We start from the raw sequence: 454,658 nt of genomic DNA on the forward strand, positions 1-454,658 counted from the left end.
GGGGTTGCGCCGGTTTTATAAAGTGGCGCTTCCACAGCCCGCTCATCGATATTGGCCGACTCTGCGATGAAGGAAACGCCAGCATTCTTCAGTAACGTTGCCCGGAAAGGGCTTTTGGAAGCGAGGATGATCTGCATTTGTCTTCTTCTGTGTTGCTAAAATCTGGTTATCGCCCTTGCGAACGCAGGGCAAGAACGGCCGCGGCTGTTTCTTCAATAGACCGGCGTGATACGTCAATCATGGGCCAATTGTAGCGGTGGCAGATCTGCCGGGCATAGGAGAGCTCTTCTATAATATTGGCCCGGTCGAGATAATGATCCGTGTCGAAACCCGGCGTTGCTCCCAGAACGCGGTGCTGGCGCACCTGCGATATCCGTTCTGCCGACGCGATCAGTCCGACGATCAGCGGTCTTTCCGCATTGATAATGACATCTGCAATGGGCACGCCCGGTACGATTGGAACATTGGCTGTTTTGACGCCGCGATTGGCAAGATAAATGCTGGTCGGCGTCTTTGATGTCCGCGAAATTCCAATCAGGATGACATCGGCTTCTTCTATATCCAGTGGCAGCTGACCATCATCATGTTCCATGGTGAAATTCAGTGCATCAATTCGCCTGAAATATTCAGCATTGAGGACGTGCTGCGCACCAACACGCCGTCCAGCTGGAGCACCGAGATAGGACTGGAAAATACTGAGGACCGGTTCAAGCACCGAAACACAGGGTACGCCGATGGTTGCACAACTTTCGTCGATCATTGCCGCCAGCCGCTTATCGACAATCGTATAAAGGACAATCCCCGGTTCCGCATCGATCCCGTCGAGTACCTTTTTGATCTGCTTTTCCGTACGAATAAGCGGATAGACATGTTCAATGGCGCGCGCATGCACATATTGCGCGGCTGCCGCCCGCCCGGCCGCCAAGAGAGTCTCTCCGGTCGCATCAGAAATCATATGAAGATGGAAGTAGTTTACTGGCTTTGTCACAGAAAACTCCACTCCCTGTTGATGACTGGGGAGAAATCTCCCGGTTTTGAACAAGCAATGGCAGCCATGTGAATTATTGGCAAGTCATCCACAGCGAGCCCACTTGTGGATGACTCTTCCCAAGCGTATTGCGATCTGGGGATTGTTGCGACTCTTCGTCCATTATTCCGTGTTTTCCCACACCAATATCCACAGGTGTATGCTCCATAACTCGTTGATAAATAATGTTATTCGTCTTTATTTCCGCTTTCTCAGAATTTTGCTTTATGGTTTTCCCAGTTTGGCTTCGATGTTGTTGCCTGTGGGAAAATGCTGGCAATCTGGTAATTCCCGATACAAACAGACTCTAAGAATCAGAAAATTAGAAAATATCAAATTTTCTTTTTTGTAGGACAAAGCTGGAGAGAGATGGAATGGTTCGCAAAGTGATGAAAGTCCTTAGAGGCGAGACAGTCTTTCCGCCTCCCATCTGGATGATGCGCCAAGCCGGTCGCTATCTTCCCGAATACAGGGAAGTGCGAAAGAACGCCGGGAGCTTTCTCGATCTTTGTTATTCACCGGATTTGGCCGTTGAAGTGACACTCCAGCCAATTCGCCGTTTTGGCTTTGATGCAGCTATCCTGTTTTCGGATATCCTTGTCGTACCACATGCACTTGGGCGCGATCTTCGCTTTGAAGAAGGCAAAGGTCCATTGATGACCCCGATTGATGCGGAAGGTATCTTCTGGCTCGAACCCAATGGTGCTGTAGAACGGCTGGAGCCTGTCTACGAGACGGTGCGGCTCCTCCGGCAGCAACTGCCTCAGGAAACCACATTGCTTGGCTTCTGTGGGGCTCCCTGGACCGTAGCGACCTATATGATAGCGGGGCACGGTACGCCGGATCAGGCGCCGGCCCGATTGTTCGCCTATAGAAATCCTGAAGCCTTCCAGAAACTGCTGGATGAACTGGCAGATGTTTCGGCTGAGTATCTGATCAGGCAGATTGATGCCGGTGCTGATGCCGTGCAGATTTTCGATTCCTGGTCTGGCGTTCTGGACGAAACCTGCTTTGAGCAATTCTGTATCGCTCCGGTGGCCCGGATCGTCAAAAAAGTACGCGCTTCTCATCCTGACGTTCCAATTATAGGTTTTCCGAAGGGGGCCGGGGCACTCTATGTGAATTATCGTGAACGAACCGGCGTTACGGCTCTTGGACTGGACTGGACCGTACCGCTTTCACTCGCATCATCGCTTCAAGGCAACGGCGCTATTCAGGGTAATCTTGATCCTTTGCGTGTGGTTGCGGGCGGCCGGGCTCTGGATGAGGGTGTCGATGCAATTCTGGATGGGCTGGGTCACGGACCCCTCATCTTTAACCTGGGCCATGGCATCACGCCGGATGCGCCGGTGTCCCACGTGGAACAAATGGTCGCCCGCGTGCGGCAAGCCAAGTCCTAGGAAGCAATGAAGGATCGATCATGAGTAATAACCAGATACCGGCGCAAGGTTCGAAGAAAACGGCGCCAATGGCTATGGCAATTGGTGTTGTTCTCGCCCTCATCATTGTTACTCTGGTTTATCTATATCCCGATGCGGCCTATCTCTGGGTCAAGGCGTTGCATGTGATTGCCGTTATTTCATGGATGGCGGGAATGCTCTATCTGCCACGCTTGTTCGTTTATCACTGCGCTGCGGAAAAAGGTTCGATCCAGTCGGAAACCTTCAAGGTGATGGAGCATCGCCTGCTCAAAGCAATTATAACGCCGGCAATGATGGTAACCTGGGCGGCTGGACTTTGGCTTGCCTGGAAAACTGCTGCCTATATGGATGGCTGGTTCCATGTTAAATTTCTGGCCGTTCTGATTTTATCTGGCCTTCACGGCTATTTTTCCAAAGCTGTACGGATGTTTGCCGAAGACAGAAACGAAAAACCTGCTCGTTTTTGGCGCATGATGAACGAAGTGCCGACGCTCCTGATGATCATTATTGTCATCATGGTCATCATAAAGCCATTTTGACTCATCATTTTATTTTCTGCCTGATATCAATACTACTCATGAAACCTCTTGCCCTTGCAGTCATGATTGGCTAGATAAGGGCTCCTCTCTGGAAATACCGCCATAGCGATCTTCAGCCATTCATACATGGCACTGCATTCCGGCATCGTCATTTCCCTTCCCCATTTCAAACCTATAGAATTAAGAGTTCCGCACACATGCAGGAAATGAAACTACAAGAACTCAAGAACAAGACGCCAGTAGACCTTCTGGCGTTTGCTGAAACACTGGAAGTTGAAAACGCCAGTGTCATGCGCAAACAGGAATTGATGTTTGCAATCTTGAAAAAACTGGCTTCCCAGGATGTCGAGATTATCGGCGAAGGTGTGGTCGAGATATTGCAGGATGGCTTCGGCTTTATGCGTTCTGCCAATGCAAATTATCTCCCAGGCCCTGATGACATCTATATTTCACCGTCGCAAATCCGGCGGTTTTCACTGAAAACCGGCGATACGGTTGAAGGTCCGATTCGTGGACCCAAGGAAGGCGAACGTTATTTTGCTCTTCTCAAGGTCAACACGATCAACTTCGAAGACCCGGAAAAGATTCGCCACAAGATCCATTTTGACAATCTGACGCCGCTCTATCCAAATGAGCGCTTCAAGATGGAACTGGAAAACCCGACTACCAAAGATCTGTCGGCTCGTGTCATTGATCTGGTGGCACCACTTGGTAAAGGCCAGCGCGGTCTGATCGTCGCTCCGCCCCGTACCGGTAAGACTGTTCTTCTTCAGAACATTGCTCATTCAATCACCGCAAACCATCCGGAATGCTATCTGATCGTTCTTCTTATTGATGAACGTCCGGAAGAAGTGACGGATATGCAGCGCTCGGTGAAGGGTGAAGTTGTCTCTTCTACGTTCGATGAACCGGCATCCCGTCACGTTCAAGTGGCGGAAATGGTCATCGAAAAGGCAAAGCGCCTTGTTGAGCATGGCCGTGACGTCGTTATTCTTCTCGATTCCATTACCCGCCTTGGCCGCGCCTACAACACCGTCGTGCCATCATCCGGCAAGGTACTGACCGGTGGTGTGGATGCCAACGCATTGCAGCGCCCGAAGCGTTTCTTTGGTGCCGCGCGTAATATCGAAGAAGGTGGATCGCTTACCATTATTGCGACGGCTTTGATCGATACCGGTAGCCGTATGGATGAAGTTATCTTTGAAGAATTCAAGGGTACAGGCAACTCGGAAATCGTGCTCGACCGCAAGGTTGCTGACAAGCGTATCTTCCCGTCAATGGATATTCTCAAATCCGGTACACGTAAGGAAGACCTGCTTGTACCGCGTCAGGATCTGCAGAAGATTTTTGTTCTGCGCCGTATCCTCGCTCCGATGGGTACAACAGATGCAATCGAGTTCCTTATCGACAAGCTCAAGCAGACCAAGACGAATGGCGAGTTCTTCGATTCAATGAATACCTAATGCTCTGACGGTTTCGGCTTAAGCAGCTCTGCGAGCGCCTCGGCCGTTTCCACAGGAGCCAGACAAACAAACCCGCGGCACAGATAGGCTGCGGGTTTTTTTATGGTGAATTCACCGGCGCCGGGCACGAGCTCAATTTTTGTATTCTCTTCGAACTTTATCCATATGTCGGTTCGCCGAGGATCTGGGTGGCTATTCGCAATACGGATAAGTGGATGCTCTTTATCGGTGGTGACAAGGACAAGCTTCATCGGTTCAAGCAACAGGCTGGCACTGTTGAGAACGCCGGCCTGGCCATAGCGCTGTTCAAGAACGCGGCCAATAGCATTCTCTGCAAGTTTCTCAGCTCTCTGTTGTAGCGCATAGTCCGCAGTGGTTGTTGCCAGACGGATAATTGCTTCGAGGATCTGTCCCGTAGCGCTGGGTATTGCCTCGTCTTGGTCGCCACGCACGCGGATGATGACGTCAGTACTGTCGGCGGCACTGAGTGCGTAATTTCCGTCAGCGGTCATGTGCCAGCGATCAAGGGCTTCGAGCCAGCGGCTTGCGTCGCTGAGAAACGTTTTGTCCTGCGTGGCCTCATACAGAGAGACTGCCGCGTTAATCAAAGCTGCGTAATCCGATGAAAGACCGGGAAACAGTTGCGATTGGCCGAGAACGGAATGTGGCAAGCGCCCGTCGACCATCGATTCGGATATGGAACGATAAGAGTTGATAGCCAATTCGAGCCAATCCGCGCGCTCAAAAACACGCGATGCTTCCGCCAGCGCGCGAATCATGAGCCCATTCCAATCAGTCAATGATTTGTCATCGCGATTGGGATGGATACGTTTTTCACGTTGAGCAAAGAGGATTTGCCGGACCTTCAATAGATCTGTCTCAGTATCTGCGTCGATGGCATCGGGAGATTTGAGGCGGTTCAGAATTGTCTTGCCTTCCCAATTTCCTTCAGGCGTGACGTCATAGGTGGTTCTGAACGCTTGAAACTCCGCCGCGTCTGAAATTTCGCTCGCGGACCAAACGTAGAAACGTCCCTCCTCCCCTTCGCTATCCGCGTCAAGGCTTGAGGCAAAACGCCCACCATTTGCCAGCATTTCCCGCCTCAACCAATCAACAGTCTCTTCGATTCGTATGCGGAACAATTCATCTTTGGTTTCCGCATAGGCATAAGTCGCGTGACGAATGAATTGCGCATTATCGTAAAGCATCTTCTCAAAATGCGGGACAAGCCAGTCATCATCGACGGAATATCGCGACAGCCCGCCGCCGAGATGATCATAGATCCCGCCTTGGAGGATCATTCGCAGGCTTTTGAGGAATGCGTCGCGGTGCTGAATATTGCCGCTCCGAAGCCAGGAAAGCCAAAGTGTGTCCATAAAAGGAGCATTGGGAAATTTAGGCGCGCCGGTCAGACCACCCTTTTTCATGTCAATCATGCCCGCTATATTGACGGCGAATTGATCAAAGAGCTCCTTGTCGAGCGGGATGGCAGTCGCTTTTGCATCAAGGCGGGCGCTGACATGATCCGTAAGCGCATCGACATTCTGGACAACACGGGAATGGTCTTCGCGCCATACCCGGTCAATGGATTGCAGCACATCTATGAATCCTGGCCGACCATAGCGCGAGTTCTTGGGAAAATAGGTTCCCCCCCAGAAGGGTTTTGCATCCTGGGTGAGAAACATTGTAAGCGGCCAGCCGCCTTGTTCTCCCATAGCTCCAAGCGCAGCCATATAGATTTGATCAATATCCGGCCGCTCTTCCCGGTCAACTTTGATGTTGACGTAGTGGGCGTTCATGAGATCAGCCACTTGCTGGTCTTCGAAACACTCATGCGCCATGACGTGACACCAGTGGCAGGCGGCATAGCCCACGGAAAGCAGTATGGGTTTGCCTGTTTCCCGTGCTTCCTGCAATGCAAGCGTCCCCCAAGGTCGCCAGTGAACGGGATTATGGGCGTGTTGCCGCAAATAGGGACTGGATTCCTGTCCGAGCAAATTGGCTTGCTGATACATTGGAGACTCTGCTCTTTCCGAATGGTGCCGTGAGGTCTATCAAGGCTGCGAGTGTAGACGCGGACAGTAACAAATGAAACAGAACGAGAATTTTCCTGAAACCATCTTCGCCCTGTCGAGCGGGCGTTTGCCGTCGGGCGTGGCGGTGCTGCGTATTTCCGGCTCCCAAACTCGATTCGTTATCGAAACAATTTGCGGTCGACTTCCAGAACCACGCCGTGCCGAGCTGCGGTCGTTCAAGGACAGAGAAGGAAATCTCGTTGATCGGGGACTCGTATTGTTCTTCCCCAATCCGAACAGTTTTACCGGCGAAGATTGTGGTGAATTTCATCTGCACGGCGGGCGCGCCGTCGTGGATTCCATGATTTCACTTCTCTACACATTCGAGAACTGCCGGCTTGCCGAGGCGGGCGAATTCACGCGGCGCGCTTTTGCCAATGCAAAATTCGATCTGACCGTAGCGGAAGGCCTCGCAGATTTGATAGCGGCGGAAACCGATGGGCAACGTCGCCTCGCCCTGCAGATTGCGTCCGGGTCACAGGTTCAACTCTATTCTTCCTGGCGCACGCAAATGATCCGCGCACGCGCTCTAATTGAAGCGGAGCTGGATTTTGCCGATGAATCCGATGTGCCCGGCTCAGTCTCCGATCAGGTCTGGCTATCGATGCGGGATTTGGCAGAGAGGATTGAAAAGCACGTTGCGGACGGCAAGCGTGGTGCCATCATCCGTGATGGTTTTCGGGTCGTCATCATTGGCGCTCCGAATGCAGGTAAATCCAGTCTGTTGAATGCACTGGCCGGGAGTGATGTTGCTATTGTTTCGGATGAGCCTGGCACAACGCGGGACCTCATTGAGATCAAGCTTGATTTGGGCGGCCTTCCTGTACTCATTACAGATACAGCGGGCCTACGGGAAACAGAAGGCAAGGTGGAGAAAATCGGCATTGATCGGGCGCTTGAACGCGCCTCATCTGCAGATCTGATTCTGGCACTTATCGATATATCCCACCCTCTACCCATTCCCTTCGAGCAGCTTGCAGGCAATGACGTCTTGCGGGTCGGCACGAAAACAGATTTACGCCATCAAACAACGTCAGATGACTTTGATCTAACATTGTCGACTCAATCCAATACTGGTTTGGCGGAACTCCTTGATACCTTGAGGACCAAAGCCGAGACGGCCGCGGGTAGCCTCTCAGATCCCTTGCCAACACGTCGACGTCACATGGAACTGCTGACGGAGGCCAGCCGCGAGATCAATCAAGCGGTGGTGGATGAGGATGCTCCGCTGGAGGTACGGGCGGAATATCTACGCCGGGCTTCCCACGCACTGGGGCGGATTACCGGCGACGTGGATGTTGAAGATATTCTGGATGTGGTATTCTCCCAGTTCTGTATCGGAAAATGATTCACGTGAAACAATTGGGGCATCAATTGCCAGATTGACGTCATCGAATTGTTTCACGTGAAACATCGTTCCTTGACTCACACTTGACTCACGGCGCTGTTTTGCTCATCAAGGCACTTAATTCGAATCTCGGAAAGTTTGGCTCGTGGAAGATAATTTCGACGTTATTGTCATTGGTGGTGGACATGCAGGCTGTGAAGCCGCAGCAGCCTCCGCTCGCTTTGGTGCGCGAACCGCTTTGGTTACGCATAAAGCTGGCACGATTGGCGTGATGTCCTGCAACCCAGCGATTGGTGGTCTTGGGAAAGGCCATCTTGTCCGCGAGATTGATGCTCTGGATGGTTTGATGGGCCGCGTCGCTGATGCTGCCGGTATTCAGTTTCGTCTGCTCAATCGGCGAAAGGGCCCGGCGGTGCGTGGTCCCCGCACACAGGCCGACCGGAAATTGTATCGTCTTGCCATGCAGTCGGCCATTGCTGAACAGCCGAATCTGACCGTTATCGAAGGTGGCGCCAATGATCTCGTCATTCGAGATGGAAAGATTTCGGGCATACAGCTGATGGATGGACGTGTTCTATCCTGTGGTTCGGTTGTTCTGACAACGGGAACATTTCTACGTGGGCTCATTCATATTGGTGAGAAGAAAATACCGGCTGGACGAATGGGTGAAGCCCCGGCGCTTGGTTTATCCGACACATTGGCCAAGCATGAATTTGCTTTGGGGCGTTTGAAGACCGGAACACCCCCACGTCTGGATGGGCGTACAATCGATTGGAAGGCTCTTGACGTTCAGTCTGCGGACGAAGATCCGCTGCCCTTCTCACTAATGACGGATGCTATCACCAATCCTCAGATCGATTGCGGGATCACACGTACAACAGCCGCTTCGCATGCGGTGATCCGTGCGAATCTGCATCGTTCAGCCATGTATTCAGGATCGATTGAAGGCATTGGACCGCGTTATTGCCCGTCGGTAGAGGACAAGATCGTCAAGTTTGGCGATCGCGATGGCCACCAGATTTTTCTGGAGCCCGAGGGCTTGGATGACAATACGGTTTATCCGAATGGTATTTCCACTTCGCTTCCCGAAGAAGTGCAACTGGAAATTCTCAAGACAATACCTGGCCTCGAGCATGCGATTATGCTGCAACCGGGTTATGCCATTGAGTATGACTTCATTGATCCACGCGAGTTGGATCGGAGCCTTCAGACGCGACGTATTGGTGGTCTGTTTCTTGCCGGACAAATCAACGGAACGACTGGATATGAAGAGGCAGCTGCACAGGGTCTGTTGGCCGGCCTCAATGCGGCCCGACTATCAAGCGGCAGTGAACCGTTCGTTATACAGCGTACCGAGGCTTACATTGGTGTGATGGTCGATGATCTGACATCGCGCGGCGTCAGCGAACCCTATCGAATGTTCACCTCTCGTGCGGAATTTCGACTTTCTTTGCGTGCTGATAATGCAGATGAGCGGCTTACCCCAATGGCGGATGACTTGGGAATTCTTGGCTCTGCGCGCAGAGCGCGGTTCGAGAAACGCACGCAGGAGTTGGATGCGGTGCGGCAGATGGCTAAGCGACTGAATATCACGCCAAATGCAGCAGCTTCGGTGAATTTGCATTTGAACCAAGATGGCGTCCGCCGATCAGCCTATGAGCTTCTTGCCTTTCCCGATATCGACCTTGCCCGCCTCACCGCTATCTGGCCAGAACTGACATCAGTCACAGGGCGGATAGCAGAAGCGCTCGAGATTGAAGCGCAATATGCTGTCTATCTCGAGCGACAGAAAGCCGATGTTGCGGCGATGGAACGCGAAGAGGCACTGCTCATTCCAAAGAGCATCGATTTTTCGGCAGTTTCGGGACTGTCCAATGAATTGAAACAAAAGCTTCAGCAGCGTCAGCCCAGATCCATTGCCGAAGCACAGCGTATTGATGGCATGACGCCTGCAGCACTCGCTTTAATTATTGCGCAAATACGTCGCAGCTCTATTGCGAGAGATGTAGCGTGAGCGATCGGCGCGAGAAGCGACTGCGGGAAGTCTTGCCAACTGTTTCACGTGAAACAGTGGCGGACCTGATAGGCTTTGAAGACCTGTTTCGAAAATGGTCAAAAGCAATCAATCTTGCCTCCCCTGCCACGCTGGATGAGTTGTGGGAGCGGCACATTATCGATAGTGCTCAGCTCTATCCCTTGCTCCCTGATGCTAAACAATGGCTTGATCTTGGTTCGGGCGGTGGCTTTCCGGGCGTTATTCTCGCCATTCTCCTGAAGGAAAATGCAGGCGCAAAGATCGACCTTGTGGAGAGTAATGGCAAGAAAGCAGCTTTTCTTCGCACTGCTTTGGCTCAATTCGCGACGCCTGGCATAGTTCATTCCGCCAGAATTGATGCTGTTTGGGCGAAAATTCCAACTCCTGATGTTATTACCGCGCGCGCTCTTGCTCCCCTTAAGGAGCTTTTTGTACTTACTGAGCCTTGGCTGGCAGGTGGTGCAACGGCTCTTTTCCAAAAAGGCCGGGATTACCGGCGGGAGATCGAGGAAAGCCGTGACGGCTGGTCCTTTGATCTGGTACAACATCCAAGTGTGGTTGATGTTGAGTCGGTCGTGCTGCAGATCAGCAATGTGCGGCGCAATTCGGCGGTAAAGTAACACCACTTTTCGATTTCGGTCGTCGATAACGATGATTTGCTTGGGAAGACAGTGATGAACAGTCAGACTCGTATCATTACCATAGCCAACCAAAAGGGTGGTGTGGGCAAAACCACGACCGCTATCAATCTGGCTACGGCGCTTGCGGCCATTGGTGAGAATGTGTTGATTGTTGATCTCGATCCACAGGGTAACGCCAGCACCGGGCTTGGAATTGACCGCAAAAATCGTGAACTGTCGTCCTACGACGTTCTCATGCAGACTGCGTCGGTTGAAGAGGCAGCAATTGCAACGGCAGTTCCCAATCTCTCATTGATCCCATCGACACTTGACCTTCTTGGTGTTGAAATGGAAATCGCCGGGTCCGGAGATCGCGCCACCCGTTTGCGTAAGGCGTTTCGGGGTAACAATACCGCCTCGCCTTTCACCTATATTTTGATTGATTGCCCGCCATCCCTCAACCTTTTGACGATGAATGCTATGGCGGCTGCCGATTCTGTCCTTGTCCCCTTGCAGTGTGAGTTCTTTGCTCTGGAGGGTTTAAGTCAGTTGCTGGAAACGGTAAATCAGGTGCGCACGGCCCTCAATCCGTCATTGACCATTCAGGGGATCGTGCTGACAATGTTTGATGGCCGTAACAATCTTGCGACGCAAGTCGTTGATGATGTGCGCTCATTTATGGGCGATAAGGTGTATCGTACCGTGATCCCACGCAATGTTCGGGTATCAGAAGCACCATCCTATGGAACACCGGCCATCCTTTATGATTTGAAGTGCGCCGGTAGTCAGGCTTATCTGCAGCTTGCATCGGAAGTTATTCAAAGAGAGCGGCATTTACGCGCCGCTTGATATCGATTCGAATACGAAACATTTATGAGAGCCTATGACAATGAATGAAGATCCGTCAAAAAAACGCCTCGGTCGTGGTCTTGCCGCGCTCATTGGAGAGATGGACCGTCTACCGGAAGAAAACGTTCCTCCGCGTATTGCAACGTTGGATCGTCAGGTTCCTATTGAGTTTGTCAGTCGCAATCCACGCAATCCGCGCCGCCTGTTCACGGAAGCTGATCTTGAAGACCTTACACAGTCGATCCGAGAGCATGGCATCGTTCAGCCCGTTGTCGTTCGCCCTGCCAAGGATTCGGCAGATCGCTACGAACTGATTGCCGGTGAACGGCGCTGGCGTGCCGCGCAACGTGCCGGTCTAACAACAGTTCCTGTCATTATTCGCGAAGTGGATGACCGCGTTGCACTTGAACTGGCTATTATCGAGAACGTACAACGTGCCGATCTCAACCCGATCGAAGAAGGTATGGGCTATCAGCAGCTGATCGATGATCACGAATACACGCAGGCGGATCTGGCGCAGGTGATCGGCAAGAGCCGCAGTCATGTGGCCAATACGCTGCGTTTGCTGAAATTGCCTGAGCCAGTGCGTGACCATATTACGAACGGTGCTCTTTCAGCCGGGCATGCGCGCACGCTGATCACAGCGGAGAATCCCGGGCTTCTTGCTGATCGGATCATTCGCGATGGTCTTTCGGTTCGTCAGGCTGAAGCTCTGGCACAGGGCGGCGGAAACAAACCAGCGGCACCCAAAGTCAAGGCCGACAATGATGAGAATAAAGACGCCGATACGCGGGCATTGGAAAAGCTGCTCTCCGATGTCACGGGGATGCGTGTTACGGTTAACCACCAGGCAAAGGGTGGGGATGTGCGTATTCACTATACGACGCTGGAGCAGTTGGATGAAATTTGCCGCCGCCTGCAAAGCTAGCGTGACGTAACGGTATATTATCGTTTTAATTCAAATGCTTATTCTCTATCTAGTCGCGGATTCTTGCGTGCGTTACCTAACGCCCGCTCCGCCCTGCTCGCGCAGCCTCGGCAGCCAAAGCTATAAGTGATTGCCGAATGATCGGAATGGATAGTACCGCGTTGCGACGACTTTCCAGAACGGTTTTTTGCAATCTTTCAATGGCTCTGGCGCATGTCTGCGTTGTCCAGCGCTGCAATGCTGTCTCCACAAGCCGGCGTCTTGAAAAAAATACAGGCGGCCGTGCACCTGCCACGGCGGAACCGGCATTTTTGCCTTCTGTCTCCATGCCGTAACGCAGGGACTGAAGCGTCTGGAACTGCCGTATAGCTGAGTTCAGAATGAGGAAGCTTGATGAACCCGAGCCGATTACCCGATCAAATGCGTGGGTAAAATCGTTGAGATTGCCAGTCATGAGCGCATCGATAATCGTCTCGTAGGATGTTGCACTGACATCGCCGATGATATCGCGAACATCCTCAATGGTGATGCGTTCCCGGCCATGAACGTAAAGGCAAATTTTCTCCAGCTCGGCACGGGTCGCCAAACGGTCACCGCCAAGGCTTTCCTTTAGCAGATTGCGGGCATCCAGCGTGATCTGCAACTGATTCCTTGCAAGCATATCGTCAATGGTTGCATCGATCCCCTTGGCATCGTCACTATAGCAAGGCAGTGCCATGGCACTGGCGCTTTGTTCGACAATGCCACGCAGGCCTGCGCCCTTTTTCAGATCGCCAGCCTCAATGAGGATAAACGTGTCTACGGGTGGTGTTTTGGTCAGGTGCGTTACGGCATCGGCCAATCCCTTTTGCGCTGATGCGTTACGGACCCAGATCAGGCGCTCGCCACCAAACATGGAAATTGTATTGGCTTCATCGGAAAGACGGCCAGGTTCTGCCTGAACATCATCGGCGTCCAGACGGATGACGGCGAAGGGGTCATCCTGTGAGAGCCCGGTTAGTTTGATGAAACTCCCTGCCCTTTCGCTCACCAGGCCTTTGTCCGGACCGTACAGAAGCACAATGGGATAGGCTCGATCGAGCCTTTTCAGGAAGGAATCAACCTCATGCGCTTTCTTCTGTGCCATGATTGTAGGGTTTAGCGCATTGAACACGGATTGCAATTGTACATTGCTTATCAAAGCAGCGCTTTAAGGGCAGGGAATAAACTCCAGATAGCAAAAAGGCTCAGGAAAACCTGAGCCTTTTGAACTTCGAACAACTGGAGCGGGAGAAGGGATTCGAACCCTCGACCCCAACCTTGGCAAGGTTGTGCTCTACCCCTGAGCTACTCCCGCATGTGCCAGTTTGTCTTGCGAAGCGGGGCCTATATGACCCAAGCACAGGGCAATTGCAACAGTGAATTTTCGACTTTATGACGATATTCGAAAAAATTGTTGAATGATTGCGTTGGCCTTAAGGTCGAACACTTGTTTAAACGCCGTATCGCTGGCTTTTCGCTTGAGAGCGCGCGTCGAAGTGATTAGGACAGGAAAGCTTATTTCCTGATGATCGGTGCCGCGAGAGCCAGAATGCCCAAGACATATGAAGAGCTGATGCAGAAACTCGACGAACTCGAGATCAAAACGTCAACGATTCGCCATGCACCGGTATTTACGGTCGCCGAAGCACAGGATTTGCGCGGGCAGGTTGCCGGTGCTCATACCAAGAATCTTTTTCTTAAAGACAAGAAGGACAAATTCTTTCTTGTGACTGTTGGCGAAGAGGCGCTGGTCGATCTCAAGACGATTCATACAAAGATTGGTGCTTCAAGCCGGGTGTCCTTTGGAAAGCCGGAAAAGCTGATGGAATATCTTGGGCTTGTTCCAGGCTCCGTCAGTGTGCTGGGCGTAATCAATGACGAGGACCATCAGGTAAAGGTGGTGCTCGATGAAAATCTTATGCGCAGCGATATCATTAATGCGCATCCTCTGAGCAATGATGCGACAACGTCTATCGCAAGCGATGACCTCATGCGCTTTCTGGAGGCGACGGGTCATGAGCCCCTGATCTTGAAAATTGACGAATCGAACCCAACCTGAGTGCAGACATGCGTCAGTCCAACCGGACTTGGCAAATACGTGACCAGCGGATGCGGGAGAACTTTCATGAGCAATACAGATAACCCGTTCAGTGGCGGCTATGGCAGCGCGTCTGGCACGACGACCGTATCCTATGGCGGCTCGGCTCCATCTGCGCCCTCAAAACCTGTGGGCGCCCTGATCAAGGATACAACCACCGCAGGATTTGCTACCGATGTGATTGCCGAATCGAAGAACCAACCGGTTCTGGTTGATTTCTGGGCGCCGTGGTGCGGTCCGTGCAAGCAGCTGACCCCTATCATCGAAAAGGTGGTCAATGCCGCTGGCGGGCGTGTAAAGCTCGTTAAAATGAACATTGACGAACATCCGGCGATTGCTGGTCAGTTGGGTATTCAGTCGATTCCCGCTGTAATTGCCTTTTCGGACGGCAAACCTGTCGATGGTTTCATGGGTGCCCTGCCTGAATCCAAGGTGCAGGAATTCATCGATCGTATTGCATCACCCGATGGTGACAGGGATGCGGCCATCCAAGCAGCGCTGGATGCGGCGACACAAGCGGTTGCGGCCGGTGATGCCGAACAGGCTGCCCAGATATACTCCGCGGTTCTTGGCGAGGTGCCTGATCATGTCGGCGCGCTTGCCGGATTGGCAAATTGCCTGATTGAGCTTGGTGATCTCGATCAGGCCAAGGCCGTTCTCGCGCAGGTTCCTGCCGATAAGAAGGAAGATGCTGGTGTACGGGCGGCAGAAGCAAAGATCGCCTTGGCCGATCAGGTGGCCAAACTCGGCGATCCCGTTGCATTGGAAGCAAGGCTTAAAGCTGATCTAAAGGATTATCAGGCACGTTATGATCTCGCCATGATCCTGAACGCCACCGGAGAGCGTGACGAGGCTGCCGATCATCTTCTTGCCATCATGAAGGCCGATCGTGCGTGGAACGATGATGGTGCCCGCAAACAGCTGTTGCAGTTCTTCGAAGCATGGGGGCCGGCTGATCCGGCGTCGCTTACCGCGCGCCGGAAACTGTCTTCCCTGCTGTTTTCCTGAATGAAATAGGGCACAATAGCGATCGGTCCGTGTTTCAGCGGATCAATCACTGGAGCTGGTAATGCAAGCAGGCAATGTTCGTTATCGGACGCTGGAGAATATTCCGGAAAGTGTACCGATTTTCCCTCTTTCGGGAGCACTGTTGCTCCCCGGCGGGCAACTGCCTTTGAACATCTTCGAGCTGCGCTATCTGGCGATGGTGGACGCTGCTCTGAGCGGTAAGCGTATTATTGGTATGATCCAGCCCCGCTTCGATCAGGGCGAAGAGGAAACGGATGAATTATGCGAGGTCGGGTGCCTTGGCCGCATCACGTCCTTTGCTGAGACAGGCGATGGCCGTCTTTTGATCACGTTGCAGGGCATTTGCCGCTTTCGGATTGTTAAGGAATTGTCCAGCAGAACACCGTTCCGGCAGTGCAAGATCGCGCCGCTTCTTGCTGATCTCGACGAGGCAGATGATTCGGAAGTGGATCGCACTGCTCTGCTGCGTGTTTTCAGGGCTTATCTTGATGCAAATAATCTTGAAGCGGATTGGGATGGTATTTCCCGTGCGGGCAACGAAACGCTGGTGAATGCGCTGGCAATGATGTCGCCTTTTGGTGCGGCGGAAAAACAAGCCCTGCTTGAAGCGGCCGACCTGAAAACCAGAGCCGAGACTCTGATTGCAATCACTGAAATCATGCTGGCAAAAGACAAAGATGATTTTGGGTCAAATCTGCAATGACCCACTTCAAGGGAGCGCACCCGTGATTGAACCAAAACGCGAACCGGCAATAGATCGCAAGTTGCTTGAGCTTCTGGTCTGCCCCTTGACCAAGGGGCCCCTTGTCTATGATCAAGAAAAGTCGGAGCTGATTTCAAAATCGGCGCATCTTGCTTATCCCATCCGCGACGGCATCCCGATCATGCTGCCATCAGAGGCGCGGACCATCGAAGATTAGATATTTTAACTCCATTTTTCACGGAAACTGTGAGAATATGAGTCAGTTGAATAACTGAATCAGAGGCGGTTCTTGACCAAGCGGAATGACAAACGCGATATTCTTGTCGCTACGGCGGCCGGGTTGTTCTGGCGTCGGGGTTTTGCGGTGACAAGCCTTGCGCATATCGCAGCGGAGTCCGGCATTCCGCTTGGCAATATTTATTATTACTTCAAGACCAAGGCCGAGTTGGCGCGCGGTGTTGCCGATATTTTCGTCGCTGAAACCGAGGATATGCTGACGGAAATTGTTGAAGCGGATCAGGAGCCGCGCAAGCGTCTGCAGCTACTCATTGAAAAACTGGCGCATTCCCTAAAAAGCCGAGTGGAGAACGGGTGTCCGATCGCCTTGGGCATTCGCGACTTTCGACATGAATCACCGCAGGCGGCTGAACGGGCTGCGGAAGTTTTCAGTCTTCTCATCGGATTTATCGGAAGAGAACTCGGGAGAACGGGACTGCGGCCTTCAACGGCGCTTGCAACAGCGCGCAATGCGGTGGCGGAGTGGCAGGGCGGCATCATGCTTGCCCATGGCTTGAAAGACCCAACGGTCCTTGCAGAAAGCTTCCGGCGCATGGAACGGCTTCTGGTGCCTTCGCGGAGCTAGTTCGCATGGCACTCGCATCCTTGGTGTAAAAGCACTATATGAAGCGAAAAGTGCTCCGGGAGTTTTAATGGCCAGAAGTAACCAAACTGCAGATTGGACTCATCGCCTGTCACCGGCTTTGAGTGAAATCGAATCCCTCGCGATTGAGGCCTATGCGCATCTGCCGGAGGATTTTCGAGGTCTCTGCGGTGATATCACCATTCAGGTATCCGAATTCCCCGAGGACCAAATCGTTGAAGATATGGGTCTGGAATCGCCGTTTGATTTGCTTGGCCTGTTCGAAGGCCGGGGAATCGGTGAACGTTTTTCGCTACAGACGGGTGAACAGCCCAATAAAATCACTATTTATCGTCGTGCTGTCCTTGATTATTGGGCCGAATATGAGGAGGCTCTGGGCGATATTGTCACGCACATTCTCATCCATGAGATTGGCCACCATTTCGGCCTTTCAGATGAGGATATGGAACGGATTGAAGCAAGCGTCGACTAATCAGCGATTGCGGGAAAGGCTGCTCTCAAGACGAAGACCCACAATGGATATGTCAGAGCAGCAATATGGAGCACCGAAAAGCCGCCTGAGTAATGCTGCGGCTTAATAGTCGCTGAGCTTGATACCCGGATCATAATCGACCCCATCAACATCCTTTACCACCGCTTGGCCACACTGCATTGTGCCGGTGACGGAGTTGAAGGCATAGGTAGGCGAGCCGTAAATGTGCCAACCTTTATTAACGGCAGCCGTAACCTTATGACAGAAGCTGGCATCATCGGGGCCGGTCAAGAAGCGGTACAGTTTCATGCTTTGTCTCCTTTGATTTGCACTTTCGCCAGCGTCTTTTCCGCATTGGCGAGATGCAGGCGTTCAACCATTTTTCCATTCAGGGCAATCGCACCCTTGCCAGCATTTTCAGGCAAGGCGAAGGCTGCAACAATGGATTCGGCTTCTGTAAGGGCCGCCTCATCCGGCTGAAAAGCGCGGTTTGCTGCATCGATCTGCGAGGGATGGATTAGTGTTTTGCCGTCAAAGCCCATTTTCGAGCCCTGAGTGCATTCAGTTGCAAAACCGGCAGTGTCCGCAAAGTTGTTATAGACGCCATCTATGACATCAAGGCGCCCGGCTTTGGCGCAAAGAACGATCTGCATCAGCCATGGTATGAGATAGGAACGGCCTTCGCTCAGACTTATACCCGTTTCCTTGGCGATATCATTGGTGCCGACGACAAAACAATCAAGACGACCCGTGGACCGTAAACCAAGCTCAGCGATCTCATCCGCGTTCAGAATGCCGCGCGGTGTCTCGATCATCGCCCAAAGCCTGATATTTTCTGAAGCATCGGTCTCTTCGAGTATTTCGGTAACGCCGGTTATATCATGCGGTGTCTCGACTTTCGGCAAAAGGATTGCGTCGGGTTTGCAGGCCCGCGCAGCCAGAAGATCTTCGGCGCCCCACTCACTTGCAAGCGCATTGATACGAATGATCCGTTCAGCCTTGCTTGCCGGATTGGCACGGAAATAATCGCGCAAAGCCTCGCGGGCCTCATCTTTTGCATCCGGCGCAACAGCATCTTCCAGATCAAAAATAACCGCATCAGTATCAAGGCTGGCAATCTTGGCGAGAGCCTTGGCATTTGAGGCGGGAACGTAAAGAACCGAGCGGCGAGGGTGAGACGTTTTGCGCATATCACTTTTTTGCATTGATACGCGAGCCAAGACAAGAGCAATCATGCGCAGCTGACTGCCCCAATCTGCCACAGGCGGAAGGTCTTTGATTTGCCGCCAAGCTGGTGTAAAGCCAACATACTCATCTTATGAACACCACAGGCAGAGATTATGGACAAGTTTACCAAGCTCACCGGCGTTGCCGCACCGTTGCCGATCATCAATATCGACACGGATATGATCATTCCCAAGGATTACCTGAAGACGATCAAGCGCACAGGACTTGGTACCGGACTTTTTGCCGAAATGCGCTTCAATGAAGACGGCTCGGAGAATCCGGATTTCGTCCTCAACAAGCCAGCCTATCGCAAGGCGCAGATTCTGGTTGCCGGTGATAATTTTGGTTGCGGTTCCAGCCGTGAGCATGCGCCTTGGGCGTTGCTCGATTTCGGTATCCGCTGCGTCATCTCGACCAGCTTTGCCGATATTTTCTACAATAACTGCTTTAAGAACGGCATTCTGCCGATCCGTGTCAGCCATGAGGATCTCGACAAGCTGATGGACGATGCACAGCGCGGTGCCAATGCAACGCTGACGATCGATCTGGAAGAGAAGACGATCAGGGGGCCTGATGGCGGTCAGATCAGTTTCGACCTTGATGAATTCCGTCGCTACTGCATGCTGAACGGTCTTGATGATATTGGTCTCACCATGGAAAAAGCCTCGAAGATCGACACCTTTGAAGCGGCCAATGCCCAGAGGCATCCCTGGGCTTAAGCGCTGAACCATGCAGGTTTAAGCCTGTTGATACTATCGATTATTCAAAGAAAAAGGGCGCAGAAACTGCGCCCTTTCTTTTTTGCGGCATTGCCTGTTTAAGCTGCAAGCTGCTTGGGCTGGATCAGCCCACGAGCCACCAGAAGCTCGGCGATCTGAATGGTGTTAAGCGCGGCACCCTTGCGCAGATTGTCAGAAACAATCCAAAGCGATAGGCCATTCTCGACAGTGATGTCCTCACGGATACGCGAAATATAGGTCGCGTCTTCACCGGCCGCCTCGTAAGGCGTGATGTAACCGCCATCTTCATGCCGGTCGATGACAAGGCATCCTGGAGCATCGGACAGGATATCGCGGGCTTCCTCTGCGCTCATCGGGCTTTCGAACTCAATGTTGACGGCTTCCGAATGACCGATAAAAACAGGTACACGCACGCATGTCGCCGTCAGCTTGATCTTGGGATCAAGCATCTTCTTGGTCTCAGCGACCATCTTCCACTCTTCCTTGGTGTAACCATCTTCCATGAAGACGTCGATGTGCGGAATGACGTTGAAGGCTATGCGCTTGGTGAATTTCTTGGCCTCGACAGGGTCAGCAACAAAGACAGCGCGTGACTGCTGGAAGAGTTCGTCCATGCCTTCCTTGCCGGCGCCGGAAACGGACTGATAAGTGGAGATGACAAGACGCTTGATCTTTGCCTTATCGTGCAGTGGCTTCAGAGCCACGACGAGCTGGGCAGTCGAGCAATTCGGGTTGGCAATGATGTTCTTCTTGGTAAAGCCGACGATGGCATCGGGATTTACTTCTGGAACGATCAGCGGCACGTTGGAATCGTAACGCCAGGCGGAAGAATTATCGATGACGACGCAGCCCTGCGCACCAATCTTCGGTGACCATTCCTTGGAAATATTGCCGCCAGCCGACATCAGGCAGATATCGGTGTCGGAAAAATCATAGGTGTCGAGGGCCCTGACCTTCAGCGTGCGGTCGCCAAAGGAAACTTCGGTACCCTGTGACCGGCGCGAGGCTAGCGCAACAACTTCACTCACTGGAAAGCCGCGCTCTTCCAGTATTGTCAACATTTCGCGGCCCACATTGCCCGTGGCACCTACAACCGCAACCTTGAAACTCATGTGCTATCTCCTGTCCCTCACCGCTCTTTGCAAAAAACCCGCTGGCCACTGCGGGTCTTTTCCCCCGGGCCGGACCCGGGAGGGGGCGAGCAGGCCAAGGGAAATCAGACCGTTTTGGTGGTCGTTTTGGCCGACATTTTGGTGGAAAGAACAGACGCGCCTGCGCATCCGGCATGAAAGCCGGAACCGCTCGTCAAAAAGTGTGCAGTTGATTCGCTGCTCACGGGGGCGTCTCCTTAACCTGACACGCTTGTATCCGCTTTCCAAAAAGAGTCAATTGTCCATGCAAAAGATAAGAATATGTCGCGTTACACACAATTTTGGACTTTTGCTGCCAAAAGCAGTCTTTGCTTTCGTGAATATTTGTTCAACACTTGGGCGGTGCATGGGGTGCATGACCTTTGGGGGGAGAGTTCCGGAGGACATTCACCGGCGTGAGATCAGTTGAAGCCAATGGGCTTGGCCAATGAAATCCTGCGCAGTGACAAAAACTGAAGATATGACCGGACCTTGGGGCCGGGCAAATGCTGTTTTCTGGGAGGAATAGAAATGGCGACCACTTCTGTGGCTGGCGACGCCAGCCGGGCTATGACGAGAGAAGAGAAGAAAGTTATCTTCGCTTCTTCTCTTGGAACTGTTTTCGAATGGTACGACTTTTACCTGTACGGCTCACTAGGTCTTTTCATAGGTCAGGCCTTTTTTAATGAGTACCCTGAAACAACCCGTAACATCTTCGTGTTGTTGGCTTTTGCAGCAGGCTTTCTTGTTCGTCCATTTGGAGCGTTGGTTTTTGGCCGCATTGGTGATCTGGTCGGACGTAAATATACGTTCCTTGTCACCATCCTGATTATGGGTACGTCGACCTTTCTGGTCGGTTTTCTTCCCGGATCTGCAACGCTGGGTATTGCAGCACCAATCATCCTGATTGTACTGCGCATGTTACAAGGATTGGCACTTGGCGGAGAATATGGCGGTGCGGCAACCTATGTCGCGGAACATGCGCCAAACAACCGGCGCGGTTACTACACCTCCTGGATTCAGACCACCGCAACGCTCGGTCTGTTTTTGTCACTGATAGTTATTCTGATTGTTCAGAACCTGCTTGGCAAGGAAGCGTTTGCTGCATGGGGATGGCGCGTTCCCTTTGTTCTTTCCTTCGTGTTGCTTGGCATTTCCGTATGGATTCGTCTCTCCTTGAGTGAATCGCCTGCGTTCAAAAAGATGAAGGAAGAAGGCAAGGGCTCCAAAGCGCCGTTGACGGAGGCGTTCGGTCAGTGGAAAAATGCCCGGATCGCTCTGCTTGCGCTGTTCGGTTTGACTGCCGGTCAGGCTGTCGTCTGGTATTCCGGTCAGTTCTACGCGCTGTTCTTTCTGCAGAACGTGCTCAAGGTCGATGGACAGTCTGTCAATATCATGATTGCGATAGCCCTGCTGCTCGGCACCGGCTTCTTCGTCTTCTTCGGTTGGTTGTCGGACAAGATTGGCCGCAAGCCGATCATCATGGCTGGTCTCGCTCTGGCAATCCTCACATACTTCCCACTGTTTCAGGCGCTGACCAAGGCCGCCAATCCGGCATTGGCACAGGCCGAAGCAACGGTTCGTGCAACTGTGACCGCAGCGCCGGGTGACTGTAACTTCCAGTTCAACCCTGTTGGTAATGCCAAGTTCACCAGTTCGTGCGATATTGCCACGTCGTTTTTGTCCAAAAGTTCCGTACCCTACGACGTTGTCAATGGCCCTGCTGGCCAGCCAGCCACGATCAAGCTTGGCGATACGGTCATCCCGTCCTACGACGCTGTTGCCGCCGGTGCGGATGCAACTGCCAAGAATGCGGTCCTGACGCATGACCTGAACCTTGCCCTGCAAAAGGCCGGGTTCCCGCTGGTGCGGGCTGCTGCCAAGGTCCCGGAGGTGAAGCTGGATGGCTTCGTCAAAGCTAATCCGGAACTCAATCTTGATGCTGCTGCCATTCGTGCCGGTGAAAAGGCCGTCACGCCGGTTGCCAATCTCGTTAAGGACAAGCTGCTTACCGCGGAACAGGCAGCCGGTGCCACCGAGATGGCTGTTTACACGATCGCCAATGGCGGCGCGTTCAGCGTGGTTGCCGACCCGAAGGCTGTGAATTGGCCGATGACCATCGCCATTCTGTTCGTTCTCGTTCTTTACGTGACGATGGTTTACGGCCCGATTGCTGCGATTTTGGTCGAGATGTTCCCGACCCGCATTCGCTACACCGGCATGTCATTGCCCTATCATATTGGCAATGGCTGGTTCGGCGGTCTGGTTCCGGCAATCGTTTTTGCGATGAGTGCGGCTAAGGGCGATATCTACTACGGCCTGTGGTATCCGATCGTTATCGCCGCCATGACACTGATCATCGGTCTGATCTTCGTCCGTGAGACCAAGGGACAGGATCTGAACGACATCAAGTGATTTGAGGCTGATAAAAAACCCGGCGCGATCACTCGCGCCGGGTTTTTCAATAAGATACCGCCGATTAGGCAGCGAGCGCCTTGAACTTGGCAAGGATCGCATCGCCCATCTGGGTGGTGCCAACCTTGGTGCTGCCTTCGGACATAATATCAGCCGTGCGAATACCGTCGCCAAGAACACCGGCAATCGCAGCTTCCAGCCGGTCCGCTTCTTCAACCATATTGAAGGAATAGCGCAGGCACATGGCGAAAGATGCAATCATGGCAATCGGGTTGGCTGCGCCACTTCCCGCGATATCAGGGGCAGAACCGTGCACTGGCTCATAAAGCGCCTTGCGGCTGCCGGTCTTGCCATCGGGCGCGCCGAGAGAGGCGGAGGGAAGCATACCAAGCGAACCGGTAAGCATCGCGGCAATATCTGACAGCATGTCGCCGAAGAGATTGTCGGTGACAATCACATCGAATTGCTTGGGCCAGCGAACCAGCTGCATGCCACCGGCATCAGCCAGCATATGTTCAAGCTGGACATCGGAATAGCGTGCCTTGTGCGTGGCGGTAACCACCTCGTTCCACAGAACGCCGGATTTCATCACATTGCGTTTTTCCATTGATGTAACCTTGTTGCGGCGCGTGCGCGCCAGCTCGAAGGCAACACCGGAAATACGCTCGATCTCGTAGGTGTCATAAACCTGCGTATCGATACCGCGTTTCTGGCCATTGCCGAGATCAACGATCTCTTTTGGTTCGCCAAAATAGACGCCGCCGGTCAATTCACGCACGATCAGGATATCGAGACCTTCGACCACGTCCTTCTTGAGGGAAGAGGAGTCGGCAAGTGCCGGATAGCAGATGGCAGGGCGCAGATTTGCGAAGAGTTCCATATCCTTGCGCAGGCGCAGAAGGCCAGCTTCCGGACGCACGTCATAGGGGACGCTATCCCACTTTGGACCGCCGACAGCGCCGAAGAGAACTGCATCTGCTGCCATGGCCTTTGCCATGTCGGCATCCGAAATCGCCTTGCCATGGGCGTCATAGGCGCAGCCACCGACAAGGCCCTCGTCCAGTTCAAAGCCGCTTTTGAGTTCAGCATTCATATAGGCGATGATCTTGCGGACCTCGGCCATTGCCTCGGGTCCGATACCGTCGCCGGGAAGAAGAAGGAGCTTTTTCGATGCCATTTCGGGGAAACCTCTAGGAGCGTTTGAAAGGGATGGCGGGTTCTTAGCGCAAGTTCAGCAAAGATGGAAAGCTTTCTGCGAAATTTTCTGACAGTTGATGCGCTCTGCAATGATTTGTGAAGCGGCAGTCATATCACTGCAACCCTCAGGTAATGTCGATGCAATCTTCGCAGCCTAGTTGCCGGGCATAAGTTTTGTCGATGGGGGTTTCCATATGTCCATGCACAATGCCCGTAATTGCAAACGGGTTATCGGAGCCGGTTTTGTAGTTAGCGCATTGATTTTGGCAGGATGTGCGTCCGACATCATGAAGAATTATATCGGGCAGCCGGTTGAATCGGTGGTTATCGATTACGGCCCGCCGACCGAAGTTCTCGATCTTGGTCCGGGAGAGCGTGCCTATCAGTGGCGCAAGATATCGACCAATGCTGTTTCAGGCACATCCAGCGGTGAGGTCCGCGATACACGGCATGGCAGGCGTTATGTGGAAACGGAAACGCCCGGCTATGTCGAGCAGAAGGAATGTTTTTATACATTCTACGCCCGTTCGTCCGGTGGTCGCTGGTACATCACCAATTTCCGCAAGCCAAAGCTGGAGTGTGAATGATGGGCGGATCATACAGTGCGAGCAACACTGCATTTATCTGCAAGTCATGATAAAGATTTTGTCACCACACGCGGGCCTTAGTGCCGGTGTTTCACCAATGGAGAATTTCAATGCGCATCTTGCTGCTTGAGGACGAGCCTGAGATGGCTTCGGTCCTGAAAGCCGCGCTGGAGCGTCGCGATGTGATCGTCGATCATGTATCGACATTGGCCGATGCCGAGGCTATGGCAAAATTTGGTCCCTATGACGCTGTGGTGCTGGATCGACGGTTGCCGGATGGAGAAGGTTTGAGTCTCATTCCACGTCTGCGGGCCCTGCATGTCGATGCGCCGGTGATCGTGCTGACGGCCATGAGCAGCCTCAATGATCGTGTTGCCGGACTGGATGCGGGTGCGGATGACTATATGGTCAAGCCTTTTGCCACGGAAGAGCTGATGGCCCGCTTGCGCGCATTGCACCGGCGTCCATTCACCCTACGTGCAGAGCAGACAGTCATTGGCCGGTTGACCTATGATTTCCGCCACCGTGAAGCGCTCATAGACGATCAGCCACTGGAATTGCCGCGGCGGGAGAGGCTGGTGCTTGAGACCTTGATCCGCCGGCCGGGGCGTACTGTCCTGCGTGCCACACTCGAAGAATCGGTCTATGCGATGGATGATGAGATTGGCTCGAATGCGCTTGACGCCCACGTGTCACGGCTGCGGCGCAAGCTGGAAGATGTGGCCGCAGGAGTCGAGATCCGGGCTATACGCAATCTTGGCTATCTGTTACGGGCAACTGCATGAAGAAAATCCGTCCGCGCTCGTTGCAATGGGTTCTGGTTCGCAGGCTCATTGTGCTGCAGGCAACGACGCTGCTTATCTTCATCGGGCTGTTTTCGCTGGTCTTGTGGGTGGCCAATCCAAAGTTGCTTGTCGATAATGAAGCGGCTGTGGATCTTCTGAAAAGCGCAATCGACCGGGATGCCGATGGCAAGCTGATCGTGCGTGAGACTGAAGAACTGAATTCATTCCGCGAGGAGTTCCCCAGACTTTGGTTCATTGCGCGCGATACAAACGGACAGTCCGTACAGCAGGGCGATATTCCCGTTGGTTATGAGAATGATACCAGCGATCTTTTGAAGGCCGTAGACCACGCAACTCTTGGCTTTAGCGAGGGGGATTTGCGCCCTGAAGCTGTCGTCTCAAAAATCGATACCAAGGCCGGCCCCATACAGGTCATTACCTCTACGCGGGCATCTCGCGATGAAAATGAGGGCCTGGAAATCAATATTGATATGCAAGTGGACATGGCGCGAAATCCGGATGGTAGTACGGCCTGGATAAGGGTCGTTCCCGTTCTCATTATCGTTATCATCGCACTGCTTTTGCCCATTATCATCGTGATGGGCGTGACAACGCTGGTTACAACGCCGGCAGTTGTGCGCCGGTCGCTGGCTGGGCTTGTTGCAACGGCCACTCAGGCGGGACGTATTGATATCAATAACCGTGCCATGCAACTGCCCATCGAACAGGTGCCGCTGGAAATTACACCGCTGGTTCAGGCTTTCAACCACGCGCTTGCCCGGCTTGGCCAAGGCTATGATCAGCACAATCGCTTTCTGACGGATGCGGCACACGAGCTGCGTACGCCCATTGCGATTCTGCGAACGCGAGCCGAGCTTTTGACGGAAGATCCGCAAAGTGCGCGTTTGCTCCAGGATATCGAGCGTTTGTCGCATCTGGCGCAGCAATTGCTCGACCGTCAATTGCTTGACCAGCCGGTTGGACCGGGTGAGGTTGTCGATCTTGTGCCGTTGGCTGGTCAGATCGCTGCAGATTTTGCGCCTTTGGCAATTGCTGCCGGTTACGATCTTTCCTTCGAACCACCGGCAAAGCCCGTCTATGTTCAGGTCAACACGTTGCAGATCGAACAGGCTGTTGCAAACCTCATCCGCAACGCAATCGAACATTGTGACGGGAAGGGAACAATCACAGTGTTGGTTGACGAGGCGGGCGGTATTGAAGTTCGTGATGAAGGACCGGGTATTCCGGAGGAAGAGCATGAACACGTGTTCGAGCCCTTCTACCGTCTGCGCCCTCGCTCCAGCGGGGCTGGTCTCGGCCTTAACCTCGCCCGTCAGATTGCCCGATTGCATGGCGGGCGTGTCGATATATTGACCGGACCGTGGCGCGGTGCGCGCATTCGCCTGCAATTGCCAATACAAAAAGCGGCTTGATCGGTCGCTATTTTACCTCGTCGATACTTTCCACCAGATTGTCCCGCATGGCGATCAGTTCCGATCTCAGGGATTTTGCCTCATCCATAGTGCATCCGAAGGCCTTACCCATGGCAATAGGTACGGCCTCGGCCTGTGCGCGCATCGCCCGCCCATCAGCAGTTAGACCAATTAAAACCTGACGCTCATCCACTGTGTCGCGGCGGCGTGTAATCAGCCCCGCAGCTTCCAATCGCTTGAGCAGGGGCGTCAACGTACCGGAATCCAGACTGAGCTTGTCACCGATTGCCTTCACGGTCTGGTTTTCTTCTTCCCACAGGACGACCATCACAAGATATTGCGGATAGGTCAGGCCCAGCGCAGCAAGACGAGGCTGATAGGCGCGCGTCACCGCGTTGGCGGTGGAATAGATAGCGAAACAGAGGAAGTTCTCCAGCTTGAGGAGAGATTCCTGATTGTTCATGCCTGTCTTTTCCATTGTCATTACTCCGTCCGCATTTCCGCCTAACATACACAAAGCAATTAAATTGCGCACCATTTAATTTTTCGTAACTCACATGTAATTTTCTATTGCGCGCAATTAAATTGTGTGCAACTTAATATGCATCGAATAATCGATACAACCCAAGGAGCCCACCATGAGCATTCTCTACACCACCAAAGCGACAGCAACCGGCGGACGCGATGGCCGTGCATCCAGTGAGGATGGCCGCCTCAAAGTGACGTTGTCGACACCGAAGGAACTCGGCGGCAATGGGGCGGAAGGTACCAATCCCGAGCAGTTGTTTGGCGCCGGTTATTCAGCCTGCTTCATCGGTGCAATGAAGTTCGTTGCCTCGCAGAAGAAAATCAAATTGTCCGACGACACATCGGTTACTGCGACAGTTGGCATTGGTCCGCGCGAAGACGGCAAAGGCTTTGGCCTTGATGTTGCTCTGGCAGTGACATTGCCCGGCATCGATGCGGCAACTGCACGCGAAATCGTCGATGGCGCACACATCGTCTGCCCCTATTCGGAAGCCACCCGCAGCAATCTGAACGTTCGTATCTCCATCAACTAGGCCGCGGTTAATCCAGCGGCTCACGGGAATGACGACCATGAGCAAGAAAGAAACTCTTCTGACGTCCCGCCGCTCCTTTCTGACAGCAAGTGCAGGTCTTGTTGCTGCCGTCAGTCTCAAGGTCGGCGATGCGCAAGCAGCAGACAAGCCGAACAAAACCAAATCCAAAGAGCCAGTCAAAGGACATAAGGTCATGACAACATTCACGACGAAAGATGGCACCGAAATTTACTATAAGGACTGGGGCAAAGGACAACCGGTTGTGTTCAGCCATGGTTGGCCGCTGAATGCCGATGCCTGGGAAGATCAGATGGTTTTCCTCGCCTCGAACGGCTACCGTGCCATTGCGCATGACCGGCGCGGCCATGGCCGTTCCAGTCAGCCGTGGAACGGCAATGACATGGATACCTATGCCGACGATCTGGCCGAACTTGTCGAAAAGCTTGATCTGAAAGACGCCATTCACGTTGGCCATTCAACTGGTGGTGGTGAAGTTGCCCGCTATATTGGTCGCCATGGCACCAAGCGCGTGGCCAAGGCTGTGTTGGTCGGCGCTGTGCCACCGCTGATGTTGAAAACAGCAGCCAACCCCGGTGGTCTGCCGATCGAAGTGTTCAATGGCATTCGCGATGGTGTTGCTGCTGATCGCTCGCAGTTCTTCAAGGACCTGACGACACTGTTCTATGGAGCCAATCGTCCGGGCGCCAAGGTTTCGCAAGGTGTACGCGATGCGTTCTGGCTTCAAGGTATGCAGGGTGGGCTGAAGAATGAACTTGATTGTATCAAGGCATTCTCGGAAACGGATTTCACCGAAGATCTGAAGAAGTTCGACATACCGACCCTGTTTATCCATGGGGATGACGATCAGATCGTGCCAATCGACGACTCGGCCAAAATCGCCACAACGTTGGTCAAAGGCTCGAAGCTGACGATCTACCCGGGCGCACCGCATGGTCTGGCAACGACCCACAAGGATCAACTCAACAAGGAACTCCTGGCATTTGCCAAGGCTTGATCGATCAGAAACCCGCCGCGCTCTACCGAGTGCGGCGGGTTTTTTGATTTCAGGCGAGACCGCGCTTTTCGATCATCGCGTCCGGTGTTGGCATCTTGCCACGGAAGGCCTTGTACAATTCTTCCGGATCGCGGCTGCCGCCGGCCGAATAGATATATTGCTTCAGTTTCTTGGCAAGCTCAGCGTTGAAAACATCGCCGGTCTCTTCAAACGCCTTGAAAGCATCGGCATCAAGCACTTCCGACCACATGTAGGAATAGTAACCGGCGGAGTAACCATCGCCTGAGAATACGTGGGTAAAGTGCGGGGTGCGATGACGCATGATGATGGCGTCAGGCATGGAGAGGCTCTTCAACGTATCAGCTTCAAATTGGATCGGATCAACTGGCGGCGTGCCGTCCGCATGGAAGGCCATATCGACCAGTGCGGAGGAGGTGAACTCCACCGTATTGAAACCGGCATTGAACGTGTTGGCCGCAAGTACCTTGTCGAGCAGCGCCTTTGGCATGGCTTCACCGGTCCGATAGTGAACAGCGTATTTTTCCAAAACTTCCGGCACCGTCAGCCAATGCTCGTAAAGCTGTGATGGCAGTTCGACAAAATCACGTGAAACCGACGTTCCCGATACGGCAGGCCATGTCACATCTGACAGGAGGCCATGCAACGCATGACCAAACTCGTGGAAAAGCGTGCGTGCGCCATCCAGCGAAAGAAGCGCTGGTTCACCCTTTGGAGGTTTGGCAAAGTTCATAACGTTGTAGATAATCGGCTTCTGGCCGCCATCAAGCTTGTGCTGCGATTGCAACGCGCTCATCCATGCACCGGAGCGCTTGGATTGCCGGTTGAAATAGTCGCCGAGGAAAAGGCCACGACGACTGCCGTCAGGATTTTGCACTTCCCAGACGCGCACATCGGGATGCCAGGTTGGAATGCCGGTCTTTTCTTCAAAGCGGATGCCGAAAAGACGCGTAGCCACATCAAAGCAGGCTTCGATAATCTTTTCGAGCTGGAGATAGGGCTTGAGTTCCGCCTCGTCGAAGGCAAAGCGCTCGTTGCGTAGCTTTTCGGCGTAATAGCGCCAGTCCCACGGCGCCACCTTGTGGTTCCGGCCTTCTGCAGCGATCAGGCGTTCCAGATCAATCTCTTCTTCAGCAGCCCGGTTGCGCGCCTTGTCCCAGACAGGTTCCAACAGATCCATGACGGCCTTGGGTGTCTTGGCCATAGTATCGTCAAGCTTGTAGGCAGCAAAGCTGTGATATCCAAGCAGCTTGGCTTTTTCGGCACGCAGCGACACCATTTCGGCAACGATGGCGCGGTTATCCGTTGCTCCACCGTTCTCGCCGCGTGCGGCCCAGGCTCGAAACGCCTTTTCGCGTAGGGAACGGTCCTCTGAAAAGGAAAGGAAGGGCTCAATGATCGAACGGGAGAGGGTGACCGCCCAGGCGTCTGGCCGGTCCCGTTCTTCAGCGGCGCCACGCATGGCGGCGCGGACAAAATCGGGTAAACCTTTCATCTGTGCTTCATCGGTTATGAACAGCGCCCAATCAGCTTCGTCCTTGAGGACATTCTGACCGAACTGCGCACCGAGGCTGGCCAGTTTTTCATTGATATCGGCAAGACGGGTCTTGCCTTGCTCATCGAGCCGCGCACCGCTGCGTACAAAGCCTTTCCATGTCTTTTCCAGAACTCGGTCGGTTTCCGCATCGAGGCCAAGGAAATCCCGCTGCTCGTAGAGCGAATCAATACGGGCAAACAGTAGCGGGTTCATCATGATCGATGAGTAATGGCGCGACATTTTGGGCGCGAAGACACGCTCCAGGGCCTGAATCGCCTCGTTGGTGTGCGCACCGGCGCGTAACCAGAAGATGGACGACACGCGATCCAGACCTTCACCTGATAGTTGCAATGGCTTCAGCGTGTTCTCAATGGTCGGCGCTTCGTGATGATTGACGATAGCTTCCACATCGGCAAGATCAGCCGCAAGAGCTGCGTCAAAGGCTGGAGCGAAATCGTTGTCTGTAAAGGCTGTGAAATCAGGGAGCCCGAGCGGTCCGGTCCAGTCCGTCAATGCAGGGTTGATAGACGTTTTTTCTAAGGACATGGGAAAGCTCCGGCATAGATGATGGACTGTGGTTCTAACATCTAAGGCGGCAATAGAGCGACCACAAGTCAACAGGGCCAGAAAGCTTGTCACCCAAACGAAAAACGGGGCTTGCGCCCCGTCATCATCCGCATTTTGCTAAAATCAGCTGTTACGCTTGCGAGCAGCCAGTGTCCGGAGGCGCAGGGCGTTCAGGCGGATGAAGCCCGCTGCATCCTTCTGGTCGTAGGCGCCGCGATCATCCTCAAAGGTGACGAGTGCATCGGAATAGAGCGACTTCTTCGATTTGCGGCCCGATACCATCACATTGCCCTTGTAGAGCTTGAGGCGCACGACGCCTTCCACATCGTCCTGGCTCTTGTCGATCATGGCCTGCAGCATCTCGCGCTCTGGCGAGTACCAGAAACCATTGTAGATGAGTTCCGCATAGCGGGGCATGAACTCATCCTTGAGATGGGCCGCACCGCGATCCAGCGTGATCGATTCCATGGCGCGGTGCGCCGCGAGCAGCATCGTACCGCCGGGTGTTTCATAGACGCCGCGTGATTTCATCCCAACAAAGCGATTTTCGACCAGATCGAGACGGCCAATGCCGTTGTCACGGCCCAGATCGTTGAGGGTCTTCAGCAGTGTTGCCGGTGAAAGCGGCTTGCCATCAATGGCCACGGCATCGCCTTTTTCAAAGGCAATCTCGATTTCAGTCACCTTGTCGGGTGCATCCATGGGCGAAATGGTGCGCTGATGCACATATTCAGGTGCCTCCTGCCACGGGTCTTCCAAAACCTTACCCTCGGAAGACGAATGCAGGAGATTTGCATCGACTGAGAACGGAGCTTCGCCGAGCTTGTCCTTGGCAATCGGAATCTGATGCTCACGGGCAAATTCAATAAGGTCGGTACGGGATTTGAAAGTCCAGTCACGCCATGGGGCGATAACCTTGATGTCGGGGTTCAGCGCATAGGCGGAAAGCTCGAAACGCACCTGGTCATTGCCTTTGCCGGTCGCGCCATGGGCGATCGCGTCAGCGCCGGTACGGGCGGCAATTTCCACGAGGTGCTTTGAGATCAATGGGCGGGCAATGGATGTACCGAGCAGATAGACGCCCTCATAAACGGCATTGGCGCGGAACATCGGGAAGACGAAATCGCGGACGAATTCTTCACGCACATCCTCGATATAGATTTCCTTGATGCCGAGCATCTCGGCCTTCTTGCGCGCTGGTTCCAGCTCTTCGCCCTGACCAAGGTCAGCGGTGAAGGTAACGACTTCTGCGCCGAGTTCCGTTTGCAGCCATTTAAGGATGATCGATGTATCGAGACCGCCCGAATAGGCCAGCACGACTTTCTTGACGTCTTTCCACTTGTTCATTCTGTTTCCCTGACTGCCTAGCAGCCCTGCTGTCGTTTTAATGAAGGTGGGGTTCTTTTATCAGTTGGGGCAATGTTGGCAAGATCAGCTTTGATCGCGCGTATCAGGCAGTGGAAAGCGGCGCGAGGTCCAGATCTCGCAAAGACAGGTCAACACACAAAAGACGATCACCGTTGAGAGAGACCCCAGTATCACGTCGGAAATGTAGTGCCGACCGAAAGCAACCCTCAGCACGTCGGTGACAATGATGATGACCATTATGGGCAGCGCCAGTCTTCGCCTTACTTCATGTGGCCACAGAGGGAGTAGGCAGATAAGCCAGGCTATGCCCGCAGCCTCTCCCGAAACGAAAGAGCAATTGTGCTGGCAGGCATTCGACCACTGCGCAGCTGCCACGAAGGGTTGTTCGCCGCCAAAAAGCAGGGCGTTCGCCGGGCGAGGACGTCCAATGAATTCTTTCATGAAAGCATTGACCAGCAGTCCAGGTCCTACGGCCAGTGTGATGAGGGCCACGGTTGAGATGCGGATTCTTTCATGGCTCCAGCGCAGACCGGAGGCGAGATCGCGCAAGGCAATCGTGACAATCACGGAAGCTGCCACGATTGGAAGCGCATAAAAAGCGCGCCGCAATGTCTTGAGGAGAGGAACCTCTGCCGCCGGGAAATCTCCACAAATCTTGGCACCAATAGTCGTTACGCAATCAGACGCAAAAAAGAACAGTGACGTGACTGATTTATCGATCTCCGGCACATGGTTGAAAAGGATAGCCAGTGCTGCCCACAGGATAATAAGGCTGATAGCAAGCGCTGGTTGGCTCCAGGCGCCAAAACCATAGGGCGCCTTGCCACATGCGGCAGATGTTGTTCGATAATAAACCATACGGCTCTCTGGCTGAAATACTGGTCCGTTCTGGCGTGCAATGATTGCAGTGTCATTACAGAACACGTTTTTCAACTGACTGGGGAAAGGTATTTAATTAAGGCTGCCTGATGTCAGCATTTTGAAACTCTAAATGCAAATGGCGGCCAATTGGCCGCCATTTGCATTGGAAGTTTGCTTTGCGTGTTTTGAAAGTTTGCTTTCAGCGCGTGGCGACCATGAACAACCGTGGAAAGGGGAGAAGGACAGTGCCATCCGGCAATGCCGGATAAGCCTTTGCGACCGCCCGTGTGTATCGTTCGAGATAGGCCGCCCGTTCGTTTTCATCAAGTGGATCAAGATATGGCCGCAGACCCGTCCCCTTGAACCATTCTACAACGGCTGGCGCACCACCGGCGAGTGGATGGTGATACGTGGTTTGCCAGATATCGACCTTGGAGGATATTGGGCGCAATACGCGATAATACCATTCCGCGCTTTGCCGTGGCGACCGCTGGCCAGCCGCTGCCGACAACTTGGCGGCCCATGGCCCGTCGGATGCGATTTCCCGCATCAGCCGATGCGTTGGCTCATCGAGATTGTTAGGGATCTGGACGGCAAGACTACCACCCGTTGCCAGCTTGCTGATCAGATTCGGCAAGAGCGTGGCGTGATCGGGAAGCCACTGGATGACGGCATTGGCCAAGATGACGTCATAAGGTCCGTTGCCGTTCCAGCGTGCGATATCGGCCACCTCGAATGTGACTTCAGGCAGCCGCTTGCGGGCCGCTTCTACCATATCGTCAGAACTGTCTATTCCCGTTACCGCGGCTTTTGGAAAACGGGCAATCAGAACTTCGGTGGAATTGCCGGGGCCACAGCCAATGTCGACAATAGAGCGGGCATAGACGCCCGGAACCGCAGCCAGGAGATCACGCACGGGACGTGTGCGCTCATCTTCGAATTTGACATATTGTTCAGCGGACCAGCTCACGACAGGCCTCCTGCACGAATAATGGCTATCGGACCGGCAGGGGATGGGAGGGCGTGGAGCATGCTGATACCTCAATCGTAAAATTGTATGTTGGCAGAATAACCTCCTCGCCCTATGATTTCCAATGCATGGTTTTGGCAATTTTAATACTTAAAAGGTATGGCTTTGATTGATCTGCGGCGGTTGCGAGCCTTTGTTGCTCTTGCAGAAGAAGGGCATGTAACGCGTGCGGCGGAGCGATTGGGTATGCAACAACCGCCGCTGACACGGCTCCTTCAAAGTCTTGAAGCGGATCTTGGGGTTCTTCTGATGCACCGTCTGCCGCGCGGGGTTCGCCCGACGGAGGCCGGTAAAGTGCTGCTTGATGAGGCGAGGATCATTTTGGCGCGTGCCGATGGCGTTGCCGACATGGTTCACCGGGCAGCGCGCGGCGAGCAAGGTCACCTTGCCATAGGATTCACCAGTTCTGCTGCCCTTCACCCTATTGTGCCGAAGATGCTGCGTGCCTTTCGTGAAAACCTCCCACAGGTCTCGGTTTCGCTTGAAGAAGCAGGCACTGCTGAACTGGTGGATGCGCTTCTGCACGAACGACTGGACGCCGCCTTTATTCGCTCGCCTGTTGGTCGTACACCGGGTTTGCGGATCGATTCAGTGCTGGAAGAGCCGATGCTTGTTGCACTTCCGGTCGGACACCGGCTTGCAACGGATAGCGCGTCACGATTGCTGCTGACGGAATTGGCCAGTGAGCCTTTTATTCTTTATCGCCGATCGGCGGGGCCGGGCCTTTATGATACGATCCTCACGGCGTGCCGCGAAGCTGGATTTAGCCCTGTTGTGGCACAGGAGGCGCCGCGTTTAACAGCGACGCTCAGTCTGGTCGCCGCGGGATTCGGAATTTCTCTTGTGCCCGCATCCATGCAGCGTCTGGGTGGAGAAGGTATTGTCTATAAAGCGGTTGCAGGAAGCTCAAGATTGATAGCGCCCCTGCTTCTGGCCATGCGTCAGGCCCATCCTGTGCCCGCGCTTGCGCAGTTTCGCAGTCTCGTACAGCGCATAGTCGCCGTGCAGCGCCGAGAGAACTGAGCCCTTGAGGTAACGATAAAAGAAAAACGCCAAGAACCGTCAAAATCGAGTGGTCAAAACAATGCGTCCGCGTTAGCTTCCGCGAGTTTTTGACGGAGCGCCCGATGACCTTCATTCCAGAATGGCCGATTATCCTGCAATTTGCGATTGCGACCTTTGTCTTGTCCATTACACCGGGACCCGACATGACGCTTTTTGTTGGCCGGGCCCTATCCGAAGGCAAGGCCGCGGGTTTTGCCTGCCTGTCGGGTGCCAATTGCGGGATTGTCGTCCATACGACGATGGTAGCGCTCGGGCTTTCCGCACTGATTATTGCGTCGCCGACGGCTTTTTTTGTTCTCAAGATTGTAGGTGCGGGCTATCTTGTCTGGCTTGCATTTCAGGCTATTCGCAAGGGTTCTGCGTTTTCGCCGGAAAAGAAAAGTGGCCCCTCGCATACGCTGTTCCAGAACTGGTTGACCGGGATTGGCATTAATTTGCTCAACCCAAAGATCATCCTGTTCTTCATGACCTTCCTGCCGCAGTTTGTTTCCGCAAATGATCCGCATGCGCCGGGCAAGCTCTTCTTCCTCGGCCTGCTTTTCATTCCGCTGTCGCTGCCTGTTGTTACGCCGATGATTCTTGCGGCTGATCGCTTTGCTGGCCTTTTGAAAAAGAATCCAACAGTAACCCGCGTGACCGACTGGTTGTTTGCTGGCGTGTTCTCGGCGTTCGCCGCAAAAATTCTGATGGCGCAGGCGAAATAGAAGCTGCGGTTTTAAGCGCGAGGATCGCTTGGCCGGGTTGGCAAGACCAATCCGGCGCTGCGTCCTGAAACGAGCCAGTAGACAAAACCGCCAACAACGCCTGTCGCAAGAATTGCTGCAAAAGTATCAATATCTTCCGTTTGCGGGCGCCACTTCCAGACGATGACGACCACAGCGGTTGCCGCACCGCCAAGCGTATAGAAGAGCCAGTCGCGCCAGGCGGTCAGTTCTGCAAATACGATGAGAATGAAAGCCGGTATGAACACGCTATAACCGATGACCACGGCGAAGGCTGGAACGGTGAGATAAAGAAACGGGCCATCGCTGCCAATCAACTCCGAGCTGCCGAGCAGCAACAGGTTGAGAAAGAGCGAAGCTGCGAAAATAGCGCAGACAAAACCGAATACGATCAGGGTAAAGCGGAAGAGGTAGAGGGCGAACTGGCTCAATCTTCGCCGTGCCCAGCGATCATGGCCGCTTCAAAGGCGAGACGGTCAGTCTTCTTCATCCGTTCCGATTCCGACTTCAACTGTCCGCAGGCCGCCAGAATATCGCGGCCGCGCGGTGTGCGGATCGGCGAGGCATAGCCGGCATTGTTGACGTAATCGGCAAATTTTTCAATCTGTTCCCATTCCGAGCACTGGTAGTTAACGCCGGGCCATGGGTTGAAGGGTATAAGATTGATCTTGGCCGGGATGCCCCTGAGCATACGCACCAATTCCTTGGCATCTTCAAGCGAGTCGTTAACACCCTTGAGCATCACATATTCGAAGGTAATGCGTTTGGAATTAGACAGGCTCGGATAGGCGCGGCAGGCATCAAGCAGTTCCTTGAGTGGGTACTTCTTGTTGATGGGCACCAGCATGTCACGCAGATCATCATTTACTGCGTGCAGGGAAATAGCGAGCATGACGCCGATTTCCTCACCGGTGCGATAGATTTCCGGAACAACGCCTGATGTGGACAAGGTAATGCGGCGCTTCGACAGTGACAGGCCATCACCGTCAGAGGCGATCAACAATGCCTTCTTTACGTTCTCGAAATTGTACAGCGGCTCGCCCATACCCATCATAACGACGTTGGAGACCTTGCGGCCTTCGGCAGGCACAATGGCGCCATCGGGCGTGTTGCGATCCGGGAAATCACCGAGCCGATCACGCGCGATCAGAAGCTGCGAGAGGATTTCTTCTGCGGTCAGGTTGCGGACCAGCTTCTGTGTGCCGGTATGGCAGAAAGAGCAGGTCAGTGTGCAACCAACCTGACTGGAAATGCACAGCGTGCCGCGGCCTTCTTCGGGAATATAGACGGTTTCGATTTCTACCGGACGTCCCGCGCCGCGCGGTGGAAAGCGGAAAAGCCACTTACGGGTACCATCAGTGGAAATCTGTTCCTCGACAATCTCAGGCCGGGCAATGGTGAAATGGCGATCCAGCAGTTCGCGCATGTCACGGGAAATGTTGAGCATATCAGCGAAATCCGACACGCCGCGCACATAGAGCCAGTGCCAGAGCTGTGCGACACGCATTTTGATCTGTCGTTCGGCCACGCCGATCTCAGCCAATGCTTCGCCCATCTCGGCGCGTGACAGGCCGATCAGTGTTGGCTTGCCATTCATAGCGGCAAGCATGGCATCACGGGATTTGTCCCGGGCAAACGACTGGGTCTCAGGCAAAACAGACATAGGATTTTCTAACATTCTTTCGTGAAGCGCGGCTCATACCACGTTCTGGCCGTGCCGTCACCTCCACATGCAAAAAGGCCGGACAACTGTTGTCCGGCCTTTCCATAGGGGAAGGGTCGATAGACCTATTTGCAGGTGGCGATGGCCTTGAGCGCAGCCGAAACGCCTTTGAGCGAATAGGTGTAGCTGGTCTTGGTGCCGCGCTTGGAAACCGCATTGATGGACATGGTATGACCAGTACGAAGGGCTGCAACCAGCTGCGGTTCTTCAGCCGCGTTTTCCATCCAGCCATGGCTACCATTGGTGAACATGGAGAAGCTGCGCGCATCGATGGTAACGGTGACCTTCGAATTCACCTGAAGATCATAACCCGCCTTGAACTGTGGTTCGAAGCTGACGTTCTGTCCGGGCTTCTGGCTGACCATGAAGAAGTTGTCGCCGTGATCGAGCTTTACAGGCTGCTTGTCGACAGGCACGGACAGGACATAGCAAACCTTCCCCTTGCCCTGCTGATAGCTATAGGCGCCCCATGCGTTGAACTGGCTGATTTGACTTGGGGTCTGGGCAAGAGCCGTCCCTGTCAGCCCAAGCATGAGCACAGAGGTCGCTACGATTGATTTTCCAAACATGTTACCTACCAGTTTTTGTCGTTCACTTCATAACTTACGAACCGGCAAGAGCTGTGAAGCCGCATTGTCCAGTTCGCTTTCTCTTAATTTGACTTAATCTGGGTTACCAAACGGTGAAGACGGGGTCAAAAAAGCGATTTTTGTAAGCGAGAAGATCACGTTGTTTATCCAAAATTTCGCGGCGTCACTCCAGCGGAATAAAAGCGGCGACACTTTGACATTTCACCCTATCACGGGGATGTGATGGAAAAACACCCCGACAAGAGGTCAGATCTCGGCAGATTTAAACTCAATTACCCTTGTCGAGATCCTCGATCGCTTTCTTTGCCGCCTCACGATGTGCCGGTGTGATGTGGTTGCGTATGGCGTTCAGCGCCGCCATGAGCACGGCCACGTCATCGGTGAACCCGAGGCCGAAGATGAAATCGGGAATAACGTCGAACGGCATGACGAAATAGGCAAGCGCCGCAAGCAGTATGCCGCGAACCCTGAACGGAGTGGAAGGGTCGAGAGCGCAGTAATAACCCGCAATGACCTCATCGAGAAAGGGGATGGACTTGGCTGCTTTGCGTGCAGTTTTCCAGAACCGCGCACGCACGGTCTCCTCGCGGGAGCGCTGATCGTACTCGCTACCCGGCTGCAGAATTTCACCAATTTTGACGTTATCCATTCCTCTTCCTTCAAGCTGTTGAATGCCGGAACACAGATTTATAGGCCCGGATACAAAGGAAAACATGGTAAGAGCTGGTCACGGCTACAAGACTTTTTCCAATAATATCGTCAATTGGCGGCAAAACTGTTCATGGCTTCGGCCATTGTGACATCAAGCTTTGTGATGCCATCTGCGTCATGGGTGGCCAATGTTACATCAACGCGATTGTAGACATTGAACCACTCAGGGTGATGGTCCATCTTTTCGGCGATAAGAGCGACGCGGGTCATGAAACCGAACGCTGCGTTGAAGTCCTCGAACTTGAATGATTTATGGATAGCTTCGCGATCTCCCATTTTGGACCAGCCGGTCAGTTCCTGCAGGGCTTTATCAAGTTCGCTGGCATCTAACCGGTTGCGTGCCATTATGGGTTTCCTCATATACATCAAATCATTTTCCTCCAGACCATAGTGCAACCGCCCATGAAAACCCATCCGCTTCGCTCTGTTCTTTTTGTCTGTCTGGGCAATATCTGTCGCTCTCCGCTGGCCGAAGGCGTGTTTCGCTCGGTGCTTGCCGAGGAAGGAAAAGGGCAGGGGGTTCTCATAGACTCCGCAGGAACCAATGGCTATCACACCGGCGAAGCACCGGATGAACGCTCGATTCTTGCAGCGAAGCAGCATGGGATTGATATTTCCGGCCAGCGCTGCCGACAGCTCAAAGCTGAGGATTACTCGGACTTCGACCTGATCCTTGGTATGGATCGCGCCAATGTGGCAGCCATCGAGGCTCGGCGTCCGGCAAAAGCGACGGCGAAGACCGGTCTGTTCAATGAGGTCGCACTTGGTGAAGCCAGTCAGATACCCGATCCCTATTATGGAACCGGGGCAGACTTTGAGCGTGTCTATCTGATGGTTCTTAAGGCTTCCAAAGGCCTCTCAAAACTCTTCTGATAGGTGCGAGGTGATTCCAGAGGCCAAGCCTCCTCGACGATGTAGGGGCCTCCCCCCACTGAATCGCGCGATGACATCAGGACAAAGCGCCCGATGTTGAAGGGCATCGTGGAGAAATTACCGCGTGAGGCGAGATAGTGCGCCACTTCCTCGTTGCGGGCATTGCGCAACCGCGCCAGCGTGACATGCGGCGTGAATTTACGGGGATCAGCCGGTAGCATCAGCCTTTGGCAAATGCGCTCGATTTCGCCGTGAAGCGCCTGAATGTCTGGCGATGGTGAAACGGCGGCAAAAACGCTATGGGGCTTCTTTGATCCGAATGCATTCACGCCCGAAAGCTGAAGTGTGAATGATGGTCGCCTTATACGGTCGAGCGCATTGGCTACCTCATCGGCCACATGGCCTTCGACATCACCGATAAAGCGCAGTGTGATGTGATAGTTTTCGACATCGATCCAGCGAGCGCCTGGCAAACCACCGCGTAAGAGCGATAGTGAGAGAGCGGCGTCCCTCGGGATCTCGAGGGCAGTAAAGAGACGCGGCATAAAGCATCCTCCCCGAATCGAGTTGTAACCTCAGGGAATCATTGAATGAGTCCAAGAGCAAGGCACAATTTCACATTCTTTTGCGCCGCGACAAATAAGACACGCAAGATGTGGTGTTAAGATGACAACAATGTGGATGGCTTGCCCCCAAGGTTAAGGAGCATCCGGGTGGTCAGTCAGGCCCGTGGCTGGTCTTGTCGCAGGCTCTATGCAACCTTACTGATCGGTACTATCCGATGTATCTGACGTAACCGTCGGCTGCTTGATTGTTTTTTGCATGATCGGAAGGAAACCCTTCACCATCACGGCGACACCTTCCGTCGTCGGATGCATGCCATCGGCCTGTAGCAGCGATGCCTGTGTCGCGATGCCATCCATGAAGAACGGATAGAGTGGAACGTCATATTTCTTGGCAAGATCGGGGAAGATTGCGTTGAACTTCTGTTCGTAATCGCCGCCCATATTTGGCGGAGCGAGCATTCCGGCAAGAATAACCTGAATTTTGCGCTTCTGCAGTTTCTCGATCATCTCAGCCAGGTTCTTTTCGCTAATCTCTGGCGAGATGCCCCTCAACGCATCATTGGCACCAAGTTCGAGAATGACAAGATCAGTACCATCCGGAACGGACCAGTCGAGACGCGCAAGGCCGCCCGTCGTCGTGTCACCGGCGACACCGGCATTGGCGATTGAAATCTCAACGCCCTTGCCTTTCAGCGATTTTTCCAGCTGGGCGGTGAAGGAGTCCTGAACCGGAAGTTCAAAGCCAGACATCAGACTGTCGCCAAATCCGACGACAGAGAGCGCATGACCGGACACGGCATTTTGATTGGCCAAGGCGAAGGATGGCAGGGCAACAAGGCCGAGCGACACAATCATCTTTATCAATGGTTTGAATATCATCTTCGGGTACCCATATCTGACCGGATGCGACTAAAGTCAGTGTCGACCATATCGTAAAGGATCTGCTTTCGTGACTAAATCCGTCATCACGCTCGATCACATTGAGTTGACTCTTGGGTCGGGTGCTTCCTCCGTCCATGTTCTCAAAGGCATATCGCTTGCCATTAACAGCGGGCAATCGGTGGGAATTGTCGGACCATCAGGTTCCGGAAAGTCAACCTTGCTGATGGTTCTGGCCGGGCTGGAACGGATCGATTCCGGCTCGGTCGAGATTGCCGGGCAAAAGCTGGAGACTATGACTGAGGATGCGACGGCAGCCTTTCGCGGCACGAATATTGGTATCGTTTTTCAGTCCTTTCATCTTATTCCGAATATGACCGCGCTTGAAAATGTTGCTGTTCCGTTGGAGCTGGCTGGCAACCCCGATGCGTTTGCCATCGCCGAGCGTGAACTGGCAGCGGTCGGACTGGCGGACCGCGTGACCCATTATCCCGGAGAATTGTCGGGCGGCGAGCAACAACGCGTGGCCATTGCCCGCGCCCTTGCACCATCGCCGAAAATCCTGATTGCCGATGAGCCTACTGGCAATCTTGATACGACCACCGGCCGGCAGATTGCCGACCTTTTGTTCCAGAAACAGAAAGATCTCGGCCTCACCCTCGTGCTTGTCACCCACGATCCCGCACTATCTGCCCGGTGCGATCGCGAAATTCGTGTTCGTTCCGGATTGATCGAGGCGGATGAAGATGCACCCGAGCTGAAGAAAACCGCATGAGTGCGACCAGTTCTCCCAAGTCGCCATCTTTGCGGTTGGCGCTGCGTTTCGCTCTGCGCGAGATGCGCAATGGCCTGTCAGGGTTTTACATTTTCCTTGCCTGTATTGCCTTGGGCGTTGCCGCCATTGGCGGGGTCAACTCGGTTGCCAATTCGGTGACATCAGGCATTTCCACACAGGGCCAAAGCATCTTAGGTGGCGATATCCGTTTTCAACTCAACCAGCGTGAGGTCAATCCGGATGAGCGCGCCTTTGTAGAAAGCAAGGGCCGCGTTGCTGTCAGCGCCAATATGCGATCCATGGCTCGTTTGGCCGATGGCTCTGATCAGTCGCTGGTGGAGGTAAAGGCGGTCGATAATGCCTATCCGCTCTACGGCACGCTCGATACGGCGCCGACGCTGGACAGAGATGCGCTCTTTGCTGGCAAAAACGGAGCATTCGGCGCCGCTGTTGCGCAGATTTTTCTCGATCGGCTTAATCTCAAGCTGGGTGATCGGGTATTGCTCGGTTCTGCAACATTCGAGTTACGGGCTGTGATCAACAACGAGCCGGATGTTCTGTCCGATGGTTTTGGATTCGCGCCGCGTTTTCTGGTGTCGCTTGATGGATTGCGGGCTGCTGGACTGGTTCAGCCGGGCAGCCTGGTCGAGCACAGCTACAAGATTGCCCTGCCAGCAGGTGTCAGCGAAGGTGATATCACTGCTATTCGTAACGAGGCGCAAACGAAGTTCCCGCAGGCAGGCTGGACCATCCGCAGCCGTACCAATGCCGCGCCGTCTCTGAGTGCCAATGTCGAGCGGTTCTCGCAGTTTTTGACACTGGTTGGTCTAACGGCGTTGATCGTCGGAGGCGTAGGCGTCGCCAATGCGGTGCGCGCCTATCTCGATGGAAAGCGTGGTGTCATCGCCACCTTCAAGTCGCTGGGCGCACCGGGTTGGTTTGTTATTGCCGTTTATCTGATCCAGATTGTGCTGATTGCTCTTATCGGTATCGCAATCGGGTTGGTTCTCGCGGCAATTATTCCTTATGTGGCAGGCTACGCCCTGCAGAGTGTGCTGCCAATCGCGGCCAAGGGCGGCTTTTATCCCGGAGCGCTCGCCTGGGCTGCACTATTTGGCCTGTTGACCACGCTCGCCTTTGCCATTCTGCCACTGGGCCGGGCGCGGGACATTCCGGCAACTGCCCTGTTCCGCGAGCAGGGTTTTGATCAGCGCGGCTGGCCGAAACCCGTCTATATCGCTGTGGCGGTCGCCCTTGTCGCCATCCTTTGTCTGTTGGCAGTGTTCTTTGCTTACGACCGGCGTATAGCAGTCACATTCATTGGTGCCGTTGCATTTTCGTTCCTCGTGCTGCGCGCAGTTTCCAGCCTCGTGCAATGGCTTGCGCGCCGCGCGCCACGGGTTCGCTCCACGGCACTTCGCCTTGCCATCGGCAATATTCACCGACCGGGTGCGTTGACGCCGTCGGTTGTCCTGTCGCTTGGTCTGGGTTTGACACTTCTGGTGACACTCGCCTTGATCGACGGCAGCCTGCGCCAGCAGTTGGCAGGTAATTTGCCAGAAAGAGCGCCAAACTTCTTCTTTGTCGATATCCAGAGCACGCAGGTCGACCAGTTCACCAGCCTTCTGCAGAAGGCCGCGCCGCAGGGTAAAATCGTCAGCGCACCCATGTTGCGTGGACGTATCGTTGCCTTCAACGGCACGGATATTGGCAAGCTCACCATACCGCCGGAAGGGGCATGGGTATTGCGCGGCGATCGCGGCATTACCTATGCGAAGAAGATACCTGAGAATTCGGTCCTTACAGCCGGCAATTGGTGGCCGGAGGATTATGCGGGTGAGCCGCTGGTGTCATTCTCGGCGGAAGAGGCGCGCAATCTCGGCCTTAAATTGGGCGATACAGTCACGGTGAATGCGCTTGGTCGCAATGTTACGGCACGGATCGCCAATTTCCGGCAAGTTCAGTGGGAATCTCTGGCAATCAATTTTGTCATGGTTTTCTCGCCCAATGCCTTTGCCGGCGCTCCTCACGCATGGCTCGCCACTTTGACTGACCCTTCGGCAACCACGCAGGAAGATGCAACGGTCATGCGTGACGTTACCCGTGCCTTCCCGGCTGTCACATCTGTGCGGGTCAAGGATGCAATTTCAATTGCCAATGAACTTGTGGGCCAGCTGGCCGTTGCCATCCGTGCGGCGGCATCGGTGGCGCTGATTGCCTCGATCCTTGTGCTTGGCGGAGCGCTTGCCGCTGGTAATCGTGCCCGTGTACACGATGCGGTGGTATTGAAGACGCTTGGCGCGACCCGGCGCACACTCATCAAAGCTTTCAGCTATGAGTACGTGATCCTTGGATTGGCAACGGCGACCTTTGCGCTTTTCGCCGGCGGGCTGGCTGCCTGGTACGTGATTGTACAGGTCATGAAGTTGCCTGCTTCATTTCAACCCGAAGTGGCCATTTCAACAGTGATGCTGGCTCTGGTTTTGACTGTAGGATTCGGTTTGGCGGGAACATGGAGAATCCTAGGTCAAAAGGCTGCGCCAATCCTGCGAAACCTCTGAAATTGTTAAAAAAGCGTAATATTTGCACGTTTTACGCCCGTTTGGTGGCCCAACACGCGATCTTGAGCAAAACAGGACTTGTTATCGCCCTGTTGAGTCCCCATAATTCAGCACAAGGCATGCTGGGGTCCCGCCAGCGGCGCCTGGGAATAACCCCCGACACCCGACGGGACGTAGCAATGAGGAAAACCATGGCTGACTATCGCAACATCCAGGCCCGTACATCGGCCGGAGTGCGTGTGGACGCGGGGATCGATCAAGGTCTGCGCAGCTACATGCTGAAGGTCTATAACATGATGGGGATCGGTCTCGCAGTGACCGGTCTGGCCGCACTCGCAATCGTTTATCTCGCAACCACCAATGATCCTTCCCTTGCCGCAGCACAAATGTCAAACGGCAAGATGCTGACGAGCTTCGGTGTTGTTTTCTATACATCGCCGTTGAAATGGGTTGTCATGCTCGCACCGCTCGCCGCAGTGTTCTTCCTGAGCTTCCGCATTGAAAAAATGTCGGTTCCTGCAGCCCAGGCAACATTCTGGGTTTATGCTGCGCTTGTAGGTCTTTCACTGTCGACAGTCTTTCTGGTGTTTACATCGGGCAGCATCGTCCAGACATTCTTCATCACCGCTGCATCTTTCGGTGCTTTGTCGCTTTACGGCTACACAACAAAGCGCGATCTCTCTGGAATGGGCTCGTTCCTGTTCATGGGCTTGATCGGCATTCTGCTTGCAGGTTTGGTCAATATCTTCCTGCAGTCGAGTGCTTTGCAGTTCGCAATCTCGGCGATCGGTGTTCTGGTCTTTGCTGGCCTGACTGCCTATGACACGCAGAGCATCAAGGAAATGTACTACGAGGGTGACAGTTCAGACACTTATGGCCGTAAGGCTATCATGGGTGCGCTGCGTCTCTATCTCGACTTCATCAACATGTTCATGTTCCTGCTGCAGTTCCTGGGCAACCGTAACTGATCGCAGGCGACATAAACGGACGAACGAGGGCAGCGGTGACGCTGCCCTTTTCTTTGGACGTTACGAAAAGCATAGTGCGTGGTTCGCCCTTCGACAGGCTCAGGATGAGGGGAGTTATATTCTGCAACGCTTGCGATTAGTGTTGCATCCAACCCTCCCCCTCATGGTGAGCTTGTCGAACCACGCACACCATAATCTTATGTTTACAAACCGATTGTGCTTCATGACCAGCCTCCATATCCGTCCTGCCCAGCCCTCCGACCTACCCGCAATCACTGCTATCTATCGCGATGCTGTTTTGTATGGCACCGCCACCTATGAAATCGAACCACCTGATCTGACCGAAATGACGCGCCGGTTTCACACGATCACCAGTGACGGCTTTCCCTATTGTGTGGCGGAGATCAACGGTGTGGTCGCCGGTTATGCCTATGCCAGTTATTTCCGCACCCGCCCAGCCTATTGGTGGAGCGTGGAGGATTCGATCTACATCGCACCCGAAGCCAAAGGCAAAGGCATCGGCAAAGCCCTGTTGCAACGGTTGATTATCGATTGCACGGCGCTTGGCTTCCGTCAGTTCATCGCTGTGGTTGGCGATGGCCACGATGCATCGGCATCGGTGCGTCTGCACGCAAGTTGCGGGTTCAAACATTCGGGGATAATCAAAGGTTCCGGTTTCAAGCATGGCCGCTGGCTGGATACGGTCCTGATGCAGCTCGACATGAACGGCGGTACGGATACACTTCCAGGTACAACGCCCCTGAAAGGTTGAGCATTTCTAGCTCTTTACGATCCGCAGGGATTTGTCGAAAATCTTCAAGACGCGGTCGAGTTCCATGCCACGTTTGAGAATAAGGCCGCTTGCGGCAATCACGCTATAGGCACCTTGCTTGCGCGCCAGTCGCGGATTCTTTTCAATACGGTACATCGGCACTTCGCTGGTGCGACGAAACACGGAAAACACGGCGCGGTCACTCAGATGATCAATGGCATAATCGCGCCATTCACCTGACGAGACCATAAAACCATATATTCTGAGGATTTGATCAAGTTCCCGCCGATTGAATGTAACGGGTAGATCGCGTGCGCTGGAGAGTGAAATGAGTTTTGCCTGCTGTTGCGATTCGTCGCCACCTGCATTGCTGTCCATCAATCAATCCGCCTTTAGATTTGCTGTATGACAACTGGATGACAGAAGGGTGACCTGTTCCGCCCATATTTACAAGGCCGTATCGCGCAAAGCCTCGATAAATGAGTATAAAACCTGTCGCCAAAGGACTTTCTCACGAAGCAATACGTGTTGTTTCGATTGGTGATACAGGGTCACACTTTCGCCACTTTACCTTCGCATTGCCGCCTGATTCCAGACCGAACTTGCACGTGTTGTCTGAGACGGTTCGGCCTTGAGCGGTCCGATACCCCAAGCCCCCCGCCCAAACGGGCTGTTCTGGCCGAACCATTCAGTCTCCCAGATGACAACAAGCCCCAAGACTCCAGGCTGGTTCTACCAGCCTTTTTTCTTTTTCAGGAATAGCTTTTAAAATCAGGGCTTTGTCATGATCGATGCGCCGATAATCGGGCCCGGTTTGCCCTCACCAAGCATCTCCTGCAACAGGACAGCGCAGCCCGAGGCCTTCTTGCTGGCGATCTCGGTCAACGGAATTTCGATCTTCTGTGATTTGCCATCCCACATACCAACCGTTTCCATGGCGCGCACACTATTGGCATAGCTCACATTGCGTCCGCCATTCTCCCCATCGGGGATGGAGACAATGGTTTCCTTGTTGAAATAGGCAAGGAGAACGCGCACCGGATTTTTTGCGGCCGGGCCTTCACCAATATTGATAATCAGCCGATCAGGCGCCGTTTTTTCGATGGAAACGGGTACGGACAAGCCAGAATCATTACTGCGCATCTCATCGATTCGGCGGCGGATACGCGTGCCATCCTGACCATTGACGTGTTCGCGGCCGTTGAGGATTGCTTGAGGTGTATAGACACCTGTCAGACCAAGCGCCTTGCGATAGGCATTCTGGCGCGCGGTATTTTCGGGCAATGCGAGATTGTCGATCCAGCCACGATAGTCCCAGTAGTCAACGTGAAAAGCCAGAGCGACAACCTTGCCTTCCGCAACCAGTTGCTTGAGCACAGCATCGGCGGGAGGACAGGAGCCACAGCCCTGCGAGGTATAGAGTTCGACCACGCCATCGGGTTTCTTGCCAATGTCCTCAGCGCAAACTGGCCAAGCAAACGTAGCAGCCGCAACGAGCGGGCTGGCGACGAGAATGGCTTTGAACAGAGGGCGCAGGGTCAAGGGTACGAGCTTTCTTCCCGAATTCTTCTTCGATCTTCTATGAGAGTGATTGCCAGATAATTGATAGGGATGCGTTATATCAAGAGGAAGTCACTTTGAGGTGAATTCAATCACGTTTACAGGCAAAACCTTATAAATATTGGATAAACCGCGCAAAAAAGGCCGCCGGTTGCCCGGCGGCCTTTCATTTCTTCACATATTCGCTGGTTTAAGCAGCAAGATCTCGCAGAACGTATTGGAGGATGCCGCCGTTCTTGAGGTATTCGAGTTCATCGATTGTATCGATGCGGCAGATCAGCGGGACCTGTTTGACGGTGCCATCGGCGAACGTGACCGTGGCATGGGTCTTCTGGCGTGGCTGGATCGTGGCAAGCCCTTCGATCGAAACCGTCTCGTCGCCCTTCAGACCAAGTGACTGCCAGCTGGTGCCATCCTCAAGCACGAACGGGACAATGCCCATGCCGACGAGGTTCGAACGATGGATGCGCTCGAACGACTGGGAGATCACAGCACGCACGCCGAGAAGGTTGGTGCCCTTGGCTGCCCAGTCACGCGATGAACCGTTGCCATATTCAATACCGGCAAAGATGACCAGCGGGACATTCTCGGTGCGGTACTGCATGGCCGCATCATAGATCGGCATTTCCTCTTTCGAGGGGTAATGGATCGTGTAACCGCCTTCACGGCCGTTCTCGCCGAGCATGTGGTTGCGGATGCGGATATTGGCAAAGGTGCCACGCATCATCACTTCGTGGTTGCCACGCCGTGTGCCGTACTGGTTGAAGTCGAGCGGTGCCACACCGTGATCGGTAAGATACTTGCCTGCAGGCGAAGCCGCCTTGATCGAACCGGCCGGAGAAATGTGGTCGGTGGTGATCTTGTCGCCGAACAGACCAAGAATGCGCGCCCCCTTGATGTCATTGACGATGCCCGGTGTCTTGCCCATGCCGACAAAGTAAGGCGGGTTCTGCACATAGGTCGAATTGTCGTCCCATGCGTAGGTCTGACCTGCCGGAACCTTGACGTCCTGCCAGTTCTGATCGCCTTTGAACACATCCGCATATTTGGCGGAAAACAGCTTGCGGGTGACGTTCTTGGTGATGAACTCCTGAATCTCATGCGAAGACGGCCAGATGTCCTTGAGGAACACCGGATTGCCGTTCTGGTCTTCGCCGAGCGGTTCTGTCGTCAGGTCCTTGGTGACCGATCCGGCCAGCGCATAGGCAACAACCAGTGGCGGTGAAGCCAGATAGTTGGCCTGCACATCAGGGGAGACGCGGCCTTCAAAGTTGCGATTGCCGGAAAGAACAGCCGCCGCAATCAGACCCTTGTCGTTGATGGTTTTGGAAATCGGCGCTGGCAGCGGGCCCGAATTGCCGATGCAGGTGGTGCAGCCAAAGCCAACGAGATTGAAACCAAGCTTGTCGAGTTCAACCTGCAAGCCTGCGCTTTCGAGATAGGCGGCCACAACCTGCGAACCGGGAGCGAGTGAAGTCTTGACCCATGGTTTTGACTTCAGACCCTTGGCGGCAGCATTGCGGGCGAGAAGACCAGCTGCAATCAGCACGCTCGGGTTTGACGTGTTGGTGCAGGAGGTGATTGCCGCAATGGCAACATCGCCATGACCGAGATCATAATCCTCGCCTTCAACCGCATAGCGGGCGTCAAGCTGGGTGGTTTTCTTGTATTCCTTCTGCAGCGACTCGCGGAAACCGGCAGCAATGCCTTCCAGCGCAATGCGACCTTCCGGGCGCTTCGGACCAGCCATGGATGGAACAACAGTGCTGAGTTCGAGTTCCAGCGTATCGGTGAAGACAGGATCGGCGGAACCCGGCTCACGCCACATGCCTTGTGCCTTGGAATAGGCTTCAACCAGTGCCAGACGCTCTTCATCGCGGCCGGACATGTGCATGTAGTTGATCGTCTCGCGGTCAATTGGGAAGAAGCCGCAGGTCGCACCATATTCCGGACCCATATTGCCGATGGTGGCACGGTCAGCCAGCGTCATGCTTTCAAGGCCGGGGCCGAAGAACTCAACGAATTTGCCGACAACACCCTTCTTGCGCAGCATCTGCACGACGGTCAGCACCAGATCGGTTGCTGTCACGCCTTCCTTGACCTTGCCGGTCAGGCGAAAGCCAATAACCTCTGGCAGCAGCATGGATACAGGCTGGCCCAGCATGGACGCTTCAGCTTCAATGCCGCCAACACCCCAGCCAAGCACGCCAAGGCCATTGACCATGGTTGTGTGCGAATCGGTACCAACGCAGGTATCGGGATAGGCAACGGTGACGCCGTCCTCTTCCTTGGTCCAGACGGCCTGCGCCAGATATTCCAGATTGACCTGATGGCAGATGCCGGTGCCGGGCGGAACAACGCGGAAGTTCTTGAACGCCTGCTGGCCCCACTTCAGGAAGCGATAGCGCTCGCCATTGCGTTCATATTCCAGATCCACATTGCGCTTGAATGCCTGCGCATTGCCGAATTCATCAACGATGACCGAGTGATCAATAACCAGATCGACAGGCACCAGCGGGTTGATCTTCTCCGGGTCACCACCCAGATTGACCATCGCATCGCGCATTGCAGCCAGATCAACAACCGCCGGAACACCGGTGAAGTCCTGCATCAGAACCCGTGCCGGGCGATAGGCGATCTCCGCACCCGCACTCCCGCGGTCAACAAGCCATTTGGCAACGTTTTCAATGTCCTTCTTGAAAACCGAGCGGTCATCTTCAAAGCGAAGCAGGTTTTCGAGGAGGACTTTCATGGAGAAAGGAAGTTTGGAAATGCCTTCCAGGCCGTTTTTCTCAGCTTCGGTCAAGCTGTAATAAACATATTCCTTATCCCCTACGGTTAGGGTTTTACGGCATTTGAAACTGTCGATTTGAGACATGTTGCGTCGTCCTTATGCTACTGGCCTCACCCGGGACGAACGCCTTTGCCGCGTTTCAAGGACGCGCTAAGGTGCGGGTGCAGTCATTTCCGCTGTCCGTCCCGCTACAGGTCCGAAAAGGTGCCCGTATGGAGATCGGCCAAAAATGGTTTCCACACCGACCGCTGGTATGGTTGACTGCTATATAGAGATTTTCGTCGATCTGTGCCAGACCGACATTCGTCAAAAATACGGGCTGCGTCGAAATGCACATGCGCTGGTCCAGATTCAATAAAGAGCGGGAACTTCATGCGGTTAGTCGCCGAAAATCTGGCAGGAGAGCGGGGCGGGGAGATTCTATTTTCCGGGCTAAACTTCACCATTGCAGGCGGAGAGGCGCTGATGATTACCGGACCTAATGGTGCGGGAAAATCTACACTGCTGCGAATCATTGCAGGACTTCTGGAGAAGGCAGAGGGAAGTATCCGGCTTGATAATGCACCTGCCGGTTTCGAGAGCCTTGTTGGTGCCTGTCATTATCTCGGTCACCTCAATGCCATGAAGCCGGTTTTGAGCATCGAAGAGAATTTGCGTTTCTGGCAGTCATTTAACGGCGCTGGACAACACACACTTCGCGAGGCGCTGGACCGTGTCCAACTCGGTGATATCGGACATCTGCCTTTTGCTTATCTCTCAACCGGGCAAAAACGACGGGCAAGTATTGCACGGCTATTGATCAGCCATCGGCCGGTCTGGTTGCTGGATGAACCGACGGCAGGTCTCGACAAGGCATCGGAAGAGCAATTTGCCGGATTGATGCGTGGGCATCTGACGAGCGGAGGAATTGTAGTTGCCGCGACTCATTTGCCCCTGGGGCTTGGCGACGCACAAGAGCTCGTGATGGGAGGCAATGGGCAGGATCATGCCGGAAGTCGGGAGTATAGCGCCTGATGCTCTCGCTCTTTCTACGCGACACACGATTGGGTCTGCGCGCCGGTGGTGGTGTTCTTATCGGAATATTATTCTTTCTGGCAGTCATTGCTGTTGTGCCATTCGGTGTTGGGCCGGATCTCAAGCTGCTAAGCCGCATCGGCGCAGCCATGCTATGGATCGGTGCATTGCTGGCTACGCTGCTTGGTCTCGACAGGCTGTTTCAGGCGGATCGCGATGATGGCTCTCTCGACTTGCTGATCATGGCTTCAGACCGGCACATCTTGGCTCTGACCGTTCTCATCAAATGTCTGGCACACTGGACCACAAGTGTTTTGCCGCTTGTTATAGCTTCTCCTCTGCTCGGCCTTTTTATGAATATGGAGCCCGCCGCCATCGGCGCTACTACACTGACGCTGCTTGTTGGTACGCCTGCAATCACGTTGATAGGGGCTGTCGGTGCGGCGGTCGCTGTGGCACTGCCGCGAGGCGGTCTGCTCGTATCGGTGATCATCCTGCCGCTGACCATTCCAGTGCTGATTTTTGGCGTATCGGCGGCCTATGGCGCTGTGGAGGACCCTGCGCCTTTTGTCGCGCCCTTCCTTATTCTGATTGCAATTACACTGTTCTTTGCCGTCATTGGACCATTGGCTGCGGCTGCGGCGCTGAAATCGTCAGCCGATTGACATGGGTGAACAGGCGCACGATGTGATGGTGAATTGCGAAACAGAGCGGGGGAAGCTACAAAATCGCCATGAGTGAAGCAGTGTCAAAGGCTCGCCGCTGGGTCGATCTGGCTAATCCCACCCGGTTTATCAATTTCGCGGGTATCGTTCTGCCATGGCTTGTCGGAATCACCTTGCTGGTTCTGGCTGCGGGATTGTGGATGTCGTTTCAGGCGCCTGATGATTATCAGCAGGGCTCGACCGTCAAGATCATGTTCATCCATGTGCCTTTCGCGTGGCTGTCGATGATGTGCTACACGGTCATGAGCATTTCCGCGATTGGAACGCTGGTGTGGCGTCATCCCCTGGCGGATGTTTCAGCCAAGGCGGCAGCGCCTATTGGTGCTGCTTTTACCGCACTCGCCCTGATAACCGGTTCGCTGTGGGGTAAGCCCATGTGGGGTACCTGGTGGGTCTGGGATGCGCGTTTGACGTCGGTTTTCGTGTTGTTCCTGATGTATCTCGGCATTATTGCCCTGACACGGGCGATGGACGATCCAGCGAAATCCTCCAAGGCAACGGCTATCCTGACGCTGGTCGGTTTCATCAATATCCCGATTATCAAATTCTCCGTCGACTGGTGGAATACGCTACATCAGCCCGCTTCCGTTATTCGGATGGGCGGGCCGACGATACATCCGTCATTGCTCTGGCCGTTACTGGTCATGGCTGTTGGTTTCACGTTGCTGTTTTTCACGCTGCACATGATGGCCATGCGCAATGAAATCTGGCGCAGGCGCGTCGTTGCCATGCGCCGTATCGCGGCCCGCAGTGCTGAGCGGAGGGGAACGCAATGATGACCCATACCGGCTTTGTTCTGGCGTCTTATGGTGTTTCCATTGTTGTGCTCGTGGCGCTTGTCAGCTGGATATTGATCGACCAGCGGGCTCAACGGCGCGCATTGCAGGAACTGGAAACGCGCGGCGTGCGCCGTCGCTCCGAGGCTCGAACGGACGGCGCATCGTGAGCGGACCTGATATTACGGAGCAGGTACCCCGCAAGCGCTTCTCGCTGTTTGCCTTCCTGCCTCTACTGCTTTTCGTGGTTCTCGCCGGTATCTTTGCTTTTCAGCTGGCGCTGGGACGCGATGAAAGTGTTATTCCATCGGCATTGATCGGCAAGCCGGTGCCAAAGCTGACGCTTCCGGCGCTGGCAGGTTTAACCAAAAACGGTCAGCCTGTTCAGGGGATCGATCCCGCTTCGTTCAAGGGGCAATTGACGCTGGTCAACGTGTTCGGTTCATGGTGCGTGCCGTGCCGGGCTGAACATCCCCTGCTGATGCAACTGTCTAAAGACAAACGTTTCCGCCTTGCTGGTCTTAATTACAAGGACAAAGACGAGAACGCGCTGCGTTTCCTTGGCGAGCTGGGCAATCCGTTCGACGTGATCGGGGTGGATGCAAGCGGTCGTGCCGGAATAGAATGGGGCGTTTATGGCGTGCCGGAAACTTTTCTTGTCGGCCGTGACGGTACGATTCTTTACAAGCACGTCGGACCATTCAGCGAGGTCTCGATCCGGGACGATCTGATGCCCGCGATCGAGAAAGCTCTGAAGCCATAAATCCGTTATTCGCTGTCGAGCATCGCGTAACGGCGGACCCATCCGCTTGCGCGCGAGGCGGCTTCCGCCGTGCTGTCATAGGCATGGGCCAACGGCACCTCAATCATCCGGTAGCCGAAGGAGGTTTTCTGCGCGACGGTTACGGGGGCATCAATGGGCGTGCCCAGTGCGATGGTATCAAGTGGTCGATCCGGTGCGGGCTGGGGAATAGCAAATGAGCGGCTTGCGACCAAGGTTGACGGATGTTTCGCCTTGATGGTGCAGGTCGCGGTCACCAGCGGATAGCTTACCCCTGCAGTCTTGCGAATCTGATTCTCAAGATCTGCCCGGCAATTCTCGACGCTGGTCCAGCCTGAATCGGCGGTTTTGATATATTCGCAGATTTTTGCATCGCAGTCACAACCCATCAGGGTCATGACAATGAGGGCCGTTTTCATGGTTCGCGCTCTTTCCGGATAGAATTGCCGTCAAAGCGATAGCTGAGCCCGGATCGCGGCGGGATTTGGTCGCGATCTGTCAGGAATTGCGGTTCTTTTCAGCTCAATTGTGGCGACTATTTTTCTTTGCGTTTGTCCAGCAGCGGCTCAAGCGAATGTCTCATCACCAGCGGCATCTGCGCGAATGTGAAAAGCAGGGTGATCGGCATGGTACCCCAGACCTTGAAAGCAACCCAGAAATCCGTGGAGAAACTGCGCCAGACCACTTCGTTCAATACAGCCAGAAACAGGAAGAAAATGCCCCAGCGCATGGTGAGCTTGCGCCAGCCCTCTGCGTCAAGCTTGAAGGCACTGTCGAAGACATAGCCAAGCAAGGATTTGCCGAAATAGAGGCCGCCAAGCAGAATAATTCCGAACAGCGCATTAACGATGGTTGGCTTCATCTTGATGAAGGTTTCATTGTGCAGATAAAGCGTTAGCGCACCGAAGATCAAAACGACAATGCCTGAGATAAGTGGCATGATCGGCAGGCTGCGCGTCATTATCCAAGATGTGATCAGCGCAATGGCGGTCGCGGCCATGAACAGGGCCGTAGCGATAAAAATCGGCTCACCAATAGTAGACAGCACTGGAAATCGCTCGATCAGCCATTCACCGCGGGCATTGGCAAAGAAAAAGACCATTAGTGGCCCGAGTTCAAGTGCCAGTTTGAGAAGTGGCGCGACTTCCTTACGGGAAGGATCGGAAGGGTCACGTTCAAATACGGATTGGTCCATCAAGCAACTCCTGCGATGGCTTTGGCAAAATCTTTGGCAGCGAAGGGTTCGAGGTCTTCGACCTGTTCGCCGACACCGATGAAATAGACAGGCAATTTATGCTTGGCCGAAATGGCAACAAGAATGCCGCCACGCGCCGTACCATCTAGCTTGGTCATGACGAGGCCGTTGACACCGGCGATGTTCTTGAAAATCTCGACCTGATTGAGCGCGTTCTGACCGGTGGTGGCATCAAGAGTCTGTAGCACCGTGTGTGGCGCTTCCGGATCGTTCTTCCCGAGAACGCGGACAATCTTTGCAAGCTCGTCCATCAGTTCCGTACGGTTCTGCAGCCGTCCGGCTGTGTCGATAATCAGGACGTCACTTCCAGCTTCTTTCGCCTGCTGCCATGCATCATAGGCAAGGCCTGCGGCATCAGCACCAAGCTTTGATGAAACCACCGGTGCTCCTGTGCGTTTACCCCAGATATGCAGTTGTTCAATGGCCGCCGCGCGGAATGTATCGCCTGCGGCCAACATGACGCTGAGACCGCCCGCGGTCAGTTTTGCAGCAAGCTTGCCAATGGTCGTTGTCTTGCCGGTGCCGTTGACACCAACGACCAGAATCACGTGCGGTTTATGGGAAAGGTCGAGTTCCAGTGGCTTTGCTACCGGTCCGAGCACCTTTTCGATTTCCGTTGCCATGATGGTTCGGACTTCTTCCGTGCTAATGTCCTTGCCATAGCGCGTCGCGCTCAGAGATCCAGTGATGCGGATTGCGGTTTCCATGCCGAGATCCGCCTGAATCAGCACATCTTCAAGGTCTTGCAGCGTGTCTTCGTCAAGCTTGCGCCGCGTGAAGATGCCGCCGATGGAATCGCCCAATTGTTGCGATGAGCGCGAGAGACCCTTGCGCAGACGTTCGAACCATGAAAGCCGTTTTTCCGGTTCGGCAGCAACCGGCTCCTCAGCCTGCTTTTCCTCAACCGTCTTGGTCACGGTTACTTTTGACGAGGCAGGTTTTGCCGGTGCTATTGGTTCAACCGGTGCCGGTACGTCTATGGCGGGTTCAATCTCGGGTACGTGGACCGGCGGTATGACCCTCTCGGCAATGGTCTGTTCGAAAGGTTCTTCCGGCAAAGTGATTGGAACCGGGCGATCTTCTTCAACAACTGGTTCTAGTTCTGGTTCCGGTACCGCTACTATTTCGGGTTCTGCCGGAGGTGCCGCAGGTACAGGCTCGGGCAGGATTTCCGGTTCAACGGGTTGCTGAAGTTCTGCCGCGGTTTCGGGTTCCGGTTCCAACACTGCAGGTGCTGGTTCTTCTGTGATAGCAGGCTCTATGACAATCGGCTCTGCTTCGACCAGCACCTCCGGCTCGGCCGGTTGTTCGACGAGATTTGCTTCTGCTACGGGCGTGGGCTCGTCTTTTGGTCCGGCTTCGATGATCTCAGTTTCAACAGGTTCTGGATCTGTCGAAAGGGGCAATGATTCCTGCGCAGTCGTGTCTTCATAGACCTGTTCGGTTGTCTGATGAATGGGCGCTTCGAGCGCTGCAACGGGCACTTCCGCCGGCGCCTCTTCGACAACTTCCTTTTTGCCGAATGAAAATATCTTCTTGATAAAACCCAGAGCCATGAATGCTGCTTTGCTCGTTGTGATTACGCTGCGCGCCGGTCGCTGTCTGCGGCCAGCAGCTTGTCGCTATCATGTCCGCTGATCGGCCGTTCAATAATTTCACCCGGAACGCCGCCATTCAGGCCGACAAGGGTAAATCCTTCCGAACGGCCAAGACCTTCGCGTTCGATGAGTATTTTTTGGGTCGTACCAACAAGACGGTCGAGATGGGCACGATAGGCTGTCTCGCCAGCCGCACGCAGCCGGGCAGCGCGGGCCTTGACGATTTGCCTGTTCACCTGCGGCATGCGGGCAGCCGGTGTGCCTTCGCGCGGGCTAAAGGGGAAGACATGCAGATGTGTCAGTCCGCATTCTTCGACAATGCGCATGGAATTTTCGAACATTTCATCGGTTTCAGTGGGAAAGCCAGCGATAATATCAGCGCCGAAAACAATGTCGGGCCTGATATTGCGAACATTCTCACAGAATTCCATGGAGTTTTCGCGCGAGTGACGCCGCTTCATCCGCTTCAGAATCATGTTGTCACCCGATTGCAGCGACAGATGCAGATGCGGCATCAGGCGGCTTTCCGTCGCCAGTGCTTCCATCAGGTCATCATCTGCCTCAATGGAGTCGATGGACGAGAGGCGCAGGCGTTTCAGATCAGGCACTTGGCCCAGCACGGTTTTTACCAGCTTGCCAAGACGCAGGCTACCCGGCAGATCAGGACCATAGCTGGTCATATCGACGCCTGTCAGAACCACTTCATTATAGCCATTGCCAACGAGCCGCTTGACCTGTTCGACAACACCGCCCATCGGCACGGAACGGGAATTGCCGCGGCCATAGGGGATGATGCAAAAGGTGCAGCGATGATCGCAGCCATTTTGCACCTGAACAAAGGCGCGGGCACGGCCCTCGATGGCATCGACCATGTGGGAAGCCGTTTCGCGCACTTCCATGATGTCGTTGACGCGCACTTTCTCGAACTGGTTCACACCAAAATCCGGCAGCATGCGATAGGAATTGGATTTCAGTTTTTCTTCATTGCCGAGAACGAGATCGACTTCATCCATGGCGGCGAACTCGTCGGCGCCTGTTTGTGCGGCGCAGCCGGTGACAATAATGCGTGCCTGCGGATTGTCGCGGCGTGCCTTGCGGATGGCCTGACGCGCCTGACGGACTGCTTCGCTGGTGACGGCGCAGGTGTTGAAGATAATCGCGCCATTTTCCAGCGCGCCAAGTCCGGCTGCATCGGCTTCGCGCTTCATCACCTCGGATTCATAGGTGTTGAGGCGGCAACCAAAGGTAACGACGTCCACAGCCATCAGGCAGCTCCCTGCGATGGTGTTGCTTCGTCGCGCTGCCATTCGCCGGTATGCGGATCAAATGAGCCGGAGAATTCCCATTCAGCCGGGCCGGTCATCAGGACGTGATTGTTTTCCAGCCACTCGATTACGAGCGGACCACCGGGGACAGTGACTGTCACCGTGCGTTCGGTGCGGCCGGTACGGGCAGCCGAAACAGCTGATGCGCAGGCAGCCGAGCCACAGGCGCGTGTAAGGCCGGCACCGCGTTCCCAGGTACGCAAAGTAATTGCGTTGCGGCTGGTCACATGGGCAATCGAGATATTGGCGCGCTCGGGGAAAATCGGATGATTTTCGAGCAACGGGCCAAAACGCTCCAGATCATAGGTCCAGACATCCTGATCGACCCAGAAGATCGCATGCGGGTTGCCCATGCTGACAACGGAAGGTGAATGCAGCACAGGCGCATCGATGGGCCCGATCTGCAATTCGATCTTGCGCGTGTCGTGGAAAGGCTCAGCCAGCGGAATATCCTGCCAGTCAAAACGCGGCATTCCCATATCGACGGAAATCAGGCCATCGGGATGCTCGTGGGCTGTGATGATTCCAGAAATCGTTTCGAAAGTGAATTCCCGCTTGCCGGTTTCAGTGGCAAGCGCCTGCACGACACAGCGCATGCCATTGCCGCAGGTCTGCGCCTGCGTACCATCAGAATTGATGATCTCAATGTAGGCATCCGCATCTTGCCTGCGTGGTGCGTGGATCGCCATGATCTGATCGAACTTTGTCGCAGGATCATTATTGAGCGCTATGGCTGCACCGGGTGCAACATGGTCGGTATGGTGACGCATGTCGGCAACGATTATCTCGTTACCAAGTCCGTTCATCTTTGCAAATTGCGCGCGCACTGCCATGCTTCCGTCAGCCTGTATTGCCATTCTGATGTCGATAGAGGGCTTATATGGCGGAAAAGGTGAAGAATTGCCAGTACCAGCCTTATCAAAGCTACGGCACTGGCAATCAGATACATCTGCTATCAGGCGACGCGGATGACCAGCTTGCCGAAATTATGCCCTTTCAGAAGCCCCATAAAAGCTTCGGGCGCATTGGCGAGCCCATCAACAATATCTTCGCGGTATTTGACTTCACCGCTACGCAACCATCCACTCATGGTTTCAAGGAATAAGGGCCGCTGATCGACAAATTCGCGCTGGATGAAACCGCGTACCGTCAGGCTCTTCTTCAGAATGTCGCGCATGAGCACGGGCAGGCGATCCTTGCCCGACAGGTCAAGTTCGTCATATTGCGCGACGAGACCGCAGACGGGGATGCGGGCGAAGGTGTTGAGCAGCGGAAAAACCGCATCCCAGACGGCGCCACCGACATTTTCGAAGTAGACGTCAATGCCTTTTGGGCAGGCCAGTTTCAACTGCGCTGAAAAGTCAGGCGCCCGGTGATCAATGGCGACATCGAAACCAAGCTCATCGCGAATGAAAGCGCATTTTTCCGCGCCGCCCGCAATGCCAATGGCTCTCGCTCCTTTGATTCGTGCGATTTGACCAACGGTTGCCCCCACTGCACCGCTGGCAGCCGCAACGACAACTGTTTCTCCGGGCTTGGGCTGGCCGATGGTCAGGAGACCCGCATAGGCGGTGAAGCCGGGCATACCGAGAATACCGACAGCGGTCGAGAGGGGAGCGGCGTTCGGGTCAAGCTTGCGCAGGCCAACGCCATTGGAAATGGCGTAGCTCTGCCAGCCGGAGTGAGAAAGAACGATATCACCGGGATGAAAATCGGGATGCCTGCTCTCGACCACCTCGGCAACAGTCCCGCCTTCCATCACGGCGTTGACGGCGACTGGAGCAGCATAGGATTCTGCATCATCCATGCGACCGCGCATATAAGGATCAAGGGACAGGAACAGGATCTTGAGTAATATTTCGCCGTCACCGGGTGCAGGTATCTGCTGGGTTTCGATGCGGAAATTGTCAGGCTTCACAGGGCCAAGCGGCCGGGATGCAAGCACGATACGGGTATTTTGCGGCTGAGACATCGTTTTGTCCTTATGGGGAGGGCGCCAACCCTACCCCAGCACTGTCAGCCCGGCAATGTAAGTATATGTCAGTGGGGTTCGTGTGCGTCAGCAACGCCGCGCAGCCAATAGCCAGCGGCCTTCACCCATTCGCTGTTGAAGCCGCGCTCTTCAACGAGGTGATTGCGCACCGATTTCGAAATCCCGCTTTCACAGGCGATAAAGGCATAGCAATCGCCTTCCGGCAGGGCGAGGCTTTTGACGGTTTGCAGCAGAAGATCGTTATTGCCCGCTTCCGCTCCGTTGCGGTGAACCCAGATGGTCTCGGCCTTGGCGCTGGTCTTGATATTCTGTTCCTCGGCTTTGTCAGCGACCTCAATAACCGCAACGACGCGCGCCGATGCCGGTAATTCTTCCAGTCGGCGACTGATAGCGGGCAGGGCCGTTTCATCACCTGCGAGGAAATACCAGTCATAGGCATCCGGAATGATCATCGAGCCGCGCGGCCCGCCGATGACAATCTGCTGGCCGGCTTTTGCCTGTGCCGCCCATGTGGAAGCTGGTCCATCACCATGCAGCACAAAATCGACATCGAGGGTGTTGGTTGCCGGGTGATAGTTTCGAGGTGTGTAGTCACGCATTTCCGGACGCGGCTTGTCTTCCGGAAAGCTGATGCCATCGGGACCCAGAACCGGGACAATCGGCCCGCTGCCGGCGGGCGGGAAGAAAACCTTGATATGATCGCCATATCCTGCGCTGACAAACCCATCCAGCTGATCACCGGCGAGTGTCACGCGCACCATGAGGGGCGTCAGATGTTTGACGTCCTGCACTTCAAGGAGGCGCAGGCGGGTTTCGTGGCGGATTCTTTGGGGTGTTTTATTTATGAGTGTCATACTCAACAAATACCTTTCGGTCTTGCGGACTTCAATGGGGTTCTTCACACATTTCCGTCATCAGTCGTTTGCGCCATCATAAGACTTTATTCACCTTAAAATGATTGACTTGAAACAAGCGTATGGTTTCCACCAATCGGAAACAGACCTGAACAGTGTGGCGATATTGCCAGTTCGGCAAGTTTTTGACGCTTCTGCCACGGGCATCGGCCGCAAACAGGCCGGTTTTGCCGCGTGACGGGTTGAAATTTCGCCGCGATACCCTTTTATCGTGGTTAATAAATGCCAAGTCGAATCGCATTTTTTCTGTTTGATGCGTAGATGGAGAGTAAGACTATGGGGACTTTGAACGTCAATTTGCTGGCCGTTGCCGCTGTCGGCATGGTTCTGGCAGGATGCCAGAGTACGCGTTTTGACAATGATATGGACCGTGTCACACCTTCACCCGCTCCGTTGCAATCTGCGCCGGCCGGGTCCGTGACCCAGAGCCAGTTGCCGCCTCCCGGCGGCGCCAACCAGTTTCCGACAGCGCCGACGACGGGCAATGGCGCTGCACCGGGTGGTCAGGGGACGCAGGTTGCGTCACTCCCACCGGCAAATGCACCTGATGTGACGGCCAGCAGCGTCGCAGGCGTGTGGAATGCTTCGCTTGGTGGCCAGAGCTGCAAAATCGCAACGCCACAGACAAAGTTTGGTCAGGGTTATCGCGCCGGTCCGTTGCGCTGTCCGGGTGAGCTTGCAAACCTCACATCATGGGCAGTCAGCGGCAAGCAGCTCACCCTTTATGATGCAGCGGGTGGCACTGTCGCTCGGCTCTATTCATCCGGGTCGTCGCGGTTTGATGGTCAGACCACTGGTGGACAGAGTGTGAGCCTGTCACGTTAAGCCCAAAATGGGAGTGTGCAGCACAGGTTCGCCCGCTGCACACGTCCGGAGACTGCAGTTCGCATGTCGCACGATAATCTGAAAGTGTTCCCCTCCGTGCGCGAGCGCTATGATTCGCTCGTGCAAGCCGGGGATATTGATGCGGACCCAGCCCAAGAGCTTCTTGCAAGCCGGTTCGACCGGCTGATCCGTGAACTGGCAACAAAGCGGCTTGCGACCAAATCCAGCGCGCTGGGCTGGCTGTTCAGCCGCCGTTCGCCGCGCCACGAGGTGATCAAGGGTCTTTATATTTTCGGTGAGGTCGGGCGCGGCAAAACCATGCTGATGGACATGTTTCATCAGCTCGTTCCAGCCAAACGCAAACGCCGTGCGCATTTTCTCGATTTCATGGCCGACGTGCACGAGCGCATCAATGCGCATCGAAAAGCGCACAAGAATGGCGAGACCAAACAGGATGATCCTATCCCGCCCGTCGCCGATGCGCTGGCGGAACAGGCTTGGGTCCTGTGCTTCGATGAATTCACCGTGACTGATATTGCCGACGCAATGATTCTGTCACGGCTGTTTAAGGCATTGTTCGAGCGCGGTGTTGTCCTCGTCGCCACATCCAATGTGGAACCTGACAATCTTTATCGGGACGGGTTGAACCGGCAGCTTTTTCTGCCCTTTATCGATCTCTTGAAAACCAATGTTGACGTTATCAATCTGGACGCGCGTACGGATTACCGGCTGGAAAAACTCAACCGCATGCCGGTTTATCTCTCACCGCTGAGCGAGGATACAACGCGCAAAATGGATGACGCCTGGCATGCGGCGACCGATGGGGCGACCGTTGCCGAAGACAGTTTCAAGGTCAAGGGCCGCACGGTTATTGTTCCGCAGGCGGCCCGTCATGTGGCGCGTTTTACATTCGCTGATCTTTGCTCAAAGCCATTGGGTGCATTGGACTATGCAGCCATTATTTCGCGGTACCAGACAATCTTTATCGATGACGTTCCGATTCTTGACTACTCCAGACGCAACGAGGCCAAGCGGTTCATCATTCTCATCGACATTCTCTATGATCACCATGTGCATGTGGTAATTTCCGCGGCAGCTTCGCCTGATAAGCTTTATGAGGCCAATCGCGGCACCGAGGCTTTCGAGTTTGACCGCACAGCTTCGCGCCTCTTTGAAATGCAGAGCGCGGACTATCTCGCGGAAGCCGCACCTATAGCTGAAGAATCAGGACCCGCAGAGGCCTGAGTTCGCTATCAAATGACTGTGATGCGGGTCGCCCTTATTTCATCATTTTGATATGTTGCCTATGTTAGATAACGCCAGAAAATCCTTCCTCAGGCTAAATTCAATTGACGTTTACGTAAATCCCATCAAATCTAAACGATTGAATTTATTGGGGGGAAAATTTTTGGTTGAGTTATTTTTGAAAGAGGAATATTCGAACGTCCCAACGCAAAGGCGCATGGTCATGGGCTCTGCCCAACGTCGTTGTTGTCCTTTGGCGTCCGTCCAGACTTCAGATCAGGGAAGTAACCAGCATGGCACGTAACAAAATCGCCCTCATCGGTTCAGGCATGATCGGTGGAACATTGGCACATTTGATCGGGCTCAAGGAGCTCGGTGATATCGTGCTCTTCGACATCGCAGAAGGCACTCCTCAGGGCAAAGGGCTCGATATTGCCCAGTCATCACCGGTTGATGACTTTGACGCCAAGCTCGTCGGCGCCAATGATTATTCGGCGATCGAGGGTTCGGATGTGGTCATCGTGACCGCAGGTGTACCGCGCAAGCCCGGCATGAGCCGCGACGATCTGCTCGGTATCAACCTTAAGGTCATGGAACAGGTTGGCGCGGGCATCAAGAAGTATGCACCCAACGCTTTCGTCATCTGCATCACCAACCCGCTCGATGCGATGGTCTGGGCCCTGCAGAAGTTCTCCGGTCTGCCAAAGAACATGGTTGTCGGCATGGCTGGCATTCTCGACAGCGCCCGCTTCCGTTATTTCCTCGCCGATGAATTCAAGGTTTCGGTCGAAGACGTCACCGCTTTTGTTCTCGGCGGTCATGGCGATTCGATGGTGCCGCTGGCCCGTTACTCGACCGTTGCCGGTATTCCGTTGCCTGATCTCGTCAAGATGGGTTGGACCAGTCAGGAAAAGCTCGACCAGATCATCCAGCGCACCCGTGATGGTGGTGCGGAAATCGTTGGTTTGCTGAAGACCGGTTCGGCCTTCTACGCACCGGCTTCCTCGGCAGTCCAGATGGCTGAAGCCTTCCTGAAGGACAAGAAGCGCGTTCTACCTGTTGCCGCGCATCTTTCCGGTCAGTACGGCGTCAAGGACATGTATGTCGGCGTGCCTGTGATCATCGGTGCTGGCGGCGTGGAACGCATCATCGAAATCGATCTCAACAAGACCGAAGAAAAGGCCTTTGAAAGCTCAGTGGCTTCCGTCGCTGGTCTTTGCGAAGCCTGCATCGCCATCGCGCCGAACCTCAAGTAATTCGGCCTGAACATTCTGAAACGATCCAGTGTTTGTGCCGGATTTTTCGTAGAGGAAGTTAACTGATGAATATTCACGAATATCAGGCCAAGCGCCTGCTCCACTCCTTCGGTGCGCCGATTGCCAATGGCGTTGCCGTCTATTCCGTCGAACAGGCGGAAGAGTGGGCAAAGACGCTGCCCGGTCCGCTTTATGTGGTCAAGAGCCAGATTCATGCGGGCGGTCGTGGCAAGGGTAAATTCAAGGAACTCGGTCCTGACGCAAAGGGCGGTGTTCGCCTTTCGAAGTCGGTCGAGGAAGTTGTTGCCAATGCCAAGGAAATGCTAGGCAATACGCTTGTAACCAAGCAGACTGGTCCCGCTGGCAAGCAGGTCAATCGCCTCTACATCGAAGATGGTGCGGACATTGACCGCGAGCTTTATCTGTCGATTCTCGTTGATCGTACGGTTGGCCGTCCGGCTTTCGTGGTTTCCACGGAAGGCGGCATGGACATCGAAGCTGTAGCCCATGACACGCCGGAAAAGATCATCACCGTGGCGATCGATCCGGAAAAGGGCGTGACAGCGGATGATATAACGAAGATCAGCGATGCTTATGGCCTGACCGGCGAAGCGCGCACGGACGGCGAAACGCTGTTCCCGATCCTCTACAAGGCCTTCACCGAGAAAGACATGAGCCTGCTCGAGGTCAACCCGCTGATCGTCATGACCAATGGCCGTCTGCGCGTTCTCGATGCCAAGGTCTCCTTCGATGGCAACGCGCTGTTCCGTCATCCTGATGTGGTTGAACTGCGTGACACCACGGAAGAAGACGCCAAGGAAATCGAAGCGTCCAAGTATGATCTCGCCTATGTCGCCCTCGACGGCAATATTGGCTGCATGGTCAATGGTGCCGGTCTTGCCATGGCAACGATGGATATCATCAAGCTCTATGGTGCGGAGCCAGCAAACTTCCTCGACGTTGGCGGCGGCGCCAACAAGGAGAAGGTGACGGCTGCGTTCAAGATCATCACTGCCGATCCGGCTGTTGAAGGCATCCTGATCAACATTTTCGGCGGCATCATGAAGTGTGATGTGATTGCTGAAGGTGTGATCGCTGCGGTCAAGGAAGTGGGCCTCAAGGTTCCGCTGGTTGTCCGCCTTGAAGGCACCAATGCCGAGCTCGGCAAGAAGATCATCAATGAAAGCGGCCTCAACGTCGTTTCCGCCGATGATCTCGATGACGCGGCTCAGAAAATCGTCAAGGCCGTGAAGGGAAACTAAGGCATGTCTATTCTTGTTAACAAAGACACCAAGGTTCTCGTTCAGGGCCTGACCGGCAAGACCGGCACATTCCACACCGAACAGGCTCTGGCCTATTACGGTACCCAGATGGTTGGTGGTATCCACCCGAAAAAGGGCGGCGAGACCTGGGAGGGCAAGTTGCCGACCGGTGCTGGCGCCCAGTTACCGATCTTCGCATCGGTTGCCGAAGGCAAGGATCGCACCGGCGCCAACGCCTCGGTGATCTATGTGCCGCCAGCAGGCGCTGCCGAAGCCATTCTTGAAGCAATCGAGGCGGAAATCCCGCTGATCATCTGCATCACCGAAGGCATTCCGGTTATCGACATGGTTCGCGTCAAGGCTCGCCTCGACCGTTCGACTTCGCGCCTGATCGGCCCGAACTGCCCCGGCGTCCTGACCCCTGAAGAATGCAAGATCGGCATTATGCCGGGCAATATCTTCCAGAAGGGTTCGGTGGGTGTTGTATCCCGCTCCGGCACACTTACCTATGAAGCAGTGTTCCAGACAACGAATGAAGGCCTTGGCCAGACAACGGCAGTCGGTATTGGCGGTGATCCTGTAAAGGGTACCGAATTCATCGACATACTTGAGATGTTCCTGGCTGATGAAGCAACAAAGTCCATCATCATGATCGGCGAAATCGGCGGCTCGGCTGAAGAAGACGCAGCACAGTTTATTGCCGACGAAGCCAAGCGCGGACGCAAGAAGCCAATGGCCGGTTTCATCGCCGGACGTACGGCTCCTCCCGGACGCACTATGGGCCATGCCGGCGCTGTTATTTCGGGCGGCAAGGGTGGCGCAGAAGACAAGATCGCTGCCATGGAAGCTGCAGGTATCCGCGTTTCGCCTTCACCGGCGCAGCTCGGCAAGACATTGGTTGAAGTCCTCAAGGGCTAAAACCGCAGTTGGGCAGATTTCTGCCCGGATTGCAGACCAAGACAGATCGGGGCGGCTCTTCGCCCCGTTCAAATCCACGGGGATTTCCCGGCAAGGGCCGGAAACCTCAACCCAGAGTGTTCTTGGGTCGCGATGATCCTGGACGCTCTCATCAAGGGAGACGGAGCGGGTGCTCCGGTCAACACACATGGCACGTCAAGAACAGGCCAACGACATTTTCGCGCTCACATCATTTCTCTATGGTGGCAATGCCCATTATATCGAGGAACTGCATGCGCAGTATGAGAAGGACCCGGCATCGGTTGGTCCCGAATGGCAGGAATTCTTTGCCAATCTCAACGACACCAAAGCCGATGTCATCAAGAACGCTCAGGGCGCATCCTGGGAAAAGCCAAACTGGCCGATCGCTGGCAATGGTGAACTCGTCTCCGCGCTCGACGGCAATTGGGGTGAAGTTGAAAAACACATCACTGACAAGCTGAAGGCCAAATCCACCAATGGCGCAGCAAACGGTGCGGCAGTATCGGCTGCCACAGCCACGGCGGACATTATCCACGCGGCCCGCGATTCCGTACGCGCCATCATGATGATCCGCGCCTACCGTATGCGTGGTCACCTGCATGCCAAGCTCGATCCGCTTGGCCTCGCCGAGGTGAAGGAAGATTATAACGAGCTGTCGCCCGAGAGCTACGGCTTCTCGCCCGCAGACTATGACCGCAAGATCTTCATCGACAATGTGCTGGGTCTCGAATACGCGACCATCCCGCAGATGCTCGACATTCTGCAGCGTACCTATTGCTCGACCATCGGCGTCGAGTTCATGCACATTTCCGATCCGGTGGAAAAGTCGTGGATTCAGGAACGCATCGAAGGCCCGGACAAGGGCGTTGCCTTCACCGCTGAGGGTAAGAAGGCCATTCTGTCGAAGCTGATCGAGGCTGAAGGTTTCGAGCAGTTCATCGATGTCAAGTATAAGGGCACGAAGCGTTTCGGTCTTGATGGTGGTGAGTCCCTCATCCCGGCACTGGAGCAGATCGTCAAGCGCGGCGGCTCGATGGGCCTGAAGGAAATCGTCCTTGGCATGGCGCACCGCGGCCGTCTCAACGTGCTCAGCCAGTTCATGCGCAAGCCACACCGCGCGATCTTCCACGAATTCAAGGGCGGCTCCTACGCGCCTGATGATGTCGAAGGTTCCGGTGACGTGAAGTACCATCTGGGTGCGTCATCGGACCGTGAGTTCGATGGCAACAAGGTCCATCTGTCGCTGACGGCCAACCCGTCGCATCTGGAAATCGTCAATCCGGTTGTCATGGGCAAGGCCCGCGCCAAGCAGGATCTGCTGGCCGGTCGTGACCGCGACGATATGGTTCCGCTGTCGGAGCGCGCCAAGATCATGCCGCTGCTGCTGCATGGCGATGCCTCATTTGCCGGTCAGGGTGTGGTTGCGGAATGTCTTGGCCTTTCCGGCCTGCGCGGTCACCGCGTTGGCGGTACGGTGCATTTCATCATCAACAACCAGATTGGTTTCACCACCAATCCGCGCCTGTCGCGTTCTTCGCCTTATCCATCCGATGTGGCCAAGATGATTGAGGCACCGATTTTCCACGTCAATGGCGACGATCCGGAAGCGGTTGTGTATGTGGCGAAGATTGCCACCGAATACCGCATGACATTCCACAAGCCGGTTGTCATCGACATGTTCTGCTATCGCCGCTTCGGTCACAATGAAGGCGACGAGCCTGCATTCACACAGCCGCTGATGTACAAGACCATTCGTGGCCAGAAGACAACGGTTCAGCTCTACTCTGCCAAGCTGATCGAGCAGGGTCTGCTTGCTGAAGCTGATGTCGAGAAGATGCGTGCCGCGTGGCGCGAAAACCTCGAACAGGAGTTTGAAGCCGGCCAACACTACAAGCCCAACAAGGCCGATTGGCTGGATGGTGCGTGGAGTGGTCTGCGTACGGCTGATAATGCGGACGAACAGCGCCGCGGCAAAACAGGGCTTCCGTTGAAGACAGTCAAGGAAATCGGCAAGAAGCTTGCCGAAGTTCCAGCTGGTTTCAATGTACACCGGACGATCCAGCGCTTTCAGGATAACCGTGCCAAGATGGTCGAAACCGGTGAAGGTTTCGATTGGGCCATGGCTGAGGCTCTGGCTTTCGGCTCGCTGGCTATCGAAGGTCATCCAATCCGTCTGTCGGGTCAGGATGTCGAGCGCGGTACATTCAGCCAGCGTCATTCGGTTCTCTACGATCAGGAAACCGAACAGCGTTACATTCCGCTCAACAACCTGCAAAAAGGTCAGGCGATCTACGAAGTCATCAACTCGATGCTTTCGGAAGAGGCTGTGCTTGGTTTTGAGTATGGCTATTCGCTATCGGATCCACGTGCGTTGACATTGTGGGAAGCCCAGTTCGGCGATTTCGCCAACGGTGCGCAGGTTGTGTTCGACCAGTTTATCTCGTCGGGCGAACGCAAGTGGCTGCGTATGTCAGGTCTCGTCTGCCTGCTGCCGCATGGTTATGAAGGTCAGGGTCCGGAGCATTCTTCGGCCCGTCTGGAACGCTATCTGCAGCTTTGTGCGGAAGACAATATGCAGGTGGCAAACTGCACCACACCTGCCAATTACTTCCATATCCTGCGCCGCCAGATGAAACGCGACTTCCGCAAGCCGCTCATCCTGATGACACCGAAATCACTGCTGCGTCATAAGCGTGCCGTGTCCTCGATCAGCGACTTCACAGGCGATTCCTCGTTCCACCGTCTGCTGTGGGATGATGCGCAGCTCCTGAAGGATCAGGTCATCAAGCTGCAGAAGGACTCGAAGATTCGGCGGGTCGTCCTGTGCTCGGGCAAGGTCTATTACGACCTTTATGAAGAGCGCGAGAAGCGTGGTATTGACGATGTCTATCTGCTGCGTGTCGAACAGCTTTATCCTTTCCCGGCCAAGGCGCTGATCACTGAGCTGTCCCGCTTCCGCAATGCGGAAATGGTCTGGTGTCAGGAAGAGCCCAAGAACATGGGCGCCTGGGCCTTTATCGATCCTTATCTGGAATGGGTTCTGGCGCATATCGATGCCAAGCATCAGCGCGTTCGTTATACTGGACGTCCTGCCGCTGCATCAACAGCAACAGGCCTCATGTCCAAACACCTTGCACAGCTCGAAGCATTCCTTGAAGATGCCCTCGGCTCCTAAACCACAACAAACAGAAGTCATCTGACGATCAACGGAAGAGCAAGATCATGGCAACCGAAATTCGCGTCCCAACGCTGGGCGAATCCGTTTCCGAAGCGACCATTGGCAAATGGTTCAAGAAAGTCGGCGAGGCAATTGTTGCCGACGAGCCGCTGGTAGAACTCGAGACCGACAAGGTAACACTTGAAGTTCCGGCTGCCGCTGCCGGTGTTCTTGAAGAAATCACCGCCAAGGAAGGCGATACGGTCGAGGTTGGTGCCTTGCTCGGGATGATCGGTGCAGCTGGTGCTGCCCCGGCTGCCAAGAAGGAAGAAGCCAAGCCGGAAGCCGTTGCACAGGCATCAGGCGCAGCCGGCGCATCTTCGGTCGCTGAAGCTGAAGCAAAGGCCGGCGAAGTTGCAGGCAACACACCAGTAACCGCGCGCAAGGAAAGCGAAATGCCTGCTTCCCCGGCGGCTTCCAAGCTGCTGGCTGAAAAGGGTGTTTCCGTTTCGCAGGTCGATGGTTCCGGCAAGCGTGGTCAGGTGCTCAAGGGTGATGTGCTCGATGCCGTTGCCAAGGGTATCGCTGCACAGCCAGCCGCCGCTCCTGCACCGCAGGCCGCCCGTCCGGCCTCTTCGGCGGATGATGCGTCACGCGAAGAGCGGGTGAAGATGACCCGCCTGCGCCAGACCATTGCGCGCCGCCTCAAGGATGCGCAGAGCACTGCAGCGATGCTGACCACTTACAACGAAGTGGACATGTCGGCGGTGATGGATCTGCGTAACCGCTACAAGGAAATTTTTGAGAAGAAGCACGGCGTCAAACTCGGCTTCATGGGCTTCTTCACCAAGGCTGTGACCCATGCGCTGAAGGAAATTCCTGCGGTTAATGCGGAAATCGACGGCACTGACATCATCTACAAGAACTTTGCCCATGTTGGCGTTGCTGTCGGTACGGATAAAGGTCTGGTTGTTCCGGTTGTGCGCAATGCTGATCAGATGTCGATTGCCGAAATCGAGAAGGACATTGGCCGTCTCGGCAAGGCAGCCCGCGATGGCGCGCTTTCCATGGCTGACATGCAGGGCGGTACATTCACCATCTCCAATGGTGGCGTTTATGGCTCGCTGATGTCCTCGCCGATCCTCAATGCACCGCAGTCGGGCATTCTCGGCATGCACAAGATTCAGGACCGTCCAGTTGTTGTCGGCGGCCAGATCGTCATCCGCCCGATGATGTATCTTGCCCTGAGCTATGACCACCGCATCGTTGACGGCAAGGAAGCCGTGACCTTCCTCGTCCGTGTCAAGGAAAGCCTGGAAGATCCGGAACGTCTGGTTCTCGATCTCTAAGGACAGCAATCGTTGGCCCTGTTCCATCAAAGGAACGGGGCTGCACTTTGTGGTGTGGTGAATCGGATCAGGTTGAGTTAATTTCGCTACCCGATCACAAGGCCGGTGCCTCTGCGGTCGATACGTCTGGTATCCATGTTTTGCCGGTCTTCGGAAGAACGGCATGAGATGAAAGGCAACGCAAATGGCTTTTGGACCGAACTTCCCACCCCTTGAACCTCATATCTGCGTCAAAGGCGGCCTTGAAGCGATCGCCTTTTACGAAAAGGCCTTTGGTGCTGAAAACACGTTCACGCAGTTGGCCGAAGATGGCAAACGCGTCATGCACGCCAATATTCATCTCTTCGGTGGTTCGTTCATGCTGCATGACGAGTTTCCTGAGTATAGGAATCAGGGTGGTGAGAACGATGTGATGTCACCACTCACCCGTGGCGGAGCCAGCGTTGCGCTCAATGTCAACCTATCCAAGCCAGCCGCTGTTGATGCAGCGGTGGACCGGGCAGTCAAGGCAGGCGCGACCCTGATCATGCCGGTTGAAGATACGTTCTGGAATGCCCGTTATGGCCGTATTCGTGACCCTTTCGGTCATGTCTGGGCTTTTAATGCCGCCCTTGAGGCTGCGGGAGAATAATAAGCATGTCGCATTACATGTATGAGTTTCTCGGCCTCATGGCGGTCTTCTCGATCATGATCGTTTCGCCGGGTGCCGACTTTGCCATTGTTGTACGCCAGAGCATCGTGCATGGCCGTCGTAGCGCCATCATGACCAGTTTTGGCATCGGCGCTTCATTGCTCTTTCATATCAGCTACACCATTCTCGGCCTTGGCCTGCTGGTGTCGAAATCTCTGTTCCTGTTCGGCATGTTGAAATGGGCCGGTGCGGCCTATCTCTTCTATCTCGGCGTCAAGGCACTACGTGCGCCCGGAATGGAAGCGCCTGCCATTGTCGCGGGTGAAAAGGACAAGAATATCTCCGATTGGCGTTGTTTCCTGATGGGCTTTGTCACCAATGCGCTCAACCCAAAGCCTGTTTTGTTCTTCCTGTCGTTGTTTTCGGCTCTCGTCAGCCATGAAACGCCAGCGCTGGTGCAGGCAACCTATGGCCTGTTCATGGCGATAGCGCTGATCGCCTGGTTTGTCGCGGTTTCAACGTTCTTTACCATGCAATCCGTGCGCGACCGGTTTGTATCTTGGGGCCGCTGGTTCAACCGTGTGACCGGGCTTGTCTTCATCGGGCTTGGAATCAAGCTCGCAACCCAGCAGGCGAGCTAGAGTACTGATGATCTTGTCCTCTCGCCATCGTCTGGGAAAATGCGCTGCCGTTCTTGCGGTGTTCGGTGTGCTGGTGTCGCAACCGGCTTTTGCCGCGTGCCTGCAGGATCATGCCGTCTATACGGATAGGGACGATGATTTTACGCTGACGTTCAAAAGCGCCCCGGATGACGGACCGGCAGTCACGGCGAATGAATTCACAATCCGGATGAATGACAGCGATCTCAAGCTTGATGGTGTTGTCATGTGGGACAAGGATGGGGGCAGACCCAATGCCACTGTCATGTACAAGTGCCCGGCGGGTGACGTAACCGGCGACGAGTTGCAGCGATGCACTGTCTGGAAAGGTGTTGTCTATGCCTTGAAGGAGGGCGCTGACGCCGAACTTCTGCCAACGGCCAAGGAGCCTTCCGCACAGGCACTGCTCCTGCCGGATTTTTCCGGCGCGATGAGCAGTTTCAATTTCAAACTCGAAAAACCCCTTGAGACTTTTCCATGGGAAGTCTTCCGTTTCAAAGAATGCGTGCCCGAACAGTAGTTTCGAGTTGCGTCACAGAAGAAGGATTTAATCATGTCATATGACGTCGTCATCATCGGAACAGGTCCGGGCGGTTATGTCTGCGCGATCAAGGCTGCGCAGCTTGGCCTGAAGACCGCGGTGATTGAAAAGCGCGATACGTTTGGCGGCACCTGCCTCAACATCGGTTGCATTCCCTCCAAGGCACTGCTGCACGCTTCGGAAGTGTTCCATGAAGCAGGTCATTCGCATGCGACGCTGGGTGTGGACGTTGGTACACCAAAGCTCAATCTGAAAGCGATGCTTGCACACAAGGATGCAACGGTTGAATCCAACGTCAATGGCGTGGCCTTCCTGTTCAAGAAAAACAAGATCGATACGTTCAAGGGCACCGGCAAGGTCGTGGCTGCGGGCAAGGTTTCCGTGACCGGCGATGATGGCAAGGTACAGGAAATCGAGACAAAGAACATTGTCATCGCCACCGGTTCCGACGTTGCCGGTATTCCTGGTGTGAATGTCGAATTTGATGAAAAGGTCATTGTTTCCTCGACCGGCGCGCTGGAGTTTACCAAGGTTCCGGAAACGCTTGTGGTTGTTGGTGGCGGTGTTATCGGCCTCGAACTGGGTTCGGTCTGGGCGCGTCTTGGCGCCAAGGTAACGGTTGTTGAATTCCTCGACAAAATTCTCGGGCCGATGGATGGCGAAGTATCACGCCAGTTCCAGCGTATGCTGGAGAAGCAGGGCATCGAGTTTAAAATGAGTGCCAAAGTGACCGGCGTTGAAAAATCCGGCAAGGGCGCCAAGGTTACATTTGAGCCAGTCAAGGGCGGTGAGGCCCAGAGCGTTACGGCTGATGCGGTACTCGTTTCAACGGGCCGCCGCCCCTATACGGACGGTCTTGGCCTGAAGGAAGCCGGTGTTGAGGTTGATAATCGTGGGCGCGTTGCCATCAATGATCATTGGCAGACCAATGTGGCTGGTATTTATGCCATTGGCGACGTGGTTCAAGGGCCTATGCTGGCGCATAAAGCTGAAGATGAAGGTATCGCTGTTGCGGAAATTCTGGCCGGTCAGGCCGGTCATGTGAATTTCGATGCCATTCCGAGCGTCGTCTACACGCAGCCGGAAGTGGCCTCAGTCGGCAAGACGGAAGAAGAGCTGAAAGCAGCCGGTATTGATTACAAGGCGGGTAAATTCCCGTTCACAGCCAATGGCCGTGCCCGCGCCATGCTGCACACAGACGGCTTCGTTAAAATCCTTGCGGATAAGGCGACTGATCGTGTGCTCGGTGTTCACATCGTCGGTTTTGGCGCTGGCGAGATGATCCATGAAGCGACTGTATTGATGGAATTTGGCGGCTCATCGGAAGATCTGGCTCGCACAACGCACGCACATCCAACCATGTCGGAAGCAGTGCGCGAAGCGGCTCTCGCGACCTTTGCCAAGCCGATCCATATGTGATCCGGTCTCCAGACGAATAAGAAAAGGCCCGGAATACCGGGCCTTTTAGTTTCACTACCCATCCGGCATTAATTGTTGCTAGGAGCCGGTGTGGTTGGAGCCGGAGCCGGCTGAGCCGGGGCAGGCGTTGCTGGTGCTGTGGATGCCGGTGGCTCAGCTGTTGCAGGCGCAGGGGCCCGCGTTGTCGGTGCTGGCGGTGCCGGAGCATCCATTGTCGTGCTGCTATTCAGATAATAATAACCGCCGATAACCAAAGCAGCGATCAATATACCTGCAATAAGGAATCCGCTCCCGCCTCCGCTTCTCTGAACCACTCTTGGTTCAGGATCTGTCTGCGCGTCCACGGGACGTTGCAAGTTGGGGTCATAGGTCATCTCACGTCCTCCGTAATGCTCTTGCGTTCAGGAAGGATAACGGTTCATCGCGTTGTAAGTTCCCATATTACGCGGAGGCTGCGATGTCTGTGGGATATATCATTCAAAACCATCCGATTGCCGAGAGCGATAATTATTGCGCCGTAACTGTGTATCCCTTGGCGCGGAAGAGTGTCACAAGCCCGTTTTTCCCAGGAAGATGCAGGGCACCAACAGCTATAAAGACATTTCCTTTGTCGATAATGGGGATAGCGCGCTCCACCATGACCCGGTTGCGGGCATCAACCATCTTCTCTTCGAAAGCCGCGTAGTTCTCACCGGTCGCCGTACCATCCGGAGAAAGGGAACGCATGAAGGGAAAGATCAGGGCCGTATCGCCATGGGTATAGAGCACCACCATGGTTTCGAACATGTCAGGCAGCTTTGATGCCAGATTAAGCGTCTCGATCAGACCATCGACATGGAATTTCAGCGGCAAGGATGCCATGGCGCTGAGCTGATCCTTGATGGTTTCAAGCCCGGCAATTTCCTTGCCCTGCGTCTTGGCATCCCGGGCAAGCTTGATATCGAGAAAGGCCTGACCGCTTTTGCCACGTTCAAGCTCGCAGGGAGACATGGCAAGCATGCTGGTGATGATCCAGGGCTGCATTTTGTTAAGCGCCGCCAATGACAGGCCTCGCGCAGCAAGTCCCGTTTTCACGTCCTCAAGCTTGTCGGCTGGTATGAGCTTTTCCAATGTATTGTCATCGGTAAACATCATCAGTCCCGGATCCTGCGCCATGACCTTCAACGGCGCTTTTGGATCAAGGACTTCATCTGTCTCGATCACAACCGTTCCTGCGCCTTGATAGGCATTCTGGGCTGTATCGGAAAGCTTCAATACACGCGGATCGGTCAGATGCATGGTGCCAAAAAGCCATGAAGGTTTCGTTCCGGGCTTTTCGATCTTCCACAGAATGCTTTTGCCGTTCTCCGTGGCTTCCGCTTCCTTTCGCAAGGCCGCAAGTTTTTCAGGATCGGACTTGGCCATTTCAGCGATGAGGTCATGCCCGCCGCAGGATATGTCTTCGGCACGCGCATGGGTTGCGGTGAACGCAACAATCAGGAAAGAGGCGAGCAAAAGCCAGCTCAAGAAAGCCAGAAGACGCAGGGCGCCGTCGGCTATACGATCAAGAGAAATGGTTGGGCCGGTATGGGTCATGGTCTGTTCATACGGTTGGTTTGGCAAAAAGGCGTTAAAACCATTCTGCAAATTGTTTGTAACACAGATATTGTCGGTCTTCAGGCGCGGGGATGTGCCTTGTCATAGATTTCCATCAGCCGCTCCGTATCAACGCCGGTATAGACCTGTGTTGTGGAGAGGCTCGCATGGCCGAGCAGTTCCTGAATCGTGCGCAGATCACCGCCGCGTCCAAGCAAATGAGTGGCGAAGGAATGGCGCAGCGCATGCGGGGTTGCCGTGTCGGGCAGGCCAAGCGCACCGCGCATCTTCTGCATGTCGCGCTGGATGATTGCTGGATGCAATTCACCACCGCGCGCGCCGCGGAACAGCGGCTTTCCCTCTTCCAGTTCGTAAGGGCACAGCTTGCGATATTCCTCTACAGCCCTGTGGACAATGGGCAGAAGCGGCACCATACGCGTCTTGTTGCCCTTGCCTGTGATGGGAATGGAGCGGGCCGAAGGGTCGCGCAATGCACTGCCGTCAAGGTTAAGCGCTTCGGAGATGCGCAATCCGCAACCATAAAGCAGGGTCAGGACGGCTGCATTGCGCGCGGCGATCCATGGCTCCTCATTGAGCTGCTCGCCCTTCTCCACCACGCGCCGGGCATCAACAGTGGTCAATGGTTTTGGCAGTGATTTGGGCTGCTTCGGCGCGCGCATGGCAATGGAAGCCGCCGCATTGGCCATGCCCTGCTTTTCCAGATAGCGCAAAAAGGAGCGGATGCCCGCCAGACCACGGCCAAGTGTGCGTGCCCCGGCACCATCATTGCGGCGGCGCGCCAGATAGGATCGCAGATCAGCAATACGCAGGGTCGCAACGTCTTTCAGCGACGGTGGCTCGGCGAGGTGACCAGTGAGAAACTGAAAAAACTGACGGGTGTCGCGCTCATAAGCCTCAAGTGTATTGGCTGCGAGACGACGGGTATTTTTCAGTGATTTCAGCCATTCTTCCCGCGCGGCAATCAGGTCAGGCCGGGCCGAAACAAGAAATTCGGCACTCTGTGGCTGCACGACCATGGCAATACTCCTCAACCCTATTTCCGCCTGACAATGCCACAGCAGTCCTTACGGAGTCGTTTCGCTTGTCCTTCTCACTTGGCGTTTGGCCAAAGACAGAGTAATTCCTCCAACGAAGAAGATAGGAATGGAAAAAGCCTATGGCAAAATTGAATGATCCCGTGCAGCTCGCCATTATCGGTGCAGCGCATGGAACGCGCGGTGAGGTGCGGGTAAAGACTTTTACCGGTGATCCCTTGGCATTGGCTGATTACGGCCTGCTTTATGATGTGACCGGCAGAAGCTTTGAGATATTGGCAATCCGCCCCGCCAATACCGTTGTCGTTGTGCGGTTCCGGGGTGTCAATGACCGCACAATGGCCGAAGCGTTGAATGGAACAATGTTGTTTATTGATCGCGCGCAGCTGCCTGAGGAACTCGACGAAGACGAGTTTTATCATGCGGACCTCATTGGGCTTGATGCGGTTGACGGAGAAGGCAAACCCTATGGCAAAGTCTCGGCCATGTTCAATTTCGGTGGCGGTGATCTCATCGAGCTGACGATACCGGGCCGCCGGCCGATGCTGGTTCCGTTTACACAAGCCGCTGTCCCATCCATCGACGTAAAGGCAGGGCAGGTTGTTATTGATCCGGCTGCGGCTGGGCTGATCGCCGATGAGAACGAGGAAGAAGAGCGGCGCAGGCAGCTTGGCGGCGATGGCGGGAAAGAGCGTCCATGAGCGGCAATGCCGGTTTCCGGGCCACTGTCTTGACACTCTACCCGGAAATGTTCCCGGGACCACTTGGCGTATCCCTCGCAGGCAAGGCATTGGCCGACAAAGCATGGTCGCTTGAGACAGTGCAGATACGCGAATTTGCGACGGACAAGCACCGCATGGTCGATGACACTCCCGCTGGCGGTGGTGCCGGTATGGTGATGAAAGCGGATGTGCTCGCGCGTGCCGTAGACCAAGTGGCTGATGGGCGACCAAGGCTGTTCATGAGCCCACGCGGCAAACCGCTCAGTCAGGAACGGGTGCGAGAGCTTGCCGCAGGTCCGGGTGCCGTCATTTTGTGCGGCCGGTTCGAAGGCGTTGATGAACGGTTGATCGAAGCACGGCAGTTTGAAGAAGTTTCGATCGGCGATTACATCCTGTCAGGCGGTGAGACTGCGGCCATCGTTGTTCTTGATGCAATTGTGCGACTTCTTCCCGGCGTAATGGGCAATGCGCAATCAGGTGAGACGGAGAGCTTTGAGACTGGTCTGCTGGAGCATCCGCAATATACCAAACCGCAGGAGTGGGAAGGGCGGCGTATCCCCGATGTGTTGCTCTCCGGTAATCATGGAGCCATCGAGAAGTGGCGCAAGGCGGAGGCTGAAAAGCTGACGCAGGAGCGACGCCCCGACCTTTGGGATCGCTATCCGCAGGCGAAGAAGCCGCGCAAATAGGCGGAGCCAACACAATGCAGTTTCGAAGCGGTGCGGTGGGTGATATTCCCGCCATTGCAGCAATTGAACGGGCTTCCGCGTTGCGATTCCTTGATATCGGCATGGTGGAGATCGCCAATGATGATCCAACACCCGATGCTGTCTTGCTTGAGCGGATCGGTCAAGATCGCCTTTTTGTCGCCGTTGATGCGAAGCCGATTGCCTTTGTGATTTTTGGCTTGGTCGATGACCAGCTTTATATCGAACAAATCGACGTTGACCCGGAATATACAGGAAAACGCATCGGGGCGGCGCTGATCGGGCTGGTGGAAGAACGAGCCCGCAAAGAAGGCAGGCAAGGGCTTTTGCTTTCAACCTTCCGGGATGTTCCGTGGAATGCACCCTATTACCGCAGGCTTGGCTTCACCGATATTGTTGACGCGGCATTGAGCCCGGCGCTGTTGCAAATCCGGCAAGAGCATATCGAAAGAGGTCTCGACGAAACGCGAAGGGTTTTCATGCAAAAACCTCTCATCCTCGACTCTGCGGCCAATCAGCGTTAAAAAGAATCGCTGCCAGAGGTGACAAAGCGACTTTTATGGTGTATCTGGCCGCCAACTCGGGAAAAACCCAAGTCCACAATCAATGGATGGTGAATTCGCTCCTGCCTCACTAGAGGCATAGAAATGCGGCCAAAGATGCTGCATGGCAAGTGTTGAGCGCTCTGACTGTTTGAAAAGAAAAGGATGAAGACGATGACCGTCGATATTATTCGTCAGCTCGATCTCGAACAGAGAGCAAAGATCGAAGCAAAGCGCACACTGCCTGATTTCAAGCCAGGTGATACAGTCCGCGTTAACGTACGCGTGACGGAAGGTACACGTACCCGCGTTCAGGCTTATGAAGGCGTTTGCATTGCGCGCAATGGCGCAGGCATCAATGAGAACTTCACAGTTCGCAAGATTTCCTACGGTGAAGGCGTTGAACGCGTATTCCCGATTTTCTCACCACTGGTTGAAGGTGTTGAAGTGGTCCGCCGCGGTAAGGTCCGTCGTGCGAAGCTTTACTACCTGCGTGGCCTGACCGGTAAGGCAGCCCGCATTGCCGAGAAGAAAGACAACCGCAAGGGTAAGACTGCTGTTCCAGTCACTGGTACAGCTGAAAAGGTAACGGAAGAAACCGTTGCCAAGGCACCTGCTGCTGAATAAGCGCAGTTTATTTTGAATTTGAAAAGGCGGTCTTCGGGCCGCCTTTTTCTTTTACTCGGTATTCGTCGTAGTTGTCATTCTACAGTTGAAAAAATGATGCTTGCGCAATAGCAAATAAAGCAGTTGCATGCCGCTTCAGGGGATTGACGGGGCCTTTACAAAGTGAAATTTGTGCTTCGCTTGATCAAAACGCAATATTAGAGGTCTGACATGAATTTGCGATCCGTTATTCTGGCGGGGCTAATGCTCGCCGCAGTGCCGTTTTCGGCTTTGGCTGCGCAACTGCCCGATCTGGGCGGCAAGAAGGTTGCCGTTGTTACGGAAAATGCCTATCCGCCTTTGCAATTTATCGATCCAAAAACCGGCAAGGCTGTGGGCTGGGAATATGATGCCATGAATGAAATCGCCAAGCGATTGAATTTTAAGGTGGAGTATCTGAACACGAGCTGGGATGCGATGATCCAGTCGGTGGCCGATAACCAGTATCAGATCGGCATGACAGGCATTACCATCAATGACGAGCGCAAGCAGAAGGTGGATTTCTCCGAGCCCTATATGCGTTCGGAGCAATTCATGCTGGTTCGCAGTGATGAAAAGCGTTTCTCGGATGCAAAAGGCTTTGCAGAAATCAAGGATGGTCTCGTCGGGGCTCAGCCCGGCACAACCAATTTCTATGTAGCCGTCTATAATCTGCTTGATGGTAACGAGCAAAACCCGCGTATCAAGCTGTTCGAGACGTTTGGTGCGACCATTCAGGCACTCAAGACCGGTGACGTCGATGTCGTTCTGACAGACAGCACGGCGGGCAAGGGCTATGTGGATGCATCGGATGGCAAGTTGAAGCTCGTGGGCGGCCCGCTGGGCGCGGAAGATTTCGGCTTCATCTTTGCCAAGGGCTCTGATCTCGTCGCCCCTGTTAATGCAGCCATTGCTGCCATGAAGGCTGACGGTACCTTTGATGCGCTGAACAAGAAGTGGTTTCTCGACTACAAGCTTGGCCAATAGTTGTCGATTCCCTCACAGAACAGAAGTCCTTTTGTCAAAAAGGACTTCCCCTGGTGGCTGGTCGTTGCGGTGGCAATCGCCATTGCGCTTGGCATAGCCATTCTCGTCAGTGATATTTACGGGCAAGTTTTTTCCACAGTCTCGCAAGGCATCTGGATTACCATCTGGGTATCGCTTCTTGCCTTCTGTCTGGCATCGGGACTCGGCCTTCTGCTCGCAGTCATGAGCCTTTCCGAACACATCGTCTTGCGTCAGACGGCGCGGTTCTATGTCGAGATTGTCCGCGGCATACCCTTGCTGGTGCTTCTGTTCTACATCGCATTTGTTGGCGCGCCTGCCATTGTCGCGCTCTGGAATTTCATCACCCATCCGCTGCAAAATGCCGGACTGTTTGAGCCTTTGCAGGTGCGGGATTTTTCTTTGTTGTGGCGGGCAATCATCGCGCTGACGCTCGCTTATGCGGCGTTTCTGGCGGAAATCTTCCGTGCAGGCATTCAGGCCGTTGATAAGGGGCAGATCGAGGCGGCAAAGGCACTTGGCCTGAAACGGTTCCAGCGGTTCCGTTTAATCGTGATACCGCAGGCGCTGCGCACTATTCTGCCACCCTATGGCAATGACTTCATTTCGATGGTGAAGGATTCTTCGCTTGTATCCGTGCTTGGCGTTGTTGATGTCACGCAAATGGGCAAGGTCTATGCATCAGGATCATTCCGTTTCTTCGAAACCTATTCCGTCGTCGCCTATGTCTATCTGATCCTGACGATCAGCCTGTCACTGGGGCTGCGCTGGATCGAGGCACGGTTGAATGATCGGAATTAAGCCTGCGGTACCAAGCATCTGCCTCAAGAAAAGGCATTGCATTCCCGGTCAAAGCGCGGGTTGCAAATGGCAGGTGAAAGCAGCCGGAAACGGAAACAACGGTCGCAAGACCGCCCAGCACAACAATACGCCGCGAAACCATTTGCGCCTCCCTTTTGCCGCTCGCAAACGAAATGGCTCGGGAATCGCGGTAAAATCATGGAGAAACCGGCTGTCATCGCGGCGCTTTGTCGCCGAAATATTACTTTTATCGCTTGTTTCTTGACGTAAGTGGGCACCGAGTGCATATGTCCACGACATAATCTTACAGCACCATACCATTGCCGAGGATATCGCGATGACTGCGCCACGTACACTCTATGACAAGATCTGGGATGATCATCTGGTTGATCAGCAGGCCGATGGCACCTGCCTTCTTTATATTGATCGTCACCTTGTTCATGAAGTGACCAGTCCGCAGGCTTTCGAAGGGCTCCGTCTTACGAACCGCAAGGTCCGCCATCCCGAGAAGACATTGGCTGTGGTTGACCACAATGTGCCAACCTCGCCGGATCGCGTCAACGGCATCAAGAACGAGGAAAGCCGCATTCAGGTTGAGGCGCTTGCCAAGAATGCCCTGGATTTTGGTGTCGAGTATTATTCCGAGAAGGATATTCGTCAGGGTATCGTGCACATCATTGGACCAGAGCAGGGCTTCACCCTGCCGGGTATGACGATTGTATGCGGCGATAGCCACACCTCGACGCATGGCGCCTTTGGCGCGCTGGCCCATGGTATCGGCACGTCGGAAGTCGAGCACGTATTGGCAACCCAGACGCTGATCCAGTCAAAAGCCAAGAACATGCTGGTGCGCGTTGATGGCGTTCTGCCAGCTGGCGTTACCGCCAAGGACATTATTCTGGCCATTATCGGCGAGATCGGTACAGCCGGTGGCACCGGCTATGTCATCGAATATGCGGGCGAAGCCATTCGCGCGCTGTCGATGGAAGGCCGCATGACCATCTGCAACATGTCGATTGAAGGCGGTGCCCGTGCAGGTCTGATTGCACCTGACGAGATTACCTTTGCCTATGTGAAGGACAAGCCGCGCGCGCCGAAGGGTGAAACTTTCGATCAGGCGGTCGAATACTGGAAAACGCTCCAGACCGATGAAGGCGCGCATTTCGACAAGGTTGTTGTGCTCAATGCTGCTGACCTGCCGCCAATCGTTTCCTGGGGCTCATCGCCTGAGGATGTGATTGCCATCACCGGTTCCGTACCCAATCCCGATGAAATTCCAGATGAAACCAAGCGCACCTCGAAGTGGCGCGCGCTCGACTATATGGGCTTGAAGCCGGGTACACCGATGACCGACATCAAGCTGGATCGTGTCTTCATTGGCTCCTGCACCAATGGCCGCATCGAAGATCTGCGCGCTGTCGCTAAGGTCGTTGAGGGCCGCACAGTGGCTGAAACGGTTGATGCGATGATTGTTCCGGGCTCCGGTCTGGTCAAGGAACAGGCGGAAGCTGAAGGCCTCGACAAGATTTTCAAGGCTGCCGGTTTTGATTGGCGTGAGCCGGGTTGTTCCATGTGCCTGGCGATGAATGATGACCGGCTGAAGCCGGGCGAGCGTTGTGCTTCCACTTCAAATCGCAATTTCGAAGGACGACAGGGCTTCAAGGGCCGCACCCATCTCGTTTCGCCAGCCATGGCGGCGGCGGCGGCGATTGCCGGTCACTTCGTCGATATCCGCGAGTGGAAGTAAGCTTCTTTACATCGCGACCTGCAACATGACGGGGCCATTGGCCCCGTTTTTTTGTGAGCATGAATGGTGCGGGCTTCTTCTGCCGTCAAAGGCAATGTTGCTCGTCCGGAGCGCTAGTCCGCCAGCGTTGTTGTGAAAGCTGGATCGCCTTGCAATGTGTTGCTCACGGTACAAATCTCGGTCTCGGCTGCCTCAACGATGGCATGTTTTGTCGCTTCATCGATATCGCCTGTTATCATGAAGGCAATGTGGAAGCGCTCTATACGGGAAAGACCTTCCTTCGCCTTGTCACCGGTAACGTGGGCCTGAACAGATTCCAGCTTGTCGGCAACACCGAAACGGGAAGCCGCTATTTTGGCACTGAGGACAAGGCAGGCGGAAAGCGACGCATAAAGCAGATCAAGCGGTCCAAAACCCGGTTCTGAAACCGAATGAGCGACGTTCAGCACACCGCCCGTATGGGAAGTAACAACCGGTTGGCCGCCGCGTTGCAGAACAGCCGTCGCGCCGACATCCCGTGTTCTTACCTTGAGCTCAGCCATTTGATTGTTCCTTTGTCTTAGCCGCGTCCACGATAGGCGGGTACGCCCTGATCAGGCAACCAGAGTCCTTCCGGGACAGGTCCGGTCTGCCAGAACACATCAATCGGGATACCGCCGCGCGGATACCAGTAGCCGCCGATGCGCAGCCATAATGGCTTCACGGCGTCGACAATCCGCTTGCCGATACTGACAGTGCAGTCTTCGTGGAATGCACCATGGTTGCGGAAGCTGGTCAGAAACAGTTTCAGCGACTTGGATTCGAGCAATGCCTGATCCGGCGCGTAATCGATCACCAGATGGCCGAAATCCGGCTGGCCCGTTACAGGGCACAGCGAGGTGAATTCCGGGCAGGCAAAGCGGGCGAGAAAGAGTGTTCCCGCCTGCGGGTTAGGTACAGCGTCGAGCAGCGCCTCATCGGGATGATGGGGAATAGGTACATCCTTGCCCAGCATCGTTGCCTGTTCTGCATAGTGACTCATGCCGCCTCCTCCAGCGTTTCAAACTCGCCCTGATATTCGCAGCCCTCGCCGCAACTGTCGCGGTAAATGCCGATCTCGGCCAGTGCCGGAATATCCGAAGCAATGCGCCGCCATAGCCATATGGCGATGCTCTCCAGCGTCGGCAACTCCAGACCGTCAATTTCATTGAGATATCGATGGTCTAATGCATGGCGAGCGCTTTTAATGGCGGTTTTGACGGTGCCCAGATCGGCAATCAGTCCGGTTTTCGGATCAGGTCTGCCCTGCAGGGTGACGCGAACGCGAAAACTGTGGCCATGCAGACGCTGGTTGACGTGCCCATCCGGAAAAGAGTGCGGCAGATGGTGCGCCGCTTCAAAGGTGAAGTCGGTAAAGATTCTCATGGTGTTCCTCATCGGCACTGGCGCAATAGGCGCCCGCCAAAACTGCCCTTTAGGGCAAGCCAATCAATTTATGTGTCTGCGTGCTCAGCCGCCAAAGCGGATGGGCGAGGCAATAGGCCGCTGCAGATGCCACATGCCGGGCGGTTTGCGCCGGATCACCGATGACGTCAAGGGGCTGCAAATAGAAATGCTGAAATGGGAGCCGTTCGAAATGGATGGGATCGGTTGCTGCTTCCGCCTGCGGATAGACGAGTTTGATCTCGTGACCACTGGTCTGAACAAGCTTGGTATTGGCCTTGGGCGAAACACAGATCCAGTCGATACCTTCAGGGGCTGCAATCGTGCCATTGGTTTCGACACCGACTTCAAATCCCCTGGCATGAAAGGCGTCAATCAACGGCTTGTCCAATTGCAACAGCGGTTCGCCGCCTGTGCAGATGACATAGGGCTTGCCATTGGAGCGCTCGCCCCTTGGCCATGCATTGGCAACAGCACCGGCAAGTGCATCGGCCGTTTTGAACTTGCCGCCGCCGGGGCCATTGACGCCGACGAAATCTGTATCGCAGAACCGGCATTGGGCATCGGCACGATCGCGTTCAAGCCCTGACCACAGATTGCATCCGGCGAACCGCATGAACACGGCGGCGCGGCCAGTGTGATTGCCTTCGCCCTGAAGCGTCAGATAGATTTCTTTGACGGCGTAGGTCACGCGGCTTCTGCCTTGAATTTGTGCCAGCCACCAGCGCGCAGTTCGCAGGCCGGGCAGGTGCCGCAACCATAGCCCCATGCATGGCGGGTGGAACGATCACCAAGATAGCAGGTGTGGGTGTTTTCAACGATCATATCGAGCAATGGTTCACCGCCGATATCACGGGCCAGAGCGAAGGTTTCGGCTTTATCCAGCCACATCAATGGTGTTTCGATGGTGATACGGCGATCCAGCCCCAATGAAAGCGCCACTTGCTGCGCCTTGAGTGTGTCGTCGCGGCAATCGGGGTAGCCGGAATAATCAGTCTCGCACATGCCGCCAACAATGACGCGCAGTCCGCGCCGATAGGCGAGCGCGGCGGCGAGCGTGAAAAACAGGAGATTGCGGCCCGGGACAAATGTATTGGGCAGGCCATTTTCGGCCATTTCGATGGCAATATTGCCAGTCATGGCAGTAGCGCCAAGCTGACCAATCACACTGGCATCCAGCCTGTGATCATCGCCGAGCCGCGCGGCCCATTGCGGAAATTGCTCGATCAGCTTGGCCCGGAAGTCGTCGCGCACATCAAGCTCCACGCGGTGACGCTGGCCATAGTCGAAACCGACTGTTTCCACCCGGTCAAACCGGGAGAGCGCCCAGGCGAGACAGGTTGCGGAATCCTGCCCGCCGGAAAAAAGGACGAGTGCGCCATCAGCGTTACGAGCCATGAATGAACCTCTTCAATGAAGCGGCCCCCATACAGGGCGCGGGTCAGCGAGGCAAATCAAATGTGAAAAGATTGGGCTATTGGCAGCCCGGAAGGCCGAGAATAGGTGTTTCGTTGCGGTCAATGCCGTACATATAACCGCGTCCCCGTATGACGATGGGGCCGTCGCAACTGGTGTTAGGCGCCGGTATAACGCCGACTACATAGGGGTCCCCGGGTGGTGAGATGATGGCAGGGCCCCGGCCACGTTTGTAAACCGGGACCTTCCGGCGCAATTCCTGCACGAGCGCATCGGATTTGGCGGATGTCGAACCAACGAATATCATTTTGGGACCGGATGGGTCCTGCACGACGATATTGCCATATTCGTCACCATAGGCATCGGCCAGATTGATGTCGTATGCAGCCGCGTTCTGGATCGCAACAAAAGAGGCTGCAAGCGCCACGACGCTGGACAATAAAAGCGCGGTCATTTGCCTGCGTGGGTCGAACATCGACAAGCCCCTCTTCTGATCCAGCTGCGATCACGACAAGCATTAACCTATTATTAACGCTTGTCATCCGTCAAAAAGCTTTTGAATCGATTTTTGCCGGGGTACGCCGGTTGACGTGCGCAGCACAATCAACCAATCCTCAATATCAGCGGGACAGCCGAAAGTGCTGCCAGAATGAAAGGGATGATGCGACCATGACGACAAAGACCGCAGACGAACACGCCGTCGACATTTCTCTGCTGCATCTGAACGATGCCCATGAGTTTGCGCCCCTTCTGGCAAGCTATGCGCAGGCGCTCAAGCGTGGTGCGCCACGCCGTCCTGATGATTATTACGCCGAAAACCTGTTGCGCGACCGCGCTGCGGAAATCGCTGGCGCAAGGCTTGATGGTCATCTGGTCGGCTTCGTTATTTTCTATGATTTGCCCGAGCCTGTTTCAGGCATGCGGGCGGGGCAGGTGGATCATATCTATGTGCATCATGATCATCGCGGCAAAGGCATCGCCAAGGCACTGATCGATGTGCTCGCCGACAAGGCGGAAGAGCGCGGCTGGACCAAATTGTCGCTCAATGCACCGCGCCTTCCGGAAGATGGCCGCAAACTTTACGAGCAGATTGCTGCGCCTGCCGACTGGACGAGTTTCATTATCCGCTTCGGCAACCAGTAAAAACTGGCCCCACTCTTGGACTAAAGACGAACGGAACATCCTGAGAACGACTCGGAATGTTCCGTTCGCGTTTGCACAATAGGGCGTCCGAAGGCGGCAAAATCGATTAAACTGGACAGACTCACTCAAATAAAATTGATCGGGTTTAAAGGGCAAAATGAGACCCTTTTGAACCCGATATCGCGCTTTAAACGATTGAATTTTCTAAACAAACCTTATGGGCTTGCTATTGGTGCCAATTCGCCGCATGAGGGGGGTGAATGGGCCTTTGACGCAGTGCAAAAACGGGACTAAAACCCTTCTAAATTTGCCTCTATCCAGCCTTTCGGCCCTGCCCGTCAATCAAGGTTCAAATGGCGCGGCGCTTATCATTGGGGACGCTATGAGCAAGACAAACCTGCATGCGAACCGGCCACTGTCGCCGCATCTGCAAATCTACAAACTAATTCCCACCATGGTCATGTCCATCGTTCACCGCATCACCGGTGGAGCGCTCTATTTCGGCACGTTGCTGGTGGCATGGTGGTTGATTGCGACAGCCACGAGCGAGGCGCAGTTCAACTTCGTCAGCTGGGTGCTTGGTTCGTGGATCGGCCTTCTGGTTTTGCTTGGCTACACTTGGGCGCTCCTGCACCATATGATCGGTGGTATCCGCCATCTCATCTGGGATACAGGCCGTGGCCTTGACAAGCACACCACCACGAAGATGGCCTGGGCTTCTCTTGTTCTCTCCATCGCGCTGACGGTCCTGATCTGGGTCGCCGCGTTCACGATTTTGTAAAGGAGGCGGGACAATGAGCGATATGCGCACACCGCTTAAAAAAGTTCGCGGACTTGGTTCTGCGCATGAGGGTACGGATCATTTCTGGCGCCAGCGTTTGACGTCGGTTGCCAACATTCCGTTGCTTCTGTTTTTCATCGGTCTGATCGTTTATCTGCACGGCGCAAGCTTTGCGGAAACGAGGGCCGCTCTTTCACACCCGCTGATCGCGCTGGTGCTGCTGATGGTGATCATTTCTGGTCTCGTTCACATGCGCTTGGGCATGCAGGTCATCATCGAAGACTACGTAACAAGTGAAGGCAAGAAGATCGCCTGTCTGATGCTGAATACGTTTTTCACCCTCGTGGTGGGCGTTGCCTGCGTCTTTGCGATCATCAAGCTGAGCTTCGGAGGCTAATCTTGGCAGCAACAGACAAGAACAGGACTGTCGGCAAGGACGGCAAGGCCTATACATTCGTGGACCACAAATTTGATGTGGTGGTGGTTGGTGCTGGCGGTGCGGGTTTGCGCGCCACGCTTGGCATGGCCGAGCAGGGTCTGAAGACGGCGTGCATCACCAAGGTTTTCCCGACCCGCTCACATACGGTTGCGGCGCAGGGCGGTATCGCCGCTTCACTGAGCAATATGGGTCCGGATTCATGGCAGTGGCACATGTACGATACCGTCAAGGGATCGGACTGGCTCGGTGATACGGATGCGATGGAATATCTGGCGCGTGAAGCGCCAGCTGCGGTCTACGAGCTGGAGCATTACGGTGTGCCGTTCTCGCGTACCGAAGCGGGCAAGATTTATCAGCGTCCCTTTGGTGGCCATATGATGAACTACGGTGACGGTCCGCCCGTACAGCGCACTTGCGCTGCGGCTGACCGTACAGGCCACGCGATCCTGCACACGCTTTACGGCCAGAGCCTGCGCCACAATGCGCAGTTCTTTATCGAATATTTCGCGCTTGATCTCATTCAGGATGCGGATGGCACGATTACCGGTGTTGTTGCCTGGAATCTCGATGACGGCACGATCCATCGTTTTGCCGCCAAGATGGTTGTTCTGGCAACCGGCGGTTACGGGCGCTCCTATTTCTCCGCAACATCAGCCCACACCTGTACGGGTGATGGCGGCGGCATGGTCGCCCGCGCTGGCTTGCCATTGCAGGATATGGAGTTCGTTCAGTTCCACCCAACAGGTATTTACGGCGCAGGCTGCCTGATCACCGAAGGCGCACGCGGCGAGGGTGGTTATCTCGTCAACTCTGAAGGTGAGCGCTTCATGGAGCGTTATGCGCCATCGGCCAAGGATCTGGCCTCGCGTGACGTGGTTTCCCGCTGCATGACGATGGAAATTCGCGAAGGCCGCGGCGTTGGCAAGGACAAGGATCATATCTTCCTGCATCTTGACCATCTGGACCCGGCTGTTCTGCATGAGCGTCTGCCTGGTATTTCGGAATCGGCCAAGATTTTCGCCGGTGTCGACTTGACCAAGGAACCTATCCCCGTTCTGCCGACAGTGCATTACAATATGGGCGGCATCCCGACCAATTATTGGGGTGAAGCACTCAATCCAACCAAGGATGATCCGGATCGTATCCAGCCGGGTCTGATGGCTGTCGGTGAAGCAGGGTGCGCTTCCGTGCATGGCGCCAACCGTCTTGGCTCGAATTCGCTGATCGATCTCGTGGTGTTCGGCCGTGCTGCCGCAATCCGCGCCGGTCAGGTTATTGACCGCAACGCCAAGATACCGACGATCAACGAAGCATCGGTTGAAAAGATCATGGAGCGCTTTGACCGTCTTCGTTTTGCCGATGGTGGAACACCGACGGCGGTTCTGCGTGAAAAGATGCAGAAGACAATGCAGGAAGATGCAGCCGTGTTCCGCACCTCGGAATCGCTGAAATCCGGTGTTGAGCGGATGGAGAAAATCTGGAGCGAGCTGCCAGATGTCAAGGTCACCGACCGTTCAATGATCTGGAATTCCGACCTGGTGGAAACACTGGAGCTGGAAAACCTGATGGCCAATGCGCTGACGACAGTGGTTGCCGCCGAAGCCCGCAAGGAAAGCCGCGGCGCCCATGCGCATGAGGATTTCCCCAAGCGCGATGACGTCAACTGGCGCAAGCACAGCCTTGCCTGGCTTTCGCCCGATGGTGAGGTCAAACTCGACTACCGTCCGGTTCATCTTGACCCGCTGGTCAAGGAAGAGGATGGCGGCATCAGCCTCGCCAAGATCGCGCCGAAAGCGCGCGTTTATTGATCAAGGGACCAGAGCATTATGGTTGAACTTGCACTTCCCAAAAATTCGAAGATGCGTCCCGGCAAGACCTGGGACCGTCCGAAGGGCGCCAATAATATTCGCGAATACCGCATCTATCGCTGGTCGCCGGATGATGGCGAAAACCCGCGCATCGATACCTATTATGTCGATCTTGATGATTGCGGTCCGATGGTTCTCGACGGCCTGTTGTGGATCAAGAACAAGATCGATCCAACGCTGACGCTGCGCCGCTCCTGCCGTGAAGGTATTTGTGGTTCCTGCGCGATGAACATCGACGGAACAAACACGCTTGCCTGTACCAAGGGCATGGACGAGATCAAGGGCGCGGTCAAAATCTATCCTTTGCCGCATCTTCCCGTGGTCAAGGATCTGGTACCTGATCTGTCAAATTTCTATGCCCAGCATCGTTCGATTGAGCCTTGGCTCAAGACCGTGTCGCCGGAGCCTGCGAAAGAATGGCTGCAGAGCCACGATGACCGCGCCAAGCTTGATGGCCTGTACGAATGCATCCTGTGCGCCTGCTGCTCGACATCCTGCCCGAGCTATTGGTGGAACGGCGATCGCTATCTTGGACCGGCAGTCCTGTTGCAAGCCTATCGCTGGCTGATCGACAGCCGCGACGAGGCAACGGGCGAACGTCTCGACAATCTGGAAGACCCGTTCCGGCTCTATCGCTGCCACACCATCATGAACTGCGCGCAGACTTGCCCCAAGGGATTGAACCCCGCCAAGGCAATTGCAGAGATCAAGAAGATGATGGTCGAACGCCGGGTTTAGCAGGTTAGCAATACCCGTTTGTGGTTGTGGTTCGTGGTTCGTGGTTCGACAAGCTCACCATGAGGGAGAGTGAGGATGCAACGATAATCGCAAAGGTTGCAGCTCAAAGGGTGCAGAACTTGGCTCCCTTTCATCACCCCTCTCTCTCATGGTGAGCTTGTCGAACCACGAACCACGCACAACTGATTGAACAAAACGGGCGCATTTGCGCCCGCTTTGTTTGAATTGTAGAAGCATTATTCACGCCAGCTTTACATCAAGCGTTACCTGAATAGCGCCAAGTGCCTTGGAAAGCGGGCAGGACGCCTTTGCCTGTTCGGCAAGTTTGGCAAAAGTGTCCGCATCAATGCCGGGCACATCGCCGACCAGCGTGATTGCGCTTTTGGTGATTTCAAAACCGCCGCCTGCGGCAGGATTAATGCTCACGGCTGCCTTGGCATCGAGCTTTTCAGCCGGAGTGCCGTTTTCCGCGAGAAAGTGGGAAAGCTGCATGGCAAAGCAGCCTGCGTGCGCCGCTGCCAGAAGCTCTTCCGGATTGGTCCCTGACGTGCCGCTCGCATCCTCGAAACGTGCTTTGAAGTTATAGGGAAGGCCCTTGAGCGCGCCACTTTGCGTATCAAGCGTGCCCGTGCCGTCTTTCAAGGCGCCTTTCCAGATTGCCGTCGCTTGTCTGTCCATCGCTCATTCTCCCTTGGTTGGTATGTCCGGGCTTCTGCCCTCTTGCTAACGCCAGAACACTACAGCAGTTCCGTGTCATAGATACGATGTTGGAACTTGCTAGATTTTACAAGCTGCGGCAACAATGGGGTCTTTTCCAAAGACGGACTTTTGATTAATCAGTTTATTGGGGCGAATGGGGTTTTAAATATGCATATTGTACTTGCTGTGATTGGAATTTTGGGCGCAGGGCTTATCTGGTGGTATCGCATTCGCATGCTCGGGGACGCAGCCAGCGAGGTTGCCGATGGTGTTGGCCGGGCACGCGGTTATTTCCGCAGGCAGAAAATCCGTCGGCAAACGGAACATTCGCCGCTTACGGCAATCAACGATCCGGTACTCGCAGCCGCCACAGTTATCTACGCCATTCTTACGGAAGATATGCCGCATTCGGATAGTTATGCCGAGGCTGTGCGTGCGGAAATTCTGGAGATCAGCGATGCCGCCAAGGCCGAGGAAGCCGTGATTTATGCCAAATGGGCAAATGATCAGATTGGCGACACGGTGATCGTGATCAACAAAACGTCACCTTTGTTGCGCCAGCAGTTGAACGATGTGGAAAAGCAGGATTTGATTGCTATGGTGGCCAAGGCCGCTGCCGCAGTACAGACCTCCCCTCACTACGGCCAGCGCGTCCGGAAGCTGAAGCAAAAGCTCGGCCTCGAAATTGATCGCTCTTGAATTCAAAACAGGAAAATCCCCGTGAAACTGAAAAAGCTTGGCCGGACGGATATTGACGTCACGGAAATTTGCCTCGGCACCATGACCTGGGGCGTACAGAACACCGAAGCGGATGCGCATGCCCAGATCGACCATGCGCTCGAATCCGGAATAAACTTCATGGATACGGCGGAAATTTATGCCGTTCCGCCAACCGCTGAAACCTATGGCAAGACCGAAACCTATATCGGTACTTGGTTCAAGAAGACCGGCAACCGCGATAAATTCGTGCTGGCAACGAAAATTGCTGGCGGCGGACGCAACAGCTGGATTCGCGGTGGCAGCCTGATGAGCAGGTCGACAATTGCCGAAGCGGTTGATGGCAGTTTGAAGCGCCTGCAGACAGATTATATCGATCTTTATCAGGTACACTGGCCGGTGCGTGGCCACTATCATTTCGGTTCCGGTTGGGAATATGCGCCGCATCATCAGAACAGGGCCGAGGTGGTTCCGCAGATTGAGGAAGCGCTCGCCGGTCTCGATGATATGGTGAAGGCGGGAAAGATCCGGCATATCGGTCTTTCCAATGAAACCGCATGGGGTATTGCGCAATGGCTGAAACTGGCCGAACGCAAGGATCAACCGCGCGTTGTTTCGGTGCAGAACGAATATAGCCTTCTGCAGCGTGCCTTTGACCTTGATCTGGCAGAGCTCAGCCATCACGAAGATGTCGGACTTCTCGCCTATTCGTCTCTGGCTTCGGGTGTTCTCACCGGCAAATATCTGGATGGAAAAGTACCGGCTGGCTCGCGCGCATCCTTGCAGGCGCTATGGCGCAACAGCGAGCATGCCGAACCGGCAATCAGGGCCTATATTGACCTTGCGCACAAGTACGGGCTTGATGTGGCTCAACTGGCTATTGCGTTTGCGCTGAGCAGGCCGTTCGTCACGTCAGTTATTATCGGCGCGACAACCATGGAACAGCTGAAGATCGATATTGGGGCCGCAGATGTAACGCTAACGCCTGACATCTTGAAGGAAATCGAGGCGATCCACCGCACCTACCCCCGACCGCTTTAAGGTAAAGAGAAACTGCTTCAGATCGATTGACCCTGAAGCAGTTTCGGCGATGTCGTTGACAATCCCGCGGCCTGACGGATGAAAAATCCCTTGAGCCGCGGCATGCGCTCCACGAGGCCAAGGCCGAAATCGCGCAGGGCCCGCACCGGCACATTGTCGTTGGAGAACAGACGGTTCAGAACGTCAGTGGTCACACCCATCTGCACGGTGTCGAAACGGCGCCAGGTCTGGTAGCGCTCAAGTACCGCAATGGAGCCGATATCGAGACCAAGGCGATCCGCATCGACAATGGTTTCTGCAATCGCTGCTGCATCCTTGAAGCCAAGATTAAGCCCCTGACCGGCAATCGGGTGAATGCCGTGGGCGGCATCGCCAACCAGTGCAAAGCGCGGTTTGACGAAATCCCGGGCCAGCGTCAGACCAAGCGGGAAAGCCTTGCGCGAGCCTTCAATACGCAGCTCTCCGAGCTTCAGGCCAAAACGCTGTTCAAGTTCCGCTTCGAAGACAAAATCATCCTCTCTGATCAACCGCTCTGCGTCTGCCGTACGCTCGGTCCAGACGAGCGACGAGCGGTTGCCGCTGAGCGGCAGGATGGCAAAGGGGCCAGCGGGAAGGAAATGCTCTTCCGCGCGGCCATTGTGGGGGCGCTCATGCGCTACTGTGCAAACAATGCCGGACTGGCCATATTCCCAGTTTACCGTCTTGATGCCTGCCATATCGCGGAGCCGCGATTTCACGCCATCGGCAGCCAGCAGCAGGCGCGCGCGCAGGCTCTTGTCATCGCCATAACGGACAGTCAGATGAGTTTCCTCATGGTCAAAGCCATGCACGGGAGCGCCTTCAATAAATGTGACGCCAATCGCGTCGGCCTTTGAGCGCAGGGACGCATTGAGCACGCGGTTCTCGACCATGTGCGCAAAGGGTTCACCGGGCTCGATCTCACCATTGAAGGTGAGATATACGGGGCGCACGGGATCGGAGGTGCGCGAATCCGTAACGATCATCTCGTTGATCGGCTGCGCTTTCGGCAGGATTTCCTCCCAGCAGCCCAATCGGTCAAGCATACGGCTTGCAGCAGCGGCAATAGCCGAGGCGCGGGTGTCATTGCGCCAGACGCCAGCCGGGGCTGCATCAATCACCGTGATGGCAAGATGTGGTGCGGAAGATTTCAGCGCGACGGCGGTCGCCATGCCGACATAGCCAGCGCCTGCGATAATGATATCAGTGCTTTCGGGAGTCTTGGATGTGTGTGTCCGGGTTCTTTCAGCCATGATTGCCTCCGGTTTCCCTCTGCTCTTGCGCCCACGGGACGCTTGACTTGTTCACCTGTTCCTGTTGCAAGCGGATTCAGGCACTATTATGCCGACCGTAAGAACAGGAGTCGCGCCCATCATGTCTGATGCCATGAAAGAGCTTTTGTCCATACTCGACCTTGAGACACTTGAACACAACCTGTTTCGAGGTCGCAGTCCGCAAGTTGGCTGGCAACGGGTTTTTGGCGGGCAGGTCATCGGTCAGGCGCTGGTGGCAGCGCAACGCACGGTCGATCCTGAGCGCCATGTGCATTCATTGCATAGTTATTTCATGCGTGCGGGCGACCCGAAAGTGCCGATTATCTATGAGGTTGATCGCATTCGGGACGGCTCGAGTTTCACCACCCGTCGCGTCGTGGCGATCCAGCACGGACATGCGATTTTTTCACTCGAAGCCTCCTTTCAGATTGAGGAAGAAGGTCTTGAACATCAAAAGCCAATACCGCTCGATGTACTCGAGCCGGAAAAGCTGATGAGCGACAAGGACCTGAAGGAACAGTATCTGCAGAACGCACCGGCCAATGTGCGCAAATATTGGGAGCAGGACAGGCCCATCGAAATGAAGCCGCTGTCGCTGACCCACTATTTTACCCGGGAAAAGTTGCCGCCGGAGCAAAATGTCTGGATCAAGGTAACGGGAGCGGTGCCGAATGACCGTGCTGTGCAGGCAGCGGTTCTGGCTTATCTCTCGGATATGACGTTGCTCGATACATCGCTCTACGCCCATGGACGTTCGATTTTCGACAAGGATTTGCAGGTGGCAAGCCTTGACCACGCCATGTGGTTTCATCGTCCCTTCAATTTTGATGACTGGCTGCTTTATACGGCAGACAGTCCGAGCGCTGCGGGCGCGCGCGGCTTCAATCGAGGCGCTTTGTATAGCCGCGACGGCACTCTGATTGCCTCAACGGCGCAAGAAGGCCTAATTCGTGTGCATCCTTCCGAATGAAGGCTGGTTGTCTTGGTATAAATGCCTAATTTTTAATCATGTTGCCGGATAATGCATTGTGCACTGCCGAAGTGATAAAAATATCTTTATATAATCAATAGCTTAGTATTATTTTTCGAGTCTGGCACGGAACTTGAATACTCCTCACCAGTCACCAAGGGCCATCAAGGCTTACGGGATGGGTTCAACGCGGATAGCTGCTGTTCGGGTAATTCCACCTGAAGGGTTCCGCGCCAGCGCAGGGGTATAGTCAATGAAAATTGTGATGGCCATCATCAAGCCGTTCAAGCTGGACGAAGTGCGCGAAGCACTTACCGCTGTCGGCATTCAGGGCCTGACCGTCACCGAGGTGAAGGGTTACGGCCGCCAGAAGGGACACACCGAGATTTATCGTGGCGCGGAATATGCCGTCAGCTTTCTTCCCAAACTGAAAGTGGAAGTGGCTGTGGCGTCAGAGCTCGTCGACACCGCCGTTGAAGCCATCACCGCGGCTGCCAAAACCGGCCAGATCGGTGACGGAAAGATCTTCGTTCTCAGCATCGATCAGGCTGTCCGTATCCGTACGGGCGAAACTGACACTGATGCGCTTTGAGTCATTTGGGGTTTAAGGAGAAAATAATGAAAATTCCAACCAGTCTGACATCCGCGGTGCGCAGTACCCTTCTGGGTTCACTGGCGCTGACCGCATTCGGTTCGCTGGCCGCGCTTGCACAGGAAGCTGCGCCTGCTGTAGCGGATGCAGCCGCCGCTGCCGCGCCGACAGTGAACAAGGGTGACACCGCGTGGATGATGATTTCCAGCGTCCTCGTCCTGTTCATGATCGTTCCGGGCCTTGCCCTGTTCTATGGCGGCCTTGTCCGCGCCAAGAACGTGCTATCCGTCCTCATGCAGTGCACCGGCATCGCTGCGGTCGTGATGGTCATCTGGGTTTTCTACGGCTATTCCTTCGCCTTCGGTGGCGGCACCAGCCCTTACTGGGGCGGGCTCGGCAAGGTCTTCCTGTCGGGTGTTTCAGTGACTTCCGTCGCGCCTACCTTTACCAAGGGCGTCGGCATACCGGAATTCGTTTTCATCTGCTTCCAGATGACCTTCGCTGCCATTACACCGGCTTTGATCATCGGTGCCTTTGCTGAACGTATCAAGTTCTCGGCAACAATCCTGTTCGTTATTCTCTGGGTGACGTTCGTTTACTTCCCGATCGCTCACATGGTCTGGGACCCAGCCGGTTTGATCATGAGTTGGAACGCGCTCGATTTTGCGGGCGGTACCGTTGTTCACATCAATGCCGGTATTGCTGGTCTCGTCGGTGCTCTTGTCATCGGCAAGCGTGCAGGTCTTGGCCGTGATATGATGGCCCCGCATTCCATGCCATTTACAATGATCGGTGCTGCGATCCTCTGGGTTGGCTGGTTCGGTTTCAATGCTGGTTCGGCTCTCGAAGCCAACGGTCAGGCGACCCTTGCCATGATCAACACGTTTACGGCGACAGCAGGCGCGATTATTGCCTGGGTTGGCGTCGAAGCAATCGCCCGCAAGACTGCTTCCATGCTCGGCGCTGCTTCGGGTGTCGTCGCTGGTCTCGTTGCGGTAACACCAGCTGCCGGAACGATTGGCCCGGTTGGCGCGATCTTCCTTGGCGCCGTCGCAAGCGTCATCTGCTATTACATGGTTGCAGTGGTCAAACCGAAGCTCGGCTATGACGACAGTCTCGATGTTTTCGGCGTGCATGGCATCGGCGGTATCATTGGCGCCGTAGGCACCGGTATTCTCACCAGCACGAGCCTTGGTGGTATCGGCTATCCCGTAGAAGGCATGACGATGGGTGCGCAAGTGCTCATCCAGATCAAGGCTGTGCTCGTCACGCTGGCCTGGAGCGGTATCGGCTCGTTTATCCTCTACAAGATCGTGGATGTTGTGGTTGGTCTGCGTCCGACAGCCGAAGCTGAATCCATTGGTCTCGACCTCACTTCACATGGTGAAGCCGCTTATCACAATTAGCATTTGGCTTATGGTCAGAATTGAGAGGGCCCGGTTTTCCGGGCCCTTTTTGTTGCAAATAATGCGTGGGGGATGAGTGCCGTGCGTACGTGGTTCGTGGTTCGACAAGCTCACCATGAGGGAGAGAGGTGATGAAAGGGGCCATATTCTGAAACTTTTGCGATCTGCAATGTTTGTGTTCTGAAATGTCGGCAATTGGCGTTGCATCCTCACTCTCCCTCATGGTGAGCTTGTCGAACCACGAACCACAAACGAGCAACCACACTCACGCAACCATTTTCGCGGAGTGCGAATTTTCACAGCAAAATAATAGCGATGAAGGGAATTTTGCTCAAGTCCGCCATGGTTAATGCCCCCTTAACCATCCACACCGTAACGTGGGAATCGAATCTGCGGTTATTCACGACCGCCGTGCGTGCGTTTACTTAGGACGAGATTTCATGCGTCAAGGATATTCAGCCTCCTATGCGATTGATGAAAACCGGCACGGGTTGACGACCCTCTTTCGCCGGCAGATACAGATTGTCTGGGGGTTGGCACTTTTCTGCTTTGTGGCCTTCGCCATTGGCAGTCTTGCGACCTGGAACGTCATCGATCCGAGTTTCAGCCACGCGACATCCAACCCGGTGCGCAATGCGCTTGGCTATGCGGGTGCCGTCTTTGCTGACCTTGGCATGCAATTCTTTGGCCTCTCGGCGCTGGTCGCTCTCATGCCCGCGCTGTTCTGGGGCGGCTTGATGCTGACTGGCCGGGGTGTCGACCGCTTGCCACGCCGGGCGATCGCCTGGTTCTGCGCGTCGCTGATGGCGGCGGCAATGGCTGGTTGCTTCAATATTCCCGCAAGCTGGCCGATGCCAATCGGCCTTGGCGGCGTCTTTGGCGATATGGTTCTCAAGATTCCCGCGATCTTCACCGGAACATTTCCGCGTGGTGGTCTCGCCATGATCCTTGTCGCAGTCCTTGCGCTGCCGACGCTGTGGATCTTCGGCTTTGCCTGCGGCCTGACCTATCGTGACAGCGAGCCAGTGGTGGCAAAGAAGTCCGGTCGTCAGGTCACGCGTGAAGAAGACTTTGACGACGAGGATGAAGATGACGAGGAAAGCGATGGTGGCAGCTGGCTGGCACTTGGAGCGCTCACCCATTGGTTCCTGAGCATAAAAGCCCTTTTCCGCCGCATCTTCGGCCGTAGTGCGGGCCTCTACAACAGTGCGCGCAGCATGACGGCACGACACAATGACGATGACAATATGTTCAATGACGTGCCGGTTGCGCGGCAGGACGGCACTCGTCGCGATCCGGGTTTCTATGACGAAGCACCGCGCATCGAAGCGCCATCCATCGACATTGGCAATGATGATTTTGATCGCGGAGCCGACGACTACGACCCAATCGCTTTCAGTGAAGAGGACGAGGTTGACGACTGGGCACCGCAGGCGGCACCCGCCCGGCCCAGTTCAGTGCCGGGCGCAAAGGTTCGTGTCGACACACCAGCACCTGCACCGAAGACCGGTGTTCGAGTTCAGCGTGAGGCGCAGACTTCTCTGATCAAATCTGACGCATTTGAAATGCCACCGCTGCATTTCCTCAGCGAGCCGAAGAATGTGGTTCGCAATCCGAGCCTGTCGAAGGAAGCGCTTGAGCAGAATGCGCGGCTGCTTGAGGGCGTGCTCGAGGATTTCGGTGTCCGTGGTGAAATCATTCATGTACGCCCGGGTCCGGTTGTCACGCTTTATGAACTTGAACCCGCACCGGGCATCAAATCATCGCGCGTTATCACGCTTGCTGATGATATTGCCCGCTCTATGAGCGCTATTGCGGCCCGCGTTGCTGTCGTGCCGGGACGCAACGCCATTGGTATCGAATTGCCAAACCAGACGCGCGAAATGGTCTATTTGCGTGAATTGCTGGCGAGCCGGGACTTCGAACAGACCAAGACAAAGCTGGCCTTGGCGCTAGGCAAGACGATCAATGGTGAGGCTGTTATCGCCGATCTTGCCAAGATGCCGCATTTGCTCGTCGCCGGTACAACCGGTTCGGGTAAATCCGTTGCTATCAATACCATGATCCTGTCGCTGCTCTACCGGATGACGCCCGAACAATGCCGCCTGATCATGATTGATCCGAAGATGCTTGAATTGTCTATTTATGACGGTATTCCGCATTTGTTGACCCCTGTTGTGACCGATCCGAAGAAGGCCGTCGTGGCGCTGAAGTGGACAGTCAAGGAGATGGAAGATCGCTACCGCAAGATGTCGAAGGTCAGTGTGCGTAACATTGACGGTTTCAATCAGCGGGTGGAACAGGCACAGAAAAAGGGCGAGCGGATCGCGCGCACCGTGCAGACAGGGTTTGACCGGGCAACGGGCGAGGCTGTCTACGAGACTGAAGAGCTGGATTTGCAGCCCATGCCTTACATCGTTGTGATCATCGACGAAATGGCCGATCTGATGATGGTTGCCGGTAAGGATATTGAAGGCGCGGTCCAGCGTCTGGCGCAGATGGCGCGTGCCGCTGGTATCCATGTCATCATGGCAACCCAGCGTCCATCGGTTGACGTAATCACCGGTACGATCAAGGCCAACTTCCCGACGCGTATTTCCTTTCAGGTGACGTCGAAGATCGATTCCCGCACCATTTTGGGCGAGCAGGGCGGCGAGCAGCTGCTTGGCATGGGTGACATGCTTTACATGGCCGGTGGCGGCCGCATCCAGCGTGTCCACGGTCCGTTTGTCGGTGATGATGAAGTTGAAAAGATCGTCAGTCATCTGAAGTTGCAGGGCGTGCCTGAATATCTCGATGCCATTACCGAAGAGGACGACGAAGATGATATGGGCGGTGGCCCAGCCGGGACGTCGAATCTTGAAGATTCGGATGATCCCTATGATCAGGCTGTTGCGGTGGTGCTTCGGGACAAGAAGGCTTCGACCAGCTACATCCAACGCCGCCTTGGCATTGGCTACAACCGCGCTGCTTCGATTATCGAGCGCATGGAGCAGGAGGGGATTGTCGGTCCTGCCAATCATGCGGGCAAGCGCGACATTCTCGTGCCAACACAGGATGATGATTTCTAGGTGTCGTTACGTAACATTTTTCAATATTCGTCCTGTAACAGGCCGTAACGAACGCCTACATAACGCTCTGGGCATTGTTACGTAACCAGCTTGCAGCAGATGCGTGACAAATTTGAGGAACAAGTTGCGGTTTCCCGCCGTTTCTCGGCCATAGTCAGGTCAAACTGACCGGGTACAAAGCAAGAGAATAAGACAGGAGACAATATCACCATGACAACGACAAAAGCTTCGTTCCGCACGATTGGCACCTTTGCCCGGACATGTGCTGCGGCTTCCGTGGTTGGCATGGGGCTGCTTCTCGGTGCAACAGCAATTTCCGCTCAGGCGAGCGCTCAGGCCGCGCCCGCCGCGATCAGCGGTGCGCAGCAGATTGCGAACCAGTTCTCCAGCGTCAAGACAATGACCGGTGATTTCGTGCAGTTTGGCCCGCGCGGTGAGCAGACCGAAGGCACGTTCTATATCGAACGTCCGGGCAAAATCCGCTTCACCTATAACAAACCGTCGCCGATTCGCGTGATTTCCGATGGCGAATCAGTGGTTATCAACAATCGTAAGCTCGATACCTGGGACCTCTATCCCCTGTCCAAAACCCCTCTTAAGCTCCTTTTGGCCGATCAGATCAATCTGACCGGCGACCGCGTCAAATCGGTGAAGGAAGACCCCGATATGACAACGATTGTTCTTGGCGACAAATCGGTTTTCGGCAATTCAACCATCACGATGATGTTCGACCCGAAGACCTATGAGCTGCGTCAGTGGACGATCACCGATGCGCAGGGTCTCGACACGACTGTCATGATTACCAATGTCCGCAAGGATGTGAAATTCGCCAAGGACATGTTCACGATTGATTATACGCGCATTGCCATGAAGCGCTAATTCGATCTCCAAAGGCCGCTTTGCGCCACCAATCGCGTGTGGACGAGCGGCCTTTCGGTTTTCAATCAATTCAAACATCGTCTAGTCTCGCGCCAGCCTCATCATATCGCGAGCTTGTCCCCCGATGCCTTTTTCCGTTGCCACCTGGAACATCAATTCCGTGCGCCTGCGCCTTGATCTGGTTCTGCAGTTTCTGCGGGACTACCAGCCCGATATGCTGTGCCTGCAGGAAACCAAATGTCCTGATGATCTTTTCCCGCGCGAAGCCTTTCACATGGCTGGCTATGAACACATCGAGATCAGTGGCCAGAAGGGATATCATGGTGTCGCAACGATATCGCGGCGACCGCTAACGGAGCCCGCCCGGGTGGGTTTCTGCAATATTGCCGATTGCCGTCATCTGAGCACAATCGTCACGGCCGGTTCTAAGCGGCTGCGTATTCATAATTTCTATGTGCCGGCGGGCGGTGATGAGCCGGACCCGGCCATCAATCCGAAATTTGCGCATAAGCTTGGCTTTCTGGAAGAAATGAAGGCGATGAATGCCGTTTATGGCGACGGTCATGCATCGCTGCTCGTGGGCGATCTGAATATCGCGCCGCTTGAGACGGATGTCTGGTCGCACAAGCAGTTGCTGAAAGTGGTCAGCCACACGCCGATCGAGACAGAGACCTTCGAGGCGTTGCGCAAGAATGGCGGATGGAGCGATCTGATGCGCCATTATATTCCGCCGCATGAAAAGATTTATACGTGGTGGAGTTATCGTGCTGCGGACTGGGCTGCAGCTGACCGCGGCCGCCGTCTTGATCATATCTGGGGATCACCCGACCTGGAGAATGATCTGGCCAGCATCACTATCCTGCGGGAAGCGCGCGGCTGGGACCGCCCGTCCGACCACGTTCCGGTCATTGCGCGATTTAATCTGGATTAAGGGTGGTTTTGGCGATTACCGTTCGCCGAACAGGTGCTCATACTTGCTGATTGCAGCGATCATGTCGTTGAGATCGGTGGAAATCTGGGTATGCAAGGCAGCGGCAATCTCAGGATATTCCTCGAGGATGCGCCGGAACAATGAGCGGTTAAGGCGGATGACCTCGGTTTCCGTGTCTGCCATGGCGCTGGTAAGACGTTTGGTCTGGGCAATAATTGCCATTTCGCCCAAGACTGCACCGGGGCCAACACTCTTGAGCACAACACGCCCGCTCTGGCCCTCACGAAACAGCGAGATTGCCCCCCGGTCAATGACATAGGCGCAATCGGCCGATTGACCTTCGCGGTAAAGCTCGCGGCCTTCCCTTAAGACGAGACGCTCTGTTCCGAAGGCAAGCAGACGCAGCTGGTCACGGGTGAATGTCCCGAACAGCCCCACCGTCTCCAGAATGCGAATATCATCTTCAATTGCCATGCAAGAACAGACATATACCTAGATTGACCGCACGCATAACCCCAAAAAATCCCCTATGGTTTTTGGCAAGGATTGTGCGCAAATCAGAAGTCTTACTGCGCCCTTATGCGCCAAAAAGGCGAAAGGCGCAGTAACCGGCATCAAGGAATGAGTTTGTATCCCCCGCTTTCCGTAACAAGTATGCTCGAATTCGACGGATCGTGCTCGATTTTTTGACGCAACCGATAGACATGGGTTTCCAGCGTGTGTGTGGTAACACCGGAATTATAGCCCCAGACCTCTTCCAGCAACACGTCGCGTGTGATGACCTTGCCGCCCGCACGGTAGAGATATTTGATGATGGCGACTTCTTTTTCCGTCAGCCTGATCTTGCCGCCCTTGGCGTCAATCAGCATTTTCTGACCGGGTTTGAAGGTGTAAGGGCCGACAACGAAGGTCGCGTCTTCACTCTGTTCGTGCTGGCGCAGCTGTGCGCGGATACGGGCAAGCAGCACAGCGAAGCGGAATGGCTTGGTGACATAGTCATTTGCACCTGATTCGAGGCCAAGGATCGTATCCGAATCAGTATCGTGCCCGGTCAGCATGATCACGGGAGCCTTGAAACCGCCCTTGCGCAGAAGCTTCACCGCTTCACGCCCGTCCATATCAGGCAGGCCGACATCCATGATCAGGAGATCAACGACACCATTGCGTGCCGACTGGATACCCTTGGTTGCATTGTCTTCCTCAATGATCTGGAATTCTTCATAGAGGCTCAACTGCTCAACCAGGATGGCGCGAAGATCAGTATCATCATCGACGATAAGAATGGTGCGTGCTGTCATATGGTTTCCCGCCCAGTGGAAAGAAGTGATTGGAATTTAAGTCGAATTGTTCCGGAAAGAAAGGGGACCGGCTTGATATTGCTTATGCGGCGCATCAGTCTGACACAAAAATGCTTTTTATGAGGCAAGCGTGAGTCGCATGACGTTGAAAATGATCGATGTTCGCCGAAAACCCGGCCACCGCAGCCGCGGGCAACTGATTGCAGGCCAAATGGTGCTGCATTGTGCCTTGGGTAAAGGCGGTATCTCCGCCTTCAAGCGGGAAGGGGACGGAGCGACACCTTTGGCACGCATGCGGTTGCTTTATGGTTTCAAGCGCCCTGACAAACGGGTGATTGCACCAACAAGCCTCAGTCTTCGTGCCCTGCGCCGGAATGACGGCTGGTGTGAGGTGGGTGATGATCGCAATTACAACCGCAAGGTGCGTATCCCCTACGGTGCCAGCCACGAAACCATGTGGCGCAAGGATAATCTTTATGATGTCTGCATTGTCATGGACTGGAATATCAAGCCAAGGCGGCGTTCCGGCGGCAGTGCCATTTTCTTTCATCTGGCACGGCCGGGCTATGCCCACACGGAAGGCTGTATAGCCTTGAACCGACGTGACATGGACCGGTTGCTACCCTTTCTGTCAGCAGAAACGGTTATACGGGTTTTGCGTTAAGCGGTAGGGCTAGCTTCGAAACCGCCAGACTGTTGTGCGTTTCACTTCCGAATCTTCAAGAATTCGGGTCACAGGTACCGAATATACGGCCAGTTCTTCCGTTAAATTTTTCGGGAAGTATGAGCGTCCGGGATCGCCAACGATGACGTTTGCACCGCGTGCCGTAAGTGCTGTGAACCAGGGGATCAAGCGCTCTGCCAGCGGCTTTTCATAAAAGACATCGCCTGCGAGAATCACATCCCAGCCATGATCCGTGTCGATCAAATCATGAATAAGGGTCTCTACCGCAACATTGTTGGCTTTGGCATTGAGATTGATGGCTGGGCGGGTAAAGGGGTCGATATCACAGGACGTAACGCGTGCCGCACCTGCAATAGCTGCGGCTATGCCGACAAGTCCTGAGCCGGAGGCAAAATCCAGAACAGTTTTGTCCCTCACTATAACAGGATGATCAAGCACATAGCGCGCAATGCCTTGACCGCCAGCCCAGGCAAACGCCCAGAAGGGTGGCGGTAGACCTATGGTTGCCAGCTCCTCTTCCGTCTTATGCCAGAGATCGTGGGCTTCATCGGCGAGATGAAGCTTTATTTCTGGCACATGCGGCGGTGACTGCAGCATGGTATTGGCAAGGACAAAGCGGCGATAGCGTTCGCTGTTGGGATCAAGCACCTGCTCATCCATGACAGAAGTCTCTGACAGGACAGAAGACACTGGCATGACAGGCAATCATTGGGGAGCGGGAACAAGCCCGGCCATGCGGCAAACTTCCTCCCACTCATCCGGCATGACCGGCTGCACGGAAAGGCGCATGGATGTCACCAGTGCCATCTTTTCCAGCTTCGGGTTTGCCTTGACATCCTTGAGGGTTACCGGCTTTGGAATGTCCATGACTGCACGGATATCGACGCATTCCCAGCGGGGATCATCGGTGGTCGAATCATGATGCACCAATGCACAGACCTCGACAATACCGACAACCTCAAGACCTTCATTGGAATGGTAGAAGAAGCCCTTGTCGCCAAGCTGCATGGCCCGCATATTGTTGCGGGCGAGATAGTTGCGCACGCCGGTCCATTCGGTGCCCTTTTTGCCTGCTTCTTTCTGCTTATCCCAGGACCATGCGTCGGGTTCGGATTTGAAAAGCCAGAATGCCATGTTTGATCCTATTTATTATCCGGATTCTTGATTGCCCAGTTCCACGGGCGGATGTCGACTGATGCGAACAGGCCCGCCTTGGCATAGGGATCGCCCGCAGCGATTTCCGTTGCACCGGCAAGATCAACCGCGTCGATAACGACAAGGCTGCCATTTGGCTTGGAGTCGTCACCAAGGAAAGGTCCGGCGAACTTCAGGCGATCACCAAGGCCATTCAGATAATCGAGATGCGCGGCGCGGGTGTCGAGACGTACCTGCAGATGATCAGGCTTATCGTTGCAAAGTAGAGCATAGAGCATGCGGTTTCTCCGGTGCGGACAATCAGATTTCTAATCTTCGTTTTTCAGCGGCCGTGCAAGAAGGGCCTCAACAGCTTCATCGATGGTAATGCTGCGATCCAGAATCCGGACAACGGTTTCGATGATGGGTGCTTCGATATTATGTCTGGCGGCCAGTTCCGCAGCAATTACGGCTGTTGCCACGCCTTCCGCCAGTGGTCTGCCGGTCAGATCTTCGCCCCGGCCGAGTGCAATGCCATAGGAATAGTTGCGCGATTGCGCGGTGGAACAGGAAAGAAGCAGATCGCCGAGGCCGGAAAGACCCATGATCGTTTCCGGGCGAGCGCCAAGCGCCTGTCCGATACGGCGCAGTTCGACGAAACCCCGCGTGACGAGAGCGGCCTGTGCGCTGGCGCCAAAACCCCTGCCGATAGCGGCACCGGCGGCAATGGCGAGAACGTTTTTCAGCGAGCCGCCAATTTCAACACCGACAAGATCATCGGTCGAGTAGCAGCGAAATGTCGGACCTGAAAGTGCAAGCGCGATACGATCAGCCACGGTCTGGCTTTCGGCGGCAACCGTAACGGCGGTCGGCAGGCCGCGGGCCACATCACTGGCAAAACTTGGACCTGACAGGGCCGCCAATACCTGATCCGGAATGATCTTCCTGACCAGACTGGACATGAGAAGCCCGCTTTGTCGATCAATACCTTTGGCGCAGATGATCAGCGGAACAGAAGCGGGGATCAATGCCTGCAATTCCTGGAGGGCACCTGCCATCGCTTGCGCCGGAATGACACAGAGGATGAAATCGCAGTCGGCAAGAACGTCGCTTGCCTGGGGGCTGGCGATCAAGGACGGTGAGAGATCAATACCGGGCAAATAGGCTTCATTGCGGTGATGGTTATTAATGGATTCGACGATCGCGGGATCGCGGGCATAGAGGCGCACGTGATGGCCGTTTTGTGCCGCCATGGAGCCGAGTGCTGTACCCCACGCGCCGCCGCCAAGCACAGCGATATTGTGCGCGGAATTCATGCCTTGGCTCCGCGGCGCCCGGCGCCGATCAGAGGTGCAGAGTGCATGTCCAGTGGCCAGCGCGAGCGCGGCGCGATATCGAGCGAATCAGCAGTCATCTGATCCGCCCGTTCCGCACCGGCCCAGGCAATCATTGCCGCATTGTCGGTGCAAAGGGTCATTGGCGGGGCGATGAAGCGGAACCCTTTGCCGGTGCATAAATCTTGCAGGCAGGTGCGCAACACCGTGTTGGCAGCAACGCCGCCCGCAACAACCAGCGCCGGTTCCTTGACGTCAGGGAAAGTCGCACGAAACCGCGCCAGCGACCGGGATACGCGATCATTCAGCGTATCAGCGACGGCGTCCTGAAACGCGGCGCAGATATCGTTGACATCCGTTTGCGATAGCGGCTCCAGCGTCGTTGCCAATTGGCGCACGGCTGTCTTCAGGCCGGAAAAGGAGAAATCCAGCCTCTCTTCACCCTTGAGTGGCCTAGGCAGCGAGAAGCGGCTGGAATCGCCAAGAAGCGCAGCTTTTTCAACCTCGGGTCCGCCGGGGTAAGAAAGGCCAAGCAGCTTTGCGGTCTTGTCAAAGGCTTCGCCCAAAGCGTCATCAATGGTCGTGCCGAGCCGCTCATAATCACCAAGACCTTTGACCAGAACCATTTGGGTATGGCCACCGGAAACCAGTAAAAGCAGATAGGGAAAATCAATCTGGTCGGTCAAACGCGGTGTCAGCGCGTGGCCTTCAAGATGGTTGATGGCGTAAAAAGGTTTTTGCGCGGCCATGGCAATGGCCTTGCCCGTCATAAGGCCGACGATCAAACCGCCAATCAAGCCGGGGCCTGCGGTCGCCGCCACCGCATCCACATCGTCAAGTGTTATCTCGGCTTCGTGCAGGGCTTGTCCAATCAGGCGGTCAAGCACTTCGACATGGGCGCGTGCGGCAATTTCCGGCACCACGCCGCCATAGGGCGCATGGTCGTCAATCTGACTCAGAACCACATTGGAGAGAATGCGGCCATGACCATCGCTGTTGCGTTCGACAACCGCAGCAGCCGTCTCGTCGCAGCTCGTTTCTATACCCAAAACACGCATTGATGACCCTGACATCCTTCGCCGCATTGCCCGTAGCACAAAAGCCCGTTAGTTAGGGCCCGATAAATTCAAACTCGCGTAACACGGACTGCGACTAATGCAAACAAAAACGCTCAAGATCGGTACACGTGGGAGTGCACTGGCGCTCGTACAAGCCCGTCAGACGCGTGATCGGCTGGTTAATGCCCGCGGTATGCGCGAAGAGGACGTTGAAATCGTCGTGATTTCGACCAGTGGCGACAGGATTCAGGATCGGCCGCTATCGGAAGTCGGCGGCAAGGGGCTGTTCACCCTTGAGATTGAAGAGCAACTGACCGATGGCCGCATCGATCTGGCTGTGCATTCTTCCAAGGATATGGCAACTGTTCTGCCCGAAGGCTTGCATCTTTCGGTTTTTCTTGAACGGGAAGATCCGCGTGATGCATTCATTGGCCGTAACGTCAAAACATTGCTGGAGCTGCCCTTGGGCGCCGTCGTTGGTTCGGCATCGCTTCGGCGGCAGGCTTTGATTTTGCGGGCAAGGCCGGATCTGAAAGTCATAAACTTTCGTGGCAATGTCGATACGCGTTTGCGCAAGCTCGCTGATGGCGAAGTCGATGCCACCTTCCTCGCTTATGCGGGATTAAGGCGTCTTAATCTTGGCGATAGAGCGACCGCACTGATGGATGTCATGACGTTTCCGCCTGCGCCGGGTCAGGGCGCCATTGCACTGGAAACCCGCATTGGGGATGATCGGATCGATGCGCTGGTTGCACCACTCAATCATTTTGAAACATCAACCGCGCTAGCCTGCGAACGTGCATTCCTTGGAGCGCTTGACGGTTCCTGCCGCACGCCGATTGCCGGACTTGCAACGGTTTCCGGCGGGAGTTTGAGATTTCACGGTATGATTCTGCTGCCAGATGGGACAGAAGCCCATGAAGTGACAGGCGAAGGTGACGTGGCTGATGCCATTGCCATCGGACAAGATGCAGCGGCGCGCGTTCGGGCAAAGGCCGGGGCGCATTTCTTTACGGATTGGCTCTGATGGAAAAGACTGTTCTGGTCACACGGCCCTTGCCAGCTGCGACCAGAACCGCTGACCGGCTGCGCGCGCAGGGCTATGTGCCTCTTATCGTGCCGCTCACAGAAATTGCCCCACTCAACCCGGTGATGCCCGAGGGAACGTTTGACGCCGTTGTCGCAACGAGTGCCAATGCATTGCTTCATGCCAGTGACGAATTGCTCGCCCCGCTTTTGCAACTGCCCTGTTTTACCGTTGGGGATGCAACCGCTGATGCCGCCCGTGCACGCGAGTTTGAGACCGTTACGACAGGGGACGGTGATGGAGAATCGCTGGCAGATACGATTGTTGAAGAACTGCGCGCGGCAGGTTCGCTGCTTTATCTGACGGGCAGGGTGCGTTCTCCGGGATTTGAACGGGCGGTGACGCTTGCGGGTTTTCATTGTTCGCCTTTGGCGATCTACGATACAATTTCAGTCAGTTATACAACTGACTTTTTGATGAAAACGCTTGGCTCACGACGTATTGATTATTGTCTGCTTTATTCGCAGATGAGTTCAGAGGTTTTGTCTGGTTTAATCGGAGCAGCAAATTTAGAGCATGTATTTGATAAAACAGTATTTTTATGTCTGTCAAAGCGTATTGCCGAGAGCATCTCCGGGTTAAGAGAAGCTGCTATCAGGGTTGCGGGCAGGCCCAACGAAGATGCATTGTTCGACCTTCTGGCGCGCGTGCAGGACGACCAGTGAATGGCATTCGTCGCTTAGCGACATTTGCGAACTGGAACTTCCCTGCTAGCTTGGTGTTTCAGTCAACCCAATTGTTCTGAAGAGAGTATCCATGGCCAAAGCATCCGTTCCCCGTCATTCCAAGTCAGCCCGGAAGCCTGTGACGATTGAACTGGAGCCATCGGATATTGTGAAGGACCATCCTGCTGGGGGAAGCGTGCCGCAACCGGAGCCTGTCGGGTTTGATCCGGATACCAGTGTCCAAGCGCAGGAACCAAAGAGTGAGCCCGTCGAAGCAGCTGCTGTGAGCAGCGAAGACAAGCCCAAAATTGAGACTGCATCACAGCAGACGTCGTCGTTTGGCAGGTCGTCATCTGCCGAACAACCGAAACCAGCCACGCCTGCATCCATACCGGTGCCGCCGAAGGCCGGTGATCCGCTTGGGCGTCTGACATCGGGACTTATCGGCGGTGTGGTTGCTTTGCTTGGTGCAGCGGCTTTGCAATGGGCTGGCATATTGCCATCACCCAAATCAGATCTTTCGGCAGTCGAGCAACAGATCGCTGAATTGCGCAACGCTGCTCCCGCCAAGGCTACGCTTGATGAGGGCTCGCAGGTTGCGCTGAATGGTGCCGTGGAGAATGCCAAACAGGCTTTGGGTCAGGTCTCCGGTCTGGCTGATGAGTTGAAGGCGCTGAAGCAAAATGTGGCGGCAACGACGAATGCCGCAGGCGCGGGCACAACAGTTGATACAAGTGCTATTGATGCGCGTATCGCAACGCTCGAATCGCAGCTAACGGCCAGTCAGCAGAAGGTGGAGCAGGCCGCCGGTGCGCTTGCCGGTGAAGCGCAGACCTCAGCCGCCTTGCAGACGCGGCTTGATGCTTTGGAAACCAAAGTTCAGGACAATTCCGGTCAAAACAACATGGCGCTGGCCATTGCTGCTACCGGATTGAAGTCCGCCATTGATCGTGGTGGGCCTTTTGCGGCGGAGCTTGATACCTATCTTGCCGTAGCGCCTGCTTCCGCTGATGTGGAGGGATTACGGACGGCGGCTTCGGCTGGCGTTCCTACGGTAAGCATGCTGGCGAGCCAGTTCGGCGACGTGGCCACAAAAATCATTGCAACAACCCGAACAGTCGATCCCAATGCAGGTATTCTTGATCGCTTGTGGTCGAGTGCGGAAGGACTGGTAGAGTCGCGTCCGGTGGGTCTCATCGAGGGTGAAGGTGTGGACGCCATGACCGCTCGCGTTGAAGCGCATCTCAATGCCGGTGATCTCAACGCCGCCATCGCCGAATGGGACAAGCTTCCAGAATCGGCCAAAGCTGTCTCAACGGATTTTGCCAACACCATGCGCGCCCGTCAGAAGGCCGGGGATGTCGTGTCCAAGGCGCTCTCCAACGCATTGACCGGTATGAAAACACCGGCTGCGGCACAGTAAGGGAAGACGATCATGATCAGAGTTCTGTCTTTCCTTCTCGTTGTTCTGGTCCTGGGCTTCGGTTTTGCATGGCTTGCCGACCGCCCCGGCGATCTCGTCATCACCTTTGCCGGAATGCAACATAGGGTCAGCCTGATGGTGGCTGCATCAGCCATCGTGGCGCTGGTGGCCGGTGTCATGCTGATCTGGTGGATCATCAAAAGCGTTATCACCTCTCCCTATGCCCTGCGCCGCCATTTCCGTGCGCGCAAGCGCGACCGGGGCTATCAGTCCCTGTCGACGGGTCTGATCGCAGCGGGTGCAGGGGACGGGCAAACCGCCCGGCGCATGATCAAACAGGCAGAAAAGCTTCTGAATGTTGATCAGGAACCGCTGATCAAGCTTCTCGATGCACAGGCAGCCATGCTGGAAGGTCGCACCGACGATGCGCGGGCGAAGTTCCAGGCCATGCTGGATGATCCGGAAACAAAACTTCTGGGTCTGCGCGGGCTTTATCTCGAAGCACAACGGCTTGGTGCGCGTGAAGCATCGAAGCAATATGCAGAAGAGGCGGCGTTGCTTGCACCCAATGTGGAATGGGCGGCAACAGCAGCGCTTGGCCAGAAGACCGCGCATGGTGACTGGGATGGTGCTCTGGAACTGCTGGAAAAGCAGAAATCGAGCAAGCAGATCGACAAGGATACGGCCAAGCGCGAACGTGCGGTTCTCCTGACGGCCAAGGCTATCGACACATTCGAGAGTGATCCACTCACCTCGAAGCCGATTGCTATCGAGGCCAACAAACTGGCGCCCGATCTGGTACCGGCAGCGATTGTTGCGGCCAAGGTGTTGTTCCAGCAGGGCGACCTGCGCAAGGGATCGAAAATTCTGGAGCATGTCTGGAAGAAAGAGCCGCAACCGGAAGTGGCGGAAACCTATGTGCATGCGCGGCTTGGCGATTCTGTCTTTGATCGCCTCAAGCGCGCGCGTCATCTGGCAACGCTATATCCGCATCATCCGGAATCCAGCCTTGCCATTGCCCATGCGGCTCTGGCTGCCGGTGAGCTGAAGGAGGCGCGCGAAGCAGCCGAAGCCGTTTTGCGGACAGCGCCGCGCGAGAGCGCCTATCTGTTGCTGGCAGACATAGAAGAGGCCCAGACGGGCGATCAGGGCCGCGTGCGTCAATGGCTGTCGCGTGCCGTCAAGGCTCCACGCGATCCCGCCTGGACCGCTGATGGCTATGTTTCTGAACGCTGGGCTCCCGCCTCACCTGTAACGGGCAAGCTCAATGCTTTCGAGTGGAAGGTTCCCGTCGAACAATTGGGAACGGTGATCGATGCGCGTGAGGATTTTGACAGCGCACTGGCGGCCAGACCTGTCCGGACAGCGCCCAAACAGGAGGCGACAGAACCCTTGATCCCGGCAAAATCGGTGATTGTGCCTGAGAAGCCAGCTTCACGCGTCATTGAGCCGGATGCGGATATTGCCGATGCAGAAATTGTATCGGCTGAACCGATTTTGAAGCCGGAGCCCGTGAAGACGCCAGAGGCGTCGCCTGTTACCAAGCCGGAAGAACCACAGGCGCACGAGCGGATTGCATCCGTATTGCCACCGCTGCCGGAAAAGGCCGCTATGGCAACGGAGCGTGATGAGGAAAAGCTGGTTATTCCGGTGCCCGATGATCCGGGCGTGCAGCCAGACGATGAGGACGAGCGGCCAAACAAGAAGTTCCGGCTCTTCTAACACATTAATTTCAATAGCGGTCTTTGCGGCAAGATGCACAATGGCGGGGCTCTGTCAGCCAAGCTATCAGTTGATTCGGGCCATTGGTAACAACGCTGAAAGATCTGTATTTATGCTGGACCGCCTCGTAACTTTCTTCAAGGCTCTGCCATCCGGTGAGAGCGGCAAAGGACGTTTTTCCAAAAATGATCCGCGTCTTGCTGCGGCAGCATTGATGTTCCACGTCATGGATGCGGATGGCGAGCGGCGCAAAGTGGAACGCAAGCGCCTGTCGCAGCTGATCTCCGAGGCCTATGGCCTCAAGGGCGAGGCACTGAAGCGTCTGCTTGAAGACAGTGAGCAGGCTGATCAGGAGGCCGTGGATCTCTACAGCTTTACCAGCGTTCTCAAGCGCAACCTTGACGAAGAGGCCCGAATTCATTTCATTGAGCTGATGTGGGATGTGGTTTTCGCCGATGGGTCCGCGCATGAGCTGGAAGAGAATGTCGTCTGGCGGGTGGCGGAACTGATTGGCGTCTCTTCCCGTGATCGCGTGACAATGAAGCAGAAGGCAGCCCTTCGCGCCAAACAGCCGGTGCAAGAGGAATAGGATCGAAAGAATGTTCCAGACGGACTGGGCGGAGAACAGGCAAGTGAAACGCCCGAAAATCCTCACGGTACTGCATCAGGAACGCTCAAGTCCCGGCCGTGTCGGCCAACTGCTGCTACAATCCGGCTTTGATCTTGATATTCGCCGTCCACCGCTTGGTGATGATTTGCCTGAAACGCTGGAAAATCATGCGGGCGCCGTCATTTTTGGTGGCCCGATGAGCGCCAATGACCCGGATGAATTCGTTACAAGAGAAACCGACTGGCTGTCTGTGCCACTGTCTGAAAACAAACCCTTTCTTGGAATTTGCCTGGGCGCACAGATGCTCGCCAATCATATTGGCGGCACGGTCGGTCCACACCCCGAGGGTTTGGTGGAAATCGGCTGGTATGAACTTGAGGCCACCGAAGCCGGCAAAGCTCTGATGGATTGGCCGTCAATGGTCTATCACTTTCATCGCGAGGGTTTTGATCTGCCGCGTAGTGCCACCCTGCTGGCAACCGCCAAGGCCTATCACAATCAGGCCTTCCGCTATGGTGAGAATGCCTGGGGCGTACAGTTCCATGCGGAACTCACCCGCGCCATGATGCAGCGCTGGGTGGTGCGTGGCTCCGAGCGTTTTACGATGAACAATGCCCAGCAGGGGCGTGAACATCTGGAAGGCCGTCTGGTCTACGATGCCATGCTCAAAGCATGGTTGCAGCGTTTCCTTGGCACAATTTTTGGTGCGCCTGTTTTGGCTTAACTTAAGTCCGACCCTGCAGGTTGCGTGCCTTGCGCAATTGCGGGAACCAGTATGCCCATAGCCCTGCCACAGCGATTGTACCGATGCCACCGAAGACCACCGCAGGAATGGTGCCTATCATGGATGCCATAATCCCGGCGCGGAACTCACCCAGTTCGTTCGACGCGCCGACAAACACCATATTAACAGCATTGACCCGGCCACGGACATGATCAGGCGTCCAGAGTTGCAGCAGCGTTTCTCTGATATAGACGCTGATCATGTCAGCAGCGCCCATCAGCGCCAGCAAGGCGATGGACAGCCATGCAAGGTTGGACACGCCGAACATGATCGTCAGTAGGCCAAAGAGAGCGACGAACAGGAACATGATCATGCCGGCATGATCGCGGATCGGATGGCCCGCCAGCCAGAGCGCGGTCAGAATAGCGCCTATACCGGGCGCCGCCCGCAGCATGCCAAGTCCCCAAGGGCCAAGCTGAAGAATATCGCGGGCATAAACGGGCAAGAGCGCCACCGCACCACCCAGAAGCACGGCGAAAAGGTCGAGTGAAATCGCGCCGAGCACGACTTTCTCTTTCCAGATGTAATGAAACCCGGCCATCAATGTCTGGAATGACTTCTTTTCCGTCAGCGTGTGCTGGGTCGGCTTGGGAATGGAGAAAATGCAGATTGTTGCAGCGGCCAGCAGGATTGAAGCGATGCCGTAGGCAATGGCGGGCGACAGGCCATAGAGCAGACCACCAGCGACCGGGCCAACGATTGTGGCGATCTGCCAGGCCGAGGAATTCCACGATACGGCGTTCGAAAACACCTCTGTCGGTACAAGATTGACGACGAGGGAGGCGGAAGCCGGTCCAAGAAAGGCGCGTCCCACACCAAAGCCCGCCAGAATGGCAAAGACGGCGAGAGGCGTGAATGCATGGGTGAGCGTCAGCAAAAGCAGCAGGACAGCGCAGATCACTTCGACGCCGAGGGCCAGTCCCATGATGAAGCGCCGACCAAAACGATCAGCTGCCGCGCCAGTGATGAGAACGAGCAGCAAGGATGGAGCAAACTGTACGAGCCCGACCAGTCCAAGATCGAAGGGATCGCGCGTCAGATCATAAATCTGCCAGCCCACAGACACGCTGATAATCTGGATCGCAAAGGACCCGAAGAAGCGGGACAGCCAGTAACGGGTGAAGGACGAATGGCGAAAAGCGGCGTAGCGATCGTGTACCGCATTCGTTTCAGGGAGGGTCATTCGATGAAAGGCTCCGGAATTTGGAGACTTCTTCTAGAGCAATTTTCAGCAAAAAGGGATAAATAAATGTGAAATATTATGTCGTTGTGAGAGCGCAAAAATTGGGCCGGAAGAACCGGCCCAAATTATTCGTGAATGGATTGGATGCTCAGTCTTTACCGAGAAGCGCCTTCCAGATGATCGCGCCAACAACGGCACCAACAAGTGGAGCAACCCAGAAAAGCCAGAGCTGGCTGAGTGCGGCCGTCTGGGCAAACAAGGCGACGCCGGTAGACCGGGCCGGATTAACAGAGGTATTCGTCACCGGAATGGACACCAGATGGATCAGGGTCAGTCCCAGACCAATGGCAATCGGGGCAAAGCCCGCCGGAACGGATGATGACGTTGCTCCAAGGATGATGATGATGAAGAAGGCTGTGAAGACAACTTCAGCAATCAGGGCGGCGGTCAGTCCAAACCCACCTGGAGAAAGTTCACCATAACCATTGGAAGCAAAGCCTTTGACACCGGCAAAATCCGCCTTGCCCGAGGCTATCAGGTAGAGCACCGCAGCAGCGGCGATAGCGCCGATAACCTGTGCGATCCAGTAAGGGATAAGATCCTTGAAGTCGAAGCGTCCCGCTACGGCAAGGCCAAGCGAAACAGCGGGATTGAAGTGGCCGCCGGAGATACCGCCGACCGCATATGCCATGGTTAGAACCGTAAGACCAAACGCAAAGGCAACACCGAGAAAGCCAATGCCAAGGGCTGGAAATCCAGCGGCAAGTACGGCACTGCCGCAACCGCCAAGGACGAGCCAGAATGTACCGAAGAATTCGGCTGACAGTTTATTGAGCATGGAAACCCCCTAGATAAAGTGCTTGCCGGAACTGCCCGACTCACAACTATAAGTTATTCCCGTTTTCAAAATTCAACAATAACGTTCAATTGTACCTCCGGGGATGCTGTTGTTCACCCGATGAAATACCTTCTGCGCAATGAATACTTGGTTTGGTCATTGCCAAAATGGAGTCGGCTTTGATTCCCACAAAAGCAGCTACCTCTTGCCCGAGCGCACGCCAATCGCTACATGTCGCGTGATTATCAGGAGAAACCTATGCTCGCTCTTATCCGCACGATTGATCTGGCCCTCGATATCTACACCTGGATTCTGATTGCCAGTGCGATCTTCTCATGGCTCTACGCATTCAACGTGATCAATTCGAGCAACCGGTTTGTCGCTTCAATTGGCGAATTTCTCTACCGGGTGACGGAGCCTGCCTTGCGTCCTATCCGGCGCTTCCTGCCCGATCTGGGTGGCATTGACATATCCCCGATCATCCTGCTGCTGATTATCTTTTTCCTTCGCCAGTTTCTGTGGACCACAATCGCGCCGCTTCTGGTTTAACCGCAGCGTTGAGCACGGCTTTCTTTCGCAAGGAGCGTGACGGTATCACGCTCTTTGTCAGGCTGACGCCAAAGTCAGCCCGCGACGGGATTGAAGGTGTTGAAGAAACGGGTGACGGGCGCGCCCATCTGAAAGCCCGTGTGCGGGCGGTGCCGGAAGATGGAAAAGCCAATGCGGCGCTGGAAAAGCTGCTGGCGAAATCGCTTGGAATAGCGGCGCGCGATGTTTCTATTGGCGCAGGCGCCACATCACGGCTGAAACAGGTCAAGATATCGGGCGATCCGGAAGCGTTGGCTTTACAGCTCGAAACACTGGGATCGCCCTGATATAATCAGGCCTTCTTGGCGTTGTGACGCTCAATGGCTTCAGTGATCAGTTTGCGGGCCGCATCTTCATCACCCCAATCACCAATCTTCACCCATTTGCCGGGTTCCAGATCCTTGTAGTGTTCGAAGAAGTGCTGAATCTGCTTCAGTGTAATCTCAGGCAGGTCCGTGTAGTTGTGGACCTTCTCATAACGCAGGGTCAGGTGCGGTGAAGGCACGGCGATGATCTTCTCATCCTGTCCCTTATTGTCTTCCATGACGAGAACGCCAATGGGACGCACGTTGATCACGCTGGTTGGCATCAGGGCGCGGGTGTTGCAGATCAGCACGTCAATCGGATCGCCGTCATCCGACAGGGTGTGCGGAACAAAACCGTAATTGCCCGGATAGGTCATCGGGGTGTGCAGGAACCGGTCGACAAACAATGCGCCGGAATCCTTGTCGAGTTCGTACTTGATCGGTTGACCGCCGACTGGAACCTCGATGATGACGTTGACATCTTCAGGGGGATTATTGCCGACCGAAATGGCATCAATGCGCATATTTTCAGAGTCCTTGTTGGTTTGGGAGTGCTGTAAAGATTTTTACGCGGTGACGCAAGAATTGCGTCGCATATCTACGTCCCGAAAACAGAGGGGCAGGTCCAATTGAATGAAATAAGTGCAGACAAGGCCGCAAAATCACAGACATAACAAGAAATATTGTGTCGCAGGCACCAAAGAGGCCTGTTCCATAAAACCAGAGATTTTCGAATAATGGGCAACTAGCTCCAGACGAAAGCGACTTTCTTCAACGTCTTTCCTTCGAAACATTCAACGCCTTCGGCCACATCCTTGCCACCCGCGTTCTGATAGAAGTTGATCGCGAGATCATTGTCTTCAAGAGCCCAGACAACCATGCCCTTAAGGCCCTGATCGACAAGGCTGCGGCGCGAAGCGCCGAGCAGGCGCGTCCCGAGGCCCAATCCCTGATATTCAGGGCGGATGTAAAGCTCGTAGACTTCACCTTTTTGTGGCAACTGGCGCGCCCTGTTTGGTCCCAGCGTGGCATAGCCCGCAACCACGCCGCCAATATCGGCGACGAGAATCTGTGTGGAGCGGCGAATGGCTCTCGCCCACCAGTCCGCGCCGCGACGGTGCAGCATGGTGTTCAGCGAACGATGGGGGATGATGCCTCTGTAGGCGCCCTGCCAGGCAGCCAGATGCACAGCGGAGATTTCGCCCGCATCGGCCAGTTCAGCTCGTCTGATCTCGGTCACATGGGTGTTCATGGTTTCTTAACCATAGACCCGTGCGCCGGGATTTCGCAACTGGGATTTAGAACGATTTTTTGTGTATTGCACCAAAAAGAAAAGCGGCGAAAATCGCCGCTCTTCTGATCATTGAATGTGGATTGGCTTATGCGGCGCCAGCAGCCTTGTTGCTCTTTTCGAAACGCTTGCGCTCGTTCGGATCAAGGTACAGCTTGCGCAGACGAATGGACTTCGGCGTGACTTCAACCAGTTCGTCATCCTGAATCCACGACAAAGCGCGTTCCAGCGTCATGCGGATCGGCGGTGTCAGCTTGACGGCTTCATCCTTGCCTGCGGCACGGATGTTGGTCAGCTTCTTGCCCTTGAGCACGTTGACTTCCAGATCGTTGTCACGGGAATGGATGCCGATAATCATGCCGGCATAAACCTTGACGCCAGCTTCGATAACCATCGGACCGCGATCTTCCAAGTTCCACATGGCGAAGGCAACAGACTCGCCCTGATCGTTGGAGATCAGAACGCCATTGTTACGCCCTGCGATTTCGCCCTTGAAAGGTTCGTAAGCGCGGAACAAGCGGTTCATGATGGCAGTGCCGCGTGTATCGGTCAGAAGCTCCGACTGATAGCCGATGAGGCCACGCGTCGGTGCGTAGAAAACCATGCGGACGCGATTGCCGCCGGATGGGCGAAGCTCGACCATTTCTGCTTTGCGCTCGGACATCTTCTGCACAACCGTGCCTGAATATTCCTCGTCAACGTCGATCAGCACTTCTTCGATTGGCTCAAGCAGGTCGCCATTTTCGTCCTTCGTCATGACAACGCGGGGACGCGAAACACCAAGCTCGAAACCTTCACGGCGCATATTCTCGATGAGAACGGCAAGCTGCAATTCGCCGCGGCCCGATACAAAGAACGAATCCTTGTCGCCTGACTCTTCAACCTTCAGCGCTACGTTGCCTTCGGCTTCCTTGAAGAGGCGGTCACGAATAACGCGGCTGGTGACCTTGTCACCTTCGGTTCCGGCCAATGGCGAATCATTGACGATGAAGGACATGGTGACTGTCGGCGGATCGATTGGCTGCGCATGCAGAGGCTCGGAAACCTCGGTGGCGCAGAATGTGTCGGCAACAGTGCCCTTCTGCAGACCGGCGATGGCAATGATGTCGCCCGCATGGGCTTCTTCGATTGGCTGACGCTCAATACCACGGAATGCGAGGATTTTTGAGATACGGCCGGTTTCAAGCTGCGTGCCGTCGCCGTGCAGAACCTTGACCTGCTGGTTGGACTTGACGGTACCGGAATGGATGCGGCCGGTGATGATGCGGCCGAGGAACGGATCGGCTTCAAGGATCGTGCCGATCATCTTGAATGCGCCTTCACCGACGGTCGGGGCAGGCACATGGTCAAGAACCATGTCGAACAGGGCGGACAGGCCCTGATCCTGCGGACCTTCCGGGTTGCGTGCCATCCAGCCATTGCGGCCTGAACCGTAAAGGATCGGGAAGTCGAGCTGTTCGTCAGTTGCGTCGAGAGCAGCAAAAAGGTCGAAGACTTCGTTGACGACTTCTTCGTGGCGCGCATCAGGGCGATCGATCTTGTTGATCGCAACGATCGGGCGCAGGCCAACCTTGAGGGCCTTGCCGACAACGAATTTGGTCTGTGGCATCGGGCCTTCGGCAGCGTCGACGAGAACGATCGCGCCGTCCACCATGCTCAGGATACGCTCGACTTCACCACCGAAATCGGCGTGGCCTGGTGTATCGACGATATTGATGCGTGCATCCTTCCAGACGACCGAAGTGGCCTTGGCGAGAATCGTGATCCCGCGTTCCTTTTCGATGTCGTTCGAATCCATCATGCGTTCGGCAACGCGCTGGTTGTCACGGAAACTGCCGGACTGTTTCAGAAGTTCGTCGACAAGCGTGGTTTTGCCATGGTCGACGTGTGCGATGATCGCGATGTTGCGCAGTTTCATGAGTTTCTCTTTTGGAGGATTGTGGACGCTCACATGCTGGCGCCGCTTTGCATTTGCGCGCTCCATACATGTTTTTTCGCAAATGCGAAAGGGGGGATACGCTTTTGGCTGACCCTTGCCTGCATTACAGCTATGCAGGCGTGACGGCTCTCGGACGGTATTAAGCGCGGCAAATCCGGGAAGATGCCGCGCTTTGTCAGAGAAGAGTGCCCGAAAGGAAGACGAGCGCAATCGAGAAATAGATCACCAGCCCTGTTACATCGACCAGCGTGGCCACAAACGGTGCCGATGCGCTGGCAGGATCGAAGCCGATCTTTTGCAGGATAAAGGGCAGCATGGACCCGACAAGTGAGCCGAAGGTCACGATACCGATCAGGGCTGCACCGACAGTGGCGGCAATCAGCATCCAGTGCGGGCCGTAATTATAAAGGCCGACCATCTGCCACGTGGTGATGCGGATAACGCCGATGACGCCGAGGAAAGAGCCGAGCACCATGCCTGTGGGCAGTTCGCGCAGAGCAACCCGCCACCAATCCTTCAGGCGCAGTTCCTGCAGCGCCAATGCGCGGATCAACAGCGATGTGGCCTGCGAACCGGAATTACCACCGGAACTCATGATCAGCGGGATGAACAGGGTCAGGACAACAGCCTTTTCCAGTTCGCCTTCGAAATATTGCATGGCGCTGGCGGTCAGCATCTCGCTGAGAAACAGCACGCCGAGCCAACCGGCCCGCTTGCGCAGCATCTGCACGAAGCTGATCTGCATATAGGGCTTGTTCAGCGCCTCCATACCACCGAACTTCAAGGTGTCTTCGGTCATTTCCTGTGTCATGGCGTCGATCACATCATCGACGGTAACGATACCGATGATGTGATTGTCGTCATTGACCACGGGAACGGCGAGCAGATCGTGCTTGCGGAAGAGCCGGGCAACATCCTCCTGATCGGTCAGCGGGCCAACCGTTACCGGGGCAACGTCGCGGCCAACGCTCATGATGGAATCATCAGGCTCGCTGGTGATCAGACGGCGCAATGCGACAGCCCGCAACAGACCTTTGGTCTTTGCGTCAGTTACATAGATTGCATAGATCGTTTCGCGGGACCGTTCGACTTCGCGAATGTGCTGCAGCGTTGCGGCAACATTCCAGTCGCCGGGCACGCTGACAAATTCGGTGGTCATCAGACTGCCTGCCGTATGGGGCGGATAGTGCAGCAGCTTGCGCAGCGCAGCCTTGGTTTCCTGCCCGAGGCTCGAGGCAAGGCGGATACGGGTTTCGTCATCGAACTGCTGGAAAATATCAGTAACGCGGTCGGCTGACATGGCGTCAAGCAGCTCACGCGCAATAGGTGCTGGAAGCTCGGCAATAATCTCGGCAGACGAGTGCAGTTCCGGCTGATCGAGGATCAAAACCGCGTGATCTCTTGGCATTTCAGCGAGAATGCCGACGGCATCCTCGACATCGAGTTCGTTGAGCAGTTCAACAGCATCAGCGGCCTGCATGGCGGCAAGCTGCTCTGCTACATTGGATGCCTGTGCCAATTCGGCATTGACTGCATCCTTATTCAAGCGAAGGTCGTTCATTTTAGCTCGCCTTTCTGTCGATCCGCCGTCACGGCTGATCGGGGCGAGCTGATCTCTTAGAATCAGGCCACGATCGCCGATGACGGCGCAAACAATCGACTATGACTGTCGTCGTTGGGCATAAGAGATAGACTCCGGTTTGGTGATACGCGGCCGAAATTTCCCGGTCGCGTGCTGCCATTTGGTCCCCTCCACGGGGAAAGTCAACCCCCGGGAAATTATGCCGCAGGGTGCCGAATTGCTGGCGTTTTGACAGGCTCAATCAGAAGAGCGTTTGCCGCCTCACGCCTTCACTTTTGCGTTTAGCGGATCGTAGAGCGGCTCAAGGTGAATCTTGGCGGGGAAGCGTTCATTGGCGACGATCAGTTCATAGGTTCCTTCGGTCAAAAAGCTGTCGGTTACACCATCAGTATGACGGACATAACCGAAGCCAATGGGCTTGCCGATTGTGTAACCGAAACCGCCACTGGTAAGGTACCCAACCGTCTCGCCATTGCGCAGGATCGTCTCGCGTCCCAGAAGCACCACATCCTCATTGGCAACAGTGAAACCGACAAGGCGTTTCTTGAGAGGTGCAGCCTGAATAGTCTGGCTGGCCTTCCGGCCCAAGAACTCCGTGTCCTTGCGCAATTTGACCGCCCAGCCTAGCCCGGCCTCGAAGGGCGAGTCATTGGGCGTGATATCAGAACCCCAGGCACGGTAACCTTTTTCCAACCGCAGCGATTCCAGCGCACGATATCCGACGGGTGCAATACCGAATTCTTCGCCTGCCTGCATCAGGGCATCGAAGACCGTGCCAGTGGCGGCAATCGGAATATGCAGTTCCCAGCCAAGCTCGCCGACATAGGTCACACGCAGGGCGCGAACTGTCGCTCCAGCTATCTTGATCTCTCTGACATGGCCGAAAGGAAAGGCACTGTTGCTGACATCGGTATCCGTGACGCGCGACAGGACATCACGCGCCTTTGGACCCATGAGCGAAAGCGTGCCGAAATGCTCGGTGATATCAACGAGGCGTGCATCCAGCCCCTCACCGATATGTTCCTTGATCCAGGCAAAGTCATGGGTGCGAAAGCCCGTGCCGGTGACGATATAGAACTTGTCTTCGGCAAGTCGCGCAACGGTGAGATCGCATTCAATGCCGCCGCGGGTGTTGAGAAGCTGCGTATAGGTCAACCGCCCGACGGGCTTTGCAACATCATTGGCGCAGATGTAATCAAGCGCCTTTTGCGCGTCCTTGCCTGTCAGTTCATATTTGGCGAAGGAGGACTGGTCGAAAATGCCGGCCTTTTCCCGCACCAGCGTATGTTCCTTGCCAACCTGATCGAACCAGTTCTGACGACCCATGGAATAAATATCGACAGGCTCCGTACCATCGGGTGCAAACCAGTTGGGGCGTTCCCAGCCGAGTTTCGATCCAAAGACCGCGCCGTGTTTCTTCAGGCGATCATAGAGCGGTGAGACAATGGCTGGACGCCCGGATGTGTACTCCTCGTGCGGAAAGCCAATCGTGTAGTGTTTGCCATAGGCTTCCAATGTGCGGTCAAGCACCCAGTCACGGTCGCGATACAGATTGGAAAAGCGCCTGATATCGACAGTCCACAGATCAAGCGGTGCTTCGCCATCGATGACCCATTGGGCCAGCACCCAGCCTGCGCCGCCGCCTGAGGCAATACCAAAGGCGTTAAAGCCCGCGCCGACAAACATATTCGAGCACTCAGGCGCACGACCGAGAATGAAATTACCATCTGGCGTAAAGCTCTCCGGGCCGTTGATCATCTGCTTGACGCCGATGGTTTCAAGCGCGGGAATGCGCTCCATCGCCTGCATCATATGCTGTTCAAAATGATCGAAATCATCATCGAACAAGCGAAACTGCCAATCGTCAGGCACATTGCCAGTCACCCATCCCTGCGGATTGGGTTCGTAGCCGCCCATGACCAGACCGCCAACCTCTTCCTTGAAATAGGTGCGCCTGTCAGGATCGCGGATGGTCGGTGCGTCTGACGACAGACCGTCGATCTTTTCGGTGATGATATATTGGTGTTTTACAGGTTGAAGTGGCACATTGATGCCTGCCATAGCACCGACTTGCCTTGCCCATTGGCCCGCGCAATTGACCACTTTTTCGCAAGCGATGTCACCCTGATCAGTCTTGACCTTGATGATACGCTCGCCATCCATCTCGAACCCGGTGACACGGATATTTTCGATGAGTTTCGCGCCGTTCATACGCGCGCCGCGTGCCAGCGATTGCGTGATATCCGAAGGGCTCGCCTGCCCGTCCGTCGGCAGCCAGCTTGCACCGACCAGATCATCGACCCGCATCAACGGCCACATGGCCTTGACCTCCTGCGGCGAAAGAAGGTGCATCTCCATGCCAAAACTACCCGCTGTGGTCGCCAGACGGCGAAACTCGGTCCAGCGGTCCTGATTGGTGGCAAGGCGCAGGCAACCGGTCATTTTCCAGCCCGTCGCCAGACCGGTTTCCTCATCAAGACGTTTGTAAAGATCAACCGAATATTTCAGGACGCGGGTAATGGATGCGGAGGAGCGCAGCTGACCAACAAGGCCCGCCGCGTGCCAGGTGGAGCCCGATGTCAACTGTCCCTGCTCAAGCAGAATGACATCCGCCTTGTGGTCTTTTGCAAGATGATAGGCCGTCGAACAGCCGATGATGCCGCCGCCGATAACAACGATCTGGGCGTGACTGGGCAGGGTCATGATTTGCTTCCATATGTGGTTCGAAACCGGTCCAGCGCTTGTTCCAGACGCTCCAGATTTTCATGGGTGTAGGCGACGTAATCGACGCCGGGTGCATTGAGATACAGCTCCGACACCATGCCCCACATGGCTTCGCGCAGCAGTGAAGCGCATTGCATCGCCGCGTGGGCGCGCTTCAGCGCGTGGTCGGGAGAGGCCTGGAAATAGGCTGCCAGCAAGGCTTCCGATTCTTCTTCCGTCAGACCGCAATTGGACGCGATACCGGCAAGATCGAACATGGCGGTGGAAAAACCGGCATATTCAAAGTCGATCAACCACAGCCGTTCGCCATCATCGAGAATATTGGCGGGCAGAAGATCATTGTGGCCGAAGATGATCGGGAGTGGCTTTTGCACAGCCTCCATCTCGGCCGCAATGGCAAGGTAATCTTCCAGATGATCAACCATACGGCTTTTGCCCGTTTTAAGCGTGCGGGCGTAGTCGCGGATGACGTGAAACACCCAGAACATGAATCCGGGGCCGGTGATGTGATCGGGCATTGCCGTGTGAAATTGCCGGATCAGGGTGGCGACACCGGCGATGTTGTCGCGCACATCCTGTGCATCAAAGGTTTTTGCGCCCAGAAATGCCGATACCATTATGCCGCCATCGGCGTAAAACAATTCGGGTGCAAATCCCGCGCTATGTGCGGCCTTCGCCGTCATGGCCTCGCGGTCGCGAAAGACGTGGTGGAAGGGATAATCCTTGCCAAACCGCACCACATATTTGCGGTGCTGATCTTCGACGACATAGCTCTCATTGCTGATCCCGCCCTTGAGCAGCGTCACGCTGATATTGCCATGCCACAGGGGCAAGGCAGCAATTCGGGCTTCGCTGGTCTGGGTCTGCGTCATCGGGCAATCCAGAAAACGAGCACCCGCCTTGGGTGCCCTATATGGCAAATCTCATCTGCATGACCTCCGTTGTCAATCCGCCTTTGTGAGTTTTTGTGGTTTTTATGACTGTTTTATAAATTTTTTGTGGTATCAATGTTTGCATGTGCGCAGATATGCACGATTGATGAGGTGTATGATGGGTTCCAAACGGCGTGGCGAGATTACGAAAGTGCTGCAGGATGAGGGCACAATCTCGATCTCGGATCTGGCGAACAGGCTCGGCGTTTCGCTTGAGACGATACGGCGCGATGTAAAACCTTTGACTGATGAAGGGGTTATCGTGCGCACCCATGGTGCCGTTGGTTTGCCGCAGCATCTCGGCGAAGCGCCGTTTGAACGACGCATGCGCGAGAATGCCGGTGCCAAGCGGGCAATCGCCCGGCATGTCGCAGGTACAATCAGCAATGGTGACTCGATCATGCTGGATACGGGCACGACCACCAGCTTTCTTGCTCGGGAATTGTTGCAGTATCGCAATCTGACGGTTGTCACCAATTCATCCGATATTGCCCGTACTTTGGCGACGGTGAATGGCAACAAGGTATTCATGGCCGGAGGTGAATTGCGCAGTGACAATGGCGCTGCCTTCGGTGCCCTGGCCATCGATTTTATCAGCCGGTTCAATGTCGCCCATTCCATCATTTCCATCGGCGCCATCGATGCGACACATGGGTTGATGGATTACAATCTTGAGGAAGCGGAGTTCGCGCGCATGGTTCTGTCGCGGGGTGAACGCTCGGTTGTCGTATCGGATGCTTCGAAGTTCGGCCGTCAGGGACTTGTTCAGGTCTGCGATTTTACCGGTTTTGATGAACTGGTGACTGATTCACCGCCGCCTGACGATGTTCTTCAGTCGCTCAGCCGAGCGGGGGCGAGGGTGAGGGTGAGTATTGCCGGAAACGAGGCCTGACAAGAATCGGGTGGCAGACCGATTCCAGAGAGATAGAATCGCGCGCATGAGTCGGGAGAAGACCATGACAAAGACCTTGCGCTACAGACATATTCAGACACCGATTGGCCCCATGATCGCCATGGCTGGTGATGAAGGGCTTTCACTGCTTGAATTCTCCGATCGGCCAGCCCTGCCGGCAGAATTGACAGAACTTGAGCAGCGCTATGGCTATACCATTGTGCCGGGGGATCATTCTTATCTTGACCAGGTTGATGAAGAGATCACTGCCTATTTTGCCGGTGAGCTGACGCGGTTTGAAACGCCGTTGTTTCTGCCAGCCACACCATTCCAGCGCACCATCTGGTCGATGCTTATTGATATCCCCTACGGCGAAACGCGCACTTATGGCGGGATGGCCAGAGCGTTGGGTAAACCGAACTCAAGCCGCGCAGTCGGTGGTGCAAATGGCCAGAACCGCATCGCCATTGTTGTTCCCTGCCATCGTATCATTGGTGCGGATGGGTCATTGACCGGTTATGGCGGCGGGCAACCGCGCAAACGTTTTCTGCTTGATCTGGAACATCGGATTACCGCGCAGGCATCGGAGAAGCCGGTGTTTCACCCGATCACGGCGCAGGGCAGTTTCCTCTAGACAATAATTCCCGTGGCAAAGCGCGGTTCGTGCAGCAGCCGGTCAAGCAGAACGAGGGCCTGTTCCAGCCTGCCTCTGTCCGGCGCAGCGCCAAGTGACAACCTGATAGCTTCGGGGGTTGCAGGGGCGATGCTGAAAGCCGACGCCGGGACAATGCCAATGCCGGAACGGCGGGCAAGCGCGGAGAATTCCGCGGCACTCCACTGAACAGGTACATCAAGCCATAGATGATGACCTGCCGGATGCGCGGAAAAATGCCAATTCTTCAGCACTTTTCTGGCGATGATCTGTCTGGCCTGACTTTCCTCGCGGATTGCATGTGCAATCCCATAGAGGCTGCCGTCGTTGATCCAGGCTGTGGCAACCGCCATCAGCAATGGCGATGCGGTCGGGTTACTGGCGCGAAGGCTTGATGCGAGCTTCAGTACATCCAGTGATGAGGGGCAAACCACATAGGCAACACGCAGCGCAGGCGTTGCACATTTGGAGAGTGTGGCAATGTGCCAGGTGATATCGGGGGCTATCGAAGCAATGGCGGGCAGGGGTGTGTCGAGAAGTTCCGCATAAGGATCATCCTCGATAATCATGACATCGTGGCGTTGAGCGATACTGACGATGATTTGGCGGCGCGACGCAGGCATCATTATGGTCGTTGGGTTGTCGATGGATGGACAGAGGTAAATTGCTTTCGGCTTCAGTGTTTTGCAGCAGCTTTCAAACACGTCCGGAATAATACCGTTCCGGTCCATGGCGAGCGGATGAATGGGAATATCAAGCGCCGAACAGACGGATTTCAGCCCCGGATAGGTCAGTGTTCCCGCGCAAATGGAGCCGCGGGCAGCAACAAGGCTGCAAATGGCAAAGAGTGCGCTTTGGGCACCACCGGCCACGAGTAGCCGGTCCGCCGAGGGCGCTTCACCGAAACGCGGTGCCAGCCATTTTGTCCCGGCGGCGCGTGCAGCCTCTGTACCGGTGCTTTCCTGATAGCTGAGGAAGTGGCTCGATGCGCCGTTGAGGACGTGGCTTACCCCCTCGATCAGATGATTGTGGAGGTCGGCTTCCGGTGGCTGTGGTGGGATGATCATGGTCAGGTCCAGATCCGTCAGCAGGGAGGCCATCCCAAGTGCCGGTTGCGTCAACGAACCTTTGATGGTGGTGCCCGAACCGACTTTCGCTTCGATGAGATCAAGGCGATGCGCTTCGGTCATCGCCCGTGTGACGGTGGTCAGATCAATTCCGAGCTGTCTTGCAATCTCGCGCTGGGGTGGGAGGGCATCCCCCGGTTTCAAAACGCCCGAGTTGATGTCGGCGACCAGCGCATCGACAATCCCTTGGTGCTTGTAGCGGGAACTGGTGGCAATACGGGGCTTCCAAACGGTCATGTCAGGCTCTTTGTATGGTTACAACCCATACAATTACCCAGACTTTCTCGCGCTAACAAGGACAAATATGCCATGTGACAAACGGTCATGCTTGCATAAATGCATACAATCCTTATATTTCCATCAGATAGTATGTTTATTGTATGCTAATAATATAAATTATCCATACAATAAATCCATCTTGGAAAGGCAATAGCCATGTCACAGACAGGCCACTACCACGCAACAGACAATCCAATGAAAACTGGCATCCTCGGGCGCTGTCCGCAATGTCAGCAAGGACGGCTGTTCCATGGTTTCCTCAAGCTGGCACCGTCCTGCGAAGTTTGCGGGCTCGATTATTCATTTGCCGATCCAGCGGATGGCCCAGCTTTCTTCGCCATGACCATCGTCGCGGTTCCGGCCATGTTGTTCGCCCTGTGGTTGCAGACAACCTATGAAGTTTCCATCTGGGTGCATCTGTTCACGACGCTGCCGCTGACCCTGTTCGGCAGTCTTATCCTGCTGCGACCGCTGAAGGGCTGGCTGGTCTGCTCACAATATTTCCATAAGGCTGAGGAAGGCCGTCTGGTACGCAAGGGCGAACAGTAAGAGAGAACCCGGACGATGATATCATCCGGGTGAGTTCCAATCGATCAGGCGTTGGCACCGCCATCAATGGTCAGCGAAGCGCCGTTGATGAAACGGCCTTCTTCGCCGGCGAGAAAAGCGACAAGACCGGCAATGTCCTTCGCCTGCCCAAAACGTGGAATGGCCATGCGGGCGCGCTGGCCTTCAGCGTGATCACCATTGGCGGGATTCATATCCGTATCAGTTGAGCCCGGATGAACAATATTGGCGGTGATTTCCCTCGGGCCAAGATCGCGCGCCAGCGCTTTGGTCAGGCCGATCAGCGCGGCCTTGCTGGTTGAATAGGCGAGAAGGCCGGGAAACGGCACGATTTCCGCCAGATTGCTGCCGATGCTGATAATCCGCCCACCCACGGGCATGTGTGCTACGGCGGCCTTTGCGGCAACGAAGCTTGCACGAACATGGATCGACATCACGCGGTCGAATTCTTCCAGATCCAGCACATCGACCGTATCCATTGAATAGACCCCGGCGCTGTTCACAAGAATGTCCAGTCGGCCAAGTTTGGCGTGGGCTTCATTGACCGCGCTTTCCACTGCTTTTGCATCGAGATTATCGGCCTTGATGGCGATGGCGCGACGGCCGAGCTTCTCGATGGCCTTGACTGTGTCATCCGCCTTGGCCGGGGCGCTGGTGTAGGTAATGGCAATATCTGCACCATCTTCCGCGAGTTTGAGGGCAATGGCTGCTCCGATACCGCGACTACCGCCGGTGACAAAGGCAACTTTATTGGAGAGACGAGACATCCGTTTTCCTTTTATGTAACGGTTGATACATAAAGGCATGCCACCCTTGCGCCGCAACGTCAAGTGATTTATGTATTGATTGTTACAAAAAGGAGTTTGTCATGTCGCCAAAAGGCCGCCCACGCGCATTTGACAGGGATGCAGCTCTTATCCGTGCCATGGAACTCTTCTGGGCCAAGGGTTATGAAGGCGCATCGATGGCAATGCTCACCGAGGCGATGGGGATCAATTCTCCCAGCCTTTACGCCTGTTTTGGCAGCAAGGCCGAACTTTTCAAAGAGGCTGTTTCGGTCTATCGCAGCCGGGTGGGCCACGACATATGGAATGCTCTGCCCGAAGCCAAAACGGCGCGGGAGGGATTTCATAATTTCCTGAAGGAAACCGCCATTTCTTACACCCGGCCTGATCAACCGCAGGGTTGTCTCATTGTGCTTGGGGCTTTGCATGGTTTAAGCGAAGATGATCCCATTGGGGAACTGCTCCGGGATAACCGCCGGGAGAATGTCACCAAACTGAAGACGCGGCTGGAGCAGGGCGTAGCGGATGGGGAGCTTAATGCTGCCACGGATTGTCAGAACATCGCGGAATTCTATGCGACGGTGCAGCATGGCATGTCGATCACAGCGCGCGACGGTGCAACACTCGATGGTTTGATGCGAACCGCCGATGCGGCAATGGCCGCATGGGACGGGCTTACTGCCGCCTGAAAACAAAAACGGGCGGCAGAGCCACCCGTTTTGCAGTCAATGGATGAAGCCGCTTATTAGCTGGCAGCTTCTTCAGATGGTGCTTCTTCTGCAGGAGCGGCAGCAGCTTCAGCAGCAGCGGCCTTGGCAGCTTCTTCAGCAGCCTTTGCAGCTTCTGCTTCAGCAATAATTTTTGCCTTTGCATCTTCTTCAGCCTGCTTGGCCATAGCAACGCGTTCCTGAGCCTTCTTGCCCGGAAGAGCCTTTTCAGGGTTGTTGCGTGTGTCGCGCTTGGCAATGCCAGCCTGATCGAGGAAGCGCAGAACGCGGTCTGTTGGCTGTGCGCCATGGCCGATCCAATACTGGATGCGGTCAGCATCGAGCTTTACGCGGTCGCCGTCCTTGGGAAGCATTGGGTTCCATGCGCCAACGGTTTCGATGAAACGACCATCACGCGGTGCACGAACGTCAGCGATAACGACGTGGTAGTAAGGGCGCTTCTTGGAGCCGGCACGTGCCAGGCGGATTTTCAGTGACATGGGGTATTCTCCTGTTGTTAGTTCGCGGCGTTTTCTTTGGCCGCAGTTGTTTCGTGATGTCTGATCACTTCCTTGACGATGAAGTTCAGAAACTTCTCGGCAAAATCGGGGTCGAGGTCAGCCGACTGGGCGAGCGAGCGCAGACGTTCAACCTGTAGTTTTTCACGCGCGGGATCGGCAGCGGCGAGGCCATTCCTGGCCTTGAGCACACCCACGGCTTTCGTGCAGCGGAAACGCTCCGCCAGCATGTGGATCAGCGCCGCATCGATATTGTCGATGGAAGCGCGCAGTTCGAGCAATTCTTTTGGCAGGGAGGAAGACGTCATGATTATCCCTTCTTCTTCGGCAGGCCGGGAAGCCCACCACCAAGGCCGGGCAAGCGGGGGAGGCCGCCTCCCATACCACCACCGAGACCACCCGGAAGACCGGGCAAACCACCGCCCTTGCCGAAGCCTGCGGCTTCCGCCTGCTTCTGCAGGGCTTCAAGCTGTTTCGGGTCCATCTTGGAAAGGTCGGGCATGCCGCCCATACCACCCAGTCCGCCCATACCACCAAGGCCCATCTTGGCGCCGATGCCGCCCATCATCTGTTTCATGATGCCGCCTTTGCCCTTGCCGCCCATCGCCTTCATCATATCCGCCATCTGACGGTGCATTTTGAGAAGCTTGTTGATGTCGGCGGCATTGGTGCCGGAGCCCTTGGCAATGCGCTGCTTGCGCGAATGTTTCAGCATATCAGGATTGGTGCGCTCGGCTGCTGTCATCGAGGAGATGATAGCGAGCTGGCGCTTGAAGATGGAATCATCAAGACCGGCCGCGGCCATCTGATCCTTCATCTTGCCCATGCCGGGCATCATGCCCATGATACCGCCCATGCCGCCGAGCTTCTGCATCTGGCCGATCTGGTCAGCCAGATCGTTGAGATCGAACTTGCCTGATTGCATTTTCTTGGCCATCGCCGCGGCTTTTTCCGCGTCAATGTTTTCGGCAGCTTTTTCAACGAGCGAAACAATATCGCCCATGCCGAGAATGCGGTCAGCGATACGCCGTGGGTAGAACTCCTCCAGCGCATCCATCTTTTCGCCGGTGGCGATCAGCTTGATCGGCTTACCGGTAACAGCGCGCATCGAAAGGGCGGCACCGCCGCGACCATCGCCGTCCATACGTGTCAGGACAAGACCGGTGATGCCGACGCGCTCATCGAAGGAGCGCGCAAGATTGACGGCGTCCTGACCGGTCAGAGCATCGGCAACGAGAAGGATTTCGTGCGGGTTGGCCTTTTTCTTGATGTCGGCCATTTCGACCATCAAGGGCTCATCAATGTGCGTGCGGCCCGCCGTATCAAGGATGACCACATCATGGCCGCCGAGCTTGGCTGCCTGTACGGCGCGCGCGGCGATCTCAACCGGCGTCTGGCCAGCAATGATCGGCAGCGTATCAACGCCGGTCTGTACACCAAGCTGGCGCAATTGTTCCTGTGCGGCTGGACGGCGCGTATCAAGCGACGCCATCAGCACTTTCTTCTTCGACCGTTCGGTCAGGCGCTTGCCGATCTTGCCCGTAGTGGTGGTCTTACCCGAACCCTGCAGACCAACCATCATGATGACAACGGGAGCCGGGGCATTCAGATCAATGGTGACGCCTTCGGCGCCGAGCATGTCGACCAGTTCATCATGAACGATCTTGACGACCATCTGGCCGGGCTTGATGCTTTTGAGGACTTCCGCGCCGACGGCTTTGGCACGCACCTTGTCGGTGAACGAGCGAACCACATCAAGGGCAACGTCAGCTTCGATAAGTGCCCGGCGCACTTCGCGCAAAGCTGCCGCGACGTCGGCATCCGACAACGCGCCACGGCCGGTCAGGCCATTCAAAATCGAACCTAGTCGTTCCTGTAAGCTCTCAAACATCCGTTTTCCTCTATCTTCCGGGGAACTGTTTCCCTGAAAGGTAAGCATCCTCCGCGCCAAAGCCCATACCCAAACGGGGCTCAAAGCAAAAATGCACCCGAGGGCGCATCGCGCTGTCGGGTGTTGACCTCCGGGATCATCAGACCCTTGCGGGGTCCCGGTCGGCTGCTCGGAGTTGGAACTCGTCGCGGATTGATGGGCGGCTTAAACAGGAAATATGGTGATGAGTCAAGGTGGACGCAGTTACGCGCGCTTTTTCAACCCTGCTGCTTTGCGCAGGACATCATCAATACGGCTCTGCCAACCGGGGCCGCTCGAACGGAAATAATCAACCACATCCGGGCTGAGGCGAAGGGAGACCGGAGTTTTTGTACTATCCGCAAGTGGTCGACCGGGCTTGCGCCTGCTCAACTCGGTGATGAGGACAGTGTCCGGATCGTCCAAAGCCGCTTTGGTAAGCGCTGCATCTTCTTCGACGCTAAGAGACTCGGCATAAGCCTTCGCGGCGGCGATGGCTTCCTCGCGGGTCTTTTGCTTGTACGCTCTATGCGCCACAGTCATCGTTACCAATCCTGTTTCCTGATTGAAAACAATCGCGGTGCCGGACATGTCACGTTTCTGATTTGGCATATTCATTCGCTTCCCTCTGAGATGCTCTACGCAGTGAGATAACGCGAATGGATGTTCCTCTCATTGTGTAGATAAGTGCGTAAAATTTACCTCCAAGTATGCCAATGGCGACGATACGCTCTTCACCATAGATGTTTTGGTCTGCCAGCCACTCCATAGCGGTCTCAAACTCAAAATAGCGAACATCCTCAAAGGCCACGCCATGTTTGCGCAGATTACGCTTAGCCTTTTCATTATTCCATTCGAACTTACGCATGAAAGCCACTGCAGTCAATAATTATTGTATATACAGAAATACAATCTAATTTCCAAAATTTGACTTAGCTTACCAGCGAAAATGCAAATGGCTTCTCATCAATAGGTCTAACCGCGCCGAATCAAACGCGGGAACGGAGCAACTCAGGATTGCATCCTGTGTGTCTGCACAGCGTTGACGAGAATCGTCGAATGAGTACGCGAAAGGGCAATATTCATCGAAAATGAAGAGAACGAGCCCAGTTTTGCCAAGTATTGCTCCATTCTGCCAGATGACAGAGTGCCAGAAAAATGGCAGATAGCATCAGGGACGATTAAACTTTTAAGGAGATTTCCATGGCATTTGTTGCCAAAGGCAGATTTTTTGCTGGTGTAGCGACCGCGCTTCTCGTGATGGCAGGAGCAGCTCAGGCAGCACCTCAGTGTGGCAACAATTCTGCTGGATTTCCGGCTTGGGTTGAACAGTTCAAACAGGAAGCCAAGTCGCAGGGTATCGGCGGCAGGGGGCTGGGTGCTCTCAACAACCTGACCTATTCAACCAAGACAATAGCGCTGGACCGCAATCAGAAGAGCTTCAAATACGCGCTCGACAAGTTCATGCAGGTGCGTGGTGCGCAGACGATCGTATCGCGTGGCAAGGCACTGAAAACCCAGAATGCGGCTCTCTTTGCCAGCATTGAGAAGCGCTATGGCGTGCCTGCTGGCCCGATCATTGCGATCTGGGGCATGGAGACGGGTTTTGGTGCTGTCCTTGGCAGCCAGCACACACTATCCGCAGTAGCGACGCTGGCTTATGATTGCCGCCGCAGCGAATATTTTCGTGAGCAGCTCTATGCGGCATTGAAGCTTGTCGATCACGGTGATCTGGCCCCCGATGCGCGCGGCGCGTTGCATGGTGAAATTGGCCAGACCCAGTTCATGCCCGCCAATGTTTTGAAATATGGTGTCGATGGTGATGGCAGCGGCCATATCGACATGGTCCGTTCCAAGGCTGACGCCTTGGCCTCCACGGCAAATTTCCTTGTTGGTCATGGCTGGCAGCGTGGTGCTGGATATCAGCCTGGGGAGCCCAGCTTCGCGGCAATTCAGGGATGGAATTCGGCCACTGTTTATCAGCAGGCCATTGCAATCATCGGCGCACAGATCGACGGCGGCAAGTAAGGCTTTTCCACAATTGTAGTGAATTCAAAGGCCGGTGCTCAGCATCGGCCTTTTGTTTAAAATCCTTCGCAGGTCTCGCCAATGGCTCCCTGTGCGCTGGCGCTGATCTTGCCGTTGCGAAAACTGAATATTTCGCGGGAATAGGTGGTGTTGTCAGGAAACTCGTAACAAACGAACATCGTCAGTTTGCCATTTTCCATTCCGCCAAGTCTGTGCTTGATCGTCGTGCCTTTTACAGCGTGTTCCCATTCGTCGAGGGAGCCGAGGAATTCGCGCTTGGTCTGCTCAATCTCCTGATCTTCAAGCACGATTGTCGCGTCATCGGTGAGAAGGTCGGCAAATTCAGGCCTGTTTGCTGTATCGAGTGCCTTGTACCAGCGCTCGACAAGAACTTCAGGGTTGTCTTCGGCGAGCGAAGGCACCGCAAAGCTGAGAAGCAGCGCGAGAGCGATAGCCAGTTTCTGCATAGACTATTGGCCCGGTTGCAGGTCGACCGATTCCGGATCAGGTCTCAAGAAATCCCCGGTTTCAGGGTTCATAACCCAAAGCTCCCCGGTGGAAATATCGAACCATGCGCCGTGTAGGGTAATGCGACCCTTCTTTTCCAGAATATCGACACAGGGGAAGCTGCGCAGGTTCCGGAGGGAATAGCGAATGGAAATGCGCTCCAGTGCAGTCTGGCGCTCAAATGGCGTCATGAGTTCATTGGCGGCGACGGCTTCGGCTGCCGGAGCAACGAGGCTCATCCATTTGCCAATAAAATCACCGGGGGAGAGAGGCTTGCTTTCCGTATCCAGTGCCGCCTTGATGCCGCCGCAGCGTCCATGGCCCAGAACAACTATGTTCTTCACTTTCAGACTTTGTACGGCAAATTCCAGCGCTGCCGACGTGGAGTGATATTCACCATCCGGCGCATAGGGCGGCACAAGATTAGCCACATTGCGGATAACGAAAATCTCGCCGGGACTGGTGTCGAAGATGATTTCCGGGGCGGCACGCGAGTCGCAACAGGCGATAACGAGCGTTTCGGGGGTCTGGCCCTGTTCGGCCAACTGACGATAGCGCATGGTTTCATTGGCATAACGCTGTGCCATGAAGTTGCGATAACCGGTGAGCAGTTTCTCAGGAAGCATGGTCATGATGGTGCATTAATCCCGATTGAAGGGAAGATCAATTGGTCTTGTGCCAGTTTGCACGGAGCTCAAATGCGAGATTCCAGAATAGGACAGTTTTGCGGTGTGTCACTGAAATTGCAGCAAAAGCCCCGTGTCGAAACCGCGCAGGACGATTGCGGCAATCGCCGATCTGGTCAGGCACGGATGCCTTTGCTTGGATGAACGAGGTGGCGCATCTGGATCATGGCCATCGGGCTGGAGAGGCTGGATGCATCCGCTTCGAGCATCAATTCATCCGCGCCGCGCTTTGCCGAGCGCGCCATGATCTCAAAGACCGAGGCGGTGGTTCGCTGCAGTATCTGCTCGTGATCAAGACCCGCCAGCATACGGGCAAGGAACAGTGCGGAGGTCAGATCGCCAAGCCCGTTGGTCGGGCCGTTTACAAGGCGATGCTCGGCAAGCATGGCGAAAGAATGCGTGACCAGTAGATTGCCGGTGCCGCCGGCAAGCATGGGATGGGCGGATGTCACCAGCATTGTTCCGGGACCCGCATGAAGGGCAGCCTGCATGATCGCCTTGTTGTCAGGCAGATCAGCACCGGCGAGCCAGGCAAGTTCAAAACGGTTTGGCGTCGAAATATCAGCCAGTGGCATAAGCTCATCGCGAATGCCGATTGCTGTTGCTTCAGGAACATAGAGCCCTTTTGTATCACCTATGACGGGGTCACAGAGGTAGAGCACATCCTTGTTCTGGCTTTTGATCTTCTTGATCAGGCGGGCGACCGATGCAGCCTGCGCGGCATTGCCGAGATAACCGGTCATGACGGCCCGCACTTCACCCAGCCATGGCGCACGCTCCAGATCGGCAATCAGATCATCGAACTGCTGCGGCTCGGGCACAATGCGCTTGGCCGGTCCATGTCCCGGGTGCCAGGGCAGGATAACGGTTGGGACGGCCCAGACGGGATGCCCAAGGGTTTCAAGAGCAAACACCGCTGCGCGGTTGCCGACAGAACCACGCACGACATGGCTTGAAATGACGATGACAGCATTGGAGGAAGGAGCAACGGAACCGGTCATGAAAATACTCGTAAAAGAGTTCGGAAAAGCGGGGATGAGTTCGGAGACTCAGCTTTTGCCGGTGATGGAACTGATCAACCAGATAAACATGGCTATCAACACAAGCAATCCCAGAACCCGGCCAATGCGCGTTCCCCATATCTCGATCGGATCGGCAGCATCAGCATCTTCAGCAGTAAAATGCCCCTTGGTCCTGTTAACAGTCCGCTCAACCGCCGACTTGCCGCCGGGATTGGTCTCGCGGCTGATGCGCTCCAGAATCCGCTTCGATTCTGTTACAGTCTGACGCTCTTTGTCATTTGCAGCCATGGCGATTCCGCTTGATCCTTGTTGCAAGGCAGCATAGCGCTTTGCCAGTTCCTTTTGCAGCAAAAAATGGCTACGCTCGGACTGCTTCGTTCCAAAATGACCAGTTGGTCGGGAAAATGAGTAATGAGGAGAGGGTTTATGCAAAAAATGACGTCTTCGACCGGCTTTTTGCCACGCAATGTCTTTTCGGTTCTGGCTCTCGTCGTCCTCGTGCCTTTGCTGTCCGCATGCGGTTTCAATACGATTCCGACCAATGAAGAGCAGGCCAAGGCCGCATGGAGCGAAGTGCTGAACCAGTATCAGCGCCGCGCAGACCTGATCCCCAACCTGGTTGAAACCGTCAAAGGTTATGCGGCTCAGGAAAAAGATGTGCTGACGTCAGTGGTCGAAGCGCGTGCCAAGGCGACCTCTATACAGGTGACGCCCGATACGCTGAAAGACCCCAATGCCTTCAAGGCATTTCAGGACAATCAGGCCAATTTGTCCGGCGCCCTGTCGCGGCTTCTGGCTGTGGTCGAAAACTATCCTGATCTGAAATCCAATCAGAACTTCCTCGCCTTGCAGTCACAGCTGGAAGGCACTGAAAACCGCATAGCGGTGGCCCGCCGTGATTATATCGAAGCGGTGCGCGTCTATAATACATCGCTCCGGACCATGCCGACGATCATCTGGACATGGATCTGGTATACGAACAGTCAGCCTTATCAGACATTCACAGTTGACGATTCCGTCAAGCAGACGCCTCAAGTCAAATTCTAGGCTTTCAGAATGCGCACCAAGCGCCAAAGCGCTGATATAGCCGTACGAGATCCTTTGCTGATGAGGATTTCGTATGGTCTGCTTTTGACAGTAACGCTGCTCGGGCTGTTTCTGGGTCATGCCTTTGCGGCGGACCTTCCTGCGCTCACGGGACGGGTGGTGGACGGCGCAAATGTCATCGACGCAGCGACCCGCGATGCGATCACCCAGAAACTGGCGGCATTCGAGGCAAAATCGTCGGATCAGGTGGTTGTGGTCACTGTGCCAAGTCTTGATGGCGAGGCGATCGAGCCCTATTCCAACCGGCTCTACCGTGCTTGGGCGCTTGGTCAGAAGCAGGAAAACAATGGCGTGCTTCTCGTCGTGGCACCCAATGATCGCAAGGTACGCATTGAGGTGGGCTATGGACTGGAAGGGACGCTGACGGACCTTCTGTCAAAACTTATCATCGAGAATGCAATAATCCCCGGCTTTCGCTCAGGGGATTATTCCGGGGGGATCGCGCGCGGCGTGGACGATATTCTGAAAGTGCTTTCGGGAGATGCAGCCGAACTTGAAGCGCGCGCAAAGCGGAATATCAAGGATGAATCCTCTAATATTGACTGGTTCGGGGTCGTCTTCATCTCGATCTGGGTCATTATTTTCTTCGGCGGTTTCGGCATGGCTATCCTGGCGCCTGTCTTCGGCCAGAAGATTGGCCCCGGTCGCTACAGATGGCTTGGCATGGACATTGACACGCGATCATCGGGCTCTGGTGGTGGTTCCGGTGGAGGGTGGTCGTCGGGCGGCGGCGGATGGTCTTCCGGTGGCGGTGGAGGCGGCGGCTTTTCGGGTGGAGGTGGTTCCTCCGGCGGCGGCGGTGCATCGGGAGGCTGGTAGGAGAGAGCATGTCAGTGATGAATGATGATGATCATGCCCGTATTGCCGCAGCGATCCGCGATGCAGAGAGCCGGACGAGCGGCGAAATCTATGCGGTACTCGCCCGCAGCAGCGACAGCTATTTCTTCGTTGCCGGTTTTGCCGTTACGGTTGGGATTCTTATTGCAGCCATCATCGTAGCGCTGGCGGCCCATTGGTACTGGTTTACCATCTCATTGCCGCTCTTTGGTCTGGCGATCCTTGCAGCCTTCGCGACTGCCATTTTACTGCTCTGGCTCATACCCGGCCTCAGCCTGCGGTTTGTTCCCAAGCGTATTCTCTACCAGCGCGCGCATCTCAATGCGGTCCAGCAGTTTCTGACGCGCAATGTGCACCTCACCGAAAAGCGCACGGGCATCCTGCTGTTTGTATCGCTGGCGGAGCGTTATGCGGAGGTTGTGGCCGATGCCGGTATCAATGCAAAAGTTGCTCAGGAAGAATGGAACGGCATTGTCACAATCCTGACAGATCATGCGGCGCAAGATGACCATGCTTCCGGTTTTCTCAAGGCCATTCAGCAAGCGGGGCGGCTGCTGGAAACACACTTTCCAGCAGGTCCCGATAACGTCAACGAACTCGATGACCATTTGGTCGAATTGTAACCTGCGCAATGTCATGCGAATTTTACGTCTGGCGTGCAGTTTGCGGTCGAAAATACAATTTCAGTGGCTATGATCAGCCAAAATGCCGGTTCAGGGAGAGATTCTGATGGCTTCAACGAAAAAATCGGGCGCAAAAGCCGCTCCGAAGTCAAAAGCAGTAAAAGCCACGAAAGAAAAGAAGCAAGCACCCGGTTTGTTTGAGGATCTGCTGTTTGCCCGCGCTCCGGCAGAAGACCTCGCAGATTATGATGCTGGTGCCTTGACGGCGTCAGCCAAGCTTGCCGAAGCGGCCCTGAAACAGTTCAAAACGGGCAAGCCGCTGATTGATCTTTCCGATGGCAACGCTGTTTACCGCGATGGCAGGCCGATCACCGTTGTCACCCTCATCAACGATAACATGCCTTTCCTGCTCGACTCGGTCCTCGGCGAGATCAGCGAACGGGTCAGTTCCGTCTATCTGGTCCTGCATCCGGTGATGGATGTGGACAAGAAAAGCGGCTCGGTTATCGGCGCGGCAGGTCCGGATAAGCCCGGCAAGGACGAAGCTCGCGTCTCCGTGATGCAGATTCATGTGCCCGCTCTGGATGCTCCCGCACGCGAAATCCTCGTGGAGGCTTTGACTACCTTGCTTCGGCATGTGCGTGAGGCGGTCAATGACCGCGCTGCCATGGTCGCTCGTCTCGATGATGCCATCGAAACCTACAGGACTGGCAAAACGCCCATGAAGAAAGCGGCTGCCGAAGAAGCGGTCGAATTTCTGGAATGGCTGCGCGACAATAATTTTACCTTCCTCGGCGTTCGCGAGTACGACTATCAGGGGGATAATAGTCAGGGTGAACTGGAACGGTCGGGTAAAACCGGCCTTGGCATCCTGCGCGATCCGGATGTCCGCGTGCTCAAACGTGGCAATCAGGGCGTGACGACCACGCCGCAGATCATTGCGTTCCTCACGGGTCCCGAGCCGCTGATCGTCACCAAGGCAAATACCAAGTCGCTGGTGCATCGCCGCGGCTATATGGATTATATCGGCGTCAAGACATATGACGCGCAGGGCAAGGTGAGCGGCGAATTGCGCTTCGTTGGACTGTTCACCTCAGGAGCCTATACGCGCTCCGTGCTGAAAATCCCCTATCTCAGGTCAAAGACGGAAGCGGTTATCAGCCGTCTCGGCTTCAACCGCGAGGATCACTCGGGCAAACAGCTGATCAAGGTTCTCGAGAGCTATCCACGCGATGATCTTTTCCAGATCGACGTCAAGACATTGACCCGCAATGCCGAAATCATTCTGGCACTTGGCGAGCGTCCGCGCGTGCGCGTGCTGCCGCGCATTGATCCGTTTGGCCGGTTTGCCTCGATCATCGTTTATGTTCCGCGTGAGCGTTATGATTCCATCGTGCGTGAGAAGATGGGTTCCTATTTCGCGGCCGTCTATGAGGGACATGTTTCTGCCTATTACCCGGCGTTCCCCGAGGGCAATCTGGCCCGCGTTCATTTCATCATCGGCCATGCGGATAATGATTTTCCGAAAGTCAAACGGGAGGCTCTGGAAGAGACCGTTCGTTCCATTGTTCGCACCTGGGAAGATGCGGTGGCTGAAGTTGGCGATCGCAGCGGCCTTGCCGAGTTTTCGTCACTTGCTGCGGCATTCCCGGATTCCTACCGCGAAAACTTTTCGCCGGATGAGGCGCTGGTTGATGCCAGCCGTATTGCCGGACTGTCGCGTACCAATCCGCTATTCGTTGATTTTTATCGCCACCGGACAGACGGTCCCAATGCCGCATCGCTGAAAATCTATCATTATGGCTCGGCTGTTGCCCTGTCCCAGCGCGTGCCGCTGCTTGAGAATATGGGTTTCCGTGTCATCAGCGAGCAGACCTTTGCCCTTCCCGCTGCAGATGGAAGCCCGCTCTTCGTGCATGACATGGAATTGGTCAGCACATCGGGCTCGCCGATTGACCTCAGGGACAATGGCGATCTGTTCGAAGATGTGTTCCGCAATATCTGGGGCGGCGCTTCCGATAATGATGGCTACAACGCACTTGCGCTAACGGGGCAATTGACGGCACGCCAGATCATCATCCTGCGCGCCTATGGCCGCTATCTGCAACAGGCGGGTATTCCCTATTCGCAGGATTTTATCGCAATAGCGCTTAATCGTTATCCTGAGATTGCCAAGCAATTGTTCGGTCTGTTTGAACAGAGACTTGATCCGAAAAAGGGTGCAACGGCTCAGTCCGAGCGCAAGCAGGCAACAATCCGCGCTACGATTGAAGAGGCGCTTCAAGGTGTTCCAAGTCTTGATGATGACCGCATCCTGCGTCGCTTCCTCAACCTGATCGAATCGACCCTGCGCACCAACGCCTTTGCACCGGAGGAAGATGGCAGCGAGCGTGTGACGCTGGCCTTCAAGCTTGATCCACGGGCACTTGATGATCTGCCGGAGCCACGGCCCTATCGCGAAATCTTTGTCTATGGTCCTGAGGTCGAGGGCGTACACCTGCGCTTTGGCCCTGTTGCCCGTGGCGGATTGCGCTGGTCGGATCGTGCGCAGGATTACCGCACAGAAGTGCTGGGTCTGGTGAAGGCACAGCAGGTCAAGAACGCTGTTATCGTGCCTGTTGGTGCCAAGGGCGGCTTCTACCCGAAACGCCTGCCAACCGGCGGCGACCGCAATGTAATCTTTGAAGCGGGCCGTTCCGCCTACATCACGTTCATCGCAACGCTGCTATCGGTTACCGACAATCTGCACGGTGAAACGGTTGTGCCACCTGATAATATCCTGCGGCTCGATGGTGACGATCCCTATTTCGTCGTTGCTGCTGACAAGGGCACCGCGACCTTCTCCGATACGGCCAATGCCATTAGTCAGGCACATGATTTCTGGCTGGATGACGCGTTTGCATCGGGTGGCTCTGCAGGCTACGACCACAAGAAGATGGGCATTACCGCCCGTGGTGCATGGGAGGCCGTGAAGCGGCATTTCCGCGAAATCGGTACGGATATCCAGAAAGTGCCTTTCGTGGCTGTGGGCGTCGGCGATATGTCCGGCGACGTCTTCGGCAACGGCATGTTGCTTTCGCCGCAGACAAAATTGGTGGCGGCATTCGATCACCGCGATATCTTTATTGATCCGGAACCCGACGTCAAAGCCAGCCTGAAAGAGCGGCAGCGACTGTTCAATCTGCCGCGTTCCAGCTGGCAGGACTATGACAAGTCGAAGATTTCGGCAGGCGGCGGGGTGTTTTCCCGTTCGCAGAAGTCGATCACGCTGTCGAAAGAAGCTGCCAAGGTGATTGGTCTTGCCAAGACCACGGCAACACCATTTGAGATCATGACAGCGATCCTGAAAGCGCCTGTTGATCTCCTGTGGTTCGGCGGTATCGGCACCTATATCCGTTCAAGCTTTGAGAATGATGCGGAAGTTGGCGACCGCGCCAATGATGCGATCCGTATTACCGGACTGGATGTGCGGGCAAAAGTCATTGGCGAAGGTGCCAATCTCGGCGTCACTCAAAAAGCGCGTATCGAATTTGGTCTTGCTGGCGGACGCTGCAATTCGGACGCTATCGATAATTCGGCCGGTGTGAACACATCCGACGTCGAGGTCAACATCAAGATTGCGCTGGCGCAGGCCATGCGTTCCGGAAAATTGCAGCGCGACAAGCGCGACAAACTTCTGGAGTCGATGACCGACGAGGTTGGCGATCTTGTCCTGCGGAACAATTACCTGCAAACGCTGGCGCTCTCGCTTGCCCAGCGCCGTGGCTTGGCGGATCTTGCCTATCAGGCACGATTCATGAGTGATCTCGAAGCGCGCAAGCTGCTCAATCGCAAGGTTGAAACTTTGCCTGATGATAAGGTGCTGGCGGAACGTCAGGCCGATGGCATTGCTCTCAGCCGCGCGGAACTCGGTGTCCTGCTCGCCTATGCCAAGATCGTTCTGTTGGATCAGTTGCTGGCGAGCAATCTGCCTGATGATCCTTATCTCGAACGGGAACTGCTTGATTATTTCCCGCGTCAGATGAAGGAAGGGTTTGGCGAGGAAATCCGCACCCATCGTCTGCGCCGCGAAATCATCGCTACACAGCTTGCCAATGACATTATCAACCGGGGTGGACCAACCTTTGTCAGCCGTCTTTCCGACCTGACGGGGCAATCGGCATCCGACATCGTCCGGGCCTATGTCATCGTGCGTGACGGTTTTGAGGTTGATGCCCTGTTTGCCGACATTGATGCGCTCGATAATGCGCTGCCCGGTGATGTCCAGAATGGCCTCTACGCCAAGGTGGCGCAGATGCTGAACTGGACGACCGCATGGGTGCTGCGCAACAGGACAGGTGGTGTGGGTCTGCAGGCGGCGATTGAAGAAATCAAGGGCGCGCGCAGTGCCTTGCAGCCGAAGCTGGAAAAGCTGCTGCCCGTATCCATGAGCAATCAGATCCGCGATGATACGGCAGTCTATGCGACGCAGGGCGCACCCGCACCGCTGGCAGCCCAGCTTGCCCGGTTGGAGATTGCGCCAATCATCCCTGATATCGCCGCAGTGGCGCAGCAGGCGGGCATTGATATTGCCAGTGCGGCCAAGGCCTATTTCGATATTTCCGAAGCCTTCCGCATCGGACGCATCGAAGAGGCGGCACGCGGCGTTTCTGTCGCTGACTATTATGATGGTCTTGCACTTGCGCGGGCCACGGACCTCATATCGCAGGCACGCCGGGGCATTGCTGCTGCGGCGCTCAGCGAATATGGCAAGAAGCCCGATCCCGCCAAGGAGTGGCTCGCCGGGCGAGGCACACGGGTCGATGAAGTGCGTCAGCGTATGGCAAACATTGTCGAGGGCGGTGATTTGACCGTATCACGCCTTGCCGTTGCCGCTGGATTGCTTTCCGATCTGTCCTAGACAAATCAGGACATCGGATCAGGGGAAGGAAACGAAATGGCTGCGTCTAAACGGGGCATCTGGGGATGGATGCTCTTCGACTGGGCGGCGCAGCCATTTTTTACCGTCGTTACGACCTTTATTTTCGGTCCCTATTTCGTCGCGCGGATGGCTGATGATCCCGCCATTGGTCAGGCTGCCTGGGGCTATGGCATTGCCATATCCGGGCTTATCATCGCGGTGCTGTCGCCGGTCCTTGGTTCGATTGCCGACCAGTCCGGAGCGCGAAAGCCGTGGATCGGTTTCTTTGCCGTCATCCAGATCTTTGCCTTGTCGATGCTGTGGTTTGCGGCGCCGGGTTCAAGCCTGATCGTGCCGCTGATCTTCTTTTCACTGGCATCGATTGCGGCTGAATTCTCCATCGTCTTCAACGATTCGATGATGCCCCGGCTTGTGCCGGAAAAGGATATAGGCCGCATCTCCAACATGGCGTGGGGCCTTGGTTATCTCGGCGGCATGATCGCGCTGATCTTTGTCGTTGCCTTCATGGCTGGTTCCCCTGAAACGGGAAAAACCATGCTCGGGTTAAATCCGATCCTCGGTCTTGATCCTGCGGCAGGAGAGGGAGATCGCGCGACCGGCCCTCTGTCAGCTCTGTGGTATCTGGTTTTCGTGCTGCCCATGTTCTTATTCACGCCCGATAGCGCCAAGGGATTGCCTGTCGGCAAGGCGGTGCATATGGGGATCGCCGAACTGAAATCCACTATTGGTGAGGTGCGGCAGCGTCCCGGAATTCTGCGCTTTCTCATTGCGCGGATGATCTATCAGGATGGTGTCAATGCACTGATTGCGCTTGGTGGGGCTTTCGCTGCAACCATGTTCGGCTGGGCGACAGCGGAGATCGGCATTTACGGCATCATCCTCAATGTCGTCGCGATATTTGGCTGCCTTGCTGCGAGCTACCTCGACACCCGGATTGGATCAAAGGTGGTTGTGGTCATTTCACTGGTGCTTTTGACCATCGCGACAATCGGCATCGTCTCGACTGGACCGGGCTACACGCTGTTCGGCCTTCTGCCGCTCAATGGCGCAGATACGGGTGGGTTGTTTGGAACGCCAGCGGAGAAAGCCTTCATCGTCTTCGGGCTTCTCATCGGTGTCGCCTTCGGGCCCGTGCAGGCGTCATCGCGCTCCTACATGGCGCGTAGTGTGTCAATCGATGAGGCTGGCCGCTATTTCGGTATCTATGCCCTTTCAGGGCGGGCAACGAGTTTTCTCGCGCCATTTGTGGTTGCAACAGTCACTGCGGTCAGTGGGTCGCCACGCCTTGGCATGGCGATGATCATTGTCTTTTTGCTGGCCGGACTGGCTGTTCTGTTGCGAACACCCTATCCGGCCGCAGTTCCGGTAAAACCTAGTGTCTGAAGTGGCGCATGCCGGTGAACACCATGGCAATGCCATGTTCATCGGCAGCTGCGATAACGTCCTCATCCCGCATGGAACCACCCGGCTGAATAACGGCGGTTGCACCAGCAGCGACTGCTGACAGCAATCCATCGGCGAAGGGGAAGAACGCATCGGAAGCCACGACCGAACCCTTCGTCAGCGGTGCCGCCAATCCAGCGGCCTCGGCGGCGTCTTCGGCCTTGCGGGCGGCAATGCGGGCCGAATCAACGCGGCTCATCTGTCCAGCGCCGATGCCAACTGCTGCGCCGTCCTTTACATAGACAATGGCATTGGATTTCACATGCTTGGCGATACGGAAAGCCAGCTTCAGATCAATCATTTCCTGTTCGGTCGGCGCGCGCTTGGTCACGACCTTGAGATCAAGATCGTCAACCACGCCGCTGTCACGCGACTGGACGAGAATGCCGCCGGCAACGGTTTTGGCAGTGATGCCGGATGCACGCGGATCAGGCAGGCCGCCGGTAACCAGCAGGCGCAGATTCTTCTTGGCGGCAACAATTGCCTGTGCTTCCGGCGTTGCATCGGGCCCTATGATGACTTCAGTGAAAGTCTTGACGATTTCCCCGGCGGCGTCTGCATCCAGTGTTTTGTTGAGCGCAACGATGCCACCGAAAGCCGACACGGGATCACAGGCCAGAGCCTTGAGATAAGCTTCCTTCAGCGTTGCTCCTTCAGCCACGCCGCATGGGTTGGCATGTTTGATGATGGCAACAGCCGCTGTGCGTGCGGGATCAAATTCGGCAACAAGCTCGAATGCCGCGTCCGTATCGTTGATGTTGTTGTAGGAAAGCTGCTTGCCCTGCAGCTGGGTTGCGGTGGCAACACCGGGGCGCTTTTCGCCTGTGAGGTAAAAGCCCGCTGACTGGTGCGGGTTCTCGCCATAGCGCATGACCGAGTGCAAATGACCGCCGATGGCCCGGCGTGAGGGTGTTTCGGTCATCAGCGCTTCGGCAAACCAGCCTGAGATGGCCGCATCATAGGTTGCCGTGCGGGCATAGGCCTTGGCGGCAAGACTCTGGCGGAATGAGTAAGGCAGCGATCCTTCGTGCTTGTCGAGCATGGCGATGACCATCTCGTAGTCGCCGGTATCGGTGACGACACCGACATAGGCATGGTTCTTGGCAGCAGCGCGGATCATGGCCGGGCCACCAATGTCGATATTCTCGACGATGTTGGCGTAGTCGGCGCCGGAATGGCGGACTTCTTCAAAGGGATAGAGGTTGATGACGGCAAGATCGATAGCGCCAATACCGTGAGCCTTCATCGCGTCGGCGTGTTCAGGATCATCACGCACCGCCAAAAGACCGCCATGCACCTTGGGATGCAGGGTTTTGACGCGGCCATCCATGATTTCAGGAAAATCGGTGATCTCCGAAACATCCGTGACCGGGATGCCTTCAGCCGCGATCGTCTTGGATGTGCCGCCCGTCGAGAGGATTTCAATGCCGTGCCGGTGCAGTGCATGGGCAAGCGCGGTAAGGCTTGTCTTGTCGGATACGGATATAAGCGCGCGCTTGACGGGATGAAGGTTCGGAGCGGGAATGGATTTTGCAGTGACGGCCATGGGAGAATTCGTCCTCAGCGGAAAAGTTTGGGGGATTTGGACAGCCGGTTAGCACAGGCTGTCTCAGAATCCTACTTCTGATCGCAGATTTGGAGGAATTGGGGCGCTTTTCCCCTAACCATAAGCGCCGAGGGCCGTCCGGGTGAATTGCCATTCGACCTCAGGCAGTTGCGACGCATTCAGCGAAAGCGTGATCTGACGGGTTTTGACCGGGCCACGGAAACCGGCAAAAAACAGCGAGTCTTCGATGAAGGGCTGGACGGTAGCGGAGAACATCCAGATATCGTCATTGTCCACCTGCAGAATGATCAGGCCGTTATCATCGACGCTGATAATGACGGATGGATGAAGATGAAAACGGATAACCACGTTCTCACGGCCGGTTCCGCGCAGGGGGTTGCGGCCTGCGGCAAAGAAACTGTCTATGCCTTCAATGACACTGCCATTGTGCGACAGGACAATCTGGCGTTCGTGATAGATGCCGAATGGCCTGATATAGCCATTGTGGTTAGCGACAAAGCCGACGGCGCCCGGCCGTTCAATCCGCTCCACATTGACCTTTGTCGGCCCGGCAATGATCGGGGTGCCGATCATGGTGGAAAGACCGGAGGTCGCGCTGAAACGGCATGATGAGGTGTCGTTGAGTGTCGCGGTGGAATGGGCGGCTGTGGAGCGCGCGAGCGGGCGAAACTCTTCGGGGCCATAGCGGTCAACGCCAGCATTGACGACGTAGCGATTGCGCCCGGAGGACATTTCGAAGGAGAGGCAACCCGCATGGGCATCGCGCGATGCAGTCACCGGCGGTGCAAGTCCCGTATCGGCAATGATGGTGGTTGAATCCATCGACAGCCGCTCATAGCCGGAATGCACAGCGTGCGTCAGCGGCAGGCCGCCAATATCATCGTGACGGAGTACAGCGATGACACGCTCCGGCATTGTTGCACCGACGCCGTTGAACAGGGCCAGATTGCCGTCGTGATGGCGGAAGAAGCGCAATGCGGGCAGCATGCGTTCAATGGCTTCCATCAGCGCTTTCGGCGGCGCTTCCGTGCCGCTGGCATAGGTCTGGCGGAGCGGAAGAAGGTCAGCCAGAAGTTCAAGCACTGTCAGCGGATTGCGGGAAATATGTCCGCCATCCGGCAGGATCTGATGGACGAGTTCAAATTCGAGATTGCGGCGGGCGGAGCGGGCTGTATTCGATGACACAGGCAGAGCCAGCGCGGCAAAGGCGAGGGCAATGCGGGCACGCAGTTTCTCTTCGCCATCATCCATGACAGCGGCCATGGTGCGGAGGTACCGCACTTGCGTGGCGAGTGAGCGCATGAACTGGCGGTAGGCGCGTAAATCCGCACCGGCCAGAATAAGGCTGGAATGCTGCAACCAAGCGATGATGCGTTGGGCCGTTACTTCAGGCGTCCATGCGGGACCACCGATTGAGCGGCCATGGCTGGTAATCCAGTCGCTGAGCAGCGCGCGGGCATTGGCTGTTGCAAGCTCGGTGCCGGAGGCGCGCATATGGCGCAGCCAGCCGAAATTGTGCAGGGCGGCCTGCCAAGCGGCATTGGGTGGCTCGACGATGAAGGGAGAACGGCCGCCGGTTTCCACCACCCGCCCGGCGAGGGCAAAGCGGCCATGATAAAACTCTTCGGCCAGTTGCGGATCGGCGGGTCGCAAATCCTGCGGGGCAATCAGCACGCGCTCCGGCGTGAAACCGGTAAAACGCCAGCGAAACAACGGTCCCATGCGCAAGCGTCTGCGGAAACGGCGCCACAATTGCGCAGTCGCAAGTCCCCACAATTGCGGTGTTTCGCTAAACGCGACCATCTCGCGGCATTTCCTCGCTTCGCCGCGTTCCGGCGCACTTCAGTCTGCTTTCGCGTACATTCGCGAAACATGTCCCGCATGGCGGGATGTTGCTCCAGCACGCTGAAATCATTGCTCTGGTTTCAACCCATCGACGACAAACCGGGACTATGCAACCAAAACAGTTAAAATTTTAGTATTCGATTTTAATCTTTCCGGCGAAACCGTGCCGCAAAGAAACCATCCATGCCCGAGAGGGCCGGGTCCTCATTGGAAAGGTCGGCAGGCGTGGAGCGCACGTAGCCCTCCGGGGTGATCAGTTCGCCCAGTCCGCCCACTTCATCCTTGTTGACCGGCAGCAATTCGATGGACGAATTCTTTGCCAAAAGATCATTGGCAACCTTTTCGCCTTCAAGCGGATCAAGCGAACAATTGGAGAAGACCACGACGCCACCGGGGCGGACGAGTGTGACCGCATGATCAAGCAGCTTGGCCTGAAGCGTTGCAAGCTTCTGGATATCAGCAGGTGATTTTGTCCACGGAACATCCGGATGACGCCGCACAGTGCCTGTTGACGAGCAAGGCGCATCGAGCAGAACCGCGTCGAAGAGTTCGGCAGGCGTGTAGGCGGCGAGATTGGCTTCCACGGTTTCGGCATCAAGCTGCAGACGTTCGAGGTTGGATCGCAGTCGCTTCAACCGGTTGGCGGAAAGGTCGAGAGCCGTGACCTTTGCTCCGGCCTGTGCCAATTGCGCTGTCTTGCCACCCGGTGCCGCACAAAGGTCGGCAACGCGCTTGCCCTTGATGTCGCCAAAGAGCTTGGCAGGCAGGCTTGCGGCGGTATCCTGCACCCACCAGTCACCCTCGGCAAAGCCGGGAAGACTGGTCAGCGCGCCGTCCACCTGAGCCATGCGTACCGAACCGGTTGGAAGGGCAACGCCGCCAAGGCGTTCCGCCCATTCCTGCGGATCGCCTTTGACCGTGAGATCAATGGGTGGCTCCTTGCTTTGTATCTCGAGGATCGCCTGCGTCTTTTCCTTGCCATAGGCGGCAATAAGACTGTCCTCGAACCACGCAGGTACATTGCTTGCAGCGGCGGCAAGCGTGTCTTTTTCGCGCGACAGACGGCGCAGAACTGCGTTGACCATGGAGGCAAAACGACGATTGCGCGGATCATTATTGGCGGCGGTCACAGCCAGATCGACGGCCGCACGGTCAGGCAGATCGAGATAGAGCATCTGGGCTGCGGCCACATGCAGCAGATGGCGCAGGGCAACGGCATTTTCCGGTAATGGACGGTCAATCAACTGGCCGATGATTGCTTCGATGGTGCCGCGATTGCGCAGGGCTGCACCAAGTATGGCGCGAACCAGCGAGCGGTCGCGGTCATCCAGCGCCATATATTGCGGATGGCCGTTGCTGTTGTCGGTCAGGCCATCCAGCGACGTCTGCTTTTCAATCACCGCACCGAGCAACCGGGTCGCACATTGGCGCGCGGCCAGCCCCGGGCGGTCTTCAGCCTCATGGTAGTCTGACGCGTTGGCTTTCTTTCCGAATGGCCGTTTCCGCTCCTGTCCCACGCTCATGCCCATGGGCCTTTGCGCGAGGAACCGTCACGGCCCCACGGGGAAGGCTCATCGTTTTCGGGTTCTTCCTGTGCCGGAGCAGCGGGCGTTGCCGTTGATTGTTCTGGAGCTGGGCGCTGGCGAAACTCGTCAACCATGGCCTCCAAGGCTGCAATACGGTTTTCCGTGCTCGGATGGGTCGAAAACAAATTGTCAGCTCCTTGGCCGCTCAGGGGATTGATGATGAAAAGCGACGCGGAGGCCGGATTGCGCTCGGCTTCTTCATTGACGATCTGCTTTGCACCGCGCGCAATCTTGTTCAACGCCGATGCGAGCCACAGGGGGTTGCCGCAAATTTCCGCACCGCGCCGGTCAGCGGAATATTCGCGCGTCCGGCTGATGGCCATCTGTACGATCATGGCGGCAAAGGGCGCAACGATCATGGCAACGAGCGTGCCGATCATGCCAAGAGGATTATTGTTGCGGTTGCCGCCAAAGAACATGGCAAAATTGCCAAGCATGGAGATCGCTCCAGCAAGTGTGGCGGTGACGGTCATCGTCAGCGTATCCCTGTGTTCGACGTGAGCAAGCTCATGCGCCATGACAGCTGCGACTTCGTTGGGCGAAAGGCGATGCAACAGGCCGGTTGATGCTGCAACAGCGGCGTTCTGCGGATTGCGCCCGGTGGCAAAAGCGTTCGGCTGATCATTTTCGATAAGATAGACGCGCGGCATGGGCAGGCCGGCGCGTGCAGCAAGGTCACGAACGATGCCGTAATATTCAGGAGCGTTGTTCTGGTCCACTTCAACGGCATTGTACATCCGCAGGACCATCTTGTCTGAGTTCCAGTAGCTGAAAAGGTTCATGCCTGTTGCAACAACGAGGGCAATCATCATGCCCGCCGTACCGCCAATGAGAAAGCCAACGCCCATAAACAAGGCGGTCATGAAGGCGAGCAGCATTCCAGTGCGCATGACATTCATGGTTTCAATCTCCGCATTGTGAACATATCAGGTATCAAGATCATTCCTTTTGTTAGACATCTTCCGGTATATGATGGTGTTTCCTACAGCAAGCTTCAATGATGGACAGACCAGAATGACCAGTAACCAGACATCAGGGACGCCGCAGGCCGACAATACTGATCAAACGTCGCGCAAGCCTTTCGATCAACTGCCACCTGCTGCCCAGCGCGCATTGCTGGAAGCCGAGGCACGCCACAAGGCTGATCAGGAACAAGCCAGCCAGCCGCGGGAAATTGGCGGGCGCGGGGGCAAGGACCCAGCCCGTTTCGGCGATTGGGAAATCAAGGGACGGACCATCGATTTTTGATTTGGTGGCACTTATTTGCCTAATGCCTGATAATCTCAATGCCCAGTTTTTCCCGGCGCAGCCAGCGGCTCATCAGCAATAGAGCGGCGGCGGCCAGGCCGGAAAGCAGGCCGAGCCAGATCCCCGCACCTTCCATTTTCAGCCAGAAGCCGAAAGCGACCGACAGCGGCAGACCGATGCCCCAATAGGCAATCGCTGCATAGATCATCGGTATGGTTGTATCATGCAGGCCGCGCAACATGCCGCTGGCAACGGCCTGTGCTCCATCAAAAATCTGGAAAAGCGCGGCAAAGGCCAGAAAGGTCACGGCAAGCGAAACAACAGGCGCATTGGCCGGATCATTGATATCAATGAATGCACGGATCAGCTGCAATGGAACGATGAGCATGAGCAGTGCCGTGAGCACCATAAAGCCGGTACCTGCTGCAAATGCCACCCATCCCGCACGTTTGATGCCTTCCTTATCCTGTGCACCATAGGCGCGGCCGATGCGGACCGTTGCCGCCTGGCCGAATCCCAATGGCACCATGAAGGCTATCGAGGCGATCTGGATAGCGATGGCGTGGGCGGCCAGCGAATCCGGCCCAATAATACCCATCAGGAAGGCTGCGGCGTTGAAAATGGTCACTTCGAAACTTAGGATCGCGGCGATAGGCAAGCCGAGGCGCAGTAGTTCGCCATAGCGCGCCCAGTCTGCGCGCCAGAAGCGGCCGAACAGGTGGTACCGGCGAAATTGCCGATCCCGCAAAACGACAATGACCAGACCGATGAACATGAGGGCAGAGGAAAGCGTTGTGGCAATGCCCGAACCGACAATGCCGAGCTTCGGGAAACCGAGATTGCCAAAAATCAGGCACCAATTGGCGAAGGCGTTGAACAGAACGGCAAGAATGGCAATGACCAGCGCCCAGCCCGGACGTTGCAGAGCGGCGATAAATGAGCGAACCACGATATAGCAATAGAAGGGCAGCGCCGCCCATTGCAGCGCCCGCACATAGGCACCCGCTTCGGCGGCAAGCGCCGGGTCCTGTCCCATGGCTGTCAGAATAGTCTGTGTGTTCCAGAGCATGAACCAGATGGGAATGGAGATCGTGACGGCAATCCAAAGACCCTGCCGCACGGTCCGGCGGATTTCGCGAACGGTGTATTTATTGCGGCCAAGCTCGCGCGACATCATCGGAGATGTCGCGAGCATGAGACCCAGGCCGAAGATCATCGGGACATAATAAAGGTTGGTGCCAAGCGCTCCGGCAGCCAGCGTGTGCGGGCCCACCCAGCCCATCATCATGACATCAGTTGCCGTCATGGCCGTTTGGGCCAGATTGGTCAGAATCATCGGCCAGCCCAAGGCCAGCATCGCAATAATTTCTTCACGCCATGCACGCTTCGGTGCTGCGTTTGGGGTCGATAGGGCGGACATTATGAGTCTTTCCGAGGAAAATTGCCTTTGATAAAGGCAAAGTGCACCATTTTCAGGCAGAAATCTTGGTATCACCAATTTTGGAAAGAGAAAAGTATTCGCAGATACAATCTGTCGTTGGTTTCACTTCGATCTTCCGTTGACTACAATTATCGCATATTGACATTTCGTAATTTAAAAAATACAGTTTTAATGCGAATTAAGCAGACTGATACCTATCGGGTATGGGAACGAAAACTTAGGGACGATAGAGCGAAAGCAGCAATTGCTGCTCGCTTATTTCGCTTGGTCAATAGTTTGATTGGTGACGTTTCATCGGTGAGCGAGGGCGTCTACGAATTGCGAATTCACTACGGACCTGGTTATCGGGTTTATTTCAAGCAATGCAGCGCGGAGCTTGTGATTTTATTGTGCGGTGGAAATAAGCGTACGCAGCAGCGGGACATACGCAAAGCGAAACTACTGGCCGCTGAATGGAAAAGTGACAATGGCAACGAAGCTCTATGACTACGATCCGGCTGATGCTTTGAAATCGGATGACGCAGTAGAGGTGTTTCTGGCTGATGCGTTCGAAACGGGTGATGCCGGTTATATCGCCAAGGCTTTGGGTCTTGTAGCGCGCGCCAAAGGCATGACCAAAATTGCGCGGCAAACGGGTTTGGCGCGTGAGCAGCTCTATCGTTCATTAAGCGAAAACGGAAACCCGACGCTTGAAACAACAATAGCGGTTATGAAGGCAGTAGGCTTTCAGATCACGGGAAAACGCGCTGCATAAATGGAAAGGGCCACCCCGAAGGGTGACCCCGTAATTCCGTCTGGCACAAAGCTGTCGTTTGGCCTTCTTACCCGGCGCGAGCCAGGGCGCTTATTCAACGGAGAGATGATCCCCGATGGAAAGCATCAGACGCCTTGTGGCAGGTTGCGAAATCACGAGACATCAGATCACCTCCTTTTCATTCGTTGAACACAAGTTGAGAATGGGGTGTGTTGCGGGAAGTTTCAAGAGAAAATTTTCAACCGCCATTTTTTGCTGCCTGTGAAAGTGCGTTGCCAGCGTGGAGCGAAGCGCATAGTTTCGGCCAAATCTCCGACACTGGTGTTTCGGAGCGTGATTGTTGGAGTTATTGAATGGCGGCACAAGAGAGCGCGGCGCGGATCATCCGCACAGTGATAAACATGATGGAGCCGCAATTTGCCGTCGAATTATGGAATGGCGAACGTATTGGTGAAACAGATGGTCCGGTGCTTGCCATCAATGATCCGATGGCAGTGCGCCGCCTGGCGCTGAAACCCAATATCGGGTCGATCGTTGAACTGTGGATCTCAGGCCAGATCGATGTGAAGAACGGCACGCTGTTCGATCTCGTCGAGCGTGGTCCCAAAGGCAAATTCAAGCAGAAGCTGAAAACCCTGCCAAAATGGCAATTGCTGAAAGATGTCCCCGCATTGCTGCTGGGCGGTCGTGGGATGGATGCCTCCGGTCTCGATGGCAAAAATCCGTTCGTCAGTGGTTCGAACAAGGAAGCAATTACCCATCACTATGATGTGTCGAATGCTTTCTATCAGCTCTTCCTTGATGATCGGATGGTCTATACCTGCGCCTATTTCAAGGACTGGGCCAACAGCATCGATCAGGCGCAGGCTGACAAGCTGGATTTGATCTGTCGTAAGCTGCGGCTGCAGCCGGGAGATCGGCTTCTCGATATTGGCTGTGGCTGGGGCGCGATGCTGATCTATGCTGCCAAGCATTACGGCGTAACCGGTACAGGCGTGTCATTGTCTGAGGCACAAACGGCGCTGGCACGTGAACGCATCAAGGCGGAAGGTCTTGAAGACAAGATCACCATCCACGTCAAATCCTACGAGCATCTGGAAGGTCAATTCGACAAGATTTCCTCCATCGGCATGTTCGAGGCGGTGGGCATCGCCCATTACGACACGTATTTCTCCAGCGTGCACCGTCTGCTGCGGCCGGGTGGGCTTTATCTGCATCACGCAATCACCCGCCGTATGAAGCGCAACAAGAAGACGTTTGGCCGCAAGAGCGCCGAGCATCTTGCGCTGGTGAAGTATATTTTCCCGGGCGGTGAGCTTGATCATCTTGGCATGACCGTTGAAAACCTTGAGGGTTACGGTTTCGAGGTTCACGATGTGGAAAACCTGCGTGAGCATTATGGCAGGACCTGCCGTATCTGGGCGGATCGTCTGCATGCGCGGTTTGATGAAGCCATTGCCGAAGTCGGTGCGCCCAAGGCCCGGCTTTGGCTGCTTTACCTCACCGGCTGCGCGCTGGCCTTCGAGCGCGGAACCGTTCAGATCAACCAGACCCTTGCATCAAAGCGCAAGCGTGGGATTTCTGCGGTGCCACAGACAAGAGCCGATCTCTATCGCTAGAGATCGATTGCAATGGCGCTGTGTGGGGTTGGTGGGTCTGTTTGGACCGCTGCAGGACCATTCCTGCGCCCTTCGACAGGCTCAGGATGAGGGAGAGAGGGGACTGCAGGGAGCCAAGTTCTGCAACATTTGTGATCTGCAATCTCTGCGATGAGCGTTGCATCACTCAACTCCCTCGTGGTGAGCTTGTCGAACCACGAACCACGAACCACACACGGTGTCTTTCAGCTTAATCAGCCCTTTTTGTTCTGGCGGTTGGCGATCAGATCATCGACAACGGCTGGATCAGCAAGCGTCGAGGTATCGCCCAGTGAACCAAAATCGTCCTCGGCAATCTTGCGCAGGATGCGGCGCATGATCTTGCCGGAGCGCGTTTTGGGCAGGCCGGGCGCGAACTGGATTTTGTCGGGCGAGGCGATGGGGCCGATTTCCTTGCGGACATGCGCCACAAGCTCCTTGCGCAATTCGTCCGTGCCCTCAAGGCCCGCCATCAGCGTGACATAGCAATAGATGCCCTGTCCCTTGAGATCATGTGGATAGCCGACAACAGCTGCTTCCGAAACCGTGTCATGCGAGACGAGGGCCGACTCCACCTCAGCGGTGCCCATGCGGTGACCCGATACGTTGAGCACGTCGTCAACCCGGCCGGTGATCCAGTAATAGCCATCCTTGTCACGGCGGCAGCCGTCACCGGTAAAATACTTGCCCTTATAGGTAGAGAAGTAAGCTTCGATGAAGCGCTTGTGATCGCCATAAAGCGTGCGCATCTGGCCGGGCCAGGAATCGGTGATGCAAAGATTGCCATCAGCGGCGCCTTCAAGCACATCGCCTTCATTGTCGACCAGCTGTGGCTGAACGCCAAAGAACGGCCGTGTGGCCGAACCGGGCTTGAGCGCAGTCGCACCGGGCAACGGTGTGATAAGAATACCGCCGGTTTCCGTCTGCCACCAGGTATCGACGATGGGGGAGCGTTTCTCACCGACCACCTGATAGTACCATTCCCATGCTTCCGGATTGATCGGCTCGCCGACCGAACCCAGAACACGCAGGGATTTGCGCGAGGTTTTCTTGACCGGCTCATCACCGGCACCCATCAGAGCACGAAGTGCGGTAGGAGCGGTGTAGAAGATATTGACCTTGTGCTTGTCGATGACTTCCCAGAAGCGCGAATTGGTCGGATAGTTGGGAACACCTTCGAACATCAGCGTGGTCGCGCCGTTGGCGAGCGGGCCATAGACAATGTAGGAGTGCCCCGTGACCCAGCCCACATCGGCCGTGCACCAGTAAATATCGCCGTCGTGATAATCGAAGACATATTGATGGGTCATCGAGGCATAGACGAGATAGCCGCCTGTTGTGTGCAAGACGCCCTTTGGCTTGCCCGTGGAACCGGAGGTGTAAAGGATGAAAAGCGGATCTTCCGCTTTCATCTTTTCCGGCTTGCACTCAGGCTTAACGCTGAGAATTTCCTCATGATACCAGAGGTCGCGGCCGGGCGCCCAGCTGGTCTTGCCGCCGGTGCGCCGGACGACCAGAACATTCTTCACCATCACATGGTGCTTGGCAGCGATGTCGATGGCCTTGTCGGTATTGTCCTTCAGCGGGATCGGTTTGCCACCGCGCATGCCCTCATCGGCGGTGAAGACAAAAGTGGATTCGCAATCGACGATGCGGCCTGCAAGAGCATCGGGTGAGAAGCCGCCGAAAACAACGGAATGAACAGCGCCAATACGCGCGCACGCCAGCATCGCATAGGTCGCTTCGACAATCATCGGCATATAGATTGTAACGCGGTCGCCTTTCTTCACGCCATGCTTTTTCAGCACATTGGCGAGGCGGCAGACCTGCTCGTACAGCTCGTTATAGGTGACCTTCTTGTCGAGATAGGGATTGTCGCCCTCCCAGATGATGGCGACCTGATCGCCGCGCTTCTTCAAATGGCGGTCGATGCAGTTGTAGGAGACGTTGGTCTGTCCATCCTCGAACCACTTGATGGAAACCTTGCCTTCGAAGGAGGTGTTCTTGACCTTGGTGTAAGGCTTGAACCAGTCAATGCGCTTGCCGTACTTGCCCCAGAATTTCTCGGGGTCCTTGATGCTCTGTTTGTACCAGCTGAGATATGTTTCATTGTCGATAAGCGCGTTTTTCTTCGCGCTCGGCAGCACGGGATAGACCTTCTCGGACATCAATTTCCTCCAAATCTGAGCTGACGGGCCTCCACCCGGATGCCTCCCGCAGAGAGAGGCGCATGGCGTTCATTATCACCATGCAAATCACTGCGTAAATACAGCAAATGACCTTGAGGGAATGGCGTTCCGTCGCACACAATAAATGGCGCGTTGTAATATTGCGTTACATTTTGTTATGCGGACTGGTCCATTTTGGACACATTTTGCCTTAGACCGTCACTGCCTTGACCCGGGGAGGATAATTTCGGCGCGCCGAGTGGACGTGGAGCGTGCGCCTTATCAAGGACTGATGAATGACGATGTTACCCTTGCGCAGCGTTGTGTTTCGCGCAAAATCCGCCTTTCTGGCGGTCGCCCTTCTGGGGCTTGGTTCTACCATTCCCGCAACTGCCGGTACCCTGCCTGAACCAGCCAATCCATGGAAACGCCTTGGTGCGCATCTCTTTGACGAGGAGCATGCGCATCTGCTTGGCGATTCCCTGTTTGACAAGATCAACCCGCTGGTTCTCGCCGCCATGCCGCGTGGCAAAGCCTATATCCAATACAAGGCTCCCGCCAATTGTGTGCCGGAACGGCTGAAGAATGTTCTGAACCGGGTTTCGGCGACCTATGGTCCGATCACGGTGAATTCGACGGTGCGGTCACGCAACGGAAACCGCAAAGCAGGCGGGCGCGACAAGTCCTATCATCTGAGCTGTCAGGCCGTTGATTTCCGTGTGCATGGTCATGCGTCCGGGCTGCTGCAACAGCTATCGGGCAACAAGGACGTCGGCGGCTTCAAGCGTTATCCCGCAGGCTATTACCACATTGATACTGGTCCGCGCCGCAGCTGGTAGTTTGCGCGCCTAGGTTCGGCTGCCAAAAATCGCCGAGCCGACGCGCACGGACGTTGCACCGAAGCCCACGGCAATCTCGTAATCGCCTGACATACCCATGGAAAGCTTTTCGACACCGGCCTCACGCGCGATCTTTTCCAGAAGGGCAAAGTGCGGGCCGGGGTTTTCATCGGCTGGGGGAATGCACATTAGGCCCGCGATGGTTAGATCGTGCACGTCGCGGCAGCGTTTGACAAAAGTAACGGCTTCCTTTGGCTCAATTCCGGCTTTCTGCGGCTCGGAACCGGTATTGACCTGCACATAGAGTTTGGGAAACCGGTTCTGCTTTTTCATTTCGCTGGCAAGCGCTGCGGCAATCTTTTCCCGATCGACCGTTTCGATGACATCAAACAGCGCAACCGCGTCTTCACTCTTGTTTGATTGCAGCGGCCCGATGAGGTGAAGCTCAATACCCTCATAGTCGTTGCGCAAACCCGGCCATTTCGATTGTGCTTCCTGAACCCGGTTTTCGCCGAAAACCCGCTGTCCCGCATCCAGAACCGGGCGAATCTCGTCCGCGTCAAAGGTTTTAGATACGGCCACAAGCGTCACCGAGCCTTCCGGGCGATTGGCTCCCGCTTCAGCTTTCACAATGGCATTGCGAACGGCAAGAAGGTGTTCAACGGCGGTCGACATGGTAAAGCGTGTCCTTTTTGATGCAGTTTCGGGCAAACCCTCATTGTCAATGGTTGACGCTCTGGTCAATCCATGGTGAAGGTCCGCGCATCACTATCCTTTGCAAGAGAATCCCGTTCATGGCAACCGAACGATATAATCCCCGCGTAGCCGAGAAGCATTGGCAAAAGGTCTGGGACGAAGCCAAGCTCTTCGAAACCAGCAATGATGATCCGCGCGACCCCTATTATGTGCTTGAGATGTTCCCTTATCCATCAGGGCGCATCCATATCGGGCATGTGCGCAACTATGCCATGGGCGATGTGGTTGCCCGCTACAAGCGCGCCAAGGGTTTTAATGTTCTCCATCCGATGGGATGGGATGCATTCGGCATGCCTGCGGAAAACGCAGCGATGCAGAACAAGGTTCATCCGAAGGAATGGACCTACCAGAACATTGCAACCATGCGCAGCCAGCTCAAATCCATGGGATTGTCACTCGACTGGTCGCGTGAATTTGCCACCTGCGATGTGGAATATTATCACCGCCAGCAGATGCTGTTCCTCGACTTTGTCGAAAAGGGTCTGGTGACGCGCAAATCCTCCAAGGTCAATTGGGACCCGGAGGATATGACGGTGCTTGCCAATGAGCAGGTCATCGATGGTCGCGGCTGGCGGTCCGGTGCGCTGGTTGAGCAGCGCGAGTTGATACAATGGTTCTTCAAGATCACTGATTTCAATGAGGAATTGCTGGGCGCCTTGGATGGTCTCGATCAATGGCCTGATAAGGTGCGGCTGATGCAGCGCAACTGGATTGGCAAGTCCGAGGGCATGCTGATCCGCTGGGCGCTGGATGCCAAATCGCAAATTTCAGGTGAAACCGAGGTCGAAGTTTACACGACCCGTCCCGATACGATCTTTGGTGCATCGTTCCTGGCCATTTCTGCCGATCATCCGCTCGCCAAAAAAGCAGCTGAAAACAATGCCGACCTCGCTGAGTTCAACGAGGAATGCCGCCGTGCGGGAACGTCATTGGCCGCATTGGAAACCGCTGAGAAGCGGGGCTTTGATACGGGCCTGCGCGTCAAGCATCCGTTCGATGACAGCTGGACATTGCCTGTTTATGTCGCGAACTTCGTTCTGATGGATTACGGCACGGGCGCGATTTTCGGCTGCCCGTCCGGCGATCAGCGCGATCTGGATTTTGCCAACAAATATGGTCTGCCCGTTGTGGCTGTGGTTATGCCCGAGGGCGATGACGCCGCGACGTTCCAGATCACCGAAACTGCTTATGTTGATGATGGCGTGATGATCAATTCACGCTTCCTCGATGGGTTGTCCCCCGCAGCAGCTTTTGACGAAGTGGCCAAACTGCTGGAGAAGCAGACTGTGGGTGGCCGTCCGCAGGGCGAGCGCAAGGTGAATTTCCGATTGCGTGACTGGGGTATTTCCCGTCAGCGTTATTGGGGCTGTCCGATTCCAATGATCCACTGCGATGATTGCGGTGTTGTTCCGGTTCCCAAAGCCGATCTGCCGGTCAAGCTGCCCGATGATGTGGAGTTTGACCGTCCGGGCAATCCGCTTGACCGTCATCCGACATGGCGGCATGTCAATTGCCCGCAATGCGGCAAGGCTGCGCGCCGTGAAACCGATACGATGGATACCTTTGTTGATTCGTCCTGGTATTTTGCCCGGTTCACTGCACCGTGGGAAAATGAGCCCACTGATCCGAAGGCGGCCAATCGCTGGCTGCCGGTTGATCAGTATATTGGCGGTATCGAACATGCGATCCTGCATCTGCTCTATTCCCGCTTCTTTACGCGGGCGATGAAAGTTGCAGGCCATCTCGATATCAGCGAGCCGTTCAAGGGCCTGTTCACGCAGGGCATGGTTGTGCACGAGACCTACCGGCTGGGTACAGGTGCCAATGGAAGCTGGGTCACGCCAGCCGAAGTGCGGCTTGACGAAAGCGGCGGCAAGCGCCGGGCATTTCTGATTGCCACTGGCGAAGAAATCGAAATCGGCTCGATCGAAAAGATGTCGAAGTCGAAGAAGAACGTTGTCGACCCTGACGATATTATTGCGTCCTATGGTGCCGATACCGCCCGCTGGTTCATGTTGTCGGATTCTCCGCCCGAACGCGATGTCATCTGGACGGAAGCAGGCGCCGAAGGGGCACACCGCTTTGTTCAGCGTGTCTGGCGGTTGATTTCCGAAGCGGCTCCGGCATTGCAATCGGTGACTGGCGCTCCGGCGCTCGAAGGTGATGCAGCCACGATTTCCAAGACCGCCCACAGGACTGTCAAAGCCGTTGGCGAAGACATCGAAAAGCTGGCCTTCAATAAGGCTATTGCCCGTCTCTATGAACTGGTCAATGTTCTGGCCGTTCCATTGCAGAAAATTGCGGCTGGCGAAGCCGATGCGGCAACAATATCTGCCTGCCGCGAGGCGACAGATATGCTGATTGCCATGATCGCACCGATGATGCCGCATCTGGCTGAAGAGTGCTGGAAAGCGCTGAAAGGTGCTGATCTCGTCGCCGATCGCGCCTGGCCGCATTACAATGACGCGTTGATTGTCGAGAACACTGTAACAATGCCTGTGCAGATTAACGGCAAGAAGCGTGGTGATTTGACAATTGCCCGCGATGCGGATCAATTGACGGTCGAAAAGGCCGCTCTCGAACTTGATTTTGTCAAAGTGGCGTTGAACGGTAATCCACCGAAGAAAGTCATTGTCGTACCGCAGAGGATCATCAATGTTGTTGCCTGATCGTTTCCAGCCGATTTCCGGCTCCAAGCGTTTGCTGTCCGCGTGCGTTCTCGGTATGGCTCTGATCGCTGGCGGTTGCCAGGTTCGCCCGCTTTATTCCAACGCAAGCCCAACTGCTGGTGCAGGCGTCGGCGTAAGTGGAAGTGTGCAGTCAAAGCTGGCCACGATCAGTATTCCTGAAGTGGGTACGCGCGAAGCACAGCAGGTGCGCAACAATCTGATCTTCATGTTTAACCATGGAGCAGGACAACCTGCGAGTGCGGCCTATACATTGCAACTCAGTGTCGGTTATCAGGATTTGTCGCTTGCTCTTATCCAGAACGCAACGAACGACAAATCCGGCCAGCCGACAGCCGGTTCGATGCGCATGACAGGCAGCTATGTCCTGACACGTATTTCTGACGGTAAGGTCGTGGGCAAGGGAACGCGCCTCATCACGGCTGACTATGATGCTCCCAGACAGCGCTATGCTGTCCTTCGCGCCCAGCGTGATGCGATCAATCGGGCGGCGCGCGAAGTTGCCGAAGCGCTGAATCTCAGCGTCGCGCAGGACGTGTCCAAGCTATAAATCCATGGCGGGTGGTATTCCATGCGTCTGACCTCCCTATCAGCGACCGGTTACCGGTCGCTGCAGTCGATCCGGTTGGATATTCGCCAGCTTGCACTTTTCATTGGCGAGAACGGCGTTGGCAAATCCAACCTTTACCGTGCCATGCAGATGATAAAGGCGGCGGCTGAAGGCACGCTTTCCTATGAGATAGCCCGCGAAGGCGGCATGCAATCGGCGTTGTGGACCGGCAAACGCAAGCCGGGACCTGTGCGCATGATTTTTAGCGCTTCGTTTGACGATGACGAGGAAGCGATCCGGACCGGCCATGCGGTGCGAACGGGTTTTGCACCGAGTTACAGCATTGAAATCGGCTTGCGGCCTCCGGTGGCTGCAGGCTTTGCCTTTGAGCCGCAGATCAAGGAAGAGACCCTTACTATTGATTCCGGTCGCCGTCCCGTGGAGATGATGGGCCGCAAAGGGCCCGCTGTGTTTGCGCGTGACGATAGTGGGCGGAGAATCGAACATCCGGTACGGCTGCTTGACTCCGAGACGGCATTTTCGACGCTCGGCAATGCGGGGCGATATCCCGAGATTGGAGATTTGCGTGCAACCATTCTCGGATGGCGGTTCTATCATGGTTTCCGCACGGATCGCGATTCGCCAATCCGCCAGCCTGCATTGGCGATCACAGCGCCCATGCTTGATGAAGACGGCAAGAACCTTGCCGCTGTTTTCGCAACATTGGTTCACATCCGTGAAGATACTGCTGATCTCGACCATTGTATTGCGTCAGCCCTTGGCGGTGCCGTGCTGGATGTGCCGGTTCCGGGTGAAACCGCGACATTTGGCTTGCAACTGCCGGAATTCCCGCAACGAATTTTTCGGCCGGAAGAATTATCTGATGGCCAAATACGGTTTCTCGCACTGGCGGGCGCGCTGCTTTCCTATCGCTTGCCGGGCCTCATTGCGCTGAACGAACCAGAAACCAGCCTGCATCCTTCCATGCTTCCCGCCTTGGCAGAGATGATCACGCGAGCGGCGGAACGGACACAGGTCTGGATCGTCACCCATTCGCGCATTCTTGCCGACGAGATCGAGACCAGAACCGGTGCGCGCGCTCTTACAGTCGTGCGTGACAATGGGGCGACGACCATCAAAGGAATGCGGGTGTCTGGCAATTATGGGGATGAGGACGAGTAGGAGCCATTGCCCCTCTGTTTCCCTGCAAAAGCACTATCGGAAGAAATAATTTTCTCCTTGCGATGCAAACTTGGCAGATCGTAACTCTACAATCCGGGCAGAGATGACCAAAGTTGGAACGAAATGTTTCAACAGGTCAGGATCACCCATGTTCACCCGCCGTCATTTCCTTGCTGCAACGACTATTCTTGTCAGTCTCGGAACTTTCGCTTCCGCACAGGCGGAAGACCTTAAAATCACCATTGGATATCAGACAGTGGTCGAGCCTTCAAAAGTACCGCAGGCGGATGGTGTTTATGAAAAGACCGCCTCTGCGAAAATCGACTGGCGGAAATTCGATTCCGGTGCGGATGTGATCGCTGCCGTTGCCTCCGGCTCTGTCGATATTGGTTATGTCGGATCAAGCCCGCTGGCCGCAGCCGCAAGCCGCGAGCTTCCCATCCAAACCATTCTCGTTGTCGGGCTTATCGGCGAATCGGAAGCGCTGGTTGCCCGTAATGGTTCTAATGTCAGCAAGATTGCCGATCTCAGTGGAAAGAAAGTGGCTGTGCCCTTTGTTTCAACCACCCATTATAGCCTGCTTGCCGCGTTGAAGCATGAGGGTGTCGATGCGAAATCAGTCAATATTCTCAACCTGCGCCCACCGGAAATTGCCGCCGCTTGGGAGCGCGGTGATATCGATGCGGCCTATGTGTGGGACCCGGCGCTTGGCCAGATCAGGACCACAGGAAAAATCATTGTCGATTCGTCTAAAGTTGCCGAGTGGGGTGCGCCAACATTTGATGCGTGGATCGTTCGCACGGAGTTTGCGGAAGCACATCCGGATGCCGTGCGGGATTTCGTCAAAGTAACCGGCGCTGCCTATGCGGACTATCTGGCCAAGCCGGATGCGTGGTCGGCAACGTCAGCGCAAGCCGAAAAAATCAGCCGCCTGACCGGTGCCAAGGTCGATGAAATACCATTGCTGTTGAAAGGGTATGTCTTCCCGCCATTGGCGGAACAGGCTTCCGCGAAGTTCCTCGGTGGCGACACGGTGAAAGCCATCGCAGCCACTTCGCAGTTTCTGAAAGAGCAGGGAAAGATCGATGCGGTTCTTCCTGATTATTCGAAATATGCAACGGTTAAGTTCGTGGAGGCGGCGCTCGCATCGAACTGAGTTCAAAACTTTATAGCGCGGGGGCGTTCGTGCGTCCTTTCCGGTTTTCGCGGGCCCCTCTCTCCCGGAAGCCGGAAAGGCCACGAGCGCCGCCGTTCAACCGGTAGTAATTATGGCACATCTCGTTCTTGATCATGTTTCGGTCCATTATGATGGTCAGGCCCAACCTGCCGTTACGCAGGCAGGCATTTCCGTCAAATCAGGTGATTTCGTTGTGCTTGTTGGCCGCTCCGGTTGTGGCAAGACCACGCTGCTCAACACGGCTGCCGGTTTGATTTCGCCAACCGGCGGTACGGTGACGGTAGATGGGAAAAAAGTAACCGCGCCCGGTGCTGATCGGGCCGTGGTGTTTCAGAACGATGCCCTGTTTCCCTGGCTGAGTGTCAGAGACAATGTCAGTTTCGCTCTCAAGCTGCGCGGTATACCCGCACAAGAACGAGATGCTGTTGCCGCACGTCTGCTTGAACTGGTCAAGCTTGACGGCATCGGCGGAAAGGCAATTTGGGAATTGTCCGGCGGTATGCGCCAGAGGGTGGGCTTGGCGCGGGCACTGGCGGCGGAACCGGATTTTCTGCTGATGGATGAGCCGCTGGGCGCGCTCGATGCTTTGACGCGCGAACGGATGCAGACATTGCTTCTCGATATATGGACGGCCAACAATATCGGTGTTCTGATGGTCACGCATGGCATTGACGAGGCGTTGTTGCTGGCAACGCGCATCGTGGTTCTGGCGCCGGGGCCGGGCCGGGTTGTCAGGCAGATTGATGCCGGTTTCGGCCGTCGCTATGTCAGCGGTGAATCCGTCCGGTCGATCAAGGCTGATCCCGCGTTCAATCGGGCGCGAGCCGAACTTGAAGACTCAATCTTCGAAGGAGAGGCGGCATGACGCTCTCCGCAGAAACGAGCCGGGATATAGGCGATGCCGCCATTGTAAGCACAGCGACACAGCCCGAAGTGAAGGCAGTGAAGCCTTCACCTGCAAGGACAGCCCGCATTGCAAGCGCAATCACTGTTCTCGGCCTGTTGCTCATCTGGATCGTCTCGGCGCATTTCAAACTGGTTTCACCGGTCTTTCTGCCGTCGCCATCGGCAGTTTTGTGGAAGTTCTACAGCGTTTCAATAAACGGTTTCGTCGATGCCACGCTCTGGCAGCATTTGCTCGCAAGCCTGCTGCGGGTGTTTGCGGCACTGTTGCTTGCGCTTGTTGTGGCCGTTCCGGCCGGTATTGCGATTGGTGTCAGCGCTATCGGGCGCGGCATTTTTGATCCGATCATTGAATTCATCAGGCCCATCCCGCCGCTCGCTTATCTGCCACTTGTGATTATCTGGTTTGGTATCGGTGAACCGTCCAAGATTCTTGTGATTGCAATTGCCATGCTGGCGCCCATCGCGATTTCGACTGCGGCTGGTGTCAAGGGTGCTTCACTCGACCGGATCAATGCGGCGCGTGCGCTTGGTGCCACGCGAGCACAGGTTGTCCGCCATGTGATCTTGCCTAACGCGCTGCCTTCCATTCTGACGGGGTTGCGTATCGCGCTTGGCGCCGGATGGTCGACATTGGTTGCGGCCGAACTGGTGGCGGCGACGCGTGGTCTTGGTTTCATGATCCAGTCAGCAGCGCAGTTTCTGGTAACGGATGTCGTCATCATGGGAATCTTTGTTATCGCGATTGTCGCGTTCATTCTGGAAATCGGTATCAGACGGTTGGAACATTTACTGGTGCCTTGGGCAGGGCGGGAATAGATAACTCCCGCCGATGGGAAGGTTTTGCGTGAAACCGCCCGGCCTTTGCTTTGGCTTGCACAGCTGTAAGAAAACCAATCCGCATAGCCGTGATTATACGAAATAATATTTCTCTATAGAAATAGTCGAGTTTAATAGCATTGAGCCATTCCTGATTACGGGAAGGGCCGGTTGCTTCCATCAGCCAAGGTTCTCCCAAACCAAAGAATTGCGAGAACCCATGCTCAATCTGACGCGCAGACTATTCGGTGCCCTTATGCTTGCGGCGACAGCCATGGCGGCAACGGCTTCCCATGCCGCTGAACCGCTGCAGGAATATAAAATCGGTTTCCAGAAAACGAGCCTGCCCGTTATCGCCCAGCAGCAAAAAGTCGTCGAAAAGGCTCTGGAGCCCAAGGGCATCAAGGTCAAATGGGTTGAATTCTCTGCCGGTCCGCCACTGGTTGAAGCACTGAATGTCGGCAGTATCAATGTAGGATGGGTTGGCGATGCGCCGCCGATCTTCGGACAATCGGCAGGTTCGGCGATTGTCTATGTCGCGGCGCTGCCATCCAACGGTAAAGGCGAGGCGATCTTCGTCAAACCCAATTCTTCCATCCAGTCGCTCGCTGATCTGAAAGGCAAAAAGATTGGCGTCGGCAAAGGAACCAGTGCGCATAATCTGCTCGTCGCAGCGCTGGAGAAGGCCAATATCGGTTACGATGAAATCACTCCAGTTTACCTAAGCCCCGCCGATGCCGCTGCTGCTTTTGCCAGTGACAAGATCGATGCATGGGCTGTGTGGGACCCGTTCTTTGCCATTGCCGAGACGCGCTATCAGCCGCGCATTCTGGCGCGGTCCAGCGATGTGCTCAACGTCAACACCTACTTTCTGGCCAATCGCGATTTTGCAGCGGCACATCCTGATGTCGTAACGACAACCATCGGCGCGTTGAAGGAAGCGGCAAGTTGGGCTGAAGCCAACAAGGACAAGGTGGCGGCAGCGCTTCACGCCGTCACGGGCGTTCCGCTTGATGCGCAGACGATTGCCGCGAACCGTACCGTGTTCGGCATATTCCCGATCACTCCAGAGATCGTCGCGCATCAACAGGAAACAGCAGACCGGTTCTTCAAGCTGAAGCTGATCCCCAACGCTATCAAGATTTCAGATGCCGTTTGGACGGCACCCGGTAACTGAACGGAATAATTGGAAACACGTCATGACGCAGCCAGCAAACACCTCGCAAGCCCCGCTCGATTTCTTCTGGTTTATTCCCACCCATGGGGATGGAACCTATCTTGGTTCGGAGACCCAGCAGCGCCCGCCGGAGTTCGCGTATTTCAAAGAAATTGCGCAGGCCGTGGATCGGCTGGGCTTTCCCGGCGTGCTGCTACCGACCGGCCAGAGTTGCGAAGATTCGTGGATCACCGCGACGGGCCTTGCCGCCCATACGGAGCGACTGAAATTTTTAGTGGCATTGCGTCCGGGCATCGTCTCGCCGGTGTTTGCTGCCCGTCAGACTGCGGCGCTCGACCGGCTCAGTAATGGCCGTCTGCTGCTTAATGTGGTCGTTGGCGGCAACCCGACAGAACTGGCTGGTGATGGCGTTTTCCTGCCGCATGACCAGCGGTATGAACAGGCTGCCGAATTCCTGAAAATCTGGCAGGGGCTGGTCACTGGCGAGACTGTCAATTTCGAAGGCAAACACTACCGGGTTCAGGGTGGGCGGCTGGACCTGTTGCCGGTGCAGACCCCGCCGCCGCTCTACTTTGGTGGTTCGTCCGATGCCGGTCAGGATTTGGCGGCTGAACAGGTGGATATGTATTTGACCTGGGGCGAGCCTGTCGCTCAGGTCGCCGAGAAGATCGGGCGAGCCCGCAAGAAGGCGGCGCTGAAAGGTCGCAAGCTGCGGTTCGGTATCCGGCTGCATTTCATCGTTCGCGAGACCGAAGACGAGGCATGGGCTGCGGCAGACAGGCTGATCAGCCGTGTGACCGATTCCCAGATCGAGATTGCACAGCAACGTTTTCTAAAAGAGATGGATTCCGTTGGCCAGCGCCGCATGGCGGAACTGCATGGCGGCCGCCGTGACAAGCTGCTTGTTGGGCCTAACCTGTGGGCCGGTGTCGGGCTGGTGCGCGGCGGCGCTGGTACGGCGCTGGTCGGGAGCCCGGAAAGCATTGTAGCGCGTATCCGCGAATATCAGGATGTGGGTATCGATACGATCATCGGTTCCGGTTATCCGCATCTGGAAGAGGCTTACCGCGTGGCAGAGCTGCTATTCCCGAAGCTGGGATTGGGTGGCCGGAAAAGCACACTGCATCAAAACATCGCCAATGAATTTGCCGTTGGTTTCCACGGGGAAAAACGATTGCAGGCCTCCTCATGAGCAGGGCGCTGCAATCCATCGGCCGCAGCGCCATAGGCTGGCTTTTGCCAGCCCTGTTGCTGGTTGGTTGGGAAATCGCATCCCGCGCCGGTCTTATCTCGGCCAATGTCCTGCCTGCGCCCTCAGCGGTTGGCAGTGCATTCTGGAAGCTGCTTCTCTCTGGCGAACTCCTTGAGAATATCCGCATATCGACCCTGCGTGCCCTTAGCGGCTTTGTTGTTGGCGGCGCTATCGGCTTTGGCCTCGGTCTTGCCAATGGTCTTTCGGCGCTCAGCCGGGGGCTGACCGATACCACCATCCAGATGATCCGCAATATTCCGCATCTTGCGCTCATTCCACTGGTCATTTTGTGGTTTGGTATTGATGAGGAAGCAAAGCTGTTTCTGGTCGCGCTTGGTGTGTTCTTTCCGATCTATATCAACACGCTGCTCGGCATTCAGGGTGTTGATCCGCAACTGGTCGAAATGGGTCGCATATACGGCATGTCGCGCTCGCAACTGTTTGTGCGGGTTATTCTTCCGGGCGCCTTGCCCTCCATCTTTGTCGGACTGCGCTATGCGCTCGGGATCATGTGGCTGACACTGATCGTTGCGGAAACCATCTCGGCATCGTCAGGCCTTGGCTATATGGCGATGCAGGCACGGGAATTCCTGCTCATCGATGTGGTTGTCCTGTCGATCCTGATCTACGCGCTTCTCGGGAAACTCGCCGATGCATTGGCACGTTATCTTGAGCGGCTTTCCCTGCAATGGCATCCCGCCTTTCAAAACGCGTGAGGAATGACGATGACCGCAGCCACCATTACTGCCCTCCGATCTTTTGCCGATACCACGGCGCGCGTGACCGTGCCGTCACGGGAGCGCAAGCTCGCCTTTTCGTTCCGTAACGTTACCAAACAGTTCGGCGATAAGACTGTACTGCAGGGTATTGATCTCGATGTTCATGACGGTCAGTTCGTTGCCATTATCGGCAAGAGCGGTTGCGGCAAGAGCACCTTGCTGCGGCTTCTGGCAGGTCTTGATAAGCCGACATCGGGCGAACTTGTGCATGGCGCGGAAACGAAGGACCAGAAGCCCACCCGCATCATGTTTCAGGAGCCAAGACTGCTGCCATGGGCGCGGGTCGGTGCCAATGTGGATGTCGGGTTGACCGGTATCGCCAAGGGAAGAGAAGTTCGTCAGAAGAGCCTCGATATCCTTGCGGAAGTTGGGCTTGCTGATCGCAGTGAGGAATGGCCTTCTGTGCTATCAGGTGGTCAGCGCCAGCGCGTGGCGCTTGCCCGTGCTCTGGTGGGGCATCCCAGCATTCTCGCGCTGGATGAACCGCTCGGCGCGCTTGATGCGCTAACGCGGATCGAGATGCAGCAATTGCTCGAACGTATCTGGCTGAGCAAGAAGTTTACGGCAGTTCTGGTCACGCATGATGTGGCGGAAGCGGTTTCTTTGGCAGATCGTGTTGTTGTGATTGACAGTGGCCGCATTGCGCTTGATCTGGCGATCCCGGTAGAACGACCGCGCCGCCATGCATCGCCGGAACTTGCATTCTTTGAACGACAGATTTTGGATCAGCTTTACAAGCAAAAAGCGCCTTGAAGTCGAGCGGTTTGCGATAGACAATTCAGCCGCATGCGGAGACCCTGATCATGAGCGCCCTGCCCAAAACCGATAGCCTGCCTACACTTGATTTCCGCCGTTATCGCGATTCTGAGCAACGGGAAGATTTCTTTGAGGATTTGCGGCATGCCGCACGAACCTACGGCTTCTTTTATCTGAGCGGTCACGGCGTTTCCGAGCAGTTGCAACGGGACATCGTTGCTATTTCCAAGCGATTCTTTGCCTTGCCCGAGGCGGATAAGATTGCGGTTGAAATGGTCAATTCCCCGCATTTTCGCGGCTATACCCGTGCAGGTTGGGAGCGGACCAAGGGGCAAGCCGACTGGCGCGAACAGTTTGACGTGGGTGCAGAGCGCGTAATCGTCAAACAGGACGCAACAACGCCTCCATGGTCACGGTTGCAGGGTCCCAATCAATGGACTGATGCACTGCCTGATCTGAAATCCATTGTGCTGGAATGGCAGAGCGAGTTGACTCGCGTCGCCATCGAACTGCTACAGGCATTTGCCACGGCGCTAGGTCAGGATCAGGATGTGTTCAAACCCATCTATGAAAAAGCGCCGAACCAGCACCTGAAAATCATCCGTTATCCCGGTCGCGACGCCACAGGCAGCGATCAGGGCGTCGGGGCGCATAAGGATAGTGGTTTTCTAACGTTGCTCCTGCAGGATGTGCAGGGTGGTTTGCAGGTGGAGAAGGATGGCGGCTGGATTGATGCGACGCCGGTTCCCGGCACGTTCGTTATCAATATTGGTGAAATTCTTGAGCTTGCCTCAAATGGTTATCTGAAGGCGACCGTGCACCGGGTTGTCACGCCGCCATCCGGTAAGGATAGGTTGTCAGTGGCGTTCTTCTTTGGCGCGGATCTCAATGCGAATGTGCCGCTTTTGAAGCTGCCTGATGATCTTGCGCAGGAAGCGGGTGGGGCCGATGCGGACCCTGATAATCCTCTGTTCCGGGAAGTCGGGCGCAACTATCTCAAGGGGCGTCTGCGTTCGCATCCTGATGTGGCAGAGCGCCACCATTCTGATCTGTTGTAAGAGCTAATCCTCTCGCAGAAACAAAAAACCCGCCGGGTTTGAACCGGCGGGCGATTTTCTAAAGAAATTTCGTCGAATCAGGCGATCTTCTGACCGGTCTTCGCCCAATCGGCGAGGAAGGTTTCAAGACCCTTGTCCGTCAGCGGATGCTTGACGAGCGACTTGAGCGTTGCCGGTGGGATGGTGGCAACGTCAGCGCCGATCAGAGCAGCTTCCTTGACGTGGTTGACCGTGCGGATCGAAGCAGCAAGGATTTCGGTCTTGTAATCGTAATTGTCATAGATCGTGCGGATTTCTGCGATCAGGTCCATGCCGTTGATGCCCATGTCATCGATGCGGCCAATGAATGGCGAGATGAATGTCGCGCCAGCCTTGGCAGCAAGCAGCGCCTGTGTCGCAGAGAAGCACAATGTCACGTTGACCATGTGGCCATCTGACGTGAGTGCCTTACAAGCCTTCAAACCGTCGAGCGTCAGTGGAACCTTGATGCAGATGTTCTTGGCAATCTTCGAAAGAACTGCTGCTTCTTTCATCATCTGTTCGTATTCGGTCGCGGCAACTTCAGCCGAAACGGGGCCATCAACAATGCTGCAAATCTCTTTGGTGACTTCCAGGATACTGCGGCCGGATTTCAGGATCAGCGACGGGTTGGTGGTTACGCCGTCAAGCAGTCCAAGATCGTTCAGTTCACGGATATCTTTCACATCGGCAGTATCAACGAAAAATTTCATTGGAGCAGTCCTCCTTAAATGGGGCTAAAGGGATGGTGTCCCGGAAAAGTGGCTTTTCTTTAACTGAAAGCCGCGCCAAGGTCACGAGGTTATGACGCAAGATTCGCCTTCCGTGCAAAAAATAGTTCCAGTGCTCGTGCCCATGCCGGCAGCGAAGCCCTATAGCTATGCCGTGCCTGATGGAATGGAAGTCAAAGCGGGCTCAATTGTTCGTGTTCCTTTGGGGCCGCGTGAGGTTGCGGGCATTGTGACCGAAGGCTCGACCGATTCGATTGATGCGAAAAAGCTCAGGCCAATTTCCGAGCTTTTCGATTGCCCGCCCGTTGATAATGACATGATGCGCTTCATGCGCTGGGCTGCCGATTATACGATTTCGCCGCCGGGTATGGTGGCGCGGATGGTTCTGCGGGTTCCCGCTGCCTTTGATCCGGAGCCACCGGTGCCGGGCTTGCGTTTTTCTGGCCAGCAGCCTGAACGGATGACCGGTGCGCGCTCACGCGTGCTTGAACTGGCGGGCGACGGCCTTGCATGGACACGCACTGGCCTTGCCCATGCGGCGGGGGTTTCGGCAACGGTAATTGACGGGCTTTCAGCACAGGGCGTGTTTGAAGAAGTCATGATTCCGGCGCGTCCCGTCGTTGCGCCGCCTGATCCTGACTATGCGCCTGCCGAACTCTCCGGTGATCAGTCCGATGCGGCAAAGCAATTGGTGGATGCGGTTTCAGCAGGTGGTTTCTCAGTCTCCCTGCTCGATGGCGTGACAGGTTCCGGTAAGACGGAAGTCTATTTTGAAGCGGTGGCCAAGGCGATCGAGCAGGGCAAGCAGGTGCTCATCCTTCTTCCCGAAATCGCGCTGACGCAGCAGTTTCTGGAGCGATTCCACGACCGGTTTGGTTCTAAGCCCGCGGAGTGGCATTCCGATCTTGCACCAAAAACGCGCGAACGTGTCTGGCGGCAGGTGATGGAAGGTCAGGTGCGCGTTGTTGCAGGTGCCCGCTCGGCGCTTTTCCTGCCGTTTCAGGAGCTAGGCCTCATCATCGTCGACGAAGAACACGATCCTGCTTACAAGCAGGAAGACCGTGTTTTCTATAATGCGCGTGATATGGCGGTGGTTCGCGGACATATCGGCAGTTTTCCCGTCATTCTCGCCTCGGCAACTCCATCCGTTGAAAGTCAGGTCAATGCGCTGCAGGGGCGCTACACCCGCATCCGTTTGACAGGACGTTACGCGGAAGCGGCGATGCCTGATCTGAAGGCCATCGATATGCGCCGGTCACCACCACGACCGGGCGGGTTCCTGTCTCCCGCACTGGTTGAGGCAATGAACCAGACATTGCAACGCAAGGAACAGTCGCTGCTGTTTCTCAACCGCCGCGGTTATGCTCCGTTGACGCTATGCCGGGTATGCGGGCATCGTTTTCAATGTCCATGCTGTTCAAGCTGGCTGGTCGAGCACCGGTTTCGCGGTCAACTCGTCTGCCATCAATGCGGCCATCACGAGCCCCGGCCAGAGGCTTGCCCATCCTGCGGAACGCTGGATCATCTTGTTGCATGTGGCCCCGGTGTGGAGCGTATAGCCGAGGAGGCAGAAAAGACCTTTCCCGATGCGCGGATCATTGTCCTGTCTTCGGATTTGATGGGTGTAAAGCGATTGCGGCTGGAGCTTGATGCAATTGCACGCGGTGAGGCGGATATTGTCATCGGCACGCAGCTTGTCGCCAAGGGCCACAATTTCCCCAACATGACGCTGGTTGGCGTTGTCGATGCGGATCTGGGGCTTGCCAACGGCGACCCTCGGGCTGCGGAGCGGACGTTCCAACTGCTCAGTCAGGTGACAGGACGGGCCGGTCGTACGGGCAAAAAGAGCCTTGGCCTGCTGCAAACGTATCAGCCTGATCATCCTGTTATGCGCGCGATTGTATCTGGCGATGCGGAAGCGTTTTATGCGCGTGAAATAGAAGAGCGGGAAAGATCGGGCCTGCCGCCCTATGGACGGCTTGGCGCGCTTATCATTTCAGCGGGCACGCGGGCGGAAGCGGAGAACCACGCACGGGCATTGCGCCGCGCCGCGCCGCACTCACCTGAAATCAATGTGCTTGGTCCAGCCGAGGCGCCGCTGGCTCTCATCCGCGGGCGGCATCGCTTTCGGCTTTTGATTCACGGAACACGCAAGGCCGATATCCAGAACTTCATTCGCGCGATATTGAGCGCCGGACCAAAAGAGCGTGGATCAGTGCGCGTGCAGATTGATATCGACCCGCAAAGCTTTCTATAAGCAAACAGCGGAAATGGTTAACGCGATGAGGGCGGAAGAATGATGGAATTGTATTGGCCAGCCAGTCAAGGCGAGTGGATCGCCTGGAGTTCTGCCGCTGTCACCGTTGTCTTTGGTCTGATCATGTTTTTTGCGCCGCGCATCGCTTTCAGGATTTTGCGCCTGCAAACCGTGCCTGCCCATCCTGAAGCCTTGTCCGAAGCGCGCGCCACCATGGCGGGTTTCTATCTGGGGCTGGGAATTTGCGCACTTGTCTTTGCACAGCCCTTCCTGTGGATCGCGCTTGGCGCGTCCTGGGGCTTCACTGTTTTTGGCCGCCTGATCTCGATGATGTCCGATCGCGGCAATACGCTTTACAACTGGATTTCCGTCCTGATTGAACTGGCACTGGCGGCAGGCCCATTGGCATTCGCCTTCGGCTTTATCGCCTAGTTCTTGCGGCTAATAGTTGAGTGGCAAATTCATAAAACCACTGCTGCGGCAATTCTGACGCCAGTTTTCGCGGATTCGCGTGTTGCGACTCCTGCTTCTCTATGCTAGACGGCATTCAAATCTCGTCGGGGGACAGTTTCAAGGTTGTTTCCGCGGCGATAAAAAATCAATAATGCCAAAGATTTGACCGAAAATTCCTTTTGGTTTCCCGATTTTTGGCTTCAACGCAGAGAGCTTGTCGTTCGTGGCAGAAACTTCGTCGCTCATATCCGGTGTTGCCCAGCGTTATGCGGGCTCGCTGTTCGACCTCGCGCTGGAAGCAAAATCAGTCGCTGAAGTAGAAAAGAATCTGGGTCAATTCGAGGCGCTCGTCAATGGCAGCGCTGACCTGAAGCGCCTGATCGAGAGCCCGGTTTTTTCGGCGGAAGATCAGGAAAAGGCGATTTCAGCCGTCCTGGCCAAAGCCAAGATCGGTGGCCTCGTTGCCAATTTCCTGCGCGTCGTGGCTCAGAACCGCCGTCTGTTTGCGGTTCCATCCATGATACAGGCCTTCCGCAATATCGCTGCGGAAAATCGCGGCGAGGTTTCGGCAGATGTTACTTCTGCGCACGCTTTGACTGCCGCGCAGCAAACAGAATTGAAGGCCACGCTGAAAAGCGTCGCCGGCAAGGACGTGACAATCAATGTCACCGTTGATCCGTCGATCCTTGGAGGTCTCATCGTCAAGTTGGGGTCCCGCCAGATCGACACTTCACTTCGCACAAAACTTTCTTCGCTTAAGCTTGTACTGAAAGAGGTCGGCTGATGGACATCCGCGCCGCGGAAATTTCCGCAATCCTGAAAGAGCAAATCAAGAATTTCGGCAAGGAGGCAGAAGTCTCCGAAGTCGGTCAGGTTCTATCCGTCGGTGACGGTATTGCTCGTGTATATGGTCTGGACAATGTTCAGGCTGGTGAAATGGTCGAGTTCCCGGACGGTACCCGTGGCATGGCCCTGAACCTTGAAAGCGACAACGTCGGCGTTGTTATTTTCGGTTCGGACCGTGACATCAAGGAAGGCGATATCGTCAAGCGCACAGGCGCTATCGTTGACGTTCCAGTCGGCAAGGAATTGCTCGGCCGCGTTGTTGACGCGCTCGGCAATCCAATCGACGGCAAGGGTCCGATCAAGGCAAAGCAGCGCTCGCGCGTTGACGTCAAGGCGCCCGGCATCATCCCCCGCAAGTCGGTGCATGAGCCAATGTCGACAGGCCTCAAGGCTATCGATGCGCTGATCCCGGTTGGTCGTGGCCAGCGCGAGCTTGTCATCGGTGACCGTCAGACCGGTAAGACCGCGATCATTCTCGACACGTTCCTCAATCAGAAGCCGGCTCACGATGCTGGCAATGAGAGCGAGCGTCTTTACTGCGTTTACGTTGCTATCGGCCAGAAGCGTTCGACAGTTGCGCAGTTCGTCAAGATCCTCGAAGAGCGCGGTGCGCTTGAATATTCCATCGTTGTTGCCGCTACGGCTTCCGATCCTGCGCCTATGCAGTATCTGGCACCGTTTGCCGGCTGCGCCATGGGCGAGTACTTCCGTGACAACGGCATGCATGCGCTGATCGGTTATGACGATCTGTCCAAGCAGGCTGTGGCTTATCGTCAGATGTCGCTGTTGCTGCGTCGTCCTCCGGGCCGCGAAGCTTATCCTGGTGACGTTTTCTATCTGCATTCCCGTCTGCTTGAGCGCTCTGCCAAGCTCAATGATGAGAATGGTGCTGGTTCCTTGACCGCCCTGCCAGTCATTGAAACTCAGGCGAACGACGTTTCAGCTTACATCCCGACCAACGTGATTTCGATCACTGACGGTCAGATCTTCCTCGAAACCAACCTGTTCTATCAGGGTATCCGCCCGGCTGTTAACGTCGGTCTGTCGGTTTCCCGCGTTGGTTCTGCCGCGCAGATCAAGGCGATGAAGCAGGTTGCCGGTTCGATCAAGGGTGAGCTGTCGCAGTACCGCGAAATGGCGGCCTTTGCGCAGTTCGGTTCCGATCTTGATGCTTCCACCCAGCGCCTGCTTAATCGCGGTGCACGCCTCACTGAACTTCTGAAGCAGCCGCAGTTCTCGCCGCTGAAAACCGAAGAACAGGTTGCGGTGATTTTCGCTGGTGTGAACGGTTATCTCGACAAGCTGGCTGTTAATCAGGTCAGCAAGTTTGAGCAGGGCCTACTCACATGGCTGCGTACCGAGAGCAAGGATGTTCTGGATGCGATTGCCAAAGAAAAGCAGCTGAGCGACGATATCAAGGGCAAGCTTAAAGCTGCCGTTGATGCCTTTGCCAAGTCTTTCGCTTAAACCACTGACGGGATGAACGGATGCCTTCGTTAAAGGATCTGAGAAACCGGATCGCCTCGGTCAAGGCGACGCAGAAAATCACCAAGGCGATGCAAATGGTCGCCGCGGCGAAGCTGCGTCGTGCGCAGGAAGCTGCGGAAGCCGCGCGTCCCTATTCACAGCGCATGGCCGCAGTTCTGGCCAACATCGCCGCCAATGTCGATGGTGACGATGCGCCTATTCTGATGAGCGGAACCGGTAAGGACGATGTGCATTTGCTCGTCGTCTGCACGTCGGAGCGTGGTCTTTGCGGCGGTTTCAACTCGCAGATCGTTCGTCTGGCACGTGAACATGCGCGCCGCCTTCTCGCCGATGGCAAGACGATCAAGATCATCACTGTTGGCAAGAAGGGCGCAGACATACTGCGCCGCGATCTTAGCAAGCAGATAATCGAGCATGTTGATCTGCGCGAAGTAAAGCAGGTTGGTTTTGTTAACGCCGATCAGATCGGCCACAAGATCATTGCCCTTTACAATGAAGGTGCATTCGACGTCGCCACTTTGTTCTATTCAGAATTCAAGTCGGTGATTTCGCAGATTCCAACTGCACAGCAGCTGATCCCGGCCAGCGCCATTGGCGATGCTGAACCGGAAACAGCAGGCGATGCGGTTTATGAATATGAGCCAGATCCGGCCGCCATCCTCGGCGATCTGATCCCGCGTAATATTTCCGTCCAGGTTTTCCGCGCTCTCCTTGAAAACGCGGCATCGGAACAGGGTGCGCGCATGTCCGCCATGGACAACGCAACCCGCAATGCCGGTGACATGATCAACAAGTTGACAATGTCGTACAACCGTCAGCGTCAGGCTCAGATCACCAAAGAACTGATTGAAATCATTTCGGGCGCGGAAGCGCTCTAATCGCGAAGGTAAGGATCGATGGCAAAAGCAGCGACCCCGAAAACACCCGCAGCCGCCAAGGCAGCTGCACCCAAGGTAGCGGCTGCAAAAGCAGTTGCACCTAAGGCAGCGGCCGCAAAAGCTGCTGCTCCGAAGGCTGAAGCAAAGGTTGCCGCTCCCGCAGCAGCAAAGACCGCTAAGGCATCGGCAACACCAAAGACTGCAGTGAAGACGACTGGTGTCGCCGGGCATATCAGCCAGGTCATCGGCGCCGTTGTCGACGTGCACTTTGAAGGTGGCAATCTGCCTAAAATTCTGAACGCGCTCGAAACCGATAACCTCGGCAATCGTCTGGTTCTCGAAGTTGCGCAGCATCTGGGTGAAAACACTGTTCGCACCATCGCCATGGACTCGACCGAAGGTCTGGTTCGCGGCGCGGCTGTCTACGACACTGGTTCGGCGATCATGGTTCCGGTTGGTCCGGAAACACTCGGCCGTATCATGAACGTCATCGGCGAGCCGGTTGACGAAGCTGGTCCGATCAATGCGAAGCTGACCCGCGCTATCCACCAGCCAGCCCCTGAATATGTCGAGCAGTCGACAGAAGCCCAGATCCTGGTAACAGGCATCAAGGTTATCGATCTGCTCGCGCCTTATGCTCGCGGTGGTAAGATCGGCCTCTTCGGCGGTGCCGGCGTTGGCAAGACAGTTCTGATCATGGAATTGATCAACAACGTCGCCAAGGCGCATGGTGGTTACTCGGTATTTGCCGGTGTGGGCGAACGCACCCGTGAAGGCAACGATCTTTACCACGAAATGATCGAGTCTGGCGTGAACAAGGCTGGTGGCGGCGAAGGCTCCAAGGCCGCACTGGTTTACGGTCAGATGAATGAGCCACCAGGGGCGCGTGCCCGTGTTGCTCTGTCAGGTCTGACAGTTGCGGAGCATTTCCGTGATGAAGGTCAGGACGTTCTGTTCTTCGTGGACAATATTTTCCGCTTCACGCAGGCTGGTTCCGAATTGTCCGCTCTGCTTGGACGTATTCCGTCCGCCGTGGGTTATCAGCCAACGCTGGCAACCGATATGGGCCAGATGCAGGAACGCATCACCACGACGCATAAGGGTTCGATCACATCCGTGCAGGCCATTTACGTGCCTGCCGACGATTTGACCGATCCGGCGCCTGCAACATCCTTCGCGCATCTTGATGCGACGACGAACCTCAACCGTGCGATCTCTGAAAAGGGTATTTATCCGGCTGTGGACCCGCTCGATTCGACATCGCGCATGCTCGATCCGCTGATCGTTGGTGAAGAACATTACGGGATTGCCCGTCAGGTGCAGTCGATCCTGCAGCGTTACAAGTCCTTGCAAGACATCATCGCCATTCTCGGCATGGACGAACTGTCGGAAGAAGACAAGATCACGGTCGCCCGCGCCCGCAAGATCGAACGCTTCCTGTCGCAGCCGTTCTTCGTTGCGGAAATCTTCACCGGTTCGCCGGGCAAGCTGGTTGATCTGGCTGACACCATCAAGGGCTTCAAGGGCCTTTGCAACGGTGACTATGATCACCTGCCGGAAGCAGCATTCTACATGGTCGGCTCCATTGATGAGGCGATCGAAAAGGCACAGCGTCTGGCAGCGGAAGCTGCCTGATCTGAAACATAATGGCGGGCTTCGGCCCGCCCTTTCTTGTCAAGGCCATCCCTTCTATCAGGTCAATGACCGCAGGAATTGAGTGAATATCATGGCAGAAGCCTTCCATTTTGAACTTGTGTCACCCGAACGTCTGCTCCTCTCGGAAGAAGTCACCGAAGTTGTGGTTCCGGGTACGGAAGGCTATATGACAGTGATGGCGCACCATGCGCCGCTGATGGCGACAGTGAAGCCGGGCGTTGTTACGGTGAAACTGGCTGACGGCAAGCCCGACAGCTATGTTGTGTTCGGTGGTTTTGTTGATGTGACGCCTGATGGTTGCACACTCCTCGCAGAATCGGCGGTACACGTCACTGATATAAAGGCTGATGAACTTCAGAACCGTATCAAAGACGCCCGCGAAGACTTCGAAGACGCGACAACACGCGAACAGCGCGCCAAGGCAGAAGACCTTCTCGGTCAACTGACGACACTGCAGGAAGCCATCAAGGCTGCTTGATTGATCATAGGCAATCGTCAATGATTGAAAGCGGGCCTTTGGTCCGCTTTTTGTTGTGAGGGTCCTCTATGTCGTTGTTGAAGCCACGCGGTCCAGTTTCTACTTTCCTCATATCAATCTTGGGTGATCCGGTCGCTGGTTTGTTGTGGATCGGTCGAGGCCGGTTGGCTGTCCTCGCCGCGATCATACTATATGGCGCTGTAATTGCTGTTTGCTATGTGGGTATCCCGCCGTTTTCTCTCAAAGGACTGCCTAGTCCGATTTTCCTGAATATTATCGTGAAAGCGGCGCTCGCAGTCGGCGTTTGTATTCTTGCAACCAAGTCCATCCCAAAATGGTATTCAAGAGGCTACAGCCTGACACCGGTGTATATTGCTTGTTCCTTGATTTTGGCGCTTGTGGTTCGCAGTTTCATTTTGCAGCCGTTCAGTATGCCGAGCAGCAGCATGGCGCCTACATTGGTTGTCGGCGATCATTTCTTTGCGTCAAAATCAGCGTATGGGTATAGCCGATACAGCGCTCCGTTGGAATTATTACCGATAGAGAGAAGCGCTCTCTCAAAAACTCCAGAGCGTGGTGATATCGTAGTATTCCGCATGGACGGGGTTGATTATGTTAAGCGTGTTATCGGTTTACCGGGCGAAACGGTTCAGATGATTGACGGTGTTCTCAACATCAATGCAAAGTCGGTTAAACTCGAGAAAATTGGTACCTATCCTTACGGCGAAGGCGGAGCTAAGCGGCCGGTTCCTCTGGAGCGGGAGACCTTGCCGAATGGGATATCCTACACGATCCTGAACATGATGGATGGAAGTGTAGGGGACAATACAAAGGTCTATGATGTTCCTGCAGGACATTACTTCGTGATGGGTGACAACAGGGACAATTCAGCCGATAGTCGTTTTGGACTTGGACCGGTTCCATTTGAAAATATCTTCGCTAAAGCGATGCGGATTTTCTGGAATTCGGAAGGGATTAGTTATTCGGAACGGCAGTCACTCGTTCCAGTGAAAGAATAAGTAGTTTCGAGTGGCTAGATATTTAGCTTTCACGCCAGATGCTGGAAAGCCGCAACGACCTGCTCATAAACCCGGCGCTTGAACGGCACGATGAGATCAGGCAATTGTGCCATTGGCTTCCATGCCCATTCATCAAATTCAGCCGTGTGGCCGCCGGGCGGGGGATTGATCGCGATCTCGCTTTCATCGCCGGTAAATGCGTAGGCGAACCATTTCTGTGTCTGGCCGCGATATTTGCCTTTCAGCGCGATTCCAACAAGTTCTGGCGGCAGATCATAATTGATCCAGTCTGGTGCTTCAGCGAGCAGGGAAACGGTTTTCATGCCGGTTTCCTCGTAGAGTTCGCGGCGCGCAGCAATCTCGGCATCCTCGCCCTTGTCGATGCCGCCCTGTGGCATCTGCCAAAGCTGGGTTGCACCTTCCATCTCGTCATTGGGTATAACGATGCGATGTCCCGCCCAGACGAGCCTGTCTGCATTGAGGACCATAATGCCAACGCAAGGCCGGTAGGGGAGCGTCTCCGGGTCGACAGGCCCATGTTTCTTGCTCATGAGATTACTCCACTGCGCGTGAGATGGTGATGATGGTGCCTAGCCCTTTTCAGGGTCCCGGACAAGGGCGGAAACCGGCACAATCTCGATCCCTCGGGTTTTGGCTTCATTGGCCCATGCGGCGACGGCGTCTACCGTAACGTCAAAGGCTGAGCCTGTCCCGATGGCTGTACCTTTGGCGCGGGCTATGCGCTCCAGCTCGTCCAGTTTCTTGAGAATGCTGCCCCGATCCTGCGAACCGTCGATCAGCACGTCGGCTGCCGCAAAAGGTGTTCCCTGCTGTGCTGCTATTGTATCGGCTTGACTGCGGGCTGAACTGCCGTCATCCAGATAAAGCAGACCGCGCTTCGCCACGTCTTGCATGACGGAGGTCATCGCCTTGGTATCAGCGGTAAAGCGGGCGCCCATATAGTTCACAATGCCGGTATAATTGGTAATACGGCCCATGGTCTTGTGCAAACTATCCAGCGTCTCGGCCGCAGGCGCATCGACTGTCAATGTGTTTCGACCGGGATTGACGCGCGGATAGTCAAATGGCTCCAGCGGAACCTGCATCAGCAGTTCGTGACCGCTCTGGCGTGCCGTTTGCATCCAGCGGGTGAGGCTGTTGCCTTCGGGGGCAAAGGCCAGCGTCACTTCTGCGGGCAGCACTCCGATAGCGCGCTGTGTGCCTGTTTGAGACATGCCAAGCCCGCCTATGACAATGGCCACGCGTGCACCGCGCGCGCCAGACCAAGACCGGGCATAGGTATCAAGTGGCCTTCGACCATCGGGCGCGGTAATCGGCAAAAGGCCTTGGGCTGTTTCCTCAAGCAGATCGCGATCAGGAATATGCGCGGTCAATGGATTCTGCGATTGTCTCGCGGGATCGCCGACTACAATTATTTTCGGGCCGCCGGGACTTGTTGGCACATTTTCCGATCGTGTGCTTGCTGCCGGTGGCTTGGTCGCTGCGGATGCGATCTTCGGTTGTGGCGGCGTTGCCTCGGCGATCTCAGGCTTTTTCGGCTCCGGGGGTGGATTGCGAAAACCATGATTGCTTGTCAGTGAAATCAGCAATGCCACCGCGCCTATACCCAGCACGGCAGCCGAAGGCATCAGCCAGCGAGTGCCAGCCTTGCGATCAGATTTCTCTTTAGGCCGTTTGCTGTTTTGTCCCAGCGGCCTGTTGATGTCGGAATTCACGCGCTTTGGCCGATGACGGAGGGAGAAGGAGGGGAAATATCACTGTTTAAAAAATGGGGACCAGACAAAGTGCCCGGTCCCCGTTCTCATATTAGTTTGGCACACCCTTTGTCGGGTCTGCCGGGAATGCTGCGTTGGCCTGTTCGCCCCGCAGAAGCTTCAGGGCTTCGATCAACTGCAGATCATCCTTTGGATCTGGCGGAACATAGGCAATGGAGCCCGAACCTTCTGCATCTTCCTGAACGCCTTTGATGTGGCCTTTCAGGCTGGATTCGCTCATCGTCTCGGCACGGCCCTTGAGCTCATCGGGCAATGGCTGATCGACAGCGATATCCGGGACAATACCCTTGCCCTGAATAGACTTGCCGGCAGGCGTATAATAAAGCGCTGTCGTCAGGCGCAGTGCGCCATTTTCACCCAGCGGGATAATTGTCTGCACGGAACCCTTGCCGAAGGAACGTGTACCAAGCACCGTTGCACGGCGATGATCCTGCAGCGCGCCAGCAACAATTTCAGACGCGCTGGCTGAACCGCCATTGATCATAACGATCAGCGGCTTGCCATTGGTCAAATCGCCGGGGCGGGCGTCGAAACGGGTGATGTCCTGCGGATCGCGGCCACGGGTCGATACAACTTCACCCTTGTCGAGGAAGGCATCGGATACGGCGACCGCCTGATCCAGAAGGCCGCCCGGATTAAGACGCAGGTCCAGTACAAAGCCCTTGAGCTTGTCCTCTGGCACCTTGCTCTGAATATCCTTGATTGCCTTCTGCAGGTCTTCAAAGGTCTGTTCGGTGAAGGAGATGACGCGGACATAACCAACATCGTTCTCGACGCGATATTTGACGGCCTTTACCTTCACGACGTCACGAACGATCGTCAGTTTGATCGGCTTGTCTGCGCCCTGACGGATAAGTGTCAGTTCAATAGGCGTGTTGACCTCGCCGCGCATCTTGTCGACGGCATCGGTCAGGTTCAGTCCACGAACATCGGTACCATCAATCTGGGAAATATAATCGCCAGCCAGAACACCTGCCTTGGATGCCGGTGTGTCTTCGATGGGGGAAATGACTTTCACAAGTTCATTTTCCATCGTGACTTCAATACCAAGACCGCCAAATTCGCCCTTGGTCTGAACGCGCATGTCCTGCGCCTGTTCAGCGTTCATGTAGGATGAATGGGGGTCGAGCGACGTCAGCATGCCATTGATGGCGCTTTCAATCAGCTTCTTGTCATCCGGCGGGGTGACGTACTGATTGCGTACGCGCTCAAAGATGTCACCGAAGATCGACAGTTGCTTGTATGTGTCGTTGCCCGCAGCTTCTGCAGCGGTTGTGGGCAGCGAACCCTGCACAACGACCATTGCCGTGGCACCCAACAGGGCTCCGGCCATGAGAAGCGTTAACCTACGTATCATTTGTGGTCCTTCCAGCGAGCCTATCCGCCCACCAGGGAGCGGGATTAACAGGTTTTGTATCTTTTCGGAACTCAATGTAAAGCATTGGCGCTCCATTTCCCATCTGAACGGTGCCGGTACTGGCGACAAGTTGCTCGTTCATCACACCAACAGGCTCTCCCGCCAAAACGAATTGATTCTGCGAGACATTGATTCTCTTCATACCCGCCAACACGACATGATAGCCATTGCCGGCATCAAGGATCAAGAGTTGACCATAGGAGCGGAATGCGCCGGCATAAAGGACGACGGCATCCGTAGGCGCCGTAATGGTTGCTCCGGCGGATGTTTCCAGCGTGTCGCCCTGCAAAATTCCGCCCAAGCCGTCATCATCGCCAAAATGCCTGATCAGCTTGCCTGCGCCCGGCATGGAAAGATGGCCCTTGAGTGAGGCAAAATTCACCTTTGCGGAAAGGCGCTCCTGATTGGAAGCAAAATTATCGGCACGCTCCTTACTCGCAGCAAGTTTCTGCTCTTCCTTCTGGTTGGCGGCACTCGCAGCTTTGCGCGCCTCTTCCATATCCTGTTCCATTGAGGCGATGAGATCGCGCAGCGACGTCGCCTTCCTTGCCAATTCTTCCGCCCGTTGTTGTTCCGCCTTACGGGTCTCTTCGGAGGTTGTCTGCAGCTTCTGCTTTTCGGCAAGCAGTAAATCCAGCCGTTTCTTTTCTTCGGCCTGTCCTGACATGGCGGCGGTCAACCGGGTCTGTTCATCTGAAATCGATGTCTTGATCCGGGTCAATTCCTTAAGGTCTGCAATCAGCACTTCGGTCTGTTCGCGCATTTCGGGAACGACAGCACCAAGCAGGACAGCACTTCTGACGGAAGCAAGTGCGTCATCAGGACGTACGAGGATAGCGGGCGGGGGATTGAGGCCCATGCGCTGCAGGGCGGCAAGCACTTCGGCAAGGGCACCACGGCGCTCTCTCAAGGACAACTTTATACCGTCTTCCTGCTCCCGCAGGTCGGTCAGCTTGTCGCCAATTCCGGCAATATCTTCCGTAAGTTTCTTTTCGGTCTTGGCCGACTGGATGAGCGCGGCCGTTATGGTTGTCTGATCTTTTTTCAGATCAGCTATTTCCTTATCGAGCGAGGCGACGCGTTCGGAAGACAGACTGATCTGCCCCGTGACTTCATCCAATTGCTTGACGGTTTCGGCACGTTTTGGATCGACTTGTTCCTGAGCCCTTGCAGGGAAAACGCAGGCAAACATCAAAAGAAGGAGACCGGCACACGCGCCCATAGTCTTCCCTGAACCGATTGTTGCTTTTGAAACCAGAAAACGCATATGCGGACCGAAATGAATTATGATTAGAGCCCGACAATAGGAAGACTTCGATTAATGAACTATTAACCATAAACCATCCACGCCGGATATTAGCGTGATGCTATCACTTTAGCATCGAATGGGATGGCGGAATTGCGGCGTGAACTTCACTCTTGCGTGAAACTCAGCCAGTTTAGCCGACATCGATGCATTGGCTTCCTCCATCCTGTGAACATTTGTTTTGCTTTCTCATTTTGAATGCTATGGGAACGGTTACAAAAGATATTTAATCTCCTGACGCATTGCGGTGATGCAATGATTTTCATACCGGACCGGGCATAACCCGAATCTGATCGAAATGCGGCAGGCTCATCATGGCTTCTGGATTTTTGAAATGACCGACCTGACAGTCGTAATCCCTGTCTACAATGAATCGGGAAACATCGGTGCACTTGTCACTGAAATCAATCAGGCCCTTTCAGGTGTCGCAGCCTATGAAATACTGATCGTTGACGATGGGTCCACCGATGGCTCAGCCGAGGAAGCTTTGAATGCCGGCCATCACGTCAGGGTTTTGCGGCATACGAAACGGACGGGCAAATCCAGAGCGCTGGTGAGCGGATTTCAGGCAGCAAAAGGAAAATGGGTTGCCACGCTCGATGGCGATGGACAGAACAATCCGTCGGACCTTGCGCAACTTTGGTCACGCATTGAAAAATCCCAACCCGTGCTTTTTGCCGGTGTCAGGAAGCGGCGCAATGATGGCGTGGTGAAATTGCTGACATCGAAATCTGCAAATTTCATACGCAAGCGCCTGCTCCGGGATAATTGCCGGGATGCGGGGTGCGGTTTCAAGGTTCTGCCAGCACATATTGCGAAGGGATTGCCCTACTTCGACAATATGCATCGCTTCCTCCCGGCACTCTCGATTCGGGCGGGATTGCCTGTGATTGAGGTCGACGTGGAAGATCGCCCGCGTCTGGCCGGAGTGTCGAAATATGGCTTCTTTGATCGCGCTGCCGTTGCTTTTCTCGATACGGTCGGTGTCTTCTGGCTTATCCGTCGCTATTCTGATCCGGGAGTGGTGAATGAGATGAATAGCGCTGAAAGCTGAAGGTTCTCGTTCGACCGCTGAAGTTCTTCAACGGGCCGATAACCCTTGTGATCGGGCCGACCGCAACAGCATCTACCGGTAATCGCTCAAGCGTATCCTTGTTTGGTGCATCGCCGCCGCGCCAGATGAGAACGATATCGTCCGCACTGCCCTTCGCTGGCGGCCAGTTTAACTGGACTGCTACATTGGCGGCGTCATCCTGTCTGTCGCCCGCAATGCGTGCAGGGGCCGAATTTTGCGCGCGAATAGCCCCTGCAACGGCATCAAACGGTGTGGACAGGCGTTCGGCACCAAACAGCATGACAATGGCAAAGGCTATTGGTGCAAGAATGTAAAATCCTGCAGATATGACCAGCAGATTTCGCGCGCCGTATTTTTGCGGGAAATAAAGTGCCAGCAGGATAGCGGTTGGTGCCAGAATGGGTGCCATGTAGCGCTCTGCCACCGAATGATAATCGGCGAAAAGGACAATCAGACCAAAAGCCGTCAAACCGATGACAACAGTGCGGAAGAGCACTTTTCTCATATCGGCATCCCCGTCAGGCGCGGGCTTTGGATCGTCCTTGCGTCGGCCAATCAAAAAGATCAGGAGAGCCGGGCCAGACCAGAGAAATGCCGAAATAACAAGGCTGAGAACACCGTCTATCCCAAACCATGGAAGATCGAATGGCTGTAGCATCGGGATCGGATGGTTGAGTTTGACCATACGTCCAGCTGTTGCAGCCAATGGAGCGTTAACGGATGCAATGACGATGGGACTCAAAGCGGCCAAAAAAATGGCGAGGGAAATCCATGCTGGTTTGCGAAAGATTTGACGGCGAATGGCGGGGTTCAGCGCACAGGCGATCAAAAAACTGAACAGGAATATGAAGAAGTTATATTTTGCCAGCCCGCCGACGGCAGCCCAAACGCCAAGCCAGATATAAGCGGTGTAACCTCGTCCCGAGCGGATCAATGTCAGGGCATGTATGATGCCGATGGACGCGACAATTACCAAAAGTGTGTGTGCCGTTGTCTGGATCGACATCCACACGATTTGAGGCAGCAAAGCCGAGGCTGCCAGGGCCAATACTCCTGCGCGATCCCCACCCAGACGGCGTGCCGTGTCGAATGAAAGCCAGTGGTAAAGACCAAGCAGGCAAAGCCGAACAGTGACGGTTGCGACGACCCAGTTCCAGCCGGTCAGGTCGAGCGCCAGCCGGACAAGCCAGTTGTAAAGCGGTGGGTGTGAGTTGCCGTAGATCCAGGAAAAATCAACCGAACCAACAAATTGCGCTTCATCAATATCGAGAAACGGCGATAGTGCCAGCCTCAAGGCGATGACACCTACCGTGTAGCACAGTATGGCAATGGGTATTCGCCGGGCGAAATATGTCCAGTTGATCATTGGGCCGTCCAGTTTCAACGCTGCACTTAAAGAGATGCAACCTGACCGTTATTGTCATTTTATAACTCCCCACTACAACCAAGTGGGGCGACCCGCAATGCTACAAACGTCAGACTAAATTGATACCTGCCGGAAATGCAAAAACCGCCGGTTGTAACCGGCGGTTTTAAGGAAGTTCCCGTTTTGACTAGGCTTTGCGAAGGAGCCCCGCAATCAGCGAAATCACCAGAAGCGCCAAGAATACAAAGAAGATAATCTTTGCAATACCGACAGAAGCGCCAGCAATTCCGCCAAAGCCCAATACACCTGCCACAAGGGCAATAATCAGAAAAACCACTGCATAATAAAGCATTCTTATCTCCCTATCTTGTTGCTTTCAGAACGCTTCCAAAGAGACTTTGTTCCGATGCGGATAGTTTGATGGAATGCTTTGAGCAGTTTTATGCCTTTGCCTTGCTGCTTTCCTTGAAGAACAATGCCTGTGTAATCAGTGCCTTGACCATGTCAGGATTAAAAGGCTTGGTGACAAGGAAGGTTGGCTCCGGCCGTTCGCCAGTCAGCAGGCGTTCCGGAAACGCGGTGATGAAGATGACAGGAACAGCATCCTGGCTAAGGATATTGTTCACTGCATCAATACCCGAACTACCATCGGCCAACTGGATGTCTGCAAGGATCATGCTGGGGTGGGTCTGGGCATATAGCTTGATCGCCTCATCCCGGGTGCGGGCAATCCCGACGACCCTGTGGCCCAGGCTTTCAACCATGTGTTCGATATCCATGGCGATTAACGGCTCATCCTCAATAATCATGATATCGGTGGCAATCTGCTTGGAGATGCCGACGGAGGCTTCATCGAGCAGGCCATAGAGTTCCCGCTCATCAATATCGAGGATATCCAGTGTTTCGGCCTGACTGAATCCTTCAAGGCTGATGAGAAGGAAAGCCTGTCGCGCCCGTGGTGCAATGGCCGTCAGATTCGCTGCGGCATGCTTTTCCCAGCCGAATTCCGATTGCAGTTCGAGAGGCCGCACATTGACGGAGTTGAAATGCTTGATCAGCAGCTTGTAGAGACTGACGCGATCAGATGACGTTTCAGGGAAAAGGGAGACATCGCTGATGAGAATTTCAAGTGTGGCCGCCACATAGGCATCACCGGAGGACTGCGAGCCTGTAATGGCACGAGCGAAACGACGAAGGTAGGGCAGATGAGGAGCGATCCGAGTGGACAATGACATTATGATGATTTCCCTGTTCCCCTTGGGGATATTGAAGAAGAATACGAACCAAAACACATTCGCGAAAAAAAAGTTCCCCGGTGACGGAACTTTTCCTCATCTAAGGTATTATCGACATTAATGTGCCTGCCAAAAGCTTTTGCGACGAACGACCAGCAAAGATAGTAGAATGAACGCAAACAAAAGTCTCTCCGACGTCCCTGACAAGGGACGCGTCCGCCGCCGCGACGTCAGAAACGCGGAATCAGAAATCGGTTTAAAGCTTCGTGCACTTTATGCCTCTGTTCAGGAGGAGGAAATCCCTGTGCGATTTCTGGACCTTTTGGAAAAGCTCGACGAAGCTGAACGCAACCATGCTCAGTCGTCAAAATAGTAGGCGGTCGAATGGTACATGAGTCTCCTGATTTCAAGAGAAATCTGATTGCGTCGCTGCCAAAGCTGCGTGCTTTCGCCGTATCGCTGATCGGCAACCCCGATCGCGCCGATGATCTTGTCCAGGACACGATCATGAAGGCGTGGGCCAAACAGGATTCTTTCGAGGCTGGCACGAACATCAAGGCTTGGCTGTTCACAATTCTGCGCAATGAATTTTATAGCCAGATGCGCAAACGCGGGCGTGAAGTGCAGGATTCCGACGGTATTTTTACAGAGCAGCTTTCAGTGCATCCGGCGCAATATGGATCACTCGATTTGCAGGATTTTCGCAAGGCTTTGGAAAAACTACCCGATGATCAGCGTGAGGCAATTATCCTTGTCGGTGCATCAGGTTTTTCCTACGAGGAAGCGGCCGATATTTGCGAATGCGCTGTCGGAACAATCAAGAGCCGGGTGAGCCGTGCGAGAACGCGATTGCAAGAGCTTCTTGATGTGCAGGGCGAGGTGGATTACGGGCCCGATTCTATCTCTACCCAGGTTACCTCAAACAAATTTGCCTGAAATATCATCCTCATTTGTCCCTTGAGGCATTGGCGATGGCTTGGAAAATGCGGCTGCTACTGCCTGCAGGATCTGGGTCTTGCCATAGGGTTTCAGGACGACAGGCACATTGGCAAAGCCTGTGATGCCACTCCTTTGCTGGTCATAGGCGGTGACGAAGACAATAGGGGTACCCTGTCGTTGCAAAAGCATTGCTGCTTCGAACGATGAAGCGCCTCGAGCCTGAACTTCAAGAATGGCGATGTCGCATGGCTGCCCGCTCTGGACCCAGAAAAGCAGTTCTGCAACGGTTGAAACCACTTGAACAGATTTGGCACCGCACTCTTCGGCGATGCGTTCCAGCTCCAGTCCTATCAGAAATTCATCGTCCAGAACGAGAAGTCGCTTGCCGGTTAGTTCCATATTCACTGCTCCTAAAAACAGTGCCTATGCGCCCAATCGCTGATGTCTGTCATTTAACTATGACATGTCAAATGCGAAGAATTATCGGGCATTTGAGCGCCATCGTGCTAGCGTGCCGGACAACTCTCAATTGAGAAAAACATGAAAACAAGCTCAGCTTCAACGGTGCGGCAATTCCCTTGCGAAAAGTGTCCCTTACAGGATTTTCCGCATTTTCAGCCGCATGACAAGGAAGAGGTAACGTTTCTATCTGGCTTCAAGTCAGGTGAACTTGTTGCTGACACCGGTACAACGTTTCTGGTTGAGGGCGCCAACAGTGCGCATCTGTTCACGGTTCTGTCGGGGTGGGCGTTTCGCTATAAAACCCTTGAAGATGGCCGCAGGCAGATACTCAACTATGTGCTCCCCGGTGACCTTATCGGATTGCAAGGGTCCCTGATGAAAGAGATGCAGCACTCTATCGAGGCGATGTCGCCAGTCATTCTGTGCATGTTCCAACGCGATAAGTTACCTAATCTTTTTCGCAATTTCCCCAGTCTTGCCTATGACATTACATGGCTGGCATCACGCGAAGAGCAGATGCTGGATGAAATTCTGCTGAGTGTCGGCAGGCGCTCTGCGTTAGAGCGTGCGGCATATCTGTTTGCGTTTATTTTCCAGCGTGCCAAATCAGTGGGCATGGTGAAGGACAACAAACTTTTCGCTCCGCTCAGGCAACAGCATGTCGCAGACACGCTTGGCCTGTCTATTGTGCATACCAATAAGACACTCAAGAAACTCGCCGCTCGCGGTGCATTACGCTGGGTTGATCGCGGGTGTGAAGTTCTTGATGAAGCAATGCTTCTGGATATATCGGGGTGGCAGGGTTTGCCGAAGGTGCAGAGACCCTTTATCTAAGTCATTCATGGAACGCAGGCCGATCCGAACGCCTCGGTTGTCAGGAGCAATGCATGTGATGCAATGGCGTAGAATATTGACGGGTTTTTCCGAGAGACCGGGGCGCGGGCTGGCAATTTTGATCTCGCTTGTCCTAATTGTCACGGCGGCTGCATCAACCGTTATTCTGACCCGCGGTTTCAATAACCAGATGGATGACGTCATCGCCACGTACCGGGTGCGCGAGCAGGCAGACCGTACGCTGGCACTTCTGAATGCGGCTCATAGCAACCAGCGTGGTTTTCTTCTGACCCAGAACCCGGCCTTTCTCGATTTATATCGCACTTCATCATCGCATCTGGATGAATCGCTCAACACGTTAAACGAGATGACAAGGGGCAATTCGCGCCAGCAGGTCATCGTTAGCCAAATTCAGGGGCTGGCGAAACAGAAACAGCAAAAAGTTGATTCAGCTATTGCGCTGTCGCTTGCCGGAAACAACAGCGATGCCCTTGCTTCGCTTGGACCGGATTTCGGTATCGGGCAAATGGATGAAATCAAGAAAACCATCGACGGTTTTCTGGCTGAAGAGGACCGGCGGCTCATAGCACGCAATATTGCCATGGATGACCTGCGATTCTGGCTTACGATCGCGTCAATTGCGTCTCTCGGAGGTGCGCTTATTCTGGCCTATATCCTCGCCAGCCGTACCAAGCGCTATGTCCGCAAGCTTACCGAGGGCCAATCAACGCTCCTTTCTGAAAAATCACAGCTGGAAGAAATGGTGCAACTGCGTACCGCCGAGCTGGAAAAAGCCATGCTGGTGGCCACGCGCGAGAGGGCGCGTGTCGAAACGCTTCTTCAGGATTCCGATCATCGCATCGGTAATTCATTGGCAACAGTTTCATCGCTTCTCGGTATCCAGATGCGTGATGTGTCGTCGGAGGAAATCCGAGCAGCTCTTGGTGCTGCGCGTGATCGTATCCAGACGATTTCTTCGGCGCATCGTCGCCTCCGGCTGGGCAAAGATCACGAAACTGTTCGAGCCGATGAGTATCTGCCGGAGATCATTGCTGATCTGAAAGAATCCCATATTCATGACCGGGATATCCGGATCAGCTCCCATATTGAACCCATTGACCTGAGTTCGCGCGACGCCACAACACTGGGTATCATCATTGGCGAGTTGACCATGAACGCAATCAAGCACGCCTTCCCGCATAACCGCGCCGGGTCGATTGCAATCAGTCTGGCGCATGATGTGAACGGTGTTGTTGCGCTTGATATTGCAGATAACGGCGTTGGTATCCAGAAGAAGCTCCAAAAACGTGCATCCGGTATTGGATCGGTGATTGTTGCGCAGCTGTGTCAACAGTTTGGAGGTGAGGTGAACTACGCTGCAAACCCAAGCGGCGGCACATTGGTGACGGTTACATTTCCTTCGCTCCAGAGCGGCGGGACTCCAGAAAAAAAGAAGGCAGAAAACGAATGAAGGCGCGTCAGAGCGTTGCCGCGCCGGTCTCCGGCAAGTCTGCTTTTAGCTTTTCAAGAGCAAGCTCGATATCGCGCAGGTTGCGGGTGGAACCATCGTCAGTGTCCATTCCGCCTTCGGTTGCCGCGCGCTGCAATCCTCTTGCTTCACTTAAAAGTTCCTGCAGTTTTTCAATTTTTGCGGGTCTGGTCAGACTATTGTCGGATAGAATGTCTTTGACTTCGAGCATAAATTTCTCCCTTGCAGTGTTGATCAGAAAGAAACGGCGCTGGCGAATAAATGTTCCGATTGGGGAACAAAGGGTAATTCGTCGCGTTGATATCCGAAGCTGTTTTAATGTTGAAAGTAAGGGCGGCTCGACAAGGGGCGTCATGTGAATATGAAGTCAGGCCATATTTCCGAAAACATGTCAGAATCTCTGTCAGCCCCAGCTCGGTTGGATGTGCTTTCGGCTGTAAGTCAGTTGGAATTTCAGTCGGATGAACTTTACGATCTTGTGTCTCTGGCGTTGTCATTGTCGGGCAGTGACGTGGCTCAAATTGTGCTGGTTGGAGAGAACCAAAACCAGATACTGACGCAAGCAGGAACAATTTCCAACCGATCGCCTGACCTGTGGGTTTTCGGTGCTGGCGCGCTGGCTTTCTCCGGGGATGATTGTCTGGTCATTCCCGATGCGCGCGCAGACAAACGCTTTTCCGATAACCACGCCGTGTCCGCGGCCCAGGGAGTGCGGTTTGTCGCAGCTGTTCCTGTGCGCGTTGAAGAAGAGCCTGTTGGCGCATTGATTATCGCATCCGTCGAACCCGTTCATGCCATCGCGCCGCAGCTTCAATCCCAGCTCAACCGGGTGGCTCGGCTTGCAGGCTCGTTTCTTGGCCTGAAGCGTGATGCGCAAAGCCGCACCAATTCCATTGCAACATTGCACAGAGACGAGTTGCGCAATGATATGGCGCTGGAGGTCGGCAATGTTGGCAGTTGGGTGTGGGACCTGAAAACAGGGAAATTTACAGGCAATAAGATGGCCTATTCCATGCTTGGACTCAAGGATGACAAGCCGATCAATGGGGAGGATGTGTTTCGTGCGATGCATCCGGATGATTTTCCGCTGATGAAATCCGCATTCACACGGGCGCTCGCCCATAATCAGGATTACGTCGGTGAGTTTCGCGCCGCATCGTCAGGTCAATGGCTATTGGGTCGAGGTCGTATTTTCGAGCGTGATGCGGCGGGCAAGCCGCTGGTTGCTGTTGGTGTGAATATCGATATCACCAGCACCCGCAATGCTGCGGAGAAAACGCGGCTGTTGCTGCGCGAATTGAATCACCGGGTCAAAAACACGCTGGCTATGCTGCAGTCTCTGGCACGGCAGACGCTCAACCGGACCTCCGATCCGGCAGAATTCATGGAAGCATTTTCTGGCCGCCTGAGAGCGATTTCCGAGGCGCATACGCTTTTGTCGGATCGGGAATGGAGCGGCATCAGTCTCATTGATCTCATTACAAAACAGGTCGAGCCCTATGCGATCTATGACCCCTCACAGGTCATTCTTGAGGGCGAGGATATGGTTCTGCCGCCGGATCATGCGCTGGGTCTTGGCATTGCGTTGCATGAACTGGCTACCAATGCAGCCAAACATGGTGCGCTGTCGTCAGCACATGGCCGGGTGCGTGTTTCGTGGCAGACGGAACCCGGTCTCGATGAATCGCGTGTCGTTATCCATTGGGTGGAAACAGACGGTCCGCGCGTCACGCCTCCGGCAGCCCGCGGTCTGGGCGAGCGATTGATTGAGCGCAGTCTGGATAAGGTTTTGTCGAGCAGTGTCCGGTTGAGTTATCCCGAAACCGGCATGGAAGTTCTGATTTCCATGCCGATAAAGGAAAGCTCAAACATCGTCGTTGGTTGAGGGCTTTTTCTTCGTAAGAAGAGAGAGGCCGGCAAAAGCAATGACGGGAACAGCGAGCATCAGCAGTCCGCGCGATTTCAATACGGTAGGCGCGGTTGCCAGTGCAGCGATAGTCAGAAGGGTTGATTTATCAACCTTTGACCGCTCGCGTTGGCGCTTGCGGGCAATTATTTCGGAAATTTTCATGACGATATAGGCCAGTAGCGCAAGAACGAACGCGCCTCCGGCCAGAATCAGGGCTGCATGCAGTTCGCCGAAACGTTCTGCGAGCGCGATGTAGCCTGCCACCAGCAGGAAGATCGCGCCAACTACCGATAGAATGCCAATCAGCGCCAGGAAAATAGCACGCCGTTTCGCCCTGTTCACCGCAGAACCGAGCTCTCCAGAAACAGCACTGGACAGAAGTGGGGCCAGCAATTTCAGCATGTCAGCGACGGGCTATCAGAGCCACAAGAAATCCGACACCCGCGGCGACAGCAACCGTCGTCAAGGGATTTTCCCGCACAGTCTCAGTCAACTGATCTTCAAGTGCCTTTGCCTGCGAGCGAATTTCGTCCAAAGCGTCTTCACCGCGTGCACGGGCGTTTTCAAAGCTTGAGGAGGCATTGCTTGTCGCCTCTCTCGCTGAATTCTTGCCGATTTTGGCGAGTGTCGCAGCAATGCTCGCAATATCCTCTTTCAATGCGGCCACCTGTGCCTGAAGATCAGGATTGGTTTCGGTTGCATCATCCACGGCTTTGCGAACTTTTGAAGATACTGACGCCATTAAAGGAACTCCTTGAGAAATATAGGTTTCATGGGTGGAAACGCCCCGCACAGATATTGGTTCCAAAGCGGAGCAAAGACCATCGCCGGCGCAACTGCCCACTTTTGTTATGGTATACAGGTGCTATTCGGCGCTGCCGCGCAGCAGAATTTTCTCGCTATCCGCTTTGTAAGCCTCCTCGGTATAGGCTGGATGCGCTTCAAGCTGCTGCTTGGTGAACGGCGTATAGACAGCGATCTTGCCGTCCTTGCCAGCGAGCAGGTCAAGATTCTCAATTGAAATAGCGATTGGTTTCTTTCCCAAACCGAGAAAGCCACCGACATCCACGACAAATGCTTCCACCTGACCATCAGGCGTCATCAGGGCATCTCCCACTGTGCCCAATGTCTCTTCGTCAGAACCGTAGACCGTTGTGCCAATCAACTTTTCGGCGCTGACAGCAGTTGCCGGTACCGCTTTCAAACCATCGCGCACGCTTGTTGTTGCTTCCGGCACAGGCTTTGCGGGCTGAAGTGCGGGTTTTGCAAATTCTGCAGAAACGCCTTCGCCAGCCAATGCAGCCTTGTCAAAGGCGGGTGCTTTTTCGAGCTCCTCCTTGCTGGTGGTGATAACGAGCCAACGGCTACCATCCGCGCGGTCTGCCCAGTTCAGGTCATTCAATACAACAGCCACATCTTTCTCGCCGATACCGAGGAAACCACCCACACCGACGATTGCAGCCTGCGCCATACCATTGGCATCGAGCACCACATCTTTTACTCCGCCGATGGAGACAGCATCATCCTGAGGGCCGGTATAGACTTTCTGCCCGATTAATCCTGATGTCAGAATTTGTCCTCGCTCGGCTTTCAGATAGCGTCCGGCGCTTGGCACCGGCTTGGCCGCTTCGTTAAAAATTCCGCGCATTTCAGTCGGGTTGGAACCCTGGCTCTGAGCGAAGCCGGAGGTGGTAAGAACTGTCATCAAAGCGGTGGTGATCAAGAGGCGTTTCATCATGGGAATATGGTTCCTGTGTAATGTAATGATGAGAAAGAAACGCCGGCCCAGTGGCCGGCGCAAAGGACATGGGTTGAAGTGCTCCTATGAAAGGTAGCCAAGGAACCAGAGAATGAGAATGATCGGTAATGGCAAGCCGATGAGCCAAAGCAAAACTCCACGCAGCATATTCAGTAACTCCTGATTGTGATGTCTGATCTGTGGGTCAGGTCAGAATTCAAGCATTTCAATTAGATGCGGCCCAAAAGAAGCAGGATAAGCAGGATAACCAGCACAATACCAAACAGGCCGGACGGGCCGTAACCCCATGCCCGCGAGTAGGGCCAGCTGGGAAATACGCCGATGAGGACCAGTATCAGAATGATAATCAGAATGGTGGTCACTGGCATGTCTGCCTCTCTCCTTTTGAGCGGTCCGTTATTCTGAAAACTTCCGATATCGGTTTTTGTTCCGGGGCATTGCAGCCTCTATTTCGGACCGTCTGATCGCAAGACGATGATTTTGTCCGCTTTGCAGCGATGTCAGCATGGCTGATGCAACCAAATTCAGCCGGCTTCGTTTCAGTGGCGTGTTTCAAATGGAGAGGGATTGTATGATTTCGGGGGAGTGGGGCGATTATGCCGTCTGAAACTACGCGGAAGACTTCACCTCGCGCGGTAGAGCGCGTCACGCAAAAATCAGTTTATGCGCCCACTCAGGCTGAGATTGACGGGCGAATGCAATTTCCGCCCGTTATTGTTGCCATTGCCGTGATTGGTGCGCTCTATTTTGCCCGGGATATTTTGGTTCCGCTTGCGTTGGCGCTGCTTTTAACCTTCGCCCTGTCGCCTTTGGTCACTTATCTCCATCGCTTCGGAATTCCAAAAGTTCTGTCGGTTATCAGCGTTGTGCTGACCGCCTTTATCGCAATATTCCTGTTTGCCACAATTGTGGTTGGTCAGTTGACAGTGCTGGCGCAGAATTTGCCAAGTTATCAGTATAATATCGAGGCGAAGATCCGGACCATCAAAGATGCTCAGTCGGGCAACGGTGTTTTTGATCGCGGCGTGCGTATGTTCAAACGCCTTGGCGAGGAAATTGGCCGGTCCGATGAAGTGGAGCGGTTTGCTGCCAATAATAACGATCAAAAGGCCCAGCCGCCGCAAAATGTAGCACCGGCGGACCAGCAAAACCGGCCGCCTCTGCGCAAGGACGATCCCGACAAGCCCGTTCCGGTGGAAATTCGCTATCCTGCGCCTGATCCCCTGCAATTGCTGCAAACCGTTGCCGGACCCTTGATCCAGCCATTGGCGACGGTTGGCATTGTCATTGTGTTTGTCATCTTCATGTTGCTGCGACGCGAGGATTTGCGTGATCGCTTTATAAAACTCGTGGGGGCCAGCGATATTCATCGCACGACGACAGCCTTGCATGATGCGGGCAAGCGTGTCGGCCAATATCTCCTGATGCAGTTGGTCATCAATATCTGCTTTGGTGTTCCGATCGGGATTGGTCTTTGGCTTATCGGTATTCCCAATCCCATGCTTTGGGGTCTTCTGGCAATTGCGCTGCGCTTTGTGCCCTATATCGGCCCATTCATCGCCGCGTCTTTCCCGCTTATTCTTGCACTGGCGGTCGACCCCGGCTGGATGCTTTTATTGTGGACCGCTGCCCTGTTCATCGTTCTGGAACTCATCAGCAACAACATTATGGAGCCTGTGCTTTACGGTTCAAGGACCGGGCTCTCGCCGGTTGCCATTCTGCTCGCGGCCATTGTCTGGACCTGGATATGGGGTCCTATCGGGCTTCTTCTTTCCACCCCACTGACGGTCTGCCTCGTCGTGCTTGGTCGCCATGTGCCGCGCTTCGAGTTTCTCGATGTGCTGCTCGGCAACGAGCCTGTGCTGCTGCCGCCACAACAGCTTTATCAGCGGTTGTTGTCAGGCGATCCTGATGAAGCCACGGAGAAGGCAGAGGATTATCTCCAGTCGTCACCAATCAGCGATTATTATGTATCGGTTGCTGTGCCCGCACTGTTTCTCGCCGAACACGACCGGGGGCGGGGTGTGCTGGATGCGTCCCGTCGCGGCAGGGTTGTACAGAGCATGATACGCCTCGTTGAAAACCTGTCCGATCATGAGGATATGGAAGAGGAAGCAGAGGAGGGTGCTACAAGTGCCGAACCTGCAAAAGCAAAGAACGATACAACCAAAAAACCGAAGACGATCATCTCGGCGGGCGGGCGTGGCAATCTTGACGATGCAGCGGCAGTCATTGTCGGCGACATTCTGGAGCGGCAAGATTTCGATGTTCGTGATATTACCCATGATGAACTTGAGACCGTCAATATCGATAAACTTGATCTGACGGATGCGAGCGCTGTTTATGTCAGCTATCTCAACACGTCTTCCATAGCGCATGCCCGCTATCTCGTTCGCCGTATCCGGCGGCGCAACGCGCGCATTAAAATCATCATTGGTTTCTGGGCGGAAGATTCTGGGAATGTCGAGGGTGAAAAGATCGTTGGGTCGACCAAAAATTGCTATTTTTCCTCGTCCATCAAAGAAGCTGTGGCTTTGATCGCCTGATGATCCGGGCATTTGCAGAAAGCAATGACTTGATGGGAACCAAGACAATTCTGTGACGTTTCAAATTAGCTGATCACATGGTGGTCGGTACGTTCAGAACCCGGTGCCTGTTCCCCCGTGGGCGCCGGGTTTTCTCGCATAAAAAATTCATATTTCACTTTGTTTTCAATATCTTGAATATTTCTTTGGTCGTTGGAACCTGATGCCAATTGGGCCGTTTAGAGTGCGTGAACAAACACGCAAGGAGTTCCCCGATGGGTAGCACAAGTGACAAGATTTCCGGACTTGCAAACAAGGCAGCCGGTAACATCAAACAGGCAGCCGGCAAGGCGACAGGTTCCACGAAGCTGCAAGCCGAAGGCAAGGCTCAGGAGCTGAAGGGCGATGCCCAGCAGGTGAAGGGCAAGGCCAAGGATGCCGTCAAGAAGGTCGTTGACCGGGCGTGATCGCCGATATGATTTAACGTTCTAACCGGCTCGTCATCGAGCCGGTTGCTTTTTGTCTGATAGTCTGTCGTCTTGAACATCATTCCAAAAATAATAATCCAATATCTTGAGGGGCCTGCTGATGAGACTGAGTGTCGGGTGTGAGTTGAGTTTCGATTTCGCGCAGGAAACGCCCCTGATTGCCATTTTGAATGTGCATCATTCGCGGGTGGATGACATTGAAGGCATTGAGACATTTGAGGCGACACTGGGCTCCAGCGTTGATGGTTATCACGACCAGTTCGGCAATTGGTGCAATCGTATCCTTGCCGCGCCGGGTCCATTCACCTGCTCGACCAATGCGGTGGTTCATGACAGCGGCATGCCTGATCCGGTTGTTCTAGATGCCGTTCAGCACCGGGTACAGGACTTGCCCGCTGAAACTTTGGTCTATCTTCTGGGCAGCCGCTATTGTGAGACGGATGTATTGAGTGAGGACGCATGGCGGCTTTTCGGCTACACGCAGGAAGGCTGGCCGCGGGTTCAGGCGGTTTGTGATTATGTCCATAATCACATTACATTCGGCTACGAGTTTTCCAATCCGACACGCACCGCTGCATCGGGCTATTGGGAAGGCCGTGGCGTTTGCCGGGATTTTACCCATTTGGCGGTGGCATTTTGCCGGTGCCTCAATATTCCGACCCGCTATTGCACTGGCTACATCACCGATATTGGCGTCCCTCTGCCGCACTCCACTATGGATTTCTGTGCCTGGATGGAAGTTTATCTGGGCGGACAGTGGCATGCATTTGATCCGCGCAACAACAAGCCGCGCATAGGGCGCGTGAAAGTAGCACATGGACGGGATGCAGCGGATGTTCCGCTGACCAATGTTTTTGGTCCAAATGTGCTGACCAAGTTTACGGTTTGGGCAAAAGAAGCAGTGTGATATTCTGCTTTTTTCGCAACCTTCTCCGCCGCCGACAGTTTTGACTGGAGGTATATAGGAGGACAGCATGAGCCAACGTGCGATTGATTTCGTCAATAATTGGATTGAAGCCAATGTCCACGCCACACGACCGGCGGATATGGCGCATCATGATCCAAGGCCAAAACAGCTTGTAGCCAAATGCACCGCCGATGCGGAGGCAGCCGGTATTTCGAGTGAAGAAATACTTGATGGTATTGGTGATCTGGAGATTTGCATGATCACCGCCATTGATCGGACCGCCTTGGTCAAAGGCCGTAAACAGGCCTAATGAAAATCCCGGGATTTGGGTAGGATGCGCACATTGCGTGGATGGCGAGCTCTTGATTGATCGGGAACCGGATGCACCACTTCGTCGCCCCGAGATACGGGCAAAGATGGCAATTGCTCGGAAAGACGGTAAAGGTCAGCTGTGCGATCAATCAGCTTGCCAGCAACGATATGCGTTACGTTATCGCTGCTTTGCACGACACCCTCAATGAGGATGAGACGGGAACTCATGACTTCCTTGCGATAGATGCGCATTATCTTTGACCAGACGATGATATTGGCAATGCCGGTTTCATCCTCGATTGTCATAAAGACGACGCCCTTAGCACTGCCCGGCCTCTGCCGAACAGTGACAACACCGGCAAGTTTGACGCGCTTTTTACTGGTCATGGACGTCGCCTGTTTGCAGGTCACCACGCCTTCAGCGATAAGAGATTCACGCAGAAACTGCATGGGGTGGCCCTTGAGCGAGAGCCGGATGGATTCATAATCGGCAATGACATGCTCGGCCATTTGCATTTGCGGCAAGCGTGTTTCTGCTTCCTGTGCCAGTTCGTTGGTTTCCGCAATTTGAAATAGGGGTAGAGTTGTGTTGTCTGGAAATCTGCGAACAGCCCAGAGTGCTTCGCGCCGGTCGATACGAAGCGAGCGAAAACAGTCTGCATCGGCAAGCAGGACAAAGGCGCGGCGTTCCAGCCGTGTCATGCGGCGCACTTCTTCGATATCCACATAAGGCCGCATCCGCATTTTGCAAATCTCCTCCGCCCAAGCCTTAGAGAAGCCGTCGACCTGTCGAAAGCCCATGCGCATCGCGAGTTGGTTATTGGTGTCTTTTTCCAGCGTATTGTCCCACTCACTAAAATTGACATCGACCGGAAGCACTTTTACCCCGTGTTCTCTTGCATCGCGGATAATCTGAGCCGGGGCGTAGAAACCCATGGGCTGGGAGTTCAGCAGCGCGACAGCGAAAACTTCCGGGTGATGACATTTGATCCACGAGGAAATGTAGACAAGAATGGCGAAACTCGCCGCGTGGCTTTCCGGAAAACCATATTCGCCAAAGCCTTTGATCTGGTTGAAACAGTTCTGCGCAAAGGTGCGTTCATATCCCCGACGCACCATGCCTTCGACCATCTGTTCCTGCATTTTATGAATGGTGCCGCGATTGCGAAATGTAGCCATGGCGCTGCGCAATTTATTGGCTTCATCAGGAGTAAAGCCCGCCGCCTCAATGGCGATGCGCATAGCCTGTTCCTGAAACAGTGGAACGCCAAGGGTTTTTACCAGAACATTTTTCAGTTCGTCCTTGTCGCCATGCTCAGGAGACGGGGAGGGATAATCAACTTTTTCAATCTCATTTCGACGGCGCAGATAGGGATGAACCATATCGCCCTGAATGGGGCCAGGACGCACAATAGCCACCTCGATGACCAGATCATAAAATTTCTTCGGGCGCAGCCGCGGCAACATGTTCATCTGGGCACGGCTTTCCACCTGAAACACACCAAGGGAATCGGCTTTGCAGAGCATGTCGTAAACCCGAGAATCCTCTTGCGGGACAGTCGCAAGTTCGTAGCGTTCGCCGCCTTTATGCAGATGAATGAGATCAAAAGCCTTGCGGATGCAGGTCAGCATGCCGAGTGACAGCACATCGACTTTCATAATCCTGAGGGTGTCGATGTCATCCTTGTCCCACTCGATAAAAGAGCGATCTTTTTTGGCTGCCGGACCAATGGGAACAGTTTCATCCAGCCGTTGCTGTGTCAGAACAAAACCGCCCACATGCTGCGAGAGATGGCGGGGGAACCCCATAAGCTCCGTTGCCAGTTTGACGGCGCGGCGGATCATGATGTTTTCAGGATCGAGTCCCGCTTGGCGCACCTCATGCTGCTCCACGGTTGTACCCCAACTGCCCCACACCGTATTGGCAAGGGCAGCGGTTACATCTTCCGTCAATCCCAGCGCCTTGCCGACATCACGGATGGCGCTGCGCGGGCGATAGCTGATGACAGTCGCGACAATGGCGGCGCGATGTCGACCATAGCGCTCGTAAACCCATTGCATGATTTCTTCGCGCCGCTCGTGTTCGAAGTCGACATCGATATCGGGTGGTTCCTTACGCTCTACTGAAAGAAAGCGTTCGAAAAGCGCATTGCCGTTGGTGGGATCGACAGCGGTGATATGCAGACAGTAGCAGACTGCGGAATTGGCGGATGAACCGCGTCCCTGACACAGGATGTTCAATGACCGCGCATGGGTGACGATATCATGCACTGTCAGGAAATAGGGTGCATATCCAAGCGTTCCGATCAGCGTCAGCTCCTTGTTCAGGAGGTCGCGGACCATATCAGGAATGCCTTCAGGATAACGTTTTGCAGCTCCTTTCCACGTCTCGTCGACCAGATGCTGCTGTGGCGTTTTACCCGGTGGTACCGGTTCATCCGGATAGAGATATTGCAACTCACCCATGGAGAAGGTGATCGGTTTGACGAAGCGCGGGACTTCCTCAAGGGCAGAGCGGAAATGCCGGAAAAGATGCTGCATCTCCTCCTGTGATTTCAGATGTCTTTCCGCATTCTGTTCCAGTCTTCGTCCCGCCGTATAAATGGTCACATGCTCGCGAATGCAGGTCAGCACGTCCTGCAAGGGACGACGGGAGGGGGTGTGGTAGAGCACATTGTTGACCGCCAGCAGAGGAACGCCAGCAGCAACCGCTGTTCGTTCCAGCCGCTCACCGTAGCGCCGGTCAGCCCCTTGATAGGGCATGGCGAGCCCAAGCCAGACGCAGCCCGGCGCTACCATGGCGAGTTTTTTCAGCAAAGATCCGAGGCTTTTATCGGGGTGTGCCGGAGGCATAACCACCGTCTGGAAATCCTTGGCGTGCAAGAGGAAGTCCTCAAGCTCCAGATGGCACAGGCCTTTGATTTTTGCCCGCTCTTTGCCTTCACTTAAAAGACGGCAAAGCTGGCCGTAGGCTGTGCGGTCGCGCGGGTAGACAATCAGATCGGGGGTGCTGTCGGTAAACATCAGCCGGCAGCCGATAAAGAGGTTGAGCTTTACGCCTTCTTCCTCCGTCAGTTCCTTATGGGCCTTATAGGCGCGCACCACCCCAGCAAGCGTGTTGCGATCAGCAATGCCAATGCCTTCAAGGCCCAGCAGGGCTGCCGCTTGTACCAGTTCTTCCGGCTGTGACGCGCCTTCGAGAAAGGAGAAATTGCTGGTGACGGCAAGCTCCGTATAGCTCGCCATCACGCAAAGAGCCCGTGCAGATACCAGCGCGGTGTGGTCTGGCCGCGCTCATACAGGCCCTCGCGAAACACCCAGAAGCGATGGCCCTGATTGTCCTCAAGCCGATAATAATCCCGTGTCAGGGCACCCGCATGTTCACGCCACCATTCCGGTGCGATGCGCTCCGGTCCTTCAGCCAGAACAATATTGTGCCTGATTTTTCGCCAGACGAATTGTGCCGGGGCACCATCAGGAACCCCGGCCATGGTTTCGATCCGCTCCGGCGGCTGAAACAGACGGATCGGGCGCTCAGGTGGTTCGCCCGGATGATGATCCGGTGTCCATTCAACAGGCGGGGTTGTCGTCGTCTGCGATGCAGGTTCCAGTGAAACGGCGCGTTCGGGAATGTGTGTATCGACGGGGTGCGGGCGCAAGACCCTGTTCGTGCCGAGACGAATGGAGAGCCGGTCGATCAGGCTACCGATTTCCTCGGTTTCCTGAACATTGTTGTCGAGGCTTTTCTGAAGTGTCTGCGTTCGCTCGACCCGTACGGCAGCGAGGCGGACAATATCAAAACCGTAACCGGCATCAAGTGGTTCAGACAGCGTGGACAGCCGCTCTTTCAACAGTCTGAACAGGGTCTTGGTATCAACAACCGGCTGTCCCGCCTGAATATTGATACGCCTGACATGGCCATCGACGCGGAAAAAGGAGGCCTCGATTTCCCGCGCGCCATCGACGCGCTGTTGCAACTGTCTGAAGAGTTCGTCGCCCAGCGCATGAAGCACAAGCTCAACCGATTCCATGACGATCAGCGGCTCGGCCATCCGTCGCTCGACCATACAGACTGGCACAATGCGCCGAGGGGAGATCGGTTGGTTCGTGTAACCGAAAAGCGCATCCAGACGGTCAATCAATTCGGAGCCGAAACGAGCAGCAAGGGCCGCGCGCGGGAGAACTTCGATATCACCAACACTGCGCAATCCCGCCCGTTTCAATCCGGCCAGATGCACGTCTTCGATATCGAGACTGACGAGACGCAAACGGCGCAATTTCTCGTTGAGTGATGCGTCCTCAATCACACCACCCGGCGAATGACGGGCAAAGGCATGGGCTGCGGGAGCGTTGCCAGCAATGGCGGAGCGGACAATCATGCCATGCTGGTTCAGGCGCTGGTGGATGTCTTTCCGCATCGTCTCTTCGTCACCGAAAAGATGCACGCAGCCTGAGATATCGAGTATGAGCCCATCAGGCCCATCAAGTGCCACCAGCGGCGTGTAACGGTCGCACCAGTCGGCCAGTTTTTCCAAAAGGACTGCATCCTTGCGCGGCGAAGCGAAGGCAATATCAAGCTGTTCGAATTGCGCACGGGCATCGGTCAAAGCCATGGTCTTATATAATCCTGCCTTGGTGGCTCTCTCATCGAGTGCAGTCAACCGCAGGGCATTGGCCACCTTGTCGACCACGATCAGAAACTGATCGGATTTAGCCCGTTGCGGATTTTCGCGTTTGAGGCGGTCGGTGGGCAGGTGTAGAAACCACAGCGCCAGAAACCGGTTCGATCTGTCTGAAAACATGATCATCACTCTCCCATTGCAGGATCCAATGGCCTGTCATGCCCTGCCTGTTGCGGATAAGGGTTGCGTCAAACACCGGGTGCCCGGGTGCGTTGGCACCACTCGACTGCGAAGGCGCAGAGCGGATTATCCAGCGGGTCACGGCGGAATTGTCGATAGGAACGGCGCCCAGCCGGAGAAGCAAGGCAGGCACATCCGTCTGCTGGGCAGTAAGCAGCAATTTTCGGGTGGCGGTGAGGTCAAGGCACTTCGGATTGCTCCACGGTGCAATGATGACAGCGCCAGTTCCCCTGATGCCAAGACTGTCCGATGCGGCTTTCAGAACATCCTGTGGTGACGAGCAACGCACGATCACAAGGCGTTCCGGGTCCAGTCCGAGATTTTTTAGCCCCGGCGCATAGGGAAAGCCATGTTCCTGAGCTGCAAAATCTTCTTCGAGCCAGATAACAGGGCTTTGACCAGAAGAAGAGCGCAAGGCAAGGGCGATGACAAATCCGGTTGCTGCTCCTGCATCATTCATTTCAGCTGAAAAGACCTCGTGCAGGGCTCCCCGTTGCAGGCCTTTGCCAAGCACTTTGTCGATGCTTCTGTCGCCAAAACCAAAGGCGCTGCGCTGCGCATGCGCTTCCAGCGCATCTCGCTCGCTTAAAGACGCAATGTCGCGCCGCAACGCCGTAAGGTCGACGGTTGTCACCACGGTTTCCCCTGAATGTTCATGATATGTTCTATTATGGAATCCATTGAGGCAAAGAGTCAAGCGGACTCTGACGCAGCGGGAATTCTGTTTTTTAGCGGTCGATGCGTGTGGATAGGATAATGGAAGAAATGGTGCGCTCCACGCCTTCCAGCGCGCCGATCTGGTCCAGCAGGGTGTCAAGTTCACTGATTGATGGAGCCTCAAGAATGACGATCATATCATACTGCCCGCTGACCGAATGCAGGGTGCGCACCCAGGCAATCTCGCGCAAAGCCACTTCCACCCGCTTGGCAAATTTGGGCAAAGCCGTCACCAGCACGTGAGCCTTGACCAGATCGCGCTCATATTCGGGCGAAAGCAGCACGCTGTAGCCGCGAATCATGCCGCGTTTTTCCAGCCGCTCTATCCGGCTTTGCACGGTGGTGCGCGAAACGCCCAGCCTGCGGGCAAGGTCGGCAGTGGAGGCGCGGGCATTCTCGCGTAGCAGGGAAAGCAGGGCGTGATCGGCATCTGTCAGCATAATGTCAAACTCATACGGCATATTGACCAAAAATAGGGTGGCATATCGTCAGTTTACACGCTTCATTTCGCCGAACAAGAGTGGAATAATAGTGAAAGTTCTGAAATCCTGAGGGGAATCACATGAAAGAGATCGTCATTGTCGGTGCAGGCAAAATCGGCGGAACAATCGCCAACCTGCTCGCAAACACCGGAGATTACCGCGTTACCGTCGTCGACCGGGCCCAGGCACAGCTTGATGCTCTCGAAGTTTCCCCGCTCGTTGTTACCCGTTGCATTGAAATCGGCGAAGAGGGTGCACTTGAAAAGGTTCTTGCCGGCAAGTTTGCTGTGCTGAGTGCTGCTCCTTTCCACCTGACCACACGCATTGCCCAGGCTGCTGCTTCATCGGATGTGCATTACCTTGATCTGACCGAAGACGTTGCCAGCACCCGCATCGTCAAGCAGCTTGCCGCAACGGCAAAGACCGCTTTCATTCCCCAGTGCGGCCTGGCTCCGGGCTTCATCTCGATTGTTGCCAATGATCTGGCCAAGCGCTTCGACACGCTGGAAAGTGTGCGTATGCGCGTCGGCGCTCTGCCGCAGTATCCGTCCAATGCGCTTAACTACAACCTTACCTGGAGCACGGATGGCGTCATCAACGAATATTGCGAGCCATGTGAAGCCATTGTCGATGGCGAGTTAACCGAAGTGCCGCCGCTCGAAGAGCGCGAGGAATTCTCGCTCGATGGCGTAACCTATGAAGCCTTCAATACATCAGGTGGTCTTGGCACTTTGTGCGAAACACTCCTCGGCAAGGTTCGCACCCTGAATTACCGCACGATCCGCTATCCCGGCCATGCGGCCATCATGAAGGCTCTGCTCAACGATCTTGGTCTGCGTGACCGCCGTGATGTGTTCAAAGATATCCTTGAGAATGCACTGCCTTCAACGATGCAGGACGTTGTGGTGATTTTCGTAACAGTCAGTGGCCGCAAGAAGGGCCGTCTGTTGCAGGAAACCTATGCCAACAAGGTTTATAGCGGTCACATTGGCGAGATGCTCTATAGCGGCATCCAGATCACCACGGCTTCGGCTATCTGCGCCGTTCTCGACATGCTGGCCAATGGCGATCTGCCGCAGCAGGGCTTCCTCAAGCAGGAAGACATTGCGCTTGATGCCTTCCTCGCCAATCGCTTCGGCAAGGCCTATGCGCAGGCTGACACAGCAGGCCGCCTCGTCGCCTGATCGTTTCATCTGACCGCACAGATTAAAATCCACGCGCTGGACCCTGTGTCCGGCGCGTTTTTTGTTGCGGTATTTCGTCCATTTCCTTGCCTTGCGCTTCTGGAATCCGGGTGGTAGCGTTTTGAAAACATGTGAAAACAGGTGGACATCACGCGGATCGTCAAGGCGTTTCGATCGTCTTGTGAGCTGGAAAGTGATGCCGGGAGGAAGACAATGGAACGGCGTGAATTTCTTGCGGGCGCAACAGCACTGTCGATGCTGGCTGCGTCAAACACCAAGCTTATGGCACAAACAGCCGGGGCACTGGAAAAGACCAGTCTGACGCTGGGTGTTGGCGGAAAGCCACTTCTTTATTATCTGCCGCTGACCATTGCCGAGCGCCGCGGTTTCTTTAAGGACGCTGGACTTGACGTGACAATCAATGATTTTGGTGGTGGCGCCAAATCCTTGCAGGCGCTGGTTGGCGGTTCTGTCGATGTGGTGACGGGTGCCTATGAGCACACGATCCGCATGCAGGCCAAGGGGCAGGACGTCCGTGCCCTGTGCGAGCTTGGCCGTTTTCCCGCCATTGTCATCGCCGTGCGCAAAGAATTGGCTGACAAAGTTAAGTCTCCGGCGGATTTTGCCGGTTTAAAGCTTGGTGTGACAGCGCCGGGTTCGTCGACAGCGCTGACTATTCAATATGCGATGGTCAAGGCTGGTCTGAAAGCCAGCGATGCGCCGCTGATCGGTATTGGTGGTGGTGCCAGCGCCGTTGCTGCAATCAAGCAGGGTCAGGTGGATGTGATCTCGCATCTCGATCCTGTCATTGCCAAGCTTGAAGCCGATGGTGATATCAAGATTCTTATCGATACACGGACCGAGGAAGGCACGCGTGCCCTGTTTGGCGGCTCCAATCCAGCGGCTGTTCTCTACGTGAAAAAGGATTTTGCGGACGCCAATCCCAACACCTCGAAAGCGCTGGTGGGTGCCTTTGTCAAATCTCTGAAGTGGTTGCAAACAGCCTCGCCGGAAGAGATTGCCGATAGTGTTCCTGCCGAATATCAGCTCGGTGACAAGCCGCTTTATCTCAAGGCGATTGCCAATTCGCTGCCCACCTATTCGCTGGATGGTATTCTTCCCATGGAAGGCATGCAATCCGTTCTCAATACGTTGAAAATCCTCGATCCTGAATTTGCCAATGCTACGATCGACCTTGCTGCGACCTATGATGACCGTTTCATCAAGGGATAGGGCATAAGGAGCGATGACCATTGCAGAAAAGAACACAGCAGAGCTGAACGAGACGCAAGACGCCAACGCCGTCGAACTCAATGGCGTCCATATCGCGTTCAGCCTGCCAGATGGCGGCATCTATGAGGCCGTTGGCGAAACGAATCTCGTGGTCAGCGACCGGGAGTTCGTGGCGATTGTCGGCCCGACTGGTTGTGGAAAATCGACATTGCTCAATGCAACGGCAGGTCTTCTTAAACCCGCGCAGGGACAGGTGAGGACATTCGCCAAGCCTCTGTCCGGATTGAACAAACATGCGGGCTATCTCTTCCAGCAGGATTCACTGATGCCGTGGAAGACAGCCATAGATAATGTGGCTATCGGGCTTGAGGTATCAGGCACATCGCGGCGCGAGGCACTGGAACAGGCACGTATCTGGCTTGGCAAGGTTGGGCTATCCGCCTTTGCTGATCGCTATCCGCACATGCTGTCGGGCGGGCAGCGCAAGCGCGTCGGGCTGGCGCAGGTGCTGATCCGTCATCCGAAGATATTGTTGATGGATGAGCCATTCGGGCCGCTGGATGCGCAGACGCGGCTGATCATGGGTGATCTCCTGCTCAGCCTCTGGTCGGCGGACCGCAAGGCGGTGATGTTCGTTACCCACGATCTTGATGAAGCGATAGGGCTTGCCGACCGGGTGATTATCATGTCGGCGGGGCCTTCCTCCCGCATTATCGGGAATTATACGATCCCGCTGAAACGGCCGCGCAATATGGCTGATATCAAATCAGAGCCGCAATTCCATGAAGTGCACCGCGAGATTTGGAATGCACTGAAGGAGGAAGTTCTCAAAGGCTACCGTCAAACCGAAGAGGTGCAGTCATGAACAGGCTGACGCTCATAAGTCTTCAGGTTCTTGTCGCCGTTGTCGTTCTGGTCTTCTGGCATATTGCATCGACAACAACGTTGATCGGCAATCCGAAAACCATCAGTTTCTTTTTCGCAGAACCTCTCGCTGTGGGTAAGCGCATGGTCCAGTGGTTCATGGAAGGGTCGATCTGGTATCATCTTGGCATTACACTGACTGAAGCGGCACTGGCCTTTATCATCGGCTCGCTGGGCGGCGTAATCATCGGATTCTGGTTTGCCCGCAAGCCTTTGCTGGCAGCGGTGTTTGATCCCTATGTCAAGGCTGCCAATGCCTTGCCGCGTGTTGTGCTTGCGCCGATCTTTGCGTTGTGGCTGGGTCTCGGCATCTGGTCCAAGGTGGCGCTCGGCGTGACGCTGGTGTTCTTTATCGTGTTTTTCAACGTCTATCAGGGCGTCAAGGAAGTCAGCCCGGCGGTTCTTTCCAACGCCCGCATGCTCGGCATGAACGAGCGGCAGTTGCTGCGCCACGTCTATATGCCCTCAGCCCTGTCATGGATGTTTTCATCACTGCACACATCGGTTGGCTTTGCCGTGGTTGGTGCGGTGGTGGGCGAATATCTCGGATCGGCGGCGGGTCTGGGTTATCTCATCCACGAGGCCGAAAGTGTGTTTGATGTCACTGGCGTTTTTGCCGGGATGTTTGTGCTGATGGGGTTTGTCATTCTGGTGGACTGGCTGGTGACGCTGGTCGAAAACAGACTGCTTGTCTGGCGGCCCAAAACCTCGGTTATTTCCAACCGGTGAGATGACCGCCACCGCATCGCGGTGACGGTCTTATATTCAAATGATGGCCGTAAGATCTGTCCCACGCGTTTCCTTCGACAAAAGCACGCAGATAATGCCGGGAACGACCATAACCGCCGCATAGATAATCACCGCATGGGGCGAGCCTGTTGCGCCAAGCAGCAGCGTTGCAATCAGCGGCGCGACCGAGCCGCCAACCACCGAGGCCACCTGATAGCTGATGGACATGGCCGAATAACGCACATGGGTCGGAAAGAGTTCGGTGAAGAACGGCGCCATGCTACCAACGATAATGCCATGAAAGGTCAGGGTGAGCAGTGTCGCTTGCAGGACCAGTTGCGGATCGGCGCCATGCGGCAGACTGAACAGATAGGCACCTGCAGCCAGACCACCAACAAGCCCCAGCAGCATCAGGGGTTTGCGGCCAAAGCGATCCGAAGCATAGGCCGCCGCCATGATCACGACTACTTCCAGAATTGATCCCCAGAACAGTGCCCCTACACCCACTGACCGGGCAAGTCCAAGAAACTGGACGGTGAGAACGAGAAAGAACGTTGTAAACAGATAGAACAGCGTGTTCTCGGCAGTCTTGACCAGAAACACCTGACCCATGGGCTTGCTGAAATTTTTGAAGGCTTCCGACAGTGGTGCGGCCGGTACGGATTTGCGCTTTTCAACAAGCTCGATGAAGGCGGGCGATTCTTCCACCTTGCGGCGCATCCAGAAGCCGAGGACAACCAGAACTATCGAAAACAGGAATGGCAGGCGCCAGGCCCAGTCGATAAAGGCCTGTTCGCCAAGGCGCAGGGTAAGAAAACTGATAGTGGCTGCTGCCAGCACGTTTGCGGCTGGTCCGCCCACCATCGGAAAACTGGTCCAGAAGCCACGCTGTTTGCCTGGCATGGATTCGGCGACAATCAGCAGCGCTCCAGTGGCCTCGCCGCCAACGGCAATGCCCTGAAAAATCCGCAGCAACACCAGCAGAACCGGTGCGAGAACGCCAACGGACGCGTAGGTTGGCAATAGGCCCATGGCAAAGGTCGAACCGCCCATCATGGCAAGGCTGACCACCAGCGCATTCTTGCGGCCGATGCGATCACCAAGCACACCGAAGATGATACCGCCGAGCGGGCGGGCGATGAACCCGATGGCAAAGGTGCTCAGCCCCAGCAGAATGCCGATTGCCGGATCGGCAGTCGGAAAGAACGCCTTATCAAAAACCAGCACCGCGCATGTGGCGAAAATAAAGAAATCATACCATTCGATGATGGTCCCAACAGCGCTGGCAAAGAGCAGCCGTGCGCGTTTTCCGAATCCGTCCTGAGCCATGAATTTTCCTCCCAAGGTATTATTATCCCCGGGAGGTTCTATCGGCTCATTTTGTAACCATCAACGCATGCGGTTAGGGCTTCTTAGGCCCATTCGCCCTTGCGCATGACGGGCACGGCGCTGCCATCCTTGTTGATGCCGTCAACGTCAACTTCGCCAGAGCCGATCATCCAGTCGATATGAATGAGGCTCTTATTGCCGCCACGCGCTGCGACTTCTTCGGGCGAAAGCTTGTCGCCATTGACGAAGCATTTGGAATAGCACTGGCCAAGCGCAATGTGGCTTGCTGCGTTCTCGTCAAACAGGGTGTTGAAGAACAAAAGCCCCGATGCGGAGATCGGCGAGGAATGCGGCACCAGCGCCACTTCGCCCAGACGGCGGGCACCTTCATCGGTGTTCAGCACCTTGTTGAACACTTCTTCACCGCGCGAAGCCTTGGCTTCGATGATTTTGCCGTCTTCAAAGCGAACCGAAATGTTCTCAATCAGCGTGCCCTGATGCGACAGCGGTTTAGTGCTGGAAACATGGCCGTCAACGCGCAGAACGTGCGGTGTTGTAAAGACCTCTTCGGTCGGAATGTTTGGATTGCAGGTGATGCCGTTCTTGGCGGTGGAAGCGCCGCCCTGCCATTGATGTTCATCGGCAAGACCAACAATAAGATCGGTACCCGGTCCCTTGAAATGCAGGGAAGCAAAATTAAGGCCGTTCAGCCATTCCCGCCGTTTGGCCAGCACCGCATTGTGCTCCCGCCATGCACTGACCGGATCATCAATATCAACACGCGAAGCGGCAAAGATGGCATCGGCTAGCTTAGCAATGGCTGTGTTCCCGTCAAGATCCGGGAAAACCTGCTTCGCCCAGGATGGATTCGGATACGAAACAATGTTCCAGTTGACGTCAAAACCGGCAATTTTCTCCAATGCTGGCTGATAAGCCTTCGAGGTCGCCCTGTTGGCACGGGCAACCTTTTCAGGGTCTTCCTGTGAAAGCAGCATCGGATTGTCACCGGCAATGGCAAGGCGTGCGGTGTTCGATGAAAAGGCCTTGGCCATTCCCTCATAGAGCCATGTGGCGGCATGGTCGAAGCTCTCCGCCGGCGCATGACGATAGCGCATCAGCGTCGCTTCTTCGTCCGTATAAAACGGCGTTACCAGACCGGCGCCCGCCTTGTAGGCATGCTCGGTAATGCGGCGTACCAGGGGCAAGGCAGCCAGCGGTGCTGTGATCAAAAGATCTTGCCCCGCCTGCAGCTGCAGACCGATCTTGACGGCGACTTCTGCCAGACGGTCGAGCTTGACGGGATCAACGGGATTTATTTTCGCGGATAAGGTCATGACGGTTCCAGAATGTCAGATGAGGGATAAGAAAACGGGGAAGTCGGATCACTTCCCCGTATGTTTGTTTGATCAATCCTCGTGGATGAGGCTGTGATCGCGGCTATCGCGCATCTTGATGTAGACGATCAGGGACAAGCCGATCATGATGGTCACATACCAGAAGAACCATGTCTCATGGCCCATTTCCTTGAACTTTAGTGCCACCCATTCGGCGGTGCCGCCAAAGATCGTATTGGCCAAGGCATAGGGCAATGCGACGCCGAGCGCCCGGATATGGGCCGGGAAAAGCTCAGCCTTTACCACCGCGTTGATGGAAGTATAGCCGGTGACGATCAGCAGACCTGCCAGTGAAAGGGCAAAGGCAGTATAGGGGTTGGTTGTGACTGCCAAAGTCGAAAAGATCAGATAGGTGAAAAGAACACCGAGAATACCGAAGCCGACCATCAGCGGCTTGCGGCCGATCTTGTCCGACAGAGCACCGGCGATTGGCTGGCACAGCATGAAAATCAAAAGTGCCAGTGCGGTGATTTCAGTGGAGGATTCTTTGCTGAAACCCGAGGTGTTGACGAGGAATTTCTGCAAATAGGTGGTGTAGGCGTAGAAGGCGAGCGTTCCGCCCGATGTCAGCGCCAGAACAGTAAAGGCTTCTCTCGGATAATGCCGGAACAGGGCAAAGCCGCTGGATTTCGGCCCGGTGTCGTTCTTGGCGTTATGAAAGGACTGGGTTTCGGCAAGACCACGGCGGATATAGAAAACCGCAATCGCCAGAAAGCCGCCAATGGCGAAAGGAATGCGCCAACCCCAGGCACCAAGCTGTTCTGGTGTGAGAATGCGTTGCAGGATGAGCAGAACGACGAGGGCAACCAGCTGTCCGGAAATCAGCGTTACATACTGGAAGCTTGAATAGAAGCCGCGGCGATTTTTGCCGGCCATCTCGCTGAGATAGGTAGCGCTGGCGCCATATTCACCGCCGACGCTGAGGCCCTGCAACAGGCGCGCCAGAACCAGAAGTGCCGGCGCCAACAGACCGATCGACGCATAACCCGGCGTGATAGCGATCAGAAGCGAGCCAAGGCACATCAACGTCACCGATAGTGTCAGACCGGCTTTGCGGCCCTTGCGGTCGGCGTAGATGCCCATGACCCAGGCACCGATGGGCCGCATAAGGAAGCCAACGGCAAAGACAGCGGCGGCGCTCAAAAGCTCTGCGGTCTGGTTGCCTGAAGGGAAGAACACCGGCGCAAAGTAGAGGGTGAACGCGGCATAGACATACCAGTCATACCATTCGACGAGATTACCTGCCGATCCACCGATGATGGATTTCAGTCGGGTTTTGACATCGGGGGCGACGGCGAGTGGCGCGGTTTCAGCAATATCGGTCATGAAATTCCTACCTTTGACTATGACTGACCGTCTGTGCCGGTGAGATTTTCAGCACGACGTTTATCGGGTTTGGAACGGGGACTCCCTGATTTCAAGTCTTAAGGTAGCAACAGGCAGAATTCAAACGCTTATCCGACCCAATGGATTCGAAGCGACGCAACTGCACCAAAGCGTGATAGGAAGGAGCAGAAAATTGCCACGATCCGGGAACTCCTTCTGAATTGTACCGTTCTTCCAGATCGAGAAAGGCACGGTCCAAGACAAGTTTCGCTCATCTTGCCCTTAACAATCATCAGGAGAAGAAGATGGATCTCAACAGACGCGATATGCTGGTGCTCTCGGGCGCGGCGGCGGCAACAACGCTCTTTGCTCCAACCATTCAGGCGCATGCGGCGGTTCCTTTCAAACAACCGGAATTGCCCTATGCGGAAGATGGTCTGGCGCCTGTGATATCCGCGCGCACTGTCGGCCTGCATTACGGCAAGCACCATGCGGGCTATTTCAAGAAGCTCAACACGCTGGTGGAAAAGACGCCCTATGCCGATCTTTCATTGGAAGAGGTGGTCATACGGGCGAAGAAGGAAGGCAATGCGCCTATTTTCAACAATGCGGCCCAAGCCTGGAACCACAATCTCTACTGGCAACAGTTCAAGGGCGGACCTACCGCTGCGAAAGGCGCTTTTGCTACGGCGGCGGAAAGCAGCTTTGGCGGAATTGATGGTTTGAAGAAGAAGATTGTTGCCGAGTCGGACAATGTATTTGGAACTGGCTGGGTCTGGCTGGTCAAAGACGGTGACAAGCTTGCTGTGGTGGGCATGAAGGATGCTGGTGATCCTCTTGCAGAAGGCAAGAAAGCTGTGCTTGGCATCGATGTCTGGGAACACGCTTATTATCTTGATTATGAAAACCGCCGCGCCGACCATGTTGCAGCGGTTCTCGATAAGCTTGTTAACTGGCAGTTCGTTTCCGAACAGTTTGACGCCTGATCAGCTATTTCTCGCGTTTGAGGAAATCGGCAAATTCGTTCTGGTAATCCGGATGCCAACGCGACAAAGGCGGGCGATTTTCTATTATATCGCCCGCTGCCCAGAGGATGCGCCGATCGTCGGTACGACGAACCACATCATTATCAGGGCACAATATATAGAAATCTCCCGCCGTTACGCTCTCAAGCAGGAAGTCGACTGTTTGCTCGGATGTCCATGCACCCGCGGGCTTTTCCGTCCTGCCGCTTGATGTAAGTGCAGTAAAGACAAAACCCGGAATGAACAGATGCGCGGTCACCTGACAGCCTTCGGTATTGCGCAGCTCATGTTGCAGGGCTTCGGTAAAAGTTTTCACGCCTGATTTGGAGACATTATAGGCAGGATCGCCGGGTGGGGTGGTTATACCTTGTTTTGAGCCTGTGTTGATGATGAGACCGGGTTTGCCCCGGGCAATCATATCAGGTCCGAATACCTGTGTTCCCCGCACAATGCCGAACAGATTGACCTCGATGATCCTGTCCCATCCGCCGGGTTCAAAGACACTGCTGCCGGGCTGGATGCCGGCATTGTTCATAAGAAGGCTGACTGGACCGAGTTCCGTCTCGACTTGCTGTTGCAGCCGCTGCAAGTCTTCAACCTTGGTTACATCCGTGCCAACGGCAATGGTATTGGCCGGATTGCCGTGTTCGCGAACCTTTGCCAATGCTGTATCCAGTTTCTCGCCCGGCAAATCAGCAATACAGACCTTAAGACCCATCGTGGCAAAGCGGATTGCTGCAGCAAGACCTATTCCCGACGCGCCGCCAGTAACCACGGCAACGTTGGACGGCATAAGGACCGGATGTGTCATGGCAATTCTCCTGCTTGGATTCAATTCGGCTTTGCGATGGGGCAGAGCTTAGCCGAAATTCGGCACACGAATATAATGTTCCAGCGGACTGATATGTTCATGCGATTCGCCATCCCGATCATCATCATGTGAATCCTGCGCAAGCGCGGCATCTTTCTGCCTGCGCGCCTCAAGGATTTCATTGTCGGAACTTTCGCCCATGCACAGCGCACCAAGCAGGATCATGCGTGCTTTGTCGGCGAGCCCCGAATGGTTTTCATCGAGGGCAATATCCAGAATAACCCGGCTGAAATCGGTCGGTTCCAGCATTTTTTCCATGCTGTATCCGGCCTTTTCGCGGCGCGTATTCTCGGTGTCGATCAGGGTATAGAGCTTTTCACGCAGATCAGCGCCGACATTCTCATACTGGATTGTCAGACTTGGTGCGGCCGTGGCGAGCTTCTGCTTTTGCCGCTCCCGGTGCCGCTTTTGTCTCTCTGCGTTGGATAATGCCATGGGTATGTCTGTGCCGTAACGAACGCGAATCACTTACATTAACTTGATAAGGGTGCGTTCCCTAACGGGCAACATTATGGTCACGTAACACACAGACTGTTGATAACAGTCGTTACGATTATGTGAGTTACGTAACGGGAACGTTATGAGATTTGGCTCTTGCCGTAACGTCAGGGGGCAATCGTAACGTTGGTCGCAGCCTCCTGATGACAGCAAATAAGACAGTTCTTCTATCGGAACCATCAAGAAGATAGTGGCGTTTGGTGACATGCAAGGCTAGGGATATCGCACGATGTGGTTGTGAGCATGTCGGTCTGGATGAATGGAATCGTGAATGGAAACCAAGGCCAATTATCTTGTGGTCAGTATTTTCACCGTGCTGGTGAGTGTGCTGGCCCTTGGTTTTGTCTACTGGATCGAGCGTTTGGGCGACACCCGCCCGACATCAATGCTTGAAATCCGCATTCCCGGTTCCGTAACGGGGCTGGTCGTCAAGAGCCAGGTTTTGTTCAATGGCTTGAAGGTCGGCGAAGTGACGCGACTTTTCATTGATGCAAGCAATCCTGATGTGGTTATCGCCCAGACCGAGATCGATTCAACCACGCCGATCACGCGGTCGACTCAGGCGGAACTGGCCTTTGTCATGCTGACCGGACAGGCCTATATCGAGTTGAAGGGCGGCAAGAGCTATGAGCCCAAGCTGCTTGAAGAAGCGGAAAAGGAAGATACGGTCGCGCGTATCGATATTGATCCCTCGTCCCTGAAAACATTGGTGCAAACGGTGCAGGATGTTCTTCAGAAGGTGGATCGCGCGATGGATGCCACCGAAAGCTATCTGGACGAAATGAAAGGGCCAGCTCTCGACAGAGCGCATGAGGCAAAGGATTTTACCCAGCAGCTTGCGGATAGCACTGAGATGATCAACCGTTACGGACAGCGGGCGCAGGATGTACAGGCGGTTATCAAGGATGCGCGCGAAACCATGTCGCGGATCAATGAGGCCTCGGTAAAAGTCGATGATGCCCTGACCAGGCTGGACAAGGAACTTTCCGAGGACAAAGGCGGTACGGTTGCCAATATCCGCGAACAGCTGCAATCCTATCGCGACACGGCTGATGGCCTGCAGGCGCGCCTTGCCCCGATCATGAAAACACTGGGAACCTATACGGGCGAAAAGCTGCGCAACGCGCAGAAGTTTATTTCCGATAGCCGCCGTTCGGTGGAGAGTATCGAACGCGCTATTTCGAATTTCGACAGCAATCCACAGGAACTGCTGTTTGGCGGAGAAAACAAAGTACCCGAGTATAATGGGCGGCGCTAACCAACCAAGGTTGCGCTCGACACGTCTCTTTTCGACAGGTAGCGTTGCGGCACATGATGGGGGATGCGATGCGGTTTGCGGTGATCGGAACGGGACTTGTGATTGCCTTGTTGGCGGGCTGTACGACACCATCCGGTGGCCGGAGTAGTGATGCCAGTCTGATCGCCGATGTCAAACAGCTGGTGACGACCTCCTATCAATGTCAGAACGCACTTGGCCGCGAGCCGCATTATTCCGCCATTGAAAGCAGCGAAACCATTCTCAAGGCGCTGGGTCGCTCGCCCGAAGAGGCCGACAAGACAGTCCGGGGCTGGCTGAAAGGGTTGATCGCTTCATCGAAACAGCCAACGGATATGGACCGCAAGGCGTGTAAAGACACATTGCTGAAGCAGGCGGAAAAAGTGCGAATCGAATTTGAGGCGCGAAAAGCCGGGGAATGATGCATGGATGAGCCGCAGCCACCGCGTTCAGGGCTCCTGTCGCCAGTGCAATTCGTGCTGGTGCTTGTGTTTGCGGCTGGTGTGAGCTCAATCCTGTTTTATCCGGCGATGTCTCTGCTGGGGCGGATTGTTGGTCTGTTCCGGGCAACAGGATAGCGGATGGGAAAAACGCTTGGGACGGAACAGCATAAGGCATTAATCGCCATGCTGATTGCCAAGCGTGAAGCCGCTGGCTTTACGCAAGCTGAACTTGCCAACGCATTAGACGAATACCAGTCCTTCGTTGCCAGGTTGGAAAGCGGTCAACGCCGTGTGGATGTGGTCGAGCTGATCTGGCTTGCACGGGTTCTCGGCTTCGATGCGGCGCAGCTGGTAAAGGCGATTGAAGCTGTCAGGTGAAATATGCTTCACTGTGGAACGGAGCTACGATGGCCCAACCGGATCATGTCAATGATCGGATTATCCGGTTTCTGCGACCAGAAAAACAATAAGATTGGCGCAGATGCTTTCGTTGGCGTGATCACGGGCGTTAACCGTGCTGCCGTACACTCAAGCCACCGTCGATAGTCAGGCATGTGGCATTCATGAAGGGGCACTCGTCAGAGATCATAAACACGGCGGCGAGTGCTATTTCTTCGGGGGATGCGATACGCCCGCCCGGATGCAGGGCCATTGTTTCCGCTTTGGCAGCATCAGGATCAGGAAACGAATTCCAGTAATCTATGACCTTCTGTGTCGAGACATAGCCGGGTGCCAGTGCGTTCACCCGGATGCCTCTGGCGGCATATTCCAGTCCCAACGACTTCGTCATGCCGAGCAATGCATGTTTGGCAAGAGGATAGGGGAAGGTATGGGGAATAATGGTGAAGGCATGGGTGGACGCAATATTCAAAATGGCGCCACCGCCGTTCGCGATCATATCAGGCAAAACCGCTTTGCAGCAATTCCATGCGCCCTTCAGGTTGACATCGAAGCAGCGTTGCCATTCTTCATCTGTCGTCAAAAGCGGCTCATTGAAGACGTTGATACCTGCATTGTTAATCAAGGCATTCAGCGGACCGATGACAGATTTCGCCCGGACCACCGCTGCCATAATGGCTGGCTCATCGGTGATACTCACCGCACTCGACTGTACCGTCGCACCGCTGGTTTGAAGGTCGGCTGCAACCTGCTGTAAGAGCAATTGGTCAGTGTCAATGAGATATAGGCTCGCCCCTTCTCTGGCGGATGCCTGAGCGATGGCAAGCCCTATCCCTTGAGCGGCGCCGGTGATCATGATCCGTTTGTCCGAAAGACGTCCCGCCATCTGTATCAGTCCCTCATTTCGTCGATGCGCAGTGTAATGCCGCCGCTTAATTTATCACCAGGCTTCAGAATGGTGAGTTTGCCCAGTTCGGGCAAGTTATGCCCATTCGGCAGATGGCTCATCGGCTCGAAGCAAAAGAAGTCTATTTGATCTTCTGGAGCATAAATCACGTAATGAGGAAACAAAGCATCTCCTGATATTGCAGCAGTCATGCGCGCTTCCGGCCAGTCGATTTGTGCTGTTCCGTCCCAACCCGCAAAAGCATTGTTGACCCACCGGTCCGGCAGGTGATTGAAAGCTGCAAAATTCAAATCATCAGGGACCGGTCCTGCCGTATCGGGTAGATGTCCTGTCTTTTCACTCCAGAATAGTCTTGCTGGCGCTCGCAGTCGCGTTTGCGGTGTCCTCGGAAAAAAGGGATGGAATCCCAGTCCGAAAGGCAGCGCAATTTCTCCCCGGTTTTCCACACTCAGGCCAAGATTAAGTGTGTTCCCGTTGATCGAAACTATCTGAACTGCGCGATAAGAATAGGGTGATTGGTGCGACGCTTGGTGCTCATAAGCCAAACGAACATGTGTTTGGCTTTCCTCCACCACCAGCCAAGGTGCCAGCCAGCCATCACCATGCAGATAAAGCGGATCGTCTTTCGTATTGGGCTTGAGCACATGTGTTTGGTTGCGAAAGCGAAATTGGTTCCCCGCAACGCGATTGCCAAAGGGAACCAGTGGAAAGCACCCAACAGGTGCTGGTTTCAGGAAGGGTTTTCCGCAAAAAGTGGCTGCCATCAGGCAGCCGCCTTGAGGGTTGATTTGAACGTTCAGCTCGCTGTTGCCAAGGCGGACCATTAGCCTCTGCGGCCCACCGCACCAGATCTCAGATTGTCGAGCAGCACCGCCAGAAGCAAAATCAAACCGCGCACAACATATTGATAAAAAGCCTGAATGTTCAAAAGGTTCATGACATTCTCGGCTATGCCCATAATCAGAACGCCTACAATGACACCCGCCATGGCTGCCCGGCCTCCGGCCAGCGACACACCGCCAAGCACGCAGGCCGAAATTACCGACAGCTCAAGGCCTGTCGCCGCATTTGGCTGTCCAGACGTAATGCGTGAGGCAAGGAGAATACCCGCAATGGCGCAGACAAAGCCCTGCAGCGCAAATATCCAGACGCGCATGGAAACGACATTGACGCCGGCCAGTCTGGAGGCCTCGGGATTGCCACCGATGGCAAGTGTATTTTTGCCAAAGACCGTGCGGTTGAGGATAAAGCCAAAAGCAATGAAAAGTACAAGCATGACCCAGATGGGCGCGGGAATTCCCAGGAATTTCGACAGGGCAAGCTGGTAGAAATTGGGATCGTTGATACCGACAGCTCTGCCATCGGACGAAATGAGCGCGAGGCCGCGAACGATCTGCATGGTCGCAAGGGTCGTGATCAAGGCATTGATGCGAAAGCGCGCGATGACCACACCATTGACCAATCCGACGAGCGCGCCACACAGAAGCGCTGCGATCAGGCCGAGCAATATGGAGCCAGTGGCGTTTGAAGCCATGACTGCGATCATCCCGCAGAAGGCAACTGTTGACCCGACAGAAAGATCGAAATCCCGTGAGGCAAGGCAAAACATCATTGTGCAGGCGACAATGCCGATTGTCACAACCGACTGCAGCAAGCCGAGCATGTTGCGTTCCGTGAGAAAATTAGGAACGAACACCGCAACGACGATAAAGGCCAAAGCAAAGATGACAACGAGACCTTGTTCGCCAAGGAGAAGCTTTTTGAGAGACACGCTCATATCAAACCTTTTTCAAATCAGTTTAGGCCACGGCTGCGGCAGATCTGTCGGGAAGGGCAGCTGCAAGGATTTTCCTCTCGTCGAAAGCGTCGCGATCATATACGGCAGCGATACGCCCCTGACACATCACCGCAATTCGATCCGAGATACCCATGACTTCCGGCAGCTCGCTCGAAATTACGATAATAGCCATGCCATTTTCGGCCAGTTCGTAAAGAATGTTGTAAATTTCCGCTTTTGCACCGACGTCTATTCCACGTGTGGGCTCATCAATGACAAGCACCTTGACGCCCTGCTCGGAAAGCCAGCGGCCAAGAATGACTTTCTGCTGATTGCCGCCGGAGAGATTGACGATGTCCTGCTTGCGTGAAGGCGTCCGTATTCGCAATTTCTCGATGAAACGATCCGCGAGCCTTGCCTCTTTACCCGGCTGCAATATGCCCAACGGTGAAAAATGACGGCGTGATGAAACCGCAATATTCTCCTCGATGGAACGGCCCTGAATAATGCCATCGAATTTGCGGTCTTCCGGGCACAAGACCATACCGGCTTCAATGGAATGCCGGGGATTATTACCGCCAACCGCCACGCCGTCGATCGTGACGGTGCCGGTATGGCGATGGTCAGCGCCATAGAGCAACCGTGCCATTTCTGACCGCCCGGCACCGATCAGGCCGAAGAAACCGAAAATCTCGCCCGAGCGAACGTCAAAGGAAACAGGGTTGGGCAGAAGCCTGCCACCGAGCTTTTCAACCTTCAGGCGCTCGGTTCCTATTTTGCGGGCGCGCCACCCCCAGATATTGCTGATCTCGCGCCCGACCATCTCCGTAATCACCTGATCGCGTGTCACCTTTGCGAGACTGGCATGATGGGCGGCAAGCTTGCCGTCCCGCAAAACAGTCAGGCTATCACAAAGACGAAACACCTCGTCGAGCCTATGCGAGATGTAGAGGATAATCTTGCCTTGGGCTTTCAGTTTACCAATCAGTGCAAACAGAATTTCGCTTTCACGGGACGACAGGGAAGAGGTTGGCTCATCCAGAGCGATCACGCGTGCATCAAGCATGACCGCCTTGGCAATCTCGACCATCTGGCGCTGGCCGATCGAAAGGTTTGCAACCTTGATTCTGGGATCAACATCAATGCCGATTGCTTCAAGCTTTTGCGACACATCCGAGACAAGCTTCTTGAAATCGATCATGCCTGCCTTGGCAGGGAACCGTCCGAGCCAGAGGTTTTCGGCAACCGTCAGTTCGGCGACAAGCTGCAGTTCCTGATGAATGACGATGACGCCAGCGTCAAACGCATCGCGCGCCGATGAATAGTGTTGAACTGAACCATCAAGAGAAATTTCGCCAGTGTCAGCGGACTGATCTCCGGAGAGAATGCGGATCAGCGTGGATTTCCCCGCACCATTCTCGCCCATGAGGCCGTGCACAGCGCCCTTTTCCACTGCGAAGGAAATATCGGACAGCGCCTGTACGCCCGGATACCCCTTACTGATATTTTTGAATTCAAGGAAAGATGCCATGGTCGGCCAAGCCCTCAAGGATTGTACTGCCCGGCAAAATTGCCGGGCGTTTATTGCCTGTTCCGAGGATTATTCGATGCCGAGTTCCTTGCGCACTTCGGCATAATTATCGCGCAATGCCAGCTGCCCGGCTGTCAGGGTCAGCTTTGCCGGCTGTTTGCCGTTGGCGATCCAGTCGTACATGTTGAGGGCAGTTTCGTAGCCGTGACGCTTGGGCGAAATGATCACCGTGCCGAAGAAACCGGTTGGTGTTGGCTTCTTGAACTCGTTGATCGCCGATTCCGCACCACCGATTCCGATACCAATCACACCATCAGCAGGAATGCCGACGCTTTCGGTAGCACGGACGGCACCAAGCACGGATTCATCGTTCAATCCCACTGCAACCCAATGTTTGATGCCAGCGTTTTTGTTGAGAACAACCGTTGCCGCGTTGAGTGCAGCTTCCGTGTCAGTCTTGGCCTGCGGGGCGTCAAAAATATTGGCCTGCGGGAAGCCAGCTGCTTTCAGCGCCGATAAGGCGCCTTCAACGCGATCGACGGCAGTCGGTAACTGGTCATAGGAAACCCGGATTGCACCGACGGTCTTCATATCCCAGCCGCGCTTTTTGATTTCGTCGACCATTGCCTGGCCTACAGCTTCACCAATCTTGCTGGCGGAAATTCCCATGTGCGGAACATCCTCCAATGGTTTGCCGTCTGCGCCGACGAGGCGGTCATCGACCGTCATCATCTTGAGTTCATTGGCTGTCGCCTTGGCGACGATGCCAGGTCCGAGCTTCACGTCGGGTGTGCAGATGATGAAACCCTGTGCACCCTGTGCACCGAGATTATCAATTGCAGACTGGACTTTTTCACCGTCTTCCGCGCCGATCTTCACCAGCGTGAAGCCTTTTTCCTTGGCAGCGACGTCGGCAAACTTCCATTCATCCTGAAACCACGGTTCTTCGGGTTGTTTGACGATGAAGCCTATTTTGACATCTGCAGCAAAAGCACTGCCAGCTGCAATTATGGCGACTGTGCCAGCCAATATGGCTGCTTTTATAAAGCGCATATCTCTCTCCCAAAATTTTGGCTGCTCCCAGCAGCACCCTAGGAATAAGTTAAATCATCATACCAGTCAATTGCCAATGTATGATGATTGAGATAGTAGAGAGAAGTGTTGTAGAGTGATAGGACGAGGAGCCCATCAACGGTGATGGGTGTGGATTATAGCGCCGACTTATATGCGGGATGTCGCGTCGGGGTTTGGAGGGCAGGGTGGAGACAGTAATCTTGGGGCAAGCGGAGCCGACCGCTGATGGAGTGCTTCGGCGCCCGCGTGTCCAAAAGAATGTCACAGCGGCCATCGCCATGGAGATTTGTGCCGACCGTTATCCGTCCGGTACACTCCTTCCGCGTGAAAATGACCTTTGCGCACAGTATAACGTCAGCCGCACGGTCATTCGTGAATCATTGAAAACACTGGAATCAAAGGGCCTCGTGCGTGGCAAACCACGGGTTGGCACGACGGTCTGTGACAAGGACGACTGGAATATTCTTGACCAGCAGGTGCTGGAGTGGATGGGCCCGAACATAGCCAATTTCGATCTGCTTGGCTGTATTCTTGAAGCACGCCGCACGGTTGAGCCTATGGCTGCGGAATTAGCTGCCGATAGGGCGACGGCACAGGAGATCGCTGATCTTGAAAAGGCTTGGCAAGACATGCGCGACAGTGAAGGCGATATTGGCCGGTTCACCGAAGCCGATGTGAATTTTCACGCGACCCTGCTCAAGGCCAGCCACAATCAGGTTTTCCGGCAATTGTCGGGAATTATCCATGCGGGCCTCAAATACTCGCTGCAGGCCTCCAACGAGGCGGTGGAAACGCGGGACGAAGCGATAGCCGCCCACGGAGAGCTTGTTGAGGCGTTGCGTATGCGCGACAGAGCCGCTGCCCGCAGATGTTCCGGACATCTGCTCGATCTTGCCGCCAGAGATCTGGCGTCAGCGCTCAACGACAGCAAAACGCGATAGATTATCCGAATACTGAAAGTGCAGACACCATGAAGATCACCAAGCTCACCACTTACATTGTCCCGCCCCGTTGGCTGTTTCTCAAAATCGAAACTGACGAAGGTGTTTCCGGATGGGGCGAACCGGTTGTTGAGGGGAGGGCTCTGACGACGGAAGCCGCGGTCCATGAACTCGCGGATTATCTGATCGGCAAAAATCCATTTCTGATTGAGGATCACTGGAACGTTCTCTATCGCGGTGGTTTCTATCGCGGTGGCGCCATTCACATGAGCGCTCTGGCGGGCATCGATCAAGCGCTATGGGATATCAAGGGCAAGGCACTCGGCCAGCCAGTACACGCTCTGCTTGGCGGTCAATGCCGTGATAAGATCAAGGTTTATTCCTGGGTTGGCGGTGATCGCCCTTCTGATGTGGCCCGCAACGCAACGGAAATGGTTGCGCAGGGTTTCAAGGCCATCAAGCTCAATGGATGCGAGGAAATGCAGATCGTTGACAGCTGGGAGAAAGTCGACAAGGCAGTTGCAACAATTGCAACGATCCGGGAGGCGGTAGGTCCGCATATCGGTATCGGTGTCGACTTTCACGGGCGGGTTCACAAACCAATGGCAAAGGTGCTTGCCAAGGAACTCGACCAGTTCAAACTGATGTTCATTGAAGAGCCTGTCCTGTCCGAGAATTATGAGGCGTTGAAGGAGATTGCGAACCATTGTTCGACGCCAATTGCGCTTGGAGAACGCCTTTACTCACGCTGGGATTTCAAACGAATCCTTGCGGAAGGTTATGTTGACATTATCCAGCCTGATCTTTCGCATGCAGGGGGCATCACGGAGTGCCGCAAGATCGCAGCAATGGCTGAGGCCTACGATGTTGCTCTTGCGCCCCATTGTCCGCTCGGGCCTATTGCTTTGGCCGCATGCCTGCAAATCGATGCGGTCAGTTACAACGCATTCATTCAGGAACAAAGCCTCGGCATTCATTACAACAAGTCCAATGACATTCTTGATTACATTCGCAACAAGGATGTTTTTCACTATGAAGACGGCTTTGTCAGCATTCCTCAAGGGCCGGGATTGGGTATTGACGTTGATGAGGCCTATGTTGCGGAACGTGCCAAAGAGGGGCACCGTTGGCGCAACCCGATCTGGCGTCACGCAGATGGCAGCTTCGCCGAATGGTAAGTGGGTGATGCTGCAATGCCCGTTGTCTTCAACGTCTGCTTGCATTTCCTGATCAAATAAAAGCCCTTCGGGCATCCAATGCCAGTAGGGCTTTTGGCCGTTCCGAATTTTCGCAGGGCATTTGTTCAGTGACGGGGTTTAGTCTCGTAGACCAAGACAATAATCACTGCCAAAGCCAGAAGAAAAGTAAAATCACGCATTTGTTAATCCTCGCATCAATCATCGATGCGCCGCTTCAACCAGAAAGCCTCAACGCTATCGATGAGGCGGCTATTTACCGCTACAAAGGACAACGCATGGCCAAGCTGCTATTCGCATGTTCACGTTCTTGATTGCGCTCAATTCGCGATGTCCTTTGTGCCTGTAAGCAGGAACCTCGCTACTCGATAAGTCAAATAAATATTCTCCTATAGTTGTTCCAATATAAAATTAGGCATTTCGTTTATAAGATTTTTATTTCTTTCCGACGCCGTCGCAATCGAAAAAATATCCGATCGTAGTTAGTGTCCAGACGCCGTTGTTGCTCTGTGGTTATAAACTTTTTCTGAAGAGCGAAACCACATTTACTCGCGACAGCTGGCGTACTCAACAAAAGGACAGAATGCGATGTTTACGCGCTCCAGAATATATTATTTCGCGCATAACAGACAGAATGAACAACCCGTAAGGTTGCCTCCGTCCAGTGCAAATCAGAATGATGTTCACGCCGCACCCGGTCATGAGGAGTTGGGTGTGTTTCTGCGGCTGTGGGGCGTCATTCTCACCGGTGTTGCCGTCATTCTATGCGGCAGCTGGTTGCTCAGATAATGGGCCGCCGGCTCGACGCAATCCGTAGCGACCGTAACGGCCAAGGGAAGCCCACATCCTTGTGGTGGTGAAAACGTGTTTGTTGCGCAATCGGAGACAATCATGTCGGAGCAGCAAATGGATAAGCGGCGCTTCAAGACGCCAACGAATGACGTCAAGGCCGATGCCGCGCGGATCAAATCATTGATACCGATTGCGCTCGGTATCCTTGTGTTGATGGCCGCAATTGACGGTCTTGTCAGGTTTTTCGCCAGGTAGCTGCTGCGCAAATCCTTATAGGAATTTTATATCTTTCCTACGTGTGACGTCTCGAACCTTTATGGCGTTCGGAGTCATAATCCCCACGGTTCGCATCTTATGTACCGCACAAGTAAGCGCAGCATTTATTGAGGCTTAGCTAAGTCTTCAATGAAGTTCTGTCTTGCAGTGATACGATCAATAAAAAGGAGTTCTGTTCGATGGACTTTATTGTTCTCGGAATAGGCGTTTTGTTCTTGGCTCTATCGCTGGCTTATACAAAAGCCTGCGATATCCTTTGACCGGAAAGACTGCCAAATGATTATCGATTACATCCTCAGCGGTGCTGTCACCTTGTTCCTTCTCGCCTATCTCACCTACGCCCTTGTTCGCCCAGAGCGGTTTTGATCGCATCTGGCGCCCGGCTCGGAAAGCTTCACCATGACTCTCAACGGTTGGTTACAGATCCTCGTTTATTGCGGGATCATCATTCTGCTCGTGAAGCCGTTAGGCGGCTACATGACGCGCGTTTTCAATGGCGACCGCACGTTTCTTTCGCCACTTCTCGTTCCTGTTGAACGGGGACTTTATAAAATAGCTGGAACGAATGAGCGCGACGAACAGCATTGGACCACCTACACGGTGGCTTTGCTGCTTTTCAGCCTGGCTGGGTTCCTTGTGCTTTATTTCCTGCAGCGGTTCCAGGGTGCTCTACCCTTTAATCCTGCGGGGATGACAGCAACGGAGCCAACCCTCGCATTCAACACAGCCATCAGCTTCGTAACAAATACCAACTGGCAGAATTATGGTGGCGAGAGCACGATGTCGTATCTCGTGCAGATGGCTGGCTTTACCGTACAGAATTTCGTTTCGGCGGCAACCGGTATCGCCATTGCTGTTGCGTTGATCCGCGGCTTCGCCAGAGCATCCGGCAATTCCATTGGCAATTTCTGGGTCGATCTGACGAGAGCGACACTCTACATTCTATTGCCCATTTGCATCGTCCTGACGCTTGTTTATGTCTATCTCGGCGTTCCACAGACCCTTGGGACCTATGTCGAGGCAACCACGCTGGAAGGCGCCAAGCAGACGATTGCGGTTGGCCCGGTTGCTTCGCAGCTTGCTATCAAAATGCTCGGCACCAATGGCGGCGGCTTCTTCAATGTCAATTCCGCTCATCCATTCGAAAATCCCGATGCAATCTCCAACTTCCTCCAGATGGCTTCAATCTTTGTGATTGGTGCAGCATTGACCAACGTGTTCGGCCGTATGGTCGGCAATCAGCGTCAGGGCTGGGCGATCTTCGCTGCCATGGGCATATTGTTCCTGACTGGTGTGATCGTTTGCTATTGGGGTGAAGCCGCTGGTAACCCGCTGGTCCATGCACTCGGTATTGATGGTGGCAACATGGAAGGCAAAGAGGCGCGTTTCGGCATCGCCTTATCCGCTCTCTTCGCTGTGATTACCACGGCAGCCTCATGTGGCGCAGTCAATGCCATGCATGACAGCTTCATGGCAATCAGCGGTATGATACCGCTTATCAATATGATGCTGGGCGAAGTGGTTATCGGCGGCGTCGGTGCTGGTCTTTACGGTATCCTGCTTTATGTCGTCATCGCAGTCTTCGTGGCTGGCCTGATGGTTGGCCGTACACCTGAGTATCTTGGCAAGAAGATCGAAGCGAAGGAAGTCAAGATGGCCATGCTGGCTGTCCTGTGCCTGCCTTTGGCAATGTTGGGCTTTACAGCCATTGCCAGTGTACTGCCATCAGCAGTTGCGTCTGTTGGCAATGCTGGCCCGCATGGTTTTTCCGAGATTCTTTATGCCTACACATCCGCCGCCGCCAATAACGGTTCGGCCTTTGGCGGGCTCTCGGGTAACACGCCTTGGTACAACATCACTCTCGGCATCGGCATGTGGATGGGCCGCTTCTTTGTCATCATCCCAGCTCTGGCCATCGCTGGCTCGCTGGTAACGAAGAAAACTGTTCCAGAATCCGCAGGCACTTTCCCGACCCATGGCGGGCTGTTCGTTGGCTTGCTGGTGGGTGTGATCCTGATTGTTGGCGGCCTCACATTCTTCCCGGCGCTCGCCGTCGGACCGATTGTCGAGCATCTCGCCATCGGTCTTGGCCAGACATTCTGATGGAGCGTCCAATGCGTCATGGTTACCTGCAGTTCAACGCTCATTCCCGCGCCCGAAAGCTGGCGCGGGGGGCAGCCAAACGTGTGCGGGCTTCCGATATCGTCCTCGGCATGATGCTGGTGACGCTTGTTGTCTGGCTCATCGCATACGCATTCATTCACATGGTTACGTCGGTCTGATCGGCCGCTGTTCAGTCACAACTGGAGTCTCAAATGAGCCAGTCCAAATCCGCGAGCCTAATGGACGCTCGCATATTGTTACCAGCCGTCGGAGGCGCTTTCAAAAAGCTTGATCCGCGCACTCTTGCCAGAAATCCGGTGATGTTCGTCGTCGCTGTGGTTTCGGCGCTGACCACGATTTTGTTCATAAAGGACATCATTGTTGGCGGTCATGACCTCAGTTTTTCGTTTCAGATCATAGTGTGGTTATGGTTCACGGTGCTTTTTGCTAATTTTGCGGAAGCGGTCGCGGAAGGGCGGGGTAAGGCACAGGCCGATTCACTGCGCAAGGCCCGTACCGAAACCCAGGCAAAGCTCTTGTCGGGTGAAGACCGCACCAATTTCAAACTGGTTCCGGGCACGAGCCTGAAGGTCGGTGATATCGTTCTGGTTGACGCTGGCGACATCATCCCGTCAGACGGTGAAGTTGTCGAAGGTATCGCATCGGTCAATGAATCAGCAATAACAGGCGAATCTGCACCTGTCATCCGGGAATCCGGTGGTGATCGATCAGCGGTAACGGGTGGCACACAGGTGCTGTCCGATTGGCTTCGTGTCCGCATCACGGCAGCAGCTGGTTCAACATTCATCGACCGAATGATCGCGCTGGTTGAAGGTGCAGAACGTCAAAAGACACCCAATGAGATTGCACTCAACATTCTCCTTGCAGGCATGACGCTTATATTCGTGTTGGCAACGGCGACTATTCCAAGTTTTGCATCCTATGCCGGCGGCGCAATTCCCGTTGTGGTGCTGGTCGCTTTGTTCGTGACGCTCATCCCGACCACGATCGGTGCATTGCTCTCAGCCATCGGTATTGCCGGTATGGACAGGCTCATCCAGTTCAATGTGCTTGCGATGTCAGGTCGTGCGGTTGAGGCGGCGGGTGATGTGGATACATTGCTGCTCGATAAGACCGGCACCATTACTTTCGGTAACCGTCAAGCCACTGAGTTCAGCCCGGTGAAGGGTGTGAGTGAACAGGAACTTGCCGATGCAGCACAACTTGCATCGCTCGCGGACGAAACTCCTGAGGGCCGTTCCATCGTGGTTCTGGCCAAGGAAAAGTACGGAATCCGCGCCCGCGATATGGCGACCTTACACGCCACGTTTGTGCCATTCACAGCGCAGAGCCGCATGAGCGGCGTGGATATTGATGGTTCTTCAATCAGAAAAGGTGCGGTTGAGGCTGTCCTTTCATATGTCGACCTCTCGACAGTTGCGACAGGCGCCACACGCGCCAGCAGCGAAACCGTTCGCGAATTGCAGGCGATTGCCGATCAGATTGCCAAAGCAGGTGGAACGCCGCTTGCAGTTGTCAGGGACGGGAAGCTTCTGGGTGTTATTCATCTCAAGGACATCGTGAAGGGTGGCATCCGGGAACGTTTCGCTGAACTGCGGCGCATGGGTATCCGCACCGTCATGATCACCGGTGATAATCCTTTGACAGCAGCGGCAATTGCTGCGGAAGCTGGCGTTGACGATTTTCTTGCTCAGGCAACACCTGAAAACAAGCTTTCGCTCATCCGCGATGAACAGTCCAAGGGCAAACTCGTTGCCATGTGCGGTGATGGTACAAATGATGCTCCAGCGCTGGCGCAGGCGGACGTCGGCGTTGCCATGAACACTGGTACAGTTGCTGCTCGTGAAGCGGGAAACATGGTCGATCTTGATAGTGATCCGACGAAGTTGATCGAAATCGTTGGCATCGGCAAGCAGCTGCTCATGACGCGTGGTGCCTTGACGACATTTTCCATCGCCAATGATATCGCCAAATACTTTGCGATCATCCCAGCAATGTTTCTGGCATTTTACCCGCAACTGGCCGCGCTCAATATTATGGGTCTGCAGACACCTCAGAGCGCCATCCTATCGGCCATCATCTTCAATGCGCTTATCATCGTTGCCCTTATCCCCCTGTCACTGAAAGGTGTAAAATACCGCGCAGTGGGTGCCGGGGCGCTTCTAAGCCGCAATCTGCTCATCTACGGCCTTGGCGGCGTTATTGTTCCGTTCGTCGGAATTAAAGCCATCGACGTGGTCATAACAAGCCTTGGGCTTGTGTAAAGGATATCCCGATGCTCAAACAACTTAAGCCCGCGATTGTCATGATAATCGCACTCACAATTATCACAGGCCTGCTCTACCCCTTGGGGATGACCGGATTATCGCAGCTCCTTTTCGCACGTCAGGCAAACGGCAGCCTTGTTGAAAAGGACGGCAAGATAATCGGGTCTGAATTGATCGGTCAGGCGTTCACAAGTGACCAGTATTTTCATGGGCGGCCATCGGCTGCCGGTGACGGCTACAATGCTGCAGCCTCCAGCGGCTCCAATCTCGGACCGACAAACCCGAAATTGATTGATCGCATCAAGACCGATGCCGCATTCTTGAAGGAAAGTAACCCCGGCGCACCGGTCCCGATCGATCTCGTGACGACCTCCGGAAGTGGACTTGATCCGGACATTTCACCTGAAGCGGCTTATTTTCAGGTTGGACGAGTAGCCAAGGCTCGTGGTGCAGATGAACAGGCTATTCGCAAACTGGTTGACCAAAATGTCGAAGGCCGTGAACTCGGCTTTATGGGTGAACCGGTTGTGAATGTTCTGAAATTGAATCAGGCGCTTGATAGCCTGGACAAATAACTTTTGAATATGGAGGCCGGAGATTTGCATCAGCATAGCTCCGGCCTTTCGTCATTGGGAGGCTTTGTAAATGCCTGACGACAATCGCGACTTGGATCGAAGACCATCTCCGGATGCGCTTCTCGAAAATGCCGATCGTGAACGTCGCGGCCGACTGAAGATTTTTCTCGGCGCTGCTCCGGGGGTAGGAAAGACCTACGAAATGTTGATGTCGGGCCGGGCAGCAATTGCCGACGGATCAGATGTCGTGATTGGTGTTGTCGAAACCCATGGTCGAAAAGAGACACAGGCTCTTGTCGAAGGTTTTGAAGTCGTGCCGCGCAGAAGCGTTGACTATAAAAATCATCAACTTGAAGAGATGGATATTGACGCAATCCTCGCGCGGCGTCCGGCTCTCGTATTGGTTGATGAACTTGCACACACCAATGCACCGGGCAGCCGCCATCCCAAGCGGTATATGGATGTTGAGGAAATTCTGTCTCAGGACATTGATGTCTATTCGACCTTGAATATTCAGCATGTCGAGAGCCTGAATGATATTGTTGCCCAGATCACCCGGGTTCGTGTGCACGAAACTGTGCCGGATTCGGTCATTGATCAGGCAGATGAAGTTGAAATTATCGATCTTACCCCGGCCGATCTCATCAAGAGATTGCAGGAAGGCAAGGTATACCTGCCTGCGACGGCCAAACGAGCGACAGAGAACTATTTTTCTCCGGGCAATCTGACCGCACTGCGTGAGCTTGCCTTGCGCCGGACTGCCCAGCGCGTTGATGATCAATTGCTTACGCATATGCAGGCCAATGCAATATCGGGACCATGGGCTGCCGGTGATCGCGTTTTGGTATGTGTTGATGAACAACCGCGCGGTGCCTCACTTGTGCGCTATGCGCGGCGACTGGCAGACAGGCTCCGTGCTCCATGGGCCGCAGTTCATGTTGAAACGCAGCGGTTTGCTCGCCTCTCGGAGGTCGACAGGGACAGACTGGCGTCAACCTTGCGTTTGGCCGACCAATTGGGCGGTGACACGATCACACTTCCCGGCCGGAATGCCGCGGAAGAAATCGCCCGGCATGCACGGGAGAACAATGTCACTCATATCGTAACGGGCAAGCCGAATAAGCCACGGTGGCGTGAGCTGTTTGAGGGATCCGTATCCCACGACCTGATACGGCATGCCGGAAACATCAGCGTCCACGTTATTTCAGGCAATGATCAGGAGGTGGTCTCCTCGCAACGGCGTTCCGCGAGTGCGCCAAGACCAAACTTCCAGATCAAACCGTATCTCGTGAGCACCGGGTATGTTGTAGCAGCCCTCGGATTTGGTCTTCTGCTGTCGCGCTTTCTCGATGTGCGCAACATCGCGCTCGTATTTCTCATGGCGGTGCTGGCATCGGCCGTAACGTTGGGATTATGGCCAGCCTTGTTTGCCTCCGTCGTGAGCGCAGCGGTACTTAACTTCTTTTTCCTTGATCCACTTTATACTCTGGTAATCAGTGATCCAGAGAGCGTTATTGCGCTTGGGTTTTTCTTTGTCGTCGCGGTGATCGCCAGCAATCTGACGGCTCGGGTCCAGCGGCAAGCCTCGTCGGCACGCCAGCGTGTTCGGACCACGGAAGACCTTTACTCCTTCAGCAAAAAATTAGCGAGAACCGGCACCCTTGATGACGTCCTTTGGGCAACAGCATTCCAGATTGCGTCGATGCTTAAAGTACGGGTGGTGCTTCTTTTGCCTGATCATGGTTCCATTCAGGTCAAGGCGGGATATCCGCCGGATGATACGCTGGATGAGGCTGATATTGCCGCCGCGCGGTGGGCTTGGGAAAACAACCGCGCTGCGGGCCGGGGAGCCGATACGCTTCCGGGGGCAAAACGGCTCTATTTGCCCTTGCGAACGGGCCGTATGGCGGTTGGTGTCATTGGTCTCGACAATGATAAGCAAGGCCCGCTTCTGTCACCGGAGCAGCAACGGCTGCTGGACGCACTGGCGGATCAGGCGGCGGTTGCCATTGAACGGACACAGCTTGCAGGTGATGTTGACCGCGCAAAGCTGGCGGCCGAAGCAGATCGCCTGCGCTCGGCACTGCTGACGTCAATTTCACACGATCTCAAAACGCCGCTCGCGGCGATTATGGGCGCGGCTGGAACGTTGAAGGAATTTGCGCCCGCGCTTGCTGAAGACGCCAAAATTGACCTGTTGTCGACCGTGCTTGATGAGTCCGAAAGGCTCAATCGCTTTATTTCCAATTTGCTCGATATGACGAAGCTGGAATCCGGGGCAATGGAACCAAACTACGCCTTCCAGTATGTCGGTGATATCGTTGGGACTGCGCTCGATAGGGCCAGGAAAATTATTGGCCGGCATAAGACGGAGATTGATATTCCCGCTGCTTTGCCCGTGTTGAGACTGGATGCGGTTCTGTTCGAACAGGTTCTGTTCAACCTGCTCGATAATGCCTCAAAATATGCACCTGAAGGATCAAGTTTGCGCATACAGGCGTGGAGCGACGATGGCTGGGTTATCCTGCAGGTTATGGACGAGGGGCCGGGTATCCCTGAAGAGGATCTGGAGCGCGTATTTGATACGTTTTATCGCGTCAGAAAAGGTGATCGGGTAACTGCCGGTACCGGGCTCGGACTTTCGATATCGAGAGGTTTCATTGAAGCCATGGGTGGCACGATCACCGCCGAGCGCAGAACAGACCGCTCCGGCGCCATCTTTACGATCAGAATGCCTATCCCAAAGGACACTCCAACAATTGAAGAGCTGACATGACCAACTCAAATGTCAAAATATTGGTTGTCGATGATGAATCGCCAATCCGTAAATTGCTTCGGGTGGGTCTGAGTACCCAAGGATACACCGTTCTTGAAGCAGGAAACGCATGGTCGGCAATAGAGCAGGTACGCCTCACGCGTCCCGACCTCATCATTCTTGATCTGGGTCTTCCTGATTTGTCTGGTCATGAATTGCTGCGCAGGTGGCGTGACGAAGAGCTGGAACTCCCGGTCATTATTCTGTCAAGCCGGACCGATGAGAAGGGCATCGTGGAAGCGCTTGAGCTTGGCGCAGATGATTATATCACCAAGCCATTTGGAATGAATGAAATTGCGGCCCGTATTCGCGTCGCTCTGCGCCACCGACTTCAGCAACAGGGCGAAAGACCGGTGTTTGAAACGGGGAGTCTCTCCGTCGACATCGTCAAACGCATCGTCAAGGTTGATGGCAAGGAGATCAAGCTTTCCCCGAAGGAATACGATATCTTGCGTATTCTTGTTCAGTACGCCGGGAAGGTTCTGACACATCAGTTCCTGCTTGATCAGGTGTGGGGAGGGTCCACGGATGTGCAATATCTTCGCGTATATGTCCGGCAGCTACGCCAGAAAATTGAACAGACACCAGATCAACCAAAATACATCACGACAGAAACTGGCGTTGGCTACCGTCTCAGGGAGGTGGATTGAGCATCATTTGCTTGATCACCAAACTGCGCATCATAAATTGAATGAGTATTGCAATGAAGCTTGTCGACTATATCGCTCTTGAGAGCATTGTTCCTGATCTTGACGTCTCGTCCAAGAGTCAGGCTCTGCAGGCGATTTCAACCAATATATCGCCGATGATTGGCGTATCGGCGGATGTGATCGTTCATTCGCTGCAAAAACGGGAAGAACTTGGTTCCACGGGTGTTGGTGGAGGTATCGCAATTCCGCACGCCCGCATTCTTGGGATATCAAAGCCGATCGCGGCTTTTGCAAAATTAAAGAAACCTATTGATTTTGAGGCGATAGACGATTTGCCCGTCGATATTATTCTTGTGTTACTGACACCGGATCAGGCACCGGCTGAACATCTGAATGTCCTTGCATGCTTTTCCAGAAAGCTTAGGTCGCCGGATGTGCTTAAGAGGATGAGGGCGACCAGAAATGCACAAACATTATTGGATTGTCTGGTGATGGACACATAGAGCGGGCCCTGAAACAGGCGGCAGCTCCCCGTTCACTGAAAAAACTGCCTCTGTTGATGCCTCGCTTTGAAGCATGAATGCGCTCTCCTGATATCAAGCGCGTTTCCGCTGGCCGCGGTTCGCATCATGTCGATTGCGACTGGCGGTCTTTTGCTTGGACGTTTGTGCCAGATCACTCCAGGCATCGGCGAGTATAAATTCATTGTCATCTGTACAGCAGACGGCTCCCGGTACATGATCGCTTTCAGCAGTAGCAAAATGAACCGCCGCTTCCTTGTCGGCGAACAGGCCGCCGACCAGGTGTTTGCGGTCGCATACCATCCAGCATCCGTCCGGATTCTTTCCGACAAGAAAACGGCTGCTCAAGTTTGAATTGGCGTGATTCTGATAAGCATAGGCCATGATTGGTCACTTTCCGCTTGAATGGGACTCGAAGCGTTTCTGTTTTGATGATGTTATGAGGGTTGCGGAATTCGGCGTTCCACTCACAGCCGCCAGGCAAGAGGCGCTGAGAGCATTTTGGACAGACCTTCGACCGCGTTTGTTTTCACGTTGTCCTGAGGAATTTGCCCGCCAGCTGCGGGACCGCCGAGTTCGTCCAGAGCCAATCGGATCTGGAGGGCCGTTTCCCCTGATACAGGAACCAGAGGCAGGCGGAGTTCGTCGCTCATGCCGCGTCGATGCTTGAGTGCGGACTTGATGGAGCACGGATTCGTATCGAGATCGAGTGCGCTGAGGACCGGCTGCAATCTTTGCTGGATATATCTGGCAGTCGGCCAATCATTTTTTCTGCAGGCATTGTGCATAGCGACGCAGACATGCGGCAGAACATTGGCAATGACCGAAATGCTGCCGTCGCCACCTGTCAGATTGAAGGCATGCGCGGTCGCGTCATGTCCTGACAGCAGAATGAAACGGTCCTGGAATGTGTGCCGAACTTCGTCGACGCGTCTGATGTCGCCGGTCGCGTCCTTGATGCCGATGATCGAGGGTATCTGTGCAAGCCGGTCAAGGGTCTGTAGCGACAGGTCGACACCGGTTCTTGACGGAACATTGTAGATGAAGATGGGCAGTTTCACCCGCTGCGCAATCGTTTCGAAGTGATGCGCGATGCCGTTTTGGCTTGGCTTGTTGTAGTAGGGGGTGACCACAAGAGCCGCATCGGCGCCGCGTGATTCCGCTGCCGATGTGTAGGCCACCGTAAGCTCGGTGCTGTTCGTACCTGTGCCAGCAATGACAGGAACCCGTCCCTTGGATACTCTGATGGTGGTGCGGATGATCTTTAAACGTTCGTCCCAGGAAAGCGTTGGGGCTTCACCTGTGGTTCCGCAGGGCACAAGGCCCTCTATGCCTGACATAATCTGCCATTGGATATGTTCAGCGAGGGTGTCGTGATCGACAACGCCATTTTTGAACGGAGTGACGAGGGCAGTCATTATGCCCGATAATCGTGGGGGGATGGGATTGGTCATGGATTTCCTCTTTTGGACGATCTGGTGGGATCAGCGCAAATTCTGAAATTCAGATGAAGTTGTTGATGGCCGCATATATTCTCAAGGCGGCAGCGCCGGATAAAAGAGAGGCAAGTACCAGCAACGCGATCAGCGTTGGGCCGAGCTTCGATATATGGCGGGTTTCAATGGTCTGATTGTTGGCTGGCAACAAACGGTTCGACGTCATCGTCATTTCCTTGCACTCCAATTCTTTGGGTACAGGAAAGAAATACCATGGTCTCGGATAGGAATTCCATTCCGCACCAAGCGCAAAGATATCAAGAAGTTATAAAGATGGAGCCCATACGCATGGCCGCCGGTATGCGGTGCGATATTATCGAGCCCAACAGGTGGGCACTCCGTGACCAATGCGTCTGGTGCATAGGTGGAATGAGGGATTGTGACTGTTTTAAATCGATTGAAAGTCTTATGTTCCAGTCATCGAAACGACGCCGGGACCAAGCAAGGTTGCTGACGTCAGATAGCCCTCAGAAAGGGGATCATCATGAACGTAGCACGCTCTTTTAATAACTGGCTCAAGTTCCGTCAGACCGTTACTGAACTTGGCCGCATGTCCAGCCGCGAACTTCAGGATTTGGGCATCGACCGCGCCGATATCCGCAGTGTTGCCCGCGCATCGGTCGCTCGCTGATAGCGATAGACCAACCAGCCAATAACCGCTCGACGCCCGCTTTTGACGCGGGCGTTTTTGCATTGATCTGCCAGTTCATGCCGCAGCTGTTCCCCTGGCGGTAAGGCCAATTCGGCCAATCCCACTTTGATCAATGAAGGAAAATACAGGGAATTGAGTGTATATGGCGGAGAGGGAGGGATTTGAACCCCCGATGGAGTTGCCCCCATGCCGCATTTCGAGTGCGGTGCTTTCAACCACTCAGCCACCTCTCCGCGTATAAGTGCCTGCCTTAGACAGACCCTCGATGTGGCCGGGACGATAATCCCAGCCGATGCCGCGATGTCTGTTGGTTTGATCCGTAAGACTTGGCTTGAGCGTGCGACGCGCTAGATAGCGGGCAAAGCGCAAGGATACAAGAGCAATTTTGCGTTAAATTTCTTGACTCTCTTATAATCCTCACCTTATAAGCGCCCAACGACTGGCGTGGGGGATTCTCCGCGCCGTTTGTTTTTGAGTCTGGATGCCCAAATTCGCAAGGATAGAAAGCATCTTTCGATTAATATGTCACGACTGACAAAAAGACGGTTATTGCCTTTAAACCGGCAAAAAACCGAACCGAACGCCGAAAGGGCATAAAATGTTCGCAGTCATCAAAACTGGTGGTAAGCAGTATCGCGTTGCCGCCAATGACCTTCTGAAGGTCGAGAAAGTTGCCGGCAATGCCGGTGATATCGTTCAATTTGCCGAAGTTCTGATGGTTGGTGTCGGTGCAGACGCTACGATCGGTGCTCCGACCGTTGGCGGCGCGCTGGTAACAGCTGAAGTCGTCGAGCAGGGCCGGGCGCGCAAGGTTATCGCTTTCAAGAAGCGTCGCCGCCAGAACTCCAAGCGTACACGCGGTCATCGTCAGGAATTGACGACGATCCGTATTGCCGAGATCCTGACGGATGGTGCCAAGCCTACGAAGACTGCTGCTGACAAGCCTGTCAATAAGAAGCCTGCGCCTAAGACAGAAGTTGCTGCTGTAGAGGCAACCGAGACTAAAGCCGCCCCGAAAGCCAAAGCTGCGCCGAAGAAGGCTGCTGCCAAGGCCGAAAAGCCCGCTTCGGGCGAGTAAGAACAGGTTTAAAGGAGAAATCCCATGGCACACAAAAAAGCTGGTGGTTCGTCGCGCAACGGTCGTGATTCCGAATCAAAGCGCCTTGGCGTGAAGAAGTTTGGCGGCGAGCGCGTGCTTGCTGGCAACATCCTCGTTCGTCAACGCGGCACCAAATGGCATCCCGGCGTCAATGTTGGCCTCGGCAAGGATCACACACTCTTCGCACTTGAAGCCGGTGTTGTATCTTTCCGTACCAAAGCCAACGGCCGTAGTTTCGTGTCGATCGTGAACCCGATCGCCGAAGCAGCAGAATAGCTGGTCCTGCTTAAAGCACCGGCGTCCCCATCGGACCCGGTGACTGGCAACCAAGCCAAAAGATCAAAGGGAGATGGGGTTACCACCCATCTCCCTTTTCGCATCTGGAGGATAGCAAAATGGTTGCCGAATTACTGGAAGACGATGAAGACAGACTGGACCTGATAGACTGTCCGGTCTTAGTGACCGAACGCTTGGTCCTGCGCGCGCCGCACACCGAGGACGTTGACGCAATTGCCCGTCTCGCCGACAATCTTCGTGTGGCGGAAATGCTTTCCCGCATGCCCCACCCCTACACACAAGATCATGCGGTGGACTTCGTGCGCCGCGCCAATGCGGGCGAGATCGGCAAATGCGTTTACGCGATTACCTTGGCACAGTCCGGTACATTCATCGGCTGCTGCGGTATCAATTACCGCCGCAGCAAGGACCAGCGGATAAATGAGCCACGCAAGGACGAGCTTGAGATCGGCTACTGGCTGGGCGAGCCCCATTGGGGCAAGGGCTATGCGACGGAAACGGCGCATGCACTGGTTGATCTCGTGTTCCGTGCCACGCAGGTTGAAAAGCTGCATGCCTCCTGCCGGGTCTCGAACATGGGTTCGCGGCGGGTGCTCTATAAGAGCGGATTCCAGTATGCCAACACAGGCATGATGGATTCGCTTGCGGCCGGAAACGTGCCTGTCGAACGCTATATGCTGGATCGGCGGACATGGATCGGGCTTCGTAGCTGGAATGCGTAATTATGACTGGCCGCCTCAATCTCATGAGACGGCCAGTTTTCTTCTCGTGCATTTTCCTGTAATGCCTCGGGACATCAAAAAGGACTGAACTTCCATGAAATTTCTCGATCAGGCGAAAGTCTATATCCGCTCCGGCGACGGTGGTGCCGGCTCGGTATCGTTCCGTCGTGAAAAATTTCTGGAATTTGGCGGTCCCGATGGTGGTGACGGCGGACGCGGCGGCGATGTCTGGGCCGAGGCTGTAAATGGTCTCAACACGCTGATCGACTATCGTTACCAGCAGCATTTCAAAGCCAAAACAGGCATGCACGGCATGGGCCGCAACATGACCGGCGGCAAGGGCTCTGATGTTGTGCTCAAAGTTCCGATTGGAACGCAAATCTTCGAAGACGACAATGAAACGCTGATTTATGACTTTACCACTGTTGGTCAGCGCTATCGTTTGGCCAAGGGTGGCAATGGCGGTTTTGGCAATCTGCACTTCAAGACATCGACCAATCAGGCGCCGCGCCGCGCCAATCCCGGACTTGAGGGCGAAGAGCGCAATTTGTGGCTGCGGCTGAAGCTGATCGCCGATGCCGGTCTGCTGGGCAAGCCCAATGCTGGCAAGTCGACTTTCCTTGCCAGTGTGACGGCGGCTAAACCGAAAATCGCTGACTATCCGTTCACGACGTTGCATCCAAACCTTGGTGTTGCCCGCATCGATGCGCGCGAATTTGTCATTGCCGATATTCCAGGACTTATCGAAGGCGCGCATGAGGGCGTGGGCATTGGCGACCGGTTCCTTGGCCATGTGGAGCGTACGCGGGTTCTCCTGCATCTTGTTTCGGCACAGGAAGAGAATGTTGCGCAAGCCTACAAAACGGTGCGCACTGAGCTTGAGGCCTATGGTCACGGACTGGCTGACAAGCTTGAGATCGTGGCACTGAGCCAGATTGATACGCTGGATGCCGCTGCGCGCAAGAAGAAGATTGCAGCGCTGAAAAAGGCAGCCGGGCGTGAGCCGATGCTGTTGTCTGCGGTCAGTCGCGAGGGTGTTGAGCAGGTCTTGCGGGCACTATCGGCCATCATTCTGGAATCGCGTCAGTCAGAGGCCCCGGTAGAGGTCGATACCCGCTTCAAATATTGAGTAGCATGATGTTTGCGGAAGAAATCGTCTTGTGGCTTACCCCCCTCTGTCCTGTCGGACATCTCCCCCACAAGGGGGGAGATCACATTAGCATAAACGCCTTTGCACAACCGGAAACGTTTCAAATTGTGCAAAGGCAGTACAGACAGCTGATCTCCCCCCTTGTGGGGGAGATGCCCGACAGGGCAGAGGGGGGTGAATGACCACCAATACTCCTCTCAAATTGTCTGGCTATCGGCGGATCGTGGTCAAGATCGGCTCGGCCTTGCTGGTGGACCGTTCCAAGGGATTGAAGCGCGATTGGCTGGAAAGCCTTGGGAGCGATGTGGCGCGGTTAGTGCAGGCGGGTGTCGAGGTGATGATCGTCTCCTCCGGTGCCATTGCGCTGGGGCGAACTGTGCTTGGATTGCCAAAGGGCCCCTTGCGGCTGGAGGAAAGCCAAGCTGCTGCGGCTGCTGGCCAGATCGAGCTTGCCAAGGCCTATGCCGAAGTGCTGGGCCATCATCAATTGCGGGCAGGGCAAATCCTTTTGACGCTGTCCGACACGGAAGAGCGCCGCCGCTATCTCAACGCCCGTGCCACGGTGGGCACATTGCTGCGGCTCAAGGCCGTGCCCGTCATCAATGAAAATGACACGGTGGCGACGACTGAAATCCGCTATGGCGACAATGATCGTCTTGCTGCCCGTGTTGCGACGATGATGGGCGCTGATCTTCTGATCCTTTTGTCTGACATTGATGGACTTTACACTGCTCCACCACATCAGAACCCCGATGCGCAGTTTCTGCCGGTGGTCGATGCGATTACGCCTGATATTGAAGCTATGGCAGGCGCTGCCGCTTCGGAATATTCGCGCGGCGGCATGAAAACCAAGCTCGACGCGGGCAAGATTGCCAATGCGGCGGGGACGGCGATGATCATTGCGTCGGGTACGCGCATGCACCCCTTGGGCGCTATCGACGCAGGTGAGCGGTCAACATTGTTCAAACCAAGCTCAAATCCTGTCAATGCGTGGAAGACCTGGATCTCAGGCAATCTCGAACCGGCGGGGCGGCTGGTGATCGACGAGGGTGCGCTTGTCGCGCTGAAATCGGGCAAATCACTTCTGGCGGCGGGTGTACGCGAGGTGGCCGGACAGTTCACGCGCGGCGATACGGTTGCCGTGGTGGGGCCTGATGGACGCGAAGCAGCGCGCGGCCTTATTGCTTATGATGCCGGGGATGCCGTAAAGATTGCGGGGCGGAAAACCAATGAGATTGCCTCGATCCTTGGTTATGATGCCCGTTCCGCGATGATCCACCGGGATGATCTGGTTATGCGCGCAGCAAAACGTGCTGCGAAGGAGTGAAAGATGCTGGGACGAGTCGAGTCGATTGACGACGTTGCTGAACTGATGGCCGAAATTGGCCGCAGAGCCCGTGCCGCTGCCCAGCCCCTGTCGATCGCATCGCCGGAACAGAAAATGATAGCGTTGATCGCCATGGCGGACGCTGTTGATCGCCATGCCGCAGAGATTTTGCAAGCCAACAGCCGGGATATGGCCAATGGCGAAAAAGCTGGGATGGCTGTTTCGCTGCTCGATCGGCTGAAACTCGATGCTGGCCGCGTTGCCTCGATTTCGGAAAGCATCCGAACGATTGCCGCGCTCAAAGACCCGGTTGGCGATATCATTGCCGAATGGGATCGGCCCAATGGCCTGCATATCGAACGTGTACGCACGCCGCTTGGCGTTATTGGTGTGATCTATGAAAGCCGCCCGAATGTGACCGCCGATGCGGGCGCGCTTTGCCTGAAATCCGGCAATGCGGTCATCCTGCGTGGCGGGTCCGATTCTGCCCACTCATCGCGTGCGATCCATACGGCATTGATCGAAGGTCTTGAGGCGGCGGGCCTGCCTAAAGATGCCATTCAGCTTGTTCCGGTGACAGACCGCGCTGCGGTTGGTGAAATGCTCAAAGGACTGGACGGAAATCTTGATGTGATTATTCCGCGTGGTGGCCGGAGCCTTGTCGCCCGCGTGCAAGCGGAAGCGCGGGTTCCGGTCTTTGCCCATCTGGAAGGGCTCTGCCACGTCTATGTCGACGCCTCTGCCGATCTTGAAATGGCGCGCCGGATTATCGTCAATGCCAAGATGCGCCGGACCGGCGTGTGCGGTTCGGCAGAGACCCTGCTTCTGGACCGGCTGATTGCGCCGGTGCGCCTTTTGCCATTGCTGGAGGATTTGCATCAGGCGGGCTGCGAGATCCGTGGGGATGAAGGCGTCGTCGCACTTTTTGCCGAAGCGAAATCTGCGAGCGAAGAAGACTGGTCGACAGAATATCTCGATGCCATTATCTCGGTGAAACTGGTTGATGGGATCGGCGATGCTATCAAGCATATCAACCGCTACTCATCGCACCACACGGAGGCTGTCATTGCCGAGGATGTGCATGTGGTCGAGCAATTCTTCAACGAAATCGACTCGGCGATCCTGTTACATAACGCTTCGACGCAATTTGCCGATGGCGGCGAATTTGGCATGGGTGCAGAAATCGGTATTGCTACCGGCAAGATGCATGCGCGTGGTCCGGTGGGGGTTGAGCAATTGACCTCGTTCAAATACCGCGTTCGCGGTAACGGCCAGATCCGCCCGTGACATCCATTGAGGCGTTACGTCACGATTTTCCGGGGGTGAGCGCTGCGCAATTGCGCATGCCCTTCGTTGAAAAGGGGATGACCGTCGGGTTATTTGGTGGGTCATTCAATCCACCCCATGCGGGCCATGCGCTGGTGGCGGAAATTTCATTGCGCCGGCTGCAGCTTGATCAGCTCTGGTGGATTGTTACGCCGGGTAATCCGCTGAAGGACCAACGCCATCTGGCACCACTGGCCGAACGGCTTAAACTGTGCGAACGCCAAGTGCATGATCCGCGTATCAAGGTGACTGCGTTCGAGGCTGCTTATAATGTTCGCTATACGGCCGATACGCTGGCCTTGATCAAGGCGCGCAATCCGGGTGTGAATTTTGTCTGGATCATGGGTGCCGACAATCTTGCGGATTTTCACCGCTGGCAGCGCTGGCAGAAGATCGCCATGACATTCCCTATTGCCGTGATTGACCGTCCGGGTTCGACTTTGGCGTTCCTGTCATCGCGGATGGCCAAGACTTTCGACTATGCGCGGTTTGATGAAGAAGACGCGCCGCTGCTGGCGCGAGCACCCGCACCAGCATGGACTTTCATCCATGGACCACGGTCTTCCCTGTCATCGACGGCGATACGTAACGGGGCGGCAAAACGGCAGGAATGAAATCGTGAACAAAGGTTCAGTCGTCACGTCTTGAAAGTGTCATGCGACTCTGCCTATCTTAATAACGTGCAGCACGATTAAAGGCTGCGGCGCGTTGTTCTTATTGGAAAGGAAATACACTGAGAACAGCAATTCAGAAGAAGGATGCCTTGGCTCCTTCAACGGCGGAGATGAACGGTGAAACTTCCGTTTCTCTTGCCCTCCAGACAGTCCTTGCCAGTCTCGATGACTCCAAGGCTGAAAAAATTGTCCCCATCGATCTTCGTGGAAAATCTGTCATCGGCGACCATATGGTCATCGCATCGGGTCGTTCACACCGTCACGTAACGGCGGTGGCTGATCAGCTCCTGCGTGCCCTGAAGGAAAGCGGTCACAGCAATAATGCGAAGGTTGAGGGTCTTGCCAGCGGTGATTGGGTGCTGATCGACACGGGCGATATCATCATCCATATTTTCCGTCCTGAGGTGCGTGAGTTCTACAATCTTGAAAAGATGTGGCTTGCTCCCGAACTCGACGGGGAAACCGTACACTAGAATCGCGTGTGCCGTAACGGCACACGAAACCGCTCTGGTGTGAGAAAGTTCTGACGGATTGAAGCGTCCGGGCATCAAGCCATTTGTGGACGCTTTGAACGGCTTACTGGATCTGGACCGGTCATTGACCGGGGCGTTATAGTTTGCGCAGAGTGACGCAAGACTGGAGTGTGCCATGCGTATCACCGTTTTTGCCGTGGGCCGGATGAAATCTGGCCCCGAACGGGAACTGGCAGACCGCTATTTTGACCGGTTGAAAAAGACCGGTTCTCCACTCGGTCTTGAATTCAATACAGTTACGGAAATCACTGAAAGCCGCGCCCAGCAGCCGGAGCTGCGCAAGCAGGAAGAATCGGCGAAAGTGCTTGAAGCGCTTGATCAGGGCGGGGTTCTTGTCCTTCTCGACGAGCGTGGCAAAACCATGCCGTCAGAAGACTTCGCCAATGCCATTGCCCGTTTTCGCGATGATGGTAAACGGCAACTGCTTCTGGCGATTGGTGGGCCTGATGGTCATGATGCCTCGCTGCGGGCTCGTGCCGATCTTGTTTTGGCACTCGGTGCCATGACGTGGCCGCATCAGATCGTCCGTATTCTCGTGGCGGAGCAGCTGTACCGGGCGACGACTATTCTTTCAGGTCACCCTTATCACAGGGTCTAAAGGAGTTTCGCCACCTCCATAGGAGATGGCGAAAACAAGATTGGTGATTTCGATCAATAATCGTCAGGCTGGTAATAACGATCATCACCATAGTTGCGACGATCATCGCGGCGCGGATAGCGATCATCCCGCCGAGGACGATCATCCTGATCGCGCCAACGCGGACGTCCGCCACTATCGGCAAAAACAGCACCGCAACCCTTGTCTACCCAAATCCTGCCGCGGCTAAAGCCCCAGCTCTGACCGGGAATGCAAGGCGAACCGGAAAGCTGCCTGATAATACGCGGCCGGCGCATATCAGCATCGCATTCATTGTAGCGGAACTTGCGTGATTCGCACCTTACGGCGCGTTCCTGTGCCTGGGCTTCAGGCACCGTTACGAACTGCATACCCCCCAGGGTAACAGCCAAAGCTAGTAAATATCGGTACATTTTCCCTCTCCGATATGATGACAACACATGTCGAACCTACATGTGTTCAAGGCGCAATTGTGGAGTTTGTTCCACGCCGGTCAATCACATTTCTACCGTTGCTTGTTATGCTTTGTCAGGTGAAGCGTCCAGTCTCACTGTTCACCAGATCGGAAATGAAGCTGGAGACGGCTGTGATGCGCCGCAGTGTGCGCACAGATTCATGATAGGCGAGCCAATAGGAGCGGTGAATGGTGCGTTCCGGCAGCACCGGCACAAGATCGGAATATTCCCGAGCAATGAATGTATGCAGGATACCGATCCCGGCACCCGCTTTAACAGCCTCGACCTGACCGATGGCGCTGGAAATTTCAAATGCGGGACGCCAGTCGCGGGTGATTTCCGGCGCATAATTAAGCGAGGGGCTGATGACGAGATCATCGACGTAACCAACCAATCGATGCTTTGCGAGATCTTCTATGTTTTGCGGTGCTGGGTGTTCTGCGAGATATGAACGGCTGGCGTAAAGACAGAGTGTATAATCGACGAGTTTTTTCGCCACGAGACGACCCTGATCCGGTCGGTCAACGGTTATGGCGATATCCGCCTCGCGGCGCGACAATGAGAAAGAGCGGGGGACAGGAACGAGCTGGATTTTCAGGTCGGGATAGCGGGCAGTCAGGATGGCGAGGCGTGGCGCAAGAAACGATACGCCGAAGCCATCAGGCGCTCCGATACGCACCGACCCTGAAATTGACACATCCGCATCACCCAAAGAGGAGCGGATCGACAGCATTTCGGCTTCCATACGCTCCGCAGACAGAAGAAATTCCTCTCCCGCATGGGTCAATTCGCAGCCATTGGTACGGCGGGTCAAAAGCTTTGTGTTGATGTCATTCTCAAGCGCGGTCAGGCGGCGGGCGACTGTCGCATGATTGACGCCAAGTCGCTTGGCCGCTCCCAGTATTTGCCCCGAGCGCGCCACACTCAGAAAAACCCGCACATCATCCCAGTTCATGAATGAGCCTCCTCATGCAGTGGTACTTCAATTTTTGCACAACGGATACGCTTTTGCTCGGCTTGCAATAAAAATTTTGAAGCGCGATGATAGGGTAACGAAATTCAATCAATCATAGGGAGGTTGCTCGCAATGCGTGAAGTTGGACATTTTATCGGTGGCAAGCATGTTGCCGGAACAAGCGGTCGCACGACCGAGATTTTCCAGCCAATGGACGGTACCGTGCAGGGCCGTGTCGCATTGGCAACACCTGGTGAAGTGCGCGCCGCCATTGCCAATGCCAAGGCAGCGCAGCCTGCATGGGCTGCCACCAATCCGCAGCGCCGCGCGCGCGCTTTGCGCAAGTTCCTTGATCTCGTCGAAGCGGAATATGATTCCCTCGCAGAACTTCTGGCGCGCGAGCATGGCAAGACCATTCCCGATGCGAAGGGCGATATTCAGCGCGGTCTGGAAGTGGTCGAGGTTTGCCTGGGTTCAGCCCATATGCTCAAGGGTGAATTCACCGACAATGCGGGTACGGGCATTGATGTTTACTCCATGCGTCAGCCGCTTGGCGTTGTTGCCGGTATCACGCCGTTCAACTTCCCAGCGATGATTCCACTGTGGAAGGCTGGTCCGGCGATTGCTTCGGGCAATGCCTTCATCCTGAAGCCTTCCGAACGCGATCCGGGCGTGCCGATGCGTCTGGCCGAACTTTTCATTGAGGCCGGTTTGCCAGCGGGCATCTTCAACGTCATCAATGGCGACAAGGAAGCCGTCGATACCATTCTTGATGATCCTGATATCAAGGCTGTTGGCTTTGTTGGTTCAACGCCGATTGCTCAGTACATCTATTCCCGTGCGACGGCCAACGGCAAGCGCGCCCAGTGTTTTGGCGGTGCCAAGAACCACATGATCATCATGCCTGATGCGGATATGGACCAGACGGTCGACGCACTCATCGGTGCTGGTTACGGTTCGGCTGGCGAACGCTGCATGGCGATTTCCGTTGCTGTTCCGGTTGGCAAAGATACGGCAGATCGTCTCGTTGAGCGTCTTATTCCGCGCGTCGAAAGCCTGAAGGTTGGTCCATCCACCGATATGACCGCGGATTACGGTCCTGTTGTCACACAGCAGGCACTTGATCGCATCAAAGGCTATGTTGATCTCGGTATCAAGGAAGGCGCCAAGCTTGTTGTTGATGGTCGTGGCTTCAAGATGCAGGGCTATGAAAACGGCTACTATATGGGTGGCTGCCTGTTCGACCACGTAACGCCAGATATGCGCATCTATAAGGAAGAAATCTTTGGACCGGTTCTCGGCATTGTCCGCGCCGATACCTATGAAGATGCGATCCGCCTGCCGAATGAACATGAATATGGCAATGGCGTTGCGATCTTTACCCGTGACGGCGACGCCGCCCGTGACTTCGCCTCGCGTGTACAGGTCGGCATGGTCGGCATCAATGTGCCAATCCCGGTTCCGATTGCTTACTACACATTTGGCGGTTGGAAGGGTTCCGGCTTTGGTGATCTGAACCAACACGGTCCCGATGCTTTCCGCTTCTACACCAAGACCAAGACTGTCACCTCGCGTTGGCCGTCAGGCGTCAAGGATGGTGCTGAGTTCGTCATTCCGACGATGAAATAAGTCACTTTGTGACTTGATCAAATCACCGCCCGGTTCATAACCGGGCGGTTTTTGTTTGGCCCTGACTTATGGCGCCAATGTCCTGAGATAACCAATCAAGCGGCTTGCCTCATCGGCAGCCTTATCCGGTTCGCGGGTGATGATTGCGTGGATGAGAGCCGTGTGCGCGCCTGCCGATTGCTCCAGACTTCCGGGTCGCTGCAGGCGGAACCAGAAGCGGCGGCTATGGGTTTGCAGCGGGGAGGCGAGGCGGGCGGCGTAAGGATTTTCCGCAGCCTGTCCCAATACCGTATCAAAAATCTTGTCGGCGTTAAGAAAGCCAATCACATCATTACCGCTTCGAGCAGCCGTCATCGCATCGGCTGCCGCCTTGAGCCGCTCATAATGCAGGGCTGCGCCATAGAGCGCGGCACCCCGTGCAAGAACCCGCTCCACACCCTCGCGGACATCAAGAACCTTGGCGAAATCCTGCGGATTAAGCGCTGAAATGGCGATACCCGAGCGCGGGCGAATTTCCATCAGGCCTTCCCAAGCCAGTTTCTGCACCGCCTCGCGCACGGGTGTGCGACCCATATTGGTCATATCCGTCAGGGTTCGTTCATTGACGATCGCTCCCGGCTCCAGCTTCAACGTCACGATCATCTCCTCAATCTGGCGATAGGCCAGATCGGCAAGACTCTCTCCTGTTTGGGCAATGGAGTGGGCGGTGGTTTGATCCATCAGACGAACTTTCTATTCAAGGCAATTGACAGCCACATGCTCTACAGATATATTTCTGATATATCAAGAAGGAGAAGAGACATGTGGTCAGGCGTTTTCCCTGCTGTTACAACCAAATTCACTGATGATGATAAACTCGATCACAAGGAAATGGAACGTTGCTTCTCTCTCCTGATGGATGCGGGTTGCGATGGCCTCATCGTTGCGGGGTCGCTGGGCGAAGGCCCGATGCTGAGCCATGACGAAAAGCTTGAAGTGCTGAAGACCGCGCAAAACGTCGCCAAGGGCAAGCCCGTTCTTCTGACCATCAACGAAGCGGCGACACGCGATGGCGCTGCGCTGGCCAAGCGGGCCGCCAAGGCCGGTGCCGATGGGCTGATGCTGGTCCCAAGCCCGATTTATCATACCGACCCGGAAGAAACGGTCATAACGCTCAAGGCTGTTGCAGCCGCTGGTGATCTGCCTGTGATGATCTATTCCAACCGCATTGCTTACCGCGTCGACATTACCAGTGAAATTCTGGCCGAGCTTGCATCGGACAAGCATTTCGTAGCGATCAAGGAATCATCGGATGATGTGCGCCGCACGAGCGATATCATCAATGCATTCGGTACGCGTTTTGATCTCTTTACCGGCGTTGACAATCTTGCTTTCGAAGCACTGACAACCGGTGCCATCGGCTGGGTTGCCGGGCTCGTCACCGCATTCCCGAAGGAGACGGTTGCGATCTACAAGCTCATTGGTGCGGGCCGCTATGCGGAAGCGCTTGAGATTTATCGCTGGTTCCGCCCCTTGCTCGACCTTGATGTCTCCACCTATCTTGTGCAGAACATCAAATTGGCGGAAGTCCATGAAATTGGAACCAATGATCGTGTGCGCCTGCCGCGCCAGCCTCTGCGCGGTGAGCGCCGGGCTGTTGTCGACAAGATCGTCAAGGATGCGATCGCATCACGGCCAAAACTGCCTGTTCTCTGAGATCAGGCAATGAGCGCCCACTGGGACAAGCAGGATATTGTCATTATCGGTGCCGGCATTGTCGGCATCGCTATCGCGGCTTTTCTTGGCGAAGCCGGACGCAAGGTTCTGGTGATTGACCGTCAGGGCATTTGCGAAGGCACAAGCTCCGGCAATGCCGGGGCGTTGGCTTTTTCCGATATTCTGCCGATGGCGTCCAAAGGGGTCATGGGCAAGGTTCCGGGTTGGCTGATGGACCCTCTCGGGCCTTTCACCATCCGTCCTTCTTATTTGCCGAAGCTGGCGCCGTGGCTCTACCGGTTCTGGCGCGCCAGCCGTCCCGATGTATTGGAGCGAACAACCATAGCTCAGGGCGCAATGATGCGTCTTGCCGAACCTGAGATGCTTGGGTTGATGCAGCGTGCCGGTATACGGCATATGGTACGCGAAGACGGTTCGCTTGAACTCTACGAGAGCGAGCACGAACTTAATCTGTCGTTGCCCGGCTGGGCTGCGCGCGACAAAGCTGGAATAGCGTTCGAACATCTGCGTGGCGAGGCATTGGCTGAATCCCAGCCGGGCCTGTCGCCACGCTTTGTTGCGGGAACCTTCGTTCCCGGATGGAAAACAGTCAGTGATCCCCAGCATGTCGGCAAGGGTCTGTGGGCCTATGCGGAAAAACTTGGCGCGCGGTTCGAACGCGCAGATGTGGTTTCAGTTGCAGCTGATAATGCTGGCGGGGTTGTCAGGATTGCAGATGGACGGATCATCGAAGCGGACAAGCTTATCATTGCTGCGGGTGCCTGGTCGCACCGCTTGGCAAGGCATCTTGGCGACAATATTCCGCTTGATACGGAGCGTGGCTACAACACGACCCTGCCAACGGGTGCGATAGACGTCAAATGCCAGTTGATTTTTTCCGGCCATGGCTTTGTTGTGACGCCGCTCGAAACCGGTGTGCGCGTTGGCGGTGCGGTGGAACTGGGCGGACTGGACCTGCCACCCAACTACAAGCGCTCGGAAGTCATGTTGCAAAAAGCCAAAACCTTCTTGCCCGATCTTGATATCTCTGGCGGTCGCCAGTGGATGGGATATCGTCCGTCCATGCCCGATTCCCTGCCGGTGATTGGCTACGCAAAAGGAAGCAAGAATATTCTCTATGCCTTTGGTCACGGGCATCTGGGATTGACCCAGTCCGCTGCCACGGGCCGCCTCATTTGTGATCTGGTCGAGGGCCGCAGACCCGCTATCCCGATCGATCCGTTTTACCCGCAACGCTTTTAGGACTTCGAGAATATCATGGCGCGTCATTCTTTCTTTTGTGTCGATGGTCACACCTGCGGCAACCCGGTACGCCTCGTGGCGGGTGGGGGACCCAACCTGACCGGTTCAAACATGATGGAAAAGCGCGCGCATTTCCTACGTGAATTCGACTGGATTCGCACGGGTCTGATGTTTGAGCCGCGCGGGCATGATATGATGTCCGGCTCAATCCTTTATCCGCCAACCCGCGATGATTGCGACGTGGCGGTGCTGTTCATCGAAACATCGGGCTGTCTGCCCATGTGTGGCCATGGCACCATCGGTACGGTGACGATGGCCATCGAACACGGGTTGATCACGCCGAAAACGCCGGGCGTGCTGCGGCTTGATACACCTGCCGGTCTGGTGATCGCCGAATACACGCAGGAAGGCGAATATGTCACCGGCGTGCGCATTACCAATGTTCCGGCCTTTCTTTATGCAGAAGGCCTCGAAGTTGAATGCCCTGATCTTGGAACGCTGCATGTGGATGTTGCCTATGGCGGCAATTTCTATGCGATCGTCGATCCGCAGAAAAATTTCCGCGATATGGTCGATTATCGCGCGCTTGATCTCATTGGCTGGAGCCCGGTCCTGCGCGAGCGGTTGAACGAACGCTATTCGTTCCAGCATCCGGAAAAACCAGATATCAACAAGCTCAGTCACATCTTGTGGACCGGTGCGCCGACCAAGCCGGAAGCGCATGCGCGCAATGCGGTATTCTACGGCGACAAGGCGATTGACCGTTCACCCTGCGGAACCGGCACGTCAGCCCGTATGGCGCAACTGGCGGCAAAAGGAAAGTTGAAGCCCGGTGATGACTTCGTGCATGAATCAATCATTGGATCTCTGTTCCACGGCCGTGTCGAGGCAGCGACAAATGTGGGCGAACGGCAGGCAATCATACCGTCGGTTGCGGGCTGGGCACGGATGACCGGTTACAACACGATCTTCATTGATGATCGCGATCCCTTCGCTCACGGATTTGTGGTCAAGTGAGGTTGGCCAGACCCATCAGGACAATAAGGCGGGGATAGGTAATTCCGTTAAATATGAGGCATCTGCCATAAGTTTCGTCAATGATCGATGAAAATTTGGTGAAAAATTTCGCACAGAGTGTGCCAGCAAATGTGAAGCCGCTGTTTGCAGTAAAAAAGCTGTTGCTTTCTTTAACGCAGACGTTACGTGTAAAGAAGTTGGGGTAAATGGGAACCGGATAAAAAAACCGGATAAGAAACTTCCCAATGAAAATGAGGGGTATCGTTGCGATGGAGTACTTCATCCAGCAAGCGATCAACGGTCTGACACTAGGTTCAATCTACGGCCTAATCGCAATCGGCTACACGATGGTCTACGGGATCATCGGCATGATCAACTTCGCCCATGGCGATGTTTTCATGCTTGGCGCGTTTATGGCGATGATCGTTTTTCTTGCTTTAACCACTTTTATTGGCGGTGTGCCTGTTGTGCTTGCACTGCTCCTGATGATGCTTGTCGCCATGCTGCTGACAGGCCTTTGGAGCTGGACAATCGAACGTCTGGCATACCGGCCATTGCGCGGCTCGTTCCGCCTCGCGCCGTTGATCACGGCGATCGGCATGTCGATTGCCCTGTCGAATTTCGTGCAGGTCACACAGGGCCCGCGCAACAAGCCGATTCCTCCGCTCGTCAATGGCGGCATTACCATCTACGGAACAGGCATCACCATCGCCTACAAGCAGATGGTCATCGTCGTGGTAACCGCAATCCTGCTTGCCGCATTCTGGTATCTCGTCAACCGTACCACGCTTGGCCGTGCACAGCGTTCCTGTGAGCAGGACCGCAAGATGGCTGCGCTGCTCGGCATCGATGTGGACAAAACGATCTCCATGACCTTCGTCATGGGCGCCATGCTCGCAGCTGTCGCTGGAACGCTCTACCTCATGTTCTACGGCGTTATCTCCTTCACCGATGGTTTTACCCCCGGCGTCAAGGCGTTCACGGCTGCGGTGCTCGGCGGTATCGGCTCATTGCCCGGCGCTGTCGTGGGTGGATTGCTGATCGGATTGATCGAGGCGCTGTGGTCCGCTTATTTCTCCATTGATTACAAGGACGTGGCCGCTTTCTCCATCCTTGCAATCGTCCTGATCTTCCTGCCCTCCGGCATTCTTGGTCGGCCCGAAGTCGAAAAGGTTTAAGCTTATGGCTGATATCCAAGCTTCAGGACAGGATTCCGTCTACCTCAAGGCCACCAAAGAGGCGGTTTTCGCCGGGTTGATCGCCTTCGGCCTGTTCTTCCTCGTTGTCGGTTTCCGCACCGACCAGAACATCAACAATGAGCTTGTCCTTGTTCAGCGCTGGGGCCTGCTGGCGATCTTCGTAGCTGTGGCTGCGATTGGCCGCTTCATTTTCGCAGCTTTCATCACGCCCTCACGGGAACGGGCAAAGCTGGCGAAATCAAAAGTGTCTGCCGCTGCCAGAGCTGACCGTCGCTCGCTCAAGGCAACGGTCTCACGCTTTGGCTTGGCTTTGCTGTTTATCTATCCGTTTCTGGTGATCCTTATCCTCGCGTTGATCAATTTTGCAGCGACGGGACAATGGGCGTTCCAGAGTGGTGTGCAGGGCTCGCTGAAATATGTCGATAATTTCGGCATCCAGATTCTGATCTATGTGATGTTGGCGTGGGGTCTCAATATCGTTGTGGGCCTCGCCGGTCTGCTCGATCTTGGTTATGTCGCCTTCTATGCCGTGGGTGCCTATTCCTACGCTTTGCTCTCCACGCATTTCGGTCTTTCTTTCTGGCTGCTATTGCCAATGGCCGGTATTTTTGCCGCCATGTGGGGTATTGTTCTTGGCTTCCCCGTGCTGCGGCTGAGGGGCGACTATCTGGCCATCGTCACGTTGGCGTTCGGTGAAATCATCCGTTTGGTGCTGATCAACTGGACCGTGGTGACCAAGGGCACGTTCGGTGTATCCGGCATTGCCAAGGCCACGCTGTTTGGTATTCCTTTCACAACTGGACCCACCGGTTTTGCCGCGACCTTCGGGCTGCCGAACTCCGGCGTCTACTACAAAATCTTCCTCTATTACCTCATCCTGTTCCTTGCGCTGCTGACAGCCTGGGTAACAATCCGGCTGCGCCGTATGCCGATCGGCCGTGCGTGGGAAGCTTTGCGTGAAGACGAAATTGCCTGCCGTTCGCTCGGCATCAATACGACAACGACGAAGCTCACGGCTTTTGCCACGGGTGCAATGTTCGGTGGTTTCGCCGGGTCGTTCTTTGCTGCCCGTCAGGGCTTCGTCAGCCCCGAATCCTTCGTGTTTCTTGAATCGGCAATCATTCTTGCCATCGTGGTGCTCGGCGGTATGGGCTCGCTCATCGGTATTGCCATTGCTGCGGCTGTCATGATCGGCGGCACGGAGCTGTTGCGCGAACTGGAATTCCTCAAGCTGATCTTTGGCAATGACTTTACGCCGGAGCTCTATCGTATGCTGTTGTTCGGTCTCGCCATGATTGTGGTCATGGTGTGGAAGCCACGCGGGTTTGTCGGCAATCGAGAACCGAGCGCCTTTCTGCATGAACGTAAGATGATCTCCAGCGAGTTTACGAAAGAAGGGCACGGCTGATGGTTTCGGAAGTGCGTAACAATCCCAATGCCGTGCTGCGCGTTGAGCATCTCTCGATGAAGTTTGGTGGCCTCGTTGCCATCAATGATTTGAACTTTGAAGCCAAACGCGGGGACATTACTGCCCTGATCGGCCCGAACGGTGCGGGGAAGACCACGGTCTTCAATTGCATCACCGGTTTCTACAAGCCGACTGAGGGCATGTTGACCATGACCCGCGACAATGGCGAAACATATCTTCTGGAGCGCATGAGCGATTTCGTCATCACCAAGAAGGCGAAGGTGGCGCGTACATTCCAGAATATCCGGTTGTTCTCGGGTTTGACGGTTCTGGAAAATCTTCTGGTTGCCCAGCACAATCCGCTGATGTTGTCATCGGGCTATACGATTCTCGGTCTTCTCGGCTTTCCGACCTATAAGAAGGCCGCTGCGGACGCGATCGAAAAGGCTCGCTTCTGGCTGGAAAAGATCAATCTGGTTGACCGCGCCGATGATCCTGCGGGCGATCTGCCCTATGGTGCGCAGCGGCGTCTCGAGATTGCCCGTGCCATGTGTACGGATCCCGAGCTTCTCTGCCTGGATGAACCTGCAGCGGGCCTCAATGCGCGTGAATCGGCGGAGCTTAATCAGCTCCTGCTGAATATCCGCAAAGAGACCGGAACATCCATCATCCTGATCGAGCATGACATGTCGGTGGTGATGGAAATCTCCGATCACGTCATCGTTCTGGAGTATGGCACCAAGATTTCCGACGGTACGCCTGAAACGGTTAAGAACGATCCGAAGGTTATTGCGGCTTATCTCGGTGTCGAGGACGAAGAGGTCGTCGAACTGATCGAGCACGCTGCGGCAACCGGCAGTGATGACATCACGGCAGCGGTTGATCTGTTGTCGACCGAAGCCATCCACGAAATCGAAGTGACCCATGCGGAACCATCCGCTGCGCCGCTCATATCCACGCCTGCAACGAAAGCGGCAAAGGCAGCGCCAGCCAAACCGGCCACTGCCAAAGCACCTGCGAAAGCAAAGACGGTTGCGAAGCCTGTTGATCCAGCCATCAAGGCGGGAGCAACATCCAATGCACTCGCCGCGCCGCGCGGTGGCAAGCCGGACAGTCTGATTGTGATCAAAGGGATTGGTCCGGTTAACGAGCGTAAGCTCAACGAACATGGTATTTTCCACTTCGACCAGATTGCCGCGTGGAAGAAAGCCGATGTGATCGCGGCCGAAGCCTATCTTGCCTTTGACGGGCGTATCGCACGCGAAGACTGGATCGGTCAGGCCAAGAAGCTTGCTAAAGAAAGCCAGATTAAACCGGCTGCGAAAAAGACCGGAGGGGCTAAGTAATGTCGCAAACACAACCTCTTCCGAAATCCGGAGCCCTTCTCAGCATCGAGAATGTTGAAACCTACTACGGCAATATCCGTGCGCTCAGCGGTGTCAGCGTCCATGCGGATGCGGGAGAAATCGTCACGCTGATCGGCGCCAATGGTGCCGGCAAGTCGACGCTGATGATGACCATTTTCGGCATGCCGCGTGCCCGCACCGGCCGTGTGATGTTCGACGGCAGGGATATTACGCAAATGCCGACGCATGAGATCGCGCGCTTGCGTATTGCCCAGTCGCCGGAAGGCCGCCGCATTTTCCCGCGCATGACCGTGCAGGAAAATCTGCAGATGGGTGCCAGCCTCGATAATCTGGAATTTTATGACGAGGACGTGCGCAAGGTCTTTGAGCTGTTTCCGCGATTGAAGGAGCGTATCAATCAGCGTGGCGGCACCTTGTCGGGCGGTGAGCAGCAGATGCTGGCCATTGGCCGGGCATTGATGGCGCGCCCGCGTTTGCTCCTGCTGGACGAACCATCGCTTGGCCTTGCACCTTTGATCATCAAGCATATTTTCGAGGCGATCAAGGAATTGAACAGGTCGACGGGTCTCACCGTGTTTCTGGTTGAGCAGAACGCCTTCGGCGCGTTGAAGCTGGCGGACCGCGGCTATGTGATGGTCAATGGCATCGTGACGATGAGTGGATCGAGCAAAGATCTTCTCGCCAATCCGGAAGTGCGCGCAGCCTATCTTGAAGGCGGACGTCACTAACAAGAATAGGACCGGCTTTCCAGCGGGTCTGGGAAGTCCGGTGCTGCAAGGGGAACATTGCCATGCAAGGCATTCTGTACGAAGAATCCTCACTCTGGCTGTTTGTGCTGGTGACCTGCCTCATGGGGGGCTGGGCCGCATGGATGGCGGGACGGGCGTGCGCCAAGACGTGGCGCTCCTATACGATCCTGATTTTCTACATGCTGCTTCTGGGCGTTGCCGTACGCTTCATTCATTTTGCCCTGTTTGAGGGCACAATGGTGACATTGCACTATTACGTCATCGATACCATCGTGCTGATTATCATCGGCACATTGGGCTATCGCTACACCCGCACAAACCAGATGGTTCAGCAATATCATTGGCTCTATGAAAAAGTTTCTCCCTTCTCGTTCAAGGACAGAACAGGGGTCTAATCAATCTCGCTGACGCGAAATGAATCAGCGTGACAACCGCCGGAAAATCGGCAAATGTGGTCTTCAAGCGATGGGAAAATCCTATCGTTAGGGGTTTCGTAAGTACCTAGAAAATGGGAGTTTTCAAATGAAGAAGTCACTGTTCTCGAGTGTTGCCGTTGCAGCAATGCTCGCTTTGGGCGGTCATGCCTATGCTGATCTTCTGGTCGGTATCGGCGCTCCGTTGACCGGCCCGAACGCCGCTTATGGCGCGCAGATTCAGAAGGGTGCAGAAGCGGCTGCAGAAGTCGTAAATGCTGCTGGCGGCGTTAATGGCGAAAAGATCAAATTCGTTCTCGGCGACGACGTTTCCGATGCCAAGCAGGGTGTTTCCGTTGCCAACAAGTTCGCAGCCGATGGCGTCAAGTTCGTTATTGGTCACTTCAACTCCGGTGTTTCCATTCCTGCATCAGAAGTCTATGCGGAAAACGGCATCGTTGAAGTAACGCCTGCTGCAACCAATCCTGTTTTCACCGAACGCGGCCTGTGGAACACATTCCGCACATGCGGTCGTGATGATCAGCAGGGTGCCATTGCCGGTGCCTATATTGCCGAGCATTTCAAAGACGCGAAGATCGCCGTTATTCACGACAAGACGCCTTATGGTCAGGGCCTTGCCGATGAAACCAAGAAGGCGATTGAAGCAAAGGGCCTGAAGCCAGTCCTTTATGAAGGCGTCAATGTTGGCGACAAGGATTTCTCGGCACTCATCGCCAAGGCGAAACAGGCCGGTGTTACCGTTCTTTATTGGGGTGGCCTGCACACCGAAGCTGGTCTGATTATCCGCCAGCTGGCTGATCAGGGTCTCAAGGTCAAGTTCATCTCGGGCGATGGCATTGTAACCAACGAGCTTGCCGCGATTGCCGGTGACGCCGTTGTCGGTACACTGAATACGTTCGGTCCCGATCCACGCACCAACCCAGCCAATAAGGAACTGGTTGATAAGTTCCGTAAGGCCGGTTTCGAGCCTGAAGCCTACACGCTTTATTCCTATGCGGCCCTGCAGTCTATCGTTGGAGCGGCAACCGCTGCAAAGTCGAATGATCCTCAGGCCGTTGCCAAGGCTCTGAAGGAAAAGGGCCCGTTCAAGTCGGTTCTCGGCGATATTTCCTTCGACGAGAAGGGCGATCCAAAGCTTCCAGGTTACGTTATGTATGAATGGAAGAAGGACAAGGACGGCAAGTACACTTACGTTCAGCAGTAAGCCTTTCCGATCTCTATATAGATGCGAAATGCCCGGCCCTTGTGCCGGGCATTTTGTTTTGGACATTTGAGTTCGCTGTGCGCACTATGTGTCGTGTGCAACGCAATAAATGTTGCGCATTGAAGATTTTGCCTTCTCTTTTGATGTTATTTTCAGGCGCAGGGGGAGCCGTTGCATGAAATCATTGTCACTACAGGGCGTTGCGGTCGCTATTACGCTTATGCTGGCCAGTCAGGCGCATGCGGACATTCTGGTCGGCATTGGTGCGCCACTGACCGGTCCTAATGCGGCTTTTGGCGCACAGATGCGCAAGGGTGCCGAGATGGCATTCGAGGAGATCAATGCGGCTGGAGGCATTAATGGTGAAAAGGTCACTCTAACCTTTGGCGATGACGCATCCGATCCGAAGCAGGGCGTTTCCATTGCCAATAAATTTGCGGCGGATGGCGTCAAATTTGTCATTGGGCATTACAATTCCGGCGTATCCATTCCCGCTTCGGATGTTTATGCCGAGAATGGCATTCTTCAGGTAACGCCCGCTTCGACCAATCCCAATTTCACCGAGCGCGGACTGTGGAATGCTTTCCGCATCTGTGGGCGCGACGATCAGCAGGGTGTGGTGGCTGGTGCCTATATTGCCGAGCATTTCAAGGATGCCAAAGTCGCCATTGTTCACGACAAGACACCCTATGGCGAAGGACTTGCCAATGAAACGAAGAAGGCCCTCAATGCCCATGGCATGACGGAGGTCCTGTTCGAGGGCGTGCATGCGGGCGACAAGGACTATTCGGCTCTTGTTTCCAAGGCGAAGGAAAATGGTGTTACCTTGCTCTATTGGGGCGGTCTGCATACGGAGGCCGGACTGATTATCCGGCAACTCGCCGATCAGGGCCTGAAAGTGCAGTTCATGTCGGGTGCCGCCATCGTGTCCAATGAACTGGCAGCAATTGCCGGTGATGCCATTGCGGGCACACTCAACACCTTCGGCCCCGACCCGCGCAACAATCCTGCCAATGACGAACTGGTCAAGAAATTCCGTGCGACAGGCTTCGAACCGGAGGCCTTTACGCTCTACACCTATGGTGCGGCGCAGGCGATTGCCGCAGCCGCTACGGCAGTCAAATCAAACGATCCGGAAGCAGTCGCCAAGGCGTTGAAAGCCAATGGTCCCTTCAAGACCGTTCTGGGTGATCTCGCCTTTGACGAGAAGGGGGACCCGAAGTTTCCCGGCTATGTAATGTATGAATGGAAAAAGGGGCCGGATGGCAAGTACACTTACTTCCAGCAATGAGTTTTCGCCTCGACACAATCAGTGAAATAGCTGTCCAAATGTGGGGCATTTTGCCGTTGGACATTTCACTATCTTGTGATCAATATGCATTGTTTGCAGTGCAGCAATCACCCCGCCCAGCATGGGTTTCATCGCTCATATTGCGTCTATAAGATTTCGGAGTTTTCGCTTTGCCTATCAAGAAAATCCTCGTCGCCAATCGATCAGAAATTGCCATCCGTGTTTTCCGTGCCGCCAACGAGCTTGGCATGAAAACCGTGGCGATATGGGCAGAGGAAGACAAGCTGGCGCTGCACCGCTTTAAGGCGGATGAATCCTATCAGGTTGGGCGTGGACCGCATCTTGCCAAGGATATGGGGCCGATTGAAAGCTACCTGTCGATTGAGGAAATCATCCGCGTGGCAAAGCTATCAGGCGCGGATGCCATCCATCCGGGCTATGGGTTGCTTTCCGAAAGTCCGGAGTTTGCCGAGGCGTGCGGCGAAGCCGGGATCATATTCATTGGGCCGAAGCCCGAAACCATGCGCCGCCTAGGCAACAAGGTTGCGGCGCGTAATCTGGCTATCGAGATCGGCGTTCCGGTTGTCCCGGCAACGGAACCGCTGCCTGACGATATGGACGAGGTGAAGAAGCTGGCCGAAACAATCGGCTATCCCGTGATGCTGAAAGCGTCGTGGGGCGGCGGCGGTCGCGGCATGCGCGCCATTTTCTCGCCTGACGATATTGCCCGTGAGGTAACCGAGGGCAAGCGCGAGGCGAAGGCCGCTTTCGGCAAGGATGAAGTCTATCTGGAAAAGCTGGTGCAGCGGGCGCGCCATGTCGAGGTACAAATTCTCGGTGATACCCATGGCAATGCGGTGCACCTGTTTGAGCGCGACTGCTCAATCCAGCGGCGCAACCAGAAAGTTGTCGAGCGCGCTCCAGCACCTTACCTCAACGAGGCGCAGCGCAAGGAGATCGCGGATTACGGTCTGAAGATCGCCAAGGAAACCAGTTATATCGGTGCGGGTACAATCGAATTCCTCATGGATTCCGACACGGACCAGTTCTATTTCATCGAGGTCAATCCACGCATTCAGGTTGAGCATACGGTCACCGAGGAAGTTACCGGCATCGATATCGTCAAGGCGCAGATCCGTATTCTCGAAGGCGCCACCATTGGCACGCCGGAATCTGGTGTTCCTGCCCAGAAAGACATCAAACTGAACGGCCATGCCTTGCAGTGCCGTATCACCACGGAAGACCCTGAGCAGAATTTCATTCCGGATTACGGCCGTATCACTGCCTATCGTGGCGCGACAGGCTTCGGTATCCGGCTTGACGGCGGCACAGCCTATTCCGGTGCGGTTATCACCCGCTATTACGATCCGCTTCTGGAAAAGATTACCGCCTGGTCGCCAACCGCGGATGAAACAATCCAGCGTATGCACCGCGCCCTGCGCGAGTTCCGTATTCGCGGTGTTGCCACCAATCTGACCTTCCTCGAAGCCATCATTACCCACCCGAAATTCGCCGATAACAGCTATACGACGAAGTTCATTGACACGACGCCTGAGCTGTTCGAGCAGGTGAAGCGGCAGGACCGTGCCACCAAGCTTCTGACCTATCTGGCCGATGTGACTGTCAATGGCCATCCGGAAACCAAGGGCCGTGCGACACCACCGGAAGAGGCGGCGCTGCCACGGGTGCCATTTATCGAAACGCCTATTCCCGATGGTACCAAGCAGCTTCTCGATCAGCTTGGACCAAAGAAGTTCGGCGAGTGGATGCGCAATGAAAAGCGCGCGCTGTTTACTGATACCACCATGCGTGACGGCCATCAGTCCCTGCTGGCAACACGCGTGCGCACGTTTGATATTGCCCGGGTGGCAGGCACCTATGCGCGTGCTTTGCCGCAGCTTTTCTCGCTGGAATGCTGGGGCGGCGCGACGTTCGATGTCTCCATGCGCTTTCTGACTGAAGATCCGTGGGAGCGGCTTGCCGAAGTGCGGGAAGCTGCGCCGAATATCCTGCTGCAGATGCTTTTGCGCGGTGCCAATGGTGTTGGTTACAAGAGCTATCCTGACAATGTGGTCAAGTATTTCGTGCAGCAGGCCGCGCGTAGCGGTGTTGATGTATTCCGCGTTTTCGACAGTCTCAACTGGGTCGAGAATATGCGTGTCACCATGGATGCGGTGCTGGAAGAGAACAAGCTCTGTGAAGCTTCCATCTGTTATACCGGCGATATCCTGAACTCGGCCCGGCCGCAGTATGATCTGAAATATTACACCGGTCTGGCGCAGGAAGTCGAAAAGGCCGGGGCGCACATTATCGCCATCAAGGACATGGCTGGTCTGCTGAAACCGGGTGCTGCAAAGGTATTGTTTAAGGCACTGCGCGAGGCAACCGATCTGCCATTGCATTTCCATACCCATGACACGTCAGGTATCTCAGCGGCGACAGTGCTTGCCGCTGTGGATGCAGGCGTTGATGTGGTTGACGCCGCCATGGATGCTCTATCGGGCAATACCTCACAGCCATGCCTTGGCTCGATTGTCGAGGCGCTCAAGGGTACGGAGCGCGATCCCGGCCTTGATCCGGAATGGATTCGTCGCATTTCGTTCTATTGGGAAGCGGTGCGTACACAATATGCGGCGTTTGAAAGCGATCTGAAGGGCCCGGCGTCGGAAGTCTATCTGCACGAAATGCCGGGAGGCCAGTTTACCAATCTGAAAGAACAGGCGCGCTCGCTCGGCCTTGAGACGCGCTGGCATGAGGTGGCGCAGGCCTATGCCGACGTCAACCAGATGTTCGGCGATATCGTCAAGGTTACGCCCTCGTCGAAGGTTGTCGGCGACATGGCGCTGATGATGGTCAGTCAGGACCTGTCGGTTGCGGATGTGAAGAACCCGGATAAGGATATTTCCTTCCCCGACTCCGTCGTATCGATGATGCGCGGCGATCTTGGCCAGCCGCCAAAGGGTTGGCCGAAGGATATCCAGAAGAAGATATTGAAAGACGAGAAGCCGTTCACAGAACGGCCCGGCTCATTGCTGGCACCGGCTGATCTGGTGGCGGAGCGTAAGGAGATCGAGGAGAAGCTGGAACGCAAGGTCACTGACCAGGAATTCGCATCTTACCTTATGTATCCAAAAGTCTTTACCGACTTTGCGGTAACGCACGGGACCTATGGCCCGACAAGCGTGTTGCCGACGCATGTCTATTTCTATGGTCTGGCGCAGGAAGAGGAAGTCTTCCTCGATATTGAACGGGGCAAGACGCTGGTTGTGCGTAATCTTGCTGTGGGTGAGCCGGATGAGAAGGGCATGGTCACCGTGTTCTTCGAAATGAACGGCCAGCCACGGCGTGTCAAAGTGCCTGACCGCACCCGTGCAAGCGGTGTTGGTATCCGGCGCAAGGCGGAACTTGGCAATGACAAGCACGTCGGCGCGCCCATGCCGGGTATTGTTTCCACCGTGGGCGTCACGGTCGGCCAGAAGGTCAATGCGGGCGACGTGCTGCTTTCCATTGAAGCCATGAAGATGGAAACAGCCTTGCGCGCCGAGCGTGATGGCACACTGGCTGAAATTCTGGTGCGTGCGGGTGACCAGATCGATGCAAAGGACCTGCTCGCCGTTTACGAGTGAGGGTGTTGAGCGATGGTGGGGTGGTGTTGCGTGGTTCGACAAGCTCACCATGAGGGAGATGGGTGATGAACGGGAGTCAAGTTCTGCAACTATCGTGATGGGTGATCTTTTTGATCTGCTATCTCCAAGATTAGCGTTGCATCCTCGCTCTCCCCCATGGTGAGCTTGTCGAACCACGAACCACCTCTCATCACCGGATATAACACGCACACGCCCATTTGTGCACATATCGGCATAAACAGGCATTGAAAAGAAACCATATGTGCAATATGGTGCGTGCAATTACGTTCTGTGCCGAGCGCGGAACCGTGCACTTGCAGAGCATCACCTAATGACCAAAGACCTATCGCCGGATGAACGAAAAAGCATGATCCTCAAACGGGTCAATGAATCCGGCCGTGTTCTGGCAAACGCCGTTGCGGTGGAATTCGGTGTTTCGGAGGATTCCATCCGCCGCGACCTGCGCGAATTGTCAGAGGCGGGTCTCGTTCAACGCTTCCATGGCGGTGCGGCACGCAGCAGTTCAAGCTTTCGCAGCTTTCAACAGCGCGCCAAGGATGAAACCGCCGGTAAAAAGGCGATCGCCATGGCCGCGGCTGAAAGAATTGCACCAAATTCGACAATGCTGCTGGACTCCAGCACAACGGTGCTCGAATTTGTCCGCGCTCTGCCTGTCAATCTTCAAATGCGCATCATCACCAGTTCGCCTGACATTGCCTCCGCTGCTCTCGACCATCCATTGTGTGAGGTCATTCTCCTCGGTGGGACGCTGAACCGGTTCACCCGCAGCGTTATCGGGCAGTCGCCCCTTGCCGAAGTGCAACTCATGCATGTCGATTACTGTGTGCTTGGTGCCTGCGCCATAGACGAAAGTCTGACGTTGCGCGCCGAGAACTATGAAGATGCCCATTTGAAACTGGCAATGAGCAAGGCGAGCAATGAAGTCATTCTCCTTGCGACAGCTGAAAAACTGCTCAAGCAGGCGCCCTTTGCCATTGCACCCATATCGATCATTTCCACGCTCATCACCGATGAAACGGCCGATCCATCGATTGTTGAACGGATACGCGGTGTGGGTGTTGAAATCGTCATAGCTGACAGTCGCGGTGCGTGATGTCGGCTCTATCAGAAATTCAAGCCGGTGATAAAATTATGGATGCCTCTGTCTATCGCAGGAAAGCTGTTTATGGCCGCTGGGCTGTGGCCTGTGCTTTCTTCTTCAATGGTTTTCTGATCGGCAGCTGGGCGCCGCAGATCCCGGTTTTCATGACGCGGCTGCACATCAGCGAATTCACGCTCGGCCTGATGATCCTGGTCTTTGGCCTCGGCGCTCTGGCGGCCATGCCCTGGTGCGGTTATCTCATTGGCAGATATGGTTCGCGTGCGGTGGTGCAGGGTTTTGCGATCTTCTGCAGCTTTTCCTTGCTGCTGGTGGCGCTGGCTCCCAATCTTTACGCCGCTGCGCCCGCACTGTTTCTCTTCGGCGCTGTCATAGGCGGCATGGATGTGGCGATGAACGCCAATGCAGTGGAAGTGGAGAAGAAACTGTCCCGCGCGGTCATGTCGTCTTCGCACGGCTTTTGGAGTCTTGGTGGGTTTGCCGGTGGTGCGCTGGGCGGATTGCTCATTGAAGCCCATGGTCATCTCATTCATGCGGCTGTTGTCACCGCGATTGCCGTTGTTCTGGGCCTTGTCGCATTCCGCTACATGATCACGGAAGAAGCGCCTGTCGTGCATGAAAAGAAGGGAAAGCTGGCTTTTCCGACCAATCCACTGATCTATCTGATCGGCATCATGGCGTTGTTCTCCATGATTCCGGAAGGCTCGGTGCTGGACTGGGCCGCCCTTTATCTCAAGCAGGAGCGTGGTGCGGATATTGCCACGGCGGGCTTTGCCTTTGCGGCATTCTCGGGAACCATGTCGGTGATGCGTTTTCTGGGTGATGGTGTTCGCAACCGCTTCGGCGCGGTGAAAACCTTGCGCGTTTCCGCGTTGATTGGTGCATCGGGCATGCTGATCGCGAGCCTTGCGCCGACGCCATGGATTGCCATTCTGGCCTTCGCTTTTTCGGGTCTGGGTATTGCCAATATGGTGCCAATTGCTTTTTCAGCAGCGGGTAATCAGAAGGGAACGTCGTCAGGCGTTGCTCTTAGTCTCGTGACGCTGATGGGCTATTCCGGCATTCTCGTCGCACCATCCGCCATTGGATTTGTGGGTGGCCGGACCGGTTTTGGTCCTGTTTATATGGTGCTTGCCTGCTTGCTTGTGGTGGTTTTCCTGATGGCAAATCTTGCATCAAGTGCCGATCGGAACGAGAGCCCGCAAGCTTGATGATGGTGGCGGCCAGCCTTTGAACTAGCCGCCATTTATTACGCCCGGCGCCTTGCCGCGCCAACGGGTTTCTTGCGCTGGAGGAGGAAGTCGGTAACCCGCCGCCCGGTCTTTTTGGTCTTGAGGCCGACATTCATTTCCGGTGACAGTTCATCGGACAAATCCAGCGTGGCATGTTCGCCGATTGCATCGAAATGCTCTTCCAGCCAGTCATCGGCCGCCGCTTGGCCAAGGTCGCGCAGATATTCAAGGAATGCCCATTCCGCATTGATTTTTGACGATGCAGCCAGACCCGCCAGTGCCACATCGGCGTCGATGCGATGCATACGGATATGCTTATATTCGCCGTGCTCGAGCCTGCCGCCATCGATCAGCGAATTGACGAAGGCAATCGAGCGGAATTCCCGCAAGAGCGCCGCGTTGAACGTGATCTCGTCAATACGATCGGTGATTTCGCGGGCGGTCTTGGGGGCACCACGCCGCTCGATCGGGTTGATCTGGATGAGCAGCACATCTTCGGCCTTGGTCGAGTAGAAGAAGGGATAGAGCGCGGGATTGCCACCATAACCGCCGTCCCAATAGGGCTCTCCACCGATCTCCACCGCCTGAAAAATATAGGGCAAACAGGCGGAAGCCATTACGACGTCGGCGTTCAGTTCCGATTGGGAAAAGACGCGCAGGCGGCCGCTTTCCACGTTCGTCGCCGAGATAAACAGTTTGAGCTGCGAACAGGCTTTCACCCGGTCGAAATCAATCTCGCGCTCAACCACATCCCGCAAGGGGTTGAGGTTGAACGGGTTGAATTCGTAAGGTGAAAACATGCGCGAGAACTGCTCGAACAGATTATAGCCGACGCCGTTTTCCACGGACCAGTTACCAAAAAACCGGTCCCATGGCGTGCGCTGGACCGGGCTGAATTGCCCGGTGCGGCCAACAGCCCGCCAGAATTCGTGCAGTTTCTCGCGGGCGCCCTCGGCACCATTGCGGCTCCAGCCATCGGCCAGTGCCACGGCATTCATCGCACCGGCGCTGGTCCCGGAAATACCTTCGATGGTCAAGCGCCCATCTTCAAGAATCCGGTCCAGAACGCCCCAGGTAAAGGCGCCGTGCGAACCGCCGCCCTGAAGCGCGATGTTGATGGCTTTGGGTTTGTGATTCATTACTGCGCCGTCCAGCCGCCATCGACGGAGATGGATGTGCCGGTGATCTGTGCAGCTGCATCGCTGGCGAGGAAGACGACGGTCGCGCCGATCTGTTCAACGGTGGCAAATTCCTTGGTTGCCTGCTTGTCGAGCATGACTTCGCGGATCACCGTTTCGCGATCCATATTGTGCGCTTTCATTTGATCGGGGATCTGTGCCTCGACGAGTGGTGTCAGGACATAACCGGGGCAAATGGCATTGCTGGTGATGTGCTTTTCGGCAACTTCCAGTGCCACTGTTTTGGTCAGGCCGAGAACGCCGTGCTTTGCAGCCACATAGGCGGATTTGAATGGTGAGGCGCGCAGACCGTGGGCTGAGGCAATATTGATGATGCGGCCCCATCCGGCTTTTTTCATATAGGGAAGCGCAGCAGCCGTTGTGTGGAATGCAGAGGTCAGGTTGATGGCGATGATTGCATCCCATTTTTCCGTCGGGAATTCATCAACGGGTGCAACAAACTGGATACCGGCATTGTTGACGAGCACGTCCACGCTGCCGAATGTCGCGGCAGCCTGATCGATCAGAGCGCGGCATTCATCACCCTTGGACATGTCAGCCTTGATATAGGCAACGCCGGTGGAATGCTTGGCGGCAATCTCCTTGGCGAGATCGTGATCTTCGGGGCGGTCGGTGAAGGAATTGATCACCACATTGTAACCCGCCGCTGCGAGCGCGTGGGCGGAACCCAGTCCGATGCCGGAGTTGGAACCTGTAACGACTGCGGTCTTCTTGGCCATGAGATACTTCCTTTGGTGTAAATAACCGTCTTAACAACCCGTGTTGAAGGTGTGTGGAATATATTGCATTGCAGCAAAATTACCAGCTTTGGCACGTGAACAGTTTGTCATGTGGTTCACTGTGCCGTGATCGTCAGATGCATTTGCTTTGAATTTGCCGCGTTAATGTCACATGGTGTTGACACAATGCATTCCCTGCGCCACGTGAGGGGAATATCTGGAGTTTGACGATGTCTGACTATTATTCGCAGCCTTTTGCCCGCCGCACCTCTGTTGGTGTGGACGTGGGCGGAGTCATGGTGGGCGGAGGCGCGCCCGTCGTTGTGCAGTCAATGACCAACACGGATACGGCCGATGTGGATGGTACGGTGGCTCAGGTGGCTGCGCTTTCGGGGGCCGGTTCGCAAATTGTCCGTATCACCGTCGACCGGGACGAATCCGCCGCTGCGGTGCCGAAAATCCGCGAACGGCTGGACCGGCTTGGCCTTGATGTGCCGCTGGTCGGTGATTTCCATTATATCGGCCACAAGCTGCTGGCCGACCACCCGGCTTGCGCTGAAGCCTTGGCGAAGTATCGCATCAATCCTGGAAATGTCGGTTTCAGGGACAAGAAGGATGCGCAGTTCGGTGCCATTATCGAAATGGCGATCCGTTATGACAAGCCGGTGCGTATCGGCGTCAACTGGGGCTCGCTCGATCAGGAATTGCTGACAGCACTGATGGACCAGAATCATGCGGCAGGTGCGCCATTGACGGCGGAACAGGTCACGCGTGAAGCTATCGTCCAGTCTGCGCTGATTTCATCGCAACTGGCCGAAGAAATCGGCCTGCCACGCTCAAAAATCATTCTTTCCGCCAAGGTCAGTCAGGTGCAGGACTTGATTGCCGTCTATGCGGAACTGGCACGGCGCTGTGACCACGCGCTGCATCTTGGCCTCACCGAAGCCGGTATGGGTTCCAAGGGTATTGTTGCCTCGTCGGCGGCGCTTGGCATTCTCCTGCAACAGGGCATCGGCGATACGATCCGCATATCACTGACGCCGGAGCCCAATGGCGATCGCACCCGCGAAGTGCAGGTTGCGCAGGAATTGCTGCAGACCATGGGTTTTCGCCAATTCATCCCGATTGTTGCCGCATGTCCCGGTTGCGGGCGCACCACATCAACAGTGTTTCAGGAATTGGCGCAGTCGATCCAGAGCGATATTCGCGACAACATGCCGGTCTGGCGGGAGAAGTACCCCGGTGTTGAGGCTTTGAACGTGGCCGTCATGGGCTGTATCGTCAATGGACCGGGCGAATCCAAGATGGCTGATATTGGCATTTCACTGCCCGGAACCGGCGAAACGCCAACGGCTCCTGTTTTTGTCGATGGCAAGAAGGTGGCTACCTTGCGCGGTGCGGGCATTGCCAAGGAATTCCAGAAGATGGTTGCCGATTATATCGAGAACCGTTTTGGCCAGAATGCCGGTTCGCACGCGGCGCAATAATCTTCAGCTCTGCCGTTCGGCTATGAACCGGGCGGCTTCCTTCAGCAGGGATGCCTGTTCACCGAAAGGTGCAAGCAGGTCTCCCGCTTCTGCCACCAGTCCGCTGAGTTGTTGTTTCGTCCAGTCGATTCCATGCATGGAAACCAGCGTGGCTTTGCCAGCGGCTGCATCCTTGCCCGTGGCCTTGCCCATTTCAGCAGCATCGGCGGTAACATCAAGCAGATCGTCAGCCAGCTGAAAAGCAAGACCAATGGCTGAGCCATATTCCGCCAGACGCTCGCGATCTTCAGGTGAGGCATTGCCGATAATAGCACCTGCTTCGCAGGCGAAGCGGATCAGTGCGCCGGTTTTCATGGCTTGCAGGCGGATAATGCCCGCTTCATCCGGCTTTACCTTCTCCGCTTCCAGATCAAGCGTCTGACCGCCCGTCATGCCGCCAATACCGGCGGCCCGTGCCAAGGTTGTTACCAGCGCAACTTTTGCTTTCGCATCCAGTTCCGTTTCCTCAGCGGCAACAAGTTCGAAGGCATAGGTAAGAAGGCTGTCGCCCGCGAGGATCGCTGCGGCCTCGTCAAACTTGCGATGAACCGTTGGCTGGCCGCGGCGCATATCGTCATTGTCCATGGCGGGAAGATCGTCATGAATGAGCGAATAGCAGTGAATGCATTCAAGTGCTGCTGCCACCCGCAGCGCTGCAAGCGTATCTGCACCGAAAAGGGCGGCGCTTTCCATGACAAGGAACGGGCGCAGGCGTTTGCCGCCATTGAGAACACCATGTCTCATCGCAGCCATAAGGCGGGGAGGACGGCTGATCTCGCCATTATCAGGGCGATCAGAAAGCAGGTCAGTCAGCAGCGTTTCCACCGAAGCGGCGCGGTGCTGCAACGTTATCTGGAACAGGGAAGAACCTTGATCTGTCATCATGATCTGGCAATGAGCGAAAAATTGTCGGCTGGTCAATGATTAGATGCATTTCTTTTGCATTTTTGCCTTGATGTCCCTGTGAACATAGCTGCAAACACACGGAAATGGTTCCCTTTGGATAGGCATTGCTCTATGTCCATGAAGGGCTTTCAACGCAGGCGGTGGGTGTGGCAAGGGTACTCGTCAGAAACAAAAGAGGTGGAGGTTATCTGGTCAGCCCAGGTGGCTCGCCTTTGGGGCGCATCATGCGTTACCTGATACTGGCGGGAATCATCCTGATGATGATTCCGATCATCTTGCTCAGCCTGTACCGGCTGCCTTTTGTTCATCCGATTTCCACCTTGATGGTGAAGGATCTTGTGACATTCTCCGGATATGATCGCCGCTGGGTGTCGATGGACGAAATCTCCCCAGTGCTGGTGCATTCCGTCATGATGTCGGAGGATGCACGCTTCTGTTTTCATTCGGGTGTCGACTGGGACGCGATGAATTCAGTTGTTTCCGATGCCATGGATGGCGAGCAGACGCGCGGTGCGTCCACCATCACCATGCAGACTGCCAAGAACCTGTTTCTATGGAACGGCCGGTCCTTTATCCGTAAAGGGCTGGAGTTGCCATTGGCGATGATGACAGATCTTGTTCTTACCAAGCGACGAGTCATGGAAATTTATCTGAACATTGCCGAATGGGGTCCGGGTGTTTACGGTATCGAGGCAGCAGCCCAGCATCATTTCAAGGTAAGCGCGACAAGGCTGACACCGCGTCAGGCGGCGTTTCTCGCCGTAAGCCTGCCCAACCCGATTGTGCGTAATCCGGCAAGACCGGGGCGCGGCTTGCAAACGCTGGCAAGGCTCAATGAGCGTCGTGCGCGGGGGGCTGGCGCATATATTGGTTGTGTGAAATAAGCACCGGATCGGCCTGAATCCCGGCATATCCACGCTTGCGACAAAAAATATGCGACTCCTGCTGGTCAAAAGCTCTCAAGACGTGTATAGCCCAGCCGAACTTTCCGGAATTTTGTCCATTGTGACAGGCTCGATCGGGCCAGCGCCGGATTTTGACTGATTACTGGAGCAGGAACAATGGCTGTACCTAAAAGAAAAACTTCTCCGTCGAAGCGCGGCATGCGCCGCTCCGCCGACGCGTTGAAGGCCCCGACTTACGTCGAAGACAAGAATTCAGGCGAACTGCGCCGTCCGCACCATGTCGATCTGAAGACCGGCATGTATCGCGGCCGTCAGGTTCTGACGCCGAAAGAAGGCTAATCCCTTCCTGGATTTCGTGATAAGGAGGACCGGCCTTGTGCCGGTCTTTTTTATTTACGTGGGGAGGCGAATGCCGTGATTTCCAACATTCCTTTGATGATCGTTCCGCTTGTCGTGTTCAATCTGGTTATCGCTGGATTGGCCGGTATTGGCGGGGCGGACCCTTGGGCTACGCAACTCTATTCCGTTCAGATGCTATCAGGCGGTGTCTGGCGAATGACGCTTGGCGACCTGATGATCGTCCTGTCGCTTGCACTGCTGTTCTTCGAGATCATGAAGTCAACACGCACCAGCAATGCGTCGGTGGTTGACCATCTTTTGTCGACATTTGTTTTCGTGGCATTTCTGGTGGAATTCCTGCTGGTACCAGCCGCCTCGCATTCACTGTTCTTCATCCTGATGGCGATGGCCTTCTTCGATATTCTGGCGGGCTTCACCGTTTCGCTGCGCTCCGCTGGCCGCGACGTCAACTTTCGCTAGAGCTAATTGTCATGCAAAACCCCGGCAGATGCGCGTATCTACCGGGGTTTTGGTTTGTCCGTCGATCAAGCGGCTACGGCTTCATTATCCGGTATGCGCATGACGACAAAAATTGAGATCGCCGTCACGACCGTAATCTCCGAGAGGATTCGCAGGAGATGGCCGAATGCTTCACCATAACTCTGCAGCACAATCTCGCGGCTGACCGGATCAAGCAGGGTCAACGCTGAAGCAAGATTGCCGGTCGCGATTTTCTGGGCTGCCTCTATGGCATCCGGGCCAGTTCTGCCGGGAAGCACCGCACCCAGTTTCCAGCCAAGCAGTGCAGTCAGAAGCGCACTGACAATGGCAAGCGCAATGCCTTCTCCAGCGATACGGGTCGTGCTGAAGATGCCCGTTGCCATGCCGGCCCGTTCCTTCGGTACAACACTGACGGCAAGCCCATCCATCAACCCCCAGGGCAGACTGATGCCAAAACCAATGAGAACCAATGCAGGTAAGGTAAGCTCTACCGGTTGACCGGGCATGCAGCGGCTGAGCCAGAACAGGCCAGCAGCCGAGATGAGTAGTCCGACACTGCATAATATCGCGGGCGAAAACCAGCGTGTGAGCAAAGCGGCAAGAAATGGTACGATCAGCAAAGGCGCGGAGAGGGCGAGCATCATCTGACCGGTCTGAACTTCGCTGAAGCCTTCAACGCCGATATAGCGAATAGGCAGCAGAATGAGCAGGACGACGAAGGAATAGGCCGGAGCTGCCGCCAGAAGCTGAACACCGACAAAGCGTGGATAGCGGAACAGGCTGAGATCGAGCATGGGCCTTGCAGCGCGTTTCTCGATAATCGCGAAAATGCCGAATACGAGTATCGCACCAACAAGAAGACTGACGACGAGAGGATGTCCCCAGCCAATATCCGGCGCCTGCAATATGCCTGATGTCAGAAGTGTCAGTGCGAGCGTGAAGCTGATGGCGCCGGGCCAATCAATGCCGCGAGCATCCGGATCGCGCGATTCCCGCAGCCGCGATGCGCCGAGACCAAATGCGATAATCGTAAGCGGCACTGTAACGAGGATTGCCGCCTGCCAGCCAAAATGGCTGATGAGGACGCCTGAGAGAATCGGCCCGAAGGATAGTCCCACTCCAAAGGTGATGCCAATCAGGCTGAAGGCGCGCGTGCGCTCACTTCCTTCGAATTCCTGAGCAAGCGCTGCCATGCCACCGGAAAAGGCAAGAGCGCTGGAAAGCCCCTGTGCTGCTCGCAATATATCAAACAGGACAAGGTTGGTGACGAGCGACAATGCCAGCGAGAACGGGCCAAACAGCCCGAGGCCGGTCAGGAAGATGCGCTTGCGGCCGTAATTGTCAGCAAGTGCACCGGATGCCATCAGGCTGCTGCCAAAGGCGAGCATGAAAGCATTGGTGACCCAGTTGAGTTCGACGGGGCTGCCCCCGAGGGCGCGGGCGATGGAAGGGAGCGCTACAGCGGGTCCGGTAAAGCTGATCGGCATGGCCAGTGCTGCGAGGCAGACAGCAGCCAAAATCATCAGTTTTTCCGCAGAGCTGTGCGGAATTGCATGGGCAGTCATTTTTCACCTGCGATATCAAATGTGAGAGGAGTTAAGTGAAATTCATGATACACAGGCTTTAATCATTGAGAATTAGGGCATATGTCCGATAATAGCGGACATTACTTCCGCAATAGGCTTGCTATGGACAATCTGAATGGTCTCTTCGCCTTTGTGCGTTCAGCTGAAACCTTGAGTTTCGTTGCGGCGGGTCGGTCGCTGGGTGTTTCTGCCTCGGCGGTCGGAAAAACCATCGCCCGGCTCGAACAGAGGCTGGATGTACGCCTCTTCCAGCGCAGCACCCGGCGCATCAGCCTGACGGAAGAGGGACAGCTGTTCTACGAGCGCTGTCGCCGTATCATTGATGATCTTGGTGATGCGGAGTCCATGCTGTCGCGGACCAAGGAAGCACCGCGTGGACGCTTGCGTGTCAGCCTGCCGACGATTGGTTATCGCTTTCTCCTGCCGCACTTGCCGGAATTCGAGGAACTTTATCCGGAGATCGAGCTTGACCTCGATTTCAACGACCAGATCGTCAATGTGATCGAGGAGGGTTTTGACGCGGTCATCCGCAGCGGTGACTTACCCGATTCGTCGCTGATGGCGCGCCGTCTTGGGCCCTTCAGGCAGGTGCTTACTGCGTCATCAGCTTATCTCGACAGACGCGGAACGCCCGGGATATTGGGTGATCTGGTGCATCATGCATGTCTGCGTTATCGCTTCCCGACAAGTGGCAAATTGCAGGATTGGGTTATGGGAGGGGCAACGGAGGGTGAACTGCGCCTCTCGTCGGCGCTGGTCTGCAACAATATGGAGGCGCTTTATGGGGCAACCATCCGCGGCCTTGGCATTGCCTATATGCCGGATTTCCTTGTGGCCGATGCGGTAAAAACCGGTCAGTTACACACGCTGCTTGATGATTGCTTTGTTCAGACCGGGCAGTTCTGGGTGCTTTGGCCTTCGAACCGGCACTTGTCGCCCAAGCTGCGGGTCTTTGTCGATTTCATCGCGCCCCGGTTGTTTTCCGGGACGCGATTGTAAAACAAGGCCTGTTCAAAAAGAACAGGCCTGAGATCAGCCTTGGCCGCCGTCAGCGACGAAGCCAGCGGCTTCGATACCGGCAATAGCGGCAATTTCGTCATTATCGGATGTATCGCCGGTCACACCGACAGCGCCGAGGATTTCACCCTTGGCATTCTTGATCAAAACACCGCCAGCAACCGGAATGACGCGGCCACCCGAAGCTGCAATCAGTCCTTCGACGAAATGCGGACGGTCCTTGGCAAACTTCTCAACGGTGCGCGATCCCGTACCGATGGTCAGTCCGCCGAAAGCTTTGCCAAAGGCGATTTCGAAACGCAGCATGGAAGCGCCATCCTGTTTCTGGAAAGCTTTGAGATGGCCACCGGCATCCAGCACTGCAACGGAAAGCGGGCGCATCCCGGCTTCAGTGCCTTTGGCGAGTGCAGCTTTGATAATTGTATTGGCTTTGGAAAGTGATAGCTGAGCCATAATATCCTCTTGGGTCATGCGTTGATTATAGAATAGGCAAAGCCGATCCGCCGCGAGAGCCGGATGGTCAGTCGAAAACGGATTTGGCCTTGATTACTTGTCGAGAGAATCGAGCTTGCGCTGCATGGCAGCAATCTGTTCTTTCAGCTCGTCCAGTCCTGTGTCCTTCTTGGCGGTTTCAGCGGCGGGTGCTTCTTCAGCCTCGGCTGCTCCGGCCGTCTTGTTGAGCGGAAACGGCGTGAACATGCGCATGGCGTGTTGCAGCATTTCCGTATTGCGGCGGACTTGCTCTTCCACAAGCTTGACCGGCGCGCTGATGTCCATCATGTCGATGGGTGATTTGCCAAAGGCGGTCGTCAGTTGCTCGCGCATACGCTCCTGCTCCTTGGCAAAAGCGCTCATCGACTGTTCAAGGAATGTTGGCAAAACCACCTGCATCTGGTCGCCATAATAGGCGATGAGCTGACGCAGGAAGGGGATCGGCAGCATGTTCTGCCCGTCCTTGTTTTCCAGTTCAAAGATGATCTGGGTCAGTACGGGATGGGTAATATCTTCGCCTGTCTTGGCGTCCTGAACGGTGAAATCCTCATTTCTCTTCACCATCTCGGCCAGGTCTTCCAACGTCACATAGGTGCTTGTGCCGGTGTTATAGAGGCGCCGGTTGGCATATTTTTTAATGACGATTTCGCCGGTTTTGGCTGCCATCTGAGAACTCCCCAACTCATGTCATCAGACTCGAACGGTCCGAATTTGCGTGCCCGCTAACTCATATACATGCGAGGATAGGGGCAAAGTTGCACAATTCAAAGTGATTTGTGCAGCGCATCCATTGCGCAGATCATTCTAGCCTTTCCCTGCCGCAGAAGCGTTAAATTTGCCTTCAGGGCGAATGCCCCTTGTCAAACGGTCGCAGGGAGGGAATTCTGTTCAGGAAACCAAGCTGAATAAATTCAGCAGTCCATATGAGGAGACGTCCATGACCCAATCCATCGTTATCGCCAGTGCTGCACGAACCGCCGTCGGTTCGTTCAATGGCGCTTTCGCCAATGTGCCGGCTCATGAGCTTGGCGCTGCGGTGATCAAGGAAGTGCTGAGCCGCGCCGGTGTCGATGGTGCCGATGTCGATGAAGTGATCATGGGACAGGTGCTGAGTGCTGGTGAGGGACAGAACCCCGCCCGTCAGGCCGCCATGGAAGCTGGTATTCCGCAGGAAGCCACGGCCTGGGGGCTCAACCAGCTCTGTGGTTCCGGCCTGCGTGCAGTAGCCCTCGGCATGCAGCAGATCGCATCGGGTGATGCGGATATCATTGTTGCCGGTGGTCAGGAATCCATGTCCATGGCTCCGCATTGCGCGCATCTGCGCGGCGGTGTGAAGATGGGTGACTTCAAGATGATCGATACGATGATCAAGGATGGCCTGACGGATGCCTTCCATGGCTATCATATGGGCAACACCGCTGAAAACATTGCCCGCAAGTGGCAGTTTACGCGCGATGATCAGGACAAGTTTGCCCTCGGCTCCCAGAACAAGGCCGAGGCTGCGCAAAAGGCTGGCAAGTTCAAGGACGAAATCGTTCCATTCACGGTCAAGACCCGCAAGGGCGACGTGATTGTCGCTGATGATGAATATATCCGCCACGGCGCAACGCTGGATTCTCTCGCCAAGCTGAAGCCAGCCTTTGACAAGGAAGGCACAGTGACCGCAGGCAATGCGTCCGGTCTGAATGACGGCGCCGCTGCTGTTGTTCTGATGAGCGAGGAAGAAGCCAAGCGCCGTAATATCAAGCCTCTGGCACGCATTGTATCCTGGGCAACGGCTGGTGTTGATCCTTCAATCATGGGTACGGGTCCCATTCCCGCATCGCGCAAGGCATTGGAAAAGGCTGGATGGAAGGTGGAGGACCTTGATCTGGTTGAGGCCAATGAGGCATTTGCCGCACAGGCACTGTCCGTCAACAAAGATCTCGGGCTCAATCCTGACATTGTCAATGTCAATGGCGGTGCCATTGCCATCGGCCATCCGATCGGCGCATCGGGTGCCCGCGTTCTCAATACGCTGCTTTTTGAGTTGAAGCGTCGCAATGGCACAAAAGGCCTTGCCACTCTTTGCATTGGCGGTGGCATGGGCGTTGCCCTGTGCGTTGAGCGCATAAAAGACTGATCATAAAAATAGGCCCCGGTCCGGCTTTTGTCGGACCGGTGTCTTGGCAGCACTAAATTTCCAGGCTGCTGCCTCGTCTCTTTTTAACAATACTGACTTTGAAATCCAACATGCATTAGGGAGGGGAAATATGACCAAAACGGCAATCGTTACGGGTGGAACACGTGGTATCGGCGCGGCCATATCCGTGGCTCTGAAAGCGGCAGGTTACAAGGTCGCGGCAAATTACGCTGGCAATGATGAAGCGGCGAAGAAATTCACGGAGAAGACCGGCATTGCGACTTATAGATGGGATGTTTCCAATTATGAGGAATGTGCTGCAGGGATTGACAAGATCGAAGCGGATCTTGGTCCGGTTTCCGTGCTGGTCAATAATGCGGGTATTACCCGCGATGCCATGTTTCACAAGATGACACCGGGCCAGTGGGGTGAGGTGATCAATACCAATCTCACCGGCCTCTTTAACATGACCCATCCCGTATGGACGGGTATGCGCGACCGCAAATTCGGCCGGGTGATCAATATTTCCTCGATCAACGGTCAGAAGGGTCAGGCCGGGCAGGCTAATTATTCCGCGGCCAAGGCGGGTGATATCGGCTTCACCAAGGCACTGGCTCAGGAAGGTGCGCGCGCGGGCATCACCGTTAATGCCATCTGCCCCGGCTATATCGGAACAGAAATGGTGCGGGCTATCGATGAGAAGGTTCTCAACGAGCGTATCATTCCGCAAATCCCGGTCGGTCGTCTGGGTGAACCGGAAGAAATCGCGCGCTGTGTCGTGTTCCTTGCCTCGGATGATGCGGGTTTCATCACAGGCTCGACGCTATCAGCCAATGGCGGGCAGTATTTCAGCTGATCCGAGATTAAATCGAATGACGCCGCAGGCTGGAGACAGTCTGCGGCGTTTCATTTCTACGGGCGCGTGATTCTCGCTGGGACGGCCAAAGGTTAATGCCGCCGCCTGAATCTTGTCCTATTTCAGTTCCTCATCGGAGGCGATTGGTGCGAGTTACGCCGGAGTCGCACAAGATGTAGCCGTGAACAAAACGGGAAAATGAATAAAGCGCTGATTCGTCGCTGATTCGTTCTGCGTTTGATCATAGTGTGAACGGAAATGACCGTTTCGGCCTTTCGTCGCTTAACTAAGTGTAAGGAAATATTACGATTTTCTTAATCAGGCGAGAGTCTGGGGCCGTGCGGGTACAATGCTGAAATCCGAAAAAGCCATAGGTTAACGCGGATGGGCGGATTCGAACAAATCTTACAATTGCTGATTCAGCATCTTGTGCGACTCATGCCGCAGAAAGCTAGATGTGGCCGTGAACAAAGCAGGAATCTGGTCCTAGAGCTGATTCGTCGCTGATTCGTTCTGCTCGCGTTCTATTTCTTAATGGAACACTCCGTGAATCGGATCGCAATTGTTTATCTTGAGGTCGCCGCATACTTTCTGTCTGATACCGATAATGCTATCGGATAGTGCATGCCCGGCATGCCTTGCTGGTTTTGGTAAGGCCGTCGTGCCGGTGTTGGATGTTTTTGATGAACCTTATGCCTACCCCCGAACTTCCTTTGATCCTGAGCGGTCGTGACGTCACCGCCGTTCTGGGGCCGACGAACACGGGCAAGACCCATTTGGCGATTGAGCGGATGTTGGCGCACCAGACGGGCATGATTGGCCTGCCGCTGCGCCTGCTGGCGCGTGAAGTCTATAATCGTGTTGCCGAACGCGTGGGGCTTGCCAATGTTGCGCTGATAACAGGCGAAGAAAAGATTCAGCCGCCCGGTGCGCGTTATGCGGTTTGTACTGTTGAGGCGATGCCGCGCCAGACCGATGTGGACTTCGTTGCCATTGATGAAGTTCAGCTCGCCAATGATCTGGAACGCGGCCATATCTTTACCGACCGCATCCTGCATCTGCGTGGGCGTCAGGAAACGCTGCTCTTGGGCGCGGCAACCATGCGCGGCATATTGGAAAAGCTGCTGCGCGGCATTTCCGTCGTCACGCGTCCACGCCTGTCCCATCTCTCCTATGCTGGCTCTAAGAAGATCACGCGCCTGCCGCCGCGTACCGCCATCGTCGCCTTTGCTGCCGATGAAGTCTATTCCATTGCTGAACTGATCCGCCGCCAGAATGGTGGCGCGGCTGTGGTTATGGGGGCTTTGAGCCCGCGCACCCGCAATGCGCAAGTTGAGCTCTATCAATCGGGCGATGTGGATTATCTGGTGGCGACCGATGCGATTGGCATGGGACTCAATCTCGATGTTGATCATGTCGCTTTCGCACAGGACCGCAAATTTGATGGTTATCAGTTCCGCGATCTGTCGCCGGGCGAGATCGGCCAGATTGCCGGGCGCGCCGGACGACACCTGCGCGATGGCACGTTTGGTGTGACCGGACAGGTATCAGGCTTCTCCGAAGAGCTGGTGCAGCGGGTGGAATCGCACAATTTCGATTCGGTCAAGATTTTGCAGTGGCGCACGGCACGGTTTGACTTTTCCAGTATCGATGCATTGAAGCGGTCGATTGATACGCCTGCGCCGGTTGAGGGACTGACACGCGCGCTACCTGCGGTGGATCAGCAGGCGCTCGAATATCTGTCAAAAGACCCTGATATCGCTCCGCTGGCCAATACGCCGGAGCGGGTAGCATTGCTTTGGGATGTCTGCGCTTTGCCGGACTACCGGAAAATAGCACCGGCCCAGCACGCCGATATCATCGCATCGATCTATACAGACCTCGTGAAACATGGTCATGTCAACGAAACCTACATGGGCGAACAGGTACATCGGGCTGATACGACCGATGGCGATATTGATGCTTTGTCGCGACGGATCGCCCAGATCAGAACCTGGACTTTTGTGTCTCATCGGCCCGGATGGCTGGCAGATCAGGCACATTGGCAAGAAAAGACGCGTGAAATTGAGGACAGATTATCAGATGCACTGCATGAACGGTTGACGAAACGCTTCGTAGACCGCAGGACAAGCGTGCTTATGAGGCGCCTGAGAGAGAATACAATGCTAGAAGCCGAAATTAGCCCTGCCGGGGACGTTGTTGTCGAAGGGCACCATGTTGGACGTTTGGATGGATTCCGTTTTACGACGGACAGCCAGATTGATGGAACCGATGCAAAAGCCGTAAAGGCCGCTGCACAAAAAGCCTTGGCGACAGAGTTCGACAATCGCGCCGAGCGCTTTGCCGCTTCCGCGAATGGCGACTTTGCCCTTGCCTCGGATGGGACGTTGCGCTGGATCGGCGCTCCTGTTGCTTCCGTGGTCTCGGGCGAGCAGCCGTTGAAGCCGCGTGCGGTGCTTCTGGCCGATGAGCAATTGACGGGACCCGCGCGCGACAAGGTCGCTGCCCGTGTTGACCGTTTTCTTGCGCATCATGTGGATACGGTTCTCAAACCGCTTGTTGATCTTGCCAATGCCGATGCGCTGGTGGGGATCACGCGGGGATTGGCCTTCCAGCTGGTTGAAAACTTCGGCGTGTTGCAGCGCCGGGATGTGGCCGAGGATGTTCGCGGTCTCGATCAGGATTCGCGCGCAGCGCTCCGCCGTCTTGGCGTTCGCTTCGGTGCGTATCATGTTTTCCTGCCTGCCTTGCTCAAGCCCGCGCCTGCGGGTCTCCTGACGCTGCTATGGGCGCTCAAGGAAGATGCCAAGGATCGTCCGGGTTACGGCGATGTGGTGCAGGTGCTTTCCGCAGGCCGCACGTCCGTTGTGACCGATCCTGCTTTTGATCCATCCTTTTACCGCCTTGGCGGCTACAGGCTGCTCGGACGGCGCGCGGTGCGCATCGATATTCTCGAGCGTCTGGCTGATCTTATTCGTCCGGCACTGGCGTGGAAGCCGGGTGTGGGAACACGGCCTGATGGCGCCTATGACGGTACCCGTTTTGTCGTCACGCCTGCAATGATGTCCATTCTCGGTGCAACTGCCGACGATATGGAAGAAATCCTGAAGAATCTTGGCTATCGCTCGGAAGCAACCGATGTGGCTGTTGTATCCGCCAAGGTTGCAGAGCTTGATGCTGTCGCCCAGACAACTGCTCCGCAGGAAACGGCAGCTGCAGCGTCAAAAGCTGCGTCAACCACTCCAGCAGCCGAACCGGTCGGTGATCCGATCGTCAAACCAGTAGTTGAGGTTGTGGAAGCAGTTCCGGCTGCGGTAACAGAAGAAGCATCCGCGCCTGTTGCTGAAACTGCGGCAACTCCTGCGGTTGTGGAAGAGGCGCCCAAGCCTGTTCTTCTCTGGCGTCAGGCTCCCCGCTTTGAAGGCCGCCACAACAACAATAACCGCCGTTCGCAGGGTGCGCGCGAGAATCAGCGTGAGCCGCAGGCTCGCAATGGCAACGCTCCGGCGGAAGAGCGGCAACAGGGCCGCCCGAACCGCAATGCCGGTCCACAGGGCGAGCAGCGCGGCGAGCGCAGGGATTTCCGTGGCAAGGGCGGCAAGCCAGCTGGGGCTGACCGCTTCAAGCAGGATGGCGGCAAGCCATCTGGTAAACCTCAGCAACACGGTAAGCGGCCGGAACGTGAAGAGCGTCCGGTCAAGATCGACATGGACTCCCCCTTCGCCAAATTGCTGGCGTTGAAGGAGCAGATGAAGAAGTGAGGTCTTGCCTCTAAATGACGGGAACGGACCGGCAGCGCGTCGACAAGTGGCTGTTTTTTGCACGGGTGGTTAAATCCCGTTCCCTGGCGGCAAAACTGGCATCGGGCGGTAATATCAGGGTCAATAAGGACAAGATTGATCAGCCATCACACGGGGTCAAAGCCGGTGATGTGCTGACGATCACCTTGGACAGGCGCATTCTCATCTACAAGGTGCTCTCGGGTGGCACGCGGCGCGGTCCGGCTGAAGAGGCGCGGATGCTGTATGAGGATATTTCTCCACCACCTCCACCCAAAGATGCGATGAGCCGCCTTGATACTTTGCCGCGGCGCGATGCGGGCAGTGGCCGCCCTACGAAGCGCGAGCGACGGGAAGTCGACAGGCTGATGCTGGGCCGGAACGAAGAGCCAGAAGATTAGTTTGCGACAAAAAACGTGGAAATATCGAAATTCTCTCCCAATTCGTCGGCGGGGCTAAAATAATATTTCCCGAATAACTATATTAGGAGGCAATGGTTGCTTGTCGGCGGGTCATCGCGATGCGATGAATGGCACTCTGCGGACTTGAACTTTGGCTCATGTCCTGATGTGATGAAGACAATCTTTTACACGTCGAGATTTTTCGGGCCGCGTTCTGGTGCCGCAGTCCGTTCTTCCCCTCTTGTCAGCCCGGTGCCAAATCGTTACCTCAACCGCTGACACACTGACTATGGTGTCTTCAGGAGCCAGTAAATGACATATGTTGTGACCGACAATTGCATCCGCTGTAAGTATATGGATTGCGTTGAGGTCTGTCCGGTCGATTGTTTTTACGAAGGTGAGAACATGCTCGTCATCCATCCGGATGAGTGCATTGACTGTGGCGTTTGTGAACCGGAATGCCCTGCCGAAGCCATCAAGCCGGACACCGAGCCGGGGCTTGATAGCTGGTTGCAGCTGAATTCGGAATATTCGGAAAAATGGCCGAATATTTCGGCGAAGAAAGATGCGCCTGACGACGCCAAGGCAATGGACGGCGTAACCGGTAAACTGGAGAAGTACTTCTCACCGGAGCCTGGCGAAGGCGACTAGACCTGTTCAAAGCGCCATGCTTGCCCGCAAGACTGATTTGCCCTGAAAATCAAGTCTTGCAATACGTTTAATTTGAGCATGTGCAGCAAAAAGTTGATTCTGATCACTTTTCGTGTTATGGTCTGTCGATATGTTGATCATTGGACGTCAATTTCGTGGCGCTAAAGCATAAATCACCAATCGGCTAGATTTTTTCCGGACTTAACAGTTCAGGTTGAGGTTATTTGGTTGTGACCTGTCCTGCTGTTTGGTCTGGATTGCTTTGCGCGACATTATTGACGGCCGACAAACCGGGTTCCGGTTTCCAGTGATTGGTTTAACCGGTGCGTTTTGCCGGGCGCAGCAGGGAGTAATGAAGCGCATGACAGCAGTTCCGCAGAAAAAGACCGCCCAGCGTATCGGATTCAAAACGGGCGAGTTTATTGTATATCCGGCTCATGGTGTAGGACAGATCGTCAATATTGAAGAACAGGAAGTTGCAGGCCACAAGCTTGAGCTTTTTGTCATTGACTTTCAAAAAGATAAGATGCGCTTGAAAGTACCGGTTGCAAAGGCAACCGCCATTGGTATGCGCAAGCTCTCCGAGACAGATTATGTAGAACGTGCTCTGAAGGTCGTTCAGGGACGTGCCCGTATCAAGCGCACCATGTGGTCCCGCCGCGCGCAGGAATATGATGCGAAGATCAACTCGGGCGACCTGATTTCCATTTCAGAAGTTGTTCGCGATCTTTTCCGTGCCGACAACCAGCCGGAGCAGTCCTATTCCGAACGCCAGCTTTATGAAGCAGCACTCGACCGCATGGCTCGTGAAATTTCCGCCGTCAACAAGATGTCGGAAACCGAAGCTGTCCGTTTGATTGAAGTCAATCTCGCCAAGGGTCCCAAGCGTGGCGCGAAGACTGATGAAGTCGAAGCTGAAGCTGACGCAGACGTTTCCGTCGAAGACGAACAGGAAGAAGCCGCATAAAAACGGGTTCATCCATTTCAACAAAAAGCCCGGTTTTACCGGGCTTTTTTGTTATTCGCTAATGATCTTGACCTTATCGCCGACGGAAACCGTACCGCCCGGCGGCAGGGCATTGATCAACCGGAAGAGATCGAGCTTACGGTCTGTTCCCATGATCTGGTTGGACAGGCTGGCAAGCGTATCACCCGATTTGACCGTGACAACCCTGATACGCAGCGGCTTGATATTGGCCTTTTCCTGCGGCGTCAGTAGATGAAAACTCTGTGTGACCGTTTGTGCAGCTGGCATCAATGCAGTGCTGCCCGTCGGTGCTGCTGTCAGGAAGCGATAGATACGGTCGCCGGAGTTCACGACAAAAATATCAAATTCCCAACGATCCGCTTTGGCCTTTGCCGACGCGGCAGGCATGCCATTGAAGGTCGTTGCCTTGACGCTGGCGTTGTCGAGGCCCGTGACCCAGCCGCTGCGCATATAATCGACCATGGATGTCTTGCCGGATATCTGCGTTCCGTCAAAACGGATCGCGACTTCGCCGGGTCCCGTTGCCATGACAGCGGCAGCCGAATTGTCGATGACAAAGCCATCTGGAACCGTAAAGCTGACACCAAGCAGCGGATGCACAAAGGTACGACCGCGCACATAGCCTTCTTCCGGTGTGTCGCCATAAAGCAGCCCGTCAATGCCTTGCAGGAAGGAATCGCGGTCGGTCGTACCGACACCCGGCGCACCGATCTTGCGGGCATGGCCGCGCGCAAGCTCAATACGCTGCGGCGCGGAGGGATGGCTGGCAAGGAAGTCGAGGCTGGCATCGGTGGCGCCGGAGACGTTGCGGAAATCCGAATAGGCCGCCATGGATTGCAGGAACCGCGCGGCGGCAAAGGGATCATAACCAGCTTCACCGATCATCTTGATGCCGATGGCGTCAGCCTGCAGTTCCTGATTGCGTGAGAACTGCGCCATACGCAGCTTGCCGCGAATGAGGGCCTCGCGGCCTGCCTGATCGTCCTGCAAAACTTCCGATACAACACGCCCGGCAATAACAGCTTCCGCCTCGCGCTGTTGACGTTCAACACCATGATTGGCGATGACGTGGCCCATTTCGTGGGCGATAACAGCAGCGAGTTCCGCGCTGTCATTGGCCAAGGCGAGCAAGCCGCGTGTGACATAGAGATATCCACCCGGCAGCGCGAAGGCATTGATATTGGGCGAATTCAGAATGGTGATGCGGTAGGTATGGGTCGGATTATCAGAAACGGTGGTCAGATTGCCGACAACCTTGGCAACCATGCGCTCGAGCTTTGCATCCTTGTACTCGCCGCCATAGGTGGCAAGGATACGCGGATGCTGTTCGGCACTGAGTTTCGCCAGACGGTCATTCTTCGAGACGTTGTCAACGATGACAGGGCTGGACGACGGCCCAAGCGCATCTTCCTTCGTTACATTCAAGACTTGGCAGCCTGACAGAAAGGCAAGCAGCAGCGTTGCCGAAGCCACAGTCGTGCCTCGCCCTGCCGGAAAGAATCGTCGATTGCCTATCGGGAGAATGTGCGAGCCCAGAATCATGTCCTCATGTCGTACGGCGCCAGTACCAACGCTAAAATCAAGTTCTCACTCGTCTTTTGCCTGCGGAATCGGCGTGCTTACTTTCTAGCTAACCCGTTGAGCAGGCGGGAGCAAGAATTTCATTGATTTCTTATGAGACCCATTGAGTACAAAATATGTCAAAGTGATAACTCTTGCGAGCCGAGATATTTTCGCAACAGCGCAGGACCCTTGGTCGATAACAATTCCCGGGCAGGACCTGACGCTGCAACCCGGCCATTTTCAAGGAAAAACAACGTTGATGGTAGGCGCAGGGCATCTTCGGGGTGATGTGTAACCATGACAACGGTCATTCCGGTGTCTTTTTGAAGTTGGCTGACAAGATCAAGCATTTCATGGCGCAGCGCCGGACCAAGTGAAGCAAAGGCTTCATCCAGCAGCAGCACAGGCCGGTTACGAACCAGCGCACGCGCAATGGCCACACGCTGGCGTTCGCCTCCCGATAATGCCTGTGGTTTGCGTTGCTCTTTGCCGGCAAGACCAACTTTTGCGATAGCATCACGGACCGCAGCATGATCGGCCTCATCGAGCCGAAGACTGGACTTGCGGCCAAGGCCGACATTGGCGGCGACATCGAGATGGGCAAACAGATTGTTCTCCTGAAACACCATCGAAACCGGTCGCTGCGAGGGCTCGATCTCGGTCATGTCCTGATCACCGATCAACACCCGGCCGGATACAGGCGTCTCAAACCCGGCTATCAGATTGAGAACGGTCGACTTGCCCGCACCGCTTGGTCCAATGATCGCAGCGATGGATGATGGTTCGATGGCAAAGTCGAAATGCATGGCCATGTCACCATAATCGAAGCGAACGGCATCAAGCCGGATCGCTGCTCCGCCCCCCACCAACTTTCTCACCGGTTCAGTCATTTCTTTCATTGTCCTGTCGGGTGAGGCTGGCAGCACCGCGATCTGCCGTGAACATCAGCAACAGGCAGAGAACGCCCAGGATCAGCGCCAATCCTGCTGCATCCTGTGTGCGATAACTTCCCATGCGCTGCAAGAGCAGGAAAGGCAGAGTCTGGATGGAATCATTGCCGAAGAGCGCGATGGTTCCAAGATCGCCAAGCGACAGGGCCATGGCAAAGGCGAAGGCAACAGCTATGGGCAGGCGCAAGACGGGCCAGTCGATCAGGCGCAACCGATCCCACCCTGATATGCCGAGTTGAAGGCAAAGCCTGTTGTGACGGCTTGCAGCCGTATCCCAGGCGGGGCGCAGGATGCGGAAGGCGAAAGGCACGGCCATGGCGGCATTAACGCAAATGACCATAACAGGCGCAAGGCTGAATGGGTCGATCACATGGCGTGAAAGAATGAACCAGCCAGCACCAATGACGATGGGCGGTACGACCATGATCAGGCTTGCACCCAGATCCAGCGAACGCTCGAAAAATCTTGGCGCCGATGCCTGCCTTTGGCTTTGCAGATATTCCCGTGCCATGACAAGCGAGAGCGAGATAAGCACGGAGAGGAGGGCGGCTCCCGCGCCAAGCACGATGCTTGTGATAATAGCGCGCCAGACAGCGAATTCCGTCATCAACCGGGACAGATCAGCGCCTAACCCCGAGACAATGGTTCCTGCCATGGGAAGACCAACGAAGAACAGGCCAAGGACGATTATTGCTGTATTGGCGATTTTTGTTGTCCGGTTCGGTCGATCAAACCGTCGGGCACTTGTCTGAAGACTGAAACCCTCTTCTGCCGGTTTGCCCGTCAGGCTGAGCAGGAGCAGAACGGCTATCGTCAAGCTCAACTGCAGCAGTGTAAGCGATACGGCGCGGGCAATGTCGAAGTCAAAGTGCAGGGATTGGTAGATCGCAACCTCCAGCGTGGTTGCGCGCGGCCCGCCGCCCAGCGTCAGGACGATGGTGAACGATGTGATGCAGAGCATGAAGATCAGTCCGGCAATACCGGAAAGATTGCGCCTGACGACCGGCCATTCGATCAGTTTGAACCGGGCCCAACTGCCCATGCCAAGCTGCGAGGATAGTTTCCAATAGTCGAAGGGAATGGAATCAAGGCTGGCAAGTATGAACCGTGTCGCCAGTGGCAGGTTGAAAAAGACATGCGCTATCAGAATGCCGGTAAGGCCATAAATATTGGGTCTGGCATCGATTCCAAGCTTGTCAAAACCAAAAGCAAGCAGGCCATTGCGGCCATAAATGCTGGTGATGCCAAGGACCGCGACAAGCGCGGGCAGGGCCAATGGCAGGGCAAAGAGGCGTAAGATGAGCGCCCGGCCCGGAAAGGCGGGATGTTCATGCAGTGCCCGGGCGAGGGGAATGGCAAAAGCAACCGCAAGCAGCATCGATAGTAGCGCCTGCATGAGGGTAAACCGCGCCACACGCCATAAATAGCTGTCAAAAGCCGCAAAGCCTTCGGTGCTTCCACGCAGCGCTTCCCCTGCAAGGCCGAAAAGAGCGCCACCCGCAAGCACCGCCAGAAAGGCGAGGGCAATGGCCCCGGCCCATGGTTTCAGCATACGGGTGGCAGTCATGGTGCTACAGGCTCATGGCCGCCAGCCATTCATCGATCCAGGCTTTGCGGTTCTTGGCAACCTCTTCGGCTGGGAAGATCAAAGTCTTGACTGGTTTCACAAGGTTCTCGAAGGCCGGGTTGAGAGCGTCAGTGGTTTTGGCCGCTGGATACATCCAGTTGTTTTCGGGAATGGCGTCCTGAAATGCCGGACTGGTCATGAAGCTTAGAAACTGCGCCGATAGCGGGTTTTTCGCACCGTTGACAGTTTGAGCCGCGACCTCGATCTGCAAGTAGTGCCCTTCGCTGAATGAAATCGCCTTGTAGCGATCCACCCGTTCGGCGATCAGATGATAGGCCGGAGAAGTGGTGTAGGACAGAACGAGGGGTGCTTCGCCCTTGGTGAAGAGGCCATAGGCCTCGGACCAGCCTGGTGTGACGGTCAAAACGCGATTTTTCAGCTTGGCCCAGGCTTCACCGGCCTTGTCGCCATAAACAGATTTAACCCAGAGAAGCAGACCGAGGCCGGGCGTCGAGGTGCGCGGGTCTTCGATGACGATTTTCTGCGTCGGATCGCCTTCGACAAGTTCTTTCAGAGTCTCGGGCGGCGTTTTCAGCTTTTCCGAATCATAAATGACGGCGAAATAGCCGTAGTCATAGGGAACGAATATATCATCCTTGTAGCCACCGGGGATATTCACCGCGCTGGTGTCGATGCCATGGGGCGCAAAAAGATTGGTTTCCTTGGCCTCATAGGTCAGATTGGTGTCGAGCCCGAGAACAATATCGGCCTTTGTCGATTCGCCTTCGAGTTTGATGCGGTTGAGCAGCGCGACGCCATCGGCAACGGCTACAAATTCCACCGTGCATGCACATTGCTTCTCGAAAGCCTCCTTGACCTTCGGTCCCGGACCCCATTCGGCGGTGAAGCTTTCATAGGTGTAAACGGTGAGTTTGCCTTCGGCCTGTGCCGCGCCAATTGGCGTGAGGCCGAGGATTGCGGCCAAAACAGCCGCGGTCTTTACAATAGTCCCAAATGGCCGCATCGGCGCCTCCTATCGTTCGTGGTTCAAAAGGATTGGTGCGCCGGCAAATCTGCCGCGTCTAATCCCTCCGCCGGTACAAACCGGATCAGGTTCCGCGGGTTGGCAGGGTTTCCCCTTAAGCCTCTCAGCCGGTCGATCAGACCAAGCACCCCGTTAGAGCATCGCAAGGATAGAGGTTCGGCCAGAGCGGTGCAAGCGGTCGATGCTTATGAAATCCTTATGTTTTGCCCAATCTACCAAATCGAAAGCTGACATTCCCCGCCCTATCTTCCGCCGCGAAAACATCCCCTCACGGCCTGTTTTCCAAAAGAAAGGTTCAATCATGTTTCGCGGTCATGGCTTTTATTATTCCGGCGTCAGGGTTCAGCAGAGTGCAGCATCGAGGAATCCACGGAATAATCCGATGCGCTTGCGTCTCCGCCGTCAAAAATTCTTCGCGGCACTCAATCCAAGCCTGTTTCTGGCCGTGGGCGTCGCGATTGCAGGCATTGCGGCAATTGTGCTCGGCCGGCTGGGGTAGAACCGCTTCAGCAAGCCCTGTGCGACCGGCTTTTGCCATGCTATGGCCGGTGCATGAGCAAATTCGTTCTTCTCCTTGGTGGCACGCTTCACGTTACCGATCGTCTTCGGCGTCTCGTGGCGGGAGCGCGTGTTCTTGCCGCCGATGGCGGGATAGTTCATGCGGGCGCGCTGGGCCTTGAACCGGAACTGTGGCTGGGCGATTTCGATTCGACATCGCCTGAGTTGGCAGAACGCTATGCCCACATACCACGTTCGGTATTTCCCGCGGCCAAAGACATGACCGACGGCGAACTGGCGCTCAACGAAGCCTATCGGCTGGGGGCGACGGAAGTGATTCTCTGCGGCGCTTTTGGTGGTGAACGCACAGATCATACGCTGCTGCACCTGACCATGGCGACCCGCTATGCTGCGGAAGGCCGAAAGATTATCCTGTCGAGCGGGACCGAAGAAGCACACCCTCTGGTTGCAGGGGAATATTCGTTCGATTTTGCTGATGGAACTGTGTTCAGCATTGTTGCATTTACGTCCCTGCGTGGATTATTTATCCGTGGTGCGCGATGGCCGCTGGAAAATATGGAACTTTCTTTCGGTTCATCGCTTACAGTGTCGAATGCCGTGTGTGGAAATCTCCACGTATCGCTTCGTTCAGGCAATGCAGTTCTGATTGCGGCGCCGTAAAATTGCCCAACGCTTGTAAAACAAAGCGGAAAATGCAATTCTTGCGGTACAGCATTGGGGACGCAAGCTGGTAGGTTTAGTTTTAAAACGGGAGAGGTCTTCCATGTTGAAAAGTTTGTCGACAGTAGCAGTTGCAGCCGTTCTGGCACTTTCAGTGGCCGGTTGTACAACTGGTGAGCAGCGCGCTGCAGGTTATGGTGTTGGCGGTGCAGCCCTTGGTGCATTGGCCGGTGGTGCAATCGGTGGTGGCCGTGGTGCGCTCGCTGGTGCAGCTATCGGTGGTGTTGGCGGCGTCGCCGTTGGTGCCGCAACAGCCAACAATGATGGTGGTGGTCGTCGTTATTGCACGTATGAAAACCGCTATGGCGAGCGCTATCGCGCACCTTGCCGCGGTTACTAATTCTTCCCCATCAGGGAATACAGGACAGGCCGGGAAACCGGCCTGTTTCTGTTTGTGGGCCATGCAGCCTGCTCAAGCCGATCTTTCTTCTGCCGCATTAGGGCTTCAAGGTTTGCCCGCTATATTCATGTTGAGAGGATTTACAATGGGTTTTCGTTTAGCCGCGATTGCGGTTTCAGCGCTTCTGGCCATGTCGTTGGCTGGCTGCGAAACGAGCGAACAGAACCAGCGTGCCGGGACGGGTGCGCTGATTGGCGGCGGTGTTGGTGCACTTGCCGGACAGGCACTCGGACATAATACCAAGAGCACGGTGATTGGTGCGGCCGGCGGCGCGCTTCTGGGTGCAGCTGTTGGTACTGCAACAACACCGAGCGGCAGCGGTAATGGCAACCAGAACCTTTGCCGTTATCAGCGGCCCGATGGCAGCATTTATAATGCTCCCTGTGAAGGCAATGGCGGTCGTGGCGCAGGCTATGGCGGTTATAACAATGGCGGCGGCTACTAAACAGCACGTTGCTGAATGATGAATGCAGACAGGCCGGATTTCCGGCCTGTTCTGTTTTATATGGTAAAGATATTTGACAGCGGCGCCAATCTCGCCGACAAGCGCCCGTCGGCACTGATGTCAGGCAATAGCGCTCATTTTCCAGAACTGAAAAACTCCATGGCTCCTCCACTTCTTCGTCTTGACCGGATTGCATTGACGTTTGGCGGCACACCGCTTTTGACCGATGCGGCTATCTCCGTCAGCGAGGGCGACCGTATCGCCCTTGTTGGCCGCAATGGTTCGGGCAAGTCAACGCTGCTGAAGATCGCGGCAGGCTTTATTGCGCCAACCGACGGCGAAGTGTTCCGCCACCCTGGTGTGACGGTTCGCTATCTGGCACAGGCGCCCGATATGGAGGGCTTCGCCAATGTCCGCGATTATGTCGAAGCAGGTCTTGGACCGGCGGATGATCTTTATCGTGTCAGCTATATTCTCGAACATCTCGGTCTGACCGGAGAGGAAAAACCTGACAATCTGTCGGGCGGTGAGGCGCGCCGTGCGGCATTGGCCAAGGTTCTGGCACCGCAGCCGGATATCCTGCTTCTCGATGAGCCCACCAACCATCTGGATTTGACAACCATTGAATGGCTGGAAGGTGAGCTTAGGCAGATCCGCTCCAGTATCGTGGTCATCTCCCACGACCGACGCTTTCTCGAAAACATCAGCCGCGCGACGGTTTGGCTTGATCGCGGCGTTACGAAACGGCTTGATCAGGGCTTTGGCGCTTTCGAAGAATGGCGCGACAAGGTGCTTGAGGAAGAAGAGCGCGATCTGCACAAGCTTGGCCGCCAGATTGTGCGCGAAGAACATTGGTTACGATACGGCGTTACGGCACGGCGCAAACGCAACATGCGCCGCCTCGGCGAGCTGCACACCATGCGCGGCGAATTCCGCAATCATCGGCGCGCGCAGGGAACGGCGGTTCTCAAAGCCAGCGACAGCAAGGAATCCGGCAAGCTGGTTATCGAGGCGGAACATCTGGTCAAGGCTTATGGCGAGCGTGTGCTCGTCAAAGATTTCTCCACCCGCATCCAGCGCGGCAACTGTGTCGGCTTTGTCGGCCCGAACGGTGTCGGCAAGACCACGCTTCTCTCCATGCTGACGGGTTTGCTGGCACCCGATAGCGGTTTTACCCGTCTTGGCACCAATCTTGAAATCGCGGTGCTCGATCAGAAGCGCGACAGTCTCAACCTTGAGCAGACGCTTTCCGACTATCTGACTGACGGTCGCGGTGAGAATGTCATTGTCAATGGCGAGCAGCGTCACGTCGCGTCCTATATGAAGGATTTCCTGTTCCAACCGGAACAGCTGCGCACGCCGATCCGCGAACTCTCCGGTGGTGAAAGGGCGCGCCTGATGCTGGCGCGCGTCCTCGCCCGTCCGGCCAATCTGCTGGTGCTCGACGAGCCAACCAACGATCTCGATATGGAAACGCTTGATCTCCTGCAGGAACTGGTTTCCGGTTTTGCCGGAACGGTGCTGCTGGTCAGCCATGATCGCGATTTCCTTGATCGTACCGTAACGTCAGTCATCGCACCCGAGGGTGACGGCCGCTGGCTGGAATATGCGGGTGGCTATACGGATATGCTGGCACAACGCAAGGAAGCGGCACTGGCAACCCGCAAGGAACTCAAGACCGCCAAGCCGCAGACGTCCGCTGATGCATCCAGCGAAAAGCCAGCGGCGCAGCGCGAGGAAAAGCGCAAGCTTTCCTACAAGCAGAAATTTGCGCTGGAGAATCTGCCGGGCAAGATGGAGGTGTTGCACGCCGACATCCACAAGCTTGAGGCGAAGCTCGCTGATCCCAATCTTTTTGCCAAGAACCCGCAGCTTTTCAACAAGACAGTCGAGGAGATTGGCAAAAAGCGGCATGACCTCGAACGTTTCGAGGAAGAGTGGCTGGAACTCGAAATGCTGCGCGAGGAAATCGGAGGCTAGAGCACCAAGGGCTGCTCTCGCTTCGTTACCTAACGATCTTAATTGGCTTTTGGCGCAATCTTTGCGGCGAGATTCTCAATACGGGTTGTGACCTCGGAAAGAACACCTGTTATGGCCGTGTCGTTCTTATCTGCTTTTTGCAGAGCTTCGTCACGACTCTTACGCAGGGCATCGGCTTCGTTTTCAAGGCCTTTCACGCGCATCTGCAATTCATGCAATTCGTCCGTGATCATAATACCGGCCATGACAGTCAGGCGCAGATCACCAATTTCGCCGAACGACGATTTAAGGTGCGTTACGTAGCGGTCAAATCGTTCGGCAAGGCCGGTCAGGTGTTGCTCCTGGCCTTCGTCACAGGCCATCCGGTACGCTTTGCCGTCAATCGTAACTGTTACAGTGGCCATGGTCGTCTCTTTCAACTGATGTCGATACTACCGGTCCAGTACGGTGCGAATGGATTCCATCGCCGTTACGAGACGGCGAGAGACTTCCTTGTTTGCCGCTTCCAGACGTTCCGCACGTCCTTCCGATGCGTCCAGCTCCTGTGCCAGCTTTCGCCGGTCCATGTTCATGCGCTGGACTTCTTCCTCGGCTTCGGCAAAATCACCTTCCTGCTCAAGGCGCATATCAACTGCGTCCTCGAGGTGAGCCAAGGCTTTTGCCAGTCTTTCCAGAACCTGTTTGAGGGTGGCTTCCTGTGCCATTTTCGCGTTTCCCCTGTGTGTCGCTCTTTGTCGCGAATCGCAAAAAGAAGAACAACTTATGCGTGGAAGTCTAGAGGGCACATCAACGTCGCGTCAATCAATCCGCGTTGTCACAGTCCAGTCATGCACTGATAATACAGCTAAGGATAGCCTGTGCGACGAAAGAGCCCGCTTTTCGAAAGCGCCATTTTGCCTTAGGTTTTATTGACTCCCTCATGACACCTGCTATGTGTCGCGTGCCTTTTGGATTTTGTCTGAACCGGCGTCCAGAAACGGCATTTCCTATCCTCTTCGAAAGACGGTACACATGACCAATTCTGATAAATCGAACCAAATGGCCAATGCAATCCGCTTTCTGTCGGCGGATGCAGTGGAGAAGGCCAATTCCGGCCATCCCGGCCTTCCCATGGGCGCAGCCGATATTGCGACCGTTCTCTATACCCGTTTCCTCAAGCACGATCCGAAAGCGCCGCATTGGCCTGACCGTGATCGCTTTGTCCTTTCCGCAGGGCACGGCTCGATGCTGCTTTATTCGGTGCTCTATCTTTCCGGTTACGAAGATATCACCATCGACCAGATCAAGAATTTCCGCCAGCTTGGCTCGCGCACAGCTGGCCATCCGGAATATGGCCACGCCGCCGGTATCGAAACCACAACAGGCCCGCTCGGCCAGGGTCTGGCCAATTCTGTCGGTATGGCGCTTTCCGAGCGCGTCCTGAACGCTGAGTACGGCGATGATCTGGTAAACCACCATACCTATGTGATCGTGGGTGACGGTTGCCTCATGGAAGGCATCAGCCAGGAAGCTATCGCGCTTGCCGGGCATCTGAAGCTGAACAAGCTCATTGTTTTCTGGGATCACAACAACATTTCCATCGACGGTCCCGTGTCGCTCGCTGACAATACGGACCAGTGCGCCCGTGTTGAAGCATCCGGCTGGAATTCCATCAATGTCGATGGCCATGATCAGGATGCAATCGCTGCTGCGATTGAGAAGGCCCACAAATCAGACAAACCAACGCTGATTGCCTGCAAGACAACAATCGGTTTCGGTGCGCCGACCAAGGCTGGCACCAACAAGGTCCATGGTTCGCCGCTGGGTGCGGAAGAACTCGCCGGTGCCCGCAAGGCACTGGGCTGGACATCCGAGCCCTTCGTAGTCCCTGCCGATATTCTTGATACGTGGCGTCTTTCCGGCCTGCGTTCCGCTGGGGAACATACAGCATGGAACAAGCGCCTGGCCGCCGCCGATGCGGAAATCCGCGCGGAGTTCGACCGTCGCATGCGCGGCGATCTGCCCGGTAATTTTGATGCCACTATCATTGCCTACAAGAAGAAGCTTTCCGAAGACAAGCCGAAGGTTGCGACCCGCAAATCATCGGAAATGGCGCTTGAGGTCATCAATGCCGTGGTCCCGGAAACCATTGGCGGCTCCGCGGATTTGACCGGTTCCAACAACACCAAGACCAGCCAGACGCAGAACATCAGCCCTGAGGATTATGGTCAGCGCTATGTGCACTACGGCATCCGTGAGCACGGCATGGCAGCTGCCATGAACGGTATCGCGCTGCATGGCGGTCTCATTCCCTACTCAGGCACGTTCCTTACCTTCTCGGATTATGCGCGCGGTGCGATGCGTCTTTCGAGCCTGATGGGCATCCGGGTCATCTATGTGATGACACATGATTCCATCGGTCTGGGTGAAGATGGCCCGACGCACCAGCCGGTTGAACATCTGGCTGCACTGCGTGCCATTCCGAACAATTACGTGTTCCGTCCGGCCGATGCCGTCGAAACCGCCGAGTGCTGGCAGTTGGCACTGGAGTCGCGCAAGACACCGTCGACACTGGCGCTTACACGTCAGAACCTGCCGACAGTCCGCACCGTGCATGTGGATGAGAACAAGTGCGCCTATGGTGCCTATGAACTCGCTGCAGCAAGCGGCAAGGCGGAAGTGACGATTTTTGCGACCGGTTCGGAAGTCGAGATCGCTCTCGCCGCCCGTGCACAGCTGGAAGCGAACGGCCATCCGGCCCGCGTTGTATCCGTGCCCTGCTTCGAGCTTTTCGAACAGCAGAGCGAAGACTACAAGCGTGCCCTGCTTGGTGATGCGCCAGTCAAGGTTGCGGTGGAAGCTGCAATTCGCCTCGGCTGGGACCGTTTCATCGGCGTTGACGGCATCTTTGTCGGCATGACCGGCTTTGGTGCCAGCGGCCCGATTGAAGAGCTTTACCCGCATTTCGGCATTACAGCGGAAGCCATCGTTTCGGCGGCAGAAGGCAAGTTGAAATAATCGGCGGTTTACCGCTTAAGCAAGGGCGCCCAGGGTCTTGACCCTCAACCCCCAAGGAGAAACTAAAAAATGACTGTTCGCGTTGCAATCAACGGGTTTGGCCGCATTGGCCGCAATGTTCTTCGCGCTATTATCGAGTCCGGCCGCACTGACATTAAAGTCGTCGGCATCAATGATCTGGGTCCAGTCGAAACCAATGCGCATTTGATGCGCTATGACTCCGTCCATGGCCGCTTCCCCGGTACTGTTACGGTATCCGGCGACACCATCGATGTTGGTCAGGGTCCGATCAAGGTAACTGCGGTGCGCAACCCGGCAGAATTGCCTTGGAAAGAGCTTGATGTTGATATCGCGCTTGAATGCACCGGCATCTTCACGGCCCGCGACAAGGCTGCGGCTCACCTCGAAGCCGGTGCCAAGCGCGTTATCGTCTCGGCTCCCGCTGATGGTGCTGATCTGACTGTCGTGTTCGGCGTGAACGATCACAAGCTGACCAAGGACCATCTGGTTATTTCCAATGCTTCCTGCACCACCAACTGCCTTGCGCCGGTTGCCTTTGTGCTCAACGAAGCCGTCGGCATCGATCATGGTTTCATGACCACGATCCACAGCTATACCGGTGACCAGCCGACGCTCGACACCATGCACAAGGATCTTTATCGCGGCCGTGCTGCGGCTTTGTCGATGATCCCGACTTCAACAGGCGCTGCCAAGGCCGTTGGCCTTGTTCTACCAGAACTCAATGGCAAGCTTGACGGCAGCTCGATCCGCGTTCCAACCCCGAACGTCTCGGTTGTGGATTTCAAGTTTGTTGCCAAGCGTGCGACAACGGTTGCCGAGATCAATGATGCGATCAAGACCGCTGCCAATGGCAAGCTGAAGGGCATTCTTGGTTATACGGATGCGCCTAATGTCTCCATCGACTTCAACCATGATCCGCATTCCTCCATATTCCATCTCGACCAGACCAAGGTCATGGACGGAACCTTCGTTCGCGTCCTGTCGTGGTACGACAATGAATGGGGCTTCTCGAACCGGATGGCTGACACGGCCGTCGCGTTCAGCAAGGTCATCTGAGTGACTGAGGCCTGATATGTTGCAAAATGGCGGGTCGACAACACCCGCCATTTTTGTTTTTGCTTATGATAACGGGAGTGTTCGGTCTGCAAGTGACCGGATAGTCTCCGATCCAGACAGGGATGATGACCATGCCAGCTTTCAAGACTCTCGATGATGCCGATGTTAAGGGAAAGCGCGTTCTTCTGCGTGTTGACCTCAACGTGCCGGTTGCCAATGGCCATGTAACGGATGCCACCCGGATCGAGCGTGTTGCTCCCACCATTCTCGAATTGTCGAAGAAGGGCGCCAAGGTCATCCTGCTTGCGCATTTCGGTCGCCCGAAAGATGGCCCGACGCCGGAATTTACCCTGAAGCCAATTTCCCATGCGGTTGCCAAGGTCCTCGGCCAGAATGTGCATTTTGCCGAGGATAGCATTGGCGAAAAGGCCGCTGAAGCCGTCGCCAAACTCAATGACGGCGATATCCTGCTGCTTGAGAACACCCGCTTCCACAAGGGCGAAGAAAAGAACGATCCTGTTTACGTCAAGGCGCTTGCGGCCAATGGCGATATTTACGTCAATGACGCGTTTTCGGCAGCCCACCGCGCCCACGCCTCGACTGAAGGTCTGGCGCATGTCTTGCCTGCTTATGCGGGCCGCACCATGCAGGCGGAACTTGAAGCGCTGGAAAGTGGTCTTGGCAATCCGAAGCGTCCGGTTGTTGCTGTTGTCGGCGGTGCAAAAGTTTCATCCAAGCTCGATCTTCTCGGCAATCTGGTGCAGAAGGTTGATGCGCTTGTGATTGGCGGCGGCATGGCCAATACATTTCTGGCGGCACAGGGCGTCAAGGTTGGCAAATCGCTGTGCGAGCATGATCTTGCCGACACCGCTCGCGAAATTATGGCCAAGGCGCAGGCCGCCAACTGCACCATTATTCTGCCTGTAGATGCCGTTGTTGCCTGGCATTTTGAAGCCAATGCGCCGTCCCACGCCTATGGTCTGGATGCAATCCCGGAGGATGGCATGATCCTCGATGTGGGGCCTCAATCGATCGAGCGCATCAAAGGTGCGATTGATGATGCGGCAACACTCGTCTGGAACGGCCCGCTTGGTGCTTTTGAGCTGACACCTTTTGACAAGGCAACCGTTGCGGCGGCCCGGCATGTGGCAGAACGGACAAAAACAGGCCATCTCGTTTCGGTTGCGGGTGGTGGTGACACCGTTGCCGCGCTCAACCATGCGGGCGTTGCCGATGATATGACCTATATTTCGACCGCAGGCGGCGCTTTTCTTGAATGGATGGAAGGCAAGCCGCTTCCGGGTGTTGATGTACTCAAGCGTTAATGGCGCATTCAAGCTGATCCGGGGTCTTTAAACAGGCCCCGGATTAACGAAGAACAGAAAATGTTATCCTGTTAAATCGGTTGAAAAAATTTCAATCGTTTCAAAGGCTTGAACTGCCATTCCGTTTGATATGAGCTTCTGGTATGGGCCAGACAACGAAAAACGGAGTGCATGATCTATGAGCGAACGCCTGGAAGATATCGCAATTGCAATGGTTGCCAACGGCAAAGGCCTGCTTGCTGCGGATGAAAGCACCGCAACGATCAAGAAGCGGTTCGATACAATCGGGCTTGAATCGACAGCCGATAGCCGCCGCGACTATCGCGAAATGCTGTTCCGCTCCGATGATGCCATGAAGAATTACATCTCCGGCGTCATTCTCTATGATGAAACCCTCCGTCAGAATGCCAAGGATGGCACACCTTTCGTGCAGCTCCTGAAAGCTGCGGGCAGCATTCCGGGTATCAAGGTTGACGCGGGTGCCAAGGATCTCGCCGGTTTTGCTGGTGAGACGATCACCGAAGGCCTCGATGGCCTGCGCGACCGGTTGGCCGAATATCACAAGCTTGGTGCGCGCTTTGCCAAATGGCGCGGCGTTATCAATATTTCCGATAATTTGCCAACTTGGGGCGCTGTGAAGCAAAATGCGCAGGCTTTGGCCCGTTATGCCGCTCTTTGTCAGGAAGCTGGTATTGTGCCGATCGTCGAGCCTGAGGTGCTGATGGACGGCAAGCCCGGCACGCATTCGATTGAGCGCTGCTACGATGTGACCGAATGGGTTCTGAAGACCGTTTTCACTGAGCTTTATGATGCCCGCGTTGTGCTTGAAGGCATGATCCTCAAGCCAAACATGGTCATCGATGGCAAGAATGCCCGCAAGGCTTCGGTCGAACAGGTTGCCGAGCAGACGGTTCGTCTGTTGAAGTCAACGGTTCCTGCTGCGATACCCGGCATTGCGTTTCTCTCCGGTGGCCAATCGGATGAAGAAGCAACGGCGCATCTCTCGGCGATGAATGCTGCTCACGACCTGCCATGGAAGCTGACTTTCTCCTATGGTCGCGCTTTGCAGGCCGCGGCTCTGAGCGCCTGGAACGGCAAGTCGGAGAATGTTGCAGCCGGTCAGCGCGCTTTTGCGCACCGCGCCAAAATGAACAGCCTTGCCGCAACAGGCGGCTGGAAAAAGGACCTGGAAAAGGCCGCTTAAGCGTTTTTTATCTAAAAGCGTCTCTCATAGAGCCCGGGCCGGAATCAGGTCCGGGCTTTTTTATGTTTATGAGGCACGTTTGACCAAACCATCGGCTTTCCATCCCCTTGTCAGCTGGCTGCTGTTTCCCGTCTATGCGTGGCAGGGAATAGCGGTACGCCTGAATACGGAACGCATGGTGCCGCCGGGTGCATTTCCGGTTGGTGGAATTGCAGGCAAGGAACCGGCAATCCGCCTGCTGGTGCTGGGTGATTCCTCGGCTGCTGGTGTGGGTGTAAGTGATGTCTGGCAAAGCCTTTGTGTGCGGCTCGCCGTGCATTTGCAGGGGCGCACTGGTCGCAAGATCATCTGGCGTGCTGCCGGGTTCAATTCGGCTACATCAGGCCAGTTGCGTGATCATGTGGTGCCCAATATCGAACGGGGCATGTGGACCCATATCGTGCTGACAACCGGCTCGAATGATACCAAGAATTTCCATTCGGTTTCCCGTTTCAAGAAGGAATTCGGCGGGCTGCTCTATGCGCTCAAGGCAAAGTGGCCTGAGACATCGATTGTCTGGTCACCAGTTATCGATTTTCGTGATGTGCCTGCCATGCCGCCGCTGCTCGGGCGCATTCTGGAAGGGCGTGCAAGTGCGATCAACGCCATGGGCGAACGGCTTTGCCGGGAACGGATGGCAATACCGGCAACACGCCTCCCGGTGGAAGGGCCTGAAGGCTTCTCCAGTGATGGTTTTCACGCTTCGGCGCTTGGCTATGATGCCTGGGCAAAACACCTCGTGCCCTATGTGCTTAATTTGACAAATGGTGAGAGGGCATCGGGCTGAGGTTTCTGCTGTTCGATTGATTCAGCAGAGCGATTGCACCCCACCCCCCTCTGCCCTGTCGGGCATAACAACCATGAGGGACTTGGGGGGATGCAACGACAGTCACCAACGTTGCAGAACTTGACTCCCTACAATCCACCCATCCATCCGACTCACAACCCGCTATGGCTGGCAATCACGATGATCAGCATGGCAAAAATGGCTCCAGCGGCGATTTTCCAGAAATCCCCACGCTTTTTCATCCCCGGCCAGCCCAGTGGCTTGATGAGATGCAATGCCATCAGGAGAATCAGCAGCAGGGGCAAAATCTTGAGCATCGTCGTTAAAAAGCCTGCAGCCTGATCGGAACGGATGAAGTGGGATTCGACAAGTGTGCGATCCCCTGCCAATTGTCAAATAGGCCTTTGACTCTGCCGCATACATTGAGGAAGGTGCGGTATCTGGGAGGATATTTATGACATCACGTTACGCGCAGGTCTATCGGGATTGGCAATCCGATCCGGAGGGATTTTGGGCCGGGGCTGCTCAGGCTATTGACTGGATGCGGCCATGGGAACAGGTGTTTGATGCCACACAGGAGCCCTATGGGCGCTGGTATCCGGGCGCTGAATGCAACACCTGCTATAACGCCGTTGACCGCCATGTGGAGCGCGGACGGGCTGATCAGATCGCCCTGATCTATGACAGCGCGATAACCGGCACAGGCCGCAAGATCACCTATGCGGCGCTGCTCGATGAGGTGAATGCGCTGGCAGCGGTGTTGATCGACAGAGGTGTCGGAAAAGGCGACCGCGTTATCATCTATATGGCCATGGTTCCCGAGGCTGTGGTGGCGATGCTTGCCTGTGCGCGGATCGGCGCTGTTCATTCCGTCGTATTTGGCGGCTTTGCCGCCCATGAGCTGGCAACGCGGATTGATGATGCGAAGCCCGTGATGATTATCGCCACTTCCTGCGGTCTGGAGCCTGGCCGGGTGGTGGCCTATAAACCGATGCTCGACAAGGCCATTGACGAGGCGGCGCACAAGGTCAGTTCCTGCCTCATTCTCGTGCGCCCGCAGCAGCCGCATGAGCTGGTGCAGGGGCGCGATTTCGACTATGCGCAAGCAGTAAGCGCGGCGAAAGACCGGAAGGTGCCCTGTGCGGCTGTAAAGGCAACCGATCCGCTCTATATTCTCTACACTTCAGGCACAACGGGTCAGCCAAAGGGCGTGGTGCGCGATAATGGCGGGCATCTGGTGGCACTGACTTGGTCGATGGGGGCGATCTATGACACCTATGCTGGCGAGGTATTCTGGGCCGCTTCCGATATCGGCTGGGCCGTGGGTCACTCATACATAACCTATGCACCGCTGTTCATAGGCGCAACAAGCGTGCTCTTCGAAGGCAAGCCGGTGGGAACACCCGATGCCGGAACATTCTGGCGGGTGATCTCAGACCATAAGGTCAAGGTGCTGTTTACGGCGCCAACGGCTTTCCGCGCCATCAAGAAGGAAGATCCGAAGGGCGAATTCATCGGCAAATATGATCTCTCCTCGCTCAAATATCTGTTTCTGGCGGGCGAGCGGGCGGATACGGACACGATCAAATGGGCCGAGGAAAAGCTCGGCGTTCCCGTCATCGACCATTGGTGGCAGACGGAGAGCGGCTGGCCGATGGCCGCTAATCCCGCAGGCCTTGGCATGCTTCCTGTCAAATACGGCTCGCCGACAGTGCCGATGCCCGGTTATGACGTGCAGGTGCTTGACGATGCCGGACATCCGGTAAAGCGGGGCGAACTTGGCAATATCGTCGTCAAGCTGCCGCTACCGCCAGCGTGCCTGCCGACATTATGGAAGGCCGATCAACGGTTTCGCGATGCCTATATGGCGGAATTCCCCGGCTACTACAAAACTGCTGATGCCGGGATCATCGACGAGGAAGGCTATATCTACATCATGAGCCGCACCGACGATATCATCAACGTTGCGGGCCATCGCCTCTCCACGGGCTCTATGGAAGAAGTCTTGTCGAGTCATCCCGATGTGGCCGAATGTGCTGTTATAGGGATTGCCGATCATCTCAAAGGGCAGGTACCTTGCGGTTTCATCGTGCTTAAATCCGGCGTTACCCGAGCGGCCGAAGACATTGAGAAGGATTGCGTGGCGCTTATCCGTGACAGGATCGGGCCGGTTGCCGCCTTCAAGATCACGGTTACTGCCAAGCGCCTGCCCAAGACGCGCTCCGGCAAGATCCTGCGCGGCACAATGCAGAAGATCGCCGATCAGGAGCCGTGGAACATGCCGGCGACCATCGATGACCCTGCCATTCTTGACGAGATCAAGGCGGTGCTGAATGCAAGGGGTATTGGCGTTCCCGCCGGTTGACCCCCGGGGCGTGAGAGTTAAGGTTCGATTCCCGATCAGGAGAATCGAATATGGCTTTGGATGGCAAGATCGCGATTGTTACCGGCGGTGCTCAGGGTATCGGCAATGCCATTGTCCGGCGCTTTCTGCAGGATGGCGCGAGCGTGATGATTGCCGACAGCAATGATGAACGCGGGCTTGCGGCGGTCAAGGATCTCAGCGGTTTTGGCAAGGTGCGCTTCACTTCTACGGATGTCAGCAGCAAACTTGATGTGCATAATCTGGTAGCAGCGACCCTTGATGCATTTGGCGATATCGATGTTCTCGTCAACAATGCGGGTATTGTTCACAAGGCCGAATTCCTCGATCTCAAGGAAGAGGATTTTGACCGGGTTCTGCGCATCAACCTGAAAGGGTCGTTCCTGTGTGGGCAGGCGATAGGCCGTCACATGGTGGACAAGGTGCAGAAGGGGGGGTCGCCCGGCGCAATCATCAATCTCTCTTCGATCAATGCCCTGTTTGGCCTGCCCAATCAGGTGCCCTATTCCATCTCCAAGGGCGGTGTGAACCAATTGACACGGGTTATGGCCGTGTCGCTCGCCACCCACGGGATCAGGGTCAATGCCATTGGCCCCGGTTCGATCAATACGGATATGCTGGAGGCTGTGAATTCCGATGCGGCTTCGAAGCAGCGCATGCTTTCCCGCACTCCGCTTGGCCGGATTGGGGAACCATCGGAAATTGCTGCCATTGCCGCGTTTCTGGCGTCCGACGATGCCAGCTATATCACCGGCCAGACCATTTATGCCGATGGCGGGCGATTGCCTCTCAATTACACGGTTCCCGTCAAATCATAGGTGTTATTTTTCGCTCCCTGCTGACAGGCTCCTGACAGAAGGTTGTCAGGAGGGGTATGCGATAGTGTCTTCGTAAGCAAAGGAGACACGGACATGAATATGATTGATTTCGGCATCGTCAATACGGTGAAGCGTCTGTGGACAGGATACACGCACACACGCGAGGAAATGCGGACTGAACGCGCCATCAACAATCTTCCTGACTATCTGCTGAAAGACATTGGCTGGCCCGATGCCTATGCGGAACGTCTTGCGATGCGCAATTCGGTGAAGGACATCGCAGCTGGCAATGACAATGCCAGCGCGATTCGCCGTTCCGATCGCCTGCAGCGTCCAACGCCGCATAGAGGCAGAAAAACAAGCCAGAACGGTCATTTGACGCTAGAATACTAATTATTGAAGCCAAAGGGAGCATCTGCCATGGACCAGAAAAAGACAATCGGCCTCGTATTCATCGATCAGTTTGCTGATTGGGAATTCGGCTTGTTGGCGGGCTCGGCTGTCGAATGGTTTGGTGCGCGGATAATTGCCTTGGCTCCGACATCAGGTCCACTGAAATCCATTGGCGGCTTGCATCTTGTGCCGGATCGCGGGCTTGAGCCGCAGGATAATACCGATCTGGATGCGGTTGCCGTCATCGGTGCCAACACATGGCCGTCAGAAGACGCTCCTGACATTGCACCGCTTTTGAAGTCGGTTTTGTCAGGCGGCGGAATTGTTGGGGGCATTTGCGGCGGCACGCTGGCTCTGGCACGCGCTGGTCTTTTCGAGGGCCGCAAACACACCAGCAATGGGGCTGGCTGGATACAGTCGGTCATGGGCGAATATGCGGGCTCTTCTCTCTATCAGGATGTGCCCCATGCGGTGCGTGACGCGCATATTGTCAGTGCTGCCGGCTCGGCTCCCGGCACATTTGCCACAGAGTTTCTTGAAGCGGTTCTGCCTGAGCAGGCTGGGCAGATTGCCGAAATGCGCAGCTTTATCGCACGCGAGTATCAGGCAGCGGGTTGACTGCCGAAGAACATTTGTAACCGAACAGCGCCTCAATGAAGGCCTGAAGGAATAGTGACATGCGACGAGCAGACCGTCTCTTTCAGATTGTGCAGAAACTCCGCGGCGGACGCCTTGTCACCGCGCGCCAGCTGGCGGAAAAGCTCGAAGTTTCCGAGCGTACCATCTACCGCGATATCGCCGACCTGCAATCAACAGGCGTACCAATCGACGGGGAGGCAGGCGTCGGTTACATCCTGCGCGAGGGTTTTGACCTGCCTCCACTGATGTTTACCCGTGATGAGGTGGTGGCGCTGGTTGCCGGAGCGCGGCTGATTACAGCTTGGGGCGGTGCTTCCATGGCGCGTGCCGCTGAGGAAGCCATCATCAAGATTGGCGCAGTCCTGCCCAAGGATGACCGCCCGCGCATCGCCAACACGCATATCCATTCGTCCAGCACCAATATCAGCAGCCATGACCGGGCGATGATCGATCTGGCTGAAAACGCTGCGGACCAATGTCAGGTGCTGTCGATCACCTATAAGGACCTTGATGGCAAGGAAAGCCTGCGCGATATCCGTCCGCTTGGCCTGTGGTTCTGGGGCAAGGTCTGGACTGTTATCAGCTGGTGCGAGCTGCGCAATGATTTCAGGACATTCCGTATCGACCGGATATCCAAGGCTGACAAAGCATTGCGCATTTTCCGTCAGGAGCGCGGCAAGACGCTGGCCGATTTCTACCGCCGTGTGGAATTGAGTGAAGCGCCTGATGCGAAGAAGGCGTCTTAAGGCGTCATATCCTCTTGGGTCATGACAAAACGTTTGTATGGAACACCATCCTGCTCGGCTTTGAACCCGATCTTTTGTGCGACATGGATCGATGCCGCATTCTCAGGATGAATCTCGGCGATGATGCGATCGATACCCACGGTGTTAAATGCATGAAGAATGAGAGGCCGTGCCGCTTCGGTCGCATAGCCCTTGCCCCATGCGTGGCGATTGAGCCGCCAACCGATTTCGATATCCGGTCCCACGGCATCATCAGGAATGAGCAGAACCCATCCTAAAAACAGTTCTGGCTGTTGTTTCGCAAAAATGGACCAATAGCCCAAACCGAAGCCGAAATTTGTCTCAATACGGGATGTGACGAAACGACGGTGTTCTTCCTGATCATGCCAAGGCCCCGGTACGTATTTTGTCACTTCCGGGTCGCGGTCCATCGCCATGCTGGCCTCAAGATCGGCCATGGTGCGCGGGCGCAGGAAAAGGCGTTCGGTCTCGAATATCGGCAGCAAAACCATTCCCTCCAAAACAAAAAAGCTCCACCAGAGGCGGAGCTTTCCTGATTTCGGAACTGCCCGTCAAGGCAATCGTGATGCTTATTCTTCTTCGTCTTCGTCCGCATTGCGGCCCTTGAGCGAAGACAGCTTGGCGAAAACCTTGTCCGCATCAAGCTCTTCGTCCTCTTCACGGACGACTGGCTGGATATCCAGATTTTCCGTAGCGGAGGCTGGCAGCAACGTGTCGCCGCCTTCGCCTGGCTGGACTGGACGGTTGCGTGAAGAACGCTCGACCTCGAGGTCGAGATCGATCTGCGAGCACAGGCCAAGGGTTACCGGGTCCATTGGCTGAAGATTGTTCGAGTTCCAGTGGGTGCGGTTGCGGATCTGTTCGATGGTCGATTTCGTCGTGCCGATGAGGCGCGAAATCTGCGCATCTTTCAGTTCCGGATGGTTGCGCACCAGCCAAAGAATAGCGTTCGGGCGATCCTGACGCTTGGATAGCGGTGTGTAGCGCGGGCCCTTACGCTTGGCTTCCGGCACACGTACTTTCGGCTCAAGAATCTTCAACTTGTGATTGATATCGGCTTCGCCCTTGGCGATTTCCTCGCGCGACAACTGACCTGTGATCAGCGGGTCCAGCCCCTTGATGCCCTGCGCCGATTCACCGTCCGCAATAGCTTTCACCTCAAGCGGGTGCAGTTTGCAGAAGCCTGCGATCTGGTCAAAGGACAGAGCGGTGTTGTCGACAAGCCAGACGGCCGTTGCCTTTGGCATGAGAAGCTGGGTGGCCATTGAATATAGTCCTCTCGTTCGTCCGCTCCGGTGAGGCGGGACGTGGGTTCAACCACAATTTCCGGGAATTCGAGGCGTTATATAGCCTTAAATTCCCCGTTCGGCAAGAATCGGTTTTCGTTACGTCCCAATGCCGTTGCCGGTTTCATCGAACTGTCACGAAACTGTCATTGCACTGCAATGCAACCGGGTGACTCATCCCTGATAAAAAAGAGGAGATTCAACCCATGTCGCACAAATTCCTTTGCTTCGGGCTGTGGACCGCTCTGGCCGCATCCGTTGCTCTGCCCGCCGCCGCTGAACCGGTTTTCAACCGCATCGCCAGCTTTCCCGTTGCAGATAATCTGCCAAAAGATGCAGACAAATCGAAGGCAACATCCTCCGAGATCATCACGGCGTCGGAAGACGGCAAGACGCTTATTTATTCCGATAGCCCTTATGGCGCGATCGGCTTTGTCGATATCACCGATGCGGCCAAGCCGAAGGCTGGCGGCCTGATCAAGGTTGAAGGCGAGCCCACATCTGTTGCCGTTGCCGGTGGCAAGGTATTGGCTGCGGTCAATACCTCGAAGGACCACAAGAATCCCTCAGGCCGGCTCGATGTGATCGATCTCGCTTCACGCAAGGTGCAGGCAAGTTGTGAGCTTGGCGGCCAGCCGGATTCGGTCGCCGTTTCGCCCGACAAGACATTCGCTGCCATCGCCATTGAAAATGAGCGCGATGAAAAACTGAATGACGGTGAAATACCGCAGCTTCCCTCAGGCGATCTCAAGATTTTTGCGCTGAAGGATGGCGCCCCTGACTGTGCCAGCATGAAAAGCGTGACGCTGACAGGTCTGTCCGAAATTGCCCCTGATGATGCCGAGCCTGAGTTCGTGTCCATCAACAAGGAGAACCAGATCGCCGTTACGCTGCAGGAAAACAACCACATCGCAATTATCGATGCGGCAAGCGGCAAGATTACATCGCATTTCTCGGCGGGTACTGTTGATCTCGACAAGATTGACGTCAAGAACGACGGCGTCCTGAAGTTCGATGGCAGCATGAAGGGTGTGCTGCGTGAGCCGGATACTGTTAAATGGCTCGATAATGACCGGATCGTCATCGCCAATGAAGGTGACTACAAGGGCGGTTCGCGCAGCTTCACGATCTTTTCCAAGGACGGCAAGCTTCTCTATGAATCTGGCCCGTCGCTTGAGCACAAGATTGCCGAAGCTGGTCATTATCCCGATAAGCGCAACAAGAAGGGCGTTGAACTTGAAGGCGCTGAAGTCGCCAAGTTCGGCGATGTGAACTATCTGTTCATCGCCAGCGAGCGCGCTTCTGTCGTTGGCGTTTACAAGGACACCGGCAAGGAGCCGGAATTTGTACAGCTGCTGCCGTCGGGCGTTGCTCCGGAAGGTATTCTTGCCATTCCATCGCGCAACCTGTTCGTGACAGCCAATGAAGCAGATCTGGTCGAGGATGGCGGTGCGCGTTCTCACGTCATGGTCTATGAGTTGAAAGATCAGCAGCCGTCCTATCCAAAGATCGTGTCCAAATCGAAGGATGATGGCACGCCGCTCGGCTGGGGTGCATTGTCGGGTCTGGTTGCCGATTTGAAGGAGCCGGGCAAGCTTTATGCCGTATCGGACTCGTTCTATTCCGCCGCGCCCACCATTTACACGATCGATGCCAAGCAGACCCCGGCAAAGATCACCAATGCGCTGGTGGTGACACGCGGTGGCCAACCGGCACAGAAGCTTGATCTTGAAGGCATCACCACTGACGGTGCTGGCGGCTACTGGCTCGCCAATGAAGGCGACCAGTCCAAGCTGGTCCCCCATGCCATTTTCAACGTGAACGAGAAGGGTGAGATCAAGAAGGAAATCGCACTTCCCGAGGAATTGCTCCCGCATCAGACCCGCTTTGGTCTTGAGGGGATCACCCGCGTTGGCGAAGGTGACGCAACGGTGTTGTGGATGGCCGTGCAGCGGGAATGGAAGGATGATGAAAAGGGCTTCGTCAAACTCCTGAGCTACAACATCAAGGACAAGAGCTGGGGCGCTGTTGCCTATCCGCTTGACAAGACCAAGGACGGTTGGGTCGGTCTTTCTGAAATCACCGCCCATGACGGTCAGCTCTTCATCATCGAGCGCGACAATCTTGTTGGCGACAAGGCTGCCAACAAGAAGCTCTATCGTGTGGCGCTCGAAGGTTTGAAGCCTGCGAAGATTGGCGAGAAGCTGCCGGTCGTGGAAAAGAAGCTGGCGCATGATTTCATCGCTGATCTCAAGAGCACCAATGGTTTTGTGGTCGACAAGCTGGAAGGCTTTACAGTGGATGCCGACGGCAATGGCTATGCGGTCACCGACAATGACGGCGTCGACAATTCATCCGGCGAAACCCTGTTCTTCGGCATCGGCAAGGTCGCTGCCACGAACTAATTGCCACGTCAGAACCTAAAAGGGCCGCGCCTTGTGCGCGGCCCTTTTTGTTTGGAGTGTCAGCCGACATCCAGCATGATCTTGCCGACATGCTGGCCCTCTTCCATGCGTTCATGCGCACGCCACGCCTCGTGTAGGGGATAGACCATGTCGATAACCGGTGCGACGCGGCGCTCTACCAGTAACGGCCAGACTTTCAGCTCCAGTTCACGGGCAATTGCCGCCTTGAACTCGATTGGCCTGGTACGCAAAGTTGATCCCGTATGGGTCAGCCGCTTGATCATTATCTTGGAAACATCGGCATTGGCCTTTGCACCATTGAGGTGGGCGATCTGCACAATGCGTCCATCCATGGCAGCGGCGTCATAATTGCGCTCGACATAATCTCCTCCGACCATATCAAGCGTCAGGTTGACACCCTTGCCGCCGGTGGCTTGTTTCACCGCATCGACAAAATCGTGGGTGCGGTAGTTGACGGCTCTGTCAGCACCAAGCTTTAGACACGCCTCGCATTTGTCGTCGGAGCCTGCGGTCGTGATGACATAGGCTCCAAAGGCGCTGGCAAGCTGGATCGCCGTGGTGCCAATACCGGATGTGCCGCCATGCACGAGAAATGTCTCGCCGCTCGTGAGGCCACCACGCTCGAAAACATTGTGCCAGACCGTGAAGAACGTCTCGGGCAGTGCCGCTGCTTCAATAAAGCCATATCCTGCAGGGATCGGCAGAGCCGTGGTTTCATGCACCGTGCAATACTGGGCATAGCCACCGCCCGCCACCAGCGCTGTCACGCGGTCGCCAATGCGAAAGCGGGTAACGCCAGTGCCCACAGCAACCACTTCGCCCGCAATCTCAAGGCCGGGGATATCCGACGCACCAGGTGGCGGCGGGTAATGACCTTGCCGCTGCAAAACATCTGGCCTGTTGACACCAGCCGCGTGTACCTGAACCAGAAGTTCGTTCGGACCCGCCTCCGGAACGCCGCGCTTTCCCGGCTTGAGGACCAGCGGACCACCCGGCTGGGTAATCTCGATTGCGGTCATCGTCGTCGGAATCTTGCTGGCCATGAAATACTCCTTCAGTTGATTCGCTTGAATGATTTGCAATTCGAAGCGGGGGGACTGTATCCTTTCAGCATAGAGCGACAAGTGGAGGATGTTATGTCACTTTTCGATGAGGAACCGAAACGCAAGATTGCCCACGAAATCGGGCAGGAGCTTTCCCTGCTTTCCGTGGGTGAACTGGACGAGCGTATTGGCATCCTGCGCACCGAAATCACACGGCTTGAGGAAGAGCGCGCCCGCAAGGGCGATAGCAAGACGGCGGCCGAAGCACTTTTTCGCTGAAACGGAACGTAAATGATGCGGATGTCATGATGTCTCCGCATTGCTGACTGAGATGAACCTGTATCGGTACTGTTACCGGTTCTGTCAAAGCATAGGGGTATCGCTGTGTTCCGCTCGTTCGTACAGGTCTTTGCCCTTTTGTGTGGCACGTCGTTTCTGGTTATGGCGTCAGGCCTGCACGGGCTTTTGCTGCCCTTGCGCGGCGGGGCGGAAGGCTTTTCCACCACATCGCTCGGTCTGTTGGGCACGGCCTGGGCTGGCGGGTTTATCACCGCCTGTCTGCTTGCACCGCGTCTGGTGCGCCGGGTCGGGCATGTCAGGGCATTCAGCGCCTTTGCCTCGATTGCCGCTATTGTTGCCCTCAGCACCGGCATACTTGTCCATCCCACCGCATGGATTGTCCTGCGTGCGCTCACCGGCTTTGCCATGGCCGGCGCTTACATGGTGATCGAAAGCTGGCTGAATGAGCGGGCAACCAATGCCAATCGCGGTCAGATTTTTGGTCTTTATATGGTGGTGAATTTTGCTTCCATCACCGCCGGTCAGATGATGATCGGCTTTGGCGATGTGCACAACGGCACTTTCTTCATGCTATCGGGTATTCTGTTTTGTCTGGCCCTCATTCCGACGGCGATTTCCACCGCCAGCAGTCCCAAACCATTGACCGAAGTGCAGCTTGATCTGCGAGCGCTTTACCGCAATTCGCCGGTGGCGTTTGTCGGCTGTATCCTTATCGGCGTTGCCAATGGTGCCTTCGGTACGCTCGGCGCTGTCTATGGTGCGGCGACAGGTATTACAACGACCGAGATTGCCCTGATGATGAGCGCCTCGGTGATGGGGGGGGCATTGATGCAGATTCCTGTGGGACGCATGTCTGACCGCACAGACCGGCGCTACGTGCTGGCCTTCGTTGCCGGTGCCGCTGCCATTGTCGGTATGCTGATTTTCCTGATCGGTTCGCGTCAGGCGACAGTCATCCTGTTCATGACCGCCATCTATGGCGGCTTGGCCTATACGCTTTATCCGGTCGCCGTGGCCCATGCGAACGACTATTCGGACACGCAGAATTTCGTCAAGGTAACCGGCGGCCTGCTGCTTCTTTACGGGTTCGGTACGATGATCGGCCCGATCCTTGGTGCCTGGTCCATGGAATATATTGCGCCGGAGGGCCTGTTTGCGATCACGGCGCTGGCGCATGTATCGATCATGACCCACGCGATCATCCGCTCACGCATGCGCGCGGCCATGCCGATTGCCATGCGAGACAATTTCCAGACCGTTCCGTCGGAACGGGCGACGCCGGAAGGTATCAAGCTTGATCCTCGCGCCGAAGCCCAGCCGGACTAGGTTTTGGTGTCGTTTTTTGTACAAAATACGTTGACATTGATAGCAATTTGAAACGACTATTCGGTATGGTCGAAACAGATGCATTTGCAGCCATTTCTGATCCAAACCGCCGCTACCTGCTGGAAGAGTTGCGGCGCGGGCCGAAGACAGTCAATGAACTTGCGGTTGGTTTGCCCATCTCACGCCCCGCTGTTTCCCAGCATCTCAAGGCGCTGCTCGACGCAAGGCTGGTCAAGGTTAAATCCGAAGGCACGCGCCGGATCTATGCGGTCGATGATAGTGGCTTCGTTCACCTGAATTTGTGGCTGGATCAGTTCTGGAGCGAATGAATTCGCATGCAGGGCAAATAAAAAACCCGGTCTCGCGACCGGGTTTTGATTTTAGTGCCTGCACAGCTGCCTCTCCGGCAACCGGCTGGAATTCTTTTTAACGTCAGCCAAAGGCGGTCAGTGACGTGTGGCGGTCAATCTCAGTTTTTCGATTTGCTCTTTCAGCATGAGCTTACGACGTTTCATATCGGTAATTTTCAGATCGTCAGTGGCAGGGCTGGCCTGCGCTTCGGAGATTTCCTTCTCGAGTGCACCATGCTTACGTTCAAGCGTTTCAAGATGAGACTCAATGGCCATCCGGCTTCTCCCTTGGTTGGTTTCCTACTCGTCCATGCTCTGCTTGCCAAAAGGCGAGATTATGACAGAGCCGTGACACTCTGCCACCACTTTAAGCAATTGTCGAATTTGTTTCGTAGGATTTTCTTGTCATGTAAAATATGATATGGCCACGTCCTGATCCGGTATTCTCGAACGCCGGACCAGACATTGGATTCTTCTATAACAAAATACCGGGAATCACTGCATGTCCGACCAGGATCAGGCTGACATTCGATTGGCAGTCGCACGATTGAAACAGGAGCATCTGGATTTTGATGCCGCCATACAAGCGATGATCCAGGTTGGTTGCGACCAGCTTCGAGTTCAGAGAATGAAAAAGAAGAAGCTGATCATCAAGGACAAGCTCATCGAGCTTGAAGACAAGATCATTCCGGACATTATCGCCTAATATTCCACAGCTTGAGACAAGCGGGCCGTGCATAACTTGCGGCGCCTCTGCTTTTGCTCTAATTCCTGCACACTCCGCTGATCAGAGGATGTTCAATGGCCGATAAACGCGCTGACGTCGCAATCATCATGGGTAGCCAGTCCGATTGGGCGACCATGCGCCACGCCGCCGAGACACTTGATGCACTCGGCATTTCTCACGACGACCGCATTGTTTCCGCCCACCGCACGCCAGACCGGCTCGTCACCTTTGCCAAGGGCGCGCGCGACGCAGGTTTCAAGGTTGTGATTGCCGGAGCAGGCGGCGCTGCCCATCTTCCCGGTATGGCTGCTTCCATGACACCGCTGCCGGTTTTCGGTGTGCCAGTGGAATCAAAAGCCCTTTCCGGACAGGACTCGCTTCTTTCCATCGTTCAGATGCCAGCTGGCATTCCTGTCGGCACTTTGGCAATCGGCCGGGCAGGCGCTGTCAATGCCGCGCTTTTGGCGGCTGCGGTTCTCGCGCTGAACGACGCCGCGCTGGCAAAGAGGCTTGACGACTGGCGCACGGCGCAGAGTGCAAAGGTCGCCGAACGGCCGTCTGACGAGGCATAAGATGATTGCAGCAGGATCGACTATCGGCATTATCGGCGGTGGACAGCTTGGCCGTATGCTCGCCATGGCTGCGGCCCGTCTGGGCTATCGCACGGTTATTCTGGAGCCGCAGGCGGATTGCCCGGCAGCACAGGTTGCCAATGAGCAGATTGTCGCTGCCTATGATGATCCCAACGCACTGGAGCGTCTGGCTGATCTGAGTGATGTCATCACTTATGAGTTCGAGAACGTGCCTGTTGATTCGGCTGAAACGCTGAATGAGAGCAAGCCGGTATTTCCGCCACCCGAAGCGCTGAAAGTCTCGCAGGATCGTGTAACCGAGAAGCGCTTTCTCAACGCGGCGGGTATCCAGACAGCGCCATGGCGCATTGTCGAGAATGAAGGTGATCTGAAAGCGGCGCTTCTGGCCTTTGAGGGCAAGGGCATCCTCAAGACCCGCCGTTTCGGCTATGACGGCAAGGGGCAGGTCAAATTCTCCGGTGCGAAGGGCGAAAGCGCCAAGAACGCTTTTGCTGCTGTCGGAAGCGTACCATCCATTCTGGAAGGTCTTGTCGATTTTACCCGCGAGATTTCCGTGATCGCGGCGCGTGACGAGGCTGGCAATATCCGCATTTATGACATTGCGGAGAATGTCCACAAGGACGGTATTCTGGCGACCTCAACGGTGCCTGTTTCCGTTTCATCCACGATAGCGGGAACTGCTGCCGATTCGGCGCGCAAGCTGCTGGAGGCGCTCAATTATGTCGGTGTTCTCGGCATGGAATTCTTCGTGCTGGCCAATGGAACGCTGCTCGCCAATGAATTTGCGCCGCGTGTGCATAATTCCGGCCACTGGACCGAAGCCGCCTGTGCGGTCTCGCAATTCGAGCAGCATATCCGCGCAGTTACCGGGCTGCCGCTTGGTGATACGCGGCGTCATTCCGATTGCGTGATGGAAAATCTCATCGGTGATGATGTGGAGAAATTACCGGCGATTCTTGCCGAAAGCGGAGCTGTGGTTCATCTCTATGGCAAGGCTGAAGCGCGTCCGGGCCGCAAGATGGGCCACGTCACACGCATCACAAAGCGGCTGTAACAGCAAATAAATATGCTCCTGACCCATGAATCGCCATATGAATCATGAGTCGGGAGTTGACAATCGGGGCATTCCTTGGCTATTTCCCCGCAACGTGTTTCCGGCGCGCTTATGAGGCGCGCTTTATTATTGGTGCCCGGTTTCGGGCGTAAAGATACCGGTGCTGAAATGAAGATCAAGAATTCGCTTAAGGCTCTTAAAGGCCGTCATCGTGACAATCAGCTGGTGCGCCGCAAGGGCCGCATCTACATCATCAACAAGACTGCTCCGCGTTTCAAAGCGCGCCAGGGCTGATTTACCGTTTCACGGTTATTTGCATTTGACGTTTCGCTGATACGGATTACGATCCTGATCATGCGGAACGTTTTTGCTATTCTGGTTAGTTGTTTTCTTGTGATGCCGTCAGCGGCTGCGCTGGCGCAGGATAAATCCGGGACAGATGTTCCAGCGGCTTCGCCGCAAACGCGCACTCCCGCGGCTTCGCCGCAAACACTCCCCTCTGCGGCTGCGCCACAGGCCGTATCCCTGCCGGACAAAACTCTGGCGGAAAAGCGCGCTGATCGCCTCAATGAATTGTTTTCCGCCTTGAAGCGAGAACGCAACGAGATGAAGGCCACCCGCATTGCCGAGCAGATCCAGACCCAATGGCAGAATTCCGGCAGTGCAAGCATTGATCTGATGATGCAATGGGCCGCCGGTGCCATGGCCGAAAAGAAATATTCGGTTGCGCTGGATTTCCTCGATCAGGTCACGGTGATGAAGCCGGACTTTGCCGAAGGCTGGAACCGGCGCGCCACGGTCAATTTCCTGATGAATGATTACGGGCGGTCCATGGCCGATATCCAGAAGACGCTGTCGCTGGAGCCACGCCATTTTGGCGCTCTGGCCGGACTGGCTGCTATTTTGAAGGATACGGGGAAGAAGGAAGCTGCCCTGCACGCTTTTGAGCAGGTTCTCAACGTTTACCCCATGATGCGCGAGGCACAGAAGCAGGCGGGCGAACTGGCTGACGATCTGGCGGGTCAGCGCACCTAGTTTTTCACATTCTTATCTGCCGGGCAGATGGAGCCGCGAAAAGGTTATTTCGGGCTGGCGGCCTATTACCACCAACCCGAACAGTAATCTTAGATACCGGTCAGACCGTCCGAACCGATATAGGCGATACGCAGCATATTGGTTGAGCCTGGGGTGCGCAGCGGCACACCAGCTGAAATGATGATGCGGTCGCCCGGATTGCCGAACTCTTCCTGATAAGCGATATGGCAGGCGCGATCGACCATATCGTCAAGGTCGGTCGCATCTTCGGTCACAACGCAGTGCAGGCCCCAGACGAGCGAGAGCTTGCGCGCTGTCTCGACAACCGGCGACAGGGCGATGATCGGCAACAAAGGCCGTTCACGCGCTGCACGCAGACCTGTGGTGCCTGACGCCGTGTAAGTGACGATGGCGGACAGGTTGAGCGTTTCGGCGATCTGGCGGGCTGCCAGCGAAATGGCGTCGGCCCCCGTTGCATTTGGTTCGGGGCGCTGGGCGTGAATGATGCCGGGATAGTTGGGATCGCGTTCAACCTCTTCGGCAATGCGCGCCATGGTCGATACGGCTTCCACCGGATAATCGCCCGCTGCGGATTCTGCGGAAAGCATCACAGCGTCAGCGCCTTCGAACACGGCAGTTGCCACGTCGGAAACTTCGGCGCGTGTCGGTACCGCTGCAGTAATCATCGATTCCAGCATCTGCGTGGCAACGACAACAGGCTTGCCTGCCCTGCGGCAGGCGCGAATGATCTGCTTCTGAATGCCGGGAACGGATTCCAGTGGCATTTCAACACCGAGATCGCCGCGCGCCACCATCAGCGCATCGGAAAGCTCGATGATTTCCGCAAGGCGGGTAACGGCTTGCGGCTTCTCAATCTTCGAGAGCAATGCAACGCGGCCGCGCGAGATCTTGCGTACTTCGGCAAGATCCTCCGGCCGCTGAATAAAGGACAGGGCCACCCAGTCGACTTCTTCCTGCAGGACGGCATCAAGATCGCGGCGATCCTTTTCCGTCAGCGCGCTGACGCCGAGCGTTGTATCGGGCAGGCTGACGCCCTTCTTGTCTGATATCTTGGTGCCTGATACCACGCGGCAGGTGATGGACTTGCCATCGGACGCTTCCGCGACCAGAGCGAGCTTGCCATCATCAACAAGCAGACGGTGCCCGGCTTCGACAGCTTCCAGAATTTCCGGATGTGGCAGGAATACGCGGGTGTTGTCACCCAGCGCCTCGTTGTTGTCGAGCGTGAAAATCTGTCCCGGAACGAGGTCAACCTTACCTTCGGCGAATTTGCCGACACGCAGTTTCGGTCCCTGCAAGTCGGCCAGAATGCCGATTGGCCGGCCCACTTCCTTTTCGACGTTGCGCAGGCGGCGGACAAGTTCGCGCATGAGTTCATGGCTGGCATGGCTCATATTGATGCGGAACACGTCGGCACCGGCTTCAAACAGTTTGCGAATCATCGCTTCGTCTGAAGAAGCGGGACCCAGAGTGGCGAGGATTTTGACCTTACGGCGACGTCTCATCGAGGAGGGGTATCCGTTACAATTGGAGCTGAGGGAGGAGTTTCTTCCGTAAGCTGGACCATCCAGCTTGATTGTTCCCCGGTATCATACTCCTGAAATCCCGCGCGCTGGAACCCGCGCGCAAAACAATCATTGATACCGGTAATCTTGAACTGGTTTTCTGCCACGCACATATTCACCTTGCCATCCCAGCGGCCGCCGCTCTGAGCGTCCTCGGCATAGAGATAGTAATAGCGCGACGTCAGTGGGCCAACGACCAGTGTGGTGCAGGAGGACGCATTGACGTGCCACCAGCCTTCCGTGATCCAGCCCGTCTTCGCCCGATAACCAAGCGCGACGCCGACGAGATTTTGTGTGGTGTTGCACACGCGAAAATCGGCATGGGCTTTCTCCGGCGCAAAGACACTGCCTGCTACGAAAATGAATAAAAAAGCCGCTAGAAAGCTGCTCAATCGCGTCCGCTGATGCTGGTCAGCGCGGAAAATGATGCCCCTGCGCAATATTGCCTCCGTCCGTCTTAGACTCCTTTTCCGCAGTTTCACGTGCATTGTCAACGCGCTAATCGGCCTAACGTGCAGTTCCTTGACCACTGCGACAAAAGATTGGTGGTTGCATTCGCAGTCAGGGCGTGAAACACAAAAAAATCTCCCGAATAATCGCGCAAGAGAACGTTCCTATGCCGTTTTCCCCTTTCCATCTTGTCAATGGCAACGAGGCCAGAGGTCTGGTGCTGCTGGCTGATCACGCCCGCCGCGATTTGCCCGAGGAATATGGCTCGCTTGGTCTGCCACCACAGCAGTTTGAACGGCATATTGCCTATGATATCGGTGTCGAGCTTTTGACCCGGAAACTGGCTGTTATGCTGGATGTTCCGGCGGTGCTTGGCGGCTTTTCCCGTTTGCTGATCGATCCAAACCGGGGAGAGGACGATCCAACGCTGATCATGCGCCTGTCCGATGGCGCGATTATTCCGGGAAACAATCCAATGCCGGAAGCCGAACATCAAAAACGCGTGAATGTTTTCTATCGCCCCTATCATGATGCGGTCGCGGATAGGATCGATGCGGTTGCCAAGGTAAGCGGCAAGGCACCGCTGGTCATCTCCATCCATTCATTCACCGCATTCTGGAAGACGACGCCAAGGCCATGGCATGCGGGTATTCTCTGGGACAGCGATCCGCGCGCGGTTCTGCCGCTCATCAAGGCTTTGGAGGCTGATCCACAACTGGTGGTCGGGGATAACGAGCCCTATGACGGGGCACTGCGCAATGACACGATGTTCAAACATTGTATCGTGCCGGGCCTCGCCCATGCCTTGATCGAGGTGCGGCAGGATTTGATCGCCGATGAGACTGGCATCAGCGAATGGGCCGATCGTCTGGCACCAATCCTTGAAGCCATCAATGCTGATCCCGATATGCATGTTGTCAGGCAATATGGTTCGCGAACCGGCCCACTGGAGGAAGTTTGAACATGAACGATCTTACGGAAGAACAGCGTATTGCCCTTGAGGCGGCGGCGTTCCGGCGCCTGGTGGAGCATCTGCGCGAACGCAGCGACGTTCAGAATATCGACCTGATGAATCTGGCCGGTTTCTGCCGCAACTGCCTGTCCAACTGGTATCGGGAAGCCGCTGACGGGGCGGGTATTGCCATTTCAAAGGATGAATCCCGCGAGATCATCTATGGCGAACCCTATGCCGAATGGCAGGCCAAGTATCAGCGCGAGGCCAGCGATGCGCAAAAAACTGCATTTGAAGTGAACAAGCCTTCCCATTGAGGGTGTGGGTGGTGAGATTGGTTCGTGGTTCGACAAGCTCACCATGAGGCCCTTCGACAGGCTCAGGATGAGGGGAGCTTTATTCTGCAATCTTTACGATTAGCGTTACATCCACACTCTCCCTCATGGTGAGCTTGTCAAACCACGAACCACGAACCACACCATGGGCAGCGCAAGCCCCCCGGAATGATGAATCAAACACAACTATCTTGCGATGAAACTTGATGTGTCTTGACTCATCCTAGGCGGGTCGGGCATCGGAACCCCAGAGGCGGCGCTTCCGAGTCGCACAATCAATTTTTACGGAGCAGAATATGAGCATGGATGATGTAGCGCCACAGGGTGGTGTCGAAGGTGTTGCGGCTGCGGAATTGCGGCAGTTCATTGAGCGCATCGAGCGCCTTGAGGAAGAAAAGACCACCCTTCAGGACGACATCAAGGAAGTGATGGCTGAGGCCAAGGGGCGCGGCTATGACACCAAGATCATCCGCACGATCGTTCGCCTGCGCAAGAAAGACGCCAATGAGCGCAAGGAAGAAGAAGCGATCCTCGAGCTTTATATGAACGCGCTCGGCATGGTCTGATCGGCGCTTCCGGATTTGAGGTATTGGGCAAGAGAGAACTGTTGGTTCCCTCTTGCCGCTTTAAACGCTGAAGCCTGCCGTGTTTCCCCCAAATGCCATCAAGCACCGGGAGGAGTTATCGCTCTCGGGTTCTAATTAGGCATAGGCGCCGGAATAGGGCACAAGATATGTGCAAGGCGTTGCATACATCCAGAAATTAGCGGCAGGTTGGGTCGGTTGAAGAATATCCAGCACATTGGTTTGCGGGTGACGCAACCGGTCGGCGGCCTGATGAACCAGTTTCGTTTCGCGATCTTCGTCTGGATGCCATTTATATTCATTTTTGCCGGAGATAGTCAGTTCCAGCATAGATGTTCCGTTGCTCTGGCGCTCTCCCATATACACCCAGTCGAGCGGAAATGAGCCAAGGGCCATCCACCAGTCTTTGTTGGTGTAATACGCCTGCTTTACCCAATAGCGGCCTTTTTGACCTGGCTTCATTGGGGATTTTTTTGCCTCGCTGTTGATTGCGTCGATGAAGCCACGAGAAACACCTGAATCTTCATTCAACAATTGGCTGGCCATAAAATATTTGGGCGTTCCGGTCCCGTCCATATAGTGGTTGATATATTCTTCGGCCCTGCCGCCGCTTTTCATCATGACGATTTTCGCCATCTCGATGAGAGTGCGGTCAGTGCGCCATTGCGACTGCATCACCCTCATCGGTCCGGGGCCATTCTTGGCAACAAAGGCCGCAAATTCAACCGCTGATCGGGTCGACATGATCTGTACCTCAAGCAAATAAAATGAGTGTTATTTGCTCAAAGTTAATCCAACTCGGCTTCACCTGACAAGCGGCACGAAATCTCTGTCTCACCCAGCGGTGACTGATATCGCTTGAACTGACCGCGCGCCGGGTATACTCGTCAACGCGCCCACCTATTCTTTCACGATCCACTTCTTTCGAATGATGTGATCTGCCGACATTCGCGTTGGGGCAGCTGCCTCGGCCGTCAGGGAGTAAATTCAATGTCCGTATCCACAGCGCAGCTGTCTGTAAAGGCACCTGCCAATTCGCGTTCCCGCGTTATTCTGGCCAGCCTGATTGGCACCACCATCGAGTTCTACGACTTTTATGTCTACGCAACCGCTGCTGTTCTCGTTTTCCCGCATCTGTTTTTCCCTCCAGGCAATGAGACCACGGCTCTCCTGTCGTCCTTTGCCATCTTTGGCGCGGCCATGGTGGCGCGCCCGCTTGGCGCGATCTTCTTCGGCCATCTTGGCGACAAGCGCGGACGGAAAATCACACTGGTCGGCGCCCTGTTGACCATGGGTATTGCCACGTTTCTCATCGGCGTTTTGCCGACCTTTGCCAGTGTTGGCTGGTTTGCACCTGCCATGCTGGTTGTGCTGCGTCTGGCGCAAGGTTTCGCATTGGGTGGTGAATGGAGCGGTGCTGCACTGGTGGCCACGGAGAATGCACCCGCTGGAAAACGCGCCATCTATGGCACCTTTCCGCAACTTGGCGCTCCCATAGGTTTCATTATCGCCAATGGCCTGTTCCTGCTCATCGCGGCAATCCTGCCATCGGATGATCCATCACGGCCATCCCTCGCGTTTCTCGATTGGGGTTGGCGCATTCCATTTCTGTTCTCGGCTGTCATGGTGATTGTCGGCCTATGGGTACGGCTTAATCTGGTTGAAAGCGCAGCCTTCGAGAAAACAGTGAGCAAAGGCGAGATCAAGAAGGTCCCGCTGGTTTCCGTCTTCCAGTCACACTGGAAGCAGCTTGTGCTTGGCACTTTCTACATGCTTGCCACCTATGTGCTGTTCTATCTGATGACGACGTTCTCGCTCAGCTATGGCCGCGCAGCAACAACAGGACCAATTGCCGGTCTTGGTTATGACTATACGACGTTTGTTCTGATGATGATTGTCGGTGTGGTGTTCTTCGGCATTTTCACCATGGCCTCCGGTCCATGGGCCGACCGCTGGGGCCGCCGCAAAACACTGATCTGGGTGACCCTTGCGATTGCCGTATTCGGGCTTTTGTGGGTGCCGATGCTGTCGCTGGGTTCAGCTGGCGTCATGGCTTGGCTGATATTGGGCTTTGCCCTGATGGGAATGACATTTGGCCCGATGGGCGCATTGCTTCCGGAGCTGTTCCCGGTGAGCATGCGCTATACGGGATCGGGTATTTCCTACAATGTCTCGTCGATTCTCGGCGCCGCGGTTGCCCCCTTTATCGCTATTGCCCTGTGGAAGCTTGGTGGCGGTAGCCCGTTCTGGGTCGGCGTCTATCTCTCGGCAATGGCTGTCCTGACGCTGATTGCATTGGTGATCGGCAAGGAAACCAAGGATGTGGATATCGAAGCTTAGGTCGATACTGCTCCGAAATAAAAAAGGCGGGGCAAGCTGTGGAAGTTGCCGCGCCTTTTCTTTTGGCCTTAGTAATTCGGATTGTAGATCAGCCGGTCACGGTTTAACTGACGATTATAAACCGGTGCGCGGTTCTGGTTCTGCTTGGCAAGCGATCCGACAATCACGGCACCGAGCGCGAGACCTGCAACACCGGCGATGATTGCTGTATCGCGGTTTTTGTGGCGGCGATCAGAACGGTAATCGCGGTCACGATAGTAGTCCCGGTCGCGATAATCATCGTCGTAACGATCACGGTAATAGCGATCGCCGGACCAGCTGTCATCGTCGTAGGAATAATAGCCGCCTGCCTGGGCCGGAGCCGATGGGAGGCTGATTGCGCTGAACGATACGGCGGCAACCAGCAGAGCAGCGAGTGTCTTTTTCATGATGCGGTCCTCAACATTAAGTGTTGACCACAGATATAAAGCGCCTCGGCTGAACCGGTGATGAATGCCGCCGTTAGCTGCCGTTCACAGGGTGATTGTGCGGGCGTTCACATGCAAGGCGCGCCCCGCGCCCCAGCCGAAAACGGCAACGCCAATCCCCAGCAGAACAAACAGAATAGCCGTTGATGCATAGCTTTCGGTCGCGCTGTGGATCAGGCCAACGAGCAGTGGGCCAATGGCAGCCAGCATATAACCAATGCATTGGGCCATGCCCGAAAGATGCGACGCGACATGCGAATCCGGCGAGCGCAGCACGATCATTGTCATGGCGATGGCGATGAGGCCCCCCTGACCGATGCCTTGAATAATAGCCCACAACCAGATCGTGGAGAGCGGCGCAAACAACAGGCCAAGCAGACCGATAACCGCAATCGTAGCAAGCCCAACATTGATGAGGCGCTGGTCCTTGCAACGGACGGCAAAGGACGGAACGAGCAGGCAGGTGACGACCTGCGCCATTACAGAGACGGAGACGACAACACCGGCGGTTGTTCCATCCAGCCCGCGATCGCGCAGGATTGGCGCAAGCCAGCCGAAGACACAGTAGGCGAGAGCAGATTGCAGCCCCATGAACAGGGTAACCTGCCATGCCAGACGGTCACGCCACAGGCCAACCACCTTGAAGCCCGCATGTTTGGTACGCACCTTGCGGGCAAGGGCCTGTGGCAGCCAGATCGCGGCGACAATGAGGACGGGGAGTGCCCAGGCGCTGAGTGCAAGCGACCACGATCCGTCAAGCATCTTCTGAACGGGCAGGGTCAGTCCCGCAGCGCTTGCGGCACCGGCGCAGAGCGCCATGGTGTAAAGGCCGGTCATCATCCCGGTACGGCTGGCGAAATCGCGCTTGACGAGACCGGGCAGCAGCACATTGCCAATGGCGATACAGGCGCCGGCCAGTGCCGTGCCGATGAACAGCAAGGGCAGGGATTCCAGTCCGCGCAATGCCGTGCCGAGAGCAAGCAGCAGAAGAACACCCAAAAGCGTGCGTTCCGCGCCGATCCGCTGGGCAAGGCGCGGGGCCAGCGGGGCGAATACACCAAGACACAAAACCGGCAGCGTGGTGAGAACACCTGCACCAAAGGACGAAAGCCCCGTCTGCGAAATGATCTCGGGCAAAAGCGCCGACGCGCTGGAGAAAACCGGACGGAGGTTATAGGCGATGAGCACAAGACTGAGGCCGAACAGAACCTGTGCGCCACGGCTTTTAAAATCAGGCACGCGCGGCTGGGGAATGCTGTCCACTTCCGCATCGACAAGTTGTTCGGCGGCAATATCGAGATCCGTGGAGAGCCGGGAATGTTCAGTCTTGGAGTGCTGATTCATGATGCAAGCAACCGATCAAGTTCAATAAGGATGGGGGCCATGAAGGTGCGGGTGGTCGAGGCGGCCCTGTCAGGGTCTCCCGAGGCAATCGCATCGATAATGGCTGCGTGAGCGGCCATATCGGGTTCGGGGAGTTCGCCCGTTACGGTCGCCCGGATGATTTCCTGAGTGGAAACCGAAAAGAATTCGTAGACTTCGATGAGGGCAAAATTGCCCGATGCCGCGACAACCGCCTTGTGAAAAGCGAGGTCCTGTTCGACATATAAATCATGTCTGGAAGCGTTATATTCGCCGCGCTCAGCCAATAGCTGCCGCAACTCGGCAATGACTTCAGGTGTATGGCGCATGGCTGCCAGTCTTGCCGCCTCAACTTCCAGCGCACAGCGCGTCTCGACCTGATCGCGCAGGCCAGTGCGCCGGATGCGGAGCAAGCTTTCATCGGGATTGCTGATCGAGCGGACATAGGTGCCCGAGCCCTGTTTGGTTTCCAGAAAGCCCTGTGCGACAAGCACCCGCACCGCTTCACGCACAGTTCCGCGGCTGACGCCAAGCATATCGGCCAGTGCGGCTTCATTGGGGATGCGCTCCCCAATCGGCCAGCGATTGGTGATGATTTCCGCGCGGATATTATCAATGGCTGTTTCGGCCAGATTGGTGCGGGCTGCGGGTTGCATTCGGATCAAGTCCCAAAGTCATCGGATGACTTGATAACTATGGGACTTGGCTGTGCCTGTCAATGCACCTTGATGACGGTGAGCGGCTTAGCGATAAATAATGATGGGCCGACGATGCACAATAATTGGCGCGGGGCGCTCGATGATCACGGTTCTTGGCCCGAATGCTTCGAGCGGAAACCAGTAACCGCGATAGAAACGGTAACCGGGCCGAAAATAGCCATAGCCGCGATGGCCGTTGTAGTAATAACCGTCGTGCCAATTATAGTAGCCGCGCCGCCAATAGACAGGCTCAGCCTGGGATTGCAGATGATCGCCCTGCATGGGCAGGAGTGGCATGGCGCTGGCGCTTTGCGCTCCGGCCAAGGTGCCGACGGCTATAAGGCCAGCAGCGATGATAGCAAGGATTGTTCTCATAATAACCTCTTCTGGGGTTGGTTGATGGTTCAGGTGTTGATCAGTCCGTGCAGGGACCGGTCAAAGGGGCGGTTCGGAAAGAGCGTTTTCATGGTGCGCTCCGGGTCGAGGCCGAAGGTTTCAGCGGCAAGAGCCGCAATCAGCGCATCGAGATCCATGGTGGGTTTCAAATCGCGGTTTTCGTAAAGGGCGCTTGCGGCAAGGCCCGGCCAGTCGGTGAGAATGCGGCCACCTTGCACCGCTCCGCCCAGAACAAGCGCCGTGGTCGCCGTGCCGTGATCGGTTCCTCCCGTGCCATTGGCGGCGGCGGTGCGGCCAAATTCGGTTGCCACGAGGACGGTGGTCTGCTGCCAGGCATCACCGAGCCCGTCGCGCATGGCGTCGATCATCGCATCAAGCGCCTTAAGCTGATTACCGAGCCGGTTGTCCTGCCCGCTATGGGTGTCCCAGCCGCTGGTCTCGATCATGGCAATGCGTGGACCATCGGTTCGAACCAGCGCTTCGGCAGCCGTTCTACCCGCCGCTGCTGGGTTCTGGCGTGTTTCCATGTCCTTGAAAAAGCCGCGCGCTTCCATGGCAGCGCTCCAGACAGGGTGAAACTGCTGATCCTTGTCGTAGAGTTGCGCAACCCGCAACAACAGGTCATCGGGGGCTTCGGGCAGGTTCGACGGTGCATAGGATGTAACGTCAGCCGAACCGCGCAAGGCAGCAGGTATCGTCGGGGCGAAAGCAATGGCCTTATCGGCGGATTTCGGCAGGAGCGTCACAAGCCGGTTCAGCCAGCCATCCCGGAGCTGGTAGGGGCTCGTGCCGCCGGTTTCGAGTACATTCTGGCCGTCAAAGTGCGAACGCTCACGGTAAGGCGAGGCGACGGCATGCACAAAAAGTGCCTGCCAGTTGGTATAGAGTGTTCCCATATTGCCAAGTGAGGGATGCAGAGCAAACGTGCCGTCAAGTTTGATGGCGTCGGCGACGTCAATCGCAAGCTTGCCACGCAGTTGTGCATAGGCAGGGTCCGCATAGGGAATGACGATGTTGAGGCCATCGGCGGCACCGCGCTGGATGATGAAGACGAAGCGACGGTCGGTTGCGACATTGGCAAAGACAATGCGGGGCGCAACGAGCATCGATCCCGCACCGATTGCGGCCAGACGCAGGAAGTCACGGCGGTTGGTCATGCTCATCTCCGTTGAAAATCCGGTGAAACAAGCAGAAGGGCGATGCCCGTCTGGATGGATTCGGCGCGGTTGATTTCCGTTGCCGTCGTGCTGCTCAGTGTGTTTCCAAGAAGATTGCTCGCCAATTCGTCCGGCTTCAGACTGCGGTCTGCCTTCGCGGCCAGCCGCTGGGATACTTCAACCCGCCGAACGAGCGCATCTGGCGCAAGCCAGCTGGCGGCGATGTCGTCATAACCGGCGGGTGAACGCGGCAGCCATACCGGCTGGCCAAGCTGGTTCAAGAGATTGGAGAAACTGGCTTTGCCGAGATCGGGATAATCCAGACCGCGCATGGCTGAAACCAGCCACTCCCACGGCGTCTTGATCTTGGTGGCCTGTGCCACCCACGCTTCGGGCGATTCAATGAGTGCTCTGTAAACCGTTGGCAAATCCCCGTCCGAGCTGAGAAATGCCTTGCTGACCCGATCGACAGCGGCCTTTGAGGGCGTGTCTGAGATAAAGTGGCGACAGAGTTTTGTAGCAATGTGCCGGGCGGTTGCCGGATCGCTGGCCAGATCTTTCAGAACGGCGCCCGCCTGATCTTCGCCTAATGGTCCATAGACACGGCGGCGTATCAATCGGTCACCCGGCTGATGCAGGCCGGGACGGTATTGGAAAATACCGGCCTCGCTGGTATCGGCCTTGCCGCCCATCCCTCCGGCAGACCATCCGGTCAGGGCGAGGGCAAATTCCGTTACATCCTTCTGGGTGTAGCCGGAACCGACGCCGACCGTGTGCAGCTCCATGATCTCGCGGGCGAGATTCTCGTTGATGCCCGGCAGCCCGTCGGCATTGCGCTTCCTGGCACGATTGGCAAGCAGGCTGTCGGGGCCAGCGGAGCGTATCTGGTCGAGATAGATCAGCATGGCCGGATGCTGCTCGACGGCAAACAGCAGGTCAGTAAAGCGCCCTGTTATATGCGGGCGGATTGCCTCACGCTCAAAAGCACCCGCAAGGCTGAGCATCGGGGGATTGTCGGCTGAAACGGCGAAATGGTTCGACCAGAAATGAACGAGCGCTTCCATGAACGGTGTGGGTGTCTGCAGAGCATTGAGGCCTCGCGCATCGATCTCGCTGCGATAAAGCAGCCGGGCCGCTTTGTTCAACTCCTGCCGCAGCGCAATCTTCGCGTCGCCATCAAGCGCCTGCAGCTTTTCCCGGTCATTGGCGTAATTTGTTGCGATGTCGCGGGTGGCTTGCATCGCCGCAAAAGCTGGCGGCTGGGCTGTGTATTGCCCGATCTGATCAAGCAGCCAATGCTGCGGGTCGGATGGAAGCGGCTCGCTTGCCCGCTTGCCCAAACCAAAGCGATTGACCGCAATGGCAGCTGTCGCATCTGTTGCCGTGGTACCCATGGTCTTCTCCGCTCGCCGCCTGTCTGGCATCGACAGTCATTGAACGGGGGAGCCAAAAGAATCCGTCGCCGGTGCCTATTCTTTTTTTGCGGGCGCCTGCCTGATGATGATGTTGCGTTTTTTCAGGCCATCAATCAGTGCCTTGCGATCCTCGGGCGAAAGGCTTTCGGCGAAGGAGACGATTGTCTGTTCAATGCGGGTTCGCAGGGCGAAATCCGCTTCACGCGCTTTGGTCAATTCGGCATTGATGGCAACCGGGTCAATGACATCCTGCGCCAGCAGCCGGGCAATCTCGGTGCGGCTTGCGCGTCCGGCATCGGCCAAAGGTATATTGTCCTTGCGTGCTGCCGACAGGTTCTGGCGCAAGGTCTTCTGCTGTTCCGGCGTCAGATATTCGGCGGCAAAACGGACACCGCGTCGATTTTCCGTCGCCCAGGAATGGCCAAATGTGTGCCAGATATATCCGCCGCCAATCACGCCTCCGGCAATGAAGACATTCAGCGCAAGCGAGGCGACGAGGAGTATATTGCGTGATCGTTCGCTCATTTACTCGTCCAGTTCATCAGAGATGTTGAAAGCGGTGACGGCATAGGCCTGATCCTCATATCCACGGGTTTCCGCGGAGTGGATGACGCCGATGACAAGCGCGCCGGTGACAGCGCCGGCGAGGCCAATGCCCGCAAGGCCGGTGCCTTGCCACCAAAGATGTGCCCGCATCCAGCCAGACCGTGATTTGCCCGATGCGGCGATGATCCGCTCGCGCAGTGCCGCGTCCGGCTGGGCGATCTGATAGCCAGATAACAGGCTGTCGAGTTCTGCGGCTGCCTTGAGTGCGGATTGGGCAAGATCGGGATAGTCCTTGATAAAGGTGATAGCCGCTGCCTGTTCCGGCGGTGGCCATCGCCTGGTATCTGCGCCGTAGATCTCAGTCAGTTCGTGAAAACGCTCCAGTGTCATCGGGTTTTCTCCTGTTCATCGGCCTCTTGCAAGATCGTCCGCAGATTACGGCGGGCGCGGGCCAGAAGGCTTTCCAGTGCTTCAATGCTTATATCCATGATCTCAGCCGCCTCGATATTGGTGAATTCCTGATAATATTGCAGCACAATCGCCTCCCTTTGCCGGTCTGGCAGGGAGGCTAGGGCTTTTCTGATCCGGTCGCTTTCGTCCTGGGTTGAAAGCGTCTCTTCCGGGCCGGGTGCCGGATCAGCACGATCGGGTGCTTCGGCTACCGGCTGTTCGCGATGGCGGCGCAGCCTGTCGTAGCAGAGGTTGAGCGTCACCCGGTGCAACCACGTATCAAAAGTCGCGCGGCCGGACTGCCATTTGCCTGCCTGACGCCAGAGCCTGACAAAGGCTTCCTGCGTTACATCTTCAGCCTCGTGCCTGTCGCCAAGCATCCGCACGGCCATGGCAAGCAGGCGCGGCAGCTTTCTTGAAACCATGGTCCTGACGGCAGCGTCGTCGTGCTGACCGATCCGGACCAGCAGTTCTTCATCCGTCTTGCGATTGTCCAAGGCTTTGCACGCTTGCCGTTACTCCTGCGGACTGTCTGTGGCATCCTTCTTGTGCGGATGGCGTTCTTCCTTCGACAATTGTCCATCGGAATTCTTGTCGAGGCGCTCAAACCGCTTCTTCGACACAATATCCATTTCTGCGGCATCGATGAAGCCGTCATGATTGGTATCGAGGCGATTGAAGACTGCCGCCGGGTCGCGCTTGGCATTCTTCGGCGCCGGGCGCTTCAGCCATTCCTCAAGCGACAGCTTGCCGTCGCCATCCGTGTCAAGCTTGAGCAGCCGTGTCCGCGCCGCCGTCTGGTATTCAGCCAGCGAAATGGTGCCATCGCCGTTGGTATCCGCTTTTGGCGCGGCCATTGCCGCAGGCGCCGCCAAAGACAAGGATAAGACAGCAAGAAGAGCGGCTGGGCGTTTCAATTTCATAAAACTTTCCTTTCGGGAGATTGTCATCTGTATCGGCTTAAACGGCCCGAGCGGGACAATCCGTCGCTTGCAATCAAACTTTTTTGAGACCAGTGTTTGGGGACGACGTTGTCCCCCCACGCAGTGCGGCTGCACAACTTCCGCGAGTGTCGCAATTGAATGACATGAACCCACTGGAATCGTTGATCTTCTCTTGAATGCGCAAAGCTGTGCAAAGTGCATAGACGGTTAACTTGATGGTTTTAGAAGGATTTTTGATTCAGCACGGGACGCCGTCCGTGCACAGGTCGCGCTACAGAACTGTAACATTACTGTCATATGACTGTTATATTGGTTCTATAGACGGCAGACGACGTCGGAGGCGTCACACAGTTAATCCAACAGGAGCTGCTCCTATGAACAAGCTTATTTCCACCACTGCTCTGATTGCGATCTCCGTGATTGCCACGACAGTTGGCGCATCCGCTCGTGACCAGATTCAGGTCAGCGGTTCATCCACAGTGCTGCCATATGCCAAGATCGTCGCTGAAGCTTTCGGCGAGACTTTCCCCAAGTTCAAGACTCCGGTTGTTGAATCCGGTGGTTCGGGTGCCGGCATCAAGGAATTCTGCAAGGGCGTCGGCGAAAACACCATCGACATTGCCAATTCCTCGCGTCCAATCAAGGACACAGAGTTGAAGTCTTGCGTCGATGCAGGCGTCAAGGACGTTGAAGAAATCCGTATCGGCTATGATGGCATCGTATTTGCGACCGACATCAAGGGTCCCGATTGGGCTTTGGAGCCTAAGGACGTCTACACAGCACTTGCTGCACAGATCGTTGTTGACGGCAAGCTCGTTGCCAATCCAAACACCAAGTGGAATCAGGTCAACGCCAAGCTGCCAGCTTGGGACATCGCTGCCTACATTCCTGGCGAAAAGCACGGCACCCGTGAAGTTTTCGAAGAAAAGCTGATGACTGGCGGTTGCAAAGCCACTGGCGCTGCTGATGCCATCAAGGCTGCTGGCCTTGACGAAAAGGCTGCCGCTGCTGCCTGTATCGCAATCCGCAAGGACGGCAAGGCAATCGACATCGATGGCGACTATCCAGAAACACTGGCTCGCATTGATGCCAACAAGACTGGTGTTGGCGTATTCGGCCTCGCTTTCTACGAAAACAATGCCGACAAGCTGAAGGTTGCTACCGTCAACGGCATCAAGCCAAGCACGGAAACCATTGCTACAGGCAAGTATCCGGTTTCGCGCCCGCTGTTCTTCTACGTCAAGAAGGCGCATCTCGGCGTTATTCCTGGCCTGAAGGAATATGTGGACTTCTTCCTTGCTGACCAGATGGTTGGTCCGGAAAGCCCACTGGTAGAATACGGTCTGGTTGCTGCACCGGATGCAGAGCGTGAAGCTCAGCGCGCTGCCTTTGCCGCCGGCAAGACGATGGCTGGCAAGTAAGCCCCATAATTGGCGCGGTCGGGAATGCCTGTCCGCGCCAGTTCTTCTTCAGGCGGTACGCTTTTGAATCTGGTCTTCTGTTATTCGACCGCATCCATGAGCTTGCGACCTAGTTTACAGGACAGATCGGGGAAGCGTTGATGTCCAGCTTATTGGTTTTAGTGATTGTCATTGCGATTGGTATTGTCGGGTTTGTTCTCGGCCGCCAGCGCGCGGTCCGCAAGGACGACAGAAGCATCAAGGCCCATTCCTTGCCGCATTATCACGGCTGGTGGGTTTTTCTGGTTTCGGTATTGCCAGCGGTTATCTTTATTGCAGTCTGGGCGGTTGCCTCGGGCTTTTATATCGAACATCAGGCGGTTGCCAGTTTGCCTGCCCACAACGACCAGAGTGTCATTGCCAGTCAAAGTCTTGAAATCGGCATGGTCAGCGGTATCGCGCGCGGCCTCAACAAGCTGACCGATCAGGAACGTGCAAATCTGCCAACGACCTTTTCCGAATTGCGTCCGCTTCTGTCCGAGAAGGGCGTTGCCCTTGCGACGGAAGGTCAGGATTTCATGATCCCGATTGCCATTCAGTGGAACAAGAGCACGGCCCGCGCCAACAATATCGGTGCGATAGTTGCGATTGTCCTTGCGCTGGCCGGTGCTGTTTTTGGCCTGTCAGGCGTCAATGTCCGCACGCGGGCACGCAACAATGTTGAACGGATCATTCTCGGGGCATTGCTTGCCGCCTCGACAATCGCGATCCTGACAACAGTCGGTATCGTTCTGTCGATGCTGTTCCAGACGATCACCTTCTTCCAGTCAGTGACCCCTTCCAGTTTCTTCTTCGGCACCGTATGGGATCCGCGTTTTTCCGCCGCTGGTGGTGATGCAACGCAGGGCCAGTTCGGCCTGATCCCGCTGCTTGCCGGTACGCTTTATATCGCGCTGGTCGCCATGCTCTTTGCGGTGCCCGTCGGACTCTTCGCCGCGATCTACATGGCTGAATATGCCAGCCGCAGCGTGCGCTCGGTGGTCAAGCCGCTGCTTGAAGTGCTCGCGGGCATCCCGACGATTGTCTATGGTTTCTTTGCCCTCGTCACAGTCGGGCCGTTCCTGCGTGATCTCAGCGCGGCGATCTCAGGCGGTTATCCGTTCATCATGGCACAGAGCGTGCTCACAGCCGGTATCGTCATGGGCGTGATGCTGATCCCGTTTGTCTCGTCACTGTCGGATGACATTATCACGGCAGTACCCGGTTCGTTGCGCGACGGCTCTCTCGGTCTTGGCTCGACAAAATCGGAAACGATACGCCGGGTTGTGCTTCCTGCCGCATTGCCTGGTATTGTCGGTGCGCTGCTGCTCACCGCATCGCGCGCCATTGGTGAAACCATGATCGTGGTTCTGGCCGCCGGTGTTGCCGCCAACCTCAATATCAATCCATTCGATGCCATGACGACGATTACCGTCAAGATCGTCAACCAGCTGACGGGTGATCTGGAATTCAATTCACCGCAGACGCTGGTGGCATTTGCCCTCGGCCTCACCCTTTTCTTTATCACTCTGGCGATGAACATTTTCGCGCTTTACATCGTGCGTAAGTACCGGGAGCAGTACGAATGACCGACACAACTCTCAATCCTGCAACAACTGCCCCAGCCAAAGTGATCAGGCGCGATATTGGCCTCAAGCGCCGCTATGCGGCCGAGCGCCGGTTCAAACTCTACGGCATCATAGCCATTGCCATCGGTCTGTTTTTTCTGGTTGCGCTGCTCTATTCGGTTATCTCGAACGGCTACACTGCCTTCTGGCAGACGGAGCTCAATCTCTCGGTCAAGCTCGACGAGAAGATCATCGATCCGACCAACAAACGCGCCACCGACCCAACGGTTTTGCTGACTGCGAACTATCCTGTTCTGGTGCGCAATGCGCTGGCGGAAAAGCTCGGCGTCAGCCTTGATGACAAGCCCGCCATCCGTGAGTTGAGCAAGCTCGTATCCGATGGTTCGCGTAGCCAGGTGCGTGAGCTTGTCGCCGGCAATCCGGCATTGATCGGCACGACACAGAATCTCTGGGTTCTGACCGGCGGTGATATCGACTCCGCCTTCAAAGGGCAGATCGACCTGACTGTCGATCAGGCAAACCGCAAGGTGTCTGACCGTCAGGTCGCCTGGATGAATGCCCTCGCCAAGGAAGGGGTGATGGCACAGCGCTTCAACACAGGCCTGTTCACCTTCGGCGCATCGAGCCGTCCCGAAACGTCGGGTCTTGGTGTTGCGCTGATCGGCTCGCTCTACATGATGCTGATCGTGCTCTGCCTTTCACTGCCGATTGGCGTGGCGGCTTCCATCTATCTGGAAGAATATGCCAAGAAGAGCCGTCTGACCGATATTATCGAGGTCAATATCAACAATCTGGCCGCGGTTCCGTCCATTGTGTTCGGTCTTCTCGGGCTGGCCGTATTCATCAACTTCTTCGGTCTGCCGCGCTCTGCCTCGCTGGTCGGCGGTCTTGTCCTGACTTTGATGACGCTGCCGACAATCATCATCGCAACGCGCGCTGCCTTGCGCGCCGTGCCACCATCCATCCGCGCTGCGGCGCTGGGTGTCGGTGCATCGAAAACGCAGATGGTGTTCCATCACGTGCTGCCGCTTGCCGCACCCGGTATTCTCACCGGCACGATCATCGGCCTTGCCCATGCGCTGGGCGAAACGGCACCGCTGCTGCTGATCGGTATGGTGGCCTTTGTCGCCAATTATCCGGTTACGCCGCTTGATCCTTCGACTGCGCTGCCGGTGCAGATTTATATGTGGGCCAACGAGGCGGAACGCGCCTTTGTGGAACGCACTTCAGGCGCTATCATCGTGCTGCTTCTGTTTCTTGCAGTCATGAATATTGGAGCCATCATTCTGCGTCGCCGCTTTGAGCGTCGCTGGTAAAACGGGAGCGAACCATGAATCTGATGACAGAACGATCTCTCGAAAAAGCGGTAAACGACAAAATGAGTGCACAGGTCAATACGATCAAAATGCAGGGCAAGGATGTCACCGTTCATTATGGTGAAAAACAGGCCCTGTTCGGTGTCAGCCTCGATGTGCCTGAGAAGATGGTCACAGCGCTGATCGGTCCATCCGGCTGCGGCAAGTCCACTTTCCTGCGTTCGCTGAACCGCATGAATGATACGATTGAAGGCTGCAAGATCGGCGGCAAGATCACGCTCGATGAAGAGGATATCTACAATCCGAAGATCGACGTGGTGGAGCTGCGCGCCCGCGTCGGCATGGTGTTCCAGAAGCCCAATCCGTTTCCGAAGTCCATCTTCGAAAACGTTGCCTATGGCCCACGCATCCATGGCCTTGCCAAGAACCGGCAGGAGCTGGAAGAGATCGTTGAGAAGAGCCTGCGCCGCGCCAGCCTGTTTGACGAGGTAAAGGACCGCCTGCATGAAGCCGGCACAGGTCTGTCCGGTGGCCAACAGCAGCGCCTGTGCATCGCCCGCGCCATCGCGGTCAGCCCTGAGGTCATCCTGATGGATGAGCCCTGCTCGGCGCTTGATCCGATTGCTACGGCGAAGGTCGAAGAACTCATTGACGAGTTGCGCCAGAACTACACCATCGTCATCGTGACCCACTCGATGCAGCAGGCGGCCCGCGTTTCGCAGCGCACGGCCATGTTCCATCTGGGTAATCTTGTCGAGGTGGGTGATACGGAAATGATGTTCACCAATCCGACGGAAAAGCGCACGCAGGACTACATCACCGGACGCTTCGGCTAATCACGGGAAACAGGGATAAAAAAATGACCGAGACGCAGCATACCGTCCGTTCCTATGACGACGAACTGAAGTTCCTGACCCACAAGATCGCCGAGATGGGCGGCCATGCGGAACGCATGGTCGAACAGGCCGTCACCGCCATGGTGAATTCAGACAATGCACTGGCCCAGCGCGTTATTTCCGATGATCTTATTCTCGATGCTGGACAGCGCGAGATTGACGAGAAAGCGATCACCATCATCGGCAAGCGCCAGCCCATGGCGATTGATCTGCGCGAAATCATCGGCGCCATCCGTATTTCGTCCGATCTCGAACGGGTTGGCGATCTGGGCAAGAACATTGCCAAGCGCGTTGTTGCCGTTACCGATACACGCCAGACGCTGTCCGTCTATCGCGGCCTGCAGACCATTGCGGAACTCGCCCTGACGCAGCTTAAGGATGTGCTCGACGCCTATGCGACGCGTTCCGTGCAGCAGGTCAATATTGTGCGCGAGCGCGATGATGAAATCGATGCGCTTTACACATCGCTGTTCCGCGAACTTCTGACCTACATGATGGAAGATCCGCGCAACATTTCCGCCTGCACGCACCTTCTCTTCTGCGCCAAGAATATCGAGCGCATTGGAGACCATGCGACGAATATTGCTGAAACGGTCTACTACATCGTGACGGGTGCACAGCTTCCAGCCGAACGGCCCAAGGAAGACCAGACCCACAGCATCATCGTTGATGAAGCCAGACAGCCTTAATCAGGAACCCAGAAATGGCGATAGCTCCCAAAATCACAGTTGTCGAAGACGAGGAAGCGCTGAGCGTCCTTCTCCGGTACAATCTTGAAGCCGAAGGCTATGTCGTCGAGACGATTGCACGCGGCGACGAGGCCGAAATTGCGCTGCGTGAAAAAGTGCCAGACCTGCTCATCCTCGACTGGATGCTGCCGGGCCTTTCCGGCATCGAACTTTGCCGCCGCCTGCGTGCACGGCGCGAGACGGAAATCCTGCCGATCATCATGTTGACAGCACGCGGCGAAGAAAGCGAACGGGTTCGCGGTCTGGCGACGGGTGCTGATGATTATATGGTCAAGCCGTTCTCGACACCGGAATTGCTCGCCCGTATCAAGGCCATGTTGCGCCGGGTCAATCCCAGCCTTCTGTCGCATGTGCTGAGCTTTGGCGATCTGAAGCTTGATCGCGAGCAGCACCGGGTGTTCCGCAAGGAGCGCGAGTTGAAGCTTGGCCCAACCGAGTTCCGTCTGCTGGAATTTTTGATGCAGTCCCCCGGCCGGGTTTTCTCACGCGGTCAGTTGCTGGACAATGTCTGGGGTGCTGACATTTATGTGGATGATCGCACTGTTGACGTCCATGTCGGACGGCTGCGCAAGGCAATCAATATTGGCCGCTCGATCGATCCGATCCGCACTGTGCGCGGTGCGGGTTATTCGTTTGGTTGATGGTTGCAAATTAGCTGCATAGCACGTGGTTCGTGGTTCGACAAAACAACCATGAGGGAGAGTGAGGATGCAAAGCTAATCGCAAAGGTTGCAGAACTTGACTCCCTGTAGCCCCCAATCTCCGTCATCCTCGGGCTTGACCCGAGGACCCATAATTAAATAGCGCCCAGCTCCAAGTTCGTTTGAGCTTCTTAGCCGTGGGTCCTCGGGTCAAGCCCGAGGATGACGGAGAGGGGTGAGGTGTGGGAGTCAAGTTCTGCAACCTTTGCGATTAGCTTTGCATCCTCACTCTCCCTCATGGTTGTTTTGTCGAACCACGAACCACGAACCACGAACCACGAACCACGAACCACGAACCACACCGCTCACAACCTAATGCCTGCGCGAAAGCTCCCGTGTTGCCTGTTCAATACCCGCAAGGGTCATCGGATACATGCGATCGGCGAAAATCTTGCGGACCATTGCGGTTGAGGCGGTATAGCCCCAGTACTGCTCTTTTGATGGATTGAGCCAGGCGGCATTTTTCCAGTGATCGAGCACGCGGCTGAGCCAGATTGCACCAGCTTCCTCATTCCAGTGTTCGACCGACCCACCCGGATGAGACACCTCATAGGGCGCCATGGCGGCGTCGCCGACAAAAATGACCTTATAGTCCGATCCATATTTGTGGATCACATCAAGCGTCGGAATCTTTTCCGCATGGCGGCGGCGGTTGTCCTTCCATACGCCCTCATAGAGGCAATTGTGGAAATAAAAATACTCCATGTGTTTGAATTCCGAGCGCACGGCGGAGAACAGTTCTTCGGCAATCTTGATGTGCTCATCCATGGAACCGCCGACATCGAAAAACATCAGCAGCTTGACGTGGTTGCGCCGCTCCGGGCGGGTCTGCACATCGAGATAGCCGTGCTCGGCGGTTGATTTGATGGTGCCTGACAGATCAAGCTCATCATCCGCGCCCTCACGCACCCAGCGGCGCAGGCGTTTCAGCGCAACCTTGATATTGCGGGTGCCAAGCTCCACGCTGTCATCGAAATTCTTGAATTCGCGCTTGTCCCAGACTTTCACCGCGCGGCCATGGCGGCCCTCATCCTGACCGATCCGCACGCCTTCCGGATTATAGCCATAGGCGCCGAACGGCGAGGTGCCAGCGGTGCCGATCCATTTTGACCCGCCCTGATGGCGGCCCTTTTGCTCTTCCAGCCGCTGGCGCAATGTTTCCATCAGCTTGTCGAAACCACCAAGCGCCTCGATCAGCTTTTTCTCTTCTTCGGTCAGATGTTTTTCCGCAAGACGCCGCAGCCATTCCTCCGGGAGATTGGCAATGTCGATACCGTTCTCGCCGGTCAGGGATTCCAGTCCCTTGAAGACATGGCCGAAAACCTGATCGAAGCGATCCATATGCCGCTCATCTTTTACCAGTGCCGAGCGGGCAAGGTAATAGAACCCCTCAACATCATAGGTCACCAGCCCGGCATCCAACCCTTCAAGCAATGTCAGATATTCCCGCAGCGATACGGGAATTTTGGCAGCTTTCAGTTCGAGAAAGAAGGGAATGAACATGACGCGATTATACCATTTTCAGATATTCAATGAATGGGGTCAGTTCACCGATGCGGTCATAAAGTTTGCGGGCCGTTTCGTTGTCATGGGCGGTGGTCCAATAGACGTATTGCGAGCCAACCTTGGTCGCCTCCATATGGACAGCTTCGATCAGCGCGCGGCCAATGCCCTGACCACGTATTTCCGGGTCGGCGTAAAGGTCCTGCAGATAGCAGGTATCGGCAATGGTCCAGCAATGGCGGTGAAAAAGGTAGTGCGCAAGACCGACAGGCTTGCCATCAACCTCGGCGAGAAAGCCGCGATATTCATGCTCGCCGCCGGAAAGCAACCGCTTGAATGTCGTCTGATAAACGTCTTCAGCTACGGATGTTTCGTAGAATGTCAGATAGGCGGTCCAGAGGCGGCGCCATTCGGGTTCATCGGCTTTCTGGATGGGGCGAATGGTCAAACTCATTGGGGTATCCGATCAAGCAGTTGGTTCATGCCAAAGCCAAGCCTGTCCCGCGCTTCGGCAAAACTCATCCAGAAAAAACGAAAGCGGATCGGCGGTTCGCCGCCATGCGAGAAATTCTCGTAATGCTCCCATGTGTCCGCCAATGGTGGGTCGAGCGGTGCATGGAAAAAGCTGCGGCGATGATGTTGCAGCCCTTTTGGCTTGTGAAACTCATAGAGGACGGTTGTCAGATGGTTCATCTGTCCGGGACAGGGTAGGCCCGTCTCCTCGCAAAATTCCCGGCGGGCTGCGGTTAAAATATCCTCGCCGGGATCAACCGTGCCGCCGGGCACCTGCAACGCGACATGGGGAAAATCCGGTTCGTCGAAGACCAGAAGTTTTCCTTGATGCGTCGCGTAGATCAGCACCTTCTTGATTTCAATGGGTGCCACAATGCTAGCCCTGCCGCCTTGCCATGAAGGCCAGCCGTTCGAACAGATGCACGTCCTGCTCGTTCTTCAGCAATGCACCGTGCAGTTTGGGCAAAGCGTTTTTGGGATCAGCGCGTAAATCCTCCGGCGCAATGTCATCGGCAACGAGAAGCCTGATCCAGTCCAGCGCTTCGGAAGTTGACGGCTTCTTCTTCAAGCCCGGCACATCGCGGATCTCGTAGAATTGGGTGAGGGCGGCACGAACAAGATTCTGCTTGATGCCGGGATAGTGCACTTCGATGATTCTGGTCAGCGTGTCGACATCGGGGAAGCGGATATAGTGGAAGAAACAGCGGCGCAGGAAAGCGTCGGGCAGCTCCTTCTCATTGTTTGAAGTAATGATGACGATTGGCCGGTGCACGGCGCGGATTGTTTCGCCCGTCTCGTAGACATGGAATTCGTTACGGTCGAGTTCCTGCAAAAGGTCATTGGGAAACTCGATATCGGCCTTATCAATCTCGTCGATCAGCAGCACAACTTTTTTGTCGGTCGTGAAGGCATTCCACAACTTGCCCGGTTTGATGTAGTTGGCGATATCGTTGAATTTGGCATCACCAAGCTGCGAATCACGCAGACGGCTGACCGCATCATATTCGTAGAGACCCTGCTGCGCCTTGGTGGTGGATTTGACGTTCCACTCGATCAATTCCAGATCAAGCGCCGCAGCGATCTGCCGGGCAAGCTCGGTCTTGCCGGTGCCGGGTTCACCCTTGACCAGAAGCGGGCGCTCCAGCGCAATCGCCGCATTGACCGCCACCATCAAATCCTTGTCGGCCACATAAGCCGCTGTTCCTTCAAACCGCATCGCATTCCCTTTCATGATGGGCAAAGAGTAGGGATGTGGCGCGGCGAGGGCAAGAGAGAGCAATGTGGTAGTTCAGGGGCGTTGTTTGCCAATGGGTTTGCAGAAGGAAATGGTGAGCTTGTCGAACCACGAACCGCGAACCATGCACCGGCGGCGCTCACCCCCCTCTGCCCTGTCGGGCATCTCCCCCACAAGGGGGGAGATCACATTGACAGTAACGCTTTCCCACAACAGGAAACGTTGCAGATTGTGCAAAGGCTGTAATGACAGCTGATCTCCCCCTTGTGGGGGAGATGTCCGACAGGACAGAGGGGGGTGAATCCATCCCCAACATTGCAGTTGCAGAACAAGCTTCCCCATCACCACGCCCGCTTTCGCGTCTGGCTATTGATAAGGTGGGAAAGACGGGCGATCCAAAGCAGAACGCGGAAGTCTTGGTATTGGTAGTCTAATCAGTGCGTTCCCCCGAGAACTTTCCTGTTTGAGCCAAGAAAACTCCCGGATCACCCGCCTCGATGACTGGTTTATCCTTGAGAGATAAAACCTTTTCATCTGCAGGATTGTCAGTTCCGCAGACGAAATCACCGATCCTTTCCTGACTTCAGAAAGTTTTCCGGAGCATTCCCGCCGGAAAGGACACCATCAGAATAAGCGAGGTGGGATGGTGTTGGATAAGTTGGTGTGATTTTTTTTAAATTGATGGTTGCAGTAACATCGTGCGTGGTTCGACAGGCTCACCATGAGGGGCTTGGGTGGATGCAATGCTAATCGCAGAGATTGCAGCGCAAGGGTTGCAGAACTTGGCTCCCTTTCATCACCCCTCTCCCTCATGGTGAGCTTGTCGAACCACGAACCACGAACACGAAACAACAGGGCAAAGGCGGGTGGATACTCCTCATCCCAATGTCGGCACACTCACATAAACAGGCATACCTTCAAAATCCTGTTTGCCCAGTGGAACGCCGGCAATGCGCAGGATGGCGTAGCTGATCGTCAGGTGAAAATAGAAGTTCGGCAGCACGTAATCGCGCAGGAACGGCAGTCCTTGGAAATGCCGCGTGTTGCCGCGCCACGTTACCTCCACCGGCAATTCCTCCGTTCCATCGATTTCATCGGGGCGGATTGTCTGGAGGTAGTCAACGGTGTCGCGGATATAGGCTGTCAGCGTGGCAAAATTCTGCTCCGATTCTTGGAAATCCTGATGATAACCGCGATTGAACACCGCATAGCGCCAGTCATCGGGCGCGGGCAATTCATGCCGGGCAAGCCGGGCCGTACACCCTCGGACGCCATCCGCCAGAATTTGCACCTGTATTTTCAGGGGAAACATGTCCGGTGCCAGTCGCTGCTCCAACAGGGGGTAGGCATCGGTGTCACGTGTCAATGCGTAAGTTTCGGCCTTTTGCAGGAACGCCGCGCAATTGCCGAGCAAGCGCGTGAAAACCGGCACGGAAGCCTGATACATGGAAATTGTCATGGTGCGTGTCCCCCACTTATCCGGCAAATCGTAACGCGCCAGAGCGTGGCCAACAACCGGATAGCTGACAAGTTGTGTCAGCAGTGGAAAATCGCTTGGCATGCACTGGTGCAATGCATCCATCCATCCTATATTGGGATCGGCGTTCTGCGCTTCTCGACAGGAGAGACATATTCCCCGGGGCCTTAATAATCCCTTAGGGAGCTGTCCCTGAGGAGGCCCGTGGGCTTCTTCACACGGCACCCACCTACTTTGTAGGTTCCCGGGATCGACTTCTCCATCGGTTGTGTGGACGCCACTTTTGTTTCATCCCGAGCTGGCGGTTGCTGGCGCCTCATGAAATCAAGCCAGTGCAACACCATTCCCCCATCAAAGAGCTGAAGAAGAAACTCCGTCTGGAGGCCCTTGGCCGCCGGGATGCGCTCACACCAGAATTCCGCAGCGAAGCCTCGATGCGCATTACCGATTTCGGTTTGGCGGTGCTTGCCCTTGATGCGGGAACGATTGTTTCAGGTTTCTGGCCAATTCGCTCGGAAGTGGATTTGCGTCCCCTGCTTTTCAGTTTGCGCGAGCGCGGTGCGCGGCTTTGCCTGCCCGCAATTATCGATAAGCAAACGATCCTCTTTCGCGAACTGGTGCGGGATGTGCCGATGATCGATACCGGGTTTGGTACATCCGGACCAGCTGAGGATGCTGCGGTGCTTGACCCATCGGTCATGTTGGTGCCGCTGGCGGCTTTTGATATCCGGGGCCATCGCATTGGGTATGGTGCGGGCTATTATGACAGGGCGATTGCCAGTCTACAGGCCAAAGGCGTGAACCCGCGACTGATTGGCGTGGCATTCGACTGCCAGCAGGTTGAAACCGTTCCCGATGAGCCGCATGATGTGCCGCTGGAGGCAATCCTGACGGAAAGCGGGTTGCGCCGTTTCGGCTAGACGGATAAAGCCAATCGATCATTTCAGGCTGCGGCAGCGACCGGGCCTCTCTTTCAGGATATAGGCGTGAGATTACTCTTTCTTGGTGACATGGTGGGACGGTCGGGCCGGACAGCGGTCTACGAACAATTGCCGGGACTGATCTCCGATCTGAAACTCGATTTTGTCATCGTCAATGGCGAAAATGCCGCCGGTGGTTTTGGCATCACCGAAGAGATTTTCCACGATACGATCAATGCCGGGGCCGATGTGGTCACCACGGGAAACCATGTGTGGGACCAACGGGAAGCCCTGGTTTTCGCCGCGCGCGAGCAGCGGTTTCTGCGCCCGGCCAATTTCCCGCTTGGCACTGCCGGAAAAGGTTCTGGCGTGTTTCTGGCCAAGAATGGTGCGCGCGTGCTGGTTTCCAACATTATGGGCCGCGTCTTCATGCATCCGGACTTGCATGATCCTTTCACCATTGGCGAGGAGATTCTCGCCGCTTGTCCGCTTGGCGAGCAGGCGGATGCGGTGGTGTTTGATTTCCATGCGGAAGCCACCAGCGAAAAGCAATGTTTTGGCCATTTCGTCGATGGTCGCGCCAGCCTTGTCGTCGGCACGCATACACATGTACCGACCGCCGACGCGCAAATCCTCAATGGCGGAACGGCCTATATGTCCGATGCCGGCATGTGCGGCGATTATGATTCATCGCTTGGCATGGACAAGGAAGAGCCGCTGAACAGGTTCCTGTCAAAAGTGCCAAAAGGCCGCTTCGAGGCCGCCAGCGGCAAGGCAACAATCTGCGGTGTTGGTGTGGAGATTTCCGATCGCACCGGCCTTGCTGAAAAGATTTCTCCGCTGCGGATCGGTCCGCGGCTGGAGGAAACCATTCCCGCATTCTGGAAATAGATTGATACCAACTCACCACAACCTTTTAAATCAAGGCATCGGTTTATACCCATCCGGTCTCTAACAGCTCAGGAACGACCCCATGGAAACCCTTATCTCGCATTTTGATTTCATCTATCAGCCATCAGGCCTCATCGCTCTGGTCACACTCGTGGTCATGGAAGTGGTGCTTGGCATCGACAATCTGATTTTCATCTCCATTCTGACCAACAAGCTGCCGAAGGAGCAGCAGGCGCGCGCCCGGCGCATTGGTATCAGTGCTGCCCTTATCCTTCGCTTGGCGCTGCTGTTCACGATCTCGATCATCGTGCAACTGACGCAGCCGGTATTCGAAGCTTTCGGCCATGGTTTCTCGTGGCGCGACCTGATCCTGATTGCCGGTGGCCTGTTTCTGGTGTGGAAGGCTACGAAGGAAATCCACCACACGGTTGATCATGAGGATGCCAAGGAAGATGTGATCGGCAAGGCTGTTACGCTTACCATGGGTGCTGCGGTATTCCAGATCCTGGTGCTTGATCTGGTGTTTTCGGTGGACTCCATCATCACAGCCGTTGGCATGACCGACGAGATCGCGATCATGGTTATCGCTGTTATTGCCGCGGTGACGGTGATGCTGCTGGCCGCCGAACCGCTGTCGAAGTTCATCGCCAACAACCCGACCATTGTCATGCTGGCTCTCGGCTTCCTCCTGATGATCGGCATGACGCTGATTGCCGACGGCTTCGGCTTCCATGTACCCAAGGGCTACATTTATGCGGCTATGGGCTTCTCGGCGCTGGTCGAAGCACTTAATATGCTGGCACGCAAGGCCAAGAAAAAGCGTTGAAACCAATCACGCCCGATTTTGTAACACTCGTTTGAGGATAGTACTTCAATGACCCAGACTACATACCCCACTGCGTTCGTGCCGCTTAAGCTGGCAGATCGCTCCATTGCCTTCCAGACGCTTGCTGTTCTGATCGGCACTGCATTCCTTGCCGTCAGCTCGTGGATTGAAGTGCCGATGTTCCCGGTTCCCGTCACCATGCAGACATTTGCAGTGACGATGGTTGGCGCGCTCTATGGCTGGCGTCTCGGCGGTTTGACGGTTCTCGCCTGGCTGGGTGAAGCGATGATCGGCATGCCAGTCCTTTCAGGCGGTGGTTTCGGCTTCATCCATTTTGTTGGACCGACAGCCGGTTATCTCGCAGCCTTCCCGGTTGTTGCGGCAGCTGTCGGCTTTTTGGCCGAACGTGGCTTGACCCGCAACCCGTTCGCATCGGCGGCGATCATGATGTTCGGCAATGTGCTTTGCCTCGTTCTCGGTGCATCCTGGCTTGCACATTTGTTCGGTCTTGAAACCGCATGGGCGTCAGGCGTTGCACCGTTCCTTCTCGGCGCGGTTCTCAAGTCAGGTCTGGCTGCTGCTGCTATCGAGTTGCTGCGTCGTTCGGGCATCATGGTGCGTCTGTCTTGACCATCAAACTGCGTGCACATCATCTTCTGTGCATGCTGACCTATGTCGGTAAAGGCTACAGCGCGGCCTTTACCGAGAACTATGACAGGATTATTGCCCGGATTTCAGCGGGTGAGGATATTCTGATTCAGGAGGGGCCCGATGATGTGTGTCTGCCCCTTCTTGGCGACACTGATCCGCACTGTTTTCGTGACAGTGTGCTCGAACGCGATGCCAAGGCCGCAACGGATGTCGGCCTCCTGCTGGGTAAAACCATCCAAGCCGGTGATATGCTGACGCTCGACAGTGAGACGGTTGCGCGGTTTCGTGGCGCATTCCGGCAGGGCACGACACGTGCCGCCTGTGCAGGATGCGAGTGGTTCGATCTCTGTTCGACAATATCCAAAGCCGGCTATGCCGATACGCATCTTCAACTTCCCTCATTGTGATTGTTGAGGTGCTGGACGAGACGCCGGTTTTTACCTATAAGGGCGCCATTCCAGACGCATGTTTCCGCCTGAACGGCCCGCAAACTTGGTTCGCAGGCTTCCGAGGGAAACGGCAGAACCATATCTAAGCACGCAGGGGTGCCATGGCAGGCCATTCACAGTTTAAAAACATCATGCACCGCAAGGGGCGTCAAGACGCCGTTCGGTCGAAGATTTTCTCCAAGCTCGGACGCGAAATCACCGTGGCCGCCAAGCAGGGTCTGCCTGACCCGTTGATGAACCCGCGTCTGCGCCTTGCGGTGCAGAACGCGCGCGCCCAGTCCATGCCGAAGGACAATATCGAGCGTGCCATCAAGAAGGCGGCGGGCGGTGATGGTGATAATTACGATGAGGTCCGTTATGAGGGCTACGGTCCGGGCGGCGTCGCTGTTATCGTCGAAGCGCTGACGGATAACCGCAACCGCACTGCTTCCAATGTGCGCGCCGCATTCACCAAATCCGGCGGTGCGCTTGGCGAAACCGGCTCGGTCGGTTTCATGTTCAACCGCGTTGGTGAAATCACCTACAAGCCGGAAGCCGGCAGTGCCGACAAGATCATGGATGCGGCGATCGAAGCTGGGGCCGAAGACGCCCAGAGCGACGAGGACGGTCATGTCATCCTCTGCGCTTTTGAAGATATTGGCGATGTATCCAAGGCGCTGGAAAGCGCTCTGGGCGAAGCTGAGTCCATCAAGGCCATCTGGAAGCCGCAGACATCTGCGCCAGTTGATGAAGAGAAGGCACAGTCCGTGCTGCGCCTGATCGCAACGCTTGATGATGACGATGACGTGCAGAACGTCTACGCCAATTTCGAAGTCAGTGACGAAGTTCTGGCCAAGCTCAGCGCCGCCTGATCCATTTGGTTATGTCGATAAAAAAGCCCGCCATTGGCGGGCTTTTTGTTTGTTTGGACTGGCTTGCTGCAGAACCATTGTTCCGCCCTTCGACAGGCTCAGGATGAGGGGGTGGGAGGATTGCAGAGAGCCAAGTTCTGCGATCTCTGTGATTATCGTTGCATCACCCCTCTCCCTCATGGTGAGCTTGTCGAACCACGAACCACGAACCACGCGCCCCTCACAACCCCAATGCTTCAATTCACCGGGCCATCACCACCGAGCGCTTCCATATCCGGTTCATCGGGTGTAACGCCGGTAGCACGGTTGACCAGAACGGTGATAATCCAGAGCACTACACCAACGCCGATGAGAACACCGGCGATCTTGTACTGAACCGGATCGCGGCCAGTCCAGGGACCTGCGAAAAAGGCGCAGGAGATGCAACCAAGCACCGGCAGGATTGTCGGAGTGCGGAAATGTTCGTGGTCGACTTTCTCGCGCCGCAGGATCAGCACGGCGATATTGACGATAGTAAAAACGAACAGCAGCAGAAGCGCTGTCGTGCCGCCAAGCGCCGGAACCTCGCCGACAAAGCTGATGAGGGCAAAGGCGAGCAGGGTGGTGAAACCAATCGCGATATAGGGCGTGCGGCGGCTCGCATGTACCTTGCCGAGCAGTGGCGGCAACACATGTTCACGGCTCATGCCATAGACGAGGCGGCTGGCCATCAGCATGTTGATGAGGGCACTGTTAGCCACGGCAAACATGGTGATGAAGCCGAATATCCAGAGTGGGAAATTGGGTGCACCCGCCTGAACGACTTTCAGAAGCGGCGTTTCACCTTCGCCGAGTTCGGCAGGTGATACGAGTGTGATCGCCGAAATGGAAACCAGCACATAGATCGCTCCGGTGATGAAAAGACCGATCAGCAGAACTTTCGGAAATATCTTGGACGGATTTTGGCACTCCTCGGCCATGTTGACCGAGTCTTCAAAGCCGACCATGGCAAAGAAGGCAAGGGTGGTTGCTGCCATGACCGACCAGAAAATACTGGAATCGGGAGCGGTGGCAAACTGGGTAATACGCGATACGTCGCCCTGTCCGGCGACAATGGCGAAAAGTCCGATGAAAATGATGATCAGAAGGCCGGTGAGTTCAACGACTGTTAATACCACGTTGGCCTTGACGCTTTCGCCTACACCGCGGAAGTTCACGATAGCCACAACAGCCATGAAAGCCAGCGCCACAAGCGTGATGCCGATACCGGTTTCAAGATTAAGCTGGAAGGCGCCGGACAGATTGGCGGCGAAAGCCCGCGAGGCGGTTGAGGCCGATGTGATGCCGGAGCACATCACGGTAAAGGCAACGATGAAGGTGATGAAATGGATGCCGAATGCCTTATGGGTATAAAGGGCTGCCCCCGCAGCCTTCGGGTATTTTGTCACCAGTTCCAGATAACTCATGGCGGTGATGACAGCGACGATGAAAGCCACCAGAAAGGGCAACCAGACAACCCCGCCGACCTGCTTTGCTACCTGACCTGTCAGGGCATAGATGCCGGTGCCGAGAATATCACCCACGATGAAGAGAAGAAGCAGCCAGGGGCCCATAACCCGGTGGAGACTTGGTTCTATTGGCGCTGATACAGCGGGGTTGCTACCTGTGGTCACATCAGTCATTGGGTGTCCCTCCCTTACACGCAGATAAGCTTTTGAAAAGCTATGGGCGTTGTTCAAGCTTGTCAAACCAGCCACGGTTTTACTTGTCCTCCCTAGGGCAACTGACAGCGGCGGGGTTTTGTTGCAACAGACGTGCGAAATTTCATCCCGCCCTTCAATTCAGTGGGATTTTCGCGCTATGAATTACGCCTGCGACAGCGCGAGGATCGAACATGAGAAAACTGTTGGTATCTGCAGCCTTTACCGGTCTTCTGGTTCCGGTCCTGCCCGTGATGGCGGCAGAGCAGGCGGCGCAAGACCGGATCGAGCAAACAACCTATCAGTGTGAACGCGGTGTGATTGTCGATGCGACCTATATCAACACCAAGGACGGCTCCTCATTTGCTGTGATCAATGTGGAGAACAAGCAGGTGCCGATGCGAACATCGCAAAGCGGGTCCGGTGCGCTTTACATCGCGCTTGATCAGGATGACAGCTATCGCTGGCACACCAAGGGTGATGCAGCGATCCTGTCCTATCTCGATGCGGCGCCCGGCGCGCCAGAAAAGACACTGCTTTCCGAGTGTAAGGTGAGTGACGCGGAAGAGTAAATCAGGCGGTTCGGGGAACGGGCTTGCTCATATAGGCAGCAAAGCCTCCCATGAATGGTTCCTTGCGGTCGATACGGTAGCCCGTTTTGAGATAGAGCGGCACATTCTCGGCGAACATCTTGTTGGTGAAGAGCCGCACTTGGGTCAAGCCCATGGTATCAGCGAGTTCTTCCGCATGAGCCAGAAGCTGCCTGCCATAACAGCATCCCTAGAGCGAGACTGACGGAGCGCGTTGACCTGCAAAGCAAAACGGCCCCGAATGAACGGAGCCGTTTTGAAAGTCCATATGCCGAAGGGATTAAATACCCAGATTGGCGAAACGGCTCTTGAACTTGGAAACGCGGCCGCCACGGTCTGTGAGCTGCTGCGAACCGCCGGTCCATGCTGGATGCGTGCTAGGATCGATATCGAGGTTCATCGTATCGCCTTCCTTGCCCCATGTGGAACGGGTGGTGTATTCGGTGCCGTCGGTCATCACAACCTTGATGTTGTGGTAGTCTGGATGAATATTGGCTCTCATCTGTCTTAATCCTGAACTTAAGGGGCACAAAACCAGACCCGTACAAGAGACGGAAGGCCGGTTCGGAGCCGATTGGTAGAGATGAAGCCAAACGTCACACAAACGTGGGCTTCCAAAACTGTTGGCGAGCCTATACATCAGCCTTAAAACAATAACAAGGCCATCTGGCCGCAAAGTCGCAATGCGATGCAGGATACAGGAAGACTCTTGGTATGGCCGACACGGCTTTTGCAGAAGCAGAAAAGAAACGGCGCTCATTGAAGCCCTTGCAGCGCATCCTCCCGTATATGTCCCGCTACCGGGGTATGGTGATCGGCGCGCTGATCTCGCTCTCAATTGCCGCCGTGACGACGCTGATACTTCCGCTGGCGGTACGCCGTATGATCGACCATGGGTTCACCGGGTCAAATGGCGCTTTCATCGACAATTATTTCGGCATGCTGATTGTTCTTGCCGCAGCCTTGGCCGTCGCCTCCGCCGGCCGGTACTATTTCGTCATCACGCTCGGAGAACGTATCGTCTCGGATCTGCGCCATGATGTCTTCGCGCATTTGACCAAATTATCACCCGCATTTTTTGACAGCACCCAGTCCGGCGAGATTGTTTCGCGCCTGACCGCTGATACGACACAGATCAAATCAGCCGTCGGTGCCACGGCCTCCATTGCCCTGCGCAATCTCATTTTGGCCTTTGGTGCTATCGTCATGATGGTTATCACCAGTGCGAAGCTTTCGGGGCTGGTGATTGCGGCTATCCCGCTCATCATCATTCCGCTGGTTGCTTTTGGCCGCTCAGTACGCCGCCGTTCACGCAATGCGCAGGACACATTGGCCAATGCCACTGCCTATGCCAGCGAATCCATCATATCTGTACGCACCCTGCAGGCATTTACCAATGAAGCGCTGGCCACGGGGCGGTTTGGCGCGGCCGTCGAGGACGCTTTTACCGCTGCCCGCTCATCGGTCAAAGCACGGGCGGTCCTGACAGCCTTCGCCATTTTCATGATCTTCTCCAGTGTTGTGGCCGTGTTGTGGTTCGGCTCGCGTGATGTGCTGGCGGGTACGATTTCGCCCGGCACTCTCGGGCAGTTCCTGCTTTATGCGGTTTTTGCCGCCGGTGCGCTTGGCGCCCTTTCGGAAGTCTGGGGCGAGCTGTCGCAGGCATCAGGTGCGGCGGAACGCCTGATGGAAATCATGGCGGAAGAGCCTGCTATTGCCGCGCCGCTCAAGCCTGTCGCGCTGCCGGAACCGGCTGTGGGTTCAGTTACATTCAAGGATGTGCGTTTCAACTACCCGACACGCCCCGATGCACCAGCGCTGCGCGGCCTCGACTTCGATGTGAAGCCGGGGGAAACGGTTGCCATTGTCGGACCCTCCGGCGCGGGCAAAAGCACGGTGTTTTCATTGCTCCTGCGCTATTACGATCCGGTATCAGGCAGCATTCGCGTCGATGGTGTTGATCTGCGCGAAGCTGATCCTGCCGCTATCCGCTCGCGCATTGCTATCGTGCCGCAGGATACAACCATCTTTGCCGCGACGGCACGTGACAATATCGGGTTTGGCCGTCCGGGTGCCAGCACCGCCGATATTGAGGCCGCAGCCAAGGCGGCGCTCGCCCATGATTTCATCAAGGCGCTTGATCATGGTTATGACACGCAGGTCGGCGAACGGGGTGTGACGCTATCCGGTGGCCAGCGCCAGCGTATCGCCATTGCCCGGGCGATCCTGCGCGATGCGCCGATCCTGCTATTGGATGAAGCAACCTCAGCGCTGGATGCGGAAAGCGAAATTCTGGTGCAGAAGGGGCTCGAACATTTGATGCAGGGCCGCACAACGCTGGTTATTGCGCACCGGCTCGCGACAGTACTCAAGGCAGACCGCATCCTTGTCATGGAGGATGGCAAGATTGTCGAGGAAGGCACGCATCAGAGCCTCGTCAAGAAGAACGGGATCTATGCGAACCTTGCCAAGCTGCAATTTGAAGCCGGTGCGGATGCTTTCAAAGGCGCGGCTGAATAGCTGCTATCCTCTGCCTGCCGCCGCGCGCCCCGCCGCTCTGCCTGAGAAGATGCAGCCGCCCAGAAATGTGCCCTCAAGCGCATTGTAGCCGTGATAGCCGCCACCGCCGAAGCCAGCGGCTTCCCCTGCCGCATAGAGGCCAGGCACGGGGCTACCGGTTGCATCCAGCACCTGCGACTTCAAATTGGTGTGCAGGCCGCCCAGCGTCTTGCGTGTGAGGATATTGAGCCGCACAGCGATGAGCGGCCCCGCCTTTGGATCAAGAATGCGGTGCGGCTTGGCAATGCGGGTCAGACGATCGCCGATATAGTTCTGCGCGCCGCGCATGGCGATGACCTGTGCATCTTTGGAATATTTGTTATTGATCTCGCGGTCACGCGCCTCGATCTGTTGTTTGAGATGATCATGGTCGATCAGATTCTCGCCGGTTAGCGCATTCATCGCTTTGACCAGTTCCTGCAGATTGTCGCGGACGATAAAATCTTCGCCATGCTGCTTGAAGGCTTCCACCGGGGGCGGTGCGCCCTTGCCAAGACGGTTTTTCAGAAGAAGCTTCCAGTCCTTGCCTGTAATATCAGGGTTTTGCTCCGACCCGGAAAGCGAGAATTCCTTCTTGATGATTTTTTGGGTCAGCACGAACCAGGAATAATCATATCCCGTCGAAAGGATATGCTTGAGCGTTCCAAGCGAATCAAAACCCGGCAGAAACGGTGCGGGAAAACGGTTGCCCTTGGCGTCGAACCACAGGGAGGAGGGGCCGGGAAGAATGCGGATACCGTGGTTGGGCCAGATCGGGTTCCAGTTCTTCAGGCCTTCGGTGTAGTGCCACATGCGGTCAGTGTTGATCACGCTGCCGCCCGCCTTGACCGTAATGTCGATCATACGGCCATCGACATGATGGGGCACGCCAATAACCGGGTTCTCGGGTGGATTGCCAAGCCTGTCGCGCGGCCAGTTGCGCTTGACGAGTTCCGGATTACCGCCAATGCCGCCTGATGTGACGATCACACTGGCCGCTGATAGTTCGAAGCTGCCGGAGACATCGCGGGCGGATTGTTGGCCGCGGTCAACTTTCGATGGTTCCAATATGTCGCCGCTCACACCTGCGACAGCGCCGTTGGTTGTGGTCAGTGCATTGACGCGGTGGCGGCATTTGAGCGTGATCAGGCCCTTGGCAATGGCCTCGCGCACAAGCTTTTCAAACGGCGCGACAACGCCGGGGCCCGTGCCCCAGGTCAAATGAAAGCGGGGGACGGAATTGCCATGGCCGCTCGCCAGCGCGCCGCCGCGCTCAGCCCAGCCGACAACTGGAAACCAGCGCATGCCAAGCGAATGCAGCCAGCTGCGCTTTTCACCGGCGGCAAATTGCAGGTATGCATCGGCCCATTGCTTGGGCCAGTGGTCCTCGGCGCGGTCAAACTGTGCCGATCCGAGCCAATCCTGCTTGGCGAGTTCGAAGGAATCCTTGATACCGAGCCGCCGCTGTTCCGGGCTGTCGATGAAGAACAGGCCGCCAAGCGACCAGAAGGCTTGTCCGCCAACGGAATTTTCGCCTTCCTGTTCGAGCAGGATGACTTTCTTGCCCGCCTGCGCCAGCTCATTTGCGGCAACAAGCCCTGACAACCCGGCTCCAACGATGATTGCATCGGCATCCATTGCCATTCACACCTCCCAGTGGTTACGTGCGGCATGATTGCGCGGCTAAGGTTGGCACGCAAGAGTGGAATGGTGCCGTTAAGGGGTGAAAAGGGGACAGGGATGGTTGCAAATATTCTGATAGGGCTGGTCGCCTTGCTGCATGTCTATTTTATGTATCTGGAAATGGTGGTGTGGGATAAGCCGCTTGGCTTGAAAACATTCCGGCTGACGCAGGAATTTGCCTCGGCTTCCAAGGGGCTTGCGCTCAATCAGGGCCTTTACAACGGCTTTCTTGTTGCGGGCCTCGTCTGGGGGCTTTGGCTTGGCGAGGCAGGGTTTGCCATCAAGGCATTTTTTCTTGGCTGTGTCATTGTTGCGGGGATTGTCGGCGGCCTCAGTGTCAACCGCCGGATTTTTATCGTACAGGGCGTACCAGCGATCCTTGCGCTGGCTGCCCTTACTCTGCTCTAGCGTTCGGTCAGCTTAAGCTCGATACGGCGGTTGCGCGAACGCACTTCCGGCGTATCACCGGGCTCAAGCGGCTGATACTCGCCAAAGCCCGCTGCCACCAGACGATTGGCGGAAACGCCATTTGCGATAAGGAATTTCACCACGGAAATGGCGCGGGCGGCGGAAAGCTCCCAATTGTCCTTGAACTGGCCGGTGCCTGACAGCGCCACATTGTCCGTATGACCATCAACACGCAGAACCCAGTTGATATCATCAGGGATTTCCTTCTGCAGATCGATCAGCGCCAGCGCGAGCTTCTTCATTTCGCCAGTGCCTGCTTCGTTCAGGACAGCTTGCCCTGACGGGAACAGCACTTCGGACTGAAAGACAAAGCGGTCGCCGACAATGCGGATGTTTTCGCGGTCAGACAGGATTTCGCGCAGGCGGCCAAAGAAATCCGAACGGTAGCGGTTGAGTTCCTGCACGCGCTGGGCAAGGGCCACATTCAGGCGCTTGCCGAGATCGGCGATCTTGGCATTGGATTCCTTGTCGCGGGACTCCGACGCGTTGAGGGCTTCTTCCAGTGCGCCGATCTGCTTGCGCAGTGCCAATATCTGCTGGTTGAGAATCTCCACCTGCGAGAGGGCGCGGGCGCTCAACTGCTTTTCGTTTTCAAGGCCAGCGGTGAGTTCACTGATCTTGCCATCCGCCACCGCACCGGCTCCGGCACCCTGTGACAGAACCGCCTGCAGCCGTGATTGCTCGTTCTGTGCTTTGGTCAGCGATGCCTGCAGGTTGGCGATGGTGTCTTCCAGATCCTGCTTGTTGCCCTGTTCAAGTGACAACATCTGGGTCAGTTCGTTGATCTGCGAATTCAGTCGGTTGAGCACGGCATCCTTGCCGGTGATTTCCTGACTGAGCAGAAACTGCGCCAGCACGAAAACCGACAGGAGAAACATGATTGCCAAGAGCAGTGTCGACAGGGCGTCAACAAAGCCCGGCCAATAATCCACATGCCGGATAGCGCGGCGGTTGCGACCGAGCGCCATTCTCAGTTGTCCTTGCTGCGGGTGATGGACTCGCTGAGTTTCGCCAGCGTCTCGCGCATGGATTTCTGCTCTTCGGCCTGCTTTTCCACCCAGTCACGCATCATCTGCTGTTCGGAACGCATGTTCTTGACGAGACCCTGAATGCCTTCGGCCAAGCTTGCCAAAGCGGCTGTCGTGCGCTGGCTGGAGCCGCCGGTTTCCTGAATGTTCTGGAGGCGTTCGGAAAGCGAGCGCAATTCATCGGTTGTGCCGCTATTGGCACCATCAAGCGCATGCAGGTCCGATCCAAGATCGGTCACACTCGACAGCCAGTTTTCCAGTTCCGTGTAAAAGCGGTTCTGCGCACGCCCGGCCTGCAGATCGAGGAAACCGAGTACGAGAGAGCCGGAAAGGCCGAAAAGCGAGGATGAGAAGGCCGTACCCATGCCCCGGAGTGGTGATTGCAGACCGGCTTTTAGTGCATCGAGAACGCCGTTTGCGTCGCCTGTGCGTGGATCCAGCGACTGGATGGTGGTTCCTATCGATTGGATGGTTTCGAGAAGACCCCAGAACGTACCGAGCAGGCCGAGGAACACCAGGAGGCCGATAAGGTAACGCGAGACGTCGCGGGTTTCATCGAGGCGGGTGGCGATGGAATCGAGCATGGAGCGCATGGCATTGGTCGAAAGCGCCATGGACTGGCGTCGCCCGATGAGGGCACGCATGGGAGCCAGCATCACCGGCTTGGAGTTCGGATCGGAATTGCCTTCACGGAAGGAGTTGACCCAGCGCACCTCGGGGAAAAGCCTGATGACCTGACCGAATCCGAGGAGAATACCGACGATCAGCACACCAATGATGAGGCCGTTGAGGCCGGGATTGGTGGTAAAGAACCCACTGATCTGGCGGGAGAGAATGGCGGCGATAAAAGCGACAATGGCCAGAAAGATGGCCATCGACAAAAGCACAAGCCGCGGGCTGGAAAGCCTGTAAGGATCATAGTCGTCACCGTCCATGACCCGGCGGGTTGTACTGAAATCAGCCATTACATCGTCTCCGCATTCGCCACACGCCAAGCAACCTCGCTCGTGTCACTGGACGAGCGGAAATCGCACAAACCCAAATCGGTTTATGCGACCCTAACCGAAATTATGGTTAAAATGGAAGGTGGAATGCGGTGACAGCCGAATTTGTTCTGATTTTAAGCAAATTCAGCTGCACAGAGGCAAAATGCTCAGATTGGCTTCTTTAGCGTCTTGAGCAGGGCGCGCTGAATGGCTTCATTGCCAGCAACAATGAACTTGCTTTCAACGACATCCTGACTGCCTTCGAGATCGGTGACAAAGCCACCGGCTTCGCGCACCATGATGATGCCCGCGCCCGTATCCCAAGGGGAAAGGCCATCTTCCCAGAAACCATCAAAGCGGCCCGCTGCAACCGCTGCCAGATCAAGCGCGGCAGCGCCCATGCGGCGGATGCCGGAGACTTCGCCCATGACGTTGCGCAATTGCACGAGATAGTCGCCATGATGACCGCGACCAAGATGTGGTACGCCGGTGCCGATGACGGAATCAACCAGCTTGATGCGACCCGAAACGCGCAGACGGCGATCATTAAGGAACGCTCCGCCGCCGCGTTCTGCGGTGTAGAGTTCGTCCATCGCCGGATTAAAGATCACGCCAGCAACGATCTGGCCCTGACGTTCCAACGCGATTGAAACAGCAAACATCGGAATGCCGTGCAGGAAGTTGGTGGTGCCGTCGAGCGGATCAACCAGCCAGCGGTGCTGGCTGTCGCTGCCTTCAATTGCGCCTGACTCTTCCATCAGGAAGCTGTAATCAGGACGGGCCCGGCTCAGTTCGGCATGGATGATTTCTTCGGCTTTGCGGTCAGCCTGGCTGACATAGTCGCCGGGGCCCTTGAGCGAAACCTGCAGATTCTGCACTTCGCCGAAATCGCGCGCCAGGGAACGGCCAGCCTTCATTGCCGCCTGAACCATTACATTGAGGATCGCTGAACGCGCCATTTAAGGTCATTCTCCGTAGAATTTTGTTGATCAGGGCGCCGAAAGTCCGGCGCCCGATGCCTGCTTAGTCAGCGCGGCGGACGTAGGTCAGTTCGTTGGTGTCAACGATGATGCGTTCACCCGACGAAATGAATGGCGGAACGAGAACGCGAATGCCGTTTTCAAGCACAGCTGGCTTGTAGGACGATGCTGCGGTCTGGCCCTTGACGACCGGATCTGCCTCGGTGATGGCAAGCGTAACGTAGTCAGGCAGGGAAATGCCGATTGGACGCTCGTCATAGAGTTCGACGGTGACCATCATGCCGTCCTGCAGGAACGCAGCGCGATCGCCGACGAATTCCTTTTGCAGTTCCAGCTGTTCGTAGCTGGCGGTGTCCATGAATATAAGTGCTTCGCCCTGTTCGTAGAGGAAGGAGAAATCCTTCTGCTCAAGACGGACCTTTTCAACGGTTTCAGCGGCGCGGAAGCGCTCGTTGAGCTTGGTGCCGTTGAGGAGGTTCTTCAATTCAACCTGATTGTATGCGCCGCCCTTGCCGGGCTTGACTGCGTTCGTCTTGACAGCGACCCAAAGGCTGTTGTCGTGTTCGATCACATTGCCAGGACGGATTTCATTACCGTTGATTTTCATTTGTTTATCCGGATTGCTGTTGAGGACCGGGCGCCGACATGTCGGCGGCAGCCGATATTGGGGCCTCCAAGACCACAAAATCGCGCGATAGGCAAGAGAAAGCGCAAAAAGAGCCGGTTAAGACCCTTTTCGCGGCTAACGCTTTGAAGCTAGGCGGCGAGGGCAGTTTCCGCTACGGAAACCCAATAGCTGATGCCATAAGGAATGGCATCGTCATTGAAATCATAGGCTGAATTGTGCAGGGCAGCCGTGTCGCCATTGCCAAGGAAAATGAAGGCACCGGGGCGCTTTTCCAGCATGTAGGAAAAATCTTCCGCGCCCATGACAGGCGGCATATTGCTGTTGACAGCACCGTCACCGGCAATCTGCCGGGCAATACCAGTGGCAAAATCCGTCTCGCGATCATGGTTGAATGTGACGGGATAGCCCTGATCATACTTGACCTCGGCCCTGGCCCCAAAAATAACAGCTGTGGCCTCGGCGACTTCTGTCACACGCTTGCGGGCGAATTCACGAATTTCCGGTGCAAGGGTGCGCACCGTACCTGACAGCGTTACGACATTCGGGATGACATTGGTTGCATCGCCGCCGTGAATCATCGCCACGGAAATGACGAGAGATTTGAGCGGATCAAGTTCGCGCGATACCAGCGATTGCAGGGCAAGCACCGTATGAGCGGATACAACCACGGGATCAACAGTTGTATGCGGTTTGGCCGCATGGCCACCACGACCGATCACCTTGATCTCGAATTCGTCCGTTGCCGCCATGATGGAGCCTTTGCGCAATGCAAACTGGCCAACGGGCAGGCCGGGTGCATTGTGCATGCCATAGACTTCCTTGATCGCGAAGCGGTCCATCAGACCGTCATTGATCATCGCAAGTGCGCCAGCGCCGCCTTCTTCGGCAGGCTGGAAGATTACGGCAACCGAGCCGCGGAAATTGCGGGTTTCAGCAAGATATTGTGCCGCGCCGAGCAACATGGCGGTGTGGCCATCATGGCCGCAGGCATGCATCTTGCCCGCCGTCTTCGAAGCCCAAGGCTTGCCGCTGGCTTCCATGATCGGCAGGGCATCCATATCGGCGCGCAAGCCAATGGCAGGACCATCGCCATGGCGGCCACGGATAATGCCGACGACGCCGGTCTGGCCGATGCCTGTTTCAACGCTGTCGCAACCGAAAGAGCGCAGTTTTTCCGCGACGAACCTGGAAGTCTCATGCACGTCATAAAGGATTTCCGGGTTCTCATGCAGATGCCGGCGCCATTCGGCGACACTCGGTTGCATTTCATGGGCTCGGTTAATCAACGGCATCTTCAGCTTCCCATTTCTGTTCGGTCATTGCGGTGTTAACGCAGCTTGTTGGCTTCAGTCAGCGCGGCCTTCATCTGGTCATCGTCGAGGCCGTCCATGAAGGAATCAAGTTCGGGGTCGGTCAACCCCGCACGTCTGGCGACCATGTACCAGGCTGCAGCCTTGACGGAATCACCTTCGACCCCAAGGCCCTGATAGTAAAGCTTGGCGAGCTGCGCCTGTGCTGCGACATTACCGCCTACGGCAGCGCGCAGTGTCCAGCCAAAACCGGATACGTAGTCGCGGGGGCCGCCGCGCCCTTCAACAAACCACCGGCCAAGGTCAAGTTGGGCTGTGTCGTAACCGCGTTTTGCCGCCTTGATGAGATATTCGCGGGCCTTCGCATCGTCGCGCGGAACCGCCAGTGTCCCGTTGGCAAGAATCTGGCTTACTGCGTATTCCCCGTCAGGAAGCCCCTGTGTGGCAGCTTTCAGAAACCATGGATAAGCATTCTCAAGACCCAGCGCGCCCGGGTGTTCCTGCACCAGAATCTGTCCGTAGTTGAATTGTGCCATGGCGTTACCACCATCGGCAGCAGCCTTCATCAGGGTCTTGGCCTTGGCCGGGTCCTTGGGCGCATATTTTCCCTGAAGCAGGATGGTGCCATAGCGGAACTGCGCTTCCGGATTACCCTGTTCGGACGCCTTGCCATACCATTTTGCCGATTCAGCCAGATTGACAGGTATGCCGAGGCCACGCGCCAGCATATCGGCAATCAGCACCTGTGCTGCACCGTCGCCGCTCTCGGCGCGGGGCAGGGCGAGATTATACGCGGTCTTGTAAAGGCCGCGCTGATAAGCGCCAAAAGCCTCGTCGACGGCGCCCTTGCCGAAGCGTGTCGGATTGACAATGTCGACCGTCGGATCGCTGGCCAGTTTCGGCTTGTCCTGCTTCGGGGTCGTTTGCGGTGTTTCAAGCGACTGCGGTGCGTCGGTGGGTGCCGACGTCAATGACGGGGCGTGATTAACCGTGGGAGCAGGCGTGTTTGGCGCAGAAGACGCAGGAGCGGCTGGTGTTTCCGTGGCTGCTGGGGCGGGCGCTGTCTGGGCTGCAGCCGCGTGCATGAAAACCGGTGAAACCGCCAGCACTGCCGCGATGGCGCAAACGAGGTTTCCGGATTTTGCTCCCATAGGCCTAGTCCTCAAATCGCGGCGCGTGCTCGTCGAGCAGACGGTTCGCTTCCTTGATGGCGTCTGCCGGATTGTCATGGCCGAAGACGGCTGCGCCGAGCGCTATAAATTCTGCGCCGGTTGCCGCTGCGTCAGTGATGCTTTCCAGCGTATTGCCCGCCTGAACGATGCAGGGGATTTCGATCATTGATGCCCACCAGTCGGCAAGCTCAACATTGCGCGGATGGGCTTCAGGCGTGGTATCAGCGCCAATCTTGCCGAAAAGCACATAATCGGGCTGGGCCTCGCCAATTTCGAGAGCTGTGTGGCGATTCTTGATATTGCCGGTGCCGACAATCAGCTTGGGTGAGAATTTCTCGACATTTGCGGCAAGGTCACTGGCAGGGCCTTCCAAGTGCAGGCCGTCTGCCTTAACGCGGCCGGCAATCTGTGTGTTGCCAACGATGATGGCGGCAGCACCGGCACTCTGGATGATGGGGACAACGGTCTCCGCCATGGTCTGAAAAAGTGTTTCGTCCGTCTCATAGGCAGACAGGAGCACGGAAGCGACATCGCCGCCAGACAGCGCGTCGGTCAGTTTTTTTGCCAGTTCGTCGGCGCTCGCAGTCGGGGGCGCGATCAGAACGATACGGCAGCGTTGGGGTGTCTGGTCATTGTTCATTGGCTGCAACCTTACAATCGTTCTCTATAGAATGGGCAATCGTGATGGAATTCGGGCATAGAGGATGACCGTTCATTTGAACAGTCTTTTCGATGCCTCATCTCCCACACGTCTGTTGCATATTAGTCTTACGACGTAATTACTTAGTAGCAAACAGGTGCTTGCCGCCAAAAAGCATTTTTCAATTGCCGGTGTGATCAGCTAAGGATGAAAGACCCTCCTTACCGGATTTCCATCATGCACGATCTCCTGTTGAACCCATGGTTCTATGCCGCTGCCGTTCCGGCCACGATCCTGATCGGGTTGTCGAAAGGTGGCCTTGGCGGGGCCATGGGGCAGGTCGGTGTGCCGCTGATGGCGCTGGTCATGCCGCCAGTGCAGGCGGCGGCGATCATGCTGCCAATCCTTATCATCATGGATGTGGCGAGCCTGTGGAGCTGGCGGGGCTATCGCGACAACAAAACCCTGAAGCTGATGTTACCGGGCGCTTTGCTGGGCATCGGCATCGGCTGGCTGACCGCATCTGTTGTGACCGATGACATGGTGAAACTCATCGTTGGCGCCGTCGCGATCATCTTTTTTGCGCGTTATATTTTCACCAGCGCAGCCAAACGCGCGGCGGCGCAACCGCACAATGCAGCGGCTGCAACCTTCTGGTCGACCATTGCCGGGTTCACAAGTTTTGTCGCCCATGCCGGCGGTCCGCCCTATCAGGTTTATGCCCTGCCGCTGCGGCAGGACCCGAAAATCTACAACGGCACGAGCGTTATCTTTTTCGCGATTGTTAATGCGATAAAAGTCATTCCATATTTTGCTCTGGGCCAGTTTGACGCCGAGAATCTCAAGGCCGCAGCGGTTCTGATGCCCATAGCGCCGCTTGCAACTTTTGCGGGTGCATGGATTGTAAAACGCATGCGCCCTGAGGTGTTTTATCCCTTCATGTACATCATGATCCTGTTGATGGGATTGAAGCTTTCCTACGATGGATTGGCCGCTTTGTTATAATTATGAACTAAAGTTGATCGGCCGAATCGCAACTTTCGGACTATGTAAACATTATCAATCACGACCGTCGAAGAACCGCTCCCCTACGAGGCCGGGAGTGCTGTGGTTGAATCTTGCATGACAGGAATTGGTGAATGCTATGACACAGACACAGCTCCAACAGCGGGATACCCGCATCGATGTTTTCCGGGCTCTGGCACTGCTGACCATCTTCATCAACCACGTGCCGGGAACCGTTTTTGAGCATCTGACCCATAAGAATCTAGGCTTTTCGGACTCTGCCGAGGCATTCGTGCTGATCTCGGGTATTGCAGTCGGTCTTGCCTATGGCTCGAAGTTCGAGGCGGGCAACCGCTTTCTTATAACGTTGAAAGCCTGGCGCCGCGCGGCGACGCTGTATAGCGCGCATATCCTGACGACAGTGGCAACGCTGGCGATTTTTTGCGCTGCCGGGCTTTATCTCAACCGTCCGGAATTTATGTCCTTCATCAATATCGGACCACTGATGGATCAACCGGCTGAGGCGCTGATTGGCCTTGCCACGATGGGGCATCAGCTCGGCTATAATAATATCCTGTCGATGTATGGCGTGCTGCTTCTCATGCTGCCGCTGTTCCTGTTCCTCGGCAATATCAGCCTGTCAGTCATGGTCGGATTTTCCGGCCTGCTGTGGCTGGTATCAGGTGTTTACCAGATCGCACCACCAAATTACCCGACTCCGGGCGTGTGGTTCCTGAACCCGTTGTCTTGGCAGTTCCTGTTCGTGATCGGCATTGCCGGTGTGATGCATGTACGCCGGGGCGGCCAGATCCCGTTTAATAAATATCTGTTCGGATTTTCCGTCGGCTACATCCTGCTTGCGCTGCTTTGGGTACGCGTGCCGTTCTGGGGCGTTGATACCTCAATGGGCCTGCCGATGGTGGTGACAGGATTTGACAAGACATTCCTGTCACTGACCCGTCTCGTCCATGTGCTGGCGCTGGCCTATGTGATCGTCTCGGTCCCGGCCATTTCCAATCTGGCACGCACGCCGGAAGATCATCCGCTGGCCATTCTCGGCAAGCATTCGCTGCCGGTGTTTATCGCGGGGACGATCCTTGCCATGGTTGCGCAGATCGTCAAGGAGATGAACCCCGGCGATGTGCTTGATGATACTTTACTGATTGCGAGTGGAATCATGGCGCAGTTTGCGCTGGCTCATTATCTCGAATGGTTGCCGAGCATTGGCTGGGGCAAACGTCCCGTTCCGCAGGCTCACGTGGCAAAAGCAAAGCTGGTTGTTGCTGGCAGGCCTGTTCATAGCGTGGCGAGGAATTCGGGAATGAAATCCGGAACAGCGAAGACCGCGATTTCCTGATCACCCGTTGGCTTTAGCGGATATTGGCCCGTCCTGATTTTCAGGGCGGGTTTTTGTTGATTGGTCAGGAAAAACCGTTAGCCATCATTTGTTTCCATGGTCTAAGCTTCCAGATGCAAAGCGTTGGGAGGCGTGTATGGGTGGTGGAATTTTTGATCGTGATCTTGAGCGCAATGCGGCCAATTACCAGCCGCTGACGCCGCTGACCTATCTGGAGCGGGCAGCGCGGGTTTACCCGTCGAGAACAGCGATCATCCACGGCACGCAGCGCTACGATTATGGCACGTTCTATCGCCGCACCCGCCAGTTGGCGTCGGCGCTGTCTCATCGCGGGGTCGGCAAGGGCGATACTGTTACAGTAATGCTTTCGAATACGCCGCCCATGCTGGAAGCGCATTTCGGTGTGCCTATGACCAAAGCCGTGCTGCATTCGGTCAATACGCGGCTCGATGCGGCGGTGATCGCCTTCCAGCTTGACCATGCGGAAACCAAGATCGTCATTGTCGACACGGAGTTTTCAGCGGTTTTCCGCGAGGCTTTGGCACTGGCCAAGGTGAAGCCGCTGGTCATTCATTTCGTCGATACGGAATATCCAGATGATGCGCCCTATCCGCAGGGTAAGCCGTTCGGTGAGATCGATTACGAGGCCTTCGTTGCCAGTGGCGACCCTGATTATGCATGGTCAATGCCCGATGATGAATGGGATTCCATTACGCTCAACTATACATCGGGTACGACAGGCGATCCAAAGGGTGTGGTCTATCACCATCGCGGCGCAGCGCTGATGGGCTATGGCAATGTGGTGGCATCAGGCATGGGGCGTTATCCGGTTTATCTATGGACCCTGCCGATGTTCCACTGCAATGGCTGGTGTTTTCCGTGGACGCTTGCCTTGCAATTTGGCACCCATGTCTGCCTGCGTTGGGTGCGGGCAAAGCCGATTTACGACGCGATTGCCGATCTCGGCGTAACACATCTCTGTGGTGCGCCCATTGTCATGTCGGTGCTGATCAACGCGGCTGAGAAGGACAAGCGCGAATTCCCGCAGACGGTGACTTTCAATACGGCCGCAGCACCGCCGCCGGAATCCATTTTGGCCGGTATGGCTGACGCAGGGTTTGCGGTCACGCATCTCTATGGCCTGACGGAAACCTATGGTCCTGCGGTCGTCAATGAATGGCAGGATGAGTGGGATGCGCTGGAAGCCGCGTCGCGCACGGCCAAAAAGGCGCGTCAGGGTGTGCGTTATGCCTCGCTTGAAGACCTTGCTGTGCTTGATCCTGAGACCATGCAGCCCGTACCCGCCGATGGTGAAACGATTGGCGAGGTCATGTTCCGTGGTAATATTGTCATGAAGGGATACCTGAAAAACCGGGCGGCCAGCGATGCAGCCTTTTCCGGCGGCTGGTTTCATTCCGGCGATCTCGGGGTCATGTATCCTGATGGCTATATCCAGCTGAAAGATCGCTCCAAGGATATTATCATTTCAGGCGGCGAGAATATTTCCTCCATCGAAGTGGAGGATGCGCTTTACAAGTTTCCTGCCGTAGGCGCGTGTGCAGTCGTGGCTCGGCCAGATGATAAATGGGGCGAGACACCGCTTGCCTTCGTGGAACTCAAGCCGGGGCAGGTGGCGACAGAGGAAGAATTGATCGCCCATTGCCGGACACTGCTTGCCCGTTTCAAGGTGCCAAGGCATGTGCTTTTCGAGGCAATACCCAAAACATCGACCGGAAAAATCCAGAAATTTGAACTGCGGAAGCGGGCGAAACTGATGGGAAGCTGATTGTTCGATGCAATCTTCTGGGTACTGATGTTTTCAACTTCAATGTCGGCATTAACCGCTCGTTAAGCATTACAAGCTATAAATTGATCATCCAGTTTTCTGGATTCTTACCAAGTGGTTTGGCCACTTTGTTTGACGCCTCCCTGTTAGACTCCTGAGAGCCGCCATTTTTTGCGGCTCTTTTTTTTGTGTTCATATCTATGCGGCGGCCCTGACGTTAACCCTTTATTAAGGATAAACTTGCGCTCATGTGTGCATGCGGGCAGGTTGCTGGGGAATACCGCCCGTTGACCGTTGTGGTGACCCGCTTGCTGTCCCAGTAAGAGAGCGCTGCTTTGAGAATCAGCGGATTTTTAATGACAGGGCATGAAATGGCTGAACGGGAATATTACGCTGACAATACAATCCGGCTGGCCGATCGCATGGTCCGCTCGGAAACGTTCAATCATATCTATGATGAGGGCATGAGCCTTGTTGAAGAGGCTGCGGCCTATCTCGACGGGGAAGGCCGTGCCGAAGCCAAGCGCTTGAGCCGCATTGCGGCAACGCTTTATGCCGCCGAATCAATGCGTCTGACCACACGTCTGATGCAGGTTGCGTCGTGGCTATTGCTGCAAAGGGCCTCGCGCAGCGGAGAAATGACGCAGGAACAGGTTCTGTCGGAGAAGGCGAAAGTCCGCCTCGATACGGAATCAGCACCGGAAGATGTGGAAGGTTGGGATGAAATTCCCTTCGACTATTGCGATCTCGTCCATCGCTCACTGCGCTTGCAGGCCCGTGTCAGGCAGATGGATGACGAAATTTATAATGAGGGTGCCAGCACTGGCCCGAGGCGGGCGCTGACGACCAATCCAGTATCGGATCAGATCAGTCTGCTCGCTACCGCTTTCGCCCATCGCTGATCTCTGCCTGAGATAATCGTGCACAACATAGAGATTTGTTTCTCTTTTGTTCACCTTTCTGCTGTCAAGTTCCCTGACAGCTAGATAAGGTCTCGACATGAAAGAAGCGATTCGCATCATTGGAATTGATCCCGGCCTGCGGCGTACCGGCTGGGGCATCATCGAGACGCTCGGCAATTCATTGCGGTTTGTTGCCGCTGGTACCGTTCTTTCCGACGCCAAGCTTGATCTCGCATCGCGCCTTTGCCAATTGCACGACGGTCTTGCTGGAATCGTTCATGGCCAGATGCCGCACGAGGCAGCGGTCGAACATACTTTTGTCAACAAAGACGCCACGGCGACACTGAAACTGGGTCAGGCGCGCGGTATTGCCCTGCTTGTTCCTGCGCTGGCCGGATTGCCGGTTGCCGAATATGCTCCCAACGCAGTCAAGAAAGCGGTGATTGGTGTGGGCCACGGGGAAAAGAAGCAGATTCACATGATGGTGAAGGTGCTGATGCCCAAGGCAACATTCGATACGGATGATGCGGCGGATGCGCTGGCGGTTGCCATCTGCCATGCGCACCACAGACAGAGTGCCATTGGCCGGATTGCCATCGAGCAGAAACTGGCGGCACAGCTATGATCGGAAAACTCAAAGGCACTGTTGATGAGATTGCCGAGGATCATGTGATCCTCGATGTGCATGGGGTGGGCTATGTTGCCTATTGCTCGGCGCGAACGCTGTCGAACATGCCCGCACCCGGCGAAGCAGCCGTGCTTCTGATTGAAACCTATGTGCGCGAAGACCTGATCCGCCTGTTCGGGTTCGGTACTGCGCTGGAGCGCGAATGGTTCCGCCTGTTGCAGAGCGTGCAGGGTATCGGTGCCAAGGTTGCCTTGAGTGTCCTCGGCACCTTGACACCTTCCGAGCTCGCCAACGCCATTGCGCTGCGCGATATTGCTATGGTGAGCCGCGCACCGGGTGTCGGCAAGAAAGTGGCCGAGCGCATTGTCATAGAGCTGAAAAACAAGGCGCCTGCCTTTGCCGGTGAGGCTATGGGCACAATTGGTCTCAAGCAGGAATTGGGCGAGGGCGTTGCCCCCGCTCCGGTTGCCGACGCGGTTTCAGCGCTGACCAATCTTGGTTATTCGCGCGATCAGGCAGCCAATGCCATTGCTGCAGCGCTGCGGGATGCGGGCGAAGACGCCGACTCCGCCAAACTGATCCGTCTGGGTTTGAAGGAACTTTCCCGGTGATACGGTTGCCTGATCCAGCGCGCTATGCGAGGACATCCGCATGAGTGATGTCAGCCGATTGATAACCCCCGACAAACGCGGTGAAGACGCCGACACGACGCTGCGTCCGCAAACGCTGAATGATTTTGTCGGACAGGCGGCAGCGCGGGCCAATCTGAAAGTTTTTATTGAAGCTGCCAAGTCACGCGGTGAGGCGCTGGACCATGTGCTGTTTGTCGGGCCGCCCGGCCTTGGCAAGACGACGCTGGCGCAGATCATGGCCAAGGAGCTTGGCGTCAATTTCCGCTCCACATCGGGACCGGTGATCGCCAAGGCGGGTGATCTGGCGGCGCTTTTGACCAATCTTGAAGAGAATGACGTTCTCTTCATCGATGAAATTCATCGTCTTAATCCGGCAGTGGAAGAAATTCTCTATCCGGCCATGGAAGATTATCAGCTCGATCTGATCATTGGTGAAGGTCCTGCCGCGCGTTCGGTCAAGATTGATCTGGCCAAATTTACGCTTGTTGCGGCGACGACGCGTCTCGGGCTTTTGACCACGCCGCTGCGCGATCGCTTCGGCATTCCTGTCCGGCTCAATTTCTATACGGTTGAGGAATTGGAGCATATCGTCCGGCGCGGTGCCCGCATCATGGGTATCGGTATGACCGATGATGGCGCGCTGGAAGTTGCACGCCGGGCTCGCGGTACACCGCGCATTGCCGGGCGGCTTTTGCGCCGGGTGCGGGATTTCGCCATTGTGGACGGGAAGGATTCCATTGACCGCCAGACTGCCGATTCCGCGCTGTTGCGCCTCGAAGTGGATGCGCTGGGGCTTGACCAGCTTGACCGGCGTTATCTGTCGATGATTGCCCATAATTTTGGTGGTGGACCTGTTGGTATTGAAACCATTGCGGCGGGGTTGTCAGAACCGCGCGATGCCATCGAGGACATTATCGAGCCCTATCTCATTCAGCAGGGCTTTATCCAGCGCACCCCGCGCGGACGCGTGCTGACCGCCAATGCCTGGAAGCATCTCGGCCTGAATGCCCCTGCGGAGATTATCCAGCAGCAGATCAGCATGTTTCAGGAAGATGAGGATTAGGGTGGATTTGTTCGTTTAATCGATGTCGCTGTATAAGTGTGGTTCGACAAGCTCACCATGAGGAAGAGGGGTGATGCAAGGGAGCCAAGTTCTGCACCCTTTGCGCTGCAACCTTTTTGACCTGCAATGTTTGTGATCTGAAATGTCGGCGATTATCGTTGCATCCACACTCTCCCTCATGGTGAGCTTGTCGAACCACGAACCACGAACCACGAACCACGAACCGTGACTATGCAAACTAAGTTTGTTGAGGAACATCCATCAGCGTCCCCTCAATCCCAACCCCTTCAGGATAACCGGGTCAAGCTGACGCTTGTCATCATCAAGGGTGATGCCGAAGGCACCACCCCATGACCAGACTGACCACGGAAAGCCGCGTTGTTGTGCTGCCTGTGTCATATCCCTGAGATAGGTGGCCCGCCAGGCGGAGGGCATACGGAACTCCTTCTGGTATTCCTGCCGGATCATGCCGAACTCGCCAAGCAGTATGCGCTCCGGCGGTATATTGTGCGCCTTGCCCCAGCTTTCGGCCTTTTTAAACGACTCTTCCAGCTTCGATTGGGTCTGTACCGCGTTCATAACGCCGCCCGCCATGCTATCGAGCCCTTGAAGCAATTCAGGCCCTTGTGCTTCGGGCGCTTTCTCTGTGATCTTCTTGCGAATGGCTGCCAGTCGTTCGGCAAGAGCTTTCTGCCCCATCAAATCGGGTGGATAGGGCAGCCCTTCGACATAACTCATGACGTCGCCGGTCCAGCTGGCACCCTGATGCGTCAGGAAATAGGGCTCGTAACTGTGGAACGTCCAGATGATGTTGTCGTCGTTGAACTCAGCCGGATCAATTTTGTCGAGACCCCAGGCGCTGGACCAGCAGCCACCTGACAGGACCAATGTATGAACGGAGGCACCTTTGCGTGCGGCTGCGTAAAGCCGTTTCAGCATGGGTGGCCATTTTGGCGTAACATCAGGATCGCAATCGATTACCGGTTCATTCAGCGCTTCAAAAGCCGTTGTGGCGGGATCGGTGACAGAGAGGGCTTTGCCAAGCCGTTCGACCATGGTCAGATAGCGGTTAAACAGGGCTTCATCGGCAATCACCTGCTTTGTGCCTATCTTGCGGGAGTCGCTCGGGATCAGATGAAAATCGACAATCACCTTCAATCCGGCTTTATGCAGTTGATCGACGGCGGCAAGTGTTTCCCGTATCAGCCTTGATATGCGTGCGTCCGATGCATCCTCCAGAAAGATCGCAGGATCGACAGGCATGCGCACAAAGTCAAAACCCGCTTTGCGTATATCGGCAAGATTGCGGTCTGTTACGCCTTTGCGCCATTCGGGGAAGTTGGCCAAAACCTCCTCGTCATCCCAGTGCTCCGGACCCGGCCATGTGGTCCAGATATCGAGATTGAGGCCACGCTGCATGGTGAACGTGGCTGCCGAAGCGCCTGAGGCAAAGACCAGAAGACATGCGAGGCAGAGAAGGGCGCGGAATGCGGGCAAGGTCAGTTTCCTTCACAACCTCTGGTAATGGCTCTGGACAAAATGCCTGTCGTGCCTGCAAAAGGGAAGGATCATGAGTGAAAACAATCTTTCTGTTCCGTCCATTGGCGGCCTTGCCGGAGAACTGACACCGTTCGGGCACCGCCTTTTGGCACGGGTTTATTATGCCGATACCGATTTCTCGGGGATCGTTTATCACGGGCGCTATCTGGAGTTTCTGGAGCGCGGTCGTACCGACTACCTGCGGTTGCTCGGCGTGCATCATTCAGAGCTTGCCGATGGCAAGCACGGCGAGAGCATTGTCTGGGTTGTCAGGCGTATGGAGATCGATTTCAAAGGTGCAGCCCGTATTGACGATGTGCTGACGGTTGAAACCCGCACTGCCGAAATTTCAGGTGCGCGGGTCAAGATGGCGCAAGCGATCAAACGGGGCGATGATCTCCTGATTTCAGCCACCGTTGAAGCGGCGCTGATCAATAATGCCGGACGTCCGCGCCGGTTTCCTGCCGAATGGATCAAGCTTTTTCAGCCTACGACATGAATTTGTTCAGCCTGGGCATGAAAATATTCAGCCTGTAACCTGAACTCAGCGCGTTTAAATGCCGCTTGGGTGCAGAATCATAACTGATCCTTAACCATAACAAACCATGAATAAGGCTATGAAACGGGGGTGTTTCGCGTTAACGCCTTCGTTTTACCAAAATTAACCGTGAGAAGCCGCGGTATGAATACTGGAAAAAGTCCGGTCTCAGAACGTGGCTCTCGGAATTTAGTCAGCAAGTATGGATGCCGGTCCGGCGTTCGGCCGAGTTCCAAAGAAATAAATTGGCGCGTGGCCGTATTGCCGAACCTTTTATACTTCGGTGGACCATGCACGGGTACAAGAGACGATTGCAGCCCGGTTGAAATGCCGGGTTTTCGGATTCGAGGGTAGTGGATATGGAAAATTTAGCGGTTGCTGTTCAGACATCGGATGTTTCCCTGTGGGGACTGTTCTGGCAGGCCGGATTTATCGTCAAGCTGGTCATGGTCGGCCTTCTCGGGGCCTCCATCTGGACCTGGGCGATCATCATCGACAAGGTGCTCGGCTATGGCCGCGCCAAGCGCGCCTTTGACCGTTTCGAGCAGGTCTTCTGGTCCGGCCAGTCTCTCGAAGAGCTTTACCGCAATCTCGGCGAAAAGCGCACCACCGGCATGGGCTCGATCTTTATTGCCGCGATGCGCGAATGGAAAAAGTCGTTTGAGAAGGGCGCGCGTTCTCCCATCGCCCTGCAAATGCGTATCGATAAGGCCATGGACGTCGCCCTGTCACGCGAAAGTGATATTCTTGCGGCGCGTCTCGGATTTCTGGCAACCATTGGTTCCGCCGGACCCTTCATCGGTCTGTTCGGCACGGTCATCGGTATCATGACCTCGTTCATGGGCATTGCCGGTTCCAAATCGACAAGCCTTGCGGTTGTCGCGCCCGGTATCGCCGAAGCGCTGCTGGCGACGGCTATCGGTCTGGTTGCGGCTATTCCTGCGGTTATCGCCTACAACAAACTGTCGAGTGATGCGGGCAAACTGACCGCACGCATGGAGGGTTTTGCGGACGAATTCTCCGCCATACTCTCGCGGCAAATCGATGAGAAGCTGGCTCCGCGTTCTTAAGCAATTGGTTTTACAAGTGCAGGATTAATTGCCATGGGCATGTCTATTGGTAACAAAGGTTCAGGTGGACGCGGCAGGCGCGGGCGCGCCAGCAAGGCGTTGATGAGTGAAATCAACGTGACGCCGCTCGTCGACGTCATGCTCGTGCTCCTGATCATTTTCATGGTGACCGCACCGATGATGACGGTGGGCGTGCCTATCGATATGCCTGAGACACAGGCCAAGGCGCTGAACAGCGAAACCAACCCTATTTACGTGACGATCAATCAAAAAGGTCAGGTATTCCTGCAGGAAACCGAGATTCCGATTGAAGAAATCGTCCCCAAACTCCAGGCCATCGCCAAGACCGGCTATGAAGAACGCATTTTTGTCAAAGGCGACAAGTCTGCCGATTACGGCACGATCATGAAGGTCATGGCACGTATCTCCGGTTCCGGATTCAAGAATATTGGTCTCGTCAGCCTTCCGGAAGGCAGCTGATCGACCATGAGGACAAGCGTTACAACCTCCGCCATTATCCATGCCGTTTTGCTCGGCTGGGGGCTGTTGACCTTTTCTGCGCCAACACCGATGGACTTGGCCAATTCTGAATCGCTGCCCATCGAGATCATTTCCGATACGACCCAGTTACAGAAGGGCGATACCAAAGCGCCGAAGGCTGAGAAACCTGCGCCAAAGCCGACGGAAAAGCCGCAGACAAAACCTGACGCCCAGAATATTGGCGACAGCGAAGTTGATGTTGAATCAAAACCTATTCCGACGACGAAGCCAAAGGTTGTAGAGTCAGCGGAGGCTCCGAAGCCATCGGATGTGCCTGTTGCCAAGCCTGATCCCAAGCCTGTCGTTCAGCCGGAAACAAAACCCGTTCCGGTTCCGGCAACGGAAATAGCGCCTGAGGCAAAGCCGAAACAGGACGTTGCGCCGGACCCGATCACAGCAGCGATCAACGATTCCAAGCCAGCGCCAACACCTGACGCGCCGAAGGCAGAGCCAACGCCGCAAGCGGAAAAACCTGCCGAGGAAGCATTCAAGCTGCCGGAGAACGTGGCAAAGCCCGAGGACAAGCCAAAGCCGGCCCCTGCGCAAACTGCGACAACGCCCGAGCGCAAGGACCCAAAGGACACACCGAAGCCAACGAAGACCGCCCCGGCTCCGTCCAAAGAGAAGACCGGGACGGCTGACGAAGTTATGGCAATGCTCAATCGCGAAAAAGCTTCTGGTGGTGGCGCAAAGCGCTCGACTGACCAAACGTCACTTGGTGCCAAAACTTCGACAGGTGGATCAAAGCTCAGTGCTAGTGAGATAGACGCTTTGAAAGGACAAATATCCAAGGTCTATAGTCCACCGGTCGGAATTGAAGACATACCAAATCCAATTGTGACAATCCTCATGAAGCTGGACCACTCCGGCATGATTGTTGGCGACCCTGTAGTTGAAGCCAGTGCTGGGAGCTCAGGTGTTGGCCGTGTGTTAACAGAAGCAGCCCGTCGGGCTTTGCTACGTGCGCAACCCTTTAACTTGCCTGCGGAAAAGTATGACGGAGCCAATGGTTGGAATGAAGTTAGATTGAATTTTGATCCGAGAGATCTGTGATGATCCTGATCGCCCAGCCAAATGAGGGCCAAAAACCTATGATGAAAATGATACGAACGTTTTTTGCTACTTTGACTATGCTAATAGCCATAGTAGCCATTACAACAATGCCTGCTCGTGCGCTTGTCACAGTCGATATTAATAAAGGCACTGTCGAACCTTTGCCCATAGCAATCACGGATTTCCTTTCCGGTGATCAGCTTGGTGCCAATATTACCAGCGTCATCGCGGCTGATCTGGAACGATCAGGCCTTTTTGCGCCGATCGACAAGGGTGCCTTTATCGAAAAGATTTCCAACCCGGATGCGGCCCCGCGTTTTGAGGACTGGAAAGTCATCAATGCGCAGGCACTGGTGACCGGGCGCGTTACCAAGCAGCCGGATGGCAGGCTCAAGGCTGAATTCCGTCTCTGGGATACATTTGCCGGTCAGCAGCTTGATGGGCAGCAGTTCTTTACCTCTCCTGACAGCTGGCGCCGCGTCGCCCATATTATCGCCGACGCTATTTACCAGCGTTTGACCGGTGAAAAGGGCTATTTCGATACGCGCGTTGTCTTTGTTGATGAGTCCGGCACACGGGAGAAGCGGGTCAAGCGTCTGGCGATCATGGATCAGGACGGTGCCAATGTGCGCTATCTGACCAATGGCAAGGATCTCGTTCTGACACCACGCTTTTCGCCAAGCCGTCAGGAAATCACCTACATGTCCTTCGAAGGCAACAAGCCGCAGGTCTATCTGTTACAGCTTGAAACCGGCCAGCGCGAACTTGTCGGCAATTTCCCCGGCATGACGATTGCGCCGCGCTTTTCCTCCGATGGTCAGAAAGTGGTCATGAGCCTGCTGCAGGATGATGGCAGTGCGAACATCTACACCATGGACGTGCGTAGCCGCACGACAACACGTCTGACGAGTACAAGCGCTATTGATACCGGTGCATCCTATTCGCCGGATGGTAGTCAGGTTGTGTTTGAATCCGACCGTGGCGGCCGCCCGCAAGTCTACAAGATGGGTGCAGATGGCTCCAACCCGCAGCGCATTTCCTTCGGCGATGGTTCCTATTCCACGCCTGTTTGGTCACCGCGCGGCGATCTTGTTGCCTTTACCAAGCAGTCTGGCGGCCAGTTCTCCATTGGTGTCATGAAAACAGATGGCTCCGGTGAGCGCATCCTGACAAGCGGCTATCACGATGAAGGCCCGACCTGGGCACCGAACGGCCGCGTTCTGATGTTCTACCGGTTCCCTCCCGGCTCAAACAGCCCGCATCTGTTCACGATCGATCTGACCGGCCGTAACCTGCGCCAGATCCAGACGCCGAACCTGGCTTCCGATCCTGCCTGGTCACCACTGCTTGAGTGAGCGAATCTTGATTTACTGCTGATTTATGCCCATTCGCGGCGGTGTTGTGTCAACACTGCCGCGAATGTCGTTTTTCCGCCGCATTGTTTGCATTAAGGATGCAGAACATTCATATATTTCGCCGTTAATCCTGGTGTTAAGAGTGGATTAACCCTGTTTCTTGAATTGGCCTTAACCTCGATATGGTTACTGCTTGTTCACCGAAACAATTCAATTCCTAAGGAGTCCAGGCTATGCGCCGCTTCGAAATGATCGCCCGCAGTCCAGTTGTCGTCGCCCTTTTCATGGCCCTCGCTATTGCGGGCTGTGCGAAGAAACCTATCAATAGTGCCGGTGATCTTGGCCTCAACGGTGCGGGTAGCGCGCGTCCGGGCTCCACACAGGATTTCACTGTAAACGTTGGCGATCGCATTTTCTTCGACGTTGACTCCTCCGTCATCCGTGCGGATGCCCAGCAGACCCTTTCCAAGCAGGCTCAGTGGCTGCAGCGTTATCCTAATTACGCAATCACCGTTGAAGGCCATGCGGACGAACGCGGAACACGCGAATACAATCTGGCTCTTGGCCAGCGCCGTGCCGCTGCTGCGCGCAACTTCCTAGCTTCGCGCGGCCTTCCAGCTTCCCGCATCAAGACAATTTCCTACGGCAATGAGCGCCCGGTTGCAGTTTGCGATGCGGACTCCTGCTGGTCGCAGAACCGCCGTGCCGTTACCGTTCTCGGCGGCGCAGGCAGCTAAGCCTTTCCAACCGAGTTGGACTTCAGAAAAGCGGCCTTTCGGGCCGCTTTTTTTGTCTCACCCGTGATCACAACAAAATTTGGCCGAAGTCGCGTTGCTCGTGTTAGATAGGTTCGCCGTAAATCGTTGCGGTGGTTAAAATTCCCATATCAGGGGCGGTAAAGGAATGAACAAACGACTGAAACGAATGGTTGTGGCTATGGCGGTGCTGCCTTTTCTGGCGACCGGCGCAGCCCATGCCTCGAACTTTGATGGCAACTTTTTCCCGTCGGCGCCGAAGGCAAATGTCGGAACGAGTAATGCGCCAATCCAGATGGCACAGGCGGGTGATCCGCGTGTCAGCCAACTCGAGGAGCAGATCAGGCAACTGACAGGCAAGATCGAAGACCTCAATTTCCAGTTGCTGCAAATGCAGGAGCAGATGCGCAAGGTGCAGGAAGATAACGAGTTCCGTTTTCAGGAACTGGAAAAGAAGGGCGGCGGCGGCAAGAAAACGGATGCCGGTGGCAAGGGCGATCGTACGATCGCCGATGCTGCGCCTTCACGGAAAACGGGGGAGGCATCGCCAGATGCCTCCGCTTATCCCACGGCTCCATCACAAACGTCGCCGTCCGACAGTACCGATTCCGCTGCTATTGATCCTCAGGCCAATGCTCCCGCTACCGCGCAGCCAGGCGAACTGCCGCGCGAGCTTGGGCAGATCGAGTTTGATGCCAATGGCAACGTAATCGGTGGTTCGAAGAACGATACGCCTGCTCCAGCAGCCAATCCGAATCTTGCTTCGCTGCCGCAGACGGATGATCCCAACGCGCTGTACAGGCAGGCCTATCAATTGTTTCTGTCGGGAGACTATCGCAATGCCGAGGCGGCTTTTCGCAGCCATATCGACCGGTTCCCGAAGGACCCTTCCGACCCTGATGCCCGCTACTGGCTTGGCGAATCGCTCTACGGTCAGGAGCGCTATCAGGATGCGGCTTCTGTTTTCATCGACAATCACAAGCAATTTCCTGACGCCAAGAAGAGCCCAGAAAATCTTCTCAAGCTAGGCATGACACTGGCGAAGATGCAGGATCACGATGTTGCCTGCGCCACCTTTGCCACTGTGAGCACGCGTTACCCCAGTCTCTCAGCCGCTCTCAAAGAGCGCGTGAAGAATGAACGTGCCGCCAACAAATGCTGATAATCGCCCTGATCCGGAAGCGATTTTCGGTGCGATCGACTTTGACAGGCTGACAACAGTCGTCGTGGCCGTTTCCGGTGGCAGCGATTCCCTCGCATTGCTTTTCCTTCTTGACGATCTGCGCAAGGCAAGGGCGTCCTTCCCCTCTATTGTGGCTGTGACTATTGATCATGAGTTGCGACCGGAATCGGCTGACGAAGCGTTATATGTGGCCGGGCTGTGCAAGGCGGCTGGTCTTTCGCACCGGGTCCTGAACTGGACCGGCCCAAAACCCGTTTCGGGCATTTCTGCCAAGGCCCGGGATATTCGCTATGCGCTTCTGTGCAAGGCAGCCAGCGAGGCCGGAACCGATATGGTTTTGACCGGTCACACACTCGACGATCAGAACGAGACCTTCATGATGCGCTCTGCGCGTGGCGGCGAAAGAGGTCTTGCCGGCATGGCGCCCGCTACCCTGCTGGAACGTGAAATCTGGCTCATCAGACCGCTGCTCGGCATCACACGCGAACGGCTTCGCCGGTATTTGCGGGAGAGGGGCATTGAATGGCGGGATGACCCTTCCAACACAAACCCCAGATATGAGCGGGTGCGCGTCAGAGATGCGCTGCAAAAGCATGATCGCGATGGCATTCAGCCGCTGATTGCGGAAAAAGCGTTGAAGCGGCAGACGCTCAACAGCGAGGCGGCGGCGCTTTTGCAGAGTTGCGTTACCGTCTTTAATGGTATTCGCGCTGAAGTGAAGCTGGAGCGTTTTCGCAACTGTCCGGATGAGGCACAATATCTTGCCGCGGGGGTACTGTTGTCGGTGCTGGGTGGTCAGCCATTCCTGCCATCGGCAGAGGAATGCGCCAAGGTGGTGCGCCATCTTTGCGAGACGGATATTTCCGGTCGCATGAGCCTTGGCCGTTGCATCATTCAGCGCGGCAAGACAATTGCTACCATTTACCGGGAGATGCGATCGATCCCGGAAATCGTGGTTGAGCCTGACAGTTCACTTATCTGGGATGGCCGTTACCGGGTATCGAACGCTACACAAAAACCGGTACTGATCATGGCTGGTGGTGACGCAGGATTGGCTTTTTTAAAGGATGGCGGGATCGGAGATGTCCATCGGGCCTCGGTTAAATCCAGCCCCATGCTGATATCCGATGGCCGGATTATGGCTGTCCCGGCGTTGAAGGATCACGGGAATGTGCCCGCCGGTGTTGTGGTGGTCAGGCATGTTGCCCTGTTCGATCATATCCTTTCAGGGTATGATGAAATACTTGCTGCCAGCGTGGCAAAATTGTTCGGTTTGCAGGATTACAAGCGATTTTCTGTAAACCAGATTGATAAGAAATGATTTGAGTTTGATTGTCAGCCTTGGCAAGGCCATGCTTCGAACCTATGTTACGTGTAAATTCCGCGTCCTTGCGGTTGTGATTGATGGGACCCGATAATGAATCCTAACTACCGGAACTTCGCACTGTGGGCGATTATCGCTTTGCTTCTGATTGCGTTGTTCAATCTTTTTCAAAGCCCTTCTCAACGTTCGGCATCCAGCGATGTGGCTTATTCAAAGTTCATCAGCGATGTGAATGATGGCAAGGTTAAAAGTGTAGTGATTGCTGGCAACCGTATTACCGGCGCCTATATTGACGGCACTACAACGTTCCAGACCTATTCTCCCGGTGATACCGGTCTTGTTGCGCGTCTTGAGAGCAAGAATGTGCAGATCGCCGCGCGTCCGGAGAATGACGGCTCGACATCCATTGTCAGTATGTTGATCAACTGGCTGCCGATGATCCTGATCGTCGGCGTGTGGATTTTCTTCATGCGCCAGATGCAGGGCGGCTCGCGCGGTGCCATGGGCTTTGGTAAGTCGAAAGCCAAGCTTTTGACCGAGGCGCATGGCCGCGTGACATTCCAGGATGTTGCAGGCGTTGATGAGGCCAAGGAAGATCTGGAAGAAATCGTCGAGTTTCTGCGCGATGCGCAGAAGTTCCAGCGGCTTGGCGGACGCATTCCGCGTGGTGTGCTGCTTGTAGGCCCTCCCGGTACCGGTAAGACGTTGCTGGCCCGTGCTATTGCCGGCGAAGCCAATGTGCCGTTCTTCACCATATCCGGTTCCGACTTTGTTGAAATGTTCGTGGGTGTCGGCGCATCGCGTGTCCGTGACATGTTCGAACAGGCGAAGAAGAATGCGCCTTGCATTATCTTCATCGACGAAATCGATGCGGTTGGCCGTCATCGCGGCGCCGGTCTTGGCGGCGGTAACGATGAACGCGAGCAGACGCTGAACCAGTTGCTGGTCGAGATGGACGGCTTTGAAGCCAATGAAGGCGTCATTCTGATTGCTGCCACCAACCGTCCTGATGTTCTTGACCCTGCACTGCTGCGTCCGGGCCGTTTCGACCGTCAGGTTGTCGTGCCTAACCCGGATGTATCTGGCCGTGAAAAGATTCTGAAGGTTCATGCCCGCAATGTTCCGCTGGCACCGAATGTCGATCTGAAGGTTTTGGCTCGCGGTACGCCTGGCTTCTCCGGTGCTGATCTGATGAACCTTGTCAACGAAGCCGCCCTGATGGCAGCGCGCCGCAACAAGCGCCTTGTCACCATGCTCGAATTCGAAGATGCCAAGGACAAGATCATGATGGGTGCCGAGCGCCGCTCGACAGCCATGACCCAGGCGGAAAAAGAACTGACCGCTTATCATGAAGCCGGTCACGCCATTGTGGCATTGAACGTTGCGATGGCCGATCCGCTGCACAAGGCAACGATCATTCCGCGCGGCCGTGCACTTGGCATGGTCATGCAGTTGCCGGAAGGTGATCGCTATTCGATGAGCTATAAGTGGATGATCTCGCGTCTGGCCATCATGATGGGCGGCCGTATTGCCGAAGAGCTGAAGTTCGGCAAGGAGAACATCACGTCAGGTGCTTCATCCGATATCGAACAGGCAACGAAACTTGCCCGTGCGATGGTTACCCGCTGGGGCTTCTCCGACAAGCTCGGTCAGGTCGCTTATGGCGAGAATCAGGAAGAAGTGTTCTTGGGTCACTCCGTTGCCCGCACGCAGAACGTGTCTGAAGAAACGGCACAGCTGATCGATGCGGAAGTGCGTAAACTGATCGAAGATGCCTATACGCAGGCGCGCACCATTCTGACAAAGAAGAAGAAGGAATGGATCGCGATTGCCGAAGGCTTGCTCGAATATGAGACGCTGACCGGCGAAGAGATCAAGGCGCTGATGATCGGCAATAAGCCGGCCCGTGACCTCGGCGACGATACTCCTCCGTCGCGTGGTTCGGCTGTTCCGAAAGCCGGTTCCGCCAAGAAGCCGCGCAAGGGCGACGAGCCTGACAAGGGTCTCGAACCGCAGCCGCAGTCCTGATTTACACCCGCAATAGTCATCAACGGCCGGTATCTACCGGCCGTTTTTGCACCAATTGTTCATCGATTGAATGATAGTATAATCGTCACATAATTTGTGAGATGCGCATGTAGGGGTCTTCTGCAATAAGCGTGAAGATCAAGCATAAGCAAAATAGGGCTAAGCTCTGGCGCTGCCAGATGCGTGACAGCCGGTAGAGTTTGGATAGACAATATGGCTCGAAAATATTTCGGCACCGATGGTATTCGCGGACTGGCGAATGCCTATCCCATGACCCCCGATATCGCGATGAAGGTTGGCATGGCCGTTGGGCTCGCCTTCAAACGTGGCAATCACCGCAATCGGGTGGTGATCGGCAAGGATACACGTCTTTCGGGCTATATGATCGAGAATGCACTGGTGGCGGGTTTTACCTCCACAGGCATGGATGTGTTTCTGCTTGGACCCATTCCGACACCCGCTGTAGCGATGCTTTGCCGCTCGTTGCGCGCTGATATCGGCGTAATGATTTCCGCATCGCACAATCCCTACCATGACAATGGCATCAAGCTTTTCGGCCCGGATGGTTTCAAGCTTTCCGATGAGATCGAACTTGAGATTGAACGTCTGATGGATGAGGATCTCTCAAGTCGCCTGTCCAGCTTTGACGCATTGGGGCGGGCAAAGCGCGTTGATGGCGATATTTATCGCTATATAGAATTTGCCAAGCGGACCATGCCGAAAAACATCTCGCTGGACGGCCTGCGAATTGTCGTGGACTGCGCCAATGGCGCTGCTTACAAGGTTGCTCCTGCCGCACTGTGGGAACTTGGCGCCGATGTCATCACGATCAATGATAAGCCGAATGGCACGAATATTAATGAAGATTGCGGTTCCACCCATCCTTTGAGCCTGATCAAGAAGGTGCATGAAGTCAGGGCTGACATCGGCATTGCCCTTGATGGCGATGCGGACCGGGTTCTTATCGTTGATGAAAAAGGTTCGATCATCGATGGCGATCAACTGATGGCGGTCATTGCCCAGTCATGGCAGGAATCGGACCGGCTTCTCGGTGGCGGCGTTGTTGCGACGGTGATGTCCAATCTCGGGTTTGAGCGTTTCCTCGGTGATCGCGGCCTGACACTGGCCCGTACCAATGTCGGCGATCGCTATGTGGTTGAGCACATGCGCAATCACGGTTTCAATATTGGCGGCGAACAATCAGGCCATATTGTTATCTCGGATTTCTCGACAACCGGCGATGGTCTTGTCTCTGCCCTGCAAATTCTGGCGGTTGTTCAGGAAGAGGGAAAGCCTGTGAGCGAGGTTTGCCGCAAGTTCGAACCGGTGCCTCAGGTTCTTAAAAACATTCGTACAGCGGGCGGTAAGCCGCTTGACGACAAGAAGGTCAAGACTGCGATTGACGATGCCCGTGACCGGCTTGGCAAATCAGGGCGTCTTGTTATTCGTCCGTCAGGCACGGAGCCTCTGATCCGTGTTATGGCGGAAGGCGATGATAGCCAGCTCGTGGATACGGTTGTCAACGACATCATCTCGGTGATTTCGTCGGTCAAATCAGCAGCCTGATCTTCAAAAACACTGCATCAATGAATGGGCCCTCTACGGGCCCATTTGCGTTTGTGCAGCCGTGCCGGGCCGTTCGGTTTTCGTTAACGTTAATGAGTATGGTGAATAAACACGGTTAAGCGGGATTTAACTTTTTCCCTTCATATTGCCGTCTAGAACCTTAGTAGCAGTCGCTACATCTAGATTTTGGGCCGGATAAGGGAAATGAAAATGGGCATTCTCAACAAATATGCTGCGATTGGTGCAGCTCTACTGTGCCTCGGGGCAATCCCGGCCCACGCTGCAGATCTCGTGGAAGCGCCAGTTGTGGAAGTTCAGCAGTTTGGTGGCTGGTATCTGCGCGGCGATATCGGCATGAGCAATCAGCGACTTGATAAGCTGGATTATTTCGACTTTGCCAATGCGGAGCAGCATGGTTTTCTGGATAAGGGAGATTTTGACTCGGGTATCACGGGCCAGATCGGTATCGGTTATCAGTTCAACGATTGGCTTCGCGCTGACGTAACAGGTCAGTATCGTGGCAAGACAGAGTTCAGCGCTCTTGATTTTTATTCGAACCCATCACTGGGGCAGTACGGGACGAATCAATACCACGCGAAGAAATCCGAATGGCTGTTCCTCGCCAACGCCTATGCTGATCTTGGTACATTCAGTGGCATTACGCCCTATCTTGGTGCTGGTATCGGTGCATCTCGTAACACGATCTCCAATTTCACGGATGATAACATCCTCAATGCCGGGGGCGGATATGCCAGCGATGGTTCCAAATGGAACCTTGCCTGGGCACTGCATGCCGGTGTGGGAATCAAGGCGACCGACCGTATGACCATTGATCTTGGATATAGTTATGTTGATCTGGGTGATGCCAAGACCGGTACGTTCTACAATTTGAATGGCTCAACCCGCAATCAGGCTGTTACCTTCAAAGACATCACGTCGCATGACTTCAAAGTGGGCGTACGCTACGCTTTCTAATTGAAACAACATGATTTTTCGAGCGGCAGGAGGCTTTCTCCTGCCGTTTTTGTTTGCGCTTCATTCCGCCGGATGGGGCAAATTTAATGTCGCGCACAAACATATTTCTTGACTGTGAACGACATTTCTCCTAGTTCCCGGAGTGGGCCACCTCTCCCCAACGAGAGGCGTGCTATCTGTGAGGATAGGAGAAAACATGACGACGCTTACAAAGCCGGTGCAGCGCCCGGCTAACCCTAATTTTTCATCAGGTCCCTGTGCAAAACGCCCCGGATGGTCGCTTCAAGCGCTTTCCGACGCATCGCTTGGCCGCTCGCATCGTGCGAAGGTTGGCAAGACGAAGCTGAAACAGGCGATCGATCTTACCCGCGAAATCCTGCAAGTCCCCGCTGATTACCGCATCGGCATTGTTCCTGCATCCGATACCGGTGCCGTCGAGATGGCTTTGTGGTCGCTGCTTGGCGAACGCGGCGTCGACATGGTTGCATGGGAAAGCTTTGGTGCAGGCTGGATCACCGATGTGGTTAAGCAGTTGAAACTTGCCGATGCCCGCAGCATTGAAGCTGGTTATGGCGAACTGCCCGACCTTTCCAAAGTTGATTTTGACCGCGACGTCGTTTTCACCTGGAATGGTACGACGTCGGGCGTGCGTGTTCCCAATGGCGATTTCATTCCTGCTGATCGCAAGGGTCTGACAATCTGCGATGCCACTTCGGCAGCCTTCGCGCAGCGGCTTGATTTCGACAAGCTCGATGTCGTCACTTTTTCTTGGCAGAAAGTGCTCGGCGGCGAGGGCGCGCATGGCATGCTGATCCTCAGCCCGCGCGCTGTCGAGCGGCTCGAAACCTACAAGCCCGCATGGCCCTTGCCGAAGATTTTCCGCCTCACATCGGGCGGCAAGCTCATTGAAGGCATTTTTGCCGGTGAGACCATCAATACGCCGTCGATGCTTTGCGTTGAGGATTATCTCGATGCGCTGAACTGGGCGAAGTCGCTTGGCGGTCTCGATGGACTTGTTGGACGTGCGGACAGAAATTTTGCCGCTCTCGATGCTTTCGTTGAACGCACGCCATGGATTGCCAATCTGGCAACGGTTCCGGCCACACGGTCCAACACCTCCGTTTGCCTGACAATTGTCGATCCGGAGATCACGGCACTCGACAAGGATGCGCAGGCCAATTTCGCCAAGAACCTTGTTGCGGTTCTGGAGAAGGAAGGCATTGCCTATGATATCGGCGCCTATCGCGATGCTCCCTCGGGTCTGCGCATCTGGGCCGGTGCAACGATTGAAACGGCTGATCTTGAAGCGCTGACGCTGTGGCTCGACTGGGCATTCCAGTCGCAAAAGGCCGCGCTGAAACAGGCTGCCTGATTTCTTCGGCATGATGTGACCGCATTCGGGTGCGGTCACTCCCCCAATCATTTCATTCCTGATTCAACGATGGAGGCCATGATGGCACCGCGCGTACTCGTATCTGATAAGCTCTCCCCAACCGCCGTACAGATCTTCAAGGATCGCGGTGTCGAAGTCGATTATCTGCCTGACCTTGGCAAGGACAAGGACAAGCTTGCTGAAGTGATCAGCCAGTATGATGGTCTTGCCATTCGCTCGGCCACCAAGGTCACGGAAAAGCTGATCGCCGCTGCAACCAACCTCAAAGTCATTGGCCGCGCTGGTATCGGCGTTGACAATGTTGATATTCCCGCTGCATCACGCCGCGGTATCATTGTGATGAACACGCCTTTTGGCAATTCCATCACCACTGCGGAACACGCCGTTGCGCTGATGTTTGCCGTGGCGCGCGAACTGCCTGAGGCTGATGCTTCGACCCGTGCGGGCAAGTGGGAAAAGAACCGCTTCATGGGTGTCGAGATCACCGGCAAGACGCTGGGTGTTATTGGCTGCGGCAATATCGGCTCGATTGTCGCCACGCGCGGCGTCGGCCTCAAGATGCATGTCATCGCGTTCGACCCCTTCCTGTCGGAAGGCCGAGCCGAGGAACTGGGTGTCGAGAAGGTCGAACTTGACGAATTGCTGGCCCGGGCGGATTTCATCAGCCTGCACACACCGATGACCGACAAGACACGCGGCATTATCAATGCTGAATCCATTGCCAAGATGAAAGATGGTGTTCGCATCATCAATTGCGCTCGCGGCGGTCTGATTGTTGAGAAGGATCTGGTTGCAGCACTGAAAGCAGGCAAGGTCGCCGGTGCCGGTATCGACGTGTTCGAAGTGGAGCCAGCTACAGAGAACGAGCTGTTCAACCTGCCAAACGTTGTCTGCACACCGCATCTCGGTGCATCGACAAGCGAAGCACAGGAAAATGTCGCGTTGCAGGTTGCCGAGCAGATGTCGGATTATCTGATCAAGGGTGCGGTTTCCAACGCCATCAATATGCCGTCCATTACGGCTGAAGAAGCACCGCGCCTGAAGCCTTTCGTCAAACTGGCGGAAGTGTTGGGTGCTTTCGTTGGTCAGGTTACCGATGAGCCAATCGAGGAAGTGGAAGTTCTTTTTGATGGTTCCACTGCGGGCATGAACACACGGGCACTCGTCAGTGCAGCACTGGCCGGTTTGATCCGCCCGCAGATGGTCGATGTGAACATGGTTTCGGCACCTGTCATGGTGAAGGAGCGGGGCATCATCCTCTCCGAAGTTCGCCGTGACAAGTCGGGCGTGTTTGACGGTTACATCAAACTGACAGTCAAATCCGCTTCTCTGACCCGCTCCATTGCCGGTACGTGCTTTTCGGACGGCAAGCCGCGCTTCATCCAGATCAAGGGTATCAATCTCGACGCCGAAGTTGGCCAGCACATGCTCTATACGACCAACAACGACACACCGGGTATGATCGGCATGCTCGGAACGATATGCGGGCAGAATGGCGTCAACATTGCCAACTTCTCGCTGGGCCGTGACAATCCGGGTGGTAATGCTATTGCGATGCTCTATCTCGATGAGCGGATTCCGGATCATGTTCTGGAAGAGCTGCGCGTCAACAAGGCCATTGTTTCGGCCAAGCCGCTGGAATTTGACATCGGCTGATTGTAGGGATGTCCAAGCCTTTCCTGCTTAGGTAGAACTGGTTCCAGTAAGCAGGAAAGGCCCTATGTCAACATCGTCAACACATGCACTGAACTGGCGCTTGATGGAAGCGGGGGACCTCGTTTCCGTCATCGCCATGGCTGCCGTCATCCATACGGATTTTTACGAGGATGATGCGGTTTATCTGGAGCGTATGCGCCTTTATGGTAAAGGCTGCTTTGTGCTGGAAGGTCAGAACGGCGAATTGTTTGGCTATGCCATCACGCATCCGTGGCAGCTTTACACAACGCCTGCGCTCAATAGCCTGCTCGGGCAGATACCCGATCATCCAAACACCTATTATCTGCATGACATAGCGTTGCTGCCAGCATCACGCGGCAGTGGGGCTGCGCCGCGCATTGTTTCGATCTTAGCCGATCAGGCAAAGACAGAAGGGCTAGAAACCATGTCGCTGGTCTCGGTCAACAATTCGGTCGGCTTTTGGCAGAAACAGGGTTTTGAGGTAGTGAGCCGTCCTGAACTCGAGGCAAAGCTCAAATCCTATTCTGATGATGCCTGTTTCATGCTGCGAAAGCTCACCTGATTACGCGGCGGCGTGTTTGCGCCCGCTGATTTCGGCGATGCCGATGCCGCCGAGAACCAGCACCAATGCAATGGCATGATAGAGATGAAACGCCTCGCCAAGCAGGATGACGGCCAGCAACGTGCCAAAAATCGGCACGGCGTTGATGAACAATCCGGCGCGGTTCGCGCCGATATATTCAACGCCCTTGATGAAAAGCACCTGCGCGGCCAGTGATGGCAGGACAGCCGTGTAAAGCACGATCATGATACCGGTGAAATCAGGTGTAATCATTGCGCCGTCCCGCCATTCCCAGATTGTGAAGGGGATGGCGGTGATAAAGGCAAAGAATGTCATGACTGTCATCAGGCTTTGCCAATGAATGACCGGGCGAAAGCGCAGCGCCACCGTGTAGCCGCTGTAAAGCAGCACGGCGAGAAGCATCAGCGCGTCGCCCTCATTGACCTCAAGTTCGGCGAGTTTAAGAAAACTGCCATGGCCCGCCGTTAAAGCCACGCCGACAAGCGACAGGCTGAAACCCACTATCTGGCCGGGACGTACCGCCATGCCGAATAGCAGGAGATTGGCGACGAAGATCACCATAGGCATCCCGGCCTGTTCAATGGTGACGTTGATAGCCGAGGTGTAATTCAAGGCGCTGTAGAGCGCCATGTTGAAAAAAGTGAAGCCAAAGGCACCCAACGCCGCGAGCAAAGGAAGATGTGCGCGCAGCATCTTCCAGTCGCGACGGACCTGATTGCCGCTGATCGCAGCAACGATGAGAAATGCCACGAGCCAGCGCAGCAAAGTCAAAAGCATCGGCGATATATGTCCGACCGCAAGTTTACCTGCTACGGCATTGCCGCCCCACAGAAGGGCTGTTACGAGCAGAAAGATGTAGGCGGTACGGTTCATGACGTGTGTCTGCTTATACTGACGGAGGAAGTGTTGCTTTGCTGCCAGAACCATAGGTTTATTCGTTTGATAATGGCAAATTCGCCACGCTTCAGCCGAAAGAATTGTCGCGCTTTTATGAACCAGCCTGTATAGAAGCACCGCATTTGGCAAAAAATGCATGACGAGGTTGTGACTCGAGGAGTTTTGAATGGCTAATGTTGTGGTGATCGGCTCCCAGTGGGGCGATGAGGGCAAGGGCAAGATTGTCGATTGGCTTTCCGAACGGGCCGATATCATTGTCCGCTTTCAGGGCGGGCACAATGCCGGTCATACGCTGGTTGTCGATGGTGTCACCTACAAATTGTCGCTGTTGCCATCGGGTGTGGTGCGCAAGGGCAAGCTCTCGATCATCGGAAACGGCGTTGTTTTCGACCCGCATGCATTCATTGCCGAAAAGAAGAAACTCGAAGCGCAGGGCGTGGTTATCACCCCTGAAACGCTGAAGATTGCCGAAAATACAACGCTGATCCTCTCCCTCCATGGTGAACTCGATCGCCGCCGTGAAGCCTCCAATTCCGGCACCAAGATCGGTACAACGGGTCGCGGCATCGGCCCAGCTTATGAAGACAAGGTTGGCCGCCGCGCCATTCACGTGCTTGATCTTGCCGATCCCGATACGCTGCCTGCGAAGATCGAGCGGCTGCTGGCCCATCACAATCCACTGCGGCGCGGTCTTGGCATTGAAGAGGTTGATGGTTCCAAGATTTTAGCAGAACTACTTGATGCTGCTCCACACATCATCCCGTTCATGGACCGCGTCTGGTATGTGCTTGATCAGAAGAAGCGGGCAGGCGAGCGTATTCTGTTTGAAGGCGCGCAGGGCACGCTGCTTGATATCGACCATGGCACCTATCCTTTTGTAACTTCGTCCAACACTGTGGCGGGTCAGGCTTCTGCCGGTTCCGGTATCGGACCGGGCTCACTGCATTACGTACTTGGTATCACCAAGGCCTATACGACCCGCGTGGGAGAAGGTCCGTTCCCGACGGAACAGCAGAACGAAGTTGGCGAGTTCCTCGGCCAGCGCGGCCATGAGTTTGGCGTTGTCACCGGGCGCAAGCGCCGCTGTGGCTGGTTCGATGCGGTTCTCGTGCGTCAGGCCGTTGCCAATAATGGCATCAGCGGTATTGCCTTGACCAAGCTGGATGTTCTCGACGGGCTCGACGAGATCAAGGTTTGCACCAGCTACGAACTGGATGGCGAGGTCATTGATTACCTGCCAGCCAGCCAGGGCGCTCAGGCGCGCGTCAAGCCGATTTACGAGACGCTTGAAGGCTGGAAAGAAACAACAGCCGGTGCGCGCAGCTGGAGCGAACTGCCCGCACAGGCGGTAAAATATGCGCGTTATCTGGAAGAACTGATCGGTGCGCCGATTGCGTTGCTTTCGACCAGCCCGGAACGTGACGATACAATACTTGTTACTGACCCGTTTCATGATTAGAGTCGCAAACAGGTTTCGCGGTTAATCTCACAACAAAACCATAGGTTTGGGTGAATGGCAGATTTCGTTGCAGTATTGAGAAAGACAATTGACGGGCTCGCGGATCCAACTCCCGAGCTTCGCCAACGTGTGTATGCAAAGGCTCGCGCAACGATTGAGCAGAAGCTTGCGACGCTGAATGCGCCGGAGGCTGTCGCCGTCCGCCAGAAGCAGTCGCTGGAAGATGCGATCATCGAGGTCGAGTCGGGTTTTGCCGCTGTTCTGGAAGACCCAAAGCCTTTAATTGAGCCCATTCCTGTTGCGCCGCCTGTTCCAGCTCCGGCACCGCCTGTTGTGGCGGCACCCATTGTCACAAAACCAGAACCGGCCCTGGAAGCACCAAAGCCTGTGCCTGTTGCTGCGCCGCCAGTGGTTCCTGCCCCGTCCTTTACCAAGCCGCTTGCTCAATCCGATGCGCTTGAAGATTTTCTGACGACCCATGGTTCGACAGGTGCCAAGCCGATCGAACCCAAGGAAGAGAGTTTTCGCGATGAACGTCCGCTTGCCGGATCGTTCTCAGGGGGCGATCTGAAAGCCGGTCGCGGGCCCGAAGAAGAGTTTGACGATGAGCCGGAGCTTGATTCAACCGATCGTGGGCCCAGTGATTATAGCGTTTACACACGCGGTCCGCTGAAGCAGCCAAAGCCGAAGCGTTCGCTGGTGCCGCTGCTGAGCCTGCTTGGCCTGCTGATTATTATCGCAGGCGGAGCCTATGCGGGCTGGACTTACAAAGACCAGATTTCAGCACGGGCCGCGTCGGTAAAGACCTATCTTGCCAGCCTCACCAGCGGGGGCGACAAAACGCCTGCGAAGCCAGCCGAAACAGCCGCTAACCAGCCTGCGACGCCACCTGTAAAGACTGAACAGCCTGCGCAACCGGCGGCTCAGTCGACACCGGCAACGCCTGCAGCACCGGGCGCATCGGATGCGAAGCCCGAACCGAAACTGACGCAGCGTCTGTTGCCGGATGGTCAGGAAATCAATCCGGGCCCTGCCAATGATACACCGTCATTGGGTGAGGGCACATCGGTTGCCGCTTCTACACCGGACCAGCAGCCTGCCCAGCCACCCGCGGCACAGGGGCAGACACAGCAACCTGCAGCACCGGCTGGCCAGACACAGCCTCCGGCTGCGCTGCCGATTGGTCAGAAGGCGTTCTTCTATGAGGAGCGGTCCGGTCAGGATGCCGGTACTGCGGATGCGGGCGGCGTTGTCTGGTCCGTGGTGCAGGAATCACCCGGCAATGATCTGCCGCCTGAGCCGGCAATTCGCGCTGAAGTGACAATTCCGGATCGTGGGATCAAGCTGCGTATGGTCATCCGCCGCAATGGTGACAAGACGCTGCCAGCAAGCCATCTTGTTGAAATGATCTTCACTGTTCCCGATGGCTTCCCCGGTGGTTCGATCGATACCGTGTCGCGCATGACGTTGAAGGATACGGAACAGGCTCCGGGCAGCCCGCTTGTCGGCATTCCGGCCAAGATTGCCGATAACTTCTTCATCATTGCGATGAATGATGCCAAGACCGCTGTGGACACAAACATGTCCCTGCTGCGCCGTCAGTCGTGGATCGATATTCCAATCGCCTACAAGACGGGCCGCCGCGCGCTCCTGACCCTTGAAAAGGGCCTGCCGGGCGAGAAGGTTTTTGATGATGTCCTGAAATCCTGGGCAGCAAAAGCTGGCGGTTAATATCGCTATGATCTTATGACAGGATAAAAGGCTCCGGAAACGGAGCCTTTTGTTCTCTAGAGTTGTTTTTCCATGGGCTGCGCGTTGATCTGTCTGTGCATCTGCGCCGGGCCACTATCGCTGTAACCACAGGCTTTGTAAAAGCCATGCGCGGTGCTTGTGCTCGTCAGTTTGCTCAAGCTGTTTCCCTGCTCCCGCAGGTAATTTTCAAGCTCACCCAATATGGCCTTGCTGACACCGCGAAAACGGGCGTCCGGCGAGACATAGTTGAGGGTGATTTCGCCGGATGCGTTGGCCGAGCCAACGCCGAGTATCGTCGTGCCGCCGACAGCAACCAGCATGCGCGCCGTTGGATCGTTCATCCATGCGCGCACATTTTCAGGGGTTTTGTTGAAGAGCCATGGATCGAGCCGTGCGGGATCACCGGTATGATCGGCAGTGCATAATTCTGCGATCGAACGACGGAGTACGTTGCAAATCTGGTCCTTTTCGGCAGGAATTGCAGCCCTGATCTTCATGCGATGGCATCTGTTTGCCGAACAGACACCGTCTTCGGCTGGCGCTCGTAATAAACGTCCCATTCATCCTCACCCGTCTGTTTGAAGCCATGTCGCGCATAAAAACGTCCGGCTTCACTTTGCTGGAGGACACTCAAACGAATAGGCAATTTGGCGGCGTCGGCTTCCCCAAGCAATTGGCGCAGAACCGCACTGCCCAAACCATTGTCCTGCTGTTCCGGCTCGATATAGAAATGCTCAAGCAACAAATGTCCATCAACCGGACCCATGGCTACACATCCGGCCATGCGGCCATTCGGTGTCATAATCAGGCGGGTATAATGCGGTCGATAGGAGTTGCGAAAACGGTCATAGGCACGCCATTCATCGAATCGGCCAATCCGTTCCAGGCTTTCGCGCATACAACGAAGGCGTAATTGCAGGAGCCGGTCAAAATCCTCTACAGTCGCGGGTACAAGGGTGAACATGGAAAACTGCCTGTGGTGACTCGTTTGCCGTCAGGCTGATTCTACTCGGTATCTTTGTCAATATTATCTACGTCAGAACACGATATTCATGGGGAAGGCGATGATCGGTTACACGATGTTCGGAACGAATGATCTGCCAAAATCTCTTCAGTTTTACGATCCGATCATGGCCGAGATGGGCCTTGATCTGTGCTGGCGTGACGAACAGTCGGTTTCATGGGGTAAGCGAGCAGACGAGGATTTGCCACGCTTCTTCGTGGGGTATCCCTTCGACGGCGGTTCGGCAACCATTGGCAATGGCGCGATGACCGCCTTCAGGTTCGACGATGCTGACATGATTGATCGCCTCTATGCGCTGGCGATGCGGAATGGTGGGAGTGATGAGGGCGCGCCCGGACGGCGACCGCATTATGGAGAAGGCTTTTACGGAGCTTATGTCCGCGATCCTGACGGCAACAAGCTGGCCTTCGTTTGTTATAATGCGAAGAAATCCGCGTGATATTTTCCAGTTGATAGGCAGGATTGAAACAAAAAGGCTCCGGAAATCCGGAGCCTTTATGTTCGTCATGGCGCAGCGTTAGCGGGCGTCGGAACCCGTCGAGACGAGTGCCTTCTGCTGTTTGATGGCAGCGGCTTTCACCGCGTCCTGCACCTTCTCAAAAGCACGTACTTCGATCTGGCGTACACGTTCCCGGCTGATGCCGAATTCGGTCGACAAATCTTCGAGCGTTATCGGATCATCAGCCAGACGGCGAGCCTGGAAAATGCGCCGTTCACGATCATTGAGCGATGACATGGCTCCGGTGAGCATTTCGCGCCGGTTCTCCAGTTCATCCTGTTCAATCAGCATTTCCTCGGCGCTGTCGTGGTCATCAACAAGCCAATCCTGCCAGTCACCGCCAGCTTCGCCGTCGGCGGAGCGGATCGGAGCATTGAGCGACGCATCGCCGGAAAGCCGACGGTTCATCGATACGACTTCGTCCTCGGATACGCTGAGGCGCGTTGCGATTTCCTTGACCTGTTCAGGGTTAAGGTCGCCATCATCAAGCGCCTGAATCTTGCTCTTCACCTTGCGCAGGTTGAAGAACAGGCGCTTCTGGTTGGCTGTCGTGCCCATTTTTACAAGGCTCCACGACCGCAGGACATATTCCTGAATCGAGGCCTTGATCCACCACATGGCATAGGTTGCCAAACGGAAGCCGCGTTCCGGCTCAAAGCGTTTGACCGCCTGCATCAGGCCGACATTGCCTTCGGATATGACTTCGCCAATCGGCAGGCCGTAACCGCGATAACCCATGGCAATCTTGGCGACGAGCCGCAGATGGCTGGTCACTAGTCTATGAGCCGCTTTCGGATCGGCATGCTCCAGATACCGCTTGGCGAGCATGTACTCTTCCTGCGGTTCGAGCATGGGAAAACGGCGAATCTCTTCGAGGTAACGGGTCAAACCACCGTCACCAGCTACAATACTTGGAAGATTTTGGGCCACTGAGCACCCCTCCTCATTGTGAAATGAACCCCCATTACCGGCGGGTTCGCAGCAACCGGCCGCCCGCATTGCGCGGCACGACCGGATTAATGCTATCCATATATAGGTAGCATTTTGTCAAAAACACGATGCATTAAGAACCGAAACATTTTGTCACATAAATGTGAACAATAGAGTCAGGATTTCCGCCTGCGTTCTATAACGTACGGTATGAAATAAAGTTCCGCAAGTGTTTTTGATTTTTTCTGTGCGTGCAGGCCTAGAGGGGGGTGGTGCGGAATGCCTCGAGCAATTCAGCCATATCATCAGGGGCACCGACTTCAAATCGCATGATTTCGCCGGTGGATGGATGTTCGAAAGCCAAAACCTGCGCATGCAACGCCTGCCTGGAAAAACCCTTGACGACGCTTTGCAGCGGTTCTGCCAGCTTGTTGGCCTTGGTCTTATAGGCACCGCCATATTCCACATCGCCAAGCAGGGGGTGGCCGATATGCGCCATATGCACACGAATCTGGTGGGTGCGCCCCGTCTCCAGACGGCATTCAATGAGGGAGGCAACGGCCGTCGAATCCTCTTTCGCGCCAAAGCGTTCCTGCACATCGAAATGCGTGACCGCGTGGCGCGCATCGTCGCGTTCTTCATGCACGACAGCCTGTTTGGTGCGGTCGCGATGCGAACGGCCGAGCGGCGCGTCAATGGTGCCGGTCTTTCGATCCGGTGTGCCCCAGACCAGTGCCAGATAGGCCCGCTCCAGATCGCCAGTGCGGCCGTGATCGGCAAACTGGGCGCTGAGGTGGCGGTGGGCAAGGTCATTCTTGGCGACGACCATGACGCCGCTGGTTTCCTTGTCGAGCCGATGAACGATGCCGGGCCGCTTCACGCCGCCAACGCCGGAAAGCGTATCGCCGCAATGGTAGATCAGGGCGTTGACGAGGGTCCCGGTCCAGTTGCCGTTGCCGGGGTGAACCACAAGACCTGCTGGCTTGTTGATGACGATGAGGTCCGCATCTTCATAGAGAATATCAAGGGCGATATCTTCGCCCGCGGGCGTTGCGTCTTCCGGTTCGGGTATCTCAACGGTGATGCTGATACCTTCGCGCAGCTTGTGTTTTGTCTCGCGCACAACCTTGCCATCGACCGTAACCTGACCATCGGCAATAAGCGCCTGAATGCGGTTGCGCGACAAATCCGGTGCGAGTTGCGCTGAAAGCCAAGCGTCAAGACGCTTGCCCGTTGCCTCACTATCGGTAATTAGCTCTTTCAAAGACCGCGTCCCTTCGTTACAGAGGCTTGGTTTCGAAACCTCGGAGAATGCCATACATGGCCAATATCAATGCTGATACAGAAACGGAAGAGCAGCCGCTCGATCCTGCAATGGAACGGGTGCGCCGCAAGATGATCCGGCTTCTGGCTGTTTCCATCGGCATTATGGTGATTGGTCTTATGGCCGTGCTTGCAGCCATTGTCTACAAGATTAACCAGCCGGTGGGCGGAGCAGCCAAGCCAGCGGCCGTTCATACCGAAACGCCGGGGCAGCCAATTGGCGATGCACTGGTTGGCGAGGCCATCACGCTTGATCCCGGCACACGGGTCCTGTCGCACAACCTTTCCGGCTCGATGCTGTCGCTGGAAACGCGGCTGGCAAACGGCACGCGGCAAATTCTCGTCTATGATGTGGCCACCAAGCGCGTGGTTGCGCGCATTTCGGAAGCCGCCAATTAAAGCTTTGACGTTGCTGCAATGACCATTCTCCATAAATGGTCATTGCACTTTTCGATTTGCTTGATTATACCCGCCCAATCGACTGCGCGCCCATCGTCTAGCGGTCAGGACACCGCCCTCTCACGGCGGGAACAGGGGTTCGATTCCCCTTGGGCGTACCAATCTCCTGAATATAGCGCAAAAATGGATGGCCGATTTTCACCGTCTATCCTGTCGTGCAACCTTGCGATAGTTAATTGCGACAATGTTTATCTCGACGAGGAGATTTTTAATACGGAAATCATGTCGTATCCTTTTGTAGTTTCGTAACCACATCGGGAGTGAAGTCGATTGAGTGTGTTCGATACCATAAAGAAGCTTTTCGGCGGAACGCGGAACACGGAAACCCGTTCCAATTTGGATCAACCGGGAATTGTTGACAGCAGTATCACCTCTGATGCGCCCGATGTGGCGCTTGAACAGTCCTGGAATAGACGTGACGCTTATTGGGCAGCGCTGGGGAATGTCGAGAATGATGTGCTCGGCCACATGATCAGTCCCAGTTTGCGGGGAGGGCCGTTTTGGCCAACAATGCGGCAGGCCTACCGGGTGATCAGGTGCGACAACACTATTATCATTGCCACAGATGGTATGTCCGACCCATTCGAGGGAATCTCTGGGAGCGGAAATGGCTTCGAGATGGAATTATTCATAGAAACTCCAGATGTTCTTCCTCAACATGTTGGAGAGCCGGGTGATATTTCGGAGCTATCGAAAGATTGGGCGTTCGCATTGATCAGTCATGTTGCTGGAATAGTCGCAGATGCTGGTGGGATCACCGGGCAGCTTGAAGTCTATGGGGTTTTATCTATGGAATTGCCGGGCGTGAGCCAGTCCCATGCACTTTCTACTCAATTGCCTGATGGCTATGTCACCGACGATGACTGTCTGGGTATTTTACTTGGCGTGCCAGTCTTAGTTTTTCCCAATCGCATCGATGATATGCCACTTTCATCAGTGACTGTCGTTCCTATCACTTTGATCATGGCAAGCGAGCTCCAGCAACTTCGCTCGGGCGGCGCCGAAGCCAGAAAAGCCCTAGTGGGCGAGCTCTTGAAATCGGGCCGCAATCATTTCAGTTCATTCCAGTCATGAATTGCTGTTTTACTAAACTCAAGTGAATCGCCCTTTCGTATCTTGAAAGAACGATTAGTCGGCTATCACCGGCCATAGGCTTGATCAAGCGCGCTTTTTCTTGACGGTGGCCATGCGTGGCTTGGTTTCGAGGCCGCTCTTGTAAAGATTATTGCGGTCGAGATTCTTGACGTCACGCTCGCCGCACAGCGCCATGGTGACATCAAGCTCCTTGCGGATAATCTCGAGCGCCTGCGTGACACCCTGCTTGCCCGCTGCGCCGAGACCGTAGAGGAAAGCGCGGCCGATAAAGGTGCCCTTGGCGCCGATGGCAAGTGCTTTGAGCACATCCTGTCCCGAGCGAATACCGCCATCAAACAGCACTTCGATCTTGTCGCCAACCGCATCGACAATATCGGCGAGAACGGAGATCGAGGAGGGGGCGCCGTCAAGCTGGCGGCCGCCATGGTTCGACACGATGATTGCGTCCGCACCTGTCGATACCGCCATGCGGGCGTCTTCAACGTCGAGAATACCCTTGAGGATCAGCTTGCCGCCCCAACGCTCCTTGATCCAGGCGACATCGTTCCAGGACAAGCGCGGGTCAAACTGTTCGTCCGTCCATGTGCCGAGCGAGGACAGATCGCCAACACCCTTGGCGTGGCCGACAATGTTCCGGAATGTACGGCGCTCGGTTTTGAGCATGCCAAGGCACCATTGCGGGCGCGTTGCCATTTGCCAGATATGTTTGGCGGTGAATTTGGGTGGGGCGGACAGACCATTGCGCACATCCTTGTGGCGCTGGCCAAGAATTTGCAGATCAAGGGTCAGCACAAGAGCGGAACATTTCGCAGCCTTGGCGCGGTCGATGAGATTGTAGATGAAATCCCGGTCGCGCATCACATAGAGCTGGAACCAGAACGGCTTCTTTGTCACCGAAGCGACGTCCTCAATCGAGCAGATGCTCATGGTGGACAGGGTGAAGGGGACGCCGAATTCTTCGGCTGCCTGTGCCGCCAGCATTTCGCCATCCGCGTGCTGCATGCCAGTCAGGCCTGTCGGAGCGAGAGCAACAGGCATGGACACGGTTTGCCCGGCCATGGTGCTTTCCAGCGTCCGGTCGGTCATATCCACGGCGACGCGCTGACGCAGCTGAATCTTGCGGAAATCCTCTTCATTGGCGCGGTAGGTACTCTCCGTCCAGGCACCTGAATCCGCGTAATCGAAGAACATTTTTGGTACGCGGCGTTGGGCAAGTCTTTTCAGATCGGCAATTTCAATAGGATTGGTCATCGGTTCCGTCCGGAGGTTTCTGTTCTTGTTTGTGACAATAGCAATGATCGAGCGACAATCACTAGAATTGTATGAATGTGCATCAAAAGTCATATACGATTATTTATTTTACAGGTAAATTTAAATCGAGCATTTGGCATAAGCCCGGCAGTTTGATTATGATCGGGTTCCACCCCGTGTCATTTCCAAAGGATACCCATTCATGACCAAACAACCGGTTCTCGTGCTCGGCCGCCTCATGCCCTATTTGCTGGCTGAACTGGAGAAGAGATATGCGGTCGAAAAACTCTATGAGGAAAAGGATGCGCTACGGTTTCTTCAGGAGAATGCCGGTCGCTTCCGCGCTGTGGTGACAAGCACTTTTACCGGTATTACGGCTGATATGATTGATCTCCTGCCTGCGGTCGAAATCATCTCGTCCTTTGGCGTCGGTACGGATTCGCTTGATGTGGCCTATGCCAGCACGAAGGGGATCAAGGTTGCCAATACACCTGATGTCCTGAATGAAGACACGGCGAATATGGCGCTGTTGCTGCTTCTGGCCTCAACGCGTGATCTGGTGAAAAATGACCGCTTTGTGCGCGAAGGACGCTGGGCCAAGGGCGAGAACGCGCCATTGGCGCTGGGTATTGAAGGCAAGCGCGTTGGCCTTGTCGGGCTGGGGCGTATTGGCAGCGTGATTGCTGAAAAGCTTTTGGCTTTCGGCTGCGATGTTGCCTACCACACGCGCAACAAGAAGCCCGATGCGCCTTATACCTATTATGGCAATCTTGCTGATCTTGCGCGGGACAGTGCGGCGCTGATTGCTATTCTGCCGGGTGGTGATGCAACGCAGGGCGTCATTTCGCGCGAGGTGCTGAAAGCGCTCGGACCAGACGGTACATTCATCAATGTGGCACGGGGTACGGTTGTGGACGAGGTGGCGCTGGTGGAGCTGCTGCAATCGGGTGAACTTGGCCGCGCCGGGCTCGATGTATTCGCCGATGAGCCCAATGTGCCGGAAGCCCTGTTCAAGCTCGACAATGTGGTGCTGCAACCGCATATGGGCAGCGCCACGGAGGAAACACGCCGGGCCATGGCGGATCGCGTCGTCACCAATCTGGAAGCGTATTTCGCAGAAAAGCCTTAAGGGCCAGCTGGGCTTGTCGAGAAGATTCGGCAAGCCCGATTTGGGCTTTAGCCGAACACCACCGTCTTATGCCCATTGAGCATGACACGGGATTCAAGGTGCTTTTTCACTGCCCGTGCGAGTACCCGGCTTTCAATATCGCGGCCAGTGGCAACAAAGTCCTCGGCGCTCATGGCATGGCTGACTCGCTCGGTCTCCTGCTCGATAATCGGGCCTTCATCCAGATCGGGGGTGACATAATGTGCCGTTGCACCGATCAGCTTCACGCCGCGCTCGAAGGCCTGATGATAGGGCTTTGCCCCCTTGAAGCTTGGCAGGAACGAATGGTGGATGTTGATCACCTTGCCGAACAGCCGCTTGGAGATGTTGTCTGACAGCACCTGCATGTAGCGGGCAAGGATGACCAGATCAGCGCCGGTGTCCTTGACGATCTTGAGCAGCGCGTCTTCCTGCTCCTTCTTGTTGTCCTTGGAAACGGCCAGCACATGGTAGGGGATACCCTCATGCTCGGCAAAGCGGCGGCTGTCCTCATGGTTGGAGACAATGGCCGCCACCTCCGCATCGAGCCAGCCAACCTTGATCTGGTAGATCAGGTGCAGCAACGCATGGTCGAACTTCGACACCATGATGACGATCTTTGGCTTCTTCGCCTGATCAACAAGGGTGGTCTTCATGCCGAAACGCTCGACAGCAGGTTTCAATGCCCGCTCAAGATCATCTTTGGAGGTGTTCTCCGATGCGGCAAAGGCAATGCGCATGAAAAAGCGGTTGGTCTGGCGATCCCAGAACTGGTTGCTCTCGGCAATATTGGCATCGAGTGCCGCAAGCTCCGTCGTCACCGATGCCACAATCCCCGGCTTGTCTTCGCACGATAGGGTGAGGACGTAGTTCTTGTTTGGCATGTGAGGCTCCCGGGATGCGGATAATTGGCGGGGATCATAGTGACGACTGCTTGAGCGCGTCGATACAAATGCGAAGCGCTCAGTCCTTTTTCCGGCATTCTCCTGTCCGGTCAAATGATCTTTCGTCACAGGATGATGAGATTTCACCTAGTGAGCCGGCTTTGTCCCGTACCAGCGTGGCGTATAGACCCATTTGCCGCCATCCGAGCGGTCAAAGCTCTGGGTCAGCGATGAGCCGACGAGAATGACCGTGCGCATATCAACCTGTTCGGGCGTCAGGTCATCAAGCGTGATGACGCGCAGGCTTTCTGCCGGGCGGCCAATATCACGGCCAAGCACGATGGGTGTATCCGGTCCGCGATGCTGGCGCAATATCTCAATGGCGCGCGGTAATTGCCACGGACGGGGTTTGGAAATCGGATTATAGAAAGCCATGGCAAAATCCGCTTCGGCGGCCAGCGCAATGCGCTTTTCGATAATGTCCCATGGTTTCAGATTGTCTGATAACGACAGGATGCAGAAATCATGGCCGAGTGGCGCACCGCTGCGGCTGGCGGCGGCGAGCGCTGCGGAAACACCGGGAAGAATCTGCAGATCAACCCCGTGCCATGCGGGATTATCCGATTCGTGCAGTGCCTCGACCACAGCTGCGGCCATGGCGAACACGCCGGGGTCACCGGAGGAAATCATCACGACAGAACGGCCAGACGCGGCAAGTTCAAAAGCATGGCGGGCGCGCTGCATTTCCTCGCGATTATCGGTCATATGGATGATCTGATCGGAGCGGAATGTTCCGGCCATGCGCACATAGGTTTCGTAGCCAAGGATGTCTTCGGCGCGCTGCAGTTCCTGCTTGACCGCCGGTATCATGAAATCCGGATCACCCGGTCCAAGACCGATGACAGCAAGACGGCCACGGCGATGCCCGGCCAGTGTCACGTCCGCAGGGGTGGCTGCGATGGCGATAGCCAGTCTTTCATTGCCGCTGAGGCTAACGGGCTCTTTGATGAAGGCTGATACGATATCAGTGGTAGCGGTTGCTTGCGTTGCGACAATGCGCAGAGGCAAGCCAAGTTCCGCAGCGAGTTGGTGAACGGGTGCGCTTGCGCTATTCTCTTCGCAGATTGCAAGGCAAATGACAGAAGCCAACGCAATACTCTCTCCGGTGAGAGCGGCTTTCACCTCGTCAGCGCTGGCATTTCCGGCCACACCAATGACAGCGACCTTCGGATGAAAGACCAATTCGCTTTTTTGCGGCAAAACATCAAAGGGCGTGACGCGAATATGCATTGTGCCGTTATCGTCAACCGGCAGGCGTGCCTCTTCCAGCCATGGCGCTGGCCCATCAATGCGCACTGTCTTGCCAGCAAGCAAATCGGCAATGAAACGCTTGCCATCCTCAGGGTTTTTCAGATGGAATTCCGCAGGTGGGTTGAGCAGGCAAGTGCCGAACCGCAATTCTCCCGATGTGGTGATGGCGGGAGAGACGTCAAGGATCTTCGATAGCTGCCGTGCCAGCACATTGACGCCGGTTGTTCCGCCCAGAAGCGGCACCACGGCGCTGCCATCATCAGCGATTGCAAGCACAGGCGGTTCAGCCCCCTTGTTTTCAAGGACAGGTGCCAGTGCACGAATGGTAATCCCGGCTGAACACAGAGCCGCAATGGCATTGCCATCGCGGTAATGCGTGCGTAGCGTCTCACCAAAATTGCTATAAATCTGATCTGCGCCGTTAACCCGGCCTTCAAGCCCGTGAATGGCAGCGTCGGGATAGGCGGCCTTGATCCGCAAGGCGGTTTCCATGCCCTGTGCGCTCAGGACCATCAGCACAAGCTGTGTCATTCGCCGCTGCCCTGCCATCTTTCGCCGGGCACCAGAATCAACGAGAAATAGGGTGAGGTATCGGGGTCGACATCACGCAGGGGAACAATACGCTGCGCGTCCATGGTGGCGCGCTCGACATACAGAGCGCGGTCCATCAGACCGAGTTCGGCAATGACATCGCGTACCTTGGCGAGGTTTTTGCCGAGTTTCATGATCGCAGCCGCTTCCGTTGCGGCAAGCCGCGTTTTCAGCTCATCGGCAGGAAGCACGCCGGAAAGAACTGTCAACGTCTGATTGCGATAAACCAGTGGGGCGCCGAGCACCGCCGCACCGCCAAGGATGGAGCATACACCGGGGACGACTTCTGTTTCATAGTCCTCGGCCAGCCGGTCATGAATATACATGAAGGAGCCATAGAAGAACGGATCACCCTCGGCGATGACAGCGACGTCTTTGCCCGCATCGAGATGGGTGCGCAGGACGCCGGTGATCTCGCCATAGAAATCGCTGACAATGGCTTCGTAGTTCATATGGGCGGGCAGCTTTTCCGTCGTCACTGGATAGATAAGCGGAACAAGCAGCTGGTTTTCGTTGAGATAGGTCTCAACAATGGTCAATGCATTGCCCTTCTTGCCCTTGGCGGCGTGATAGGCAACGACTGGCGCGGCCTGTAACAGGCGCAGTGCCTTGAGGGTGATGAGTTCGGGATCGCCGGGACCAACGCCCAGTCCAAAGAGCCGGCCTGGCTGCGGCATTATTCTTTCTCCGAAGCGAGTGCATTGATCGCAGCGGCGGCCATGGCGCTGCCGCCCCGCCTGCCGTGCACAACCACAAAGGGAACACCGTGACTGTTTTCAGCAAGCGCCGCTTTTGATTCCATGGCACCAACAAAGCCCACAGGGAAGCCGAGGATCAATGCGGGTTTGGGTGCGCCTTCATCCAGCATTTCGAGGAGGCGGAACAGGGCAGTCGGTGCATTGCCAAAAGCGACAACAGCTGCGGCAAGATGTGGACGCCATAATTCCAGTGCCGCGGCCGAGCGGGTATTGCCCATCTCGCGGGCCAAGCCGACGACAGAGGGATCGGAGAGGGTGCAGATGACATCATTACTGGCAGGTAGCCGGGCGCGCGTAACACCTTCGAGCACCATGCGCGCATCGCAGAGAATCGGCGCACCTTTTGCCAGTGCGGCTACTCCTGCCGTTCCCGCGCCATCGGAAAAAGCCAGATCTTCGATCACATCCACCATGCCGCAGGCATGGGCGACACGCACGGCGAGTTTTTCCAGATCGGCGGGAATGCGGGTGAGGTCAGCCTCGGAGCGGATAATGGCGAAGGAGCGATCATAGATCGCCTGACCGTCGCGAATATAATCAAGCATGCGTTGGGCCCCCAGAGCCGGAATTGGGCGGAAGATTACCGATACAGTCGGCAGCTTCCTCGATAGTTACATGTGCAGCCAATAGCTTGCCAAAACGCGACGGTCCATTGGTCGCACGCAGAAATATGTCGTAATACCCCGGTTCGGTTGCAACGAGCGTGACGGGGTTGGCCGAAGGCGAGGCGCAGGATTTGGTGCAGCCGGTCAGATGCACCGCGAGATTTGCCGCTTTGCCCTGCAACAAAGTGCCGAGCTTCAGGCCATCAGATTGGGTTGCCGCCAGCGCCGATCGACAGCCCGCCGAACCCGAACAGCTGATCATGGTTGCGCGCGGATTGTCCGGTTGTGTGGCGAAACCAAGCGCTTCAAGCTCTTGCAAACTATGTGTGGTTGCGGCTTCGGGTATGTCGGGCAGGAGTATGCTCTGCCAAGGCGTTGCCCGCAATTTCCCGTTGCTGGCCTTTTCAGCTAATGCCGCCAAGGCATCCAGTTTGTCCGGGGAGAGCCGACCCAATGGCAGCATAGCGCCGACAAGACGGGAAGCACCGCTTCGTTCCGGCAAAAGGCCGAGATGACCATTTGCGCGTGGTAAGGTTCTGCGCCATTTGGCGGCGTTGTCATTGCGAACCGGGAAATTTACGCGCTTTTCCAGATCGGTGACAAATGCACCGGTTCCAACGGCAGCAATCATATGACGCAGACGCGACGCTGCCGGGTTTGTCGCATTCCACTGGATGAAAAGATCGAGAACCGTCGTGACGAGATCAAAGGCCTGCGACGAACCAACAATACCAAGAGCGGCGGTATCATCCATTTGTGTTGGCGGCGTGCCCGCCACCCCAAAGGCAAAACATGGATTGTCGCTATTCCTACCCAGTGCGCTCAGCCAGATGTCATGTGGATGTTCCACCATGGCGACGCTTTCGCCGCCATCGACAAGAAGAGAAAATTTCGGCGACAGGGTCTGATAAGCAGGGCTGGTTTGCAGGGTTTCAAGCAATTGCGATGCGAGCGGCCTGACATCGACCTCGCGGGGTAGAATACCTGCAATCGGGCTGATCATGACATTGCGTACATCATCGCCCCGGTCGGTCAGCGGTCCTAGCCCTGCGGCAAGCAAGGCTGCAATCAATGGGTTTTCCGTATCCGGCCGCACGCCGCGAATTTGCAGATTGGCACGGTTGGTGATTTCGATAACGCCATTGCCAAACTGGCGCGATGCATCGGCAATGCGGTGCGCCTGTTCGGCGCTTAAGTTACCAAAAGTCAGCTTGACCCGGCATATCGAACCGTCGAGCGCCTTGGCCATACGAAACAATCCGGGGCAGGCGGATCGCCGGTCCTCGATCCCGCTTGTTGCAGCGACTATGGTGCTTAACTGGCTCATTGCATCAGGGTTTTACAGGATGGGCGGTGGGGAGGAAAGAAATATGATCTGAAATTGCAACTTGCCACTCCTGCCAGCTTCGTTGACCCGTCAGATGCTTTCGGGCATGCATAGCCCAGCAAGCAATGGGATGCAAAATGACGCCTTGGCTGACAATTATCGGGATTGGTGAGGATGGCTATAGCGGGCTTGGTGCCAATGCCCGTGATGCGCTGGGTCAAGCGGCAACAATCTTCGGCGGCAAGCGGCACCTTGAATTCCTGCCCGGTACGGTGACTGCCAAGCAGATTGCATGGCCAACGCCATTCTCGGATGTCTATCCCACGCTCAAAGCATTGCGCGGGACAAATGTCGTGGTGCTTGCCAGCGGCGATCCAATGCATTTTGGCATGGGTGCAACCCTGACGCGGTTCTTTGATCGGGGCGAGATGCGAATATTGCCTGCGCCAGCGTCGTTTTCGCTTGCAGCGGCTGCTATGGGCTGGCCAATCCAGCATGTGCATCTGCTCAGCGTGCACGGGCGTCCGGTGGAAACGCTGTTCAAATCCTTCACGCCGGGGGCAAAGCTGCTTGTCCTCAGCAATGATGGCGGTACACCTGTTCAGGTGGCGCGAATGCTGATGGAGAGCGGCTTCGGTTCGGCTCGGCTTACGGTGCTGGAACATCTGGGGGGCGAGGCGGAACATCGCGTCGACGGGCTGGCCGGGGATTGGTCCCACCCTCGAGGTGCCGATCTGAATGTGCTTGCGGTGGATTGCGGACCAGCTGCCATAGAGGCGCGATCCTATTCCACGCTCTCAGGCCTGCCTGATGAAGCCTTCGAGAATGATGGCCAATTGACCAAGCGGGATATCAGGGCGGTGACATTGGCGCGGCTCGGACCGCTTCCGGGTGAATTGCTCTGGGATGTGGGCGCCGGATGCGGTTCCATCGGGATCGAATGGATGCGGGCTCATCCTTCCTGCCGTACAATTGCGGTGGAGGCCAACGCGAAGCGGCAGGAGATCATCGAGCGCAATGCCCGGGCGCTGGGTGTTCCCGACTTGAAGCTCATCCGGGGCGAGGCACCATCGGCACTCAACGACCTCAACAGTCCGGATGCTATTTTCATCGGCGGCGGTGTGACCAATGACGGTGTTATGGAAGCCTGCTGGAACGTACTGAAACCGGGCGGACGGCTTGTGGCCAATGCCGTGACTATGCAAAGCGAAATGGCTTTACTTGGCTGGCGCGACAGGTTGGGGGGAGATCTGACAAAGATCGCCGTTGCGCAGGCGCAGCCGCTTGGTTCATTTGACGCATGGCGCTCTGCCTTGCCTGTTGTGATCTATTCCACCCGCAAACCCGCCGTTTGATCAGCCCAATCCACAGCACGACAGGATAGAGACAGGATTATACAGTCTAAGGGTTGTGGGTGATTGCTATTGGGCGGGAATTCCTATTCAAACGGTACGTAGTTTTGTTCGTAAAGCCGTTTTGATTTCCCGCGCTGACAGCAATCTGGGAGACTCTAGCAGGAATTAAGTATGGCAACTTATCGATATTTTACTTGGCCGTTTCTCTTTACTGTGGCCGGACTGGCACTCGGTGCATGGATAGGTTTCATCTATTCAGGCACGATTGAGGGAATGCTATCAGTCCTCTTTATCTGTGCGGTTCTGGGTATTCTTGAAATCTCGTTGTCGTTCGACAATGCGATTGTGAACGCCAAGATACTTCGCGATATGACGCCGGTCTGGCAGCGCCGGTTTTTGACATGGGGCATTATTGTTGCCGTTTTCGGTATGCGGATTATCTTTCCGTTGGCCATCGTGGCCATTGCGGCATGGATTGATCCCATTTCTGCATTGAAGCTTGCGATCTCGAATCCGGAAGAATATGCGCGGATCATGCAGGACGCCCATGTCGGCATTTCTGCTTTTGGCGGCACGTTCCTGTTGATGGTTGGTCTCAAGTTCTTCTTTGATCACGAGAAGGATGTGCACTGGATACGCATTATCGAAAGCCGCGCTTCGCGCTTTGCCTCGATTCAAGGTATTGAAGTCGGCGTGGTTCTGGCGCTGATTATCTTCTTCTCCAGACAGCTTGAGGGTGCCGAGTCCGTAACATTCCTGACATCGGCAATTTATGGTCTGCTGACATTCCTTCTGGTTGAAGGGCTAGGCGCTGTTCTCGACGCGACACAGGAGCAGATGGACACTGTCCACAAGGGCGGCCTTGGCGCATTTCTTTATCTGGAAGTGCTTGATGCAAGCTTCTCATTCGATGGCGTCATCGGTGCATTCGCGCTTTCGACCAATCTGTTTGTGATAGCAATTGGCCTTGGTATCGGTGCGTTTTATGTGCGTGCTCTCACCATCATGCTGGTGGAAAAGGAAACGCTTGGACAATATCGCTATCTCGAACACGGGGCGTTCTACGCAATCCTCGTTCTGGCGGTGATCATGTATTGCCAGACGTTGTTCCATATTCCGGAGGTCATCACCGGCCTTATCGGCGCCGCCTTGATCATCTTCTCGCTCTGGTCATCGATCCGCTACCGGCGCCGGAACCCGGAGGAACTGGGACACGCCTGATCCCTTTCAGCAATTTAGCAAAAAGCCATCCCGTTTCAGGATGGCTTTTTTGTTGGCAGGAATTGACCAGCCGAATCAGAGTTTAGCGGCCAAAGCGGCAAGCTGATCGGTGCAAATGCCCCATCCCTCCTGAAAGCCCATCTTTTCATGGGCTTCGCGATCAGCCACGGTCCAATGGCGGACGAGCGCTGTATATCTTGTCTTGCCGCCGCCGATATCTTCCAGTGTGATGATAGCAGTCATGAACGGCTTTTCTGTTGGTACCCAGCCTTTCGTATAGGCATCGGTAAAGACGATCTTCTCGTTCTTGACGACTTCAAGATAGACGCCATGGTTTGGAAATTCGGTGCCGTCGGGTCCGCGCATGACAACAACACTGGCGCCGCCCGCGCGCACGTCCAGCTCGGCATGTGGCGTGGTGTATGGCAGCGGTGCAAACCATTGCTTCAGAAGGTCAACCTCGGTCCATGCCCGGAAAATATTCTCGCGCGAAGCATTGATGATGCGGGTCAAAATGAGGTCGCGGTCTGCAATCTGGCTTGTTTCGGTGGCGGAAGTCATGATGTTCTCCAGTGTTGGTGTTTCCTGATCCAAGGACGAACGGCAACCGGCCAATCCGACACTGCATCGAAATTTTTGTGTTTTTTGATTCAGTTTTGGCTGAGACGGTCGAGATGCATGCGAATGTGGGCGGCTTCGGCGGGTGTATTGGCAAGCGCTATCGCCCGGTCGAAAGCCACCCGCGCTTCCTGCTTGCGGCCAAGCTGCATGAGCAGTCCGCCCTTGACGCCGAAGAAGTGAAAATAGCCGGAAAGGCGGTCTTCCAGAGGTTCGATCAGAATAAGTGCCTCTTCGGGACCGCGCACTTTTGCCACCGCTATGGAGCGGTTAAGCGTGATGACAGGCGAAGGCGTAATCTGCTCAAGCGCGGCGTAGAGGAGGTCTATCTCCAACCAATCCGTATCCTCAGGACGCTTTGCCCGCGCATGAAGCGCCGCAATTGCCGCCTGAATGAGATAGGGACCGGGTCGGCGGTGGCGCATGGCCTTGTCGATCAGGGCGAGACCTTCGGCAATCATTGTCTGGTTCCACAGATTGCGGTCCTGATTATCCAGAAGAACGACCGCGCCTTGCGCATCAAAACGTGCTTTCGCGCGGGCATGCTGTAGCAAAAGCAATGCCGTCAGGCCCATGATTTCAGGCTCCGTCGGGAAGATGCGCAGGAGCAGCCGTGCCAGCCTTATAGCCTCGTCGCACAGCGGAAAGCGTGCCTCCACTTCGGTACTGCCGGCGGAATAACCCTCGTTGAAGATGAGGTAGACCATGGCACCGACGGCTGCGAGCCGCTCAGCCCGCTCAAATGCGTCGGGTGTTTCAAATGGAATCTCGCCGGATGAAACGCGGCCCTTGGCACGGGTGATGCGTTGCTCCATGGCGCTTTCGCCGACGAGAAATGCCCGGGCGATCTGCCTGACAGAAAGGCCCGAAACAATCCGCAATGCCAACGCGATTTGCTGGGTGGCAGGAAGATCAGGATGGCAGCAAATGAACAGCAGGCGCAGAATGTCATCACGATAATCGGCACTGTCGATCTTTTCGACGATCGTTGATTCGGCATCTTCAAGATCGGATAGCACTTCTTCAGGTGGCAGCGGCTGCTGTTTGGTCTGGCGGCGAACCGTGTCGATTGCGCTGTTGCGACCGACAAAAATCAGCCAGGCTGTGGGATCACGCGGCGGACCGTTCTTGGGCCAGTTTTTGAGTGCGCGCAAGCACGCCTCCTGAAACGCTTCCTCCGCTATATCAAGATTGCGAAAATAGCGAAGCAGTGCACCCACCGCTTGCGGGCGCGCTGCCGTTAGTGCCGCGTCTATCCACGATGGATCTGTCATTGGAAATTCGATCCGGGTCTGAATATCCCGATTGGCCGTATTTCATAGGAACCCTGACCGGGATTGGCCTCGGCAAGATCGCGCGTAATATCGAGCACTTCGTCGAGCGACGCGCAATCAACCACATAGAAACCGAGAAACTGTTCCTTGGTTTCGGCAAAAGGTCCATCGATGACAAGATGCTCGCCGCCGGATTTTCGCAGCGTTGTCGCAGCAGTGGTTGGCAGCAGGCGGGCGACAGGACCGAGTTTGCCCGATTTAGCCAGCTTCTCCTGCACGGCACCAAGCCGTTCCATGACAAGATCATCTTCCTCCTTTGTCCAGGAACCGACGACGTCCTCCATATTGTAGCAAAGTATGGCGTAAAGCATGCGGGTACACTCCTTCTCCCTAAAGACGAACCACTATGGTCAATCCCGACACGCGGTCTAGAAAAATATGCAGCTTTGGACGCCGGGGGTATCGGATGACGCTTCATACTAAAGTCGCAGTCGATCAACTTCATAGAAAGGATTGGCGTGTGAGGATGGCATAACGAGGATTCACACCATGCCCACATCCCGACAGGCTTGTAGGCCCAAAGAGAAGATGACGAATGGAACACGGTATCCGCAACACGGCCATGTATGTGGCCGGAGTTGTTTTTCTGGGTCTCGCATGGGCGAAAAACAAGCTGCGCGGCTACACCACGCCCAACAAGGTTGATCGTTCCGACACGGAAGGCCGTATCGAATATGTCTACGATACGGTTGCCTCGTGGAGACGCTATTTTCCGTCCGGCTTTGATGTAAGAGACAAGGACGTGCTTGAACTCTGCCCAGGTTCGTCCCTTGGCACCGGTGCCATCCTTTTGGGGTACGGCGCAAAATCCTACCGTGCCGTCGATGTTTTTGAACTCGCGGGTACGGAATCAGGCGCTTATTTTTCGGCGCTGCTCGATCGTTTTCCGGAAGATGAGAAAGACCAGGCAAGCATAGTCAGGGCAAAGCAGCTGACTGTCGATATGGGTTCGGATTTGTTCAGTTATCGTGTCGGGCGCAATTTCGACATTCCCGAACTCGCCGGTCACAAGAAATATGACCTCATCCTGAGTTGCGCCGCGTTCGAGCATTATGACGATATTGAAGAAACCATTGCCCATATGTCCAAGGTTGCGCGCAGTGGCTGCATTGCGGAGCACATTGTCGACTATCAGACGCATTCCCGCTGGATTCGTGAAGCCGATCCCAACAATATCTACCGTTATTCCGAAGGGCTCTACCGGCTGTTCTCATTTCCGGGGCAGCCGAACAGGCGGCGGCCAGTGGATTATGTCAGGGCATTCGAAGCCAATGGCTGGAAAAATGTTCGTGTCATCAATGCCCGTGCCATTGCGCCTGAGCATCTGGCGCGCTCTGTTGCGGGAATGGCGTCGCCATTTGATCGGCCTGAGATGCAGATGGATATGCTGTCAGGTGTGGTCATCGCCGAATGGCCATGACCGGGTGCCACAATTCTATGCCGAAGATTTCAGCCGCTTGAGCACACCGCGGACGACATAGCGCGCGCGGCCGAGCGTGTTGCTGCGCAGGCGGCGCAACTTCCAGTAAAGGCCGGTCTCGGTTTTGATACTCTTTGAATTGAGGCTCATCTTCATCGCCGATTCATCCCGCGCTGTTTTTACGGGATCAGCATAGAACGCGCTGATTTTCGCCGCAGGCATACCAGCGCTTTCAAACCAGTGTGGGATATAGGTATTGCACAGGCGGTCGACATCGGTGAGCGCCTTGTCGATCCCTGTGCCTGTTATGGGGCAGACAACGCAAAAGGCATCGCCAATCAGAACCATGCCGTCGCGTTCGTGGTTGTGAACCTTCACAAGATCAATGGGCCGCGCGATAACCGGGCCCGTCACCTTGATTTCGCCGAACAGTCTCTCAAGGTCCGGCATCAATTCACGCATGCTCTGTTCCGGATGATCGCGAAACGAGCGCGTCCATTCTTCGGAGGAATTCCGGTAGACGAAGAAGTTGGCGCGAATCTTATCCTCAATCGGAAACAGGGTCAGATAGGATACGCGATCATTGAAACGCTCGCCGTTCCAGACCAATGAGGGAAACGGAAAATCTCCGCGTGGTTTCTCAAGGTCAAAACCACAGCAAAGCGAATGCTGCGGGCTGATGATTTCCCGCTCGACGCCCAGTTTTTTGCGGATGGCATCGCCAAGGCCGGTTGCCACAACAAGCAGGCGTGCATTGAATGTTCGCCCGTCAGAAAGCACCGCAATCTGCCTGTCAGCACTGGTCTTTATGGTTTCAACCCTGCCGACAACAGAGCGCACCTCTGGAGGAAGCGCGCGGCGAAGCGCATTGACGAGATCCGAATAGTCGCTGCCATATTCGCGTTTGGTGCCGCGCTCGATGATGCGGCCAAAGCGATGCAGCCAAACCCCGTCGAATGCGGTCATCTGGGCATGGACTGCATCACCCAGACCAAGGCGTTCAAACAGGATCATCTGGTCTTCGCCAATCTTCTCGGCGCGAAAATCAGGGGGATGGCGGTCATGGGTGCTGACCAGCGTTACATCATAGCCTTTGCGGGAGAGGGCCGTTGCCGCGCAGACACCGGCCAGACCACCGCCGATGATCAGCACATCAGTTTCCTGAACTGGTGTCTGTAGTTCCCTTGCTGGCAGCTCGGTTTCGGCCATGCCTGTTCCGCTTACTTTCCTGATTTCAGTCTTTTTTGCGCCACTGGCGCAACGTCCGCAAAACAGTCCATTTCAACGGGCGTAGTTTCTGCCACGCTCCGGTCGAGCGAAGATGTTCCATCATTTGCAAACGTCGCATGAACATGCGGCCTTTCCAGCTGATAATACTGGTCATTTTGGAAAGTGGAACAGTTGTGTCGCAATGTTCAAGCTTCCATGGTTCATTGCCGATGCCAAGATCCATGTATTCAAAGCCGTTTTTGTGCAGCCATTCAAGTGTTCTGTAGTATATAATTCGTCCAACCGAATATTTTGCCCAATCGTCACCTTCAAAGCCGATCATAATGGCGTAATAGGTCTTTGCCTGAACAAGACCCCATAAGGTTGCGACAATCTCATCGCCAACTTCCAGGGCTGTCAGATGCAGCATTCCGGCTTTGGCAAACTGTTGCGTCCCATCGTGAAAGAATGCATATTTTTCCGGTTCGGCGTCGAAACCCGGCACCTGCGTATCTTCGAAACGGCGCTGTTTCTGCTTGAGCAGTTGATCGACAATGATCGCCTGCTCACTCTTGTCTGTTGCGATGATGTAGTGGGTGGGTGCAAGGCGATCGAGCCCGCGCATTTTCTTGAGGAGTGTTTTTCGATAGGGCTGCGCCTTGTCGATCTCTTCCCACGACCGTTGCAGATTGTTGCCATGGCAGAAAACGTCATTGGGGCCGTCTGCAAGCAGGTCAAGCGGGTTCACCAAATCGCCGATCCGGGCTGGCATCTTGTCCAGCATGATCACATCGAAATCGGGAAGCGCGGCGGTTATTTTTTCCCAAAGGTTGACGGCGGTATCGTAGGTCCAATCCGGCGATCCCGGAAACAGAATCGGCGCGTTATAATCGGCGGCATCAGCGTCGATAAACCCGAGTATTTTTGCGCCCTTACGGGTGGTAATGCATAGCGGGATGAAGATGAGCGGATTGTTTGCCGCATCACGCACCTCAACGAAACAGGCGCGGATGTCGCCCACCTGACCGAATGTCGCCCACCACACCTCGAGAAATGTGCGGGATTGAAAAACGTGATACTGCGGATTGGCTATAGGCGCGGGTGCTCCGGTTGGCCATTCTGCCGACAGATTGTCCAGACTGTCATGTACGTGGATGGTGAAATTCATGTTCACGACGATAAGTTGACCTTGTGGCCTTTTTCAGAAATGTGCGCAGAGAATTTGACCAATCGACCTGTTCGCCCTGACTGATAGAGGTAACGGCTTGTATATCGCATATCTTTATAAAAAAATGCTTTCTTTATAGTGTAAGTCTAACAACTTAACCTGCTCTGCCATTCTACAGGATACGATTGATGACCGTTTCGATTATCATGAAAACGCTCAATGAAGAAAAGCGCATTGCAGCGGCTATCGAAAGCGCATTGCAGGCTTTGCCAGAGGGCAAGATTGAAATCATCGTCGCCGATAGCGGATCGACCGATCGCACCGTTGAAATTGCGATGCAGTATCCGGTTATCGTTGCGCAGATCGTGAACCCGGCGAAACCCAGCTGCGGGATCGGGCCGCAACTGGGTTTTCAGTATAGCCATCATGATCTCATCTGCCTGATGGACGGCGACATGCTGCTCGATAAGGATTTCCTCACTGAAGCCATAGATTTTCTGGAAGCGAACCCGAGGGTTGCGGGTGTCACGGGGCATGTGGCGGAAATGAATGTCGATAATCTCGAATTCACCCGCCGCGTGCGCCGAGCATCGCCGGAAAACCGGATCGGATCAATCGACCGGATGAATGGCGGTGGTCTTTACAGACGCAAGGCGATTGAGCAGGCGGGTTATTTTTCGGATCGCAACCTGCACGGCTATGAGGAGTTTGATCTCGGCGTAAGGTTGCGGGCATTGGGATGGGAACTCTACCGGTTGGACCGGCGTTTCGTCGAGCATTTCGGCCATTCGATCAATGCATATAAATTGCTGGTGCGGCGCTGGCAGTCCAAATATTTGCGCGGTGTGGGCGAATTGCTTCGCGCTGCGCTCGGTCGCCCGCACTGGAGCAAGCTGGTGCAGGAATTGCCGGAATTGCGCCTGTGGGCAGGCGTGTATGTCTGGCTGCTGCTGATGATCGGTCTGCTGATTTTCCTGCCGGACAAGAAGCTGGCTCTTTTGATTGATGTGGCATTGATCGTGCTTGTTATTGCCGCGATGAGCCTGAAGCAGCGTAGTCTTTCCCTCGGCTTTTATGCTGTTGTTGCCTGGTTCTTTCATGCGGCGGCGCTGCCGCTCGGATTTTTTCACCCGAGGCGTCAGCCCGATGACTGGATCGAAAGTCAGGTTATTTCAAAGGACCCGTGAGGCCGGCACGTCATGATGGGTCAGCACTTTCTGTCGGGACGGATATTTGCGGTATTTGCGTCATGCTTTCTGCTGTTTGCAGGTCCGGCTGGCGCGCAAGATGTCTGGTCGCCGGTCCGCGAGATATCGCTCGAACTTCAAAGCGGCAGCCCGCTTGATTTTTCGGCCCTGCTTCCCAATCCCTCAATCGGTGAGGAGAACCGCATTGTCATCAACAAGGACGGGCGATTGGCGCATGCCGATGCATCGGAAAAGCCGGTGCGCTTTTTGTGTGCGTCGCTGGGCTGGAGCCCGGCCTCGGGTGGCTTTCCGGATCATGATGGAGCGGATCGTTACGCGCGCCAGCTGAAAATGCATGGCTACAATATTGCCCGCTTTCACTTTGTCGACGCGGCGCTGATGTTCGGGCGCAGTGCAGATTTCGATTTCGATCCGGAGGTACTGGACCGCATCCACTATCTGATGGCCGCTTTGAAACGAAATGGCATCTACTGGATCATGGATGGCTTGAGTTCATCCCGCGGTGCCTATGGCGGGTTTGATGACCGGTGGGATCTCGCGGGCGAATTGAAAATCGAAGTGCAAATCGATGAGAAATCATTTCAGCATTGGTTGCGGTTCCAGAAGGAAGTGCTTGGAAGGGTCAATCCCTATACGGGTATCGCGCCAATCCGCGACCCGGCGCTGGTTGTTATTGTCCCGTTCAATGAAAATGGTATCGAATTTGACAGCATCGTACATCAACGGGATGGGCAGCCACATTACTCAAAGCTATTGGCGCCCGCGTTCAATACCTGGCTGCAAGCGCGCTATGGATCGACAAAAGCGCTCGCTGATACCTGGGGATGGGTGAAGGCGGGTGAACGTCTGGAAGACGGGACCATCAGTCTTCCCTCCAATCGCTACGAAAAAACGCCGCGAATGCGCGATCTGCAAGCGTTCTTCGTCGATGTGGAAACGCGCTCGGCCGAACGCATGACGGCGGCGCTGCGTGATCTCGGCTATAAAGGAGTGATCGCCCCCTATAATAACTGGCCGAGTGTACAAACGAGCCTGTCTCGTTCGGGTCAACAGGCTATTGCAATGAATACCTATCAGGATTGGGTCGGTTCCTACGAGCCCGGCAGCACGATGGGGCAGAAAAGCTCAATCGCCGACGGGGCTTTCTATGTGCGTGCGATTGCCGCTGCCCGCTGGCTCAATCGCCCCTTTATCGTCACCGAATATGACCATCTGTTCTGGAGCAAGTATCGCTATGAGGCCGGTATTGTCATGCCAGCTTATGCGGCCCTGCAGAACTGGGATGTGCTGTGCCGCCATGGTCATGGTCCCATCGTGCTGGCCTATGGCGAAGATGTGCCGCACAAGCGTCAGATGCTGCCCTATGCGATTGCCCTTGATCCGGTGGCCCGCGCTGGTGAAACCCTGGCGGCATTGCTGTTCCGGCGCGGTGATGTGGCAGGGTCACCCGTCTCGATCCCGTTCATGGTCAAAGGGGTTGAGGAACTGACACAGAGTGCACAGGAGCGGGAGCCCGATGCATTGACGGGGCTTGCTCTGCTGGGTGCAATCGGGTTGCAAAAGGACGCGTCCGCGTCACCGGGCAATCTGGCAGTTCCGTCACCCCGCAAGAGTGCCTCTGCCGAAAAAATCATGGCAGCGTTGCATGACGCCAGGCTGCTTGATCCGGCCAATATCACCAGTGTCAATAAGGGGATTTTCGAGAGCGATACCGACCAGATTGTTCTTGATCAGAACAGGCTCCGCATCACCGTAAAGACCGAGCGTACGGAAGCAATCGCTTTTGCCGATCTTACGGATACGATCACACTTGGCAATCTGACCGTAGGCAATGCCACGGGTAAAGGATTGTTTGCCGTGTCGGCTCTCGATGATCTACCTATCAAAAGCAGTCAGCGCCTGCTGGTTATTTATGCGACAGATGCGCAGAACAGCGATATGCGGTTTTCAGACAGGCAGGAGCGCGTCATTGCCGATTTTGGTCATTTGCCGGTGCGCATCCAACTTGGCAGTATCGATTTTTCTCTGCCGGGTACAGGGCGCTGGACTGTCTCGCCGGTGGGGCTGGATGGAAAGGTGAAGGCCGCAGTGGCCCAGGGAGACGGGATGGTTTCAACGCGCCTTGCAAATGATGGGCCGGATGGCCCAACGACTTATTTCCTGATTGAGCGGCAACCTTAGAAAAAGTCGGTTACAAGACGGCTCCAGGATTCTCCGGCAAGCCCGCCAATAAATATATCGTTGCGGTGGATGGCGTCCGTGACGCTCTTGTGACGCGTTGAGACGCACACATGGGCGCGGTGCCGGTAAAACATTGCCCGGTGACGGGAAAGTACATCCAATTGCGCGGGTTGAACGCGGCCTTGCGCTGCGACAAATCCTGATTGATCCAGATGATACATCATCTGGTTGATAACGGCGTGTTCCTTGCCTTTTTTCGCGAAGATGTTCAGCACCTGCGCAATGGAACCCGGACGGCCGAAATACACAAAACAACCGGTAAGTTCGGCGTTGTAATCCCAGACCGAGCGTATGTTCAGAGAGCCATTCCCAGTGTTGAGTCTGGCTACTTCAAGAATCCAGTCAAGTTCCGGCTTCGACCAGACAGGCCGCACTTTATAGCCGGGTAAGAAATCCTGAACACTTGCGACGAACAGGTCTTGGGACATCTCTTCATCATGCATGACAGGATCGCCCTCAATGTGAAGGGCAGGCATCACACGTCTGGTGAGATAATCAAGCGGCCGCGCCAGCGGCAGACGAGCGGCGTATCGAACGAGAGAGGATCGCTTGGCGGCAGACTGCGCAAGGTAAGCGGCAGGCTGAAACACCCGGCACCATTCCAGACCGTGCAACGGCAGGATTGCGCCGCTCACAGCCCTGAAATGATTGGCACTGACAGGTGATGCGCTGTCAGTGAAGCACAGATCCTGATGGCGGGGCCGCATGGTCAGCGCCAGTTCGGCAGCACCAAGGCATGATACATCAGGGTCGGTCATGAAAGCACATAGAAGCCGTGCCGTTATGATCTCGCCCTCGACCATGTATTGCATCGGAATAGCGGATACGGCGCTGCTTATGGTTCCGCCCGCCGTCTCATGAACGAAACTGCCATATTGCGGATCGTATATCGGGCTGCCGAAGAACAGCTTCTCGAAGTAATCATTGAATGTATCAGGCGAATTGACTGCCTTCTTGCGGAATATTTTGTAAAACAGCCGCCCGACCTGCGGAATATCTTCCACAATCATTGGACGTATCTGCCTTCTTCCGCCCATCATCGCTCCCGTGCAAATTATCTGTCCGGACTATGTGTCTGAATCTCTCGATCGCCGGTATCGAAACTCAATGCAATCGAATGGTTGTTTTTATAATTTCTGCTAAAAGAATATCTACTTGGTAAATACGCGCTCCTGTGCCGCAGCGCGGCTGTTTCTTGCCAGTCGAAGAAGAACAAGCCAGGCAGCGATCATAATACCGATCTCGATCAGGTAGATTGAAATAAACGTGCCCTGTGGCGGCGCTATCCAGGTTGCCCATGCGATCAGCCCGGCACCCAATGCGTTGCCGGTGTTGAGAATGGCGGCGCGTGGACCGTGATAACCTGCAGCCCCCAATGCATCGATTGCCACCGACCAGACAGCAAGGAAGATAACGGTTCCGCTCAGAATACGGCAGAATGAAACGAGTGATACGTATTCATTGCCAAAGAGCAGGGGCAGAAATGGCGCGGCGATATAGATGATCAGGGCCGAACCAAAGCCGATGCCAAGAGCCGCCAGCAATATCTTCTTGGTGCGCCCGATTGCGTTGTGAATGCCGTCAGTGCTCAAGCGGGCAAGACCGGGATAAACGAGGCGGTTCATTGCATCGATTGAGAGATAGCTGCTGTCGATAATACGCCGGACAACACCATAACTGCCCACAACCTCGGGATTGGCCATGATACCGAGCATGAGAAGGTCGACATTCTGGCGAATGGCGCGGAAGATAAAAGGCGTGGCAAACAGGATGCCAAGGCGAATTTCCTCGCGCACGATGCGGTATTGCGGACGTCCGAGCTTGCGCAACGACCACATATAGAAAACCAGCACCAGCACATGGACGGCAAATTGCCAGATTGCCCAGTCAACCAGACTGGTCACGCCGAATACCAGACAGGCAAGCGCTGCCGCAGCTGTACGCGCAAAGGCAAAACCAACCACGGAACGGTTCGCCTCGGAAAATTTCGAATGACCAATGAAGATTTGCTCGGTCAAAAGGATAATGCGAACCAGAATGATGTTGGTGATGAGAATGAGCAGGATCGCGATGATGTTTTCGACGGGATCGGCTGAAAGCTTCATCCAGAATGGCAGAATGATGATGCCGAGAATGACGAGCAGAACCCCGCTCGTCAGCGTCAAAATGAGATTGTGACCCAGCATGACAGGATACATTGAGTGATCCTGCGCAACTCGCCTTACCAGACATTCCGAAGCGCCAAGGCCGCAGAGATGAACGGCAATACTGGTCACAGCCGTGACAGAAACGAAAACACCAAATTCCACCGCACCGAACGAGCGCGCAAGAATAGCGAACGTCACCAGCTGTGCGACATTGGCCGTCAGCAGGCTGCCGCTTGACGCGGCGTAAGACAGGACCATGGGAAACAGACGTGGCAAACGGCTGATGATCTCGGCAACACTCAGTTTCATCGGGCTCTGCGATCTGATCGAAAGACTGGAATTTGCATCTGTTCGCTATACGACTTGGTGGGAGATAGCCATTTATTAACCAAACTTTGAAATCTATGGTTTAGATATACATTACTGGCAAACCGTTACGGTTTGATTGATGCTTATAGAGTATTGCTGAATGTACAAACTACGCGACGCGTCAGGCAAAGCGCAACCGGTGGCTCCAATAAAGGAACCAGTGGTTGAAAGTCGCGTGCGTAGCGAGCCGCCACGCAAGCCAGCCTACGCATTTTCATTGCCGCAGATAGATGTAAGCAGCCTGATTTCCTGGCTTCTTGCCCGGTGGCACTGGATTTTGATCGCCGCGGTCATTGGTGCGCTTGTCGGTATTGGTTACGGAATGAGCGCCAAGCCCCGCTATACTGTGTATACGGATATTCTGGTCCCGCCAGCCAATCTGCAAGTGCTGCCGAATGATGTTTACTTGCAGAATCAGCAAAGCGATAGCCAACTGCTCGATGTGGAAAGCAAATTGCTTGTGCTGACATCAGGCAATGTGCTGCGGCGCGTTGTGAATGAACTCGGACTTGCCAATGATCCGGAATTTGTTGGCACCGGGGCGTCAGGCTTCAGTCTTGGCTCGCTATTCTCAAGTAAACCAACGGTGGCTGACAAGACCTTGGCGGCCATGCGCAGTCTGTCCGAGCGGATTTCGGCACGGCGTCAGGAGCGGTCATATATGATCACAATATCGGCCTGGGCGAACAACCCGGATACGGCTGTGAAAGTTGCCGACACTCTGGCCAAGGCATTTGAAGAGGAAGTAGCGCAGGCCGAAGCCGATGGTGCTGGCCGTGCAGCGGCTGCTCTGACCGAACGTCTGGCAGAATTGAAAAAGGGTGCATCGGAAGCTGAAGCAAAGGTTGCGGAGTTCAAACGCGACAATGGGCTTCAGACCACATCAGGCGAATTAATCAGTTCGCAGTCCATGGCGCAGATCAACATGAAACTGGTGGATGCCAATGCGCGGCTTGTGGAGGCCCAGTCGCGTTATAACGAGTTGACCGCGTCGAAGCCAAATCAGTCGAACCCGTCAGGCACATTGCAGTCACCGACTTTGACGGGCCTGCGCTCACAATATGCAGCGGTCAAGCAAACGGTTGATTCCATGTCGATGACCTATGGATCGCGCTATCCCGGATTGATCCGGGCCAGGTCCCAGCTTGGCGGTCTGGAACAGCAGATTTCGCAGGAGACCGGCCGTATCCTGCGGGCCGCGCAGGTAGATCTCGAACAGGCAAAATCCGTTGTCGATGCGCTTAAACAGCAGGCTGCCAGTGCGCGGTCGTCGGTTTCCATGGACAATGACGCACAAGTGCGATTGAGTGATCTGGAGCGGGATATGGCGACGAAGATTGCTATCTACCAGACGTTCCTGACACGCGCTGGCGAAACAACCGAACGCCAACAGTTAAACAGTACCAATATTCGTGTCATCTCGTCAGCCGTCCCACCCCTGCGCCGTAGCTGGCCACCGCGCACGGCGCTGCTTGCAGCCGGCGGCACGTTTGCCGGACTGGGTATTGGCGCATTCCTCGCAATAGGCGTGGGTTTGCTGGGTGCGATGCGCAATGACCGGAAAACACAGAAGGCGTAAGGCTAGTCCTTTATGGATAGAAACGAATACAGTGCACAACCAAACGCACCCTCTGCGGGTGGTCTTGGCGCGCTCCTGTTTCTGGCGATCTTTTTATTCTTCTGGATCACCACCACGCCCTTTGTCGATCTGACCGGCGCAGCTGCGGTCGACCCCAGCGCCGGAAATTCCAATCTGGTCAACCAGCTGGTAACGCTTGTCCTGTCTGGCAGCCTGCTTGCTTTTGGTCTCAGCAGTCCCATGCGCAGCGCCATCCTGCAGCCGCGCGGCCTGCTAATATCGCTGTTCATCTGGTACATTCTCGTGTCGGCCCTGTCGGCTCATCCGGACCTTGCGCTCAAGCGTGTTGTGCTGGCCATCATGGTTTGCGTCAATGCGAGCGTGTTTCTGCTTCTGCCAAAATCCGACGCGCATTTTGGCAAATTGCTGGCTCTGGCAACGCTGATCATGCTGGGCTTTGCTTATTTTGGTGTGGTTTTCCTGCCGCTGCGCGCGATTCATCAGGCATCGGAACTGCGCGAACCGATGAATGCCGGTTTCTGGCGCGGGCAATATGCACACAAGAACGAAGCCGCCGCCGTCATGGTGGCCGCAGTCTTCTTTGGCCTGTTTGTCTATAGCGTCGGACAAAAATTGGCGGGTGCAGCCATTATCGTTCTGTCGACATTGTTTCTGCTGCACACGGGCGGCAAAACTTCGACCGCGGCCTTGCCGGGCATTCTGATCCTTGCCTGGATTTTCCAGCACTGGAAATGGACACGCTTTCCGATCGCCATTGGCGGGATTGTCGCGTTCAATGTGCTCGCCATTGGATCGGCGGTCTTTGAACCGATCCGTTCACTGATCAATGCCGTCGGTATCGATGCCACTTTTACCAATAGAACCGATATCTGGCGTTTTGCCTTCTCTGCCATCGCCCAAAAGCCGATTACCGGCTACGGGTTTCAATCCTTCTGGCAGACTGAAGAACTTGTTTATAGCGGCGGCAATGTCGAGACATGGGCTGTTGCTGCTTATAACGGGCATAATGGCTATCTCGATACGCTTCTGACAACCGGCATCCCCGGCTTGATTCTTACGGTCATATGGTTGCTTTTCCTGCCCTTGCGTGACATTGGCAGGGCAGACGCGACGGGCAATAATCCAGCACTTACGACGCTCTTCGTTCGCATCTGGCTCTATGGAATTTACACAGCCTGCGTCGAAAGCATGTTCTTCCAGAATGGTAGCCCATTGTGGTTTGCCCTCCTGTTTGCGGTGTTCGGCCTGCGTCTGCAGGCGCGCGCAAGTGTTGTGAGCGCAGCGCCTTCGCAGGCCAAATTGACGGTAGCCCATGCCTGAAATCTTGAACAAACTGGACTATTGGTCAGACCGGATTACCGACAGGCTGATGCGCCGCTTGCCGGGACCGCGTATCCATATCCCCACATCGCGGCCAATCGTGTCTTTCACCTTCGATGACGTGCCGGATACGGCGTTGACCAATGGCGCCCACATACTGGAGAACCATGGCGTGCGTGGAACGTTCTACATCGCCGGATCGCTGGAAGGGCAGGTGGAACCCAAGCGGACGCTGATTTCACGCGATGGATGCCGGGCATTGGCGCAGCAGGGCCATGAAATCGGTTGCCATACGTTTTCTCATACGAAAGTATCGCATATGGGTAATCGTAAACTTACCGATGATCTGCGACAGAACAAGGATTACCTCGACGCAATTGATCCGCGCGATGACAGGCGCAATTTCGCCTATCCCTACAATGCCGGTTCGCTATGGGGACGTGGTATCTTCCAAAAGAATTTCCAGACCTGCCGCTCGGGCGGCGAGCGGATCAATCGCGGTTCAGTCAATCCCGTCTTTCTATCCGGGGTCGAGATCAGACAGCCGGAGAGCCATGCGCTTGGCCTCACAAGCTGGATCGATACGCTGATTGCAGAGCCCGGCTGGCTCATTTTTTTCACCCATGATATCGCGGCACAGCCAACGGATTTCGGTTGTACACCGGAGACATTCGAACGGCTGGTTGCCTATACGCTGGAGCGCGGATGCATGGTGCTGCCCGTCAAGGATGCGCTGGATCAATTCAGCGCGGGGAGGCCACTATCCTGAAAACTCCGATACCGCAGAAACGTCTGCTTGCGATCAATAATTATTTTTATAAGCGCGGCGGTGCGGAAGCGATCTTTCTCGAACACATGCAGCTGTTTTCGGAAATTGGCTGGGATGTTGTTCCATTTGCCATGCAGCACCCTGACAATAACGATTCACCGTGGTCGGAGTATTTTGTCTCTGAAATTGAATATGGTCGCCAAAGCAGCGCGTTGACCAAGGTGGCGCAGGCTGGAAAGATCATTTATTCCTTCGAAGCGCAGCGCAGCATCGAGTCTTTGATTGAACAGGCCCGGCCTGATATCGCCCATGCCCATAATGTCTACCACCACCTTTCGCCGTCGATTTTTGCCACGCTGAAAAAAGCTGGCATACCGACTGTGATGACGGTGCATGATCTGAAGCTTGCCTGTCCCGCCTATAAAATGCTGGTGAACGGGCATGTATGCGAGGAGTGTAAAGGCGGCAGAATCTACAATGTCGTCCGGCATCGCTGTATCTACGGTTCATTGGTGCTAAGCAGTCTCGTCTTTCTGGAAACGATTGTGCATCGCGGCCTTGGTCTTTACCGCAACAAGGTCGACAAATTCGTTGTTCCAAGCAAATTCTATCGCGAAAAGCTGATGGAATGGGGCTGGCCGGCGGAGCAACTCGTCTATATCCCGAATTTCGTCGATACGCAGGCATTTGCGACCGGCTGGGACGAAGGCGACTACTTCGTTTTTGCCGGGCGGCTAGCGCCCGAAAAGGGCCTGGTAACGCTGATCCACGCTGCGGCAAAGGCGAAGCAGCGTCTGGTTATAGCTGGCACCGGTCCCGATGAGGCTATGCTCAAAGCACTGGTGCAGGAGCTGAATGCGGATGTGACATTTGCTGGCTACGTATCGGGTGAAAACCTGACGCGGCTGATCGGCCAATCCAAAGCTTTGATCCTGCCTTCCGAATGGTACGAGAATGCGCCTGTCAGCATTCTGGAAGCCTATGCGCTGGGCAGGCCTGTTATCGGTGCAGCCATTGGCGGTATTCCGGAAATGATCCGCGAAGGTGAAACGGGGATGACTGCGGTTGCGGGTGACGCAGATGATCTGGGGCGCGTCATATCGGCTATGGCTGATCTGACACCCGCTGCCCGCACCCGCATGGGTATGAATGGCCGGGACTGGATTGCCCGCGACTTTTCCGCCGATGCCTACCGCAATCGCATGATCGATCTCTATGCAACGCTGGGGGTGTCGTGATGGCGGAGGGAAGCGGTTCCGGAAGACAACCAAGGGTTATGATGCTGGGTTTGCGTGGCATTCCCGATGTACAGGGCGGCGTGGAAAAACACGTTGAAGAGCTCAGCCAGCAGTTTGTCGATAAGGGCTGGGATGTCTCGGTTCTCGGTCGTAAACGCTACCTGCTGACGCCGGACCCTTATGTCTGGAAGCGGGTGAAGGTTTTCCCGCTTTGGTCGCCCGCCTCCATGAAATTCGAGGCAATTGCGCATACGGCGCTTGGAGTACTTTTTGCGGCATATCATCGTCCCGATATTCTGCATATTCATGCTGTAGGACCAGCGTTGCTGACGCCTCTGGCGCGTCTCCTGGGTCTGAAAGTCGTCGTGACCCATCATGGCTATGACTATGACAGGCAAAAATGGGGCGGTTTTGCCAAGCGCATCCTGAAGCTGGGTGAGCAGGCGGGAATGCGCTTTGCCAATGCGCGCATTGCCGTATCGAATGATATCGCCCGAACCATGGAAACACGCTATGGCGTGCCTGTTCAAGCGGTGCCCAATGGCGTGACGGTTCGCCGGAGCGAGACGGATACGGGCATTCTGCAAAAGCTTGCACTAACACCGCGCCGTTACATCATCATGGTCGCGCGCATCGTTCCGGAAAAACGCCAGCATGATCTCATAACAGCTTTTGCCAAACTCGCCGATCCCTCGGTCAAGCTGGTTCTGGTGGGATCAGCCGAATTTATGGCTGCCTATTCGCAGGAAGTCGAGAAGCTGGCGGGAAGCGTGCCGGGTGTTGTCCTCGCTGGCATGCAGACTGGCGACGATCTTGCCATTCTTTACGAGAATGCCCGTTTGTTTGTCCTGCCATCAAGCCATGAAGGCATGCCGATTGCCTTGCTGGAGGCTATGGGCGTGGGGCTGCCGGTTCTTGCCAGCGATATCACCGCCAACCTCGAAATAGGCCTCCCGCCCGAAGATTACTTCCCGCTTGGTGATGTCGAACAGCTGGCCGCTGCCATGCGTTCAAAACTCTCCACGCCGTTCAATAAGGATAAGGCGGGGGAACAGGGCAGTGTTGTCGAAAAGGAATATGGCTGGCTCAGCATCTCTGACCAAACGCTTGGCGTCTACAACGCAGTCCTGAAGCGCAAGGCGCTTTGATCATTCACAGATAAGGTGGTGATCCCGGAACACCAGGTGGTAAAAACATCGCGATTCATAATCAATTCCTGACGTGCAACCTGTTTTCGATTGGATGCAAAGTCTCAGAATTGGCGGCCAGTGGTAAAGCAAGGGTTCCACTTGCCTGCCGTTTCGACTGTCTCGGTGGTGGAACACTTTCGAGTTGATTTAGCTATTGGGATATCGCATAGATTAACGATTAAATCTTCGGAGATTGTCGTTGCCAAGGCTTTTATCTCAATTGGCCAAATATGGCCTGATAGGGGCCCTAAATTCTGCAATCACGTTGATTACTATTATTATTTTCACTTACGCCGGATTTGGGCCGTATGTGTGTAATGCAGTGGGTTTTGCTTGCGGACTTCTGAATAGTTTTTTTATGAATGGCCGTTTTACGTTTGAAACATCATCAGGCCGTGGCGGTGTCATAAAATTTTCCATCGCCTTTGCTATAGCGTACTCCATCAATCTATTCGTTTTATATTATGCGATTAGATTCTCATCTGCAGGCGTCGTGATTTCTCAAGTGATCTCTACGTTATTTTATAATGTTACATTTTTTATACTTATGAAATTTTGGGTCTTTAAAAATTATGAATAAACAATACCTGTTGGACGTTGTTATCCCTTGCTATTGCGAAGAGGAAACAATCCCACATACTGTTCCTGAGCTGATAAATTTCTTGAACACTTGCATTAAAAGCAGTGAATTCGGAATGCAATCATTTCGATTGATACTCGTTGATGATGGCAGCAAGGACCGCACATGGTCTATCATCAAGGATTTCACCGAGAAGCTCCCCGTAAAAGGCATCAAGTTAAGCCGAAATTACGGTCATCAAAGTGCTATGCTCGCCGGGCTGACTATTGCGGACGCTGATGTTGTTTTGACCATCGACGCAGATCTTCAGGACGACATATCCACGATTGGGGAAATGCTGAAGGCATATCAGGAGGGAGTTGATTTAGCTCTCGGGGTTCGTTCGTCGCGCGGGAATGATAGTGTAATTAAGAAGTCTACCGCCATCGGCTATTATAAGCTAATGCGCGCAATGGGCGTGAATATCATAGAAGATCATGCAGACTTCCGATTAATGTCCCGGCGGTCACTTGATGTGCTTCTTGCCCACCAGGAAGTAAATCTCTTTCTCCGTGGCGTGATACCGTCGATCGGATTTCCGACGAAAATCATCCACTATGAACGACAGGATCGTGAATTCGGAGAGACCAAATATACGTTGCGAAAGATGTTGGGTCTGGCCATAAATGGAATTACATCATTTTCTGTCGTCCCACTCCGTTTTGTAGCGTTCACAGGCGCAGCCTTCAGCTTTGCCGCCTTCGTCGGAGTATTCTGGGTCATAATTGTCCGTGTATTTTTTTACGGTGACGTTGTGCCAGGATGGGCATCGATTGCACTCCCCATTCTATTTCTCGGTGGTGTTCAGCTTTTTAGTCTCGGCATTGTTGGCGAATACATCGGGAAAATTTATCTCGAAGTAAAGAAACGCCCACGATTCGTGATCGAGGCGACAACAAATGACTGAATTTTCTTGGCAGTTCGTGCTCATTGTTTGGGAACACCCTTACATATTCATGTCACTGGTGGTGATCTTCCAGTTGGTTGTTTCTTTTAGCCTGCTAATGATGTGGCGTATTGAGATGCTGCCAATGCGAGGTGAGAATCCAGAAACGACCATGCGTGTCTCGGACGTGGCAATGCTTACAGCCATCGTGCTTGCTGCCGGCTTCTTTATTCAATTTCGTGAAAGTTTCACTTGGTGGGACGCAAACATTTTCTTCACAACGGTGAGCCCGACATCGTACCAATGGTATGCGCCGCCGATATGGCCCACCGGGGGAAGATTTTTCCCGCTGGCTCATCAAGAATTTCATTTTCTTGGCAAACTGAGCAAGACAATGGAATTCTACCGACTGTTTTCTACAGTCGAGTTTGCCGTTGTTTGCCTTCTTTCGTGGTGGATATTGAAGCCATCGAAAGCAGCTCCTCTTCTTTGGTTCGCCATTCTTTGCTCCACTCCAATTGCTTCCAGTTTTATCGATCTCATTTATCCTGAGCGCAACATTGCTCCGTTAAGCACGATAATCATCTGCGCAGTCTTCATATTCATACGCTCGGGAGGGTGGCTATCAGCTGCAGTTGCGAGTTTGGGTGTGTCGTTAATCGTTTTCTACAAAGAGACTTCAATAATACTTCCATCTTCTCTTGCTTTTTGCTGCTTTGCTAAAGCAGTTTGTGCTGATCATAAATATAAAAATAGACTTATTGTTGCTTGTCTCATGACAGCAATACCGGTTGTAGTTTGGTTATCTCTATATGCTATTCTAATAATACCGCACATTACCGATAGGTATCATTCAACATCGACGTTTATCGATGCACTTGTTTATCAGCTGGAATCTCCGTGGATTTACCTGTGTCTCGGCGCTTCGACTTATCGAATCATGACGGGCAAGATTTTCGACCCCGTTTTTGATGCGCTGCCGCTCGCAGTTCTCGGGCACATTTTGGCTCTCGTTCTTTTGCAATTTGATATGCCCTACTACTCGGCATCTATCGCGCTTCTATCCATATTCTACGTGTTTTGGACATTTTCAGAGAGGACGAAACTGCTGTCTTTGATCGTAGCAGCATTGATAATCTGGCAAGCTCCCATCACGTGGAAGGATATTTCTGACAAGAAACAACTCACATACGCAAAAAGCCAGGCTGCCGATTTCCTGCTCAGCAAGATCCGGGATGGGGCGGTGATTCATATCTTCGGTTCAGCGTACGAAGCTGGTCTTTTCGGCGGATATCTGAAAGCTAAAAGCGGTATTGCCCTCGAGATCGTCGTTCATACCAACAAATGGATGGGTGGAGATTGCTCACCCGATATCAAGATTTATTGCCATCCGCCCAGAGATATCAAAGGAGGCGAATACTTGCTTGGCTTGAGTGAAAAACCCATTCTATCGGATGGCGACAATCTGGTTTTCGAGACGCAGCCCGCCCCTGAATTTTCAGGAAACCATAAAATGAAAGTTTATCAACGAATTTGATGATCTACAGGAAACTTCATGTCTCAAGAAGATGCACATAGCAATGAGTTTGACGCCTACAAATCGAGTTATGCTGACGCTGTAAATAAATCTATTTCGTTTTCGGGTTTGAATGTTGATTTTTTCATCCGTGCCAAGGCGGTTAGGCTCGTCGATATTCTAAGGAAGCATATTGGCGATCCGACAGAGTTGTCGATATTGGATGTCGGTTGCGGGGTTGGGACATATCATCCGCTATTGCGCGGCCAAGTCGGAAAGATTTCCGGCATCGACCCATCGGCGGAATGCATTTCAGAAGCTGAGAGCAACAATCCGGATGTGGCCTACAAGTCATTTGATGGGAAACAGATTCCACATCCCGACGCTTCATTTGACGCGGCCTTTGCCATCTGCGTTATGCACCACGTACCGCCGTCTGATTGGACATATTTTTCATCGGAGCTCGCCAGGGTTACGCGGCCCGGTGGACTTGTCGTCTTGTTCGAGCACAACCCTTACAACCCGCTTACGCGCAGAGCCGTGAACACCTGCCCGTTTGACGCCGACGCGGTTCTCCTTACAAAGAAAACAGCATCGCAATATCTGCAAGGTGCGGGATTGCGTGACGTGGATGGACGGTACATCTTAACCGTCCCGGCAATAAAGGGAGTAATGCGCAAGGTTGACGACGCGTTTGGTCAATTGCCTTTTGGGGCGCAGTATTTCGTAATGGGTCGTGTTTGATTTTATGGTGATCCCGACTGGATTCGAACCAGTGGCCTACAGATTAGGAATCTGTCGCTCTATCCTACTGAGCTACGGGACCATGCGGCCAGACATACTGTTTTTCAGCGGCAACGCCAAGTCTCAACATGCAGGAAATACGCACATCTCTCAGAGCAGTTTCTGCATATGTTCAGGCAGAAACTGCTCGATGAGTAATCAGGATGCGGCGGGCAGGGCGCTTTCGGCAAGCTGTACCCAATAGCTGATGCCGTGCGGAATGACGTCGTCATTGAAGTCATAGGCAGGATTGTGCAGCGAGGCACTCTCGCCATTGCCGATGAATATGAAAGCGCCGGGGCGTGCTTCAAGCATATAGGAGAAATCTTCCCCCGCCATCATCGGTGCAACTTCCTGATTGACTGCATTGTTGCCAGCCACACTCTGTGCCGTGCGGGCAGCAAACTCCGTCTCCTTATCATGATTGAACGTCACGGGGTAGTTGCGGTCGTATTCCAGCTTGGCAACCGCGCCGAGCGCCACCGCTACACCTTCGGCCACTTCGCGCAGGCGTTTTTCGGCAAAGTCGCGCATTTCCGGACGCAATGTGCGCACCGTGCCCGCAAGCTCCGCCTTCTGCGGAATGATGTTGTGTGCATCACCCGCGTGGAATTTGGTCACTGACAATACAACGGAATCAAGCGGGTCCGTGCCGCGCGAAACGATGGTTTGCAGCGCGTTGACAAGCTGCGCGCCGATGACCACCGGGTCGATCGTGCGGTGCGGCTGGGCCGCATGGCCGCCACGGCCTTCGATGGTGATGGTGAATTCATCGGTTGCGGCCATGATCGGGCCTTTGCGAATGGCAAACTGGCCTATGGGAAGCCCGGGAATATTGTGCATGCCATAGACTTCGGAGATGGAAAAGCGCTCCATCATGCCTTCCTTGACCATCTCGCGGCCACCACCGCCGCCTTCTTCGGCGGGCTGGAAAATCACGGCCACCGAACCTTTGAAATTGCGGGTTTCAGCCAGATATTGCGCCGCGCCGAGCAGCATGGCGGTGTGGCCGTCATGGCCGCAGGCATGCATCTTGCCGGGGTTCTTCGACGCATAGGGCTTGCCGGTGATTTCATTGAGCGGGAGTGCATCCATGTCGGAGCGCAGACCAACCGTCTGGCCTTCGCCGTGGCGGCCATGAATGATGCCGACCACGCCTGTCTGGCCGATGCCGGTGACCACTTCGTCAACGCCAAATGCATGCAGCTTATCAGCCACAAATTTCGCGGTCTCGTGAACATCGAACATCAGTTCCGGGTTCTCGTGCAAATGGCGTCGCCACTGCGAAACCTCTTCCTGCATTTCGATGGCGCGATTGAGCAAAGGCATTCTGGTACAACTCCAAACGTGCGGACTCTGACAATTCAGTGAACAGTTCAAAGGTGTTTTGCCTTTTGACTGCCACATAGGATAGATAAGGCCATTGCGACCCGGCGGGAAGCCCGGCAATGAAATCACAAGGCCATTTCCCTGGTTCTTTATACAGACAGGCTGGATATCTGGAATGCGTAAAACTGTAACACTCTTTCTTTCAGCTTGCATGGTGTCAACCATTGCGGGCCTGTCGACAGCAGCACTTGCGGGCCCGAACATCACTGTTGATGTGGGTACAGGCGAGATTTTGTCGCAGGAAGATGCGTTCCAGCGCTGGTATCCGGCGTCGCTTACCAAGCTGATGACGGCTTATGTGGCGTTTCGCATGATCGAATCAGGCCAGATCACACTGGACACGCCGATCAAGATGACGGCGCGCGCCGCAAAAGAGCCGCCGAGCAAAATGGGCTATAAGGCGGGCTCAGAGCTGACGCTCGACAATGCGCTCAAGATTCTGATGGTCAAATCCGCCAACGATGTGGCGATGGCTGTCGGCGAGACGCTGGGTGGCTCGTCGGAAAAGTTCGCCGTGCTCATGAATGCGGAAGCCAAGCGCCTCGGCATGTATGGCTCGCATTTCGTCAATCCCAATGGCCTGCATTCGGACGATCATTATACGACTGCCCGCGATCTGGCTGTCCTGACCGTGCAGATGCGCCATGAATTTCCGCAATATATGCATTACTTCGATATTGAAGCGATTGATTCCGGTAACAAGATTCAGGCCAACTTCAATGCGCTGATCGGCCGGTTTCAGGGCGCAGATGGTATGAAAACCGGTTTTGTCTGCCCGTCCGGTTTTAATCTGGTCGGTTCGGCCACGCGCGATGGCCGTAATGTCATTACTGTTGTTCTGGGTGAGCTGAAGCAACCGGATCGCGCCACCAAGGCGGCGGAATTGCTGGCCAAAGGTTTTGAGACACGCGGCACCGGGACTACGCTGCAGGCATTGCAGCCCTATGGTCCTGCAACGCGCGATGTCGCGGTGAATATGCGCCCGACCGTCTGCTCCAAGGAAGCTGCTGCTTCCGATAGCTGGGACGGCAAGGACGCGGAAGGTCATATCATTCAGGGCTCGCCCTATATGTACCGGATGGATCACGAGCCGCAGGCGGAACTCGTCGCGCTGCTGCCTTCGAAGATCGCACCCAAAGGCAAGGATATGAGCCGTATTCCCATACCAATCCCGCGTCCTGATCGCGCATCGCTGAGCGATGCGGCGGATGCGGCAAAAACAGTGAACTGAACAATTCAAGCTTAGGATGATATCATGAGTGGCCTGCCTCTTCCCATTCCGGTTTCTGTACTCACGGGATTTTTGGGGTCGGGGAAGACCACCTTGCTCAACCGCCTGTTGAAAGATCCGGCTCTTGCCGACACGGCCGTCATCATCAACGAGTTTGGCGATGTCGGGATTGATCACCTTCTGGTGGAAACGGCGAGCGAGGGCGTTATAGAGCTCTCCGATGGCTGCCTGTGCTGCACGGTCCGGGGGGAGTTGGTTGATACGCTTGCCGATCTCATTGACCGTCTGCAGACGGGGCAACTGAAAAAGCTCAAGCGGGTCATCATCGAAACCACGGGTCTTGCCGATCCTGCGCCAGTCCTGCATGCGATTATGGGCCATCCGGTGCTGTTGCAGGCTTTCCGCGTTGACGGGGTGATTACCACTGTGGATGCGGTCAACGGCATGGCCACGCTCAATGCGCATGAGGAAGCCGTCAAACAGGCGGCGGTTGCCGACCGTATTGTGGTAACAAAAACCGACATGCCGGAGGCCGCTGAAGGACTGTCCGCACTGCATGCCCGGCTTGCGGCGCTTAATCCCGGTGCTGATATTATTGATGTTGGCGACGCGCGCACGGGCTATGCGGCGCTGTTTGAATGCGGTGTCTATAATCCTCAAACAAAAACCATCGACGTGCAGCGCTGGCTGAAAGCCGAAGCTTTTCGTGACCGGGAGCACGAGCGTGAGGAAGCCGAGCATCACACCCATCACGATCATGATCACCACCATCATGACCATGCGCATCATCATGACCATGATCACGACGGGCATCACCATCACGACGTCAATCGCCATGATGCGGCGATCCGATCATTCTCTTTGACACATGATAAGCCGGTGCCACGCGCTGGTTTTGAGATGTTTCTTGATCTTCTGCGTTCAGCCCATGGCGAGAAGCTGCTACGCGTCAAAGGCATCGTGCAACTGGCGGATGACCCGGAGCGCCCGATGGTCATTCACGGTGTGCAGCAGATTTTCCACCCGCCAGTTCGTCTTTTGGCTTGGCCTGACTGCAAGCACGAAACCCGTCTGGTGATGATCGTGAAAGATTTGCCTGAGAGTTACATCACGCAGCTTTTCAGCGCATTCCTCAATGAGCCAAACATTGATACGCCGGATCGCGCCGGGTTGTTTGAAAATCCCTTGGCCATACCGGGTATGAAAATTTAGCCATAAGCCGTTAATCCAGTTTGCTGCAATTCATGTAGTGGGTAGTTCGACAAGAGCTCACCATGAGGGGTGTTCATACCACAAGGGGCATACCTCTCCCCGTCATCCTCGGGCTTGACCCGAGGACCCATAATCAGAACGCGCCGAGCATCCAGATCATTTGATTTCCTTAGCCGCGGGTCCTCGGGTCAAGCCCGAGGATGACGGGGAGGGGTGGGATTGGGGGGAGTCTAGTTCTGCAACGTTGATCATTATCTTTGCAATCACCCATCTCTGTCATGGTGAGGCTGTTGAACCATGAATCATCGCTTTGCAGATATCTGGATTTATGGCTTAGCCACGCTCGATATGAAAGCGGTGGCCGCCATCAATAGTCACCGTTTCAATCAGCCTGTGACCATCGGTCATGCAGAAATTGGGCATGTCGATCACGGCGAGGGGATCGCTTGTTTCAACCCACAGCCGCGTGCCCTCGGGCATGGTTTCCAGACGTTTGCGGGTTTTAAGCACCGGCAAAGGGCAATTCAGGCCGCGCAGGTCGTAAATATCAGCGCTCATGCCGAATGCTCCGGATGGCTCACTTAGTTACCAATGATTTTCCACCAGGCCTTTTTGGCAGGCTGTTCAGCAACAGTCGCTGAAACGTCCTGCACCTGAGCTGGAGCAACGGATGGCACGGGCGCTACCGTCTGGGTAACAACCGGTGCTGATGCATTGGTTGCAACTTGATTGGCAGTTGAAGCCGGTATGGCGGCAACGGTCATGCGGTGCCGCTTACCAGCTTCTTTTTCGTCGCGCACCTTGTCGGCAGCCACTGCGGAAGCGAGGCGAACCATCACCTGCGGTTTCAGCGCTGCGTCCTTGTCCTGCGGCGACAGGGATGGCGGCTCCTGCGTGACGCGTTCACCACGGGCGCGGCGGGCGCTCCATTCGGCGATGATCTTGGCTTCACTCAGTCCCTGAATCGAGCGGCTCGGCGGCGTGATGCTGCCTTTGCCTGCCATAGTCGAGAATGCGGCCTCATAATTGTTCTGATAGCTCTGATAGGCCATCTTCAGCGTTTCGGGCTGCTGCATGGGCGGGCAGATAGCCGTCGCTGCAATCGGTGCATTCGGGTCGGTTGTGTGATTGAAGACATATTTCTTCTCGCACACATCCACCTTGGGCGGCACCTTGGTGATTTCGAAGTGGTCGTAACCTTCTTTCAGGTTCTTCCAGAAGCCATAGTTCGGATCGTCTTTGTAGCGCGCCATATTGGCTGCGGTCATACGGAACGGAAAGGCCTGCAGCTGGATCGAATCCTGGCCGCCTTTGAAAGCGTCGCGGGCGAAAGCATAGATTTCCTGAACCTGCGCGTCGGTCATCGAATAGCAACCCGACGACGAACATGCGCCGTGCACCATCAGATTGGCGCCAGTGCGGCCAAGGGCCTGATCAAGCGCGTTGGGGAAACCGGTGTTGAAGGACAGGTAATAGCTGGACTTCGGATTCATCTGGCCCGGACGCACGGCATAAAAACCTTCCGGTGCCTGACGGTCGCCTTCGATGAATTTCGGGCCAAGCTTGCCCGACCATTTGCAAATCTTGTAGCTCGTGACGATATCGTAGCGGCCATTGTCCTTGCGCTTCCACACTTCAAGAACGTTCTCTTCCTTGAAGATGCGAACCATAACCGGCGCGGTCATGCTCATGCCCTTGGTCTTCATCAGCTTGACCATTTTTTCGGACAGTTGCTGTTCGGACTTTGGCGCAAGATCAGAAACGGATGCGCCCTGACAACCTGCGAGAAACAGGGTCAGCATCAACGGTGCAAGGATATGTGTCGGTATTTTCATCTTCGCAGCTGTTACCAGTTCGCTTCGTCGAAATTGTGTGGATTGCTATCCACAACCCCCTATTTGCATCCGTTATAGTTGATAAAGCCTTACTGCAATGTAGCAAATTGCTCAATCACACAATCGTCACCTGCAATAAAGACAGGGCGGTTTTATGGCGAAATGCACTGTTTTCCCGGTATGATCTGCATTTTGTTGCCAGTATCTCTTCGAGAACGCGCCATTGACAGGAAGCATTCGCGCTCATCAATTGTTGTTTACTGACCCTCGGTCTCTCACATCAAGTGTATGCTACACGACCCTTTCGGGGAGGAAAAGAATGGCAATTGCACCTTCATTGACGCTCAAACGCCATCTGAAAGCGCCACCGCGACTGGTCTGGGCCGCTTGGACCGATCCTGCCATGATTGTGCATTGGTGGGGTCCAACCGGTGCCAAAACCCTGAAAGCCGAGGCTGATCCGCGTGTGGGCGGCGCGTTTCGCGTGATTTTTCTTACGCCTGACGGGGAAGAGCACAATGTCAGCGGTGTCTATTGCGAAGTGCTGATCGAAAAACGTCTGGCTTTCACCTGGGTCTGGATCACTCTGCCCGATCGGGAATCGCTGGTAACGCTGGTGCTTGAGCCAGTGGACGGCGGCACGTTGTTCACTTTGATCCATGAGCGGTTTTTCGATGAAGCGGCACGTGATCGTCATCATGAGGGCTGGAGCGGGGCACTCGACAGTCTTGAAAAGTTTGTCGAACAACAGGCGGTTGCTCTCGCAACCGGGGGTAGCCGAACATGACTGAGAACCCTGCAATCAGCTTCCGCCCGGCCTCGCTGTCCTATCTGCCTTTGATGGCAAGATGGCTGATGACGCCGCATGTGCGCGCTTTCTATCAACCCGATCCTATCACGCCGCGTGAGGTGGCGGAGGAATATGGCCCGATGTTCACAGGCGAGACCCCCGATATTTGCCATATCGCCTATTATGGCGAGCAGCCATTCGGCTATCTGCAATGCTACAGCAATGCCGATTACGAGGAGTGGGTTGAGTCAACGGGAGCAGATGCCGGTATCAGCCTCGATCTTTTCATCGGCGAACCTGCCTATGTGGGAAAGGGTTTCGAACAGCTGATGTTGAAGCAGTATCTCGCACTGATCGCATTCCCGCATTTCGCCGATGAGCGCTTTGCTTACGTCTCCTATGAGGCGGAGAATCTTGATGCGATCGGAGCAGCGGAAACTGCCGGGTTCAGGCGCATTGATGAGTTTGATGAAGGCGGCGACCACATCATCGTTCTCAGGTTCGAACGGGATTGAGCCTACCACAAAATGAAAAAGGCGGCGCCTGAGCACCGCCTTTTAAGAAATCAGCACCAACGGGGATTAGCCGTTGAGGGCATCCTTCAGAGCCTTTGCAGGCTGGAAGGCAACCTTCTTGGAGGCTGCGATCTTGATCGTTGCGCCAGTTGCAGGGTTACGGCCTTCGCGAGCGGCGCGCGACTGTACCTTGAACTTGCCGAAGCCTGGCAGCGAAACTTCGTCGCCTGCGACGACGGCATCGGTGATGCCCTTAAGAACGCTATCTACAATCGCCTTGGACTGAACCTTTGTAAGACCCTGATCAGCGACGAGCTTCTCGATAAGATCGGACGTATTCATGTTGGCGGTTTCCTCAGTATATTCGTTGATCGAAGGCGTCTGTATGGCACGCGTTGCCGCCTCTGTCATCAGGAATAGAGCGCATTTTCGGGGTTTATACCCAGTGTTTACAGGGTTTTTTGCAAATCCGGCTATGAATTTTCGGATGAGGGCCAGATCGGGCCTGCAAATTGACCCAGGTGATTCGCTCTCTGATTCTGTTCATTCAGGGCTGACCCGTCCGCAGAGCGTCGGGCATTTGCCATATTGGCGGCTCGCCAATATGGCGCGCTAGGTGATCGATAAAGGCTCTGACCTTGGCCGACACATGCCGGGTCGGTGGATAGACCGCATGGATGCGGTAGGGCAGCGGCTTGACTTGCGGCAGGACTGATATGAGCGTTCCATTGCGCAGGGCATCCGCCGCGATGAACATCGGCAGCAGCACCAGCCCCAGCCCGGCAATCGCCATGTCACGCATGGCCTCGCCATTATTGGCCACGATGCGCCCATGCATGGCAACGGAAACCGGTTCACCTGATGATGTCGGATTCTCAAATTGCCAGAGCTGGCTGGTGTTGACGTTGGAATAGTCGATGCAGGCGAAGGAGCCAAGTTCGTCGAGGCTTTTGGGCAGGCCGTTCGCCGCCGCAAAAGCCGGGCTGCAACAAATGACGCGCGCGTCTGTGCAGAGTTTGCGGGCAATCAGACTTGAATCCTTGAGAATGCCGATGCGAACACCAACGTCAAAACCGCCACGCACAAGATCGACCATGCGGTCATCAAGCTCGACGGCGATTTCAAGATCAGGATATTGCCGGGCAAAATCGGCGATCATGCGGCTGAGATAGAAAGTGCCGAAGGTCATGGGCGCGGTGATGCGCAAAGTGCCACGAATGGCGCTGTAGCGTTCACCTGCCGTATCAGCTGCCTCCATGATGTCGCGCACCAGCGGACGGACCCGTTCGACAAAGGCGTGGGCGTTATCAGTGGCGAGCAGTTTGCGCGGCGAACGCTGGAACAATTCTGTGCCGAGTGCCGCCTCAAGATCGGTGATGCGCTTGCTGACAACCGATTTTGACAGGTTAAGCCGTGCAGCACTCAAAGTAATGCTGCCGGTCTCCATCACATCAAGAAAAGTCAGTAAATCGTCGAAGCGCCATTTCATGGTTCTTTCATAACGGACTAATGGCGAATTTTAAAGCCTGTATGCGTGATATTGTTCTGTTTTATCGAACATGGGTTGCATGGAAGCGCTCTTTATATGCCTGCCGACAGCGCAGATATTCACCCCAACGGCGAATGAGCGCCAAGCAAACCAATTCAGGAGGCTTTCATGTCCTTACAATTGACCGGTATCCATCATCTGACTGCCATTACGGCGAATGCGCCGGAGAACCTGCGTTTCTACACGAAGACCCTCGGCCTGCGGCTTGTCAAAAAGACAGTCAATCAGGATGATACAAGTGCCTACCATCTGTTCTATGCGGATGGCGAAGCAACGCCCGGCACCGATTTGACCTTTTTCGACTGGCCTGTTGGCCCGGAACAGCGCGGCACGCATAGTATCTCACGCACCGGTTTGCGTGTTGGCAGCAAAGCCAGCCTCGACTGGTGGAAGGCACGTTTTATCGAGCTTGGCGTCAAATCAGGTGAGGTTACCGAAATCGGTGGCTACGACTCGCTGGATTTCGAAGATGGCGAAGGCCAGCGGTTCCGCCTGATCAATGATGGCGGCGCAGCCCCCTCACATCCGTGGGACAAGAGCCCGGTTCCGGCTGAACATCAGATTCGCGGCCTTGGTCCAATCACCATCAGCGTGCCCGATATCACCAATACGGAAGCCATCCTTCTGCATGTGATGAACATGCGCCAGACCAGTAGCTATCCGTCACCTGATGGTGCCGGGCATGTGCATGTGTTTTCCATGGGTGAGGGCGGTCCTGCTGCCGAACTGCATGTGGCGGTGCAGCCGGATCTTCCCGTGGCACGGCAGGGTGCGGGCGCCGTCCATCACGTGGCATTCCGCGCGCCTGACGTGCAGCAATTGCATGAATGGACCGAACGGCTGAAGAGTTTCCGTATGCCGTCCAGCGGCGAAGTCGAGCGTTACTACTTCCGCTCGCTCTATTTCCGCGAGCCCAATGGCATTCTGTTCGAGATTGCCACGGATGGTCCGGGCTTCACGGTCGATGAGCCTTTGGAAACACTGGGTGAAGGATTGTCGCTGCCGCCATTCCTTGAGGGAAAGCGGGCTTCCATCGAGGCGAACCTGAAGCCTCTGGTCTAATCTGGATAAACAGGCCCGGCATGAAAGTGCCGGGCTTTTTCTATTTAGGAGGTGGCTTCAATCCACTGATGTACGGCGTCGATGTCGTGCTGGCCGGTTTCGTGCCCGGCATAAACGCGTTTCACCGTGAGGTCTGCTCCGGCCTCGCGCAACAGTGCTTCGAGATCCGGGGTCTTGGCACCGAACAGGTCGTGCTCACCATTGACCATCAGAATATGCGTATTGCTCAGATCAACCTGTGGCGTTTCCTCCAGAACATTCATTGCCCGCAGGAGAACTGCATTTCTGACAAGCCCGGGATGCAGCAACATGGTTGCAACCAGCATATTGGCGCCGTTGGAATAGCCGAGGAATACGGTCCGTTGCAGATCAAGGCGATAAGCTTCCACCGCGCCCTCGATGAAACCAGCGAGCGCTTCGGCTTCCGAACGGATATCGTTCTGGTCAAAGCTCAAAGGACCAAACCGCCGGAACCAGCGACCAATACCTTCCTCATTGCTGCGTCCGCGCAAGCCAATGAGCGTTGCCTGTGGTGCAGCATTGGCACCAAGCGGTAATAATGTGGTCTCATTGCCGTCAGAGCCATGCAAAAGCACAAGGGTCACGCCGTTCGGATGATCGGGCGTATAGACACGATGCACGAAAGGCAGCTCGCGATAGATGAACCGTTCTTCGCCGGGCAGACCAAACTGCGGCAGCATCACTTTGAGGTTTTCGGTTTCTTGGGCAAAATGCGGCGGAATGAACAATTTGCTGCCCAGTGTTTCCAGTGTCTCATCCAGAAGCATGCCGGGGCCGTCGGTTGCCATTTCAAACAGGGTGCCGCCCGGTTCCCGCACATAGATTGAATGAAAATATTTGCGGTCGTGCATGGCCGTTGCGTCCGAACCGTCCTTGATCAGCCTGTCATAGATGGTCTGGACATGGGCAATGTCGGGCGCACGAAAGGCGATGTGATCGATCGTTCCTGTGCCGGGTGCCGCGCTCCAGAACCCGGTTGCGTCCCTTACGTCGACACAATCACCGGAGGCCGAGACCATCCGCGTGATGGTGTCGATTTGCTCACCGGCGGTGAAGCCGAAATAGGTTTCGAGAAATGTGCAGGTGGCAAGCGGCTGCTCGGTCAAAACCGTAGCGCCGCGAATCCGCAATATGGCGTCCGCTTCGGATATGCCATTACCGGTCCAGATATCAGACCCCTTTACCTCGGATGTGCCGACAAGCTTGACGATAACGCCGTCAGGGTCTTTCAGGCGCAGGACTGTTTCGCCAAATTCCTGCGAGGGCCCCGTGGTAGCAATGTTGTGCTGAAGGGCGCGGGTTAGCCAAAAGCCGATAGCATCAGGGGCAATGGCAAGCGCGATTTCGCTGGGCTGGCCATAGCCGACACGTCCGAGCGATCCATCTTCCCAGACAAGAAAGGTAATCAGAGAACCCGGCGTTGCCGACGTGTCGCCGTAGAAGAGGTGGAGCTGGGTTGCGTCTTCATAACCGCCGGTGCGTTTGACAAGACGAAGACCAAGAAAACCGACATAGAAATCTACATTCGCCTGAACGTTACGGGTGATCAGGGTGATGTGATGAATGCCGCTTGTCATGAATTTCCTCCGCCGGTGAGTCGGTTCGACTGATACGGGGAAAGGAGGCGGGGTGCAATATTGGGGAAAACTGTGTTGCGATCAGGCAGTGCCTGAAAAAACAACACCCACCGCGGGAGGAGGTGCGGTGGGTGCTATTTGTAAAGGCCGACTGGGAGGAGGAGTGCCGGCCTTTGAACGTTCGGGACCTGGGAGGAGGTTAATCCCGAACGCTAACTTTAGAATTCGATTAGCGCGCTGCTGCGGCCTTCTTGGCAACGAAGGCGATATCGCCACGGGAGATGCCGAGGTCGTTCAGTTCACGTGCGGACAGGCGGTTCAGTTCTGTGACAGTGTCACGGTAACGGCGCCAGTTATTGTAAGAGCGGATCAGGTTCATTTCACTCACCTTGGTAACTTATTGTTTGTTGGATCATTTCTTGATCGTGAGCTGCATATAGTCGATGCCTTGCAAAACTTGCAGTGACAAGAATGCATAGCTGCTTTGCAGGAAGTGAGGAGTGGATGGCTAAATTGCGGCGGGCGGAATCACGTCAATTGTGACGACTTTGAACAGCTGTTCATTTCTTGTTGCGGGCGGCGAGTTCCTTGTCAGCTTTGCGCGCTGCAGCTTCACACCGGTTGCGGAATTCTTCGACTTCTTCCTCGGTCAGATGCTCGATGCCGATAAAGACGTTTTCGCCTTTCGAAACCCGGAGCAGTTCATCGAGTTTGGCCTGAATGGCGACACCGTCGCGGTTCTGCGTGTTCTGTATGAGAAAGACCATCAGAAAGGTGATGATTGTGGTGCCGGTATTGATTACAAGCTGCCATGTATCGGAAAAGCCGAACAGGGGACCGCTCACCGCCCAGACGATCACAACCAGACAGCACAGGATAAAGGTCAGCGGCTTGCCGGCATATAAGGCAACCCTATTGGCGACTTGGGTAAACAGTTTTCGCATCGTGCCACTCCTCTCACGTCGAGAAGAGAACTATTGGCTCGGCTATTCGTTCCAGAAACGGCGTTACAGAGAAACGCCCAGAGTATGAACCCAACTCAGCCCGTCATCGGTTGCAGCGCGCGGTCTGTACTCGCAGCCGACCCAGCCGCTATACCCAAGCCGGTCCAGTTCCGCCAGAACGGCTGTGTAGGCAACTTCGCCCTCATCGGGTTCTGCCCGGCTCGGGACAGCGGCAATCTGGACATGGCCGATCAGCGGCAGGTACTTTTCCAGCCGTTTGAAGATATCACCCTGACTGACGCCGACGTGGTAGACGTCGAACATAACAGTCAAATTGGGCGCACCGATTTCCTCAATCAGCGAAACGGCTTCCTCAATCGTCGAATAGAAGTAGCCCGGCTTGTCGCGCTGGTTGATGGGTTCGAGCAGCAGGGTGAAATCCGCTGCCTTGTGTGCCGCGAGGGCGAGATTTTTGGCAAAGACAGCTCTTGCCTGCGGTTTTTGCTCCGGCGCAACAACACCAGCCATGACGTGGATCGACGAAGCGCCTGCAATACGGGCATAATCGATTGCCTGATCGAGCGATGCCTCGAAATCTGCCTCTCTGCCCTGCAATACGCCAAGGCCGAATTCACCTTTCGTCGCATCGCCGGTTGGGGTGTTCAAGCCGAGCAAAGCAAGGTTATGGGCTGCGCAGATATTGCGTACTTCAATTGCCGGAATGTCATAGGGCCAGTGCAGTTCGACGGCTTTGAAACCGGCGCGGGCGGCGGCTGATATGCGGTCAAGCAGCGGTAGGTTGGGCCAAAGAAAGCCGAGATTTGCAGAGAATTTTGGCATGGATCACTTCAATTCGATTTGACGTTTGTTTTCATGCAGTCCCGACTTGGAGAAGCGCTTTGGCAAAAAAGTCTTCGGCGCCGAAATTGCCGCTCTTCAACGCAAGGCCGATGGGTTGTTTGCCATCAGCCACCAATGCTGGAACGCCTGGATCAATTTCCTTGCCGATATGCAGGCTGTGCAGATTAAGCGCCTCGACCACCGCGCCAGATGTTTCACCACCGCCCACAACAATGCGCCGCGTACCCTGACTGACCAGACGTTGTGCCAGTTCGCCAAAAAACCGTTCTATTTTTACCGCAACCGCTTCACGGCCGAATTCTTTTTGGGCGCCGGAGACAGCCTCCGGATTGGCAGTCGAATAGACAATGGGTGTACTGCCGTTTTGCTGGCCAACCCAAGTGAGAGTGCTTTCCACGGTCATTTTACCGGCCATCAGTGCGGCCGGATCAATGGCAAGGCCGGGATGCGCTTGCAGATAATTTGCAACCTGTGCCTGTGACGCGGTTGAACAGGAGCCGCAAAGCGCGATGCCGGGACCGCTGGCGAGGGGCAAGGAGCGGGGATTGTCCGAAAGCCTGCTCCGGTCGCGAAAATTCTGCGGCAACCCAAGCGCTATGCCTGAGCCGCCGGTAATGAGCTTATGATCCGCCGCCGCCGTGCCGATTATGCGCAAATCATCATCGGTCACTGCATCTGTCACGACAAGCCGCCGTCCGGCCTCGGTTTCTGCTGCGAAGGCTTCGGTCAAGGCGGAGGTGCCTTTGCGGACCGTATCGAGCAGGATACTGCCCACCTCGCCATCGGTCTGGTGGCGCAGCCAGCGGCGAATATCCGGATCGGTCATGGGTGTGAGCGGGTGATTTTGCATGCCGGATTCGCTCAGCAGCCGGTCCCCTACAAACAGGTGCCCCATGAACAGACGTCGCCCCGTTGCCGGAAAGGCCGGGCATACGATTGCGATGTCAGCGCCAAGCAGATCAAGCAATGCTTCGGCCACCGGCCCTATATTGCCGTGAGGTGTTGAGTCAAACGTAGAGCAATATTTTAAGATGATCTGCTCACAGCCCTGATCGAGCAGCCACCGCGCGGCTTCGACCGACTGGTGTACCGCCACATCGGCAGGCACTGACCTCGTTTTCAAGGCAACGACACCTGCTTCGCAATTGGGCACGGCGATATGGCCTGTCCCGACAAACTGCACCGTCGACATGCCGCCCTTGGCAAGAGTGTTAGCCAGATCGCTCGCACCGGTGAAATCGTCGGCAATGGCTCCAAGCAGCATGTCAGGCTCCCGATAGTGTCAGTCTCATATCGGTGCAGGATAATGAACCCGCGCCCGCACACAACTCCCGTGCCGTTGTTTATTTGCCTGGGGATATATCCGCCATGGAGGACAGACTTTTCACTTGCGACGCCGACTCGGCAAATCGGAATTCCCCATTGGCCGTGGAATGAGTATGGACTTGCTGTCTGTTTATGGCTGTCCCCGTCAGGATAAAGCTCCTGAAGTTCACGAGGGTACGGTGCCTTGCACGAAGAATATGAAGACAAGCAATATTTCCATTACACGACACCCGTCTGGGTCCATTTGCTGGCATTCGGTGTTGTCGTTGGTATTGCCGTACTGATTTGTGAAGTCTGCCATTCCTTGGCTTAGGCCTGATCGGGACCCGCTCGCCTTTTCAAGGCATCAAATGATCTGCGCCGGCGCACGCGAATGATACTGCGAAAACATGTCAGGATTTCTTGGGAAGAAATGGCGCGCCCGAAAGGATTCGAACCTCTGACCCCCAGATTCGTAGTCTGGTGCTCTATCCAGCTGAGCTACGGGCGCGTGCCACAAATGCGCGTTCGTCTGCGCAGGCCGGTTCGTAATCGGTTGGGCTGTGAATTGCAAGCAGCTTTGGCAAAAAAACCGCAACAATTTTTTGCCAGACTGTCGCGCCCCGAATTATTCGGCGGCTTAACTCAGCAAAAGCGGGTTTTCCGGCAGCTTAGCCAAGCAATTCGTAGAGAAAAGAAAGGCCCGGGGAATGTCCGGGCCTTTGTTTCGATATTAAAGGGTGCGTCCAATGGCGAGAAATTTGTCACGCCGGTCTTTTCTGAGCGCTTCGCGGTCCATGGATGCCATGGATTTGAGCGCAACATTGATGATGTTGCCGGTGGCCTCGATCACAGCATCCTTGCCGCGATGGGCGCCACCCGTGGGTTCGGGGATGATGCCGTCGATAATCTTCAGCTCATACAAATCCTGAGCCGTGATGCGCATGTTTGTGGCGGCATCCTTGGCGCGGGTGGAATCGTGCCAGAGAATCGACGCGGCACCTTCAGGCGAAATGACAGAGTAAATCGCATGTTCGAGCATGTAGACGCGATTCGCCGTGGCAATCGCGATGGCACCGCCGGAGCCGCCTTCACCGATGATGACTGAAACCATCGGCACTTTCAGGTTAAGCGATGCAGCCGTGGAGCGCGCAATGGCTTCCGCCTGTCCGCGCTCTTCTGCGGCGATACCCGGAAATGCGCCCGCCGTATCGACAAGCGTGATGACAGGAAGGTTGAAGCGGTCAGCCAGATCCATGATACGCACGGCCTTGCGATAACCCTCGGGCATGGCCATGCCGAAATTGTGCTTGAGGCGGGATTTTGTGTCGTTGCCCTTTTCCTGACCGATCACTGCGACGGCCTGACCATTGAAACGGGCAAGACCTGCCTGAATGGCTTCGTCCTCGGCAAAGTTGCGGTCACCGGCCAGCGGTGTGAAGTCGGTGAAGAGCCGGGCAATATAGTCGACGCAGTGCGGGCGGTCCGGATGGCGGGCAATCTGTGCCTTCTGCCATGGCGTCAGCTTGCGATACAGATCGCGCAAAGCTTCTGCCGAGCGCTTTTCCAGACGGGTGATCTCGTCATTGGTGTCGAGGGCACCGCCTTCTTCAGCGAGCTTCTTCAGTTCGATGATCTTGCCATCGAGATCAGCAACCGGCTTTTCGAAATCGAGATAGTTGTACATGGACGAGGTGTCTGCCTGCAAAACGGTGGATTTTTCACGACCTAACTGGCTGTTGCGGACGCGCATGTCAAGGAAGCAAGGCTTACAAGGCGTGTTCGCGGGGTCAGTTATAGAGATAATTCCGGCGAAGGTGTGGTGGAATCCCGTGGATAAGGATGAAGATCAGGTCCTTGCCTAGTGCTATGCACCCGGCTTTTTGGGTGATCTTGGACGTTTGACCGGCGCTGTCCTGGGTTTTGCGGCTGGCTTCTTTGCCGCGTTGGCGCGCTTTGCAGGTTTGGGACGCTGCCAGCCGACCCACTGGCCTTCGCCGGCATAATAGTGAAAGCCGCCTGCTGCATTGTGGAGGCCCTTGCGCAGTTCGTCGCGATCAAGATCGGGCATATTCTGCAAAAGGGCAGGCGGAAGATTGTCGATATTCAGCCAGTCCGCGTCAAAATAGATGTGTTCGGGGCCATTTTCGTTTTCAACGATGATGAACCATTCGCTTTCCATGTAATCGCCAAACCACGGGTCGGGAAACATGGCCTGTTTGAAGGAAAAGCCGAAACCGTCGATCTCGTCCCAGTTCCAATGCTCCCGCCAGCCCATGTCGCGGATCAACTGGCTTGATCGTGTGAACCCCGTCTGGTCAAAGCGGATTACTTCGCTGTCAGTCGTGACAGTCGATGGTTCCGGTCCCGAAAACAGCTTTTTCAACAGCCGCCACATAGAGTTTCCCGCCAAAGTCTATGGTCCCGCCTGTTTCGCGGGTAGATGGGTTAGTCTGCCAGAGGGTGGTGCTCCGTGACAAGGCGGTGCAGCCGCTCCTCCATGACATGGGTATAGATCTGGGTCGTTGAGATATCCGAATGACCCAGCAATTGTTGTACCGCACGCAAATCCGCGCCATTCTGCAGGAGATGGCTGGCGAAAGCATGCCGTAACACGTGGGGTGAAATTGCCGAAGTAACAAGTCCGGCACGGGCCGCAAGCCGCTTCAATTCACGGGCGAAAACCTGCCGGGCCAGAAAGCCAGATTCGGAAATTGCCGGGAAAAGCCAGGGATTATCGTCAAGGTTAGGCAGGGCATCGCGCACGGCAAGATATTTGCTCATCGCCTCGCGCGCTTTGCCTGAAAGTGGCACCATGCGATCTTTCGAGCCCTTGCCGCGCACCATCAGAAAGCGATGGTCGGAACGCGCCACTGTCACAGGCAGCCCAACCAGTTCTGAAACACGCAAACCTGTCGCATAGAGAATCTCCAACAGCGCGTGCAGACGCAGAGCCCGCAAATGATCACTCGCGGGTGCAGCTGCATCAAGCGTTTCCAGTTCAGCGCGCGCCAGCAGTTTCTCCACGTCCATCTCGCTCAGGATTTTGGGCAGGGAGCGATCTTTCTTGGGCGCATCAAGTGTGCCCGTCGGATCATCGGTGCGGATATTCTCCGTATAGAGAAAGCGGAAGAACTGACGCAGGGCGGAGAGTCGCCGGGCCTGCGAAGTAGCTGCATAGCCACGCCCGGCAATATCATCGAGATAGGCGCGAATTGTTCCAGGCTCCGCCAAGGTCAGCTGTATGCCCGTCGCGCTGGCAAAGGCAGCGGCATCATCCAGATCGCGGCGATAGGAATCGAGCGTGTTTTGCGCCGCGCCGCGTTCGGCGCTCATCATCTCAAGAAACGTCTCTATGGCTGCTGCTGCGCGCATGGGTTTACTTTGGATTGCCTGGTTTGGGGTTGAGCTTTTCAGTGGGAATGCGGATGGTCAGTTCAGTCTGTGTCGGATGTACAAAGGTGACGAGCGCCAGCATACCGGCATAAACGAGCCCGGCGAGAACCGCGAGGGTTAGGATCAATCGGGTCAGTGTCGGCATCAAATCGTCTTTGCAGGCTGGCTTCAGGTGTTCCATAATCTTGCAATGGAAACTCTTATGAATTGATGAAGGTCCGGCAGACTGAGAAACCCGCACTTTGCCATAGTTTGCTTGACGAAAGCCCGGTTTTCCTGTCGAAACGCATTTATGAACAGCATTGATGATATTCTTGGCACAGCAGAGGTTCCGGAGTTGGCACGATCCATCCGTGAACGGCTGGGCCATCGGTCTATTGTGCTCGTCGGATTGATGGGTGCAGGCAAATCCACCGTGGGTAAAAAACTGGCTTCGCTGGTCGAATTGCCATTTTTTGACGCGGATAACGAGATTGAAAAAGTCTCGACCATGACCATTCCTGAGCTGTTCGAGGCCTATGGCGAAGCAGAGTTCCGTGATCTGGAGCGCCGGGTTATTGCGCGTATGCTCGAGGATGGGCCGATTGTTCTGGCGACGGGCGGCGGCGCCTATATGAATGAGCAGACCCGCGGTACAATTGCTGCGGAAGGCATATCGATCTGGCTCAATGCGGAACTCGACGTGCTGATGAACCGTGTGGTGCGCAAGCAGAACCGGCCGCTCCTCAAAAATGACAATCCGCGCGCGGTCATGGAACGGCTGATGAGCGAGCGCTACCCCGTATATGCGCAGGCGGATCTCACCATTCATTCGCGTGAGGAAAAGAAGGAAATCATTGCTTTTGAGGCAATGCAGGCCGTTGCACAGCATCTGGACGACAAGGAATCGCTGATATGAGCGAGCAGACGACAGTTCCCGTAAAACTCGGAAACCGCTCCTACGATATTCTCATCGGCTCGGGCCTGATCGAACGTGCAGGGCAGGAAATTGCCGCGCGCACCGGCGCTAATCGTGTTGCCATTGTCAGCGACGACAATGTTGCAGCCCTGCATCTGCAGCGCCTGACCGAAAGCCTCAAAGCGGGCGGGATTGATTCAACGCCGATCCTTGTAACGCCGGGCGAAAAGTCGAAAGGCTTTGCCACGCTGGAAACCGTTACCAATGCGATCCTCTCCGCACGGCTGGAGCGCGGCGATATCGTGATTGCCTTTGGTGGCGGTGTGATCGGTGATCTTGCCGGTTTTGCCGCCAGCATTGCACGGCGCGGCATGGGTTTTGTGCAGATACCAACATCACTGTTGGCACAGGTGGATTCATCCGTCGGCGGCAAAACGGGCATCAACACGGCGCATGGCAAGAACCTGGTCGGCGCGTTCTACCAACCACAACTGGTGCTTGCAGATACAGATGTGCTGGATACGCTGAGCCCGCGTGAGTTCCGTGCGGGTTATGCGGAAGTTGCCAAATATGGCCTGATTGACAGGCCGGATTTCTTTGAATGGCTGGAGAAGAACTGGCAGGGTATTTTTGACGGTGGTCCGCAGCGAACCCACGCTATTGCTGTATCGTGCCAGTCAAAAGCCGATGTCGTGGCGCGCGATGAGCGTGAAACCGGCGACCGGGCGCTGCTCAATCTCGGCCATACTTTTGGTCATGCACTGGAAACCGCGACGAATTATGATTCCACCCGCCTCGTGCACGGCGAAGGTGTTTCCATCGGCATGGTCCTTGCGCATCAGTTTTCGGTCAAGATGAACCTAGCGAGCGCCGACGATGCCAAGCGGGTTGAGGCGCATTTGCGTCATGTGGGCCTGCCTGTCTCCATCAGTGACATTCCGGGCGAACTGCCCACGGCTGAAAAGCTCATGGATTATATTGCGCAGGATAAAAAGGTAGCGCGCGGTGCGCTGACCTTTATCCTGACGCGCGGCATTGGACAGTCCTTTATCGCCAAGGACGTGCCGCCATCAGCAGTGCTCAGCTTTTTGCAGGAGAAGCACCCAAAATGAACCTTGAACTCTGGATCTTTTGCGGAATCATCTTCCTTCTGATCCTGATGTCTGGTCTTTTTTCAGGATCTGAAACAGCGCTGACCGCCGTGTCGCGCGCCCGGATGCATCGGCTTTCCAAGCGCGGTGACGACCGGGCGACGGTGGTCGAAGGTCTTATCGAGAAGCGCGACCGGCTGATCGGCGTCATGCTGATCGGCAACAATCTGATCAATATTCTCGCATCGTCCCTGACAACGAGCATGCTGCTCAACCTGTTCGGGCAGGCGGGTGTTGCCTATGCGACTGCGATCATGACCGTACTTCTGGTGATTTTTGCCGAAGTTCTGCCGAAATCCTGGGCAATCTCCAGCCCTGATCGCAATGCGCTGGCGCTGGTACGGTTCGCGCAACTTGCAGTGTTCATTTTTGGCCCGTTGTCTGATCTCATCAACTGGATCGTGCGGCTTATCCTCCGCCTGTTTGGCATTGATCTCGGTTCCGTGAAATCAATGCTTTCGGCGCAGGAGGAACTGCGCGGCGCCGTCGATCTTCTGCATCGGGACGGCTCGGTGGTGAAACGCGACCGCGACCAGATCGGCGGTCTGCTCGATCTGCGTGAGCTTGAAGTCTATGACGTGATGATCCACCGGACGGACATGGATTCAATCAATGCCGACGATCCGATCGAGGATATCGTCAACCAGATCCTTGCCAGCCATCACACCCGCATTCCCGTCTGGCGCGGTGACAATGACAATATTGTCGGTGTTGTGCACGCCAAGGATCTGGTGCGCGCCATTCGCGATGCCAATCGCGATTTTTCCAAGATCAACATCATGAAGGTGGCAACCAAGCCGTGGTTTGTGCCTGATACAACCACGCTGCAGGACCAGCTCAATGCCTTCCTGCGCCGCAAGGCTCATATTGCCATCGTGGTTGATGAATATGGCGATGTGCAGGGTCTGATCACGCTCGAAGATATTCTTGAGGAGATTGTCGGTGATATCGCCGACGAGCACGATATCGATGTGCAAGGCGTTCGTCCGCAGCCCGATGGGTCGGTGCTGGTCGATGGTTCCGTGCCGATCCGCGATCTTAATCGTGCACTGGATTGGCATTTGCCGGATGCGGAGGCCACAACCATCGCTGGTCTTGTCATTCACGAGACCCAGAGCATTCCGACCGAAAAGCAGGCTTTCACCTTCCATGGCAAGCGATTCACCGTGCTGAAGCGCGAGAAAAACCGCATCACGCGGCTTCGTATTCGACCTTTGGAGGATGACGAGAAAGCCAAACCGAATTAATCTCGATCCCTGATCGAGGCTCTTACAGACCGTATTCCCAGCAAATGTATCGAGGGTTGCATGCATATTATTATTGCGGTTCTAGGTGCAGCCGCGTTGATTTTTTACTGGATACTGAGAGCGCAATCGGCCGCCCGCGCGGTGCGTGAACTGGATCGGGATACAAGAGGTCTGAGGAGCAAGGCCAAATACAGGTTTGAAGGTTTGATAGGCTCTCGTTACCGGCGAATCCGTGATCCGCGGCTGGCGGCAACGGTTCTGATGATCCAGCTGGTGCGCACCGGCACACCACTCACCACCGACGAAAAGCTCAAAATCATAGAACTGATCAGCGGCCCGCTACAGATTGACGACCCCGATGCAATGTTCAAGAGAGCCTGGCAATACACCAAGCAACGGGGTTTCTTTTCGCCTATTGCCGATGAAATGGTGCCGATGCTGCGCGACCGCCTGACAATGGACGAGCGCTTCCAGCTGATTGACATGTTGCGGCAAACGGCGTCTGCCTATGGCGAGGCGAGCGAATTGCAAACCGGAATGATTTCGCGTCTCAAGCGCCAGCTGGTGCAGGTTTAGCGGCGTGTCGCTTCACCCGGTGCTGTTGGTTCCAGCGCCAGAGCATGGACGCTGCCTGCCAGTTCGTCCTTCAACACGTCATTGATTGCCCGGTGGCGTGCAACCCGTGAGAGGCCGGAAAAGGCATCCGCGACAATGCGCACGCGAAAATGCGTTTCACCCGAACCGTCAAATGTGCCATGATGCTCGCTGTCTTCATGGTGGTGGCCGGCATGAAGATGACTTTCGTTGATGACGGTCAGTGAAACAGGATGAAAAGCCTGCGTCAGTTTGTTTTCGATAGCTGACTGAGTGGACATTTCGTTCTCCTGCGCCCATATGGTAATTTCATTTGGCAAATCCGTACATGATCACAAATTTACCGCCATTTCAGGCGTTAGGTTGATCCATGGGCAATTGTCAATTCTTGTCTTGTAAACCAATCCGTTGATAATCGTACGCAATGACCTCAAATTCGAAATATTTTGACAGTATCCGTATCCGCCCGAAAAAGGCGGAAGAGGAGAAATCGCGCGTTCCCGTGTGCCAGTGGGATGGCTGTGAAAAACCCGGTCCGCACCGTGCGCCTGTTGGTCGCATGAAAGAAGGCGAGTTCTTCCATTTCTGCATCGATCATGTTCGCGAATATAATAAAGGCTATAATTATTTTTCCGGCCTTTCCGATGTGGAAGTTGCGCGCTACCAGAAGGAAGCGCTGACAGGCGACCGCCCCACCTGGACCGTTGCAGGTCTGCCGGGAAGCGGTGCAGGTGCCAGCGCGGCAGCCGCCGCTACAGGCGGTGCCAAGACATCGCCTGATTTTTCCAAACTGCGTTCAGGCCGGGCTGCCTATCAGAATCGCTTCCGTGACCCGAACAGCGTGTTCGGGGATGCGCGGCCGGCTGCGCGCCTGCGCAAAGCCAAGCCTTTGGAGGCAAAAGCGCTGGATACGCTGGGTCTTGATGTAAAAGCCACTGGCGAAGACATCAAGTCGCGCTATAAGGAGTTGGTGAAGCGCCATCATCCCGATGCAAACGGCGGTGATCGGGCTTCCGAGGATCGTTTCCGCGACGTTATCCAGGCTTATCAATTGCTCAAACAGGCTGGTTTTTGCTAGGACCGTGTTTGGCTGAATTCGAAGCCTCCCATTTGAGGCTTCATGGGTGTGACTATTTTATTGCGTCTGCGCGTGCAGTCGCGCTGGAGGCATGATGAATAAGGTTGATCGCGATATTGCGAATTTGCCGGATACAACGGTTTCTGCCGCAAAGCTTTTCGGATTTGATACCGACATGATGGTTCCTGCCTATAAGGCAGGTGATGCATATGTGCCGGAAACCGATCCGGATTATCTGTTCGACAAGCAGACCACACTCGCCATTCTGGCCGGGTTTGCCTTCAACCGACGCGTCATGGTGTCCGGTTATCACGGCACAGGTAAATCAACCCACATCGAACAGGTCGCGGCCCGCCTCAACTGGCCATGCGTGCGCGTCAATCTCGACAGCCACGTCAGCCGTATTGATCTTGTTGGCAAGGATGCGATCGTCGTCAAGGAAGGCATGCAGATCACGGAATTCCGTGACGGTATCCTGCCTTGGGCCTATCAGCACAATGTGGCGCTGGTGTTCGATGAATATGACGCCGGACGCCCCGACGTTATGTTTGTGATTCAGCGTGTTCTCGAATCCTCCGGCCGCCTGACCCTGCTCGACCAGAGCCGCGTTATCCGTCCGCATCCGGCTTTCCGCCTGTTCTCAACGGCAAACACCGTTGGTCTTGGTGATACGACAGGGCTCTATCACGGCACGCAGCAGATCAATCAGGCGCAGATGGATCGCTGGTCCATTGTGACGACGCTGAACTATCTGCCGCATGACAATGAGGCTGCAATCGTTCTGGCGAAGGCCAAGCATTACCAGAACAAGGAAGGCAAGGAGATCGTCTCGAAGATGGTTCGCGTTGCCGACATGACCCGTGCGGCCTTTATCAATGGTGATCTGTCGACGGTGATGAGCCCGCGTACGGTTATCACCTGGGCCGAGAATGCCGATATCTTCAAGGATGTCGGCTTTGCGTTCCGCCTGACCTTCCTCAACAAGTGCGATGAACTGGAGCGTCCTATCGTTGCCGAGTTCTATCAGCGCGCGTTCGGCAAGGAACTGCCTGAGTCAACGGCCAACGTGGTCATAGGCTGAGCGTCATCAGAGCATGGCGGGACCCGGAGACAATTCACGCACAAATCCGAAAGGTCCGGTTGATTCCGAACCTTTCAAGCGCGCGGTTACGGCCTGCATGCGGGCCATTGCCGGCGACCATGAGATGGAAGTCGGATTTGGCAATGATCGTCCGGCGCTGACAGGGCACCGGGCTCGTCTGCCCGATCTGCCAAAACGCCCCACGGCGAACGATATTGCGGTAACTCGCGGCATCGGCGATTCCATGGCACTGCGCAAGGCCTGCCATAATGACCGTGTCCATGCGACGCTGGCGCCTGAGGGCAAGCAGGCGCGGGCGATTTTCGATGCGGTCGAACAGGCGCGCGTCGAGGCTATCGGCGCGCTGCGCATGGATGGCATGGCTGAGAATCTGACCTCCATGCTCTCAGACAAATACTCTCGCGCCAATTTCCCTGCTATTACCGACAAGGCAGAAGCGCCGCTTGAAGAAGCAATTGCGCTCATGGTGCGCGAGAAGCTGACGGGCCGCAAAGCGCCTGAGTCGGCTGGTAATGTCGTAAACCTCTGGCGCGACTGGATCGAAGAAAAAGCTGCGGATGACCTTGAACATCTCGGTGCCAAGATCAACGATCAGAACGCCTTTGCCCGGGTTGTGCGTGAAATGCTGGCTTCCATGGAGATGGCTGAAGAGCTGTCACAGGAAAGCGAGCAGGACGACGAGCAGGAAAACAACGACGACGCGCCTGAGCCCGAAGAGAACAATGAGGGCGGCTCCGATGAAGATCAGGGCAGCGATGCCTCCGAGGATGATGATTCGGAAAGCGCCAGCGATGACAGCCAGTCGGGTGAAACCGAAGCGGCGGATGCTTCGTCTGACGATATAGATGATGATGCGGATACGGATGCGGAAATGCCCGGTGAGGCGCGCCGTCCGAATCAGCCTTTCTCCAATCTTGGCAGTGAGAGCGGCTATAAGGTTTTCACGCAGGAATTCGACGAAACCACCGATGCGGAAGAACTCTGCGACGATGCGGAACTGGAGCGCCTGCGCGCATTCCTTGATAAGCAGCTCGCCAATCTTTCCGGTGTCGTCGGGCGTCTGGCAAACCGTTTGCAGCGCCGCCTGATGGCGCAGCAGAACCGCTCATGGGATTTCGATCTGGAAGAGGGCTATCTCGATCCGGCGCGCCTTGTGCGCGTTGTCATCGATCCGACCCAGCCGCTTTCCTACAAGCAGGAACGCGATACGGATTTCCGCGATACGATCGTCACGCTGCTGATTGATAATTCCGGCTCCATGCGTGGCCGCCCTATCACGGTTGCGGCGACCTGTGCTGATATTCTGGCGCGCACGCTCGAACGTTGTGGTGTGAAGGTCGAGATTCTCGGCTTTACCACCAAGGCGTGGAAGGGCGGTCAGGCGCGTGAAGCGTGGCTGGAGCGCGGCAAACCCGCCAATCCCGGTCGTCTCAATGATCTGCGCCACATCGTCTACAAGCGTGCTGACGCCCCATGGCGCCGCTCACGGCGTAATCTCGGGTTGATGATGCGCGAAGGGCTCTTGAAGGAAAACATCGATGGCGAAGCCCTGATCTGGGCGCACCAGCGTTTGCTGGGACGGCCTGAACAGCGCAAGATCCTGATGATGATTTCTGACGGTGCGCCTGTTGATGATTCCACCCTGTCGGTTAACCCCGGCAATTATCTTGAACGGCATCTGCGCGCGGTCATTGAAGAGATCGAGACACGCTCGCCGGTCGAGCTGATCGCTATCGGTATTGGCCATGATGTGACGCGGTATTATCGCCGTGCCGTGACCATCGTCGATGCGGAAGAATTGGCGGGTGCCATGACCGAGCAGTTGGCTTCGCTGTTTGAAGAGCAGGAACAGCGCCGCGGTGCCGGTAGATCATCTGCGCGGAAACGTTAGCATGAACCGTATTGCGCTGATCTTGCGGCGCATACGGTTCTTACCCGTCCTTGCCATTCTGGGTGTGTTGCCATCCCTTGCGCAAACAAATGCCGTTGCAACGGCAGTGGTTACAGCCCGGCCTGTCTCCTATTTCCGCATCGGTTCCACCGAAACCCGCTTTGGCGACCTCGAATTTGTTGGCGGTCTGGAACTACGGTCCAGC

At 55.3% G+C, this 454,658-nt stretch carries 455 protein-coding genes, 5 tRNA genes, 1 other RNA gene and 1 riboswitch (2 of these 462 only partly in view); of the genes, 270 read left to right on the forward strand and 191 right to left on the reverse strand.

The window, feature by feature from the left end; all coding sequences use genetic code 11:
* Positions 1-137 carry the 5' end (the start) of a Maf-like protein gene (locus BLU05_RS09020; protein ID WP_091879366.1) on the reverse strand. Its footprint begins 457 nt before the window's first position, so 137 of the gene's 594 nt are visible here — the first part of the coding sequence; its start codon is at positions 135-137; its stop codon lies off the left edge, out of view.
* 29 nt (positions 138-166) lie between these two features.
* Positions 167-988, reverse strand: coding sequence for a pyruvate, water dikinase regulatory protein (locus tag BLU05_RS09025; RefSeq protein WP_091880199.1), 822 nt, complete (start codon positions 986-988; stop codon positions 167-169).
* A gap of 413 nt (positions 989-1,401) precedes the next feature.
* On the opposite strand from BLU05_RS09025, the gene hemE reads away from it, so the two are divergent.
* The 3 genes from hemE to rho all read left to right on the forward strand — a co-directional run bounded on the left by hemE (position 1,402) and on the right by rho (position 4,450).
* Positions 1,402-2,427, forward strand: a complete 1,026-nt coding sequence (gene hemE, locus BLU05_RS09030; protein WP_091879368.1) for a uroporphyrinogen decarboxylase — start codon at positions 1,402-1,404, stop codon at positions 2,425-2,427.
* Positions 2,428-2,495: 68 nt separating this feature from the next.
* Positions 2,496-2,987: a protoporphyrinogen oxidase HemJ gene (gene hemJ, locus BLU05_RS09035; RefSeq protein WP_091880201.1), complete on the forward strand. Its 492-nt coding sequence runs from the start codon at positions 2,496-2,498 to the stop codon at positions 2,985-2,987.
* 197 nt (positions 2,988-3,184) lie between these two features.
* Positions 3,185-4,450, forward strand: a complete 1,266-nt coding sequence (gene rho, locus BLU05_RS09040; protein WP_091879370.1) for a transcription termination factor Rho — start codon at positions 3,185-3,187, stop codon at positions 4,448-4,450.
* Here rho and BLU05_RS09045 read toward each other — a convergent pair.
* A complete protein-coding gene (locus tag BLU05_RS09045) occupies positions 4,447-6,465 on the reverse strand; it encodes a thioredoxin domain-containing protein (protein ID WP_091879371.1) in 2,019 nt (672 codons plus the stop codon). The genes rho and BLU05_RS09045 overlap by 4 nt on opposite strands.
* A gap of 73 nt (positions 6,466-6,538) precedes the next feature.
* On the opposite strand from BLU05_RS09045, the gene mnmE reads away from it, so the two are divergent.
* The 5 genes from mnmE (at position 6,539) to BLU05_RS09070 (ending at position 12,305) form a co-directional block, all read left to right on the forward strand.
* Positions 6,539-7,873: a tRNA uridine-5-carboxymethylaminomethyl(34) synthesis GTPase MnmE gene (gene mnmE, locus BLU05_RS09050; RefSeq protein ID WP_091879373.1), complete on the forward strand. Its 1,335-nt coding sequence runs from the start codon at positions 6,539-6,541 to the stop codon at positions 7,871-7,873.
* A 145-nt stretch (positions 7,874-8,018) separates the two neighbouring features.
* Positions 8,019-9,887, forward strand: coding sequence for a tRNA uridine-5-carboxymethylaminomethyl(34) synthesis enzyme MnmG (gene mnmG / locus BLU05_RS09055; protein WP_091879374.1), 1,869 nt, complete (start codon positions 8,019-8,021; stop codon positions 9,885-9,887).
* Positions 9,884-10,528 (forward strand): 16S rRNA (guanine(527)-N(7))-methyltransferase RsmG, encoded by a 645-nt coding sequence (gene rsmG, locus BLU05_RS09060; RefSeq protein ID WP_091879376.1) that lies wholly within the window; start codon positions 9,884-9,886, stop codon positions 10,526-10,528. The genes mnmG and rsmG overlap by 4 nt, the downstream gene beginning before the upstream one ends.
* A gap of 54 nt (positions 10,529-10,582) precedes the next feature.
* A complete protein-coding gene (locus BLU05_RS09065; RefSeq protein ID WP_091879377.1) occupies positions 10,583-11,377 on the forward strand; it encodes a ParA family protein in 795 nt (264 codons plus the stop codon).
* A 40-nt stretch (positions 11,378-11,417) separates the two neighbouring features.
* On the forward strand, positions 11,418-12,305 hold the full coding sequence (locus tag BLU05_RS09070; RefSeq protein ID WP_091880202.1) for a ParB/RepB/Spo0J family partition protein: 888 nt from the start codon (positions 11,418-11,420) through the stop codon (positions 12,303-12,305).
* Between the two features lie 76 nt (positions 12,306-12,381).
* On the opposite strand, the gene holA is transcribed toward BLU05_RS09070, so the two are convergent.
* Together holA and BLU05_RS09080 are read right to left on the reverse strand one after the other, a co-directional pair.
* Positions 12,382-13,431: a DNA polymerase III subunit delta gene (gene holA / locus BLU05_RS09075; RefSeq protein WP_091879379.1), complete on the reverse strand. Its 1,050-nt coding sequence runs from the start codon at positions 13,429-13,431 to the stop codon at positions 12,382-12,384.
* A gap of 135 nt (positions 13,432-13,566) precedes the next feature.
* Positions 13,567-13,641 (reverse strand) — tRNA-Gly (locus BLU05_RS09080).
* Positions 13,642-13,875: 234 nt separating this feature from the next.
* Between BLU05_RS09080 and BLU05_RS09085 the strand changes: the two genes are divergently transcribed.
* From BLU05_RS09085 to BLU05_RS09110, 6 genes are all read left to right on the forward strand, one after another.
* Positions 13,876-14,385, forward strand: a complete 510-nt coding sequence (locus BLU05_RS09085) for a prolyl-tRNA synthetase associated domain-containing protein (RefSeq protein WP_091880203.1) — start codon at positions 13,876-13,878, stop codon at positions 14,383-14,385.
* A gap of 66 nt (positions 14,386-14,451) precedes the next feature.
* Entirely contained in the window at positions 14,452-15,432 is a 981-nt protein-coding gene (gene trxA / locus BLU05_RS09090) for a thioredoxin (RefSeq protein WP_091879380.1), read from the forward strand.
* Between the two features lie 61 nt (positions 15,433-15,493).
* Entirely contained in the window at positions 15,494-16,156 is a 663-nt protein-coding gene (locus BLU05_RS09095) for an LON peptidase substrate-binding domain-containing protein (protein WP_091879382.1), read from the forward strand.
* A complete protein-coding gene (locus tag BLU05_RS09100) occupies positions 16,131-16,373 on the forward strand; it encodes a Trm112 family protein (protein ID WP_091879383.1) in 243 nt (80 codons plus the stop codon). The genes BLU05_RS09095 and BLU05_RS09100 overlap by 26 nt, the downstream gene beginning before the upstream one ends.
* A 72-nt stretch (positions 16,374-16,445) precedes the next feature.
* Positions 16,446-17,018, forward strand: a complete 573-nt coding sequence (locus tag BLU05_RS09105) for a TetR/AcrR family transcriptional regulator (protein WP_091879385.1) — start codon at positions 16,446-16,448, stop codon at positions 17,016-17,018.
* Between the two features lie 67 nt (positions 17,019-17,085).
* On the forward strand, positions 17,086-17,508 hold the full coding sequence (locus BLU05_RS09110; protein ID WP_091879386.1) for a metallopeptidase family protein: 423 nt from the start codon (positions 17,086-17,088) through the stop codon (positions 17,506-17,508).
* Positions 17,509-17,610: 102 nt separating this feature from the next.
* Here the strand turns inward: BLU05_RS09110 and BLU05_RS09115 are convergent, their stop codons facing one another.
* Both BLU05_RS09115 and BLU05_RS09120 read right to left on the reverse strand, forming a co-directional pair.
* The gene (locus tag BLU05_RS09115) at positions 17,611-17,817 is read right to left on the reverse strand and encodes a DUF1737 domain-containing protein (RefSeq protein ID WP_091879388.1); all 207 of its coding nucleotides are present in this window, start codon (positions 17,815-17,817) and stop codon (positions 17,611-17,613) included.
* Positions 17,814-18,698, reverse strand: coding sequence for an HpcH/HpaI aldolase/citrate lyase family protein (locus tag BLU05_RS09120; protein ID WP_091879389.1), 885 nt, complete (start codon positions 18,696-18,698; stop codon positions 17,814-17,816). Before BLU05_RS09120 ends, BLU05_RS09115 begins: the two co-directional genes overlap by 4 nt.
* 150 nt (positions 18,699-18,848) lie before the next feature.
* On the opposite strand from BLU05_RS09120, the gene leuD reads away from it, so the two are divergent.
* Positions 18,849-19,454, forward strand: a complete 606-nt coding sequence (leuD, locus tag BLU05_RS09125) for a 3-isopropylmalate dehydratase small subunit (protein WP_091879391.1) — start codon at positions 18,849-18,851, stop codon at positions 19,452-19,454.
* Between the two features lie 98 nt (positions 19,455-19,552).
* On the opposite strand, the gene BLU05_RS09130 is transcribed toward leuD, so the two are convergent.
* Positions 19,553-20,587: an aspartate-semialdehyde dehydrogenase gene (locus tag BLU05_RS09130; RefSeq protein WP_091879392.1), complete on the reverse strand. Its 1,035-nt coding sequence runs from the start codon at positions 20,585-20,587 to the stop codon at positions 19,553-19,555.
* Between the two features lie 549 nt (positions 20,588-21,136).
* On the opposite strand from BLU05_RS09130, the gene BLU05_RS09135 reads away from it, so the two are divergent.
* Positions 21,137-23,020, forward strand: a complete 1,884-nt coding sequence (locus tag BLU05_RS09135; protein ID WP_091879394.1) for an MFS transporter — start codon at positions 21,137-21,139, stop codon at positions 23,018-23,020.
* Between the two features lie 64 nt (positions 23,021-23,084).
* On the opposite strand, the gene leuB is transcribed toward BLU05_RS09135, so the two are convergent.
* Positions 23,085-24,197, reverse strand: coding sequence for a 3-isopropylmalate dehydrogenase (gene leuB, locus BLU05_RS09140; RefSeq protein ID WP_091879396.1), 1,113 nt, complete (start codon positions 24,195-24,197; stop codon positions 23,085-23,087).
* Positions 24,198-24,417: 220 nt separating this feature from the next.
* On the opposite strand from leuB, the gene BLU05_RS09145 reads away from it, so the two are divergent.
* The 3 genes from BLU05_RS09145 (at position 24,418) to BLU05_RS09155 (ending at position 27,022) form a co-directional block, all read left to right on the forward strand.
* Positions 24,418-24,804, forward strand: coding sequence for a hypothetical protein (locus tag BLU05_RS09145; protein ID WP_244518306.1), 387 nt, complete (start codon positions 24,418-24,420; stop codon positions 24,802-24,804).
* A 110-nt stretch (positions 24,805-24,914) separates the two neighbouring features.
* A complete protein-coding gene (locus BLU05_RS09150) occupies positions 24,915-25,589 on the forward strand; it encodes a response regulator (RefSeq protein ID WP_091879399.1) in 675 nt (224 codons plus the stop codon).
* A complete protein-coding gene (locus BLU05_RS09155) occupies positions 25,586-27,022 on the forward strand; it encodes a sensor histidine kinase (protein ID WP_091879400.1) in 1,437 nt (478 codons plus the stop codon). The genes BLU05_RS09150 and BLU05_RS09155 overlap by 4 nt, the downstream gene beginning before the upstream one ends.
* Before the next feature lie 7 nt (positions 27,023-27,029).
* Here the strand turns inward: BLU05_RS09155 and BLU05_RS09160 are convergent, their stop codons facing one another.
* Positions 27,030-27,506 carry a MarR family winged helix-turn-helix transcriptional regulator gene (locus tag BLU05_RS09160; protein WP_091879402.1) on the reverse strand — a complete coding sequence of 159 codons (477 nt, stop codon included), beginning with the start codon at positions 27,504-27,506 and terminating at the stop codon, positions 27,030-27,032.
* Between the two features lie 154 nt (positions 27,507-27,660).
* Between BLU05_RS09160 and BLU05_RS09165 the strand changes: the two genes are divergently transcribed.
* Positions 27,661-28,083 carry an organic hydroperoxide resistance protein gene (locus BLU05_RS09165; RefSeq protein ID WP_091879403.1) on the forward strand — a complete coding sequence of 141 codons (423 nt, stop codon included), beginning with the start codon at positions 27,661-27,663 and terminating at the stop codon, positions 28,081-28,083.
* Between the two features lie 193 nt (positions 28,084-28,276).
* The gene (locus BLU05_RS09170; RefSeq protein WP_091880205.1) at positions 28,277-29,098 is read left to right on the forward strand and encodes an alpha/beta fold hydrolase; all 822 of its coding nucleotides are present in this window, start codon (positions 28,277-28,279) and stop codon (positions 29,096-29,098) included.
* A 49-nt stretch (positions 29,099-29,147) separates the two neighbouring features.
* Here BLU05_RS09170 and BLU05_RS09175 read toward each other — a convergent pair whose 3' ends face one another.
* The 4 genes from BLU05_RS09175 to tam form a co-directional block, all read right to left on the reverse strand.
* Complete coding sequence (locus BLU05_RS09175) at positions 29,148-31,199, reverse strand: M3 family metallopeptidase (protein WP_091879405.1); 2,052 nt, start codon at positions 31,197-31,199, stop codon at positions 29,148-29,150.
* Between the two features lie 144 nt (positions 31,200-31,343).
* Positions 31,344-32,567, reverse strand: a complete 1,224-nt coding sequence (locus BLU05_RS09180) for an argininosuccinate synthase (protein ID WP_091879406.1) — start codon at positions 32,565-32,567, stop codon at positions 31,344-31,346.
* 84 nt (positions 32,568-32,651) lie between these two features.
* On the reverse strand, positions 32,652-33,446 hold the full coding sequence (locus tag BLU05_RS09185; protein WP_091879408.1) for a phosphatase PAP2 family protein: 795 nt from the start codon (positions 33,444-33,446) through the stop codon (positions 32,652-32,654).
* 202 nt (positions 33,447-33,648) lie between these two features.
* Positions 33,649-34,419, reverse strand: a complete 771-nt coding sequence (tam, locus tag BLU05_RS09190; RefSeq protein ID WP_091879409.1) for a trans-aconitate 2-methyltransferase — start codon at positions 34,417-34,419, stop codon at positions 33,649-33,651.
* A 159-nt stretch (positions 34,420-34,578) separates the two neighbouring features.
* On the opposite strand from tam, the gene BLU05_RS09195 reads away from it, so the two are divergent.
* Both BLU05_RS09195 and BLU05_RS09200 read left to right on the forward strand, forming a co-directional pair.
* Positions 34,579-35,502 (forward strand): LysR family transcriptional regulator, encoded by a 924-nt coding sequence (locus BLU05_RS09195; protein WP_091879411.1) that lies wholly within the window; start codon positions 34,579-34,581, stop codon positions 35,500-35,502.
* Positions 35,503-35,606: 104 nt separating this feature from the next.
* Positions 35,607-36,248, forward strand: a complete 642-nt coding sequence (locus BLU05_RS09200) for a LysE family translocator (RefSeq protein WP_091879412.1) — start codon at positions 35,607-35,609, stop codon at positions 36,246-36,248.
* A gap of 11 nt (positions 36,249-36,259) precedes the next feature.
* On the opposite strand, the gene BLU05_RS09205 is transcribed toward BLU05_RS09200, so the two are convergent.
* The 5 genes from BLU05_RS09205 to BLU05_RS09225 all read right to left on the reverse strand — a co-directional run bounded on the left by BLU05_RS09205 (position 36,260) and on the right by BLU05_RS09225 (position 39,635).
* Positions 36,260-36,697: a hypothetical protein gene (locus BLU05_RS09205; RefSeq protein WP_091879414.1), complete on the reverse strand. Its 438-nt coding sequence runs from the start codon at positions 36,695-36,697 to the stop codon at positions 36,260-36,262.
* Positions 36,694-37,875: a dual-specificity RNA methyltransferase RlmN gene (gene rlmN / locus BLU05_RS09210; RefSeq protein WP_244518307.1), complete on the reverse strand. Its 1,182-nt coding sequence runs from the start codon at positions 37,873-37,875 to the stop codon at positions 36,694-36,696. Before rlmN ends, BLU05_RS09205 begins: the two co-directional genes overlap by 4 nt.
* Positions 37,876-38,054: 179 nt before the next feature.
* Positions 38,055-38,558, reverse strand: coding sequence for an invasion associated locus B family protein (locus BLU05_RS09215; protein WP_091879417.1), 504 nt, complete (start codon positions 38,556-38,558; stop codon positions 38,055-38,057).
* A gap of 289 nt (positions 38,559-38,847) precedes the next feature.
* Positions 38,848-39,228 (reverse strand): YkvA family protein, encoded by a 381-nt coding sequence (locus BLU05_RS09220; RefSeq protein ID WP_091879418.1) that lies wholly within the window; start codon positions 39,226-39,228, stop codon positions 38,848-38,850.
* 110 nt (positions 39,229-39,338) lie between these two features.
* Positions 39,339-39,635 carry a 4a-hydroxytetrahydrobiopterin dehydratase gene (locus tag BLU05_RS09225; protein WP_091879420.1) on the reverse strand — a complete coding sequence of 99 codons (297 nt, stop codon included), beginning with the start codon at positions 39,633-39,635 and terminating at the stop codon, positions 39,339-39,341.
* Positions 39,636-39,692: 57 nt separating this feature from the next.
* On the opposite strand from BLU05_RS09225, the gene BLU05_RS09230 reads away from it, so the two are divergent.
* Entirely contained in the window at positions 39,693-40,163 is a 471-nt protein-coding gene (locus BLU05_RS09230) for a low molecular weight protein-tyrosine-phosphatase (RefSeq protein ID WP_091879421.1), read from the forward strand.
* Here the strand turns inward: BLU05_RS09230 and thpR are convergent.
* Complete coding sequence (gene thpR, locus BLU05_RS09235) at positions 40,115-40,708, reverse strand: RNA 2',3'-cyclic phosphodiesterase (protein WP_091879423.1); 594 nt, start codon at positions 40,706-40,708, stop codon at positions 40,115-40,117. The two genes, BLU05_RS09230 and thpR, sit on opposite strands and share 49 nt — an antisense overlap.
* 216 nt (positions 40,709-40,924) lie before the next feature.
* Complete coding sequence (locus BLU05_RS09240) at positions 40,925-41,584, reverse strand: arylesterase (RefSeq protein WP_244518309.1); 660 nt, start codon at positions 41,582-41,584, stop codon at positions 40,925-40,927.
* 94 nt (positions 41,585-41,678) lie between these two features.
* On the opposite strand from BLU05_RS09240, the gene BLU05_RS09245 reads away from it, so the two are divergent.
* The 4 genes from BLU05_RS09245 to BLU05_RS09260 all read left to right on the forward strand — a co-directional run bounded on the left by BLU05_RS09245 (position 41,679) and on the right by BLU05_RS09260 (position 46,684).
* Positions 41,679-42,383: an ABC transporter ATP-binding protein gene (locus BLU05_RS09245; protein ID WP_091879426.1), complete on the forward strand. Its 705-nt coding sequence runs from the start codon at positions 41,679-41,681 to the stop codon at positions 42,381-42,383.
* A complete protein-coding gene (locus tag BLU05_RS09250; RefSeq protein WP_091879427.1) occupies positions 42,380-44,944 on the forward strand; it encodes an ABC transporter permease in 2,565 nt (854 codons plus the stop codon). Before BLU05_RS09245 ends, BLU05_RS09250 begins: the two co-directional genes overlap by 4 nt.
* 191 nt (positions 44,945-45,135) lie before the next feature.
* Entirely contained in the window at positions 45,136-45,912 is a 777-nt protein-coding gene (locus BLU05_RS09255; protein ID WP_091879429.1) for a Bax inhibitor-1/YccA family protein, read from the forward strand.
* Positions 45,913-46,135: 223 nt separating this feature from the next.
* Positions 46,136-46,684 carry a GNAT family N-acetyltransferase gene (locus tag BLU05_RS09260; RefSeq protein ID WP_091880206.1) on the forward strand — a complete coding sequence of 183 codons (549 nt, stop codon included), beginning with the start codon at positions 46,136-46,138 and terminating at the stop codon, positions 46,682-46,684.
* Positions 46,685-46,690: 6 nt separating this feature from the next.
* Here the strand turns inward: BLU05_RS09260 and BLU05_RS09265 are convergent, their stop codons facing one another.
* The 3 genes from BLU05_RS09265 to acnA all read right to left on the reverse strand — a co-directional run bounded on the left by BLU05_RS09265 (position 46,691) and on the right by acnA (position 51,122).
* Positions 46,691-47,062: a DUF2794 domain-containing protein gene (locus BLU05_RS09265; protein ID WP_091879430.1), complete on the reverse strand. Its 372-nt coding sequence runs from the start codon at positions 47,060-47,062 to the stop codon at positions 46,691-46,693.
* Between the two features lie 393 nt (positions 47,063-47,455).
* Complete coding sequence (locus BLU05_RS09270) at positions 47,456-48,226, reverse strand: DUF1223 domain-containing protein (RefSeq protein ID WP_244518240.1); 771 nt, start codon at positions 48,224-48,226, stop codon at positions 47,456-47,458.
* Between the two features lie 208 nt (positions 48,227-48,434).
* On the reverse strand, positions 48,435-51,122 hold the full coding sequence (gene acnA, locus BLU05_RS09275) for an aconitate hydratase AcnA (protein ID WP_091879433.1): 2,688 nt from the start codon (positions 51,120-51,122) through the stop codon (positions 48,435-48,437).
* A gap of 288 nt (positions 51,123-51,410) precedes the next feature.
* Between acnA and ccmA the strand changes: the two genes are divergently transcribed.
* The 5 genes from ccmA (at position 51,411) to BLU05_RS09305 (ending at position 54,316) form a co-directional block, all read left to right on the forward strand.
* Positions 51,411-52,052 (forward strand): heme ABC exporter ATP-binding protein CcmA, encoded by a 642-nt coding sequence (gene ccmA, locus BLU05_RS09285; protein WP_091879434.1) that lies wholly within the window; start codon positions 51,411-51,413, stop codon positions 52,050-52,052.
* A complete protein-coding gene (ccmB, locus tag BLU05_RS09290; protein WP_091879436.1) occupies positions 52,052-52,717 on the forward strand; it encodes a heme exporter protein CcmB in 666 nt (221 codons plus the stop codon). Before ccmA ends, ccmB begins: the two co-directional genes overlap by 1 nt.
* Before the next feature lie 68 nt (positions 52,718-52,785).
* Entirely contained in the window at positions 52,786-53,553 is a 768-nt protein-coding gene (locus tag BLU05_RS09295) for a heme ABC transporter permease (RefSeq protein WP_091879437.1), read from the forward strand.
* Positions 53,550-53,723, forward strand: a complete 174-nt coding sequence (ccmD, locus tag BLU05_RS09300) for a heme exporter protein CcmD (protein ID WP_091879439.1) — start codon at positions 53,550-53,552, stop codon at positions 53,721-53,723. The genes BLU05_RS09295 and ccmD overlap by 4 nt, the downstream gene beginning before the upstream one ends.
* Positions 53,720-54,316 carry a DsbE family thiol:disulfide interchange protein gene (locus BLU05_RS09305; protein WP_091879440.1) on the forward strand — a complete coding sequence of 199 codons (597 nt, stop codon included), beginning with the start codon at positions 53,720-53,722 and terminating at the stop codon, positions 54,314-54,316. Before ccmD ends, BLU05_RS09305 begins: the two co-directional genes overlap by 4 nt.
* A 5-nt stretch (positions 54,317-54,321) precedes the next feature.
* Here BLU05_RS09305 and BLU05_RS09310 read toward each other — a convergent pair whose 3' ends face one another.
* The 7 genes from BLU05_RS09310 to BLU05_RS09340 all read right to left on the reverse strand — a co-directional run bounded on the left by BLU05_RS09310 (position 54,322) and on the right by BLU05_RS09340 (position 61,359).
* Positions 54,322-54,753, reverse strand: a complete 432-nt coding sequence (locus BLU05_RS09310; RefSeq protein ID WP_091879442.1) for a hypothetical protein — start codon at positions 54,751-54,753, stop codon at positions 54,322-54,324.
* Between the two features lie 116 nt (positions 54,754-54,869).
* Complete coding sequence (locus BLU05_RS09315; RefSeq protein ID WP_091879443.1) at positions 54,870-55,529, reverse strand: septation protein A; 660 nt, start codon at positions 55,527-55,529, stop codon at positions 54,870-54,872.
* Entirely contained in the window at positions 55,529-57,145 is a 1,617-nt protein-coding gene (gene ftsY / locus BLU05_RS09320) for a signal recognition particle-docking protein FtsY (RefSeq protein ID WP_091879445.1), read from the reverse strand. Before ftsY ends, BLU05_RS09315 begins: the two co-directional genes overlap by 1 nt.
* 23 nt (positions 57,146-57,168) lie before the next feature.
* Complete coding sequence (mtaB, locus tag BLU05_RS09325) at positions 57,169-58,452, reverse strand: tRNA (N(6)-L-threonylcarbamoyladenosine(37)-C(2))-methylthiotransferase MtaB (protein WP_091879446.1); 1,284 nt, start codon at positions 58,450-58,452, stop codon at positions 57,169-57,171.
* The gene (gene dapF / locus BLU05_RS09330) at positions 58,452-59,345 is read right to left on the reverse strand and encodes a diaminopimelate epimerase (protein ID WP_091879448.1); all 894 of its coding nucleotides are present in this window, start codon (positions 59,343-59,345) and stop codon (positions 58,452-58,454) included. Before dapF ends, mtaB begins: the two co-directional genes overlap by 1 nt.
* A gap of 122 nt (positions 59,346-59,467) precedes the next feature.
* A complete protein-coding gene (locus tag BLU05_RS09335) occupies positions 59,468-60,484 on the reverse strand; it encodes an NADP-dependent oxidoreductase (protein WP_091879450.1) in 1,017 nt (338 codons plus the stop codon).
* 68 nt (positions 60,485-60,552) lie between these two features.
* Entirely contained in the window at positions 60,553-61,359 is an 807-nt protein-coding gene (locus tag BLU05_RS09340) for a siderophore-interacting protein (protein WP_091879451.1), read from the reverse strand.
* Positions 61,360-61,695: 336 nt separating this feature from the next.
* On the opposite strand from BLU05_RS09340, the gene BLU05_RS09345 reads away from it, so the two are divergent.
* The 11 genes from BLU05_RS09345 (at position 61,696) to lpdA (ending at position 74,702) form a co-directional block, all read left to right on the forward strand.
* Complete coding sequence (locus tag BLU05_RS09345; RefSeq protein ID WP_091879453.1) at positions 61,696-62,244, forward strand: protease inhibitor Inh/omp19 family protein; 549 nt, start codon at positions 61,696-61,698, stop codon at positions 62,242-62,244.
* A gap of 63 nt (positions 62,245-62,307) precedes the next feature.
* A complete protein-coding gene (zapE, locus tag BLU05_RS09350) occupies positions 62,308-63,489 on the forward strand; it encodes a cell division protein ZapE (RefSeq protein ID WP_091879454.1) in 1,182 nt (393 codons plus the stop codon).
* Positions 63,490-63,782: 293 nt separating this feature from the next.
* Positions 63,783-64,745 (forward strand): malate dehydrogenase, encoded by a 963-nt coding sequence (mdh, locus tag BLU05_RS09355; RefSeq protein WP_091879456.1) that lies wholly within the window; start codon positions 63,783-63,785, stop codon positions 64,743-64,745.
* Positions 64,746-64,810: 65 nt separating this feature from the next.
* The gene (sucC, locus tag BLU05_RS09360) at positions 64,811-66,007 is read left to right on the forward strand and encodes an ADP-forming succinate--CoA ligase subunit beta (RefSeq protein WP_091879458.1); all 1,197 of its coding nucleotides are present in this window, start codon (positions 64,811-64,813) and stop codon (positions 66,005-66,007) included.
* Between the two features lie 3 nt (positions 66,008-66,010).
* Positions 66,011-66,925: a succinate--CoA ligase subunit alpha gene (sucD, locus tag BLU05_RS09365; protein WP_091879459.1), complete on the forward strand. Its 915-nt coding sequence runs from the start codon at positions 66,011-66,013 to the stop codon at positions 66,923-66,925.
* Between the two features lie 187 nt (positions 66,926-67,112).
* A complete protein-coding gene (locus BLU05_RS09370) occupies positions 67,113-70,121 on the forward strand; it encodes a 2-oxoglutarate dehydrogenase E1 component (RefSeq protein ID WP_091879461.1) in 3,009 nt (1,002 codons plus the stop codon).
* 47 nt (positions 70,122-70,168) lie between these two features.
* Positions 70,169-71,452: a 2-oxoglutarate dehydrogenase complex dihydrolipoyllysine-residue succinyltransferase gene (gene odhB / locus BLU05_RS09375; protein ID WP_091879463.1), complete on the forward strand. Its 1,284-nt coding sequence runs from the start codon at positions 70,169-70,171 to the stop codon at positions 71,450-71,452.
* Positions 71,453-71,636: 184 nt separating this feature from the next.
* On the forward strand, positions 71,637-72,083 hold the full coding sequence (locus BLU05_RS09380; RefSeq protein WP_091879464.1) for a VOC family protein: 447 nt from the start codon (positions 71,637-71,639) through the stop codon (positions 72,081-72,083).
* Positions 72,084-72,088: 5 nt separating this feature from the next.
* Complete coding sequence (locus BLU05_RS09385; protein ID WP_091879466.1) at positions 72,089-72,724, forward strand: LysE family translocator; 636 nt, start codon at positions 72,089-72,091, stop codon at positions 72,722-72,724.
* A 7-nt stretch (positions 72,725-72,731) separates the two neighbouring features.
* Positions 72,732-73,262, forward strand: coding sequence for a hypothetical protein (locus BLU05_RS09390; protein WP_091879467.1), 531 nt, complete (start codon positions 72,732-72,734; stop codon positions 73,260-73,262).
* Positions 73,263-73,295: 33 nt separating this feature from the next.
* On the forward strand, positions 73,296-74,702 hold the full coding sequence (lpdA, locus tag BLU05_RS09395) for a dihydrolipoyl dehydrogenase (protein WP_091879469.1): 1,407 nt from the start codon (positions 73,296-73,298) through the stop codon (positions 74,700-74,702).
* Positions 74,703-75,209: 507 nt separating this feature from the next.
* Here the strand turns inward: lpdA and BLU05_RS09405 are convergent.
* Both BLU05_RS09405 and BLU05_RS09410 read right to left on the reverse strand, forming a co-directional pair.
* A complete protein-coding gene (locus BLU05_RS09405; RefSeq protein ID WP_091879470.1) occupies positions 75,210-76,277 on the reverse strand; it encodes a TraB/GumN family protein in 1,068 nt (355 codons plus the stop codon).
* Positions 76,278-76,357: 80 nt separating this feature from the next.
* On the reverse strand, positions 76,358-77,314 hold the full coding sequence (locus BLU05_RS09410; protein ID WP_091879472.1) for a tyrosine recombinase XerC: 957 nt from the start codon (positions 77,312-77,314) through the stop codon (positions 76,358-76,360).
* Positions 77,315-77,454: 140 nt separating this feature from the next.
* Between BLU05_RS09410 and rimM the strand changes: the two genes are divergently transcribed.
* From rimM to leuC, 7 genes are all read left to right on the forward strand, one after another.
* Positions 77,455-78,033: a ribosome maturation factor RimM gene (gene rimM, locus BLU05_RS09415; RefSeq protein WP_091879474.1), complete on the forward strand. Its 579-nt coding sequence runs from the start codon at positions 77,455-77,457 to the stop codon at positions 78,031-78,033.
* Positions 78,030-78,743, forward strand: a complete 714-nt coding sequence (gene trmD, locus BLU05_RS09420; protein WP_091879475.1) for a tRNA (guanosine(37)-N1)-methyltransferase TrmD — start codon at positions 78,030-78,032, stop codon at positions 78,741-78,743. Before rimM ends, trmD begins: the two co-directional genes overlap by 4 nt.
* 14 nt (positions 78,744-78,757) lie before the next feature.
* A complete protein-coding gene (locus BLU05_RS09425) occupies positions 78,758-79,285 on the forward strand; it encodes a GNAT family N-acetyltransferase (RefSeq protein ID WP_210184600.1) in 528 nt (175 codons plus the stop codon).
* Between the two features lie 192 nt (positions 79,286-79,477).
* Positions 79,478-79,930, forward strand: a complete 453-nt coding sequence (gene rplS, locus BLU05_RS09430; RefSeq protein WP_091880211.1) for a 50S ribosomal protein L19 — start codon at positions 79,478-79,480, stop codon at positions 79,928-79,930.
* Between the two features lie 210 nt (positions 79,931-80,140).
* Entirely contained in the window at positions 80,141-80,935 is a 795-nt protein-coding gene (locus tag BLU05_RS09435) for a basic amino acid ABC transporter substrate-binding protein (RefSeq protein WP_091879476.1), read from the forward strand.
* A 69-nt stretch (positions 80,936-81,004) separates the two neighbouring features.
* Positions 81,005-81,754, forward strand: a complete 750-nt coding sequence (locus BLU05_RS09440) for an amino acid ABC transporter permease (protein ID WP_244518241.1) — start codon at positions 81,005-81,007, stop codon at positions 81,752-81,754.
* 337 nt (positions 81,755-82,091) lie between these two features.
* Entirely contained in the window at positions 82,092-83,501 is a 1,410-nt protein-coding gene (leuC, locus tag BLU05_RS09445; RefSeq protein ID WP_091879479.1) for a 3-isopropylmalate dehydratase large subunit, read from the forward strand.
* A 113-nt stretch (positions 83,502-83,614) separates the two neighbouring features.
* Here the strand turns inward: leuC and BLU05_RS09450 are convergent, their stop codons facing one another.
* The 6 genes from BLU05_RS09450 to BLU05_RS09475 all read right to left on the reverse strand — a co-directional run bounded on the left by BLU05_RS09450 (position 83,615) and on the right by BLU05_RS09475 (position 86,814).
* The gene (locus BLU05_RS09450; protein ID WP_091879481.1) at positions 83,615-84,043 is read right to left on the reverse strand and encodes an OsmC family protein; all 429 of its coding nucleotides are present in this window, start codon (positions 84,041-84,043) and stop codon (positions 83,615-83,617) included.
* 17 nt (positions 84,044-84,060) lie between these two features.
* Positions 84,061-84,522 carry a preQ(1) synthase gene (gene queF / locus BLU05_RS09455; protein ID WP_091879482.1) on the reverse strand — a complete coding sequence of 154 codons (462 nt, stop codon included), beginning with the start codon at positions 84,520-84,522 and terminating at the stop codon, positions 84,061-84,063.
* Complete coding sequence (locus BLU05_RS09460; protein ID WP_091879484.1) at positions 84,519-84,905, reverse strand: 6-pyruvoyl trahydropterin synthase family protein; 387 nt, start codon at positions 84,903-84,905, stop codon at positions 84,519-84,521. The genes queF and BLU05_RS09460 overlap by 4 nt, the downstream gene beginning before the upstream one ends.
* Positions 84,906-84,954: 49 nt before the next feature.
* The gene (gene queE / locus BLU05_RS09465) at positions 84,955-85,614 is read right to left on the reverse strand and encodes a 7-carboxy-7-deazaguanine synthase (RefSeq protein WP_091879485.1); all 660 of its coding nucleotides are present in this window, start codon (positions 85,612-85,614) and stop codon (positions 84,955-84,957) included.
* Positions 85,611-86,321 (reverse strand): 7-cyano-7-deazaguanine synthase QueC, encoded by a 711-nt coding sequence (gene queC, locus BLU05_RS09470; protein WP_091879487.1) that lies wholly within the window; start codon positions 86,319-86,321, stop codon positions 85,611-85,613. The genes queE and queC overlap by 4 nt, the downstream gene beginning before the upstream one ends.
* Before the next feature lie 76 nt (positions 86,322-86,397).
* Positions 86,398-86,814, reverse strand: a complete 417-nt coding sequence (locus tag BLU05_RS09475; RefSeq protein WP_139210424.1) for a hypothetical protein — start codon at positions 86,812-86,814, stop codon at positions 86,398-86,400.
* A 194-nt stretch (positions 86,815-87,008) separates the two neighbouring features.
* On the opposite strand from BLU05_RS09475, the gene BLU05_RS09480 reads away from it, so the two are divergent.
* From BLU05_RS09480 to BLU05_RS09500, 5 genes are all read left to right on the forward strand, one after another.
* Complete coding sequence (locus tag BLU05_RS09480) at positions 87,009-87,482, forward strand: GNAT family N-acetyltransferase (protein ID WP_091879490.1); 474 nt, start codon at positions 87,009-87,011, stop codon at positions 87,480-87,482.
* 382 nt (positions 87,483-87,864) lie between these two features.
* Positions 87,865-88,263: a succinate dehydrogenase, cytochrome b556 subunit gene (gene sdhC / locus BLU05_RS09485; RefSeq protein ID WP_091880213.1), complete on the forward strand. Its 399-nt coding sequence runs from the start codon at positions 87,865-87,867 to the stop codon at positions 88,261-88,263.
* A gap of 13 nt (positions 88,264-88,276) precedes the next feature.
* Entirely contained in the window at positions 88,277-88,660 is a 384-nt protein-coding gene (sdhD, locus tag BLU05_RS09490) for a succinate dehydrogenase, hydrophobic membrane anchor protein (RefSeq protein WP_091879492.1), read from the forward strand.
* A 2-nt stretch (positions 88,661-88,662) separates the two neighbouring features.
* On the forward strand, positions 88,663-90,510 hold the full coding sequence (gene sdhA, locus BLU05_RS09495) for a succinate dehydrogenase flavoprotein subunit (RefSeq protein ID WP_091879494.1): 1,848 nt from the start codon (positions 88,663-88,665) through the stop codon (positions 90,508-90,510).
* A gap of 18 nt (positions 90,511-90,528) precedes the next feature.
* A complete protein-coding gene (locus BLU05_RS09500) occupies positions 90,529-91,308 on the forward strand; it encodes a succinate dehydrogenase iron-sulfur subunit (RefSeq protein WP_091879495.1) in 780 nt (259 codons plus the stop codon).
* A gap of 240 nt (positions 91,309-91,548) precedes the next feature.
* Here the strand turns inward: BLU05_RS09500 and BLU05_RS09505 are convergent, their stop codons facing one another.
* Positions 91,549-91,986, reverse strand: a complete 438-nt coding sequence (locus BLU05_RS09505; RefSeq protein ID WP_091879497.1) for an OsmC family protein — start codon at positions 91,984-91,986, stop codon at positions 91,549-91,551.
* Positions 91,987-92,175: 189 nt separating this feature from the next.
* Between BLU05_RS09505 and BLU05_RS09510 the strand changes: the two genes are divergently transcribed.
* Positions 92,176-92,706, forward strand: coding sequence for a hypothetical protein (locus tag BLU05_RS09510; RefSeq protein ID WP_091879498.1), 531 nt, complete (start codon positions 92,176-92,178; stop codon positions 92,704-92,706).
* 21 nt (positions 92,707-92,727) lie between these two features.
* Positions 92,728-93,765 carry an aldo/keto reductase gene (locus BLU05_RS09515; protein ID WP_091879500.1) on the forward strand — a complete coding sequence of 346 codons (1,038 nt, stop codon included), beginning with the start codon at positions 92,728-92,730 and terminating at the stop codon, positions 93,763-93,765.
* Positions 93,766-93,782: 17 nt separating this feature from the next.
* Here BLU05_RS09515 and BLU05_RS09520 read toward each other — a convergent pair whose 3' ends face one another.
* Positions 93,783-95,036 carry a ubiquinone biosynthesis hydroxylase gene (locus BLU05_RS09520; protein WP_091879501.1) on the reverse strand — a complete coding sequence of 418 codons (1,254 nt, stop codon included), beginning with the start codon at positions 95,034-95,036 and terminating at the stop codon, positions 93,783-93,785.
* Between the two features lie 121 nt (positions 95,037-95,157).
* On the opposite strand from BLU05_RS09520, the gene tesB reads away from it, so the two are divergent.
* The 6 genes from tesB to BLU05_RS09550 all read left to right on the forward strand — a co-directional run bounded on the left by tesB (position 95,158) and on the right by BLU05_RS09550 (position 102,906).
* Complete coding sequence (tesB, locus tag BLU05_RS09525) at positions 95,158-96,027, forward strand: acyl-CoA thioesterase II (RefSeq protein WP_091879503.1); 870 nt, start codon at positions 95,158-95,160, stop codon at positions 96,025-96,027.
* A 253-nt stretch (positions 96,028-96,280) separates the two neighbouring features.
* On the forward strand, positions 96,281-96,619 hold the full coding sequence (locus BLU05_RS09530) for a P-II family nitrogen regulator (RefSeq protein ID WP_091879505.1): 339 nt from the start codon (positions 96,281-96,283) through the stop codon (positions 96,617-96,619).
* A 26-nt stretch (positions 96,620-96,645) separates the two neighbouring features.
* Entirely contained in the window at positions 96,646-98,025 is a 1,380-nt protein-coding gene (locus BLU05_RS09535; RefSeq protein ID WP_091879506.1) for an ammonium transporter, read from the forward strand.
* A gap of 440 nt (positions 98,026-98,465) precedes the next feature.
* Positions 98,466-101,096: a DNA translocase FtsK gene (locus tag BLU05_RS09540; protein WP_091879508.1), complete on the forward strand. Its 2,631-nt coding sequence runs from the start codon at positions 98,466-98,468 to the stop codon at positions 101,094-101,096.
* Between the two features lie 210 nt (positions 101,097-101,306).
* Entirely contained in the window at positions 101,307-101,975 is a 669-nt protein-coding gene (locus BLU05_RS09545; protein WP_091879509.1) for an outer membrane lipoprotein carrier protein LolA, read from the forward strand.
* A 124-nt stretch (positions 101,976-102,099) separates the two neighbouring features.
* Complete coding sequence (locus BLU05_RS09550; RefSeq protein WP_091879511.1) at positions 102,100-102,906, forward strand: exodeoxyribonuclease III; 807 nt, start codon at positions 102,100-102,102, stop codon at positions 102,904-102,906.
* Between the two features lie 15 nt (positions 102,907-102,921).
* On the opposite strand, the gene BLU05_RS09555 is transcribed toward BLU05_RS09550, so the two are convergent.
* Together BLU05_RS09555 and BLU05_RS09560 are read right to left on the reverse strand one after the other, a co-directional pair.
* Positions 102,922-103,380 (reverse strand): cyclic nucleotide-binding domain-containing protein, encoded by a 459-nt coding sequence (locus BLU05_RS09555; RefSeq protein ID WP_091879512.1) that lies wholly within the window; start codon positions 103,378-103,380, stop codon positions 102,922-102,924.
* Positions 103,381-103,520: 140 nt separating this feature from the next.
* A complete protein-coding gene (locus BLU05_RS09560) occupies positions 103,521-104,204 on the reverse strand; it encodes a response regulator transcription factor (protein WP_091879514.1) in 684 nt (227 codons plus the stop codon).
* Positions 104,205-104,343: 139 nt separating this feature from the next.
* Between BLU05_RS09560 and BLU05_RS09565 the strand changes: the two genes are divergently transcribed.
* Entirely contained in the window at positions 104,344-104,868 is a 525-nt protein-coding gene (locus BLU05_RS09565) for a L,D-transpeptidase family protein (RefSeq protein ID WP_091879515.1), read from the forward strand.
* A 9-nt stretch (positions 104,869-104,877) separates the two neighbouring features.
* Here the strand turns inward: BLU05_RS09565 and BLU05_RS09570 are convergent, their stop codons facing one another.
* The 5 genes from BLU05_RS09570 to tsaD are packed head-to-tail and all read right to left on the reverse strand — an operon-like array spanning position 104,878 to position 108,415.
* A complete protein-coding gene (locus BLU05_RS09570) occupies positions 104,878-105,537 on the reverse strand; it encodes a class I SAM-dependent methyltransferase (RefSeq protein ID WP_091880214.1) in 660 nt (219 codons plus the stop codon).
* A gap of 57 nt (positions 105,538-105,594) precedes the next feature.
* The gene (locus BLU05_RS09575) at positions 105,595-106,023 is read right to left on the reverse strand and encodes an EVE domain-containing protein (protein ID WP_091879517.1); all 429 of its coding nucleotides are present in this window, start codon (positions 106,021-106,023) and stop codon (positions 105,595-105,597) included.
* An 8-nt stretch (positions 106,024-106,031) separates the two neighbouring features.
* Positions 106,032-106,322 (reverse strand): YciI-like protein, encoded by a 291-nt coding sequence (locus BLU05_RS09580; protein WP_091879518.1) that lies wholly within the window; start codon positions 106,320-106,322, stop codon positions 106,032-106,034.
* 30 nt (positions 106,323-106,352) lie between these two features.
* Complete coding sequence (locus BLU05_RS09585; RefSeq protein ID WP_091879520.1) at positions 106,353-107,339, reverse strand: NAD(P)H-dependent glycerol-3-phosphate dehydrogenase; 987 nt, start codon at positions 107,337-107,339, stop codon at positions 106,353-106,355.
* Positions 107,336-108,415, reverse strand: coding sequence for a tRNA (adenosine(37)-N6)-threonylcarbamoyltransferase complex transferase subunit TsaD (gene tsaD, locus BLU05_RS09590; RefSeq protein WP_091879521.1), 1,080 nt, complete (start codon positions 108,413-108,415; stop codon positions 107,336-107,338). Before tsaD ends, BLU05_RS09585 begins: the two co-directional genes overlap by 4 nt.
* 97 nt (positions 108,416-108,512) lie before the next feature.
* Between tsaD and hemC the strand changes: the two genes are divergently transcribed.
* The 6 genes from hemC to BLU05_RS09620 all read left to right on the forward strand — a co-directional run bounded on the left by hemC (position 108,513) and on the right by BLU05_RS09620 (position 114,646).
* A complete protein-coding gene (hemC, locus tag BLU05_RS09595; RefSeq protein WP_091879522.1) occupies positions 108,513-109,442 on the forward strand; it encodes a hydroxymethylbilane synthase in 930 nt (309 codons plus the stop codon).
* The gene (locus BLU05_RS09600; protein ID WP_091879524.1) at positions 109,442-110,167 is read left to right on the forward strand and encodes a uroporphyrinogen-III synthase; all 726 of its coding nucleotides are present in this window, start codon (positions 109,442-109,444) and stop codon (positions 110,165-110,167) included. Before hemC ends, BLU05_RS09600 begins: the two co-directional genes overlap by 1 nt.
* Before the next feature lie 91 nt (positions 110,168-110,258).
* Positions 110,259-111,590 (forward strand): COG4223 family protein, encoded by a 1,332-nt coding sequence (locus BLU05_RS09605; RefSeq protein WP_091879526.1) that lies wholly within the window; start codon positions 110,259-110,261, stop codon positions 111,588-111,590.
* A 12-nt stretch (positions 111,591-111,602) separates the two neighbouring features.
* The gene (locus BLU05_RS09610; protein WP_091879527.1) at positions 111,603-113,312 is read left to right on the forward strand and encodes a heme biosynthesis protein HemY; all 1,710 of its coding nucleotides are present in this window, start codon (positions 111,603-111,605) and stop codon (positions 113,310-113,312) included.
* Between the two features lie 112 nt (positions 113,313-113,424).
* Positions 113,425-113,901 carry a tellurite resistance TerB family protein gene (locus BLU05_RS09615; protein ID WP_091880216.1) on the forward strand — a complete coding sequence of 159 codons (477 nt, stop codon included), beginning with the start codon at positions 113,425-113,427 and terminating at the stop codon, positions 113,899-113,901.
* 10 nt (positions 113,902-113,911) lie between these two features.
* Entirely contained in the window at positions 113,912-114,646 is a 735-nt protein-coding gene (locus BLU05_RS09620) for a glutamine amidotransferase (protein WP_091879529.1), read from the forward strand.
* Position 114,647: 1 nt separating this feature from the next.
* Here BLU05_RS09620 and BLU05_RS09625 read toward each other — a convergent pair whose 3' ends face one another.
* Both BLU05_RS09625 and aqpZ read right to left on the reverse strand, forming a co-directional pair.
* Entirely contained in the window at positions 114,648-115,889 is a 1,242-nt protein-coding gene (locus BLU05_RS09625) for an MFS transporter (protein WP_091879531.1), read from the reverse strand.
* Between the two features lie 148 nt (positions 115,890-116,037).
* Positions 116,038-116,727, reverse strand: coding sequence for an aquaporin Z (aqpZ, locus tag BLU05_RS09630; protein WP_091879532.1), 690 nt, complete (start codon positions 116,725-116,727; stop codon positions 116,038-116,040).
* A gap of 258 nt (positions 116,728-116,985) precedes the next feature.
* Between aqpZ and BLU05_RS09635 the strand changes: the two genes are divergently transcribed.
* Together BLU05_RS09635 and BLU05_RS09640 are read left to right on the forward strand one after the other, a co-directional pair.
* Complete coding sequence (locus BLU05_RS09635) at positions 116,986-117,276, forward strand: YggT family protein (RefSeq protein ID WP_091879534.1); 291 nt, start codon at positions 116,986-116,988, stop codon at positions 117,274-117,276.
* 8 nt (positions 117,277-117,284) lie between these two features.
* Entirely contained in the window at positions 117,285-117,602 is a 318-nt protein-coding gene (locus BLU05_RS09640) for a DUF167 family protein (protein ID WP_091879535.1), read from the forward strand.
* Positions 117,603-117,607: 5 nt separating this feature from the next.
* Here BLU05_RS09640 and ppa read toward each other — a convergent pair whose 3' ends face one another.
* The 6 genes from ppa to BLU05_RS09670 all read right to left on the reverse strand — a co-directional run bounded on the left by ppa (position 117,608) and on the right by BLU05_RS09670 (position 126,028).
* Positions 117,608-118,144, reverse strand: a complete 537-nt coding sequence (ppa, locus tag BLU05_RS09645; RefSeq protein ID WP_091879537.1) for an inorganic diphosphatase — start codon at positions 118,142-118,144, stop codon at positions 117,608-117,610.
* A gap of 221 nt (positions 118,145-118,365) precedes the next feature.
* Entirely contained in the window at positions 118,366-118,872 is a 507-nt protein-coding gene (locus BLU05_RS09650; RefSeq protein WP_091879538.1) for a GNAT family N-acetyltransferase, read from the reverse strand.
* 127 nt (positions 118,873-118,999) lie between these two features.
* A complete protein-coding gene (typA, locus tag BLU05_RS09655) occupies positions 119,000-120,829 on the reverse strand; it encodes a translational GTPase TypA (RefSeq protein WP_091880217.1) in 1,830 nt (609 codons plus the stop codon).
* Positions 120,830-121,025: 196 nt separating this feature from the next.
* Positions 121,026-122,411 (reverse strand): magnesium transporter, encoded by a 1,386-nt coding sequence (gene mgtE, locus BLU05_RS09660; protein WP_091879539.1) that lies wholly within the window; start codon positions 122,409-122,411, stop codon positions 121,026-121,028.
* 282 nt (positions 122,412-122,693) lie between these two features.
* Positions 122,694-125,135: a GcvT family protein gene (locus BLU05_RS09665; RefSeq protein ID WP_091879541.1), complete on the reverse strand. Its 2,442-nt coding sequence runs from the start codon at positions 125,133-125,135 to the stop codon at positions 122,694-122,696.
* Entirely contained in the window at positions 125,132-126,028 is an 897-nt protein-coding gene (locus BLU05_RS09670) for a choline/ethanolamine kinase family protein (protein ID WP_091879542.1), read from the reverse strand. The genes BLU05_RS09665 and BLU05_RS09670 overlap by 4 nt, the downstream gene beginning before the upstream one ends.
* A gap of 175 nt (positions 126,029-126,203) precedes the next feature.
* Between BLU05_RS09670 and BLU05_RS09675 the strand changes: the two genes are divergently transcribed.
* Positions 126,204-126,980: a DeoR/GlpR family DNA-binding transcription regulator gene (locus BLU05_RS09675; protein WP_091879544.1), complete on the forward strand. Its 777-nt coding sequence runs from the start codon at positions 126,204-126,206 to the stop codon at positions 126,978-126,980.
* 64 nt (positions 126,981-127,044) lie between these two features.
* Positions 127,045-127,614 (forward strand): methylated-DNA--[protein]-cysteine S-methyltransferase, encoded by a 570-nt coding sequence (locus BLU05_RS09680; RefSeq protein ID WP_091879545.1) that lies wholly within the window; start codon positions 127,045-127,047, stop codon positions 127,612-127,614.
* On the opposite strand, the gene BLU05_RS09685 is transcribed toward BLU05_RS09680, so the two are convergent.
* Positions 127,611-128,996 (reverse strand): aminotransferase-like domain-containing protein, encoded by a 1,386-nt coding sequence (locus BLU05_RS09685; RefSeq protein ID WP_091879547.1) that lies wholly within the window; start codon positions 128,994-128,996, stop codon positions 127,611-127,613. The two genes, BLU05_RS09680 and BLU05_RS09685, sit on opposite strands and share 4 nt — an antisense overlap.
* 198 nt (positions 128,997-129,194) lie before the next feature.
* Between BLU05_RS09685 and BLU05_RS09690 the strand changes: the two genes are divergently transcribed.
* Positions 129,195-129,587, forward strand: coding sequence for a DUF983 domain-containing protein (locus BLU05_RS09690; RefSeq protein WP_091879548.1), 393 nt, complete (start codon positions 129,195-129,197; stop codon positions 129,585-129,587).
* 44 nt (positions 129,588-129,631) lie between these two features.
* On the opposite strand, the gene BLU05_RS09695 is transcribed toward BLU05_RS09690, so the two are convergent.
* Positions 129,632-130,372: a 3-oxoacyl-ACP reductase family protein gene (locus BLU05_RS09695; protein WP_091879550.1), complete on the reverse strand. Its 741-nt coding sequence runs from the start codon at positions 130,370-130,372 to the stop codon at positions 129,632-129,634.
* Positions 130,373-130,473: 101 nt separating this feature from the next.
* Here BLU05_RS09695 and BLU05_RS09700 point away from each other — a divergent pair, with 101 nt between their 5' ends.
* Positions 130,474-131,079: a TetR/AcrR family transcriptional regulator gene (locus tag BLU05_RS09700; RefSeq protein WP_091879551.1), complete on the forward strand. Its 606-nt coding sequence runs from the start codon at positions 130,474-130,476 to the stop codon at positions 131,077-131,079.
* A 56-nt stretch (positions 131,080-131,135) separates the two neighbouring features.
* On the opposite strand, the gene rpsP is transcribed toward BLU05_RS09700, so the two are convergent.
* From rpsP to BLU05_RS09725, 5 genes are all read right to left on the reverse strand, one after another.
* Positions 131,136-131,597: a 30S ribosomal protein S16 gene (gene rpsP, locus BLU05_RS09705; protein ID WP_091879553.1), complete on the reverse strand. Its 462-nt coding sequence runs from the start codon at positions 131,595-131,597 to the stop codon at positions 131,136-131,138.
* Positions 131,598-131,614: 17 nt separating this feature from the next.
* A complete protein-coding gene (locus BLU05_RS09710; RefSeq protein WP_091879554.1) occupies positions 131,615-131,923 on the reverse strand; it encodes a chorismate mutase in 309 nt (102 codons plus the stop codon).
* Between the two features lie 2 nt (positions 131,924-131,925).
* A complete protein-coding gene (ffh, locus tag BLU05_RS09715; protein ID WP_091879556.1) occupies positions 131,926-133,506 on the reverse strand; it encodes a signal recognition particle protein in 1,581 nt (526 codons plus the stop codon).
* A gap of 243 nt (positions 133,507-133,749) precedes the next feature.
* Positions 133,750-134,136, reverse strand: coding sequence for a BrnA antitoxin family protein (locus BLU05_RS09720; RefSeq protein WP_244518243.1), 387 nt, complete (start codon positions 134,134-134,136; stop codon positions 133,750-133,752).
* On the reverse strand, positions 134,117-134,392 hold the full coding sequence (locus tag BLU05_RS09725; RefSeq protein ID WP_091879557.1) for a BrnT family toxin: 276 nt from the start codon (positions 134,390-134,392) through the stop codon (positions 134,117-134,119). The genes BLU05_RS09720 and BLU05_RS09725 overlap by 20 nt, the downstream gene beginning before the upstream one ends.
* A 335-nt stretch (positions 134,393-134,727) precedes the next feature.
* Between BLU05_RS09725 and BLU05_RS09730 the strand changes: the two genes are divergently transcribed.
* Positions 134,728-135,552: a lytic murein transglycosylase gene (locus BLU05_RS09730; RefSeq protein WP_091879559.1), complete on the forward strand. Its 825-nt coding sequence runs from the start codon at positions 134,728-134,730 to the stop codon at positions 135,550-135,552.
* Positions 135,553-135,608: 56 nt separating this feature from the next.
* Here the strand turns inward: BLU05_RS09730 and BLU05_RS09735 are convergent, their stop codons facing one another.
* The 4 genes from BLU05_RS09735 to BLU05_RS09750 all read right to left on the reverse strand — a co-directional run bounded on the left by BLU05_RS09735 (position 135,609) and on the right by BLU05_RS09750 (position 138,055).
* Positions 135,609-136,019 carry a nuclear transport factor 2 family protein gene (locus BLU05_RS09735; protein WP_091879561.1) on the reverse strand — a complete coding sequence of 137 codons (411 nt, stop codon included), beginning with the start codon at positions 136,017-136,019 and terminating at the stop codon, positions 135,609-135,611.
* Between the two features lie 3 nt (positions 136,020-136,022).
* On the reverse strand, positions 136,023-136,691 hold the full coding sequence (locus BLU05_RS09740) for a carbonic anhydrase (protein WP_091879562.1): 669 nt from the start codon (positions 136,689-136,691) through the stop codon (positions 136,023-136,025).
* A 170-nt stretch (positions 136,692-136,861) separates the two neighbouring features.
* On the reverse strand, positions 136,862-137,746 hold the full coding sequence (gene pdxY / locus BLU05_RS09745; RefSeq protein ID WP_091879563.1) for a pyridoxal kinase PdxY: 885 nt from the start codon (positions 137,744-137,746) through the stop codon (positions 136,862-136,864).
* A gap of 48 nt (positions 137,747-137,794) precedes the next feature.
* Positions 137,795-138,055: a hypothetical protein gene (locus tag BLU05_RS09750; RefSeq protein ID WP_091880220.1), complete on the reverse strand. Its 261-nt coding sequence runs from the start codon at positions 138,053-138,055 to the stop codon at positions 137,795-137,797.
* A 147-nt stretch (positions 138,056-138,202) separates the two neighbouring features.
* Between BLU05_RS09750 and BLU05_RS09755 the strand changes: the two genes are divergently transcribed.
* From BLU05_RS09755 to BLU05_RS09775, 5 genes are all read left to right on the forward strand, one after another.
* Positions 138,203-138,814, forward strand: a complete 612-nt coding sequence (locus BLU05_RS09755; RefSeq protein WP_227988232.1) for a LemA family protein — start codon at positions 138,203-138,205, stop codon at positions 138,812-138,814.
* Positions 138,815-138,874: 60 nt separating this feature from the next.
* On the forward strand, positions 138,875-139,693 hold the full coding sequence (locus tag BLU05_RS09760; RefSeq protein ID WP_175540555.1) for a TPM domain-containing protein: 819 nt from the start codon (positions 138,875-138,877) through the stop codon (positions 139,691-139,693).
* Between the two features lie 8 nt (positions 139,694-139,701).
* Positions 139,702-140,334: a TPM domain-containing protein gene (locus BLU05_RS09765; protein ID WP_091879568.1), complete on the forward strand. Its 633-nt coding sequence runs from the start codon at positions 139,702-139,704 to the stop codon at positions 140,332-140,334.
* 106 nt (positions 140,335-140,440) lie between these two features.
* A complete protein-coding gene (locus BLU05_RS09770; protein WP_091879570.1) occupies positions 140,441-145,234 on the forward strand; it encodes an NAD-glutamate dehydrogenase in 4,794 nt (1,597 codons plus the stop codon).
* A 36-nt stretch (positions 145,235-145,270) separates the two neighbouring features.
* Positions 145,271-146,638: an MFS transporter gene (locus BLU05_RS09775; protein ID WP_091879571.1), complete on the forward strand. Its 1,368-nt coding sequence runs from the start codon at positions 145,271-145,273 to the stop codon at positions 146,636-146,638.
* On the opposite strand, the gene purH is transcribed toward BLU05_RS09775, so the two are convergent.
* The 4 genes from purH to htpX form a co-directional block, all read right to left on the reverse strand.
* Positions 146,628-148,244 carry a bifunctional phosphoribosylaminoimidazolecarboxamide formyltransferase/IMP cyclohydrolase gene (gene purH / locus BLU05_RS09780; protein ID WP_091879573.1) on the reverse strand — a complete coding sequence of 539 codons (1,617 nt, stop codon included), beginning with the start codon at positions 148,242-148,244 and terminating at the stop codon, positions 146,628-146,630. The genes BLU05_RS09775 and purH overlap by 11 nt on opposite strands.
* Before the next feature lie 114 nt (positions 148,245-148,358).
* Positions 148,359-150,068: a heparinase II/III family protein gene (locus BLU05_RS09785; protein ID WP_091879574.1), complete on the reverse strand. Its 1,710-nt coding sequence runs from the start codon at positions 150,066-150,068 to the stop codon at positions 148,359-148,361.
* 185 nt (positions 150,069-150,253) lie between these two features.
* A complete protein-coding gene (locus tag BLU05_RS09790) occupies positions 150,254-151,633 on the reverse strand; it encodes an RsmB/NOP family class I SAM-dependent RNA methyltransferase (protein WP_091880222.1) in 1,380 nt (459 codons plus the stop codon).
* Complete coding sequence (gene htpX / locus BLU05_RS09795) at positions 151,630-152,595, reverse strand: zinc metalloprotease HtpX (protein WP_091879576.1); 966 nt, start codon at positions 152,593-152,595, stop codon at positions 151,630-151,632. The genes BLU05_RS09790 and htpX overlap by 4 nt, the downstream gene beginning before the upstream one ends.
* A gap of 115 nt (positions 152,596-152,710) precedes the next feature.
* Between htpX and BLU05_RS09800 the strand changes: the two genes are divergently transcribed.
* Positions 152,711-152,944: a DUF1674 domain-containing protein gene (locus BLU05_RS09800; protein ID WP_244518245.1), complete on the forward strand. Its 234-nt coding sequence runs from the start codon at positions 152,711-152,713 to the stop codon at positions 152,942-152,944.
* Positions 152,945-152,963: 19 nt separating this feature from the next.
* Here the strand turns inward: BLU05_RS09800 and BLU05_RS09805 are convergent, their stop codons facing one another.
* Positions 152,964-154,364 (reverse strand): MATE family efflux transporter, encoded by a 1,401-nt coding sequence (locus BLU05_RS09805; protein WP_091879579.1) that lies wholly within the window; start codon positions 154,362-154,364, stop codon positions 152,964-152,966.
* A gap of 27 nt (positions 154,365-154,391) precedes the next feature.
* On the opposite strand from BLU05_RS09805, the gene BLU05_RS09810 reads away from it, so the two are divergent.
* From BLU05_RS09810 to BLU05_RS09825, 3 genes are all read left to right on the forward strand, one after another.
* Positions 154,392-154,871: a type II toxin-antitoxin system RelE/ParE family toxin gene (locus tag BLU05_RS09810; RefSeq protein ID WP_348271758.1), complete on the forward strand. Its 480-nt coding sequence runs from the start codon at positions 154,392-154,394 to the stop codon at positions 154,869-154,871.
* Positions 154,852-155,139, forward strand: a complete 288-nt coding sequence (locus BLU05_RS09815) for an addiction module antidote protein (RefSeq protein WP_091879580.1) — start codon at positions 154,852-154,854, stop codon at positions 155,137-155,139. The genes BLU05_RS09810 and BLU05_RS09815 overlap by 20 nt, the downstream gene beginning before the upstream one ends.
* A gap of 353 nt (positions 155,140-155,492) precedes the next feature.
* On the forward strand, positions 155,493-156,758 hold the full coding sequence (locus BLU05_RS09825; RefSeq protein ID WP_091879583.1) for an SAM-dependent methyltransferase: 1,266 nt from the start codon (positions 155,493-155,495) through the stop codon (positions 156,756-156,758).
* Between the two features lie 233 nt (positions 156,759-156,991).
* Here the strand turns inward: BLU05_RS09825 and acs are convergent, their stop codons facing one another.
* Entirely contained in the window at positions 156,992-158,944 is a 1,953-nt protein-coding gene (acs, locus tag BLU05_RS09830) for an acetate--CoA ligase (protein ID WP_091879585.1), read from the reverse strand.
* Between the two features lie 296 nt (positions 158,945-159,240).
* Here acs and BLU05_RS09835 point away from each other — a divergent pair, with 296 nt between their 5' ends.
* Positions 159,241-159,783, forward strand: a complete 543-nt coding sequence (locus BLU05_RS09835; protein WP_091879586.1) for a YcbK family protein — start codon at positions 159,241-159,243, stop codon at positions 159,781-159,783.
* Positions 159,784-159,792: 9 nt separating this feature from the next.
* Here BLU05_RS09835 and BLU05_RS09840 read toward each other — a convergent pair whose 3' ends face one another.
* The gene (locus BLU05_RS09840) at positions 159,793-160,458 is read right to left on the reverse strand and encodes a YggS family pyridoxal phosphate-dependent enzyme (RefSeq protein ID WP_091879588.1); all 666 of its coding nucleotides are present in this window, start codon (positions 160,456-160,458) and stop codon (positions 159,793-159,795) included.
* 119 nt (positions 160,459-160,577) lie between these two features.
* Here BLU05_RS09840 and leuS point away from each other — a divergent pair, with 119 nt between their 5' ends.
* From leuS to BLU05_RS09895, 11 genes are all read left to right on the forward strand, one after another.
* Positions 160,578-163,208: a leucine--tRNA ligase gene (gene leuS / locus BLU05_RS09845; RefSeq protein ID WP_091879589.1), complete on the forward strand. Its 2,631-nt coding sequence runs from the start codon at positions 160,578-160,580 to the stop codon at positions 163,206-163,208.
* On the forward strand, positions 163,195-163,776 hold the full coding sequence (gene lptE / locus BLU05_RS09850) for an LPS assembly lipoprotein LptE (protein ID WP_091879591.1): 582 nt from the start codon (positions 163,195-163,197) through the stop codon (positions 163,774-163,776). Before leuS ends, lptE begins: the two co-directional genes overlap by 14 nt.
* Before the next feature lie 21 nt (positions 163,777-163,797).
* A complete protein-coding gene (locus tag BLU05_RS09855) occupies positions 163,798-164,958 on the forward strand; it encodes an AAA family ATPase (RefSeq protein WP_091879592.1) in 1,161 nt (386 codons plus the stop codon).
* Between the two features lie 148 nt (positions 164,959-165,106).
* Positions 165,107-166,114: a taurine ABC transporter substrate-binding protein gene (gene tauA / locus BLU05_RS09860; protein ID WP_091879594.1), complete on the forward strand. Its 1,008-nt coding sequence runs from the start codon at positions 165,107-165,109 to the stop codon at positions 166,112-166,114.
* A 112-nt stretch (positions 166,115-166,226) separates the two neighbouring features.
* Positions 166,227-167,000 (forward strand): taurine ABC transporter ATP-binding protein, encoded by a 774-nt coding sequence (locus BLU05_RS09865; RefSeq protein WP_091879595.1) that lies wholly within the window; start codon positions 166,227-166,229, stop codon positions 166,998-167,000.
* A complete protein-coding gene (locus BLU05_RS09870) occupies positions 166,997-167,857 on the forward strand; it encodes an ABC transporter permease subunit (RefSeq protein WP_091879597.1) in 861 nt (286 codons plus the stop codon). Before BLU05_RS09865 ends, BLU05_RS09870 begins: the two co-directional genes overlap by 4 nt.
* Positions 167,858-168,113: 256 nt before the next feature.
* Positions 168,114-169,034 (forward strand): aliphatic sulfonate ABC transporter substrate-binding protein, encoded by a 921-nt coding sequence (locus tag BLU05_RS09875; protein WP_244518311.1) that lies wholly within the window; start codon positions 168,114-168,116, stop codon positions 169,032-169,034.
* 22 nt (positions 169,035-169,056) lie between these two features.
* Entirely contained in the window at positions 169,057-170,226 is a 1,170-nt protein-coding gene (gene ssuD, locus BLU05_RS09880; protein ID WP_091879600.1) for an FMNH2-dependent alkanesulfonate monooxygenase, read from the forward strand.
* Positions 170,223-171,002 (forward strand): ABC transporter permease subunit, encoded by a 780-nt coding sequence (locus tag BLU05_RS09885; protein WP_091879601.1) that lies wholly within the window; start codon positions 170,223-170,225, stop codon positions 171,000-171,002. The genes ssuD and BLU05_RS09885 overlap by 4 nt, the downstream gene beginning before the upstream one ends.
* 9 nt (positions 171,003-171,011) lie before the next feature.
* Positions 171,012-171,818 (forward strand): ATP-binding cassette domain-containing protein, encoded by an 807-nt coding sequence (locus tag BLU05_RS09890; RefSeq protein WP_091879603.1) that lies wholly within the window; start codon positions 171,012-171,014, stop codon positions 171,816-171,818.
* 50 nt (positions 171,819-171,868) lie between these two features.
* Entirely contained in the window at positions 171,869-172,879 is a 1,011-nt protein-coding gene (locus BLU05_RS09895; RefSeq protein WP_091879605.1) for an isopenicillin N synthase family dioxygenase, read from the forward strand.
* A gap of 77 nt (positions 172,880-172,956) precedes the next feature.
* Here the strand turns inward: BLU05_RS09895 and fsa are convergent, their stop codons facing one another.
* Positions 172,957-173,610, reverse strand: coding sequence for a fructose-6-phosphate aldolase (gene fsa, locus BLU05_RS09900; RefSeq protein ID WP_091879606.1), 654 nt, complete (start codon positions 173,608-173,610; stop codon positions 172,957-172,959).
* Between the two features lie 91 nt (positions 173,611-173,701).
* Between fsa and BLU05_RS09905 the strand changes: the two genes are divergently transcribed.
* The 8 genes from BLU05_RS09905 to lepB all read left to right on the forward strand — a co-directional run bounded on the left by BLU05_RS09905 (position 173,702) and on the right by lepB (position 182,703).
* On the forward strand, positions 173,702-175,885 hold the full coding sequence (locus BLU05_RS09905; protein WP_091879608.1) for a primosomal protein N': 2,184 nt from the start codon (positions 173,702-173,704) through the stop codon (positions 175,883-175,885).
* Positions 175,886-175,927: 42 nt separating this feature from the next.
* Positions 175,928-176,317 (forward strand): AGROH133_08824 family phage infection protein, encoded by a 390-nt coding sequence (locus tag BLU05_RS09910; RefSeq protein ID WP_091879609.1) that lies wholly within the window; start codon positions 175,928-175,930, stop codon positions 176,315-176,317.
* Positions 176,318-176,561: 244 nt separating this feature from the next.
* Positions 176,562-177,122 (forward strand): F0F1 ATP synthase subunit delta, encoded by a 561-nt coding sequence (locus BLU05_RS09915; RefSeq protein ID WP_091880225.1) that lies wholly within the window; start codon positions 176,562-176,564, stop codon positions 177,120-177,122.
* Positions 177,122-178,651 (forward strand): F0F1 ATP synthase subunit alpha, encoded by a 1,530-nt coding sequence (gene atpA, locus BLU05_RS09920; protein WP_091879611.1) that lies wholly within the window; start codon positions 177,122-177,124, stop codon positions 178,649-178,651. The genes BLU05_RS09915 and atpA overlap by 1 nt, the downstream gene beginning before the upstream one ends.
* 20 nt (positions 178,652-178,671) lie before the next feature.
* Entirely contained in the window at positions 178,672-179,550 is an 879-nt protein-coding gene (locus BLU05_RS09925) for a F0F1 ATP synthase subunit gamma (RefSeq protein WP_091879612.1), read from the forward strand.
* An 18-nt stretch (positions 179,551-179,568) separates the two neighbouring features.
* On the forward strand, positions 179,569-181,185 hold the full coding sequence (gene atpD, locus BLU05_RS09930) for a F0F1 ATP synthase subunit beta (protein ID WP_091879614.1): 1,617 nt from the start codon (positions 179,569-179,571) through the stop codon (positions 181,183-181,185).
* Between the two features lie 91 nt (positions 181,186-181,276).
* Entirely contained in the window at positions 181,277-181,684 is a 408-nt protein-coding gene (locus BLU05_RS09935; RefSeq protein ID WP_091880226.1) for a F0F1 ATP synthase subunit epsilon, read from the forward strand.
* A gap of 68 nt (positions 181,685-181,752) precedes the next feature.
* Positions 181,753-182,703: a signal peptidase I gene (gene lepB, locus BLU05_RS09940; protein ID WP_091879615.1), complete on the forward strand. Its 951-nt coding sequence runs from the start codon at positions 181,753-181,755 to the stop codon at positions 182,701-182,703.
* 29 nt (positions 182,704-182,732) lie between these two features.
* On the opposite strand, the gene BLU05_RS09945 is transcribed toward lepB, so the two are convergent.
* The 4 genes from BLU05_RS09945 to BLU05_RS09960 all read right to left on the reverse strand — a co-directional run bounded on the left by BLU05_RS09945 (position 182,733) and on the right by BLU05_RS09960 (position 187,138).
* Entirely contained in the window at positions 182,733-183,254 is a 522-nt protein-coding gene (locus tag BLU05_RS09945; protein WP_091879617.1) for an RNA pyrophosphohydrolase, read from the reverse strand.
* A 39-nt stretch (positions 183,255-183,293) separates the two neighbouring features.
* Positions 183,294-184,439 (reverse strand): divergent polysaccharide deacetylase family protein, encoded by a 1,146-nt coding sequence (locus tag BLU05_RS09950; RefSeq protein ID WP_244518247.1) that lies wholly within the window; start codon positions 184,437-184,439, stop codon positions 183,294-183,296.
* Positions 184,440-184,530: 91 nt separating this feature from the next.
* Positions 184,531-185,856 (reverse strand): S41 family peptidase, encoded by a 1,326-nt coding sequence (locus BLU05_RS09955; protein WP_091879618.1) that lies wholly within the window; start codon positions 185,854-185,856, stop codon positions 184,531-184,533.
* Positions 185,846-187,138: a murein hydrolase activator EnvC family protein gene (locus BLU05_RS09960; RefSeq protein WP_244518249.1), complete on the reverse strand. Its 1,293-nt coding sequence runs from the start codon at positions 187,136-187,138 to the stop codon at positions 185,846-185,848. The genes BLU05_RS09955 and BLU05_RS09960 overlap by 11 nt, the downstream gene beginning before the upstream one ends.
* Before the next feature lie 418 nt (positions 187,139-187,556).
* Between BLU05_RS09960 and BLU05_RS09965 the strand changes: the two genes are divergently transcribed.
* Positions 187,557-188,276 carry a glycosyltransferase family 2 protein gene (locus tag BLU05_RS09965; RefSeq protein WP_091880229.1) on the forward strand — a complete coding sequence of 240 codons (720 nt, stop codon included), beginning with the start codon at positions 187,557-187,559 and terminating at the stop codon, positions 188,274-188,276.
* On the opposite strand, the gene BLU05_RS09970 is transcribed toward BLU05_RS09965, so the two are convergent.
* The 3 genes from BLU05_RS09970 to BLU05_RS09980 all read right to left on the reverse strand — a co-directional run bounded on the left by BLU05_RS09970 (position 188,218) and on the right by BLU05_RS09980 (position 190,898).
* On the reverse strand, positions 188,218-189,663 hold the full coding sequence (locus tag BLU05_RS09970) for an ArnT family glycosyltransferase (RefSeq protein WP_091879621.1): 1,446 nt from the start codon (positions 189,661-189,663) through the stop codon (positions 188,218-188,220). The genes BLU05_RS09965 and BLU05_RS09970 overlap by 59 nt on opposite strands.
* Positions 189,664-189,850: 187 nt before the next feature.
* Positions 189,851-190,015 carry a DUF1328 domain-containing protein gene (locus BLU05_RS09975; protein WP_091879623.1) on the reverse strand — a complete coding sequence of 55 codons (165 nt, stop codon included), beginning with the start codon at positions 190,013-190,015 and terminating at the stop codon, positions 189,851-189,853.
* Between the two features lie 88 nt (positions 190,016-190,103).
* The gene (locus BLU05_RS09980) at positions 190,104-190,898 is read right to left on the reverse strand and encodes a response regulator (RefSeq protein ID WP_091879624.1); all 795 of its coding nucleotides are present in this window, start codon (positions 190,896-190,898) and stop codon (positions 190,104-190,106) included.
* Between the two features lie 169 nt (positions 190,899-191,067).
* Here BLU05_RS09980 and BLU05_RS09985 point away from each other — a divergent pair, with 169 nt between their 5' ends.
* Together BLU05_RS09985 and BLU05_RS09990 are read left to right on the forward strand one after the other, a co-directional pair.
* A complete protein-coding gene (locus BLU05_RS09985; RefSeq protein ID WP_091879626.1) occupies positions 191,068-191,271 on the forward strand; it encodes a NepR family anti-sigma factor in 204 nt (67 codons plus the stop codon).
* Between the two features lie 11 nt (positions 191,272-191,282).
* Complete coding sequence (locus BLU05_RS09990) at positions 191,283-191,834, forward strand: RNA polymerase sigma factor (protein WP_091879627.1); 552 nt, start codon at positions 191,283-191,285, stop codon at positions 191,832-191,834.
* Here BLU05_RS09990 and BLU05_RS09995 read toward each other — a convergent pair.
* Positions 191,817-192,236 (reverse strand): response regulator, encoded by a 420-nt coding sequence (locus BLU05_RS09995; RefSeq protein WP_091879629.1) that lies wholly within the window; start codon positions 192,234-192,236, stop codon positions 191,817-191,819. The genes BLU05_RS09990 and BLU05_RS09995 overlap by 18 nt on opposite strands.
* A 141-nt stretch (positions 192,237-192,377) precedes the next feature.
* Here BLU05_RS09995 and BLU05_RS10000 point away from each other — a divergent pair, with 141 nt between their 5' ends.
* Positions 192,378-193,133, forward strand: coding sequence for a Crp/Fnr family transcriptional regulator (locus BLU05_RS10000; RefSeq protein ID WP_091879630.1), 756 nt, complete (start codon positions 192,378-192,380; stop codon positions 193,131-193,133).
* A gap of 58 nt (positions 193,134-193,191) precedes the next feature.
* Entirely contained in the window at positions 193,192-194,604 is a 1,413-nt protein-coding gene (locus BLU05_RS10005) for a sensor histidine kinase (RefSeq protein WP_175540556.1), read from the forward strand.
* Between the two features lie 7 nt (positions 194,605-194,611).
* On the opposite strand, the gene BLU05_RS26410 is transcribed toward BLU05_RS10005, so the two are convergent.
* Complete coding sequence (locus tag BLU05_RS26410; RefSeq protein ID WP_244518251.1) at positions 194,612-194,977, reverse strand: hypothetical protein; 366 nt, start codon at positions 194,975-194,977, stop codon at positions 194,612-194,614.
* 6 nt (positions 194,978-194,983) lie between these two features.
* Here BLU05_RS26410 and BLU05_RS10015 point away from each other — a divergent pair, with 6 nt between their 5' ends.
* Positions 194,984-196,507, forward strand: a complete 1,524-nt coding sequence (locus BLU05_RS10015; RefSeq protein WP_091879635.1) for a sensor histidine kinase — start codon at positions 194,984-194,986, stop codon at positions 196,505-196,507.
* Here the strand turns inward: BLU05_RS10015 and BLU05_RS10020 are convergent.
* The 4 genes from BLU05_RS10020 to BLU05_RS10035 form a co-directional block, all read right to left on the reverse strand.
* The gene (locus tag BLU05_RS10020; protein WP_091879636.1) at positions 196,487-196,933 is read right to left on the reverse strand and encodes a hypothetical protein; all 447 of its coding nucleotides are present in this window, start codon (positions 196,931-196,933) and stop codon (positions 196,487-196,489) included. The two genes, BLU05_RS10015 and BLU05_RS10020, sit on opposite strands and share 21 nt — an antisense overlap.
* 1 nt (position 196,934) lies before the next feature.
* On the reverse strand, positions 196,935-197,273 hold the full coding sequence (locus BLU05_RS10025) for an ElaB/YgaM/YqjD family protein (protein ID WP_091879638.1): 339 nt from the start codon (positions 197,271-197,273) through the stop codon (positions 196,935-196,937).
* A gap of 123 nt (positions 197,274-197,396) precedes the next feature.
* Positions 197,397-198,266, reverse strand: a complete 870-nt coding sequence (locus BLU05_RS10030) for a PRC-barrel domain-containing protein (protein ID WP_091880230.1) — start codon at positions 198,264-198,266, stop codon at positions 197,397-197,399.
* A 233-nt stretch (positions 198,267-198,499) separates the two neighbouring features.
* On the reverse strand, positions 198,500-198,658 hold the full coding sequence (locus BLU05_RS10035; protein WP_091879639.1) for a DUF3309 family protein: 159 nt from the start codon (positions 198,656-198,658) through the stop codon (positions 198,500-198,502).
* Between the two features lie 228 nt (positions 198,659-198,886).
* Here BLU05_RS10035 and BLU05_RS10040 point away from each other — a divergent pair, with 228 nt between their 5' ends.
* The 4 genes from BLU05_RS10040 (at position 198,887) to BLU05_RS10055 (ending at position 202,520) form a co-directional block, all read left to right on the forward strand.
* Positions 198,887-200,836, forward strand: coding sequence for an AI-2E family transporter (locus BLU05_RS10040; protein ID WP_091879641.1), 1,950 nt, complete (start codon positions 198,887-198,889; stop codon positions 200,834-200,836).
* 254 nt (positions 200,837-201,090) lie between these two features.
* Positions 201,091-201,282: a CsbD family protein gene (locus BLU05_RS10045; RefSeq protein ID WP_091879642.1), complete on the forward strand. Its 192-nt coding sequence runs from the start codon at positions 201,091-201,093 to the stop codon at positions 201,280-201,282.
* A 121-nt stretch (positions 201,283-201,403) separates the two neighbouring features.
* Positions 201,404-202,210 (forward strand): transglutaminase-like domain-containing protein, encoded by an 807-nt coding sequence (locus tag BLU05_RS10050; RefSeq protein WP_091879644.1) that lies wholly within the window; start codon positions 201,404-201,406, stop codon positions 202,208-202,210.
* 67 nt (positions 202,211-202,277) lie between these two features.
* Entirely contained in the window at positions 202,278-202,520 is a 243-nt protein-coding gene (locus BLU05_RS10055; protein ID WP_091879645.1) for a DUF768 domain-containing protein, read from the forward strand.
* Here BLU05_RS10055 and BLU05_RS10060 read toward each other — a convergent pair.
* The 4 genes from BLU05_RS10060 to BLU05_RS10075 form a co-directional block, all read right to left on the reverse strand.
* The gene (locus BLU05_RS10060) at positions 202,517-205,768 is read right to left on the reverse strand and encodes an error-prone DNA polymerase (RefSeq protein ID WP_091879647.1); all 3,252 of its coding nucleotides are present in this window, start codon (positions 205,766-205,768) and stop codon (positions 202,517-202,519) included. The genes BLU05_RS10055 and BLU05_RS10060 overlap by 4 nt on opposite strands.
* Positions 205,768-207,324: a Y-family DNA polymerase gene (locus BLU05_RS10065; RefSeq protein ID WP_091879648.1), complete on the reverse strand. Its 1,557-nt coding sequence runs from the start codon at positions 207,322-207,324 to the stop codon at positions 205,768-205,770. Before BLU05_RS10065 ends, BLU05_RS10060 begins: the two co-directional genes overlap by 1 nt.
* Positions 207,233-208,018, reverse strand: coding sequence for an ImuA family protein (locus BLU05_RS10070; RefSeq protein ID WP_091879650.1), 786 nt, complete (start codon positions 208,016-208,018; stop codon positions 207,233-207,235). The genes BLU05_RS10065 and BLU05_RS10070 overlap by 92 nt, the downstream gene beginning before the upstream one ends.
* A 94-nt stretch (positions 208,019-208,112) precedes the next feature.
* On the reverse strand, positions 208,113-208,541 hold the full coding sequence (locus BLU05_RS10075) for an Lrp/AsnC family transcriptional regulator (RefSeq protein WP_091880232.1): 429 nt from the start codon (positions 208,539-208,541) through the stop codon (positions 208,113-208,115).
* 122 nt (positions 208,542-208,663) lie between these two features.
* Here BLU05_RS10075 and BLU05_RS10080 point away from each other — a divergent pair, with 122 nt between their 5' ends.
* The 4 genes from BLU05_RS10080 to BLU05_RS10095 all read left to right on the forward strand — a co-directional run bounded on the left by BLU05_RS10080 (position 208,664) and on the right by BLU05_RS10095 (position 212,653).
* Positions 208,664-209,767 (forward strand): saccharopine dehydrogenase family protein, encoded by a 1,104-nt coding sequence (locus BLU05_RS10080; protein ID WP_091879651.1) that lies wholly within the window; start codon positions 208,664-208,666, stop codon positions 209,765-209,767.
* 213 nt (positions 209,768-209,980) lie between these two features.
* Positions 209,981-211,000, forward strand: coding sequence for an ABC transporter substrate-binding protein (locus BLU05_RS10085; protein ID WP_091879653.1), 1,020 nt, complete (start codon positions 209,981-209,983; stop codon positions 210,998-211,000).
* Positions 211,001-211,013: 13 nt separating this feature from the next.
* Positions 211,014-211,865: an ABC transporter ATP-binding protein gene (locus BLU05_RS10090; RefSeq protein WP_091879654.1), complete on the forward strand. Its 852-nt coding sequence runs from the start codon at positions 211,014-211,016 to the stop codon at positions 211,863-211,865.
* A complete protein-coding gene (locus BLU05_RS10095; protein WP_091879656.1) occupies positions 211,862-212,653 on the forward strand; it encodes an ABC transporter permease in 792 nt (263 codons plus the stop codon). The genes BLU05_RS10090 and BLU05_RS10095 overlap by 4 nt, the downstream gene beginning before the upstream one ends.
* Positions 212,654-212,689: 36 nt before the next feature.
* On the opposite strand, the gene BLU05_RS10100 is transcribed toward BLU05_RS10095, so the two are convergent.
* From BLU05_RS10100 to BLU05_RS10110, 3 genes are all read right to left on the reverse strand, one after another.
* Complete coding sequence (locus tag BLU05_RS10100) at positions 212,690-213,982, reverse strand: MFS transporter (RefSeq protein WP_091879657.1); 1,293 nt, start codon at positions 213,980-213,982, stop codon at positions 212,690-212,692.
* 83 nt (positions 213,983-214,065) lie between these two features.
* On the reverse strand, positions 214,066-215,316 hold the full coding sequence (locus tag BLU05_RS10105; RefSeq protein ID WP_091879659.1) for an aminopeptidase: 1,251 nt from the start codon (positions 215,314-215,316) through the stop codon (positions 214,066-214,068).
* 72 nt (positions 215,317-215,388) lie between these two features.
* Entirely contained in the window at positions 215,389-216,702 is a 1,314-nt protein-coding gene (locus tag BLU05_RS10110) for an MFS transporter (protein WP_091879660.1), read from the reverse strand.
* 305 nt (positions 216,703-217,007) lie between these two features.
* On the opposite strand from BLU05_RS10110, the gene BLU05_RS10115 reads away from it, so the two are divergent.
* Positions 217,008-217,688, forward strand: coding sequence for a superoxide dismutase (locus BLU05_RS10115; RefSeq protein ID WP_091879662.1), 681 nt, complete (start codon positions 217,008-217,010; stop codon positions 217,686-217,688).
* A gap of 4 nt (positions 217,689-217,692) precedes the next feature.
* On the opposite strand, the gene BLU05_RS10120 is transcribed toward BLU05_RS10115, so the two are convergent.
* Entirely contained in the window at positions 217,693-218,538 is an 846-nt protein-coding gene (locus BLU05_RS10120; protein ID WP_091879663.1) for an SDR family NAD(P)-dependent oxidoreductase, read from the reverse strand.
* Between the two features lie 48 nt (positions 218,539-218,586).
* Positions 218,587-219,033: a hypothetical protein gene (locus BLU05_RS10125; protein ID WP_091879665.1), complete on the reverse strand. Its 447-nt coding sequence runs from the start codon at positions 219,031-219,033 to the stop codon at positions 218,587-218,589.
* Between the two features lie 334 nt (positions 219,034-219,367).
* On the opposite strand from BLU05_RS10125, the gene BLU05_RS10130 reads away from it, so the two are divergent.
* The 4 genes from BLU05_RS10130 (at position 219,368) to BLU05_RS10140 (ending at position 221,193) form a co-directional block, all read left to right on the forward strand.
* On the forward strand, positions 219,368-220,354 hold the full coding sequence (locus BLU05_RS10130; RefSeq protein WP_091879666.1) for an MlaD family protein: 987 nt from the start codon (positions 219,368-219,370) through the stop codon (positions 220,352-220,354).
* 68 nt (positions 220,355-220,422) lie between these two features.
* Complete coding sequence (locus tag BLU05_RS10135) at positions 220,423-220,794, forward strand: hypothetical protein (protein ID WP_091879668.1); 372 nt, start codon at positions 220,423-220,425, stop codon at positions 220,792-220,794.
* Positions 220,795-220,797: 3 nt separating this feature from the next.
* Positions 220,798-220,950, forward strand: a complete 153-nt coding sequence (locus BLU05_RS26150) for a hypothetical protein (protein ID WP_162700285.1) — start codon at positions 220,798-220,800, stop codon at positions 220,948-220,950.
* 3 nt (positions 220,951-220,953) lie between these two features.
* Positions 220,954-221,193, forward strand: a complete 240-nt coding sequence (locus BLU05_RS10140; protein WP_091879669.1) for a helix-turn-helix domain-containing protein — start codon at positions 220,954-220,956, stop codon at positions 221,191-221,193.
* A 130-nt stretch (positions 221,194-221,323) separates the two neighbouring features.
* Here BLU05_RS10140 and BLU05_RS10145 read toward each other — a convergent pair whose 3' ends face one another.
* The 5 genes from BLU05_RS10145 to BLU05_RS10165 form a co-directional block, all read right to left on the reverse strand.
* Positions 221,324-222,100, reverse strand: coding sequence for an SDR family oxidoreductase (locus BLU05_RS10145; protein WP_091879671.1), 777 nt, complete (start codon positions 222,098-222,100; stop codon positions 221,324-221,326).
* A gap of 5 nt (positions 222,101-222,105) precedes the next feature.
* The gene (locus BLU05_RS10150; protein ID WP_091879672.1) at positions 222,106-222,945 is read right to left on the reverse strand and encodes an aldose 1-epimerase; all 840 of its coding nucleotides are present in this window, start codon (positions 222,943-222,945) and stop codon (positions 222,106-222,108) included.
* Positions 222,945-223,898, reverse strand: coding sequence for an L-arabinose ABC transporter permease AraH (gene araH, locus BLU05_RS10155; protein WP_091879674.1), 954 nt, complete (start codon positions 223,896-223,898; stop codon positions 222,945-222,947). Before araH ends, BLU05_RS10150 begins: the two co-directional genes overlap by 1 nt.
* Positions 223,899-223,920: 22 nt before the next feature.
* Entirely contained in the window at positions 223,921-225,429 is a 1,509-nt protein-coding gene (gene araG / locus BLU05_RS10160) for an L-arabinose ABC transporter ATP-binding protein AraG (protein WP_091879675.1), read from the reverse strand.
* Positions 225,430-225,498: 69 nt separating this feature from the next.
* Complete coding sequence (locus tag BLU05_RS10165; RefSeq protein WP_091879677.1) at positions 225,499-226,482, reverse strand: arabinose ABC transporter substrate-binding protein; 984 nt, start codon at positions 226,480-226,482, stop codon at positions 225,499-225,501.
* A 206-nt stretch (positions 226,483-226,688) separates the two neighbouring features.
* Here BLU05_RS10165 and BLU05_RS10170 point away from each other — a divergent pair, with 206 nt between their 5' ends.
* From BLU05_RS10170 to BLU05_RS10215, 11 genes are all read left to right on the forward strand, one after another.
* Positions 226,689-227,444 carry a FadR/GntR family transcriptional regulator gene (locus BLU05_RS10170; RefSeq protein ID WP_244518254.1) on the forward strand — a complete coding sequence of 252 codons (756 nt, stop codon included), beginning with the start codon at positions 226,689-226,691 and terminating at the stop codon, positions 227,442-227,444.
* Positions 227,445-227,473: 29 nt separating this feature from the next.
* Complete coding sequence (dgoD, locus tag BLU05_RS10175; protein WP_091879678.1) at positions 227,474-228,622, forward strand: galactonate dehydratase; 1,149 nt, start codon at positions 227,474-227,476, stop codon at positions 228,620-228,622.
* A 909-nt stretch (positions 228,623-229,531) separates the two neighbouring features.
* Complete coding sequence (locus BLU05_RS26155) at positions 229,532-229,687, forward strand: hypothetical protein (RefSeq protein ID WP_175540557.1); 156 nt, start codon at positions 229,532-229,534, stop codon at positions 229,685-229,687.
* 297 nt (positions 229,688-229,984) lie between these two features.
* On the forward strand, positions 229,985-230,074 hold the full coding sequence (locus BLU05_RS10185) for a K(+)-transporting ATPase subunit F (protein WP_091879681.1): 90 nt from the start codon (positions 229,985-229,987) through the stop codon (positions 230,072-230,074).
* 33 nt (positions 230,075-230,107) lie between these two features.
* The gene (kdpA, locus tag BLU05_RS10190; RefSeq protein ID WP_091879682.1) at positions 230,108-231,811 is read left to right on the forward strand and encodes a potassium-transporting ATPase subunit KdpA; all 1,704 of its coding nucleotides are present in this window, start codon (positions 230,108-230,110) and stop codon (positions 231,809-231,811) included.
* A gap of 11 nt (positions 231,812-231,822) precedes the next feature.
* Positions 231,823-231,990: a hypothetical protein gene (locus BLU05_RS26160; RefSeq protein WP_175540558.1), complete on the forward strand. Its 168-nt coding sequence runs from the start codon at positions 231,823-231,825 to the stop codon at positions 231,988-231,990.
* Positions 231,991-232,023: 33 nt separating this feature from the next.
* The gene (gene kdpB / locus BLU05_RS10195) at positions 232,024-234,096 is read left to right on the forward strand and encodes a potassium-transporting ATPase subunit KdpB (protein WP_091879684.1); all 2,073 of its coding nucleotides are present in this window, start codon (positions 232,024-232,026) and stop codon (positions 234,094-234,096) included.
* 11 nt (positions 234,097-234,107) lie between these two features.
* Complete coding sequence (kdpC, locus tag BLU05_RS10200) at positions 234,108-234,674, forward strand: potassium-transporting ATPase subunit KdpC (RefSeq protein ID WP_091879685.1); 567 nt, start codon at positions 234,108-234,110, stop codon at positions 234,672-234,674.
* Positions 234,675-234,744: 70 nt separating this feature from the next.
* Positions 234,745-237,450, forward strand: a complete 2,706-nt coding sequence (locus BLU05_RS10205; RefSeq protein WP_091879687.1) for a sensor histidine kinase — start codon at positions 234,745-234,747, stop codon at positions 237,448-237,450.
* Positions 237,447-238,139: a response regulator transcription factor gene (locus tag BLU05_RS10210; protein WP_091879688.1), complete on the forward strand. Its 693-nt coding sequence runs from the start codon at positions 237,447-237,449 to the stop codon at positions 238,137-238,139. Before BLU05_RS10205 ends, BLU05_RS10210 begins: the two co-directional genes overlap by 4 nt.
* Positions 238,140-238,180: 41 nt before the next feature.
* Entirely contained in the window at positions 238,181-238,642 is a 462-nt protein-coding gene (locus BLU05_RS10215; RefSeq protein ID WP_091879690.1) for a PTS sugar transporter subunit IIA, read from the forward strand.
* A gap of 93 nt (positions 238,643-238,735) precedes the next feature.
* Here the strand turns inward: BLU05_RS10215 and BLU05_RS26165 are convergent, their stop codons facing one another.
* The 3 genes from BLU05_RS26165 to BLU05_RS26170 form a co-directional block, all read right to left on the reverse strand.
* Entirely contained in the window at positions 238,736-239,044 is a 309-nt protein-coding gene (locus BLU05_RS26165; RefSeq protein WP_175540559.1) for a hypothetical protein, read from the reverse strand.
* 83 nt (positions 239,045-239,127) lie between these two features.
* Positions 239,128-240,114 carry a 4-hydroxy-tetrahydrodipicolinate synthase gene (gene dapA, locus BLU05_RS10225; protein ID WP_091879691.1) on the reverse strand — a complete coding sequence of 329 codons (987 nt, stop codon included), beginning with the start codon at positions 240,112-240,114 and terminating at the stop codon, positions 239,128-239,130.
* 49 nt (positions 240,115-240,163) lie between these two features.
* A complete protein-coding gene (locus BLU05_RS26170) occupies positions 240,164-240,322 on the reverse strand; it encodes a hypothetical protein (RefSeq protein WP_175540560.1) in 159 nt (52 codons plus the stop codon).
* A 318-nt stretch (positions 240,323-240,640) separates the two neighbouring features.
* Between BLU05_RS26170 and BLU05_RS10230 the strand changes: the two genes are divergently transcribed.
* On the forward strand, positions 240,641-240,787 hold the full coding sequence (locus BLU05_RS10230; RefSeq protein ID WP_091879693.1) for a DUF1127 domain-containing protein: 147 nt from the start codon (positions 240,641-240,643) through the stop codon (positions 240,785-240,787).
* Between the two features lie 164 nt (positions 240,788-240,951).
* Here the strand turns inward: BLU05_RS10230 and BLU05_RS10235 are convergent.
* Positions 240,952-241,041: transfer RNA gene (locus BLU05_RS10235), tRNA-Ser, on the reverse strand.
* 365 nt (positions 241,042-241,406) lie between these two features.
* On the opposite strand from BLU05_RS10235, the gene rplU reads away from it, so the two are divergent.
* The 9 genes from rplU (at position 241,407) to rlmH (ending at position 248,534) form a co-directional block, all read left to right on the forward strand.
* On the forward strand, positions 241,407-241,886 hold the full coding sequence (rplU, locus tag BLU05_RS10240; protein WP_091879694.1) for a 50S ribosomal protein L21: 480 nt from the start codon (positions 241,407-241,409) through the stop codon (positions 241,884-241,886).
* Between the two features lie 24 nt (positions 241,887-241,910).
* Positions 241,911-242,183 carry a 50S ribosomal protein L27 gene (gene rpmA, locus BLU05_RS10245; RefSeq protein ID WP_091879696.1) on the forward strand — a complete coding sequence of 91 codons (273 nt, stop codon included), beginning with the start codon at positions 241,911-241,913 and terminating at the stop codon, positions 242,181-242,183.
* 119 nt (positions 242,184-242,302) lie between these two features.
* Entirely contained in the window at positions 242,303-242,926 is a 624-nt protein-coding gene (locus tag BLU05_RS10250) for a GNAT family N-acetyltransferase (protein ID WP_091879697.1), read from the forward strand.
* 94 nt (positions 242,927-243,020) lie between these two features.
* Positions 243,021-244,055: a GTPase ObgE gene (obgE, locus tag BLU05_RS10255; protein ID WP_091879699.1), complete on the forward strand. Its 1,035-nt coding sequence runs from the start codon at positions 243,021-243,023 to the stop codon at positions 244,053-244,055.
* Between the two features lie 199 nt (positions 244,056-244,254).
* Positions 244,255-245,403, forward strand: coding sequence for a glutamate 5-kinase (proB, locus tag BLU05_RS10265; protein WP_091879702.1), 1,149 nt, complete (start codon positions 244,255-244,257; stop codon positions 245,401-245,403).
* Positions 245,404-245,406: 3 nt separating this feature from the next.
* Positions 245,407-246,690 (forward strand): glutamate-5-semialdehyde dehydrogenase, encoded by a 1,284-nt coding sequence (locus BLU05_RS10270; RefSeq protein WP_091879703.1) that lies wholly within the window; start codon positions 245,407-245,409, stop codon positions 246,688-246,690.
* Between the two features lie 56 nt (positions 246,691-246,746).
* Positions 246,747-247,343, forward strand: a complete 597-nt coding sequence (locus BLU05_RS10275) for a nicotinate-nucleotide adenylyltransferase (RefSeq protein ID WP_091879705.1) — start codon at positions 246,747-246,749, stop codon at positions 247,341-247,343.
* 149 nt (positions 247,344-247,492) lie between these two features.
* Positions 247,493-247,876 (forward strand): ribosome silencing factor, encoded by a 384-nt coding sequence (rsfS, locus tag BLU05_RS10280; protein ID WP_244518256.1) that lies wholly within the window; start codon positions 247,493-247,495, stop codon positions 247,874-247,876.
* A gap of 175 nt (positions 247,877-248,051) precedes the next feature.
* Positions 248,052-248,534, forward strand: coding sequence for a 23S rRNA (pseudouridine(1915)-N(3))-methyltransferase RlmH (gene rlmH, locus BLU05_RS10285; protein ID WP_091879708.1), 483 nt, complete (start codon positions 248,052-248,054; stop codon positions 248,532-248,534).
* A 53-nt stretch (positions 248,535-248,587) separates the two neighbouring features.
* Here the strand turns inward: rlmH and BLU05_RS10290 are convergent, their stop codons facing one another.
* Both BLU05_RS10290 and BLU05_RS10295 read right to left on the reverse strand, forming a co-directional pair.
* Positions 248,588-248,965, reverse strand: a complete 378-nt coding sequence (locus BLU05_RS10290; protein ID WP_091879709.1) for a DUF3011 domain-containing protein — start codon at positions 248,963-248,965, stop codon at positions 248,588-248,590.
* 115 nt (positions 248,966-249,080) lie between these two features.
* A complete protein-coding gene (locus BLU05_RS10295; RefSeq protein WP_091879711.1) occupies positions 249,081-249,962 on the reverse strand; it encodes a LysR family transcriptional regulator in 882 nt (293 codons plus the stop codon).
* A gap of 132 nt (positions 249,963-250,094) precedes the next feature.
* On the opposite strand from BLU05_RS10295, the gene BLU05_RS10300 reads away from it, so the two are divergent.
* Entirely contained in the window at positions 250,095-251,591 is a 1,497-nt protein-coding gene (locus BLU05_RS10300; protein ID WP_091879712.1) for a CoA-acylating methylmalonate-semialdehyde dehydrogenase, read from the forward strand.
* Between the two features lie 66 nt (positions 251,592-251,657).
* On the opposite strand, the gene BLU05_RS10305 is transcribed toward BLU05_RS10300, so the two are convergent.
* Positions 251,658-252,311: a GntR family transcriptional regulator gene (locus BLU05_RS10305; protein WP_091879714.1), complete on the reverse strand. Its 654-nt coding sequence runs from the start codon at positions 252,309-252,311 to the stop codon at positions 251,658-251,660.
* 81 nt (positions 252,312-252,392) lie between these two features.
* On the opposite strand from BLU05_RS10305, the gene BLU05_RS10310 reads away from it, so the two are divergent.
* From BLU05_RS10310 to BLU05_RS10375, 13 genes are all read left to right on the forward strand, one after another.
* Entirely contained in the window at positions 252,393-253,286 is an 894-nt protein-coding gene (locus tag BLU05_RS10310) for a dihydrodipicolinate synthase family protein (RefSeq protein WP_091879715.1), read from the forward strand.
* A 9-nt stretch (positions 253,287-253,295) separates the two neighbouring features.
* Positions 253,296-254,549: an NAD(P)/FAD-dependent oxidoreductase gene (locus BLU05_RS10315; protein ID WP_091879717.1), complete on the forward strand. Its 1,254-nt coding sequence runs from the start codon at positions 253,296-253,298 to the stop codon at positions 254,547-254,549.
* A 15-nt stretch (positions 254,550-254,564) separates the two neighbouring features.
* Positions 254,565-255,566: a 4-hydroxyproline epimerase gene (locus BLU05_RS10320; RefSeq protein ID WP_091879718.1), complete on the forward strand. Its 1,002-nt coding sequence runs from the start codon at positions 254,565-254,567 to the stop codon at positions 255,564-255,566.
* 269 nt (positions 255,567-255,835) lie between these two features.
* Complete coding sequence (locus BLU05_RS10330) at positions 255,836-256,744, forward strand: branched-chain amino acid ABC transporter permease (RefSeq protein ID WP_091879721.1); 909 nt, start codon at positions 255,836-255,838, stop codon at positions 256,742-256,744.
* A 4-nt stretch (positions 256,745-256,748) separates the two neighbouring features.
* Positions 256,749-258,173 (forward strand): high-affinity branched-chain amino acid ABC transporter permease LivM, encoded by a 1,425-nt coding sequence (gene livM, locus BLU05_RS10335; protein ID WP_091879723.1) that lies wholly within the window; start codon positions 256,749-256,751, stop codon positions 258,171-258,173.
* Positions 258,173-259,519: an ATP-binding cassette domain-containing protein gene (locus BLU05_RS10340; RefSeq protein ID WP_091879724.1), complete on the forward strand. Its 1,347-nt coding sequence runs from the start codon at positions 258,173-258,175 to the stop codon at positions 259,517-259,519. Before livM ends, BLU05_RS10340 begins: the two co-directional genes overlap by 1 nt.
* Complete coding sequence (locus BLU05_RS10345; protein ID WP_091879726.1) at positions 259,519-260,268, forward strand: ABC transporter ATP-binding protein; 750 nt, start codon at positions 259,519-259,521, stop codon at positions 260,266-260,268. The genes BLU05_RS10340 and BLU05_RS10345 overlap by 1 nt, the downstream gene beginning before the upstream one ends.
* A gap of 62 nt (positions 260,269-260,330) precedes the next feature.
* Positions 260,331-260,684 carry a DUF6867 family protein gene (locus BLU05_RS10350; protein WP_091879727.1) on the forward strand — a complete coding sequence of 118 codons (354 nt, stop codon included), beginning with the start codon at positions 260,331-260,333 and terminating at the stop codon, positions 260,682-260,684.
* A 127-nt stretch (positions 260,685-260,811) separates the two neighbouring features.
* Positions 260,812-261,927 carry a branched-chain amino acid ABC transporter substrate-binding protein gene (locus BLU05_RS10355; RefSeq protein ID WP_091879729.1) on the forward strand — a complete coding sequence of 372 codons (1,116 nt, stop codon included), beginning with the start codon at positions 260,812-260,814 and terminating at the stop codon, positions 261,925-261,927.
* Positions 261,928-262,102: 175 nt separating this feature from the next.
* A complete protein-coding gene (locus BLU05_RS10360) occupies positions 262,103-263,218 on the forward strand; it encodes a branched-chain amino acid ABC transporter substrate-binding protein (protein ID WP_091880235.1) in 1,116 nt (371 codons plus the stop codon).
* A gap of 170 nt (positions 263,219-263,388) precedes the next feature.
* Positions 263,389-266,844 carry a pyruvate carboxylase gene (pyc, locus tag BLU05_RS10365; RefSeq protein ID WP_091879730.1) on the forward strand — a complete coding sequence of 1,152 codons (3,456 nt, stop codon included), beginning with the start codon at positions 263,389-263,391 and terminating at the stop codon, positions 266,842-266,844.
* Positions 266,845-267,175: 331 nt separating this feature from the next.
* Positions 267,176-267,958 (forward strand): DeoR/GlpR family DNA-binding transcription regulator, encoded by a 783-nt coding sequence (locus tag BLU05_RS10370; RefSeq protein WP_091879732.1) that lies wholly within the window; start codon positions 267,176-267,178, stop codon positions 267,956-267,958.
* A 38-nt stretch (positions 267,959-267,996) separates the two neighbouring features.
* Positions 267,997-269,175 (forward strand): MFS transporter, encoded by a 1,179-nt coding sequence (locus BLU05_RS10375; RefSeq protein WP_091880236.1) that lies wholly within the window; start codon positions 267,997-267,999, stop codon positions 269,173-269,175.
* 38 nt (positions 269,176-269,213) lie between these two features.
* On the opposite strand, the gene BLU05_RS10380 is transcribed toward BLU05_RS10375, so the two are convergent.
* Both BLU05_RS10380 and BLU05_RS10385 read right to left on the reverse strand, forming a co-directional pair.
* Entirely contained in the window at positions 269,214-270,335 is a 1,122-nt protein-coding gene (locus BLU05_RS10380) for a patatin-like phospholipase family protein (protein WP_091879733.1), read from the reverse strand.
* Entirely contained in the window at positions 270,335-271,114 is a 780-nt protein-coding gene (locus tag BLU05_RS10385) for a 3-hydroxybutyrate dehydrogenase (protein ID WP_091879735.1), read from the reverse strand. The genes BLU05_RS10380 and BLU05_RS10385 overlap by 1 nt, the downstream gene beginning before the upstream one ends.
* A 215-nt stretch (positions 271,115-271,329) precedes the next feature.
* Between BLU05_RS10385 and ispG the strand changes: the two genes are divergently transcribed.
* Complete coding sequence (ispG, locus tag BLU05_RS10390) at positions 271,330-272,601, forward strand: flavodoxin-dependent (E)-4-hydroxy-3-methylbut-2-enyl-diphosphate synthase (protein WP_175540579.1); 1,272 nt, start codon at positions 271,330-271,332, stop codon at positions 272,599-272,601.
* 3 nt (positions 272,602-272,604) lie between these two features.
* Here the strand turns inward: ispG and BLU05_RS10395 are convergent, their stop codons facing one another.
* The gene (locus tag BLU05_RS10395) at positions 272,605-273,525 is read right to left on the reverse strand and encodes a polyprenyl synthetase family protein (RefSeq protein WP_175540561.1); all 921 of its coding nucleotides are present in this window, start codon (positions 273,523-273,525) and stop codon (positions 272,605-272,607) included.
* 167 nt (positions 273,526-273,692) lie between these two features.
* Here BLU05_RS10395 and mtgA point away from each other — a divergent pair, with 167 nt between their 5' ends.
* The 3 genes from mtgA to BLU05_RS10410 all read left to right on the forward strand — a co-directional run bounded on the left by mtgA (position 273,693) and on the right by BLU05_RS10410 (position 275,270).
* Complete coding sequence (gene mtgA / locus BLU05_RS10400) at positions 273,693-274,430, forward strand: monofunctional biosynthetic peptidoglycan transglycosylase (protein ID WP_091880238.1); 738 nt, start codon at positions 273,693-273,695, stop codon at positions 274,428-274,430.
* Between the two features lie 177 nt (positions 274,431-274,607).
* Positions 274,608-274,790, forward strand: a complete 183-nt coding sequence (gene rpmF / locus BLU05_RS10405) for a 50S ribosomal protein L32 (protein WP_008121851.1) — start codon at positions 274,608-274,610, stop codon at positions 274,788-274,790.
* 75 nt (positions 274,791-274,865) lie between these two features.
* Positions 274,866-275,270: a hypothetical protein gene (locus tag BLU05_RS10410; RefSeq protein WP_091879739.1), complete on the forward strand. Its 405-nt coding sequence runs from the start codon at positions 274,866-274,868 to the stop codon at positions 275,268-275,270.
* 65 nt (positions 275,271-275,335) lie between these two features.
* Here BLU05_RS10410 and BLU05_RS10415 read toward each other — a convergent pair whose 3' ends face one another.
* Positions 275,336-276,856, reverse strand: coding sequence for an MFS transporter (locus BLU05_RS10415; protein ID WP_091879741.1), 1,521 nt, complete (start codon positions 276,854-276,856; stop codon positions 275,336-275,338).
* 123 nt (positions 276,857-276,979) lie between these two features.
* On the opposite strand from BLU05_RS10415, the gene BLU05_RS10420 reads away from it, so the two are divergent.
* Positions 276,980-277,876 (forward strand): LysR family transcriptional regulator, encoded by an 897-nt coding sequence (locus tag BLU05_RS10420; protein ID WP_091879742.1) that lies wholly within the window; start codon positions 276,980-276,982, stop codon positions 277,874-277,876.
* Between the two features lie 33 nt (positions 277,877-277,909).
* On the opposite strand, the gene BLU05_RS10425 is transcribed toward BLU05_RS10420, so the two are convergent.
* A complete protein-coding gene (locus BLU05_RS10425) occupies positions 277,910-278,347 on the reverse strand; it encodes a GlcG/HbpS family heme-binding protein (RefSeq protein ID WP_091880239.1) in 438 nt (145 codons plus the stop codon).
* Positions 278,348-278,440: 93 nt separating this feature from the next.
* A complete protein-coding gene (gene phaR, locus BLU05_RS10430; protein WP_091879744.1) occupies positions 278,441-279,052 on the reverse strand; it encodes a polyhydroxyalkanoate synthesis repressor PhaR in 612 nt (203 codons plus the stop codon).
* 271 nt (positions 279,053-279,323) lie between these two features.
* On the opposite strand from phaR, the gene BLU05_RS10435 reads away from it, so the two are divergent.
* The 6 genes from BLU05_RS10435 (at position 279,324) to BLU05_RS10460 (ending at position 287,162) form a co-directional block, all read left to right on the forward strand.
* Complete coding sequence (locus BLU05_RS10435) at positions 279,324-280,508, forward strand: acetyl-CoA C-acetyltransferase (protein ID WP_091880241.1); 1,185 nt, start codon at positions 279,324-279,326, stop codon at positions 280,506-280,508.
* 130 nt (positions 280,509-280,638) lie between these two features.
* Positions 280,639-281,364: a beta-ketoacyl-ACP reductase gene (locus BLU05_RS10440; protein WP_091879746.1), complete on the forward strand. Its 726-nt coding sequence runs from the start codon at positions 280,639-280,641 to the stop codon at positions 281,362-281,364.
* A 683-nt stretch (positions 281,365-282,047) separates the two neighbouring features.
* A complete protein-coding gene (locus BLU05_RS10445) occupies positions 282,048-285,125 on the forward strand; it encodes a helicase-related protein (protein ID WP_091879748.1) in 3,078 nt (1,025 codons plus the stop codon).
* A 14-nt stretch (positions 285,126-285,139) separates the two neighbouring features.
* The gene (locus tag BLU05_RS10450; protein ID WP_091879750.1) at positions 285,140-285,544 is read left to right on the forward strand and encodes an RNA-binding S4 domain-containing protein; all 405 of its coding nucleotides are present in this window, start codon (positions 285,140-285,142) and stop codon (positions 285,542-285,544) included.
* A gap of 312 nt (positions 285,545-285,856) precedes the next feature.
* Positions 285,857-286,195: a ferredoxin FdxA gene (gene fdxA, locus BLU05_RS10455; protein WP_091879752.1), complete on the forward strand. Its 339-nt coding sequence runs from the start codon at positions 285,857-285,859 to the stop codon at positions 286,193-286,195.
* Between the two features lie 352 nt (positions 286,196-286,547).
* On the forward strand, positions 286,548-287,162 hold the full coding sequence (locus BLU05_RS10460; protein WP_175540563.1) for a CarD family transcriptional regulator: 615 nt from the start codon (positions 286,548-286,550) through the stop codon (positions 287,160-287,162).
* A gap of 51 nt (positions 287,163-287,213) precedes the next feature.
* On the opposite strand, the gene BLU05_RS10465 is transcribed toward BLU05_RS10460, so the two are convergent.
* From BLU05_RS10465 to thiB, 4 genes are all read right to left on the reverse strand, one after another.
* Entirely contained in the window at positions 287,214-288,641 is a 1,428-nt protein-coding gene (locus BLU05_RS10465; protein ID WP_244518313.1) for a M48 family metalloprotease, read from the reverse strand.
* A gap of 242 nt (positions 288,642-288,883) precedes the next feature.
* Positions 288,884-289,612, reverse strand: a complete 729-nt coding sequence (thiQ, locus tag BLU05_RS10470) for a thiamine ABC transporter ATP-binding protein (protein WP_091880244.1) — start codon at positions 289,610-289,612, stop codon at positions 288,884-288,886.
* A gap of 16 nt (positions 289,613-289,628) precedes the next feature.
* Positions 289,629-291,263 (reverse strand): thiamine/thiamine pyrophosphate ABC transporter permease, encoded by a 1,635-nt coding sequence (thiP, locus tag BLU05_RS10475; RefSeq protein WP_091879756.1) that lies wholly within the window; start codon positions 291,261-291,263, stop codon positions 289,629-289,631.
* 4 nt (positions 291,264-291,267) lie between these two features.
* Positions 291,268-292,287 (reverse strand): thiamine ABC transporter substrate binding subunit, encoded by a 1,020-nt coding sequence (gene thiB / locus BLU05_RS10480; RefSeq protein ID WP_091879758.1) that lies wholly within the window; start codon positions 292,285-292,287, stop codon positions 291,268-291,270.
* Between the two features lie 45 nt (positions 292,288-292,332).
* A riboswitch (TPP riboswitch) is annotated at positions 292,333-292,450 on the reverse strand.
* A 410-nt stretch (positions 292,451-292,860) separates the two neighbouring features.
* On the opposite strand from thiB, the gene BLU05_RS10490 reads away from it, so the two are divergent.
* The 4 genes from BLU05_RS10490 (at position 292,861) to BLU05_RS10505 (ending at position 296,372) form a co-directional block, all read left to right on the forward strand.
* The gene (locus BLU05_RS10490; RefSeq protein WP_091879762.1) at positions 292,861-293,487 is read left to right on the forward strand and encodes a thiamine diphosphokinase; all 627 of its coding nucleotides are present in this window, start codon (positions 292,861-292,863) and stop codon (positions 293,485-293,487) included.
* A gap of 103 nt (positions 293,488-293,590) precedes the next feature.
* Positions 293,591-293,887, forward strand: a complete 297-nt coding sequence (locus BLU05_RS10495) for a hypothetical protein (RefSeq protein WP_091879763.1) — start codon at positions 293,591-293,593, stop codon at positions 293,885-293,887.
* Between the two features lie 145 nt (positions 293,888-294,032).
* Positions 294,033-294,392 carry a YMGG-like glycine zipper-containing protein gene (locus BLU05_RS10500; RefSeq protein ID WP_091879765.1) on the forward strand — a complete coding sequence of 120 codons (360 nt, stop codon included), beginning with the start codon at positions 294,033-294,035 and terminating at the stop codon, positions 294,390-294,392.
* A gap of 159 nt (positions 294,393-294,551) precedes the next feature.
* Entirely contained in the window at positions 294,552-296,372 is a 1,821-nt protein-coding gene (locus BLU05_RS10505) for an ABC-F family ATP-binding cassette domain-containing protein (protein WP_091880245.1), read from the forward strand.
* Between the two features lie 38 nt (positions 296,373-296,410).
* On the opposite strand, the gene BLU05_RS10510 is transcribed toward BLU05_RS10505, so the two are convergent.
* Complete coding sequence (locus tag BLU05_RS10510; protein WP_091879767.1) at positions 296,411-296,776, reverse strand: cell division protein ZapA; 366 nt, start codon at positions 296,774-296,776, stop codon at positions 296,411-296,413.
* A 27-nt stretch (positions 296,777-296,803) separates the two neighbouring features.
* The gene (locus tag BLU05_RS10515; RefSeq protein WP_091879769.1) at positions 296,804-297,076 is read right to left on the reverse strand and encodes a DUF4164 domain-containing protein; all 273 of its coding nucleotides are present in this window, start codon (positions 297,074-297,076) and stop codon (positions 296,804-296,806) included.
* A gap of 307 nt (positions 297,077-297,383) precedes the next feature.
* On the opposite strand from BLU05_RS10515, the gene tkt reads away from it, so the two are divergent.
* The 5 genes from tkt (at position 297,384) to BLU05_RS10540 (ending at position 303,801) form a co-directional block, all read left to right on the forward strand.
* Positions 297,384-299,369 (forward strand): transketolase, encoded by a 1,986-nt coding sequence (gene tkt, locus BLU05_RS10520; RefSeq protein ID WP_091879771.1) that lies wholly within the window; start codon positions 297,384-297,386, stop codon positions 299,367-299,369.
* Positions 299,370-299,438: 69 nt separating this feature from the next.
* A complete protein-coding gene (gene gap, locus BLU05_RS10525; protein ID WP_091879772.1) occupies positions 299,439-300,446 on the forward strand; it encodes a type I glyceraldehyde-3-phosphate dehydrogenase in 1,008 nt (335 codons plus the stop codon).
* 131 nt (positions 300,447-300,577) lie between these two features.
* Complete coding sequence (locus tag BLU05_RS10530) at positions 300,578-301,771, forward strand: phosphoglycerate kinase (protein ID WP_091880247.1); 1,194 nt, start codon at positions 300,578-300,580, stop codon at positions 301,769-301,771.
* A gap of 178 nt (positions 301,772-301,949) precedes the next feature.
* The gene (locus BLU05_RS10535) at positions 301,950-302,975 is read left to right on the forward strand and encodes a class I fructose-bisphosphate aldolase (RefSeq protein WP_091879774.1); all 1,026 of its coding nucleotides are present in this window, start codon (positions 301,950-301,952) and stop codon (positions 302,973-302,975) included.
* A gap of 79 nt (positions 302,976-303,054) precedes the next feature.
* Positions 303,055-303,801, forward strand: a complete 747-nt coding sequence (locus BLU05_RS10540) for an SGNH/GDSL hydrolase family protein (RefSeq protein WP_091879775.1) — start codon at positions 303,055-303,057, stop codon at positions 303,799-303,801.
* Positions 303,802-303,953: 152 nt separating this feature from the next.
* Here BLU05_RS10540 and BLU05_RS10545 read toward each other — a convergent pair whose 3' ends face one another.
* Entirely contained in the window at positions 303,954-304,190 is a 237-nt protein-coding gene (locus tag BLU05_RS10545) for a hypothetical protein (RefSeq protein WP_091879777.1), read from the reverse strand.
* A gap of 65 nt (positions 304,191-304,255) precedes the next feature.
* Between BLU05_RS10545 and BLU05_RS10550 the strand changes: the two genes are divergently transcribed.
* The 5 genes from BLU05_RS10550 to BLU05_RS10570 all read left to right on the forward strand — a co-directional run bounded on the left by BLU05_RS10550 (position 304,256) and on the right by BLU05_RS10570 (position 308,780).
* Positions 304,256-306,166, forward strand: a complete 1,911-nt coding sequence (locus BLU05_RS10550) for a propionyl-CoA synthetase (RefSeq protein ID WP_091879778.1) — start codon at positions 304,256-304,258, stop codon at positions 306,164-306,166.
* A gap of 50 nt (positions 306,167-306,216) precedes the next feature.
* The gene (locus BLU05_RS10555; protein WP_091879780.1) at positions 306,217-307,002 is read left to right on the forward strand and encodes an SDR family NAD(P)-dependent oxidoreductase; all 786 of its coding nucleotides are present in this window, start codon (positions 306,217-306,219) and stop codon (positions 307,000-307,002) included.
* Between the two features lie 93 nt (positions 307,003-307,095).
* Positions 307,096-307,395 carry a DUF1127 domain-containing protein gene (locus BLU05_RS10560; RefSeq protein ID WP_091879781.1) on the forward strand — a complete coding sequence of 100 codons (300 nt, stop codon included), beginning with the start codon at positions 307,096-307,098 and terminating at the stop codon, positions 307,393-307,395.
* A 27-nt stretch (positions 307,396-307,422) separates the two neighbouring features.
* A complete protein-coding gene (locus BLU05_RS10565; RefSeq protein WP_091879783.1) occupies positions 307,423-308,013 on the forward strand; it encodes a DJ-1/PfpI family protein in 591 nt (196 codons plus the stop codon).
* 59 nt (positions 308,014-308,072) lie between these two features.
* Positions 308,073-308,780, forward strand: a complete 708-nt coding sequence (locus BLU05_RS10570) for a helix-turn-helix transcriptional regulator (protein WP_091879784.1) — start codon at positions 308,073-308,075, stop codon at positions 308,778-308,780.
* Here BLU05_RS10570 and BLU05_RS10575 read toward each other — a convergent pair.
* Both BLU05_RS10575 and BLU05_RS10580 read right to left on the reverse strand, forming a co-directional pair.
* On the reverse strand, positions 308,777-309,292 hold the full coding sequence (locus tag BLU05_RS10575) for a GNAT family N-acetyltransferase (RefSeq protein WP_175540564.1): 516 nt from the start codon (positions 309,290-309,292) through the stop codon (positions 308,777-308,779). The two genes, BLU05_RS10570 and BLU05_RS10575, sit on opposite strands and share 4 nt — an antisense overlap.
* A gap of 78 nt (positions 309,293-309,370) precedes the next feature.
* Entirely contained in the window at positions 309,371-310,066 is a 696-nt protein-coding gene (locus tag BLU05_RS10580) for a DUF1013 domain-containing protein (protein WP_091879786.1), read from the reverse strand.
* A gap of 227 nt (positions 310,067-310,293) precedes the next feature.
* Between BLU05_RS10580 and BLU05_RS10585 the strand changes: the two genes are divergently transcribed.
* On the forward strand, positions 310,294-312,492 hold the full coding sequence (locus tag BLU05_RS10585; protein WP_091879787.1) for an esterase-like activity of phytase family protein: 2,199 nt from the start codon (positions 310,294-310,296) through the stop codon (positions 312,490-312,492).
* Between the two features lie 59 nt (positions 312,493-312,551).
* Here BLU05_RS10585 and BLU05_RS10590 read toward each other — a convergent pair whose 3' ends face one another.
* Complete coding sequence (locus BLU05_RS10590; RefSeq protein ID WP_091879788.1) at positions 312,552-313,556, reverse strand: NAD(P)H-quinone oxidoreductase; 1,005 nt, start codon at positions 313,554-313,556, stop codon at positions 312,552-312,554.
* A 93-nt stretch (positions 313,557-313,649) separates the two neighbouring features.
* Here BLU05_RS10590 and BLU05_RS10595 point away from each other — a divergent pair, with 93 nt between their 5' ends.
* The 3 genes from BLU05_RS10595 (at position 313,650) to BLU05_RS10605 (ending at position 315,511) form a co-directional block, all read left to right on the forward strand.
* A complete protein-coding gene (locus tag BLU05_RS10595; protein ID WP_091879790.1) occupies positions 313,650-313,835 on the forward strand; it encodes a DUF1192 domain-containing protein in 186 nt (61 codons plus the stop codon).
* A gap of 105 nt (positions 313,836-313,940) precedes the next feature.
* Positions 313,941-315,182 carry an MFS transporter gene (locus BLU05_RS10600; protein ID WP_091879791.1) on the forward strand — a complete coding sequence of 414 codons (1,242 nt, stop codon included), beginning with the start codon at positions 313,941-313,943 and terminating at the stop codon, positions 315,180-315,182.
* A 65-nt stretch (positions 315,183-315,247) separates the two neighbouring features.
* The gene (locus tag BLU05_RS10605) at positions 315,248-315,511 is read left to right on the forward strand and encodes an ArsR/SmtB family transcription factor (protein ID WP_091879792.1); all 264 of its coding nucleotides are present in this window, start codon (positions 315,248-315,250) and stop codon (positions 315,509-315,511) included.
* A gap of 117 nt (positions 315,512-315,628) precedes the next feature.
* Here the strand turns inward: BLU05_RS10605 and BLU05_RS10610 are convergent, their stop codons facing one another.
* The gene (locus BLU05_RS10610) at positions 315,629-315,808 is read right to left on the reverse strand and encodes a YdcH family protein (RefSeq protein ID WP_091879794.1); all 180 of its coding nucleotides are present in this window, start codon (positions 315,806-315,808) and stop codon (positions 315,629-315,631) included.
* A 226-nt stretch (positions 315,809-316,034) separates the two neighbouring features.
* Here BLU05_RS10610 and BLU05_RS10615 point away from each other — a divergent pair, with 226 nt between their 5' ends.
* The 5 genes from BLU05_RS10615 to BLU05_RS10635 all read left to right on the forward strand — a co-directional run bounded on the left by BLU05_RS10615 (position 316,035) and on the right by BLU05_RS10635 (position 318,941).
* Positions 316,035-316,238: a YdcH family protein gene (locus tag BLU05_RS10615; RefSeq protein ID WP_091879795.1), complete on the forward strand. Its 204-nt coding sequence runs from the start codon at positions 316,035-316,037 to the stop codon at positions 316,236-316,238.
* 95 nt (positions 316,239-316,333) lie between these two features.
* Positions 316,334-316,831 (forward strand): 5-(carboxyamino)imidazole ribonucleotide mutase, encoded by a 498-nt coding sequence (purE, locus tag BLU05_RS10620; protein ID WP_091879797.1) that lies wholly within the window; start codon positions 316,334-316,336, stop codon positions 316,829-316,831.
* Between the two features lies 1 nt (position 316,832).
* Positions 316,833-317,906 (forward strand): 5-(carboxyamino)imidazole ribonucleotide synthase, encoded by a 1,074-nt coding sequence (locus tag BLU05_RS10625; protein WP_091879799.1) that lies wholly within the window; start codon positions 316,833-316,835, stop codon positions 317,904-317,906.
* A gap of 168 nt (positions 317,907-318,074) precedes the next feature.
* Positions 318,075-318,200 (forward strand): type B 50S ribosomal protein L36, encoded by a 126-nt coding sequence (gene ykgO / locus BLU05_RS10630; protein WP_091880250.1) that lies wholly within the window; start codon positions 318,075-318,077, stop codon positions 318,198-318,200.
* Between the two features lie 60 nt (positions 318,201-318,260).
* The gene (locus BLU05_RS10635) at positions 318,261-318,941 is read left to right on the forward strand and encodes a tetratricopeptide repeat protein (RefSeq protein ID WP_244518259.1); all 681 of its coding nucleotides are present in this window, start codon (positions 318,261-318,263) and stop codon (positions 318,939-318,941) included.
* Positions 318,942-319,030: 89 nt separating this feature from the next.
* Here the strand turns inward: BLU05_RS10635 and pyk are convergent, their stop codons facing one another.
* Both pyk and BLU05_RS10645 read right to left on the reverse strand, forming a co-directional pair.
* On the reverse strand, positions 319,031-320,467 hold the full coding sequence (gene pyk / locus BLU05_RS10640) for a pyruvate kinase (RefSeq protein ID WP_091879800.1): 1,437 nt from the start codon (positions 320,465-320,467) through the stop codon (positions 319,031-319,033).
* Entirely contained in the window at positions 320,464-320,889 is a 426-nt protein-coding gene (locus BLU05_RS10645; RefSeq protein ID WP_091880253.1) for a DUF1036 domain-containing protein, read from the reverse strand. Before BLU05_RS10645 ends, pyk begins: the two co-directional genes overlap by 4 nt.
* Positions 320,890-321,143: 254 nt before the next feature.
* Here BLU05_RS10645 and BLU05_RS10650 point away from each other — a divergent pair, with 254 nt between their 5' ends.
* The 3 genes from BLU05_RS10650 (at position 321,144) to BLU05_RS10660 (ending at position 322,830) form a co-directional block, all read left to right on the forward strand.
* Positions 321,144-321,938 (forward strand): N-formylglutamate amidohydrolase, encoded by a 795-nt coding sequence (locus BLU05_RS10650; protein ID WP_091879802.1) that lies wholly within the window; start codon positions 321,144-321,146, stop codon positions 321,936-321,938.
* Positions 321,939-321,940: 2 nt separating this feature from the next.
* Entirely contained in the window at positions 321,941-322,246 is a 306-nt protein-coding gene (locus BLU05_RS10655; RefSeq protein WP_091879803.1) for a DUF1244 domain-containing protein, read from the forward strand.
* A 314-nt stretch (positions 322,247-322,560) separates the two neighbouring features.
* On the forward strand, positions 322,561-322,830 hold the full coding sequence (locus BLU05_RS10660) for a DUF2312 domain-containing protein (RefSeq protein ID WP_175540565.1): 270 nt from the start codon (positions 322,561-322,563) through the stop codon (positions 322,828-322,830).
* A gap of 135 nt (positions 322,831-322,965) precedes the next feature.
* On the opposite strand, the gene BLU05_RS10665 is transcribed toward BLU05_RS10660, so the two are convergent.
* On the reverse strand, positions 322,966-323,523 hold the full coding sequence (locus BLU05_RS10665) for a hypothetical protein (protein WP_139210430.1): 558 nt from the start codon (positions 323,521-323,523) through the stop codon (positions 322,966-322,968).
* A 315-nt stretch (positions 323,524-323,838) separates the two neighbouring features.
* Between BLU05_RS10665 and BLU05_RS10670 the strand changes: the two genes are divergently transcribed.
* Positions 323,839-325,188, forward strand: coding sequence for an MFS transporter (locus BLU05_RS10670; protein WP_091879806.1), 1,350 nt, complete (start codon positions 323,839-323,841; stop codon positions 325,186-325,188).
* A gap of 68 nt (positions 325,189-325,256) precedes the next feature.
* On the opposite strand, the gene BLU05_RS10675 is transcribed toward BLU05_RS10670, so the two are convergent.
* From BLU05_RS10675 to BLU05_RS26175, 10 genes are all read right to left on the reverse strand, one after another.
* Entirely contained in the window at positions 325,257-325,616 is a 360-nt protein-coding gene (locus tag BLU05_RS10675; RefSeq protein WP_091879808.1) for a hypothetical protein, read from the reverse strand.
* 84 nt (positions 325,617-325,700) lie between these two features.
* Positions 325,701-326,999 (reverse strand): CynX/NimT family MFS transporter, encoded by a 1,299-nt coding sequence (locus BLU05_RS10680; RefSeq protein ID WP_091879809.1) that lies wholly within the window; start codon positions 326,997-326,999, stop codon positions 325,701-325,703.
* Positions 326,996-327,673, reverse strand: a complete 678-nt coding sequence (locus tag BLU05_RS10685; RefSeq protein ID WP_091879811.1) for a FadR/GntR family transcriptional regulator — start codon at positions 327,671-327,673, stop codon at positions 326,996-326,998. The genes BLU05_RS10680 and BLU05_RS10685 overlap by 4 nt, the downstream gene beginning before the upstream one ends.
* Before the next feature lie 87 nt (positions 327,674-327,760).
* A complete protein-coding gene (locus tag BLU05_RS26415) occupies positions 327,761-328,090 on the reverse strand; it encodes a hypothetical protein (protein WP_244518261.1) in 330 nt (109 codons plus the stop codon).
* Positions 328,091-328,119: 29 nt separating this feature from the next.
* The gene (locus BLU05_RS10695; RefSeq protein WP_091879812.1) at positions 328,120-329,268 is read right to left on the reverse strand and encodes a DUF1501 domain-containing protein; all 1,149 of its coding nucleotides are present in this window, start codon (positions 329,266-329,268) and stop codon (positions 328,120-328,122) included.
* 2 nt (positions 329,269-329,270) lie between these two features.
* Positions 329,271-330,662 carry a DUF1800 domain-containing protein gene (locus tag BLU05_RS10700; protein ID WP_091879813.1) on the reverse strand — a complete coding sequence of 464 codons (1,392 nt, stop codon included), beginning with the start codon at positions 330,660-330,662 and terminating at the stop codon, positions 329,271-329,273.
* 75 nt (positions 330,663-330,737) lie between these two features.
* Entirely contained in the window at positions 330,738-331,208 is a 471-nt protein-coding gene (locus BLU05_RS10705) for a periplasmic heavy metal sensor (protein ID WP_091879814.1), read from the reverse strand.
* The gene (locus BLU05_RS10710) at positions 331,209-331,619 is read right to left on the reverse strand and encodes a hypothetical protein (RefSeq protein ID WP_091879815.1); all 411 of its coding nucleotides are present in this window, start codon (positions 331,617-331,619) and stop codon (positions 331,209-331,211) included.
* Positions 331,616-332,176, reverse strand: a complete 561-nt coding sequence (locus tag BLU05_RS10715; protein WP_091879817.1) for an RNA polymerase sigma factor — start codon at positions 332,174-332,176, stop codon at positions 331,616-331,618. Before BLU05_RS10715 ends, BLU05_RS10710 begins: the two co-directional genes overlap by 4 nt.
* Before the next feature lie 18 nt (positions 332,177-332,194).
* Positions 332,195-332,602: an EF-hand domain-containing protein gene (locus BLU05_RS26175; RefSeq protein WP_175540566.1), complete on the reverse strand. Its 408-nt coding sequence runs from the start codon at positions 332,600-332,602 to the stop codon at positions 332,195-332,197.
* A 395-nt stretch (positions 332,603-332,997) separates the two neighbouring features.
* Here BLU05_RS26175 and BLU05_RS10725 point away from each other — a divergent pair, with 395 nt between their 5' ends.
* From BLU05_RS10725 to phoB, 6 genes are all read left to right on the forward strand, one after another.
* Positions 332,998-334,044: a substrate-binding domain-containing protein gene (locus BLU05_RS10725; RefSeq protein WP_091879820.1), complete on the forward strand. Its 1,047-nt coding sequence runs from the start codon at positions 332,998-333,000 to the stop codon at positions 334,042-334,044.
* A gap of 140 nt (positions 334,045-334,184) precedes the next feature.
* Positions 334,185-335,651 (forward strand): phosphate ABC transporter permease subunit PstC, encoded by a 1,467-nt coding sequence (gene pstC, locus BLU05_RS10730; protein ID WP_091879821.1) that lies wholly within the window; start codon positions 334,185-334,187, stop codon positions 335,649-335,651.
* Complete coding sequence (gene pstA / locus BLU05_RS10735; protein ID WP_091879822.1) at positions 335,648-336,967, forward strand: phosphate ABC transporter permease PstA; 1,320 nt, start codon at positions 335,648-335,650, stop codon at positions 336,965-336,967. Before pstC ends, pstA begins: the two co-directional genes overlap by 4 nt.
* A gap of 62 nt (positions 336,968-337,029) precedes the next feature.
* Complete coding sequence (pstB, locus tag BLU05_RS10740; protein ID WP_244518316.1) at positions 337,030-337,803, forward strand: phosphate ABC transporter ATP-binding protein PstB; 774 nt, start codon at positions 337,030-337,032, stop codon at positions 337,801-337,803.
* A 23-nt stretch (positions 337,804-337,826) separates the two neighbouring features.
* Positions 337,827-338,552, forward strand: coding sequence for a phosphate signaling complex protein PhoU (phoU, locus tag BLU05_RS10745; RefSeq protein WP_091879825.1), 726 nt, complete (start codon positions 337,827-337,829; stop codon positions 338,550-338,552).
* Between the two features lie 14 nt (positions 338,553-338,566).
* Entirely contained in the window at positions 338,567-339,253 is a 687-nt protein-coding gene (gene phoB / locus BLU05_RS10750; RefSeq protein ID WP_162700294.1) for a phosphate regulon transcriptional regulator PhoB, read from the forward strand.
* A 372-nt stretch (positions 339,254-339,625) separates the two neighbouring features.
* Here the strand turns inward: phoB and BLU05_RS10755 are convergent, their stop codons facing one another.
* The 5 genes from BLU05_RS10755 to BLU05_RS10780 form a co-directional block, all read right to left on the reverse strand.
* Positions 339,626-340,816: a vWA domain-containing protein gene (locus tag BLU05_RS10755; protein WP_091879826.1), complete on the reverse strand. Its 1,191-nt coding sequence runs from the start codon at positions 340,814-340,816 to the stop codon at positions 339,626-339,628.
* A gap of 7 nt (positions 340,817-340,823) precedes the next feature.
* On the reverse strand, positions 340,824-341,270 hold the full coding sequence (locus BLU05_RS10760; RefSeq protein WP_091879828.1) for a GNAT family N-acetyltransferase: 447 nt from the start codon (positions 341,268-341,270) through the stop codon (positions 340,824-340,826).
* Positions 341,267-341,701 carry an NUDIX hydrolase gene (locus BLU05_RS10765; RefSeq protein WP_244518263.1) on the reverse strand — a complete coding sequence of 145 codons (435 nt, stop codon included), beginning with the start codon at positions 341,699-341,701 and terminating at the stop codon, positions 341,267-341,269. The genes BLU05_RS10760 and BLU05_RS10765 overlap by 4 nt, the downstream gene beginning before the upstream one ends.
* 4 nt (positions 341,702-341,705) lie before the next feature.
* Positions 341,706-342,545 (reverse strand): AAA family ATPase, encoded by an 840-nt coding sequence (locus BLU05_RS10770; RefSeq protein ID WP_091879831.1) that lies wholly within the window; start codon positions 342,543-342,545, stop codon positions 341,706-341,708.
* Between the two features lie 895 nt (positions 342,546-343,440).
* Positions 343,441-344,124, reverse strand: a complete 684-nt coding sequence (locus BLU05_RS10780) for a DUF1993 domain-containing protein (RefSeq protein WP_210184601.1) — start codon at positions 344,122-344,124, stop codon at positions 343,441-343,443.
* A 39-nt stretch (positions 344,125-344,163) separates the two neighbouring features.
* Between BLU05_RS10780 and ssrS the strand changes: the two genes are divergently transcribed.
* The 7 genes from ssrS (at position 344,164) to BLU05_RS10815 (ending at position 348,628) form a co-directional block, all read left to right on the forward strand.
* Positions 344,164-344,320: non-coding RNA, 6S RNA (gene ssrS, locus BLU05_RS10785), on the forward strand.
* A gap of 52 nt (positions 344,321-344,372) precedes the next feature.
* Positions 344,373-344,960 (forward strand): 5-formyltetrahydrofolate cyclo-ligase, encoded by a 588-nt coding sequence (locus BLU05_RS10790; RefSeq protein WP_244518265.1) that lies wholly within the window; start codon positions 344,373-344,375, stop codon positions 344,958-344,960.
* A gap of 66 nt (positions 344,961-345,026) precedes the next feature.
* Entirely contained in the window at positions 345,027-345,851 is an 825-nt protein-coding gene (locus BLU05_RS10795; RefSeq protein ID WP_091879834.1) for a TIGR00282 family metallophosphoesterase, read from the forward strand.
* Positions 345,852-345,933: 82 nt separating this feature from the next.
* Positions 345,934-346,677 carry a TerC family protein gene (locus BLU05_RS10800; RefSeq protein WP_091879836.1) on the forward strand — a complete coding sequence of 248 codons (744 nt, stop codon included), beginning with the start codon at positions 345,934-345,936 and terminating at the stop codon, positions 346,675-346,677.
* Between the two features lie 48 nt (positions 346,678-346,725).
* On the forward strand, positions 346,726-347,307 hold the full coding sequence (locus tag BLU05_RS10805) for a biotin transporter BioY (protein WP_091879837.1): 582 nt from the start codon (positions 346,726-346,728) through the stop codon (positions 347,305-347,307).
* Positions 347,304-347,735 carry a DUF1284 domain-containing protein gene (locus tag BLU05_RS10810; protein ID WP_091879839.1) on the forward strand — a complete coding sequence of 144 codons (432 nt, stop codon included), beginning with the start codon at positions 347,304-347,306 and terminating at the stop codon, positions 347,733-347,735. Before BLU05_RS10805 ends, BLU05_RS10810 begins: the two co-directional genes overlap by 4 nt.
* Before the next feature lie 143 nt (positions 347,736-347,878).
* On the forward strand, positions 347,879-348,628 hold the full coding sequence (locus BLU05_RS10815; protein WP_091879840.1) for a YebC/PmpR family DNA-binding transcriptional regulator: 750 nt from the start codon (positions 347,879-347,881) through the stop codon (positions 348,626-348,628).
* A gap of 236 nt (positions 348,629-348,864) precedes the next feature.
* Here the strand turns inward: BLU05_RS10815 and BLU05_RS10820 are convergent, their stop codons facing one another.
* On the reverse strand, positions 348,865-350,289 hold the full coding sequence (locus BLU05_RS10820; RefSeq protein WP_091879842.1) for an APC family permease: 1,425 nt from the start codon (positions 350,287-350,289) through the stop codon (positions 348,865-348,867).
* Positions 350,290-350,501: 212 nt separating this feature from the next.
* On the opposite strand from BLU05_RS10820, the gene BLU05_RS10825 reads away from it, so the two are divergent.
* Positions 350,502-350,879 carry an MliC family protein gene (locus BLU05_RS10825; protein WP_091879843.1) on the forward strand — a complete coding sequence of 126 codons (378 nt, stop codon included), beginning with the start codon at positions 350,502-350,504 and terminating at the stop codon, positions 350,877-350,879.
* 1 nt (position 350,880) lies between these two features.
* On the opposite strand, the gene BLU05_RS26180 is transcribed toward BLU05_RS10825, so the two are convergent.
* Both BLU05_RS26180 and rpmE read right to left on the reverse strand, forming a co-directional pair.
* Entirely contained in the window at positions 350,881-351,033 is a 153-nt protein-coding gene (locus BLU05_RS26180; protein WP_175540567.1) for a hypothetical protein, read from the reverse strand.
* Between the two features lie 144 nt (positions 351,034-351,177).
* Positions 351,178-351,399: a 50S ribosomal protein L31 gene (gene rpmE / locus BLU05_RS10830; RefSeq protein WP_091879845.1), complete on the reverse strand. Its 222-nt coding sequence runs from the start codon at positions 351,397-351,399 to the stop codon at positions 351,178-351,180.
* A 212-nt stretch (positions 351,400-351,611) separates the two neighbouring features.
* On the opposite strand from rpmE, the gene BLU05_RS10835 reads away from it, so the two are divergent.
* Positions 351,612-353,417, forward strand: coding sequence for an ABC transporter transmembrane domain-containing protein (locus BLU05_RS10835; protein ID WP_091879846.1), 1,806 nt, complete (start codon positions 351,612-351,614; stop codon positions 353,415-353,417).
* 3 nt (positions 353,418-353,420) lie between these two features.
* On the opposite strand, the gene BLU05_RS10840 is transcribed toward BLU05_RS10835, so the two are convergent.
* Positions 353,421-355,079: an FAD-binding dehydrogenase gene (locus BLU05_RS10840; protein WP_091879848.1), complete on the reverse strand. Its 1,659-nt coding sequence runs from the start codon at positions 355,077-355,079 to the stop codon at positions 353,421-353,423.
* 96 nt (positions 355,080-355,175) lie between these two features.
* Here BLU05_RS10840 and BLU05_RS10845 point away from each other — a divergent pair, with 96 nt between their 5' ends.
* The gene (locus BLU05_RS10845) at positions 355,176-355,526 is read left to right on the forward strand and encodes a DUF1304 domain-containing protein (protein WP_091879849.1); all 351 of its coding nucleotides are present in this window, start codon (positions 355,176-355,178) and stop codon (positions 355,524-355,526) included.
* On the opposite strand, the gene BLU05_RS10850 is transcribed toward BLU05_RS10845, so the two are convergent.
* From BLU05_RS10850 to BLU05_RS10880, 7 genes are all read right to left on the reverse strand, one after another.
* Positions 355,523-356,554, reverse strand: coding sequence for a peptidoglycan -binding protein (locus tag BLU05_RS10850; RefSeq protein WP_091879851.1), 1,032 nt, complete (start codon positions 356,552-356,554; stop codon positions 355,523-355,525). The genes BLU05_RS10845 and BLU05_RS10850 overlap by 4 nt on opposite strands.
* A gap of 2 nt (positions 356,555-356,556) precedes the next feature.
* Positions 356,557-357,579 carry a MotA/TolQ/ExbB proton channel family protein gene (locus BLU05_RS10855; protein ID WP_091879853.1) on the reverse strand — a complete coding sequence of 341 codons (1,023 nt, stop codon included), beginning with the start codon at positions 357,577-357,579 and terminating at the stop codon, positions 356,557-356,559.
* A 188-nt stretch (positions 357,580-357,767) separates the two neighbouring features.
* The gene (locus tag BLU05_RS10860; protein ID WP_091879854.1) at positions 357,768-358,559 is read right to left on the reverse strand and encodes an inositol monophosphatase family protein; all 792 of its coding nucleotides are present in this window, start codon (positions 358,557-358,559) and stop codon (positions 357,768-357,770) included.
* Between the two features lie 64 nt (positions 358,560-358,623).
* Positions 358,624-359,187 carry an elongation factor P gene (gene efp, locus BLU05_RS10865; RefSeq protein WP_091879855.1) on the reverse strand — a complete coding sequence of 188 codons (564 nt, stop codon included), beginning with the start codon at positions 359,185-359,187 and terminating at the stop codon, positions 358,624-358,626.
* A 149-nt stretch (positions 359,188-359,336) separates the two neighbouring features.
* On the reverse strand, positions 359,337-360,500 hold the full coding sequence (locus BLU05_RS10870; protein WP_091879857.1) for a M20 aminoacylase family protein: 1,164 nt from the start codon (positions 360,498-360,500) through the stop codon (positions 359,337-359,339).
* Positions 360,501-360,535: 35 nt separating this feature from the next.
* Positions 360,536-361,669 carry an SEL1-like repeat protein gene (locus BLU05_RS10875; RefSeq protein WP_244518267.1) on the reverse strand — a complete coding sequence of 378 codons (1,134 nt, stop codon included), beginning with the start codon at positions 361,667-361,669 and terminating at the stop codon, positions 360,536-360,538.
* A gap of 4 nt (positions 361,670-361,673) precedes the next feature.
* Positions 361,674-362,330, reverse strand: coding sequence for a thiamine phosphate synthase (locus tag BLU05_RS10880; protein WP_091879858.1), 657 nt, complete (start codon positions 362,328-362,330; stop codon positions 361,674-361,676).
* A gap of 237 nt (positions 362,331-362,567) precedes the next feature.
* On the opposite strand from BLU05_RS10880, the gene BLU05_RS10885 reads away from it, so the two are divergent.
* From BLU05_RS10885 to ruvB, 7 genes are all read left to right on the forward strand, one after another.
* On the forward strand, positions 362,568-363,335 hold the full coding sequence (locus BLU05_RS10885; RefSeq protein WP_091879860.1) for a sulfite exporter TauE/SafE family protein: 768 nt from the start codon (positions 362,568-362,570) through the stop codon (positions 363,333-363,335).
* A gap of 139 nt (positions 363,336-363,474) precedes the next feature.
* Positions 363,475-364,692, forward strand: coding sequence for an OpgC family protein (gene opgC, locus BLU05_RS10890; RefSeq protein WP_091879861.1), 1,218 nt, complete (start codon positions 363,475-363,477; stop codon positions 364,690-364,692).
* A gap of 136 nt (positions 364,693-364,828) precedes the next feature.
* The gene (locus BLU05_RS10895; RefSeq protein ID WP_091879863.1) at positions 364,829-366,478 is read left to right on the forward strand and encodes an acyl-CoA synthetase; all 1,650 of its coding nucleotides are present in this window, start codon (positions 364,829-364,831) and stop codon (positions 366,476-366,478) included.
* 356 nt (positions 366,479-366,834) lie between these two features.
* Positions 366,835-367,380 (forward strand): protease adaptor protein RcdA, encoded by a 546-nt coding sequence (locus tag BLU05_RS10900; protein ID WP_244518269.1) that lies wholly within the window; start codon positions 366,835-366,837, stop codon positions 367,378-367,380.
* 97 nt (positions 367,381-367,477) lie between these two features.
* A complete protein-coding gene (ruvC, locus tag BLU05_RS10905) occupies positions 367,478-368,005 on the forward strand; it encodes a crossover junction endodeoxyribonuclease RuvC (protein WP_091879864.1) in 528 nt (175 codons plus the stop codon).
* Positions 368,002-368,619 carry a Holliday junction branch migration protein RuvA gene (gene ruvA / locus BLU05_RS10910; RefSeq protein ID WP_091879866.1) on the forward strand — a complete coding sequence of 206 codons (618 nt, stop codon included), beginning with the start codon at positions 368,002-368,004 and terminating at the stop codon, positions 368,617-368,619. Before ruvC ends, ruvA begins: the two co-directional genes overlap by 4 nt.
* Positions 368,620-368,659: 40 nt before the next feature.
* On the forward strand, positions 368,660-369,703 hold the full coding sequence (gene ruvB / locus BLU05_RS10915) for a Holliday junction branch migration DNA helicase RuvB (RefSeq protein WP_091879867.1): 1,044 nt from the start codon (positions 368,660-368,662) through the stop codon (positions 369,701-369,703).
* A 261-nt stretch (positions 369,704-369,964) separates the two neighbouring features.
* Here ruvB and BLU05_RS10920 read toward each other — a convergent pair whose 3' ends face one another.
* A complete protein-coding gene (locus BLU05_RS10920) occupies positions 369,965-371,200 on the reverse strand; it encodes a glycoside hydrolase family 5 protein (RefSeq protein WP_091879869.1) in 1,236 nt (411 codons plus the stop codon).
* A gap of 73 nt (positions 371,201-371,273) precedes the next feature.
* Here BLU05_RS10920 and ybgC point away from each other — a divergent pair, with 73 nt between their 5' ends.
* From ybgC to BLU05_RS10990, 14 genes are all read left to right on the forward strand, one after another.
* Complete coding sequence (gene ybgC / locus BLU05_RS10925) at positions 371,274-371,741, forward strand: tol-pal system-associated acyl-CoA thioesterase (RefSeq protein ID WP_091879870.1); 468 nt, start codon at positions 371,274-371,276, stop codon at positions 371,739-371,741.
* 398 nt (positions 371,742-372,139) lie between these two features.
* Positions 372,140-372,850, forward strand: coding sequence for a protein TolQ (gene tolQ / locus BLU05_RS10930; RefSeq protein WP_091879872.1), 711 nt, complete (start codon positions 372,140-372,142; stop codon positions 372,848-372,850).
* A gap of 33 nt (positions 372,851-372,883) precedes the next feature.
* On the forward strand, positions 372,884-373,330 hold the full coding sequence (tolR, locus tag BLU05_RS10935) for a protein TolR (RefSeq protein WP_091879873.1): 447 nt from the start codon (positions 372,884-372,886) through the stop codon (positions 373,328-373,330).
* A 6-nt stretch (positions 373,331-373,336) separates the two neighbouring features.
* On the forward strand, positions 373,337-374,443 hold the full coding sequence (locus tag BLU05_RS10940) for a cell envelope integrity TolA family protein (protein WP_091879875.1): 1,107 nt from the start codon (positions 373,337-373,339) through the stop codon (positions 374,441-374,443).
* A gap of 47 nt (positions 374,444-374,490) precedes the next feature.
* On the forward strand, positions 374,491-375,798 hold the full coding sequence (gene tolB / locus BLU05_RS10945) for a Tol-Pal system beta propeller repeat protein TolB (RefSeq protein ID WP_244518318.1): 1,308 nt from the start codon (positions 374,491-374,493) through the stop codon (positions 375,796-375,798).
* A gap of 233 nt (positions 375,799-376,031) precedes the next feature.
* The gene (gene pal / locus BLU05_RS10950; protein ID WP_091879876.1) at positions 376,032-376,535 is read left to right on the forward strand and encodes a peptidoglycan-associated lipoprotein Pal; all 504 of its coding nucleotides are present in this window, start codon (positions 376,032-376,034) and stop codon (positions 376,533-376,535) included.
* A gap of 166 nt (positions 376,536-376,701) precedes the next feature.
* Positions 376,702-377,715, forward strand: a complete 1,014-nt coding sequence (ybgF, locus tag BLU05_RS10955) for a tol-pal system protein YbgF (RefSeq protein ID WP_091879878.1) — start codon at positions 376,702-376,704, stop codon at positions 377,713-377,715.
* Entirely contained in the window at positions 377,690-379,057 is a 1,368-nt protein-coding gene (tilS, locus tag BLU05_RS10960; RefSeq protein ID WP_091879879.1) for a tRNA lysidine(34) synthetase TilS, read from the forward strand. Before ybgF ends, tilS begins: the two co-directional genes overlap by 26 nt.
* A 96-nt stretch (positions 379,058-379,153) precedes the next feature.
* Positions 379,154-381,088, forward strand: coding sequence for an ATP-dependent zinc metalloprotease FtsH (ftsH, locus tag BLU05_RS10965; RefSeq protein ID WP_091879881.1), 1,935 nt, complete (start codon positions 379,154-379,156; stop codon positions 381,086-381,088).
* Between the two features lie 213 nt (positions 381,089-381,301).
* Positions 381,302-382,654 (forward strand): phosphoglucosamine mutase, encoded by a 1,353-nt coding sequence (gene glmM, locus BLU05_RS10970; protein ID WP_091879882.1) that lies wholly within the window; start codon positions 381,302-381,304, stop codon positions 382,652-382,654.
* A 210-nt stretch (positions 382,655-382,864) separates the two neighbouring features.
* On the forward strand, positions 382,865-383,629 hold the full coding sequence (locus tag BLU05_RS10975) for an outer membrane protein (protein WP_091880263.1): 765 nt from the start codon (positions 382,865-382,867) through the stop codon (positions 383,627-383,629).
* Positions 383,630-383,825: 196 nt separating this feature from the next.
* Positions 383,826-385,001 carry a phosphoserine transaminase gene (locus BLU05_RS10980; RefSeq protein WP_091879884.1) on the forward strand — a complete coding sequence of 392 codons (1,176 nt, stop codon included), beginning with the start codon at positions 383,826-383,828 and terminating at the stop codon, positions 384,999-385,001.
* 81 nt (positions 385,002-385,082) lie between these two features.
* The gene (gene serA / locus BLU05_RS10985; protein WP_091879885.1) at positions 385,083-386,678 is read left to right on the forward strand and encodes a phosphoglycerate dehydrogenase; all 1,596 of its coding nucleotides are present in this window, start codon (positions 385,083-385,085) and stop codon (positions 386,676-386,678) included.
* A 64-nt stretch (positions 386,679-386,742) separates the two neighbouring features.
* The gene (locus tag BLU05_RS10990; protein WP_244518270.1) at positions 386,743-387,261 is read left to right on the forward strand and encodes a GNAT family N-acetyltransferase; all 519 of its coding nucleotides are present in this window, start codon (positions 386,743-386,745) and stop codon (positions 387,259-387,261) included.
* Here BLU05_RS10990 and BLU05_RS10995 read toward each other — a convergent pair whose 3' ends face one another.
* A complete protein-coding gene (locus BLU05_RS10995; protein WP_091879887.1) occupies positions 387,262-388,155 on the reverse strand; it encodes a DMT family transporter in 894 nt (297 codons plus the stop codon).
* Between the two features lie 190 nt (positions 388,156-388,345).
* Between BLU05_RS10995 and BLU05_RS11000 the strand changes: the two genes are divergently transcribed.
* Both BLU05_RS11000 and BLU05_RS26610 read left to right on the forward strand, forming a co-directional pair.
* The gene (locus BLU05_RS11000; RefSeq protein ID WP_091879888.1) at positions 388,346-389,638 is read left to right on the forward strand and encodes an adenylosuccinate synthase; all 1,293 of its coding nucleotides are present in this window, start codon (positions 388,346-388,348) and stop codon (positions 389,636-389,638) included.
* Between the two features lie 54 nt (positions 389,639-389,692).
* Positions 389,693-391,369: a hypothetical protein gene (locus BLU05_RS26610; RefSeq protein ID WP_091879890.1), complete on the forward strand. Its 1,677-nt coding sequence runs from the start codon at positions 389,693-389,695 to the stop codon at positions 391,367-391,369.
* Positions 391,370-391,425: 56 nt separating this feature from the next.
* Here the strand turns inward: BLU05_RS26610 and BLU05_RS11010 are convergent, their stop codons facing one another.
* Positions 391,426-391,887: a GNAT family N-acetyltransferase gene (locus BLU05_RS11010; RefSeq protein ID WP_091879891.1), complete on the reverse strand. Its 462-nt coding sequence runs from the start codon at positions 391,885-391,887 to the stop codon at positions 391,426-391,428.
* Positions 391,884-392,354, reverse strand: a complete 471-nt coding sequence (locus tag BLU05_RS11015; RefSeq protein WP_091879893.1) for a GNAT family N-acetyltransferase — start codon at positions 392,352-392,354, stop codon at positions 391,884-391,886. The genes BLU05_RS11010 and BLU05_RS11015 overlap by 4 nt, the downstream gene beginning before the upstream one ends.
* Positions 392,355-392,454: 100 nt before the next feature.
* Here BLU05_RS11015 and BLU05_RS11020 point away from each other — a divergent pair, with 100 nt between their 5' ends.
* The gene (locus BLU05_RS11020; RefSeq protein WP_091880265.1) at positions 392,455-392,853 is read left to right on the forward strand and encodes a VOC family protein; all 399 of its coding nucleotides are present in this window, start codon (positions 392,455-392,457) and stop codon (positions 392,851-392,853) included.
* A 78-nt stretch (positions 392,854-392,931) separates the two neighbouring features.
* On the opposite strand, the gene rpoH is transcribed toward BLU05_RS11020, so the two are convergent.
* Positions 392,932-393,843: an RNA polymerase sigma factor RpoH gene (rpoH, locus tag BLU05_RS11025; RefSeq protein ID WP_091879894.1), complete on the reverse strand. Its 912-nt coding sequence runs from the start codon at positions 393,841-393,843 to the stop codon at positions 392,932-392,934.
* A 259-nt stretch (positions 393,844-394,102) separates the two neighbouring features.
* On the reverse strand, positions 394,103-395,161 hold the full coding sequence (locus BLU05_RS11030) for an RluA family pseudouridine synthase (protein WP_175540568.1): 1,059 nt from the start codon (positions 395,159-395,161) through the stop codon (positions 394,103-394,105).
* A gap of 2 nt (positions 395,162-395,163) precedes the next feature.
* Here BLU05_RS11030 and BLU05_RS11035 point away from each other — a divergent pair, with 2 nt between their 5' ends.
* From BLU05_RS11035 to BLU05_RS11045, 3 genes are all read left to right on the forward strand, one after another.
* Complete coding sequence (locus BLU05_RS11035) at positions 395,164-395,565, forward strand: fimbrial protein (protein ID WP_091879896.1); 402 nt, start codon at positions 395,164-395,166, stop codon at positions 395,563-395,565.
* A gap of 86 nt (positions 395,566-395,651) precedes the next feature.
* Positions 395,652-395,726, forward strand: a tRNA-Glu gene (locus BLU05_RS11040).
* Between the two features lie 169 nt (positions 395,727-395,895).
* On the forward strand, positions 395,896-396,699 hold the full coding sequence (locus BLU05_RS11045; protein ID WP_091879898.1) for a hypothetical protein: 804 nt from the start codon (positions 395,896-395,898) through the stop codon (positions 396,697-396,699).
* 84 nt (positions 396,700-396,783) lie between these two features.
* On the opposite strand, the gene BLU05_RS11050 is transcribed toward BLU05_RS11045, so the two are convergent.
* The gene (locus tag BLU05_RS11050; protein WP_091879899.1) at positions 396,784-397,971 is read right to left on the reverse strand and encodes an alpha-hydroxy acid oxidase; all 1,188 of its coding nucleotides are present in this window, start codon (positions 397,969-397,971) and stop codon (positions 396,784-396,786) included.
* 202 nt (positions 397,972-398,173) lie between these two features.
* On the opposite strand from BLU05_RS11050, the gene BLU05_RS11055 reads away from it, so the two are divergent.
* Positions 398,174-399,100, forward strand: a complete 927-nt coding sequence (locus BLU05_RS11055; protein ID WP_091879901.1) for a 2-hydroxyacid dehydrogenase — start codon at positions 398,174-398,176, stop codon at positions 399,098-399,100.
* A gap of 47 nt (positions 399,101-399,147) precedes the next feature.
* Here the strand turns inward: BLU05_RS11055 and purU are convergent, their stop codons facing one another.
* From purU to cobG, 5 genes are all read right to left on the reverse strand, one after another.
* The gene (purU, locus tag BLU05_RS11060; protein WP_091879902.1) at positions 399,148-400,002 is read right to left on the reverse strand and encodes a formyltetrahydrofolate deformylase; all 855 of its coding nucleotides are present in this window, start codon (positions 400,000-400,002) and stop codon (positions 399,148-399,150) included.
* Positions 400,003-400,149: 147 nt separating this feature from the next.
* On the reverse strand, positions 400,150-401,844 hold the full coding sequence (gene cobJ / locus BLU05_RS11065) for a precorrin-3B C(17)-methyltransferase (protein ID WP_091879904.1): 1,695 nt from the start codon (positions 401,842-401,844) through the stop codon (positions 400,150-400,152).
* Positions 401,841-402,581, reverse strand: a complete 741-nt coding sequence (locus BLU05_RS11070) for a precorrin-2 C(20)-methyltransferase (RefSeq protein ID WP_091879905.1) — start codon at positions 402,579-402,581, stop codon at positions 401,841-401,843. Before BLU05_RS11070 ends, cobJ begins: the two co-directional genes overlap by 4 nt.
* Entirely contained in the window at positions 402,581-403,207 is a 627-nt protein-coding gene (locus tag BLU05_RS11075; RefSeq protein WP_091879907.1) for a precorrin-8X methylmutase, read from the reverse strand. Before BLU05_RS11075 ends, BLU05_RS11070 begins: the two co-directional genes overlap by 1 nt.
* Positions 403,200-404,594 carry a precorrin-3B synthase gene (cobG, locus tag BLU05_RS11080; protein ID WP_091879908.1) on the reverse strand — a complete coding sequence of 465 codons (1,395 nt, stop codon included), beginning with the start codon at positions 404,592-404,594 and terminating at the stop codon, positions 403,200-403,202. The genes BLU05_RS11075 and cobG overlap by 8 nt, the downstream gene beginning before the upstream one ends.
* Positions 404,595-404,719: 125 nt before the next feature.
* Here cobG and cbiE point away from each other — a divergent pair, with 125 nt between their 5' ends.
* Positions 404,720-405,949 (forward strand): precorrin-6y C5,15-methyltransferase (decarboxylating) subunit CbiE, encoded by a 1,230-nt coding sequence (gene cbiE / locus BLU05_RS11085; RefSeq protein WP_210184602.1) that lies wholly within the window; start codon positions 404,720-404,722, stop codon positions 405,947-405,949.
* A 171-nt stretch (positions 405,950-406,120) separates the two neighbouring features.
* On the forward strand, positions 406,121-407,170 hold the full coding sequence (locus tag BLU05_RS11090) for a DUF475 domain-containing protein (protein ID WP_091879911.1): 1,050 nt from the start codon (positions 406,121-406,123) through the stop codon (positions 407,168-407,170).
* A gap of 75 nt (positions 407,171-407,245) precedes the next feature.
* Here BLU05_RS11090 and BLU05_RS11095 read toward each other — a convergent pair whose 3' ends face one another.
* The 3 genes from BLU05_RS11095 to BLU05_RS11105 form a co-directional block, all read right to left on the reverse strand.
* Positions 407,246-407,731, reverse strand: a complete 486-nt coding sequence (locus BLU05_RS11095) for an SRPBCC family protein (RefSeq protein ID WP_091879913.1) — start codon at positions 407,729-407,731, stop codon at positions 407,246-407,248.
* 89 nt (positions 407,732-407,820) lie between these two features.
* Positions 407,821-409,062 carry an RNA polymerase sigma factor gene (locus tag BLU05_RS11100; RefSeq protein WP_091879915.1) on the reverse strand — a complete coding sequence of 414 codons (1,242 nt, stop codon included), beginning with the start codon at positions 409,060-409,062 and terminating at the stop codon, positions 407,821-407,823.
* A complete protein-coding gene (locus BLU05_RS11105; protein ID WP_091879916.1) occupies positions 409,059-409,433 on the reverse strand; it encodes a YciI family protein in 375 nt (124 codons plus the stop codon). The genes BLU05_RS11100 and BLU05_RS11105 overlap by 4 nt, the downstream gene beginning before the upstream one ends.
* 224 nt (positions 409,434-409,657) lie before the next feature.
* On the opposite strand from BLU05_RS11105, the gene BLU05_RS11110 reads away from it, so the two are divergent.
* The gene (locus BLU05_RS11110) at positions 409,658-410,542 is read left to right on the forward strand and encodes a class I SAM-dependent methyltransferase (protein WP_091879918.1); all 885 of its coding nucleotides are present in this window, start codon (positions 409,658-409,660) and stop codon (positions 410,540-410,542) included.
* 15 nt (positions 410,543-410,557) lie between these two features.
* Here the strand turns inward: BLU05_RS11110 and BLU05_RS11115 are convergent, their stop codons facing one another.
* Positions 410,558-411,751, reverse strand: a complete 1,194-nt coding sequence (locus tag BLU05_RS11115) for an FAD-dependent oxidoreductase (protein ID WP_091879919.1) — start codon at positions 411,749-411,751, stop codon at positions 410,558-410,560.
* Positions 411,752-411,776: 25 nt separating this feature from the next.
* A complete protein-coding gene (locus BLU05_RS11120; RefSeq protein WP_091879921.1) occupies positions 411,777-412,919 on the reverse strand; it encodes a GNAT family N-acetyltransferase in 1,143 nt (380 codons plus the stop codon).
* 188 nt (positions 412,920-413,107) lie between these two features.
* Between BLU05_RS11120 and BLU05_RS11125 the strand changes: the two genes are divergently transcribed.
* Both BLU05_RS11125 and BLU05_RS11130 read left to right on the forward strand, forming a co-directional pair.
* Positions 413,108-414,106 (forward strand): glycosyltransferase family 2 protein, encoded by a 999-nt coding sequence (locus BLU05_RS11125; protein ID WP_091879922.1) that lies wholly within the window; start codon positions 413,108-413,110, stop codon positions 414,104-414,106.
* A gap of 12 nt (positions 414,107-414,118) precedes the next feature.
* Positions 414,119-416,308 (forward strand): glycoside hydrolase, encoded by a 2,190-nt coding sequence (locus tag BLU05_RS11130; protein ID WP_244518271.1) that lies wholly within the window; start codon positions 414,119-414,121, stop codon positions 416,306-416,308.
* Here BLU05_RS11130 and BLU05_RS11135 read toward each other — a convergent pair.
* Together BLU05_RS11135 and BLU05_RS11140 are read right to left on the reverse strand one after the other, a co-directional pair.
* Positions 416,305-417,378, reverse strand: a complete 1,074-nt coding sequence (locus tag BLU05_RS11135) for a hypothetical protein (RefSeq protein ID WP_091879924.1) — start codon at positions 417,376-417,378, stop codon at positions 416,305-416,307. The genes BLU05_RS11130 and BLU05_RS11135 overlap by 4 nt on opposite strands.
* Before the next feature lie 141 nt (positions 417,379-417,519).
* Complete coding sequence (locus BLU05_RS11140; protein ID WP_091879925.1) at positions 417,520-418,824, reverse strand: lipopolysaccharide biosynthesis protein; 1,305 nt, start codon at positions 418,822-418,824, stop codon at positions 417,520-417,522.
* 160 nt (positions 418,825-418,984) lie between these two features.
* Here BLU05_RS11140 and BLU05_RS11145 point away from each other — a divergent pair, with 160 nt between their 5' ends.
* From BLU05_RS11145 to BLU05_RS11185, 8 genes are all read left to right on the forward strand, one after another.
* Positions 418,985-420,463: a GumC family protein gene (locus tag BLU05_RS11145; RefSeq protein WP_091879927.1), complete on the forward strand. Its 1,479-nt coding sequence runs from the start codon at positions 418,985-418,987 to the stop codon at positions 420,461-420,463.
* A 12-nt stretch (positions 420,464-420,475) separates the two neighbouring features.
* The gene (locus BLU05_RS11150; RefSeq protein WP_091879928.1) at positions 420,476-421,804 is read left to right on the forward strand and encodes an O-antigen ligase family protein; all 1,329 of its coding nucleotides are present in this window, start codon (positions 420,476-420,478) and stop codon (positions 421,802-421,804) included.
* Positions 421,797-422,573, forward strand: a complete 777-nt coding sequence (locus BLU05_RS11155) for a polysaccharide deacetylase family protein (RefSeq protein ID WP_091879930.1) — start codon at positions 421,797-421,799, stop codon at positions 422,571-422,573. The genes BLU05_RS11150 and BLU05_RS11155 overlap by 8 nt, the downstream gene beginning before the upstream one ends.
* 8 nt (positions 422,574-422,581) lie before the next feature.
* Positions 422,582-423,811 (forward strand): glycosyltransferase family 4 protein, encoded by a 1,230-nt coding sequence (locus tag BLU05_RS11160; RefSeq protein WP_091880268.1) that lies wholly within the window; start codon positions 422,582-422,584, stop codon positions 423,809-423,811.
* A complete protein-coding gene (locus BLU05_RS11165) occupies positions 423,811-424,959 on the forward strand; it encodes a glycosyltransferase family 4 protein (RefSeq protein WP_244518273.1) in 1,149 nt (382 codons plus the stop codon). Before BLU05_RS11160 ends, BLU05_RS11165 begins: the two co-directional genes overlap by 1 nt.
* 614 nt (positions 424,960-425,573) lie before the next feature.
* Complete coding sequence (locus BLU05_RS11175) at positions 425,574-426,527, forward strand: glycosyltransferase family 2 protein (protein ID WP_091879933.1); 954 nt, start codon at positions 425,574-425,576, stop codon at positions 426,525-426,527.
* Positions 426,520-428,043, forward strand: coding sequence for a hypothetical protein (locus BLU05_RS11180; protein WP_091879934.1), 1,524 nt, complete (start codon positions 426,520-426,522; stop codon positions 428,041-428,043). The genes BLU05_RS11175 and BLU05_RS11180 overlap by 8 nt, the downstream gene beginning before the upstream one ends.
* An 18-nt stretch (positions 428,044-428,061) precedes the next feature.
* A complete protein-coding gene (locus tag BLU05_RS11185) occupies positions 428,062-428,766 on the forward strand; it encodes a class I SAM-dependent methyltransferase (RefSeq protein ID WP_091879936.1) in 705 nt (234 codons plus the stop codon).
* A 5-nt stretch (positions 428,767-428,771) separates the two neighbouring features.
* Here the strand turns inward: BLU05_RS11185 and BLU05_RS11190 are convergent.
* Both BLU05_RS11190 and BLU05_RS11195 read right to left on the reverse strand, forming a co-directional pair.
* Positions 428,772-428,848, reverse strand: a tRNA-Arg gene (locus BLU05_RS11190).
* Positions 428,849-428,964: 116 nt separating this feature from the next.
* The gene (locus BLU05_RS11195) at positions 428,965-430,134 is read right to left on the reverse strand and encodes a M20 aminoacylase family protein (RefSeq protein ID WP_091879937.1); all 1,170 of its coding nucleotides are present in this window, start codon (positions 430,132-430,134) and stop codon (positions 428,965-428,967) included.
* 175 nt (positions 430,135-430,309) lie between these two features.
* Between BLU05_RS11195 and BLU05_RS11200 the strand changes: the two genes are divergently transcribed.
* Positions 430,310-431,425: a D-alanyl-D-alanine carboxypeptidase family protein gene (locus tag BLU05_RS11200; RefSeq protein ID WP_091879939.1), complete on the forward strand. Its 1,116-nt coding sequence runs from the start codon at positions 430,310-430,312 to the stop codon at positions 431,423-431,425.
* A 33-nt stretch (positions 431,426-431,458) separates the two neighbouring features.
* Entirely contained in the window at positions 431,459-432,637 is a 1,179-nt protein-coding gene (locus BLU05_RS11205) for a CobW family GTP-binding protein (protein WP_091880271.1), read from the forward strand.
* 333 nt (positions 432,638-432,970) lie between these two features.
* Here the strand turns inward: BLU05_RS11205 and BLU05_RS11210 are convergent, their stop codons facing one another.
* Positions 432,971-433,195: a sulfurtransferase TusA family protein gene (locus BLU05_RS11210; RefSeq protein ID WP_091879940.1), complete on the reverse strand. Its 225-nt coding sequence runs from the start codon at positions 433,193-433,195 to the stop codon at positions 432,971-432,973.
* Between the two features lie 23 nt (positions 433,196-433,218).
* Positions 433,219-434,472 carry a L,D-transpeptidase family protein gene (locus tag BLU05_RS11215; RefSeq protein WP_091879941.1) on the reverse strand — a complete coding sequence of 418 codons (1,254 nt, stop codon included), beginning with the start codon at positions 434,470-434,472 and terminating at the stop codon, positions 433,219-433,221.
* Between the two features lie 319 nt (positions 434,473-434,791).
* On the opposite strand from BLU05_RS11215, the gene BLU05_RS11220 reads away from it, so the two are divergent.
* Together BLU05_RS11220 and BLU05_RS11225 are read left to right on the forward strand one after the other, a co-directional pair.
* Entirely contained in the window at positions 434,792-435,259 is a 468-nt protein-coding gene (locus BLU05_RS11220; RefSeq protein ID WP_091879943.1) for an SRPBCC family protein, read from the forward strand.
* Entirely contained in the window at positions 435,256-435,777 is a 522-nt protein-coding gene (locus BLU05_RS11225; RefSeq protein ID WP_091879945.1) for a GNAT family N-acetyltransferase, read from the forward strand. The genes BLU05_RS11220 and BLU05_RS11225 overlap by 4 nt, the downstream gene beginning before the upstream one ends.
* Positions 435,778-435,843: 66 nt before the next feature.
* On the opposite strand, the gene BLU05_RS11230 is transcribed toward BLU05_RS11225, so the two are convergent.
* Together BLU05_RS11230 and BLU05_RS11235 are read right to left on the reverse strand one after the other, a co-directional pair.
* Positions 435,844-436,119: an HU family DNA-binding protein gene (locus tag BLU05_RS11230; RefSeq protein ID WP_091880272.1), complete on the reverse strand. Its 276-nt coding sequence runs from the start codon at positions 436,117-436,119 to the stop codon at positions 435,844-435,846.
* Positions 436,120-436,324: 205 nt separating this feature from the next.
* Positions 436,325-437,266 carry a LysR family transcriptional regulator gene (locus tag BLU05_RS11235; RefSeq protein WP_091879946.1) on the reverse strand — a complete coding sequence of 314 codons (942 nt, stop codon included), beginning with the start codon at positions 437,264-437,266 and terminating at the stop codon, positions 436,325-436,327.
* 168 nt (positions 437,267-437,434) lie between these two features.
* On the opposite strand from BLU05_RS11235, the gene BLU05_RS11240 reads away from it, so the two are divergent.
* Positions 437,435-438,388 (forward strand): ring-cleaving dioxygenase, encoded by a 954-nt coding sequence (locus tag BLU05_RS11240; protein ID WP_091879948.1) that lies wholly within the window; start codon positions 437,435-437,437, stop codon positions 438,386-438,388.
* A gap of 44 nt (positions 438,389-438,432) precedes the next feature.
* Here the strand turns inward: BLU05_RS11240 and BLU05_RS11245 are convergent, their stop codons facing one another.
* The 5 genes from BLU05_RS11245 to otnK form a co-directional block, all read right to left on the reverse strand.
* Complete coding sequence (locus BLU05_RS11245) at positions 438,433-439,986, reverse strand: VOC family protein (RefSeq protein ID WP_091879949.1); 1,554 nt, start codon at positions 439,984-439,986, stop codon at positions 438,433-438,435.
* A 229-nt stretch (positions 439,987-440,215) separates the two neighbouring features.
* Positions 440,216-440,365: a DUF1127 domain-containing protein gene (locus BLU05_RS11250; RefSeq protein ID WP_091879951.1), complete on the reverse strand. Its 150-nt coding sequence runs from the start codon at positions 440,363-440,365 to the stop codon at positions 440,216-440,218.
* Positions 440,366-440,546: 181 nt separating this feature from the next.
* Positions 440,547-440,930 (reverse strand): low affinity iron permease family protein, encoded by a 384-nt coding sequence (locus tag BLU05_RS11255; protein WP_091879952.1) that lies wholly within the window; start codon positions 440,928-440,930, stop codon positions 440,547-440,549.
* A gap of 63 nt (positions 440,931-440,993) precedes the next feature.
* Positions 440,994-441,770, reverse strand: a complete 777-nt coding sequence (locus tag BLU05_RS11260; protein WP_091879954.1) for a hydroxypyruvate isomerase family protein — start codon at positions 441,768-441,770, stop codon at positions 440,994-440,996.
* Positions 441,771-441,801: 31 nt separating this feature from the next.
* Positions 441,802-443,055: a 3-oxo-tetronate kinase gene (gene otnK / locus BLU05_RS11265; protein ID WP_091879955.1), complete on the reverse strand. Its 1,254-nt coding sequence runs from the start codon at positions 443,053-443,055 to the stop codon at positions 441,802-441,804.
* Between the two features lie 246 nt (positions 443,056-443,301).
* On the opposite strand from otnK, the gene BLU05_RS26555 reads away from it, so the two are divergent.
* A complete protein-coding gene (locus tag BLU05_RS26555) occupies positions 443,302-443,430 on the forward strand; it encodes a hypothetical protein (protein WP_280139033.1) in 129 nt (42 codons plus the stop codon).
* A 100-nt stretch (positions 443,431-443,530) separates the two neighbouring features.
* Here the strand turns inward: BLU05_RS26555 and BLU05_RS11270 are convergent.
* From BLU05_RS11270 to BLU05_RS11295, 5 genes are all read right to left on the reverse strand, one after another.
* Positions 443,531-443,607, reverse strand: a tRNA-Arg gene (locus BLU05_RS11270).
* 222 nt (positions 443,608-443,829) lie between these two features.
* Positions 443,830-444,783: an acetyl-CoA carboxylase carboxyltransferase subunit alpha gene (locus BLU05_RS11275; protein WP_091879957.1), complete on the reverse strand. Its 954-nt coding sequence runs from the start codon at positions 444,781-444,783 to the stop codon at positions 443,830-443,832.
* A 180-nt stretch (positions 444,784-444,963) separates the two neighbouring features.
* Positions 444,964-445,494: a hypothetical protein gene (locus BLU05_RS11285; RefSeq protein ID WP_175540570.1), complete on the reverse strand. Its 531-nt coding sequence runs from the start codon at positions 445,492-445,494 to the stop codon at positions 444,964-444,966.
* Between the two features lie 50 nt (positions 445,495-445,544).
* Complete coding sequence (xerD, locus tag BLU05_RS11290) at positions 445,545-446,471, reverse strand: site-specific tyrosine recombinase XerD (protein WP_091879960.1); 927 nt, start codon at positions 446,469-446,471, stop codon at positions 445,545-445,547.
* A 4-nt stretch (positions 446,472-446,475) separates the two neighbouring features.
* Entirely contained in the window at positions 446,476-446,637 is a 162-nt protein-coding gene (locus BLU05_RS11295) for a histidine kinase (RefSeq protein ID WP_091880273.1), read from the reverse strand.
* A gap of 147 nt (positions 446,638-446,784) precedes the next feature.
* On the opposite strand from BLU05_RS11295, the gene BLU05_RS11300 reads away from it, so the two are divergent.
* From BLU05_RS11300 to BLU05_RS11315, 4 genes are read left to right on the forward strand one after another with little or no spacing between them, the layout of a single operon-like run.
* Positions 446,785-447,390, forward strand: a complete 606-nt coding sequence (locus BLU05_RS11300; protein ID WP_091879961.1) for a shikimate kinase — start codon at positions 446,785-446,787, stop codon at positions 447,388-447,390.
* A complete protein-coding gene (aroB, locus tag BLU05_RS11305; RefSeq protein ID WP_091879963.1) occupies positions 447,387-448,502 on the forward strand; it encodes a 3-dehydroquinate synthase in 1,116 nt (371 codons plus the stop codon). The genes BLU05_RS11300 and aroB overlap by 4 nt, the downstream gene beginning before the upstream one ends.
* On the forward strand, positions 448,499-449,788 hold the full coding sequence (locus tag BLU05_RS11310) for an HlyC/CorC family transporter (protein ID WP_091879964.1): 1,290 nt from the start codon (positions 448,499-448,501) through the stop codon (positions 449,786-449,788). The genes aroB and BLU05_RS11310 overlap by 4 nt, the downstream gene beginning before the upstream one ends.
* A 60-nt stretch (positions 449,789-449,848) precedes the next feature.
* Complete coding sequence (locus BLU05_RS11315) at positions 449,849-450,364, forward strand: hypothetical protein (protein ID WP_091879966.1); 516 nt, start codon at positions 449,849-449,851, stop codon at positions 450,362-450,364.
* Here BLU05_RS11315 and BLU05_RS11320 read toward each other — a convergent pair.
* The gene (locus tag BLU05_RS11320) at positions 450,361-450,663 is read right to left on the reverse strand and encodes a BolA family protein (RefSeq protein ID WP_091879967.1); all 303 of its coding nucleotides are present in this window, start codon (positions 450,661-450,663) and stop codon (positions 450,361-450,363) included. The genes BLU05_RS11315 and BLU05_RS11320 overlap by 4 nt on opposite strands.
* Positions 450,664-450,806: 143 nt before the next feature.
* Here BLU05_RS11320 and BLU05_RS11325 point away from each other — a divergent pair, with 143 nt between their 5' ends.
* The 4 genes from BLU05_RS11325 to BLU05_RS11340 all read left to right on the forward strand — a co-directional run.
* Positions 450,807-451,460, forward strand: a complete 654-nt coding sequence (locus BLU05_RS11325; protein WP_091879969.1) for a J domain-containing protein — start codon at positions 450,807-450,809, stop codon at positions 451,458-451,460.
* A gap of 94 nt (positions 451,461-451,554) precedes the next feature.
* Positions 451,555-452,541 carry a cobaltochelatase subunit CobS gene (cobS, locus tag BLU05_RS11330; protein ID WP_091879970.1) on the forward strand — a complete coding sequence of 329 codons (987 nt, stop codon included), beginning with the start codon at positions 451,555-451,557 and terminating at the stop codon, positions 452,539-452,541.
* Positions 452,542-452,554: 13 nt separating this feature from the next.
* Positions 452,555-454,453, forward strand: coding sequence for a cobaltochelatase subunit CobT (cobT, locus tag BLU05_RS11335; RefSeq protein ID WP_091879972.1), 1,899 nt, complete (start codon positions 452,555-452,557; stop codon positions 454,451-454,453).
* Between the two features lies 1 nt (position 454,454).
* Positions 454,455-454,658: the 5' portion of an esterase-like activity of phytase family protein gene (locus BLU05_RS11340; protein WP_091879973.1), read on the forward strand. Its footprint extends 813 nt past the window's final position; only the first 204 of its 1,017 coding nucleotides appear in the window; it begins with the start codon at positions 454,455-454,457; the stop codon falls past the right edge of the window.

The organism is Phyllobacterium sp. OV277, assembly GCF_900104355.1.
Lineage (GTDB): Bacteria > Pseudomonadota > Alphaproteobacteria > Rhizobiales > Rhizobiaceae > Phyllobacterium.

Bases quoted from the DNA above. Each gene is read 5' to 3' on its own strand.
- BLU05_RS10725 (WP_091879820.1), top strand. From the start codon at position 332,998: ATGAACAAGCTTATTTCCACCACTGCTCTGATTGCGATCTCCGTGATT.
- acnA (WP_091879433.1), bottom strand. From the start codon at position 51,122: ATGTCTCAAATCGACAGTTTCAAATGCCGTAAAACCCTAACCGTAGGG.
- rplU (WP_091879694.1), top strand. From the start codon at position 241,407: ATGTTCGCAGTCATCAAAACTGGTGGTAAGCAGTATCGCGTTGCCGCC.
- BLU05_RS11145 (WP_091879927.1), top strand. From the start codon at position 418,985: ATGTACAAACTACGCGACGCGTCAGGCAAAGCGCAACCGGTGGCTCCA.
- BLU05_RS11140 (WP_091879925.1), bottom strand. From the start codon at position 418,824: ATGAAACTGAGTGTTGCCGAGATCATCAGCCGTTTGCCACGTCTGTTT.
- BLU05_RS10290 (WP_091879709.1), bottom strand. From the start codon at position 248,965: ATGTACCGATATTTACTAGCTTTGGCTGTTACCCTGGGGGGTATGCAG.
- BLU05_RS10695 (WP_091879812.1), bottom strand. From the start codon at position 329,268: ATGACCAACCGCCGTGACTTCCTGCGTCTGGCCGCAATCGGTGCGGGA.
- BLU05_RS10425 (WP_091880239.1), bottom strand. From the start codon at position 278,347: ATGGCTCAGCTATCACTTTCCAAAGCCAATACAATTATCAAAGCTGCA.
- BLU05_RS10610 (WP_091879794.1), bottom strand. From the start codon at position 315,808: ATGGCCATTGAGTCTCATCTTGAAACGCTTGAACGTAAGCATGGTGCA.
- BLU05_RS09955 (WP_091879618.1), bottom strand. From the start codon at position 185,856: ATGATACGTAGGTTAACGCTTCTCATGGCCGGAGCCCTGTTGGGTGCC.
- rho (WP_091879370.1), top strand. From the start codon at position 3,185: ATGCAGGAAATGAAACTACAAGAACTCAAGAACAAGACGCCAGTAGAC.
- tesB (WP_091879503.1), top strand. From the start codon at position 95,158: ATGTCTGATGCCATGAAAGAGCTTTTGTCCATACTCGACCTTGAGACA.
- mtaB (WP_091879446.1), bottom strand. From the start codon at position 58,452: ATGGCTGTGGACGTCGTTACCTTTGGTTGCCGCCTCAACACCTATGAA.
- BLU05_RS09255 (WP_091879429.1), top strand. From the start codon at position 45,136: ATGGCTGACTATCGCAACATCCAGGCCCGTACATCGGCCGGAGTGCGT.
- BLU05_RS10585 (WP_091879787.1), top strand. From the start codon at position 310,294: ATGTCGCACAAATTCCTTTGCTTCGGGCTGTGGACCGCTCTGGCCGCA.
- BLU05_RS09435 (WP_091879476.1), top strand. From the start codon at position 80,141: ATGAATTTGCGATCCGTTATTCTGGCGGGGCTAATGCTCGCCGCAGTG.
- BLU05_RS09560 (WP_091879514.1), bottom strand. From the start codon at position 104,204: ATGACAGCACGCACCATTCTTATCGTCGATGATGATACTGATCTTCGC.
- BLU05_RS10395 (WP_175540561.1), bottom strand. From the start codon at position 273,525: ATGATGACAGATCAAGGTTCTTCCCTGTTCCAGATAACGTTGCAGCAC.
- BLU05_RS10250 (WP_091879697.1), top strand. From the start codon at position 242,303: ATGGTTGCCGAATTACTGGAAGACGATGAAGACAGACTGGACCTGATA.
- BLU05_RS09945 (WP_091879617.1), bottom strand. From the start codon at position 183,254: ATGAGCAAGAAACATGGGCCTGTCGACCCGGAGACGCTCCCCTACCGG.
- BLU05_RS09565 (WP_091879515.1), top strand. From the start codon at position 104,344: ATGACGTTGAAAATGATCGATGTTCGCCGAAAACCCGGCCACCGCAGC.
- BLU05_RS09650 (WP_091879538.1), bottom strand. From the start codon at position 118,872: ATGAACACCCATGTGACCGAGATCAGACGAGCTGAACTGGCCGATGCG.
- BLU05_RS10050 (WP_091879644.1), top strand. From the start codon at position 201,404: ATGAGACTGAGTGTCGGGTGTGAGTTGAGTTTCGATTTCGCGCAGGAA.
- BLU05_RS09605 (WP_091879526.1), top strand. From the start codon at position 110,259: ATGGCCAAAGCATCCGTTCCCCGTCATTCCAAGTCAGCCCGGAAGCCT.
- BLU05_RS09110 (WP_091879386.1), top strand. From the start codon at position 17,086: ATGGCCAGAAGTAACCAAACTGCAGATTGGACTCATCGCCTGTCACCG.
- BLU05_RS11090 (WP_091879911.1), top strand. From the start codon at position 406,121: ATGGCAACTTATCGATATTTTACTTGGCCGTTTCTCTTTACTGTGGCC.
- BLU05_RS10340 (WP_091879724.1), top strand. From the start codon at position 258,173: ATGGTTTCGGAAGTGCGTAACAATCCCAATGCCGTGCTGCGCGTTGAG.
- BLU05_RS09200 (WP_091879412.1), top strand. From the start codon at position 35,607: ATGACCTTCATTCCAGAATGGCCGATTATCCTGCAATTTGCGATTGCG.
- trmD (WP_091879475.1), top strand. From the start codon at position 78,030: ATGAGCGGCAATGCCGGTTTCCGGGCCACTGTCTTGACACTCTACCCG.
- BLU05_RS11010 (WP_091879891.1), bottom strand. From the start codon at position 391,887: ATGAAGATCAGGGCTGCAATTCCTGCCGAAAAGGACCAGATTTGCAAC.
- BLU05_RS09755 (WP_227988232.1), top strand. From the start codon at position 138,203: ATGACGTCTTCGACCGGCTTTTTGCCACGCAATGTCTTTTCGGTTCTG.
- BLU05_RS09785 (WP_091879574.1), bottom strand. From the start codon at position 150,068: ATGGTCGCGTTTAGCGAAACACCGCAATTGTGGGGACTTGCGACTGCG.
- aroB (WP_091879963.1), top strand. From the start codon at position 447,387: ATGAGCGAGCAGACGACAGTTCCCGTAAAACTCGGAAACCGCTCCTAC.
- BLU05_RS11075 (WP_091879907.1), bottom strand. From the start codon at position 403,207: ATGCTTGATTATATTCGCGACGGTCAGGCGATCTATGATCGCTCCTTC.
- BLU05_RS26150 (WP_162700285.1), top strand. From the start codon at position 220,798: ATGGATGAGCCGCAGCCACCGCGTTCAGGGCTCCTGTCGCCAGTGCAA.
- BLU05_RS10875 (WP_244518267.1), bottom strand. From the start codon at position 361,669: ATGGGAGCAAAATCCGGAAACCTCGTTTGCGCCATCGCGGCAGTGCTG.
- BLU05_RS09990 (WP_091879627.1), top strand. From the start codon at position 191,283: ATGGTACATGAGTCTCCTGATTTCAAGAGAAATCTGATTGCGTCGCTG.
- BLU05_RS10980 (WP_091879884.1), top strand. From the start codon at position 383,826: ATGACGACGCTTACAAAGCCGGTGCAGCGCCCGGCTAACCCTAATTTT.
- BLU05_RS10570 (WP_091879784.1), top strand. From the start codon at position 308,073: ATGCGACGAGCAGACCGTCTCTTTCAGATTGTGCAGAAACTCCGCGGC.
- pstC (WP_091879821.1), top strand. From the start codon at position 334,185: ATGTCCAGCTTATTGGTTTTAGTGATTGTCATTGCGATTGGTATTGTC.
- BLU05_RS09690 (WP_091879548.1), top strand. From the start codon at position 129,195: ATGTCACAGACAGGCCACTACCACGCAACAGACAATCCAATGAAAACT.
- BLU05_RS11310 (WP_091879964.1), top strand. From the start codon at position 448,499: ATGAACCTTGAACTCTGGATCTTTTGCGGAATCATCTTCCTTCTGATC.
- hemC (WP_091879522.1), top strand. From the start codon at position 108,513: ATGCAAACAAAAACGCTCAAGATCGGTACACGTGGGAGTGCACTGGCG.
- BLU05_RS10460 (WP_175540563.1), top strand. From the start codon at position 286,548: ATGAAGCGCATGACAGCAGTTCCGCAGAAAAAGACCGCCCAGCGTATC.
- BLU05_RS10420 (WP_091879742.1), top strand. From the start codon at position 276,980: ATGGACAATCTGAATGGTCTCTTCGCCTTTGTGCGTTCAGCTGAAACC.
- BLU05_RS11035 (WP_091879896.1), top strand. From the start codon at position 395,164: ATGGCCAATATCAATGCTGATACAGAAACGGAAGAGCAGCCGCTCGAT.
- ccmA (WP_091879434.1), top strand. From the start codon at position 51,411: ATGCGGTTAGTCGCCGAAAATCTGGCAGGAGAGCGGGGCGGGGAGATT.
- BLU05_RS10555 (WP_091879780.1), top strand. From the start codon at position 306,217: ATGGCTTTGGATGGCAAGATCGCGATTGTTACCGGCGGTGCTCAGGGT.
- BLU05_RS10165 (WP_091879677.1), bottom strand. From the start codon at position 226,482: ATGCGCTTTATAAAAGCAGCCATATTGGCTGGCACAGTCGCCATAATT.
- BLU05_RS11100 (WP_091879915.1), bottom strand. From the start codon at position 409,062: ATGACAGATCCATCGTGGATAGACGCGGCACTAACGGCAGCGCGCCCG.
- BLU05_RS09115 (WP_091879388.1), bottom strand. From the start codon at position 17,817: ATGAAACTGTACCGCTTCTTGACCGGCCCCGATGATGCCAGCTTCTGT.
- BLU05_RS11095 (WP_091879913.1), bottom strand. From the start codon at position 407,731: ATGACTTCCGCCACCGAAACAAGCCAGATTGCAGACCGCGACCTCATT.
- BLU05_RS09615 (WP_091880216.1), top strand. From the start codon at position 113,425: ATGCTGGACCGCCTCGTAACTTTCTTCAAGGCTCTGCCATCCGGTGAG.
- BLU05_RS10990 (WP_244518270.1), top strand. From the start codon at position 386,743: ATGTCAACATCGTCAACACATGCACTGAACTGGCGCTTGATGGAAGCG.
- BLU05_RS09620 (WP_091879529.1), top strand. From the start codon at position 113,912: ATGTTCCAGACGGACTGGGCGGAGAACAGGCAAGTGAAACGCCCGAAA.
- BLU05_RS11195 (WP_091879937.1), bottom strand. From the start codon at position 430,134: ATGCCTTTGCTCAATCGCGCCATCGAAATGCAGGAAGAGGTTTCGCAG.
- purE (WP_091879797.1), top strand. From the start codon at position 316,334: ATGGCCGATAAACGCGCTGACGTCGCAATCATCATGGGTAGCCAGTCC.
- BLU05_RS26160 (WP_175540558.1), top strand. From the start codon at position 231,823: ATGCGTCATGGTTACCTGCAGTTCAACGCTCATTCCCGCGCCCGAAAG.
- BLU05_RS09310 (WP_091879442.1), bottom strand. From the start codon at position 54,753: ATGAAAACGGCCCTCATTGTCATGACCCTGATGGGTTGTGACTGCGAT.
- BLU05_RS10005 (WP_175540556.1), top strand. From the start codon at position 193,192: ATGCAATGGCGTAGAATATTGACGGGTTTTTCCGAGAGACCGGGGCGC.
- ccmB (WP_091879436.1), top strand. From the start codon at position 52,052: ATGCTCTCGCTCTTTCTACGCGACACACGATTGGGTCTGCGCGCCGGT.
- BLU05_RS09695 (WP_091879550.1), bottom strand. From the start codon at position 130,372: ATGTCTCGTCTCTCCAATAAAGTTGCCTTTGTCACCGGCGGTAGTCGC.
- BLU05_RS09380 (WP_091879464.1), top strand. From the start codon at position 71,637: ATGGCTTTTGGACCGAACTTCCCACCCCTTGAACCTCATATCTGCGTC.
- BLU05_RS10820 (WP_091879842.1), bottom strand. From the start codon at position 350,289: ATGACTGATGTGACCACAGGTAGCAACCCCGCTGTATCAGCGCCAATA.
- BLU05_RS11220 (WP_091879943.1), top strand. From the start codon at position 434,792: ATGGCAATTGCACCTTCATTGACGCTCAAACGCCATCTGAAAGCGCCA.
- BLU05_RS09220 (WP_091879418.1), bottom strand. From the start codon at position 39,228: ATGGATAACGTCAAAATTGGTGAAATTCTGCAGCCGGGTAGCGAGTAC.
- BLU05_RS09520 (WP_091879501.1), bottom strand. From the start codon at position 95,036: ATGGCTGAAAGAACCCGGACACACACATCCAAGACTCCCGAAAGCACT.
- BLU05_RS09580 (WP_091879518.1), bottom strand. From the start codon at position 106,322: ATGCTCTATGCTCTACTTTGCAACGATAAGCCTGATCATCTGCAGGTA.
- htpX (WP_091879576.1), bottom strand. From the start codon at position 152,595: ATGAATGTCATGCGCACTGGAATGCTGCTCGCCTTCATGACCGCCTTG.
- atpD (WP_091879614.1), top strand. From the start codon at position 179,569: ATGGCAAAAGCAGCGACCCCGAAAACACCCGCAGCCGCCAAGGCAGCT.
- opgC (WP_091879861.1), top strand. From the start codon at position 363,475: ATGACACAGACACAGCTCCAACAGCGGGATACCCGCATCGATGTTTTC.
- BLU05_RS09155 (WP_091879400.1), top strand. From the start codon at position 25,586: ATGAAGAAAATCCGTCCGCGCTCGTTGCAATGGGTTCTGGTTCGCAGG.
- BLU05_RS11125 (WP_091879922.1), top strand. From the start codon at position 413,108: ATGACCGTTTCGATTATCATGAAAACGCTCAATGAAGAAAAGCGCATT.
- hemE (WP_091879368.1), top strand. From the start codon at position 1,402: ATGGTTCGCAAAGTGATGAAAGTCCTTAGAGGCGAGACAGTCTTTCCG.
- lpdA (WP_091879469.1), top strand. From the start codon at position 73,296: ATGTCATATGACGTCGTCATCATCGGAACAGGTCCGGGCGGTTATGTC.
- BLU05_RS10660 (WP_175540565.1), top strand. From the start codon at position 322,561: ATGAGCATGGATGATGTAGCGCCACAGGGTGGTGTCGAAGGTGTTGCG.
- odhB (WP_091879463.1), top strand. From the start codon at position 70,169: ATGGCAACCGAAATTCGCGTCCCAACGCTGGGCGAATCCGTTTCCGAA.
- BLU05_RS09335 (WP_091879450.1), bottom strand. From the start codon at position 60,484: ATGTCTCAGCCGCAAAATACCCGTATCGTGCTTGCATCCCGGCCGCTT.
- BLU05_RS10560 (WP_091879781.1), top strand. From the start codon at position 307,096: ATGAATATGATTGATTTCGGCATCGTCAATACGGTGAAGCGTCTGTGG.
- BLU05_RS10435 (WP_091880241.1), top strand. From the start codon at position 279,324: ATGACCCAATCCATCGTTATCGCCAGTGCTGCACGAACCGCCGTCGGT.
- BLU05_RS09230 (WP_091879421.1), top strand. From the start codon at position 39,693: ATGAAAACCCATCCGCTTCGCTCTGTTCTTTTTGTCTGTCTGGGCAAT.
- BLU05_RS10055 (WP_091879645.1), top strand. From the start codon at position 202,278: ATGAGCCAACGTGCGATTGATTTCGTCAATAATTGGATTGAAGCCAAT.
- sdhD (WP_091879492.1), top strand. From the start codon at position 88,277: ATGAGCGATATGCGCACACCGCTTAAAAAAGTTCGCGGACTTGGTTCT.
- BLU05_RS10500 (WP_091879765.1), top strand. From the start codon at position 294,033: ATGGGTTTTCGTTTAGCCGCGATTGCGGTTTCAGCGCTTCTGGCCATG.
- BLU05_RS09170 (WP_091880205.1), top strand. From the start codon at position 28,277: ATGACAACATTCACGACGAAAGATGGCACCGAAATTTACTATAAGGAC.
- BLU05_RS09340 (WP_091879451.1), bottom strand. From the start codon at position 61,359: ATGACACTCATAAATAAAACACCCCAAAGAATCCGCCACGAAACCCGC.
- purH (WP_091879573.1), bottom strand. From the start codon at position 148,244: ATGGCCGTCACTGCAAAATCCATTCCCGCTCCGAACCTTCATCCCGTC.
- BLU05_RS10710 (WP_091879815.1), bottom strand. From the start codon at position 331,619: ATGACACTGGAGCGTTTTCACGAACTGACTGAGATCTACGGCGCAGAT.
- BLU05_RS09530 (WP_091879505.1), top strand. From the start codon at position 96,281: ATGAAAATTGTGATGGCCATCATCAAGCCGTTCAAGCTGGACGAAGTG.
- BLU05_RS10700 (WP_091879813.1), bottom strand. From the start codon at position 330,662: ATGGGTACCACGGCAACAGATGCGACAGCTGCCATTGCGGTCAATCGC.
- aqpZ (WP_091879532.1), bottom strand. From the start codon at position 116,727: ATGCTCAATAAACTGTCAGCCGAATTCTTCGGTACATTCTGGCTCGTC.
- BLU05_RS10530 (WP_091880247.1), top strand. From the start codon at position 300,578: ATGCCAGCTTTCAAGACTCTCGATGATGCCGATGTTAAGGGAAAGCGC.
- BLU05_RS09635 (WP_091879534.1), top strand. From the start codon at position 116,986: ATGCTCGCTCTTATCCGCACGATTGATCTGGCCCTCGATATCTACACC.
- BLU05_RS09885 (WP_091879601.1), top strand. From the start codon at position 170,223: ATGAGCAGGGCGCTGCAATCCATCGGCCGCAGCGCCATAGGCTGGCTT.
- ruvB (WP_091879867.1), top strand. From the start codon at position 368,660: ATGAGTGATGTCAGCCGATTGATAACCCCCGACAAACGCGGTGAAGAC.
- BLU05_RS09835 (WP_091879586.1), top strand. From the start codon at position 159,241: ATGACGATGTTACCCTTGCGCAGCGTTGTGTTTCGCGCAAAATCCGCC.
- BLU05_RS10655 (WP_091879803.1), top strand. From the start codon at position 321,941: ATGAACGATCTTACGGAAGAACAGCGTATTGCCCTTGAGGCGGCGGCG.
- araG (WP_091879675.1), bottom strand. From the start codon at position 225,429: ATGGCATCTTTCCTTGAATTCAAAAATATCAGTAAGGGGTATCCGGGC.
- BLU05_RS11320 (WP_091879967.1), bottom strand. From the start codon at position 450,663: ATGTCCACTCAGTCAGCTATCGAAAACAAACTGACGCAGGCTTTTCAT.
- BLU05_RS11150 (WP_091879928.1), top strand. From the start codon at position 420,476: ATGGATAGAAACGAATACAGTGCACAACCAAACGCACCCTCTGCGGGT.
- cobT (WP_091879972.1), top strand. From the start codon at position 452,555: ATGGCGGGACCCGGAGACAATTCACGCACAAATCCGAAAGGTCCGGTT.
- phoB (WP_162700294.1), top strand. From the start codon at position 338,567: ATGGCGATAGCTCCCAAAATCACAGTTGTCGAAGACGAGGAAGCGCTG.
- pal (WP_091879876.1), top strand. From the start codon at position 376,032: ATGCGCCGCTTCGAAATGATCGCCCGCAGTCCAGTTGTCGTCGCCCTT.
- BLU05_RS26180 (WP_175540567.1), bottom strand. From the start codon at position 351,033: ATGGGCTTGACCCAAGTGCGGCTCTTCACCAACAAGATGTTCGCCGAG.
- serA (WP_091879885.1), top strand. From the start codon at position 385,083: ATGGCACCGCGCGTACTCGTATCTGATAAGCTCTCCCCAACCGCCGTA.
- BLU05_RS10705 (WP_091879814.1), bottom strand. From the start codon at position 331,208: ATGAGCGAACGATCACGCAATATACTCCTCGTCGCCTCGCTTGCGCTG.
- BLU05_RS10580 (WP_091879786.1), bottom strand. From the start codon at position 310,066: ATGGCCACCCAGCTTCTCATGCCAAAGGCAACGGCCGTCTGGCTTGTC.
- trxA (WP_091879380.1), top strand. From the start codon at position 14,452: ATGAGCAATACAGATAACCCGTTCAGTGGCGGCTATGGCAGCGCGTCT.
- cobG (WP_091879908.1), bottom strand. From the start codon at position 404,594: ATGAGCCAGTTAAGCACCATAGTCGCTGCAACAAGCGGGATCGAGGAC.
- BLU05_RS10360 (WP_091880235.1), top strand. From the start codon at position 262,103: ATGAAATCATTGTCACTACAGGGCGTTGCGGTCGCTATTACGCTTATG.
- holA (WP_091879379.1), bottom strand. From the start codon at position 13,431: ATGGCACAGAAGAAAGCGCATGAGGTTGATTCCTTCCTGAAAAGGCTC.
- BLU05_RS09825 (WP_091879583.1), top strand. From the start codon at position 155,493: ATGGCGGCACAAGAGAGCGCGGCGCGGATCATCCGCACAGTGATAAAC.
- BLU05_RS11105 (WP_091879916.1), bottom strand. From the start codon at position 409,433: ATGCTTTACGCCATACTTTGCTACAATATGGAGGACGTCGTCGGTTCC.
- BLU05_RS11120 (WP_091879921.1), bottom strand. From the start codon at position 412,919: ATGAATTTCACCATCCACGTACATGACAGTCTGGACAATCTGTCGGCA.
- pyk (WP_091879800.1), bottom strand. From the start codon at position 320,467: ATGAGACGTCGCCGTAAGGTCAAAATCCTCGCCACTCTGGGTCCCGCT.
- BLU05_RS10625 (WP_091879799.1), top strand. From the start codon at position 316,833: ATGATTGCAGCAGGATCGACTATCGGCATTATCGGCGGTGGACAGCTT.
- BLU05_RS10090 (WP_091879654.1), top strand. From the start codon at position 211,014: ATGACCATTGCAGAAAAGAACACAGCAGAGCTGAACGAGACGCAAGAC.
- BLU05_RS09545 (WP_091879509.1), top strand. From the start codon at position 101,307: ATGACAACGACAAAAGCTTCGTTCCGCACGATTGGCACCTTTGCCCGG.
- ftsH (WP_091879881.1), top strand. From the start codon at position 379,154: ATGAATCCTAACTACCGGAACTTCGCACTGTGGGCGATTATCGCTTTG.
- BLU05_RS10880 (WP_091879858.1), bottom strand. From the start codon at position 362,330: ATGAACAATGACCAGACACCCCAACGCTGCCGTATCGTTCTGATCGCG.
- queF (WP_091879482.1), bottom strand. From the start codon at position 84,522: ATGAGTCACTATGCAGAACAGGCAACGATGCTGGGCAAGGATGTACCT.
- hemJ (WP_091880201.1), top strand. From the start codon at position 2,496: ATGGCTATGGCAATTGGTGTTGTTCTCGCCCTCATCATTGTTACTCTG.
- BLU05_RS26610 (WP_091879890.1), top strand. From the start codon at position 389,693: ATGGCAGATTTCGTTGCAGTATTGAGAAAGACAATTGACGGGCTCGCG.
- acs (WP_091879585.1), bottom strand. From the start codon at position 158,944: ATGTCCGAGAAGGTCTATCCCGTGCTGCCGAGCGCGAAGAAAAACGCG.
- thiP (WP_091879756.1), bottom strand. From the start codon at position 291,263: ATGACTGCCACCCGTATGCTGAAACCATGGGCCGGGGCCATTGCCCTC.
- cobS (WP_091879970.1), top strand. From the start codon at position 451,555: ATGAATAAGGTTGATCGCGATATTGCGAATTTGCCGGATACAACGGTT.
- BLU05_RS11110 (WP_091879918.1), top strand. From the start codon at position 409,658: ATGGAACACGGTATCCGCAACACGGCCATGTATGTGGCCGGAGTTGTT.
- BLU05_RS10120 (WP_091879663.1), bottom strand. From the start codon at position 218,538: ATGACACATCCGGTCCTTATGCCGTCCAACGTTGCCGTGGTTACTGGC.
- BLU05_RS10305 (WP_091879714.1), bottom strand. From the start codon at position 252,311: ATGGATCAAACCACCGCCCACTCCATTGCCCAAACAGGAGAGAGTCTT.
- BLU05_RS11055 (WP_091879901.1), top strand. From the start codon at position 398,174: ATGACCAAACAACCGGTTCTCGTGCTCGGCCGCCTCATGCCCTATTTG.
- BLU05_RS10000 (WP_091879630.1), top strand. From the start codon at position 192,378: ATGAAAACAAGCTCAGCTTCAACGGTGCGGCAATTCCCTTGCGAAAAG.
- BLU05_RS09085 (WP_091880203.1), top strand. From the start codon at position 13,876: ATGCCCAAGACATATGAAGAGCTGATGCAGAAACTCGACGAACTCGAG.
- BLU05_RS10440 (WP_091879746.1), top strand. From the start codon at position 280,639: ATGACCAAAACGGCAATCGTTACGGGTGGAACACGTGGTATCGGCGCG.
- tsaD (WP_091879521.1), bottom strand. From the start codon at position 108,415: ATGCGTGTTTTGGGTATAGAAACGAGCTGCGACGAGACGGCTGCTGCG.
- BLU05_RS11115 (WP_091879919.1), bottom strand. From the start codon at position 411,751: ATGGCCGAAACCGAGCTGCCAGCAAGGGAACTACAGACACCAGTTCAG.
- ccmD (WP_091879439.1), top strand. From the start codon at position 53,550: ATGATGACCCATACCGGCTTTGTTCTGGCGTCTTATGGTGTTTCCATT.
- BLU05_RS10045 (WP_091879642.1), top strand. From the start codon at position 201,091: ATGGGTAGCACAAGTGACAAGATTTCCGGACTTGCAAACAAGGCAGCC.
- BLU05_RS10415 (WP_091879741.1), bottom strand. From the start codon at position 276,856: ATGACTGCCCATGCAATTCCGCACAGCTCTGCGGAAAAACTGATGATT.
- pdxY (WP_091879563.1), bottom strand. From the start codon at position 137,746: ATGACCGGTTCCGTTGCTCCTTCCTCCAATGCTGTCATCGTCATTTCA.
- BLU05_RS11225 (WP_091879945.1), top strand. From the start codon at position 435,256: ATGACTGAGAACCCTGCAATCAGCTTCCGCCCGGCCTCGCTGTCCTAT.
- rplS (WP_091880211.1), top strand. From the start codon at position 79,478: ATGACCGTCGATATTATTCGTCAGCTCGATCTCGAACAGAGAGCAAAG.
- dapF (WP_091879448.1), bottom strand. From the start codon at position 59,345: ATGGCAGTGCGCGCGCAATTTGCAAAGATGAACGGACTTGGTAACGAG.
- mgtE (WP_091879539.1), bottom strand. From the start codon at position 122,411: ATGAACGACCTTCGCTTGAATAAGGATGCAGTCAATGCCGAATTGGCA.
- BLU05_RS10370 (WP_091879732.1), top strand. From the start codon at position 267,176: ATGACCAAAGACCTATCGCCGGATGAACGAAAAAGCATGATCCTCAAA.
- BLU05_RS09680 (WP_091879545.1), top strand. From the start codon at position 127,045: ATGACAAAGACCTTGCGCTACAGACATATTCAGACACCGATTGGCCCC.
- BLU05_RS10840 (WP_091879848.1), bottom strand. From the start codon at position 355,079: ATGGCAATGGATGCCGATGCAATCATCGTTGGAGCCGGGTTGTCAGGG.
- BLU05_RS10445 (WP_091879748.1), top strand. From the start codon at position 282,048: ATGAACCTTATGCCTACCCCCGAACTTCCTTTGATCCTGAGCGGTCGT.
- BLU05_RS09185 (WP_091879408.1), bottom strand. From the start codon at position 33,446: ATGGTTTATTATCGAACAACATCTGCCGCATGTGGCAAGGCGCCCTAT.
- BLU05_RS11000 (WP_091879888.1), top strand. From the start codon at position 388,346: ATGGCTAATGTTGTGGTGATCGGCTCCCAGTGGGGCGATGAGGGCAAG.
- purU (WP_091879902.1), bottom strand. From the start codon at position 400,002: ATGCCAAACAAGAACTACGTCCTCACCCTATCGTGCGAAGACAAGCCG.
- BLU05_RS09800 (WP_244518245.1), top strand. From the start codon at position 152,711: ATGACCAGTAACCAGACATCAGGGACGCCGCAGGCCGACAATACTGAT.
- BLU05_RS09925 (WP_091879612.1), top strand. From the start codon at position 178,672: ATGCCTTCGTTAAAGGATCTGAGAAACCGGATCGCCTCGGTCAAGGCG.
- lepB (WP_091879615.1), top strand. From the start codon at position 181,753: ATGTCGTTGTTGAAGCCACGCGGTCCAGTTTCTACTTTCCTCATATCA.
- BLU05_RS10105 (WP_091879659.1), bottom strand. From the start codon at position 215,316: ATGACCTTATCCGCGAAAATAAATCCCGTTGATCCCGTCAAGCTCGAC.
- BLU05_RS11250 (WP_091879951.1), bottom strand. From the start codon at position 440,365: ATGAACCTGATCCGCTCTTACAATAACTGGCGCCGTTACCGTGACACT.
- BLU05_RS10670 (WP_091879806.1), top strand. From the start codon at position 323,839: ATGTCCGTATCCACAGCGCAGCTGTCTGTAAAGGCACCTGCCAATTCG.
- BLU05_RS10060 (WP_091879647.1), bottom strand. From the start codon at position 205,768: ATGGCGAGCTATACGGAGCTTGCCGTCACCAGCAATTTCTCCTTTCTC.
- BLU05_RS09370 (WP_091879461.1), top strand. From the start codon at position 67,113: ATGGCACGTCAAGAACAGGCCAACGACATTTTCGCGCTCACATCATTT.
- BLU05_RS10230 (WP_091879693.1), top strand. From the start codon at position 240,641: ATGAACGTAGCACGCTCTTTTAATAACTGGCTCAAGTTCCGTCAGACC.
- BLU05_RS09720 (WP_244518243.1), bottom strand. From the start codon at position 134,136: ATGCCAAATCAGAAACGTGACATGTCCGGCACCGCGATTGTTTTCAAT.
- thiB (WP_091879758.1), bottom strand. From the start codon at position 292,287: ATGCGGCCATTTGGGACTATTGTAAAGACCGCGGCTGTTTTGGCCGCA.
- BLU05_RS10040 (WP_091879641.1), top strand. From the start codon at position 198,887: ATGCCGTCTGAAACTACGCGGAAGACTTCACCTCGCGCGGTAGAGCGC.
- proB (WP_091879702.1), top strand. From the start codon at position 244,255: ATGACCACCAATACTCCTCTCAAATTGTCTGGCTATCGGCGGATCGTG.
- BLU05_RS09150 (WP_091879399.1), top strand. From the start codon at position 24,915: ATGCGCATCTTGCTGCTTGAGGACGAGCCTGAGATGGCTTCGGTCCTG.
- fsa (WP_091879606.1), bottom strand. From the start codon at position 173,610: ATGAAATTTTTCGTTGATACTGCCGATGTGAAAGATATCCGTGAACTG.
- BLU05_RS10680 (WP_091879809.1), bottom strand. From the start codon at position 326,999: ATGAATCAGCACTCCAAGACTGAACATTCCCGGCTCTCCACGGATCTC.
- rpmA (WP_091879696.1), top strand. From the start codon at position 241,911: ATGGCACACAAAAAAGCTGGTGGTTCGTCGCGCAACGGTCGTGATTCC.
- gap (WP_091879772.1), top strand. From the start codon at position 299,439: ATGACTGTTCGCGTTGCAATCAACGGGTTTGGCCGCATTGGCCGCAAT.
- BLU05_RS09390 (WP_091879467.1), top strand. From the start codon at position 72,732: ATGATCTTGTCCTCTCGCCATCGTCTGGGAAAATGCGCTGCCGTTCTT.
- BLU05_RS09100 (WP_091879383.1), top strand. From the start codon at position 16,131: ATGATTTTGGGTCAAATCTGCAATGACCCACTTCAAGGGAGCGCACCC.
- kdpA (WP_091879682.1), top strand. From the start codon at position 230,108: ATGACTCTCAACGGTTGGTTACAGATCCTCGTTTATTGCGGGATCATC.
- BLU05_RS09510 (WP_091879498.1), top strand. From the start codon at position 92,176: ATGCATATTGTACTTGCTGTGATTGGAATTTTGGGCGCAGGGCTTATC.
- BLU05_RS09405 (WP_091879470.1), bottom strand. From the start codon at position 76,277: ATGACCCATACCGGCCCAACCATTTCTCTTGATCGTATAGCCGACGGC.
- BLU05_RS09910 (WP_091879609.1), top strand. From the start codon at position 175,928: ATGGAATTGTATTGGCCAGCCAGTCAAGGCGAGTGGATCGCCTGGAGT.
- BLU05_RS09790 (WP_091880222.1), bottom strand. From the start codon at position 151,633: ATGAGCGTGGGACAGGAGCGGAAACGGCCATTCGGAAAGAAAGCCAAC.
- BLU05_RS26155 (WP_175540557.1), top strand. From the start codon at position 229,532: ATGTCGGAGCAGCAAATGGATAAGCGGCGCTTCAAGACGCCAACGAAT.
- BLU05_RS10135 (WP_091879668.1), top strand. From the start codon at position 220,423: ATGCGGTTTGCGGTGATCGGAACGGGACTTGTGATTGCCTTGTTGGCG.
- BLU05_RS10385 (WP_091879735.1), bottom strand. From the start codon at position 271,114: ATGGCCAAGAAGACCGCAGTCGTTACAGGTTCCAACTCCGGCATCGGA.
- BLU05_RS11210 (WP_091879940.1), bottom strand. From the start codon at position 433,195: ATGAGCGCTGATATTTACGACCTGCGCGGCCTGAATTGCCCTTTGCCG.
- BLU05_RS09725 (WP_091879557.1), bottom strand. From the start codon at position 134,392: ATGCGTAAGTTCGAATGGAATAATGAAAAGGCTAAGCGTAATCTGCGC.
- obgE (WP_091879699.1), top strand. From the start codon at position 243,021: ATGAAATTTCTCGATCAGGCGAAAGTCTATATCCGCTCCGGCGACGGT.
- efp (WP_091879855.1), bottom strand. From the start codon at position 359,187: ATGAAAATCAACGGTAATGAAATCCGTCCTGGCAATGTGATCGAACAC.
- BLU05_RS09770 (WP_091879570.1), top strand. From the start codon at position 140,441: ATGGCTTCAACGAAAAAATCGGGCGCAAAAGCCGCTCCGAAGTCAAAA.
- BLU05_RS09760 (WP_175540555.1), top strand. From the start codon at position 138,875: ATGAGGATTTCGTATGGTCTGCTTTTGACAGTAACGCTGCTCGGGCTG.
- BLU05_RS10080 (WP_091879651.1), top strand. From the start codon at position 208,664: ATGAAAGAGATCGTCATTGTCGGTGCAGGCAAAATCGGCGGAACAATC.
- BLU05_RS10780 (WP_210184601.1), bottom strand. From the start codon at position 344,124: ATGCCAAGCGATTTTCCACTGCTGACACAACTTGTCAGCTATCCGGTT.
- BLU05_RS10635 (WP_244518259.1), top strand. From the start codon at position 318,261: ATGCGGAACGTTTTTGCTATTCTGGTTAGTTGTTTTCTTGTGATGCCG.
- BLU05_RS10125 (WP_091879665.1), bottom strand. From the start codon at position 219,033: ATGGCATTATCCAACGCAGAGAGACAAAAGCGGCACCGGGAGCGGCAA.
- BLU05_RS09505 (WP_091879497.1), bottom strand. From the start codon at position 91,986: ATGGACAGACAAGCGACGGCAATCTGGAAAGGCGCCTTGAAAGACGGC.
- BLU05_RS09460 (WP_091879484.1), bottom strand. From the start codon at position 84,905: ATGAGAATCTTTACCGACTTCACCTTTGAAGCGGCGCACCATCTGCCG.
- BLU05_RS09895 (WP_091879605.1), top strand. From the start codon at position 171,869: ATGAGCGCCCTGCCCAAAACCGATAGCCTGCCTACACTTGATTTCCGC.
- BLU05_RS11285 (WP_175540570.1), bottom strand. From the start codon at position 445,494: ATGTGGCGGCTGTTGAAAAAGCTGTTTTCGGGACCGGAACCATCGACT.
- BLU05_RS10085 (WP_091879653.1), top strand. From the start codon at position 209,981: ATGGAACGGCGTGAATTTCTTGCGGGCGCAACAGCACTGTCGATGCTG.
- BLU05_RS09870 (WP_091879597.1), top strand. From the start codon at position 166,997: ATGACGCTCTCCGCAGAAACGAGCCGGGATATAGGCGATGCCGCCATT.
- BLU05_RS09130 (WP_091879392.1), bottom strand. From the start codon at position 20,587: ATGAGTTTCAAGGTTGCGGTTGTAGGTGCCACGGGCAATGTGGGCCGC.
- BLU05_RS09345 (WP_091879453.1), top strand. From the start codon at position 61,696: ATGGGGACTTTGAACGTCAATTTGCTGGCCGTTGCCGCTGTCGGCATG.
- BLU05_RS10030 (WP_091880230.1), bottom strand. From the start codon at position 198,266: ATGAAACGCCTCTTGATCACCACCGCTTTGATGACAGTTCTTACCACC.
- tolB (WP_244518318.1), top strand. From the start codon at position 374,491: ATGATACGAACGTTTTTTGCTACTTTGACTATGCTAATAGCCATAGTA.
- BLU05_RS09710 (WP_091879554.1), bottom strand. From the start codon at position 131,923: ATGACGTCTTCCTCCCTGCCAAAAGAATTGCTCGAACTGCGCGCTTCC.
- BLU05_RS10495 (WP_091879763.1), top strand. From the start codon at position 293,591: ATGTTGAAAAGTTTGTCGACAGTAGCAGTTGCAGCCGTTCTGGCACTT.
- BLU05_RS10505 (WP_091880245.1), top strand. From the start codon at position 294,552: ATGGCTCCTCCACTTCTTCGTCTTGACCGGATTGCATTGACGTTTGGC.
- BLU05_RS09045 (WP_091879371.1), bottom strand. From the start codon at position 6,465: ATGTATCAGCAAGCCAATTTGCTCGGACAGGAATCCAGTCCCTATTTG.
- BLU05_RS26170 (WP_175540560.1), bottom strand. From the start codon at position 240,322: ATGACGTCGAACCGTTTGTTGCCAGCCAACAATCAGACCATTGAAACC.
- BLU05_RS10380 (WP_091879733.1), bottom strand. From the start codon at position 270,335: ATGAATCACAAACCCAAAGCCATCAACATCGCGCTTCAGGGCGGCGGT.
- rimM (WP_091879474.1), top strand. From the start codon at position 77,455: ATGGCAAAATTGAATGATCCCGTGCAGCTCGCCATTATCGGTGCAGCG.
- dapA (WP_091879691.1), bottom strand. From the start codon at position 240,114: ATGACCAATCCCATCCCCCCACGATTATCGGGCATAATGACTGCCCTC.
- BLU05_RS10615 (WP_091879795.1), top strand. From the start codon at position 316,035: ATGTCCGACCAGGATCAGGCTGACATTCGATTGGCAGTCGCACGATTG.
- BLU05_RS11135 (WP_091879924.1), bottom strand. From the start codon at position 417,378: ATGATTGTGGAAGATATTCCGCAGGTCGGGCGGCTGTTTTACAAAATA.
- BLU05_RS10020 (WP_091879636.1), bottom strand. From the start codon at position 196,933: ATGCTGAAATTGCTGGCCCCACTTCTGTCCAGTGCTGTTTCTGGAGAG.
- kdpC (WP_091879685.1), top strand. From the start codon at position 234,108: ATGCTCAAACAACTTAAGCCCGCGATTGTCATGATAATCGCACTCACA.
- BLU05_RS10130 (WP_091879666.1), top strand. From the start codon at position 219,368: ATGGAAACCAAGGCCAATTATCTTGTGGTCAGTATTTTCACCGTGCTG.
- BLU05_RS09450 (WP_091879481.1), bottom strand. From the start codon at position 84,043: ATGGCTGAGCTCAAGGTAAGAACACGGGATGTCGGCGCGACGGCTGTT.
- BLU05_RS09425 (WP_210184600.1), top strand. From the start codon at position 78,758: ATGCAGTTTCGAAGCGGTGCGGTGGGTGATATTCCCGCCATTGCAGCA.
- BLU05_RS09585 (WP_091879520.1), bottom strand. From the start codon at position 107,339: ATGAATTCCGCGCACAATATCGCTGTGCTTGGCGGCGGCGCGTGGGGT.
- rpmE (WP_091879845.1), bottom strand. From the start codon at position 351,399: ATGAGAGCCAATATTCATCCAGACTACCACAACATCAAGGTTGTGATG.
- tauA (WP_091879594.1), top strand. From the start codon at position 165,107: ATGTTCACCCGCCGTCATTTCCTTGCTGCAACGACTATTCTTGTCAGT.
- BLU05_RS10215 (WP_091879690.1), top strand. From the start codon at position 238,181: ATGAGTATTGCAATGAAGCTTGTCGACTATATCGCTCTTGAGAGCATT.
- BLU05_RS10310 (WP_091879715.1), top strand. From the start codon at position 252,393: ATGTGGTCAGGCGTTTTCCCTGCTGTTACAACCAAATTCACTGATGAT.
- BLU05_RS09260 (WP_091880206.1), top strand. From the start codon at position 46,136: ATGACCAGCCTCCATATCCGTCCTGCCCAGCCCTCCGACCTACCCGCA.
- sucC (WP_091879458.1), top strand. From the start codon at position 64,811: ATGAATATTCACGAATATCAGGCCAAGCGCCTGCTCCACTCCTTCGGT.
- mdh (WP_091879456.1), top strand. From the start codon at position 63,783: ATGGCACGTAACAAAATCGCCCTCATCGGTTCAGGCATGATCGGTGGA.
- BLU05_RS09840 (WP_091879588.1), bottom strand. From the start codon at position 160,458: ATGTCGACCGCCGTTGAACACCTTCTTGCCGTTCGCAATGCCATTGTG.
- BLU05_RS09535 (WP_091879506.1), top strand. From the start codon at position 96,646: ATGAAAATTCCAACCAGTCTGACATCCGCGGTGCGCAGTACCCTTCTG.
- BLU05_RS10095 (WP_091879656.1), top strand. From the start codon at position 211,862: ATGAACAGGCTGACGCTCATAAGTCTTCAGGTTCTTGTCGCCGTTGTC.
- BLU05_RS09970 (WP_091879621.1), bottom strand. From the start codon at position 189,663: ATGATCAACTGGACATATTTCGCCCGGCGAATACCCATTGCCATACTG.
- BLU05_RS10065 (WP_091879648.1), bottom strand. From the start codon at position 207,324: ATGTTTTCAGACAGATCGAACCGGTTTCTGGCGCTGTGGTTTCTACAC.
- BLU05_RS10345 (WP_091879726.1), top strand. From the start codon at position 259,519: ATGTCGCAAACACAACCTCTTCCGAAATCCGGAGCCCTTCTCAGCATC.
- BLU05_RS09195 (WP_091879411.1), top strand. From the start codon at position 34,579: ATGGCTTTGATTGATCTGCGGCGGTTGCGAGCCTTTGTTGCTCTTGCA.
- araH (WP_091879674.1), bottom strand. From the start codon at position 223,898: ATGAGCGTGTCTCTCAAAAAGCTTCTCCTTGGCGAACAAGGTCTCGTT.
- BLU05_RS09965 (WP_091880229.1), top strand. From the start codon at position 187,557: ATGACCGACCTGACAGTCGTAATCCCTGTCTACAATGAATCGGGAAAC.
- BLU05_RS09665 (WP_091879541.1), bottom strand. From the start codon at position 125,135: ATGACCCTGCCCAGTCACGCCCAGATCGTTGTTATCGGCGGCGGCATC.
- tolQ (WP_091879872.1), top strand. From the start codon at position 372,140: ATGGAAAATTTAGCGGTTGCTGTTCAGACATCGGATGTTTCCCTGTGG.
- BLU05_RS10110 (WP_091879660.1), bottom strand. From the start codon at position 216,702: ATGACCGATATTGCTGAAACCGCGCCACTCGCCGTCGCCCCCGATGTC.
- BLU05_RS09135 (WP_091879394.1), top strand. From the start codon at position 21,137: ATGGCGACCACTTCTGTGGCTGGCGACGCCAGCCGGGCTATGACGAGA.
- BLU05_RS09555 (WP_091879512.1), bottom strand. From the start codon at position 103,380: ATGGCAATTGAAGATGATATTCGCATTCTGGAGACGGTGGGGCTGTTC.
- BLU05_RS10870 (WP_091879857.1), bottom strand. From the start codon at position 360,500: ATGCCGTTGATTAACCGAGCCCATGAAATGCAACCGAGTGTCGCCGAA.
- BLU05_RS10650 (WP_091879802.1), top strand. From the start codon at position 321,144: ATGCCGTTTTCCCCTTTCCATCTTGTCAATGGCAACGAGGCCAGAGGT.
- BLU05_RS10995 (WP_091879887.1), bottom strand. From the start codon at position 388,155: ATGAACCGTACCGCCTACATCTTTCTGCTCGTAACAGCCCTTCTGTGG.
- BLU05_RS10575 (WP_175540564.1), bottom strand. From the start codon at position 309,292: ATGGTTTTGCTGCCGATATTCGAGACCGAACGCCTTTTCCTGCGCCCG.
- BLU05_RS09265 (WP_091879430.1), bottom strand. From the start codon at position 47,062: ATGGACAGCAATGCAGGTGGCGACGAATCGCAACAGCAGGCAAAACTC.
- BLU05_RS10115 (WP_091879662.1), top strand. From the start codon at position 217,008: ATGGATCTCAACAGACGCGATATGCTGGTGCTCTCGGGCGCGGCGGCG.
- ssuD (WP_091879600.1), top strand. From the start codon at position 169,057: ATGACGCAGCCAGCAAACACCTCGCAAGCCCCGCTCGATTTCTTCTGG.
- BLU05_RS10075 (WP_091880232.1), bottom strand. From the start codon at position 208,541: ATGCTGACAGATGCCGATCACGCCCTGCTTTCCCTGCTACGCGAGAAT.
- BLU05_RS11050 (WP_091879899.1), bottom strand. From the start codon at position 397,971: ATGACCAATCCTATTGAAATTGCCGATCTGAAAAGACTTGCCCAACGC.
- BLU05_RS09815 (WP_091879580.1), top strand. From the start codon at position 154,852: ATGGCAACGAAGCTCTATGACTACGATCCGGCTGATGCTTTGAAATCG.
- cobJ (WP_091879904.1), bottom strand. From the start codon at position 401,844: ATGACACAGCTTGTGCTGATGGTCCTGAGCGCACAGGGCATGGAAACC.
- BLU05_RS09600 (WP_091879524.1), top strand. From the start codon at position 109,442: ATGGAAAAGACTGTTCTGGTCACACGGCCCTTGCCAGCTGCGACCAGA.
- BLU05_RS09975 (WP_091879623.1), bottom strand. From the start codon at position 190,015: ATGCTTTATTATGCAGTGGTTTTTCTGATTATTGCCCTTGTGGCAGGT.
- BLU05_RS09250 (WP_091879427.1), top strand. From the start codon at position 42,380: ATGAGTGCGACCAGTTCTCCCAAGTCGCCATCTTTGCGGTTGGCGCTG.
- BLU05_RS26165 (WP_175540559.1), bottom strand. From the start codon at position 239,044: ATGGCCTATGCTTATCAGAATCACGCCAATTCAAACTTGAGCAGCCGT.
- zapE (WP_091879454.1), top strand. From the start codon at position 62,308: ATGTCGCACGATAATCTGAAAGTGTTCCCCTCCGTGCGCGAGCGCTAT.
- BLU05_RS09500 (WP_091879495.1), top strand. From the start codon at position 90,529: ATGGTTGAACTTGCACTTCCCAAAAATTCGAAGATGCGTCCCGGCAAG.
- ftsY (WP_091879445.1), bottom strand. From the start codon at position 57,145: ATGGCTCTGGGTTTTATCAAGAAGATATTTTCATTCGGCAAAAAGGAA.
- fdxA (WP_091879752.1), top strand. From the start codon at position 285,857: ATGACATATGTTGTGACCGACAATTGCATCCGCTGTAAGTATATGGAT.
- sucD (WP_091879459.1), top strand. From the start codon at position 66,011: ATGTCTATTCTTGTTAACAAAGACACCAAGGTTCTCGTTCAGGGCCTG.
- BLU05_RS10270 (WP_091879703.1), top strand. From the start codon at position 245,407: ATGCTGGGACGAGTCGAGTCGATTGACGACGTTGCTGAACTGATGGCC.
- ybgC (WP_091879870.1), top strand. From the start codon at position 371,274: ATGAGTGAAAACAATCTTTCTGTTCCGTCCATTGGCGGCCTTGCCGGA.
- glmM (WP_091879882.1), top strand. From the start codon at position 381,302: ATGGCTCGAAAATATTTCGGCACCGATGGTATTCGCGGACTGGCGAAT.
- BLU05_RS09295 (WP_091879437.1), top strand. From the start codon at position 52,786: ATGAGTGAAGCAGTGTCAAAGGCTCGCCGCTGGGTCGATCTGGCTAAT.
- BLU05_RS11030 (WP_175540568.1), bottom strand. From the start codon at position 395,161: ATGGCATTCTCCGAGGTTTCGAAACCAAGCCTCTGTAACGAAGGGACG.
- BLU05_RS10450 (WP_091879750.1), top strand. From the start codon at position 285,140: ATGACGGGAACGGACCGGCAGCGCGTCGACAAGTGGCTGTTTTTTGCA.
- BLU05_RS10295 (WP_091879711.1), bottom strand. From the start codon at position 249,962: ATGAACTGGGATGATGTGCGGGTTTTTCTGAGTGTGGCGCGCTCGGGG.
- thpR (WP_091879423.1), bottom strand. From the start codon at position 40,708: ATGCCGCGTCTCTTTACTGCCCTCGAGATCCCGAGGGACGCCGCTCTC.
- ykgO (WP_091880250.1), top strand. From the start codon at position 318,075: ATGAAGATCAAGAATTCGCTTAAGGCTCTTAAAGGCCGTCATCGTGAC.
- BLU05_RS11200 (WP_091879939.1), top strand. From the start codon at position 430,310: ATGCGTAAAACTGTAACACTCTTTCTTTCAGCTTGCATGGTGTCAACC.
- BLU05_RS10900 (WP_244518269.1), top strand. From the start codon at position 366,835: ATGACAGGGCATGAAATGGCTGAACGGGAATATTACGCTGACAATACA.
- BLU05_RS09670 (WP_091879542.1), bottom strand. From the start codon at position 126,028: ATGACGCAGACCCAGACCAGCGAAGCCCGAATTGCTGCCTTGCCCCTG.
- tilS (WP_091879879.1), top strand. From the start codon at position 377,690: ATGAACGTGCCGCCAACAAATGCTGATAATCGCCCTGATCCGGAAGCG.
- BLU05_RS09410 (WP_091879472.1), bottom strand. From the start codon at position 77,314: ATGGTCGTGCAGCCACAGAGTGCCGAATTTCTTGTTTCGGCCCGGCCT.
- BLU05_RS10860 (WP_091879854.1), bottom strand. From the start codon at position 358,559: ATGGCGCGTTCAGCGATCCTCAATGTAATGGTTCAGGCGGCAATGAAG.
- queC (WP_091879487.1), bottom strand. From the start codon at position 86,321: ATGGCTCGTAACGCTGATGGCGCACTCGTCCTTTTTTCCGGCGGGCAG.
- BLU05_RS10845 (WP_091879849.1), top strand. From the start codon at position 355,176: ATGGTTGCAAATATTCTGATAGGGCTGGTCGCCTTGCTGCATGTCTAT.
- BLU05_RS09805 (WP_091879579.1), bottom strand. From the start codon at position 154,364: ATGTCCGCCCTATCGACCCCAAACGCAGCACCGAAGCGTGCATGGCGT.
- BLU05_RS09480 (WP_091879490.1), top strand. From the start codon at position 87,009: ATGACGACAAAGACCGCAGACGAACACGCCGTCGACATTTCTCTGCTG.
- BLU05_RS11295 (WP_091880273.1), bottom strand. From the start codon at position 446,637: ATGCCGACACTGACCCGATTGATCCTAACCCTCGCGGTTCTCGCCGGG.
- BLU05_RS09735 (WP_091879561.1), bottom strand. From the start codon at position 136,019: ATGCAGAAACTGGCTATCGCTCTCGCGCTGCTTCTCAGCTTTGCGGTG.
- BLU05_RS09070 (WP_091880202.1), top strand. From the start codon at position 11,418: ATGAATGAAGATCCGTCAAAAAAACGCCTCGGTCGTGGTCTTGCCGCG.
- BLU05_RS09905 (WP_091879608.1), top strand. From the start codon at position 173,702: ATGACGCAAGATTCGCCTTCCGTGCAAAAAATAGTTCCAGTGCTCGTG.
- ruvA (WP_091879866.1), top strand. From the start codon at position 368,002: ATGATCGGAAAACTCAAAGGCACTGTTGATGAGATTGCCGAGGATCAT.
- BLU05_RS11185 (WP_091879936.1), top strand. From the start codon at position 428,062: ATGTCTCAAGAAGATGCACATAGCAATGAGTTTGACGCCTACAAATCG.
- phoU (WP_091879825.1), top strand. From the start codon at position 337,827: ATGACCGAGACGCAGCATACCGTCCGTTCCTATGACGACGAACTGAAG.
- pstA (WP_091879822.1), top strand. From the start codon at position 335,648: ATGACCGACACAACTCTCAATCCTGCAACAACTGCCCCAGCCAAAGTG.
- BLU05_RS10300 (WP_091879712.1), top strand. From the start codon at position 250,095: ATGCGTGAAGTTGGACATTTTATCGGTGGCAAGCATGTTGCCGGAACA.
- BLU05_RS11315 (WP_091879966.1), top strand. From the start codon at position 449,849: ATGCATATTATTATTGCGGTTCTAGGTGCAGCCGCGTTGATTTTTTAC.
- BLU05_RS11215 (WP_091879941.1), bottom strand. From the start codon at position 434,472: ATGAAAATACCGACACATATCCTTGCACCGTTGATGCTGACCCTGTTT.
- BLU05_RS09180 (WP_091879406.1), bottom strand. From the start codon at position 32,567: ATGAACAAGTGGAAAGACGTCAAGAAAGTCGTGCTGGCCTATTCGGGC.
- dgoD (WP_091879678.1), top strand. From the start codon at position 227,474: ATGAAGATCACCAAGCTCACCACTTACATTGTCCCGCCCCGTTGGCTG.
- BLU05_RS10145 (WP_091879671.1), bottom strand. From the start codon at position 222,100: ATGGCGGGACGTCTTTCGGACAAACGGATCATGATCACCGGCGCCGCT.
- BLU05_RS11165 (WP_244518273.1), top strand. From the start codon at position 423,811: ATGGCGGAGGGAAGCGGTTCCGGAAGACAACCAAGGGTTATGATGCTG.
- BLU05_RS09890 (WP_091879603.1), top strand. From the start codon at position 171,012: ATGACCGCAGCCACCATTACTGCCCTCCGATCTTTTGCCGATACCACG.
- phaR (WP_091879744.1), bottom strand. From the start codon at position 279,052: ATGGCAGCCAAAACCGGCGAAATCGTCATTAAAAAATATGCCAACCGG.
- BLU05_RS09215 (WP_091879417.1), bottom strand. From the start codon at position 38,558: ATGTTTGGAAAATCAATCGTAGCGACCTCTGTGCTCATGCTTGGGCTG.
- BLU05_RS10035 (WP_091879639.1), bottom strand. From the start codon at position 198,658: ATGCCAGTGACCACCATTCTGATTATCATTCTGATACTGGTCCTCATC.
- tolR (WP_091879873.1), top strand. From the start codon at position 372,884: ATGGGCATGTCTATTGGTAACAAAGGTTCAGGTGGACGCGGCAGGCGC.
- BLU05_RS09865 (WP_091879595.1), top strand. From the start codon at position 166,227: ATGGCACATCTCGTTCTTGATCATGTTTCGGTCCATTATGATGGTCAG.
- BLU05_RS26175 (WP_175540566.1), bottom strand. From the start codon at position 332,602: ATGAAATTGAAACGCCCAGCCGCTCTTCTTGCTGTCTTATCCTTGTCT.
- BLU05_RS11325 (WP_091879969.1), top strand. From the start codon at position 450,807: ATGACCTCAAATTCGAAATATTTTGACAGTATCCGTATCCGCCCGAAA.
- BLU05_RS11235 (WP_091879946.1), bottom strand. From the start codon at position 437,266: ATGAAATGGCGCTTCGACGATTTACTGACTTTTCTTGATGTGATGGAG.
- BLU05_RS10755 (WP_091879826.1), bottom strand. From the start codon at position 340,816: ATGTTCATTCCCTTCTTTCTCGAACTGAAAGCTGCCAAAATTCCCGTA.
- BLU05_RS10100 (WP_091879657.1), bottom strand. From the start codon at position 213,982: ATGGCTCAGGACGGATTCGGAAAACGCGCACGGCTGCTCTTTGCCAGC.
- BLU05_RS09385 (WP_091879466.1), top strand. From the start codon at position 72,089: ATGTCGCATTACATGTATGAGTTTCTCGGCCTCATGGCGGTCTTCTCG.
- cbiE (WP_210184602.1), top strand. From the start codon at position 404,720: ATGGGATGCAAAATGACGCCTTGGCTGACAATTATCGGGATTGGTGAG.
- BLU05_RS10490 (WP_091879762.1), top strand. From the start codon at position 292,861: ATGAGCAAATTCGTTCTTCTCCTTGGTGGCACGCTTCACGTTACCGAT.
- BLU05_RS11230 (WP_091880272.1), bottom strand. From the start codon at position 436,119: ATGAATACGTCCGATCTTATCGAGAAGCTCGTCGCTGATCAGGGTCTT.
- BLU05_RS10885 (WP_091879860.1), top strand. From the start codon at position 362,568: ATGCACGATCTCCTGTTGAACCCATGGTTCTATGCCGCTGCCGTTCCG.
- kdpB (WP_091879684.1), top strand. From the start codon at position 232,024: ATGAGCCAGTCCAAATCCGCGAGCCTAATGGACGCTCGCATATTGTTA.
- BLU05_RS10150 (WP_091879672.1), bottom strand. From the start codon at position 222,945: ATGGTCCGCCTTGGCAACAGCGAGCTGAACGTTCAAATCAACCCTCAA.
- BLU05_RS11240 (WP_091879948.1), top strand. From the start codon at position 437,435: ATGTCCTTACAATTGACCGGTATCCATCATCTGACTGCCATTACGGCG.
- rpsP (WP_091879553.1), bottom strand. From the start codon at position 131,597: ATGTCACTGAAAATCCGCCTGGCACGTGCCGGCTCCAAGAAGCGCCCT.
- typA (WP_091880217.1), bottom strand. From the start codon at position 120,829: ATGAAACTGCGCAACATCGCGATCATCGCACACGTCGACCATGGCAAA.
- BLU05_RS26415 (WP_244518261.1), bottom strand. From the start codon at position 328,090: ATGAGAACAATCCTTGCTATCATCGCTGCTGGCCTTATAGCCGTCGGC.
- BLU05_RS09160 (WP_091879402.1), bottom strand. From the start codon at position 27,506: ATGACAATGGAAAAGACAGGCATGAACAATCAGGAATCTCTCCTCAAG.
- BLU05_RS10025 (WP_091879638.1), bottom strand. From the start codon at position 197,273: ATGGCGTCAGTATCTTCAAAAGTTCGCAAAGCCGTGGATGATGCAACC.
- BLU05_RS10375 (WP_091880236.1), top strand. From the start codon at position 267,997: ATGGATGCCTCTGTCTATCGCAGGAAAGCTGTTTATGGCCGCTGGGCT.
- BLU05_RS09475 (WP_139210424.1), bottom strand. From the start codon at position 86,814: ATGTTCGACCCACGCAGGCAAATGACCGCGCTTTTATTGTCCAGCGTC.
- lptE (WP_091879591.1), top strand. From the start codon at position 163,195: ATGTTGTTGCCTGATCGTTTCCAGCCGATTTCCGGCTCCAAGCGTTTG.
- BLU05_RS10595 (WP_091879790.1), top strand. From the start codon at position 313,650: ATGTCACTTTTCGATGAGGAACCGAAACGCAAGATTGCCCACGAAATC.
- BLU05_RS10140 (WP_091879669.1), top strand. From the start codon at position 220,954: ATGGGAAAAACGCTTGGGACGGAACAGCATAAGGCATTAATCGCCATG.
- BLU05_RS10835 (WP_091879846.1), top strand. From the start codon at position 351,612: ATGGCCGACACGGCTTTTGCAGAAGCAGAAAAGAAACGGCGCTCATTG.
- BLU05_RS10685 (WP_091879811.1), bottom strand. From the start codon at position 327,673: ATGCAACCCGCAGCCCGCACCAATCTGGCCGAAACAGCCATTGATAAT.
- rpmF (WP_008121851.1), top strand. From the start codon at position 274,608: ATGGCTGTACCTAAAAGAAAAACTTCTCCGTCGAAGCGCGGCATGCGC.
- BLU05_RS09995 (WP_091879629.1), bottom strand. From the start codon at position 192,236: ATGGAACTAACCGGCAAGCGACTTCTCGTTCTGGACGATGAATTTCTG.
- BLU05_RS09935 (WP_091880226.1), top strand. From the start codon at position 181,277: ATGGCAGAAGCCTTCCATTTTGAACTTGTGTCACCCGAACGTCTGCTC.
- BLU05_RS11300 (WP_091879961.1), top strand. From the start codon at position 446,785: ATGAACAGCATTGATGATATTCTTGGCACAGCAGAGGTTCCGGAGTTG.
- BLU05_RS10815 (WP_091879840.1), top strand. From the start codon at position 347,879: ATGGCAGGCCATTCACAGTTTAAAAACATCATGCACCGCAAGGGGCGT.
- BLU05_RS09095 (WP_091879382.1), top strand. From the start codon at position 15,494: ATGCAAGCAGGCAATGTTCGTTATCGGACGCTGGAGAATATTCCGGAA.
- BLU05_RS09875 (WP_244518311.1), top strand. From the start codon at position 168,114: ATGCTTGCGGCGACAGCCATGGCGGCAACGGCTTCCCATGCCGCTGAA.
- BLU05_RS10590 (WP_091879788.1), bottom strand. From the start codon at position 313,556: ATGGCCAGCAAGATTCCGACGACGATGACCGCAATCGAGATTACCCAG.
- otnK (WP_091879955.1), bottom strand. From the start codon at position 443,055: ATGCTGCTTGGAGCCATTGCCGACGATTTCACCGGTGCGAGCGATCTG.
- BLU05_RS09855 (WP_091879592.1), top strand. From the start codon at position 163,798: ATGCGTCTGACCTCCCTATCAGCGACCGGTTACCGGTCGCTGCAGTCG.
- BLU05_RS10355 (WP_091879729.1), top strand. From the start codon at position 260,812: ATGAAGAAGTCACTGTTCTCGAGTGTTGCCGTTGCAGCAATGCTCGCT.
- tkt (WP_091879771.1), top strand. From the start codon at position 297,384: ATGACCAATTCTGATAAATCGAACCAAATGGCCAATGCAATCCGCTTT.
- xerD (WP_091879960.1), bottom strand. From the start codon at position 446,471: ATGCGCGCAGCAGCAGCCATAGAGACGTTTCTTGAGATGATGAGCGCC.
- BLU05_RS09145 (WP_244518306.1), top strand. From the start codon at position 24,418: ATGCACAATGCCCGTAATTGCAAACGGGTTATCGGAGCCGGTTTTGTA.
- BLU05_RS11175 (WP_091879933.1), top strand. From the start codon at position 425,574: ATGAATAAACAATACCTGTTGGACGTTGTTATCCCTTGCTATTGCGAA.
- BLU05_RS10940 (WP_091879875.1), top strand. From the start codon at position 373,337: ATGAGGACAAGCGTTACAACCTCCGCCATTATCCATGCCGTTTTGCTC.
- BLU05_RS10825 (WP_091879843.1), top strand. From the start codon at position 350,502: ATGAGAAAACTGTTGGTATCTGCAGCCTTTACCGGTCTTCTGGTTCCG.
- BLU05_RS09740 (WP_091879562.1), bottom strand. From the start codon at position 136,691: ATGACCATGCTTCCTGAGAAACTGCTCACCGGTTATCGCAACTTCATG.
- BLU05_RS10315 (WP_091879717.1), top strand. From the start codon at position 253,296: ATGAGCGCCCACTGGGACAAGCAGGATATTGTCATTATCGGTGCCGGC.
- atpA (WP_091879611.1), top strand. From the start codon at position 177,122: ATGGACATCCGCGCCGCGGAAATTTCCGCAATCCTGAAAGAGCAAATC.
- BLU05_RS09225 (WP_091879420.1), bottom strand. From the start codon at position 39,635: ATGGCACGCAACCGGTTAGATGCCAGCGAACTTGATAAAGCCCTGCAG.
- leuC (WP_091879479.1), top strand. From the start codon at position 82,092: ATGACTGCGCCACGTACACTCTATGACAAGATCTGGGATGATCATCTG.
- BLU05_RS09985 (WP_091879626.1), top strand. From the start codon at position 191,068: ATGAACGCAAACAAAAGTCTCTCCGACGTCCCTGACAAGGGACGCGTC.
- BLU05_RS10800 (WP_091879836.1), top strand. From the start codon at position 345,934: ATGGAAACCCTTATCTCGCATTTTGATTTCATCTATCAGCCATCAGGC.
- BLU05_RS11180 (WP_091879934.1), top strand. From the start codon at position 426,520: ATGACTGAATTTTCTTGGCAGTTCGTGCTCATTGTTTGGGAACACCCT.
- BLU05_RS11130 (WP_244518271.1), top strand. From the start codon at position 414,119: ATGATGGGTCAGCACTTTCTGTCGGGACGGATATTTGCGGTATTTGCG.
- BLU05_RS11070 (WP_091879905.1), bottom strand. From the start codon at position 402,581: ATGCCGCAGCCAGGCCGGCTCTTTGGACTGGGCGTTGGTCCCGGCGAT.
- BLU05_RS09315 (WP_091879443.1), bottom strand. From the start codon at position 55,529: ATGGACCAATCCGTATTTGAACGTGACCCTTCCGATCCTTCCCGTAAG.
- livM (WP_091879723.1), top strand. From the start codon at position 256,749: ATGGCTGATATCCAAGCTTCAGGACAGGATTCCGTCTACCTCAAGGCC.
- BLU05_RS10205 (WP_091879687.1), top strand. From the start codon at position 234,745: ATGCCTGACGACAATCGCGACTTGGATCGAAGACCATCTCCGGATGCG.
- BLU05_RS10015 (WP_091879635.1), top strand. From the start codon at position 194,984: ATGAAGTCAGGCCATATTTCCGAAAACATGTCAGAATCTCTGTCAGCC.
- BLU05_RS10895 (WP_091879863.1), top strand. From the start codon at position 364,829: ATGGGTGGTGGAATTTTTGATCGTGATCTTGAGCGCAATGCGGCCAAT.
- BLU05_RS10855 (WP_091879853.1), bottom strand. From the start codon at position 357,579: ATGGCTGATTTCAGTACAACCCGCCGGGTCATGGACGGTGACGACTAT.
- BLU05_RS10565 (WP_091879783.1), top strand. From the start codon at position 307,423: ATGGACCAGAAAAAGACAATCGGCCTCGTATTCATCGATCAGTTTGCT.
- BLU05_RS11255 (WP_091879952.1), bottom strand. From the start codon at position 440,930: ATGCGAAAACTGTTTACCCAAGTCGCCAATAGGGTTGCCTTATATGCC.
- BLU05_RS11015 (WP_091879893.1), bottom strand. From the start codon at position 392,354: ATGTTCACCCTTGTACCCGCGACTGTAGAGGATTTTGACCGGCTCCTG.
- BLU05_RS09065 (WP_091879377.1), top strand. From the start codon at position 10,583: ATGAACAGTCAGACTCGTATCATTACCATAGCCAACCAAAAGGGTGGT.
- BLU05_RS09540 (WP_091879508.1), top strand. From the start codon at position 98,466: ATGCGTCAAGGATATTCAGCCTCCTATGCGATTGATGAAAACCGGCAC.
- BLU05_RS10330 (WP_091879721.1), top strand. From the start codon at position 255,836: ATGGAGTACTTCATCCAGCAAGCGATCAACGGTCTGACACTAGGTTCA.
- BLU05_RS10760 (WP_091879828.1), bottom strand. From the start codon at position 341,270: ATGAGTTTGACCATTCGCCCCATCCAGAAAGCCGATGAACCCGAATGG.
- BLU05_RS09685 (WP_091879547.1), bottom strand. From the start codon at position 128,996: ATGACCGTTTGGAAGCCCCGTATTGCCACCAGTTCCCGCTACAAGCAC.
- BLU05_RS10605 (WP_091879792.1), top strand. From the start codon at position 315,248: ATGGTCGAAACAGATGCATTTGCAGCCATTTCTGATCCAAACCGCCGC.
- BLU05_RS10975 (WP_091880263.1), top strand. From the start codon at position 382,865: ATGGGCATTCTCAACAAATATGCTGCGATTGGTGCAGCTCTACTGTGC.
- BLU05_RS09775 (WP_091879571.1), top strand. From the start codon at position 145,271: ATGGCTGCGTCTAAACGGGGCATCTGGGGATGGATGCTCTTCGACTGG.
- pstB (WP_244518316.1), top strand. From the start codon at position 337,030: ATGAGTGCACAGGTCAATACGATCAAAATGCAGGGCAAGGATGTCACC.
- BLU05_RS10510 (WP_091879767.1), bottom strand. From the start codon at position 296,776: ATGGCCACTGTAACAGTTACGATTGACGGCAAAGCGTACCGGATGGCC.
- BLU05_RS11245 (WP_091879949.1), bottom strand. From the start codon at position 439,986: ATGACAAGCGGCATTCATCACATCACCCTGATCACCCGTAACGTTCAG.
- leuB (WP_091879396.1), bottom strand. From the start codon at position 24,197: ATGGCATCGAAAAAGCTCCTTCTTCTTCCCGGCGACGGTATCGGACCC.
- BLU05_RS09625 (WP_091879531.1), bottom strand. From the start codon at position 115,889: ATGACCCTCCCTGAAACGAATGCGGTACACGATCGCTACGCCGCTTTT.
- BLU05_RS10515 (WP_091879769.1), bottom strand. From the start codon at position 297,076: ATGGCACAGGAAGCCACCCTCAAACAGGTTCTGGAAAGACTGGCAAAA.
- BLU05_RS11275 (WP_091879957.1), bottom strand. From the start codon at position 444,783: ATGTACAACTATCTCGATTTCGAAAAGCCGGTTGCTGATCTCGATGGC.
- BLU05_RS10185 (WP_091879681.1), top strand. From the start codon at position 229,985: ATGATTATCGATTACATCCTCAGCGGTGCTGTCACCTTGTTCCTTCTC.
- rlmN (WP_244518307.1), bottom strand. From the start codon at position 37,875: ATGCTTGCCGCTATGAATGGCAAGCCAACACTGATCGGCCTGTCACGC.
- BLU05_RS10210 (WP_091879688.1), top strand. From the start codon at position 237,447: ATGACCAACTCAAATGTCAAAATATTGGTTGTCGATGATGAATCGCCA.
- BLU05_RS11020 (WP_091880265.1), top strand. From the start codon at position 392,455: ATGATCGGTTACACGATGTTCGGAACGAATGATCTGCCAAAATCTCTT.
- BLU05_RS10350 (WP_091879727.1), top strand. From the start codon at position 260,331: ATGCAAGGCATTCTGTACGAAGAATCCTCACTCTGGCTGTTTGTGCTG.
- BLU05_RS10675 (WP_091879808.1), bottom strand. From the start codon at position 325,616: ATGAAAAAGACACTCGCTGCTCTGCTGGTTGCCGCCGTATCGTTCAGC.
- BLU05_RS10320 (WP_091879718.1), top strand. From the start codon at position 254,565: ATGGCGCGTCATTCTTTCTTTTGTGTCGATGGTCACACCTGCGGCAAC.
- BLU05_RS09120 (WP_091879389.1), bottom strand. From the start codon at position 18,698: ATGCGCAAAACGTCTCACCCTCGCCGCTCGGTTCTTTACGTTCCCGCC.
- BLU05_RS26410 (WP_244518251.1), bottom strand. From the start codon at position 194,977: ATGACGCCCCTTGTCGAGCCGCCCTTACTTTCAACATTAAAACAGCTT.
- BLU05_RS09175 (WP_091879405.1), bottom strand. From the start codon at position 31,199: ATGTCCTTAGAAAAAACGTCTATCAACCCTGCATTGACGGACTGGACC.
- mnmE (WP_091879373.1), top strand. From the start codon at position 6,539: ATGAAACAGAACGAGAATTTTCCTGAAACCATCTTCGCCCTGTCGAGC.
- BLU05_RS09765 (WP_091879568.1), top strand. From the start codon at position 139,702: ATGTCAGTGATGAATGATGATGATCATGCCCGTATTGCCGCAGCGATC.
- BLU05_RS10550 (WP_091879778.1), top strand. From the start codon at position 304,256: ATGACATCACGTTACGCGCAGGTCTATCGGGATTGGCAATCCGATCCG.
- leuS (WP_091879589.1), top strand. From the start codon at position 160,578: ATGGCAACCGAACGATATAATCCCCGCGTAGCCGAGAAGCATTGGCAA.
- BLU05_RS09610 (WP_091879527.1), top strand. From the start codon at position 111,603: ATGATCAGAGTTCTGTCTTTCCTTCTCGTTGTTCTGGTCCTGGGCTTC.
- ybgF (WP_091879878.1), top strand. From the start codon at position 376,702: ATGAACAAACGACTGAAACGAATGGTTGTGGCTATGGCGGTGCTGCCT.
- BLU05_RS09575 (WP_091879517.1), bottom strand. From the start codon at position 106,023: ATGGCATTCTGGCTTTTCAAATCCGAACCCGACGCATGGTCCTGGGAT.
- BLU05_RS09730 (WP_091879559.1), top strand. From the start codon at position 134,728: ATGGCATTTGTTGCCAAAGGCAGATTTTTTGCTGGTGTAGCGACCGCG.
- BLU05_RS09960 (WP_244518249.1), bottom strand. From the start codon at position 187,138: ATGGGCGCGTGTGCCGGTCTCCTTCTTTTGATGTTTGCCTGCGTTTTC.
- ffh (WP_091879556.1), bottom strand. From the start codon at position 133,506: ATGTTTGAGAGCTTACAGGAACGACTAGGTTCGATTTTGAATGGCCTG.
- BLU05_RS09550 (WP_091879511.1), top strand. From the start codon at position 102,100: ATGCCTTTTTCCGTTGCCACCTGGAACATCAATTCCGTGCGCCTGCGC.
- BLU05_RS09675 (WP_091879544.1), top strand. From the start codon at position 126,204: ATGATGGGTTCCAAACGGCGTGGCGAGATTACGAAAGTGCTGCAGGAT.
- sdhC (WP_091880213.1), top strand. From the start codon at position 87,865: ATGAGCAAGACAAACCTGCATGCGAACCGGCCACTGTCGCCGCATCTG.
- BLU05_RS10850 (WP_091879851.1), bottom strand. From the start codon at position 356,554: ATGGCGCTCGGTCGCAACCGCCGCGCTATCCGGCATGTGGATTATTGG.
- rlmH (WP_091879708.1), top strand. From the start codon at position 248,052: ATGCGTATCACCGTTTTTGCCGTGGGCCGGATGAAATCTGGCCCCGAA.
- BLU05_RS09700 (WP_091879551.1), top strand. From the start codon at position 130,474: ATGTCGCCAAAAGGCCGCCCACGCGCATTTGACAGGGATGCAGCTCTT.
- BLU05_RS11260 (WP_091879954.1), bottom strand. From the start codon at position 441,770: ATGCCAAAATTCTCTGCAAATCTCGGCTTTCTTTGGCCCAACCTACCG.
- BLU05_RS10665 (WP_139210430.1), bottom strand. From the start codon at position 323,523: ATGCAGTCGCAATGGCGCACTGACCGCACTCTCATCGAGATGGCGAAA.
- BLU05_RS09980 (WP_091879624.1), bottom strand. From the start codon at position 190,898: ATGTCATTGTCCACTCGGATCGCTCCTCATCTGCCCTACCTTCGTCGT.
- BLU05_RS09165 (WP_091879403.1), top strand. From the start codon at position 27,661: ATGAGCATTCTCTACACCACCAAAGCGACAGCAACCGGCGGACGCGAT.
- BLU05_RS11155 (WP_091879930.1), top strand. From the start codon at position 421,797: ATGCCTGAAATCTTGAACAAACTGGACTATTGGTCAGACCGGATTACC.
- BLU05_RS10535 (WP_091879774.1), top strand. From the start codon at position 301,950: ATGAGCGAACGCCTGGAAGATATCGCAATTGCAATGGTTGCCAACGGC.
- BLU05_RS10805 (WP_091879837.1), top strand. From the start codon at position 346,726: ATGACCCAGACTACATACCCCACTGCGTTCGTGCCGCTTAAGCTGGCA.
- BLU05_RS09750 (WP_091880220.1), bottom strand. From the start codon at position 138,055: ATGGCTGCAAATGACAAAGAGCGTCAGACTGTAACAGAATCGAAGCGG.
- ruvC (WP_091879864.1), top strand. From the start codon at position 367,478: ATGAAAGAAGCGATTCGCATCATTGGAATTGATCCCGGCCTGCGGCGT.
- BLU05_RS10770 (WP_091879831.1), bottom strand. From the start codon at position 342,545: ATGCGGTTTGAAGGAACAGCGGCTTATGTGGCCGACAAGGATTTGATG.
- ppa (WP_091879537.1), bottom strand. From the start codon at position 118,144: ATGCGCATTGATGCCATTTCGGTCGGCAATAATCCCCCTGAAGATGTC.
- BLU05_RS10275 (WP_091879705.1), top strand. From the start codon at position 246,747: ATGCCCTTCGTTGAAAAGGGGATGACCGTCGGGTTATTTGGTGGGTCA.
- BLU05_RS09240 (WP_244518309.1), bottom strand. From the start codon at position 41,584: ATGATTGTGTCGCTCGGCCTTGTTGCCCTGCCATCCTTCGCCTTGGCC.
- leuD (WP_091879391.1), top strand. From the start codon at position 18,849: ATGGACAAGTTTACCAAGCTCACCGGCGTTGCCGCACCGTTGCCGATC.